A 455,432-nucleotide genomic window follows, 5' to 3' on the forward strand; every position below is an offset into this window, starting at 1 on the left:
CTTGCGCCCTGGATCGAGCACTACAACACTGAACGGATCCACTCGAGCCACGGACTCACGCCCGCAGCCCGAGTGTCACCAACCTGATGACTCAGTACACCTAGCCCCGACCGGCACGGAAGCGCCACCCGATGCAACCGGCACCCCTGTCCCAGCTCGTCGACCCCGGCTGGGCCCGTGCGCTCGCCCCGGTCGAGGACGACGTCCACCGCATGGGCCAGTGGCTGCGCGAGGAGACGGCAGCCGGGCGCCCGTACCTGCCGGCGGGTCCGGCCGTGCTCCGCGCGTTCACGTACCCGTTCGACCAGGTGAAGGTGCTGGTCATCGGGCAGGACCCGTACCCGACGCCGGGCCACCCGATCGGGCTGTCCTTCGCGGTCGACCCCGACGTGCGGCCCGTCCCGCGCAGCCTGGCGAACATCTACCGCGAGCTCCACGACGACCTCGGTCTCACCCCGCCCGTTCACGGTGACCTGCGGCCGTGGTCCGAGCGCGGCGTGATGCTGCTCAACCGCGTGCTGACCGTCGGCGCCGGCGACGCGGGCAGCCACCGTGGCAAGGGCTGGGAGCGCGTGACCGAACAGGCCGTCCGCGCGCTGGTCGCACGGCAGCAGCCGCTCGTCGCGGTGCTGTGGGGCGCGCAGGCGAAGTCCGTGCAGCCGTTCCTGGGGGACACGCCGGTCGTCGCGTCGGCGCACCCGAGTCCGCTGAGCGCCTCGCGCGGGTTCTTCGGCAGCCGGCCGTTCTCGCAGGTCGACGACCTGCTCGTGGCGCAGGGCGCCGACCCCGTCGACTGGTCGCTGCCGACCCAGCCGTGACGGGCCGTGGGCCGCACCACGGTCCGGACGGGAGGCCCGTGGCGGGCCCGCACCGTGCCTCCCGTCCGGTCGTGGGTCCGGACCGCCGCCCGGATGCGGGCTTGCACCCGTAGGCTCGGGGCGTGCTCGAGGAGGAATACCGCCAGCGGAGGATCTTGCCCCGCCACCTGCGACCGCCGACGCCCACCGAGACGGCCTTCACCTGGTCGATCCGGTCTGCCGAACCCGCCGACCTGCCCGACATCCGCGAGATCCACGCGCACTACGTGCGGAACTCGTCCGTGACCTTCGACGGCGCGGTACTGTCGTTCGCGGCGTGGAAGAAGCGCTTCGAGGAGATCCGCCGCCGGCAGCTGCCGTTCCTGGTCGCGGTGAACCCGGCGGGGCAGCTGCTCGGGTACGCGCTGGTCGACCCGTGGAACCCGCGCGACCGGTCGAACCACGTCGTCGAGAACTCGATCTACCTGGGGCCGGCGTCGGGCGGCAAGGGGCTCGGGCGGGCGCTGATGGAGGCGCTGCTGGACGCCTGCCGCGATGCGGGCGTGCGTGAGGTCGTGGCCGTGATCGCCGACCGGTCCGCCGATGCGTCGATCCGGTTGCACGAGCGGCTCGGCTTCGAGGAGATCGGCCGCATGGGCAAGGTCGGGTACAAGTACGACCGGTGGCTCGGCACGGTGACGATGCGCCTGCGGCTGAAGGGCGGCCGGTCGCGGCGCGGGCGCGAGCGGCGCTGAACCGCCTGTCACCGACCGGTTGCTCCCGGTGCCTCGGCGATGAACTCGTCGCGCGTGACCGACAGCAGCGCCGACGCGGCCGATGACGCGGCGCGTGCATCTCCGGCTGCCAGGGCCCGCCCGACGGCCTGGTGTCGCGCGGCGGCGGCGTCCGTCCACCCCGTGATCGTGTCGCGGGACTCGCTGGTGCGGGTGCGGAGCAGTGCCTCGACGGTGCTGGCGAAGTGGGCGAACACGGCGTTGCCGGACCCGACCAGCAGCGCCCGGTGGAACCGTACGTCGGCCTCGAGGTACGCGCGCCCGTCGCCCCGCGCGGCAGCGTCGACCATCTCGAGCGCGGCGACGAGCACCGCAGCGGCAGCCTCGTCGCCGCGTGCCGCGGTCAGCCCGGCAGCGACGGGTTCGATCCCCAGGCGCAGCTCCAACAGCTCCCGCTGCTGCGCGAAGTAGGTCGCGGGACCGCCGCGCCAGCGGATCACGGCGGGCGAGAGCAGCTCCCACGCAGTGGTGGGCAGCACCTGGGTCCCGACGCGCTGCCGCGGTTCGACCAGGCCGAGCGACTGCAGGACGCGCAGGGCCTCGCGGACGACGGACCGCGACACGCCGAACTCGGTCGCGATGTCCTCGGGACGCAGGACCGTGCCGACGGGGGCGTCGCCGGAGACGATGCGCTCCCCGAGCGTGTCGAGCACCTGCGCGTGCAGGCCGCGGGGTGTGGGCATCGTTCCTCCGTGCAGCATCGGGGCGACGGCACCGTGACGTGGTCGACGTCGCAGCGGCAGACTGCCGTGACGAGCGACGTTGCGCACGGTGCACCGCCGTGTAGTCTGATTAATCAGATTATTGCGGAGTCGTTCGGACATCGCACACGACCGTGACGGGACCGCGGAGCAGCGGTCCCAGGAAGGGGCACCGATGCCTCATCTCCCGACCGCCGGCGGCGCACTGCTCGCCGCGGGCACCGAGACCGTCAAGGCCGCGGGTCCCGTGCCACAACTCGTGATCGCCGCCCTGATCGGCGTGGTCGTCATCATCGTGCTGATCACGTGGCTGAAGATCCACCCGTTCATCGCGCTGACGATCGGCGCCCTCGGCGTCGGCATCGGCGCCGGACTCGCTCCCGAGAAGGCCGTGACGAGCTTCGGCGACGGCTTCGGCGCGACGATGACGAGTGTCGGCATCCTGGTCGGGCTCGGGTCGATGTTCGGCAAGATGCTCGTCGACTCCGGCGCGGCCGACCGGGTCGTCGACACCCTGGTCCGCCGGTCGTCGAAGGCCGCGCTGCCCTGGACGATGGCGCTGATCGGGGCGCTGATCGGCCTGCCGATGTTCTTCGAGGTCGGCCTCGTCCTGCTCATCCCGATCATCGTGCTCGTCGCCAAGCGCAGCGACGTCCCGATCATGAAGATCGCGGTGCCGGCGCTGGTCGGCCTTTCCACGATGCACGCCTTCGTCCCGCCGCACCCCGGCCCGCTGGTCGCGATCGCCACGGTGGGCGCGAACCTCGGCACGACCCTGGCGTTCGGCATCGTGCTGGCGGTCCCGGTGATCATCCTGGCGGGGCCGGTGTTCGCTCGCTTCGCCGCCCGCTGGGTCGACATCCCCGCGCCCGACCTGTTCGGCTCGCGCGGATCGGTGGCGGACTCCGGGTTCGGCACTGGATCGGGTGACCCGGCGCACGAGGGCCGCCAGGCCCGGCGCGGTCCCGCCACGCAGGACACCGCCTCCCTGCCGAACGGCAAGAGTGACTTCACCCGCGTGATCAGCGAGCCGCGCAGCCCGTCCTTCACGATCGCGATCGTCGGCATCCTGCTGCCGGTGGTCCTCATGCTCGCCCAGGCGATCCGCGAGGCGACCGCGCCCGACGCCTCGGGCACGTGGGTCGGCCTGCTGGACTTCCTCGGCACCCCGATGATCGCGATCGGCATCGCCGCACTGTACGCGATCGTGTTCTTCGCGATCGGCGGCGGCATGGACCGGTCGGCCGTGGCGAAGTCGCTCGAGAGCGCGCTGCCCCCGGTGGCCGGCGTGCTGCTCATCGTCGGCGCGGGTGGTGGGTTCAAGCAGGTGCTCATCGACACGGGCATCGGCGGGGTGATCGCCGACGCGGTGAAGGACTCCGGTGTGTCGGTGCTGCTCGTCGCCTGGATCGTGTCCGCGCTGGTCCGCGTCGCCACCGGGTCCGCCACCGTCGCCACGGTCACGGCCGCCGGCATCATGGCGCCGATCGCGCACGACCTGTCCTCGCCCGTGGTGTCCCTGCTGGTGCTGGCGATCGGCGCCGGCTCGGTGTTCCTGTCGCACGTCAACGACGCCGGGTTCTGGCTGGTGAAGGGCTACCTCAACACCACCGTCGGGCAGACGTTCAAGACCTGGACGGTGCTGGAGTGCCTGATCTCGGTGCTCGGCTTGCTCGGGGTGCTGCTGGCGGGGGTGTTCATCCGATGAGCGCCGTCACCGACCGCGGCCTGGATGCTCGGGTCCTGGTGGTCATGGGCGTCTCCGGGTCCGGCAAGTCCACCGTCGCCGCGATGGTCGCCGAGCGGCTGGGTTGGGACTTCGCCGAGGGCGACGCCATGCACCCGCCCGCGAACGTCGCGAAGATGCAGGCGGGGACCCCGCTGGACGACGACGACCGGTGGCCGTGGCTCGACGTGGTGTCGGCGTGGATCCGCGACCACCTGGCATCCGGCACGCACGGAGTCGTGACCTGCTCGGCGCTGAGGCGCTCCTACCGCGACGTGCTCCGCGCGCCCGGGGTGGTGTTCGTGCACGTCGCCGGCGACGGGACCCTGATCGAGGACCGGATGTCCGCCCGCTCGGGCCACTTCATGCCGACCTCGCTGCTGGCGTCCCAGCTGGCGACCCTCGAGCCACCGCTGCCCGACGAGGCACACATCACCATCGCTGCCGACCGCACGCCCGAGGCCGAGTGCGACGAGGTCGTCGAACGACTGGGGCTCGACCCCACGCCTCCGCGAACCGGACCGACTACGTGAACTGGATCGGCGTCCCGACGGGCAGCTGCGCGAGTGTCTTCGTCATCTCCGCCGAGATCCGGACGCACCCGTGCGAGCTGCCCGTCGGGTCCGGGTAGTAGTGCAGCGCGGTCAGGGCCGCGTTGCCGCCGTACGACGGGATGCGCGACGAGTGCGCCCCGGTCAGGATGATCGGGTTGCCCTGCGTGTAGGTCACCCGCGTGTCGACGTAGGCCGCCTCGACGTAGGTCGAGGTCGCCGTGGGCGTCGGGTCGTCGGGGGTCCCGAGTCGTGCACCCTCGGTCGCCGACACCGAGCCGTCCTTCCCGACGACCGAGACCGTGTTGGCAGCGACGTCGACGCGGATCATCCGGTCGGTGCCGGTGACCGTGAAGTCGGCGGCGCGGGCCCACGCGAACGTCGCGCTGGGGGCCTCGGGGTTGCCGCCATCGCCCGGCGTCCGGTTGCGTGCGGGTGTCGACACGAGCAGCATGCCGCCGTCCGCCCCGGCCGAGCGACCCCACACCGCGGTCGCCGCGGGCGTGTCGATCGTCGAGACCGTGGTCGACAGGGTCGCGACGGGTGCGGCGTCGGCGGCCGGACTGGCGAACAGGGCGACGAGCGGGGCCTTCGGCGTGGCGATCTCCCACGTGGTCTCGGGGTGCACGGTGGACCCGTCGAGCAGTTGCCCGATCACCCCGTCGTGGTAGGCCAGGGGGAGCGCGGCGAGCTCGGCCGACGACGGTGCAGCGGGCACGGCGGCGAGCGTCGGTGTTGGTGTCGGCGTCGAGGTGGGTCCGACGGAGCGCGTCGGGCTCGCCGCGGTCACCGTCGGCTGGTGCGCGTTCCCCACGACGACCGCGACGACGATCCCCACCGCCACCAGCCCGCTCACCCCGGCCGTGATCCACGTCCTGCGTTGCATGTCGCCCCCTGTCCGAGTCCAGTCCACCAGACGATGCCCCTTCGTGCACAGGAAGCACGATCGTGCGCGGGTGGTCGGAACATCCGACCGACGACGCGCGGTCCGACCGACCACGCGCGATCCTGCATCCTGCGGTGCGTGCGTGCGTGCGTACGAGCGTGGGTGCGTGCTGACGGGAGGCGCGGGGCGGGCCCGACCCGGGCCTCCTGTCCGGTGGTCCTAGGGTTCCGTGACGCGCCCCGCCTGCACCAGCCACTGGCGGTCCAGGCGCACCGTCTCGAGCATCCGCCGGTCGTGGGTGACGAGCAGCAGGGTGCCGTCGTACGAGTCGAGTGCCTGCTCGAGCTGCTCGATCGCGGCCAGGTCCAGGTGGTTGGTCGGTTCGTCGAGCACCAGGACGTTGACGCCGCGGGCCTGCAGCAGCGCCAGGCCCGCCCGGGTGCGTTCGCCGGGGGAGAGCTCGCCCGCGGCGCGCCCGACGTGGTCCGCCCGCAGCCCGAACTTGGCGAGCAGCGTGCGGACCTCGGCGGTGGCCATCTCGGGGACCAGGCCCTCGAAGACGGCGGCGAGCGGCTCGGTCCCCGTGAACCGTCCGCGGGCCTGGTCGATCTCGCCCACCGCCACGCTCGAGCCGGTGCTCGCCGTGCCCGTGGTCGGGGCCTGCGTGCCGAGCAGCGCCCGCAGCAGGGTCGACTTGCCGGCGCCGTTCGGGCCGATGATCCCGATGCGGTCGCCGCCGTCGACCTGCAGGGACACCGGCCCGAGCGTGAAGTCGCCCTGCGTGAAGGTCGCGTCGGACAGCGTCGCGACGACGGCCGAGGAGCGCGGGGCCTGGCCGATGGTGAACTCGAGCTGCCACTCCTTGCGGGGTTCCTCGACCTCGTCGAGCCGGGCGATGCGCGACTCCATCTGCCGGACCTTCTGTGCCTGCTTCTCGCTCGACTCGGACGCGGCCTTGCGGCGGATCTTGTCGTTGTCCGGCGCCTTCTTCATGGCGTTCCGGACGCCCTGGCTGGACCACTCGCGCTGCGTCCGCGCCCGCGACACCAGGTCGGCCTTCGTCGAGGCGAACTCGTCGTACGCGTCGCGCTTGTGCTGCCGGGCGATCTCGCGTTCCTCGAGGTACGCGTCGTAGCCGCCGCCGAACAGCCGGTTCGACGACTGGGCCAGGTCGAGTTCGAGCACCGCGGTGACCGAGCGGGCCAGGAACTCGCGATCGTGGCTGACGAGCACGGCACCGCCGCGCAGGCCGTGCACGAAGGTCTCGAGACGCGCCAGTCCGTCCAGGTCGAGGTCGTTGGTGGGCTCGTCGAGCAGCACGATGTCGAAGCGCGACAGCAGCAGTGCGGCCAGGCCCACGCGTGCCGCCTGTCCGCCAGACAGCGACGTCATGAGGGACTCCGCGGTCACCGAACCCTCGGCGTCCCCGAGGGTCAGCCCGAGGTCCGCCAGCACGGCCGGTGCGCGCTCGTCCAGGTCGGCCGCTCCCGAGGCCAGCCACCGGTCGAGCGCCACGGAGTACCGGTCACCGGCGTCGTCGCCGGCGTCCGGGTCACCGAGCGCCGCGGCTGCCGTGTCCATCTCGGCCGTCGCCTCGGCGCAGCCGGTGCGCCGCGCGAGGTACGCGGCGACGGTCTCGCCCGCGACCCGCTCGTGTTCCTGGGGGAGCCAGCCGACGAAGGCGTCGGCCGGGGCAAGTGACACCGTGCCGGCCAGGGGCTCGTCAACGCCCGCAAGCAGGCGGAGCAGGGTGGACTTGCCGGCACCGTTCACGCCGACGACGCCGATCACGTCCCCGGGGGCGACCGTCAGGTCGAGGGAGTCGAACAGCGTGCGTGCGGCGTAGCCGCCGGCGAGGCCCTTGGCGACGAGCGTGGCGGTCATGGGTCCATCGTCCCATCTGCGGGACGGCGCTCCGCCGGTGCGCGAAGGAGCACTTGCGCGTGCATACCGAGTATGGGCATACTCGGTATGTCCGGGTGACCGGGCAACGGAGGGGGACCGCATGAGCGTCAGGATGGGTGTACTCGCGCTGCTGGTGGGAGGACCCGGGTACGGGTACCAGCTCAGGGGGGAGTTCGAGCACAGGACCGGAGGGACCTGGCCGCTCAACATCGGCCAGGTCTACACGACGCTCGACCGTCTGGAACGAGACGGTCTCGTGGCCCGCGGCGGCGCCGACGACGACGGACACGTCGTCTACACGGCGACCGAGGCGGGCCACGAGGAGGTCGCTCGGTGGTTCCGCGAACCGGTGCCCGCCAAGCGGGGCCGTGACGAGCTCGCGATCAAGTTCGCCCTGGCCGTCACGGTGCCCGGGGTCGACGTCGCCCGACTCGTCCAGGTGCAACGGAGCGCAGCGCTCCGGAACCTGCAGGACCTCACGCGCCTGAAGCGCACCGCCGACCCGGCCTCAGACCTGGCGTGGTCGCTCGTCCTCGAGTCGATGGTCTTCCAGGCCGAGTCCGAGGTCCGGTGGCTCGACCACGTCGAGTCCTCGGTCGCCCGGTACCGCCCGGCCCCGGCGTCGGCCGGCCCTGGTGCGGCCGGTCGTGCGTCGGACCTGCGCGTCGACGATGCCCGGAGCACGCGGTGAGTGCCGCGCGTCCGACCCCGCTCCTCGAGCTCGACGCCGTGAGCGTGCAGTACGGGTCCGGTGCGAAGGCCGTCACGGCACTCGCGGGGATCGACCTGCTGGTGGACCGTGGCGAGATGGTGGCCGTGATGGGCACCTCCGGCTCGGGGAAGTCCACACTGTTGGCCTGCGCCGGCACGCTCCTGCCGCCGACCAGCGGTGAGGTCGTCATCGACGGCGACTGGGTGTCCGACCGGTCGCCGCGGGACCTGGCAGCACTCCGACGGCGCCTGGTCGGGTTCGTGTTCCAGGACTTCAACCTGATCCCCTCGCTGACGGCCGCCGAGAACGTCGCCCTCCCGCTGGAACTGGACGGGTGGAAGCCGCGGAACGCCCGGCGAGCGGCCGAACTCGCCCTGGACTCCGTCGAACTCGCCGACCGCGGTGACGCGTTCCCCGACGACCTCTCCGGTGGGCAGCAGCAGCGCGTCGCCATCGCCCGCGGGGTGGTCGGTGACCGCCGCCTCGTCCTGGCCGACGAGCCGACCGGCGCGCTGGACTCGGAGACGGGCGAGGTCGTGCTCCGCATGCTCCGCCGGCACGTCGATGCCGGCGCCGGCGCGCTCCTCGTCACCCACGACGCACGGCACGCGGCCTGGGCCGACCGGATCGTGTTCCTGCGGGACGGGCGCATCGTCGACGAGACCGCGTACTCCGGCGTCGAGCTGACGCTCGCGACCGACCAGGCCGGCTCGTGACCAGGACGCCGTTCGCACTGCGGAGTGCCGTGCGGCTCGGCCGTCGGCTGGCGTTCGCGCGGATCGGTCGCGCGGTGCTCGTCGTGTCGCTCATCGCCGTCCCGACCACGGGCTTCGCCGCGGTCGCCGTCCTGGTGCAGTCGCGCCAGCCGACCACGACCGAGCGGCTGGACCACGACCTCGGCCACGCTGCCGCGCAGATGCAGCTCGCCGGCCCGGACCTGCCGGGCGTGCAGCAGGACCCGGTGGACTGGCAGTCCTGGGTCGTCCACCCCCGCAGCGCGGCAGCACGGTCGGACGGCGCACTCCCGCCCTGGTCGTCCCTGCTCGACCGCGTGCCCGACGGCGCCGTCTCGATCCCGATCGGCCTGACCGACGTCACCGTCGCGGGGCCGAAGGGCACCGTGGCGCTGCCCGCGACCGAGGGCAGTGCGTGGGACAGCGCGCTCGACGGCCACTGGCGCGTGCTCGACGGCGCCGCACCGTCCACGACGACCGAGGTGATGGTCACACCAGCCACTCTGCGCCGACTCGACGCGACGGTCGGGGACACGCTCGACCTCACCAGCCCGACCACGCGGCGCTTCACCATCACCGGGACGATCCGCGATCTGGGTGCGGCTCCGGACACCCAGGGGGTGTTCCTGCCGTGGGGGACGACCACCACCGGCAGCGGCACCGACGACTCCCTGTCCGACCTCCGCGTCTTCCTGCCCGCGGACGCCCCGACCTGGAAGGAGATCCAGGCGCTCAACGCGCACGGGATCGTCGTCGAGTCGCGACCCGTCGTGCTCGACCCACCGGACGACCGGGTCGGGCAGACGATGGCGGGCCCGGACTGGTACCTCGCCGGGATGGCACTGGTCGGGGTGTTCGCGCTGTTCGAGGTGGCGCTCCTCGCCGGTGCCGCGTTCCTGGTCGGTACCCGCGCCGACGCCCGTTCCTACGCCATCCTGTCCAGCGTCGGTGCGGACCGGCGGTTCGTCCGCGCGGTCGTCACCGGATCGGGCCTGGTCCTCGGGCTCGTCGGGTCGGTGCTCGGCGTCGGCCTCGGCATCGCCGTCGGCCGTGTGGCCCTCTGGACGCTCGACGACGGCAACGTCACCAACTGGCCCGGCTTCCACGTCCCGGTCCTGGCGCTGCTCGGGATCGCCGGCGCCGCCCTGCTCGCCGGGGTCGTCTCATCGACGGTCGCCGCGCGGGCGGCCACCCGCATCGACGTCCTCGCCGCACTCCGCGGCACGGGTCGGCCGGTGCGCGAAGGCCCTCCCGGTCGACGCCGCCGAAAGATCTGGGGCCCTGCACTCCTGGTCGCGGGCACCGCCATGACGCTCGCCTGCGGCACGGGCGTGCTCGTCCTGGCCGACCGACCCTCACCCTTCGACGGGATCACCTGGATCGTCGGCGCCGGGGTCGCGATCGGACCGTGCCTGATGCAACTGGGCGTGGTGCTCTGCGCACCCTGGCTGCTCGGCACCGTGGCGCGCTGGACGGAACGGTTCGGCCTCGCGCCACGCCTGGCGGCTCGCGACGCCCGCCGGAACCCGATCCGGACCGTGCCGGTGCTGGCCAGCGTCATGAGCGTGGTGTTCGTGGCGTCCGTCGTGGTCACCTGGACCGGATCCGCACACGCCGGGTTCGTCCGCGACTACGAGTACCGGACGGCGGTCGGTGTGGCGACGGCAGACGTGTCGACGGACGACGGCAGCTACGACGCCGCCGTCACCGCTCGTGCGGCCTCCGTCGTGCGACACGTCCTCGATCAGGACCGCGTCCGCGTGCTCGCCGTCGCCCGGGAGTTCGTGTACGACGGCCAGGGCACCGAGACGCTCCCGCACATCTGGTCATCGGGACCCTGCCGATCGAACGACCCCACGCACTGCTCCCGCTTCCTGCAGTCCACCGACAGTACGACGCCGCACATCTGGGCCGGTACGGCTGACGACCTCGCGGTGCTCACCGGACACGCGACCTCACCCGAGGTGGCGCGCGCCCTCGCCGCGGGGTCGGCGGTCTCCCTGTGGCCCGAGTACTGGCACGACGGCACCGTCCGTATCGACACGTTCGCGCACCGGGGTGATGCCGACCCGGCACCGGACCCCACCACCGTCCCCGACGCCAGTGTGAGCATCCCCGCGGTCCTCGACGTGCAGACCCCCAGGATCGCGGTCGGGGTGTTCATGACCCGGCAGACCGCCGAGCGCCACGGGGTCCCGGTCGTCGACGGCATGCTCGTCACCCGACTGCCCGGCGAACTCAGTGTCTCGGAGGGGGATGACCTGTCGTCCGCGTGGCAGAGCATGGGCGGCGCCGATCGGGATCGGTACGCCGGCCCGACGTTCGCCTACGAGGCCGGTCCGGTGGACGCATCGCGGACGACGATGCTGTTCGCGCTGGCGCTCGCCGCGGCGGTGTCGATCGCCGCGACGGGGGTCGCCGTCGGTCTCGCGCGCGCCGACGGACGGCGGGACGACGAGGTGCTCGCGGCGGTCGGCGCTGCCCCACGGTTGCGGCGTGCGGTGTCGACCTGGCAGGCGGCCATCCTCACCGTGCTCGGCGCGGTGGTCGGGACGGTGTTCGGCCTGCTGCCGATCCGGGCGCTCACCCTGCGGTTCACCCAGGCGCCCGTCGGGGTCACCCACACGCCCTTCGCCCCAGACTGGACCACCCTGGTGCTGTTGGCCGTGGGGCTCCCGGTGATCGTGACCGCGGGCACCTGGCTGACGGCCGGGCACCGCGCGCATCCGATCGTCCGGCGTACACGGTGACCTGACTGCGAGTTCGGTCAGTCTTTTCACACATGTGTGAAATCGGCGTAGCCTCCGGGTCATGTCCGATGTCATCGTCACCCGCGGCCTGGTCAAGCACTTCGGTCGCACCGCTGCCCTGGACGGGCTCGACCTGACCGTCGGCGCCGGCGAGGTCCACGGGTTCCTCGGACCGAACGGTGCGGGCAAGTCCACCACGATCCGGATCCTGCTCGGGCTGGTCCGAGCGTCCGATGGACAGGTGTCGGTCGGCGGCCGGGATCCCTGGCACGACGCCGTGGCGGTGCACCGGACCCTGGCGTACGTCCCCGGTGACGTCAGCCTGTGGCCGACGCTGACCGGCGGCGAGGCGATCGACCTGCTCACCCGGTTGCGTGGCGGCGCCGACCCCGAACTTCGTGCGCGACTGGTCCGGGACTTCGACCTCGACGTGCGGAAGCGGTCGCGGGGGTACTCCAAGGGCAACCGGCAGAAGGTCGCCCTGGTCGCCGCGTTCGCCCGTCGCGCCGACCTGTACGTGCTGGACGAGCCGACGAGCGGGCTCGACCCGGTGATGGAGGCCGTGTTCCGGCACGAGGTCGAGCGCGTCCGCGACGAGGGTGCGACGGTGCTGTTGTCGAGTCACGTGCTCAGCGAGGTCGAGGAACTGTGCGACCGGGTCACGATCGTCCGCGCCGGCCGTACGGTCGAGTCCGGCAGCCTGGCCGACCTGCGGCACCTGACCCGCACCCGGTTCCGGGTGGTCGCCGGGCGCGGGATCGACGGCCTGGCGGACGTGGCCGGGGTGCACGACCTGCAGCGCGAGGGCGAGGCCACCGTGTTCGACGTCGACCAGGGCGCGCTCGACCGGGTGCTCGGCGTGGTCGCCGCCGCCGGGGTCAGCGGCCTGACCGTCACGCCGCCCACGCTCGAGGAACTGTTCCTGCGGCACTACGGCGTCGCGGCCGACGGAGCAGCACGATGATGGCCGTCCTGCGACTGCAGCTGCGGCGGGACCGCGTGCAGCTGCCGGTGTGGATCGTGCTGACGTCGGCCCTCTGGCTGGTCAGCGCGCAGGCGATCCGCACCGAGTTCGGGTCGCCCGACACCGCGGGGCGGTTGCTCGACGCGGTGATCGCGAACCCGGGCGTCGTCGCGGTGCGCGGTCTGCCCGACGGCGTCCGCACCGACCAGCTCGTGTTCTTCCAGGTGTTCACGTTCGTCGCGATCCTGGCCGGGCTGATGGCGACGTTCCTGGTGACGCGGCACGCGCGCGGTGACGAGGAGCGCGGTCGGCTCGAGGTGCTCGGCGCGACCCCGGTCGGGCGCTCCACACCGCTCCGCGCCGCGCTCGTGCTCGGCGTCGTCGCCGAGGTGGTCCTGGGTGTCGGGAGCGCCCTGGCGATGCTGCTCGCCGGGTTCGCCGCGGGCGGAAGCTGGCTCGCCGGGGCCGCCGTGGCCGGGGTCGGACTGGCCTTCCTCGGCGTCGGGGCACTGCTCGGCCAGCTGCTGCCCACCGGTCGGGCCGCGAACAGCGCGGGCGTGGTGGTCGTCGTCGGCGCGTACCTGGTGCGCGCCGTCGGGGACGCGCTCGGCACCCCGGACCTGACCCGGCACACGATCGCGGCAGCGTGGCCCTCGTTCGTCACGCCGATCGGCTGGGCCGAGCAGGTCAGCCCGTTCCGCGAGCAGCGCGCCGGGTGGCTCGTGGCGCTCGTCGCACTCGGTGCCGTGGCCGCGACCGTCGCGTTGGTGCTGCAGCGTGACCGGGACCTCGGCGCGAGCCTGGTGCGCGAACGGCCCGGTCGTGCCACCGCACCGCGGATGCTCCGCTCGTCCGCCGCACTGGCGTGGCGGCTGCACGCTCCCGCTGCCGCCGCCTGGGCCGTCGGCGGTGGGGTGTTCGGACTGTTCGCGGGCGGCTTGTCGGGTGCGATCCGCGACGCGGGCGCGGGGGATGCCGGGATCCAGCAGGTCCTGCGGGCGCTGGCATCCGGCGGGTCATCGAGCCTGACCGACACCTTCGTCGTGGCGGTCGCGGGGATGGCCGGGGTGCTCGGGTCGGCCGCGGGTGTGCAGGGCGTGCTGCGGCTGCGTGGCGAGGAGACCGAGGGGCGGGCCGAGGCGGTGCTCGCGACGCCGGTCGCCCGCACGCGGTGGCTGCTGGCGTCGGTCGCGGCGGCCGCGGTGTCCGGGGTGGTCGTGGCGGTCGCGTTCGGGGTGGTGGCGGCGGTGACGTTCGCCGCGACCCTCCCGGCGGACGCGCGTGGAGCCTCCAGTCTGCTGGCCGGGATCGCACAGGTGCCGGCCATCGCGTTCTTCACCGGTCTGACCGCGGTCGCCGTCGCGGTGGTGCCGCGTGCCGCGGCCGTGGTCGGGTGGGGCGCGCTCGCGCTGGCGTACCTGATCGGCCCGCTCGGGTCGCTGCTCGGACTGGACGACGCCGTCGTGCACCTCAGCCCCTTCACCCAGACGCCGTCGGTGCCGGGGCCGGATCCGCAGTGGGGTGGCGCGGTCGTCGTGCTGGTGATCGCTGTCCTGCTCGGGGGCACCGCCGTGGTCGCGATGCGCCGACGGGGCCTGACGACGTGACGTCGGCGCGGGCGCCGGCCGGTTCGGGGGAGACTGGTGCGATGGACGCGAGTGACGACTTCGTGCAGCGGACCGCGAGCGCGCTGACGGCCGCCGGGTTCCCGCGCATGCCCGCGAGCGTCATGATGGCGCTCATGGGTGCCGACGCCGAGGGGCTGACCGCGGACGAGATCGGTGCCCGGGTGGGTGCGAGTCCAGCCGCCGTGTCGGGCGCGGTGCGGTACCTGGAGAACGTCGGGCTGCTGCGACGGCGCCGTCGGCCCGGAGAGCGTCGGGCGCTGCACGAACTGACCGAGCACGCGTGGTCCGCCGCGACGGGTGGCCGCACCGACCTGTACGACCACCTGCTGACCCTCAGCGCGGCCGAACTCGAACGCCTGCCCGAGGGCTCGATCGTGCGCGAGCGCATCGCCGAGATGGCGGACTTCATGGAGTTCGCGCGCGACGCCCTGCCTCGGCTGCTGGCCGAGTGGCGCGAGTCCCGGCGCCGGTGACCGTGCTGACGGCCGCGTTCCTGCTGCTGGCAGGGGTGCTCGCCGGGGTCATCGGCACGGCGGGTGGCATCACGTCGCTCGTCGCCTACCCGGCACTGCTGGCCGTGGGTGTCCCGCCGTTCGCCGCCAACGTCACCAACTCGGTGGCCCTGCTCGGCAGCGGTGCGAGCTCGGCCCTGCGCGCGCGGCGTGACCTGGTCGGACACGGGGCGACGCTCCGGCGGTGGGCACCTGTGACCGTCCTGGTGTCGGCGGCCGGCGCGGTGCTGCTGCTCGTCACGCCGACGCACGTGTTCGACCGTGTCGTGCCGTACCTGGTCGCCCTGGGATCGGTGCTGCTGCTCGTGCAGCCCTGGATCGACCGTCGACGCGCGTCCACCCGGTTGCGCCCGGTGGCGGCGACCGCGAGCGTGTCGGCGGTGTCGCTGTACAACGGGTACTTCGGCGCCGGAGCCGGCGTGCTCATGATCGCGGTGATGCTGCTCGACGGTGAACCGGTGCTGCACCGGGCGAACGCGCTGAAGAACGTGCTGCTGGTCGCCGCCGACGTCGTGCCCGCGGTGCTGTTCGCGGTGTCGGGCGCCGTCGTGTGGGCGTTCGTGTGGCCGCTCGGGCTGGGTGCCGTGGTCGGCGGGCTGATCGGTCCGTCGGTCGCGCGTCGGGTGCCGCAGACCCCGTTGCGGATCGGGATCGCCGTGTGCGGGTTCGTGCTGGCCGGGTACCTGTTCGTCGCGGCGTGACGGGGACCGCGCCCCGGCTGGTGGCCGGGACGCGGTCGTGTGGGTCGTGCCTAGTGCTCGTCGTAGTGGTCGTCGTGCCGAGCGTGCTTGTGCCCGTCGTGCACGTAGTCGACGTGGTCGCCGTGCTGCACGGTCTCGTGCTGGTCGCCGTCGGTGCCGTGCTCGTGCTGCGCGACGTCGTGCTCGGCGACGCGGTGCTCCTCGGGGGTGGGCGTGTCGTTCGTGTCGGTCATGGTGGTCCTTCCTGATAGTGGTTCTCATCAAGCGTAGGGGGTGGTGGTCGTCCTCCGCTACGGTCGGCGCATGGGTCGCGTGGAGGTCGTCGAGTACCGCCCGGCATGGCCCGCACGGTTCGCCGAGCTCCGCGACGCGTACGCCGACGCCCTCCGGATCGCCGACGTGCCGGTCGTGGCCATCGAGCACGTCGGCAGCACGGCGGTGCCGGGGTTGGCGGCGAAGCCGGTGATCGACGTGGACGTCGTGGTCGGCGCGACCGAGGTCGACGCGGCGGCGGCGGCGCTCGGTCGGATCGGGTTCCGACGATCGGCCGCCACGGGCGTACCGGGGCGCGTCGCGTTCGTCACGCCCGAGCGGTTCCGCCCGAGCAACACGTACGTCGTGGTCGACGGCTCCCTCGCGCTGCGGAACCACCTGGCGGTCCGTGACGTGCTGCGTGCCGACCCGTCGCTGCGCGACGAGTACGCGGCGGTCAAGCGGCACGCGGCCGCGGACGCTGCGGACATCGACGCCTACCTCGCCATGAAGGAGGCCGTGCTCACGCGGGTCCTGCAGCGCGCCGGTCTGTCTGCGGCTGATCTGGCCGGCATCGCGGCCGCGAACCGCGCGATCGCGGCGCGGGGTGCGTTGGGCTGATCGGTCAGCTGGTCACCGGGCCGCGGTCCACGTCGCGATGTGGTCGACGGCGGTCGTGAAGTCGGGGGTGCCCGGGCGGTTCAGGAACGCGTGGCGGCTGCGCGGCAGCACGTGGCGGTCGACTGGCACCGACGCCGCGGTGAGCTCGGCCGCGAACTGTTCGCCCGAACCACGCATCGCGTCGAGGTCCGCGTCGACCAGCAGCGTCGGCGGGAAGCCGTCGACCGGGTGGCCGCCGGGGAAGGCCCGGCGGTCGGTGCGCATCCGTTCCGTTCCCGCGTAGGCGCGGTTCGCGGCGTCGAGCGCCCACGGAGCGTGGGTCAGCCGCCGGTGCCCTCGGACCGAGCGGAGCACACCGGCATCGCGGGGGAGCCGGGCGTGGAAGAACCCGTACGCCAGCACGGTGCCGACCGGCGCGGGGATGTCGAGGCCGGTCGACGTCAGGGTGCCGGTCACCGCGGCGGCGAGGCACGCACCGGCACTCGCGCCGCCGAGGACCACGCCGCGCGCTGCACGTTCCGCGACGGACCGGTAGACGTGGACGACCTCGTCGTGGGCCGCGGGGGCGGGTCGCCGGGCACGAGTGCCGGAGCGGCCGACCCACGGCATCCCGGGGACGGGTCCGAGTCGGTAGCCCACCGCGACGACGGGCACGCCGCGCTCGGCGAGAGCAGTGGCGACGGCGTCGGACTCGGGCTGGTCCAGGTCACCGCGGAAGAACCCGCCGCCGTGCAGCCACAGCAGGGTCGGCGCCACGGGACATGCCGGCCGGTACCACCGCACGGGGACGGCGCCGTCCGGGCCCTCCACGACCGCATCGGTCAGCGTCAGCACCGGCGTCACGCTCCGGACGCCCCTGCGGTGGCGGACGGCACGTCGACGATGCGCTCGGCTCCCACCACGGGGTCGAGCGTGCCACCGGACGCGGCAGCCAGGTCGGCGCGCAGCACGTCGACGTCGCCGTGCGGCACGGACACCGCGAAGGTCGCGGCAGCGCCGTACGACGTCGCACCGAGGACCGCCCGGTGCCGTGCGACCCAGTCGCGCAGGACGTTGTCGATGCGGCCGGCGTCGGCGTGCGGGACGTCCACCGTGACGTCGGTGAGGGCTTCGCGGTGCACCAGGGACGCCCGGTCGAGTGCTTCGGACACCGAGGTCGAGTACGCCCGCACCAGGCCGCCGGCACCGAGCTTGACGCCGCCGAAGTACCGTGTCACGACGGCGACCACGTCCGTCAGGTCGCGCCGTCGCAGGACCTCGAGCATGGGGACCCCGGCGGTGCCGGACGGTTCACCGTCGTCGGAGGAACGCGCCTGGTCACCCAGGACGCCGGTCACCATCGCCGAGCAGTGGTGCCGGGCGTCCCACGCCTGCTTGCGGACGTCGGCGATGACCCGGTCGGCTGCCGCTGGATCGGAGGCCGGGACGACGTGGGTGATGAACCGGGACTTCGTGATGACGATCTCGTGCTCGACGGCGACCGCGATCGTGGACGGGTACCGACGGGCCATCCGACGAGCGTAGCGAGGGCGACGCCGGTCGCTGCGACCGGCGCCGGTCAGGCCTGCGCGTCGACCTCGCCGGTGTAGTCGCGGATGCGTCGCGCGGGGACGCCGGCGTAGACGCCGTGCGACTCCAGGCGGCCGCGGACGACGGCGCCCGCCGCGACGATCACGTCGTCCTCGATGTGGGCGCCGGGCAGGATCATGGACCCGCCGCCGATCCAGACCCGCTCGCCGATGACGACGGGGCGTCCGGATGCGACCGGGTCCCAGCGGCCAGCGCTGTCGATGTCGTGGTGGCTCGTCATGATGCTGACCCGCATGCCGAGCGCCGACCCGTCACCGATGGTCACCGGGGCGACCGACTCGATGGACACCGACTTGTTGATGAACACGCCGCGGCCGATCGTCAGGTTGTGGGCGCCCCCGGTGACCGAGAACCCGTGTCCGGGGCCGGACAGCACGTGTGCCCCGCCGGCCCGCAGCAGGAGCCGTCGGACGAAGCGCGGCAGGAACACGGAGCCGAGCAGGTTCGAGAACACCGCGTGCTCCACGGCGGTCGCCGCGTCCTCGCGCAACAGGGAGACGGCCGAGGGGCCGGACTTGGTGCTGGTGCTCATCGTCGCTCCGAACGTCGGGAGCGGTGGGGTCACCGCCATGCGTGAACCTAGGCGGCACCGCATGAGCCTCACAATCGCGCGTGCGGACTCTTGCGGTGTTCCGCGCAGTCCGACCGGCTGCCCGCATAGGCTCGGGGATCGTGTTCGAACTCCACCACCTGTCGGCGCAGGACCTCTGGGACTGGATCCGGCGCGGCGACACCACGGCCCGCGAAGCGACGGAGCACTACCTCGCCCGGATCGAGCGGTTGGACGGGGGACTCGGCGCCTTCGTGACCGTGACCGCGGAAGCCGCACGCCAGCGAGCCGACCGTCTCGGGCACCTGGTGCCGACGTCACGACCGCTGTGGGGCCTCCCGTCCGCGGACAAGGACCTGTACGACCGGACCGGCGTGCCGACCGGATCCGGGTCGGTGTCGCTGCCGGACCGTCCCGCGACGGCCGACCACCCGCTCGTCGCCGCGCTCGACGCGGCCGGCGCGGTGAGCCTCGGCAAGACGGCGACGCCGGAGTTCGGGATGTCCTCGTCGTCGGAGACCCGTCGCGGGGTCACCCGGAACCCGTATGACACGACGCGGGCTCCCGGCGGGTCGTCGAGCGGTGCCGCGGTGGCCGTGGCCGCCGGACTGCTTCCCGCTGCCGTGGGATCGGACGGTGGCGGCTCGGTGCGGATCCCGGCCGCCGCGACGGGGCTGGTCGGGCTGAAGCCGAGCCGGGGTCGCGTGCCGTCGATGCCCGGACGCAGCGGCGTGGGCGGGTTGAGCGTCGCCGGGCCGATCACCCGTTCCGTCGCGGACGCCGGGATGCTCCTCGACGCGCTGGTCGCGCCGACCGGGCTCGACGAGCCCACGCCGTACGCGCTGGTCACGCCCGACGTCGGCGACGGGCCGTTCACCGCGGCGGCCGTCCGCGGCGAGGGCCGGTTCGTGCTCGGGCTGCTCGACGGGTCGCCGTGGGACGAGGCCGTCGACGTCGTGGTCGACCCGGCAGCGCGCGCCGCGGTCGACACCGCCGTGCGGGTGCTCGGCGAGCTCGGGCACGGGGTCGAGGACGTCGCGATGCCGCGCGTGCCCTACGCCGACGCGTTCCGGGTGGCGTGGGAGAGCTCTGCTGCGCGACTGCCGCTGGTGCCCGGGATCGACCTGACGGCACTGACCCCGCTCGTGTCGTGGCTGGTGTCCCGCGGGCAGGCGCTCACCGGCACGCGGGTCCTCGACGCGATGACGGCGCTCGACACGTTCTCGGTCGCGCTGATCCGGGCGTTCAGTCGCTTCGACGCGGTCGTCACGCCGACGCTCGCGCTCACACCGCGCCCCCTCGGCTGGTACGGCACCGACCCGGAGGAGGACTTCCGGCGGCAGTGCGCGTACTCGCCGTGGACCTCGATGGCCAACGTGGCGGGGCTGCCGGCGATCACGCTGCCCGTCGGCGTCACCGCGGACGACCACCCCGACGGCGGTGGGTTGCCGATGGGTGTGCAGCTGATCGGGCGCCCGGGCGGGGAGCGGACGCTGCTGGCGCTGGGGGCACAGCTCGAGCGTCGGGTGCGGTGGCAGCGGCGGCACCCGGCGGGGTGGTGACCGGCGGCTGACGATCGGTCGCAACACCCCGCCGGCGCGTCGTCGATTGGTCGCAGATCGTCGCTCGGGGGACTCGACGAGTGGTCGCAACACCCCGTCGGCGCGTCGTCGAGTGGTCGCAGATCGTCGCTCGCGGCGCTGCGGGACGACGATCTGCGACCGGTCGGCGGACCTGAGCGGGGTGTTGCGACCGGTCGGCGCCTCCGGCCCTGCACCCGGCGCCTCCGGCAGCGTCGGCGCCTCCGGCACTGCACCCGGCGCCTCCGGCAGCGTCGGCGCCTACGGCAGCGTCGGCGCCGCCTCGACCAACGCCCGCGTGACGGGGTGCTCGGGCGCGTCGAGCAGGGACACCGGCCCGTGCTCGACGATCCGGCCCGCCGACATCACCGCGACCGTGTCGCACAGCCGCTGCACCACGCCGATGTCGTGCGACACGAGCACCATCGTCAACCCGAGCGTCGACGCCAGCGACTCCAGCAGCTCGATCACCCGCGCCCGCACCACGACGTCGAGGGCGCTCATCGGTTCGTCTCCGAACAGGATCCGCGGACCGTGCACGACCGCCCGCGCGATCGCGATGCGCTGCCGTTGCCCGCCGGAGAACTCGTGCGGGTACCGGTCCACCGTGTCGGCCGGCAGGTCCACCCGCGCGAGCGCCGACGCGACCATCGCCGCGTGCGACCCGGGGATGCGGAGCGCCCGCAGCGGCTCGGCGACGATCGCGCCGACGCGCATCCGTGGGTCGAGCGACCCGTACGGGTCCTGGAAGACCACCCCGGTCTCGCGACGGAACCAGCGCATCCGTGCCGCGGACCCGGACGCGACCACGGGTCGGCCGTCAGCGGTGACCGTGCCGGCGGTGGGGGCCTCCAGTCCGGCCAGCAGGCGGACGAGCGTCGACTTGCCGGAGCCGGACTCGCCGACGATCCCGAGCCGGGCACCGGTGGCGACCGTCAGGTCGACGCCGTCGACGGCGGTGCGCACCGGCCCGGGTTCGAACGGTCCGCGGCGGGGGAGCCGGTAGGTGCGGTGCAGGCCGACGGCCTCGAGCGCGGTCACGGGGTCCTCCGGGCGGTGGCGCGTGCGGCGTCGACCAGTGCCCGCGTCGTCGGGTGCTTCGGGGCGGCGAGCAGGTCGGTGACGGTGCCGGTCTCGACGACCCGGCCTGCGTCGAGCACCACGACGGTGTCGGCGATCCGGGCGAGCACGGCCAGGTCGTGCGTGACGAACACGAGCGACACGTCGAGCCCGTCGAGCAGGTCCAGGATGCGCGCCTCGGTCGTGACGTCCAGCGCGGTGGTGGGTTCGTCCGCGATCAGCAGCCCGGGCTGCCCGGCCAGTGCCATCGCGATGCAGATGCGCTGCCGCTGCCCGCCGGAGAGCTGGTGCGGGTACTGCCGCAGCAGCGAGGCCGGGTCCGGCAGGCCGACCGCGTGCGCCAGGTCGACCGCCGCGGCGTCGGCAGCACGACGGTCCATGCCCCGGTGCAGGCGCAGCGGCTCGGCGATCTGCCGGCCGACGCGGCGCAGGGGGTCGAGTGCGGTGCCGGGCTCCTGGAACACCATGCCCATCCGTGCGCCACGGAACGGCGCGCGCTGCCGGTCGGCGAGTCCGACCAGCTCGTGGCCGTCGAGCCGGACGCTGCCCGACACGTCGGCTCCGGTGGGCTCGAGCCCCATCAGGGCGAGCGAGGTCATCGACTTGCCGGAACCGGACGCGCCGATGACGCCGACACGACCGCCGGGAGGCACGGTGAACGTGACGTCGTCGAGTACCGTCCGCCCCGTGATGCGGACCGACAGGCCGTGGACCTCGAGCGTGCTGGCTTCGGTCATGCGGTCACCTCGGTCTCGCCCCGGTGCGGGCGTCACGCGGGGCGCCATCGACGGGACCGCGCGGGGCACCGTCGACGGGACCGCGCGGGGCGCCGTCGACGGGACCGCGCGGGTTGCCGTCGACGGGACCGCGCGGGGTGCTGTCGCCCGGGCCGCGGTCGGCGGGGTCGCGTGGGCCGCGGTCGGCGTCGCGGGCACGGTCGCCCGTCGTCAGGCGTGGGTCCGAGGCGTCGCGGATCGCGTCCCCGAGCAACGACAGCGCCATGACGACGAGCGCGATCGCGGCACCCGGCCAGGTCGCGCTCCACGGGTGCACGCCGATGTACGTCTGCAGGTCGGACAGCAGGCTGCCCCACGACGCCGTGCCCGACCCGGCGCCGTAGCCCAGGTAGGACAGCCCGGCCTCGGCAAGGACCGCCGTGGCCATCGCGAGTGACAGCTGCACGGTGAACACCGGCGCCGCGTTCGGCACCAGGTGGCGCAGCAGCACGCCGCCGGGGCCGACGCCCGATGCCCGTGCCGCGGTGACGTAGTCGCTCCGGGCGATGCGGCGGATCTCGCCGCGGGCGACGCGGGCGATCGTCACGCCGAACGTCAGCCCGACGGAAACGATGACGACGCCGAGCGACCCGCCGAACACCGCGGTGAGCAGCATCGCGGTCAGCAGGGTGGGGAAGGCGACCAGGATGTCGAGCAGCACGGCGGTGCCCTCGCGCACCCAGCGCGCCGTGAGCGAGCCGACGGCGGTCAGCACCATGCCGACCACGCTGGCGATCACCCCGGAGCCGACGGCCACCAGCACGGTCGTCCGGGTGCCGGCGAGCAGGTAGCTGGCGATGTCGCGGCCGACGGCGTCGGTGCCGAACCAGTGCGCGGCACTCGGCGCGGCCCACTGTCCGGCGGGGTCGGTGCGGAACGGGTCCTGGGGGGTCCAGACCAGCGACACGGCGGCCAGCAGCACGAGCAGCCCGAGGACGACGACGGCGAAGGCCCCGGTCGGACGGGCGACGACGCGGCGGATGCCGGCTCCGGCCATCAGACGGCCTCTCGCTGCCGGGGGTCGAGTGCGCGGTGTGCGACGTCGACGGCGAACCCGACCAGCAGCACCAGGCCGGTCAGCACGAGCAGCTCGGACTGCACCTTGGTGATGTCGCGGCGCCCGACGTCGGTGACGAGCATCCGCCCGACACCCGGCAACGAGAACACCTGCTCGACGACGACGGCACCGACCAGCAGCCCGGCGATCTGCACGCCGAGCACCGCCAGCACGGTGAGCGCCACCGAACCGAGCCCGTGCCGCAGCAGCGCCTGGGTGCGCGTCAGCCCGACCGCGGCGGCGGTGCGCAGGTGGTCGGCGTCGAGCACGGACAGCGTGGCGGAGCGGGTGAACCGCAGGATGACGGCCCCCTCGACGGCGCCGATCGTCAGCGCCGGCAGCACGAGCGACGAGAACGCCCGGCCCGGCTCGGACCAGCCGTCGAGCGGGAAGCCCTGGGTCGGCAGCCAGTGCAACGTGACGGCGAACAGCGCGACGAGCAGCATGCCGGCCCAGACGACCGGCACGGCGGCGACCGCCTGTGCGACGAACGCGATGACCGCTCCGCCCGCGCGTCGTCGCAGCACGGCGGCGACGATCCCGAGCGGGACGCCGAGCGCCAGGGCGGCGACCAGGGACATGCCAGCCAGGGGGAGCGTGACGCCGAGCTTCTGGACGATCTGGGGCGCCACCGGGCCCCGGGTCACCAGCGACCGGCCGAGGTCACCGCGGAACACCCCGCCGATCCAGTCGAGGTACTGCACCACGACGGGTCGGTCGAGTCCGAGCTGCTGTCGGAGTTCGGCGACCGTGGCGGGCGTGGCCTGCGTACCAGCGACGACCTGGGCGACGTCGCCCGGCAGCACACGCAGCGTCGCGAAGACGATGATGCTCGCGACGAGCAGGCCGACGACGAGCAGCAGCAGTCGCCCGACGAGGAACCGGGTCACGAGACGATGCTAGTCGGCGGCCGGTGGTGGTCCGGCGCTACCGCATCGCCAGCTTCGCCAGGTCGAGGCGGGAGTTGCCGCCGTCGACCGGGAAGCCGGTGACCCCCTTGCGGACCGCGGTGATCGCGGTGGCGGTGTAGAGCCACTCACCGGCGGCGTCCTCGCTGACGATGCGCGCGGCCTTCCGCAGGTCAGCCTCCTTCTCAGCGGTCGACGTGGTCGCGATCGACGCCGCGTACAGGTCCTGCACCTGCTGGTTGTCGTACCCGAAGTAGTAGTCCGGGTTCGCCCAGTTGCCGAAGTCACGGGCCTCGACGTGGTCGACCATCGACATGTCGAAGTCGCGGGTGCCGCTGGCCGGCTTCTGGAACACCTGCGACAGCCAGGTGGCGAAGTCGACGCGCTTGACCGTCAGCGTGATGCCGACGTCGGCGAGCTGCGAGGTCAGGACGTCGCCGATCGTCGTCGGGTACACGTTGGCGTACGTCAGCGTGAGTTTCAGGTCCTTCTGCCCGGCCGCGGCGAGCAGCTTCTTGGCGTTCGACGGGTCGTAGGCGTCGATGTCCGTCAGGTCCTGGTACCCGGGGTCGAGCTCGGGGATCGGGCCGCCCTGTTCGATGCCCGTGCCGCCGACGGCCTTGATGAGCGCCTTCGGGTCGATCGCCTGGCGGATGGCCTGGCGCACCCGCTTGTCGGTGAAGGGGGCCTTCTGGTCGTTGAACGCCAGCGTGTACTTGTCGGTCGTCTTGCCGGTGTGCAGGGCGATGTCGCTGTTGCCCTGCAGCTGGCTCTTCAGCGTGCCGTCCACGGGGTTGAGCACGTCGAGGTCGCCGTTCGCCATCGCGTTGACGGCGGTCGACGGGTCCGTGATGTAGCGGAACACGATCTTCGCGACCTTCGGCTTCGCGCCCCAGTAGTCCGCGTTGCGCGAGAACGTCAACGAGTCGCCCTGCTTCCACGACGCGACCTCGAACGGACCGGTGCCGTTCGCGGTGTCGGACAGGTCGTTCTTCGCGGCCTGCTCGAGCACCAGGCCGGAGCGTCCCGTCAGTGTGAATAGCAGGTCGGAGTCGGGCTTGGCGAGCGTGAGCCGGACGACGCCGTCCGAGGGTGACGTGATCGCGGTCACGCCGGCGAGCTTGGCGGAGTCGACGTAGCTGGCGTTGTCCTTGACCTGCTGCAGCGACCAGACGACGTCGGACGCCTTGACCGGCTTGCCGTCCTGGAACGTGATCCCCTTGCGCAGCGTGAACGTGTACGTCAGGCCGTCGCTCGAGACCTCGTGCGAGGACGCCAGCACGTCGCGGATGTCCCCCTCGGCGGTGCGCCCGACGAGCCCCTGGTACACGTTGTCGATGAGCACCTGGTCCAGGGCCGCGCCGGACTGCGTGCGGATGTCCAGGCTGGTCGGTTCCAGCACCAGGCCGACCCGCACGGTCGCGTCGTCACCGCCCTTGGGCGCGGACGATCCGCTGCACCCGGTCAGGGCGATCGCCGCGGCGACGACGACCGCGGTGGCGGCCAGCGCCGTGCGGCCGAGGCGCGGACGGGCCCCGCTGGTGGCGGATCGACGGGCCCCGCTGGTGGCGGGTCGACGGGCGAGGAGGGGGCTCATGGGTGCTGGGTTCCTTCCGGCGGGGAGCGACGGCACGTCGCGCGCGCTCGGGAGAATCTACCGGCGCACTGCGGTTTCTCCGCCCCCGTGCAACAAATCGTGACGCGACGCCCATTCCCGGATCGCGGCGGCCAGCGCGAGCGGTGCCTGGGTCTGCACGGCGTGCCGCGCGGTGACCGTGACGATCTCGGCGCCCGGCATCCGCTCGCCGAACGTCGTCACGAGCTTCGGGGAGACGTACCCGCGGTCGCCCCGGACCAGCAGCAGCGGCACGTCGAGCGACTCCAGGTCCGGCCACGCGTCGGCGAACCGGCCCACCGACGACGTCCGACCGGCCGGCAGGTGCGGGAAGTGGTGGCGCCGGACCAGACGACCGTCCGCACCCAGACGGGTGGTGTGCCGGGCTTCGCGCAGCAGCACCTGGCGGTCGTCGCCGACGCGGGCCTCGATCGCGCGCTCGACGACCTCGTCCAGGTCGGCGAACGGTTCCTCGGTCTCCAGCGCCCGGGCGATGCGGTCGACGGCACGCTGGGCGAAGTCCGGGGACATGTCGACGAGCACCAGGCCGGTCACGCGCTCGGGCGCCGTCGCGGCGATCCGGGCGGCCAGGATCGCGCCGAGGGAGTGCCCGACCAGCAGCCCGGGCGGCACCGCGAGGGCGTCGAGCGCCGCCAGCACCGCGGGTGCCGTGGCCGACGCGGCGTAGTCCGCATCGTCCCGCCACGCGGACCGGCCGTGGCCGGGCAGGTCGAGGGCGACCGCCGGCTGGCCGACGGCCAGGGCCGTCACGTCGAAGCTGTGGGCGTCGATGCCGAGCCCGTGCAGGTAGGTGACCCGGGCCTCCTGGCCGGGGTCCGCCGGATCCTGCCAGCGGATGGCGGAGATCGCGCCGTGACCGGCGTCGGGCAGGTCCGTCCTGGAGGCCCGCAGCGGCTCCGTCACGCCGCTCGCGCGGGCGAGGTCGGCAAGGTCGCGGAATTCGTCGTCGGCTTCGAGCACGGGCCCAGTCTCGCACCGTGGGATTCCCGGCCAGGGTGAGGTGAGGCATGCCATACTCGGGGTCGTGGCAGCCCGGTACCGTGTGTTCTCCGTCCGTGTGGCGGCCGTCACCGCGCTCACCCCGGCCTTCGTGCGGGTGACCCTGTCCGGTCCGGACCTGGCAGCGTTCGCCTCGGTCGGGCTCGACCAGCGGATCAAGGTCGTGCTGCCGATCCCCGGGCACGGGTTCACCGACCTGCCCGACGGCGCCGACTGGTACGCCGCGTGGCGTGCCCTGCCGGACGCCACCCGCAACCCGCTCCGCACCTACACGGTCCGTTCGTTCCGCCCGGACGCACACGAGCTCGACATCGACTTCGTCGCCCACGGCGACGCCGGGCCCGCGTCGCGCTGGGTGTCGTCGTGCGTCGTCGGCGACGAGCTCCGCATCGTCGGACCGGCCGTGCCGTCCTCGCCCGCCGAGCTGCCCTCGGGTGCGGCGGAGTTCGCGCCGGGCGCGGCCAACCGGATCCTGCTCGCCGGGGACGAGACCGCCGCGCCGGCGATCTGCGCGATCCTCGAAGCGCTCGACGTCACCACCGTCGGCCACGTCTTCATCGAGGTCCCGACCGACGCCGACCGGCTGCCGGTCGCTGCGCCCGCCGGGGTCGAGGTGCGCTGGATCGCCCGGAACGGCGCGTCGCACGGGGCGCGGATGACGGACCACGTGCACGCGTGGGCGTCGACGGCGGTCAGTGCTGCCGGTGCTGCTGGTGCTGGTGCTGCTGGGGTCTCCGGTCCAGCATCGGACGTCGAGCTCGTCGACGTGGACGTCGACCGCGAGACCCTGTGGGACGTCCCGCCCGTCACCGACGCGCAGCTGTACGCCTGGATCGCGGGCGAGGCCGCCTGTGTCAAGGAACTCCGCCGGCACCTGGTGCGCCGGGTCGGGCTCGATCGCAAGCAGGTGGCCTTCATGGGCTACTGGCGGCACGGCAAGGCCGAGAACTGAACACGGCAGGGGCTGCAGCCGGGCCGGCTGCCGACACACCCGTCGGGTTCCCGGCCGTGCCGACCACGGCGCTCGGGGCGCGCGGACTCACCCTGGGCTACGACGACCGTGTCGTCGTGGACCACCTGGACGTCGACGTCCCGGACGGCGAGCTGACCGTCATCGTCGGCCCGAACGCCTGCGGCAAGTCGACGCTCCTCAAGGCGTTCGCCCGCACCCTGAAGCCCAGCGCCGGCACCGTGTACCTGGACGGCGCACCGCTGTCCACGTACCGCCCGAAGGCCGTCGCCCGCCGGGTCGCGATGCTGCCGCAGACCCCGATCGCCCCCGACGGCATCACCGTGCGCGACCTGGTCTCGCGCGGACGGTTCCCACACCAGGACCTGTTGCACCCGACCAGCGGGAACGACCGTTCGGCGGTGCAGCGTGCGCTCGTGCAGACCGACACGCTGGCGCTGGCCGACCGTGGCGTCGACGAGCTGTCGGGTGGGCAGCGGCAGCGGGTGTGGATCGCGATGGTGCTGGCGCAGGAGACCGACATCGTGCTGCTCGACGAGCCCACCACGTTCCTGGACATCGCCCACCAGTACGACGTGCTCGAACTGGCGGCGTCGTTGCACGCGGCCGGACGCACCGTGGTCGCGGTGCTGCACGACCTGAACCAGGCGGCGCGGTACGCCACCCACGTCATCGCGATGCGTGCGGGCGAGGTCGTGGCGCAAGGGCCGCCGGCGTCGGTGCTGACGGCCTCGTTGATCGAGGACGTCTTCGGGCTGCCCTGCGTCGTCGTCGCCGACCCCGAGACGGGCACCCCGCTCGTCGTGCCGCGTCGCGCGCGCTGACCCGCTCACGCTGCCCCGCCCGCGCCGTCCCGCCCGCGCCGTCCCGCCCGCGCCGCCCCGCCGTCCCTGTCCGAGTGGTCACGACTCCCCGCTCAGGTCCGCCGAGTGGTCACGAACTGTCGCGAGTTCGGCGCCCGATCGACGGATTGTGACCACTCGGCATGATCGGCTCGGGGTGTCGTGGCCAGTCGCGAACGACGGACTGTGACCAGTCGAGCGAGCAGGCAGAGCGCAGAGCGCTGCGCGTCGGGGTCAGCGGTAGCCGCCGTCCTCCAGCCCGGCCTCGACCTCGAAGCGGTTGCGCAGCGGATCCCGCCCGGCGACCGCGTAGAGCAGGGGCATGAGCATGCCGTACCGGCGCCACTGCGTGACGTGCACCCGCTCGTGTCGCAGCACGCGGTCGCCGTCGTTGTCGCGCGTCAGGTACACCGACCCGACACAGGTGCCGCCGCGCCGGAACACCCACCGTGGCAGGCCGGAGCACACGATCAGGCCGTCGACGACCCGCACGGGACCGGTCGACAGCGGGACGCCGACCGCGAGCCCGACCCCGGTGGCGAAGAGCCACCCGAGCCGGGACACGGGGGAGTCGAGGAGCGGGTTCCGCACGGCTACTCGGGGCGGCCGTAGGTCTCGAGCAGGCGCAGCCAGATCTCGTTCATCGTGGGGTACGCGGGGACGGCGTGCCACAGGCGGTCGATCGGGACCTCGGCGACGACGGCGATCGTCGCGGCCTGCAGCATCTCGGCGACGTCCTGCCCGACGAAGGTCATGCCGACGACGACCTTGCGGTCCTCGTCCACGACCATGTTCGCGCGGCCGACGTACCCGTCCGCCTGCAGTGAGGCGCCGGCGATGTTGCCGAGCTCGTACTCGACCACGCGCACATTCAGCCCCTGCTGCCGGGCCTTCGCCGCGGTCAGGCCGACGCTGGCGACCTCGGGGTCGGTGAAGGTGACCTGCGGGGCCGCGGCATGGTCGGCCGTGGCGACGTGCGCACCCCACGGCTCGGTGTGCAGCGGCGTGCCCTGGAAGCGAGCAGCTATCGCCTCACCGGCGGCGCGCGCCTGGTACTTGCCCTGGTGGGTCAGCAGCACGCGGTGGTTCACGTCGCCCACGGCGTAGAGCCAGTCGGTGCCGGTGACCAGCATCGTGTCGTCGACGTCGAGCCAGTCGCCAGCGGTGAGCCCGACGGCCTCGAGGCCGAGGTCCTTCGTGTGTGCGGCGCGACCGGTCGCGGCGAGTACCTCGCTCGTGATCACGGTCGAGCCGTCGTCCAGGGTCGTCGTGACCAGGCCGTGCTCGTCGCGGTCGACGCGCGTGGGGTTGACGCCCAGGCGCACGTCGATGCCGGACGCGCGCATGGCGTCGGCGACGAGTTCACCGGCGAACGGTTCCATCCCGCCCAGCAGACCGTGGCGCGCGACGATCGTGACCTTCGCGCCGAGGGAGGCCCAGGCGGTGGCGAGCTCGGTGCCGGCCACCCCGCCACCGATGACCAGCAGGCTCTCGGGGACCGACTTCGCGCTGGTGCCCTCACGGGTGCCCCACGGCTCGGCCTGCACGAGACCCGGGACGTCCGGCAGCGTGTGCAGCGAGCCGGTCACGACAGCGATCGCGGCACGGGCGGTGTGGGTCGTGGTCTGTCCGTCGGGACCGGTGACCTGGATGGTCTTCGGTGCGGTGATGCGGGCGTGTCCGCGCAGCAGGGCGATGTCGGCGGACTCGAGCCACGCGACCTGGCCCGCGTCGTCCCAGTCGCTCGTGAACGACGTCCGGCGGGCCAGCACCGCGGCGGCGTCGAGCTCACCGGTGACCGCCTGCTTCGCTCCGTCGAGCCGCTTCGCGGCAGCGAGTGCGTGGCCGCTCCGGAGCAGCGCCTTCGAGGGCATGCACGCCCAGTACGAGCACTCACCGCCGACGAGTTCTGCTTCGACGACCGCGACCGACAGGCCGCGCTTGTGGGCGTAGTCCGCCACGTTCTCGCCGACTGCGCCGGCGCCGATCACGATGAGGTCGTAGTCCGTCATGCGCCCGAGCGTACGCGGACCGGCATGGACCGCGCCGAGCAGCAGTCCGGCGGTTCAGGCCACGCGGGACGCGGCGGACAGGGCTCCCACGGCACGGAGGATGACGCCCATGTCGTCGACGGCACGGGCCGGGTCGACGGGGGCGAACCCGGTCAGGGCGGCACCGACCAGCCGGCGTCCACGGGTCGCGGCCTGGATGCGCTCGACGAGCGCTGCGCCGTCGAGCCCGAACGGCACGGGCTCGAGCAGACCGTCGACCTCGGACGGGTCGAGCACGTCCAGGTCGACGTGGACGTACACGGAGTCCGCGCCGGTGGCCTCGACCGCGGCGGCGATCGCGTCCGGGGTGGCGGCGTCGACGTCGAGGTGGTGGATGCCCGCGCGCTCGACGGCGTTCGTCTCCGCCGGCTCGACGCCGCGGGTCCCAGCGAGGACGACCGACGAGGCGGGCACCACGGGGAGGCCCGGGAACAGGTCGCTCGCCCGGTCCACCAGGATCCGCAGTGCCGCGGTCTCGGCTGCGACGGGCTGCGCGCGGTTGAGGGATCGGTAGCCACTCGACCCGGCGATGCGGACGAAGGCGGTCGAGGGTCCGAGGGCGACGCTGCCGCCCAGGGCACTGGCGCCGTCGCCGCCGATGACCAGGACCGGCTCGGACGCGATCGAGACCTCTTCTGCCACGCGCTCGGCGACCTGCAGCACCGAGGTGTAGCGGGCGACCGCGGTCTCGAGCCGGTCGCCTGCGCCGGCCGGGACGTCCACCACGGTGGTCGCGGTGCGGGGGAGATCGGCTGCTATCGCGGCGGCGCCGTCGCCGAGGCGCATCGCACGCGACGACGCCGAACCCTGCCACTGACCGACGACGAGGAACTGCATGTCCTCATCTTGTCAGGGTGGGCCCGGCGTCGTCGTGTGTCGGGTGTCAGATCGAGGACGACCCGCCGGACTTCAGGGCCGCGAGTCGCGCTTCGACCTCGGCGTCCTTGCCGACGTCCTCGAGCGACTCGAACTGGGCGTCGAGGCTCGACGACTGCAGTTCCTGCTGCCCGATGACCTTCGCCTCTTCGCGACGCACCTTCTCCTCGAAGCGGTTCAGGTCGCTCGTCGGGTCGGTGATGTCGATGTTGCCGATGGCGTCGTTCACCTTGGACTGGGCCTCGGCGGTCTTCGCGCGCGCGACCAGGCTGTCGCGCTTGGACTTGAGCTGCCCGAGCTTCTCCTCCATGCCGGCCAGGCCCTGCTTGAGCTTCTCGACCTGCTCGTTCTGGGTGGCGAGCGGCGTGGCGTTGTCCTTGACCTCTTGCTCGGCGGCGATCTGCTTGCCCAGGGCGATCTTGGCGAGGTTGTCGAACTTGTCGGCATCGGCCGCCTTGCCCTCGGCGCGGTACTTGTCGGCCGCGGTCGACGCGTTCGCGGCCTTCTGGCCCCACTCCTGCGCAGCACGGACGTCTTCCGCGTTGTCCTGCTCGAGCAGGCGGAGGTTGCCGATGGTCTGCGCGATGGCGCTCTTGGCGTCCGCGATGTTGTTCGTGTAGTCGCGCACGAGCTGGTCCAGCATCAGCTGCGGGTCCTCGGCGTTGTCGATGAGCTGGTTGACGTTCGCCCGGACGAGCGAGGAGATGCGACCGAAGATCGTCTGCTTTGCCATTGCGGTTCCCTTCCTGGGGATGGTCGTGGTGAGTGCTGTCGTCAGTGGAGTCGTTCGGGGTCAGGGGCGTCGGGTCAGAAGCGACCACCGCCCGAGAAGCCGCCGCCCCCGCCGCCCCCGCCGAAGCCGCCCCCGCCGCCGAAGCCGCCGCCGCCTCCACCGAAGGAGCCGCCACCGAACGACCCGCCGCGTCCGCCCAGCAGCCCGCCGAGCACGATGCCGGTGACGAGTCCGCCGAGCTGGGCACCGCCGCTGTTGCCCCCGCCGCCGCCGGGCCAGCCGCCCATGTCGTTGCCGGCTTCGTCCATCGCCGCCGCGGCGTACTGCTCGGCGGCCCGGGCTGCCTGCAGGGCGCGCTGTGGGTCGGTCGTGGCGAGGTCGACGGCGTCGTCCAGCGCCCGTTCGGCTTCGGACAGCCGCGTGCGGGCGGTCGTCCCGACGGCACCACGGCGCAGGGAGATGAACTCCCGTGCCTGGCTGATGCGCGAGCGGGCGTCGCGCAGTGCGGAGTCCAGCGCCCGTTGGGCTCGCTCCTGCTGTTCCTGTGCACCCCGTGCAGAGGCCAGGGCGGTGTCGATCGCGGTGTTCGCCTTGGTCAGGGCGTCGACCGCGGCGATCGGGTCCGTCGGGTCGAGGCGTTCGCGCAGGACGGTCTCGGCGGTCGTGACGGCCGAGGCCAGGTCGGGCGTCTGCGCGCGCATCGCCCGCGCGGCGGCGACGTCGCCCTCGATGTCCAGACGCATCGCGTCCACACGGGCCGAGGCCTCGCGGAAGGTCGCGTCGGCGCCCGTCGCCGAACCGGTCAGTTGCTGGACCTGTGCCAGCGCGTGCTGACCGTCGCGGACGGCGACGACGGCTTCGCCCTTGTCACCGGCGGCGATCGCGGCGTCGGCAGCCTGCGAACGTTCCGTCGCGAAGGCGAGCACCTGGCGCGCCTGGTCGACGTTGTCCGACACCGTGGCGAGGGTCCGGCCGGTGTACGACGCACGGACCTGCTCGAGCGCGGCGGCGGCCTGGTCGACGGACTGCGGCGCGGCCTGCACGCTGGCCCGCAGCGCGGTGGCAGCGTCCTCGACCCCGTCCTCGAGCGACCGGAGCTGGTCGAAGGCCTCGGTCTGCTGCTCGATCGCCGCGTGGGCCTGTTCGCAGATCGCGATGATCTGGTTCGACCAGTCGGCGCGCTGCTGGGGGGAGTCGGGGACCTCGTCGTCGAGCTGCTGCTGGAACGTGAAGGCCTTGCGGACGTTCGCCTTGGCAGCGTCGACGGTGTCGGCGAACGGCTTGGCCGCGTCGGCGCCGAACTGTGCCGCGGCGAACCCGACCTCTTGTTCGGCGGTGCGGAGTTCGTCGTCGATCGTCACCAGGGCGGCCCCGGCGGTGCGCTCGAGGTCGGCGAGCGAGGCTTCCTGGGCCCGGGTGGCCGCGGCGGTGCGACGCTTGTTGCGGGTGCGGATGACGAGCACCACCACGACGACGGCGATCACCACGACGAGCAGCAGGATCCACAGCCAGGTCAGGTTCGGCGGGTCCTGCGACGAGGACAGGCCGCCGGCGAACGCGGTGGCGGCACCGGACCAGTCACCGTTCCGCAGCTGCGGCAGCAGGTCGTCGTTGACGGCGTTCTCGACGTCGGACTTGCTGATCGAGGTGGTGTTGGTCTGCTGCACGTCGTACGTGCGTGCCTGGGTCGCGATCGACAGCAGGATGCCGTTCGAGTCGATCTGGTTCTGCGACAGCGTGGCAGCGCCCCACGCGGTGTGGTCGCTCGGGTCCGTGAACGAGTCGACGTACACGACGTAGAGCTGCGCGTTCGTCTTGTCGGCGAGGTCGCTGACCGCGCGTTCGACGCTGCGCTGCTGGGACGTGGTGAGGGCGCCGGCGTCGTCGAGCACGTAGGCGCCGTCGAGCTGCACGGGCGCGGTGGCGCTGGCGGCGGTCGCGGGGGCGATCACCAGCAGGGCGGCGATGACCGCCGCAGCCAGCCGTGCCGCCCAGCGACCGGACGTCGGCCGCCCCGACGTACCCCGCTCGGCGTGGCCGTCCGTGCCCGACCCCCTGGTGTTCGATCCACGCTGGACCGTTCGCATCCGTTCTCCGTCCGTCCGGCAGCGCACCCCGTCTGGACCCGGATTCCCGGGTTCGCCGCGTCAGGAGCGCCGTCGTTCCGGAGTCTATCCAGGGGGCGCACGGTTCCGGCGGATTCCCCCAGCACCTGTGGAGAGAGCGGCCCGGGGGACGGATTCTGTCCCCCGTCGGGAGTATGGTTCGACGTGACCGTTTCGACGACGAAAGGGGTCGACAGATGGAACGAACCATGAACACAGAGGTGGTCCCACTCGAGGACGGCTTCCACCGGGTGTCAACGCCTGCCAGCGGTGTGATCGGCTTCGTGCGTGAGCACGACGGTCGGTACGAGGTCCTGCGTGGCCGTGTCCGCCAGGCCACCCGGTCCGAAGGGCTCTACTCCACGATGAACGTGGCACTGATCGCCCTGACGCACGCGTGAGACGAGCACAGGACCACGAACGACCCGACCGAGACGCCGCCGGACCCCGGCGGCGTCTCCTCGTCCACCGGACACACCCGATCGCGCCACCCGTACGCTGACGGCATGGGCGCACCAGGAGCACGGGTCCGCGTCACGCGACGTGGTCCCACCGCCCAGTCCGACCGGGAGGCCCTCCTCGCCTTCGCCGCGCACGTCACCGGGTCCGACCCCTCGTCCACGGTCCTCGGCCGCCGGTGTCCGCACTGCCGCGGCACCGACCACGGCCGACCCTGGGCCGTCGCGAGCGGACGACCCATCGGCGTGAGCCTCGCCCGGACCCCCGACGTCCTCGCACTGGCGGTCGCACCGGGACCGGTCGGCGTCGACGTCGAGCGCCGCAGTCGCGTCGTCGCCGCACCGCTCGACGCGCAGAGCCCGGGGGAACGCGCCCGGTACGGTGACGACCCCGGTGCCCTCGCCGCGTGCTGGGCCGCCACGGAAGCCGTCCTCAAGCGCGACGGTCGCGGTCTGCGGGTCGAGCCGACCCTGGTGGACGTCGACCTCGACGCCGAGGTCGCGCACCTGGACGGCACCGGGCACCCGCTGACGATCCGCTGGCTGGACGACGACCTGGTGCTGGCCGTCAGCGTCGACGGGCACGTGGTGGTGGACGACTCCCGGGACCGTTCGTGACCCGCACGCTGCGCGACCTCGACGGTGACGACGTCGCGGCGCTGCAGGAACTGATCGAGTCCGACCCCGCGTACGCGGAACACCTCACCGGGTACCCGCCCGGTCCGACCGACGCCCTGTCGGCGCTGGTGGGCGTCCCCGAGGGCTTCGACCCGAGTGGCAAGCGTGGCGTCGGGCTGTGGGACGGGCCCGTGCTGGTGGCGTTCGCGGACGTGCTGCTCGGGTACCCCGACCTCGATGCGGTGACGATCGGGCTGCTGATGGTGCACCGGTCGCACCGCGGTCGCGGTGTCGGCAGGGAACTCCACGCGGGGGTCCTCGAGCGCGTGCGCACCGAGTCCGGGGCCGCGCGCGTGCGTGTCGGGGTCGTCGCGACGGTCGCGGACACTGCCGGGGCGTTCTGGTCGGCGCTCGGGTACGCGCCGACGGGCGAGGTCAGGCCGTACCGGTACGACCGCCTGACCAGCGAGGTGGCGGTCTGGGACCGGGCCGTCGACCGACGCTGAGTGCCGCCGGGAGCGATGGGTCCGGCCAGGTCCGGGCCGGCCAGGTCCGGTCCGGTCCGAACAGGTCCGGGCCGGGCAGGTCCGCTCCGGTCAGGGCAGCGCCGGCACGGACGGTTCGTCGATCCAGGGCGCGATGACCTGCCGGACAGCCGAGGCGTCGCGCGCCGAGGCCTCGGCGAACGCGGCGACGACGTCCGAAGGTGTCACGGTGCCGTGGCGGTGCCGTTCGGTGACGGTCCAGAGCCCGGAGAAGAACGCCTCGTCGCCGATCGTCCGTCGCAACGCGTGCAGGGCGAGGGCGCCGCGCTTGTAGACCCGGTCGTCGAACATGTCCTTCGCGCCGGGGTCCCCGACGACCAGGTCCTCGGGCTGCTCGAGCAGTCCGTCCCGGTACTGCGCTGCCAGGGTGTCGGCGCTGTCGCCGCCGCGGTGTTCGGACCACAGCCACTCGGCGTAGCAGGCGAAGCCCTCGTGCAGCCAGATGTCCCGCCAGCGGCCCAGGGTGACGGAGTTGCCGAACCACTGGTGCGCGAGCTCGTGCGCGATGAGCCGGTCGGTGCCGTGTTCGCCGTCGACGTGGTTCCGGCCGAACACCGCCAGACCGTGCGCCTCGAGCGGGATCTCCAGCTCGTCGTCCGTCACCACGACCCCGTACGCGGGGAACGGGTACGGGCCGAACCGGTCGGCGTACAGGGCGATCATCTCGGGCACCCGCCCGAAGTCCGTCTTCGCCGCGGTGGTCAGGTCGACCGGGTGGTGCAGCGTGACGGGGACCGGTGCACCGCGCAGGGTCGTGGTGCGGTACCGGCCGATCTGCACGGTCGCCAGGTAGGTCGCCATCGGGTCGGTCGTGGCGTAGGTCCAGCGCACACCGCGGCCGTCGCGTTCCTTGGCGAGCAGGTCGCCGTTCGCGACGACGTCGTACCCGGCCTCGCAGGTGATCTCGAAGCGGTACGTCGCCTTGTCGTCGGGTCGGTCGTTGCAGGGGAACCAGGACGGTGCACCGGTGGGTTGCGCGGCGACGATGACGCCGTCGGTCAGTTCCTCCCAGCCGATCTGTCCCCAGGGGCTGCGGAGGGGGTGCGGCGTGCCGCGGTAGCGGACGTGCACCGTGAACTCGGTGCCGGCCTGGATCGGGGCGGGTGGCGTGACGGTGAGCTTGTGGATGCCGGACGAGACCTTCTTGGCGCGGACCCCGTCGACGTCGACCCGCTCGACCGACATGCCGTGCAGGTCGAGCACGATCCGGTCGAGGCGTGTCAGCGCGGTCGCGGTGATCGTCGCCGTGCCGCTGAACCGGTTCGTGGCGACGCGGTAGTCGATCCGCAGCTCGTAGTGGCTCGCGCGCCAGCGACGGTCCCCGCTATGCGGCGTGTACGGGTCGGGGTCGGCGGTGGTCGGTTCGGCGTCGGTCGTCGGCTTCACGGTGCCGGTCAGTCTGCCACGGCGGCGGACGCCCGGTCCGGCTCGGCGGCACCAGCTGTCCACGGGGCGCTGTCCCACGGCGAGATCGGGTTGCCCGCCCACGAGGTGCCGGCGGGCACCTGCTCGCCGCGCATGACGAGCGACGCGGGTGCGATGGTGGCCCCGGCGCCGATGCCCGCCGCAGGCAGGATCACGCTGTGCGGCCCGAGCGTGCCGCCGGCGTCGACCGTCACGGCATCCAGCTGCATCACCCGGTCGTGGAACAGGTGTGTCTGCACGACGGTGCCGCGGGCGATCGTCGCACCGTCGCCGATGGTCACCAGGTCGGCCTCGGGCAGCCAGTACGTCTCGCACCAGACCCCGCGACCGATCGTGGCCCCCAGGCTGCGCAGCCACACGGCGAGCGCCGGCGTGCCGGTGGCCTGCTCGGCGAACCACGGTCGGGCGACGGTCTCGACGAAGGTGTCCTGCACCTCGTTGCGCCAGACGAACGACGACCACAGCGGGTGCTCCCGCGCGGTGATCCGGCCGACGAACGACCACTTGGCGACGGTCGACACGACGGCGGCGACGGCTCCGGCGACGACGAGGACCGGGGCGGTGAGCAGCACGGTCCACCCGAACCCGACGGCGGACCAGGACGCCAGCAGTGTTCCGCCGACGCCGAGCGCGATCGCGCCGGACACCATCGGGGCGATCAGGCGCAGGACCTCCCAGCTGCCCCGGGCGACCCGGAGCCGGCGTGGCGGGCGGAAGGTGCGCTCCTCGTCGAAGGTCGTCGCCGCACGCCGCAGTCGGACGGGCGGGGAGCCGAGCCACGAGGACCCGCGCTTGGCCTTCTTGGGGACGGCGGACAGCACGGCGACCAGGGCCTCACGGGGGACGGAGCGTCCGGCGCCCGTCATGCCGCTGTTGCCGAGGAACGCCCGTCGACCGACCTTGGACTTCCCGATCGTCACCCGACCGCCGCCGAGCTCGTAGGTGGCGACCATCGTGTCGTCCGCCAGGAACGCCCCCGATGCGATCTGGGTCAGCGACGGCAGCAGCAGCACGGTGGAGATCTCGGTGTTCCGCCCGACCCGCGCCCCGAGCAGCCGGAGCCACAGCGGCGTGACCAGGCTGGCGTAGAGCGGGAACAGCAGCGTCCGGGCGGCGTCGAGCACCCGCTCGGTGCACCACGCCTGCCACCCGATCCGCGACCGGACCGGGTGCCGGCCCTCGTGCAGGCCGATCCCGAGCAGCCGGACGACCCCGACCACCAGGCCCGCGTAGACCACACCGGCGACCACCGTGGCCAGCGGGACGGTCGCCAGCGCGTGCCCGACGGCCGAGCCCAGCGACGGCGCACGACCGACCAGGGCGGCGGTGACCAGCAGACCCACCGCGACCCCGACCACCGGCAGCCCGGCCACGGCAACGGAGCCGGCCCCGTACGCGACCAGCCACCGACGGCCGGGCGCGGGGCGTTCCTCCCGTCCGTGTCGGGCCGACCCGACGCGTTCCGCAGGCGATCCCGCCCACCGTTCACCGTCCGGCACTGCTCCGGTGACGGCGGAACCGGGCTCGATCTCCGCGCCCGCGCCGACGACCGCGCCGGGCAGCAGCGTGGTGCGGCTGCGCACGACGGCGTCCGGGCCGACCTTCACCCGGCCCAGCCGGAAGACGTCGCCGTCCACCCAGTGCCCGGCCAGGTCGACCTCGGGTTCGATCGACGCGCGCTTGCCGATGGTGAGCATCCCGGTCACCGGGGGCAGCGTGTGCAGGTCGACGCCCTGCCCGATCCGGGCGCCGAGCGCACGGGCGTAGTAGCTGATCCACGGCGCGCCCGCGGTCGAGGGACCGTCGACGGCCTCGGCGATGCGCTCCGCAAGCCACACCCGCACGTGCACCGACCCGCCGCGGGGGTGGTCGCCCGGACGGACCCCGAGCAGCACGAGCCGCACCAGGACGACCGTCACGGCCATCTTGCCGATCGGCGTCACGAACACCAGCAGCGCGAGCACCAGCGCCGGCCAGGGCAGCCTCGGCAGGAACGGCAGCGTCGTCGCGTGCAGGACCCCGGCGACCAGCGCCGTCCACGTCAGGACCCGCAGACCGCGCAGCACCTGCACGGGCAGGCCCAGCAGCGTCATCGCGAGCCCGGTCGCCGGCGGTGTCGGCCGGACGTCCCGGTGTCGAGCCGCCACCGGGCCCGATGCGTCGAGCGCGTCGGCGAGCGCACCGATCCGCGGGTGGTCGTACACGTCCGCCACGGTCGTCGCGGGGTAGCGCTCGCGGATGGCGGACACCAGCTGCGCCGCCGTCAACGAACCACCACCGTGCGCGAAGAAGTCGTCGTCCTCGCTCGCGACCGGCACCCCGAGGATCGCCGCCCAGCGCTCGGCGATCCACGCCACGGTCGGGGGGAGTGCCACCGAGGCGCCGTCGCCCGTCAGCGGCCAGGGGAGTGCCGCCCGGTCGACCTTGCCCGACGTCCGCGTCGGCAGGGCCTCCACCACCGCCAGCAGCGGCACGAGCGCCGCCGGCAGCTCCTCGCGCAGCCGGGCGTTCGCCGCCGCCGTGTCGATCGTCGCCCCCGCGACCGGCGCCACGTAGCCGACCAGCACCTGGTTGCCCGCGGGGGTGCGCTGCACCACGGCCGCCCCACCCGCCACGTCGTCGAGCGCCTGCAGCGCCGCGTCGATCTCCCCGAGTTCGATCCGGCGACCGCCCAGCTTGATCTGGTCGTCCGCCCGCCCCTGGAACACCAGCCCCTCGGGGTCGTACCGCACCAGGTCACCGCTCCGGTACGCCCGCGCCCACCCGAGCTCCGGGTACGGCGCGTACTTCTCCGCGTCCTTCGCCGGGTCCAGGTACCGACCCAGCCCCACACCGCCGATCACCAGCTCACCCACCTCGCCCGGCGCGACCCGCACTCCGGCAGCATCCACGACCGCCAGGTCCCACCCGTCCAACGGCAGGCCGATGCGCACCGGCGCCGACCCGTCCATCAGCGCACCACACGCGACCACAGTCGCCTCGGTCGGACCGTAGGTGTTCCACAGCTCACGGTCACGGCTCGCGATCCGCGCGGCGAGCTCGGGCGGGCAGGCCTCACCACCGAAGATCACCAAGCGCACCTGCTCGAGCGCGTCGTCCGGCCACAGCGCCGCCAGCGTCGGCACCGTCGACACCACGGTGATCCCGTGCACGATCAGCCACGGCCCCAGGTCCACTCCCGTCCGCACCAGCGACCGCGGCGCCGGCACCAGGCAAGCCCCGTGCCCCCACGCCAGCCACATCTCCTCGCACGACGCGTCGAACGCCACGCTGAGCCCGGCCAGCACCCGGTCGCCCGGCCCGATCGGTGCGGACTGCAGGAACATCCGCGCCTCGGCGTCCACGAACGCGGCAGCCGACCGGTGCGTCACGGCGACGCCCTTCGGCACACCGGTCGACCCCGACGTGAAGATGATCCACGCGTCGTCGTCGGTCGTGGGGGCGGTGGCGCTCGCCGTGGGGTCGACGACCGGCACAGCGGCCGCGTCGGCGTCGCCCGAGGTCCGCAGCACGCCGCCCGCGCCGATGACGCCGGCCACGTGGGCTTCGCCGAACACGAGGGTCGCCCGTTCCTCGGGGTCGTCCGCGTCGACGGGCACGTAGGCGGCTCCGGCGGCCAGCACCGCCAGGATCGAGACGTAGAGCTCGTGGCTGCCCGAGGGGATCCGGATGCCCACCCGGTCACCAGGGTGCACGCCCCGCCGGGCCAGGTCGTCGGCACGTTCCTCGACGAGCCGCACGAGTGATCGGTAGTCGACCGCGCCGTCGGCATCCTCGAGCGCGAACGCCTCGGGATGCGCCTCCGCCGTCGAACGGAGCACGTCGAGCAGGGTGCGCGCGTCGGGCGCGGCCCCACCGCGGGCGAGCTCGGTCTGCGGGTTCCCGGTGGCGAGCGTCATCGAGTCCTCTTCCCGGTCGTGTGCAGGTCGACCGGCCCGTGATCCTAGGGGGCCGAGGTGTCCTGCTGGGGAACGTCGAGTGCCGCGCGGGCCGCGTCGAGCGCCTCGGCGACCCCGATCGCGTCGTCGAGCGAGTGCACCGGCGAGTCCGTCCGGCCGTCGGCGACGTACCGCGCGAGCGCCGCTGCCTGCCACACGAGTCCCTGCCGCCCGCGCAGGCCGTTGGGCTCCGACCACCGGTCCGCGTCGCCGCCACGGTGCACCGCGAACGAGGCCGGGAACACGAAGTGGTCGGTGTACTTCACGGTCGCCGCGGTGCCGGCGATCATCGCCAGGCCCGGCGTCCACGCGGTGATCGACGTGGTCACCACCGCCTGGGCGCCACCGGTCCCGGTGGTCACGGTGACGGACTGGAGGTCCACCCCACGGTGCGACACCGCTCCCGTCGTGCGGCTGGTCACCGGGGCGCCGGTGGCGAACCGCGCGAACCAGTGGCCGTAGACGCCGGCGTCCAGCAACGCGCCCCCGCCTGCGGCGGGGTCGAACATGCGGTCGGTGGTGTCGGCGGGGTCGTGCGGCCAGCCGACGTCGACGGTCGCCAGTTGCACGTCCCCCAGCACGCCGTCGGCGAGCAGCCGGGCGATCACGGTGGTGCCCGGCAGGTAGCGGGTCCACATGGCCTCCATCGCCAGGACGCCGGCGTCGCGGGCGGCGGTCGCCAGGCGGTGGGTGTCGGCCGCCGACGTGGTCATCGGTTTCTCGACCAGCACGTGCTTGCCGGCCGCGATCGCGAGCAGGGCGTGGTCGAGGTGCTGCGGGTGGGGCGAGGCGACGTAGACCACGTCGACGTCAGGGTCGCCGACCAGGGCCTCGTACGAGCCGTGCGCGGTCGGGATGCCGTGGCGTGCGGCGAAGGCGGCGGACCGGTCTGCCGAACGCGAGCCGACCGCGACGACGCGCTGGTCGGAGTCGGTGTGCAGGGTGCTCGTGAAGTCGTTCGCTATCACGCCCGGGCCGAGGACACCCCACCGCAGGACGGGTCCGCCGCGCAGGGGTTCGACCTGGGCCGCAGGGAACGCGAACGTCATGCTCCGCACGCTACTCGCGCGGTGCCGGCCCGAGTGGCACCTGGTCCGCCGGAGCCAACCACGGGGGAAGGTCGCGGCCTGCCGCGATGTCGATCGCCGCCGATCGAGCGCAGCGAGAACGACTGCCTGATCGGGAATGTCTCTGTGCCCCCAGGAGGATTCGAACCTCCGCCCCTGCCTCCGGAGGGCAGTGCTCTATCCCCTGAGCTATGGGGGCCCTGGGTGCTGACAACCGTAGCAGGTCCGCACACGCCTTCTGGACCACAGGGCGGGCCGGTGCCGGCGGTGCGGGGGTGCGCCGGGCCTCCTGTCCGGGTCAACCGGCGGGGGCGGCGGACGCGCTCGGGGTGAGGGCCTGACGGACCGCGTCGACGACCGGCTGTGCGGTGCCCGGTTCGGTGAACAGCGTCGACGAGGTGGTGATCCAGTACGGGTCGGCGAAGGCGTCGGCGCGGCCCGTGCCGTCGGTCAGGGCGAAGTAGCCCTCGACCGTGTAGGTCGGGACCGAGCCACCGCGTTCGAACAGCGCGTCCTTCAAGTTCGTGAGCGATTTCTCAGGCAGGTGGGCGACGGCGAGTGTGACGGTGACCGAGGGGTCCGCGTCCTCGTGGAACACGCACACCCGGCCGCGCTGCTGGGCGATCCGGGCTGCGGGGGAGCCTTTCGCGGGCTTCGCGGACCGGTCGAGTGTGAACGGCTTGCCGTAGACGTCGAACGTCGCGGGCGGCAGCAGCTGGGCGCACGTCTGGTCGACCCGTTGGCCGACGACGCCGGCCGTCGTGCTCGGGGTCGGGTTGGGCGAGCCGCCGCCGCTGCCGGAGCAGGCGGCGAGGACGAGGAGTGCGGGGACGGCGAGCGCGGCGACGCTGATCGCCCGGGCGGGTCGTCGGGTTCTCATGCGGCCCATGATGGTGCATGTCCCCGGTAGACTCGTCTGCCGTGACTCCTGCCGAACTCTCCGCCGCGTACCTGTCGATCCTGACCGGGATCGTCGAACGACGAGGGGCCTCGGACGCTGTGACGGTCGACGACTCGCACGTCGCGCTCGAGCGGCCGAAGAACCGGGCGCACGGCGACTGGGCCTCGAACGCGGCGATGCAGCTCGCGAAGCGCCTCGGGACGAACCCGCGCGAGCTCGCGACCGAGATCGCTGGCGAGCTGACCGAGCTCGACGGGGTGGACTCCGTCGACGTCGCCGGCCCGGGCTTCATCAACATCACGCTCGAGGCCGCTGCTGCGGGCGAGATCGCGCGCACGATCGTCGACACCGGCAGCGCGTTCGGTCACGGCGACCTGTACCAGGACGTCCGCATCGACCTGGAGTTCGTCTCGGCGAACCCGACGGGCCCGATCCACATGGGCGGCGTCCGCTGGGCGGCCGTCGGTGACAGCCTGGCCCGGGTGTTCCAGGCCCAGGGCGGTCTGGTCACCCGCGAGTACTACTTCAACGACCACGGCAACCAGATCGACCGCTTCGCCCGGTCGCTGGTGGCCTCGGCGCTCGGCGAGCCCACGCCGGACGACGGCTACGGCGGTGCGTACATCGCCGAGATCGCCGCCCGGGTGATGGCGACGTACGACGGCGACGTGCGTGACCTGCCCCGTGCCGAGGCGCAGGAGCTGTTCCGCCGCGAGGGCGTCGACTTCATGTTCACGGACATCAAGCAGTCGCTGCACGAGTTCGGCGTCGACTTCGACGTCTACTTCCACGAGAACGCGCTGCACGAGTCCAAGGCCGTCGAGCGCGCCATCGACCGGCTGCGCTCGCTCGGCATGATGTACGAGGCCGACGGGGCGCTGTGGCTCCGCACGACCGACTTCGGCGACGACCGGGACCGCGTGGTCATCAAGTCCGACGGTGAGCCCGCGTACATCGCCGGCGACCTGGCGTACTACCTCGACAAGCGCGAGCGCGGGTTCGAGCGCAACCTGATCATGCTCGGCGCGGACCACCACGGGTACGTCGGCCGGATGATGGCGATGTGCGCCGCGTTCGGCGACGAGCCGGGCACGAACCTCGAGATCCTGATCGGCCAGATGGTGAACCTGCTGAAGGACGGCGAGCCGATGCGCATGTCCAAGCGCAACGGCACGGTCGTCACGATGGAGGACCTGGTCGACGCCGTGGGTGTCGACGCAGGGCGCTACGCGCTCGTGCGGTTCGCCAGCGACACCGCGATCGACATCGACCTCGACGTGCTCACCAAGCGCACGAACGACAACCCCGTCTTCACCGTGCAGTACGCGCACGCCCGCACGCACTCCGTCGCGCGGAACGCCGCCGCGTCGGGTGTCGACCGGTCGGTGTTCGACGCCTCGCTGCTGACGCACGACACCGAGGGTGCGCTGCTCGGCGCCCTGGCGGAGTACCCGCGCGTGGTGCGCCAGGCCGCCGAACTCCGCGAGCCGCACCGGATCGCGCGGTACATCGAGCAGCTCGCGGGCCTGTACCACCGCTGGTACGACGCCTGCCGGGTCACCCCGCTCGGCGACGAGCCCGTGACGGACCTGCACCGCACCCGCCTGTGGCTGAACGACGCCACCGGGCAGGTCGTGCGGAACGGTCTCGGCCTGCTCGGCGTGAGCGCCCCCGACCGCATGTAGCTGCCGCCGCCGGCCGCCGGCCGGCCGGCCGCCGGGCCGGGCCGGCCGTCCGGCCGCGGCCACGTGCGGCGTTCGCACAACCGAAAGCAGTCCGCGCCACGGAATCACGTGGCGCGGACTGCTTTTCGTTGTGCGGGAGCACCTGGCGCCGCGGGAGCGCGCCGCACCCGCCCTGCGGACGTACGCCGGGCCTCCAGGCAGCCTGACGGTGGGCGCTGGCACAGTGGGTCCCATGTCCTCCGCACCCGCCAGACCGCGCCGTCCCGGCCGCACCGCCACGATCGTCGTGCTCGTCATCGTCGTGGTCCTCGCCGTGCTGGTCGTCGTGGCCGAGTTCGTGCTGCGCGGCGTGGTCGACCGGATCATCGCGCAGCAGGTCGAGCAGTCGCTGCCCGAGGGCACGGACGGCACGGTGCAGGCCCACGCCGACGGCATCGTCATCCCGCAGCTCATCAGCGGCACGCTCGACCAGGTCGAGATCGCGTCGAAGCGCATCACCGTCGACGGGGTGCCGCTCGCCGCCGACGTCACGGTGCACGACGTCCCGGTCGACGGCAAGGGGAACGTGCACGACGTCGACGGCACGGTCACGCTGGCCTCGTCGAGCATCAAGGACCTGGCGAAGTACAGCCCGCTGTTCGACCGGTTGACCCTGGTCGACGGCGGCGTGCAGCTGTCCGGGTCGACCGCGGTGCTCGGGTACGACATCTCGTACCTGGCGAAGGGCTCGGTCGTCGCACAGAGCGACGGCAAGGGCATCACGATCACCCCGAAGACCGTCCGGATCACGAACTCGGCGCTCGACCTGAAGGTGGACAGCATCCCCGGGGTGACCAACACCCCGGTGCCGGTCTGCACGGCGCAGTTCCTGCCCGAAGCGTTGCGCGTGCGCTCGCTCGACGTCACGGCCGCCCACGCCGAGGTCCGCATCACCGCGGACGAACTCCCGCTCAGCGAGCAGGGGTTGCGCACCGTCGGCACCTGCTGACCTGTCCACAGGCCGCGCCGAGACGACTGCGCTGTCCGCAGGGCGGCGTAACACCGGACAGGAGGCCCGGCTCGGCTCGCTAGGATCGGGTCCCGTGAGCGAGAACCCCCTTGCCCCGCCGCGGCTGCGGTCCCCGGCCGACCCGTCCGCGCTGACCGCGCGGATCTGGCCGGCCTCTGCCACGCGGACCGACGACGGCGCACTGGCCGTGGGCGGCATCAGCGCCGACGACCTGGTCGCGCAGTTCGGCACGCCGCTCTACGTGGTCGACGAGCACGACGTGCTGTCGCGGGCGGTCCGGGTGCGCAACGCCTTCACCGAGGCGTTCGGGCGCATCGGCACCCATGCGCACGTGTACTACGCGGCCAAGGCGTTCCTGACCACCCAGGTCGCCGCGTGGATGGCCGAGGCCGACCTGCGCGTCGACGTGTGCACCGGGGGCGAGCTGGCGGTGGCACTGGCCGGCGGGGTCGACCCGGGGCGGCTCGGGTTCCACGGCAACGACAAGTCCGATGCCGAGATCGCCCGCGCGGTGCAGGTGGGTGTCGGCACGATCGTGCTCGACTCCCACGAAGAGGTGCAGCGCGTCGCCGATGCCGCCGCTGCCGCCGGCGTCGTGCAGCGTGTCCGCATCCGGATCAACAGCGGGGTGCACGCCTCGACCCACGAGTACCTGGCCACGGCGCGCGAAGACCAGAAGTTCGGCATCCCCCTGACCGAAGCCGTGCAGGCAGCCCAGGCGATCCGTGCGCGGCCGTCGCTGGCGTTCGTCGGGCTGCACTCGCACATCGGCTCGCAGATCTTCGACGAGTCCGGCTTCCGCGAGGCCGCACGTCGCCTGATGGACGTCCACGCGACGCTGGTGCGGTCGGGCCCGGTCCCCGAGCTCAACCTCGGCGGCGGGTGGGGGATCGACTACACCGAAGCCGATTCCGCCTTCGCTCCCGAGGACATCGCCGACGCACTGGCGGGCATCGTGGCCGAGGCCTGCGCCGAGCGCGACATCCCCGTGCCCGAGATCGCCGTCGAGCCCGGGCGCTACATCGTCGGACCAGCCGGCCTGACGCTCTACCGGGTCGGCACGATCAAGCCGGTCCAGCTCGAGGTGGACGGCGGTGGCAATGCCACCCGCACGTACGTCTCGGTCGACGGCGGCATGAGCGACAACGCCCGCCCGGCGCTGTACGGCGCCGAGTACACCGCCCGGCTCGCACGCACGTCGGACGCCGCCCCGGTCCTGACCCGCGTCGTCGGCAAGCACTGCGAGAGCGGCGACGTCGTCGTGCACGACGAGTACCTGCCCGGTGACGTGCACCGTGGCGACCTGCTCGCCGTCGCCGCCACGGGCGCCTACTGCTGGAGCCTGGCGAGCAACTACAACCACGTCGGACGCCCGCCGGTCGTCGCGGTCGCCGACGGCCGAGCCCGTATCCTCGTCCGGGGCGAGAGCGTCGACGACCTCCTCGCCCGCGACACCGGGGTGTCGCCCGTGGCCGTCACCGGTGCCACGCGGTGAACCCCGACCTCCCGAAAGACGCGCACCACATGATCGAATACCGCAACGTCCGCGTCGCCCTGCTCGGAGCCGGCTCGGTCGGCTCGCAGGTCGCACGCCTGCTGCTCGAGCACGGCGACGAGCTGGCCTCGCGTGCCGGCGCCGGGCTCGAGCTCGTCGGCATCGCCGTCCGCGACCTCGACGCGCAGCGCGACGTCGAGCTGCCGCGCGAGCTGTACACGACCGACGCCGAGTCGCTCATCCTGGGCGCGGACATCGTCGTCGAGCTCATCGGGGGCATCGAGCCCGCGCGCACCCTGGTGCTGCAGGCACTGCAGTCCGGTGCCGACGTCGTCACGGGCAACAAGGCCCTGCTGGCCACGCACGGTCCCGAGCTCTTCGCCGCCGCGGAGCAGGTCGGCGCCCAGCTGTACTACGAGGCAGCCGTCGCCGGTGCCATCCCGATCATCCGTCCGCTGCACGACTCGCTCGCCGGTGACCGGATCGTCCGGATCATGGGCATCGTGAACGGCACCACGAACTTCATCCTCGACCTGATGGACCGCGAAGGAGCGACCTTCGAGGACGCCCTGGCCACCGCCACCGAGCTCGGGTACGCCGAGGCCGACCCGACCGCCGACATCGAGGGCTACGACGCCGCGCAGAAGGCCGCCATCCTGGCGTCCATCGCGTTCCACACCTCGGTGCCCCTGGCCGCCGTGCACCGTGAGGGCATCACCTCGGTGACCATCGAGCAGGTCCGCGCCGCACGCAAGGCCGGCTACGTCGTGAAGATCCTGGCGACGTGCGAGCGTCTGACCGACGCCGACGGGCGCGAGGGCGTGAGTGCACGCGTCTACCCGGCGCTCGTGCCCGAGTCGCACCCGCTCGCCACCGTCCACGGCGCCAAGAACGCCGTCTTCGTCGAAGCCGAGGCCGCTGGCGACCTGATGTTCTACGGTGCCGGTGCCGGTGGCGTCGAGACGGCCTCGGCGGTCCTCGGCGACCTGGTCTCCGCTGCCCGTCGGCACGTCATCGGCGGCCCGGGCATCGCGGAGTCGACGCAGTCCGACCTGCCCGTCTTCCCGATCGGCACCGTGCGCACGAGCTACCAGATCACGCTGCTCGTGACCGACGCCCCCGGGGTGCTGTCCACGGTCGCCGGCATCCTGGCCGCGCACGGCGTCAGCGTCGAGACCGTCGAGCAGTCCAGCGCGCACGGCGACGGCGGCACTGCGACGCTCGTCATCGGCACGCACCAGGCCCGCGAGTCCGACCTCGCCGACACGGTCGTCGCCCTGCGCGGCGAGTCGACCGTCACCCAGGTCACGAGCGTCCTGCGCGTCGTCGGGGCCTGACCCCGCCGGCACGCGCCCGGCCGCCCGCGTCTGAGCGCCCATCGACCACCTGAGCACCCACCCGAGCACCGACAGAGAGAGAACCCTGATGGCCCACCAGTGGCAGGGAGTCCTGCGCGAGTACGCCGACCGACTCGACGTGACCGAGGCGACGCCCATCGTCACCCTGGGCGAGGGCGGCACGCCGCTGATCCCCGCGCGCCGGCTGTCCGAGCGCACCGGTGCCGACGTCTGGATCAAGTTCGAGGGCATGAACCCGACGGGCTCGTTCAAGGACCGCGGCATGACGATGGCGATCTCCAAGGCGGTCGAGCACGGCGCCAAGGCGGTCATCTGTGCCTCGACGGGCAACACGAGCGCCTCGGCCGCCGCCTACGCCACACACGCCGGCATCACCGCGGCCGTGCTGGTGCCCGAGGGCAAGATCGCGATGGGCAAGCTCAGCCAGGCCGTCGCGCACGACGCCCAGCTGCTGCAGGTGCAGGGCAACTTCGACGACTGCCTGGACATCGCACGCGACCTGGCCGCCAACTACCCGGTGCACCTGGTCAACTCGGTCAACAACGACCGCATCGAGGGGCAGAAGACCGCCGCGTTCGAGGTCGTCGACGTCCTGGGCGACGCCCCGGACTTCCACTTCCTGCCCGTCGGCAACGCCGGCAACTACACGGCGTACTCCCGCGGCTACCGCGAGGACGTCGCCGCCGGGCGCTCGACCCGGATGCCCCGCATGTTCGGCTTCCAGGCCGCCGGCGCAGCACCGATCGTCTCCGGCGAGGTCGTGCCGCACCCCGAGACCATCGCGTCGGCGATCCGCATCGGCAACCCCGCCTCGTGGAAGTACGCGTTGGAAGCGCGCGAGGAGACCGACGGCTACTTCGGTGCGATCAGCGACGCCGGCATCCTGGCCGCGCACCGCATCCTGTCGGCCGAGGTCGGCGTGTTCGTCGAGCCCGCATCGGCGATCGGTGTCGCCGGTCTGCTCGAACGTGCCGACGCCGGCCAGGTGCCGAAGGGTGCGACGGTCGTCATCACGGTGACCGGCCACGGCCTCAAGGACCCGCAGTGGGCCCTGAAGACCGAGGACGGCACCGACGTCACCCCGACGAGCGTCCCCGTCGACACCGCTGCGGTCGCCGACGTGCTCGGACTGGTCGGCGCCGAGTGAGCCTCGACCGCGCGTCCGGACCGGAGCGGGGCACGACCGCCCGCAGTGCTGTACCGGCCGGACGGGCGGTCCGTGTCCGCGTGCCGGCGACGTCCGCCAACCTGGGCCCGGGGTTCGACTCGCTGGGGCTCGCGCTGTCGCTCTACGACGAGGTCGAGGTGCGGGTCCGACCGGAGCCGGGTTCGACGGTCACCGTGCAGGGTGTCGGCGCCGGCGAGGTCCCGACCGACGACACCAACCTGGTCGTGCGTGCAGTCCGTCGCGGGCTCGAGCACGCCGGTGTCGACCAGCCGGGTCTCGCGCTCACCGCGGTCAACGCGATCCCGCACGGTCGCGGCCTGGGGTCGTCGGCCGCGGCGATCGTCGCCGGGCTGATGGCCGCGCGGGGGCTGCTCGAGGGCATCGTCGACCTCGACGCATCGACCCTGCTGACCCTGGCCACCGAGATGGAAGGCCACCCGGACAACGTCGCACCGGCCCTGTTCGGTGGTCTGACCATCGCGTGGATGACGGCCGAGGGTCCCGCGTACAAGCGGCTCCTGGTGCACCGCGGTGTCTCGCCGGTGGTGTTCGTGCCCACCTCGACGCTGTCGACCAAGCTCGCGCGGTCCCTGCAGCCCGCCAGCGTCCCGCACGCCGACGCGGCCTTCAACGTGTCGCGCTCGGCCCTCCTGGTGGCGGCGCTCATCCAGAGCCCGGAGCTGCTGCTCGCCGCGACCGAGGACCGCCTGCACCAGACGTACCGCGCCAGCGCGATGCCCGAGACCGACGTGCTGATCCGCCTGCTCCGGCAGCACGGCCTGGCCGCGGTGGTGTCCGGCGCCGGCCCGAGTCTGCTCGTGCTGGGGTCGGATCCCGCGCAACGCCTGACGGCCGCGTCGCTGGTGGAACGACACGCCCAGACCACGTGGAAGCCGCTCATGCTGGCCGTCGATCTCGGTGGTGCTACAGTGAACCCGCACCCGGCAGACCACGCAGGACGCCCGTAGCGCGGCTCCGCGCCGGCATGAACACCGTGCCAGCACGAACCAGCCAGCACGAGCTCCCGGTCCGCAGGTGTGATCTCCCTCAGATCACCGTTTCCCGGTCCGTCGTCTGAACGGCGGCCGTCGCATCGTGATGCCGAACGCATCCGCGCGGGAAGTCGGTGGAAACTCTCCGCGCTCTGCGGTTCGGAAGGAACACAGCACTGTGACCAACGTCAACACCTCCACCTCGGTGGAGATCCCCAGCGACCTGCGCGCACTCCGTCTGCCGGAGCTGCAGCGGATCGCCTCCGCCCTCGGCATCACCGGGCTCTCGAAGCTCCGCAAGGGTGACCTCATCGCGTCGATCGAGGACAAGCGCCCCGCCGACACCGCCGCCGCGCCGTCCGACACCCTGACGCTGCCGGAGCCCGAAGCCCCGGCCGTCGCGGCTGCGGCTCCCGAGGCTGCCGCGGTTCCCGCTGCTGCTCCCACCGCCGCCGCTCCTGCCGCGCAGGCGACCGACGCAGCACCGGCTCCCACCGAAGCCCCGTCGCGTGCCCGTCGCTCGCGTCGCGCCACGTCCGGTGGCACCGTCACCACGGCCCCGACCACCGCGGCCGAGCACACCAACCACGGCCAGACCGGCACCGAGGACCTGCTGGCAGGCCTCGACCAGGTCCGTGCCGAGAAGGACGCGCAAGAGGCGCAGTCCGGCGGGAACCGTCGCCGTCGTGGCCAGAAGAACGGCGCGCAGCAGAACGGCGGGCAGCAGAACGGCGCCGCGCAGCAGGACGACGCACGGAACGACGCCGCGCAGCCGAACGCCGCGCAGCAGCAGGACGACGTGCAGCAGCAGGGCCAGGCCGCCCAGCCGACGTCGACCGACCAGCCCGCCTCCGCCGTGACGGCCGGTCGCGACGAGCAGTCCGACGACCAGCAGCACGGCACCGACCAGACCGACGGCGCCGACCAGCAGGGTGACGACAACGGCCCGCGTCGCGGTCGTCGCAGCCGTGGACGCGGTCGTGGCCGCGGCCAGGGCGCCGAGCAGTCGGGCGACCAGCAGGACCAGCAGCAGAACGGCCGTCAGAACGGCCGGGGCAACCAGCAGGCCCAGGCCGACACCGAGCAGGACGGTGCCGACGAGCAGACCGACGCGCCGAAGCAGAACCAGCAGAACGGCCGCCAGAAGCAGCAGCCGAAGCAGTCGCAGAACCAGAACCAGCAGCAGAACGGCCAGGCGCAGGCCCAGGCCCAGCGCGAGGACGGTCAGCGCCGGCAAGAGGACGAGGCCGAGAACGGCCGCAGCCGCCGTCAGCGTGACCGCAAGCGCGGCCGTGGCGGGCAGAACGACGAGTTCGAGCCGGAGATCACCGAGGACGACGTCCTGATCCCCGTCGCGGGCATCCTCGACGTGCTCGACAACTACGCCTTCGTGCGGACGACCGGGTACCTGCCGGGACCGAGCGACGTGTACGTGTCCCTCGGCCAGGTGAAGAAGTACCACCTGCGCAAGGGGGACGCCGTCGTCGGTGCGATCAAGCAGCCGCGCGACAACGAGCAGCAGAGCCGTCAGAAGTACAACGCGCTGGTCAAGATCGACACGATCAACGGCCAGACCGCGGACGAGGCCGGCGCGCGCGTCGACTTCCAGGACCTCACGCCGCTGTACCCGAACGAGCGCCTGCGACTCGAGACCGAGTCCACGAAGCTGTCCACGCGGATCATCGACCTGGTGTCGCCGATCGGCAAGGGCCAGCGTGGGCTGATCGTCTCGCCGCCCAAGGCCGGCAAGACCGTCGTCCTGCAGGCGATCGCGAACGCGGTCTCGAAGAACAACCCCGAGGCGCACCTGATGGTCGTGCTGGTCGACGAGCGGCCCGAAGAGGTCACCGACATGCAGCGCACGGTGAAGGGCGAGGTCATCGCCTCGACCTTCGACCGCCCCGCCGAGGACCACACGACGGTCGCCGAGCTCGCCATCGAGCGTGCCAAGCGCCTGGTCGAGCTGGGCCACGACGTGGTCCTGCTGCTCGACTCGATCACCCGTCTGGGCCGCGCGTACAACCTGTCGACCCCGCCGTCGGGCCGCGTGCTCTCCGGTGGCGTCGACTCGGCCGCGCTCTACCCCGCCAAGCGCTTCTTCGGCGCTGCGCGCAACATCGAGAACGGTGGCTCGCTGACCATCCTCGCCACGGCGCTCGTCGAGACCGGGTCGAAGATGGACGAGGTGATCTTCGAGGAGTTCAAGGGCACCGGCAACATGGAGCTCCGCCTGAACCGTCACCTGGCGGACAAGCGGATCTTCCCGGCGGTCGACGTGAACGCCTCCGGCACGCGTCGCGAGGAGCAGCTGCTCTCTGCCGACGAGGTCAAGATCACCTGGCGTCTGCGCCGCGCCCTCGCCGGGCTCGACCCGCAGCAGGCCCTCGAGATCGTGCTGCGGAACCTCAAGGAGACGCAGTCGAACGTCGAGTTCCTGGTGCAGGTGCAGAAGTCGGTCCCCGCGACCGGGCACCACACCGGACACCAGGAGTAACGCGTGTTCGAGTCGGTGGCTGGGCTGCTGGCGGAACACGAGGACCTGACGCAGCAGCTGTCGGACCCCGCGCTCCACGCTGACGCGGCCCGCGCGAAGAAGGTCAACCGGCGGTACGCCGAGCTGAACCGGATCAAGTCCGCCTACGAGTCCTGGACGGCGGCGGGGGAGGACCTCGCCGCCGCCCGGGAGCTCGCGAAGGAGGACGCGGCGTTCGCGGACGAGGTCCCGGGGCTCGAGGAGCACCTCGCCGAGCGTCAGGAGCGCCTGCGTCGTCTGCTCGTCCCGCGGGACCCGGACGACGGTCGTGACGTGATCATGGAGATCAAGGGCGGCGAGGGCGGCGAGGAATCGGCGCTGTTCGCCGCGGACCTGCTGCGCATGTACTCGCACTACGCCGAGTCCAAGGGCTGGAAGATCGAGCTGCTCGAGCGCACCGAGAGCGACCTGGGCGGCTACAAGGACGTCCAGGTCGCGATCAAGTCGAACTCGACCGACCCCGCGCAGGGCGTCTGGGCGCACCTGAAGTACGAGGGCGGCGTGCACCGCGTGCAGCGCGTGCCGGCGACCGAGTCGCAGGGGCGCATCCACACCTCGACGACGGGCGTGCTCGTCTTCCCCGAGGTGGACGAGCCCGAAGAGGTCGAGATCAACCAGAACGACCTGAAGATCGACGTGTACCGCTCGTCGGGGCCCGGCGGCCAGTCCGTCAACACGACGGACTCCGCGGTCCGCATCACCCACCTGCCCACGGGCATCACGGTGGCGATGCAGAACGAGAAGTCCCAGCTGCAGAACCGAGAAGCCGGCATGCGCGTGCTGCGTGCCCGCATCCTGGCGAAGCAGCAGGAGGAGCTCGACGCCCTGGCGTCGGACGCCCGTCGTTCGCAGATCCGGGGCATGGACCGCTCGGAGCGCATCCGCACGTACAACTTCCCGGAGAACCGCATCGCGGACCACCGCACCGGGTACAAGGCGTACGACCTGGACCGCGTGATGAACGGTGCGCTCGAGCCCGTCATCGAGTCCGCCATCCGCGCGGACGAAGAGGCACGTCTGGCCGCCGTCGGCGACCAGGCCGTCTAGACCCGTCCTGGAGGCCCGGATCACCTCCGACAGCCGGCCCACGTCCGACGCGTCCACGTTCGCAGCGGATCGCCTCCTCGACGAGGCGACCGCTGCGCTCGGCGCACACGGCGTCCGGACGCCCCGCGTGGACGCCGAGCTGCTGCTCGCCTGGGCGACGGACACCTCGCGCGGTGCGGTGCAGGTGCGGGCGATGACCGGCGGCGCGATCGCCCCGGAGCACGTCGACCGCTTCCGACAGGCCGTCGCGCGGCGGTCGACCCGTGTGCCGCTGCAGCACATCACCGGTCAGGCACACTTCCGCGCCCTGACCCTGGCGGTCGGCCCCGGGGTCTTCGTGCCGCGGCCGGAGACCGAGGGCGTCGTGCAGTTCGGCATCGACGCGCTGCGGGCGACCGCGGTGCCCGAGCCGATCGCCGTCGACCTGGGGTCGGGGAGTGGTGCCATCGCGATCGCCATGGACACCGAGGTGCCGAACGCACTGGTCTACGCGGTGGAACGCTCACCGGACGCCCTGCCGTGGACCCGCCGCAACGTCGACGCGTACGGCGGCACGGTGCGCCTGGTCGAGGGTGACCTGGCCGATGCGTTCGCCGAACTCGACGGCACCGTCTCGGTCGTCGTGTCGAACCCGCCGTACGTGCCGGACGACGCCGTACCGGTCGACCCCGAGGTCCGCGACCACGACCCGGCGCTCGCGCTGTACGGGGGAGCGGACGGCCTGGACGCCGTGCGGGCGCTCACCGAGACGGCCTGGCGCCTGCTCGTGCCCGGCGGGCTGCTGGTGGTCGAGCACGCCGAGCCGCAGGGCGCCGCCGTGCGCCAGGTGCTGGCGCGCCGGGGGTTCCGCTCCCCGGAGACGCACGTCGACCTGACGGGCCGCGACCGCACGACCACCGCGACCCGCTAGCTCGTGGTGAGCCGGGCCTCCTGGCCATGCTTGCTCGCGACGAAGGCGCGGACCGCGTCGCGCAGGTCGGTGTCGTGCTCCACCAGGACCGCGTGGATGCCGACGCTCCGGGCGCCCGCGACGTTCTCGGGCATGTCGTCGGCGAAGAAGGTGTCCTCGGCCACGGCCCCGTGGTGGGCCAGTGCGCGCTCGAAGACCTCGGGCTCGGGCTTGCGCGCACCGAAGTTGCTGGTCGTGTCGAGGTGCTCGCCGAACAGCGGCGGCAGCGACGGCGCCCACCGGTGGATCCAGCGGCCGGCCAGCGGACCGTTGTTGGTCAGCAGTGCGACACGCCCGTGCTGGGCGGCGATCCGGACGGCCTCGATGCGCTCGGGCAGCTCGGTCATCGCCTCGCCGCGGACGCGGGCCCACTCGGCTTCGGGCACGGAGCAGCCCATCGCCCGCTCGAACTCGGCCAGGTAGGTGTCCGCGTCGGGGAAGCCACCGGCCTCGGCCCGCTGCTCGTTGCCGGAGAGCCACCAGCGCCGCCGGAGCTCGCCCAGGTCGTGCCCGGTGATCGCGGTGAGGCCCGCCATGCGGGTCTCCCAGTCGTAGCGGACGAGGACGTCGTCCATGTCGAAGAGGAACAGGAGTCGGGGCGCAGGCGTCGAGTTCACGATGTCCACCATTGTGTCGCACTATCATCGTGCGAGTCATGGCATCCCGATACGACTGCACCGACCCCGACGGGCTCCTGACCGGGATGCGGCTCGCACGTGCCGCACTCGGACGGGGTGAGCTCGTCGTTGTCCCCACCGACACCGTCTACGGTCTGGCGGCCGACGCGTTCAACGCGCCCGCGGTCCAGCGCCTGCTCGACGCGAAGGGCCGCACGCGCCAGTCGCCGCCGCCCGTGCTCGTCCCCGGTCCGCCGACGCTCGAGGCGCTCGCCAGCGACGTGCCGCAGCAGGTCCGCGACCTGGTGGCCGAGTTCTGGCCCGGGGGACTCACCGTCATCCTGCACGCACAGCCGTCGCTCGACTGGGACCTGGGGGAGACCCGGGGCACAGTCGCACTCCGCATGCCCGACTCCCGCATCGCGCTCGAGCTGCTGCAGGAAGTGGGGCCGCTCGCGGTCTCGTCCGCCAACAGCACCGGAGACCCGGCCGCGATGGACGTCGACGCCGCCGAGTCGATGCTCGGTGACAGTGTCGCGATCTACCTCGACGGTGGCGCGCTCGCCCCGCACGACGGGTTCGCGGCGTCGACCGGGTCCACCATCGTCGACGCCACCGGGCTGGCCACGGGCGACGGTCTGCGGATCGTCCGGCACGGGGTGATCCCCGACTCCGAGATCGAACGGGTCGTGGGGGCCGACCTCGTCACGTGAAGTACTACCTGCTCGCGGGGGCGATCTCCGCGGTCGTGAGCTTCCTGGTCAGCTGGGTGCTCTGGAAGGCGGGCGTCAAGTACAAGTGGTACCCGCAGGTCCGCGAGCGTGACGTGCACCGCACGCCGGTGCCGCGGCTCGGGGGCATCGCGATGTTCCTCGGCGTGGTCGTCTCGTTGCTCTGCGCGTGGTTCGTCTTCCCCGAGATCCAGGGGATCGACTTCTTCCGGCTCGTGTTCGCAGAGCCGCAGCGCGTGCTCGCAGTCCTGGCCGGGGCGACCATCATCGTGGTGCTCGGTGTCGCCGACGACATCTGGGACCTCGACTGGATGACGAAGCTGGCGGGGCAGATCATCGCGGCGGGGATCCTCGCGTGGCAGGGCGTGGCGATCGTCTCCCTGCCGATCGGCAACACGCTCGGCGTCGGCTCGTCCTACATGAGCCTGATCTTCACCGTGCTGGCGGTGGTCCTGGTGATGAACGCGGTCAACTTCATCGACGGGCTGGACGGCCTGGTGGCGGGGGTCGCGATCATCGCCGGCGGCGTGTTCTTCCTGTACACGTTCTTCATCAACCGCGTGGTGGTGCAGACCGAGTTCTTCTTCAACCTGCCGTCGCTGCTCACCGCCGTGCTGGTCGGGGCGTGCTTCGGGTTCCTCATCCTGAACTGGCATCCGGCCAAGCTCTTCATGGGCGACGCCGGCGCGCTGCTGGTGGGCTTCCTGATGGCCACGAGTGCCGTCTCGATCACGGGCAACATCGACCCGGCGGCCGTCCGGACCCGCACCGACCTGCTGCCGGCGTTCATCCCGATCCTGCTGCCGTTCGCGATCCTGATCGTGCCGATGCTCGACTTCGGTCTGGCGGTGGTACGCCGGCTCAGCGCGGGCAAGTCGCCGTTCTCGGCCGACCGCAAGCACCTGCACCACCGGCTGCTCGACATGGGCCACTCGCACTTCCACGCCGTGCTGATCTTCTACGCGTGGACCGCCACCGTCGCCGTGGGCTGCCTGCTGTTCCTGTTCGTGCAGTGGTGGTGGGTCGTCGCGTTCGTCGCGGTCGGCTTCACGGTCTGCGCGATCGCCACGTTCGCGCCGCTCGGCCGGAAACGCACCGAGATCGCGGCGCAGGTCGCCGCTCGTGCCGGCGGCCGCGTCGACGCCAGTCTCGACCCACTCGACCGCGCCGCAGCCGGACGTGAGCGTCCCGCCACCGGTGTGGCCCGCCCGGGCCCGACCCGTCCCACCCCTGGAGAACCCTCGTGACCACGCCGCACGGCCTCGACCACGTCCGCCCGATCTTCCGACGGATCCTGGTGCAGGGGGCCGTCCTCGCGCTCGCCCTGGCCGTGGTCGGCGGTGTCGTCGGCTTCCTGGTCGCCGGGGGACCGGGGCTGACCGGGGGACTCATCGGCGCCGTGATGAGCGTCGTGTTCTGCGGGCTGACCGCGGTGAGCGTCCTGCTGGCGATCCGGTTCTCGGGCGGGCAGATGATCTCGGGCGCGTTCTTCGGCACGATCATGGGGATGTTCCTGGTCAAGTTCGTGCTGTTCATCGTCGTGCTGGTGCTGCTGAAGGACCGCGACTGGGTGAGCACGCCGGTGCTCGCGATCGCGATCATCGTCGGCGTCATCGGCTCGCTCGTCATCGACGTCACCGTCATCGCCCGGGGCCGTGTGCCGATCGACGTCCCGCTGCCCGGCGCCGGCGAAGCTGAGAAGTCCGACCCGCAGCCCTGAGAGCCCGAGAAGGCTCTGTCACCTGATAGGGTTTGTTGCGTCCGCGTCCGGAGCCTCGCTCGGAGCGGACAGCCTCCACACAGTCCACCATCGCGTGCCATGACGTGCGCGCGCCGACACAGGAGACAGCGCTGCTATCCCACGCTCTTCCCCTGTCCCTCACCGCTGCGGCCAACACCGTTGCGGCGGGGAGCAGTAAGGCCGCCGAGTTCCATGGCCCGTCGATCAACGAGTTCTTCCCGGAGGCGATCTTCTTCGCCGGGACCCCCTTCGAGATCGATCGTGTCGTCATCATCCGCTTCATCGCGGTCGCAGTGCTGCTCGTCTTCGCGTTCGTCGGGACCCGCGCACTGAAGCTGGTCCCGAACCGGGGTCAGGCGTTCATCGAGTACGGCTTCGACGTCGTGCGCCGGAACACCTTCGACAACCTGGGCGAGAAGGACGGCAAGCGCTTCCTGCCGCTCCTGGCGACCATCTTCTTCGGCGTGCTGTTCATGAACCTGACGGGTCTGATCCCCGGGTTGAACCTCGCCGGCACCAGCCGCATCGCGATGCCGCTCATCCTGGCCGTCGTGGCGTACGTCGCCTTCATCTACGCCGGTCTCCGCAAGCACCCGGGCACCTTCCTCCGGAACTCGCTGTTCCCGCCCGGGGTGCCGTGGTTCCTGTACATCATCGTGACGCCGATCGAGCTCGTCTCGACCTTTGTGCTGCGGCCGGTCACGCTGACGCTCCGACTGCTGATGAACATGGTCGTCGGGCACCTGCTGCTCGTCCTGTTCTTCTCGGCCACGCAGTTCTTCTTCTTCGACGCCTCGCTCGGTTTCAAGGCCTTCGGCATCGGAACGATCGCCTTCGGCATCGCATTCAGCTTCTTCGAGATCCTCGTCGCGCTGCTGCAGGCCTACGTCTTCATGCTCCTCACCGCCGTCTACATCCAGCTGGCGCTGGCCGACGAGCACTGATTCCTCACTGACCCCTCCGGGACCGGCAACCGTCGGACCCGCACCTCGAAAGGAAAACACGTGGACGCAACGACCGTTCTCGCGGCAATCAACGGCAACATCGCGACGGTTGGCTACGGCCTCGCAGCGATCGGCCCGGCCATCGGCGTCGGCATCGTCGTCGGCAAGACGATCGAGTCCGTGGCCCGTCAGCCCGAGCTCCAGGGCCGCCTGACGACCCTCATGTACATCGGTATCGCCTTCACCGAGGCTCTGGCCTTCATCGGCATCGCCACGTACTTCATCTTCACCAACTAAGGCTCTCGATGAACACTGCACTCATCATCGCGGCGGAGGAAACGCACAATCCGCTCGTCCCACCGGTGTACGACATCGTGTGGTCCGCGGTGGCCTTCGTCATCATCTTCCTGGTGTTCTGGCGTGTCGTCACGCCGCGCATCACGAAGATGCTCGATGAGCGCACCGAGGCCATCGAGGGCGGCATCAAGAAGGCCGAAGCTGCTCAGGAGCAGGCCGCGGCCGCGCTCGAGGAGTACAACAAGCAGCTCGCCGACGCCCGTGCCGAAGCCTCTCGCATCCGCGAGCAGGCCCGCGCGGACGCCACGGCCATCGGCAACGAGGTCCGCGAGCAGGCTTCGGCCGACGCGGCCCGCATCACGTCGAACGCCCAGGCGCAGATCGAGGCGGAGCGCCAGAGCGCACTGCAGTCGCTCCGCACCGAGGTCGGCTCGCTCGCACTCGACCTGGCGTCGGGTGTCATCGGTGAGTCCCTCAAGGACGACGCCAAGGCCACCGCGGTCGTCGACCGATTCCTCGCCGACCTCGAGTCGTCGAAGAACGCCGACGTCGCGCAGGCCGAGTCGTCGCAGGCTCCGTCGTCGCAGGCCGAGACGGAGCGCTGAGCATGCGGAGCGCCACCCGATCAGCACTCTCGTCCACGCAGGCGGTGCTCGCCGACCTCGGCGGCAGCGCCGACCTGGCGAGCGGTACTGAGATCCTCGCCGCAGGGCGCGTGATCGCCGGTGCGCCGCAGCTGCTCACGCTGCTGGCCGACCCGACTGCCGACGTCGTCGGCAAGAAGTCGGTCATCGACCGCGTGTTCGCCGGGCAGTCCCAGGCGACGCGCGCCGTGCTGACCGCGGTCGCCGGATCGCGCTGGTCCTCGCAGCAGGACCTGCTCGCCGGCATCGAGGACGCGGGCATCCGCGCCGTCGCTGCCACGGCCGACGCCACCACCTCGATCGAGGCGGAACTGTTCGCCTTCGAGACCGCCGTCCGTTCGGACGCCGGCCTCGAACTGGCGCTCGGCACCAAGCTCGGCAGTCCGCAGCAGAAGAGCGCGCTCGTCGAGCGCCTCATCGGCAGCAAGTCGTCGCAGCAGACCGTGGCGATCCTGTCGGCGCTGGTCCAGCAGCCGCGTGGCCGCCGGATCGGTGAGCTCGTCCGCGACGCCTCGCGCATCGTGGCCGACCAGGCAGCGAAGGTCGTCGCGACGGTCATCACCGCCGTGCCGCTGTCCGACGCCCAGGCGGCTCGCGTCGCCCGCGGGCTGTCGGAGCGCTACGACCGGGACATCATCGTCAACCACGTCGTCGACCCCGCGGTCGTCGGCGGGGTCCGGGTGCAGGTCGGCGGCGACGTCATCGACGGCACCGTGTCCACGCGCCTCGCTGACCTCCGCGTCCAGCTCGCCGGCTGAGCGTACGGTAAGTACCCGTCACCCCAAGTCCACAACGGGATCTGTCCCACCGGGCAGCATCACCCTCTCGGAGCCGCAGGGCCCCGGAAACCAACAAGGAAAATCCCATGGCAGACATCACCATCAGCCCCGATGAGATCCGTGATGCCCTGAAGGACTTCGTCTCGAACTACGAGCCGACGAAGGCCTCCACGGCCGAGGTCGGGCACGTCACCGACGCCGGTGACGGCATCGCCCACGTCGAAGGCCTCCCCGGCGTCATGGCCAACGAGCTCATCCGCTTCGCGGACGGCACGCTCGGCCTCGCGCAGAACCTCGACGAAGACTCGATCGGTGCGATCGTGCTCGGCGAGTTCGCCGGCGTCGAAGAAGGCCAGGAAGTCACCCGTACCGGCGAGGTCCTCTCGGCCCCGGTCGGCGACGGCTTCCTCGGTCGTGTCGTCGACCCGCTCGGCGCCCCGATCGACGGTCTCGGCGAGATCCCGGCCGAGGGTCGTCGTGCCCTCGAGCTGCAGGCGCCCGGCGTCATGTCGCGCAAGTCGGTGCACGAGCCGCTGCAGACCGGCATCAAGGCGATCGACGCCATGATCCCGATCGGCCGTGGCCAGCGTCAGCTGATCATCGGTGACCGCCAGACCGGCAAGACGGCGATCGCGATCGACACGATCATCAACCAGAAGGCAAACTGGGAGTCGGGCGACGAGGACAAGCAGGTCCGCTGCATCTACGTCGCCATCGGCCAGAAGGGCTCCACGATCGCCTCGGTCAAGGGTGCGCTCGAGGACGCCGGCGCGATGGAGTACACCACCATCGTCGCCGCCCCGGCCTCCGACCCGGCCGGCTTCAAGTACCTCGCCCCGTACACCGGTTCGGCCATCGGCCAGCACTGGATGTACCAGGGCAAGCACGTCCTGATCATCTTTGACGACCTGTCCAAGCAGGCCGAGGCCTACCGCGCCGTGTCGCTGCTGCTGCGTCGTCCGCCGGGGCGCGAGGCCTACCCGGGTGACGTCTTCTACCTGCACTCCCGTCTGCTGGAGCGTTGCGCGAAGCTGTCCGACGAGCTCGGCGCCGGTTCGATGACGGGTCTGCCGATCATCGAGACCAAGGCGAACGACGTCTCGGCGTACATCCCGACCAACGTGATCTCGATCACCGACGGCCAGATCTTCCTGCAGTCGGACCTGTTCAACGCGAACCAGCGTCCGGCCGTCGACGTGGGCATCTCGGTGTCCCGCGTCGGTGGTGACGCCCAGGTGAAGTCGATCAAGAAGGTCTCCGGCACGCTCAAGCTCGAGCTGGCGCAGTACCGCTCGCTCGAGGCGTTCGCGATGTTCGCGTCCGACCTCGACCAGGCGTCCCGTCGTCAGTTGGACCGCGGCGCCCGCCTGACCGAGCTGCTCAAGCAGCCGCAGTACTCGCCGTACCCGGTCGAAGAGCAGGTCGTCTCGATCTGGGCCGGCACCAACGGCAAGCTCGACACCGTCCCGGTGAACGACGTGCTGCGCTTCGAGTCCGAACTCCTCGACCACCTGCGTCGCAACTCGGACGTCCTGACCACCCTGCGTGAGACCAACCAGCTCAGCGACGACACCGTCGCCGAGATGGCCAAGCAGATCGACGAGTTCACCAAGAGCTTCCAGACGAGCGACGGCAAGACGCTCGGGGCCGAGAACGTCCAGGCGGCTGACGCCGAGGACGTCGACCAGGAGCAGATCGTCAAGGGTCGTCGCTAGATGGCAGCGCAGGTCCGGGTCTACCGACAGCGGATCAAGTCGGCGAAGACCACGAAGAAGGTCACGCGCGCCATGGAGCTGATCTCGGCGTCGCGGATCCAGAAGGCGCAGGCCCGCATGGCCGCGTCCGGCCCGTACTCACGGGCCGTGACGCGGGCGGTGTCCGCCGTGGCGACGTTCTCGAACGTCGACCACGTGCTGACCACCGAGCCCGAGTCCTCGACGCGCGCAGCCGTGGTGCTGTTCACGTCGGACCGCGGCCTGAACGGCGCGTTCAGCACGAACGTCCTCAAGCAGGGCGAGGAGCTCGCCTCCCTGCTCCGCAGCGAGGGCAAGGACGTCGTCTACTACCTGGTGGGCCGCAAGTCCGTCGGGTACTTCGCCTTCCGTGAGCGTCCGTCCGAGCAGCAGTGGGTCGGCAACACCGACCAGCCGGAGTTCTCGACGGCCAAGGAGATCGGCGACGCCGTCGTGGCGAAGTTCCTGCAGGACACGGCCGAGGGCGGTGTGGACGAGATCCACATCGTGTTCAACCGGTTCCTCAGCCTGGCGACGCAGGAACCCCAGGTCGTGCGTCTGCTGCCGCTCGAGGTCGTCGACGGCGTCGACGAACCGACGAACGACGAGCCGCTGCCGCTGTACGAGTTCGAGCCGGACGCCGACGCGGTGCTCGACTCGCTGCTCCCCGTCTACATCGAGAGCCGCATCTTCAACGCCATGCTGCAGTCGGCTGCTTCCGAGCATGCCGCCCGCCAGAAGGCGATGAAGGCAGCCAGCGACAACGCGGACTCGCTGATCCGTGACTTCACCCGACTCGCGAACAACGCGCGTCAGGCGGAGATCACCCAGCAGATCTCCGAGATCGTCGGCGGCGCCGACGCACTCTCGTCGAAGAAGAAGTAGTCCGCGTCGCTCGCGGACACCTACCCACCCTCAGGAAGGCACCAGCCATGACCGACACCGCAACCACCGCGGTCGAGACGTCGTCGGCGCCCGGTGTCGGCCGGATCGCCCGTGTCACGGGCCCCGTCGTCGACATCGAGTTCCCCCACGACGCAATCCCGGAGATGTACAACCTCCTGTTCACGACGATCACCATCGGTGACTCGTCGCAGGAGATCGGGTTGGAGGTCGCGCAGCACCTGGGCGACGACCTCGTCCGTGCCATCTCCCTGAAGCCGACCGACGGCCTGGTCCGCGGTCAGGAAGTGCGTGACTCGGGCGCCCCGATCTCGGTCCCCGTCGGTGACGTGACCAAGGGCAAGGTCTTCGACGTGCTGGGCAACGTGCTCAACACCGACGAGAAGCTCGAGATCACCGAGCGCTGGCCGATCCACCGCAAGGCCCCGGCCTTCGACCAGCTCGAGTCCAAGACCTCGATGTTCGAGACCGGCATCAAGTCGATCGACCTCCTGACCCCCTACGTGCAGGGTGGCAAGATCGGTCTGTTCGGTGGCGCTGGTGTCGGCAAGACCGTCCTCATCCAGGAGATGATCCAGCGCGTTGCGCAGGACCACGGTGGTGTGTCGGTGTTCGCCGGTGTCGGTGAGCGCACGCGTGAGGGCAACGACCTGATCGGTGAGATGGAAGAGGCCGGGGTCTTCGACAAGACGGCCCTGGTGTTCGGCCAGATGGACGAGCCGCCGGGGACCCGTCTCCGCGTGGCGCTGTCGGCGCTGACGATGGCGGAGTACTTCCGTGACGTCCAGAAGCAGGACGTGCTGTTGTTCATCGACAACATCTTCCGCTTCACGCAGGCCGGCTCCGAGGTCTCGACGCTGCTCGGCCGCATGCCGTCCGCCGTGGGTTACCAGCCGAACCTGGCCGACGAGATGGGTGTGCTCCAGGAGCGCATCACCTCGACGCGTGGTCACTCGATCACCTCGCTGCAGGCGATCTACGTGCCGGCTGACGACTACACCGACCCGGCCCCGGCCACCACGTTCGCGCACCTCGACGCCACGACCGAGCTGTCGCGTGAGATCGCTTCGCAGGGTCTGTACCCGGCCATCGACCCGCTGACCTCGACGTCGCGGATCATGGACCCCCGGTACCTGGGCGCCGACCACTACGAGACGGCCACGCGCGTCAAGCAGATCCTCCAGAAGAACAAGGAGCTGCAGGAGATCATCGCCATCCTCGGTGTCGACGAGCTCTCCGAAGAGGACAAGATCACGGTCGAGCGCGCCCGTCGTATCCAGCAGTTCCTCTCGCAGAACACCTACATGGCGAAGAAGTTCACGGGTGTCGAGGGCTCCACGGTGCCCCTCAAGGACACCATCGAGTCCTTCCGCGCCATCGCCGACGGCGAGTTCGACCACGTTGCGACCCAGGCGTTCTTCAACGTCGGTGGCATCAACGACGTGGAAGAGAAGTGGGCACAGATCCAGAAGGAGAACCGCTGACATGGCGGGTCTCACCGTGAGTGTCGTCTCGGCGGACCGCGAGGTCTGGACGGGCGACACGACCATGGTCGTCGCACGCACGACCGAGGGCCAGATCGGCATCCTCGCGGGGCACGAGCCGATGCTCGCGATCCTCGCGCAGGGCCAGGTCCGCATCACGCGGGCCGACGGGTCGACCGTCGCGGTCGACGCCGAGGACGGCTTCCTGTCGGTCGAGCACGACACGGTCACGATCGTGGCGCGGCAGGCCGCGCTGGCGTCCTGACCGGACTGACCGTCCTGCTCCCGCCTTCGGAGACGAAGCGGGAGGGCGGGGACCCGAGCAGCACCCTCGACCTGGGTGCCCTCTCGTTCCCGGAACTGGCTGCAGAGCGGGCCGCGGTGATCACCGCGGCCCGCTCCGTCAGTTCCGAGGAGTCTACCGCGCGGACGGCGCTCAAGCTCGGGCCGAAGTCGATCGCCGAGCGGTACCGCAACCTGGTGCTCGACACGGCTCCGACGATGCCGGCGATCGACCGGTACACGGGTGTGCTCTACGACCCGCTGGACTCGCGGTCGGCGTCGTGCGACACCCGGTCCTGGTGGTACCGCCACGTCGTCGTGCAGTCCGCGATGTTCGGTCCGATCGGTGGTGGTGACCTGATCCCGGCGTACCGCCTGTCGCACGACTCGCGCCTGGGGCCGCTGCGGCTCGCGTCGCACTGGCCGGTGCGCGCATCGCGCGCGCTGTCGTCGCGGTCGGGCGGGCTGGTGCTGGACCTGCGGTCCGAGGGCTACCGCGCGCTCGGTCCGGTCGACGATGCGGTCGTGCTCCGCGTGGTGAGTGTGGACGGCAGCGGCCGCCGGAAGGCCCTGAACCACTGGAACAAGACCGCGAAGGGCCGCCTGGTGGCACTGCTGGCCAGGACGGGCGCCGACGTCCGGTCGATGGACGACCTGGTGGACTGGGCTCGCCTGAACGGTGTCGTCGTCGACCGGGTCGACGGCACGTGGGAACTGGTCGCCGAGAGCCTGCAGCCCGTCACGGCCTGACGGCCGCCCCTCCACATCCTGCGTCGATCGGTGCGGTTCTCCACAGGGCGGGACGATGACCGATCGGGAGGCTCCGATCACGGTTCGATGTCGGCATGAACCCAGTCACACTCCGATCGGACACCGACCAGTACGTGCGCTACCCGCGCGAGATCGCGGCCGCGGTCACCCTCCCCGCTGCAGCCGTCGCACTCGTCGCGCCCGGCCCGCCGACCGTCACGACCGCGACCGCCGCGGCTGTCGCCACGGCGTGCGGGGCGCTCGCCACCAGGATGGCGTTGGTTCGCGTGCTCGCCGGGCACGACGTCGTCACCGCACGGACCGTCCAGCCGTACGACGCGCTGCGCGATGCCCCACCGCAGGCACTGCGTGGCCTCGGACCGAAGCCGGACGCGGACCGCATCCGTGTCGCGGGCGACCGGTGTGCGGCGGTGTGGCACACCTGGAAGGCCGAGGGGTCGCCTCGCGACGAACGCGTCGGGGTCGCCGGCGCACTCGCGCTCGGGGCGTGGTGCGCCTGGGCTCTCGGTTCCGCCCCACGCGCCCAGGTGCGCGCCGAGTACGCGCTCGACGCCGTTCCGTCGGACCCGATGGCGGCACTGGTGCTGCGATCGGTCCTCGCCGGCAGCGCGCCGACCTGGGACGAGTGACGCCGTGCGCACCACATCGTCTACGCTCGTCGGAACACCGCGAGAAGGGGCAGCGCGTGCGCGACGACGACGCCGACGACGACGACACGGTCATCCGCCGCGCGTCGCACCCCACCGTGGCCTCGACGGACCAGACCGACGACACCGTGCTGCGAGTGGCTCCCGCGGCAGCCCCGGACCCGTTGGGGGACACCGTCATCCGCCACGCCGGGGCGGTGCGACCCCCGACCGGACGTCGGGCCGCCGGTGTGCCGGACGGCCCCCCGGTCCTCCCCACCCAGGGTGAACCGGTGCGGGAACGCGTGCCGTCCATCCGCGTGGCCGACCGACGCGTCCGACTCGACCGACCGGTCGTGATCGGTCGACGTCCGGCCTTGCCACGGATCGTCCGCGGACCGGAACCCGTCCTGGTGACGGTGCCGTCGGCGCTCGGGCAGGTGTCGTCGTCGCACGTGCTCGTCCACGCCGAGGGCGAAGCGGTCGTCGTCCAGGACCTGCGGTCGACCAACGGCACCGTGGTCCGTCCCGCCGGCGCGCCGCCGTACCGGATGGCGGCAGGCGCGTCGATCGTCGCACTGACGGGTACGGTAGTCGAGATCGGGGACGGCATCGCCATCGAGATCCTCTCGCCGCACCTCCGAGCGACTCCACCTGTGGACGGCTTCCCACCGCCCCGTGTGGCGCCCCCGACGCAGTTGACCGGCACGCCCCGAACCACCAGAGAGCGATCCTGACACGTGACCGAACTCGGCCGAGCCGCCGCCGCCCACACCATCGACGTCCCCGGAGCGGGCGCCACGCTCACCCTCTCGTGGGGTGCCGCGACCGACATCGGTCGTCGTCGTGACCACAACGAGGACAGCTACATCGTCGAAGCGCCGTTCTTCGTCGTCGCGGACGGCATGGGCGGGCACCTCGCCGGTGACCGCGCCAGTGACGCGGTCGTGCGCCGGCTCGGTGACGCAGCGGACGGGCCCTTCGGGTCGCGGCAGTCGATCCAGCACGCCCTCCTGCTCGCCACCGCCGACATCGAACGCGCCGCGGGCGGCAACGCGATCGGCGCCGGTACGACCGTCACCGGGCTCGCGCTCGTGGCGGCCGAGGGGCAGCCGGCCGCGCTCGTCTTCAACGTGGGCGACTCGCGCACCTACCGGGTCGAGAACGGCACGCTCCGCCGGATCACCGTCGACCACTCCGTCGTCCAGGAGATGGTGGACGCCGGCGTGCTGCGTGCCGAGGACGCCGAGGCCCACCCGGACAGCAACGTGATCACGCGGGCCGTCGGGTTCGGGGAGCCGCCGGAGCCCGACTGGTGGACGCTGCCGCTCCGGACCGGAGACCGGTACATCATCTGCTCCGACGGACTCACCAAGGAGATCGGCGACGCCGGCATCAGCCGCATCGCCGCCAAGGTCGACGACCCGCAGGAGCTCGCCGAACGCCTGGTCGGTGACGCCCTCGTCGCCGGGGGACGCGACAACGTGACCGTCGTGGTCCTGCAGGTCGAGGGAGCACCCGCCGACACCGACCTCGAGGACACGCTTCCTCGACCCTGACCAGGGCCCCCGAACTGGGGGACCCAGGGGGCTCCTCGTGCCGGTGGGCACGACGGTCCCGCCGAGCGTGGCTCGTAGACTGGGATGCCGCGACGAACGACTGGCCGTGCCGGCCGGGGAGGAAGGGCACCATGGCGCGACGCCTGCCGTCCACGCCTCCGGTCATCGCCGGCTTCAGCCCCGTCCACGTCCTCGGGTCCGGCGGTTTCGCCGACGTGTTCCTCTACGAACAGGACATGCCCCGCCGCCAGGTCGCGGTGAAGGTGCTGCTGGACGAGGTCGTCGACGACCGGGTCCGGCAGATGTTCCAGTCCGAGGCAAACCTGATGGCCCGGCTCAGCACGCACCCCTCGATCCTGACCGTGTTCCAGGCCAGTGTCGCGTCGGACGGTCGACCGTACCTGGTCATGGAGCTCTGCTCGTCCTCGCTCAGCGAGCGGTACCGCCGCACACCCGTCCCGGTGTCCGAGGTCCTGTCGATCGGCATCCGCATCGGTTCCGCGCTCGAGACGGCGCACCGAGAGGGCGTCCTGCACCGCGACATCAAGCCGTCGAACATCCTGCTGACGGCCTACGGCAACCCGGTGCTCTCCGACTTCGGCATCGCCGCCACCATCGGCGAGGCCGACCCCGACGAGCCCATCGGCATGTCCATCCCGTGGTCCGCACCCGAGGTCCTGATCGACGAGTCCCGCGGCACGATCCAGTCCGAGGTCTACTCGCTGGCGGCGACGGTGTTCTCGCTCGTCGCCGGTCGGTCTCCCTTCGAGGTGCCCGGCGGCAAGAACGGCGCGTCCGACCTGATGAGCCGGATCGACAAGGGCGGCGTCAAGCCCACCGGTCGGACCGACGTACCGCCGTCGCTCGAGCGCCTGCTCGCGACGGCGATGTCGCGGAAGGTCCAGCAGCGTCCGGCCACCGTGATGGAACTCGTCCGTGGGTTCCAGCAGGTGCAGGCCGAACTCGGCGTCCCGCAGACCCCCGCGGACGTCGCGGTCGAGTCGTGGGCCGTCGCGATGCCGACCCCCGACGGTGACCGCACGGTCGTGCGCGAGCTACAGCCCCCGTCGCGGGTGGGCCGGCGGCGCCGGACCCGTCGCGCGGTGCAGGGTGGCGTCGCGGTGACCGGGTCCCGCAGCGTCGGGACCGTGCACCGCACGGGTTCGATGACGATGAGCCGCCGACGGTCACGTCGCACCATCGTGTGGGTGTCGACGGCCGCGGCCGTGGTCGTCGCCGCCCTCGCAGTGACGACGGTCATCGCGGTGACCCGGGTGGGCACGGGCGCCATCCCGACCGTCTCCGACATCCGCGCGTCCTCCACGACGCAGTCCGTCACCTTCCGGTGGTCCGACCCGGGGGTCGAGTCCGGCGACACCTACGTGATCACCTCGAACGGCTCGTCGAGCCAGCAGTCCGGCACCTCGTTCGTGGTCTCGGGTGCCCGAGGTGACGAGGAGTGCATCTCCGTCGCCGTCAACCGCGACGGCAAGACCGGGGTTGCGAGCGCCCAACGGTGCGCCACGATCGGCAGCGGATCGTGATCCGTCGGCTCCTCGCCCAGCACCGGTCCGCCGCGGTCACGGTGGGCGCGTCGGTGCTCGTCGCCGCGCTGGTCACCGGCGCGGCGGTCGTCTCGAGCGGCTACCACACGCAGCGCGTCGACCTCGGTGACGGCACGGTGTGGGTGCCGTCGGCGCAGTACGGTGCCGTCGGCCGGGCGAACACCGCGGTCCTGCAGCTGAACACCGCCATCGAGGCCTCCACCGACACGTTGTCGGTCCTGCAGCGCGGCTCCACCGTCTACAGCGTCGACGAGACCAAGGGCACGATCGCCAAGGTGGACGTCGCCGATGCGACCGTCGGCGACGCGGTCACGCTGCCCTCCGGGTCACCCACCGTCTTCTTCGCCGGCAACACTGCGGTCATCGGCAACCAGGAGACCGGTGAACTGTGGACCACCCCGACCGACCGACTCGACGAGTTCGACGCCTCGACGAAGGCCGACCTCACGCTCGGCGCCGACGCGGTGTTCGATGCGTCGGACGACCACGTGGCGGTCTACTCACCGAAGACGGCGACCGCGTCGCTGGTCCAGCTCGGCACGACACCGTCCGTGGTGCGCAAGTGGCCCGTGCGGATGGACCGTGCGGACGACTTCCAGGTGGCGACCGTCGGCGGGCACGTGGCGGTGCTCGACCGCACCGACGGCCGACTCGCCATCGACGGCGACACGGTCGACCTCGGTGACCGTGTGGGCAGCTCCCCGGCACTGCAGCACTCGTCCGGCTCCGGCGATGACGTCGTCGTCGCCGGTGCCGCCGGCATGGTGCGGGTGACGCCGTCGGGTTCGGTGGCTGCCACCCAGCTGGCCGTCTCCGGCCGTGCGGCGCGGCCGTACGTCGACGGGACCTGCACCTACGGCGCGTGGAGCGGTGGGCAAGCCGTCGACACCTGCGACGGCAGGGCCCTGCAGCAGCTCGACCGGGTGCCGGGCGCGGCCGCGTTGACGATCGTGCACAACGGCGACACCGTCGTCGCCAACGACCCCGCGACGGGTCGGTCGTGGGCGATCGACCGCAGCGGTCAGCTCATCGACAACTGGTCCGACCTGATCAAGCGGGACGACGACCAGCAGCGCGAGCAGGTCTCCGACGACGACCCGCAGGTCGAGAAGGACCAGAAGCCGCCGGTGGCGGTCGACGACGACCTGGGCGCGCGTCCCGGACGCACCACGAGCCTCCCGGTCCTGCTCAACGACTACGACCCCAACGGTGACCCGATCGTGATCAGCGAGGTCGACGGCGTCGACCGTGCCGACGGCTCGGTCGCGATCGTCGACGACGGCCAGCGCCTGCAGATCGCGCTGGCCGACGGCGCGACCGGCACCGTCTCGTTCCGGTACACCATCACGGACGGCAACGGCGGTTCGGCCAGCGCCACCGTCCGGGTGTCGGTCCGACCGGAGTCCGAGAACTCCGCGCCGCGACAGGTCCGCGACACCAGCGCCGACGTCGTGCGCAACGGGCACGTCTCGAGCAACGTCCTGGGGGACTGGGTCGACCCCGACGGTGATCCCGTCTACCTGAAGTCGGCCTCCGCGGCGGACGGCGACCAGGTGTCGACCACACCCGACGGGTTGCTGGACTTCCGGAACACCAGCGGCCGCACCGGCGACCGCAGCGTGCAGCTCGTGGTGAGCGACGGGCGTGCCGACGGTCGGGGCTCGCTCACCGTGCACGTCGCCGCGCAGGGCAACGTGCCCCTGCGTGCGGACGCCTTCGCCGTGCAGGGGTACGCCGGCAAGGGCTTCTCAGTCGGCCCGCTCGACCACGTGCGGGGCGGGAACGGCACCGTCACGCTCACGAGCGTGTCCTCGACCAACGGGGTCACGATCGCGCCGAGCTACGACGCCGGGACCTTCCGGGTCGACAGTTCCGCCCTCGGCGACCACCAGGTCGAGTACACCGTGACCGACGGCACGAAGACCGCCAGTGGCGTCGTCCGCATCACGATCCTGCGTCCACCGGACGCGTCGACGGCGCCCATCACCACGCCGAAGACCGTGTTCGTCACGACGCTGTCGACCAAGGACACCGACGTCACCGCGACCGACATCGACCCGGCCGGCGGCGTGCTGCTGGTCACTGCGCTCGACGGACCGGACCGCGCGTCGGGGGTGCAGACGAGCATCCTCGACCAGCACACGGTCCGCACCACCCTGACCGCGCCGCTCGACGGCCCGGTCACCTTCACGTACACCGAGACGAACGGACTGGCGTCGTCGACCGGCACGGTCACGGTCGTCGAGATCCCGAAGCCGGACCGCATCCAGCCCCCGGTCGCGCAGCCGGACTCCGCCACGGTGCGCGTGGGCGACGTGGCCGACATCGACGTCCTGGCGAACGACACCCAGCCCGAGGGTGAGCCCCTGACGCTCGAGCCGAACCTGGTGCAGAACGTCCCGGGCGACGGTGGCCTGCTCTTCGTCTCCGGCGACCACCTGCGGTACCTGGCACCGACGACGCCGGGCAACTACACCGCCGTCTACCGCGTGGCCGGCCCCGACGGGCAGTCCGCCGACGCAGCGGTGTCCATCTCCGTCAGAGAGAAGGACAACGCCACGAACAACCCGCCCGTCCCGCAGACGGTCACCGCACGGGTCGTCGCCGGGCAGTCCGTCCGTGTCTCGATCCCGTTGAACGGGATCGACCCCGACGGTGACTCCGTGCAGCTGGTCGGGGTCGCGTCGAACCCGGACAAGGGCTCGGTCAGCGACGTCGGGTCCGACGCCCTCACCTACGACGCAGGCGACTACTCGGCCGGTACCGACGAGTTCACCTACACCGTCGTCGACGCACTCGGCGCCCGGGCCACCGGCACCGTCCGGGTCGGGATCGCGCCGCGGGCCGAACAGGCGTCCAACCCGGTCGCCGAAGCCGACCACGTCACGATCCGCCCCGGGGGAGCCGTCACGGTGCGGGTCCTGCAGAACGACTCCGACCCCGAGGGCGGACAGCTCACCGTGTCGAAGGCCGAGCCCACCGCGCAGGGTGTCCGGGCGAAGGTGCTCCGCGGGCAGGAGATCCGTGTCACCCCGCCGAAGAGCGCCACCAGCGGGGACTTCGCGGTGCTGTACACCGCGTCCAACCAGAACGGTGGTGCGAGCACGGCGTTCCTGACCGTCACCGTGGACGAGGATGCCCAACCCCTCCGGCCGGAGGTCGACGACACCACCCTCGACCTGCAGGACATCCTGCACCGCCAGAACGTCACGGTGGACGTGCTGAAGAACGTCTTCTTCGCCGAGGGCTCGACCTCGCAGCTGACCGTCGGCGTGGTCGACGGCTACGGCGACGACGCGCGGGCCACCAGCGACGGCAGGATCGTCGTCACGCTGACGGACGACTCGCAGGTCATCCCGTTCTCCGTCGCCCGCAAGGACCACCCCGACATCGTGTCGTACGGGTTCATCCACGTTCCCGGCTTCGACGACGCCCTTCCGCAGGTCAACCGATCCGCGGGCACCATCACCGTCAAGAGCGAAGCGACGGTCCGGATCCCGCTGTCCGAGTACGTCGTCACGGCGAACGGCCAGACCGCTCGCGTCACCGACACCGGTTCGGTCAAGGCGACCCACGCCAACGGAGACGCGCTGACCGCAGACCGCTCGACGCTGGTGTTCACCTCCGCGAAGCTCTACTACGGCAACGCGTCGATCTCGTTCGAGGTCACCGACGGGTCCAGCGCGAACGGCGGCAAGGGCCGAGTCGCGACGCTCGTGCTGCCGATCAAGGTCGAACCACGATCGAACCAGCCGCCGGCGTTCACCGGTTCGTCCATCGAGCTACAGCCGGGTGACTCGCGCACCGTCGACCTGACGCGCCTGACGGACTACCCGTACCCGAAGGACCTGCCGGAACTCAAGTACTCCGTGGTCAGCCAGCCGGCCTCGGGCACCACCGCGACGGTCTCCGGGCAGCGTCTGACGATCTCGGTCGCCGACACCGCGCAGAAGAACACCACCGCCTCGATCGGCATCGGTGTCGCCGACGCCACGAACGCCGGACGCTCCGGGGTCATCTCGGTGGGGATCGTCGCTTCGAACCGTCCGCTCGTGCAGCCGGGTGCCGACAGCGCGGTCGCGAAGCGCGGACAGTCCACGACGATCGACGTCCTGGCGAACGACCAGCCGACGAACCCGTTCCCGGACGAACGCCTGCGGGTCGTCGCCATCCGCGGGCTCGCCGGCGGCCTGCCCTCCGGTGTGACCATCACGCCCAGCGCGGACAAGTCCCGGCTGCAGGTCGCCGTGTCCGACTCGGCGAAACCCGTCAACACCAACCTGCAGTACCAGGTCGCCGATGCCACCAACGACCCGGACCGGTACGTCTGGGGCGACGTCACGATCTCGGTGCAGGACGTCCCTGACGCTCCTGGAGCGCCGACGCGCACCGGTTCCTACGACGGCGGCCAGGTGACGCTCACGTGGTCCTCGCCCCAGGCGAACAACTCGGCGATCATGGGGTACCGGGTCACGGGGACCAACGGCATCGCGAAGGACTGCGGACTCGCGACGGTGTGCACGATCACCGGCCTGGACCCGAAGGCGACCTACCGGTTCACCGTCGTGGCGGTCAACGGGATCGGCCAGTCGGCCGCGTCGCAGCAGTCTGCGCCCATGAGTGCCGACTTCGTGCCCGCGCCGCCGAAGGGCATCACGGTGTCGGCGGACAAGTCGACGCCGAACCAGCTCGACGTCTCGTGGGACCCCGTCGCCACCCCGAACAACGGCACCCCGGTGTCGAACTACGTCGTGAGCATCCAGGGCCCGGGGCTGTCGACCACCAGGAACACCGGCACCGCCACGAGCACCACGTTCCAGGGGGCGCAGAGCGCGGCGCAGTACACCGTCACGGTCTCGGCGCGGAACGGTGCCGACCGCGACAACACGGTCGTGCAGTGGAACTCGGCCCAGGGGAGCGGGACCGCCGTCGGATCGCCTGCGAAGCCTGTGTTGTCCGCCACGGGCAACCCGCAAGGCGGCCGCACCGCTGTGAACCTCACCGCGTCGGAGTCCGACTGGGGCGGGGGCGGGACCTCGATGCGCATCGTGAAGTACCGAGCGGACGCCCCGATCCCACCCGGGTGCTCGACGTCGGGTTCCGAGTACGTCTGGAACGCCACCACGGCGACGGATCTGATCTCGAGCCAGTACCGCTACGTCGCACTTGCGGACAACGGGCTGTTCTGCACGTCCTCCGACGTCGCAAGCGTCCAGGGGTACCAGACGCCCGATGCTCCGACGGGCACCGCGACGGTTCCGACCGATGGTCTGCCCAAGCAGGACTACGGCATCACCCTCACCGGTTCTGGCGACGGCGACTACCTGTACTACTCCGTCAACGGAGGCCCGCGGGTCGGCTTCGACGGCTCCGCAGACCTCGGCTCCGGCGCTGGCTTCGGCGTACCGACGAACGTCGTCCTCACGACCTGCGCGACCGCGGACGACTACTGCGCCTCGACGACGCTGCCTGGATCCACTGCGTTCACGACGCGGGCTTCGATCGCAAGTGCTGTCGAGGGCCAGGCGCCGGTCATCAACGCGCCGAACAACGGCAATGCCGAATTCGCTCCCAGCGCCTACCGCATCGTCTACTGCACGCCTGGGCTCCTCGGCATCGTCAGCTGCACGGACCAGAAGCCGGACAACGGCGGCGCGTACGGTCCATCCGATGCCGTGCCGGTCGGAGCGGTTGAGGTGCGCGTGAGCGCTACCGTCGACGGACACACCGACCCTGGGTACGCCAGTCGCGATGTCACCCCGGCAAACGGCAACTAACCGAACGAGGAGAATTCCCCGCATGAGCATGTCCCCCGAGCAGGCCACCTGGTTCGCCGACGTCGCCGGCCGCATCGTGACCAACGTCGAGCAGGTGCTCCTCGGGAAGACCTTCGTGATCCGTCTGGCGGTCACGTCGATGCTGAGCGAGGGGCACCTGCTGCTCGAGGACGTCCCCGGTACGGGCAAGACGAGCATGGCGCGGGCGCTCGCCCAGAGCGTGCAGGGCTCGACCAACCGCATCCAGTTCACGCCAGACCTGCTGCCCGGCGACATCACCGGCATCAGTGTCTACGACCAGCGCAACCAGGAGTTCGAGTTCCACCGCGGTCCGGTGTTCGCGAACATCGTGCTGGCGGACGAGATCAACCGCGCGAGCCCGAAGACGCAGTCGGCCCTGCTCGAGGCGATGGAGGAGTCCGCGATCACCGTCGACGGCGTCAACCACCGTCTGGCGGCGCCGTTCATGGTCATCGCGACGCAGAACCCGATCGAGCAGGCCGGCACCTACCGCCTGCCCGAGGCACAGCTGGACCGCTTCCTCATGAAGACCTCGATCGGCTACCCGGACCACGCCGCGACGGTGAAGATCCTCGAGACCTCGTCAGCTCCGTCGTCGTCCGTGCCCCTGGCGAGCGTCGTCCCCGCGGCCACGATCACCGAGATGGCCGCCCTGGCCCGGACGGTGCACGTCGACCCGACGATCGCCGACTACGTGGCCCGGCTCGTCGACGCGACGCGGTCGGCCAACGAGGTCCGCCTGGGCGTCAGCGTGCGCGGCGCGATGGGGCTCATGCGCGCCAGCCGGGTCTTCGCAGCGCTGAGCGGCCGCCACTACGTGACACCGGACGACGTCAAGGCCCTGGCCGAGCCGGTCCTGGCGCACCGCATGGTGCTCGACGCCGAAGCCGAGTTCGACGGGGTCTCCACCTCGAGCGTGGTGTCGCAGCTCCTGGTCGAGACCCCGCCGCCAGCCGACCGGGTCGCGCCGTGACCGACCGGCGACCGGTCTCCACGCGTTCGCGCCGTCCCTCGTCGACGCGGTCGCGTCGGTCGAGCACCGCGTACGAGCGCACCGGGACGGTCGCCGGCCTGACGAACGTGCGGAGCCGTCTGGTGGGGGACCGGGACGGCGTCGCGGCCGACGCGGTCGTCGGCATCGTGCGCCTGTGGCGGACTGCCTGGAGGACCGTGGCCCGTTCCTGGGACGAGGTCTCGTCCGTGGTCACCGGCCTGGGCTGGACGGTGACCGCGCTCACGCTGGTCGCGTTGGTGCTCGGGTACCGCTTCGGCCTGCGCGAGGTCGTGGTCGTCGGGTTCGCGGGCGTCCTGCTCGTCGTCGTCGCCGCGATCGCCCTGGTCGGGCACTCGCGTCTGCTGATCCGGATGAGCCCTCCTGCCCGACGTGTCGCGGTCGGTGACGAGGCCGGCGTCACGGTGACCGCCGAGAACCCCACGCGCCTGCCGTCGGTGCCGATCACGGTCGAGGTCCCGATCGGCTCCGGCCTGGTCGACGTGGCGATCCCGACGATCGCGCCGCGGGGCACGTTCGAACGTGCGGTGCCCGTCCCCACGCTCCGGCGCGGAGTGCTGGACGTGGGCCCGGTGACGGGCATCCGCGCCGACCCGGTCGGCCTGGTCCGCCGGGAACTCGTCTGGACCGCCCGCGAACAGGTGATCGTGCACCCGCGGACGGTCGCGATCCCCTCGACGAGCACCGGCCTGGTGCGCGACCTCGAAGGCCAGGCGACGACGGACCTGTCGCCAGCAGACATCTCGTTCCACGCGATCCGTGAGTACATGCCCGGAGACGACCCGCGGAACGTGCACTGGAAGTCGACGGCGAAGACCGGGGCACTCATGGTGCGCCAGTTCGAGGACACCCGTCGCTCGCACCTGGTGGTGGCGCTGGGGTTGGCCCGCACGGAGTTCGCCGACGACGACGAGTTCGAGCTCGCCGTCAGTGCGGCGGCGTCGCTCGGCGCGCGGGCGATCCGCGACGGCCGCGAGGTCACGGTCGTCGTGTCCGAGCGGACCCCGGAGTTCGCCAAGCGCCCGGTCTACGCGGTGCACCGGCTGCCGACCGTCACCCCGACCCGCCTGCTCGACGACTTCGCGTCCGTCGCCCTGGCGGACGCCTGCCTGCCCGTGGCCGAGGTCGCCCGGATCGTGGGCACCGACACCGCCGGCATCTCCGTCGCGTTCCTGGTCGTCGGGTCGACGGTCGAGCTGCCCGCGCTCCGCCTGGCCGCGACACGGTTCCCGATCGGGGTCGAGGTCGTCGCGGTCATCTGCGAACCCGAGTCCGTCCCGCGCTTCGTGCGGGTACCCGGCCTGACGGTGATGACGATCGGGTACCTCGACGACCTGAGGATCGCGCTGCACCGATCGGCGGCCGCGTGAGCGCCCCGCCCGTCGCACCCCCGCGCCCGCGGCGGGACACCCGCCGGCAGGCGCGCCGTGACGCTCGCCGGGTCCCTCCTGTCCGACTCGTCGGTGGCACCGTCGTCGTCTGGGTCCTGCTCGCGATCGCCAGTGTCGCGTGGTGGCCGGTCTACCGCGACCAGGGGATGATCGTCGCCGCGGTCACGGCCGTCGTCGCGGGCACCGCCATCGCCCTCGTCGGCGCCGTGTACCGGCTCCCGACCGCCGCGGTCGCCGTGGCCACGATCGCGGCCTTCGTGGTGACCGGTGTGCCCGCCGCCGTGCCGAGCGAGGCCGCCGGCCTGCTGCCCACCGGGCAGGGGCTGCTGGACCTGTTCTCCGGCGTGGCCCTGGGCTGGAAGCGCCTGGTCACCATCAGTCTGCCGGTCGGCACCTACGAGGCGTTGCTGGTGCCGTTCTTCCTGACGCTCCTGGTGGCCACGGTCACCGGTGTCAGCTGCGCGACCAGGGCCTCCCGGCAGGAACTCGCGAGCATCCCGGCTCTGGTCCTGTTCGCGGCCGGTGTGGTGGTCGGATCGACGCGGCTCGAGACGTCCATCGCCGTCGCGGTGGCCCTGACCGGGGTCGCACTCGTGTGGGCGCTGACCGTCCGGCACGTCCGGCGGGCGGCCGCGGTCGCGCGCACCATCGGTGCGCCCGTGGCCGTGCGCCGCTCGGTCCTGCGGCCGGCGCTCGTGGGCACCGGGACCATCCTGGCGGCCGCAGTCGTCGCCACGGGCCTGGGACTCGTCGCCCCGCCCACGACGGCCCGCACGGTCGCACGGACCGACGTCGTGAAGCCGTTCGACCCTCGTGACTACGTCAGCCCGCTCAGCGGCTTCCGCGCCTACGAGGAGTCGACCGAGGCCGACGCGGCGCAGCTGCAGGTGACGGGCCTGCCGCGCAACGGGTTCGTGCGGATCGCGACCCTGGACACGTACGACGGCGTGACCTACCGTGTCGGCGGGACGGACGGCTCCTCGCCCTCGGGCACGTTCGAGCGCGTCCCCACCTCGGTGGACGTGCGCAACGTCACGGGACGGTCGATCGACGTCGGCGTGCGCATCGACGGGTACCGCGGGGTGTGGCTGCCCACCGTGGGCGACCTCGAGCAGGTCGACTTCCGGGGGAGCGCTGCCGATCGCACCCGTGGCGCCTTCTTCTACAACGCCTCGACCGCCACGGGCGCCGTGGTCGGAGGTGTGCAGGACGGCACACGGTACGACCTGCGCGCGGTCGTCCCGGACCAGCCGACCGACGAACAGCTCGCTGCAGCACGGCCGGGGGACGCCACGGTCCCGACGGCGACGAACGTGCCGGACGCCGTCCGTGACACCGTCGAGTCGACCGCCGGCGACGTGCAGTCGGACGGTGCGAAGCTCGTGGCCGTCATCCAGGCCCTCAAACGGAACGGGTACGTCAGCCACGGGGTCGGGGACGACCGGGTCAGCCGGTCCGGCCACGGGGCCGACCGCATCCAGGAGCTGCTGACGTCGCCGCTGATGCTCGGCGACCAGGAGCAGTACGCCGTGGCCGCCGCGCTGATGTCCGAGGAGATCGGGTTCCCGACGCGGGTCGTGATGGGCTTCGCGGCCGGCGGCGACTCGGGGACCGGCAGCACCACCGCCGGCGGGTCGGGGACCACCACGTTCCGCGGATCGGACGTCACTGCCCGGATCGAGGTCGACACGGCGCAGTGGGGCTGGGTGACGATCAACCCCAACCCGACGGTGCGGACGATCCCCGACGAGCAGCAGCAGACCCCGAAGCCGGTCACACGGCCCGAGACGGTCGTGCCGCCGCCCCCCGCCGAACAGCAGGACCAGGACACCCAGGCACCACCGCAGAGCGACCGGAACACTCCGGACCAACCCCCGCTCTGGCTGCAGGTCCTGCTCGCAGCGCTGCCGTGGATCCTCGGCACACTGGGGTTCGTCGCGCTCGTGCTCCTGCCGTTCGGCGTGATCGTGGCGATCAAGGCGGTCCGTCGTCGCCGACGTCGCCGGGCCACGACCGCCAGGGGACGGATCATCGGCGCGTGGGACGAGTACCGCGACGCCCTGCTGGACCGCGGACAGGACGTCCCGGTCACCGCCACCCGGCGCGAGGTCGCCGTGGGAGCCCCCGGCGACCGGGGGAGCGGCCTGGCGGCGCTGGCGGACCGCGCGGTCTTCGGGCCGAGCGACGCCGACGACCACGCCGCTGACCGGATGTGGGACGCGACCGAGTCCGCGATCGCGCACCTCGGTGCCGGACGCACGCGGCGCGAGCGCTGGCGGACGGCGGTGTCGACGCGGTCCCTGCGGAGTCCGGTCCACGTCGCGCGCCTGCACCGGGCGCTCGACCGCCGAGCCGCGCGGGTGCCAGCCGGACTCGGAGCGGACGGTGGCTACGATGTTGCAAGGCCCGCCGAGCGACGCAGCGGGTCGGATGAGGACAGAGGCAACCAGTGATCAGATGCGAACACTGCGGATCGGTGCTGCCCGACGGAGCGATCTTCTGTGGTGAGTGCGGTCGAGCCGTGAACACCGCTGCCAGCCGACGGGCCGTCGCTCCCGAGCAGGCCGACCGTGCGACCCCGCCGCCACTCCAGCAGCCCGACCAGCACGGACGACGTCAGGACCCCGCGGCCGAAGCCTGGTTGCCGGAGTCCACGCTCGACCCGGCGACGCGCGCCTGGCTCACCGGTGAGGACCGCCGCCGCTCCGAGCCCGTCGCACCCGTGCCGGTGCAGACCCCGGACACGTTCGCGCCCCGGTCGGCCCCCACGCACGTGCACGGTGCCGGCAGCGGGCTCGGTGAGTGGACCGGCGCCGGCGAACCACCCAGGACGGACCGGTCGGGTGCGCAGCAAGGGCACGAGCCGACCCTCGATCCCGACGCGTTCCCCGCGGAGCCCCCGCAGCCCGAGGACGACCCCGAGGTCACCCGTCTGGCACCACGGACCGGGGCCCCGGCACCCGACGTCGTCGCCCCGCCGGCCGTCGCCGCCGAGCCGTCGGCGCCGTTCTGGGCCGCACCGCAGGACCCGACGCCGGCGCCGAGCGCTCCGTCGTGGTGGATCGGCCGTCCCGGCGATGACGCCCCGACGACGACCGATGCGCACGCCGGTGACGGCGACGGTGCTGGTCCGGTCGAGGGTGCATCGGCACCGCCCGCAGGACCGTCGATCCCGGCGTCGCCCGGGAACGGAGCTCCGCCGGCACCGGACGCGGGTCCGCAGGACGCCAGCGCACCCGTCGATGACGTCCCGGTCGATGCCGACCCCGTCGCGGAAACACCGCGCGCCGGCGACACCGCGGTGGTCGAACCACTCGTCGAGCGCCGTGCGCCGCGCCCCACGCCCCTGGTCCAGCCCGCGACCCACCCCACGACGTGTCACGTCTGCGGCCACCACCTCGAGCCCGACGACATCTTCTGCAACGAGTGCGGCGCGGTCCGGCCAGCGGTGACCGCGGCGTTCACCGGACCGGTCGTCCCGCTGCCGATCGCGCGGCCGGACTGGGCAGCGACGGCCACATCGACCGCCGACGATGCGGTGCTCGACGAGCCGAACTCTCACGAAACGGTCCAGCCCGACGACGAGGTGCCCGAGTCCGGTGGGACCAGCCGTCCTGACGTCGACGAGCTGCGCGTGCCTCCGATGCCGACGTCACCCGCGCCCTCGCCCGCCGACCCGCTCGACGACGAGCCCGCGGCCTCGGCTCCGACGGCGGCGCCGCTGCCGCCAGTGCCGGGCATGCCCGGTCCGGCCCTCCCGACGCGCTCCGCTGACGCGTACCCGTCGAGTTCCGACGCGGACGAGGCTGCACAGCTCGACGAAGACGATGACCAAGGCGAAGACGCAGACGTGGACGAAGTCGCGGACGTGGACGAGGACGTCGACCAGACCCGGATCGTCACGAAGACCCCGGCCCGGGCCCCCTTCATGCTGCACTTCAGCACCGGCGAGCGGATCGGTGTGCACGGCACCGGGCTGCTCGGCCGACTGCCGCGCGCCGAGCCCGGCGAACGGTTCGACGACCTGCTGACGATCCACGACCCCGGCAAGTCGGTGTCCAAGACCCACCTGGAGATCGGTCGGGACGGGAACGACCTGTGGGTGTCCGACCGGTTCTCCGGGAACGGCTCGGTCATCCGCCACATCGACGGCTCGATCCGTCGGTGCGAACCCGGACGCCGCTACCGCGTCGAACGCGGCGCGCGGGTGGACATCGGCGAGCAGTTCTTCCTCGTGCAGTAGGTCTTCCTCCACAGGCCGTCCGGCGTCCGCGGTCATCCACCGTGGACGCCGGTGTCCTGCCCCGGGATGTGACGCTGCGCTGAGATCGTCCCGTGTCGACCCTGATCCTCCGCGTGGCCCTCGTCGTGGTCGCGGTCCTGCTCGCATTCGCGCCGAGCATCGTCGCGACCACGACCGGCGTGACCCGCACCACGGGCGCTGCGCACGGCGGGGTGATCGCCTGCGCCGTCGTCCTCGGGCTCGTCGCCCTGGTCGTGCGGACCGACGACCAGGACCGGTCGCCACCGGTGGTCGACACCGTCGACCCGGTGCCGTGGGTCGACCCCGTCGACCCGGTGCCGTGGGTCGACCCCGTCGACGATCCGGACACGCCCAGCGAGCCCTGGGACCCATCGGACCGTGCCAGGGCCAGCGTGTCCAGCACGCCGTGGTCGGTCCCGGTCGGGCTCGAGCACGACGGCACGCCGGTCACCCTCGACAGCACGGCGGGCATCGTGGTGATCGGACACGGGGCCCTGGCCGTGGCGGTCTTCTCCGCGGTGGTGATCGCCCTGGCGCGGTGCGCCTCGGCCGCAGACGACGTCCGGACGGCCCTGGCGGACGACCTGCCCTCGCCGGACGACGGCCGAGTCCTGCCGGGCCCCGTCCGTCGTGCGGCGACCGGACTCGGCCCGGGCACGGCTGTGGCGGTGCTGCTCGACGACCGGGGGGTGCGGATCGGTTCCGTGGTCCTGGTGCCTGATCTGGGCTCCGTCCCGCGGCAGGCCGGCCCCACGCTCGACGTCACGCGGTACGGGTGTTCGGCACGGCCAGACCCCCGGTCAGCACGAGGACAGCGCATCGCGCCCGCGCTGCCCGCCCTCGAACGACCGGACGGCACGTGACGCCTGCAGCGCCGGCGGCCCCCAACGGGCCCACAGCGCCGGCGACCGCCAACGGGCCCACACCGCCGGCCGAACCGTGGCGCCGCTTAGCGCAGCCCGGCCCCGATCCGTACGGCGCCGACGGGTACGCCCCCACCCAGCACCTTCTCGCCCGTGGCGTCCATGACGTCCGCCACCCCCTCGGCTGCGACGACGCCGTTCCGCTCCAGCAGCGTCAGCGCAGCGAGCGTGCCAGCTCGCAGGGCCCCGTCCAGCACCTTCACCACGACGGCCGCTCCGCCCGGCATCCCCATCATCATGACGCCCTCGGCGCCGAGCTTGGCCACCAGACCGAGCCGCTCGATCGTGACGGTGTTCGCGCGTCCGACGCCGTCGATCGCCCACGGGTGCGCGAGCACGGCGTCCGTCAGCGCGGCGGTGTCAGCGTCACGACGCTGCACGACGGTGGCGATGCCGCGCGCCATGGCGCCGAAGGTCAAGGGGAACACCGGCGCCCCGCACCCGTCGATGCCGACCACGTCGACGGTCTCGCCGGTCAGGTCCTCGACCGTGGCACGCACGGCCTGCTGCATCGGGTGGTCGATCTCCAGGTACGTCGACTCGTCCCAGCCGTTCACCCGGCACGCGGCGAGCATGCCCGCGTGCTTGCCCGAGCAGTTCATGGTCAGGCGCCGTGGCCCGGTCATCCCCCGCGCTGTCGCGCGGTCGTACGGCATGTCCGGCGGGCACCCCAGGTCGTCCTCGACGTGGTCGTACGCGTGCAGCATGTGCTCGACCACTGCCTGGTGCGAGGGTGTGCCCGCATGGCTCGCCGTCGTCAGGACCAGCTCCTCGGCCTGGAACACCGCGCCGCTGCGACGGATTGCCAGGGCCTGGAACGGTTTCATGGTCGAGCGCGGGTAGATGCTCGCGCTGACGTCCCCGACCGAGTCGATGACCGCGCCCGAGGCGTCCACGACGATCCCTGCGCCGATGTGCCGGCTCTCGTCGAACCCCGAGCGCTCCAGCACCGCCAGCTCGACGGACCCCTCGGCGGTGAGAGGATGGCGGTCGGTGCGGACATCGGTGTTCTCCGTCATGCAGTGATCGTACCGAGCGGCCCGAGCCGCTCAGGCACGGACGACGGACACGACCACCGCCACGACAGGAGCCGACATGCACGACCACACCTACCAGGTATCGGTGCGCTGGACCGGAGACCGGGGCACCGGCACGACCGGGTACCGTGAGTACGGACGCGACCACGTGGTGTCCGCGTCGGGCAAGCACGACCTGCTCGGCTCGGCCGACCCGACCTTCCGGGGCGACCGCGACCGTTGGAACCCCGAGGAACTCCTGACGGCAGCGCTGGCGCAGTGCCACATGCTCAGCTACCTGCACGTCGCGGTCACCGAGGGCTTCACCGTGCTGGCGTACGAGGACCGTGCCACGGCCGCGCTCAACCTCAACCGCGACGGCTCCGGCGAGATCACCGGCGCGACGCTGCACCCCGTCGTCACGATCGCCGAGCCGGACCGGGTCGCCGACGCCGAAGCCGCGCACGCCACCGCGAACGGCCTGTGCTTCATCGCTCGCTCCGTGGCGTTCCCGGTCCACCACGAGGCGCTCGTCCGAGTGCGGGAGACGGACTCCGACGCGGCACTCGGAGCGGACTCTTCGACACGTGCGGCAGACTGACTCCCCGTGAAGCGTCTCCGCCTGCTCCCGATCGCCCTCGTTCCCGTCGTCGTCCTGGGTCTCGCCGCCTGTTCGGGGTCCGGCTCGGGTGGCGCCTCGTCGTCCCCGTCCGCCTCGGCAAGCGCCTCGACCGCAGCGATCACCAGCTGCCCGAAGCCCGGCAAGGCGTCCGCCGCGATCGACGTCTCCGGCGACTTCGGCGGCACGACCGCGCCCACGGTCACCTTCGACAAGGGCCTGAAGGCGTCACCGCCGCAGGCCACGACCGTGACCAAGGGCACCGGCGCCGACCTGAAGGAGGGCGACTACGTCCAGGTCGCCTACAGCGTCTACCAGGCGTCCGACGTCAAGAAGCTCGGCACGGTCGGCTTCGACCAGGGCAACGCCCAGGTGCTGTCGGTCGGTGGCAGTGGCTTCGGCGCCCTGCTGTCCTGCGCGCACGTCGGGGACCGCATCGCTGCGATCGGTGCCTCGGCAGCGCTCGGCTTCAACACCGGCGGCAACATCGTCGTCGTGGCCGACGTCATCGCGCAGACCCCGACGAAGTCCACCGGCACCCCGCAGACCCAGGACCCGAAGCTCCCCACGGTGAAGGACAAGGCGGACGGCGAGCCGGAGATCACGATCCCCGACGTCGACGCGCCGACGAAGACCACGCCCGAGGTCATCAAGCAGGGCGATGGCGCCACCATCGCCGAGGGTGACACGGCGCTCGTGCAGTACAAGGGCGTCGTCTACAAGACCGGCAAGGAGTTCGACTCCTCGTGGTCGAAGGGCGCCCCGACGACCTTCACCATCGCCGAGGGGTCGCTCATCAAGGGCTTCGTCACCGGACTGGTCGGGCAGAAGATCGGCTCGCAGGTGATGATCGTCGTCACACCCGAGGACGGGTACGGTTCGACGCCGCCCGAGGGCTCGAACATCCCGAAGGACGCCACCCTCGTCTTCGTGGTCGACATCCTCGCGAAGGGCTGAGCATGACGCTCGAGCGCCGGCGCGTCGTCCTCCTCGGCAGCACCGGGTCGATCGGCACGCAGGCGCTCGACGTCATCCGCCGCAACCCCGACCGTTTCCAGGTGGTCGGGCTGGCCGCGGGGACGAACGCCGCGATGCTCCACGACCAGGCCGCGGCCTTCGGCGTGCACGCCACGGCACTCGGTGCGGCGGACGCCGAGCGGCTGGTCCGCGACGTCGAGGCGGACGTCGTCCTGAACGGCATCACCGGTTCGGTGGGGCTCGGTCCGACGCTCGCGACGCTCGAGACGGGCGCGACCCTCGCACTGGCGAACAAGGAGAGCCTGATCGTCGGCGGTCCGCTCGTGCAGGCCGCGGCATCGCCCGGCCAGATCGTCCCCGTCGACAGCGAGCACTCCGCGATCGCGCAGGCACTCCGCTCCGGCACCCAGGCCGAGGTCCGCCGGCTGGTCCTCACCGCCAGCGGCGGCCCGTTCCGAGGCCGTTCCCGCGACCAGCTCCGTGACGTCACCCCGGCGCAGGCCCTGGCACACCCCACGTGGGACATGGGCCTCGTCGTGACGACCAACTCGGCGACGCTCGTCAACAAGGGCCTCGAGGTCATCGAGGCGCACCTGCTGTTCGGCGTTCCCTACGACCGGATCGACGTGACCGTGCACGCCCAGTCGATCGTGCACTCCATGGTCGAGTTCACCGACGGCTCGACGATCGCCCAGGCGTCGCCGCCGGACATGCGGCTGCCGATCGCCCTCGGCCTGGCCTGGCCCGACCGGGTCCCGGACGTCGGCGTCCCGCTGGACTGGACCACCGCCAGCACGTGGACGTTCGAGCCACTCGACGCCGATGCGTTCGGCGCGGTCGCGCTGGCCAAGCGGGTGGGCGAACTCGGCGGCACGTTCCCGGCGGTCTTCAACGCCGCCAACGAGCAGGCCGTCGCCGCGTTCCACGCCGGAGCGATCGGCTTCCTCGACATCGTCGACACGGTCGAGCGCGTCGTCGAGTCGCACACGCCGGGGGAGTCCTCGCTGCAGGGCGTCCTGGCGGCCGAGCGGTGGGCACGCGACGCGGCGGACCGCGCACTGGCCCGCTGACGCTGGTCCGGCAACGGACAGGAGGCCCGGCGGACCCCGCAGCGCACGCTCGGCTCGTTCATCGGCAACGTCCCGTACGCTGCTGCGGTGACCGTCGGATCCGTGCTCCTCTTCGTCCTCGGCGTGGTCGTCTTCATCGTCGGCCTGCTGGTCTCGATCGGGCTCCACGAGCTCGGTCACCTCGCCTTCGCGAAGCTGTTCCGCGTCAAGGTGACGCAGTACTCGCTCGGCTTCGGCAAGACCATCTGGTCGTTCCGACGGGGTGAGACCGAGTACGGCATCCGACCGATCCTGCTCGGTGGCTACATCTCGATGGTCGGCATGCTCAAGCCGCGGGCGTCCGGTCGCGCGATCACGAACACGGGCATGTACAGCGCGTTCGTCCAGGACGCCCGCCAGGCCAGCGCCGAGCAGATCGCCGAATCCGGTGGTGACGACTCGCGGGCGTTCTACCGGCTGACGCCGTGGAAGCGCATCATCGTGATGGTCGCCGGCCCGGCCATGAACCTGGTGATCGGCGTCGTCCTGTTCGGCGTGCTGCTGGTCGGCTTCGGCGCCCCCACCACGACCTTCACGTCGAGCGTCGACTGTGTCCTGCCGACGACCCAGTCGACCCGGTGCTCGTCGGGCGACGCGGTCTCACCGGCGAAGGAAGCCGGCATCCGTTCCGGTGACGTCGTCGTCGCGGTGGACGGTACCCAGGACCCGACCATCACGCAGGTCTCGGACGTCTTCCAGAAGTCCGCGGGCAAGCAGGTCACGGTCGTCGTCGAGCGTGACGGTGAGCGGAAGACCCTGCAGGTCACGCCGGCGCTCGCGACGCGCGACGTGTACGACGCCTCGGGCAAGATCGTCGAGCAGGCCGACGGCACCGCGAAGACGCAGCAGGTCGGCGTGGTCGGGGTGTCCATCGGCCAGACCCTGGTGCGGCAGTCGCCCGCCGCGGTGCTGCCGGCGACCGGTGCACAGATCGGGGCGTCCGCGCACCTGATCATCGACCTGCCGCAGCGCCTGGTCGCCGTGTGGAACGCGGCCTTCGGGTCCCAGGCCCGTTCGGCGGACAGCCCCGTGTCGGTGGTCGGCGTCGGCCGGGCGATCGGCACGGTGTCCTCGATGAGCGGCGTCCCGGTGGTCGACAAGGTCTACACGATCCTCGGGCTGCTGGCCTCGTTGAACATCGGCCTGTTCGTGCTGAACATGGTGCCGCTGCTGCCGCTCGACGGTGGCCACATCGCGGGCGCCCTGTGGGAGTCGGTGAAGCGCCGGTCGTTCAAGCTCGTCGGCAAGGCCGACCCGGGCCCCATCGACCTGGCGAAGACCATGCCGCTCACGATGGTCGTCGTCGTGCTGCTCGCCGGCATGAGCGCCCTGCTCATCTACGCCGACATCGTGCGGCCGGTCAACCTGTTCGGGTAGCACTACGCTCGGCGCATGAGCACAGCGCCCGACGTCCGGACCGTGGAACTGCAGGGCACCGACGTCATCGCCGAGTCCGAACGCAAGGGCCGCCCGAGCGGACTGTTCTGGCCGTGGTTCGCCGCCAACATCTCGGTGCTCGGCCTGAGCTACGGCTCGTTCGTGCTCGGCTTCGGCATCTCCCTGGCGCAGGCGACGATCGTGACGGTCGTCGGTGTGGTGTTCTCGTTCCTGCTGTGCGGGATCGTCGCCATCGCCGGCAAGCGCGGATCGGCACCGACCATGGTCCTCAGCCGCGCCGCGTTCGGGGTCCGCGGCAACCGGCTGCCCTCGTTCCTCAGCTGGGTCCTCACCGTCGGATGGGAGACCGCGCTGGCCTCGTTGGCCGTGCTCGCCACGTCGACGGTGTTCCGCGAGCTCGGCTGGGACGACGGTGTGGTGACGAAGCTCGTGGCCCTGGTGGTCGTCGCCGCGCTGGTCATCGGCGCGGGCATCGCCGGGTTCGACGTGATCATGCGGTTGCAGACCTGGATCACGGTCGTCACCGCCGTGCTGACCGTCGTCTACATCGTCCTGGCTGCTCCGTCCATCGACCTCGGCGCCCTCGCAGCGCTGCCGGCTGGCAGCGCCCAGCAGGTCATCGGGGCCCTCGTCCTGGTGATGACGGGGTTCGGCCTCGGCTGGGTCAACGCCGCCGCGGACTACTCGCGGTACCTGCCGCGCACGGCCTCGACGCGCGGCGTGGTCGGCTGGACGACGTTCGGCGGCGCCCTGGCACCGGCGATCCTCGTCGTCATCGGGGTCCTGCTCGCCGGGTCCTCGAAGCAGCTGAACACCGCGATCGGCGCCGACCCGATCGGTGCGCTGACCACCCTGCTGCCGGTCTGGTTCCTCGTCCCGTTCGCGATCGTGGCGATCCTGGGGCTGGTCGGCGGCGCGGTCCTCGACATCTACTCGTCGGGCCTGGCGCTGCTGAGCGTGGGCGTCCGGATCCCGCGGCCCGTCGCCGCCGGGGTGGACGGTGTGTTCATGATCGCCGGCGCGATCTACGTCGTGTTCTTCGCATCGGACTTCATCTCGCCGTTCCAGGCGTTCCTGGTCACCCTCGGCGTGCCGGTCGCCGCGTGGTGCGGTGTCTTCGTCGCCGACGTCCTGCTGCGCCGGACGGCGTACGCCGAGGACGAGCTGTTCGACCGACGCGGGCGGTACGGCGACGTCCGCTGGAGTGCGATCGGCCTGGTCCTGCTCGGGACCGCCTTGGGCTGGGGACTCGTCACGAACACGTACGGGGTGCCCTCGTGGCTCAACTGGCAGGGCTACCTGCTCGAGCCGTTCGGCCTGGGCGGGCGGACCGGCGCGTGGGCGTACGCCAACCTCGGCGTGCTGGTCGCACTGGTGGTCGGGTTCCTCGGCACCCTCGCCACGCGGGGCTCGATCCGACGCCAGGAGCACAGCGCGTGAGCGCGGACCACGGGATGCCGCCCACCACCACCGGCGCGCCGCTCGACGCCACCGACGCGCCCCTCGACACCACCGGCGCCTGGCTCGTCGTCATCGACATGCAGCACGTGTTCACCGGCGACAGCCCCTGGTCGACGCCCGGGTACGACCGGGCTGCCGCCGCGATCGAGCGCCTGCTGTCCCGGTTCCCCGACCGCGTCGTCCGGACCCGCTTCGTCGCCCCCGAGCACCCGACCGGCGCCTGGGTCGACTACTACCGCGAGTGGCCGTTCGCCCTGGTGCCCGCCGACGACCCGGTGTACGACCTGACCGAGCCGCTGGCGGCACTGGACGGCCCCGTCGTCACCGCGACGTCCTTCGGCAAGTGGGGGAGCAGCCTCCAGGCCGTGGTGGGGGAGCACCCGCACCTGGTGCTCGCCGGCGTCTCCACCGACTGCTGCGTGCTGTCGACGGCCCTGGCCGCGGCCGATGCCGGCGTGCGCGTGACCGTCGTCGCGGACGCCTGCGCCGGGGCCAGCGACGCCGACCACGCCCGTGCGCTCGACGCGATGCGCCTGTACGCGCCGCTGGTCACCGTCGTCGACACGCTGTGAGCCCGCCGACCGGTGCGTCGCGCTGTCGGACCGAGCGCGTAGAGTCGACCACGTGCCCGCTGTGAATCTCGGTATGCCCAAGGCCCCGGAAACCCTCGCCCCGCGCCGCAAGTCCCGGCAGATCCGGGTCGGCAAGGTGCTGGTCGGCGGCGACGCCCCCGTCTCCGTGCAGTCGATGACCACCACCCAGACGACCAACATCAACGCGACGCTGCAGCAGATCGCCGAGCTGACCGCCTCGGGGTGCGACATCGTCCGCGTGGCCGTCCCGACGCAGGACGACGCCGACGCACTGCCGATCATCGCGAAGAAGTCGCAGATCCCGGTGATCGCCGACATCCACTTCCAGCCCAAGTACGTCTTCCAGGCGATCGACGCCGGCTGTGCCGCGGTGCGCGTGAACCCGGGCAACATCCGCAAGTTCGACGACCAGGTCGGCGCCATCGCCGCGGCGGCCAAGGCGGCGGGCGTCAGCCTGCGCATCGGCGTCAACGCCGGGTCGCTCGAGCCGAGCCTGCTGCAGAAGTACGGCAAGGCCACGCCCGAAGCGCTCGTCGAGTCCGCCGTGTGGGAAGCCTCGCTGTTCGAAGAGCACGACTTCCACGACTTCAAGATCTCGGTCAAGCACAACGACCCGGTGATCATGGTCAAGGCCTACCGCCAGCTCGCCGAGCGCGGCGACTGGCCGCTGCACCTGGGCGTGACCGAGGCCGGCCCCGAGTTCCAGGGCACGATCAAGAGCGCCACGGCGTTCGGCATCCTGCTGGGCGAGGGCATCGGCGACACCATCCGTGTGTCGCTCTCGGCGCCGCCCGCGCAAGAGGTCAAGGTCGGCCTGCAGATCCTGCAGTCGCTCAACCTGCGCGAGCGCAAGCTCGAGATCGTCTCCTGCCCCAGCTGCGGCCGCGCGCAGGTCGACGTCTACCAGCTCGCCAACGACGTCACCTCGGGGCTCGAGGGCATGACCGTCCCGCTCCGCGTCGCCGTCATGGGCTGCGTCGTCAACGGCCCCGGTGAAGCGCGCGAAGCCGACCTGGGTGTCGCGTCCGGCAACGGCAAGGGCCAGATCTTCGTCAAGGGGCAGGTCATCAAGACCGTCCCCGAAGCCGAGATCGTGCAGACCCTGATCGACGAGGCCAACCGTCTCGCCGACGAGATGGGCCCGGCGGCCGGCACCGGCAAGCCGCTCGTCGTCACCTCGTAGCGGCCGCCGGTCCGGCCGGCACCACTGAACGGACCGGAGGCCCGTGGCGAGTCCGCCACGGGCCTCCGGTCCGTCGCGGCCCCGCCACCACCGCCGCTAGGCTTGCGTCCGTGGTCACACGGCTCTCACATCTGTTCCTCCGCACGCTCCGCGACGACCCCTCCGACGCCGAGGTGACGAGCGCGAAGCTGCTCGTCCGCGCCGGGTACGTCCGCCGCCAGGCCCCGGGCATCTTCGCCTGGCTGCCGCTCGGTCTGCGCGTCCGCGCCCGCATCGAGGGGATCATCCGCGACGAGATGCAGGCGGCCGGGGCACAAGAGGTCCTGCTGCCCGCGCTCCTGCCGCGCGAGCCGTACGAGGCGACGAACCGCTGGACCGAGTACGGCGACGGCATGTTCCGCCTGCAGGACCGCAAGGGCGCCGACTACCTGCTGGCCCCCACGCACGAAGAGATGTTCGCGCTGCTGGTCAAGGACCTGTACTCGTCGTACAAGGACCTGCCCGTCACGCTGTTCCAGATCCAGGACAAGTACCGCGACGAAGCCCGCCCGCGTGCCGGTCTGCTGCGCGGCCGCGAGTTCACGATGAAGGACGCCTACTCGTTCGACGTCACCGACGAGGGGCTCGACGCCAGCTACCGGACGATGCGCGACGCCTACGTCCGCATCTTCGACCGGCTCGGCCTCGAACACGTCATCGTCAAGGCCGACGCCGGCGCGATGGGCGGCTCGAAGTCCGAGGAGTTCCTGCACCCGATCGCCGTCGGCGAGGACACCTTCGTCCGCAGCGCCGGCGGGTACGCCGCCAACGTCGAGGCCTACGTGACGCCGGTGCCCGACGCCCTGCCCATCGACGGACAGCCCGACGCCGTGCTGCTGCCGCCCGCCGACACCCCCACGATCGACACGCTCGTCGCGCACGCCAACCAGGTGACCCCCCGCGAGGGCGCACCGTGGACCGCCGCGGACACGCTCAAGAACGTCGTGCTCGCGCTCACCCACCTGGACGGCACGCGCGAGGTCGTCGTGGTCGGTCTGCCCGGCGACCGCGACGTCGACCTCAAGCGCGCCGAGGTGGCCTTCGCCCCGGCCGAGGTCGAAGCCGCCGGCGACGACGACTTCCGCAAGCACAAGGGCCTGGTGAAGGGCTACATCGGTCCGCAGGTGCTCGGTGCCGACAGCGCGACCGGGCTGCGCTACCTCGTCGACCCCCGCGTGGTCGAGGGCACGAGCTGGCTGACGGGTGCGAACGAGCGCGGCGTGCACGTGGCCGGCCTGGTGATGGGCCGCGACTTCACCGCCGACGGCGTCGCCGAGGTCTCCGACGTCCGCGCCGGCGACCCGGCACCCGACGGCTCCGGTCCGCTCGAGACCGCCCGCGGCATGGAGATCGGGCACGTCTTCCAGCTCGGCCGCAAGTACGCCGAGGCGCTCGGGCTCAAGGTGCAGGACGAGAACGGCAAGCTCGCCACCGTCACGATGGGCTCGTACGGCATCGGGGTCACCCGCATCCTGGCGATCCTGGCCGAGGCGCACAACGACGACAAGGGCCTGGCCTGGCCCAAGCACGTCGCCCCGTTCGACGTGCACGTGGTCGCGACGGGCAAGGACGCCACGGCGTACGACCTGGCGGCCAGCATCATCGAGCAGCTCGAGGCCGACCAGTACCAGGTGCTGTACGACGACCGTCCGAAGGTCTCGCCGGGCGTGAAGCTCCGCGACGCCGAGCTGCTGGGCATGCCGATCGTCGTCGTCGCGGGTCGTGGCGCTGCCGACGGCATCGTCGAGCTGTGGAACCGCGCGAGCGGCGAGCGCACCGAGGTACCGGTCGCCGAGCTGCTGCCGGCGGTCCGCGCGATCTAGCGGCTCGCGTCGTCGACGCGACCACCCGTCGGACGGGAGGCCCGGTGCCAGCTGGCACCGTGCCTCCCGTCCGCGCAGGGCGGAGCGCCGCAGTGCGGTACTCTGGACGCCGACTTCTGCGCGGTTCCAGTGCGCCGGAGCGACTCATCTGAATACGGAGGCCCCTCGGTGAAGATCGATCTCGCAGTCCTGCGACTCATGGAGCGTGAACGGGAGATCCCGTTCGAAGAACTCGTCCAGATCATCGAGTCGGCCATCCTCACGGCCTACCACAAGCACACCGACGAGAACGGCGAGCCGGCCGACGCGCAGTCCCGCGTCGAGCTCGACCGGAAGACCGGTGAGGTCAGCGTCTTCGTGCCCGAGCGCGACGAGGACGGCACCGTCGTCGGCGAGGCCGTCGACCAGCCGAGCGACTTCGGCCGCATCGCGGCGTTCGCGGCCAAGCAGGTCATCAACCAGCGGCTGCGCGACATCGGCGACGACAAGATCCTCGGACAGTTCCGCGGGAAAGAAGGCGACATCGTCGCGGGCGTGGTCCAGCAGGGCCCGAACCCGCGGATGGTGCACGTCGACCTGGGCACCGTCGAGGCGATCCTGCCCCCGGAAGAGCAGGTGCCGGGGGAGTCCTACACGCACGGCTCGCGCATCCGCGTGTACGTGACCAGCGTCGGCCGGGGCATGAAGGGGCCGCAGATCACCGTGTCCCGCACCCACCCGGGCCTGGTCCGCAAGCTCTTCGCGCTCGAGGTCCCGGAGATCGCCTCGGGTGTGGTCGAGATCACGTCCCTCGCCCGCGAAGCCGGGCACCGCACCAAGCTCGCGGTCAAGGCGAACGAGCCCGGCGTGAACGCCAAGGGTGCCTGCATCGGCGAGCTCGGTGCGCGCGTGCGTGCCGTCACGACCGAACTCGGCGCCGAGAAGATCGACATCGTCGACTGGTCGCCCGACCTGGCGACGTTCGTGGCCAGTGCGCTGTCGCCGGCCAAGGTGACCAGCGCCTTCGTGCTCGACGCGTCGACCAAGGCGGTCCGTGCCCTGGTGCCGGACTACCAGCTGTCGCTCGCGATCGGCAAGGAAGGGCAGAACGCCCGCCTGGCCGCCAAGCTCACCGGAGCCCGGATCGACATCCAACCGGACTCGATCCTGGACGACGACGAGTCTTGATCGACATCCAGTCAGGTCGTCAGGGCTCGATCCTGGACGACGACGAGTCCTAGACAACCGATCGGGCGGGGCGTCGCGTGCGGCGTTTCGCCCGTGGCGATGCGGATCCGGGCGCGCCGGATCGCGGTCATCGGAGGCAGGGAGTAGAGTGGTCGCCGTCAGAACGTGCATCGGCAGTCGTCGTCGCGCATCCCGATCTTCCCTCCTCCGAGTCGTCGCCCTGAGCGACGGCCGTGTGGTGGCGGATCCGAAGGCAGTCATGCCGGGCCGGGGAGCGTGGCTCACACCGACGGTCGAAGCGTACGAGCTGGCCGTCAAGCGTCGGGCTTTCCGCCGGGCGCTGCGGCTGGATCGTGAACCGGACACGTCTGCGGTGCTCGAGTACCTGCGGCGTCTGCCCGAGGTGGAACCCCACCTCGCCGAGCAGATCGACGCGGAAGAGCACCCGGACACGACAGAACAGGCTGAACGGCTTATGGACAACTGATGAGCGGCTCGAAATGAGACCCATCACCCAGTGAGTCCTGCCCTTGACGGGGTGGGACCCGTGAAGGAGAACAGTGGCGAAACCACGCGTACACGAGATCGCAAGCGAGCTCGGCGTCGACAGCAAGACCGCACTCGAGAAGCTCAAGGAGCTGGGCGAGTTCGTCAAGGGACCGAGCTCGAGTGTCGAGCCCCCCGTGGCACGGAAGCTCCGTGCCGCCCTGCAGGCAGAGGGTGCCTCGGCATCCGCGGCGCCCGCAGCATCGGCCGCCGCACCCGCGGCTGCCACCTCGTCCGCACCGAAGCCCGGTGGCCCGAAGCCCGGCCCCAAGCGCCCGGCTCCGGAACCCGAGCCCGAGGTCGCCCCCCAGGCGGCTGAGGACGTCCCCGTCACCCCGGCACCGAAGTCCGTCGCGCAGCGACAGGCCGAGGCCGAGGCGGCACGCAAGGCCGCAGCCGCCGAGACCACCGAGGGTCCCTCGGACTCCGGTGACGCCGACAGCGCGCCCAAGAACGACGCCGTCAAGCCCGGTGCGGCCAAGCCCGCCGCCGCGGCTGCCGGCCCGAAGCCGGGCGGCCCCAAGCCGGGTGCCCGCCCCGGCAACAACCCCTACGCGTCCAGCCAGGGCATGGGCTCGCGCCCGCCGCGCCCCGGCAACAACCCGTACTCGTCCAACCAGGGCATGGGCCAGCGTCCCGCTGGCGCGGCCGGTGCTGGCGGGATCCCCCGTCCCCAGCCGCCGCGTCCCGGTGCTCCCCGTCCGGGCGCTCCGCGTCCGGGTGGTCCCGGTCAGGGCAACCGTCCCAACGGCTTCGGGCAGCGCCCGGGCCAGGGTGGCGGCGGTCGTGGCGGCCCCGGTGGCGGTCGTCCCGGTGCCGGTGGCGGTGCCGGTGGTGGCTTCCCGCGTCCGGCCTTCAGCGGCCCGCGTCCCGCCGGTGGCGGTGGCCGTGGCCGTGGTCCCGGTGGTGGTACCGCCGGTGCGTTCGGTCGTGGTGGCGGCAAGAGCCGTGCCCGCAAGTCGAAGCGGACGAAGCGCGCCGAGTACGAGATGCGGCAGGCGCCGTCGCTCGGCGGTGTGCAGGTCCCGCGCGGCGACGGCAACACGGTCGTCCGTCTGCGCCGTGGTGCGAGCATCTCGGACTTCGCGGACAAGATCGACGCCAGCCCGGGCAACCTCGTGACGGTGCTGTTCCACCTCGGTGAGATGGCGACCGCCACGGAGTCCCTCGACGAGGCGACCTTCGAGGTCCTCGGCGACGAGCTCGGCTACAAGATCCAGATCGTGTCGCCGGAAGACGAAGACCGCGAGCTCCTCGAGGGCTTCGACATCGACATCGACGCCGAGTACGCCGACGAGGACGACTCCGTCCTGCAGCAGCGTCCCCCGGTCGTCACCGTCATGGGCCACGTCGACCACGGAAAGACCCGACTGCTCGACGCCATCCGCAACTCCAAGGTGGTCGAGGGCGAAGCCGGCGGCATCACGCAGCACATCGGTGCGTACCAGATCGTCGCCGAGCACGAGGGCATCGAACGTCCCATCACCTTCATCGACACCCCTGGTCACGAGGCGTTCACCGCCATGCGTGCCCGTGGTGCGCAGGTGACGGACATCGCGATCCTGGTGGTCGCGGCGGACGACGGCATCATGCCCCAGACGATCGAGGCGCTGAACCACGCCCAGTCGGCGAACGTGCCGATCGTGGTCGCGGTGAACAAGATCGACAAGGAAGGCGCCAACCCCGCCAAGGTCCGCCAGCAGCTCACCGAGTACAACCTGGTGGCCGAGGAGTACGGCGGGGACGTCATGTTCGTCGACGTGTCCGCGCGGCAGAACATCGGCATCCAGGACCTCCTGGACGCCGTGCTGCTCACCGCTGACGCCGGGCTCGACCTGCGGGCGAACCCCGACAAGGACGCCCGCGGTGTCGCGATCGAAGCCCGACTCGACAAGGGTCGCGGTGCGGTCGCCACGGTGCTCATCCAGTCCGGAACGCTGCACGTCGGCGACGCGATCGTGGCGGGCACGGCCTACGGCCGCGTCCGTGCGATGGCGGACGAGGACGGCAACCCGGTGACCGCCGCGACGCCCAGTCGTCCGGTCCAGGTGCAGGGTCTGTCCTCGGTGCCCCGCGCCGGTGACACCTTCCTGGTCACGGAAGAAGACCGCACCGCCCGTCAGATCGCTGAGAAGCGTGAAGCGGCCGAGCGCAACGCCCAGCTGGCCAAGGCCCGCAAGCGCATCTCGCTCGAGGACTTCACCCGTGCACTCGAAGAGGGCAAGGTCGACTCGCTCAACCTCATCATCAAGGGTGACGTCTCCGGTGCTGTCGAAGCACTCGAGCAGTCGCTCCTGGACATCGAGGTGGACGACAGCGTCCAGCTGCGCATCCTGCACCGCGGTGTCGGCGCGATCACCGAGTCGGACATCGACCTCGCCACGATCGACAACGCCATCGTCATCGGCTTCAACGTCCGTCCGGACGTCAAGGCCCGTGAGCGTGCAGCGCGTGAGGGCATCGACGTCCGGTTCTACTCGGTCATCTACAACGCACTCGAGGACATCGAGCAGTCCCTCAAGGGCATGCTCAAGCCCGAGTACGAAGAGGTGCAGTCCGGTGTCGCCGAGATCCGCGAGGTCTTCCGGTCCTCGAAGTTCGGCAACATCGCGGGTGTCATCGTCCGCTCCGGCACGATCACGCGCAACGCCAAGGCGCGCGTCATCCGTGACGGCGTGGTCCTGGCCGACGGACTGGCGATCGAGTCGCTCCGTCGCTTCAAGGACGACGTCACCGAGGTCCGGACGGACTTCGAGGCGGGTATCGGTCTGGGCAAGTTCAACGACATCCAGACCGGTGACGAGATCGAGACCACCGAGCTCGTCGAGAAGCCGCGCGACTGATCGTGTGACCGACCCTGAGCCCCGGCTTCCCCACGGGGAGGCCGGGGCTCACCCCGTTCCACCGTTCGACCACGAACGACCGTTCGACCACGAACCACCGGCGGGACCGCGTCCCGCAACCGCCCCAGGAGGCACCCATGGCTGACCCGCAGCGCGCACGCAAGATGGCGGACCGCATCAAAGAGGTGGTCGCCCGCCGGATCGACAAGGGCCTGCGCGACCCGCGTCTCGGCTTCGTGACGATCACCGACGTCCGCGTCACCGGTGACCTGCAGCATGCGTCGGTCTTCTACACCGTGTACGGCTCCGACGAGGAACGCGCCGACTCCGCCGCAGCGCTCAAGGCCGCCACCGGTCTGCTCCGCACCGAGGTCGGCAAGAACATCACGGCGCGGCTCACCCCGTCGCTGGAGTTCATCGCCGACGCCCTGCCGGACACCTCGGCGCACCTCGAGGACCTGCTGGCCCAGGCGAAGATGCGCGACGAGCAGGTCCGCAGCGCCTCGGCCGGCGCGACGTACGCGGGCGACGCCGACCCGTACAAGCACGACGAGGACGACGAGGACGCACCCGCCTCGTAGCGACCGCTCAGGCGTCCGGCAACCGGTAGCCGGTCGCGTCGTCGCCCACGGCCAGACCGTCGCGGACCAGTGACGCCAGGGCCCGGTCGCGCTGAGCGGCGTCCGGCCACACCGGAGCGATCTCGTCCGGGCTGACCGGGACGTCGCTGGCGCGCAGTTCGGCCATGATCAGCCCGCGGACCTGGCGGTCGCTGCCGGCGAACCTCGCCTGCTTCGGCGCGCGGGGCCCGTCGTGCTCCGGGTACCCGGCTGCGCGCCACGCGCAGCGGTCCGCGATGGGGCAGGCGTCGCAGGCGGGGGAGCGCGAGACGCACACCAGCGCACCGAGTTCCATCACGGCGGCGTTCGTGGCGGCGGCGTCGTCGCGGTCCTCGGGCAGCACCGTTGCCATCAGCGGCAGGTCCCGCTTGGCGTTCGCCGGCCCGGGCTGCCCCTCCCCGAGCAGCGCACGGGCCAGCACGCGGCGCACGTTGACGTCGACGACGGGGTGCCGGTCGCCGTACGCGAAGACCGCAACTGCCCGGGCGGTGTAGTCCCCGATCCCCGGCAGGGCGAGCAGCGCATCGACGTCCCGAGGTACCACGTTGTCGTGCTGCTCGGCGATCACGGTCGCCGCCGCGTGCAGCGCGAGCGCCCGTCTGGGGTACCCGAGCCGGTCCCAGGCACGCACCGCGTCGGACGGAGGCGAGTCCGCGAGGTCGCGCGGCGTCGGCCACCGGGTGAGCCACGCCTCCAGTCGGGGGACCACCCGCGCGACCTGGGTCTGCTGCAGCATGATCTCGCTGACCAGCGTGCCCCAGGCCGGGAAGCCGGGCCGTCGCCACGGCAGGTCGCGCGCCTCGGCGCGGAACCAGGCGACCAACGGGGTCGCGATGTCCGGCTGGGTCCGGCCCGACGGGTCGTCCACAGACGGCCGGGGCCCACGCGCCCCGGTTCCGGCGCGATGCGGAGCTTGCGGAGCGTCGTGACGGCCGTGGGCGTGGGGAGAGGCTCCGCTCGCGTTCACCACGACAGCCTACGGTGGGTGCATGGCACGCTGGGCACCCGAAGAGACCGACACGATGGCCGCGATCGCGAACGAGGTGATCGCGCAGGTCGGCACCAACCGCACCGTCATCGGCGTCGACGGGCAGGACGGCGTCGACCTCGAACGGGTCGCCGCGGGGCTCGTGCAGGGCTTCGAGTCCCACGGGGTGTCGGCGATGGCCGCAGCGGCTCCGTCCGCCGACGTCGACGAACTGCGCAGCGGGCTGGTCGCACCGTTCCGTGGCACGGGCGCCGGCGCGGGCGTGCTCGTCGTCCACGGGCACGGGGTGCTGGGGACGGGTGCGCGCGGACTGTGGCGCTGGTCGCTGTGGGTGGAGCAGGAGACCGGCCGGCTCGAGCGTCGCGCTGACGTCAAGATCGCCGCCTCGGCGGTGCTCGACGTCACGGACCCCGAACACCCGCGCCGCGAGTGGAACGACGCCTGCTGACCGCCCGCGTCGGACGGCGCGGCCTGGGCGTCGCTGGTACGCTCGCCGGGTGCTCGAAACCGCTCCCGACGGCATCCTCCTCGTCGACAAACCGCAGGGGATCTCCAGTCATCGGGCGGTCTCGATCGCACGTCGTCGCCTCGACCTGAAGAAGATCGGGCACGCCGGCACACTCGACCCGATGGCCACCGGACTGCTGCTCCTCGGAGCCGGTCCGTCCACCCGGCTGCTGACCCACCTGGTGGGGCTCGACAAGACCTACACGGCCACGATCCGGCTCGGCGTCGCGACCGACTCCGACGACGCGGACGGCACGCCCGTGGCCGCGCTCGGTGTCGCCGACGCCGACGTCTCCGACGAGGCGGTCGAACGTGCCGTGGCCGCACAGCGTGGTCCGATCTCCCAGGTCCCGTCGACCGTCAGTGCGATCAAGGTCGACGGACGGCGGGCGTACGACCTCGCTCGCAAGGGTGAAGCGGTCACCCTCACGGCGCGGTCGGTGACGGTGTCGCAGTTCGACGTCACGGGGCGGAACGACCGGGTCGTCACCGTCGACGGTGTGGAGACCGCCGTCGTCGACCTCGACGTGGTCGTGTCCTGCACGTCCGGCACCTACGTGCGGGCCCTCGCTCGTGACGTCGGCGCCGCGCTCGGCACCGGTGCCCACCTGACCGCGCTCCGTCGCACCCTGGTCGGGCCGTTCTCGGTCGCGGACGCCATCGACCTCGAGGACGAGGCCGTCGACGTCCGTGCAGCGCTCGCCCGGCCTGCCGACATCGCCCGGCAGCTGTTCCCGGTCGTCGCACTCGACGCGATCGCCGCGAAGGACCTGGCCGACGGCAAGCGGATCAGCGCCGACCACCCGGACACCGACGGTCCCGTGGCCGCGGTCACCGCGCGGGACGACCGGCTGGTCGGTCTGGTCTCGGTGCGCCGCGGGCTGCTGCGCGTCATCACCAACTTCCCGACGAACGGAGCCACGGCGTGATCGAGTGGTTCATGTGGGTGCAGCTCGTGCTGGCGGTCGTCGTGGGCCTGTTCGCGGTGGTGGTCGGCTTCGTCGGCTGGAAGCCGAACGACTACACGGTCGGGTCGCTCGTGCTGGTCGAGCTGCTGTTGATCGCCCAGCTGGTGGTGTCGCTCGTCGCCCCGGCGGTCGGCAACCCGCCGAAGGGCAACGTGCTCGAGTTCTGGGTGTACGCGGTGTCCGTGCTGCTGGTCCCACCAGCGACGATCGTGTGGGCGCTCATCGACCGCACGCGATGGAGCACGGTGGTGCTCGGCGCCGGCGGGTTCACCGTGGCCGTGATGGTCTACCGGATGTACCAGATCTGGTTCGCCCTGAACTGACCGGGCGCGGTCGGTGGTGTCAGCGCTGATCGGTAGGATCGGTGCAATGGCGACCAAGTCCTCCCTCGCGACCGGCATCGGTCGCGTCCTCATCGCCGTGTACGGCATCCTCGCCCTCGCGGCGACCGGTCGTAGCATCGTGCAGATCGCCGAGAAGTTCTCGTTCGCCCCGTTCTCGTACACGCTCAGCGCCGTGGCCGCGGTCGTCTACATCGTCGCGATGATCGCCCTGATCGTGCCCGGTCGGTTCTGGTACCGCGTGGCCTGCGTCACGATCGTGTTCGAGATGACGGGGGTGCTGGTGATCGGCACGCTGTCCCTGTTCGACCGCCAGCTGTTCCCCGACCTGACGATCTGGTCCTACTACGGCATGGGCTACGCCTTCGCACCCCTGGTCCTGCCCATCGCCGGGCTGTGGTGGCTGCGGAAGCACCACCGCACGGCGGGCGCCCCGGCACCCGAGTCCACGCCCGCCCCGGTGGCCGGCGAGTAAGCGGGGGAGCAGCATGCAGTACTACGAAGACGTGGCGGACGTCGCCCAGGCCTTCGGTCCGAGTGCAGTCACCATCGGCAAGTTCGACGGCGTGCACGTCGGCCACCGTGCGGTCATCGCGCACCTGGAGCAGGCCGCACGACGGCAGGGGCTCGTCTCCACCGTCGTGACCTTCGACCGGCACCCGCTCACCGTCATCGACCCCGTCAAGGTCCCACCCGCCCTGACCAGCATCGCCCAGCGGCGCGAACTGCTCGAAGCCGTCGGCGTGGACGCCACCCTGCTGCTGCGCTTCGACGAGGAACTGCAGTCCTGGTCGCCCGAGCAGTTCGTGTCCCGCATCCTGGTCGACACCCTGCACGCCCGGCTGGTGTTCGTCGGTAGCGACTTCCGGTTCGGGGCCAAGGGCGTCGGTGACGTCGCGCTCCTGCGGGCCCTGGGTCGGCAGCACGGCTTCGACGTCGAGCTCATCGACGACGTCGACCTGATCGACGACGTCCGCCCGGACGGGGAACGGCGCGTGTCCTCCACGTGGATCCGCGAGCTGCTGGGGGACGGCCGCGTGGCCGAGGCCGCGCGACTGCTCGGCCGCGAGCACGCGGTCCGCAGCACCGTGGTGCACGGCAACCAGCGCGGTCGTGCCATGGGGTACCCGACGGCGAACCTCGACCCGGCGTGCGAGGGGTTCGTGCCCGCCGACGGGGTATACGCGGCCCGGGTGCTGCACCACGGCACGACCTACCCGGCAGCGGTGTCGGTCGGCAACAACCCCACGTTCGAAGGCGTGCCGGCCAAGCAGATCGAGGCACACCTGCTCGACGTCGACCTGGACCTGTACGACGACACGATCTCGGTCCTGTTCGTGTCCTACGTGCGCGGGATGGTCAAGTTCTCGTCGATGGACGAACTCGCGGCACAGATGCGGCAGGACGACCTGGACATCCGGCTGCTGCTCGGGCTGCCGACGCCGGTCTGAGCCGTCTGCCACGCACGACGAAGCCCCGCGTCCGATCCGGACGCGGGGCTTCGTCGTGCGTGGTGGGTGCTAGCTGCCCAGTGCGTCGAGCCAGATCTTGCGGGCGTCGAGCGCTTCTCGGGCGTCCTTGATCTTGCGCGCGTCCCCCGATGCCTGCGCCGAGGCGAGCTCGGACTCGAGCTTGCCGATCGCGTCCTCGAGCTGGCTGGCGAGCCCGGTCGTGCGGGCCTTCCGCTCCGGGTTGGACTCGCGCCAGTGGGCGTCCTCGAGCCCACGGACGTGGTCCTCGACGGCACGCAGGCGGTCCTCGATGCGACGGACGTCGTTGCGGGGGACCCGACCGACCTCGTCCCAGCGACGCTGGATGTCCGTCAGGGTCTTGCGCGCGGCGACGCGGTCGCGCTGCTGCAGCAGGGGCTCGGCTTCGGTCAGGAGGGCCTGCTTGGCCTCGAGGTTGGCCGAGTACTCCTCGTTCTCTGCGGAGCTCTCGGCGTGGCGCTGCTCGAACAGCACGTCACCGGCGGCCTTGAACCGCGCCCACAGGGCATCGTCGTGGCGCTTGCCGGCGCGGCCCGCGTTCTTCCAGTCGTCGAGCAGCTGGCGGTACGTCGGGATCGCGTCGGAGCCGCGCGGGGCCAGGGCTTCGGCCTGCTGGACGAGTTCCTGCTTGCGGGTGCGGGCGTCGCGGTGCTGCGCGTCGAGCTCGGAGTAGAACGCACGACGGTGCTGGTCAACGGTCGACCGCGCGGAGCGGAACCGCTTCCAGAGCTCGTTCGCGTCGTTCTTGGGGATGCGCGGGCCGTCGTGCTGGTGCTGCTGCCACCGGGCGAACACGTCGTCGAGCTGCGCGGTGATCTGCTTCCACTGCGCGCGAGCCGGGTCCACCGCTGCGAGTGCCTCGGCTTCCTCGACCAGGCCGGTCCGGAACGCGAGCGCCTCGGTGAGTGCCTGCTTGGCCTGCTCTTCCTGCTCCTTGGTGAGCGAGCCGAGCTGCTCGGACAGTGCCGCCACACGGTCTTCGAGCGCCTTGATGTCACCCACGACGCGCGCTTCGGCGACCAGGGCGCTCAGGTGCTCGACGGTGCGGGCCACGTCGTTCGCCGATGCCCCGCGCTGGACGCGCTGCTCGGCGATCTTCACCTGCCCCTCGAGGTCGGCGTACTTGCGCGCGAAGTAGGCGATCGCTTCTTCGGGGGTGGCGTCCGGGTACTCACCCACGACACGCTCGGTGTCCTGGTACCGGACGTACACGGTGCCGTCATCGTCGACCCGCCCCCAGGTCGTTGCTTCGTCAGATCCCACAGGTCTCGCCTCGATCGTGGTCGTGCATCACCGACGTCACCGTCGGCACGGTCAGGAGGCCACCCTATTGCACCAGCGGGCTCGGCGGTCCGCGGGTCGGGAGACTGTGGACAGCCGGGCCGCGCGGACTACTGCTCGCGCTCGATCGTCGCGCCCGTGATGGTCGTGGCGACCTTCGGGGTGCCGGTGCCGTCGTCACCCGCGTCGGTGATGCCCTTCGAGGTGATCTCGCGCTGCAGGTCGTCCAGCCCGCTGGTGACCTTGCCGACGACGGTGTAGCCGCCCGTCGAGCCGTCGAGCTTCGTGTCGCCGTACACGATGAAGAACTGCGTGGACTGCGAGTACGTGGTGGAGCTGCGTGCGATCGCGATCGTGCCCGCGCGGTACACGTCGTCCTTCGGCGTGTTCTCGACCGGCCCGTACTGGAACCCGGCGTCACCGGTGCCGTCGCCGTTCGCCGACCCGCACTGCAGGAACTCGAAGTCGGCGCTGTCGGCGAGCCGGTGGCACTTCGTGCCCTCGTAGAACTGCTTGCGGATCAGGTCGATCTCGACGCTGGCGGCCTGCGGGGCGTCCTTGCCGTCGAGCTCGATGCCGAGCCGGACGTCCTTGTTCAGGGTGAGCGACCCGGTCCAGGTGCTGCCCTTCGCGATGGTCTTGCTCGGCACGTCGCCCGTGTTCGCCGGTGTGGCACTGGCCGACGGAGTCGGGGTGGCGGTCGCACTCGCGCTCGCGCTGGGATCCGTCTTCGCGGTGGAGTGCGACCCGGCGAAGGCCAGCTGCGACCCGGTGGCGATGGCCGCGACGACGACCAGTGCGCCGACACCGATCAGGTTGTCCCGCACGCGACGGCGACGTTGCCGGTCGTGCAGGCCCTGCCGTGCTTCGTACAGTCGGAGACGCTCACGGGCCTCGCGGGTCTCGCGCGCCTGGTTCTTCGGTGCCACGGTGCTGGTCTGCCCTCTCGTCGCAGTGTGCAACGAGCGTAGCGGACCGACCCCGGACCTCCCCGCGGCCCGGTGTCGGACTGCGGACCTACGATTGAGGGCATGGCAACGCACCGATCGGGCATGAACGCGCCGACGACGGGTGGTCGGGCGGGGCTGGCGCAGGGGTCCGTGCCGCTCGCCGTCCGGATGCGTCCGACGAGCCTGGCCGAGGTCGCGGGGCAGCAGCACCTGCTCGGTCGTGGATCGCCGCTGGTGCAGCTCGCCACGGGCACGCGGGACAACCCCGGTGGTGTGTCGGTCATCCTCTGGGGGCCGCCGGGCACCGGCAAGACCACCCTGGCCCAGGCGATCGCCCGGCAGTCCGGTCGCGAGTTCGTCGAGCTGTCCGCGGTCACCGCCGGCGTCAAGGACGTGCGCGAGGTGATGGAGAAGGCCCTCACGCACCGCGACCTGTACGGATCGACCACGGTGCTCTTCCTCGACGAGATCCACCGGTTCAGCAAGGCCCAGCAGGACGCCCTTCTGCCGGGTGTCGAGAACGGCTGGGTGATCCTCATCGCGGCGACGACCGAGAACCCCTCGTTCTCGGTGATCTCACCGCTGCTGTCCCGCTCGCTGCTGCTGACGCTGAAGCCCCTGACGGACGTCGACCTCGGCATGCTCGTCGACCGCGCGGTCGAGGACCCCCGCGGGCTCGGGGGATCGGTGGTGCTCGGCGACGAAGCACGTGCGGCGATCGTTCGGCTGGCGTCCGGTGACGCACGCCGTGCCCTCACCGCCCTCGAAGCCGCCGCGGCGTCCGCCGGGGCGCTGCAGGGACACGACGACCAGGACACGGACGACGCCGACGACCCCGACGCCGACGACCAGGACGCGGACGACCCCGACGACACCGCTGCCGACCCCGACGCCGACGACCAGGGCGACGGCCGCGCCGCCGACGCCGATCGGGTGCCGGTGATCGACGCGGACACCGTCGCGGCTGCGGTCGACCGGGCGCTGCTCCGCTACGACCGCCAGGGCGACGAGCACTACGACGTGATCAGCGCCTTCATCAAGTCCGTCCGGGGGAGCGACGTCGATGCTGCCCTGCACTACCTGGCGCGCATGATCGAGGCCGGCGAGGACTCACGCTTCATCGCCCGCCGGATCATCATCTCGGCGTCCGAGGACATCGGGATGGCCGACCCGCAGGCCCTGCCCATCGCCGTCGCGGCGGCCCAGGCGGTCCAGCTGATCGGCATGCCCGAGGGGCGGATCCCGCTCGCCGAGGCCGTGGTCTACCTGGCCACCGCGCCGAAGTCGAACGCGGCGTACAACGGCGTCAACCAGGCGATGGCGGACGTCAAGGCCGGTCGGATGGGCGTCGTGCCGAACCACCTGCGAGACGCCCACTACGCCGGCGCGAAGCGTCTGGGGCACGGCAAGGGCTACGTCTACTCGCACGACGCCGAGCACGGGGTCGCCGAGCAGCAGTACCTGCCGGACGCGCTCGTGGGCACCGAGTACTACACGCCGACCACCAACGGCTACGAGCGCGAGGTCGGCCCGCGGCTCGACCGTCTCCGGAAGATCACCCGCGGACAGTGACGGCGCTGCTTGGGCACGCGCCCAGAGCCTGCTATCGTTGACGGGCCTACGTCCTGGTTCCCGCGTGCGGCTGCGTCGGGGACAGAGTGTCGTCAGGACCCAACGGTCCGCTGACGGCACGGGGGCAGAGGTTCGGACTGTAGCCGTCCGATCCCACAGGCTCATCCCTCTGGATCCCTTCACGGGGTTCGTCGGCACGTGCGCGTGCCGAGACCCGTGTTCAGTTCAGTTCGTACAGAGAAAAGGACCCTGTGTCTACCAAGTCACGTACCCGCAGCAAGACCCGCCTGTCTCGCGCGCTCGGCATCCCGCTGACGCCGAAGGCAGCCCGGTACCTCGAGAAGCGCCCCTACGGGCCCGGTGAGCACGGCCGTACGCGCCGTCGTGCGGACAGCGACTACGCCGTCCGCCTCCGTGAGAAGCAGCGTCTGCGCGCCCAGTACGGCATCCGCGAGAAGCAGCTCCGCATCGTCTTCGAAGAGGCCCGGAAGACGAACGGCCTGACCGGTGAGAACCTGGTCGAGCTGCTCGAGCAGCGCCTCGACGCCCTCGTGCTGCGTGCCGGGTTCGCCCGCACCACCTCGCAGGCCCGTCAGCTGATCGTGCACCGTCACATCCTGGTCGACGGCAAGCTCGTCGACCGTCCCTCCTTCCGCGTCAAGGAGGGCCAGCTGATCCACGTCAAGCAGCGCTCCGAGTCGCTCGAGCCCTTCCAGGTCGCCGCTGCCGGTGGCCACCAGGAAGTCCTCCCGAAGGTGCCGGGCTACCTCGAGGTCGAGATCGACAAGCTCCAGGCCCGCCTGGTGCGTCGTCCGAAGCGCGCCGAGGTCCCCGTGACCTGTGAAGTGCAGCTCGTCGTCGAGTACTACGCGGCTCGCTGATCGGCTCCAGCTGATCCACAGCCCAACCTGAACGGCGGGTCGTCCACAACGGACGGCCCGCCGTTCGGCGTTCCCGGGGCGGCGACTAGGCTGGTCGGACGCGCGCCTCGGCGTGCGCTGGAGGGAGGCACCGTGAAGCAGCTGTTCTTCGTCGTCGTCGGCGTCGTCATCGGGTTCCTCGTCGCGCACCGTGTCAGCAGGACCTCGGTCGGCGCGACGTTCTTCGCCGAGGTCGACGCCCGCACGACCGCGTTCCGCAGTGCCGTGGCCGACGGGTACCGCTCCCGTGAAGCCGAGCTCCGCACCGACGTCTGACACGTCCTCCAGTCCCGCCCTCTCGTCCCCAGGAAGCACCATGCAGACCGCAGAGATCCGCCGCCGTTGGCTCCAGTACTTCGGTGACCGAGGCCACACCGTCGTCCCGTCCGCCTCGCTCGTCTCGGACGACCCGTCGCTGCTGTTCACCGTCGCGGGCATGGTGCCGTTCATCCCGTACCTGACCGGTCTGGTCCCGGCGCCCTACCCGCGGGCGACCAGCGTGCAGAAGTGCATCCGCACGAACGACATCGAAGAGGTCGGCAAGACCCCGCGGCACGGCACGTTCTTCCAGATGAACGGCAACTTCTCGTTCGGGGACTACTTCAAGGAACAGGCGATCCAGTACGCCTGGGAGTTCCTCACGGGCGCCGAGTCCGACGGTGGGCTCGGCTTCTCGCCCGACGACCTGTGGGTCACGGTGTACGAGGACGACGACGAGGCGATCGCCTTCTGGAAGCAGCACTCGTCGTTGCCCGACGAGCGCATCCAGCGCCTCGGCAAGGACACGAACTACTGGTCGACGGGGCAGCCCGGCCCGGCCGGCCCCTGCTCGGAGATCTTCTTCGACCGCGGGCCCGCCTACGGCATCGACGGTGGTCCGGCGACCGACGACGACCGCTACGTCGAGATCTGGAACCTCGTGTTCATGCAGTACCAGATCGCCGACGTCCGTTCGAAGTACGACTTCGAGATCACCGGCGAGCTGCCGAACAAGAACATCGACACCGGCATGGGGCTCGAGCGCGTCGCGTTCATCAAGCAGGGCGTCGACAACATGTACGAGATCGACCAGGTCCGTCCGGTGCTCGACGAAGCCGCCACGGTGTCCGGTCGGCAGTACGGCGCGGTGCACGAGGACGACGTCCGCATGCGCGTCATCGCCGACCACGTCCGCTCGTCGCTGATGCTCATCGCCGACGGTGTCTCGCCGTCGAACGAGGGCCGCGGCTACATCCTCCGTCGCCTGCTGCGCCGCACGGTTCGCGCCATGCGGCTGCTCGGTGTCGAGACGGCGACCTTCCCCCGGCTGTTCCCGGCGTCGCGCGACGCCATGCGCGACGCCTACCCCGAGGTCGCGTCCGACTACGACCGCATCGCGCGGATCGCCTACGCCGAAGAAGAGACCTTCCTGCGCACCCTGGCGCAGGGCACCACGATCCTCGACGTCGCGGTCGACCGCGCCAAGCAGGACAACCAGCCCGCGATCGGTGGCGACACCGCGTTCCTGCTGCACGACACGTTCGGGTTCCCCATCGACCTGACCATGGAGATGGCGGAAGAAGCCGGGGTCCACGTCGACCGTGGCGCGTTCGACACGCTCATGTCCGAGCAGCGCGCCCGTGCCAAGGCCGACGCCAAGAGCAAGAAGACGGCGCTGGCCGACCTCAGCGTCTACAGCGCGTTCCGTGCTGCGGGCGAGACGACCTTCCTGGGGTACGACCAGCTCCAGGCCGAGTCGAACGTGCTCGGCATCATCGTCGGCGGTGTCAGCGTCGACCGCGCGGTGGCCGGTGACATCGCCGAGGTGATCCTCAGCGAGACCGCGCTCTACGCCGAGTCCGGCGGGCAGGATGCCGACCAGGGCTCGATCGTCGGCAACGGCTTCGACCTCGAGGTGCTGGACGTCCAGCGTCCGGTGTCCGGTCTCTGGAGCCACACCGTCCAGGTCCGTTCGGGCGAGGTCGGTGTCGGGGACGCTGCCACCACGGTGGTCGACGCCGAGTACCGCCGCGGTGCGACCCAGGCCCACTCTGCAACGCACCTGGTCAACGCTGCGCTGCGGGACATCCTCGGCCCCGAGGCGCTGCAGGCCGGGTCCTACAACAAGGCCGGCTACATGCGCCTGGACTTCTCGTGGAGCCAGCCCATCTCGCTCGACACGCGCTCCGAGATCGAAGAGGTCGTCAACACGGCGATCCGCTCCGACCTGCCGGTGTCCACGCGGATCCTCCCGCTCGACCAGGCCAAGGAACTCGGCGCGCAGGCGCTCTTCGGTGAGAAGTACGGCGCCGAGGTCCGCATGGTCGACATCGGCGGCCCGTGGTCGCGCGAACTCTGCGGCGGCACGCACGTCGCCTCGAGCGCACAGGTGGGCCTGGTCAACCTGGTCGGTGAAGCCAGTGTCGGCTCGACGAACCGCCGCGTCGAGGCCCTGGTCGGCCTCGAGGGCTTCCGCGAGCTGGCGGTCGAGCGCACGATCGTCTCGCAGCTGTCGAGCGCGCTGAAGGCCCCGCGGAACGACCTGCCCGCGCGCGTGCAGTCCCTGATGGAGGACCTGCGCGTCGCACAGAAGCGCGTGGCCGAGTTCGAGTCGGCGAACCTGCAGCAGCGCGTGCCCGCCATCGCGCGTCTCGCGACGACGATCGGCAGCACCACGGTCGTCGCCGAGTCGGTCGACGGGCTGCAGTCCGCCGACGACCTGCGTGCGCTCGCGACCGGCGTGCGTGCCCAGCTCGGTGACGCTGCCGCCGTGGTCGTGCTCGGCGCGGTCGTCAACGGCAAGCCGGCGGTCATCGTCGCGACGAACGACGCCGCACGCGCTGCCGGCGTCAAGGCCGGTCCGCTCGCGAAGGAAGCCGCCGGGGTCCTGGGTGGCGGCGGTGGCGGCAAGCCCGACCTGGCCCAGGGTGGTGGGACGGACGCGGCGGCACTGCCGGCTGCGCTCGGTGCCGTCACCGCGCGGCTCGCGGGCTGACGGTGACCATGCGATCCGGGCGTCGCCTCGGCGTGGACGTCGGGCGCGCCCGGATCGGCGTCGCGGTGTGTGACCGCGACGGTCTGATCGCCACACCGGTCGAGACCGTCCGGCGCGACGGCAAGACCGACATCCGGCGCATCCTGGCGATCGCGGACGAGTACGACGCACTCGAGCTGGTGGTGGGGCTGCCGTTGTCGATGTCGGGGGGCGACACCGCGTCGACCACCGATGCCCGCGACTTCGCCGCACGTCTGGCCGCGCACCGGCCGGTGCGGCTCGTCGACGAGCGGATGTCGACGGTGACGGCCCAGCGTGGCCTGCACCAGGCCGGCCGGAACACGAAGAACTCCCGTGCCGTGATCGACCAAGCGGCCGCTGTTATCATTCTGCAACATGCGCTCGACCACGAGCGTTCGTCAGGTGCCCCTCCCGGGGCCACGCTCCCCGAGCAGGCTGCCCTCCCGTCATCACCGAAGTGACGGAGCCGCCGCGGAGTCCGCACCGAAGAGACCGAGGACCGTTGGCAGACGACCTGGACTGGAACGCGATCATCGCCTCCGGCAACGACGCCGAACGACAGGGCAAGCGCGCTGTCGACGGCAGATCCGACGACCACGACGACCGGTCCCCGACCACCCCGGCGGACGACGGAGCGGCCGTCCAGCCACTCTCCCGACGGGAGGCCCGTGCTCGGGCTGCAGCGTCGGCCCCGGTACCCGGGTCCACGGCGCAGGACAGCGCGGACCGTCCGGCCCGCACGGCACCGGCCAGTCCCGCTGACGCGCCCGTCGCCCGTTCCGCAGACGAGCTCCACCCCGAGGTGCACGCGCTCCTGCAGGAGGCGCCCGCCGGTGGCGGGCCGGCCGACGGCGGTGGCGCCGCGGGAGGCGGCGGACGTGGGCGCCGTGGCGGCGGCGGGGGATCCTCCCGACCGCCACGTGAGCCGCGCCGACGCTCGCGCGGCGGACTCATCGCCGGGATCGTCATCGTCGCCCTCGTGATCGCGGCCGGCGTCGGTGCGTACGCCTTCGCCGCGCCGAAGGTGCAGCAGGTCATCGGGGCCATCACCGGTGCACAGGAGTCGGACGACTACACCGGGTCGGGCACGTCGAAGGTGACGATCACGATCAAGCAGGGTGACATCGGCGAGGACGTCGCCAAGACCCTGCAGCGCAGCGGTGTCGTGAAGACCTCGACCGCGTTCTACAAGCTGCTGCTGACGTCGAGCGACGTGCAGTTCCAGCCCGGTTCGTACGCGCTCAAGAAGCACATGAGCTCCAAGGCCGCCCTCGCCGCACTGCAGGACAAGGCCAACAAGGTCACCGCCTCGATCGTCATCCCCGAGGGCACCGTGCTCAAGGACATCGAGGCCGGCATGGTCTCGAAGGCCGGGCTGTCCCAGGCGCAGGTCTCGGCGGCGGCCCAGGACGTTTCGGCGTACGGACTGCCGAGCGGTGTCACGTCGCTCGAGGGCTGGTTGTTCCCCGCCACGTACCCGATCAACCCGGGCTGGACGGCCAAGCAGTACTTCCAGTCGATGGTCGACACCATGAAGCAGCACCTGAAGGACGCCGGCGTCGCGGAAGCGGACCAGGAGCACGTCATCGTGTTCGCGTCGCTCGTGCAGAAGGAAGCCGGCCTGGCGGCGGACTACCCGAAGGTCGCGCGGGTGTTCCAGAACCGTCTCGACCAGGGCATGAAGCTGCAGTCGGACGCCACGGTGGCGTACGGCACCGGCAACACGCACCGGGTGACGACCACCGACGCCGAGCGCCAGGACGCGTCCAACAAGTACAACACCTACGTGCACGACGGGCTGCCCCCGGGGCCGATCTCGAACCCGGGCGACATCGCGATCAAGGCCGTGACCCAGCCGGCGACGGGCAACTGGCTGTACTTCGTGACGGTCGACCTGGAATCCGGGGAGACGGTGTTCTCGGACACCTACGCGCAGCACCAGGACGCCGTCAAGCAGTTCCAGGCCTGGCTCCGCGCGCACCCGTCCTACCAGTAGGCGGCCGCTCCTCCCACAGGCGTCGCACGCACGACGCCTGTGGGAGGATGGGACCATGCTTCGTTGGTTGACCGCAGGTGAGTCCCACGGACCCGAACTGATCGCGATGCTCGAGGGCCTGCCGGCCGGCGTCCCCGTGTCGTTCGAGTCCATCCGCACCGACCTCGCACGGCGCAAGCTCGGGTACGGTCGCGGCTCCCGCATGAAGTTCGAGCAGGACGAACTGCACGTGTCCGGCGGCGTCCGCCACGGTTACTCCTTGGGCAGCCCGATCGCGATCCGCATCGGCAACACCGAGTGGCCCAAGTGGGTCGAGGTGATGAACCCGGAGCCCGTCGAGGAGACAGAGCTGTCGCGCGGCCGCAGCGCCCCGCTGACCCGGCCCCGCCCGGGCCACGCCGACCTGGTCGGCATGCAGAAGTACGGCTTCGACGAGGCCCGTCCGATCCTCGAGCGTGCGTCGGCTCGCGAGACCGCCGCGCGCGTCGCCCTCGGCGCCGTCGCCAAGGCCTTCCTGGCCGAGCTCGGCATGCGGTCGGTCGCGCACACGCTGCAGGTCGGTACGGTCCGGGTTCCGGACGGCACGGCGCTGCCGCAGCCCGACGACGTCGACCGGCTCGACGAGGACCAGCTGCGGTGCTTCGACGCCGACACCTCGGCGCGCATGGTGACCGAGGTCGAAGCCGCCAAGAAGGACGGCGACACCCTGGGTGGTGTGGTCGAGGTCCTGTTCTACGGCGTCCCGCCCGGGCTCGGCTCGCACGTGCACTGGGACCGCCGTCTCGACGCGCGACTCGCGGCGGCGATCATGGGGATCCAGGCGATCAAGGGCGTCGAGGTCGGCGACGGCTTCCAGACCGCCGGTCGCCGGGGCTCCGAAGCGCACGACGAGCTGTACCGCGAGGACGGCGAGATCATCCGGACGAGCGACCGTGCGGGCGGGACCGAGGGCGGCATGTCGACCGGAACCGTGCTGCGCGTGCGCGCCGCGATGAAGCCGATCGCGACCATCCCGCACGCCCTGCACACCATCGACGTCGCCACCGGCGAAGACGCGTCGGCCCACCACCAGCGCTCGGACGTCTGCGCCGTGCCGGCGTCCGGCGTCGTCGCCGAGGCCATGGTCGCGCTCACGCTCGCCGACGCCGTGCTCGAGAAGTTCGGCGGAGACAACGTCGCCGAGACCAAGCGCAACCTCGAGTCCTACCTGGCATCGATCCCGGAGACCCTGCGCTCCCGTCGCACCGAGCCGGCAGCACACTCCACGGCCTGGTGAACGTCGCCGAACCGGCCGCCGCGCCCGTCTTGCTCATCGGACCGATGGGGGCGGGCAAGTCGACCGTCGGCAAGCGCGTCGCGCGGCGACTCGGTGTGCCGTTCACGGACACCGACCGCGTCATCGTGCGCGAGCACGGCCCGATCCCGGCGATCTTCGCCGGTCGCGGTGAACCCGCGTTCCGGGAGCTCGAGGCCGAGGCGGTGCGCAAGGCCCTGGCGACCGGTGGCGTGATCGCCGTCGGCGGGGGAGCGGTCACGCACGCCGCCACCCGGGACGCCCTGACCGGAGCACGCATCGTCCTGCTGACCGTCTCACCCGAGGCCGTCGCCGAGCGCATCAACGGATCCGACCGACCGCTGCTGGCGTCCGGTGGCATCGACGCCTGGCAGACCATCATGGACGAACGCGCCGCCACCTACGCAGCACTCGCGCACACCGTCGTGGACACCTCGCGGCGGCCGATGTCGCACGTCGTCGACGACGTCCTGCGCTGGCTGCAGTCCGCACACTGAACACCACGAGGAGCACCGTGACCGAGTCGACCCTGCCCGAGGGCACCACCGAGATCCGCGTCGGCGGCGACGACGGCTACGTCGTCGCGGTCGGCAACGGGCTGCTCGGCTCCGTGCCGGCGTTGCTCGGCCCGCGGGTCGCCAAGGTGCTCATCGTGCACGCTCCGACCCTCGGCGCGCGCGCCGAACAGCTGCGCGTGCTGCTGGTGGACGCCGGCCTCCAGGCGCTCATCGCCGAGGTCCCCGATGCCGAAGCGGCCAAGCGGGTCGAGGTCGCCGCGTTCTGCTGGCAGGTGATGGGGCAGTCGGACTTCACGCGCACCGACGCCGTCATCGGGCTCGGCGGCGGGGCCGTCACCGACCTGGCCGGCTTCGTCGCGGCGACCTGGCTGCGCGGGGTGCCGTACGTCGCGATCCCGACGAGCGTGCTCGGCATGGTGGACGCCAGCGTCGGCGGCAAGACCGGCATCAACACGAACGAGGGCAAGAACCTGGTCGGCGCCTTCTGGGCCCCCCGTGCGGTCGTCGCGGACCTGGATCTGGTCCGGTCGCTGCCGCGCAACGACGTGCTGACGGGCTTCGCCGAGATCGTCAAGGCCGGGTTCATCGCCGTGCCCGAGATCCTCGACGTCATCGAGGCCGACGTCGAGCGTGCGACGGACCCGACGACGCCGGAGTTCCGACGGGTCGTCGAGCTCGCGATCGAGCTCAAGGCCCAGGTGGTGTCGGATGACTTCACCGAGCAGGGCCGCCGCGAGGTCCTGAACTACGGGCACACCCTGGGGCACGCGATCGAGCACGCCGAGCGGTACCAGTGGCGGCACGGGGCGGCCGTGTCGGTGGGCATGGTCTTCGCCGCCGAGCTCGCCCGACTGACCGGGCACCTGGACGACGCGACCGTGGACCGGCACCGGGCGATCCTCGACTCGCTGTCGCTGCCCACGACGTACCCGCTCGGACGCTGGCAGTCGCTGCTGGCGACGATGCGCCGCGACAAGAAGGCCCGGGCCGGCATGCTGCGGTTCATCGTGCTCGACGGGGTCGGCAAGCCCGTGACGCTCGAGGGGCCCGAGGACCACCTGCTGTTCACCGCCTACCAGGAGGTCGGCGTCTAGCCCCTTCCTAGCGCAGCACCCGCAACGTCCGTCGCCACCACCACTTGACGCGCATCGACACGGTGATGATGTTCGTCCTGTCGAACTCGGTCCACTCCTCGGGGGTGGCCCCGTTCTGGAAGGCGGCTCGCTCGAACTCGTCGGTGGGCACGACCAGCGGTCTCCGGTTCAGCATGTGCGGTCTCCTTCTGCGAGGGGTGGTGGCGCGGGCTCGAGCACGATGCGATCAGCCAGCGTCTTGGCGAGTTCACGGTCGTCCTCCGGCGCCCACGGTAGGTTGTGGAGCTGGCGGAGCACAGTTCTCGAGATGTCGTACTCCGGACTTCCTGGTCGGACGTGAACAGCCCACGTGATCCGTGTCCACGCATGTGCGCGATCGTTCGATCGTCGGGACTGTCGGGCAGCGACCCAACTCATGAGCGCCGCGAAGACCGCGGCCGCAGCTGCGATGCACGCGGCGATCAGTGCTGTGTCCATGGGGGCCAGCCTGCCGCGGCGGTCGCGCCCACCTGCCGGGGCAGGGCCCGACTGTGGGTGACGAGCCGGGCCTCCCGGCCTGTGGAGGAGTCGTCTGCGGAAGCCCAGGCCAGGGGAGCATGCTGGACCGGTGCCCACTCCTCCCCGCCTGAGCGACCTCGGCGGCGGACAGGCCGTCGACGCAGGAACCCTCCGGACCCGCGCGCGCCGCTTCGCCGAACTGCTGTCCATCGCCCGCCGACACGGCCTCGTGCCCTTCCGCCGACTCGACTTCACGCGCGACCCGGAGACCTCCGACAAGCGTCGCAGCCAGGCCGAACACCTGCGGCTGGCGCTCGAGGAAGCCGGGGGCGGGTTCGTCAAGATGGGGCAGCTGCTGTCCACGCGGGACGACCTGCTTCCCGACGAGTGGACCGACGGTCTGGCCTCGTTGCAGGAAGGCGTCACGCCGGCCGACCCGGCCGAGGTCGCCGAACTCCTGGCCAACGAGCTGCACGCGCCCGTCGACGAGCTCTTCCAGTCCTTCGACACGACGCCCGTCGCCGCGGCGTCCATCGCGCAGGTCCACCGGGCACGGCTGCACGACGGCACGGCGGTCGCGGTCAAGGTGCAGCGTCCGGGCATCGACGACGCCGTCCGTCGTGACGTCGACATCGCGTTGCGGGTGGTCACGTTCATGGCGCGCACCTCGGCCGAGGCCCGACAGGTGGGCGTGCGGGACGTCGCGCAGCAGTACGCCGACGACCTGATCCGGCAGGTGGACTTCCGGTCCGAGCTGCGGAACCTCGAGACCCTGCGCGCGGCCCAGGAACGCAGTGCCCGTCCGGACGAGGTCCGGTTCCCCGGGTCCTACCCCGAGCTGTCCGGGCGTCGGGTGCTCGTGATGGAGTTCCTGGAGGGCGACACGCTGAGCGCGATCCGCGCGTCCCGGGCCGACCGCGACCTGGACGGACCGATGCGGGCCATCCTGCGGGCGTTCCTGCGGCAGGTCGTGTTCGACGGGATCTACCACGGCGACCTGCACCCGGGGAACGTCCTGCTGCTGCCCGACGGCCGACCCGCGCTCATCGACTTCGGTTCTGTGGGACGACTCGACCCGACCCTGCGCGACGTCGTGCAGGAGCTCGTCGCGGCCTACATCCAGAACGACACCACACGCATCGCGGACGCCGTGCTGCGCATGGCGCCGGTGCGACGCGCCGAGGACGAAGCCGACTTCCGCCGTGACATCGCACGGTTCGTCGCGGACGAGCTCGGCCCGGGCGCCCGCATCGGTGTGCAGACCGTCGACGACGCGGTCGAGGTGTTCGGCCGCTACCGCCTGAAGCCCCCGCCGGACTTCGTCGCCGCCGCCCGCGCACTGGCCATCTTCGAGGGCACGCTCCGCACGCTGCTGCCGTCGTTCGACCTGCTCGACGAGTCGCGCAACCTGGCGACCGAGCAGATCCGCGACCAGCTGCGGCCGAACGTCCTGGGGGGCATCGCCGCGCGCGAGCTGTTCGGCCTGGTGTCGACGGTGCGCCGTCTGCCACGACGAGTCGACCGCATCGGCGAAGCGATCGAGCAGAACCGCCTGTCGGTGAACATCCGACTGCTCGCCGACCAGCGCGACCGACGGACGGTCTCGGGCATGATCCGGCGGATCCTGCTCGTGCTGCTCGGCTCCGGCGCGGGGATCCTGTCGCTCGTCTACCTGACGATGCCGAGTCGTCCCACCGCGGTGCTCAGCACGGCGGCGGCGGGCGGACTGCTCGGCGGCGCGACGGTCGTGCTGCTCGGGTGGGCAGCGATCGACGCCTGGCGGGCTCGACGGCGCGACTGACACGGTCGGCTACACTCGTCCGGGGCCCCGGCGGCCGGCACACCTTCATTCCTCAACACGAATTGGACATCGACACCCATGGCCAGTACCACTGACATCAAGAACGGCGCAGTTCTCATCATCGAACGGCAGCTCTGGTCGGTCGTCGAGTTCCAGCACGTCAAGCCCGGCAAGGGTGGTGCGTTCGTCCGCACCAAGCTGAAGAACGTCGTCTCCGGCAAGGTCGTCGACCGCACCTTCAACGCCGGCGCCAAGATCGAGACCGCCACGGTGGACCGCCGCGACTACCAGTTCCTCTACGAGGACGGCGACTCGTACGTGTTCATGGACACCGACACCTACGACCAGATCCCGGTCCCCGCGACGGTCGTCGGCGACGCCAAGAACTTCCTGCTCGAGTCCGCGATGGTCACCATCGCGATGAACGAGGGCAACCCGCTGTACGTCGAGCTGCCGACGTCGATCGTCACCGAGATCGAGACCGAGCCGGGTCTGCAGGGCGACCGTTCGTCGGGTGGCACCAAGCCCGCGACGATCAAGGCGACCGGGTACCAGATCCAGGTCCCGCTGTACCTGGAGACCGACACCAAGGTGAAGATCGACACGCGTGACGGCAACTACCTGGGCCGCGTCAACGAATGAGCGCTCGCTCCAAGGCCCGCAAGCGCGCGCTCGACATGCTCTACGTGGCCGAGGTGCGTGAGCTGCCGATCGCCGACGTCCTGGCGACCGAGACGGTCCGCCACCTCGACCAGCCCGAGCGTGCGTCCAGCTGGGACTACGCCCGACAGGTCGTGACCGGAATCGACGAGGCCCGTGCCGAGATCGACGCCGTCATCGTGGACCACGCCCAGGGCTGGTCGATCCCGCGCATGCCGGTGCTCGACCGGTGCATCCTGCGCATGGGCGTGTGGGAGCTCCGGTTCAACGCCGAGGTCCCCGACGCCGTGGCGATCTCCGAGGCGGTCGAGCTGGCCCAGTCGCTGTCGACCGAAGAATCCGCCGGGTTCGTCAACGGCGTGCTCGGCGCCGTCGCGGGCGGGCGAGAGCGGGCCGGCGGCGAGCGCGGTGCAGCCGGCGGCGGGCGAGGTCCGGACGGCGGGCGAGGGCCCGCCGACGGCGAGCACGACACCGCCGCCGACGACGACCACGGACCGTCCGGTCGGACGGTCGCAGGAGACCCGGAGTCCCGCTAGGGTTGAGCACGTCAGCATCCTTTAAATGCCGTCCTGAGAGGCGGGGAAGGAGGTCGGCGTGGGTACCAGAACGGTCCTGCAGCAGTCCGACATCACGCGTGCTCTGACACGCATCGCGCACGAGGTCCTCGAAGCCAACCACGGTGGCTCGGACCTGGTGCTGCTCGGCATCCCGACCCGCGGTGCCGTCCTGGCCGAGCGACTCGGCCGCATCCTGGCCGACATCGAGCCCGAGTGGGCCTCGGCCCGCGGTGGCATCGGCACCGAGCGGGTGGGCGCACTCGACGTCACGATGCACCGCGACGACCTGGGCCACGGCATCGGTCGCGCACCGCACCGCACCACGATCCCGGCCGGTGGCATCGACGGCAAGGTCGTCGTGCTCGTCGACGACGTGCTGTACTCGGGCCGCACCGTCCGGGCAGCGCTCGACGCCCTACAGGGCATCGGTCGCCCCCGGGCCGTCCGGCTCGCGGTCCTGGTCGACCGCGGGCACCGCGAACTCCCGATCCGCGCCGACCACGTCGGCAAGAACCTGCCGACGGCGTCCGACGAGCGGGTCACGCTCCGGCTGACCGAGACCGACGGCACCGACGAAGTCGTGATCGAGCAGACCGAGCGGGGGACCGGCGCATGAAGCACCTGCTCTCCACCGCCGACCTGTCCCGTGCCGACGCGGTGCACATCCTCGACGTCGCCGAGGAGATGGCCGAGGTGAACCAGCGCGAGGTCCGCAAGCTGCCGGCCCTGCGCGGCAAGACCGTCGTCAACCTGTTCTTCGAGGACTCCACGCGCACGCGCATCTCGTTCGAGGCCGCCGCCAAGCGCCTGTCCGCCGACGTCATCAACTTCGCCGCGAAGGGCTCGAGCGTCTCGAAGGGCGAGTCGCTCAAGGACACCGTGCAGACGCTCGGCGCGATGGGCATCGACGGGATCGTGATGCGCCACGGTGCGTCGGGCGCCCCGCGGGTGCTGGCGGACGCGGACTGGATCGACGTCCCCGTGGTGAACGCCGGCGACGGCACGCACGAGCACCCCACCCAGGCGCTCCTCGACGCCTTCACGATGCGTCGCCGCCTGCACGGCACCGACTCGCGGGGCCAGGGACTCGACGGTGTGCGGGTCCTGATCGTCGGCGACGTGCTGCACAGCCGCGTCGCCCGCAGCAACGCCTGGCTGCTCCGCACGCTCGGCGCACACGTCACGTTCGTCGCGCCCCCGACGCTGCTGCCCGCGGTCGACCGGCCGTTCGGCGCCGCGGTGCACCACGATCTCGACGCGGCACTGGCCGAGGACCCGGACGTCGTGATGACGCTCCGGATCCAGCAGGAGCGGATGCACGACGCGTTCTTCCCGAACGAGCGCGAGTACACCCGCCACTTCGGGCTGACGGCGTCCCGCGCCGCACGACTGTCGGAGCGCACGCTGATCATGCACCCGGGACCGATGAACCGCGGGCTCGAGATCGCCGGCGTCGCCGCGGACGACCCCCGCTCCACGGTCGTCGAGCAGGTCGCGAACGGCGTCAGCGTCCGCATGGCCGTCCTGTACCTGGCGCTGACCGGGAACGACACGAAGCCGACCGGGAACGACACGAAGGAGTCCGTCGCATGACCACCCACCTCATCCGCGGCGCGCAGCTCGTCGACGGCTCGCGTGCCGACATCCGTCTGGAGGGCCGGGTGATCCGAGCGGTCGGGTCCGGTCTCGACGCGGCCGGCGCCACGATCGTGGACGCGGACGGCCTGATCGCCCTGCCCGGTCTCGTGGACCTGCACACCCATCTGCGCGAGCCCGGTGCCGAGGAGTCCGAGACGGTGCTCTCCGGCTCGCGTGCCGCGGCCGTCGGCGGCTTCACCGCCGTCAACGCGATGGCGAACTCCAGCCCCGTGGCCGACACGGCCGGGGTCGTCGAGCAGGTGCAGGCCCTGGGCGAGGATGCCGGCTACGTCACCGTCCGGCCGATCGGCGCGGTCTCGCAGGGACTGCGGGGAACACACCTGTCCGAGATCGGCGCGATGGCGACCTCGCGCGCCCGGGTCCGGGTGTTCTCCGACGACGGGTCGTGCGTGTCCGACCCGCTGCTGATGCGCCGCGCGCTCGAGTACGTCAAGGGCTTCGGCGGGGTCCTCGCGCAGCACGCACAGGAGCCCCGGCTGACCATCGGCGCGCAGATGAACGAGGGCCGCCTGTCCGCCGAACTCGGCCTGGCCGGGTGGCCGGCCGTGGCCGAAGAGGCGATCATCGCCCGCGACGTGCTGCTCGCCGACCACGTGGGCGCCCGGCTGCACGTCTGCCACGTCTCGACGGCCGGCAGCGTCGAGGTCATCCGCTGGGCCAAGTCCCGCGGCATCGACGTCACGGCCGAGGTGACCCCGCACCACCTCGTGCTGACCGAGGACCTGATCGCCGGGGTCGACGGTGCCGCCGGGTACGACGCCCGGTACAAGGTGAACCCGCCGCTCCGTGCCCGCGAGGACGTGGACGCCCTGCGCGCGGCACTCGCCGACGGCACGATCGACATCGTCGCCACCGACCACGCCCCGCACACGTCCGAAGCCAAGTGCTGCGAGTGGCCCGCGGCGGCGAACGGCATGGTCGGGCTCGAGTCCGCGCTGAGCGTCGTGCACGCCGCGGTCGTCGAGCCCGGGCTGCTGGACTGGGCCGACGTGGCGCGCGTGCTGTCGAGCGCTCCCGCCCGCATCGGACAGGTCGCCGGTCACGGGCAGGCCATCGCTGCCGGAGCTCCGGCCGAGCTCACGCTGTACGACCCGGCCGCCACGCGCACGTTCAGCGTCGCCGACCTGGCCGGCCAGTCGCAGAACTCGCCCTACCTGGGGATGCCGTTGCCCGGTCGGGTCGTCGCGACCTTCCACCAGGGGTACCCGACCGTGCTCGACGGCGCACTGCTCGACGCCGAGACCGTCGCCGCACACGCCGTGGCGGCCCGCTCCGAGCAGGTGCCCGCATGAGCGGTGACACGGCACGCTGGCTGCTCGGCGTGGTGATCCTGCTCGCCGTGGTCGCGCTGTTCGTCGCCATGGCGCGCACCTGGCGGACGCGCGCCAGGAAGCAGACGGAAGCCGTGCCTCCCGTCCGTGTGCCGGACGACCCCGGGACGCTGGTCGGATCGTGGGACGGGTTCTCCGTCGCGACGACCCGCGCCGACGAACCCCTCGAACGGATCACGGCCGGCGGGCTCGGGTTCCGCGGCCGCGGCGGCGTGACGGTGTACACGGACGGCGTCGCGCTGCACCTCGCCGGAGCGGACGACCGCTGGGTCGCCGCCGACCACCTGCGCGGTGCCGACCGCGCCACGTGGGCCATCGACCGGGTGGTCGAGCCCGGGGGACTGGTCCGTCTGCGATGGACGGCGACCGGCGCCGCAGGTGCGACGGACCTCGACACCTACTTCCGGTTCCCCGAGGACGACCGAGCACCGCTCGTCGCCCTGCAGGAACTGTCGACGAAGCACAACCACCCGCACACCGCGGGCGAAGGGACGAACTGATGACACGCGAACGGGCCGTGCTGGTCCTCGAGGACGGCACCCGACACGACGGCTGGGCCTACGGCGCCCGCGGACGCACCCTCGGCGAGGTGGTGTTCGCGACCGGGATGACCGGCTACCAGGAGACCCTGACCGACCCGTCCTACGCCGGGCAGATCGTGGTGCAGACCGCGCCGCACATCGGCAACACGGGTGTGAACGACGAGGACCCGGAGTCCCGCCGCATCTGGGTCGCCGGGTACGTCGTCCGCGACCCCAGCCGCGTGGTGTCCAACCACCGCGCCACCGCGTCGCTCGACGACCACCTGGTCCGTGACGGCATCGTCGGGATCTCCGGCATCGACACCCGGGCCGTGACCCGGCGCATCCGCGACGCTGGCGCGATGAAGGGCGGCGTGTTCAGCGGGGCCGACGCGGCGTTGCCTGCCGACGAGCAGCTGGCCGCCGTCCGCGAGCAGGTCGACATGGCGGGGCAGAGCCTGTCCGCCGCCGTGTCCACCGACACCGAGTACGTCGTCGACGCCGTCGGCGAGCAGATCGGCACGCTGGCGGTGCTGGACCTCGGCGTCAAGGCGTCGACCACGCGGTACCTCGCCCAGCGCGGCTTCGCGGTGCACGTCCTGCCGCAGGACGTCGACATCCACCGCCTGCGCGAGCTCGACCCGGACGCCCTGTTCTACTCGAACGGCCCCGGTGACCCCGCGGCCTCGGACGCCCAGGTCGAACTGCTGCAGGAGAGCCTGCGCGACGGCCGTCCGTTCTTCGGGATCTGCTTCGGCAACCAGCTGCTCGGACGCGCACTCGGCTTCGGCACCTACAAGCTGCCCTTCGGCCACCGCGGCATCAACCAGCCGGTGCTCGACACCACGACGGGCAAGGTCGAGATCACGAGCCAGAACCACGGCTTCGCGGTGGACGCCCCCGTCGGCCAGGTCCTCGAGTCCCCGAGCGGCTTCGGCCGGGTCGAGGTCTCGCACTACTCGCTCAACGACGACGTGGTCGAGGGCCTGCGCGCGCTCGACATCCCCGCGTTCAGCGTGCAGTACCACCCCGAGGCCGCCGCCGGACCGCACGACAGCATGTACCTGTTCGACCGCTTCCGCGACATGGTGCTCGCCCGCCGCAACGGCACCGGGCTCGATGCCGCAACCGCCGACGCCACCACCCCCGCCGCCGACGTCACGAAGGAGGGCAACTGATGCCCAAGCGCCCCGACATCTCGTCCGTCCTGGTCATCGGCTCCGGCCCGATCGTCATCGGTCAGGCCGCCGAGTTCGACTACTCCGGCACCCAGGCCTGCCGCGTGCTGCGTGCCGAGGGCATCCGCGTGATCCTGGTCAACCCGAACCCGGCGACGATCATGACCGACCCGGACTTCGCCGACGCCACCTACATCGAGCCGATCACGAACGCGTCGATCGAGGAGATCATCCGCATCGAGCAGCCGGACGCGATCCTGCCGACGCTCGGTGGCCAGACCGCACTCAACGCGGCGATCGCACTCGACGAGGCCGGCATCCTGGCGAAGCACGGGGTCGAGCTCATCGGCGCGAAGGTCGACGCCATCCAGCGCGGCGAGGACCGCCAGCTCTTCAAGGAACTCGTGCTCGAGTCCGGTGCCGACGTCGCGCGCAGCCACATCGCCCACACGCTGGAAGAAGCGAAGGAGTTCGCGAAGGACCTCGGCTACCCGCTGGTCGTCCGTCCGTCCTTCACGATGGGCGGGCTCGGGTCGGGCTTCGCGTACAACGAGGCCGACCTCGTCCGCTTCGTCGGTGACGGCCTGCAGTCGAGTCCGACGACCGAGGTCCTGCTCGAGGAGTCGATCCTGGGGTGGAAGGAGTACGAACTCGAGCTGATGCGCGACAACTTCGACAACACCGTCGTGGTCTGCTCGATCGAGAACGTCGACCCGGTCGGCGTGCACACCGGTGACTCGATCACCGTCGCGCCCGCGCTGACGCTGACCGACCGCGAGTACCAGAACATGCGCGACATCGGCATCGACATCATCCGTCGCGTCGGTGTCGACACCGGTGGCTGCAACATCCAGTTCGCGGTGGACCCGTCGAACGGCCGGATCATCGTGATCGAGATGAACCCGCGTGTCTCGCGCTCGAGCGCCCTGGCGTCGAAGGCGACGGGCTTCCCGATCGCCAAGATCGCCGCCAAGCTGGCGATCGGCTACCGGCTGGACGAGATCCAGAACGACATCACCCGGGTGACCCCGGCGAGCTTCGAGCCGACGCTCGACTACGTGGTCGTGAAGACCCCACGGTTCGCGTTCGAGAAGTTCCCCGCCGCCGACGCCACCCTGACCACCACGATGAAGAGCGTCGGCGAGGCGATGGCCATCGGCCGGAACTTCACCACGGCGCTGCAGAAGTCGCTGCGCTCGCTCGAGCAGCGCGGGTCGAGCTTCCACTGGGACACCCCGGCGGCCGAGCTCGACAAGGACGCCCTGCTCGAGAAGTCGAAGGTCCCGACCGATGGGCGCATCGTCACGGTGCAGCAGGCCCTGTACGCCGGTGCGACGGTGGAAGAGGTCTTCGCCGCGAACGCGATCGACCCGTGGTACCTCGACCAGATCGTGCTGATCAACGAGGTCGCGGCCGAGGTCCGGGACGCCGCCGAGCTCGACGCGGACACGATCCGCTTGGCGAAGGAGCACGGCTTCAGCGACGTGCAGATCGCCTCGCTGCGCAGCACCGCCGACCGGCCGGTCACCCAGCAGCAGGTGCGCGACACCCGGCACCAGATGGGCATCCGTCCGGTGTTCAAGACGGTGGACACGTGTGCCGGTGAGTTCCCGGCCCTGACGCCGTACCACTACTCGTCCTACGACACCGAGACCGAGGTCGCTGCGTCGGACCGCAAGAAGGTCGTCATCCTGGGCTCCGGGCCGAACCGCATCGGCCAGGGTGTCGAGTTCGACTACTCGTGCGTGCACGCGTCCTTCGCGCTGAGCGACGCCGGGTTCGAGACGATCATGATCAACTGCAACCCCGAGACGGTCTCCACCGACTACGACACCTCGGACCGGCTGTACTTCGAGCCGCTGACCACCGAGGACGTCCTCGAGGTCATCCAGGCCGAGGCGGCATCCGGCGAGCTGGTCGGCGTCGTCGTCCAGCTCGGCGGTCAGACGGCCCTCGGGCTCGCGAAGCCGCTCGAGGCCGCGGGCATCCCGATCCTCGGCACCAGCCCGACGGCGATCGACTCCGCCGAGGAGCGCGGGCAGTTCTCCGCCATCCTCGACGCGGCGGGGCTGCTCGCTCCGCGCAACGGCACCGCGCACGACCTCGACAGCGCGACCGCGGTGGCCGAGGGGATCGGCTACCCGGTCCTCGTCCGCCCGTCGTTCGTTCTCGGTGGCCGCGGCATGGAGATCGTCTACGACTCGAGCGCGATGGCCGACTACTTCGCCCGGATGGCCGACCAGGCGATCATCGGCCCGGAGCTGCCCCTGCTGGTCGACCGGTTCCTCGACGACGCGGTGGAGATCGACGTCGACGCCCTGTTCGACGGTGAGCGTCTGTACATCGGCGGGATCATGGAGCACATCGAAGAGGCCGGCATCCACTCCGGTGACTCCTCGTGCACCCTGCCGCCGGTCGGTCTCGGCCGCGGCGAGATCCAGGCGGTCGTGGACGCGACCGAGAAGATCGCGCGTGGCATCGGCGTGCGGGGACTGCTGAACGTGCAGTTCGCGATCGCGGCGGGCGTGCTCTACGTGCTCGAGGCGAACCCGCGCGCCAGCCGCACCGTGCCGTTCGTCTCGAAGGCGCTCGGCATCGCGCTGGCCAAGGCCGCCGCCCGGATCATGACCGGCACCTCGGTCGACGCCCTGGTCGCCGAGGGGCTGCTGCCCGAGCGTGACGGCGCCTTCGTCCCGGCGCAGGCGCCCGTCGCCGTGAAGGAGGCCGTGCTGCCCTTCCGGCGCTTCCGCACGGTCGAGGGCCAGGTCGTCGACTCGGTGCTCTCCCCGGAGATGCGGTCCACCGGCGAGGTCATGGGCATCGACCGTGACTTCCCGCGGGCGTTCCTGAAGTCGCAGATCGCGGCGTACGGCGGTCTGCCGACGAGCGGCACGGTCTTCGTGAGCGTCGCCGACACCGACAAGCGCGCGATCGTGCTGCCGGTGCACCGCCTGCAGCAGCTCGGCTTCACGATCACCGCGACCGAGGGCACGGCCGAGGTGCTGCGGCGCAACGGCATCCTGGTCGACGTGGTCGGCAAGTACAGCCAGGGCGGCGAGAGCGTCGTCGACCTGCTGGCCCGCAACGAGGTCGACATCGTGATCAACACGCCGAGCGGCGCGTCGGGTCGCGCGGACGGCTACGAGATCCGTGCGGCGACCGTCGCCGCGGACAAGCCGCTGTTCACGACGATCGCCCAGCTCGGTGCGGCCGTCGCGGCGATCGAGACGATCGGCACCGCGCACAGCGTCCGCAGCCTGCAGGACTACGCGCTCGAGCGGGCGGGCTGGTGACGTCCACCCCGACGGGAGGCCCGGCACCGTTCGGCGTCCGGCTCGCGGCCGCCATCGGGTCGCGGTCGGCCCTGTGCGTCGGGATCGACCCCCATGCCGCCACCCTGGCGGCGTGGGGGCTCGGTCGTGACGAAGCCGGTCTGACCGCGTTCGGCCGCGTGCTGGTGGACGCGGCCGTCGGCCGCGCCGCCGTGGTGAAGCCGCAGGTCGCGTTCTTCGAGGCCGCGGGGGTGGCCGGCTACCGTGCGCTCGACGCGACGATCCGTCGGGCACGCGATGCGGGCCTCCTGGTCGTCGCCGACGTCAAGCGGGGCGACATCGGCAGCACCGGTGACGACTACGCCCTGGCGTGGCTGGACCGCGACGGGCCGTTCGGGGCCGACGCGATGACGGTCTCGCCGTACCTGGGCTACGGCTCGCTGCACGGGACGATCGACGTCGCGCGTGCCAACGGTGCCGGCGTGTTCGTCCTGGCCGCGACGAGCAACGCCGAGGCCCGTGTGCTGCAGACGGCCGTGCTCACCGAGGGGCCGCGCGCCGGACGGAGCGTGGCGGCCGGTATCGTTCTGGACGTGGCAGACGACAACCCGGCCGTGGCCGACCAGCGCATCGGGGACGTCGGGCTCGTGCTCGGCGCCACCCTCGACCTGACGGACTTCGGCATCGACGAGCACGAGATCGGGACGGCACCCGTGCTCGCGCCCGGGTTCGGCGCGCAGGGTGCCCGGATCGAGGACCTCCGCGCGCTGTACGGGTCGCGTGCCGAGCAGGTCCTGGTCAGCGAGTCCCGCGGGCTGCTCGGTGACGGGCCCGACGGTGTCACGGCGCGCGTGACCGACCGCGCCGACCGCATCCGCGCCGCACTCACGACCACCGGATCCGCCGCATGAGCGACGACCGCGCGCACCTGCCCGCCCACCGCAACCCGCCCGAGGTCGACCGGGCCGCAGCGGCTCGTGCCGCCGTGGCAGCGCGACGCGCCCGGGCCGCGGTGAAGTCCCAGGTCGCCTCGGGAGAGCGTTCGGCCCTCGACGTGGCCCGTGCTGCATGGAGCGACGACGACACGGCCACCGCCGAGAAGACCCTGCGCGTCCGTGACCTGTTGACCAGCCTGAGCGGCATCGGTCCGGCGCGTGCCGAGACGGTGATGGGCGCGCTCCGGATCGCGCCGTCGAAGCGGCTCGGTGGGCTGGGAACCCGACAGCGTGGCGCGCTGTCCGACTGGTTGGCCGCCCGGGGTGGCAAGCGTGGGACGTCGAAGCTCGTCGTGCTGGCCGGACCCACCGCGGTCGGCAAGGGCACGGTCAGTGCGCACATCCGGCAGCACTTCCCGGACGTCAACCTGAGCGTGTCGGCCACCACCCGGAAGCCCCGTCCGGGCGAGGTGGACGGCGTGCACTACTACTTCGTCGACGATGCCGAGTTCGACCGGATGATCCGCGACCGCGAGCTGCTCGAGTGGGCGACCGTGCACAACTCGTACCGGTACGGCACGCCCCGCCCGCCGATCGACCGCGCGCTCGACGCCGGCGACAAGGTCATGCTCGAGATCGACCTGCAGGGTGCCCGGCAGGTCCGCGACGCCATGCCCGAGGCGGTCCTGGTGTTCCTGCTGCCGCCGACGTGGGAGGAACTCGTGCGGCGGCTCATCGGCCGCGGCACCGAGTCGGGCGAAGAGCAGGCCCGTCGGCTCGAGACGGCCAAGGTCGAACTCGCCGCCCAGGACGAGTTCGACGTGCGGATCGTGAACTCGGATGTCGGCACCGCGGCACGACAGGTCGTAGACTTGTTCACTGCGCCCTAGCCGGGAGCGCCCTGTACCCATCGGGTGCGACACGAACGTTGACAGGAGACACCATGGCCAACCCCCAGGGCATCATCGACCCGCCCATCGACGACCTGCTGTCCAAGGTCGAGTCGAAGTACGCGCTCGTCATCTTCGCGTCGAAGCGTGCGCGCCAGATCAACGACTACTACGCCGACCTGCACGAGGGCTCGCTCTTCGACAACGTCGGTCCGCTCGTCGACTCGACGATCGACGACAAGCCGCTGTCGGTGGCCCTCCACGAGATCAACGAGGACAAGCTCACCGTCACCAAGCAGCAGCCGCAGCCCACCGTCTGAGCCCGGTGACGTCCAGCACGCTGCGCCTGTTCACGTCCGAGTCGGTGACCGAAGGCCACCCCGACAAGATCTGTGACCAGATCTCGGACACCATCCTCGACGCGCTGCTGGCCGTCGACCCGCACGCTCGGGTCGCGGTCGAGACGATGGTCACGACCGGGCTCGTGCACGTCGCGGGCGAGGTCACGACCTCGGGCTACGTCGAGATCCCGAAGCTGGTCCGTGACGTCATCACGGGCATCGGGTACAACTCGTCCGAGGTCAGCTTCGACGGTGCCACGTGCGGCGTCGAGGTGTCGATCGGTGCACAGTCGCCGGACATCGCGCAGGGCGTCGACGAGTCGCTGGACTCGCGTTCGGGCGCCGGTGTCGACCCGCTCGACCGCCAGGGTGCGGGCGACCAGGGGATCATGTTCGGGTTCGCCACGAACGAGACCCCCGAGTACATGCCCGTCGCGATCTGGCTGGCGCACCGCCTGGCCGAGCGACTGGCCGCGGTCCGCAAGTCGGGCGAGCTGCCCTTCCTGCGCCCGGACGGCAAGACCCAGGTGACGGTCGGGTACGACGGCGTCGTGCCGAAGACCGTCGAGACCGTCGTCGTGTCGACGCAGCACTCCCCGTCGGTCACGCTCGACGACCTGACCGCGGCGATCACCGAGCACGTGATCCGTCCCGTGCTCGACCTGGTCGAGCTCGACTCCGCGCACGTCGAGGTCATCGTGAACCCCACCGGTCGGTTCGAGATCGGTGGGCCGCAGGGCGACGCCGGACTCACCGGTCGCAAGGTCATCGTCGACACGTACGGTGGGGCGTCCCGCCACGGTGGCGGCGCGTTCAGCGGCAAGGACCCGTCCAAGGTCGACCGGTCCGCTGCGTACGCGCTGCGATGGGTGGCGAAGAACGCCGTCGCCGCGGGGCTCGCCGACCGGCTCGAGGTACAGGTCGCCTACGCGATCGGCCGCGCCAAGCCCGTGGGCCTGTACGTCGAGTCCTTCGGCACCGGGCACGTCGACGACGCCACGATCGAGGCCGCCATCGCCCAGGTGTTCGATCTGCGTCCCGCGGCGATCATCCGTGACCTGGACCTGCTCGTGCCGCGGTACGCGCAGACCGCGACGTACGGCCACTTCGGCCGTGAGCTCCCCGGGTTCACCTGGGAGCAGCTCGACCGCGTCGACGAACTCCGCCAGGCCGCAGGACTCGTCACCGCCGCCGTCTAGGGCACCGTGTGACCACCGTCGCGCGCGTCGTCCTGGACTCGCCGCTCCCGCAGCTCGACCGGCTGTTCGACTACCGGGTGCCGGACGAGCTGCAGGACGCGTGCGTGCCCGGGGTCCGGGTGAAGGTGCCGTTGCGCACCGGGGCTCGGATCTCCGACGCGTACGTCGTCGAGGTGGTCTCCGAGGGGGACTGGCCGGGTGAGCTGAGCGCGATCGAGACGCTCGTCAGCCCCGTGCCGGTGCTCGCGCCGGAGATCTGGAAGCTCGCGCGCGCCGTTGCGGACCGCGCGGCCGGTGTCGCCTCGGACGTGCTCCGACTCGCGGTGCCGACACGGCAGGTCCGAGCCGAGAAGGCCTGGCTGGCACGCAACCCCGACCACGTCCCCGACCCGGTGGTCCCGCCGGCGGTCACGGGCTACGCGCCCGGCGTGGTCGAGGACACCCTGGCCTCGAACGGTCGCGCGGCGGTGTCGGCGATCCCGCACCCGGTGCAGCTCGACGTCGAGGGCGGTGACCCTGTGTGGGTGCCCGGCTGGGCGGCGACCCTGGCCCAGGCCGCTGCGCGCACGGTCGCGGGGGAGCGTTCGGCGGTGATCGCGGTGCCGGACTTCCGCGACCTCACGGACCTCGAGCGCGCGCTGCTCGCGGTCCTGCCGTCCGACCGGGTGGTCCGGTTCGACGCCAAGCAGACGAACGGGCAGCGGGCCAAGGCACTGCTGCGGGCGCGGACGCACGCGGTCGTCGCGATCGGCAACCGGACGGCGATGTACGCGCCCGCCGACGACCTCGGGCTGATCGCGATGTGGGACGACGGCGACGCGTCCTTCATCGAACCACGGGCCCCCTACGTGCACACGCGCGACGTCGCACTCGTGCGGGCAGCGCAGTCCGGGGCCGCACTGCTGTTCCTGGCGCACGCCCGCAGCACCGACGTGCAGCGGCTCGTCGAGCTGCACTGGCTCGACGACGTCACGCCGTACCGGGCTGCCGTGCCGAAGGTCATCCCGACCCTGCAGCAGGCCTCGGCCGAGGGGTTCGCCGCCCAGGCACGGATCCCGAGCAGCGCCTGGCGTGCCGCGCGCGAGGCCAGTCGCGTCGGGCCGGTCCTGGTGCAGGTCGCCAGCCCCGGCTTCGGCACCGGACTCGTCTGCGCCGACTGTGGCGAGCGAGCGCACTGTCGGGTCTGCGGGGGACCGCTCGGCAGCCCCACGCACGGCGCCGTCCCGCAGTGCCGCTTCTGCGGTGCGCTGGCCGTCGGGTACCGCTGCCCGACGTGCGGCGGCGGCAAGCTCAAGCCCGTCGGGCAGGGGGCGCAGCGGACCGCGGACGAACTCGGCCGGGCGTTCCCGGGCACCCGGATCGTGGTTGCCGACGGCTCACGGCCGATCGACGAGGTCCCGGCGCAGCCGGCGGTCGTCGTGGCGACGCGCGGGGCCGAGCCCTCGACACCGGGCGGGTTCGCGTGCGTGCTGCTGCTCGACGGCGAGCGGATGCTGGCGCGCGAGGGCCTGCGCGTGCAGGAAGAGGTGCTGCGCTTCTGGACGAACGCGGCCGCCAAGGGCGCACCGGGGGCCGAGACCTACCTGGTCGGGATCGGCGGCCGGCTGGCCACGGCGCTGGCGCTCTGGAAGCTCGACGGACCCGCCCACGACGAGCTGGTCGACCGCCGCGAACTCCTGTTCCCGCCGGCGGTCCGTGTCGCCACCCTGACCGGCACCGAGCAAGCGGTGACGGCAGCGGTCGAGGCCCTGGGCGAGGCCCCGGTCGGGCCGGTGCTCGGGCCGGTCCCGGTCGACGACCCCACGCCGGACACCGTCCGGGCGATCGTGCGGTTCCCCTACGCGCACGGTGCCGAGGTGGCGGCGACGCTCAAGGCCGAGGTGATCCGGCGGTCGTCGACCCGGCGGGTGCTGCCCGGCGGCAACCGCCGACGGGCCGCACCGGCGCTGCGGGTCCGACTCGACGACGCCGAGCCGTTCTCCGAGGTCTGACCAGCAGGGTCCCGTCAGGCGCGCGCGGCCGGCCGCGTCCCGACCCGGGGCAGCAGCACACCGAGCGCGACCATGCCGCCCGACAGCAGCAGGTGCAGCCAGTTGTCCGCGGTGTTCAGCGGCACGAAGTTGGCACCGGAGTCGTGGCCCGCGGTGAAGAGCCCGTAGACGAACAACACCAGGTAGACGATGCCGCCGATGACCAGGTACATGCGGGACCCGGTCGCCTGGGTCGCCGCGACCAGCCCGACCACACCGAACAACAGGTGGACGACGTTGTGCAGCACGGACACCTGGAACAGCCCGAGCAGCATCGCCATCGAGCCGTGCCCGGCGCCTGCGAGCGACCCGGTGGTCAGGCCGGGGACGAACCCCGCGATCCCGACGAGCAGGAACACGACCCCGACGACGAGCGTGGCCTTCTGGATGGAGGAACCCGCGTACCGGGTGCTGGAGGTGAGGACGTCTGCCATGCATGCGAACGTACCCATGCGCCGACGGACCCGTTCCGATGTGGAAGGGTGGGGGTGAGCGATCACGAGTCGCTCACCAGCAGACCCACGACGAGGTGGACGCATGCGCGCGTTGTACAAACCCGAGGCCGCACCCGGCCTGGTGATGACCGAACGACCCGATCCGGTCCCGACCGAGGACGAGGTCCTGATCCGCGTGCTGCGCACCGGGATCTGCGGCACCGACCTGCACATCCGGCGGTGGGACGACTGGGCGGCCTCGGCGGTCACGGCACCGCTCGTCCCCGGGCACGAGTTCTGCGGCGAGGTGGTCGAGGTCGGTCCGGCCGTGCGCGACGTCGCGGTCGGTGACCTGGTCTCCGGCGAGGGACACATCGTGTGCGGCACGTGTCGGAACTGTCGCGCCGGTCGCCGGCAGATGTGCATCCGCACCAGGGGCCTCGGGGTCCAGCGCGACGGCGCGTTCGCCGAGCTGCTGACCCTGCCCGGTGCGAACGTCTGGGTGCACCACGGTCCGGTCGACCCCGAGGTCGGTGCGCTGTTCGACCCGCTCGGCAACGCGGTGCACACGGCCCTGGCGTTCCCGGTGGTCGGTGAGGACGTGCTGGTCACCGGCTGCGGCCCGATCGGTCTGATGGCGATCGCCGTCGCCCGGCACGCGGGTGCCCGGTTCGTCGTCGGCACGGACGTCAGCGCGAACCGGCTCGCGATGGCCACGGACATGGGCGCCGACCTGGCCGTCGACGTCCGCGGCACCGCGACGCAGACCCCCGCCGACGTGGTCCGCGGGGCGCAGCACACGCTGGGGATGCGCGAGGGCTTCGACGTGGGCTTCGAGATGTCCGGTGCGCCGAGTGCCCTGCCGTCGATGGTCGCGAACATGAACCACGGTGGCCGGATCGCGATGCTGGGGTTGCCGTCGAGTGCGATCGCGGTGGACTGGGGGCTCGTCGTCACGCACATGCTCACGGTGAAGGGCATCTACGGCCGCGAGATGTTCGAGACGTGGCAGACCATGAGCTCGATGCTGCAGAGCAGCAGCACCCTGCGCGACCGGATCGGGTCCCTGGTGACCGAGCGGTTCCCGGCACGACAGTGGGAGCGGGCGTTCGACGCAGCAGCAACGGCAGACGGCGGCAAGGTCGTCATCGACTGGACGGAGATCTAGGTGTACGGCGCGATCAAGGACCACCTGGCGGGCGAGCTCACCGGCATCGAGGCAGCGGGGCTGACGAAGCACGAGCGGGGGATCACGGGGCCGCAGCGTGCGTCGATCCACGCCGACGGTGCCGAGCTGCTCAACTTCTGTGCGAACAACTACCTGGGGCTGGCGGACTCCCCGGACCTGGTCGAGGCGGCGAAGGACGCCCTCGACCGCTGGGGCTACGGGATGGCCAGCGTGCGGTTCATCTGCGGCACGCAGGACCTGCACCTCGACCTGGAACGCCGGGTGTCGGCCTTCCTGGGCACCGAGGCGACCATCCTGTACTCGTCGTGCTTCGACGCGAACGGCGGCCTGTTCGAGGTGCTGCTCGGAGCCGAGGACGCGATCATCTCGGACGAGCTCAACCACGCCTCGATCATCGACGGCGTCCGGCTCAGCAAGGCGCAGCGCTTCCGCTACCGCAACCGCGACGTGCAGGACCTCGAGGCGCAGCTCGTCGCGGCGGGAGACGCCCGGTTCCGCGCGATCGTGACCGACGGGGTGTTCTCGATGGACGGCTCGATCGCTCCGCTGGCGGCGATCTGCGACCTCGCCGAGCAGTACGACGCGCTCGTCATCGTCGACGACTCGCACGCGGTCGGTTTCGTCGGCGAGCACGGCCGCGGGACGCCCGAGCTGTGCGGCGTCGCGGACCGTGTCGACGTGTACACGGGGACGTTCGGCAAGGCGCTGGGTGGCGCGTCGGGCGGGTACGTGTCGAGCCGGCAGGAGATCGTGGACCTGCTGCGCCAGCGCTCCCGCCCGTACCTGTTCTCGAACGCGCTCGCACCCGTGATCGTCGCGGGGACGGTCGCGGCGCTGGACCTCATCGAGCGGTCCGACGACGCCCGGGCCCGGCTCGTGCACAACGCCGAGCGCTTCCGGAGCGCGATGACCGAGGCCGGGTTCGACCTGCTGCCCGGCGAGCACCCGATCGTGCCGGTGATGTTCCACGACGCGGCGCTGACGGCACGCATCGCGACCGAGATGCAGGCGCGCGGCGTGTACGTCACGGCTTTCAGCTACCCGGTGGTGCCGACGGGGCGGGCGCGGATCCGGGTCCAGCTGTCCGCCGCCCACACGGACGAGCAGATCGACGCCTGCGTCCGGGCGTTCACCGCGTCCCGCGCGGCGGTGACGACGACCTGAGGCATGGGAGGATCGGGGCCATGCGTCTCGTCGTCGCCGGCAGCCCCGCTGCGGCCGTCCCCACCCTCCGTCGGCTCGCGGCCTCGGACCACGAGATCGCCGCGGTGCTGACGCGCCCGCCGACACCGCAGGGCCGCAAGCGGGTCCTGACCCCGACCCCCGTCGCCCAGGCAGCGGCCGAGCTCGGCCTGCCCGTGATCCAGGCCGTCCGCGTCGACGACACGGTCACCGCGCAGCTCGCCGACCTCGACGTCGACCTGGGGGTCATCGTCGCCTACGGGGCGCTGCTCCGACGCGCCGCGCTCGACACCCCGCGGCACGGCTGGATCAACCTGCACTTCTCCGACCTGCCGGCGTACCGCGGTGCGGCTCCGGTCCAGCGCGCCGTGATGGCCGGTGACACCCGCACCGCGGCCACGGTCTTCCAGCTGGTCGAGGCCCTCGACGCCGGCCCGGTGTTCGCGTCCGAACCGTTCACCATCGACCCGGAGGCCACCGCCGGCGACGTGCTCGCCGCGATGGCCGAGACGGGCGCCGAGGTCGTCGCGCACGTCGTCGACGGCATCGCGGACGGCACCGCGATCGCCACCGAGCAGATCGGCGAACCGACCACCGCGCCGAAGACCACGATCGAGGACGGCCACGTCGACTTCGCCCGGCCCGCCGCAGCGGTGCACGCGCACGTCCGCGGGGTCACGCCCGAGCCCGGCGCCTTCGCGCACCTGGGCGACACGCGCGTCAAGCTGCTGCGCGCAACGCGCTCCCTGCCTGGAGGCCCGGAGCAGTCCGCCCCGTCGCTCGCGCCGGGCGCGCTGACGGTGCAGAACGGCCTGCTGCTGGTCGGCACCGCCGACGGTCCGCTGGTGCTCACCGAGGTGCAGCCCGCGGGCAAGAAGCCGATGGACGCCGCCGCCTGGGCCCGGGGCCTCGGCGCGCTCGACGGGAAGGTCCTGGCATGAGCCCCCACCAGCATCGCGAGCAGCCGTCGCGCACGGTGCGCGGCCCGAGTGCCCGTCGCGTGGCGTTCGACGTCATCCGGGCGGTGCAGGTCGACGACGCCTACGCGAACCTGCTGCTGCCCACGCGCATCCGACGCGCCGCCCTGTCACCCCGTGACGCCGGGTTCGCCACCGAACTCACCTACGGCACCATCCGGATGATCGGCCGGTACGACGCCGTCATCGAGGCCGCCTCCGGACGCCGGGTCGCGAACGTCGAGGCCGACGTGCTCGACGTGCTGCGCCTGGGGGTCCACCAGCTGCTCGCGATGCGCACGCCGACGCACGCAGCGGTCTCGGCGACCGTCGAGCTGACTCGCGAGGTCGGCGCCCACCGCGCCACGGGGTTCGTCAACGCCGTGATGCGCAAGGTCGCCGCGAAGACCCCAGGGGAGTGGGACACGGAGATCACCCGCGGACTGACCGGCGACGAGCTCCTGGCCACGCGCTGGTCGCACCCCGCCTGGGTGGTGGCGTCGTTGCGCGATGCCCTGGCGGCAGAGCGGTCCCGTGACGAGCTCGTCGCGCTGTTGGCGGCCGACGACGTCGCTCCGCGCGTCCAGCTCGCCGCACTGCCCGGTCTCGCGACCGACGCCGACGTCGCCGAGGTGACCGCGGTCGTGCGGGCGACCCCGGATGGCGAGCAGCATGTCGACGCAGCGCAGGACGACGACGCGGCCGCACCCGGGCCTCCTGTCCGGACCGATGCGGACGCCGTGGCGGACGCCCACGTCGCCCCGGACGCCGACTCCCTGCCGGTCTCGCCCGTCGGGATCCGCGGCGTGACCGGCGACCCCGCCCGGGTGCCCGGGGTCGCGGCGGGTCGGTTGCGCGTGCAGGACGAGGGATCGCAGCTGGCGGCGCTCGCGCTGAGCCGGTCGTCCGCCGTCCGCGCGGGGGAGCGGTGGCTGGACCTGTGCGCCGGGCCCGGGGGGAAGGCCGCACTGCTGGCGGCCGAGGCGGCCCAGGGCGGTGCGACGCTCGTCGCGAACGAGCTCGTCCCGGCACGTGCCGGGCTGGTGCGGCAGGCCCTCGCCCAGTTCGGCGACACGGTCACGGTCATCGAGGGCGACGCCCGTCGGTACGGGCAGGACGGCGCCGGCGTGACCTACGACCGGGTATTGCTCGATGCGCCGTGCACCGGCCTCGGCGCGCTGCGACGTCGACCGGAGGCCCGGTGGCGCAAGGTCCCCGAGGACGTCCAGGAACTCGCCGAGCTGCAGCGGGAGCTGCTCGACGCCGCCGTGCGCGTGCTGGCCCCGGGCGGCACCCTGGCGTACGTCACGTGTTCGCCGCACCTGGCCGAGACGCGCGGGCAGGTCGACGCCCTGATGGCCCGGCACGGCGACGTGCTCGAGCAGGTCGACACCGCGGCGGTCGTGCGGTCGGTCGCTGCCCGGGACCCGCAGGTCGCGGACGGCATGACCGCGCAGCTCTGGCCGCACCGGGTGGGCACCGACGCGATGTTCATCGCGCTGTTCCGCCGGGTGTGACACGCCGTCCGCGCCTCGTCGGCGCGGTCGGCCGTGCACTCACTCGACGCGGAAGTCGAACCCGTCCCTGCGGGCGAGCCGCCCGGCGGCACGGACGAAGCGCAGGCCCTTGCCGGTCGTGCCCTCGGGGCTCGTGACGGTCTGCTCCTCGGCCTCGCGGATCCGCCACGCCATGTCCGTGCCGCGGGCGTCGTAGGCGACGCGCTCCATGGCCTCGACGACGTGCTTCTCGGCGTCCGTGGCCGTCTGACGGGCCGAGTGGTCCGGCGTGTCAGCGGCGGCGTCACCCCGCACGCTGCCCGCGGCCGTGAGCAGGACGGTGCCGGCGGCCGTCACACCTGCCAGGGCGTCGGCGTGGGTGAGTCCGAGCCCGCCGGACATCACCAGCTCGAGGTCCATCGTGACGGGCGTGCCGTGGTCCAGTCGCGCCAGTCGGATCTGCCCCCGGCCGCCGCCGTTGGTCCAGCGCACCACGTCGCCGTGCGTCAGGAAGAGCGCGAAGTCCAGGACCTCGAGCACGTCCTGCTGGTTCCGGATCACGTCGGTCAGCGGGGCACCGTCGTCCCCGGCGAACGTGACCTGCACGAGGATGGACTCTGGCTGAACATCCGTCATGTCCGCAGCCTACGGGTGGAACGGGCTGCGGAGGAAGACGCACTTGCGACCAGGGTGCGCCGCTCGCCCGTTCGTGATATGTTGGTGGGACAAGACCGGTTCCGCCTGCTGCTGCAGGTCCAGGGCCGGTCCTCTTCGTTCGAGGGGGGCGTTCATGGGGCGGACGAAGCCCTTCCAGACCTACGACCAGCAGCTCCATCGCCTGCAGGAGCGGGGCCTGCACGTCGACGACCGCGAGTGGGCACTGGACTGGCTCGAGCGCCGCAGCTGGTCTCGTGGCTCCGCGCGTTGAACATCGTCCGGAACGCCTGCGCGCACCACGGCCGTCTGTTCAACCGCGTGTACTCGAAGCGCCCGAAGCTGCCAGCCCCTGGTCTGGTCCCGGCCCTCGATGCGATCGCTCCGGTGACCAACCGGGCCTTCGGACAGCTGTCGTTGTTGCAGTACCTCCGCGGTGCGCTCGAGCTCGGACCGGACGCCGACCTCATCCGTGTCCTGGGATCGTGGCCGGCGACCGGACAGGTGCCACTCACGGTGACCGGGGCTCCAGACGACTGGAGGTCGTCCCCACTGTGGCACTGAGCCGTGGTCGGTAGGGTTGGCGGGTGACGATCCGCATCTCGCCGAGCATCCTGTCCGCCGACTTCGCGAACCTCGAGCGAGAGCTCGAGCGCATCGCCACCGCTGACATGGTGCACGTCGACGTCATGGACAACCACTTCGTGCCGAACCTGACCCTGGGGCTGCCGATCGTGGAGCGCCTGCAGCAGGTCTCGCCCGTCCCGCTCGACGTGCACCTGATGATCACCGACGCCGACACGCAGGCACCGAAGTACGCGGAGACGGGCGCTGCGAGCGTCACGTTCCACTACGAGGCAGCGACGGATGCGCTGGCCACGGCTCGCGCCATCCGGTCGAACGGTGCCCGTGCCGCCGTCGCGGTGAAGCCCGGCACGTCGATCGCCCCCGTGCTGGCCCACCTGGACGCGTACGACATGATCCTCGTCATGACGGTGGAGCCCGGGTTCGGCGGGCAGTCCTTCATGGCCGACGTGATGCCGAAGCTCGCCGACGCCCGGGCAGCGGTCGACGCGTCGGGGCTCGACGTGTGGCTCGAGGTCGACGGCGGCATCGCGGTCGACACCGTCCCGACCGCGGTGCGGAACGGTGCGGACACGCTGGTCGCGGGATCGGCGGTCTACGGCGGTGAACCGGCGTCGCGCATCCAGGACCTCCGCGACGCGGCGCACCGTGCCCTCGCGGGACGGTAGCCTGGGAGCGTGAAGACGTTCGACGACCTGTTCGCGGAGCTGACCGACAAGGCCGCCACGCGCCCCGAGGGCTCCGGCACCGTCGCCGAACTCGATGCCGGCGTGCACCAGATCGGCAAGAAGATCGTGGAAGAAGCGGCCGAGGTCTGGATGGCGGCCGAGTACGAGGGCGACGAGCGCACCTCGGAAGAGATCTCCCAGCTCGTCTACCACCTGCAGGTCCTGATGATCGCCAAGGGCCTGACCCCGGCGGACGTCTGGCGACATCTGTAGGACGCGCCCCGGCGCACCCGACAGAACCGTCACCCGACCCAGCCGACCAGAAAGCAGACCCTGATGCTCCGCATCGCCGTGCCCAACAAGGGCTCACTCTCCGAGACCGCCTCCGAGATGCTGCGCGAGGCCGGGTACGCCGGCCGCCGCGACCCGAAGGCCCTCCACCTGCTCGACGAGCGCAACGGCGTCGAGTTCTTCTTCCTGCGACCGCGGGACATCGCCACCTACGTGGGGTCCGGCGCGCTCGACGTCGGGATCACGGGCCGCGACCTGCTGCTCGACTCCGGGTCCCAGGCGCACGAGGTCGACGCGCTCGGGTTCGCCGACTCGACGTTCCGGTTCGCCGGCACGCCTGGTCGCTACAGCGACCTGCAGGACCTGGACGGCGTCCGGGTCGCGACGAGCTACCCCGGTCTGGTCGGCGAGTTCCTGGGGCGTCACGGCGTGACCGCCACGCTCGTCAAGCTCGACGGTGCGGTCGAGAGTGCGGTGCGCCTGGGGGTCGCCGACGCGGTGGCCGACGTCGTCTCGACGGGCAGCACGCTCCGTGCCGCGGGCCTCGAGATCTTCGGACCGGTCATCCTCGAGTCGACGGCGCTGCTCATCAGCACCGACGAGACCATCCCCGGCATCGACGTCCTGCGCCGCCGGCTGCAGGGTGTCCTGGTCGCGCGCGGCTACGTGATGCTCGACTACGACATCCCGACCGACCTGCTCGAACAGGCGACGGCCGTCGCCTCGGGCATCGAGTCGCCGACGGTGTCGCCCCTGCACGGGCGGGACTGGTCCGCGGTGCGCGTGATGATCCCGCGCGACGACGCGAACCTGATCATGGACGCGCTGTACGACCTCGGCGCCCGCGCGATCCTGGTCAGCCCGATCCACGCCGCACGCCTGTGACCGACGTCACGAGCACCGCTGCCGCAGGTCGTGGCGGGGTCGCCGTCCGCGTCGTGCCGTGCCTGGACGTCTCGGGTGGCCGCGTCGTCAAGGGCGTGAACTTCCTGGACCTGCAGGACGCCGGCGACCCGGTCGAACTCGCCGCGCGCTACTACGAGCAGGGAGCCGACGAACTGACGTTCCTCGACGTGGGGGCCACCGTCGAGAACCGATCGACCATGTACGACACCGTCACCCGGACGGCCGAGCAGGTCTTCATCCCGCTCACGGTCGGCGGCGGCGTGCGCAGTGTCGACGACGTCTCGCGGCTGCAGCAGTGCGGCGCGGACAAGATCGGTGTGAACAGCGCCGCGATCGCCCGCCCCGACCTGGTGGGGGAGATCGCCGACCGGTTCGGCGCCCAGGCCGTCGTCCTGTCGCTCGACGTCAAGCGGTCCGACCGGATGCGCTCCGGCTTCGTCGTCACGACACACGGCGGGCGCACCGAGTCCGACCTCGACGCGATCCAGTGGGCCACCGAGGCGGTCGAGCGTGGCGCCGGCGAGCTGCTGGTCAACTCGATCGACGCCGACGGCACGAAGAACGGCTTCGACCTCGAGCTGGTCCGTGCCGTCCGCGCGGTGTCGAGCGTCCCGGTGATCGCCTCGGGCGGCGCCGGGCGGGTCGAGCACTTCGCACCCGCCGTCGACGCCGGCGCGGACGCCGTGCTCGCGGCGAGCGTGTTCCACCGCGGCGAGATGACCATCGGCGACGTCAAGGACGCCCTGCGGGAGTCCGGGCACGCCGTACGCTAGGAGCCTGATGACCGACAGCACCAGCACCATCACCGAAGCGGTCCTCGACCGCGCGCACTTCGGGGCGGACGGGCTGCTCCCGGCAGTCGTGCAAGAAGAATCGTCGAAGGACGTCCTCATGCTCGGCTACATGGACCGCGAAGCCCTCCGCCGCACCCTGACCGAGGGGCGGGTGACCTTCTGGTCCCGCTCGCGGCAGGAGTACTGGCGCAAGGGCGACACCTCCGGTCACGCCCAGTACGTGCGTGCGGCGGCGCTGGACTGCGACGACGACACCCTGCTGGTCACCGTCGAACAGGTCGGAGCGGCCTGCCACACCGGTGCGCACCGCTGCTTCGACGTCGACCCGCTCGACCCGGTCACGGCGTCCGCGCAGGCAGCCCCGGCTGCGGCTGCGGCTCCTGTGGTCGACAGCCCGGCGGCCGACGCGACGGAGGCGACCCGATGACCACGACGACCCCCGCGCCCGCCGCAACGGTCCCCGACAAGCCGCACACGACCTCCCGTCCGGAGTTCGACGACCTGGTGGCCGACGGCCACCGCGTCGTCCCCGTCGTCCGTGCGCTCTACGCCGACAGCGAGACGCCCGTCGGCGTCTACCGCAAGCTGGCCGACGGCCGCCCCGGGTCGTTCCTGCTCGAGTCCGCCGGCCAGGGCGGCCTGTGGTCCCGCTGGTCCTTCGTCGGTGTGCGCAGCTTCGGCGTCCTGACCCAGGACGGCGACCGCGCCGCGTGGATCGACACCGGGATGAGCGCCGACCGCGCCGTCGGCTCGCTCGACGGACAGCCGCTCGAGGTCCTGGCACGACTGCACGAACGCTGGGCCACGCCGCGCGTCCCCGGCACGCCGCCGCTGGTCGGCGGCATGGTCGGGTTCATCGGATGGGAGGCCGTCCGCCAGCTCGAACACCTGCCGGACGTCCCCGCAGCCGACTTCGACGTGCCCGGACAGTCGCTGGCCTTCGTCGCCGAGATGGTCGCGCTGGACCACCGGACCGGCCTGGTCCTGCTGGTCGCGAGTGCGCTCAACGACGGCACCGACGACGCCGATGCGATGTGGACCGGCGCCCAGGAACGCCTCGACCGCATGCAGGCCGACCTGGTGCAGCCGACCGTCGCCACCGTGGCACAGGCCTTCGACATCGCCGAGCCGACCCCCACGCACCGCTCCACACCGGACGAGTACATGGCGTCCGTGGTGCGTTCGAAGGACTTCATCCGCGACGGCGACGTGTTCCAGGTCGTCATCTCACAGCGGTTCGACCACCGGGTCACGGCCGACCCGCTCGACGTGTACCGGGTCCTGCGCACGCTGAACCCCAGCCCGTACATGTACTTCCTGTCGCTGCAGGACACCGCGGGCAAGCCGTTCTGGATCGTCGGCGCGTCACCCGAGGCGCTCGTCAAGGTGCAGGGCGGCCGTGCCATCACACACCCGATCGCCGGTTCGCGTCCGCGTGGGGCGACCCCGGAAGAGGACGTCCGCTTCGGCGAGGACCTGCTCGAGGACCCGAAGGAACGTGCGGAGCACCTGATGCTCGTCGACCTTTCCCGCAACGACCTGCAGAAGGTCTGCGAGCCGGGCACCGTCGCGGTCACGGAGTTCATGACGGTCGAGCGGTTCAGCCACATCATGCACCTGGTGTCGAGCGTCGAGGGGCAGATCCGACCGGACCAGTCGGCCATCGACGTCTTCCGCGCGACGTTCCCCGCAGGCACACTGTCGGGTGCGCCGAAGCCGCGCGCGCTGCAGATCATCGACGAGCTCGAGCCCGCCACGCGCGGGGCGTACGCCGGGGTCGTCGGGTACTTCGACTTCGCCGGGGACGCCGACCTGGCGATCGCGATCCGCACGGCCCTGATCCAGGACGGTGTCGCCCACGTGCAGGCCGGTGCCGGGCTCGTCGCCGACTCCGACCCCGCGACCGAGCACGCCGAGGCCGTCAACAAGGCCGCGGCACCGCTCCGCGCGGTCGCCACCGCGAACCAGATGCGCGAGGTGCGCTCGTGAAGCGCTTCCGGTCACGACCGATGGTCGTCCTGGCCGGGCTGGTCGTCGCCGGCATCGTCATGCTGTCGTGGACCCAGACCTGGTTCACCGTGCACCTGGACGCGGCCGCAGCGGTGTCGTCGACCGTCGTGGCCGACGGTTCCGCGGCCGTTCCGCAGTTCACCGCGTTCGCCATCGCGTCGCTCGCGCTGTTCCTGGCGATGACCATCGCCGGGCGCATCGTCCGCGTGGTGCTGGCCGTGATCCAGGTCCTGCTCGGCGTCGGCATCGTCGTCTCCGGCATCAGTGCGCTCGCGGACCCGGTCGGTGCCGCGAAGGGCGCGATCGGTGACGTCGCCGGGGTGAGCGACCTGTCCGCCGTGCGCCGTGTCGTGACCAGCGTGGACGTGTCCGCGTGGCCCGTGGTCGGGATCGCCGGCGGTGTGCTCGCCGTGCTGCTCGGTGTCGTCGTGCTGATCGTGCAGGGCTCGTGGCCCGGTCCCAGCCGCAAGTACGCCGCATCGCCGGAGGCCACCGCGCCGAAGGTGCCCGTCCAGCGCGACGCGATCGTCGACTGGGACGACCTGAGCGCGGGCGTCGACCCGACCGACGCCGCCGTGACCGACCCGTCCGCACCCCGCACCGTGTCCGGGTCGGCCCCGACCGACGCGGTAGGATCGGAGACGCGCCGTTCGACCGACAGCGCACCCGACCACGAGGAGCACCGTGAGCACCACTGAGCCCGCAGAACTCGGCGAAGGCCACTCGCCGGCAGCCTGGACGTCCGTCATCATCATGCTGGTGGGCTTCACGATCGGGACGCTGTGCTTCTGGTTCGACCTGGCCTGGGGTGTCTGGGCCGCGGCGGGCATCGTCGTCGTCGGACTCATCGTCGGTTGGGTGATGGGTCGTGCCGGCTACGGCGTCAACGGCCCGAAGTTCGTCCCCAAGCACCACAACGAGTAGGTCGCGCATGCCGAACGTGCTCGAGACCCTCGTCGCGGGCGCGCTCGAGGACGCCGCCGCCCGTCGCCTCGACCGGCCGTACGCCGACGTCGAACGTGACCTCGACCGGGTGGCGTCGCCGCTCGACGCCCTCGACTTCCTGGCCCCCGGTGCGCGCGTCAAGGTGCTCGCCGAGGTCAAGCGCGCCAGCCCGTCCCGCGGGTCGATGGCCGCGATCACCGATCCGGCCGGGCTCGCCGCGGACTACGAACGCGGTGGTGCCTCGGCGATCAGCGTGCTGACCGAGGGGCGCAAGTTCCTCGGCTCGCTCGCCGACCTCGAAGCCGTCAAGGCCCGCGTGTCGGTGCCGGTGCTCCGCAAGGACTTCATCGCCGACCCGTACCAGGTGGTCGAAGCCCGTGCCTCGGGTGCCGACATCGTGCTGCTCATCGTGGCCGCCCTCGAGCAGCAGCAGCTGGTCGAGCTCCACGACCTGGCGGAACAGCTCGGCATGCGCGTGCTGGTCGAGGCCCACTCCGCTGACGAGGTCACGCGTGGCCTCGACGCCGGCGCCCGGATCCTCGGCGTCAACGCCCGCGACCTCACCGACTTCTCCCTCGACCGCGACCTGTTCGGTTCGCTCGCCGACCGGATCCCCGACGGGGTCGTCCGTGTCGCCGAGTCCGCCGTCAAGGGCCCCGCCGACGTGGCGCACTACCGCCGCGCCGGGGCCGACGTCGTCCTGGTGGGCGAGGCGCTCGTCACCGGCGCCGACCCTGCCGCTGCACTCGCGTCGTTCCTCGACGCCTGACACCTCGATGGTCCGGCCCCGAGCCGGACTCGTCTGGAGCACCATCGTGACCTCACTCCGCGACCTCCACGGCCCGTACTTCGGCGACTTCGGCGGACGGTTCGTCCCCGAGTCCCTCGTGCTGGCGCTCGACGAACTCGAAGCCGCCTTCCGCGAAGCGTGGGCGGACCCCGCCTTCCACGCCGAGCTCGACGCCCTGCAGCGCGACTACACCGGTCGGCCGTCGATCATCACCGAGGTGCCGCGCTTCGCTGAGCACGCCGGCGGTGCCCGCGTGCTGCTGAAGCGCGAGGACCTCAACCACACCGGTTCGCACAAGATCAACAACGTGCTCGGGCAGGCCCTGGTCGCCCGGCGCCTGGGCAAGACGCGGCTGATCGCCGAGACGGGCGCAGGGCAGCACGGCGTCGCCACGGCCACCGCGGCCGCGTTGTTCGGCATGGACTGCGTCGTGTACATGGGCGCCGTGGACACCGAGCGCCAGGCACTCAACGTCGCCCGGATGCGGCTGCTCGGTGCCCAGGTGATCCCGGTCGAGACCGGGTCCCGCACGCTCAAGGACGCGATCAACGACGCCCTGCGCGACTGGGTCGCCAACGTCGACTCGACGCACTACCTGCTCGGCACGGTCGCCGGCCCACACCCGTTCCCCGAGATGGTGCGCGAGTTCCACAAGGTGATCGGGATCGAAGCCCGCCAGCAGGTCCTCGACCTGGTCGGTCGGCTCCCCGACGCGGTCGCGGCCTGCGTCGGCGGCGGCTCGAACGCGATGGGCATCTTCGAGGCGTTCCTCGACGACGCCGGCGTCCGGCTGCTCGGCTACGAGGCCGGTGGCGACGGCGTCGAGACCGGCCGGCACGCGGCGAGCATCACGCTCGGGCGCGAGGGCGTGCTGCAGGGCGCCAAGTCGTACCTGATGCAGGACGAGGACGGCCAGACCATCGAAAGCCACAGCATCTCCGCCGGGCTCGACTACCCGAGCGTCGGACCCGAGCACGCGTACCTGGCGTCGATCGGCCGCGCACAGTACGAGCCCATCACCGACACCGAGGCGATGGAGGCGTTCCGCCTGCTCAGCCGGACCGAGGGCATCCTGCCGGCGATCGAGACCTCGCACGCACTGGCCGGCGTGATGAAGCTCGGCAAGGAGCTCGGCCCCGACGGGGTCATCCTGGTCAACATGTCCGGTCGCGGTGACAAGGACGTCGCCTCGGCCAGTCGGTACTTCGGTGTCCTCGACGAGAACGCGGTGCAGCTGTGACGAACAAGACGGTCGCGTCGACGATCGACCAGGCGAACACCGACCGCGCCGGTGCCGTCGTCGGGTACCTGCCCGCCGGGTACCCCGACATCGACACCAGTGTCGACGCGGCCGTGGCCCTCGCCGAGAACGGCGTCGACGTCATCGAGCTCGGCCTGCCGTACTCCGACCCGGTGATGGACGGCCCGGTCATCCAGCGTGCGGCCGAAGAGAGCCTGGCGAACGGCTTCCGCGTCGCACAGGTCTTCGACGCGGTCCACCGGATCACCGAGCGCGCCGACGTGCCCGTCCTGGTGATGACCTACTGGAACCCCGTGCTGCGCTACGGGGTCGAGCGCTTCGCCGACGACCTGGTGGCCGCCGGTGCAGCCGGTCTCATCACACCGGACCTGGTGCCGGACGAAGCCCGCGAGTGGATGGGCGCCTCGGAGCGCACCGGTCTCGACCGGGTGTTCTTGGCCGCGCCGTCCTCGTCGGACGTCCGCATGAAACAGGCCGTCGACGCCAGCCGTGGCTTCGTCTACGCGGTCTCCACCATGGGCGTCACCGGAGCTCGTGCCGGCGTCGACGTCGCCGCGCGGACGGTCGTGTCCCGACTCCGCGACGCGGGCGTCGCCCGCACCTGCGTGGGCCTCGGCATCTCGACGGCCGACCAGGTGACCGAGGTCCTCGAGTACGCCGACGGTGCGATCGTCGGCTCGGCGTTCGTCCGCGCCCTCGCCGACCTCGGGGTCACGGGTGTCGGCCAGCGGGCCGCCGAGCTGTCGGCAGGCGCAGCGCGCCGCTGACGTCACGTCACTGACCGACCGGGAGGCCCGGTGCGCATCACGGTTTCCACAGACAGCGCTCGCTCGTTCCTGACCAGCGCACCACCCGCGCTACAGTGTTGCGGGGTCGACGCAACCGGATCGGCACCACAGCTGCACTGAAAGGCGCCAGTACCTCCATGCCCCTCCTGAGCATCCCGAGCCCCAGCACGGCCTGGCAGTACTTCGACCTGACAGCCTGGCTCCACGACGTGTTCGGCTGGTCCCTGCCGCTCGACTTCCGCATCCACGCCTACGCGATCTGCATCCTGCTCGGGATCGTCGCGGCCGTGGTCGTCACGAACAGCCGCCTCAATGCCCGGGGTGTCGAACGGTGGATCATCATCGACATCGCGATCTGGACCGTGCCGTTCGGCATCGTCGGTGGCCGGCTGTTCCACGTGTTCACCCACGTCAGCGACTACTTCGGTCCGGGGCGCGACCCGCTGTCGTTCCTCTACATCTGGGAAGGCGGCCTGGCGATCTTCGGCGCGATGATCCTCGGTGCCGTCGGGGCGTACTTCGGCTGCCGCCAGGTCGGCCTGCGGTTCACCACCTTCCTCGACGCGCTCGCCCCGGCGATGCTGCTGGCCCAGGCGTTCGGCCGGCTCGGCAACTACTTCAACCACGAGCTCTTCGGCATGCCGACCAGCCTGCCGTGGGGCCTGCAGATCGAGTCGTCCAACGCGGCGTACCCGACCGGGCTGCCCGAGGGGACCCTGTTCCACCCGACGTTCCTGTACGAGATCATCTGGAACGTCATCGGCTTCGCGGTCATCATGCTGATCGACCGCAAGTTCCAGCTGCAATGGGGCCGCGTCCTCGCGCTCTACCTGATCTGGTACGGAACGGGTCGCTCGGTGCTCGAGTCGATCCGCGTCGACACGAGTGAGACCTTCTTCGGCATCCGCACCAACGTGTGGGCGTCGTTCGCTGCGATCCTGATCGGCCTCGTCATCTTCTGGGTGCAGTCGAAGCGGCACACGGGCAAGGAGATCAGCCCGTACATGCCGGGTCGCCAGCCCCGTTCCGCGTCCGATGTAGACTCCGAGGACACCTACTCCGAGCACGGTGACGACGCACCCATCGCCGCCGGTTCCGCCTCGGTCGCCACTGCTGCCGACCGATCCTGACGGCCCGGCCCCACGGGGTCGGACGGTGAGCGGGCACACTCCCAGCACCGCTGCACACGGCCATCGCTGTCCCTGTTCCACCCTCTCCTGAGGACGGTCCCCATGGCGTTCCTGCCATCCCAGCTCCCCTCGACCCCCGGGTCGGCCCTCCGACCGGCGCACCAGCGGTTCTCCGCGGTCCCGGATGCCGCCGGCATGTACGACCCGGCCAACGAGAAGGACGCGTGCGGCCTGGCCATGGTCGCGACGCTCCGCGGCACGCCCGGGCACGACATCGTGGACGCGGCACTCGGTGCCCTCCGCAACCTCGAGCACCGCGGCGCCGTCGGCTCCGACGCGGGCACGGGTGACGGTGCGGGCATCCTCTGCCAGGTCCCGGACGCGTTCTTCCGCGCCGTGGCCCCGGTCGAGCTGCCCGCTGCGGGGGAGTACGCCGTCGGCACGGCGTACCTGCCGCTCGACGCCGACGACCGCGCGGCGGTCAAGGCCGCCGTCGAGACGACAGCGGCGGACGAGGGACTGCGCGTGCTCGGCTGGCGCGAGGTCCCGGTGCGGCCCGAGGTGCTCGGGTCGCTCGCCCGCGCGGCGATGCCCGCCTTCGAGCAGTGCTTCGTCGTGTCCGAGTGGCACGACGACCAGGGTGCGCTCCGCAGCGGCATCGCACTCGACCGTCAGACCTTCCGACTCCGCAAGCGCGTCGAGCGCGAGCAGGAGATCTACTTCATGTCGCTGTCGAGCCGCACCATGGTCTACAAGGGCATGGTCACGACGCTCCAGCTCGAGCCCTTCTACCCCGACCTGAGCGACGAGCGGTTCGCGTCGAAGCTGGCGATCGTGCACTCGCGCTACTCGACCAACACGTTCCCGTCGTGGCCGCTCGCCCAGCCGTTCCGCACGCTCGCGCACAACGGCGAGATCAACACCGTCCGCGGCAACCGCAACTGGATGCGCGCACGGCAGTCGCAGCTCGAGAGCGACCTGCTCGGCGACATGGCGCCCCTGCTGCCGATCGTCAGCCCCGGCGCCAGCGACTCGGCCTCGTTCGACGAGACCCTCGAGCTGCTGACCCTGTCCGGACGATCCCTGCCGCACGCGGTGTCGATGATGGTGCCCGAGGCCTGGGAGAACCAGACCGACATGGACCCCGAGCTCCGCGACTTCTACGAGTACCACTCCATGCTCATGGAGCCGTGGGACGGCCCCGCGGCGATCACCTTCACGGACGGCTCGCTCGTCGGGGCCACGCTCGACCGCAACGGTCTGCGTCCGGGGCGGTTCCTGGTCACTGACGACGGACTCATCGTCATGGGCTCGGAGACCGGTGTCATCGACGTCCCCGCGTCGAAGGTCGTCCGCAAGGGGCGCCTGCGCCCGGGTCGGCTGTTCCTGGTCGACACCGAGGCCGGCCGCATCATCGAGGACGACGAGGTCAAGCGCGAGCTCGCCACGTCGGGCCCCTGGGGCGAATGGCTCGAAGCCGGGCGCATCAACCTGCGCGACCTGCCCGAGCGCGAGCACATCGTGCACACCCCGGCATCGGTCACCCGTCGACAGCGGGCCTTCGGCTACACCGAAGAAGAAGTGCGCGTCCTGCTGCGCCCCATGGCGGCCGCAGGCGCCGAACCGCTCGGTGCGATGGGCTCGGACACCCCGATCGCGGTGCTGTCCCAGCGGCCGCGACTGCTGTTCGACTACTTCACGCAGCAGTTCGCCCAGGTGACGAACCCGCCGCTCGACTCGATCCGCGAGCAGGTCATCACCTCGATGGGCATGGGGCTCGGTCCCGAGCGCAACCTGCTCGACGCCGGTCCCGAGCACGCCAAGCAGATCGTGCTCGACTTCCCGGTCATCGACAACGACCAGCTCGCCAAGGTCCAGCACTTCGAGACCGAGTCCGGTCGGCACCTGACCGTCACGATCCGCGGGCTCTACCGGGTCGACGCCGGCGAGCAGGCGATGGAGCAGCGCATCCAGGCCGTCTGCGCCGAGGTCGACGACGCCATCGAGTCGGGCAAGCAGTTCATCGTGCTGTCCGACCGTGACGGCAACGCCGAGAACGCACCGATCCCGAGCCTGCTGCTGGTCGCCGCCGTGCACCACCACCTCATCCGCACCGAGCAGCGCATGAAGGTCGGACTCATCGTCGAGGCCGGCGACGTGCGCGAGGTCCACCACGTCGCGACCCTGATCGGCTACGGCGCCTCGGCCATCAACCCGTACCTGGCGATGGAGACCTGCGAGAACCTGGTCCGCCAGGGCATGCTCGCGGGCATCACGCCGGAACAGGCGGTCAAGAACGTGATCAAGGCGCTCGGCAAGGGCGTCCTGAAGATCATGTCGAAGATGGGCATCTCGACGGTGTCCAGCTACGCGGGCGCCCAGGCGTTCGAGGCGGTCGGCCTGTCGCAGGAGTTCGTCGACCGGTACTTCACCGGTACCTCGTCGATTCTGGGTGGTGTCGGCATCGACGTGATCGCCCAGGAGAACGCCGAGCGGCACGCGCAGGCGTACCCGATCGACGGCGCGGTGCTGGCGCACGAGCGGCTGCAGACCGGTGGCGAGTACCAGTGGCGCCGCGAAGGACCCCCGCACCTGTTCAACCCGGACACGGTGTTCCGTCTGCAGCACGCCACGCGCGCCCGCCGCTACGACATCTTCCGCGAGTACTCCAAGTCCGTCGACGACCAGGCCGAGCAGCTCATGACGCTGCGGGGGCTGTTCCGCTTCAAGCACGGGCAGCGCACGCCGGTCTCGCTGGAAGAAGTCGAGCCGATCGAGTCCATCGTCAAGCGGTTCAACACGGGCGCGATGTCCTACGGCTCGATCTCGAAAGAGGCCCACGAGACCCTGGCGATCGCGATGAACCGTCTGGGAGGTCGGTCGAACACGGGCGAGGGTGGCGAGGACGTCGACCGGCTGCTCGACCCCGAACGTCGCAGCGCGATCAAGCAGGTCGCGTCCGGGCGCTTCGGCGTCACGAGCATGTACCTGACGCACGCCACCGACATCCAGCTCAAGATGGCCCAGGGCGCCAAGCCGGGCGAAGGCGGGCAGCTGCCGCCGCAGAAGGTCTACCCGTGGGTGGCCCGAACCCGGCACGCCACCGCCGGCGTCGGTCTGATCTCGCCGCCGCCACACCACGACATCTACTCCATCGAGGACCTCAAGCAGCTGATCTTCGACGTCAAGCGCGCCAACCCCTCGGCCCGCGTGCACGTCAAGCTCGTCAGCCAGTCGGGCATCGGTGCCGTGGCCGCGGGTGTGACGAAGGCCCTGGCCGACGTCGTGCTCGTCTCCGGACACGACGGTGGTACCGGCGCATCGCCGCTGAACTCGCTCAAGCACGCCGGCACCCCGTGGGAGATCGGCCTGGCCGAGACCCAGCAGACGCTCATGCTCAACGGCATGCGCGACCGCGTCGTGGTGCAGGTCGACGGCCAGATGAAGACCGGCCGTGACGTCGTCGTCGCCGCGTTGCTCGGCGCCGAGGAGTACGGCTTCGCGACCGCGCCGCTCGTCGTCGAGGGCTGCATCCTGATGCGGGTGTGCCACCTGGACACCTGCCCGGTGGGCGTCGCCACGCAGAACCCCGAACTGCGCAAGCGGTTCTCCGGCAAGCCCGAGTTCGTCGTGAACTTCTTCGAGTTCATCGCACAAGAGGTCCGCGAGCTGCTGGCCGAGCTCGGCTTCCGCACGCTCGACGAGGCGATCGGCGCGACGGACGCGCTCGACGTGGACCGCGCGGTCGAGCACTGGAAGGCGTCCGGCCTCGACCTGGCGCCGGTGCTGCACGGTCCGGCGTTCGCGGCCGACGAGCCCCGTCGTCACCAGCGCGATCAGGACCACGAGCTCGAGCACCACTTCGACGTGCAGCTCATCCACAAGGCGTCCGACGTCATCGAACACGGCGGGACGATCGCCCTCGACCTGCCGATCCGCAACACCGAACGTGCCGTCGGCACCATGCTCGGCCACGAGGTCACGCTGCGCCACGGCGAGCACGGACTGCCGGCCGGGTCGATCGACATCACGCTGCGGGGGTCGGCCGGGCAGTCGCTCGGTGCGTTCCTGCCCGCGGGGATCACGGTGCGCCTGTTCGGTGACAGCAACGACTACGTCGGCAAGGGCCTGTCCGGTGGCGACATCGTGGTCCGTCCCACCGAGGGCGGCGGCTTCGAGCCGAGCGAGAACGTCATCGCGGGCAACGTCATCGGGTACGGCGCGACCCAGGGCAGCATGTTCATCCGCGGCATCGTCGGTGAGCGCTTCCTGGTCCGCAACTCCGGTGCGACCGCCGTGGTCGAGGGCGTCGGCGACCACGCACTCGAGTACATGACCGGTGGTCTGGCGGTGATCCTCGGCGAGACGGGCCGGAACCTCGGCGCGGGCATGTCCGGTGGGACGGCGTACGTCCTCGGGCTCCGCGACGAGCACGTGAACGCCGACTCGCTCGCCAGCGGTGAACTCCGGCTCGAGCAGCTCGACAGCGCCGACGTCGAGATCCTCACCGACCTGCTGCAGCGGCACGCGACCGAGACCGGGTCGACCGTGGCGCAGGGACTGCTCGACTCGGGCGACCTGTCCGCGTTCGTCAAGGTCCTGCCGCGCGACTACGCCGCGGTGCTCGAGACCCGCAGGCAGGCCGTCGACGAAGGACTCGACCCCGACGGCGACGTCGTGTGGAACCGCATCATGGAGGTCACCGGTGGCTGAGACCGCGACGACCACGAACACCCCGGAGGCAACACATGGCTGACCCCAAGGGGTTCCTGAAGGTCCAGGAACGCGAACTGCCGAAGCGTCGGCCCGTCCCGGTGCGGCTCATGGACTGGAAAGAGGTCTACGAGCAGCAGGAGTCCGGCCAGCTGAAGCGACAGGCCGGCCGCTGCATGGACTGCGGTGTGCCGTTCTGCCACCAGGGCTGCCCGCTCGGCAACCTGATCCCGGAGTGGAACGACCTGACGTGGCGCGGCGAGGGCCGTCAGGCGATCGAGCGACTGCACGCGACGAACAACTTCCCGGAGTTCACCGGACGCCTGTGCCCGGCGCCGTGCGAAGCATCGTGCGTGCTCGGCATCAACCAGCCGCCCGTGACCATCAAGCAGGTCGAGGTCTCGATCATCGACCAGGCGTTCCAGAACGGCTGGGTCACGCCGCACCCGCCGGAGCGCCTGACCGGCAAGACCGTCGCCGTCGTCGGCTCCGGGCCCGCCGGACTGGCCGCCGCACAGCAGCTCACGCGGGCCGGTCACACGGTCGCCGTGTACGAGCGTGACGACCGGATCGGCGGTCTGCTGCGCTACGGCATCCCCGACTTCAAGATGGAGAAGCGCCAGATCGACGCGCGCCTGTCCCAGATGCAGGCCGAGGGCACCCGCTTCCGTGCCGGCGTCGAGATCGGTGTCGACATCACCTGGGACGACCTGAAGTCCCGGTACGACGCGGTCGTCGTGGCCACCGGCGCCACGGTGCCGCGTGACCTGCCGATCCCGGGTCGCGACCTGGCGGGCGTGCACTTCGCGATGGAGTACCTGGTCCAGCAGAACCGCGCCGGTGCCGGAACGGTCGTCGACAACCAGATCACGGCCGAGGGCAAGCACGTCGTCGTCATCGGCGGGGGTGACACCGGTGCGGACTGCATCGGGACCGCCCACCGGCAGGGCGCGCTGAGCGTCACGAACCTGGCGATCGGCAAGCAGCCGCCCGAGGAGCGCCCCGAGGACCAGCCCTGGCCGATGTTCCCGACCGTGTTCGAGATCACGAGCGCCCACGAAGAGGGCGGGGAGCGCACGTTCCTGGCGTCGACGGTCGAGTTCCTGGCGAACGAGGCCGGCGAGGTCCGTGCCCTGCGCGTCGCCGAGACCGAGTACCTCGACGGTCGCCGCGTCCCCAAGGCCGGCACGGAGCGCGAGATCCCCGCCGACCTGGTGCTCATCGCGATGGGCTTCACGGGTCCGGAGACCGAGACGCTCGCGCCGCAGCTGGGCCTGCCCGTCTCGGACGCGGGTGCCGTCGCGCGCGGTGCCGACTACACGACCAACGAGCCGGGGGTCTTCGTCGCCGGGGACGCCGGCCGCGGGCAGTCGCTCATCGTGTGGGCGATCGCCGAGGGCCGTGCGGCCGCGGCGAAGGTCGACGAGTACCTCGAGGGAACGACCATGCTGCCCGCTCCGGTCAAGGCGACGGACCGGGCGATCTCCATCTGATGACCACCTCCGTGTGGGCAGCAGGCCACCAGCACTCGATAGGGTGCTGGTGGCCGCTCTTCGTACCGCGAAGCCCCACGAACACCATGCACGCAGGCCCCACCACCACACACGAAGGAATCCAGTGAGACGCGCAAAGATCGTTTCGACCCTCGGACCGGCCACCTCGGACTACGAGACCGTCAAGGAGATCATCGAGGCGGGTGTCGACGTGGCTCGACTCAACCTCAGCCACGGTGACTACAGCGTCCACGAGGCCAACTACGTGAACGTCCGTCGTGCCGCCGAGGAACTCGGCAAGCCGGTGGCGATCCTCGTCGACCTGCAGGGTCCGAAGATCCGCCTGGCCCGGTTCGCCGACGGCCCGCACCACCTCGACGTCGGTGACGTCTTCACCATCACCACCGAGGACGTCCCCGGTTCCAAGGACATCTGCGGCACGACGTTCAAAGGGCTGCCCCAGGACGTCAAGCCCGGCGACCCGCTGCTGATCGACGACGGCCGGGTCCGCCTGCGCGTCCTCGACACCGACGGCGTCCGCGTCCGCACCGAGGTCGTCGTCGGCGGAACCGTCTCCAACAACAAGGGCATCAACCTGCCCGGTGTCGCCGTGAACGTCCCCGCGCTCAGCGAGAAGGACGAGGCGGACCTCCGCTGGGGCATCCGGCAGGGCGCCGACCTGATCGCGCTGTCGTTCGTCCGCAACGCCTCGGACGTCGTCCGCGCCCACGAGATCATGGACGAAGAGGGCAAGCGCCTGCCGGTCATCGCCAAGATCGAGAAGCCGCAGGCCGTCGACGCCCTCGAGGAGATCATCGACGCGTTCGACTCGATCATGGTCGCCCGTGGTGACCTCGGCGTCGAGCTGCCGCTCGAGGCCGTCCCGATCGTGCAGAAGCGTGCCGTCGAGCTCGCGCGCCGCATGGCCAAGCCGGTCATCGTCGCGACGCAGATGCTCGAGTCGATGATCTCGTCCCCGATCCCGACGCGCGCCGAGACCTCCGACGTCGCGAACGCCGTGCTCGACGGTGCCGATGCGGTGATGCTCTCGGGTGAGACGAGTGTCGGTGAGTACCCGGTGCAGACCGTCCGCACCATGGCCCGCATCGTCGAGTCGACCGAGGACCACGGCCTCGAGCGCATCGCACCGCTCGGCACGAAGCCGCGCACCCTCGGTGGTGCCATCACGCTCGCCGCGGTCGAGATCGCCGAGTTCACCGCCGCGTCCTACCTCTGCGTGTTCACCGAGTCCGGCGACTCGGCCCGCCGCATGTCGCGACTGCGTCACGGTCTGCCGATCATCGCGTTCACCCCGAACGAGGCCACGCGTCGTCGCATGGCGCTCACATGGGGTGTCCGCTCGTTCCTGGTCGAGCGGAAGACCCACACCGACGAGCTGTTCGGCCAGGTCGACGACGTGCTGCTCGAGAACGGTCTCGCCGCGCCCGGTGACCGCGTGATCGTGACGGCCGGGTCGCCTCCCGGGATCGAGGGCTCGACGAACGACCTGCGCGTGCACCGCGTGGGCGACGCGCACGCCGAGGCAGCACCGGCGTACGTGCGCGACTGACACGCGCGTCGCACGCTCCCACCGGGCGCGGACCACAGGCACGGCGCACCACGCGCTCGCAGCCGCCGGTCCGCGCCCGGTCGCGTTCCGGCGGTGGTGGCGACCACCGGTCCGGTGAGCAGGCAGGATGGGTGCCATGAGCCTCCAGACCGACGCGCAGCGACGACCGGCCGACGTGCGTCGCTGGCGGCGCTACCTGGCCGACGAACGCGCGGAAGCTGCCGTCTACCGCAACCTCGCCGCACGGCGTGACGGCGAGGAACGCGAGATCCTCGCCGCCCTGGCCGACGCCGAGGGCCGGCACGAACAGCACTGGATCGACCTGCTCGGCGACGATGCCGGCCGGCCGCTGCGGGGGAGTCTGCGCACCCGGGTGCTCGCCGCGCTGGCCAAGCGGTTCGGGTCCGTCTTCGTGCTGGCGTTGATGCAGCGTGCCGAAGACCGCTCGCCGTACGCCGACGACGACGACGCGACCGCGCGGATGGCGGCCGATGAACGCATCCACGGCGAGGTCGTGCGCGGGCTGGCGAACCGCGGTCGGATGCGCCTGTCGGGCACGTTCCGTGCGGCGGTCTTCGGCGCGAACGACGGCCTGGTGTCGAACCTCGCCCTCATCATCGGCATCAGCGCTGCCGGCGCCGACCGGCACTTCGTGCTGCTGAGCGGGATCGCCGGGCTGCTGGCGGGGGCGCTGTCGATGGGCGCTGGCGAGTACGTGTCCGTCCGGTCGCAGCGCGAACTGCTCGAGGCGTCCGCGCCGCACCCGGATGCCGGGGACGCCGTGGCGCACCTGGACGTCGACGCGAACGAGCTCGCCCTGGTGTACCGGGCGCGCGGCATGCCCGAGGACCAGGCCGAGGCGCACGCCGCCGACGTGCTGGCGGGCCTGGGCAGTGGACCGGCGACGGGTCCGACGCGCATCGCCGACGACCACGAGGCGGTCGGCAACGGCATGAGTGCGGCGCTCTCGAGCTTCTGCTTCTTCGCGTCCGGGGCGATCATCCCCGTGCTGCCGTACCTGGTCGGGCTCGAGGGCTGGGCGGCGATCGCGGTCGCGGCGGTGCTCGTGGGGATCGCACTGCTCGGTACCGGGGCGGTCGTCGGCGTGCTCAGTGGCGCCTCGCCGCTCCGTCGGGCACTGCGACAGCTGGCGATCGGCTTCGGTGCCGCCGTGGTGACCTACCTGCTCGGGCTGCTGTTCGGGACGGGCGCAGCCTAGGTGCGGCGCGCTGCTGCTCGTGGTGGCAGCAGCAACAGGGTCCCCGCGCCGACGACCAACAGCGCGATCCCCGCGAACAGCATGAACAGGGTCAGCGCGACCCCGGGGGCGATGAGGACGGCGACGCCGCCCAGGATCGACAGGATGCCGCTCACCACGGTGGGCACGCGCGACGACCCGGGGTGTCCGACGAACCCGCCGACCAACGCCGCGATGCCCTCGATGACGAACCCCAGTCCTGCCAGCACGGCGTACACGACCAACGGCACGAGCGGGTCCAGCAGCGTGACCAGCCCGGCGACGGCGACGAGACCGCCGACCACGCCGGACGTCCAGCGCCACACCGGTGACGTGCCGTGCCCACGGACGGCGGCGAAGACCCGCAGCACGCCGGCGACCACCAGGTACACGCCGAACAGCAGCGCGACGGCGACGAGCGACGGTCGGGGCCAGACGATCGCGACGATCCCGAGCGCGATCGCCACGGCGGCACTGGCGATGACGAAGGCCCGGAACGTGCGGACGGCACGGGAATCCACGTGATCTCCCTCCCCTGATCGGTCGGAGTCCGACGGTACCCGGGGATCAGCGCCCACGTTGCGTGGCGAGCATGCCGACCGTTCGCCGGTCGAACTCGGCCAGTGCCCGACGGGTCGCGGCGGACAGGCGCGACGACGGGATCCGTCCGCCGATCCCCAGCGCCCGGTCCGACGGCAGGCGCAGCACACTGCTGTGGTCGTGCCGGAGACGGAACTCGTCGAGCGTCCGACGGTCGACGTCGGACCCGAACGGGGTGTTCACCACGACGAGGGTCCTGGTCGACGCGGTCCGACCGGAGCGCGTGGTCGCGACCTCGAGGACCCGGGCGGCGTCGGCGAGCCCGACGACCGTGGCGGGGGTCACGACGACGAGCAGGTCGGCCGGGGACGCCAGGGCGTCGATGCCGCCGCGCAGTGCATGCGCCCCGACGTCGTGCACCGCGACGGTGTCCTCGACCGCGGACACGTCGTCGCCGTTCGGCAGCCGCAGTCCGAGGTCGCCGCCCGAGTGGTCGTACAGCACGGGTGCCCCCACGACGGAGGCCCGGCGGAGCGCCTCGAACAGCAGCGCCGCGACCGTGGTCGTGCCGACCCCGCCGGCGGTACCGGCGACGACGATCCGGACGGGGGTGACGGTCACCGGTCGACCTCGTCGGGCTGTCCCGGAGCGCGGAAGTGCGCGACCTGGGCGATGAACGAGCGTTCGCCACGCCGCAGCATGCGCCCGCGCCCGGCGGTCATCGGCTCGGCGTACACCTGCGCTGCGATCTGCCCCTCGCTCCGTTCCCCGGACATCAGGAACGTGCTGCCCCCGGTGTCGCGGAGCGCCTGGAGCGTCAGGTCGAACAGCGCGCGCTGCAGACCTGCCACCGGGCGGGCGACGAGCACGTGCAGGCGCAGGTCACGAGCCGACGGCAGGTACGGCAGCAGGGGCTCGAGCGGCTGCGTCCCACCGCTGGCCAGGATGTCGAAGTCGTCCACGACGACGACGATCCTCGGTCCGGAGCCGCGCTGCGCCGAGGCCTGCCGCTTGGCGAGTTCCTCGGCGATGGCCGCTGCGAGCGACCGGGCTTCGAGCGCACTCGACGCCTGGCCACCCAGGTAGTCGTCGGGACAGACGTCGGCGAGGGCGCCGCGGCTGTCCATCACGGCGACGACGAGCTCGTCGGGGGAGTGCCGGTCGACCAGCCCCTCGACGACCCCGCGCAGCAGCGTCGACTTGCCCGACCGCGAGTCACCGAAGACGAGCAGGTGCTGGTCGCGGTCGCCGAGCTCGAGGAACGCCGGCTGCATCGTGTCCTGGCGCAGCCCGAAGGGCACGCGGTCCGGCTCGGCGAACGGGTCGGGGAGCTCCGCCGGCTCGTAGTCGGCGGGCAGCAGGCGGATGGGCGCTGCCCCGGGGCCGGACCAGCTGTCAGCAGCCCGCCGTGCCAGGGCCTCGAGTGCGTCCGCCACGTCGTCGTCGTCCACGTCGTCCATCACCGGCAGTGCCAGCTGGACGAAGCGCCGCTCCTCGGTGATCGCGCGGCCCCGCTGGTCGGCGCGGATGGTCTGCGAGAGCCGGCGGTCCACGACCGAGTCGGCCGGGTCGTTCAGGCGCAGTTCGACCCGGGTCCCGACGAGCGGCTGCACGGCCATGCGCAGCTCGTTCCACCGGGTCATGGTCATGACGACGTGCACGCCCAGGCCGGATCCGCGCTGCAACAGTTCGCCGAGGACCGGTTCGAAGCGCTCGTACTCGTCGCGGACGGCCCCGTACCCGTCGACGAGCAGGACGACCTCGGCACTCGGCAGCTCCGGCAGGCCGCCGGCCGCGTGCCGGGCGCGCAGCGCGTCGAGCGAGTCCACCCCGTGCACGCGGAAGGCGCGCTCCCGGGTGGCGAGCATGAGCTGGAGCTCCTCGAGCAGTCGCTGCATGCGCGCCGGGTCCGCCCGGGTCGCGACACCGCCGACGTGCGGGAAGGCCTCGATCCGGGCGAGCCCGCTCCCGCTGAGGTCGAGCCCGTACAGGCTGACCTGCTGTGGGGTCGCCGTCAGGGCCGTCGACGCGGCGATCGACCGCAGCATCGTGGAACGGCCGGACTGCGGGGCGCCGATCACAGCGGCGTGCCCGCCGGCCCGCGTGAGGTCGAGGTACCACGGACGCTGTGACTGCTCGGACGGGTCGTCGAGCAGACCGAGCGGGATGCGGAGCGCCGGGACGTCGTCCACTCGCTCGGTGATGACCCGCGAGAGCGCGAGCCGCGTCGGCAGCGGCGGCAGCCAGATCGGCCGGGTGGTGCGGTCGGCGTCGAGCAGGCGCTCCACCGCTTCGTCGACGAGGGCGCGTCCGGTCTGCGGACGGCGGAGCTCGGTCTCACCCGGTCCGTGGTCACCGGCGTCGGAGGCGAGCGTGTTGAAGACGGGCAGGAGGACCGGTTCCGGCCGCGTCTCCGGCTCGGTCCGCACGGTGGTCGCCTCGACCGGCCCGGAGACGTACCCGGCACGGAACCGCCGGTAGACGGACGTGTCGACCTTGAGGTAGCCGTACCCGGGGATCGCCGGCAGGTGGAACGCATCGGGGCGGTCGAGGATCGTCGAGCTCTCGGCCTCCGAGAACGTCCGCAGGCCCAGCCGGTAGGACAGGTACGTGTCGAGCCCGCGGAGCCGACCGGCCTCGATCCGCTGGCTCGAGAGCAGCAGGTGCACGCCGATCGACCGACCGATCCGGCCGATCGTCATGAGCAGCTCGATGAACTCGGGTTCCGCCGTCAGCAGCTCGCCGAACTCGTCGATCACGAGCAGCAGATGCGGCAGCGGTGGGAGTTCCGGTCGCTGGGTCCGGAGTTCGCGGTAGTGCGTGATCGACGGCGCGTTGTCGGCGTCGCGCAGCACCCGCTGTCGCCGGACGACCTCGCCGGCGATCGAGGCGCGTGCGCGTTCGATCAGCCCGGCGTCGTCCTCGAGGTTGTCGATGATGCCGGCGATGTGCGGCAGGCCCGCGAACGGCGCGAACGCCGCACCGCCCTTGTAGTCCACGAGGACCATGCTGAGGTCCTCGGGGGAGTGCGACAGCGCCAGGCCGAGCACGAGGGTCCGGAGCATCTCCGACTTGCCGGAGCCGGTCGCACCGATGCAGATGCCGTGCGGGCCCATCCCGAGCTGCGCGGACTCCTTCAGGTCCAACAGCACCGGTGCGCCGAAGTCGTCCAGGCCGATCGGCACCCGCAGGAAGTCCCGCGGGGACCGCGGCACCCAGACCTGTTCCGGGGAGACGTCCGCCAGGTCGGTGATGCCGAGGAGCTCGGTCACACCGATGCCGTCGACCGACTCGGCGGCGTCCTGCGCGGTGAGGCTGAGCCGCAGCGGTGCGAGCTCGCGGGCGAGCGTCTCGAAGGTCGTCGCCGGTACCCGGTCGATCCGGAACCGGGTCTCGACGACCTCGCCGTCGGCCTCGCGCCGTGCGTCGGTGACGGTGGCGTCGTCGTCCTCGACCACGATCCGGACGGTGACGTCGGACGGCTCGTGCAGACGGTCCGACAGCAGGTGCACCGTCGTGACCTGCAGCTCCGACAGACCGAGGTCGGCGTCGGGCACCGGCAGGTCGGAGGCGATGTGCCCGTGGTCGTCGACGAACACCACGAGCCGGGCGTTCTCGGCCTGGTCGCTCGTCCCCGAGCTGCGCTTGGCGGTCGCGGCGAACTGCGCCCGGTCCGCCAGCTCGCCGCCGATGACGCCGAGGAGCGACTGCACGTCGGGGGCGATGCGTCGCGCCGGCACGTCACCGTCGAGCAGCTCGTCGTCGACGGCGTGCGGCAGCAGGTCGAACCCGCGCCAGTCGTCGGCGCGGGCACCGGGGTGCACGAGTGCCAGGTGCAGGTCCTCCGGGGAGTGCAGGGTGGCCAGCTGGGCGATCATCCCGCGTGCCACCTCGAGCACGCGGTCCCGGTCGCCGATCACTGCGACGTGGCCGGCGCGGTCCAGGTCGACGGTCACCGGCATGCCCGCGACGGTCGAGTAGTGCTGGACGACCGTGCGCGCCTCGTCCAGCATGATCGGGTCGAAGGGCTGCACCGGGTTCTCGTCGTCGGGCAGCGCCAGGTCGAACCAGCGGACGTCACCGACGCCCCCGCGGACGACGAGGAAGTCGTCGTGACCGCGCCGGCGTTCCCAGAGCCGCGCCGGGTCACGGACGACCTCGATCAGGGCGTCCGGCTCCGGGTTCAGCACGCTGGCCTTCGCCCGGACGTCGCGGGCTCGGGACCGCATCTCGGTCCGGGTCCGCTCGAGGAAGTCGAGGTAGCGCTCGCGCTGGGACCGTCGGGTGCGCGCCTGGGTCCCGCGCTGCGACACGGCCATGCCGACGCCCCCGACCAGGGCGACGACCAGGACGACGGCGCCGATCACCATGAACACCGGGTTGGCGTTGCGCAGCACGACGATCATGACGATCGACGACAGCGATCCGACCACGGGCAGCAGGGTCTGGATCGGGATGCCGCCGACGGGTCCTTCCGGCAGCGCGGGCGGCGGGGCGAGCGGTTCGGTCGGCTCGTCGCGGAGCGGGCGGCTCACGCGCGTGGGCCGGTGCACGAGTCGTCGGGTCATCGTGCGCTCCGTTCCGTCGTTGCGCCGACGGTCCTCGTGTCGAGCAGCGCCGCGGCGAGCCGGGCGTGCGCGGTACGGGTGGCGACGGTCAGGTCGCGGCTGGACCGGGGCACGGCGGCGAGTCGTGCCGCCTCGGCCGGGATCCGCAGCACGGTCGCGTCCGGCCACCGGACGGCCTCGACGGCGCGCGAGCCGGACCGGCCGACGTCGACCGCGGCGACGACGACGATGGGGCGGTGCTCGAGCGACCGGATCGCGTCGACGACGGCCATCGCGCGCTCGAGCGACACCCGGTCGGTCCTGGCGACCAGGCAGACCGCATGGCTGGCGTAGGCGACGGCGGTCAGGTCGACGCCCGGCAGCCGGACGCCCCAGTCGGTGCAGACCACGTCGAAGAACCGCGTCACCGGGGCGACCGCCTCGGCCCAGCGGGACTCGGTGGCCTGGCGGGGCGGTGCCCCGAGCTCGTCGTCGGTGCCGGCTTCGCGGACGTCGAGCGCGTACAGCCCGGAGCCGGCGCGGACCAGACCCGCGGTGGCGTCGGCCGTGCTCGCCGGGTCGCGCCGGCGGGCGTCGTCGTCCGTCGGGGGCAGGTCGGGCAGCCCCGCGTGCCAGAGCATCGACCGTGAGCCCCCTGCGGCATCGACGCCCAGGACCGGACCCGTCCGGCGGCGGGCCAGCAGGTTCGCGACGAGCGACGCCGTCGTCGACGCACCCACACCGCCGGTGAGCTGCACGAATCCGAGCCGTCGGCTGAGGGCGAGCGGCGCGCGGATCGCACGGTCGGCCTGCTCGAGCACACCCGTCCCGAAGGCCGTGGCACCGAGGACCGCAGCGGGCGCGGTGCCGACGAGTGAGCGCAGCGCGCCCATCAGAAGGCCCCGAGGAGCTGGCCGTACACGCCGAACGTCCCGATCAGCAGCGGCACCAGCGCGATCACCGCGAGTGACTCGACGACGTTGCCGAGACGCCGGAGCGACGCGCGCTGGTGCCGGGCGGGGGTCACCAGCACGAGGAGGGCGACCACGACCGCGAGCCCGGCCAGGACTGCGGGGGCCAGGGCTCCGTCGTCGCCGCGCAGGTGGACCGTCACGCCGACCACGATCGCCGGCACCGTCGCGGCCCACAGTGCCGCGACCTGCCCGGCGAGCGGGAACGCCCGGGTCCGGAGGGCGGTGACGGTCACGAGCGCGACCCCGAGCCACTGCGCCCAGGGACCGGTCGCCTCGGCGACGCCGACGAGGGCGACGGCGAGTGTGGCGGCCACGGCGAAGGTGGCCCACGTGAGCGTGCGGTACGCCCGGTCCACGGTCGTCAGGACGGTCTCGCGGCGGGCGAGCCGCCCGGTGATCACCTGGTCGTCCAGGCCGGTCAGTCCCGACAGGGACATGGCGTACCAGGGGATGAGTCCGATGACGACGACCGCGGCGGTCGCCAGGACCCCGGCGCTCTCGGCGCCGGTCATCGGACTCCGCTCGAGCAGGGTCGCCACACCGGCGCCGACCACACCGACCGCCGATCCGAGCGCGGCCGGCGCGGAGCGGCGGCCCAGGCCCGCGACCAGGAAGAGTGCGAGCCAGGCGGCGGTCGCGGTGGGCGCTGCGAGTCCCTGCGTGACGGAGCCGGACGGGCCGGCGGAGCCGAGCAGGGCCTCCAGGCCGACCGCGGTGGGGAACGCCAGCCCCAGCGCCGCCGCGAGGAGTGCCCAGGCCACGGTCCGGGCCCGGGCCAGGGCGAGCCCCAGCCCGGCGACCACGCACACGGCCCAGGCGAGTGCCGGGACGCCACCGAGGCCGGGGACGCCGAGGGCGGCGACACCGGCGGCGAGCGTCAGCACGCCGATGCCCACGCCGCCCACCAGCAGGCGCGGTCCAGGACCCCACAGGCCGGAGCGGGACCCGAGCGCGTCGCTGACGGCATCGGTCACGTCGCTGACCTCGGGTGGTGGCGGGGCCTCGTCGAGTCGCAGCAGCCGCAGCACCTCACCGTCGGCGACGCCCTGGTCTGCGGCCGAGGCCGTGGTGTCGAGCTGTTCGCCGGTCGACCGGAGCAGCGTCAGCGGTCGCGCGACCGGGGCGACCCGCTCGTCCAGCAGCTCGACGAGCCGCGGGACCAGCGACCCGAGGGTCTCGTCGCTCGGGATGACGAGCGTCGCGCGGCGGGTGGCGCCGACGACGGTGAGACGCGTGAAGTCGGTCACCGGGTGCCCCCGCTCGTGGGTGCCGCGGTGCTGGTCGTCCCGGTCGACCCGCCGAGGCCCCCGGCCTGCCCGGTCTGGATGGCGTTGAGGACGAACGCGGTGCCGACGCATCCCGCGCACACCACGGCGGCGAGCACCACGCTGCCCACCAGGCGTCGGACGTTGTCGTTGACCGTGCGGCGTTCCGCCAGCTCGCCGATCAGGAAGGCCCCGCGCAGGCGGACCCGGTGCGTCCGCACCGACTCCAGCAGGATCGTGTCGTTGTTGTCAGGCACGGTCGGTCGTCTCCTCGTGGTGGTGCCGTCGGGGTCCGGGCATCATGCCGGTCCTCCGGCCGTCACCGTGTACTCGCGTTCGCCCAGCTCGACCCGCCAGCCCGTCGCCGCGGCCGTCCGCTGCCCGGGCACCAGCGGTTGGACCGCGCCCTCGGGCGAGGTGATGGTCGTGCCGTTCGTGGTGTGCAGGTCCGTCACCCAGAGCAGGTCGTCAGCCCACTCGAGCACGGCGTGGTTGCGGGAGAGCGTGCGGGCCATGTCGGGCAGGGCGTGCACGGTCACGTCCGGGCCGTCCGCCTCGGGGCGACGGCCCACCAGCACGGTGCCACGCACGACGATGGGGTCGCCGGAGACCGGCACCAGACGGACGTCGGCGTGCGGCGCCGGTTGGCGGCGGCCACCGCGCCGGTCCTCGGGCGTCCCGTCGTGACGCGCGCGAGCGGCGCGACGTCCCTCGGCCGGTGCGGGTGCCGCGGGCACGACCGCCGGGCCGAGCTGCTGCACGTGCAGGGCCGGCATCGCCGGTGTCAGCGGGTCGCGCCCGCGCCGGACGTCGGCGGTCAGGGTGGCGTGCGGCGACCAGGGCGCGAGCGCGCCGCGGACCGCGGTCGTCACCGTGGGCGGCAGCGCGCTGAGCACGTCGACACGGCGCAGCCGGGTGACGGCGAGTCCGAGGGTCCGGCCGGTCCGGCAGAGCAGGGCCAGCTGGGCCAGGACGACGACGACTGCCAGACCGAGGCCCGCGCCGACCGCGCCGGCCGGGTCGGTGCCGACGAGCGCGAGCAGCAGTGCACCGGCCGGGAGGATCGTGGCCAGGACGTCGACGACGCCGGCGGTCCGACGTCGGGTGGGGGACGCGGGCAGCACACCGGCCAGCAGACCGGCTCCGGTCGCGGTCGCCGCTCCGGTCGCGGCAGCCACCTGGGGTGCACCGCAGCGGGTGCAGAACCGTTCGGCGGCGGCCAGGATGCGCGAGCACCGGGCACAGCTCAACGAGCCGACGAGTGCGCTCGGCATCGGTTCCTCCCCGTGGATCCGCAAGGACTGCAGCGAGGAGAGGCTAGCAGTCGGCACGAGGTCGGGACCGGAACGTGCCGTTGCGCCTTGCAGGACCCGTTCCGATGGACAACAATGTGGACGTTGGTGCACGAGCGCACGACCGACTGAGGGGAACAGACGTGAAGTTCGCGATGGGGGCCGACACACTCGGCCAGCTGAGCAAGAAGACCGGCAGTGCATCCCAGGACCTCGGGTCCCAGGTGAAGGCACTGCTCGCCGCGGCCGAGCCGCTGCAGGGCAAGTTCAACGGTGCGGGCCGCGCGGCCTTCGACCGGTTCAAGTCGCAGTCGGACCAGGTGGCGAACGAGCTGAACGCCGCCCTCGCCGCGGTGCTGAGCGGCATCGGTGGCATGGACACCGCGTTCGGGCAGGGCGACCAGCACATGGCGGACGACGCCACGCAGGCGTCCGGCACCGTCAACTTCGACGCTGCGCGCTTCGGCGCCGGCCACTGAGACCAGGGGGAGAACCATGGCAGGCAACCAGGCAGACCGCCGCGACTACGACGTCGCCGCCTCGCAGAGCGCGCAGGACAACTTCAACCGCGTCGCCGCCCAGCTCGAAGCGCTGATCGACCAGCGCGACGGCGACGTGCGCGCCGCGATGAGCGACTACCAGGCCGACGGTGTCTCCGACGAGTACCAGTCGAAGGAACTGCGCTGGAAGAACGCCGCAACCGAGGTGCGCGGCATCATCGCGACCCTCCGCACCTCGCTGCAGTCGACCGACCAGACCGCACAGCAGACCATCCAGAAGGCCAAGAGCGCCGTCGACAGCATCGGCTGACGACACCGAGGGGACCGCTCGAGCCCTGACCGGTCGAGCGGACGGGTGTGAGCAATGACCTACAACGTCGACCCCGCGGGGGTGAAGACGGTCCTGACCGACGTGGCTACGGCGAGCCAACCCGTGATGGATGCGCTGGGTCAGATCGACGGCGCAGTGCAGTCCGTGGCGACCGCCGCGCAGTCCGAGCTGGTCAACGGCGCGCTGACCCGGTTCTTCGACGCCATGTCGGGCCACGTCACCACCATCACACGGCACGTGCCGGCGGCGATCGACGGAGCCGTCGCCGCGACGAACGCCGTGGTGCACGGGGACGACGACATCGCTGCGACGATGGAGCGCAACGCCGGGATCGCCGCGGCCGACGGCGACCTGTCGATCCTGGGAGTCGACCAGTGAGCCTGATCGACCCGGACGCGTTGCCCGGTGCCGCGCTGCAGCCGGCCGACGTCACCACCTCCGCGAACACCGTCGCCACGCTCGGGTCGACGATCACCACGGGGGGCGGCGACACCGTCCGTGCGTGGCAGGCGATCTCGGGCTCGTACCAGTCCGACGGCGCCGAACACCTGTACGACGTCATGACCCCGGTGGGCACCGCGACGACGACGCTGGGCGACGGACTCACCGCCGTCGCAGCGGCGCTCACGACGTACGCCGAGACCGTCACACCGATCAAGACGAAGCTCGACACCCTGCGCACCGACGCCGAGGACTTCGTGTACCGCGCGAAGCACTTCCAGCCGAAGGTGCAGGACTCGGACGACGGGTACGTCATCGCCTCACAGGCCGTCAGCACCCTCGGCGTCAGCCTGATCACCGGCACCAAGGTCGAGATCACGTCGTGGGACCAGGACCCGGACATGGTCGCCGAGAACAACCGGCTCATCCGCCGCGGTGCCGACCTCGCCGAGCAGTGGCTCGCCGCGCAGCAGACCTGCGCCAACGCGATCCTCGGGGCCGCCGACCTGGCTCCGTTGCCGGGCAGCGCCAGCGGGACCCCCGCGCAGGTCATGGCGGCGGCCGAGGCGTCGATGCCGTGGGCCGGGCAGCAGGACATCGTCACGCCGTGGGGGTCGACCGGCGACCGCAAGGAGTCCTGCGGCGAGAAGACCGCCGGGTTCCCCGCGCACCTGGTCAAGGGCGTCGTCGTGGACGGTCTGGGCGGGATGGCCAAGGGCCTGAGCTCGTTGCTGACCGGCTGGGACGGCACCGGGATCCCGTGGTACGCCGAGGCGATCGCCGGGGGGATCACCGGCCGTTCCGACATGGTCGGCGACGCGTTCGACCGCGCGGGGCAGACCTTCGGGGGTTCGTGGCTCGGCCTCGGCCACCTGGCGTCGGCGCTGTCCCCGATCGGCACCGTTGTCAACACCCTCGGCAACACGCCGCTCGGGAACTTCCTGCCGGAGGACACCCAGCAGTTCCTGTCCGACTGGGGCCACGACGACACCACCGCCCTGGCCGACACGGTCGGCGGACTCGTCGGGCTGAAGCTCCCCGACGAGTGGTGGAACGCGTCGTCATGGGACGGCTACAACATCGCGCAGTCGTGGGTCGACGACCCGGGCGGTGCGGCCGGCGCGAGTGCGTTCAACATCGGCACCCTGTTCATCCCCGGTGCCGGCGAAGCGAGCGCGGGTGCCCACGCGACCGCGGCGGCCGCCGATGCCGCGGGCGACGTCGCCCGTGCGGGCGGGTTCGCGGACGACGCTGCCCGGGCTGCCCGCGGCGCCGACGGGTTCGTCGACGCGGCGAAGGGCATCACGGGGACGGACCTGGCCGGTGTCGCCAAGGGCGTGGACGCGGAGGACGTCGCGAAGGTGACCCGCGAGGGCGACCTGCCGACGACGAGCGTCGACCTGGCCGGAGACGCTGCCAAGGTGGACGTCCCGCCCGTGACGCACGACGTGCCGCCCGCTGGTCACGACGTGCCTCCGGTCGCGCACGACGCGCCGCCTGCCGCGCATGACGCGCCGCCGGCCGCGCACGATGCGCCGCCTGCTGCGCATGACGCGCCGCCGGCTGCGCACGATGCGCCGCCTGCTGCGCATGACGCGCCGCCGGCTGCGCACGATGCGCCGCCGACCGAGCACGTCCCCCCGCACACCGGCCTCGACGCACCCCCGCCCGGAGCACCGGCGGACACCCCGTTGCCCGCACTCGACGAGGTCAACAAGCAGTACCGCACGAACGACGGCACCGGCTTCGTCAAGTCCGAGGACGAGTGGGCCACCGCCGTCTCAGAGGCCTACCCGACGCTCACGAAGGACGACGTGCTCGGTCTCTACGACTACACGACCTCGCACTACGGCGACATGAACGACCACCTGCGGGACCTCCACTCCCCAGCGGACGCGGCCTCGCTCGAGGCGGACATCTCCCGCACGACGGACGCCATCGCGAAGCTCCCGCCCGTCGAGGGGACCTTCTACCGTGGCGTGCAGTTCGACACGTCGACGTTGGACGGCCTGCAGGTCGGCAAGCCGTGGAGCGACGAGGGCTTCATCAGCACGTCGACCGATCCGACGAAGGCCTTCCCGGGGAACACGGTGCTGACGATCGAGGGGAAGACCGGCGTGAACGTCAAGCCCTTCTCGGACGTCATGCGCGAGGACGAGGTGCTGTTCCAACGGCACACGCAGTTCGAGGTCGTCAGCAAGGAGCTCGTGGACGGCAAGTGGCGGATCACCCTGCGAGAGGGCGCGGGTGGTTGACACATCAGCACGTGTGCAGGTGCTGCTGCAGGCGCTGTCCAAGCTCCCGGCAACCGAGGGGATCGTGTTCCACGGCGGCGGGCTGCCCGGTCAGTTCCGTCTCGCGGGGGAGTTCACGCTGCGCGGCCTCACCGCCACCTCGTCGGACCCCGACGTCGCGACCGAGGGTGACAGCGTCGACGGTCTCGTGGCGTTCCGTTCGCGGACGGGACGGAGCATCGCCCCGTTCTCGGCGCACCCCGACGAACACGAGGTCGTGTTCCTGCCCGGGTCCCGCTTCCGGCTCGTGGGAGACGTCTGGGTCGAGCGCCGTGGCATGCTCGTGACCGTCCTCGACGAACTCTTCGACGGCGTTGCGACCGACGACCCGGACGCGCTCCGACAGGCGTGCGCCGAGCTGGTCGCCCGCCACGAGCCGACCCACCGAGTACCGACGACGCTCGGCAAGTTCGCGTCGGAGTTGTCCTGACGCGACGGCCGCTCGCCGGGAGCGGGCTCAGCCGGCGGCGGCCGTGCGGATCGGTTCGGGGGGTTCCGGAGCGATGTCGAGCAGGGTGAGCGAACCGTCCTGCCCGATCACGGCGGGTCCGGAGCCGCGTCCCAGCCCCCCGCCCCGGAAGACCGGGAGCGCGTGGGGGCCGCACTGTCGCAGGAGCTCGCCGAACCAGGGTCCGTAGGACGGGTCCGCCAGTCGTGCTCGCGGGTCGAGGCCCGGTTCGAGCCCGTCGGCGATCTGTTCCGGGGTGAGTGCTTCGGACGGGTCGTGCTCGAACGGCATCTCCCAGTCCTCGGAACCGATGTAGACCGCCATCCGGAACGGCCGCCGACCCGAACCGGAACCCGAGGCAGTGAGCCAGCACCGCCAGTCGCCGATCTCGTACAGCTCGGGGAACACCCGCACCGACTGCCAGCCCCGCTGATGCAGGACCTGAACCGCCTGCAGGAAGGTGTACGAGGGTGTGAAGTCCATCGGCACCAGCGTACTGCGCCGGCTCCGGCACGATCGGAACCCGGTCCGCGCCGAGACGAGCGGCCTGTGGTCGGCCCGGTCCGTCAGCCCCCGCCGGTGATCGGCGGCACGGTCGGCGGGTCGAACGACGGGATCGAGAAGGACGGCACCGGCACGGGCGTCACCGTCCGGTCCGGGACCCCGGGCACGGAGTACGACGACACCGGCTCCGGCACGTCCGACGTCCCGCGGTCCGCGGGCACCTGCAGCCCGGCTGCGCCGGTGCCGATCAGTCCCGCCGTCAGCACGACCAGGGCGAACAGCCGGTAGCGGATCCCCAGGCTCCGGAAGTACCGCTGCGCCGCGAACCGGCCGGCGCGGAACGCCTCGACGGACATCGTCGCGGTCACGAGTGCGAGTGGCCACGCGACGGCGGTGACCAGCCCGGCCGGCGCAGCAGCGCCGATGGCCGTCGTCGTCCCGATGATCCCGAGCACGCCGACCGCCAGCCCGGACCAGAGCGCGAGTTCCTGCCGCAGGCTGCCGAACTGCCAGGCCGTTCCCCACGCGACCCGTCCGGTCCGGTTCCTGGCCGTGCGCAGGACGCGGTCGTCGCCGGGCAGCAGCACGACCACCGACGCCAGTCCGAGCACGGTCGCACCACCCGCGGCCAGTGCGGCGGGCAGTCCGTCCGGCCCTGGCAGGACCGGGGAGGCCCATCGCAGGGCGAGCGCGACGACGACGAGTGCGGCGGCGCCGACCCCGCCCCACCGTCCGAGCGCTGCCCCGCGCCGCGGCAGCGTCCCCAGGTAGCTCGCGGGGAGGCGGTCGCGCCGACGACGGTAGCGGCGCAGGACGACCCACGCGCCGACCGCACCGAGGACGGCCGTCACGGTCGTCGCGACCGCGCCGACCACGCCCGGTCCCGCGGCGAGCAGCACGGCGGCCACGAGCGCCGGGACGAGTGCCACGGCGGCGGCAGCGCGTCGCTCCCAGGTGACCGCGGCGTCGAGGAGCTCGCGGGACTCCTCGTCGCCCGGGTTCGTCACGAGCAGGTCGAGCAGCAGGTCCGGCTGGTCGGCGACCGGTGCGTACTCGGCGCGCAGGGCGAGCAGGCCCGGGTGCTGCGGGGCGCGCTGCAGCCCCTCGACGACCAGCTCGCGCGCGCGGTCGGAGTTGCGGTGCGCCCGCTCACAGACCGCGCCGACGGCGTACCAGTCGGGGGAGTCCGGCTCGAGCTCGATCGCCCGCTCGTACGCCTGCCGCACCTCGGGCAGCCGGCGTCCCCGGGCATCGATGCTCGCGATCGCGTGCTGCGCCCAGAGACCGGCCACGTCGGGTGCCACCGGGATGAGACGGGCGGTGACGTCCCGGGCCTCGGGCGCGCGACCGGCTGCGATCAGGACGGCGACCAGGCGCAGGTACGGCGGCAGCGTGTCCGGTGCGGCCTGGACCGCCGCACGTGCGGCCAGCTCGGCCTGCTGCAGGTCGCCACGCGCCTGGTGCAGCGCCGCCCACTCGCCGAGCAGTCCAGCGTCACCGGGGGCCTGGTCGAGTGCGTCGCGCAGCACACGCTCTGCGGTGTCCAGCTGCCCGAGCGCGCGGAGCGACCCTGCGCGGGACGCCGCGGAACCGGCGGCATCGGCACCGGCCGCACCCGCCGGGGTGTCAGAGGACACGCTTCTGCTTGAGGTAGGCGACCAGCTCGTCGTAGCGTCCGTCCGCGTTCGCGAAGGCCGCGACGTTCTTCGCCGTGACGAGCCACGACCCCGTCGACGGACGGACCTGGGTCAGCGCGTGCCGGACCTCGGCCATGCCCAGGGGTTGGATCTCGCCGGCCGCGACGGACTTCGCCATCGCCTGCTCCGCGGCCGAGGTCACCAGGTGGGCGAGGTCCGCGCCGGAGAAGTCCCCGGTCGCTGCGACCACCTGGCCCAGGTCGATGCCGGCGATCGGGCGGCGTGCGAAGTGGTGCCGCAGGATCGCCTCACGTGCCGGTGCATCGGGCGGCAGCACGAGGGTCATCCGGTCCAGTCGGCCGGGGCGCAGGAACGCCGGGTCGACGTCCCACGGGCTGTTCGTCGCCGCGAGCACGAACAGTCCGTCGTTCTCCGAGCCGACCGAGTCGAGTTCGAGCAGGAGCTGGTTCACCATCTGCCGCAGCCCGCTCCACCCGGTGCCGATGCTCGACCGGCGCGCGCCGAGCGCGTCGATCTCGTCGAGGAACAGCACGGCGGGCGCCCGGGTCCTGGCTGCCTGGAACACCGCGTGCAGGTTCTTCTCGGTGTTGCCGACGTACGGGTCCAGGATCTGGTCGATCCGTGCGGTCACGAAGTGCGCACCGAGCTCACCGGCGATGGCGCGGGCCATGAAGGTCTTGCCGCAGCCGGGAGGCCCGTACAGCAGCAGCCCCCCACGCAGGGTCTTGCCGAAGGCGGCGGCGATCTCCGGGTGCCGCATCGGCTCGAGGAACGACTCGCGGATGCGCTGCTTCACGTCCTCGAGTCCGCCGACGTCGGCGAGCGTGACGTCGGGACGCTCGATCTCGACGTCGAGGGCGTGGTCGCCGTCGCCCTCCACCCGGATCTTCTCGGGTCCGTCAGCCGGCTCGGCCGGCTCGGCGGGTTCGGCGTCGTCCGCCGACGGCTCGACGAACGGCGGCGGGACGCTGCGTCCCAGCTCCGCCTCGGCACGTCGCCAGTCGAAGCCCTCCGCGGGTCGGACGGGAGGCTCGGTGCCGGTGGCGTCGTCGGTGACCGGCACCGGGCCTCCAGGCCGCAGTGCGGTGCTCGCGTCCGTCAGGACCTGCAGCGCGAGCGCGTTGCCCGGATCCTGCTGCAGGACCATCCCGGCGTGCTGCAGGGCCTCGGCCGCACGGCCGCGCTGCAGCAGCAGCTGTGCGACCTGTCCGCGCAGTGCCACGTCGTCGGGTGCCGCCTGCATCGCGGCGAACAGGCTGGTGAAGAGGGGGTCGTCGGTCATCGTCGCCTCGCGTCCTGGGCGGACACGACGCCGTGCGCCCGCTCCGCGATCGCCGTCGCCAGCGCACTGCCGATCGGCTCGGTCTCGTCGTCGAACGGGACGAACACGTCCGTCCACCACCACCCGCCACCGTCGGCCTCGGGCGGCAGCGTCGGCACGTCCGGCAGCAGGCGACGGACCTCGGACGTCGAGCGGACCCGACGCGGGTGCTGGACCGTGGCCAGGAGGCGCCCGTCGCCGTCGGTGAACCGGGCGACCAGGCCGTCCCGGACCAGGCGCATGCCGATCCCGGGGTCCACCGCGGCCGCAGCGGGTCGGAACTCGGCGTCGCCGAGCAGGGTCGGCCCGAGGATGGTCAGCTCACGGGGCATGTGGGTCGTCCTCCGGGGTCGGGCCGGCGCCGAGGTCGCGGCCGGTGAGTCGTTCGACGGCGTCGCGGCCCAGGTGGTCGACCACGGGGCGGAGCCGTTCCCACCCGGTGGCGTCCGGTCGCGAGGGCCCGTCACGGAACCGCAGCACCAGGGACGGCAGACGTGGTCGGCCGACCCGCTCGGCACCGAAGCGCTCCCGCATCTCGTCGACGTCGAGCCCCAGGCCCTGCACCGCCGGTGCCCCGAGCAGCATCGCGACCGGCTCCGGGTCCTGCTCGAGGGTCGGGCGCACGGTCAGGTCCGCCGACCCGACGCGGGCGAACACCATCGCGACGAGTGGCAGCGCGCTCCGGCACAGGTCGGCGAGCAGGACGGTGGCGGCGTCGTGCGCACGCTGCACCCCGGTCGTGCCGGGGGCGCCGACACCGACCAGGCCCGTGACGACCTCCTCGACACCCTTGTCGGTGCGGCGGACGGTGACCGAGCCGGCAAGGGGTGCGTCCGCGGACCCGATGACCGAGAACCGGGCTTCGTGCGGCATGCGCGCCCGGGCGGCCGCGGTCAGCGTGTCCTTGTCCCAGGCGTCCTCGACGGGTTCGTGCGTGCCCCACCCGACCGGTGTCGTCCCCGGCCCGAGCGCGGCGAACGTCTCCCAGGCGCGGCCCAGCCGCACGCCGACGTCGGCACGGTGGCGGATCGACGCCGACACGACGAACTGGACCTGCTCCGGGCGGGGCACCTCGAGGAACCGCGGGTCGACGGCATCCGCGGCCGTCGGCGTCCGGAACGCATCGGCGACGCCGGCGAGCGCCGTGCCGGTCGACCCGTCGCGGAGCGTGCCGTCCTCGGCACGGACGACCCACCGGCCGTCGGCGCCGTCGAGCACCTGCCGGAAGGACTCGGTGAGCCGCGCGGTGTCCGGTGTCAGGACGACGACGCGGTGTCCGTCGGCCGCGGCCCGGACGACCAGGTCGGCCCGCATCGGCGTCAGTGCCACGACGGGCAGGACGGACTCGCTCACCACGTAGCCGTCGCCGATCCCGTCCACCAGCGGGTGTCCCGTCCCCATGGCATGGACCCTACCGTCCGGGGTCGCAACCGGACGCAACCTGCCCGCCCGTAGCGTCACGCACGGACGCGCCGACCGCGCGGCCACCGACACCGTCGTCGAAAGGGCACCACCATGACCATCGCAGCATCGCCGACCACCTACGCCGCTCCGGGCGAGGACGGATCCCTCGTCGCGTTCCGGCCGCGGTACGACCACTACATCGGCGGGGAGTACGTCCAACCGACCGGTGGGCAGTACTTCGAGAACCCGACCCCGGTCACGGGCAAGACCTTCACCGAGGTCGCACGGGGCGACTCCACCGACGTCGACAAGGCCGTCGCCGCCGCGTGGAAGGCGTTCCCGGCATGGGGCAGGACGAGCATCACGGAGCGCGCGAACATCCTGAACCGGATCGCCGACCGGATGGAGCAGAACCTCGAGGTGCTCGCCGTCGCCGAGACGTGGGAGAACGGCAAGCCGATCCGCGAGACCCTCGGCGCGGACATCCCGCTGGCGATCGACCACTTCCGCTACTTCGCCGGGGCCATCCGCGCACAGGAGGGGTCGACGGGGGAGATCGACCACGACACCGTCGCCTACCACTTCCACGAACCGCTCGGGGTCGTCGCGCAGATCATCCCGTGGAACTTCCCCATCCTGATGGCGGTGTGGAAGCTCGCACCCGCGCTGGCGGCCGGCAACTGCGTGGTCCTGAAGCCCGCCGAGCAGACCCCCGCGTCGATCCACGTGCTCATCGACCTGATCCAGGACCTGATCCCCGCCGGGGTGCTCAACGTCGTCAACGGCTTCGGGTTCGAGGTCGGCGCCCCGCTCGCCCAGCACCCCGACGTCCGCAAGGTGGCCTTCACGGGGGAGACCACGACCGGCCGCCTGATCATGCAGTACGCGTCGCAGAACCTGATCCCCGTCACGCTCGAGCTCGGTGGCAAGAGCCCCAACGTGTTCTTCGCCGACGTCGCGAACGAGAAGGACGCGTTCTACGACAAAGCACTCGAGGGCTTCGCGTTCTTCAACCTCAACCAGGGCGAGGTGTGCACGTGCCCGTCGCGGGCGCTCGTCGCGAAGGAGATCTACGACGGCTTCGTCGCCGACGGACTCGACCGCGTGCGCGCGGTCAAGCAGGGCCACCCGCTCGACATGGCGACGATGATCGGCGCGCAGGCGTCGAACGACCAGCTCGAGAAGATCCTGAGCTACATCGACATCGGCAAGCAGGAGGGCGCGAAGCTGCTGCTCGGTGGCGAACGCGCGGACCTCGGTGGCGAGCTGAGCGGCGGGTACTACGTCACGCCCACCGTGTTCGAGGGCGACAACGCGATGCGGATCTTCCAGGAGGAGATCTTCGGACCGGTGCTGGCGCTCACGAGCTTCAGCGGGTACGACGACGCGATCTCGATCGCGAACGACACCCTGTACGGGCTCGGCGCCGGGGTCTGGAGCCGCGAGGCCACCACGCTCTACCGGGCCGGCCGTGACATCCAGGCGGGGCGCGTGTGGGAGAACACCTACCACCAGTACCCGGCGGGTGCGGCGTTCGGCGGGTACAAGCAGTCCGGGGTCGGGCGCGAGAACCACAAGATGATGCTCGACCACTACCAGCAGACGAAGAACCTGCTGGTGTCGTACGCCGAGGGTCCGATGGGCTTCTTCTGATGCCGCACCCCACGGCGCGCGTCGCGGTGACGCCGGCGGCGGGGGAGCTCCTGCGCTCCCTCACCGCCCGGCACGGCCCACTGATGTTCCACCAGTCGGGCGGCTGCTGCGACGGGTCGAGTCCGATGTGCTACCCGGTCGGGATGTTCACGACCGGGTCCGGCGACGTGCTGCTCGGTGCGGTCGACGTCGACGGCATCGACCCCGTCGAGGTCTACATGTCCCGCTCCCAGTTCGAGTACTGGAAGTACACGCACCTGACCATCGACGTCGTCGACGGTCGCGGTGGCGGGTTCTCGGTCGAGGTGCCCGAGGGCAAGCGGTTCCTCACCCGGTCCCGCATGCTGGACGACGCCGAGCTGCTGGACCTGGGACTGGTCCCGTCGGGCGCACCGACGTAGGCTGACCGCACCTGCCGCGACGACGCGACGGGCGGACCCGGTCGGACGGAGGACGCATGCGCGCACCCCGTCCCGGGTCCGTCCGCCCCCTGGTCGCCGAGTCCTGGCGCCGGTCCGCCCGGGTCGACCCCGACGGCGTGCCCGCGGTCACCCTGGGCACCGACGAACTCGACGCCGCGCGGCGCAGCGGGCCACTCGCGACCCTGCTGCCGATCGTCCGTCGGCTGCTGCTCGACGACTCGCGCGCCGCCGGGTGCATCGTCGCCGTCGGGGACGCCGCCGGGCGACTCGTCTTCGTCGACGGCGCACCCGGAGCCCGCCGCGCCGCCGAGGACATGGGCTTCGTCGCGGGCGCGGACTGGGCCGAGGAGCACGTCGGCACCAGCGCGCCCGGCACCGCCCTGCGCCTGGACCGCCCCGTGCAGATCCGCAGCGAGGAACACTACGCGACCGCCGTCAAGCCGTTCTCGTGCAGCGCGGTCCCCGTGCACGACGCCGACGGCCGGCCGATCGGCGTCGTCGACGTCACCGGCGACGACCGTGCCGTCGAGCGCCACACCCTGCCGCTGGTGACCGCGACCGTCGCGGCCGCCGAGGCGGAGCTCGCGCTCGCGACCCTGCGCCGGCCGGACCGCACTCGGACCACCACGCCCGAGGACGCCGAGCTCGTGCTGCTCGGCGCCGACACCGCCGTGCTGCGCGCCGGCGGCCGCACCGTGGCACTGTCCGCACGGCACTCCGAGATCCTCGCCGTCCTCGCGACGGCCACGAGCGGGCTGCCCGCCGCCGACCTCGCCGCGGCGGTCTACGGCGACCCGTGCGCCACCACCACGCTCCGTGCCGAGCTCGTCCGCCTGCGCCGGGTCCTCGCGACGAGCGCTCCCTGCGTGACGCTGGCCTCGCGCCCGTACCGGGTGGGCGGGGTGCGCACCGACGTCGACGGCGTGCTGCGGGCGCTCGACCGCGGGGCGCGCCTCCAGGCCGTCAGCCGCTACCCGGGACCGGTCCTGCCGGGGTCGGACGCGCCGGGGGTCGACGCGCTCCGCGACCTGGTCCGCAGCCGCTTCCGCGAGGCGGTCGTGACCGACGGGTCCGCCGACGCGCTGCTCGCGTGGTCCCGCACCCCCGACGGCGCCGAGGACACGCACGTGCTCCGTGCACTGCTCGGCGTGCTGCCGCCGCGGTCCCCGCGCCGGGCGGGGCTGGTGGCCGCCGTCGAGGCGATCGAGGGCCGCTGACGGTCCGCTGACCTGCCTGGAGGCCCGGCTCGGCCTGGTAACATCGGCGTACTTGCGAGTGTGGTGGAATCGGCAGACACGGGGCACTCAAAATGCTCTGCCTCACGGCGTGCGGGTTCAAGTCCCGCCACTCGTACCAAGGGCGCTCACGGCGTGCGGGGCAGCTCCGGTCTCACGCGTCCCGCCACTCGTACCAAGGGCGCTCACGGCGTGCGGGGCAGTTCCGGTCTCACGCGTCCCGCCACTCGTACCAAGGGCGCTCACGGCGTGCGGGGCAGTTCCGGTCTCACGCGTCCCGCCACTCGTACCAAGGTGACTTGTTCACCGACCAGCCATCCGCTGCGGCCAGCACTGCTCGCGTCTAGTAGGCTCTCCGGCGTGAGTGACGCAGAAGCAACAACCGCAACAGCACCCCGTCGAGTCGTCGTCGCCGAGGACGAATCGCTCATCCGTCTCGACATCGTCGAGATCCTCCGCGACAACGGGTTCGACGTCGTGGGCGAAGCGGGTGACGGTGAGACCGCCGTGCAGCTGGCGACCGACCTGCGTCCCGACCTCGTCATCATGGACGTCAAGATGCCCCAGCTCGACGGCATCTCCGCCGCCGAGAAGCTGTCGAAGAACCACATCGCTCCGGTCGTCCTGCTGACCGCGTTCAGCCAGAAGGAACTCGTCGAGCGTGCCACCGAGGCCGGTGCGCTGGCCTACGTCGTCAAGCCGTTCACGCCGAACGACCTGCTCCCCGCGATCGAGATCGCCCTCTCGCGGTACCAGCAGATCATCACGCTGGAGTCCGAGGTCGCCGACCTGGTCGAGCGCTTCGAGACCCGCAAGCTCGTCGACCGCGCCAAGGGCCTGCTCAACGAGAAGATGGGCCTGACCGAGCCCGAGGCCTTCCGCTGGATCCAGAAGGCTTCGATGGACCGCCGGCTGACCATGCACGACGTCGCCAAGGCGATCATCGAGCAGCTCAGCGCGAAGAAGTAGTCACGCACCGACGCGATGCCGACGCCGCCACCCGATCCGGGTGGCGGCGTCGTCGTGTCAGGGTCGTCGTGTCAGGGGCGGGGTGGCAGCTGCTGCAGGGTCCAGGCGTTGCCGTCAGGATCGGTGAAGAAGACGAACCGGCCCCAGGCCAGCTCGTCCACCCCGACGACGTCGACCCCCAGCGCGCGCAGGTCGGCGAGCGCCTGGTCGGCATCGGGGACGACGACCTGGATCGACTTCAGGGAACCGGGTTCGACGTCCGGCGACATGATGCCGTCGCCGAACGCGATCGAGCAGGCCGACCCGGGTGGCGTCGCCTGCACGAAGCGGACGTCGTCGGACACCCGCTGGTCGTGGTCGATGGTGAAGCCGATGCGGTCGTAGAAGTCGCGGGCGCGGTCGACGTCGCTGACGGGGACCATGACGAGTTCGATCTTCCAGTCCATGGCGGACTCCCTGTGGCCGTGCGAGGGCTCAGCGCCGCTCGCGGATCATGTTGGTGATGCGGACGGTCGAGCACCGGCGACCCTGGTCGTCCGTCAGCACGATCTCGTGCGTGGTGAGCGTGTTGCCGAGGTGGATCGCGGTGCAGGTGCCCGTGACGGTGCCGCTCGTCGCACTGCGCGAGTGCGAGGCGTTCAGCTCGATGCCGACGGCGTAGCGTCCAGGCCCGGCGTGCACGTTCGCCGCGGCCGACCCGAGGCTCTCGGCCAGCACCACGTAGGCGCCGCCGTGCAGCAGCCCGGCCGGCTGACGGTTGCCCTCGACCGGGATGGTGCCCACCGCGCGCTCGGCGGTGAGCTCGCTGATGACCATGCCCATCTTGTCGCCGAGTTCGCCCGTGCCGCGGTCGGTGAGCCGCTCGTCGACGGGGCCGGTGGTGGTCGCTTCGTCGGTCACGCGCGCTTGACTCCTGTGTCGGATGGCGTCGGTAGGCTGTCCGGGTGTCGGACTCCGCAAAGCCTACCCTCATGGTCATCGACGGCCATTCGCTCGCCTTCCGGGCCTTCTACGCACTGCCGGTGGACAGCTTCGTCAACCGCGACGGGCAGCACACGAACGCGATCCACGGCTTCATCTCGATGCTGCTGATGCTCCTGCAGCGCGAGAAGCCCACCCACCTGGCGGTCGCGTTCGACATCTCGCGGTTCTCGTTCCGCACCCGCGAGTACGCGGAGTACAAGGGCACCCGCTCCGAGACCCCGGCCGAGTTCAAGGGGCAGATCCCGCTCCTGCAGCAGGCCCTCGAAGCGATGGGCATCACGACCGTCACGAAGGAGGACTACGAGGCCGACGACATCCTCGCCACCCTGTCGTCCGAGGGCGCCGCCCAGGGGTACCAGGTCTACGTCGTGTCCGGGGACCGCGACTCCATCCAGCTCGTCAACGACGACGTCACGCTGCTGTACCCGTCGGTCCGCGGGGTCTCCGAACTCACGCGCTACGACCGCGACAAGGTCTACGAGCGCTACGGCATCGAACCGCACCAGTACCCGGACGTCGCCGCACTCGTGGGCGAGACCAGCGACAACCTGATCGGCATCGACAAGGTCGGCGAGAAGACCGCCGTCAAGTGGGTCACCCAGTACGGCTCGCTCGACGGGGTGCTCGAGCACGCCGACGAGATCAAGGGCGTGGTCGGCAACAACCTGCGCGAGCAGCGCGACCGGGCGGTCCTGAACCGCCGGCTCAACCGCCTGGTCACCGACGTCGCGCTGCCGGTCGGCCCCGCCGACGTGGCGCTCCGTCCGATCGACGAAGCGGCGGTGCGTGAGCTCTTCGCGAAGCTGCAGTTCCGCACGCTGCTCGACCGGGTGTTCAAGGTCGTCGGGGGCGGCGAGGGCGCCGACTCCACCGCCGAGGGCTCGGCCCCGGACCCGGGTGTGACACCGCCGCCCGTCAAGACGCTGATCGACGAAGAGCTCGGCTACTGGCTCGAACGCCGGAACGCGGCGGCGGCCGACAACGGGTACGGCGTCGCGGTGGAGATGATCGACGGTCGTCTCAGCGCGATCGGCATCGCCACCCACGACGACGCCGTGCTCGTGCCGGGCGGCAGCGGTGCCAAGGACTACGAGCAGCTGACCGCGTGGTTCGCCTCGGACGCGCCGAAGCACTTCCATGACGCCAAGGCCGCCGTCAAGGCGCTCGGCACCGTGGGCATCGTCGTCAACGGCATCGCGGGCGATGCGCGCATCATGGGCTGGCTCGCCAACCCGGGCAAGCAGGGGCAGCCGCTCGGCGACCTGGTCTACCAGGAACTCGGCGAGGAACTTCCGACCGCCGACCCGAACCAGCTGGTCCCCGAGACCGCACCCGTCAACGTCGGCGTCGAAGCCTGGTACGGCCTCCGCGTCACGACCGCACTGCGTGCCCGCATCGACCCCGGCTCGCTCCGTGTCCTCGACGACATCGAACTGCCGCTCGTGTCGGTCCTGGCGCAGATGGAGACCACCGGCGTCGGCATCGACCGCCCGGTGCTCACCGGACTGTCGAAGGAGCTGGGGGAGCGGGCCGCCGAGCTCGCGCAGCAGGCCTTCGCCGAGATCGGCCACGAGGTCAACCTCGGGTCGCCGAAGCAGCTGCAAGAGGTGCTGTTCACCGAGCTGGCGATGCCGAAGACCCGCAAGACCAAGACCGGTTTCTCCACCGACGCCGCCAGCCTGGCGGACCTGCAGGACCAGCACCCGCACCCGTTCCTCGGGCTGCTGCTGCAGCACCGCGACGCGACGAAGCTCCGGCAGATCGTCGACACCCTCGACGCCGCGGTCGTCGACGGGCGCATCCACACGCGGTACGAGCAGACCGGCACCAGCACCGGCCGTGTGTCGTCGACCGACCCCAACCTGCAGAACATCCCGGTCAAGACGGCCGTGGGGCGCCGGATCCGGTCGGCGTTCGCCGTCGCCGAGCCGTACACGACCCTGCTGACGGCGGACTACTCGCAGATCGAGATGCGGATCATGGCGCACCTGTCCGGCGACCCGGGGCTCATCCAGGCCTTCAACGAGGGCGAGGACCTGCACCGCTTCGTCGGAGCCCGGGTGTTCGGCGTCGAGCCGGCCGACGTCTCCGCCGAGATGCGCACCAAGGTCAAGGCCATGTCCTACGGTCTCGCGTACGGGCTCAGCGCGTTCGGCCTGTCCAAGCAGCTCCGCATCGAGCAGAGCGAAGCCCGCACTCTGATGACCGAGTACTTCGCCCGGTTCGGTGCGGTGCGCGACTACCTGCGCAACGTGGTCGAACAGGCACGCGAGGACGGCTACACCGAGACCATCTTCGGGCGCCGTCGTCCGTTCCCCGACCTGAAGAGCCCGAACCGGGTCCTGCGGGAGAACGCCGAGCGGGCCGCGCTGAACGCCCCGATCCAGGGTTCGGCCGCCGACATCATGAAGATCGCGATGCTCGGCGTCGCCGCGGACCTGCGCGACGGTGACCTCGGCACGCGCCTGCTGCTCCAGGTGCACGACGAACTCATCCTCGAGGTCGCGCCCGGCGAACAGGACCGCGTCGAGGAGATCCTCCGGACCCGCATGGGCGCTGCCGCCGAACTGACGGTCCCGCTCGACGTCTCCGTCGGTCTCGGCGCCAACTGGGAGGCCGCGGCCCACTGACGCCGGGTGACGACCACCGCTGCACCGCAGTGGTCGGACCGGCTCGGTATGGTCGGGGCATGACCGATGAACGCCCCGTCCGCCAGCCGTCCGCCGTCGACCGCGTCGCCGAGGACTGGGTCGACACCCTGGTCGACCTCGACCCGACGATCGCCACCTACATCGGTGTCGCCGGCCGGACCGGCGAGTACGGCGACACCTCGCCAGCCGGGGCCGCGGCCATGGCGTCCGCCGCCCGGTCCGCGAAGACCGCACTCGACGCCGCGGCCCCGGCCGACGACGTCGACCGCGTCACGAAGACCGACCTCGGCGCCGAGCTCGACCTGGTCGTCGAGTCGTACGACCGCCAGCTGCACCTGCGCGACCTCAACGTCATCGCCAGTCCGCCGCAGTCCCTGCGTGACGCGATCGACCTGATGCCGACCGCCACCGAGTCGGACTGGCGTGACATCGCCAGCCGGTTCGCCGCGCTGCCCGACGCGCTCGAGGGCTGGCGCGAGACCCTGCTCGAAGGCACGCGCGAGCGGGTGACGCCGGCACGCCGCCAGGTGGAGCTCGTCGCGGAACAGGCCGCACGCAGCGGCGCACCGGACGGGTTCTTCCGCCAGCTCGCCGACGGCGCCGCGCTCGACGACGGGGCACCGTTGCCCGAGTCGCTGCGGGCGGACCTGCAGCGCGGCGCCGAGGTCGCCTCGGCCGCGTACCGGTCCCTGAGCGGGTTCCTCGAACACGAGCTGATGCCGCTCGCCACCCCCGTCGACGCCGTGGGACGTGACGCCTACGAGCTGCACTCGCGGCGGTTCCTCGGCGCCGTCGTCGACCTCGACGAGGCCTACGCGTGGGGGATCGAGGAGCTCGCGCGGATGCGGGACGAACAGGAGCGGATCGCCGACCGGATCGAGTCCGGGGCGTCCGTCGCCCGCGCGATCGAGGTCCTCGACGCCGACCCCGCCCGCACCCTGCACGGCACCGACGCCCTGCGACGGTGGATGCAGGAGACCAGCGACGCCTCGATCCGCGCGATGGACGGCACCTACTTCGACATCGCAGACCCGATCAAGCGCCTGGAGTGCCGGATCGCGCCGACGCAAGAGGGCGGCATCTACTACTCAGGCCCGTCCGACGACTTCTCGCGCGCCGGCCGGATGTGGTGGTCCGTGCCCCAGGGAGTGACGGAGTTCGGGACCTGGCGTGAGAAGACGACGGTCTACCACGAGGGGGTCCCCGGGCACCACCTGCAGATCAGCCAGGCGGTCTACAACCGCGGCGAGCTCAACACCTGGCGCCGGCAGCTCGCCGGTCCCTCGGGGCACGTCGAGGGCTGGGCGCTCTACGCCGAGCGGCTGATGGAGCAGCTCGGGTTCCTCGACGACGACGGTGACCGCCTGGGCATGCTCGACGGCCAGCGCATGCGTGCCGCGCGCGTGGTGCTCGACATCGGGGTGCACCTGCAGAAGACCAACCCCGACGGCGGTGGCTGGACGTGGGAGTACGCGCTCGACTTCATGCGGCAGAACGTCAACATGGACGACGCCTTCATCCGGTTCGAGGTCGCCCGCTACTTCGGCTGGCCCGGCCAGGCGCCGTCGTACAAGATCGGGCAGCGCGTCTGGGAGTCGATCCGCGACGAGGTCGCCGCCCGCCAGGGAAGCGCCTTCGACCTCAAGGCGTTCCACCACCGGGCGCTCGCACTCGGCGGGGTCGGGCTCGACACCCTGCGGTCGGCGCTCGTCGACTGACCGCAGGCCAGCAGGCGAGACAGCACGACACGGCGGCGGGGTGTGCTTGTGAGGCATCCCGCACCCGGTTAGACTTGTGCGGCGCAATCCGCGCCACACACCATCCGCCACGGCGGCACCGCTCAGGACACAGACTCCTGCGCCGTCCTGGCCCGACTCATGTCCGTTCGGAGCAATCTCTACATGACAACCACTACGACCAAGGCTCCTAAGCAGGTCGCCATCAACGACATCGGTTCGGCTGATGACTTCCTGGCCGAGGTCGAGAAGACCCTGAAGTTCTTCAACGACGGCGATCTCATCTCCGGCACCGTCGTGAAGATCGACCGCGACGAGGTCCTCCTCGACGTCGGGTACAAGACCGAGGGTGTCATCCCCTCGCGCGAGCTCTCGATCAAGCACGACGTCGACCCCAACGAGGTCGTCAACGTCGGTGACGAGGTCGAGGCCCTGGTCCTCCAGAAGGAGGACAAGGAAGGCCGCCTCATCCTGTCCAAGAAGCGCGCGCAGTACGAGCGTGCGTGGGGCGACGTCGAGAAGATCAAGGAGTCCGACGGGGTCGTCACCGGCACCGTCATCGAGGTCGTCAAGGGCGGCCTCATCGTGGACATCGGTCTCCGCGGCTTCCTCCCGGCCTCGCTCATCGAGCTGCGCCGCGTCCGCGACCTCACGCCGTACCTCGGCCAGGAGATCGAGGCGAAGATCCTCGAGCTCGACAAGAACCGCAACAACGTGGTCCTGTCGCGCCGTGCGCTCCTCGAGCAGACGCAGTCCGAGTCCCGGACCACGTTCCTCAACAACCTCCACAAGGGCCAGGTCCGCAAGGGCGTCGTCTCGTCGATCGTCAACTTCGGTGCGTTCGTCGACCTCGGCGGCGTCGACGGTCTCGTCCACGTCTCCGAGCTCAGCTGGAAGCACATCGAGCACGCCAGCGAGGTCGTCGAGGTCGGTCAGGAAGTCACCGTCGAGATCCTCGAGGTGGACCTGGACCGCGAGCGCGTGTCGCTCTCGCTCAAGGCCACCCAGGAAGACCCGTGGCAGGTCTTCGCCCGCACCCACGCGATCGGTCAGATCGCACCGGGCAAGGTCACGAAGCTCGTGCCGTTCGGTGCCTTCGTCCGCGTCGCGGACGGCATCGAGGGCCTGGTCCACATCTCGGAGCTCTCGAACAAGCACGTCGAGCTCGCCGAGCAGGTCGTCTCCGTCGGCGACGAGGTCTTCGTGAAGATCATCGACATCGACCTCGACCGTCGCCGCATCTCGCTCAGCCTCAAGCAGGCCAACGAGGGCGTCGACCCGGAGAGCACCGAGTTCGACCCGGCGCTCTACGGCATGCCGACCGAGTACGACGACAAGGGTGACTACAAGTACCCCGACGGCTTCGACCCGGAGACCAACGAGTGGCTCGAGGGCTACGACACCCAGCGCGAGGCATGGGAAGGCCAGTACGCGGCCGCCCAGGCTCGTTGGGAGGCCCACAAGGCCCAGGTCGCCAAGTCCCTCACCGACGAGGCATCGGGGACGTTCGACCTCCCCGCGACCGCTTCGTCGTCGTCGACCACGAGCGAGCAGGCCGGTCAGGGCACCCTGGCCGACGACGCTTCGCTCGCGGCGCTCCGCGAGAAGCTCAGCTCGACCAACTGATCGAGTCCTGCGCGAACCGGAAGCCCGGCACCCCTTCGTGGGTGCCGGGCTTCCGGCATTCCGGCAGACAACGCCCATAGGCTCGGTGTCGTGCGCATCATCGGACTCACGGGCGGCATCGCCGCGGGCAAGTCGACCGTGTCCGCCCGCTGGGCGGAACTCGGCGCGGTCGTCGTCGACGCCGACCGGCTCGCACGCGACGCCGTCGCTCCCGGCAGTCCCGGGCTGGCGCAGGTCGCGGAGCGCTTCGGTCCGGACGTGATCGCTCCGGACGGCTCGCTCGACCGCCCCGCGCTCGGCGCAGTGGTGTTCGCGGACGCCGCAGCACGCAAGGACCTCGAGGGGATCACCCACCCCGAGGTGTGGCGACTCGCGCAACAGGCCTTCGACGCGGCCCAGGCCGCCGATCCGGACGCCGTGGTCGTCTACGACGTGCCGCTGCTGGCAGAGGCCCGCGGGTCCCGGCCGCTCCGGTTCGACGCGGTCGTCGTGGTCGACGCGCCCGCGGCGGTCCGCACCGACCGACTCGTCGAGCACCGCGGGATGCCCCGGGCCGAAGCCGAGCGCCGGATCGCCGCGCAGGCGTCGGACCAGGAACGGCTCGCCCTGGCGGACCACGTGGTCGACGCCACCGGCACGATCGAGCAGACCATCGCCTCGGCCGACACCGTCTGGCAGCGCCTGGTCGGATGAAGCACCGCTTCCTGCTCCTGCTCGCCGCGATCGTGCTCGTCGCCATCGGCGGTGGCACGCTCGTCGCCGCCAACGTCATGGCCGAGCAACGCGTCGAGCAGCACGGCCGCGCACCCGCCGCTGCTCCCGCACACGGCGACCAGCACGGCCCGGCTGACGAGTTCCACCGGTTCCGGCTCGGCGCGATCGACGGCGAACGCCTCGAGCCGAACCGTGACGACTTCGCTGCGCGGACGGCGAACGACGGCCCCCTGCTGCTGTTCCTGCCCGCCACGCGCGCCAAGCCCGCGCAGTACCAGCGCTTCCTGACGACGGCGCTCGGTGACGGCTACCACGTGCTCGGGCTCGACTACTGGAACCTCGGCAAGACGCTGTCGGGCACCTGCGAGGCGGACGCCCAGTGCTACGGCCAGGTCCAGCGGAACCGGTTCGACGGCACGCGGCCGTCCGAGTTCAGCGACGTGTCGTCCGCGGGGTCGATCGTCTCCCGCTTCCGCGACGCCATCACCCACCTGGACGACGTCGACCCGAACGGCGGGTGGGGCCGTTTCGTCACGAGCGACCAGGACATCGCATGGCAGGACGTCGTCGTCGCCGGGCACTCCCAGGGCGGCGGCGAGGCAGCGTTCATCGCCCACATCCGAGCGGTGCGTGGCGCGCTGATGTTCTCGTCGCCCGTCGAGTCCCTCGGACCGGTCCACGCCGCCTGGATGGACAGTCCCGGGCGGACACCACCGTCGCGGATGTACGCGATCGACGACGTCCGCGACGTGTTCGGCCCGCGGATCCGCGGGTCGTGGACAGTGCTCGGCCTGGACGGTCCCGCGACCGACGGCGGCCCGGACGGACCGTGGCGCACGGACACGGCGGCGCCCCCGGCGGGCTGGGACCCGCACGCGATCCTGACGGACATCCAGGTCGGGACGCCGGACCAGTCGCACTCGCGCACCATCAAGGACACGACACCACTCGACGCCGAGGGCCAGCCCCGCATGCTCGGCCTCTGGCAGTGGCTGCTGCACCGGTTCGCGCCGGTGCGCGCATCCTCCGGCGCGTCATAGCAAGCCGTCCTAGTCTGAGGTGATGCAGCACGACGGCGGAACACCACCCGAGCGCCTCCGGGCGCTGATCCGGCACCGCGCCCAGGTCGACGCCGACCGCGTGTACCTGGAAGACGCCCGCTCCGACCGGGTCCTGACCTACGGTGCGCTCGGTGCCGCGGTGGACGCCTGGTCGTCCACGTTCGACGTGATCGGCATCGCCGACTCCGGTGCCGTGCTGGTCGACGTCGGGGACCCGCTGGCCTTCGCCGTGGTCCACCTCGCTGCGCTCGCCTCGGGCCGCCGGGCGGTCCCGGTGGACACCGGGCAGCCGACCACCGAGCCGGCGCGGCTCGCCGACCTGCTCGGCGGGGCGTCGATCGTGGTGTCGGACCGTGACCAGGACGCGACCGTCCCCGGGGCGCCGGCGGCGCGCGTCGACCCGGCCACGGGCCTTCCGTCCGACGTCCGCGACGGCGACCTGCCCGCCGATGCTCCGGACGCACCCGGCGAGGGATCGGTGGTGCTGTTCACGTCCGGATCGACGGGCACGCCGAAGGGCGTCGAGCTGCCGGAGAGCCAGCTGCTCTTCGTGGCCAGGGCCGTGGTGGACCACAACCGCCTGACCGGCGAGGACCGCGGCTTCAACTCGTTGCCGCTCTTCCACGTGAACGCCGAAGTGGTCGGACTGCTGGCGACGCTGGTGGCCGGCGCGACCCTGGTGCTCGACCGCCGGTTCCGGCGGACCGGGTTCTGGGAGCTCCTGGCCGAACGGCGCGTCACGTGGCTGAACGCGGTGCCCGCGATCCTCGCCGTGCTCGCGAAGACCGGCCCCCTCGACTTCCCCGATGGCCTGCGCTTCGTACGCAGTGCCTCGGCGCCCCTGCCGGACCCCGTCCGCGCCGCACTCGGTGACGTCCCGCTCGTGGTCAGTTGGGGCATGACCGAGGGCGCGAGCCAGATCACCGCGACCCCGCTCGACGCGCCCGCCCGACCCGGCACGGTCGGTGTGCCGGTCGGCAGCCAGGTGCAGGTCCGCGACGAGGACGGTGCCGTGCTGCCCGCAGGCCAGGTCGGGGCGCTCTGGATCCGCGGCCCCGGGATCGTGCACGGCTACCTGTTCGGCCGAGCAGCCGAGCGCTTCGACGCCGACGGCTGGCTGTCCACGGGCGACGTGGGCTCCGTCTCTGCGGACGGCTGGGTGTCCCTGGCCGGACGGTCCGACGACGTCATCAACCGCGGCGGCGAGAAGGTGTACCCGTCCGAGGTCGAGGACGTGCTGCTCGGTGACCCCCGGGTGCTCGAGGCCGTCGTGGTCGGACGCCCGGACGACGTGCTGGGCAGCGTGCCGATCGCGTACGTCATCCCGCACCCGGACCCGGACGAGCCGCTCGACCACGACGGGCTGGTCGCCGACCTGACCGCGCGCGCCGAGCGGTCCCTCACGCGGTTCCGCCGGCCGGTCGAGATCGTCGTCGTGCCGGACCTGCCGCGCGCCCCCACCGGCAAGATCCAGCGTGCCCGCGTGCGGGGGATGGCGGCGACGTCGTGACCCAGGCCGAGACCCAGGCGCGTGCTGCCGCCGGGGACCAGCCCGCCCCCACGGGCGTGCAGACCCCGACCCGCACCGCCGCCGGCCGACCTCGACACCTGTACGAGGTCGACGTCCTGCGGATCCTGACCTTCGCGTGCGTGCTCGGCGTGCACACCACCAGCCACACGATGGCGTCCGACGACGTCGGGCTGGCCGGGCTGCTCGCGCTGCTGCACTTCACGCGGCTGGTGTTCTTCACCCTGACCGCGTTCGTCCTGGTCTACAGCTACGCCATCCGGCCGAAGCCGATGTCGGTGTTCTGGCCGAAGCGGTTCCTGCTGGTCGGGGTGCCGTACCTGGCCTGGTCGTTCGTCTACGTGGCCTCGGCCTGGCTGCTCGACCCGGGGCAGCGCGGTGACGTGCCCGCATTGGTGACGACGTTCGCCACCGGGGTCGTCACCGGGACCGCGAAGTACCACCTGTACTTCCTGCTCGTGACGATGCAGGTCTACCTGCTGCTGCCCGCGATCATGTGGCTCGTCCGGAAGTCGCGCGGGCACCACGTCACGGTGCTCGTGGTCGCGCTCGTGGTCCAGCTCGTGGTCTTCGCCGGGTACAAGTACTTCCCGGCGAGCGACGCGTGGCTGAACGGGTACCAGAAGCAGTTCTTCTTCTCGTACGTGTTCTTCATCGTGTCCGGTGCGATCGCCGCCGACCACGCCGACCGGTTCCTCGGCTTCGTCCGGACCCACCGGCGCGGCATCATGTGGGCGTTCCTGGGCGGCGCGGTCCTGACGATCGGTGTGTTCGTCCTGCAGATGGCGACCGGCGACTCGCCGTACGCCGCCGGCACGCCGCTGCAGCCGGTCGAGGCCGTGTGGAGCACCATCGTCTTCGTCGCGTTCCTGGCCATCGGTGCGGCCTGGGCGGACCGCCGCGTCGCCGGCAGTCGGCTCGCCAAGGTGGTCGACTACGCGTCCGACCGGTCGTTCGGCATCTTCCTCAGCCACCCGCTCGTGATCTGGCTGCTGCTCTACGGCTCCAGCCCGCTCGAGGCGCTCGTGCCGAAGCCCTGGCTCACCCTCGTGACGTACCTGCTCGTGGTGGTGCTGTCGGTGGCGCTGACCGAGGTGTTCCGCTGGACGCCGCTCAGCGTGCCGCTGACCGGTCGCCCGTCGTTGGCCTCCCGTCGGGCACGCGCGGCGCGCGCCTGAGTCCCTGACCCTGGGACGGACGGGAGGCCCGTGGCGACACCGCCACGGGCCTCCCGTCCGTCCCCTGGTCCGGATCAGATCCGGGTCCGCTCCGCCTTCGGCGTCCCGATCTCCAGCACCCCGTTCGTCGAGGTGAGCCGCTGCGGCTTCATGAACCAGGCGACGACCGCCGCGGCGAACAGCAGTGCGCAGGACAGGGCGAAGGGGAGCTGCCACCCGCTGGCGTCGATCAGGAAGCCGAAGACGATCGGCGACAGGACGCCGGCGATGCCGAAGCCGGTGTTCATGAACCCCGAGGCCGTCCCCGACCACTGCGGGGCCACGTCCATCGGGATCGCCCAGAGGTTCGCGTTGCAGAGCTCGAGGAAGAAGAACGACAGCGCCAGCGAGATGGTCGCGACGAGCAGGCCCTGCCCGATGACGAGCGGGATGAGGCAGAGCAGCGAGCCGCCCAGCCCGATCACCAGGATCGTCCGGCGCGCGTTCCGGGTGTTCCCGCCGCGGTGGATGATCCGGTCGCTCAGCATGCCGCCGACGGTGTCGCCGACGACGCCAGCCAGCAGGATGAGCGTCGTGAACAGGGCGAAGTCGCCGATCTCCAGGCCGTAGGTCGAGCTGAGGAACGTCGGCAGCCAGGTCAGGAACACCCAGAGCGTCCAGCCGTAGCCGAAGTCCACGAAGGTGACCGGCAGGATCTGTTTCGCCATCTGGCGCCACGGCACGGGCGGCCGCGTCGCACGGGTCTCGACGGGCGGCAGCTCGGACAGTTCGACCTGCGTGATGCCCTTCGCCGACTCGGGCTTGTCGCGGAACCAGACGAACCAGACGACGGCCCACGCGAACGACAGCACCGCGGTCGCGAAGAACGCCAGCCGCCAGCCGCTCACCGCGATGAAGTACGCCACCACCAGCGGCGCCAGGGCGTTCCCCAGACGGGCAGCCGAGTGCACGACACCCTGCGCGAAGCCGTTGCGGTCACGGGGGATCCACCGGCTCATCGCCTGGGTGGCGGTCGGGAAGGCCGCCGCCTCGCTCAGTCCGAGCAGCGCCCGTGCGGCGAACAGCGTCCAGAAGCCCACCGCGAAGCCGGTCCAGAGCGTCGCGACGCCCCAGATCACCGTGATGACGAAGAGCGCCTTGCGCGGGCCGAACTTCTCGCTGATCGTGCCGCCGAAGACCTGCAGCAGTGCGTACGGCAACGAGAACGCCGCGACGATGACGCCCGCGGTGGCCTCGTTGAAGCCGAACTCCTCGGTGATGTGGGGGAGCGCGGTGGAGATGTTGGTGCGGTCGATGTACGAGATCGCGTACATGAAGCAGAGCAGGATGAGCACGCGCCCGCGGATACGTCCGCGGAACGGGGTGCCCTTCGTCGGTGCCGCCGGGGTCGCGGTCGTCATGGGGCCTCTTCGGGGGAGTGAGGGTCGATCGGGTGCTGCTGAACGAACGAGACGTTAGGGACCGTTCTTATCAGCGTCCTTGGAGCCTGCTCTCCCGCGGACGATACGCCCGCTGCCGCGCGAGGGGTACGCCGTCGGCGAGCAGACGGCCGAGGTGTCGGTGGGCGCGCCTAGCATTGGCGGCATGGCAGTGACGATGGAACCCGCGCGCTCGGTCCGCCCGTTCGAGGTGATCAGCGAGTACACGCCGAGCGGTGACCAGCCTGCGGCGATCGCCGAACTCGCCGGGCGCATCAACGCCGGTGAGACCGACGTCGTGCTGCTCGGTGCCACCGGTACGGGCAAGTCGGCCACCACGGCCTGGCTGATCGAACAGGTCCAGCGCCCCACGCTCGTACTCGCGCACAACAAGACGCTGGCCGCGCAGCTGGCGACCGAGTTCCGCAGTCTGCTGCCGAACAACGCCATCGAGTACTTCGTCTCGTACTACGACTACTACCAGCCCGAGGCGTACGTCCCGCAGACCGACACCTTCATCGAGAAGGACTCCTCCGTCAACGCCGAGGTCGAACGGCTCCGCCACTCCACCACCAACTCGCTGCTCAGCCGCCGCGACGTCGTCGTCGTGTCGACCGTGTCCTGCATCTACGGCCTCGGTACCCCGGAGCAGTACATGAACGCCTCGGTGGCGCTGTCCGTCGGTCAGGAGATCTCGCGCGACCAGCTGGTCCGCCGGTTCGTCGCCATGCAGTACCAGCGCAACGACGTCGACTTCGCCCGCGGCACCTTCCGGGTGCGCGGGGACACCATCGAGATCATCCCGATGTACGAAGAGCACGCGATCCGCATCGAGATGTTCGGCGACGAGATCGAAGCGCTGAGTTCCCTGCACCCGCTCACGGGCAACGTCATCGACGACCTGCCCGCGGTCTCGATCTTCCCGGCCTCGCACTACGTCGCCGACACCGACGTCATGCACCGGGCCATCGGCACCATCAAGGAAGAACTCGCCGAGCGTCTCGCCGAGCTCGAGGGCCAGGGCAAGCTGCTCGAGGCCCAGCGCCTGCGGATGCGGACCACGTTCGACATCGAGATGATGGAGCAGATCGGGTTCTGCTCGGGCATCGAGAACTACTCGCGGCACGTCGACGGGCGCATGCCCGGCGAAGCCCCGCACTGCCTGCTCGACTACTTCGCCGACGACTTCCTGATCGTCATCGACGAGTCCCACGTCACCGTCCCGCAGATCGGTGCGATGTACGAAGGCGACGCCTCGCGCAAGCGCACCCTGGTCGAGCACGGCTTCCGCCTGCCCAGTGCGATGGACAACCGCCCGCTCAAGTGGGAGGAGTTCCTCGAGCGTGCCGGGCAGAAGGTCTTCCTGTCGGCGACCCCCGGCAAGTACGAGCTCGGCATCACCGACAGCGTCGTCGAGCAGATCATCCGTCCGACCGGCCTGATCGACCCCGAGATCGTCGTCAAGCCCTCGGACGGTCAGATCGACGACCTGCTCGAGGAGATCCAGCAGCGCGTCGAGAAGGACGAGCGCGTGCTCGTCACCACCCTGACCAAGCGCATGGCCGAAGAGCTCACCGACTTCCTCGGCAACGCCGGGGTGCGCGTGCGCTACCTGCACTCGGACGTCGACACGCTCAAGCGCGTCGAGCTGCTGACCGAGCTGCGCCAGGGCGTCTACGACGTGCTCGTCGGCATCAACCTGCTGCGTGAAGGCCTCGACCTGCCCGAGGTGTCGCTCGTTGCGATCCTCGACGCCGACAAGGAAGGCTTCCTGCGGTCGTCGACCTCGCTCATCCAGACGATCGGTCGTGCAGCCCGCAACGTCTCCGGGCAGGTGCTCATGTACGCCGACAAGATGACCGACTCCATGAAGCAGGCCATCGAGGAGACCGACCGTCGCCGTGAGAAGCAGGTGGCGTACAACCTGGAACACGGCATCGACCCGCAGCCGCTCCGCAAGAAGATCGGCGACATCACCGAGCAGCTGAACCGCGAGAACGACGACACCAAGGCGCTGCTCGAACGCCGTGGCAGCAGCGCGAAGGACCGTGGTCGCGCACCGACGCCGTCGCTCAAGCGCACGGGCATCGCGGGCGAGGGCGCCACCCAGCTCGAGTCGACGATCGCCGATCTCAACGACCAGATGCTGCAGGCCGCGACCGAGCTGAAGTTCGAGTTGGCGGCACGCCTGCGCGACGAGGTGCAGGACCTCAAGAAGGCGCTGCGCCAGATGGAGTCCGCGGGCCATGTCGACTGACACCACCGCCGCCGCCGGGGGTGCACGGGCGCAGACCGTCGTCGTCACGGGTGCCAGTGCCGGTCTCGGGTACCACGCGGCCGAGCAGCTCGCGGACGCCGGGCACCGGGTGGTCCTCGCGACCCGCAACCCCGAGCGGGCCGACGCCGCCGAGCGCAGCATCCGGCAGCACGTGCCGGACGCCACGCTCGAACACCTGCACGTCGACCTCGCCGACCTCGACAGCGTCCGCGCCGCCGCGGCCGACCTGCAGGACCGTGGCCCGGTCGACGTCCTGCTCAACAACGCCGGGGTCGTCGGGTCACGCACCGAGCGCTTCACTGCGCAGGGCGTCGAGCTGCAGGTCGGCACGAACCACGTCGGGCACTTCGCCTTCACGGGGTTGCTGCTGCCGATGCTCGAACGCTCCGGTGGTCGTGTCGTGCACCTCGGGTCGATCGCGCACCGCTGGGCATCACTCGACCGCCGCGACCCGTTGCGCGTCGGGCACTACTCGGGGTACCGGCAGTACGGCCGCAGCAAGCTCGCGGTGATGCTGTTCGGGTTCGAGCTCGCCGAGCGGCTGGCCGACGCGGGCTCCGCGGTGTCGAGCGTCGTCGCACACCCGGGCCTGGCGCTCGACGCCCTCGGTGCGCAACGGCCGCTCGTCACCCCGGCCCGGGACGAACCGGCGTGGATGCGCCCGGGCGAACGGGCCGTCGCGCAGGGCAAGGACGCCGGCGCACTGCCGCTCGTCCACGCCGCGGTCGGTGCCGACGTGCGATCGGGGGAGTACTGGGGGCCCGGCGGGCCGCTGCAGCTCCGCGGGTCGGCGGCGATCGTCCGCGCCGAGCCCCGGGCGCACGACCGCACGGTGGCGGCGCGTCTCTGGCTCGCCAGTGAGCAGGCCTCGGGCGTGGCGTTCGCTCTCGACGCATTCGCCTGAGCCCGGACCGGAACCGAATGTCGGCGTCGGTTCGTAGACTCGTCGGTGATGACCATCACCTCTGATCGCGGCCCTGTCACGCCCGGACGCAACGCCTTCGGCGGCGCTGCCGACTCGGATCGAGCGGACGACGACCGCTCCGACCTCGAGCCCGCAGACCTGCACCTGCCCGGCGGCACGGCACCGCACAACACGACGACGCTCAGCGTTCGTGGCGCGCGGGTGCACAACCTGCGCGACGTCGACCTCGAGATCCCGCGCGACTCGCTCGTGGTGTTCACGGGGCTGTCCGGCTCGGGCAAGTCCTCGCTGGCGTTCGACACGATCTTCGCCGAGGGACAGCGCCGGTACGTCGAGTCGCTGTCGGCGTACGCCCGGCAGTTCCTCGGCCAGGTCGACCGGCCCGACGTCGACTTCATCGAGGGGCTGTCGCCCGCCGTGTCGATCGACCAGAAGTCGACCAACCGCAACCCGCGCTCGACCGTCGGCACCATCACCGAGGTCTACGACTACATGCGTCTGCTCTGGGCGCGCATCGGCACCCCGCACTGCCCGATCTGCGGCGAAGTCGTCAGCAAGCAGAGCGTGCAGCAGATCGCCGACCAGCTGATGACGCAGGAATCCGGCACACGCTTCCAGGTGCTCGCGCCGATCGTGTCGAAGAAGAAGGGCGAGTTCGTCGACCTGTTCCAGGAACTCGCGGCGTCGGGGTACTCGCGCGCGATCGTCGACGGCGAGCGGGTCCAGCTCAGCAGCCCGCCCACGCTCAAGAAGCAGGTCAAGCACGACATCTCGGTCATCGTCGACCGACTCGTGGCCAGCGACGACATCCTCGGTCGACTGACCGACTCGCTCGAGACGGCCCTGCGCCTGACCGACGGCACGGTCGCGATCGACCTCGTCGACCACGAGGGGCCCGGCGCCGTCCGGACCTACTCCGAGAACCTGTCGTGCCCGAATAACCACCCGCTCGCACTCACCGAGATCGAGCCGCGCACGTTCTCGTTCAACGCGCCGTTCGGCGCCTGCCCCGAGTGCTCCGGCCTCGGCACCCGCATGTCCGTCGACCCCGATCTGGTGCTCGGCGACCCCGACGCCTCGCTCGCCGACGGTGTCCTGCTGCCCTGGACGGGAACCAGCGGGCTCTACGCCTACTTCGAGAAGCTGCTGGCCGGCCTGGGCAAGGAACTCGGCTTCCGGCTCGACACCCCGTGGAGCCAGCTCGACCCGTCGGTGCAGGCAGCGATCCTGACCGGCAAGGACTTCGAGGTCTCGGTGTCCTGGCGCAACCGCTTCGGCCGCGAGATGCGCTACACCAGCGGGTTCGAAGGCGTCATGCCGTACATCGAGCGCAAGTTCGCCGAGGCCGAGTCGGACTCGCAGCGCCAGCGCTTCCAGGGGTACCTGCGCGAAGTCCCGTGCCCCGTGTGCGACGGCACCCGCCTGAAGCCGGAGGTCCTGGCGGTCACCGTGGCCGACCACAGCATCGCCGACGTCACCCAGCTCAGCCTCGACGACGCCTACGCGTTCATGGACACCCTGACGCTGACCGAGCGCGAGGCCCACATCGCCGCCGCGGTCCTGCGCGAGATCCGGGCGCGTCTCGAGTTCCTGCTCGAGGTCGGGCTGAACTACCTGACGCTGTCCCGCGGCGCCGGCTCGCTGTCGGGCGGCGAAGCCCAGCGCATCCGCCTGGCCACACAGATCGGGTCCGGCCTGACCGGTGTGCTCTACGTGCTCGACGAGCCGAGCATCGGCCTGCACCAGCGCGACAACCGCCGGCTCATCGACACGCTGGTCAAGCTGAAGAACCTGGGCAACACGCTCATCGTGGTCGAGCACGACGAGGACACCATCCGCACGGCGGACTGGGTCGTCGACATCGGTCCGGGCGCGGGGGTCAACGGCGGCAACGTCGTGCACTCGGGTTCCTACGCCGACATGATCGAGAACCGCGAGTCGATCACGGGCGACTACCTGGCCGGTCGTCGCGCGATCGACATGCCGTCCGAGCGCCGCGCGATCAACAAGAAGCGCGTCATCAGCGTGCAGGGCGCCCGCGCGAACAACCTGCGGGAAGTCGACGTCGACTTCCCCCTGGGCGTGTTCACCGCGGTCACGGGTGTCAGCGGGTCCGGCAAGTCGACGCTGGTCAACGACATCCTGTACAAGGTGCTCGCCAACCAGCTCAACGGTGCGCGGCACATCGCCGGCAAGCACACGCGCGTCAAGGGGCTCGACCAGCTCGACAAGGTCGTCCACGTCGACCAAGCGCCGATCGGCCGCACACCGCGGTCGAACCCGGCGACCTACACGGGCGTGTTCGACCGCATCCGCCAGCTGTTCGCCGAGACCCCCGAAGCGAAGATCCGCGGGTACCTGCCCGGCCGGTTCAGCTTCAACGTCAAGGGCGGCCGCTGCGAGAACTGCTCCGGTGACGGCACGATCAAGATCGAGATGAACTTCCTGCCCGACGTCTACGTCGCGTGCGAGGTCTGCGGTGGTGCGCGCTACAACCGCGAGACGCTGCAGGTGCACTACAAGGGCAAGGACATCTCCGAGGTCCTCGACATGCCGATCAGCGAGGCGGCCGAGTTCTTCGAGCCGATCTCCGCGATCCACCGGTACATGGCGACCCTGGTCGACGTGGGTCTGGGGTACGTGCGGCTCGGGCAGAGCGCGACGACCCTGTCCGGTGGCGAAGCGCAGCGCGTGAAGCTCGCGACCGAGCTGCAGCGTCGCTCGAACGGCCGCACCGTGTACGTGCTCGACGAGCCCACGACGGGCCTGCACTTCGAGGACGTCCGCAAGCTGCTGATGGTGTTGCAGGGACTGGTCGACAAGGGCAACACCGTCATCACGATCGAGCACAACCTCGACGTCATCAAGTCGGCTGACTGGGTCATCGACATGGGCCCCGAGGGCGGGTCCGGCGGTGGTACGGTCCTGGCGACCGGCACACCCGAGCACGTGGCCGACGTGCCGGAGAGCCACACCGGTGTCTTCCTGCGCGAGATCCTCGACGCCCAGGACGCCCGCGTCGGCAAGCAGCGCTCGGTCGGCGCCCGCACGGTCGCCCCGCAGGAGTTCGCGAAGAAGTCCGGCACGAAGTCCGGCGCGAACTCCGCCAAGCAGCAGGCGGGTGCGCGGTAGGTGGCAGACACCGTCCCGTGGCGCCCGAAGGCCGGTGAGATCCCGACCGACCCGGGCGTCTACCGCTGGCGCGACGGCAACGGCCGGGTGCTGTACGTCGGCAAGGCGAAGAACCTCCGCGCACGGCTGAGCAACTACTTCGCGCCGCTGCCGACGCTGCACGAGCGCACCCGGCGGATGGTCCTGACGGCGAAGAGCGTCGAGTGGACCACGGTCGGCTCCGAGATCGAGGCACTCCAGCTCGAGTACACGTGGATCAAGGAGTTCGACCCGCCGTTCAACGTCAAGTTCCGTGACGACAAGTCGTACCCCTACATGGCGATCACCCTGGGCGACGAAGCGCCGCGGGTGATGGTCACGCGCAACCGCAAGATCAAGGGCGCCAAGTACTTCGGCCCGTACCCCAAGATCTGGGCGGTGCACGACACGATCGACCTGATGATCAAGGTGTTCCCGATCCGCACCTGCTCGGACTCGTCCTACAAGCGTGCGATGCAGACGGGGAAGCCGTGCTTCCCGGGGCAGATCGGCAAGTGCGGCGGACCCTGTTCGCAGCGCGTCACGATCGCCGAGCACCGTGCGCTGGTCGAGGAGTTCATCCGGTTCATGAACAGCTACGACCGCCGCGTCATCACCGAGCTCCGGCAGCGCATGGGCGCCTCGGCCGACGCGATGCAGTACGAGCAGGCGGCGAGGTACCGCGACCAGGTCGAGGCGCTCGAAGCCGTGCTCGAGAAGTCCGCGGTGGTGCTCAAGGACTCGGTCGACCTCGACCTGTTCGGGATCGCCGAGGACGAACTCGCCGCCGCGGTCCAGCTGTTCTCGGTGCGCGGCGGACGCATCCGCGGTGTGCGCGGCTGGGTCGTCGACAAGGAACTCGACATCAGCACCGGTGACCTGGTCGAGCAGATCGTCCAGGGGGTCTATGCCGATGGCGAGCTGACGCCGCGGGCCGATGGCGAGCCGGCGCCGCGGGCCGATGGCGCGCGGCCGGGCCGGGACAACTCCGCGATGCTCAGTCCGACCACCGAGGAGCCCCCGCGCGAGGTCGTCGTCCCCGAGCTCCCCGAGGACGCCGACGCCCTGCAGCAGTGGCTCAGCGACCGCCGCGGCGGGCGTGGCACGAAGCTCAGCACGGCCCAACGTGGTGACCGCGCCGGCCTGGCCCGCACGGCGTCGCAGAACGCGCAACAGGCGCTGATGCTCTACAAGACCAAACGCTCGGCCGACTACACCACGCGTGCTGCCGCACTGGCCGACATCCAACAGGCGCTCGGCATGTCCGAGGCCCCGCTCCGCATGGAGTGCTACGACATCTCGCACCTGCAGGGCACGAACGTCGTGGCGTCGATGGTCGTCTTCGAGGACGGCCTGCCGCGCAAGGACCAGTACCGGCGGTACTCCATCGCCGAGACCCGCGACGACACCGACAGCATGCACCAGGTGCTCACCCGTCGGTTGGCGCGTCTGGACGAGGACGCCGAACTGCCCGACCAGCCGGACCAGAACGCGGACGGCGTCGTCGCGGTCGAGAAGCCGACCAAGCGGTTCGCCTACCGCCCGCAGCTGCTCATCGTCGACGGCGGGCAGCCGCAGGTCGCCGCCGCCAAGCGTGCGATGGACGAAGCCGGGGTCGCGGACATCGCCCTGGTCGGCATCGCGAAGCGGCTCGAAGAGCTCTGGCTGCCCGACGACGACTTCCCGGTGATCCTGCCGCGCAACTCCGAGGCGCTGTTCCTGATCCAGCGCATCCGCGACGAGGCACACCGCTTCGCCATCACGCACCAGCGTGGGCGCCGCAAACGCGACGTCCGGACGCAGCTGTCCGAGATCCCGGGGCTCGGACCGAGCCGCGTGAGCGCCCTGCTGAAGCACTTCGGCTCGGTCGCGCGGCTGCGGTCCGCCACTGCGGACGAGATCGCCGAGGTCCAGGGGGTCGGGCCGGCCACGGCCGCCGCCGTGGTGCGCAAGCTGCAGACGGTCCCGACGAGCACGCCGACGGGGGAGTCGCCCGCCAGCGCGCCGTCCGGTGGGTCGCAGTCCGGTGACGTGGCGCTGTCCGGTGACGCGGCGGCGGACCCGTCGACGGTCGCAGAACGGACAGCAGGTCCCGTGCGGGTTCCCGAGGTGACCCCCGACGGTCCGCAGCTGCCGTCGTGACGCCACCCGGTCCTCCCGTCCGCCGGGTCCGCACCCCCCGGACGGGCGATACCCTGGACCCCACCACCATCCCCCGGCCCGCTCTGCGGGCACCCGGACCGCCCGAGCGACGCGCCCGGGCAGCGACGACGGAGCACATCGCCAGATGACCGACACCGATGCGAGTCCGCAGCACGACGTCCTGATCGTGACCGGGATGTCCGGGGCCGGACGGTCGACGGTCGGCAAGGCACTCGAGGACCTCGACTGGTACGTCGTCGACAACCTGCCGACGCAGATGCTCGGGCCGTTGACCGACCTGGCCGACCGGGCGGGCGAGAAGATCCCGAAGCTCGCGGCCGTGGTCGACGTGCGTGGTGGCCGCTACTTCACCGATCCGGAGCACGCCGTGGAACGGCTGCGCGCCTCGACGTCGGCCCGCGTGCGCGTGCTGTTCCTCGAGGCGACCGACCAGGTGCTGGTGCGGCGGTTCGAGCAGGTCCGTCGACCCCATCCGCTGCAGGGCGAGGACACGTTGCTCGACGGCATCGCCCGCGAGCGCACCCGGCTGCTGGGGCTGCGCGAGGCGTCGGACGTCATCATCGACACCTCCGACCTCAACATCCACCAGCTCGCGAACACCGTCACCGAGAAGTTCGCCGAGGACCGGTTCACCGGAGTCCAGGTGACGCTGATGAGCTTCGGGTTCAAGTACGGACTGCCCGCCGACGCCGACATGGTCGCCGACGTGCGGTTCATCCCGAACCCGTACTGGGTGCCGGAACTCCGCCCGCACACGGGTCTCGACAAGCCGGTCTCCGAGTACGTCCTGGCCCAGCCCGGGTCGCGCACCTTCGTCGACCGCTACGCCGCCGTGCTCGAGCCGGTGCTCGACGGGTACCAGCGCGAGAACAAAAGACACGCTACGATCGCCATCGGCTGTACCGGCGGCAAGCACCGCTCGGTCGCCATCGTCGCCGAGCTGGCGAGCCTCCTCCGTGGGATGCCCAACGTCGCCGTGCGTGTGAAGAACCGAGATCTCGGCCGGGAGTGACCGTCCCACCGGCCGCTCCACACGGGTGCGCCGCGCAGGACACGGGACCCACCACCAGAAAACGTTAGGAATGATGCTGTGCCGTTGACTGCCGAGGTCAAGGACGAACTGGCCAGGGTCGTCGTGGGCCGCAACACGGTCCGTGCCGCCGAACTCGCGACCATCCTGCGGTTCGCGGGTGGCCTGCACGTCATCTCCGGCAGGATCGCCGTCGAGGTCGAGCTCGACACCCGGATCATCGTCCACCGTGTCCGCAAGGACCTCGCCGAGCTGTACGGCGTGCGGAGCGAGGCATCGGTGGGGTCCTCGGCATCCGCACGACGCGGCACGCGCTACCTGGTCCGCGTCCTCGAAGCGGGCGAGACCCTGGCCCGCCAGACGGGCCTGATGGACGCACGTCGTCGCCCGGTCCGCGGGCTGCCGAACCGGCTCACCACGGGCAACCGCGAGGACCTCGCTGCCATCTGGCGTGGCGCGTTCCTGGCCGCCGGCACCCTGACCGATCCCGGTCGTGCCGCCGCCCTCGAGGTCACCTGCCCCGGCAACGAAGCAGCGATGGCCCTGGTCGGCGCTGCCTCACGCCTGGGGATCGCCGCGAAGGGCCGCGAGGTCCGCGGTGTGCACCGTGTGGTCATCCGCGACGGCGAGGCCATCGGGCAGATGCTCACGGCGATGGGTGCCGCCCGCACCACCGCCGACTGGGAGGAGATGCGCCAGCGCCGCGAGGTCCGCGCGACCGCCAACCGCCTGGTGAACTTCGACGACGCCAACCTCCGCCGCTCGGCACAGGCCGCGGTCGCCGCGTGCGCCCGTGTCGAACGTGCGCTCGAGATCCTCGGCGACGAGGTCCCCGACCACCTGCAGTACGCCGGGTCGCTCCGGCTGGCACACCGTGACGCCTCGCTCGACGAGCTCGGCCAGCACGCCGACCCGCCCATGACCAAGGACGCCATCGCCGGCCGCATCCGTCGACTGCTCGCGATGGCCGACAAGCGCGCCGTCGAGCTCGACGTCCCCGGCACCGAGGCGAGCGTGCCCGAGGAGCTCGAGGGAGCCTGACGGCTCCTGCGTCCCCGCTGGGGCGGGCTCGGTCTGACGGCTGTCTGCACGTCACACGAACGGGCGCTGAAGCTCCGACTGCTAGGGTCGAGACGGCGACGTCACGGGCGTATCGTCCAGCACACGGGGGCCTGTCGAAGGGCTCCCGACTCCGAACAAGCAGCGCCTTCCGGGCGCTTCACATCCACCAGGAGATCCATTGACCGTCAAGATCGGCATCAACGGCTTCGGCCGCATCGGCCGTAACTTCTTCCGGGCCGCCCTGGCCAAGGGCAGCGACCTCGAGATCGTGGCGGTGAACGACCTCACCGACAACGCCGCACTCGCGAACCTGCTCAAGTTCGACTCGATCACGGGTCGTCTCGGCGTCTCCGTCGAGCTCGACGGCGACAACATCGTCGTCGACGGCAAGCCGATCAAGGTCCTGGCGGAGCGCGACCCCGCCAACCTCCCCTGGGGCGAGCTGGGCGTCGACATCGTCATCGAGTCGACCGGGTTCTTCACCAAGGCCGCCGACGCGCAGAAGCACATCGACGCCGGCGCGAAGAAGGTCATCATCTCCGCTCCGGCCACGGGTGACGACGTCACCATCGTGCTCGGCGTGAACGAGGACCAGTACGACGCCGCGAACCACCACATCATCTCGAACGCGTCGTGCACCACGAACAGCCTCGCGCCGCTCGCCAAGGTCTTCCACGACAAGTTCGGCATCGAGCGTGGGCTCATGACGACGGTGCACGCCTACACCGCCGACCAGAACCTGCAGGACGGCCCGCACAAGGACCCCCGTCGTGCCCGCGCCGCCGCGCTCAACATCGTCCCGACCTCGACCGGTGCTGCCAAGGCCATCGGCCTGGTCATGCCGGAGCTCGCCGGCAAGCTCGACGGCTTCGCGCTCCGCGTGCCGGTCCCGACCGGTTCGATCACCGACCTCACCCTCGAGACCAAGTCCGAGGTCACCGTCGACGAGATCAACGCCGCCTACAAGGAAGCAGCCGAGGGCCCGATGAAGGGCATCCTGCTGTACAGCGAGGACCCGCTGGTGTCGACCGACATCACCACGGACCCGCACTCCTCGATCTACGACTCCGGCCTGACCAAGGTCATCGGCGGTCTCGTCAAGATCACCTCGTGGTACGACAACGAGTGGGGCTACTCCAACCGCCTCGTCGACCTGACCGAGTACGTCGGCGAGCGTCTGTAACACATGAGCCTCCGAACCCTCGGCGACCTCGGCGACCTCGCCGGCAAGCGCGTCGTCGTCCGGTGTGACCTCAACGTCCCGCTCAAGGACGGGGCCATCACCGACGACGGTCGCGTGCGCGCGTCGCTCGGCACGCTGAACACCCTCATCAACGCCGGTGCCCGTGTCATCGTGGTCTCGCACCTCGGTCGACCGGACGGTACGCCGGACCCGCAGTACTCGCTCGCCCCGGTGGGGCAGCGGCTGTCGGAACTGCTCGGCAAGCCGGTCGAGTTTGTCGACGAGACCGTCGGCGACCTCGCCTCGGCGGCCGCCGGCGACCTGCGGGACGGTGACGTCCTGCTGCTCGAGAACCTCCGCTTCAACCCGGAGGAGACCTCGAAGGACGTCGCTGAGCGTCAGGCCTTTGCCGAGCGGATCGCCGCGATGGCGGACGCCTTCGTGTCGGACGGGTTCGGAGTGGTCCACCGCAAGCAGGCCTCGGTCTACGAACTCGCCTCCGTGCTGCCCTCGGCGGCCGGCGAGCTCATCGAGACCGAGCTGCGCGTCCTCGAGCGGCTGACCTCGACGCCCGAGCGCCCCTACACGGTGGTGCTCGGTGGGTCGAAGGTCAGTGACAAGCTCGGCGTGATCGACCACCTGCTCCCGCAGGTCGACACGCTCTGCATCGGTGGCGGCATGCTGTTCACCTTCCTTGCTGCGCAGGGGCACGGCGTGGCCAAGTCCCTGCTCGAGCAGGACCAGCTCGACGTCGTCCGCGAGTACCTCTCGCGGGCGGACGAGCTCGGCGTGACGATCGACCTGCCGACCGATGTGGTCGTGGCCTCCGGGTTCGCGGCCGACGCCGACCACGAGACGGTCGCGGCCGACGCCATCGAGTCGTCGTCCTTCGGTACCGACGGCATCGGGCTCGACATCGGACCCGACACCGCAGCGCGCTTCGCGTCCGCTGTCTCGGGGTCGAAGACCGTGTTCTGGAACGGGCCGATGGGCGTGTTCGAGTTCCCGGCCTTCGCTGCCGGCACGAAGACCGTCGCGCAGGCCCTCACCGAAGTCGACGGCCTCGGCGTGGTCGGTGGCGGCGACTCTGCTGCAGCCGTCCGGTCGCTCGGGTTCTCGGACGACCAGTTCGGCCACATCTCGACCGGTGGTGGCGCCAGCCTCGAGTTCCTCGAGGGCAAGTCGCTGCCCGGTCTCGAAGCACTCGGATGGACACGATGACCCGCACACCGCTCATCGCCGGTAACTCTGCGGAGGGCGCAGCATGAATCGCGTCCCGCTCATCGCCGGTAACTGGAAGATGAACTTGGATCATCTGCAGGCCATCGCGACCGTGCAGAAGCTCGCATGGACGCTGAAGGACGCCCGTCACGACTTCGACGACGTCGAGGTCGCGGTGTTCCCGCCCTTCACCGACCTGCGCAGCGTCCAGACGCTCATCTCGGCCGACAAGCTCCCGATCCGCTTCGGCGCCCAGGACCTGTCACAGTTCGACTCCGGCGCCTACACCGGTGACGTGTCCGGTTCGTTCCTGGCGGCGCTCGATGCCGCCTACGTGATCGTCGGACACTCCGAACGTCGCACCATGCACGGTGAGACGGACGAGGTCGTCGCTGCGAAGACGGCAGCTGCCGTCAAGCACGGCGTCGTCCCGGTCGTCTGCGTCGGCGAGACCGGCGAGCAGCGCGAAGAGCGCGGTGCCGGTGTGGTCGCGGTCGAGCAGCTGCAGGTCGTCCTCGACGCCGTGCAGCCGTCCGAGATCGTCGTCGCGTACGAGCCCGTGTGGGCCATCGGTTCCGGCCAGGCTGCGTCCGCCGAACAGGCCCAGGACGAGTGCGCCGCGATCCGTCGTGGCATCGCCGCCACCTGGGGCGAGGACCTCGCTGCGGCCACCCGTGTGCTGTACGGCGGCTCGGTCAAGTCGGGCAACATCGCGGGCTTCCTCCGTGAACCCGACGTCGACGGTGCCCTGGTCGGTGGGGCGTCCCTCGACGTGCAGGAGTTCGCGGCGATCGCGCGCTTCCGCCAGCACGTCGGACTCTGATCCATCCCGCTCGGGCCGGCCGCGTCGACGTGGCCGGCCCGAGCCACGCCCGTGCCGGTGACCCGGCCGCTCCGGTGGCCCGGTACACTTGCATGGCTGACTGACACGAAAGGTACGTCGTGGCGATACTCTCCGTCGTGCTGCAGGTCCTGCTCGCAATCACGAGCCTCCTGCTCACGCTCCTCATCCTCCTGCACAAGGGCCGCGGTGGCGGCCTCTCCGACATGTTCGGTGGCGGTGTGACGAGCAACCTCGGGGCGTCCGGCGTGGCCGAGCGCAACCTGAACCGGATCACCGTGATCCTCGGTCTGCTCTGGATCGTGAGCATCATCGTGCTCGGTCTCATCAACAAGTTCACAGCGGGGAGCTGAGCCATGGCATCAGGAGGCAGCGCAATCCGGGGGTCGCGCGTCGGCGCAGGCCCCATGGGGGAGCAGGACCGCGGGGTCCAGGCCGAGCGCGTCGCGATCTCGTACTGGGACGCGTTGGGCAACGAGGTCGTGCGGTACTTCGCCGCCAACCTCCCCGACGACGAGATCCCCGAGACGGTCGACTCGCCGTCCACCGGGCTGCCGGCGGGCCGTGACAAGGAGAACCCTCCGCAGGTCACGAAGACCGAGCCCTACAAGACCCACTTGGCGTACGTCAAGGAACGTCGCACCGAAGAAGAAGCCGCGCAGCTCCTCGAAGACGCGCTGCAGCAGCTCCGGCAGCGCCGCGGTACCGCGAAGTAGCACCGAACGTCACGAAGGCCTCCGCACTCCGGTGCGGGGGCCTTCGTCGTTGCCGATGGACTCGGCGTGGGCGTGGACGTGACATCGGCGGCGCCGACTGGTCACGACACCCCGCTCACGTCCGCCGACCGGTCGCCATCCGTCGGCGGACGAGCGTCCGGACGACGGGTTGTGACCACTCGGGGTGAAACCGACGGGGTGTCGCGACCACTCGGAAGGAGCGCGTGGCGTGGGAAGACGAGCACAGAACGACGGGAGGCGCGGTGCCAGCTGGCACCGCGCCTCCCGTCAGGAGCGTCTGGACATCAGAGCGTCAGAGCGTCAGGACGTCAGTACGTGGACGCGATCAGGTTCTCCGGCACGTCGCGTGCGGCTTCCTGGTCCACGAAGAACACGGTGCGCTTGCGGCCCTGCACCCCGCCGACGGGGACCTCGTCCACTGAAGCGCCCGCCAGGGCGAGCCCGAGGACCGAAGCCTTCTCGGCGCCGGACAGGATGACCCAGACCCGCTGCGACGCGTTGATCGCCGGGTAGGTCAGGGTCAGGCGCTGCGGCGGTGGCTTGGGGGAGTCGTCGACCGGCACGACGGTGCGGTCCTTGATCGTCAGCTGCGGGAACTCCGGGAAGAGCGAGGCGGTGTGACCGTCCGGGCCGACGCCGAGCAGCGTGATGTCGAACTTCGGCGCGACGGCGGAGTCCGGTGCGGCGGACTGCAGCTCGCGCTCGTACTGTTCGGCGGCCTGGTCGATGGTGAGCCCGGCGTCCGAGGCCGCGATCGGGTGGATGTTCTCCGACGGGATCCCGACATGGTCGAAGAAGTCGGCCTGCGTGCCCGTGACGTTGCGGTCCGCGTCGCCCTCGGGAGCCCAGCGCTCGTCGACCCACCACACGTGCACCTTCGACCAGTCGACGCTCTCACGCGCCTGGGACTGGCCGATCGCCGCGAGGACGAGCGTCGACACCGAGCCACCGCTGATGGCGATGTCCGCGCGCTCCTGCTCGTCCAGCACGTCGATGATCTTCGTGATGAAGCGTGCGGCGACGGACGCGCCGAGGGCCTGCTTGTCCGGGTGCACCAGCACCCGCCGTTCGTTGGTCACGTGACTCCCGTGTTCAGGTCGGCGGGCCGTGGCGGACCGCCTTCGGTCCGGTCGGGCCCCGCGTCCCCGGTCCGTGGTGGACCGTGGACGGTGGACCCGACCGAGTGGGTGCTCAGTTGGCGATGGACTCGCGGAGCTGGGCGACCCCGTGCTTGACGACGTCTCCGAAGAGGACGTCCGGGTCGAGTCTACGGAGTTCCTCTGCGAGACAGTCACGCAGGTTGCGGCGTGGCAGCGACAGGTCGTGCACCGGCTGACCGGGCATCGACAGGGTCGCCACGTCGACCAGCGAGCGCTCGAGTTCGATCGTGCCGGACTCGCGCACGAGGGACACACCGTGGATGCCGCTGGACCCGGTGGCACGGGGCGAGGTGACGACCTCGACCGGCACCTGCAGTCGCAGCTGCAGCCACGCGGCGAGCAGGATCGTCGACGGGCTGTCGCTCGCACCGGACACCTGGACACCGGTGACCGGCTCGTACGGCGGCTGGTCGAGCGCCGCGGCGAGCTGGTTGCGCCAGAGCGTCAGCCGGGTCCACGCGAAGTCGGTGTCCCCGGGCACGTACGACTCGGCCAGCGCCGTGATCGCCGCGCTCGGGTCCTTCTGCGTGGCCGCGTCGGTGATGCGACGCTGGGCGATGCGGCCCAGCGACGACTCGGCCGGCTTCGGCGGTGCGATGCCGGGCCACCAGGCGATGACCGGTGCGTCGGGGAGCAGCAGGCCGGTGACCAGGCTCTCCTCGTCGGTGGCGGTCTCGCCGTACGCGCGCAGGACGATGACCTCGCTGGCGCCGGCATCGCTCCCGACGCGGATCTGCGCGTCGAGCCGACCCGGCGACGCGATGTCCCCGTCGTTCTTCGACACGATGATCACGCGCATGGGATGCTCGCGGGACGCTTCGTTCGCCGCCGCGATCGCCTCTTCCTCGTGGCCGAGGGCCGTCGAGATGATGAGCGTCAGCACGCGGCCGAGTGCGACCGCGCCGCCCTCTTCGCGGATGTGGACCAGGGTCTTCTGGATCTTCGAGACCGTGGTGTTCGGCAGGTCGATCTTCATGGACGCCTCCAGGTCCGGCCGTCGCGGGCGAGCAGGTCGTCGGCCGCAGCCGGACCCCACGTTCCCGGACGGTACTGCTCGGGCTGGCCCTGCGTGGCCCAGAACTCCTCGATGGGGTCGAGGATCTTCCACGAGAGCTCGACCTCCTGGTGCCGCGGGAACAGCGGCGGGTCACCGAGGAGCACGTCGAGGATGAGTCGCTCGTACGCCTCGGGGGAGGCCTCGGTGAACGCGTGGCCGTAGCCGAAGTCCATCGTCACGTCGCGCACCTGCGTGCCGACGCCCGGGACCTTCGAGCCGAAGCGGAGCGTGACGCCCTCGTCCGGCTGGACGCGGATGACGAGCGCGTTCTGCCCGAGCGGCGACTGCGGGATGCCGAAGACGTCCTCGGGGACGCGCTTGAACACGATCGCGATCTCGGTCACGCGGCGGCCCAGTCGCTTGCCGGCCCGCAGGTAGAACGGGACGCCCTGCCAGCGGCGGGTGGCGATGTTGAGCTTGATCGCGGCGAAGGTCTCGGTGGTGGACTCCGGGTTCATCCCGGCTTCCTCGAGGAACCCGAGCACCTTCTCGCCGCCCTGCCAGCCACCGGCGTACTGCCCGCGGGCGGTCGCCGTGCTGAGGTCGGCGGGCAACTCGACCGCCGACAGCACCTTCTCCTTCTCGGCACGCAGGTGTCCGGCCTTGAACGAGACGGGTTCTTCCATCGCGGTGAGCGCGAGGAGCTGCAGCAGGTGGTTCTGGATGACGTCGCGCGCTGCGCCGATGCCGTCGTAGTACGCGGCACGTCCCGCGACGCCGATGTCCTCGGCCATCGTGATCTGCACGTGGTCGACGTAGTTCGAGTTCCAGATGGGTTCGTACATCTGGTTCGCGAAGCGCAGCGTCAGCAGGTTCTGGACCGTCTCCTTGCCCAGGTAGTGGTCGATGCGGAACACGTCGTCGGGGGCGAAGACGCTCTCGACGATGGCGTTCAGCTCGCGTGCCGTGCGCAGGTCGGACCCGAAGGGCTTCTCGACGACGACGCGGCTCCACGAACCCTCGGCCTTCTGGGTCAGTCCGGACAGCTTCAGCTGCTCGGTGACGACCGGGAACATCTTGGGCGGGATGGACAGGTAGAACGCGTGGTTGCCGAGCGTTCCCCGCTCGGCATCGAGCGCGTCGACGGTCTCCTTGAGCTGGACGAACGCGTCCGGGTCGTCGAACGACCCCTGGACGAAGCGGATGCCCTGTTCGAGCTGCCGCCAGACGTCCTCGTCGAAGGGGGTCCGGGAGTGCTCCTTGACCGCGTCGTGGACCAGCTGGGAGAAGTCCTGGTCCTCCCAGTCGCGTCGAGCGAACCCGACCAGTGCGAACCCGGGCGGCAGGAGCCCCCGGTTCGCCAGGTCGTAGACCGCGGGCATCAGCTTCTTGCGGGACAGGTCGCCCGTCACGCCGAAGATGATGAGGGTGCTGGGACCCGCGATGCGGTTCAGTCGACGGTCCGTGGGCATCCGGAGCGGGTTGTGCTCCGGGGTGATCGCCACCGGTGACATGTGTCGGTGAACTCCTTTGGTGTCAGGAAGTGCGTGAGCGGCCCTGGACCGCGGCGGTGATGACGTCTGCCAGGGCGGGGAGGTCCCCGGACGACAGGGTCAGCACCGGGCGGCCGTGCTGCGCGAGGACGCTGGCGTCCCCGGCTGCCTGGGCCCGGATGAGCTGGCCGAACGTGAAGGGCCGGCCGGGGATCGGCAGGTCACCTGCGTCGTCGGCGAGGATCTGCAGGAACACCCCCGTCGCGGGTCCGCCCTTGTGGTACTGGCCGGTGGAGTGCAGGAAGCGCGGGCCCCAGCCGAACGTGACGGGTCGGCGGACGTGCTCGGCGACGACGTCACGCAGGACCGCGAGTTCGCGGTTCACGTTGCGGTCGACGTAGGCCTGGATGGCGACGTAGCCGTCGTCACCCAGCGCGGCCAGGAGGCTCGACACGGCCTGGTCGACGCTGCTGCCGGCATCGAGACCGACGGCACGCACGGCGATGGCACCGTCACGGAAGTCCGCTGCGGTCGCCGCGGACGACGGCTGGCCGCTGTCGACGGCACCGTCGGTGTCGGTGTCGGTGTCGTTGTCGAGCAGTGCGCGGGCCGCGACCTTGGCGGCCTCGACGTCGGGCTGGTCGAACGGGTCGATCCCGAGCAGGCGCCCGGCGACGGCCACGGCGTACTCCCACACCAGGAACTGGCCACCGAGCGTGCCGGTGATCTCGACCTCGCCCTGGGCGACGTGACGTTCCTCGTCGCGGGAGCCGACCAGACGGACGATCTGCACGTCGGGCAGGCCCATCGTGACCTCGGGGGCGTCCACGTCGAGCACGACGGGGAGCAGACCCCGTCCGGACTTGCCCGTGGACTCGGCGATCAGCTGCTCGGCCCAGTCGGCGAACCCGATGATGTGGGTGCCGTCCGCCACGATGCCGATCGTCGACCGCAGCGGATCGGTGCCGGCGAGGACCGCACCGAGCACGAGCCCGGGGTTCTCGTCGATGTCGACCGCCAGCAGCGCGGAGATGGCGTCGGCCTCGTCGAGCAGCTCGGCGATGTCCGCACCGGCCAGGCCGGCGGGCACCAGGCCGAACGCCGTCAGCGCCGAGTAGCGCCCACCGACCGTTGGGTCGGCGGTGAACACCCGGTAGCCGGAGTCGGTCGCTGCGGCCTCGAGCGGGGAGCCCGGGTCGGTGACGACGACGATGCGTCCGGTCGAGTCGATGCCGGCGTCGGTGAACGCCTGCTCGTAGGCGCGGCGCTGGGAGTCGGTCTCGAGTGTCGAGCCGGACTTCGACGACACGACGAGCACGGTGCGCTCGAGGCGGTCGGTGACGGCCGCGGTGACCTGCGCGGGATCCGTCGAGTCGAGCACCGTCAGCGGGACGCCGGCGGTGCGCGCGATGACCTCGGGCGCGAGCGACGAGCCGCCCATGCCGGCGAGGACGACGTGGTCGATCCCCTCGGCCAGCAACTGCTCGCGGAGTTCGACGATTCGGGGGACGAGCGGCCGCGAGACCGCGACCGCTTCGACCCATCCGAGGCGCGAGGCGGCCTCGGTCTCCGCTGACGGGCCCCACAGGTCGGGGTCCTGGGCGGTGATGCCCGACGCCACCAGGTCGGTGACGAGGCGCGGGACCACCTGTTCGATGGCCCGCGCCGCGTCACCGCTGGCGGCGATGGAGACGGTCACTAGTTCTTGGCGTTCTCGAGGGCCGTCTTCACGGTGTCGACGAGCTCACCCCAGGAGACGTTGAACTTGTCGACGCCTTCCCGCTCGAGGAGCGCCACGACGTCGTCGTAGTCGATGCCCTGCGCGGCGAGCTGGTCCATGACCTGGTCCGCGGCGTCGTACTGGCCCGCGATCGCGTCGCCGTGGATCTCGCCGTGGTCGAACGTGGCCTCGAGGGTCTTGCCCGGCATCGTGTTGACGGTGTTCGGCGCGGCCAGCTCGGTCACGTACAGGGTGTCGGGCAGCGACGGGTCCTTGACGCCGGTCGAGGCCCAGAGCGGACGCTGCGTGTTCGCTCCGGCCTCGAGCAGGCCGAGGGCGCGCTCCGAGGCGAAGGCCTGGGTCCAGACCTGGTAGGCGAGCTGCGCGTTGGCGATGCCGGCCTTCGACTTCAGGGCCTTGGCCTCGTCGGTGCCGACGGCGTCCAGACGCTTGTCGATCTCGGAGTCGACGCGCGACACGAAGAACGAGGCGACCGAGTGGATCTTCGACAGGTCGTGACCGGCGGCCTTGGCCTTCTCGAGACCGCCCAGGTACGCGTCGATGACCGCGCGGTAGCGCTCGAGCGAGAAGATCAGGGTGACGTTGACCGAGATGCCGGCGCCGATGACCTCGGTGATGGCCTCGAGGCCCTCGAGCGTCGCGGGGATCTTGATCAGGACGTTCTCGCGATCGACCTTCTCGAACAGGAACTTGGCCTGCTCGATGGTCTTGGCGGTCTCGTGGGCCAGGCCCGGCTCGACCTCGATCGACACGCGGCCGTCGAAGCCCTTGGTGTCGTCGTAGATCGGCTTGAAGACGTCGGAGGCGTTCGCGACGTCCTGCGTGGTGATCTCGAAGATCGCGTCGGTGACCTCGGTGCCCGCGGCCGCGAGCTCCTTGACCTGGGCGTCGTAGCGCTCGCCCTTGGCGAGGGCCGACGCGAAGATCGTCGGGTTGGTGGTCACACCGACGACGTTGCGGGTCGCGATGAGTTCTTCGAGACGACCGGTCTCGAGGAGCTCGCGGGACAGGTCGTCGAGCCAGATGCTCACGCCGGTGGCGGAGAGCTCGGCGGTGGGGGTGGTGTCAGCCATGGTGTTTCTCTTCTTTCGTCGACGTGATGTCGGGGTCTTCGGGGGCGAGCCCCTGGTGACGGGAGGCGACCGGCGGAGCCGGGTGGGGCCTCCCGTGCGGGAGGGCCGGGTCCGCGTACCGGACCCGGCCCTCACGACTCAGGATGCTGCTGCGATGGTTTCCTTCGCGGCTGCGACGACGTGCTCGGTGGTGAAGCCGAACTCGTTGTACAGCGTCTGGTAGTCCGCCGAGGCACCGAAGTGCTCGATCGAGACGCTGCGACCGGCGTCGCCGACGATGTCGCGCCAGCTCATGCCGATGCCGGCCTCGACCGACACGCGGGCCTTGATCGAGGACGGCAGGACCGACTCGCGGTAGGCCTCGTCCTGCTCGAAGAACCACTCGAGCGACGGCGCGGACACGACGCGGGCGTTGATGCCCTCGCCCTTGAGCTGCTCGCGGGCGTCGATCGCGATCTGCACCTCGGAGCCGGAGCCGATGAGGATGACGTCCGGGGTGCCGTTCGGCGCCTCGGCGAGCACGTACGCGCCCTTCGCGACGTTCTTGGCGGACGCGAGGGTCTCACCCGCGGCGTCGCCCTCGCCACGCTCGAACACCGGGAGGTTCTGGCGGCTGAGCGCCAGACCGGCCGGGCGGTCGGTGTGCGACAGGACCGTCAGCCACGCGTACGCGACCTCGTTGGCGTCGGCCGGACGGACGACGTCGAGACCCGGGATCGCGCGGAGTGCGGTGAGCTGCTCCACCGGCTGGTGCGTGGGGCCGTCCTCGCCCAGGGCGATGGAGTCGTGCGTCCACACGTAGACCGCCGGCGCCTTCATGAGTGCGGCGAGACGGACCGCCGGACGCATGTAGTCGCTGAAGATCAGGAAGGTGCCACCGAAGGGGCGGGTGTTGCCGTGCAGGACGATCCCGTTGAGGATCGCGCCCATGGCGTGCTCGCGGATGCCGAAGTGCAGCACGCGGCCGAACGGGTCGGTGCTCCACGTCGACGTCGACGCCTCGGCCGGACCGAAGGACTTGGCGCCCTCGATCGTGGTCAGGTTCGACTCGGCGAGGTCGGCGGAACCACCCCAGAACTCGGGCATCAGCGGCGCGATGGCGTTGATGACCTTGCCCGAGGCGGCACGGGTCGAGACGGCCTTCTCGGTGGAGAACACCGGCAGCGCTGCCTCGAGGCCCTCGGGGACCTCCTTGGCCTGCATGCGGTCGAACAGGGCCTTCTTGTCGGCGTTGGCCGCGGCCCACGCGTCGAAGGTCTTCTGCCACTCGGCGTGCTGCGCCTGGCCCTTGGCGACGGCGCCGCGGGTGTACTCGAGCACCTCGGGGTCGACGTCGAAGGTCTTGTCGGTGTCGAAGCCGAGGACTTCCTTGAGACCCTTGATCTCGTCGGCGCCGAGCGCCGAACCGTGGATCTTGCCGGAGTTCTGCTTGGTCGGCGACGGCCAGCCGATGATCGTCTTGAGGACGATGAGCGACGGCTTGTCGGTGACCTGCTTGGCGGCCTCGATCGCCGCGTACAGCGCTTCGACGTCCTCGTGGTACTCGCCGGTCTTCTTCCAGTCGACGATCTGGACGTGCCAGCCGAGGGCCTCGTAGCGCTCGGGGACGCTCTCCGAGAACGCGATGTCGGTGTTGTCCTCGATCGAGATCTGGTTCGAGTCGTAGAACGCGATGAGGTTGCCCAGCTGCTGGCGACCAGCGAGCGAGCCGGCTTCGTTCGTGATGCCCTCCTGCATGTCGCCGTCGCCGGCGATCACGTAGGTGAAGTGGTCGAACGCGGACTGACCAGCGGGGGTCTCCGGGTCGAACAGGCCGCGCTCGAAGCGCTGTGCGTAGGCGAAGCCGACTGACGAGGCCAGGCCCTGGCCGAGCGGGCCGGTCGTGATCTCGACGCCGTCGGTGTGGCCGTACTCCGGGTGACCCGGGGTCTTCGAGCCCCACTTGCGCAGGTGCTGCAGGTCGTCGAGCTCGAGGCCGTAGCCGCCGAGGTAGAACTGCACGTACTGCAGGATCGAGGCGTGGCCCGCAGACAGGATGAAGCGGTCACGGCCGATCCAGGTGGAGTCGCTCGGGTCGCGGTGCATCACCTTCTGGAAGAGCAGGTGGGCGAGCGGGGCGAGGCTCATCGCGGTGCCGGGGTGACCGTTGCCGGCGGCCTCGACCGAATCGGCGGCGAGCACACGGGCCGTGTCGACGGCCTTCTTGTCGATGGCGTCCCAGGTGAATTCAGCCACTTGGATGTTGACCCTTCTTGATGCGACATGTGCGAGGGCTCGTGCCATCGCACGGACATGGTTGCCACCCGGGGCCCTGGCGTGGTCGCCGGTCAACGGCGGCCGACCGGCTCGTGGAGCGGCCGGCGTCATCGGGGCACACTGCGGGGGGCCCCTCCAGCATAGTGAACTGCCACACAGAAGGTCCCCAGGTGACGCCGGAAGTTCACGTGAAGTGGCCTCAGCGGGGGCCGTACCGGGCGTGTCGGGAGGAGCGGGGCATCATCGCGGCGCTTCCATCACGTAAACTGTTGTCGACCCGTGAGCATTCCGGGTCAGCGCATGCCCGGACGCCGACGGCGACGTCCACCGAGTGTGCGAGCTGACGCGAACAGACTGAAGGTCCCCTTGCCGACTGCCACCGTGACCAGGCCCGACACCGGTCGTCGCTCGACCCTGTCCCGCAAGGTCCGAGCGTACGTCTCGCTGACGAAGCCGCGGGTCATGGAGCTGCTGCTCGTGACCACGGCGCCGACGATGTTCCTCGCACAGCGCGGGGTCCCAGACCTGTGGCTGGTCTTCTGGACGCTGCTGGGCGGCGCGATGTCCGCCGGGTCCGCCTCGGCGTTCAACTGCTACATCGACCGCGACATCGACCGCCTGATGAAGCGCACGAGCGCCCGGCCGCTCGTCACCGGTGAACTCACCGACCGGCAGGCGCTGGTCTTCTCGTGGATCCTGGCGATCGGCTCGACGGCCGTGCTCGGCTTCCTGGTCAACTGGCTCGCCGCGGCCCTGAGCGTCGCCGCGATCCTGATCTACGTGTTCGTCTACACGCTGTGGCTCAAGCGCCGCACGCCGCAGAACATCGTCTGGGGCGGGTCCGCCGGGTGCATGCCCGTGCTGATCGGCTGGGCAGCGGTCACCGGGTCGCTCACCTGGGCGCCGGTCATCCTGTTCATGGTGATCTTCCTGTGGACGCCGCCGCACTACTGGCCGCTGTCGATGAAGTACCGCGACGACTACGACGCGGCATCGGTGCCGATGTTGGCGGTCGTCCGCGGCCGCAGCGTCGTCGGCCTGCAGGTCGTCCTGTACGCCTGGGCGACCCTGGTCTGCTCCCTGCTGCTGATCCCCGTCGCCCACATGGGGCCGCTGTACACCGTGGTCGCGCTGGCCGGCGGCATCTGGTTCGTCGTCGAGTCGCACAAGCTGTACAACCGTGCGATCCAGCACGTCGAGCAGGTGCACCCGATGCGCGTGTTCCACAGCTCGATCACCTACCTGACGCTGCTGTTCATCGCCGTGGGCATCGACCCGTTGCTGCCGCAGGTCTTCACCTTCTAGGGCGCAGGCTGCGGCGCTCCGCGCTGCGGTTCTGACCCAGTACGACATGTGCGATGTCGTCCGACGACGTCCCTGTCGTTCCGGGTCAGCGCGTCGTTCCGGTCGGCGCGTCGTTCCGGGTCGGCGCTCGGTGGCGCGGCCCGGGTGCCGCCACGGAACGGACAGGAGGCCCGGTGCCAGCTGGCGCCGGGCCTCCTGTCCGTCAGGTGCGCGCGTCAGGCGCGCGCTGTCCGTCAGGTGCGCGCGTCAGGCGCGCGCTGTCCGTCAGGTGCGCGCGTCAGGCGCGCGCTGTCCGTCAGGTGCGCGCGTCAGGTGCGCGCGAGCGGCTCGCGGACGGCGTCGCGACCGGCCGTCGCCCGGGTGGACAGCGTCACGACGGTGACCGCGCCGACCAGCAGGCCGGCCAGGACCATGTGCGTGCCGACGAGCCCGACCGGCAGGGCCGTCCGTGCCTGGGTCAGGCCGACCGCGATCTGGACGAACTCGACGACGAGCAGCACGAGCGCCCACCGGCTCGACAGCCGCAGGCGGACCGCACCGACCACGAGCACCAGGGTCAGCGCGAACAGGATGTAGGCGGGGACGGCGTGCACATGCTGCAGCACCGCCGGGTCGAGGCCGGTGCGGTGCAGACGACCACCGTCGACGGCTTCGTCGGCGCCGGCGTGCGGGCCGCTGCCGGTCGTCAGGATGCCGAGCAGGACCGTGACGACGGTGGCGGCGATCGTGCCGCGGACGACGCCGGTGTACCAGTTCGGCACCAGGCGACGCTCGGTTCGGGGGCCGTTCATCGACCGGTAGACCAGGGTCGCGGTGACGGCGACCAGGGCCGTCGACACGACGAAGTGCAGGCCGACGACGTAGGGGTTCAGGTTGGTCAGGACGCTCAGGCCACCGATGACGGCCTGGACGGGGATCGCTGCGCCCTGGGCGAACGCCAGCCAGAACAGTTCGGGGCGCGTCCGGCGCATCCGGATGACGGCCAGGAACATCGCGATGGCGACGACGACGAGCACGAACGTCAGCAGACGGTTGCCGAACTCGATGATCCCGTGCACGCCCATCTCGGGTGTGGAGACGAGCGAGTCGGCGGTGCAGCGCGGCCAGGTGGGGCATCCGAGGCCCGAGGCGGTCAGTCGGACGAGCCCGCCGGTGCCGATCAGGACCACCTCGACCACGAACGACGCCCAGGCCAGCACGACCACGCGCGGGTCGACGGACCGGGGGAGTGACCACCACGGGGTGCGGACGTGCTGATCGGCTTCAGATGCGACGCGAGTCACGGGGGTGGTGCCTTCCTGTCGTTCTGTGCGGTTGCCCTGTAGGATTCGAGGGTTCAGCAGCAGTCAAGTCTAGGCAGGCGCCGGCTCCGAATGGGCCGAGATCGCCGGTGGAACCCAGGACTGCGTGGAACCATGACGTTGCGAGGCAGCAGCTGCGTGATCACCGCAGGTCCGTCCTGTCGGGGGTCCGCGATGGAATGGCATCCGGCAGCCGCCGGTTGCCGCCAGGGAACTGCCGCGAGAAGGAAACGAGGAGACCATGTCCGACGTGCTCATCGACCGTCCAGAACTCGAGGGACTCGGCCAGTACGAGTTCGGCTGGTCCGACTCGGACTCCGCCGGAGCCTCGGCCCGCCGTGGTGTCTCGGACGAGGTCGTCACCGACATCTCGAACCTCAAGAACGAGCCCGAGTGGATGCTCAAGAACCGGCTCAAGGGCCTGTCGCTGTTCGGCCGCAAGCCCATGCCGACGTGGGGCGCCGACCTGACCGGCATCGACTTCGACAACATCAAGTACTTCGTGCGCTCCACCGAGAAGCAGGCCCAGTCGTGGGAAGACCTGCCCGAGGACATCCGCGCCACGTACGAGAAGCTCGGGATCCCCGAGGCCGAGCGTCAGCGCCTGGTCGCCGGTGTGGCCGCGCAGTACGAGTCCGAGGTGGTCTACCACCAGATCCGCGAGGACCTCGAGCAGCAGGGTGTCATCTTCATGGACACCGACACGGCGCTCCGTGAGCACCCCGAGCTGTTCCAGGAGTACTTCGGCACCGTGATCCCTGCTGGGGACAACAAGTTCGCTGCGCTCAACACGGCCGTGTGGTCGGGCGGCTCGTTCGTCTACGTCCCCAAGGGCGTCCACGTCGAGATCCCGCTGCAGGCGTACTTCCGGATCAACACCGAGAACATGGGCCAGTTCGAGCGGACGCTGATCATCGCGGACGAGGACTCGTACGTCCACTACATCGAGGGCTGCACCGCCCCGATCTACAAGTCGGACTCGCTGCACTCGGCGGTCGTCGAGATCATCGTGAAGAAGAACGCCCGCGTTCGCTACACGACGATCCAGAACTGGTCGAACAACGTCTACAACCTGGTCACCAAGCGCGCCATCGCGCACGAGGGCGCGACCATGGAGTGGATCGACGGCAACATCGGGTCCAAGGTCACGATGAAGTACCCGTCCATCTACCTGGCCGGCGAGCACGCCAAGGGCGAGACCCTGTCGGTCGCCTTCGCCGGACCCGGCCAGCACCAGGACGCCGGCGCGAAGATGATCCACATGGCGCCGTACACGACGTCCTCGATCGTCTCGAAGTCGATCGCCCGTGGCGGTGGCCGTGCCGGCTACCGCGGCGAGGTCCGGGTCGACCCGGGCGCGCACCACGCGGCCAACACGGTCCGCTGTGACGCGCTGCTCGTCGACACCGTCAGCCGGTCCGACACGTACCCGGCGATCGACATCCGCGTGGACGACGTCCAGCTCGGCCACGAGGCCACGGTCTCGCGCGTCAGCGAGGAACAGCTGTTCTACCTGATGTCCCGCGGGATGGCCGAGGACGAGGCGATGGCCATGATCGTCCGCGGCTTCATCGAGCCGATCGCCCGCGAGCTCCCGATGGAGTACGCACTCGAACTCAACAAGCTCATCGAGATGAGCATGGAAGGATCCGTCGGCTAGATGTCGAGTTCCACCCCCACCCCCCGAATCGACCAGCCGACCGCCCCGGCCGCCGGTGTCGCCGGTACCGAACAGCACGGCGCTCGCGCGCACTCGGACGGCGCTTGGGCGACCACGGTCCCCGTCCAGACGCGCTCCGAGCGCCCGCAGTCCGGCGACATCGACGCCTACACCGCCGTCACCGGCCGCGAGGTCAACTGGAAGTTCGCGCCGCTCGACAAGATCCAGCCGCTGCTCGCCGGCGGTCTCGACGGTTCGGCGTACCCGTACCTCGCCACGCAGACCGACGGCGCCGACGTCGAGTGGGTCCGCAGCGACGACTCGCGCGTCGGCACCGCTGGGCTGCCGGAGGACCGGGCCGCCGCGGCGGCCTGGACGGCGCGCGACGCGGTGCTCGCCGTCACGATCAAGGCCACCGAGTCGCACGAGTCGATCGCGATCACGCGATCCGCGTTCGGCACGCAGCCCCGCGCTGCCCACACGGTCATCACGGCCGAGCCGAACGCGCAGGGCATCGTCGTCATCGACAACCGTGGTTCGGCGCTGCTCAGCGAGAACGTCGAGGTCGTGGTCCACGACAACGCCCGCCTGACCGTCGTGACGGTGCAGGACTGGGACGACGACGCCGTGCACGTGTCGACGCACTTCGCCGAGGTCGGGCGTGACGCCTTCCTCAAGCACGTCGTGGTCTCGCTCGGCGGCGACGTCGTCCGGGTGAACCCCTCGACCCACCTGGGCGGGCAGGGCGCCGACACCGAGATGTACGGCGTGTACTTCGCCGACGCCGGCCAGTACATCGAGCAGCAGGTGTACGTGAACCACGACGCACCGAACACCCGCAGCCGCGTCAACTACAAGGGCGCCCTGCAGGGCGCCGGTGCACACACGGTGTGGATCGGCGACGTCCTGATCGGTCGCACGGCCCCCGGAACCGACTCGTACGAGCAGAACCGCAACCTGGTCCTGACCGACGGCACGCGCGCCGACAGCATCCCGAACCTCGAGATCGAGACCGGCGACATCGCCGGTGCCGGTCACGCCAGCGCGACGGGCCGCTTCGACGACGAGCAGCTGTTCTACCTGCAGGCCCGTGGCATCCCGGAAGAAGAGGCCCGTCGTCTGGTCGTGCTCGGCTTCCTGGTCGAGGTCATCCAGAAGATCGGCGCGCCCGAGCTCGAGGAACGTCTCATCGCCGCCGTCGAGCAGGAGCTGCTCGAAGGGCGCACGGTCCTGGCCGCTCCGGTCACGAACGGCTCGGACGCCTGATGGCCGAGAAGGTCTGCGCCGAGGCCGACATCGCGGTGGACAGCCCGATGCGCGTGGTCGTCGACGGCACCGCGGTCGCGATCGTCAAGGACTCGGCCGGCACCGTGCACGCGATCGGCGACACCTGCACCCACGGGGACATCTCGCTGGCCGAGGGCTTCGTCGAGGGTGACTCGCTGGAGTGCTGGGCCCACGGCTCGCAGTTCTCGCTGACCACCGGCAAGCCGAAGAACTTCCCGGCGTACGAGCCCGTCCCGGTCTTCCGGGTCGAGGTCCGCGACGGCGAGGTCTACGTCGACGTGCACGACCCCGTCCCCGTCGACTGACACCGGGTCTCCACACTCCTCCCGCGGCTGACGCCGCACACACCAGCTGCAACCGAAGGAACGCAATGTCCACTCTCGAAATCCGCGGCCTGCAGGTCTCCATCGACACCGACCAGGGTGTCAAGGAGATCCTCAAGGGCGTCGACCTGACCATCAACGAGGGCGAGATCCACGCGATCATGGGCCCGAACGGCTCCGGCAAGTCGACCCTGGCGTACACGATCGCCGGACACCCCCGGTACCACGTGGTCGGCGGCTCGATCACCCTCGACGGGCAGAACGTCCTCGACATGAGCGTCGACGAGCGTGCCCGTGCCGGCATGTTCCTCGCCATGCAGTACCCGGTCGAGATCCCCGGCGTGACCGTGTCGAACTTCCTGCGCACCGCCAAGACCGCGATCGACGGCGAAGCTCCGGCCCTGCGTGGGTGGATCAAGGACCTCCGCACGTCGATGGCCGACCTCAAGATGGACGCCTCGTTCGCCGAGCGCAACGTCAACGAGGGCTTCTCCGGCGGCGAGAAGAAGCGCCACGAGATCATGCAGCTCGAGCTCCTCAAGCCGAAGTTCGCCGTCCTGGACGAGACCGACTCCGGCCTCGACGTCGACGCGCTGAAGATCGTCTCCGAGGGCGTCAACCGTGCCAAGGCCGCCACCGGGCTGGGCGTGCTGCTCATCACGCACTACACGCGCATCCTGCGGTACATCACGCCTGACTTCGTGCACGTCTTCGTCGCCGGCAAGATCGCCGAGCAGGGCGGCCCCGAGCTCGCCGACCGTCTTGAGAACGAGGGCTACGACCGCTACGTGCAGGCCGAGGCCGCTGCGGCGGGCAACTGATGATCACCGCACTGGCACCGGACAAGTTCGACGAGGTCGTCGAGGGCCTGAAAGAGGTGCAGGACCCGGAGCTCGGCGTGAACATCGTCGACCTCGGCCTGATCTACGACCTGGCCTGGGACGACGAGGCCACGGCGCTCATCATCAGCATGACGCTGACGAGCGCCGGCTGCCCTCTGACCGACGTCATCGAGGGTGACACCGCCAACGCGCTCGACGGCATCGTCGACGCCTTCCGCATCAACTGGGTGTGGATGCCGCCGTGGGGCCCCGAGCGGATCACCGACGACGGACGCGAGATGATGCGCGCGCTCGGCTTCTCGATCTAGTCACGACCCACCCACGAACGGGAGGCGCGGTGCCAGCTGGCACCGCGCCTCCCGTTCGTCGTGTGCCCGACTCACTGCCCGCTGACTGGTCACGACGCACCGCTCACGTCCGCCGAGTGGTCACGAACCGTCGGTGTGCGGCCCGCGCACCGACGGTTCGCGACCACTCGGCGTGGAGCGGACGGGGTGTTGCGACCAGTCGGCAGGCGGCGACGGGCCGCGCACCGACGTTCTGCGACCGGTCACGCTGTCCGACGAGGCGCCCACGACACACGAGGGCCCCGCACCGTTCGGTGCGGGGCCCTCGTCGGACGTACGGGCGTCAGCGGCGGCCGACGGCCTTCCACACCAGGGGGACGATGCCCGCGGCGATGAGCGCCTTCACCAGGCCGCCCACGATGAACGGGTACAGGCCGGCGGCCAGCACCGACTGCAGGTCGTTCGGCAGGCCGAGCGCACCGAGGGCGACGGCCAGCCAGGGCAGACCCGTGACGAACGGGATCGCGCTGGCGAGCGTGAAGGCCACGGCAGCGCGGCCGACCTTGCGGTCCCAGTTGCGTCGCGCGAGCCACCCGATGACGCCCGCGGCCGGCACGAAGCCGATGACGTAGCCGAAGCTCGGCAGCGTCAGGGCGTGCAGGCCGCCTTGCATGTCGGCGAAGAACGGTGCACCCGCCAGTCCGGCGACCGCGTAGACGAGCATCGAGAGGATGCCGCGACGGGCGCCGAGGGTGGCGCCGACGAGCACGACGGCCAGGGTCTGACCGGTGATCGGCACCGGCCACATCGGGATCTCGACCTGGGCCATGGCGGCGGTGAACAGTGCGCCGCCCGCGACCAGGGCGACGTTCGTGACCGCCCCCTGGGTGCGGAGACGGTCGGCGAGGACTGCGCGGGGAGCGAACCCGGTGGCGTTCGTCATGGATTCTCCTAGAATGGACTGCTGGTCCCTGTTCTGGGACAGCCGGTCCCGTCAGCGTAGCGGTGCACCTCCCGCACACACCGTTGTGCACAACCACCAACTGATTGGACTTCCACTGTGCTTGCCGTGCACGACCTCGAGATCCGCGTCGGGGCTCGCCTCCTGATGGAGCACGTGTCCTTCCGAGTGGAGAAGGGCGACAAGATCGGTCTCGTCGGCCGGAACGGCGCCGGGAAGACCACGATGACCAAGGCGCTGGCGGGCGAGCAGCCACCGACCGACGGCAAGATCGACCGCACCGGTGAGATCGGCTACCTGCCGCAGGACCCGCGCTCGGGCAACCCCGAGGACACCGCCCGCAAGCGCATCCTCGACGCCCGTGGGCTCGGCGAGCTGGTCGAGGGCATCCGCCAGGCGACGCTCGACATGGCCAGCGACGACCCTGCGGTCGCCGACAAGGCCATGCGTCGGTACTCGCGGCTCGACGACCAGTTCAACGCGCTCGGCGGCTACGCGGCCGAGGCCGAGGCGGCGTCCATCGCGTCGAACCTCAAGCTGCCGGACCGCATCCTCGACCAGCAGCTCAAGACGCTCTCCGGTGGTCAGCGTCGCCGCATCGAGCTCGCCCGCATCCTGTTCTCGGACGCCGAGACGATGATCCTGGACGAGCCGACCAACCACCTCGACGCCGACAGTGTCGTGTGGCTGCGTGAGCACCTGAAGACCTACCCCGGCGGCGTCATCGTGATCTCCCACGACGTCGAACTCGTCGACGAGGTCGTCAACCGGGTCTTCTACCTCGATGCCAACCGCCAGACCATCGACATCTACAACATGGGCTGGAAGCTGTACCAGCGGCAGCGCGTCGCCGACGAGGAGCGCCGCCGCAAGGAGCGCGCCGGTGCCGAGAAGAAGGCCGCCACGCTGAAGGACCAGGCCGCGCGCTTCGGTGCCAAGGCGTCGAAGGCCGCTGCGGCGCACCAGATGGTCGCCCGCGCCGACAAGCTGCTCGCGGGCCTCGAGGACGAGCGGGTGGCCGACCGGGTCGCGAAGATCCGCTTCCCCACGCCGGCCCCGTGCGGCCGCACGCCGCTGATGGCCGAGGGGCTGTCGAAGTCGTACGGCTCGCTCGAGATCTTCGCCGGTGTCGACCTGGCCATCGACCGTGGTTCCCGCGTGGTCATCCTGGGCTTCAACGGTGCCGGCAAGACGACGCTGCTGCGCATCCTGGCGGGTGCGGACGCACCGGACACGGGGGAGATCCTGCCCGGGCACGGCCTGCGCATCGGCTACTACGCGCAGGAGCACGAGAACATCGACATCAACCGCACGGTGATCGAGAACATGGTGTCCGCGTCGACCGACCTCAACGAGACCGAGGCACGTCGGGTGCTCGGGTCGTTCCTGTTCACCGGCGACGACGGCTACAAGAAGGCCGGGGTGCTGTCCGGTGGCGAGAAGACGCGCCTGTCGCTCGCGATGATCGTCGTGTCCGGCGCCAACGTGCTGCTGCTCGACGAACCGACGAACAACCTGGACCCGGCGTCACGCGAGGAGATCCTGAACGCGCTTGCCGGCTTCGAGGGGGCCGTCGTCCTGGTGTCGCACGACACCGGCGCGGTCGAGGCCCTGAACCCGGAAAGGGTCCTGCTGCTGCCCGACGGCACCGAGGACCACTGGAACAAGGACTACGCCGAGCTCATCGAGCTGGCGTAGCGCCGACCCGGTCCGTTCTGGTCGGTACCAGACGACGAACGGGAGGCCCGTGGCGGCGCCGCCACGGGCCTCCCGTCCGATCGGTGGGTGCGTCGGACGTCAGCCGCGCGATTCGAGCAGCTCGTCCTCGACGTCGGCGTCCGTCTTCGGCTTGGCGTCCTTGCGGCGCTGCCGCTCGAGGGCGCGCTCGCGTTCTTCGGGGTCGTCCTGGTTGAGGTTCCGGTACTCCTGCACCATCAGGTACGCCAGGAACCCGAACCCGCCGGCCGCGAACATGAACCACTGGATGAAGTAGCTCAGGTGCAACCCGGTGTCGGCGCTCGGACGGTCCCAGCCGAGCGGTCGGGCATCGGCGGGCGCGGGGGACTCGGACGCGAGCTGGCCGTAGGCCCCCGTCCAGATGGGGGCGTCGATCTTCTTCGCCACATCGGTCAGCGTGACGGACTGCACCTGGTCGGTGTGGGCCGGGTCGGTGCGTCCGGGGATGCGCGGTTCGCTCTGCTGCAGGCGCGCCACGACCGTGACCTGTCCGGATGGCGGTGCGGGCACGCTGTCCGGGGCGTCCTGCCGGTTGCCCGTCGGCACCCAGCCGCGGTCGACGACGAAGGCCCGGCCGTCGGCGGTGACCAGGGGGGTCAGGACCTCGAAGCCGGGCTGGCCGTTGTGCACGCGGTTGCGCACCAGCAACTGGTCGTCGGTGTCGTACCGACCCGTGACCTCGACGCGCAGCCAGGTCTGGTCGTCCTGCCAGCTGCCGGCCCGGGGGAGGGCGTCCCGCACCGGCACCGGCGTGTGGTCGTAGTTCGCGGCGATCTGCTGGTTCTCGCGCACGGCTTCGTTGCGACGGTCCCACTGCCACATGCCGAACAGGGTGCAGAGGATCGCGAAGCCGACCGCGATGGCCAGGTAGCCGAACCACCGGCGGCTGCGGACGAAGCCCCAGCCGACGAAGGGTTCATCGGGATCACGGGCGGCAGTGTCGTCGGTTCGGCGCTCCTCGGCGGCCGCGCGCCGGATGCGCTCGGCGTGCCGTCGGCCGTAGCGACTGCGCGGGTCGAACTCGTTCATCGGTCGTTCGCGGCGCGAGCCCGTTCACCGACGTCGTTCTTCGGGGTGTCCTGCTGCTTGACGTCGTCGAGCCGTTCGACGTCCTCGTCGAGGCCGGTCACGCGCACCGGGAACGTCCGCGAGCGCAGGTAGTCGGCCAGGAAGTCGCGGTGGTCGTCGCACGCGGACCAGATCTTGACCCGGTCGATCGCGTGGATGCGGGGGTTGCGCCAGTTGATGCGCCACGCAGCGGGGTTCGTGCAGCCGGCGCGTGAGCAGACGGGCGTCGACCCGGCCTCGGTGATCAGGTCGAACGTGGCACCCATCAGCGGTGTCCCCAGACCCGGGAACGGTCACCGGTGCGCTGCCATTCTTCCTGCGCGTGCTGGGCGTTCTGCCGCAACCGCTCCTGTTCGTCGCGGTAGGCCTGGGCGCGCGCGTCTTCCTGGGCTTCGCGCAGGCGGGGGTCGTAGTCGGCGGCCCGGACGACGGCACCCGCGGGTGCGACGTAGTCGGACTCGGTGTGGCTGCCGGCGTTCGCGATGACGACCGCGATCCACGGGATGACCCCGGCCAGGACGATGGGGATGATCGCCAGCAGCGGGCTGTGCCACACCGTGTAGATCAGGACTGCGCCGACGAACAGGATCACGCGGACCGCCATCTGCCAGATGTACCGCGAGAGCCGGTGCTTCCGGTCCCGCTGCGGGTTGTCCGGCAGTGCCGTGATGCTCTGGGTCGTGCGTCGTGCCGACTTGATGCCGCGCGCCGACCCCAGGGGTCCTGTCATGCGTTGCGTCGTCTTCATGCGTTCGATCTCCGTCTGCCCACGACCAACCCTAAGCCCGTCCACCGACACTTGCCCGCATCGTGTGGTCCACGTCGGCCCGGGTAGGCTCGTGCGGGCGTGTCGGGCGGAGTGCACTCCGGCGCGCCCGCGCGGGAACCCCCGCGCCCCCAGCGAACGGAGCGATCATGACCACCCCCCGTACCGTCCTCGTCACCGGCGGCAACCGTGGCATCGGCCATGCCCTCGCTGCTCGGTTCGTCGCCGCCGGCCACCGGGTGGCGGTCACTTCGCGCAGCGGTGACGGCGGCCCCGAGGGTGCCCTCACCGTGCAGGCCGACATCACCGACACGGCTTCGGTCGACGCCGCCTTCACCCGGGTGGAGCAGGAGCTCGGCCCGATCGAGGTCCTGGTCGCCAACGCCGGCATCACGAACGACGGACTGCTGCTCCGCATGTCGGAAGAGGACTTCACGAGCGTCATCGACACGAACCTGACGGGCACCTTCCGTGTGGTCAAGCGCGCGACCAAGGGCATGATGAAGGCGAAGTTCGGGCGCATCGTGCTGATGTCCAGTGTCGTGGGCGCCTACGGTCAGGTCGGCCAGGTCAACTACGCCTCGTCCAAGGCCGCCCTGGTCGGCATGGCCCGGTCGATCACCCGCGAGCTCGGTTCGCGTGGGATCACGGCCAACGTCGTGGCGCCGGGGTTCATCCAGACGGACATGACCGCTGCCCTGCCAGAGGAACTGCAGGCCGAGTTCAAGAAGCAGATCCCCGCGGCCCGGTACGGCACCGTCGACGACGTCGCCGACGCCACGCTGTTCCTGGCGAGCGACGGCGCCGGCTACGTCTCCGGTGCGGTCATCCCGGTCGACGGTGGCCTGGGCATGGGCCACTAGCGCCGATCGCGCGGCGGCCGCGCGGGCGTCGCAGCCGCCGAGACTCGGCCGGGCGGACACGCTGCGGCGTGCGACCGGCGCACGATGTCCGCGGAGCCGAGACTCGGCGCCCCAGGGCGCAGCGTGCGCGGGCAGCCGCGACCGTCAGCCGCGCAGGCCGAGCGCCGCCAGCACGGCCGACAGGTCGCGGTCGACGACCACGACGTCCGCCTCCTGCCGAACGCGCGGCTTGGCGTCGAAGGCCACGGACAGTGCGGCCACCCCCATCATCGCCAGGTCGTTGGCCCCGTCACCGACGGCCACGGTCCGCGACACCGGCACGCCGTCCGACGCCGCCCACGCGAGCAGCGTCTCGGCCTTCGCCGCGGCGTCCACGACGCCACCGAGCACGTGTCCGGTCAGGGTGCCGTCGACGACCTCGAGCCGGTTGGCCCGGCAGTGGTCCAGGCCCAGCCGGGCGGCGAACGGGTCGAGCACCTCGTGGAACCCGCCCGACACCACACCCACGGTGCCGCCGGCGGCGTGTACGCCGCGGACCAGCTCGTCGGCCCCGTGCGTCACGCGGACCGCCCGCTGGGCGCGGTCGACGACGTCGGCCTGGAGGCCTGCCAGGGTCGCGACACGCTCCCGCAGGCTGTCGGCGAAGTCGATCTCGCCGCGCATGGCGCGCTCCGTGATCGCCTGGACCTGTGGCCGGGTCCCGGCACCATCGGCGAGCAGCTCGATGACCTCGTCCTCGAGCAGGGTGGAGTCGGCATCGAGGACGACGAGGAAGCGCGGCACGCCACCACGGTAGCGGTGCTGCACACCAGATGACGAAGCGGCACCCGGGCCGGAGCCCGGGTGCCGCTGACCTACAGATCGGTCTGGTCGGGGCTACGCCTCGACGCGGACGCCCCTGCCGACCCGTGGGTGGAGTCCCGGCCCGGTCGGGCTACGCTTCGACGCGGACGCCCTTGCCCACGACGGTGATCCCCGACTCGGTCACGGTGAACCCGCGGGCCTCGTCGGCTTCGCGGTCGACGCCGACCTGGGCGCCCGGTGCGAGCACCACGTCCTTGTCGAGGATGGCCCGGTTGACGATCGACCCGGCGCCGATGGTCGCCCGCTCGAACACGATCGAGTCGAGCACCTTGGCGCCCGAGTCGACGGTGCACCAGGGACCGATGACGCTGCGTTCCAGCTGTGCGCCGGACATCAGGCAGCCGAGCGACACGATCGAGTCGATCGTGGCGCCCGTGTTGCCGTTGCCGTCGCGCACGAACTTCGCCGGCGGCAGGTTCGTCTGCTGGTTGAAGATCGGCCAGTCGGTGTTGTACAGGTTGAACACCGGCACGGGGGCGATCAGGTCCATGTGCGCGTCGTAGAACGAGTCGATCGTCCCCACGTCGCGCCAGTAGTATTTGTCGCGGTCGTTCGACCCGGGGACCTCGTTGCGCTGCAGGTCGTACACGCCGGCATCACCGCGGGCGACGAAGTCGGGCACGATGTCGCCGCCCATGTCGTGGTCGCTCGTCTCGATCTGCCCGTCGCGCAGCACGGCGTCGACCAGCGCGTCGGCGTTGAAGACGTAGTTGCCCATCGACGCCAGGATCTCGCCGGGGGAGTCCGCCAGGCCGACAGCGTCCTTGGGCTTCTCGAGGAACGCGTCGATCTTGGTGGCCTCGTCCGCGGCGACCTGGATCACGCCGAACTGGTCGGCCAGGCCGATCGGCTGCCGGATGGCCGCGACGGTGGCGTTCCGGCCCGACGCGATGTGCGCCTCGACCATCTGCGAGAAGTCCATGCGGTAGACGTGGTCCGCACCGACCACGACGACGATGTCGGGCCGCTCGTCGCGGAGCAGGTTGAGCGACTGCAGGATCGCGTCGGCCGACCCGGCGAACCAGCGCTTGCCCAGTCGCTGCTGCGCCGGGACCGACGCGACGTACGAGCCGAGCAGCCCCTCCATGCGCCACGTCTCGGCGACGTGGCGGTCGAGGCTGTGGGACTTGTACTGCGTCAGGACGACGATCTTCTGCAGCCCGGAGTTGACCAGGTTGGAGAGGGCGAAGTCGACCAGTCGGAAGTTCCCGCCGAACGGGACAGCGGGCTTCGCGCGGTCGGCAGTGAGCGGCATGAGCCGTTTGCCCTCGCCACCCGCGAGGACGATGCCGAAGACCTTCTTTGGTGCCATGTGGTTCACAGTAGGCGTCCGGAGTGTGAACCCGTTACCTTGAGTCCGTGCGAGTCGATCTACTGACCAGGGAGTATCCGCCGGAGGTCTACGGCGGTGCGGGTGTCCACGTGGCCGAGCTGACCTCGGCCCTGCGGTCCAGGACCGACACCGAGGTGCGCGTCCGTGCCTTCGGTGCGTTCCGCGACGAAGAGGGTGTCTGGGCGTACCGCACGCCGGCCGGCCTCGAGCAGGCGAACGGGGCCTTGCAGGCGCTCGGCACCGACGTCCAGATGGCGGCCGACGTCGAGGGCGCCGACCTCGTGCACTCGCACACCTGGTACGCCAACGCCGCCGGTCGGCTGGCGCAGCTGACCCACGGCATCCCGCACGTCGTCACGGCGCACTCGCTGGAGCCACTGCGCCCGTGGAAGGCCGAGCAGCTCGGCGGCGGCTACCGCCTGTCCAGCTGGATGGAGCGCGAGTCCTTCGAGCAGGCCGACGCGGTCGTGGCGGTGTCGAAGGCCATGCGCGCCGACATCCTGCGGTCGTACCCGTCCATCGACCCGTCGAAGGTCCACGTCGTCTACAACGGCATCGACGTCGACGCGTGGAAGCCCGTCGTCGACCACGACGCCGTCCGTGCACTCGGCATCGACCCGGAGCGTCCGAGTGTCGTCTTCGTCGGTCGCATCACCCGCCAGAAGGGGCTGCCCTACCTGCTCCGTGCGGTGGCGTCGTTGCCGCCCGAGGTCCAGATCGTGCTGTGCGCCGGCGCGCCGGACACCCCCGAGATCCTGGCCGAGGTCACCGGCCTGGTCGAGGACCTCCGCCGGCAGCGCGGTGACGGCGTGGTGTGGATCGACCGGATGCTCGCCCACGACGAGATCGTCAAGGTCCTGACGGCCGGCACCGTCTTCGTGTGCCCGTCGATCTACGAGCCGCTCGGCATCGTCAACCTCGAGGCCATGGCCTGCGGCATCCCCGTCGTCGGCACGCGCACCGGTGGCATCCCCGAGGTCGTCGCCGACGGCCTGACCGGCCGCATCGTCCCGATCGACCAGGCCACCGACGGCACGGGCACCCCGACCGACCCCGACCGGTACGTCGCCGACCTGGCCGCCACCCTGAACGAGGTGCTCTCCGACCTGGGGCTCGCCAAGCTCATGGGCCGCGCCGGGCGCCTGCGCGTGGAGACCGAGTTCACGTGGGCGGCGATCGCGACGCGCACCCGTGCGGTCTACGACCAGGTGCTGGCGGCTCGCTGAGCCGGCCACCGTCCCGGTCCTGACAGGAGGCCCGGGTGACGTCCGCGACGGACGTCACCCGGGCCTCCCGTCAGGTTCCGGCGTGTGCGCCGTGCGGGCAGCCGCGCTCGCGTAGGGTTGGAGCATGCCCTCGGTTGTGCGCTTGTCAGACGTGTCCGTGGTCCGGAACGGGGCCACCATCCTCGACGGGATCTCGTGGGAGGTGCAGGACGACGAGCGGTGGGTCGTGCTCGGTGCGAACGGCGCCGGCAAGACCACGCTGCTGCAGGTGGCCGGGGCGCAGAGCTTCCCGACCTCGGGTGACGTCGAGGTCCTGGGCACCGAGCTCGGGGGAGCCGACCTGTTCGAACTGCGACCGCGCATCGGCTTCGCCTCGACCGCGCTGGCCCGTCGCATCCCGGTGACCGAGAAGGTCATCGACGTGGTCCTGACCGCCGCGTACTCGGTCACGGGGCGCTGGAACGAGGAGTACGAGGAGCTCGACGTCCGTCGTGCGCAGCGCGTGCTCGAGGAATGGGGCCTGGGCGCCTTCACCGACCGCACGTTCGGCGAGCTGAGCGACGGTGAACAGAAGCGCGTGCAGATCGCGCGTGCGGTGATGACCGACCCCGAGGTGCTGTTCCTCGACGAGCCGGCTGCGTCGCTCGACCTCGGCGCGCGTGAGAGCCTGGTGCGCACGCTGGGCGGCTACGCGCAGAGCTCGGACTCGCCCGCGATCGTCATCGTGACCCACCACGTCGAGGAGATCCCCGAGGGCTTCACGCACGCGCTGGTCCTGGCGGACGGGCACGTGCAGGCCGCCGGTCCGATCGACCAGGTCCTGACCGCCGAGACCCTGACGACGGCGTTCGGCATCGACCTGACCGTCACCAAGGAGTCCGGGCGCTTCACGGCGCGCGCAGCCTGACTCCTGCTCCACATCGTGCCCGCTGTCTGGTAACGTGGACGGCTGGCGTGAGCCACAGACTTCCGGGGCATCCGCCTCTCTCTCACCACGAAATCCACACCGAGGAATCTCATGAAGACCGACACCCACCCCGAGTACCGCGCCATCGTCTTCCGCGACCTGGCCTCCGGTGAGACGTTCCTGACGCGTTCGACCGCGAACAGCGACAAGACCATCGAGCTCGACGGTGCGACCTACCCGGTCATCGACGTCGAGATCTCGTCCGCGTCGCACCCGTTCTACACGGGCAAGCAGCGCATCCTCGACTCGGCCGGTCGCGTCGAGAAGTTCAACCAGCGCTTCAAGGGCTTCTCCAAGTAAGCAGCTCAGCACGCGCGAACGGGCGGTCCTCCTGCGGGAGGGCCGCCCGTTCTGCGTCGGGGCTGAGTGCCGTCGGTGGCGATCGCGCATCGCACCCCCTGACAGACATCGCGCCCCGTGGTGACGGGGCGCGATGTTCATGCGGGGGTGCGATGCGAGACCGCAGGGGACGGCGCCGGGTGCTCAGTCGCCGTTGCGGTGCGGCCAGCGGGTGTCTGCGGTGAAGGCCGGGTCGCGCTTGGCCCGCATGTACTGCTGGAACGATGCTGCCTGGTCGGCGCACCAGGCCACCTGCTTGCGGTGGAGCGCTTCGGCGGAGATGGTCAGGTCGTCGGGGAACTTCGCCGCGATGGCCTGTGCGACCCGTCCGGCCGCGATGGCGTCGGCGCCGGCATCGTGCGCGTCGGACAGGTCGACGCCGTACAGCTCGGCCGCGGCCTCGAGCGTGCGCTTGCCCTTGCGGTAGGTGTCGAGCGCCTTGTCGATCACGAGCGGGTCGACGACGTTGCCGATCACGGGCGAGGCGATGCCGTGCCGCTTGGCTTCGCGGTCGAGCAGGGTCAGGTCGTACGGGGCGTTGTAGATGACCAGCGGGATGCCGCGGGCGAACACGGCTTCGACAGCGGCCACGATCTCGGCGACGACCTCGGCGGCGGGACGCCCCTCGGCCTGGGCGCGCTCGGTGCTGATGCCGTGCACGGCCGAGGCCTGCTCGGGGATCGGGACCCCGGGGTCGGCGAGCCACGAGCCCTCGACGATGCTGCGCCCGGTCATGTCGATCAGGCCCACGTGCGCGGTGACGATGCGGGCCGTCTCGACGTCGATGCCGGTCGTCTCGAGGTCGAACACCCCGAGCGCGTGCCACCAGGGCCGGGTCGAGAGGTCCTGCGCCGGGGCGGGCGAGTCGAGCTGCGCGGTGGGGAACGTCACGCAGGTCAGGCTAGCCGGACACACCGACACGCCCCGCGCGACCCGCCTGTCACGCGGGCCGCGAGCGATGCGTCACGTGTTCGGCGCGGCGCCGACGTGCAGCCAGGTGAACGAGTGGGGCGAGAGCGCTACGCGTTCGGCGCGGCGCCCACGTCCAGCCAGGTGAACGAGTGGGGCGAGAGCGCTACGCGTTGGGCGCGGCGCCGACGTGCAGCCAGTAGAACGACTGCGTGCCCAGCGTCAGCGTGACCGTGCCCTCGTCGTCGAACGAGGGGAACGAGCTGCCGCCGAACAGGTCGTACAGCGGCCGGCCGGCGTACTGCGGCGCCGTGATCGTCGTCGTGGTCGGGTTGACCGTGAACGAGAACACGCACAGCACGTCCTCGGCGGACGGGCCGAACTGCGTGCCCGAGCCCTCCCACGAGCGGACGAAGGCCAGCACGCTCTCGTTGTCGGTGTCCTGCACCGCGAGCGACCCCAGACCGAACACCGGGTGGGCCTTGCGCACGTGGATCACGTTGCGGACCCAGTGCAGCAGGGACCGCGACTGTGCGAGCTGCGCCTCGACGTTGACCTGCGCGTAGTTGTACACGAGCGACTGCACGACGGGCAGGTAGAGCTTGCCCGGGTCGGCGGTGGAGAACCCGGCGTTGCGGTCCGGCGTCCACTGCATGGGCGTGCGCGAGGAGTCGCGGTCCGGCAGCCAGATGTTGTCGCCCATCCCGATCTCGTCGCCGTAGTACAGGAACGGCGAACCCGGCAGCGAGAACAGCAGCGCGTGGATCAGCTCGAGTTCGGCGCGGGAGTTGTCGAGCAGCGGTGCCAGGCGTCGACGGATGCCGATGTTCGAGCGCATCCGCGGGTCGTACCCGTACCAGCCGTACATCGCCTGGCGGTACTCCTCGCTGACCATCTCGAGCGTGAGCTCGTCGTGGTTGCGGAGGAACACGCCCCACGCGGCCGACGCGGGCACGTCGAGCGTCTCGGACAGGATCGCCTTGAGCTCGGACGCGTGCTGCGCGCGGAGCGAGTAGAAGATGCGGGGCATCACCGGGAAGTCGAACGCCATGTGGCACTCGGGCTCGTCGTCGGTGCCGAAGAACGCCGCCGTCTCGCGGGGCCACTGGTTCGCCTCGGCGAGCAGCACCCGACCGGGGTACTCGTCGTCGACCATGAACCGGAGCTTCTTGATGAACTCGTGGGTCTCCGGTTCGCCCTCGCCGTTGCCCTCCTCCGACTCGAACAGGTACGGGATGGCGTCGAGCCGCAGCCCGTCCACGCCCAGGTCGAGCCAGTGCCGCACGACGTCGTAGATCGCCTCGACGACGGCGGGGTTCTCGAAGTTCAGGTCGGGTTGGTGCGAGAAGAACCGGTGGAAGAAGAACTGCCGCCGCACCGGGTCGAAGGTCCAGTTCGACTCCTCGGTGTCGACGAAGATCACGCGGATGTTCGCGTAGTCCTCGTCGGTGTCGCGCCAGACGTAGAAGTCGCCGTAGGGACCGTCCGGGTCCTCGCGGGACTGCTTGAACCACTCGTGCTGGTCCGACGTGTGGTTGATCACCATGTCGATCACGATGCGCATGTTGCGCTCGTGCGACTTCGTGACGAGTTCGCGGAAGTCGTCGAGGGTGCCGAACTCGGGCAGGATCGCCCGGTAGTCCGAGATGTCGTACCCGCCGTCGCGCATCGGCGACCGGAAGAACGGCGGGAGCCACAGCGCGTCGACGCCGAGCCACTGCAGGTAGTCGAGCTTGCCGATCACGCCCTGGATGTCACCGATGCCGTCGCCGTTCGAGTCGACGAACGAGCGGATCATGCACTCGTAGAACACCGAGCGCTTGTACCACTGCGGGTCGAGGGTGAGTCCGGGCAGCTGGATCGGGGCTGTGAAGGTCAACCGTGCTCCTCGTCGAAGGTCACGGACCGTCGGAACCGACCCGCTCCGGACACGATAGGCGGCTGCTGCCGAGAGCGTTCCGTAGACTGGCGCCGATGCAACCGCCGGTCCTGTCCCCGTACTCGTCGTTGATGGCCGCGACACCCGTCGTGCACCGCGCCGTCGAGGTCGACGGCCGCACCACGCACTTCTGGGAGTACGGCCCACGACACGCCACGCAGACCGTCCTGGCCGTGCACGGGTTCCGCGGTGACCACCACGGGCTCGAGTCGATCGCGGCGCACCTGACGGGTGTGCGGGTGATCGTTCCGGACCTGCCCGGGTTCGGCGTGTCCGACCCGCTGGCGGTGTCCGACATCGACGGCTACGTCGGGTGGCTCCGGGGCTTCCACCGGGTGCTCGGCCTCGACCGCACCGCCGTGGTGCTCGGGCACTCGTTCGGCTCGATCGTCACCGCGGCCGCCGTCGCCGCCGGGCTGGACACACGGCTGCTCGTCCTGGTGAACCCCATCGCGGCACCCGCGCTGCAGGGCCCACGCGCGGTCGGCACTGGCATCGCGATCGCCTACTACCGCGCCGGTGCCGCACTGCCGCGGCCCGTCGGCCTGGGGATCCTGCGGAACCGGGGGATCGTGCGGGCGATGAGCGTCGCGATGCTCAAGTCGCACGACCCGGCGATGCGCCGCTGGGTGCACGACCAGCACGACCGGTACTTCTCGGCGTTCGCGAACCGCACGAGCGTGCTCGAGGCCTTCCGCACGTCGGTCACCCACGACGTCTCCGAGTACGCCGACCGGATCCGCGTCCCAGTTCTGCTGATCGCGGCCGAGCGCGACGACATCACCGCGCTGCCGGAACAGCGGGCGTTGGCGGCCCGGCTGCACGATGCCGAGCTCGTCGTCGTGCCGGACGTCGGGCACCTGGTGCACTACGAGACGCCCGCCGCCGCCGCCGAGGCGACCCTGCGCCGGATGGCCGACCCCGTGCGGAAGGCACCGCGCGCTGCCAAGCCGGGCCGGGCCTCCAGGACGAAGCCGAGCCAGGGCGAGGGATCGTGACCCGCCTGCGGATCGGGATCGACTGCCGGTACGTGCGGATCGGCCGCCACGACGGCATCAGCCGGTTCACCGCCGGGGTCGTGGCGCACCTGCCGGACCGGCACGACGTGGTGCTGCTGGTCGACGACGAACGGCAGCTGGAGTCCCTGCCCGCGCACCTGCCGTGGGAGCTGCTGCCGTCGCCGACCGCGCCGGGGGAGCCCCTGGTGGCACGGCACGTCAACCGGCTGGGGCTGGACGCGGTGTTCTCACCGATGCAGACGATGGGATCGCGCGGTCGTCGGTACGCGCTCGTGCTGACGCTCCACGACCTGATCTACTACCGCAACCGCACGCCCCCACGGGAGTTCTCGTGGCCGATCCGGCTGGGGTGGCGGGCGTTCCACCTGTCGTGGTGGCCGCAGCGGCTGCTGCTCGACGGCGCGGACGGCGTCGTCACGGTCTCCGAGACGACGGCGGGGCTGATCGCCCAGCACCGGCTGACCAGGCGACCGGTCACCGTGGCGTACAACGCTGCCGACCCGGCCCCGGTGCGCGCGCCCGACGGTCCCCGCGAGCGGTCGCTCGTGTACATGGGGTCGTTCATGCCGTACAAGAACGTCGAGACGCTCGCGGCGGCCCTGCCGCTGCTCGGAGCGGACTGGCGGCTGCACTGCATGTCGCGCGTGTCGGACGCCGACCGGGCGCGCCTGGACGCACTGGCGCCGGGCGCGATCGTGTTCCACGACGGCGCGTCGGATCAGGAGTACCTCGACACGCTGCGGTCGGCGACGGCCCTGGTGACCGCGTCGTACGACGAGGGCTTCGGCATCCCCCTGGTCGAGTCGATGGGCGTGGGCACGCCGGTGGCCGTCAGCGACGTCCCGATCTTCCGCGAGATCGGCGGGGACGTCGCCGAGTACTTCGACCCGTCGTCGCCGTCGGCGGTGGCTGCCGCGGTGCGCCGCCTGGAGGCCCGGTGGGCGTCCGCCTCGGCGGCGTCGGTACAGCAGGCGGCCCGGTTCCGTTGGGCCGACTCGGCCGAGCGGGTGCTGCAGGCCGTCGAGCGCGCGGTCGAGCACCGGACGCGCTGACGCGGTTGCTCAGCCCTTCGCCGCGCTGACCTCGATGGTGGCTGCGGGGAACACGCGGTGCACCGCGTCGGTGACCTGCGTCCGGACGGCTTCGACGTCGACGCCGGTCGGAGCGGTCGCGACCGTGACCCGCTGGTCGGCGGGGTCGTCGGATCGCCCGGCGTCGTGCGCCGCCCACACGCAGCTGACCTGCTGGACGCCCGCGGTGCTCGCCAGGGTGCGTGCGACGGCCAGACGTTGCTCGGTGCGTTCGCGCGAGGGCGACACACCGACGTCGGCGGTACCGAGGTCGACGACGGCCCAGACGGTGACGCCGTTGCCGGTCGTCGCCCCGGCCGCCGCACTGAGCTGGTCGAAGAGCAGGGTCTTCGCATCCGGACCGATGGTCGCGTCCGCGCTGACCCTGGCCGTGACGTCGTAGCTGGCGAACGAGGTCTTCGTCGGGTCGTCGCCGGTGGCCGCGGTGACGTACTCGATGGAGCGAGCCTGGGTGACGAACCGGTCGAGCGCCGCCTGCGGGCGGGGGAACACCCCACCGACGCCGTTCTGCACGCTGCCCACGATCATGCCGAGCGCCACGACGATGACGATGCCGACCACCACGACCCCGGCCAGCAGCAGCGACCAGGAGCGGACGCGCTGCGGGGTCGTGCGGACCGGTACGGATGCGGTGTCGGGGCCGAAGGCGCGCCCCAGGTCGTCGTCCTCGTCCTCGTGGGTGCGCCAGTCGCGGCGGTCGTCCTGCCCACCGGGTCCGTCTGTGCTCATCACGCCCCCTCGGCGCGGCATCCGGTTCGGGGTCCTGGATGCCGGTCCACAGGATCGTAGTCCGCTGGGCACCGCCGGTCCCGCTGCTCGCGACAACGATCCGGCAACGACCTCGGGCACCCTCGCTGCCGTCGCGGACGGGCATCGATAGGCTGCCCGTGGCGTCATCGGGGTGCCCGTGGCGTGCAGTTGCGCTCGGCGTCGTCAGGTCGCCCGTGGGAAGAGGGGGTTCGTCATGCTGGTGTGGTCGACCATCGCGATCGTGTTCGTGCTCGTCATCGTGGTCGCCCTGGCGGTGGCGCTGTCGGCATCACGTCGGGCGAAGCGGCTCCGACACCTCGACGACCCGCTCGCCCCACGGACCACCGAGGACGGGCACGCCGCCCGCACGGCCCGGGCGCAGGGTTCGCGGCCGGACGGCGGCACGGGGTTCCCCGGCGGACCGTCCTGACCCACCAGCGCGGTCAGCCCGGTCAGCCCGGTCAGCCCGGTCAGCACCGTCGGCCCGGTCAGCGCGTCAGCTGCGGCGCTCGAGCGGGTTCTGGTAGTCGAACGCGTACTTCCCCGGGGCGTCGGAGACATCCTCGATCGGGTCGTCGAACTCGACCAGTTCGGCGTGGAAGCGCTCCGGGTCCCAGCGGAACGAGTGCACCGAGCCGTTGCGGATCGGCGTGCGGGTGCGGTCGGCGGTGCCGGGGGCTGCCGCGTTGACGACGCTGCGGATGACGGCGCCGTGGGTCGCCACGACGACGACCCCGCCGTCGAACCGCACCGCGATCTCGCCGAGCGTCTCGGTGACGCGTGCCAGCAGGTCGGTGCGGGACTCCCGCCCGGGGATGACGTCGTCCGGGTACCGCGCCAGGACCTCGTCGTCAGTCAGGCCCTCGGCGTCACCGTACGAGCGCTCGGCGAGCCCTGGGTACGTGTCCGGCTCGGGCAGTCCCAGCCGGGCGGCGATGATCGACCCGGTCTCGGCAGCCCGCGCCAACGGCGAGGCCACGACCGCGTCGAACGACCGCCGGGTCAGCAGGGTCGCCGTCTCGGCGGCCTGCGCGCGCCCGGTGTCGTTGAGCGGGATGTCCGTCGAGCCCTGGATGCGGCGCTGCTTGTTCCAGTCGGTCTCGCCGTGCCGGACGAGGTACAGGTGGGTCGTCACGCGTCGATCATGGCAGAACGAGCCGAGCGGCCAGCGCCTGCAGGGTCTCGGTGGTGCCGGCGTCGATCTTGACGGCGGCCCGCCGGTCGCTGCGCGTGGCACCGCGGTTCACGATCACGACGGGGTGCTTGCGGCGGGCAGCGTGGTCGACCAGCCGCACGCCCGAGTTGACGGTGAGCGAGGACCCCACCACCAGCAGTGCGTCGGCATCGGCCACGATCGACACCGACTCGGCGAACTTCTCGGTGGGGACGAACTCGCCGAAGAACACCACGTCGGGCTTGAGCACACCGCCGCACACCGTGCAGTCGGGCACCACGAACCGCTCGACCTCGGTGATCTCGACGTCGCCGTCGGGCTGCAGCACGACCGAGCCGGGTTCGTCGATCCACGGGTTCAGCGCGTCGAGGGTCGTGGCGAGGTCGGACCGCGCGAACACCTGCCCGCACGTCAGGCACAGTGCCCGGTCGGTCGAGCCGTGGATCTCGACCACGCGACGCGAGCCGGCCCGCAGGTGCAGCCCGTCGACGTTCTGCGTGATGACCCCGGTGACGATGCCCGCGCGTTCGAGGTCGGCGAGCACCCGGTGTCCGGCGTTCGGCGAGGCAGCCGCGAAGGTCCGGTAGCCCAGGTGCGATCCGGCCCAGTAGCGCTGCCGCTTGGCGGGGTCGGAGCGGAACTCCTGGAACGTCATCGGCTTGCGGACGACGCGGCCTTCGCCCCGGTAGTCGGGGATGCCGGAGTCGGTGCTGAGTCCGGCTCCGGAGAGCACGGCGATGCGCTTGCCCGCCAGCAGGTCGGCGACCCGGTCGAGGTCGTCAGCCGTCTCGGTCGCACCGCTCGTCGCGTCGCTCGTCGCCATCACGTCCACGGTACCCTCAACAGCCGACCGTCCCCGCCCCTTCCCGCACCATCCGGCGGGGCCCGACCAGGAACCGAGCCGACCGTGCACACCGTCCGCATCGACACCCTCGACGACCCCCGTCTCGACGACTTCCAGCGACTCACCGACGTCGCGCTGCGGCGGGTCACCGAACCCGAGGGCGGCCTGTACATCGCCGAGTCGAGCACCGTGATCGAGCGCGCGCTCCGTGCCGGTCACGTCCCGCGCAGCGTCCTGGTGCAGGAGAAGTGGCTCGACGACGTGCTGCCGCTGGTCGCCGACCACGACGGCCCCGTGTTCGTCGGTCCCGACGCGCTGCTCGAGGAGCTCACCGGTTTCCGGATGCACCGTGGCGCGATCGCGTCGATGGAGCGTCCGGCGCTGCCGAGCGTCGCCGAGGTGCTCCGCGACGCGCGGCTCGTGGTGGTGCTCGAGGACATCGTCGACCACACGAACGTCGGGGCCGTCTTCCGCAGCGTCGCGGGACTGGGAGCGGACGCGGTCCTGGTCAGCCCGCGCTGCGCCGACCCGCTGTACCGACGGAGTGTCCGGGTCAGCATGGGCACGGTGCTGCAGATCCCGTGGACCCGCATCGGGGACTGGCCGGCAGCGGGCGAGGAACTCCGCGCCGCGGGGTTCCACCTGGCCGCGATGGCGCTGACGGACCGCTCGGTCGACCTGGACGCCTTCGTCGCCGACGTCCCCGGCAAGGTCGCGTTGGTGATGGGCACGGAGGGGCAGGGCCTGACGCCGGCGGCCGTCGCCGCCGCGGACACGACGGTCCGGATCCCGATGCACCACGGGGTCGACTCGCTCAACGTGGCCGCGGCGAGCGCCGTCGGGCTGTGGGCGGTCGCCGCCGCCCAGCGCGCGCGGACGTAGAGCGCTCCCGTACCGTCCCGTCCACGGCCTGGAGGCCCTGGCTGGCTTATCCACAGCCCGGCGGTTCCCCAGATCACCGGTACCACCCCCCGGTACGCTCGGTTGTCGTGTCACGAGTCGTCCGCCGCCCCCGCTCCGCCGTCCGCCGGCCGGTGACCATCGCGGTCGTCGCGGTCCTGCTGCTGGCGGTCGGGTACCTGGTCGCCGCTGCGCTCGTGCCGTTCGCGCCGGCGAGCGCCAGCACCACCGCCTACGCGGCTCCCACGGCGACGCTGCCGTCGCTGTCGTTCCCGTCGTACGGTGCCACCGCGGTCGAGGCGCCCGACTTCCCCGAGAGCCTGCGGACCAGTGGCGACACGAAGCCGCGGTCCATCGCGAGCATCTCCAAGGTCGTCACGGCGCTCGTGGTGCTCGACGCCAAGCCCCTGTCGAGGGGCCAGGCGGGGCCGACGATCACGTTCACCCCGGAGATGCAGGGGCTGTACGCCACGTACCTGGCACAGAACGGCGAGGTCGCCCCGATGCCGGCGGGCCTGCGGCTGTCGGAGTACCAGACGCTGCAGGTCATGCTCATGAAGTCGGCGAACAACTACGCCGGCTCGCTCGCGATCTGGGCCTTCGGGTCGATCGACGCCTACCAGAAGGAAGCGTCGACGTGGCTGACCGCGCACGGGCTCGACGACACCACGATCCACGAACCGACCGGCCTGGATGCCGGCAACACGTCGACGGCGACGGATCTGGTCGACCTCGGTCAGCTGGCACTCGCGAACCCCGTCGTGAAGGACGTGGTGGGCACCAAGAGCGTGACGGTGCCGAACGTCGGGGACATCCAGAACTCGAACAAACTGCTCGGCATGGACGGGGTCGAGGGCATCAAGACCGGGACCCTCGACGAAGCCGGCGCGTGCCTGCTGTTCGCGGCGACCTACGAGCGCGGCGGGCGGACGGTCACCGTGATCGGGGCGATGCTCGGCGGGGTGGACCACGACGCGCTCGATGCCGACGTCCAGCGCCTGCTGCACTCGGTCGCCGACAACTTCCACGTCGTCACGCTGACGCACGCGGGGCAGTCCTTCGGCACGTTCTCCACCCCCTGGAAGGACGAGACCGACGCGGTCAGCGCGACGGCGTCCGAGGTCCTGGTCTGGGGCGCGACCACCGTGCGGGCGAAGGCGCAACTCGACTCGGTGACGCTCGGGACGAAGGGCGAGAAGGTCGGACGGGTCCGCTTCACGATCACCGACCACGCACCGGTGTCGGTGCCGCTGGTGCTCGAGCAGGCGATCCCGGACCCGGGCATCTGGTGGCGCTGGACGAACCCGTTCCAGGGCGCCTGAACACGCCCCGAGCTACGGCCCCTCGTGGACCGGCGCGCTGATCCGTTCGAGCTCCGGACGCTTGGCGGTGATGCCGTCGCCGGACGAGGTGTGCTTGATCCGCCGGACAACCCAGGGAACCAGGTACTCCCGCGCCCAGCCGAGGTCCTCGGCACGGGCTTCGCGCCAGGGTCGGGGCGCCAGGGGCTCCGGCGTCGACGGGGCGAGTTCGTGGTCGACGCCGAGCGTGTCCAGCACGGCCGCGGCGATCGTGGCGTGGCCCACGGGGGAGTGGTGCAACCGGTCCGGAGCCCACATCCTCGGGTCCCGCAGGCCGCGGATCGCCCACATGTCGGCGACCATCGCGCCGTGCTTCAGCGCGATGGCGTGCAGGTGCTCGTTGTAGATCGCCGCCTTGCCGCGCACCATCCCGAGCACCGGGGTCATGCCGACGTCCGGGCCGGTGAACAGCACGACGTCGGCGCCGTCGCGACGCAGGTCGGCCATCATCCGGTCGAAGCGAGCGGCCACCTCGTCCGGGTCGGAGCCGGGGCGGATGATGTCGTTCCCGCCGGCGGACACCGTGATCAGGTCAGGGTGGAGCGCGAGCGCGTCCGCGACCTGCTCGTCGATGATCTGCTGCAGCAGCCGACCGCGGACGGCCAGGTTGGCGTACGAGAAGTCGTCGGTCCGGCTCGCCAGGAACGCCGCGACCCGGTCGGCCCACCCGCGGTTCCCGCCCGGTGCGGTGGGGTCGGGGTCCCCGAGCCCCTCGGTGAACGAGTCACCGATCGCGACGTACCTGGACCACGGATGACGATCTGACACCCTGCCGAACGTAGTCTCGTGCCATGACCCAGGCCAACTCCGCGACCGCGACGAGCACGAAGCGTCGCCCCTGGACCCTCCCCGAGGACCTGCTCGCGCGGATCGCCGAGCGGGCGCCCCGGTACGACGCCGACAACGCGTTCCCGGTCGAGGACCTCGACGAACTCCGCGCGGCGGGGTACCTGCGGATCGGCGTCCCGATCGCCGACGGCGGCAGCGGGCTCGGGCTGCGGGCCACCGCCGCGGTGCAGCGCACGCTCGCCCAGGCCGCGCCGGCGACGGCGCTCGCGCTCGGGATGCACCAGACCTGGGTGCAGGCGGCCCGCAGCGTGTCCGCGCGCGGCGAGACGTTCCTCCAGTCCGTCACGGACCACGCCGCGGCGGACCGGCTGCTGGCCTTCGGGGTCAGCGAACCCGGCAACGACCGCGTCCTCTTCGACTCGACCACGACGGCGGAGCCGGACGGGCAGGGCGGGTTCCGGTTCACCGGCACCAAGGTGTCGACGTCACTGGCGCCCGCGTGGGACGTGCTGAGCGTGTTCGGCAAGGACACCTCGGGCCCGGAACCGCGGCTGGTGCACGGGTTCGCGCTGCGCTCGGACGGCGGCGTCCGGCACCTGGACGACTGGGACGTGCTCGGGATGCGGGCGACGCAGAGTCGCACGACCCTGCTCGAGGGCGTGCACGTGCCGGCCGAGCGGATCGTGCGGTCACTGCCCGTCGGGCCGTCCGCCGACCCGCTCGTGTTCGGGGTGTTCGCGGCGTTCGAGCTGTTGGTGGCGTCGGTGTACGTCGGGATCGCCACGCGGGCGATCGACCTGACGGTGCAGGCCGTCCGGCAGCGGCGCTCGATGGACGGCGTGCCGCGGAGCGACGACCCGGACGTGCGTCGTGCCGTCGCGGACATTCGGGGCGCGGTCGACGCCGTGGCGTTGCAGGTCGATGCGCTCGCCCGCGACGTCGACGAGCTCGAGGACCACGGTCGGCGCTGGTTCCCGCTGCTGGTCGGGACGAAGGCCCGCACGGTCGACACCGCGCAGCACGTGGTGGACGAGGCCATGCGCGTCGTCGGGGGCGGTGCGTTCCGTGCGGCTGGCGAGCTGGCCCGGCTGGCGCGGGACGTCCGGGCCGGGCAGTACCACCCGTCGACGCGGGACTCGGCGGCGCGGACGATCGCGAACGACGTGCTCGGGCCGGTGTCGGTGGTCGCTGGCAGCATCGCCCCGTGAGCAAGCAGGACGGGGACGCTTCGTGAGCGTGCAGGACGGGGACGCTTCGTGAGCAAGCAGGACGGCAGCAACCGGCTCGTCTCCGACCACCCGGTCGCCGACGTCACTGCAACGGTGCTGCACGTCGACATGGACGCCTTCTTCGCGTCCGTCGAGCTGCTCGACCGCCCCGACCTGGTCGGCCTGCCGGTGATCGTCGGGCACGACTCGGACCGCTCGGTCGTCACCGCCGCCACGTACGAAGCCCGCCGGTACGGCATCAACTCCGCGATGCCGATGGCCGTGGCCAAACGGCGGTGCCCGAACGCCGTGATCGTCGAGCCGCACTTCGAGAAGTACCAGGCCAAGTCCCGAGCGGTGATGGGCGTGTTCGACCGGTTCACCCCGCGCGTCGAGCGCCTCGGCATCGACGAGGCGTTCCTCGACGTCGCCGGCGCCGTCCGGCTCTACGGCACCCCGTGGGAGATCGGCACCGCCATCCGGGCCGCCGTGTTCGCCGAGACCGGACTGCACTGCTCGGTCGGCGCCGCATCGACGAAGTTCGTCGCGAAGCTCGCCTCCAGCCGGGCGAAGCCGGCGGGACTGCTCGTCGTGCCCGCGGCCGACACCGTGGCGTTCCTGCACCCGCAGCCGGTGTCCGCGCTGTGGGGCGTCGGTGGCAAGACGCAAGAAGTGCTCGAACGTCGGGGCATCCGCACCGTGGGCGACCTCGCCACGACCCCGCTCGACTCGCTCGTGCACGCGATCGGGCCGGCCGGTGGGCAGCGCCTGCACGACCTGTCCTGGGGCCGTGACCCACGCGTGGTCGACACCGCCGTCGGCGAGAAGTCGATCGGGCACGAGGTCACCTTCGGCACCGACCTGACCGACCGCGACGGCGTCGCACGCGAGCTCCTGCGACTGGCCGAGAAGGTCGCCGTGCGGATGCGCCGCGCCGAGGTCCAGGCGCGCACGGTCGCCCTCAAGGTCCGGTACACCGACTTCGCCACCCTCACCCGGTCGCGCACCCTGGCCGAGCCGACCGACGTCGCCCGGCGGATCCACCGCGAAGCCGTCGAGCTGTACGACGTGCTGCACCGTCCGGGCAACCGCATCCGGCTGATCGGCGTCCGGGGCGAGAACCTCGTGCCGACGGCGGCCAGCAACGCGCTGTGGGACGACGACGCGCCGTGGCGTGACACGGAGACCACGGTCGACGCGGTCACCGCCCGCTTCGGCGCGGGCGTGCTGCGGCCCGCATCGCTGGTGCGCGGCACGCCCGAGCAGCGCCCGCCGCACGCCCGACAGGACATCGGGTGACGGTAGAATCTGCTGCAGTGAGCGCAGCGGAGTACGAACACCAGCAGCCCGCCGCAGCCGACACGGCAGCGGCTGGGTCGGTCGACACCACCGGTCGCCGGGGTGGCTTCGTCGACACCACCGAGCACGCGTCCCAACTCGACCTGGCACCGGCGGAACTCGCCGAGATCGCCGGCAACGCCGCAGCCGAGCACCTGTCGCCGGCGTTCCCCGACCGAGCGGCCTGGGGCACGGCCTCGAAGCTCCGCGCCTGGCAGGTCGAGGCACTGACCAAGTACTTCGAGACCGAGCCGCGCGACTTCCTGGCCGCGGCGACACCCGGTGCCGGCAAGACGACGTTCGCACTCCGCCTGGCGACCGAACTCCTGGCGCGTGGCACGGTCGACCGCATCGTCGTGGTCGCCCCGACCGAGCACCTCAAGCGCCAGTGGGCGGACGCTGCCGACCGCGTCAACATCCGCATCGACCCGATGTTCAAGAACGGTGACGGCATGTTCGGCCGCCACTACCAGGGTGTCGCGATCACCTACGCCCAGGTCGGCATGAACCCCGAGGTGCACAAGCGCATCACCGAGGGCGGTCGCACGCTGGTCGTGCTGGACGAGGTCCACCACGGCGGCGACGCCCTGACGTGGGGCGACGGCATCCGCCAGGCCTTCGGCGGTGCCACCCGACGGCTCTCGCTGTCCGGCACCCCGTTCCGCTCGGACACGGCACCGATCCCGTTCGTGCAGTACGCGCCCGACGAGCAGGGCATCCGGACGTCGGTCTCCGACTACAACTACGGCTACGGCCGCGCCCTGGCCGACGGTGTCGTCCGCCCCGTGCTGTTCATGGCGTACGCCGGGCAGATGCGCTGGAAGACCCGGATGGGCGACGAGATGTCGGCGTCCCTCGGCGAACAGGTCACCAAGGACATCACGGCGCAGGCCTGGCGCACGGCACTCTCGCCCGAGGGCGAGTGGATGCCGGCGGTGCTCTCTGCAGCCGACAAGCGCCTGACCGAGGTCCGCCGCGGCGTGCCGGACGCCGGTGGCCTGGTGATCGCGACCGACACCACGACGGCGCGCGCCTACGCCCGCATCCTGCAGCAGATCACGGGCGAGCGCCCCACGGTCGTCCTGTCCGACGAGGCCGCCGGGTCCAGCCGCATCGGCGCGTTCGCCGCGGACACCTCGCGCTGGATGGTCGCCGTGCGCATGGTGTCGGAAGGCGTCGACGTCCCACGGCTGTGCGTCGGCGTGTACGCCACCAGCGCCAGCACACCGCTGTTCTTCGCCCAGGTCATCGGCCGCTTCGTCCGCGCCCGCCGCCGCGGTGAGACCGCTTCGGTGTTCCTGCCGAGCGTGCCCGGGCTGATGGCCCTCGCCGCCACCCTCGAACTCGAACGCGACCACGCCCTCGACCGCCCGAAGGACGCCGACGACGGGTTGTACAACCCCGAGGACGCGATGGTCGCCGAGGCCAACAAGGAAGACCGTGCCTCCGACAGCCTGCTCGACGTGCAGCCCTTCGAAGCCCTCGACTCGCAGGCCTCGTTCGACCGGGTGCTCTACGACGGCGGCGAGTTCGGCACCGGCGGTGAGATCGGTTCCCTCGAAGAACTCGACTTCATCGGCATCCCCGGGCTGCTCGAACCCGACCAGGTGCGGGATCTGCTCCGCGCCCGCCAGGCGACCCAGGCCAAGCGATCCAAGGGCCGGACCGTCAAGGACGGCATGCCCGCGTCGCAGGCGCCCGAGCCGGACCGGCCGATGTACCTGACCATCAAGGAGCAGCGGTCCGAGCTGCAGCGCCTCGTGTCGATCTGGTCGCGACACTCCAACGAACCGCACGGCGCGATCCACGCCGAACTCCGCCGCATCAGCGGGGGACCGGCCGTCGCCCAGGCCAGCATCGAGCAGATCCAGAAGCGGATCGACATCCTGCGCTCCCGGATCGGCGGCCGTCGGTGACGGTGGCGCCGTGATCGTCGGTGTCGACGACCGAACCTGGCTGGTCAAGCGGACCGAGGATGCCTCGCCCGAGGCGATCATCGACCGCTTCGGCGGCGGGTACCGCCTGCGCCGCTTCAGCCTGGTCGAGTCCCGGCGGACCGCACACGGCGTCTTCACGGGCCTCGACCTGGCGGAGACCGCCTGGTGGCGGTTGCGCGACACACGTCGTTGATCTTCCGCCGTTCTGGGCAATGTGCGCGGCGATCATGACGTTGCGAGCCTCGATCGAGTAGACCGGACTCATGGCAGATTCGATCCCTCACGTCCTCGTCCTCGGTGGCGGCTCCGCCGGCTACTCGACCGTCAAGCAGCTGCAGAAGCACGCCGCGACGGTGCCGATGCGCATCACCCTGGTCGACCAGAACACGTACTACACGTACCTGCCGTTCCTGCCCGAGGTGGCCGGTGGCCACATCAACCCCAAGGACGTCACCGTCGAGCTCCGTCGTGCGCTCCGGAAGACGCGCGTCATCCAGGGCAAGGTGACCGGGATCTCGTCGAAGGACAAGACCGTCTCGATCGCCACGGCCGGCGGCGACGACCGCACCCTCGGGTACGACCAGCTCGTCGTCGCGCTCGGCTCGGTCACGCGCACCTTCCCGACCCCGGGCCTCGACGAGGTCGGCGTCGGCTTCAAGACCGTCGAAGAGGCGGCGTACGTCCGCGCGAAGCTCCTCGACAACATCGCCAAGGCCGCTGCCACGCGTGACGAGGACGAGCGTCGTCGTCTGCTCACCAGCATCTTCATCGGCGGCGGCTACACCGGCGTCGAGGCGATCGGCGAGCTGTTCGACGTGTCGCAGGCCGCCATCAAGACCTACCCGTCGCTCGCTGGCGAGCAGCCCCGCTGGGTGCTCATCGACGCGCTCGACCGTGTCGCACCCGAAGTCGGCCCCGAGCTGTCCAAGTGGACGCTCGAGTCCCTGCGCGCACGTGGCATCGACGTCCGCCTCAAGACCACGATGCCGAGCTGCGAGGGCGGCGTCGTCAAGCTGTCCGACGGCGACGAGTTCGCGACCGGCCTGCTCGTGTGGACGGCCGGCGTCAAGCCGAACCCGCTGCTCGACGCGTCCGACCTGCCGCGCGGCCCGAAGGGGCACCTCGCTGCCAATGCGAAGCTGCAGGTCGAGGCCGAGGACACCCACGAGGTCGTCCCCGGCGTCTGGGGTCTGGGTGACGTCGCGCAGGTCCCCGACCTGACCGCCGACAAGCAGCCGGCGTACTACCCGCCGAACGCGCAGAACGCCGTGCGCCAGGCCGTCGTCGCCGCGGACAACGTGGTCGCGACGATCACCGGGTCGCCGCTCACCGAGTACCGCCACCCCTCGATCGGCACCGTCGCGTCGTACGGTGTCGGCAAGGGTGCCGCCAACATCAAGGGCATCAAGATGACGAACCTGCTGGCGTGGATGGCCCACCGCGCGTACCACGTGTACGCGATGCCCACGCTGAACCGCAAGGCACGCATCATCATCGGCTGGGTCACCGGCGCGGTCTCCGGCCGCGACGCGACCTCGCTGATCAAGGAAACCGACCCGCGCCGCTCCTTCGTCGACGCGACGAAGTAGGGCGCGACCCCAGATCCGACGGGAGGCCCGGTGCCAGCTGGCACCGGGCCTCCCGTCCGTTCCGTGGTGGTCTTCCGCCGCTCGGTGCGGCAGACTGACTCCCTCGGCAACCGTGCGTGACGAGGTCCCCGGAGGAGCCACCTCGTGACCACCCACTCGATCTGTCCTCGATGCGGACGGGCCCGCCACGACCGCGTGCACCGGTGCTCTGACACCGCGGACGTCCGACGAGTCGTCGAAGGCACCCCGGGTGCCGGACGAGCACTCGCTGCCCTCCGAACCGTCGGACGGCCGCTCGTGGTCGGCGGTCTGGTCCGCGACGCGCTGCTCCGTGCGGCCGGACACCTCGTGCCCGAAGCCCCGTCCGACGTCGACATCGAGCTGCACACCGGGGTCGGGCTCGACGCGGTCGTCGCACTGTTGCGGTCCACTGGCGCATCGGTGGTGACGGCCGGCGCCCGGTTCGAGGTGCTCCGTGTGGTGATCGACGACACCCATCTCGACGTCGCCGTCGCACCATGGCAGCCCGACCAGGACGCCGGGTTCCGGCAGGCTGCGTCGCGGCGGGACTTCACGCTCGACGCGGTCGCGTGGGATCCCGCCGCGGACGTGCTCCTCGACGCATTCGGCGGAATCGACGACGCCGCTGCAGGGATCCTCCGTCACACGTCGGACCGCTTCGGTGAGGACCCGCTCCGGGTCCTGCGCGCCGTGCAGCTCGTCGCCCGATTCGCGCTCACCGTGCACCCGGACACGATCGCGGTCGCCCGGTCCCTGTCCGACCGGTTCGACGAGGTCGTGACCGACCGTGTCTGGCCGGAGATCCGCCGTTTGGCATCCGGTGACCACATCACGCTCGCACTGGACGTGCTGCACCGCACTGACTGGGAACGTCACTTCCCGGAGCTGGCGGCGGTACGGGATGTCCCGCAGGATCCCCGCTGGCACCCGGAGGGCGCCGTCCACATCCACCTCGGTCTCGCCGGGGACGCCGCCGCTCGTGCGTGCACCGAGGACGGGATGACCGGCGAGGACCGCGTCGTGGTCGTGCTCGCGGCGATCCTGCACGACGTCGGCAAGGCCGGCCGAGGCACCCAGTTGGTGCACCAAGGTGGGACCACCCGCATCCGGAGCATCGGCCACGAGCGGTCCGGTGCCGTTGCAGCCCGGGCGCTCCTGGGTCGTGTCGGCGCGCCCCGGTCGACGACCGAACGGATCGCGCTGCTCGTCCGCGAGCACATGGTCGTCCACTCGACCGCCAGCGGTGCGCCGTCCGTGTCGGCAGCGCGCCGCCTCCTCCGTCGGCTCGGAGGTTCGCTCGCCGTGGCGGAGCAGTGGGCGCGTGTGTGCGACGCCGACACACGAGGCCGGGGGAGCGCGTCGACGGGCAGTCCGGCGGCAGCCTGGATCGACGTCATGCGGAGGGACGTCGCCAGTGGGCGTCCGTCGCGGCTCTTGACGGGCCGCGACCTCGTCGACGCCGGGCTGCGTCCCGGTCCGGTCTTCCGTGCCGTGCTCACCGACGCCGCCGACGCGCAGGACGACGGAGTCTTCGACGACGAGGCCGGTGCGCGACGGTGGCTGGCCGATCGCCTCGCCAGGTCCGACGTGCTGTGACGGGCCGGGTTCCGGACGGGAGGCCCGGTGCCAGCTGGCACCGGGCCTCCCGTCCGTTCCGTGGTGGCGTCGTGCCGCTTGCGCTGGTGCGACAACGTCGATGTCGTACGACGTCGGAGCTGTCGCGTGGGCGGCGGCGTGCCAGCGGCGCGACAACGTCGATGTCGTACGACGTCGGGGATGTCGCGTGTGTGGGCGCTGCGCCCGCAGATCGGATCCGGGCGCACAAAAACGAACGGCTCACCCGAAGGTGAGCCGTTCGCCGCGTGTCTCAACACTGCGTGTCCGAAGGGGGACTTGAACCCCCACGCCCTAATACGGGCACTAGCACCTCAAGCTAGCGCGTCTACCAATTCCGCCATCCGGACAGATGTTGTTCTGTTGTCGAGCCGCTGATCCGGGGTTGCCCCGGCGTTGCTGCCGGAGAAGACATTAGCACGGGTCTGAACAGGCGTTGAACACGTTCGGCCATCCCGGGCGCGTCCGGCGTCACGGGTCCCCGGTAGCGTGGCGGCATGACGACGGATGCGCACTCGGCGACGACCGACACCGAGCTCGAGGCCACCGCCGCGATCGCTCGTGACCTGATCCGGATCGACACGAGCAACTGGGGCAACGGCAAGTCGGCGGGTGAGACCGAGGCTGCACACTACGTCGAAGCGGCGCTGCAGGACCTGGGGCTCACGCCGCAGGTGTTCGAGTCCGAGCCGGGCCGGGTCAGTGTCGTCGCGCGAGTCCGCGGGCGCAGCGCCGACAAGCCGGCGCTGGTGGTCCACGGGCACCTTGACGTCGTCCCCGCCGACCCGGCGAACTGGAGCGTCGACCCCTTCGGTGGCGTGGTCAAGGACGGCATGCTGTGGGGCCGCGGTGCCGTCGACATGAAGAACATGGACGCGATGATGCTGACCGCGCTCGGCGACGTCATCGCGGCGCAGGGCGCACCCGAGCGTGACCTGGTGATCGCGTACTTCGCGGACGAGGAAGCCGGGGGAGTCCTCGGCTCGCACCACGTCGTCGAGCACCACCCCGAGGTCTTCGCCGGCGCGACAGCCGCCATCAGCGAGGTCGGCGGCTACTCCATCACCCTCGGCGACCGGCGTGCCTACCTGCTGCAGACCGGCGAGAAGGCCCTGATGTGGCTGAAGCTCGTCGCGACCGGCACCGCGGCGCACGGCTCGCACGTCATCCGCGACAACGCGGTGACCAAGCTCGCGGCCGCCGTCGCCCGGATCGGCAGCGAGGAGTGGCCCGTCCGGCTCTCCGCCACGACCGAGGCGATGGTGTCCGAGGTCGCCCGGTTCCTCGGCGTCGACCCCGAGGTCACCGGACCGGACGAGGTCGCCCTGGCCACCGGCTCGGCGTCGCGGTTCATCCACGCGGCGCTGCACACCACGTCGAACCCCACCGTGCTGCAGGCCGGGTACAAGCACAACGTCATCCCGGACGCAGCCGAGGCCCTGATCGACGTCCGGTGCCTGCCAGGTGACGAAGAGACGGTGCTGGCCCGCGTGCGCGAGCTCGCCGGCGACGACGTGCAGGTCGTCACGTCGTTCCGCGACATCGGGCTCGAGCAGGACTTCGGCGGCCCCCTGGTCGATGCCGTCCGCGACGTGCTGGGGCGCCATGACCCGGGCGCGCCGGTGCTGCCCTACCTGCTCTCCGGCGGCACCGACAACAAGGCGCTGTCGACGCTCGGCATCGCCGGCTACGGCTTCGTGCCGCTGCAGCTGCCCGCCGACATCGACTTCCCGGCCATGTTCCACGGTGTCGACGAGCGGGTGCCGCTCGACGCACTCGCGTTCGGTCGGCGCGTGCTCGGGGACCTGTTCGGTTCGTACTGACAGACTGAGCGGTCGCGCTCGGTCCACTCCGCAGTCGCACACGACCGACCACCGAACGACCGAAAGGCCGCGCCAGTGCACATCCTCGAGGCGATCTTCCTCGGCTTCGTGCAGGGACTGACCGAGTTCCTGCCCGTGTCCTCCAGTGCGCACCTGCGCATCGTCGGTCTGTTCCTGCCGGACGCGCAGGACCCCGGTGCGGCCTTCACCGCCGTGACGCAGCTCGGCACCGAGACCGCGGTCCTGATCTACTTCTGGAGCGACATCGTCCGCATCGTCGGACGGTGGTTCGGCTCGTTGACCGGCAGGGTCCCGCGGAACGACCCCGACGCCCGACTCGGTTGGCTGGTGATCCTGGGCACGATCCCGATCGGCGTCGTCGGTCTCCTGCTGCAGCACACCATCGAGACCACGTTCCGGTCGCTGTGGATCGTCGCGATCGTGCTCATCGTCTTCGGTGTCGTGCTCGGCGTGCTCGACCGCGTCGGGCGCAAGGAACGGCGGATCGAGCACATGACCTTCGGTGGCGGGATCCTGATCGGGCTCGCACAGGTCCTGGCGCTGGTGCCCGGGGTCTCGCGGTCCGGCGCCACGGTGTCGATGGGACTGGCACTCGGGTACACCCGCGAGGCCGCCGCTCGGTTCGCCTTCCTGCTCGCCGTGCCGGCGGTGTTCCTGTCCGGGCTGTACGAAGCCGCCACGAGTCTCGGTGACACCGGCGCCCCGTTCGGCGTCGTCGACACGGTCATCGCCACGGTCGTCGCGTTCGGCGTCGGGTTCGTCGTGATCGCGGCGTTCATGAACTACATCAGCAAGCGCAGCTTCATGCCCTTCGTGTACTACCGGATCGCACTCGGTATCGTGCTCATCGTGTTGTTGTCGTTCCAGGTGATCCAGCCGTGAGGGCCTGGGAGGCCCCGTCCGTCCCCGAGGTCCCGGGTTCTGGTCCACGTCCCGTGGTCCACGACACGGCGCTCGGCAGGCCCGTCGACCCGACCGGTGGTGACGACCGGGCAGCGCTGTACGTCTGCGGCATCACGCCCTACGACGCCACCCACCTGGGGCACGCGGCGACCTACCTGGCGTTCGACACGCTCGGCCGGGCCTGGCGCGACGCCGGCTTCGACGTCGAGTACGCCCAGAACACCACCGACGTCGACGACCCGCTGCTCGAGCGTGCCGCCCGTGACGGGGTCGACTGGCAGGACCTCGCCGCGTCGCAGATCGACCTGTTCCGCCGCGACATGGAGGCCCTGCGCATCCTGCCGCCGGACGACTACGTGGCCGTCACCGACGAGGTCGAGCGCATCGCCGAGGCCGTCGCGTTCCTGCAGGAGACCGGCTATGCGTACCCCGTCCCCACGCCCGAGTCCGCGGGCGACGACCTGTACTTCGACGTCAACCGTCCGACCGAGTCCTGGTCGCTCGGCGACGAGAGCCGACTCGACCGCGACACCATGCTCGCCCTGTCGGCCGAGCGTGGCGGCGACCCGGACCGCGCGGGCAAGCGCGATCCGCTCGACCCGCTGCTCTGGCGCGCTGCCCGTGCCGGCGAACCCAGCTGGGACGGTGCGGTCGGACCGGGCCGACCCGGGTGGCACATCGAGTGCAGCGTCATCGCCGGCGACCGCCTGGGCCTGCCGATCAGCGTGCAGGGTGGCGGGAGCGATCTGGTGTTCCCGCACCACGAGATGAGCGCCGGGCACGCCGCAGCCCTGGCGCACCAGCCGCTCGCGAACGCCTACGTGCACACCGGGATGATCGCCTTCCAGGGCGAGAAGATCTCGAAGTCACTGGGCAACCTGGTGACCGTGCGCGGCCTGCTCGACGACGGGGCCGACCCGCGGGCGATCCGGCTGGCGCTCCTGTCGCACCGCTACTCGGACGACTGGGAGTGGTTCGACACCGAGCTGTCGAGCGCGACTCGTCGACTGGCCACCTGGGACGCCTGGGCGGGCGGCGGCGCGGGACACGCCGACGACGCGGAGGACGTGGTCGCGCGCCTGCGGGCTCGCGTGGCGGACGACCTCGACACGCCCGGGGCCGTCGCGGTCGTCGACACTGCCGTCGCCGGTGGCACGCGGTCCACGCCCGAGCTGGTCGACGCCGTCGACGCCCTGCTCGGCATCCGCATCGGCTGACGCTGTCGGCTGGCGCTGACGCCGGCGGCCGGCGGTCGGCCCCGCGCACTGCCGGCCCACCACGCGTCCATCGGAACGAACGGGCGTCGGGACGAACGGGCGTCGGGACTGGTCACGACACCCCGCCCGCCGCTCGTCGACTGGTCGAAGATCGTCGGGTGGGGCCGCGCGGAACGACGTTCCGTGACCGGTGGGCAGAGGTGAGCGGGGTGTCGTGACCAGTCGGCCGGGGACCGCACCAGACCGCACCAGACCGCACCGCGGACGGACGGGAGGCCCGGGGCCAGCTGGCACCGGGCCTCCCGTCCGTCGGTCGGTCGCCGCTACTGCGGCGGCTGCGGTGGCCGCCAGGGCCCTTCGCCCGCCTGACCGCCCCCGTCCTTGCCGTCCTTGCGCTCCCGGCGCCGCAGGTACTGCTCGAACTCCTGCGCGATCGCGTCGCCGGAGGCCTCGGGGGAGTCCACCGTGTCGCGGGCCTGCTCGAGCTGCCCGATGTAGGACGCCATGTCCTCGTCGTCGGCCGCGAGTGCGTCGATGCCCTCTTCCCATTCGGTGGCGTCGTCGAGCAGGGTGCCGCGCGGGACCGTGACGTCGGCGAGCTCCTCGATCTTGTCGAGCAGCGACAGCGTGGCCTTGGGTGACGGCGCGTTGTGCACGTAGTGCGGCACGGATGCCCAGAGCGAGAGCGTCGTCAGGCCGGCCTTGTCCATCGTGTCGGACAGCACACCGAGGATGCCGGTCGGGCCCTCGTACGAGGACTTGTCGACGTCGAAGGCCTGACGGACCGAGGCGTTCTCGCTCGACACGAACACCGAGATCGGCCGGGTGTGCGGGACGTCGGCCAGCATCGCGCCGACGAACACGACCGCGTCGATGGAGTAGACGTCGGCCAGGTCGATGACCTCGGCACAGAACGCACGCCAGGTGCGGGACGGCTCGGGGCCGACCAGGACGAAGACGTCGCGGTCCGCGGGGGAGCCGCCGGCGCCGATCACGGGCCGTCCGAGCTCACCGGGGCCGTGCAGGACGATCCGGGGCCACTGGATGCCGCGGACGCCGTTGTCGTCGCTGCCCACGTTCGGTCGGTTGAACTGGTAGTCGACGTACTGCTCACCGTCGATCTCGCGCAGCTCGTCGAGCTGGAGTGCGTCGACGATCCGTCGGGCGAGACCGCTGGCGGCTTCACCGGCGTCGTTCCAGCCCTCGAACGCGACGACCAGGAGTCGGCCGTCCTGGAAGGGGGAGTGCTGTGGCACGGAGCGGACCTCTCGGAGGGTGGAGCGGGGCGCGACGGACGCCCCGCACGATCAGGCATCCACTGTAGGCCCCCGGACGCGCGCCGCCCGAGCCCGGCCCGCCCGCGTGGGGCCGGGACGGTCGGTCCGCCCCGGTAGACTCGACGCCCGTGACCGCGCATCCTCCCGCCCTCGTCCAGCCCGCAGCCGTGCTGTGGGACATGGACGGCACGATCATCGACACCGAGCCCATCTGGCAGCAGTCCCAAGTGGAACTGACCGCCCGGTACGGAGCCGAGTGGACCCACGAGGACGGGCTGTCCCTGGTGGGCAGCGGCCTCGAGCGCTCGGGCGAGATCCTGCGCGACAAGGGCGTCGACATGGAGGTCGAGGAGATCGTCCAGTGGATGACCGCCTACGTCATGGAGCGCCTGGCGCACGACGACCTGCCCTGGCGGCCCGGTGCCCGTGAGCTCATCGAGGAGCTCCACGCCCGCGGCATCCCGACCGCGCTCGTCACGATGTCGCGCCGGACGATGGCGCTCGTCGCTGCCGACGCGCTGGCCGACCACCCGTTCCGGGTCGTCGTTGCCGGGGACGACGTCGAGCACCCGAAGCCGCACCCCGAGGCCTACCTGTCCGCCGCCGCCCAGCTCGGGGTCGACGCCACCGCGTGCGTCGCGATCGAGGACTCCGCCACGGGCGTCGCCGCAGCGGTGGCCTCGGGTGCCGTCACCATCGCCGTCGAGCACATCGTCCCGCTGCCCGAGACCGCCGGCGACGTCTACCTGACGTCGCTGGCCGGGGTCGACGTGGACCGCCTGGTCGCCCTGACCTCGCCCGCGCTGGCGGCACGGTCCGGCGCGTCCGGTCGCGGTGCCGCACAGGTCCGCACAGGAGGCCCGGCTGCGGTCGACGCGTCGGCCCCCGTCGCGGACGGCGGTGCGCGATGAACGCCGAACTGCCCGACACCACCGGCCTGCCGCACACGGCCGGTGGTGCGCCGCACACCCCGCCGCGCGGCCCGTTCCGGGCCGGCGACCGCGTCCAGCTGACCGGGCCGAAGGGCAAGCTCACGACGCTGTCGCTCGAGCCCGGTGTGATCTACCACACCCACCGCGGCATGCTCGCGCACGACGACGTGATCGGCCAGCCCGACGGGTCCGTCATCACGGCGAGCTCGGGCGACGAGTACCTGGCGCTGCGGCCCCTGCTGAACGACTACGTCATGTCGATGCCGCGCGGTGCCGCGATCGTCTACCCGAAGGACGCCGCCCAGATCGTGGCGTTCGCGGACGTGTTCCCCGGTGCCCGCGTGGTCGAGGCCGGTGTCGGTTCGGGTGCGCTGTCCCTCTGGCTGCTCCGGGCGATCGGTCCGACCGGTCGCCTGCAGTCGTTCGAACGCCGCGACGAGTTCGCCGAGATCGCGCGGGGCAACGTCGGCACCTTCCTGGGTGCCGTGCCGGACAACTGGAGCGTCACCGTCGGCGACCTGGTCGAGGAGCTGCCTGCCGCCGCCGAACCGCAGAGCGTCGACCGTGTCGTGCTGGACATGCTCGCGCCGTGGGAGTGCGTCGACGTCGCCGCCGACGCCCTGGTGCCCGGTGGACTCGTGGTCTGCTACGTCGCGACCGTGACCCAGCTCTCGCGCACGGCCGAGGCGCTCCGTGACACCGGGCGCTTCACGGATCCGCAGTCGAGCGAGACCCTCGTGCGGACCTGGCACGTCGAGGGCCTGGCGGTGCGTCCGGACCACCGCATGGTGGCCCACACCGGGTTCCTCGTGACCGCTCGACGCCTGGCCGACGGCGTCGTGCTCCCCAACCTGAAGCGTCGCGCAGGCAAGGCCGAGTTCTCCGACGAGGACGTCGAGGCCTGGACGCCCGGAGCGGTCGGAGACCGGTCCGCCAGCGACAAGAAGCTCCGCAAGGTGGCGCGCCAGGCGGCGGCCCAGGCCCGCAAGGTCGCCGCTGCCGAGGCCGCCGACACCACCGGACACCCGGCTGTGGAGACGGCCGAGACCCCTGCCGAGGACCGGTAGGCTACCTCCGTCGCTCGTCCTGCACCCAACGGAAAGAGGGTCCGTGCGCACCATCCCCGCACTCCTGGTCACCATCGCCCTGGCCGCATCGCTCACCGCATGCGCGTCGAACGGCGCCGGGTCGACGCCGTCGAGCTGCAACGCCCCCGGGGCTGCGTCCGAGGCGGTCACCGCGACGGGTGCGTTCGGGAAGGAACCGAAGGTCTCGATCCCGACGGGGTTGACCACCAAGGGCACGCAGGTCTCCGTGGTCAAGCAGGGCACCGGCCGGCAGATCGGCGACGGCACGCCCGTGCTCATCGAGTACACGCTGGTCGACGGCACGACCGGCAAGGTCGCGCAGACCAGCGGCTACAACGGCCAGGTCGCCCCGATCACGGCGGGCTCGAAGAACGCCGGTGCGCTCGGCACGGCACTCGAGTGCGCCCGCGTCGGTGACCGACTCGCGGTCGCTCTGCCACAGAGCGCGCTGAGCAGCGGCGCAGCCTCCACCAGCAATTCCAAGTCCGAGTCCGCCGTCGTCGCCGTGATCGACGTCGAGAAGGCCTTTGACGCCCGGGCCACCGGCACGCCGCAGCTCGCCGCCGAGGGGATGCCCGCCGTCGTGCTGGCTCCCGACGGTGCACCGGGCATCACCGTGCCGTCCACGGCCGCGCCCTCCGGCGACCAGACCCACCTGCTCCGCAAGGGCTCCGGTTCGCGGCTCACGGCGAAGGACACCGCGATCGTCAAGTACACGGCCGTCTCGTGGGGGGCGGACTCCACCGTCGCCGGGTCGAGCTGGACCGACGGGACCGGCGCGCAGACCATCCCGCTCGCCAAGGGCCAGATCGCCGAGGGCGTCCGCAGCGCACTGGTGGGCAGTCGCGTCGGCGACCAGGTCCTGGCGATCGTGCACCAGCAGGGTGCCGCGTACGCGTACGTCATCGACGTGCTCGGATCCGTCAGGTCCTAGGACGCCGTGCCGACCACCCGTGTGCCGCGCGTCCCGGCCGAGGAACGCCTGTTCAGCCTGGTGCTCGCGCTGCTGTCCACCGAGTCGGGTCTGACCAAGTCCGAGATCCTGGCGAACGTGCAGGGCTACCGGCAGCGGTTCGCCGCCGGCGGTGACAACGCGTCGCTCGAGCGCCAGTTCGAGCGGGACAAGGACGACGTCCGCGACCTCGGTATCCCGCTCGAGACCATCGAGACCCCCGGAGCCGCCGGCAACAACCAGACGTTGCGGTACCGGATCCCGAAGGGCGAGTACGACCTGCCCCTCGACGTCCGGTTCACCCCGGACGAGTCCGCGCTGCTGTCCCTCGCCGCGATGGCGTGGCGCGAGGGCGCGCTGTCGTCGGACTCCCGACGAGCACTGCTCAAGGTGCGGTCCGCCGGCGACGACGAGACCGCTGCCGGGGCCCTCGAGACCGCGGCCTACGCACCGCGGCTCCGCGCGCGCGACGCTGCGTTCGAGCCGCTGCGCTCGGCCCTCGACCGGGCAGCGGCCGTGCGGTTCGACTACATCACGCCGGGGGAGCACCAGGCCCGTCGCCGCGAGGTCGAACCCCTGGCACTGGTGCAACACGGCGGCCGGTGGATGCTCACCGCGCACGAGCCGTCGACGGGCGGCAACAAGAACTACCTGCTGTCGCGGATCGTCGGCACGGTGTCGCAGTTCGGTGCCGGCAAGCACCCGGCGCCGGCCGGAGCAGGAGAGCACGCGCTGGCCGAGCTCGACCGGATCTGGTCCGAGCGCACGGCGGCGATCGCCGTCACGAGCGGGTCCGATGCCGAACGGCGGCTCAGTCGCCGGCGCCACACCACCACCCGCGAACCCGGCGTCCTGCTCGTGCACTACGTCGATCCGCAGATCCTCGCCGAGGAGCTCGCCGCCTTCGGACCCGAGGTCCACGTGCTCGAGCCCGACGACATGCGCGACCGGGTGACCGCTCGGCTGCGCGGTCTGGTCGCCGACCACGGCGGACCCGACGGCGACGAAGGGCGGGCTCGTGGCTGAGAACCAACCCCTGCAGGCGCAGGACAAGCTCGCGTTCCTGCTCGCCCTGGTGCCGTACCTGATCGATCGCGAACGGGTCTCGGTGGCCGAAGCCGCCCGGCACTTCGGCGTCTCGGAGACCCGCATCCGCCGTGCCGTCGAGCTCATCGCCGTGTCGGGGATCCCCGGCGAGACCATGCAGTACCAGCACGGTGACCTGTTCGACATCGCCTGGGACGACTTCGACCAGAACGACATGATCGTGCTGACCAACCTGGTCGCGATCGACGACTCGCCGCGGCTGTCGGCGCGCGAGGCCTCGGCGCTCATCGCCGGACTGCAGTACCTGTCCGCGCTGCCCGAGGCCGCCGACCGTGACGCGATCCGCTCGCTCATGGCGAAGCTGTCGCGGGGTGCTGGCGGCGCCGCCGGCACGGTCGCCGTGGGACAGGAACTCCACGACGCCACGCTGACCACCATCCGCCAGGCGATGTCCGGTCACCGTGGTCTGGTGTTCGACTACGTCGGCCCGCGCACGCAGGGCAGCACCCGTCGGGTCGACCCGCTGCGGGTGGAGTCGATCGACACCGACTGGTACCTGCGGGCCTGGGACCTCGACCGCCAGGCGCTCCGGACGTTCCGCCTCGACCGGATGTCGGCCGTGCGGGTCGACGAGCGCGCCGCGACCCACTCCATCGACGACGTCGAGATCCCGGACACGCTGTTCCAGCAGTCGGCGACGGACGTCATCGTGACGGTGGAGCTCGAGGCATCGTCGCTGCCCCTGGTGGCGGACTTCCTCGCGGACACCGCCGACGCGCCCGACGGGGACGGCCGCGTCCGCATCCGTCTGGCGGCGTCGGCCGGGTTCGACGGCGTGGTCCGGCTGGTCGCGGGGCTGCCCGGCCGCGCGGTCGTGCTCGATCCGCCCGCGGCCCGCGACGCGGTCCGCGCGTTCGCCGCGGCCGCACTCGCTGCCGGCTGACCCACCCTCCGACGCACGCCGCCGACCCCGTCGCCGACGCACGTCCCCGGCGGGTTCGCGGCCGGCGGGTTCGCGCCCGGCGGGTTCGCGCCCGGCGGGCGGTGCCGGCTTGCCCGTCCACCGGTCGCAACACCCCGGCCGGTGGCCGGCGAGTGGTCACGAACGGTCGGCTGGCGCCGGCGGATCCGACGGTCTCCGACCGCTCGGCGCAAGTGAGCGGGGTGTCGTGACCCGTCGTTCGGGCAGGTGGCCGGCCGCTCGGCGGACGCGAGCGAGGTGTCGTGACCAGTCGTTCGGGCAGGTGGCCGGCCGCTCGGCGGACGCGAGCGGGGTGTCGTGACCAGTCGTTCGGGCAGGTGGCCGGCCGCTCGGCGGACGTGAGCGGGGTGTCGTGACCGGTCGCGCGGGCAGGTGGCCGGGCCGTGACGGACGGGAGGCCCGTGGCGGCGCCGCCACGGGCCTCCAGGCCGGCGACCACCGGCCACGACACCCCGTCTGCCGACCGCCGGGTGGTCACTGGCCGTCGGTCCGGCGAGCCGGAGCCGACGCTCTCCGACCGCTCGGCGGACGCGAGCGGGGTGTCGTGGCCACTCGACGCGCGCGACCTGTGCGTTCGCGGCGGTGCCGGGGACTGTCGGTCCCGCTGCCGTAGGATCGGAGCATGGCTTCGACGACCGCGAGCGGGCGAGAGAAGCGGCAGGGTCGCCGTCCCAAGGAACCCGAAGGCCGCATGTCCCTCGGGCAGCACCTCATCGAGCTGCGCAACCGGCTCTTCAAGGCGGTGCTGGCGGTCCTGGTGGGGGCGGTCGGCGGGTGGTTCCTCACCCCGTTCGTGCTCGACTCGCTGCGTGCGCCGGTCTCCGAGCTCGCCAAGGTCGGCGGGCACACCGCTGAGCTGAACTTCCCGATGATCACGGGCGCGTTCGACCTGAAGCTGCAGATCGCGATCACGATCGGTGTGGTCATCGCCAGCCCGGTGTGGCTCTACCAGATCTGGGCGTTCATCGTCCCGGCCCTCGTGCGCCGCGAGAAGCAGTACGTGTGGGGCTTCCTGGGCACCGCCATCCCGCTGTTCTTCGCCGGCTGTTACTTCGGCTGGTACGTCCTGCCGCACATCGTCGGGATCCTCGGCAGCTTCGTCTCCAGCCAGGACACGTCGATCGTCGACGCCAAGGCCTACTACGACTTCACCATCAAGCTCATCGTGGCGGTCGGCATCGCGTTCGTGCTGCCGGTGTTCCTGGTGCTGCTCAACTTCGTCGGCGTGCTCACCGCGGCGGCCATCATCAAGTCCTGGCGTGTGGCGATCCTCTGCATCCTGGTGTTCTGCGCGATCGTCACCCCGAGCGCCGACGTCATCTCGATGTTCCTGCTCGCCGTGCCGATGACGGTGCTCTACGTCGCCGCGTGCGTGATCACTTGGTTCCACGACCGCCGCGTCGCCAAGCGTCAGGCCAAGCTGGACGCCGAGTACGGCCTGTGACCGACACGAGTCTCAGCGCTGCCGAACGGTTCCAGGCAGCGCGCATCCGGAACCGTTCGCGCAACCTCGAGCTGTTCCGCAGCGACCTGCGCTTCGATCTCGACCCGTTCCAGTTCGCCGCGTGCGACTCGCTCGACCAGGGCCGCAGCGTCCTGGTCGCGGCCCCGACCGGCGCCGGCAAGACGATCGTCGCCGAGTTCGCGATCTGGCTGGCCATGCGGCAGCCGACCGCCAAGGTGTTCTACACGACGCCCATGAAGGCCCTGAGCAACCAGAAGTACGCCGAGCTCGTGCAGGCCTACGGCGAGTCCGAGGTCGGGCTGCTCACCGGTGACACGAACGTCAACCCGCGCGCCCGCGTCGTCGTCATGACGACCGAGGTCCTGCGCAACATGATCTACGCCGACTCCGACCTGCTCGACGACCTGGCGTGGGTCGTGCTGGACGAGGTGCACTACCTGGCCGACCGGTTCCGCGGAGCCGTGTGGGAAGAGGTGATCCTGCACCTGCCGACCGAGGTCCGTCTGGTGTCGCTGTCGGCAACGGTCTCCAACGCCGAGGAGTTCGGCGACTGGCTGCAGACCGTCCGGGGCGAGACCGACGTCATCGTGTCCGAGGACCGACCCGTCCCGCTCGAGCAGCACGTGCTGGTCGGCAACAAGATGGTCGACCTGTTCGACTCGTCCGGTGCGGCGGCGACGAACCGCGTGAACCCCGAACTGCTGCGGCTGGTCGGCGGCGGGTCGCGCAACGACGCGCGCGGCGGGCACCGCGGCCGCCGGGGGCACGGCGGCTACGTCGACCGCCGGGGCCCACGCACCGAGAAGGCGCACCGCGAGCACATCGCGCACATGCTCGACGAGCGGATGCTGCTGCCCGCGATCTTCTTCGTCTTCAGCCGCAACGGGTGCGACCAGGGCGTCCGCCAGGTCGTCCGGTCCGGGCTGTCGCTGACGACGCGTGACGAGCGCAACGAGATCCGTGAGACCGCCGAGTACCACTGCCGCACCCTGCTCGACGAGGACCTGGCGGTCCTGGGGTACTGGGAGTGGCTCGAAGGACTCGAGCGGGGCGTCGCGGCGCACCACGCTGGCATGCTGCCCGCGTTCAAGGAAGTGGTCGAGGACCTCTTCCAGCGCAAGCTGCTCAAGGTCGTGTTCGCCACCGAGACGCTGGCGCTGGGCGTGAACATGCCCGCACGCACCGTCGTGCTCGAGAAGCTCGAGAAGTTCAACGGCGAGGCCCGCGTCCCGATCACCCCCGGGGAGTACACGCAGCTGACGGGGCGCGCCGGCCGCCGTGGCATCGACGTCGAGGGCCACTCGGTGATCCAGTGGTCGGACGGCCTCGAACCACAGGCCGTCGCGTCGCTGGCCAGTCGCCGCACCTACCCGCTGAACTCATCGTTCAAGCCGACCTACAACATGGCCGTCAACCTGATCGAGCAGTTCGGTCGGCAGCGCAGGCGTGAGGTCCTCGAGACCTCGTTCGCGCAGTTCCAAGCCGACCGCTCGGTCGTCGACCTGGCGCGCAAGGTCCGCTCGCAGCAGGAGTCGCTCGACGGCTACCAGAAGTCGATGGCGTGCCACCTCGGCGACTTCACCGAGTACGCCGCGCTCCGGCGCGAGCTGTCCGACCTGGAGCGCACGAACGTCCCAGGTGGACGCGAGGCCTCGCACGGGGCCCGCGCCGAGCGGCAGGCCGCCATCACCGAGGTCCGCCGCGCACTGCAGCGCCACCCCTGCCACGCCTGCCCCGACCGCGAGGCGCACGCCCGGTGGGCGGAGCGCTGGTACAAGCTCAAGCGCGTCAACGACAAGCTCCTGCAGCAGATCCGGTCCCGCACCGGTGCGGTCGCCACGACGTTCGACCGTGTCACCGACGTGCTCCTGCAGCTGGGGTACCTGGTGCCGTCAGACCCGTCCGACGAGCACTCGACCGCCCGTGGCGACGGTGAGCTCGTGGTCGCCGCCGGTGGCCGTCGCCTGCAGCGGATCTACGGGGAGCGCGACCTGCTGGTCGCCGAGTGCCTCGAAGCCGGCGTCTGGAAGGACTTGACCCCGGGCCACCTGGCGGCGATGGCCGCGACGATCGTCTACCAGCCCCGCCGCGAGGACGCACCCGGCACCGAGCACGCCCTGCCCCGGGGACCGTTCCGTCCGGCCCTCGACCAGACCCTGACCATCTGGTCGCGCCTGGACGACGTCGAACGCGAAGCCCGGCTCGCCGGTTCGCAACCGCCCACGCCCGCGATCGCGCTGGGGATGTTCCGCTGGGCGTCCGGGTCCGCACTCGACGACGTGCTGCGCTCGCTCGACCTGGCCGCCGGCGACTTCGTCCGCTGGTCCAAGCAGGTCATCGACCTGCTCGACCAGATCAAGAACGCCGGCGACCCGGACCTCGCCGACACCGCCCGCCGTGCGACGGACGCGGTGCGCCGCGGCATCGTCGCCTACGCGACGGTCTGACAGGAGGCCCGGTGCAGGTCCTCGACACTGCCGCGCGTCCGCGCGGCCCCTTCTCGGCGCTGCCGGTCGCCCAGGCACTCCCGCTCACGGTGGTCGGCGGGATCCTGTTCGCGCTGTCCTTCCCGTCACCCGGCTGGTGGTTCCTGGCCTACCCAGCGGTCGCGTGCCTGCTGCTGGCCGCCATGGGACAGAGCTGGCGGCGTGCGGCATGGATCGGGTACCTCGGCGGTGTCGCGTTCTGGGTGCCGGCCATCTCGTGGGCCGGCCGCTACCTGGGCCCGGTCCCGTGGCTGGCACTGGCGCTGTTCGAAGCGGCGATGTTCGCGCTCGGCAGCGTCGTCATCGCGCTCGCGTACCGGTGGGTCGCGCGGGTCGTGACCTCGACCGCCGGACGCGTGTGGGGCCTCCCGGCCGTGATCGCCGCCCTGTGGACCGGACGCGAGTGGTTCTCGGGCAGCTGGCCCTACGGCGGCTTCGCCTGGGGGCGCGTCGGGTTGTCGCAGTCCGACAGCCCGTTCGCGCACCTGGCCGCGTACGTGGGCGTGCTCGGCCTGTCCTTCGTCGTCGTCTACTGCGTCGCCGTGGTCGTGTCGCTCGCACTCGTCGGCGGGATCCGGCTGCCGATGCGCGTCGCGACGGCGGGCCTGCTCGTCGCCGTCGTGCTGGCGGTGCCCGCCTGGCCGACCGCGACGCAGGGCACGATCCGCATCGAGTCCGTGCAGGGCAACGGTCCGGCCGGCTACTTCGACCGCGCGCAACCCGGCGAGGTCCTGCAGTCGCAGGTCGCCGCGACCGACGTCGACGCGAAGGACGTCGACCTGGTCGTGTGGCCCGAGGCCTCGGCGGAGTTCGACCCGCGTGTGCAACCCGTCATCGCGACCGCGCTCGACAGCGTCGTCCGGTCGGTCGATGCGCCCCTGGTCGCCGGTGCCATCACGCAGACCCCCTCGGGAGTGCTGCACAACACGTCCTTCGTGTGGACCGCCGACGGGTGGCAGGCCTCGTACGACAAGAAGCGGCCGGTGCCCTTCGGGGAGTACGTGCCCGACCGCTGGTTCTTCTCCAAGCTCGCGCCGTCGCTGATCGGTCTGCTGCAGCGCGACTACACGCCCGGGACCAAGCCGAACGTGCTGCCGGTCGCGGGCATCCGCGCCGGCATCGCGATCTGTTTCGACATCGTCGACGACGGGCTGACCCGCGACATGGCGCGCGGGGGAGCGCAGGTGATCCTCGCGCAGACGAACAACGCGGACTTCTCGGGCACCGACGAGAACCTGCAGCAGCTCGAGATCGCGCGGATGCGAGCGATCGAGACCGGGCGGTCGCTGGTCAACATCTCCACCGTCGGCGCCTCGCAGGTCATCGACCCGAGCGGGCGAACGATCGACCGGGTGCCGGAGTACACGGCGACGTCCATGGTGACCGACGTGCCCCTGGGGACGTCGACGACCCCGGCGACCGTGGCCTCCGGGCTCATCGCGCTGGTGTTGTCGCTCGGCGGGCTGCTCGTGCTGCTGGCCTGCGCACCCTGGGGGCGTCGAGGCCGCCGCTCTTGACCCCGGGTCGACCCACCGCGTGCTGCACGGTCGTCGCATCACGGTGTGTGCGCTCGGCGCTGCACTGGGAAGGGACTGTGAATGCGCCGGTGTCGGAACGGCAGCGCGTGGGACAGTGTTGCAAGGGGTGAACGACTGAGAGGAGTCCACCATGGCTGATCGGAGTCTCCGCGGCATGCGGCTCGGGAGTCAGAGCCTCCAGAGCGAAGAGGGCGTCGAGCTCTCCGACCGCAAGCGTGCGGTCTACCAGGACGAGTCCGGCGAGACGTTCGACGTGGTCTTCTCGGCCGACGCCGAGGTCCCGCAGAGCTGGAACGACCCGCGCAGCGGGCGCGAGGGCCGGCTGCTCGGCGACGACGGAGTCCCCGTCGAGGTCGCGGCAGAGGACGTCAAGGCGCCCCGCACCCACTGGGACATGCTGCTCGAGCGTCGCTCACGTGAAGAGCTCGAGGAACTGCTGCAGGAGCGCTTGGCGTTCCTGCGTGCCCGTCGCGGCGCCTAGCAGACCGACGAACACGAAGGCCCGCTCCCCATCGGGGGAGCGGGCCTTCGACGTGCCGTGCGGGGGCGGAGCTACTGCTCCTGCTGCGGCGACGTCTGCTCGCCGTCGCGCTGGCGCTCGTCATCGCGCTGGCGCTCGTCATCACGAAGCTGGCGGCGGGTGGCGTCGGCCGCAGCGGCCAGTTTCTCCTCGACGCTGCGGTTCGACTCCGCCAGGCGCTCGTCGAGCGCGGAGTCCGGCACGATGTCGGCCGCGGTGGCATCAGCGGACGGACGGCCCGCGGAGCTCGTCGCCGCGGTCGCCGCGGTGGTGGCGAGGCTCTCGTTGGCGAGCTTGGAGATCTTCTCGAGGAAGTCGGCGCCGCCGCCGGCGCTCGGGCCGCCCGTGGCTCCGCCCGAGCGTGTCGCCGTGAAGCCCTTCGCGATGCCGGACAGCGCCTCGGTGAACTCGCTCGGGATCATCCAGAGCTTGTTCGACGAGCCCTCGGCGATCTTCGGGAGCGTCTGCAGGTACTGGTACGACAGCAGCTTCTCGTCGGGGTCGCCGGTGTGGATCGCCTCGAACACGGTCGCGATGGCCTGGGCTTCACCCTCGGCGCGGAGCACCTGGGCCTTGGCGTCACCCTCGGCCGCCAGGATCGAGGCCTGTCGCTGACCTTCGGCCTCGAGGATCTGCGACTGCTTCGTGCCCTCGGCCTGCAGGATCGCGGCACGACGGTTGCGCTCGGCACGCAGCTGCTGCTCCATGGCGTCGACGATCGACACGGGCGGCTCGATCGCCTTGAGCTCGACGCGCCCGACCCGGATGCCCCACTTGCCCGTCGCCTCGTCGAGGACGACACGCAGCTGGCCGTTGATGTTGTCGCGGCTGGTCAGCGCTTCTTCGAGGTTCAGGCCACCGACCACGTTGCGGAGCGTCGTCGTGGTGAGCTGCTCGACGGCGCCGAGGTAGTTCGCGATCTCGTAGGTCGCGGCGCGGGCGTCGGTGACCTGGAAGTAGACGACGGTGTCGATCGAGACCACCAGGTTGTCCTCGGTGATCACCGGCTGGGGCGGGAACGAGACGACCTGCTCGCGCATGTCGAGCAGCGGCCGCAGACGGTCGATGAACGGCACCAGCAGGTTCAGCCCGGGGGAGAGGGTCTTGTGGTACTTGCCGAGCCGTTCCACGACGCCCGCGGTCGCCTGCGGGACGATGCGGATCGCCTTGGCGAGGACGGTGATCACGAAGATGACGATGACGACGATCAGTACGAGGAGCACGATCGTCCCGGGTGCGAGGGTCATGGAGCTGCCTTCTGTTGGATGCGGACGACGGCGGTCGAGCCCTCGATGGACTCGACGACGACATGGGTGCCGAGCGCGGGTGTGCGTTCGGGTGCTGCGGCGTCGATGCGCGCGCTCCACGTCTCGCCGTTGGCCAGGCGGACCTGGCCGGGCGACGACGGGGTGAAGGCGACGGCGACCGTGCCGGGCATGCCGACCAGTCCCTCGACGCCGGTGCGGTGCGGGTCGGCGTTGCGGCCGAGTGCCTGCAGCACGCGCGGCCGCACCAGGGCGAGCAGCACGAGCGCCAACACCGCGGCGATGATGGCGGACAGCCACCACGGTGCCCCGATCAGTGCGGCGATGAGCCCGCCTGCGGCTCCGGCGGCCAGCATGATGAAGATGAAGTCGAGTGTGAAGACCTCGACGACCCCCAGCACCAGCACCAGGGCGATCCAGACGAGTGCCTGGACCCATTCGGTGATGTTCACGCGGTCCTCCCTCCCTCGGACGCGTTCGGCGGCGCGGCTTCGCGCTCGACCGGTTCAAGTCCGTTCAACATATCTGATGACGACCGACATCGGGCTGCGGATCGGGCCGTTCCGGGGGATTGGTAGGCTCGTCCGGGCCCGACGAGCGGGCCCGAACCACAGGAGGACACCGTGAGCAACCCCCTCGCAGCCGGAGCACTCGCAGGCAAGCGCGCCCTCGTCACCGGGTCCTCGCGCGGGATCGGGGCCGACACGGTCGGGTACCTGGCCGAGGCCGGCGCGAAGGTCGTCGTCAACTACCGCAACAAGGCCCGTCGCGCCGAGCAGATCGCCGAGGGCATCGTCGCTGCCGGTGGGGACGCGCTGGCCGTCGGCGCTGACCTGACCGACCACGCCTCGGTGCAGGCCATGGTCGATGCGGTCGTCGGGGCCTGGGGCGGCATCGACCTGCTGGTCCTCAACGCCTCGGGCGGCATGGAGTCGGGCATGGGCGACGACTACGCGCTCCGCCTGAACCGCGACGCGCAGGTCGACATGCTGCAGACGGCCGTGCCGCACATGGCGGCGGGCTCGCGTGTCGTGTTCGTCACGAGCCACCAGGCCCACTTCGTCGAGACCGCCCAGACGATGGACGAGTACCTCCCCGTCGCCAAGAGCAAGCGTGCCGGGGAACTGGCCCTCCGCGAGCTCGTCCCGCAGCTCGAAGCAGCCGGCATCGAGTTCGTCGTCGTCTCCGGCGACATGATCGAGGGCACGATCACCGCGACGCTCCTGAACCGCCTGAACCCGGGCGCGATCGAGGGGCGTCGGCAAGAGGTGGGCAAGCTGTACAGCGTGTCCGAGTTCGCGGCCGAGATCGCCCTGGCCGCGGTCGAGCCGATCCCGTCCGACCACACCCGGCTGGTGGGGGACGTCTCGGGCTTCACGCAGTCCTGACCCGCGCGGTAGCGTCGGGCCGGTGACCGCCAAGCCCGGCCTGCGCCGAACCTCCCGAATCCTGCTGCTCGACCCCCGGGGTCGTGTGTTCCTGATGGACACGAACGCACCGTCGAGCGACGGGTTCCACCGCTGGATCACGCCGGGCGGCGGCGTCGACCCGGGGGAGACCCACCGGGAAGCCGCGGTCCGCGAACTCCGCGAGGAGACGGGCATCGTCATCACCGACCCCGGCGAGCCGGTGTGGTCGTGGGACTTCGACGTCACCTGGGACCAGGCGGACCACGACCGTGGGCACTCCGAGTTCTACGTCGTCCGCACGCCGGGGTTCACGATGTCCGACGACGAGTGGACCGACGACGAGCGGGTCGACATCCACGCCTGGCGGTGGTGGACCGCGGACGAACTCGACACCACCGACCAGCCGTTCGAGCCCGCCGAGCTGCCCGACCTGGTGCGTCGGGCTGGCGCGGGCGAAGGGGTCGGCGTCACTCCCGTGGAGTGAGGACGCAGAACTCGTTGCCCTCGGGGTCGGCGAGCACCACCCACGGTGCATCCGCCTGACCGACGTCGGCCAGGGTCGCGCCACGGACGAGGAGGGTGTCGACCTGCCCCTGGTGGTCGTCGTCCGGCGCCGGAGCCAGGTCGATGTGCAGTCGGTTCTTGACGGTCTTGTCCTCGGGAACCGGGACGAACACCCAGCCCTGGGGCAGCTGTTCGCGGGGGACCGTGCCCTCGAGCTGCTCGGAGCCCGGGGGAGCGATGACCACTTCGTCCTCGGCCTCGAACACGACGGGCCAGGCGAGGGTCTCGGCCCACCACCGCGCGAGCGCGTGCGGGTCGTGGCTGTCGACGACGATCGAGTACCAGCGGAGTGCCATGCGGGTCAGTATGGCCGTTCTCCACAGGTCGTGTCCGGGTCTTCTGCCGGGTCGGTACCCGTCGGTAGCCTGATCGCATGGACACACCCCAGGCCCCGGCTGCTGACAGCCACGACCGCATCCGCGTCCGGGGTGCGCGTGAGAACAACCTGCGGGACGTCGACGTCGACCTGCCGAAGCGCCGGTTGACCGTCTTCACCGGGGTCTCCGGTTCCGGCAAGAGCTCGCTGGTCTTCGCGACCGTCGCTGCCGAGTCACAGCGCATGATCAACGAGACCTACAGTGCCTTCCTGCAGGGCTTCATGCCGTCGGTCGGACGCCCGGACGTCGACGTGCTGGACGGCCTGACGACGGCGATCGTCGTCGACCAAGAACGCATCGGCGCCGACCCGCGGTCCACCGTGGGGACGGTCACGGACGCCAGCGCGATGCTCCGGGTGCTGTTCAGTCGTCTGGGGCAGCCGCACATCGGCGGGCCGAACGCGTTCTCGTTCAACCTGGCGACGGTCACCGCCGGTGGCGCGATCACCGTGCAGCGCGGCCTCGACGCCAAGGCCGAGAAGGTCTCGTTCAGTCGCCTGGGCGGGATGTGCGCGCGGTGCGAAGGCCGGGGGAGCGTGTCGGACATCGACCTGGCCCAGCTCTTCGACGACAGCCGGGCCCTGTCCGACGGAGCCCTCACGATCCCCGGGTACGGCACCGACGGGTGGAACGTCCGTCTGTACGCCGAGTCCGGGTACTTCGACCGTGACAAGCCGATCCGCGACTTCACACCGCAGGAGCTGCAGGACTTCCTGTACCACGAACCGGTCAGACAGAAGATCGCCGGCATCAACATGACCTACGAAGGGCTCGTGCTCCGGGTCCGGCGCTCGTTCCTGCAGAAGGACCGCGGCGCGATGCAGCCACACATCCGGGCGTTCGTCGATCGTGCTGTGGCGTTCACCACCTGCCCGGACTGCGACGGCACGCGGTTGAACGACGTCGCGCGCTCGTCGAAGATCGCGGGCAAGAGCATCGCCGACGTCAGCGCGATGCAGGTCACCGACCTCGCCACGTGGTTGCACGCACTGGACGAACCCTCGGTCCGGCCGTTGCTGGACGGACTCCGTGACGCGGTCGACTCGTTCGTCGAGATCGGCCTCGGTTACCTGTCGCTCGACCGTCCGACCGGCACGCTCTCCGGGGGTGAAGGCCAGCGCGTCAAGATGGTCAAGCACCTCGGATCGGCCCTGAGCGACGTCACCTACGTGTTCGACGAACCGAGCACCGGTCTCCACCCGCACGACATCGAGCGGATGAACCGCCTGCTGCTGCGCCTGCGGGACAAGGGCAACACCGTCCTGGTGGTGGAACACAAGCCCGAGGTCATCGCGATCGCCGACCACGTCGTCGACCTCGGTCCTGGTGCCGGCACCTGCGGTGGAACGCTCTGCTACCAGGGCTCCGTCGACGGGCTGCGGGGGAGCGGGACCGTCACGGGCGTCCACCTCGACGACCGCGTCGCCGTCAAGGCCTCGGTCAGGACTCCCACCGGCGTGATCGAGATCCGCGGTGCCGACCGGCACAACCTGCACGCGGTGGACGTCGACGTCCCGCTCGGCGTGCTGACCGTGGTGACGGGCGTCGCCGGGTCCGGCAAGAGCACGTTGATCCACGGTTCGCTGTCGCCGCGGGACGACGTCGTCGCGATCGACCAGAGCGGGATCAAGGGCTCGCGGCGCAGCAACCCCGCGACCTACACCGGGCTGCTCGAGCCGATCCGCAAGGCCTTCGCCAAGGCCAACGGCGTCAAGCCCGCGCTGTTCAGCGCAAACTCCGAGGGGGCCTGCCCGGTCTGCAACGGCGCCGGGGTGATCTACGTCGACCTCGGCATGATGGCCGGGATCTCCACCACGTGTGCGGAGTGCGACGGCAAGCGCTTCGATGCGTCCGTGCTCGAGTACCGCCTGGGTGGCAAGGACATCAGCCAGGTCCTGGCCATGCCGGTCGCCGAGGCCGAACAGTTCTTCGCCGCAGGGGAGTCGCGCATCCCGGCCGCCCACGCGATCCTGCAGCGTCTGGTCGACGTCGGACTCGGGTACCTGACGATCGGTCAGCCCCTGACGACGCTGTCCGGTGGTGAACGGCAGCGCCTCAAGCTCGCGACGCACCTGGGCGAACCCGGGGGTGTCATCGTGCTCGACGAACCGACGACCGGCCTGCACCTGGCCGACGTCGCACAGCTGCTCGCGCTGCTCGACCGACTCGTCGATGCCGGCAAGAGCGTCATCGTGATCGAGCACCACCAAGCCGTGATGGCCCACGCCGACCGGATCATCGACCTGGGCCCGGGTGCCGGCCACGACGGTGGCCGGATCGTCTTCGAGGGCACGCCCGCCGAGCTCGTCGCGGCCCGGTCGACGCTCACCGGGCAGCACCTGGCCGCCTACGTCGGCGCCTGACCACCGGCAAGCGCGCGTCGCACCCACGGGCGGACATCGCGCACCGGCGCGCCGGGGCGCGATGTCCGCTGCGGGGTGCGAAGCGAGCGGACGCCGCGAAGCGAGCGGACGCCGCGAAGCGAGCGGACGCCGCGAAGCGAGCGGACGCCGCGAAGCGAGCGAACGAGCGGACGGACGGAGCCGACCGTCCGCCGCGGACCGCCGGACCGGAGGCTCCGCGCACGACCGACGCCGAGCCTCCAGCCCGTCATCGGTCCCAGGACCGCGCGCGTAGCGTCCTGCGCATGACGTACAGCCAGCCAGACCCTTCGGAAGAGACCACCCAGACCGACGCTCCCGAGCAGCCCGACACCGACACCGACGCGGTCGAGGAATCCGGACGCGAAGACGCAGCGCTCGAGATCGACGCGGACGACGTCCCGACCTCGGACGCCTGAACCGCGCGTTCGCACAACCAGTAGCACCCGGCACCACGGGCACCCACGGTGTCGGGTGCTTCTCGTTGTGCGAGCACCGACGAGCCACGCTCGCAGGATCGACGAGTGCGCCGATAATGCATATTATGTCAGCCCACGCTCATCACAGTCTCCGACCAACCCAGCTGACGCGGCCGCGGCTGACCTGAATCGACCGCGTTGCGAGACACCCGTCGATCGCCTGATGCAGCGGTGAGTACCACTGGACTGAGATTCTTCCTGAACTCCTCTTGACGTGAAACGTATCCGGTGAGATGTTGGCTACGACACGGCACTACGCCGACCACCACAGGTGCTGAACCCCGCTTCAGCACCGTCAGCGTCGCGGTGTGTGGCAGCAGCCTGTCCCTTTCTCTCTGCTAGGAGCTCGACTGATGAAGCACATGCTCGATCTGCAAGCCCTCCGGGGCGGCAATCCCAGCCGCGACGGGGTGAACTCCACCCCGACCATCGTCATCAGCACAGTGAGCCTGTCCGTCTGCATCAGCAGCACGCTCAGCGCTGCGCTCTGCACACCATGAACACGCGGCGGCCCCGGTACACGTACCCGTGGGTGGGCGCGGCTACCTGGGCCGCCGCCACCGTCACGGTCACCTTCCTCGCGGTACGCACCCCACCCGGCATCCTGAGCTTGGACCGACAGGACGGCGAACCCATCACCATCGGACGCAACAGCCTCGCGGCGATCGCACCAGCACTCGTTGGCGTCTGCGGCCTGATCGTGTTCATCGCGTTCGCGGTGCGTACTGTCCTCAATCGGCGGTTCCCGTTGGTTGCACTGCCAGCTGTGTTCCGCGCGCTCCGTGCCGATGCCGCTGTCGTTGTTCTCAGCGCGTGCGCTCTCATGATGATCCAGCTGGTCCAGAACATGGCCGAGGACGGGACACTCTCCTCCAAGGCTCTCGTTGTCGCAGTCCGGATCCTTGCCGTGGGACTCGCCGTCGGCGGTGCCCTCTTCACCGCCGGGGTCTGTCGTGGATTCAGTCAGGAGGACCTGCACTACGCGCCGCAGTTCGTTGGCGCGGTCGGGATCACAGGCGCCGGGGTGCTCGGCCTCGCGGTCAGCGTGACCGACAACCTCGCAGCGACAGTGATCACGGCCGCGATAGCCGCCCTCTCGGGGGCATTCACCAGCCTTGTGCTCTCCATCCGCAACCTCGCCCGCCATGAACGCGAACACCCACCTGGCTCCGTGCACTGAGTCGTTCGAACGCCCACCTATGGAATCGGGTCATGTCCCGGTCATCGTCGCGATCAGAACCACCATCGTGTCCGGTCAGCTCCCAGGCAGTCGGACCTCATCACGGTGCCGGCGGGTAGCGGCAGAGCGTGGCGAGTCCCCCTTCGCGGCGTTGCACCACCCGGACAATCCCGAACCTCCCCTCCATCCGCGATCCCCACAAGCCGAACGATCCGCGCAGCAGCGTCTCCGTGGCCGCCACTCAACGAGGGAGCACACTGGCGCTCACCCGCAGACATGCGTGACGGTCGCTCCCTCCCCCAGATCCGATCATGTCGTCTTCGAGATCGCCCGGACCACCCGGTCGACGAAGGCACTGCCTGCGGCCATGGTGAACGGACTCCGGGGGCTCAGCAACGGCAGCTGCAGCGGAGCCCCACCATCGAGTGTGCCGGTCAGCGCGGCAACCGTGACCGACGACACCGTGGCGGTGCCGATCCCGACGTCCCGCAGCTGGTGGGTGACCTCGCCGCATCGGCGAACACCGAACGTCCCGCGTTTCCACACGGTGAACCCTCCTGCCGCGAACACCAAGCTCGCGGTGTAGCTCCGTCGGAGTTCGTCGTCGAGCTGCAACGTGGCCCGGGTCGTGGGCAGCACGATGACGTCGACGATGAGACTCTCCGGGAACATGGCCTCGAGCCTCCGTCGCCGACGACGGTGGGGAACCGCGCTCAGGAACCCGAACACCGCGAGCGCGCACGGGGCCGCGACCAACAGGACGAGTGACGTGCGCGATCCACCGGGGTCGTCGGCGTACCCTCCGATGGCGTTCACCAACAGGGCGGCTCCGCCGATCGTGGAGAGCAGCACCCCCAGGGCGTACGGTGCGAACGCACTCGGTCGTTCGTGGTGTGGCATCGTCGGCGCGCCTTCAGTCTTCCGTCCAGTGCGACGGCCGCGCGAACCCCTCGGGCAACCGCGTGCGCGTGTCCCCCCGGGCGCTGTTGACCTGCGGCTGCGTCAGGTAGACCGCGCCCACCAGATCCGCGCCGGACAGGTCGGCCCCGCGCAGGTCCACGCCGAGCACGTCGCACCGACCCAGCTGCGCATCGCGCAGGTCTGCGCCGATGGCGATGCTGCCGCGGAGCGACTGGCCGCGCAGGTCAGCGCCGCGCAGGGCGGCTCCCGCCAGGTCGCTGCCAGGACCACGCACCCGGCTCCCCTGGGCCCGCACAGCTGTAGACCCACCACGGACCGCACCCGACCGCGCGATCTCGCTCGCCTCGACCAGCAGCGCCCGCGCCGCGTCGTACTCCGCATCGACGTCGAGCGCCGTCAGCGTCTCCGGATCCGCATCGCTCAGCGCCCGTACCCGGTCGAACGCCGACGTCCACGGTGCCGGGTCACGCGACCCCGACACCAGCCGGATCGCCTCGTCGAGGTACCACAGCAGCTCGTGCAGCCGTCGCACGACCGGGAACACCGCGAACATGGCGGTGCGGGTTGCCGGGTCGTCGCGCCACGACCGCCCGGCGAAGGCCGAGCGCGACACCTTCTGTCCGGCGCCGAAGCAGTCGAACACGGTGCACCCAGCGAAGCCACGGTCGCGCAGGTGCGGGTGGATGCGACAGCCGTCCTGGTCGTCGAGGTTCGTGCAGGGCTCCCCCGCGTCCTTGTCGAACGGGAAGTCCGCCGACTTCGCGAACGCCAGCGCGACGCAGCACAGCCCGAAGCAGTTCGCGCAGTCGGCGCCCAGGTCCTCGCGGCGGCCGAGTTCGACCCGGGTCCGTGTCACGATGTCACCCGGCGCACGGTGTCACGGGCGCACGGTGTCACCGGGCGTCCAGCACGGCGACGGTCATGCCGGCCGACGTGGCGGGACGGTCCATCGCCGCCAGCGCCGCGGGCAGTTCGTCGAAGGTGATCGTCTGCCCGATCGTGGCGTCGAGCCGCAGCCGTCCGGCGACGATGTCGTCGAGCATGGCGGCGTACTCCCCCACGGAGATGCCGTGGCTGCCGAGCAGCTCGAGTTCCTGGCCGATGACCCGGCCCATCGGGATCGCCGGGGCTGCCTCGTCGTCGAGCAGCAGTCCGACCTGCACGTGCCGTCCGCGAGGGCGGAGCGTGGCCACGGCGGTGACCGAGGTCGCCCGGCTGCCGAACGCGTCGACCGAGACGTGCGCTCCCCCGTCGGTCAGGCGCCGGACCTGGTCGACGGTGTCCGGTCCGGACACGACCGTGGTGGCGCCGAGAGCCCGGGCGCGCTCGAGGGCTCCGGGTGAGACGTCGACCGCGATCACGTGTGCGCCGGCTGCGACGGCGACGATGATCGCCGACAGTCCGACGCCCCCGCACCCGACCACGACGACGTGCTCCCCGGCGGCGACCCGACCCCGTGCGTGCAGCGCGTGGTAGGCGGTGCCGAAACGGCAGCCGAGCCCGGCGGCGTCGACGAACGGCACGGCGTCGGGCAGCGCGACGAGGTTCACGTCGGCGTGCGGCACGACGAGCTCCTCGGCGAAGGACCCGGATAGCGTGAACCCCGGCTGCTGCTGGTTGGTGCACACCTGGGTGGCACCGGACCGGCACTGGTCGCAGGTGCCGCAGGCGAAGACGAACGGCGCGGTGACCCGGTCCCCCACGGCGTGTGCCCGCACCGCGTCGCCGGTGGCGATGACGGTGCCGGCGAACTCGTGCCCCGGCACGTGCGGCAGGTGGACCGAGTCGTCGTGTCCGCGCCAGGCGTGCCAGTCGCTCCGGCACACGCCCGTGGCGGCGACGCGGACGACCACGCCGTCGGCGTCGCACACGGGACGGTCCATCTCGACGACCTCGGGAGTGGCACCGAACTCGGAGTAGCTGACTGCGCGCATCCGCTCATCCTGCCACCCAAGCGCGGCCCGCCCCAGCCGGGTCGGCGGCACCGACCAGCACGCCGAACTAGGATCGGCGCATGTCCCCCACCGCGGTCCGCCGCAGCGTCCGGATGTCCGTCGTGGCGATCGTCGTCGCACTCACCGGCCTGGTCGTCGCCGATCGTGCCGACGCGCACTCCGCCCTCATCGCCAGCACCCCGGCCGACGGTCAGACCCTCACCGAGCCGATCGACCGCGTCGACCTGACGTTCTCCGAGGCGCCGCTCACCGGCCTCGACGCCGGTCTGCGCATCGAGGTGCGCGACGCCGCCGGACAGGACGTCTCCACCGGCGAGGTACTGGTCGACGGCACGACGATGTCGAAGGCCGTCACCCCCGACAACGGTGCCTACACGGTGCTGTGGCGGTACGTCTCCCCCGACGGGCACCCGATCACGGGGCAGCTCGGCTTCACGGTCGCGCTGCCGGAAGCGGCGCCGACGAGCACGCCGAGCGCGTCGGCCGGACCCGGCTCCACTGCGACCGAGACGGACGTGACGATCGAGGCCACGGCCGAGCCGAGCGCCGCCGCCGATGCTCCGGTCCCGGTCGCCCCGGCGCTGTGGGCCGGCGGTGGCGCCCTCGTCCTGCTGGCAGCGGTCGTGGTGGTCGCCGCATCGCGCCGCCGCCGCGCACCCGACGAAGACTGACGCGACCACCGATCGGGTTCCGCGTCACCGACGCGTCGAGAGCGTCGGCGACGCACCGACGCACCAACGCACCGACGCACCAACGCACCAACGCATCAACGCACCGCCAGCGTCACGGACGCGCGCACCCACCGGACGGGAGGCTCGGTGCCGGCCCGCACCGCGCCTCCCGTCCGCCCCGACGTCAGTACGCGACCCGGCCGTTCCGGTCGTGCAGCTCACCGGTCGGGCCGTCGGCCCCCAGCGTCGCGAGCGCGACGGTGGCATCGGTGCCCTCGGTCACGGTCTGGTGTCCTCCGAAGCCGTTGAACTCCGTCGCGGTGTAGCCCGGGTCGCTCGCGTTGATGCGGAAAGTCGGCAGGTTCTTGGCGTACTGCAGCGTCAGGACGATCACCGCGGCCTTCGACGCGGCGTACGGGATCGACGGCACGGCGAACTCGTCGTGCCCCGGCGTGGTGAGCCACCGGGCGAACCCGACCCCGGACGCGACGTTGACGATCACCGGCGCGGACGACGCACGTAGCACGGGCAGCGCCGCCTGCGTGACGCGCACGATCCCGGTGACGTTCGTGTCGAGCACCGACGCCATCGCGGCGGCGTCCAGGTCGTCGACGCCGAACGAGGTGCCGAGCACGCCGGCGTTGTTGACGAGGACGTCGAGCGACGGCAGCGACGCGACCGCGGCGTCGATGCTGTCCTGGTCGGTCACGTCGAGCTGGACGACGTGCGCGCCGAGGGCCCGGGCCTCGTCGCCGTTCGCGGTGTCACGCATGCCGGCGTACACGGTGTGGCCGGCCTCGATCAGGCGGCGGGTGGTCTCGAGCCCCAGGCTGCGGTTGGCTCCGGTGATGAGTGTCGTGGTCATGTGCCCACCATGCCCCGCAAGACCCGCCGCTCCCAGGTGCCCGTCGACGGTGGGACCCGGAGTACCACCCGACATCCGCTGTCGGGCGGCAGGATGGTCGCATGGACGAGTTCGCGACCGTGCTGCGCGCCTGGCGCGACCGTGTCACCCCCGAGGCGGTGGGGCTGCCCGCCGGCCCCGGTCGACGGACGCCGGGTCTGCGTCGCGAAGAGCTCGCGGCGCTCGCCGGTGTCAGCGTGGACTACGTCGTGCGGCTCGAGCAGGGCCGCTCGGTCAACCCGTCGCCCCAGCTGCTCGGTGCGCTGGCGACCGCGCTGCGCCTGACCACCGAGGAGCGTGACCACCTGTTCCGCGTCGCCGATGCCGCTCCCCCGTCGCGTGGTGTGGTGCCGCGGCACATCACCCCGGGCGTGCAGCGGTTGATCGACCGACTCGGCGACGTGCCGCTGGCGGTGTTCACGGCGACCCATGAGATCCTGCTGTGGAACGAGCTGTGGGCCGCGATGAACGGCGACCCCGCGCGGCTGGTCGGCCTCGACCGCAACCTGGTGTGGCGGTACTTCACGGCCGGCCACGAGGGCGTCGAGTACGACGACGACCACCACGAGGAGTTCTCCGGTGACCTGGTGGCCGACCTGCGCCTGGCGTTCGGCCGCTACCCCGGCGACCGGGCCCTGGCCGACCTGGTGGCACGGCTGCGTCGGGAGTCGCCGGAGTTCGAGCGGCGCTGGGCCGTCGCCCGGGTGGCCGAGCACCGGGCGAGCCGCAAGACCGTCCGGACGCCGGTCGGCGGCATCGAGGTCGACTGCGACACCCTGACCGTGACCGGCGGCGACCTGCGCATCGTCGTCTACACCGTGGTGCCCGGGTCGGAGTCGGCCGCACGGCTCGACCTGTTGCGCGTGACGGGACTGCAGCAGCTCACGCCCGGGTGAGCAGCAGCGACGCGTTCTGCCCGCCGAACCCGAACGCGTTGTTGAGCGCCGCCCGGATCGGCAGGGTCCTGGCGGTGCCGGACACCACGTCGAGGTCGGCCGCCGGGTCCTGGTGCTGCAGGTTGAGCGTCGGTGGCACGATCCCGGTCTCGAGGGACCGGACGGTCAGGATCGTCTCGACCGCACCGGCCGCGCCGAACATGTGCCCGATCGCGCTCTTGGGTGCGGTGACCACCGCACCGCGCCCGACGACCCGGGCGATCGCCGCCGCCTCGCTCGCGTCGCCGACCGGGGTGCCGGTGGCGTGGGCGTCCACGTGGTCGACGTCGCTGCCGGTCAGCCCACCCATGCGCAGCGCCTGGGTCATCGCGCGCTCCTGCCCGGAGCCGTCGGCCCGCGGTGCGGTGATGTGGAACGCGTCCGCGGTGATGCCCCATCCGGCCAGCACGGCGTGGATCCGGGCGCCGCGGGCCCGGGCGTGGACGGCGCGTTCCAGCACGACGATGCCGGCGCCCTCCCCCAGCACGAAGCCACGGCGGTCGCGGTCGAACGGGCGGGACAGTGTCGTGGGGTCCTCGCCGTCGGGCTTCGCGAGCGCCTGGGACTGCGCGAAGGACGCCATCGTCACGGGGGTCACCGCGGCCTCGGTCCCGCCGGCCACCACCACGTCGGCCTCGCCCGTGCGGATCAGACGCGCGGCCATGGCGATCGCCTCGGCCCCCGACGCGCACGCCGACACGGTCGTGTACGCACCGGCGCGGGCGTCGAGCTCGATGCTGACCTGCGCCGCGGCGCCGTTCGCCATGAGCATCGGCACCGCCCGGGGCGAGACCCGGCGCGCACCGTTCCGCCCGAGTTCGTCGTGCGCGTCCAGCAGCGTCTCGATCCCGCCGATCCCGGTGCCCAGCACGACGGCCAACCGCTCCGGGTCGACGTCGGGACGCCCCGCGTCCGCCCAGGCCTCCCCCGAGGCGACGAGCGCGAGCTGCTGGCTGCGGTCGAGTCGCTGCGCGCGCACCCGTCCGAGCGCCGCATCGGCGTCGAGCGCTGCGTCCGCCCCGACCCGGATCGGCACCGACGCCCAGAGGTCCCCCGGGCGGTCGAGCTCGTGCACGCCGGACCGACCGGCGACCAGCGCGTCCCACAGCGGGTCGACGCCGTGGCCGAAGGGCGACACGGCGCCGAGGCCGGTGATGACGATGTCGTCGCGGTCCTGATTTGTATGCTGCACAAGTTGAGTTGTACCACGTACAATTCGGGGATGGCAAGCACACGAGGTCAGGCCACCCGGGCGCGCATCCTGGCTGCGGCCGCCGACCTGCTGGCAGACCGGGGTGTCCGCGCGATGACCGTCGGTGACGTTGCACGGGCAGCGGGCGTGTACCCGAACCAGATCACGCACCACTTCGGGTCGAAGGACCGGCTGGTGGTCGACGCGGCCTTCGTCCGGTTCCTCCGCGACACGACGCGGCTGCAGACTGCGGGGCGCCGCGCGTCCTCGCCCGAGGCCTTCCGCCAGGTCCTGGCCCGCACGGCCCTCGCGATGCCGTCGACCGGACTGCTGGTCGCCGCCCTCGGGACCGCGCAGGACGACGACGCACTGCGTGAGCGCACGGGCACGCTGCTGGCGGTGCTGTTCCGGCAGTCCGAGCGCTACCTCGAGCGGGTCGTCGCCGAGCACGACTGGACGAGCGAACACGGGATCCCCCGCGACGCACGCACGTTCTGGAGCGCGGTGTTCGGTGCGGTGCTGTTCGCCACGGCGGGCGCCGTCGGAGGCCCCTCGGACGTCGACGTCGCGGCGACGATCAGCATCCGATGACCGTCACCGCGACGGGGCCCGCGACGGGGGCTAGTGCTCGCCGAACCCCGACCGGACGAGGGTGTCCAGGGCGTCGACCGCGTCCTGCGCGTCGTCCCCGGTCGCCTCGATCGTCAGCATCGCACCCTTCGGCAGCGCCAGCGCCATGATGCCGAGCAGGCTCTTCGCGTCGACACCGTTGACGTGGACGGCGGCGTCGAAGCGAGCGGCCGTCTTGACGAACTCGGCCGCGGGCCGGGCGTGCAGGCCGGTCTCGTTGACCAGCTCGACGGTCGTGGACGCGGCCACGCCGGGACCGGTGGCGGTTCCGGTCACCGCCGCAGGACCTGCTGTCTGGTCCGGACTGGAGGCTCCCCCCGCGTCCGCCTCGGACGCTGCGGCCGTCGCCGCGGCGGCCAGCACCGCCTGCACGTCGCCGCCGGTCTGTGCAGCGACCGCAGCCGCGACCGTGCCTTCGACGACCGGGGCGTCCGACACGTGGACGCGTGCCCGCAGGTCGTCGTCGAGGAAGTCGAGCGCGGTGTCGGTCGTCAGGTACGCCGAGCCGAGGTCGCACAGGACGACCACGGCGTCGGCGCTGGCGAGCTCGTCGATGCCGGCCGTGATCGCGTCGAACGAGGTGCCGATGCCGCCGTCGTCGGTGCCACCCGCGGCCACGAGCGGGACGTCCGCGGCCATCTGCCGGGCGAGTTCGACGGTCCCCGAAGCGATCGCCGCGCTGTGCGAGACGACCAGGATGCCGACGGTCACGCCGCGTCCACCGCGGCGCGGAGGATGTACGCGGTCGACTGCGCTCCGGGGTCGCGGTGGCCGACGGCGCGTTCGCCGAGGTAGCTCGCACGGCCCTTGTGGGCGACGAGCGGTTCGGTCGACTCGGCACCGGTGACCGCGGCGTCGGCTGCCGCCGCGAGGACCCGTTCCGGCGACTCCCCCGCACCCGCCGCGGTGGCCGCAGCGTCGACGGCCGGGGTCCAGGCGTCGATCATGGTCTTGTCACCGACGGCCGCCTTGCCACGCGAGACGACCCCGTCCCGAGCGGCCGTCAACACGGCGACGAGCGTGTCGGCGTCCAGCTCGGTCGCGTCACCCGCGGCCTGGGCGGCCTTCAGGTACGCGGTGCCGAACAGCGGACCCGCCGCACCGCCGACCGTGGAGATGAGTTTCGTCGCGACGGTCTTGAAGACCGCTCCCGGGGTGTCGAACGACCCGGCGTCGATCGCCTGCACAACGGCGCGGAAGCCCCGGTCGAGGTTCTCGCCGTGGTCACCGTCGCCGATCTCGCGATCGAGCGTGACGAGCTCGGCCCGGTGCTCGTCGATCGTCGCGGCGGTGCGGCGTACCCAGTCGATGGCCCATGCGGTGTCGAGCGCCAATGCGTGTCCCTTCGTGCGCGGTGTGTCGGTCTCAGCGGCCCCAGCGCAGTGCCGGGGTCTCGACCGGAGCGTCCCAGAGCGTCAGCAGGTCGTCGTCGAGCACCGTGACGGTGATCGAGAAGCCCTGCATCTCGAGGGACGTGACGTAGTCGCCCACCAAGCTACGCGCGACCTCGAAGCCCCGGTCCGCCAGGACCTCGGCGGCGCGCCGGTAGACGATGTAGAGCTCGGACTCGGGCGTGCCGCCCATGCCGTTGACGAACAGCAGCAGGCGCGAGCCGGCCGGGGCGTCCAGGTCGGTCAGCACCGGCTCGAGCACGCGGTCGACGAGCTGGTCGACCGGGGCCATCGCGATGCGCTCGCGCCCCGGTTCGCCGTGGATCCCGATCCCGAGCTCCGCCTCGTCGTCGGCCAGGGTGAACGAGGGTTCGCCCGCGTGCGGGACCGTGCCGGGCGCGATCGCCAGGCCCATCGAGCGGGTGACCGCGTTGACGTGGCGGGCGACCGCCGCGACCGCGTCCAGGTCGTCGCCGCGTTCGGCGGCGGCGCCCGCGCACTTCTCGACGACGACCGTGCCCGCGACCCCGCGTCGGCCGGCGGTGTACAGCGAGTCCTGCACGGCGACGTCGTCGTCGACCACGACGGTCTCGACCCGCACGTCGTCCATGCCGGCGAGCTCGGCGGCCGTCTCGAAGTTGAGCACGTCGCCGGTGTAGTTCTTGACGATGTGCAGCACACCGGCACCACCGTCGACGGCCTTCGTCGCCGCGACGATCGGGTCCGGGGTCGGACTGGTGAAGACCGGGCCGGGAACGGCCGCGTCGAGCATGCCGACGCCGACGAAGCCGGCGTGCAGGGGCTCGTGGCCGCTGCCGCCGCCGCTGACGATGCCGACCTTGCCCGCCACCGGGGCGTCGGTGCGGTGCAGGTGGATCGGGTCCTCGACCAGCACGACGTGACCGGCGTGCGCCGCGGCGAACCCGCGCACGGTCTCGATGACGACGTCCTGCGGGTCGTTGATGAGCTTCTTCATGAGCTGGCCTCCACGGGGTCTCCACACGCGGAACAGGTCAGCACACCGCCGACGTCGTCCGGAGTGCGGCCAATCTACAACGGGCGGGTGTTCCCTCGCGATGCACGTTCGTGCATCGCGGATCACGCCCGCGACGGCCACAGGGAGGGCCTGCGAACACCCCGCTTGCACGTTCGTGCAGATTCCCGTCGATCGCTCACGTGTCCATCGCCCCGGGTGAAAACCCAGCAGTATGCTCGCCCCAATCACTCGATGGGGAGTGCCGGAGCAGCCCGGACCCCCTCTCACAGCACTGGAGGTCACCGATGGACGACATCGGCGTCAAGTTCCTGTCCGAGCTCGTCGGCACCGCGATGCTCATCATCCTGGGTGGCGGTGTGGTCGCAGCCGTCTCCCTCAAGAAGTCCAAGGGCTTCGGCGCCGGCTTCCTCATGGTCACGATCGGCTGGGGCTTCGCCGTCTTCGCCGGTGTGACCGTGTCGTACAAGTCGGGCGGTCAGCTCAACCCGGCCGTCAGCCTGGCCCAGGCCATCCTCGGCAACATCACCGTCGGCGAGATGTTCCTCTTCTGGCTCGCCCAGCTCATCGGTGCGGTCATCGGTGCCGTCATCGTCTGGCTCGCCTACAAGCAGCACTTCGACGAAGAGCCCGACCCCGCCGCCAAGCTCGGCGTGTTCTCCACCGGCCCCGCGATCCGCTCGTACGCCTGGAACCTGGTGACCGAGATCATCGGCACCTTCGTGCTGGTCTTCGTCGTCATCGCCTTCACCAACGGCGGCACCCCGAAGGAACTCGGCGCGATCCCCGTCGCCTTCCTCGTGATCGCGATCGGTGTCTCCCTCGGTGGCCCGACCGGCTACGCGATCAACCCGGCCCGTGACCTCGGCCCGCGCATCGCCCACGCTTTCCTGCCCATCAAGGGCAAGGGCTCGAGCGACTGGGCCTACGCCTGGGTCCCCGTCGTCGGCCCGCTCGTCGGTGGCGCCATCGCCGCCGGGCTGTCGTACGCGCTCCTCCCCCTCGCCTGACCCCCACCCGCCAACGGCGGCCGGACCCATCGTCGGGTCCGGCCGGCACCGAACACCCGTAAGGAGCACCCATGGCCGACTACATCGTCGCCATCGACCAGGGCACGACCAGCACCCGAGCCATCGTCTTCGACCACTCCGGTTCGATCATCTCGGTCGGACAGAAGGAGCACGAGCAGATCTTCCCGCGTGCCGGTTGGGTCGAGCACGACCCGTCCGAGATCTGGGACAACACCCGTGAGGTCATCGGCCAGGCGCTGTCCCGCGCCGACATCACCCGCCACGACGTCGCGGCGGTCGGCATCACCAACCAGCGCGAGACCGCGGTCGTGTGGGACAAGACCACGGGCAAGCCGGTCTACAACGCGATCGTCTGGCAGGACACCCGCACGCAGTCCATCGTCGACAAGCTCGCTGACGGTGACACCGACCGCTACAAGGCGATCGTCGGCCTGCCCCTGGCGACCTACTTCGCCGGCACGAAGATCATGTGGATCCTCGAGAGCGTCGAGGGTGCCCGTGAGAAGGCCGAGGCCGGGGACCTGCTCTTCGGCACGACCGACACCTGGGTCCTCTGGAACCTGACCGGTGGCGTCGACGGCGGCGTGCACAAGACGGACGTCACGAACGCCTCGCGCACCCTGTTCATGGACCTCGAGACGCTGCAGTGGCGTGACGACATCCTCGCCGACTTCGGCGTCCCGAAGTCGATGCTCCCCGAGATCGTCAGCTCCTCCGAGGTCTACGGCCACGTCGAGTCGTCGAACCTGCTGCGCGAGGTCCCGATCGCGGGCATCCTCGGCGACCAGCAGGCCGCGACGTTCGGTCAGGCCGCCTTCGACAAGGGCGAGTCGAAGAACACGTACGGCACCGGCAACTTCCTGATCTTCAACACCGGCACGGACATCGTCCGCTCGGAGAACGGGCTACTGACCACGGTCGGCTACAAGCTCGGCGACCAGGACACGCACTACGCGCTCGAGGGATCGATCGCCGTCACCGGCTCGCTGATCCAGTGGCTGCGCGACAACCTCGGCATCATCGGCAGCGCCCCGGAGGTCGAGGCCCTGGCCAAGACCGTCGAGGACAACGGTGGCGTCTACTTCGTCCCGGCGTTCTCGGGCCTGTTCGCGCCGTACTGGCGTCCGGATGCGCGTGGTGCCCTGGTCGGCCTCACGCGGTACGTCAACAAGGGGCACATCGCCCGCGCCGCGCTCGAGGCGACGGCACTCCAGACCCGCGAGGTCCTGGACGCCGTCAACGCCGACTCCGGTGTGGACCTGACCGAGCTCAAGGTCGACGGCGGCATGACCGCCAACGACGCACTCATGCAGTTCCAGGCGGACATGCTCAACGTGCCGGTCGTCCGACCGGTCGTCGCCGAGACCACCGCGCTCGGTGCCGCCTACGCGGCCGGTCTGGCAGTGGGCTTCTGGGCGAACCTCGACGAGCTCCGTGCCAACTGGCAGGAAGACCGTCGCTGGGAGCCGCAGCTCGACGCCGCCGAGCGCGAGCGCACGCTCCGCCTGTGGAAGAAGGCCGTCACGAAGACCTTCGACTGGGTCGACGAGGACGTGCAGTAGTCCTGCACTGAACCGCACCGCACCGGAGGCCCGGTGCCGGTCCCTGGGACCGGCACCGGGCCTCCGGTGTGTCGCCGGTGCACCCCCTCGGGACGCCCTGGTCGTGCTGCTGCTGCTGGCCTGGGAACGCCCATGCCGCGCGCCCGGCTACTGCTGTGCCGGGGCGGCACCGACCCAGTCGGCGAGCTTGCGCTCGGCCGCGCCGGAGTCGATGGCCTGGGCGGCCACCGTGAGCTGTTCGCGGAAGCGCTGCAGGATCGGCCGGTCCCACTCGGCCGGGTCCTCGGCCAGGCGGAAGGACACCAGGCCGGCTGCCGCGTTGAGCAGCACGATGTCGCGGACGGGGCCGGTCTCGCCGGCGAGCACCCGACGGACGATCGCGGCGTTCTCGGCCGGCTCACCGCCCAGCAGGTCCGAGGTCACGGCGCGGGCGATGCCGAGGTCGCGCGGGTCGAGGTCGTGCTCGGTGACGCGGCCGCCGGTGACCTCCCAGATGTGGCTGTGACCCGTGGTGGTCAGCTCGTCGAGGCCGTCGTCGCCGCGGAACACCAGGGCCGTCGCGCCGCGGGTCTGGAACACGCCGGTGATGATCGGCACCAGCTCGAGCTGGGCGACGCCGACCGCGTTCGCTTCGCACCGCGCGGGGTTGACGAGCGGGCCGAGGAAGTTGAACACGGTCGGCACGCCGATCTCACGGCGCACCGGAGCGGCGTGGGCGAACCCGGGGTGGAACGCGCTGGCGAAGGCGAAGGTCAGTCCGACGCGCCGGAAGGTGTCCGCAACACGCGTCGCGTCCATCGACAGGTCGAGCCCGAGCGCGGCGAGCACGTCGCTCGAACCGGACTTCGACGAGCTCGCGCGGTTGCCGTGCTTGACGACGGGCACACCGGCTGCGGCGATCACGATCGCGGCCATCGTCGAGACGTTGACCGTCCCGACCACGTCCCCGCCCGTGCCGACGATGTCGAGCGCCATCGGGTCGACGTCCAGCGGGACGGCGGCGTCGAGGATGGCATCGCGGAAGCCGACCACCTCGTCGACGGTCTCGCCCTTGGCGCGGAGGGCCACCGCGAAGGCCGCGATCTGCGCCTGCGTGGCCTGTCCGCGGACGATCTCCTCCATGGCCCATGTGGACTGCCTGATCGACAGGTCCTCGCGCGCCATGAGGGCGCTGATGACGGCGGGCCAGGTCAGGAGGTCGGACATGACCACGATCGTAGTGTTTTCGAACGACCCGCCAGTTGGCTGGCAAAACACTGTCGGTGGTTTCGGCCATAATGGACGTTGTGACAAGCACCCCTCTCTCCAGACCAGCCAGCGGTACGGTCCTCAACAGGCCGAACCCCGTTGCCGTGGGGACGATCGTGTGGCTCGGCAGCGAGGTCATGTTCTTCGCTGGCCTGTTCGCGATCTACTTCACGCTGCGCAGCACCTCCCCCGAGCTCTGGGCGACCGAGACGTCCCACCTCGAAGTGCCGTTCGCGTCGGTCAACACGATCGTGCTGGTGCTGTCCAGCTTCGCTTGCCAGTTCGCGGTCTTCGCTGCCGAGCGGTTCCAGGTGCACCGCACCAGCTGGAAGCCGACCGACTGGGGCATGACGGAGTGGTTCTTCGTCACGTACTGCATGGGCGCACTGTTCGTCTGCGGCCAGATCTTCGAGTACGCCAACCTGTGGCACGAGGGCATCACGCTCTCCTCGAGCGCCTACGGCTCCGCGTTCTACTTCACCACCGGGTTCCACGGACTCCACGTGACCGGCGGGCTCATCGCGTTCCTCCTGACCCTGGGCCGCGGATTCGCTGCCAAGAACTTCGGTCACAAGGAAGCCACCACCGCGATCGTCGTGTCGTACTACTGGCACTTCGTCGACGTGGTCTGGATCGGCCTCTTCGCCGTCATTTACCTTCTCAAGTAGGAAACGGACAGCACCCACAGCATGTTCAACAGAACCAAGAACAAGAAGGGCCGTCGCTCGCCGATGGCGACCGTCTCGCTCATCGTCGTCGGTCTCATGACCACCGGCGGGGCGTACGCGCTGTTCAGCTCGTCGGCCAACGCGGACGACAGCGTCAGCACGGTCGCGGCGTCGAGCCAGTCCCAGGTGAACCAGGGCGAGAAGCTCTTCGCCTCGAACTGCGCGACCTGCCACGGCCTGTCGGCGCAGGGCACGGGTGAAGGCCCCTCGCTCATCGGTGTCGGTGCGGCGTCGGTCGACTTCCAGGTCGGGACCGGTCGCATGCCGATGGCAGCATCGGGCCCGCAGGCCGAAGAGAAGCCGTCCCAGTTCACCAACGAGCAGGTCGACCAGCTCGCGGCGTACGTCGCCTCGCTGGGCCCCGGTCCCGCCGTGCCGTCCACCTCGCTGACCAAGGGCGGCGGTGACGCTGCCGAGGGTGCCGAGCTCTTCCGCATCAACTGCGCCATGTGCCACAACGTGGCCGGCGCCGGTGGCGCGCTGACCGAGGGCAAGTACGCGCCGAAGCTCACGGACGTCTCCGGCAAGCACATCTACGAGGCCATGCTCACCGGCCCGCAGAACATGCCGGTGTTCAACGACCTGAACATCACGCCGCAGCAGAAGGCCGACATCATCACGTACCTCAAGTACGTGCAGGACAACTCCTCGCCCGGCGGCTTCGGCCTCGGTGCCATCGGTCCGGTGGCCGAGGGTCTGTTCATCTGGATCTTCGGACTGGGCGCGGTCGTCGCGATGACCGTCTGGCTCACCGCGAAGTCCAACTGATCGTCCGTGTCGCACGACACTGAAGGGAACACCATGGCAGAGCACGACGACGAGGCAGTGACCTCGTCCTCGGCTGTCGAGAAGCACGACTCGACGGAGCCGGTCGGCACCGCGGTCCTGCCCGCGGAACCGTTCGAGAACCCGGGCGAGCCGCCGCACCGCGCGCGTCGCACCGACGTCGACCCCAAGAAGCAGCGTCTGGCCGAACGTCAGGTCGCCACGTTCTTCTACCTGTCGATCGTGGGCAGTGTCCTGTCGATCGCCGCGTACGTCGCGTTCCCGATCCGTTCGGACGACTTCGGCACGGTCCGCAGCGCCAACCTGTGGCTGGGCCTGTCCATCTCGCTCGCCCTGCTCGCGCTGGGCCTGGGCGCGGTCTACTGGTCGAAGTCGCTCGTCAGCGACCGCGAGATCACCGAGATGCGCCACCCCACGCGTGGCACCGAAGCGACTCGGGCGAAGGCCGTCGAAGCCTTCCAGCTCGCCGACAAGGAGTCCGGCTTCAGCCGTCGCAAGCTGATCCGCAACTCGATGATCGGTGCGCTCGTCGCGTTCCCCCTGCCCGGCATCGTGCTCGTGCGTGACCTCGCACCCGCTGCCGACCCGAACGAGCTGCTCCGCCACACCATGTGGGCCAAGGGCACGCGGCTCACGAAGGACCCGACGGGTCTCCCGATCAAGGCGTCCGACGTCACGATCGGCTCCGTCTTCCACGTCATCCCCGACGGTCTCCTCGACAAGGAGCACATGCTCGAGGAGAAGGCGAAGGCCGCGGTGCTGCTCATGCGCCTCGACCCGAAGGACCTCAACCCCTCGAAGGGTCGTGAGAACTGGGGGTATGACGGCATCGTCGCGTACTCCAAGATCTGCACCCACGTCGGTTGCCCGGTCGCGCTCTACGAGCAGCAGACGCACCACCTGCTGTGCCCCTGTCACCAGTCCACCTTCGACGTCTCGAACAACTGCGACGTCATCTTCGGCCCGGCGGCACGCCCCCTCCCCCAACTTCCGATCGCGATCGACGACGACGGCTACCTGGTTGCGCAGAGCGACTTCCACGAGCCGGTCGGACCGTCATTCTGGGAGCGTGAACGCTGATGACCAGCACCACCACCACGAGCGCACCGACGACCAGCACCACCAAGCCGGCACCGGAGCGTGGATCCCGCATCATCGGCGGGGTCGCCAACTACATCGACGAGCGCACCAGCATCTCCGGGTTGGTGAAAGAGGTCGGGCGCAAGATCTTCCCCGACCACTGGAGCTTCATGCTCGGTGAGGTCGCGCTCTACTCGTTCGTCGTGATCCTGCTCTCGGGCACGTTCCTGACGTTCTTCTTCGGCGCCTCGATGACCGAGGTCGTCTACAACGGCTCCTACGTGCCGCTCAAGGGCGTCGAGATGTCCACGGCGCTGCAGTCGACGCTGAACATCTCGTTCGACATCCGCGGTGGGCTCTTCGTCCGGCAGATCCACCACTGGGCAGCCCTGCTGTTCGTGGCCTCGGTGATGCTGCACATGGCCCGCGTGTTCTTCACCGGTGCCTTCCGCAAGCCGCGCGAGCTCAACTGGGTCTTCGGCTTCGTGCTGTGGATCCTGGCCATGGCCGAGGGCTTCACGGGCTACTCGCTCCCCGACGACCTGCTCTCCGGCAACGGTCTGCGCATCATCGTCGGCATGATCGAGGGCGTGCCGGTGATCGGCGTCTGGATCGGCTACATCCTGTTCGGTGGTGAGTTCCCCGGAACCGCCATCGTGGGCCGCCTGTACACGCTCCACATCCTGTTGCTGCCCGCCATCCTGGTGGCGGTGCTCGGTGTCCACCTCGTGCTCGTCGTGATCAACAAGCACACGCAGTACGCCGGACCCGGCAAGACGAACGACAACGTCGTGGGTGTCCCGATCCTCCCGGCGTTCGCGGCGAAGGCCGGTGGCTTCTTCTTCATCGTCGCGGGCATCCTGGCCCTCATCGCGTCGCTGTTCACGATCAACCCGATCTGGAACTACGGCCCGTACGACCCGTCCCCGGTGTCCGCCGGCACGCAGCCTGACTGGTACATCGGCTTCGCCGACGGTGCGCTCCGTCTGGTGCCGCCGCACTGGGAGGTCGTGTGGTTCGGCTACACGGTGTCGTTCAACCTGCTGGTGCCGATCGCGGTCCTCATGGGCCTCATCGTGGCGATGTTCGTCTACCCGTTCGTCGAGGCCTGGGTCACCGGCGACAAGCGTGAGCACCACATCGCTGACCGTCCCCGCAACGCCCCGACGCGTACGGCGTTCGGCGCAGCCGGTGTCACGCTCTACGCCAGCCTGTGGGCCGCGGCGAGCTCGGACATCATCGCGACGCACTTCATGGTGTCGATCGACCACGTGATCCACGTGATCCAGGCCACGACGGTCCTCGGTCCGTTCGTCGCCTTCTGGATCGCCAAGCGCGTCTGCCTGGCGCTGCAGAAGAAGGACCGCGAGATCGTGCTGCACGGCTACGAGTCGGGCCGCATCGTCCGCCTGCCGCACGGCGAGTACATCGAGGTGCACGAGCAGCTCGACGAGTACGAGCGCTGGAAGCTCCTGCAGTTCGAGGAGTACAAGCCGCTCATGATCCGTCCGAACGCCAAGGGACAGATCACGCCGGTGCAGAAGGTCCGTGCAGGTGTGTCGCGCTTCTTCTTCGAGGACCGCATCGCGCCGGTCTCGAAGACCGAGCTCGAGGCAGCACACGCCGCGCACCACGGCCCCGAGGTCGAGGGCGCGCACCAGGCACCCCAGGTCGGCCGGTAACACTTCTCGGCAAGAACGAACCAGCCCCTCGTCCACTTCGTGGTCGGGGGGCTGTTTCGTTCGCCTCATTTCGAGAAATGCCGCTTCCGGTTCATCTCCGGTTCAGGACTCTGTGTTGGACTGCTCCAGGACGATGTGGCAAGGTGTTGCACCGTGCACTCCCCCAGCGGGAGATCCTCTGCCGAGGAACCACCAACGGAATGAGAACCCGATGGACGCCCGGACGGCCGAACACCCCAGGCCGAACCACTTCCTGCTCCACCTCAGCGACACGCACCTGATCGCTGGTGATGGTGACCTGTACGGAGCGGTGGACTCCGCCGCGCGACTGCAGCAGATCATCGACGACATCGAAGCCTCGGGCGCCCGCCCGGAAGCGATCGTCGTGACCGGTGACGTCGCCGACAAGGGCGAGCCCGGTGCCTACGCTCGGGTGCGGCAGATCATCGAGCCGGCCGCGGAGCGCATCGGTGCCCAGGTCATCTGGGCGATGGGCAACCACGACGAGCGGGGCGCCTTCCGGCAGGAGCTCTTCGGCCTGCACCCCACGGACCGCCCCGTGGACTTCGTGTACGACGTCAACGGGCTGCGGGTCATCACGCTCGACACCAGCGTCCCCGGTGAGCACTACGGCATCGTGACGCCCGAGCAGCTCGACTGGCTCGCCGAGGTCCTGTCGGAGGCTGCTCCGCACGGTACGGTCCTGGCGATGCACCACCCGCCGGTGCCCAGCGTGCAGGACCTCACCGTTCTGGTGGAGCTCCGCGACCAGCGGTCGTTGGCCGAGGTCGTCGAGGGCTCCGACGTGCTGACGATCATCGCCGGTCACCTGCACTACTCGACGAGCGCCGTGTTCGCCGGCATCCCCGTCTCGGTCGCCAGCGCCACGTGCTACACGCAGGACCTCAACGAGTTCCAGCGCGGGACCCGCGGTCGTGACGGTGCTCAGTCCTTCAACCTGGTGCACGTGTACGGCCACAACGTGGTGCACTCGGTCGTGCCGATCGGGCAGTACGCCACGGTCGGCGAGCCGGTCTCCGCCGAGCAGACCGCCGCCAAGCTCGCGGCGGCCGGTGTCGTCATCCCCGCTGCGGTCGAGCCGGCTCCGGTCACGTCGAGCATCCCCGTCTTCACGCTCGACTCGGTGCCGGTCTCCCCCGTCCACCGCTGAGGCGCTGCGCCCGACGTCGGCCCGCGACCCGGACGTGTGCCGGTGGGGCGACGTGGTCGATGTCGTACGACAGCGGTGGTGTCGCGCGGGCGGCATCCGCTGGCACCGCCGCCAGGGCCGGGCTCCGGCGCCGGGCTCGCAGGCTCGCCAGGAGCGCTCGAGCCGGCCGCCGACGCGCCCTAGACGCTCGGCCGCTCCCACGGTGCCGGGAAGGGGAAGTACCGTTCGAGGAAGTCGGTGACCTTCGTCATCCGCTCGTCGTCGCTGACCTCGGGGAAGCTGCCGTCGTTCAGGCAGAAGAAGTCGGCGTTGCGCTTCTTCACCAGGTCCTCGAGCTCGCGCAGACCCGCCACCATCGTCGTGTCGATGTACCGCACCGGCGCGTTCTCCTGCACGATGGCCCGACCCGTCAACAGCGCGTAGTAGTGGTAGAGCGAGTTCGTCACCGAGATGTTCTCGGCCGCGCGGAAGCGTGAGGCCGCCGTGGCGCGGAACTCGTCCGCGAACTCGTGTTCCATCTCGGTCATGATGCTGGCACGCAGGGGTGTGGGTGCGTGCTCGAGGTGGCGCGTGGTCACGGCGCCGAACCGCTGCTGCAGCAGGCGACGGTTCACCCGGGCGGAGTTCTCGAAGCCGCTGCGTCGTGGGTTGTTCGAGCCGAGTCCGATCCTGGTGATCGCCACGATGAACTTGCTCACGGAGCCCGGGCTGAAGAACACCGACGGGTCGACCTGGCGCCCGAAGAACATGTCGTCGTTCGAGTAGATGAAGTGCTCGCTGATGCCCGGGATGTGGTGCAGCTGCGACTCGACGGCCTGCGAGTTGTGCGTGGGCAGCGCGGACGGGTCGGCGAAGAACTCCTCGCTCCGCACGATCCGGACCCGCGGGTGGTCGGCCAGCCATTCGGGTGCCGGTGAGTCCGTGGCGATGTAGATCGTCCGGACCCACGGCGCGTACATGTAGACCGAGCGCAGCGCGTACTTCAGCTCGTTGATCTGCCGGAAACGGGCGGGTGCGTCGTCGCCCTCGCCCAGGACGGCAGAGGACTGCGCTGCCTGGCGTGCGCGCTGGTACTCGACGGCGTTGCCGTCGACCCACGAGAAGACGATGTCGATCGGGAACCGGATGTCCGACACGTGGTCGTCGAACATGTGCTCGACGGTCTGCCAGGTGCGGCCGTAGCGCTCGATGTCGACCAGGTCGAACTCCTCGATCGGCAGGCTGCGACGCATCAGGGCGTTCTCGACCGGCGCCAGGACCTCGGTCTCGGTCACCCGCCAGAACTCGAGCTGGACGCTGGTCTCGGCCCCGTAGCGCAGCCGGCCGAGCGGCTCGAGACGAGGTCGGAACACCCGCAGGACGGGCTGGTCGACCGGCCCGAGCCCGTCGTCGACGACCAGGACGGCCGGTTCGCCCGGCGGCTTGGCGTAGAACGGTTCACCGACGGCGGCGTCCATGATCGCCGACTCGGCACGCTGGCGGTCGCGTTCGTCGATCGCGATGACGGGGCGCTGGTCGTTGCCCCGGATGAGCAGGTGGTCGACGTCGCCGGCGGTGAGCGCGTCGTCGAGGAACAGCAGGTCCTCGATCATCGACTGCTGCGGCGTGAGGTGGCCGTTCAGCAGCGTGAAACGGCCTTTGCGGAGGACGACGTCGGGCCGGTCGAGACCGCCGGAGGACGGTCGAGGGTTCAGCAGAGGACTCTCGGTCTCCGGCTTGGTCTCGTTGCTCATCCATGCCCATCTGATCAGGTGGTCGGACCCTGCGTCCGCCCCTGTGATCCTACCGGGCGGGGGTGTCGTGTGCTGATCGAGGGACCTTGACGGCGATGCCGACCACGATGAACACCGCAGCGGCCACGATCTGCAGCGCCGCCCACACCTGCCCCGGGATCGGGACGGTGACGAGCGGGTTCCAGCAGACGGCCACTGCGGCCGTCACCGCGATCGCCCACCACGTGCGACCCCGGAGCGCGAACACGAGCACGATGAGGGCCAGGACGGTGATCCCCCAGCGCACGGCGACGAAGGCGGGTGCGTCGAGCAGCGCCACGCAGGCGAGCAGCACGATCGCCGCCAGCAGTGACGGCGCGAGGGCCGGGCGGGTGTAGTCCGGCAGGTCCGGCTTCCCGCCACCGCGACCACGGGAGGCCGCAGCGCCGAAGGACGCGCCCGACCCAGCCGTCGACGACGGCGAGCCCGAACGAGACCCGGACCCGCCGGACGGCCGCAGGGACGATCCGACCTGGGGCCGCCCCTTCCGGCCGGCCATCAGGCCGAGGCCTCGTCCAGCTCGATCGCCGTGATGGGGCGGGACATGGGCGGCAGACCCCGCAGCCGCTCGAGCGCGGGCACGAGTTCGGCCGTGTAGGCGCGGTAGCCCTCGTCGGTCAGGTGGAGTCCGTCGTCGGTGAACTGCGCGGCGAGGTGGTCGCCGTCGGCCAGTGCGGGCCAGACGTCGAGGTACTGCGCGTGGCAGGTCGCCACGAACTGCCGCAGGTGCCGGTTGGCCTCTTCGATGCGGGGCGCGTACTCGGCCTGTCGCGGCAGGACCGACACGAGCAGCAACCGCACGCCCGGAAGCTCACGTCGCAGCGTCACGAGGATCGTCTCGACGTTGCGGACGACGTGCTCGGCGCTCTTGCGGTGGTTGCCGAAGTCGTTCGTCCCGATCAACAGGACGATCACGTCGGGTGCTGCCTGCACGATGTCGTCGAGTCGCTCGAGGACACCGTCCGTCGTGTCGCCGTTCACCCCGCGGTTGTCGGTGCGCTCGTCGGGGAGCCGCTCGGCCCAGGATCCGCCTGCGGTGATGCTGTCCCCCAGGAACAGGACCAGTCCGCGTTCGTCGTCGCTCATGCTGCCTCCTCGTGCGCTGGCGCGCGGGACCCATTCTGCTGCGTGCTGTTGGCCTGCGTCGAGTCGGTGCGGTGGGCCTCCCGCTCGGCGCGTGCGGTCATGCGCTCGACCATGCCGGGGAAGATCACCCCGTGGAACGGCAGGATGCCGTACCAGTACAGGCGTCCGGCCAGTCCCTGCGGGAAGTAGATCGCCCGCTGGTGGTAGTCGCAGCCGCCGTCGTCAGACGGGGTCACGGTCATCTCGAGCCAGGCGCGACCGGGTGACTTGAACTCGGCCCGGAGCCGCAGGTAGTGACCACGGTCGAGCCGTTCCACCCGCCACCAGTCCAGCGCATCGCCCTGCTCGAGGCGCTTCGGATCGCGTCGTCCGCGGTTCAGGCCGACGCCCCCGGCGAGCTTGTCCATCCAGCCACGGGCGACCCACGCCAGCGGGAACGAGTACCAGCCGTTCTCGCCGCCGATCGACTCGACCACGCTCCACACCGCCTCGGGCGGCGCCGAGGTGTGCCGGAGTCGGTCGTCGACGTACACGGTGTGCCCGGCCCAGTCCGGGTCGCTCGGCAGCGGGTCGGCGGGGGTCCGGGCGAGGGTGGCACTGCGCCAGCTCGTCGTCACCTCGCCCTTGCGCATCTTCGTCAGCGCCAGGCGGACGGCTCGGCGGTAGCCGGTCAGGCCGCCCTCGGGCCGCGGCACGACGTCGTCGATGTCGTGTTCGCGCTGGACGCATTCGAACTGCAGCGACTCGATGATCGGGGTCGCGAGCTTGCGCGGGATCGGCGTGACCATGTTGAACCAGTGCGCGGCGAGACCCGGCGTCATGACCGGCAGCGGCGAGATCGCCCGCTGGGGCAGTTTCGCCTCGACCGCGTAGCCGTTGAGCATCTGGCCGTACCGCAGGACGTCGGGCCCGCCGATGTCGAAGGTCCGGTTGACGTCCGCGGGGATGTCGAGCGCGGCGACCAGGTAGTACAGGACGTCGCGGACGGCGATCGGCTGGATGTGGTTGCGCACCCAGCGCGGCGTCGGCATCCAGGGCAGCACGTCGGTGACGTGGCGGATCATCTCGAACGAGGTGCTGCCGGAACCGATCACCACGCCGGCCTGGTAGGCGATGGTCGGCACGCCGGAGCCCAGCAGGACGTCCCCCACCTCCTTGCGACTGCGCAGGTGCTTCGAGAGCTCGCCGTCCGGGTGCAGGCCGCCCAGGTAGACGAAGCGGCTGACCCCGGCGTGGACCGCGGCATCGGCCATGGTCTGGACGGCGTTCCGCTCGGCCTGCTCGAAGTCGCCCTCCGCCCCCATCGCGTGCGCGAGGTAGTAGACGGCCTGGATGCCGTCGACGGCCTCGGTCACGGCACGGACGTCCTGCAGGTCGCCCTGGATCACGTCGACCTGGTCACGCCAGGGGACGTCGTCGAGCTTGGTGGGTGTGCGGACGAGCACCCGGACGGAGTGGCCGGCGTCGATCAGGAGTGGGACGAGGCGACCGCCGATGTAGCCGGTGGCCCCGGTGACGAGGACGCGCATGCCCCGCACGCTACGCCGATGCCCTTGAGGGTAGGCTCGCCGGGTGGACAACGCAGCACTCCCCGTCACCGCCGACGCCGTCCGTCGGCTCATCGACCACGCGATCCTGAAGCCGGAGCTGACCCGCTCGGACGTCGACGCCCAACTGGACGAAGCTGCCGCGTACCGCGTGTTCAGCGTGTGCGTCCGGCCGAGCGACGTCCGCCACGCCGTCGAACGCCTGCAGGGCACCGGTGTGGGCGTCGGCACGGTCATCGGGTTCCCGCACGGCACGACCTCGACCGAGGCCAAGGTGGCGGAGTCGCTGCAGGCCCTGGCCGACGGTGCGTTCGAACTCGACATGGTCCAGAACATCGGCGCTGCGCGTTCCGACGACTGGGCGCGGGTCGAGCAGGACGTCCGTGCGGTCGTCGACGCCGCGGGCGACACCGTCGTCAAGGTCATCCTCGAGACCGCCTTCCTGACCGACGACGAGATCGTCGCCGCCAGCCGCGCCGCACAGTCGGCCGGCGCGTCCTTCGTCAAGACCTCGACCGGCTTCGCGGGTGGCGGTGCCACGGCCGCGCACATCGCCCTGATGCGCCGGACCGTCGGCGCCGACACCGGTGTCAAGGCCTCCGGCGGCGTCCGCGGTCTCGACACCCTGCTCGAGATGGTGCAGGCGGGCGCCGACCGCATCGGGACCAGCGCTTCCGCACGCATCCTCGACGAGGTGGCGCACCGCGCCCAGACCGGTGCCGCCTCCGGCGCCGGGGACGACGCCACCTCGTACTGACCCTCCCGGTCCCCCCGACCACCCCCACCGAGCCGGGACGCACCCGACGCGACGCCGCGTCGGGGACGCGACCCCGAGCCTCCCGACCGCCGCATCGGAGCGCGCATGTCGAACACCGGATCCACCACCGCCCTGGCCCTCGCCGTCGACCTCGGCGGGACCAAGGTCGAGGCCGCCCTGGTCACCGACCAGGGGGTCGTGCTGCCAGCCACACGCTTCCGCAGTCCGACCGGACCGCAGCGGACGTCGGACGAACTGCAGGCGGCGGTCGACCAGGCCGTGACCAGCGCGCTCGGCGCGATGCCCGACGGTGCCACACTCGTCGGGGTGGGCATCGGCTCGGCCGGACCCGTCGACGAGGAACACGGGCTCGTCTCGCCCCTCAACATGCCCGTGTGGCGGGACTACCCCCTGCGCGACCGGATCGCCGCGCACGTGCCCGACGGCACGCCCGTCACGCTGCGCATGGACGGGCTCGCGATCACCCTGGCCGAGCACTGGCTCGGAGCCGCGCAGGGGTCTGACCACGTCATGGGCATGATCGTGTCGACCGGCGTCGGTGGCGGTCTCATCCTGCACGGCCTGACCGTCAGCGGCCCGACCGGCAACGCCGGCCACATCGGCCACGTCGAGTGCGGTGGGTACGACGACCCGTGTGCGTGCGGTGGCACGGGCTGTCTGGAGGCCGTGGCCAGTGGTCCGAAGACCGTCGCGTGGGCGAAGCGGCAGGGGTTCGCCGGGGAGACCGGTGAGGACCTGGCAGCCGCGTACGCGGCCGGCGACTCGGTCGCCGTGGCTGCGGTCGAGCGCAGCGGTCGGGCACTCGGGCAGGCGATCGCCGCGGCGACGTCGCTGGTCGACCTCGAGGTCGTCGCGATCGGTGGTGGCTTCTCGCACGTCACCCCGGACCTGTTCGAGTACGCCCGTCAGGCCGTCGCCGAGCGCGTCGAGTTCGGCTTCGTGACGAAGGTCCGGATCGTCCCGACCGGGTTGTCCCAGGACGGACCGTTGATCGGTGCCGCGGCACTCGTCCACCGGGCGCACGTGCTGCGCTGAGCCCGGGCCTGTGCACAGCGCAGCACGTTCTTGGTCCGTGTGCGGCAGGATGTGCGGGTGTGTTCCTCGCGGCTGCTGACGACCGACGACTGGCCCGAGACCGAGCTCCGCGCCGCTGTGCTGGCCGGGGAGCTCGTCATGGTCGGTGCCTGCTGGGCGTCGGTCGCCGAGCCGCAGGACCCGGCACTGCGTGCGGCGTCCTTCGCATGGAGCGCCGGCGACGAGCGCGTCGTCGCCGCCGGGCGGAGCGCCGCCTGGATCTGGGGCGCCTGCTCGCGTCCGCCGCTCCCCCACGACGCGTGCGTGCCGGCTGGGCAGCGCATCCGACAGAACGGCGGCGAGCCGGTCCGGGAGGTCGCGATCACGTCGGCAGACACGGTGCGGATCGGCGGAGCGACGGTCACCACCCCGGTGCGGACCGCGCTCGACCTGCTGCGCGTCGCGGGGCCGTCGGCCTGGGCATCGCGATCCGAGGTGGTGCGCGGGCTGCTCGACGTCGGACTGGTCACGCCGCCGGAACTGGGGGCACGGCTGCGGGCGCTCGGCACGGCGCCGATGGTGCGGCAGGCGGAGCGGCGGCTGCGCGAGGTGTTGACGTCCGGCGGGTTGTGACCCGGTCGACGTGCCGGTCAGTCGGCGTGCCGGTGACCTGACGTGCCGGTCAGCTGACGTGCGGGTCAGCCGACGTTCCGGTCACCCGGCGCTGACACGGTAGACGTCGTAGACGGCGTCGATCCGGCGCACGGCGTTGAGCACGCGGTCCAGGTGCGTGGTGTCACCCATCTCGAACACGAACCGTGACAGGGCCAGCCGGTCGGACGAGGTGGAGACCGTCGCCGACAGGATGTTCACGTGGTGGTCGGTCAGCACCCGGGTGACGTCGCTGAGCAGGCCCGACCGATCGAGGGCCTCGATCTGGATCTGCACGAGGAACACCGACTTGGACGACGGCGCCCACTCGACCTCGATCATCCGGTCCGGCTCGTTCATGAGCGACTTGACGTTGGTGCACGTGGCCTGGTGCACGGAGACGCCCTGGCCACGGGTGATGAACCCGACGATCTGGTCCCCCGGGACGGGCGTGCAGCACTTGGCGAGCTTGACCAGGATGTCGGGCGCCCCGCGCACCAGCACACCGCTGTCGCTGTTGCGGAGCTGCCGGCTGGTGATCTGCCGCGGGAAGGCGAGCTCGGGCTCGTCCGTCTCGGTCTCGGTCTGCACGCCGGCCAGGACCTTCTCGATGACCGACTGCGTCGAGACGTGCCCCTCGCCGATGGCGGCGTAGAGCGCGGCGACGTCGTCGTACCGCATCGCCGACGCCACTTCGGAGATGGAGTCCTGGCTCATGATGCGCTGGAGCGGCAGGTTCTGCTTGCGCATGGCCCGCGCGATCGCGTCGCGGCCCTGCTCGATCGCCTCTTCGCGGCGCTCCTTGGTGAACCACTGCTTGATCTTGTTGCGCGCACGGGGACTGCGGACGAACGTCAGCCAGTCCTGGCTGGGGCCGGAGTCGGGGTTCTTCGACGTGAAGATCTCGACGACGTCACCGCTCGACAGCGAGCTCTCGAGCGGGACGAGCCGGCCGTTGACCTTGGCGCCCATCGTGCGGTGCCCGATCTCGGTGTGCACGGCGTACGCGAAGTCGACCGGGGTGGCCCCGGCAGGCAGACCGATCACCTTGCCCTGCGGCGTGAAGACGTAGGTCTCCTTCGCACCGATCTCGTACCGCAGCGAGTCGAGGAACTCCCCCGGGTCGCTGGTCTCGGCCTGCCAGTCGGTGATGTGCGCCAGCCACGCCATGTCCTGGTCGGTCTGACTCGAGCTGTCGACGTCACGACCGGCTGCGCGCTGCTTGTACTTCCAGTGGGCCGCGACGCCGAACTCGGCACGCTGGTGCATCTCGTGCGTGCGGATCTGGATCTCGACCGGGCGACCCTGCGGTCCGAGGACCGAGGTGTGCAACGACTGGTAGAGGTTGAACTTGGGTGTGGCGATGTAGTCCTTGAACCGACCGGGCAGCGGCGTCCACCGCGCGTGGACCGAGCCGAGCATCGCGTAGCAGTCGCGCACGGTCGGCACCAGGACGCGGATCCCGACCAGGTCGTAGATCTCGTCGAACTCGCGCCCGCGCACGATCATCTTCTGGTAGATCGAGTAGTACTGCTTCGGCCGACCCATCACGTCGCCGCGGACCTTGGCGGCCTTCAGGTCCTTCTTCAGCGTGCCGATGACGTTCTGCACGAACTGCTCGCGCTTGGGCTGCCGTTCCTTGACCAGGCTGTCGATCTCGACGTAGAGCTTCGGGTGCAGCACCGCGAAGGACAGGTCCTCGAGCTCGAGCTTGATCATCTGGATGCCCAGGCGGTGCGCGAGCGGCGCGTAGATCTCGAGCGTCTCCTTGGCCTTGCGCGTGGCCGACGTCGACTCGACGAACCCCCACGTGCGGGCGTTGTGCAGGCGGTCGGCGAGCTTGATGACGAGCACGCGGATGTCCTTCGACATCGCGATCACCATCTTGCGGACGGTCTCGGCCTGGGCGCTGTCGCCGTACTTGACCTTGTCGAGCTTCGTGACGCCGTCGACGAGCATCGCGATCTCGTCGCCGAAGTCGTGCCGGAGCTGGTCGAGCTGGTAGTCGGTGTCCTCGACCGTGTCGTGCAGCAGCGCGGCGGCGATCGTGATCGTCCCGATGCCCAGGTCGGCGAGGATCTGCGCGACGGCCACCGGGTGCGTGATGTACGGCTCGCCGGACTTGCGCTTCTGCCCGTCGTGCGCGCGCTCGGCGACGGAGTACGCCCGCTCGATCAGGGTGATGTCGGCCTTGGGGTGGTGCGACCGGACGGTACGGATCAGGGTGTCGACCGCGCCGGCCGGCTGCGCTCGCGAGAAGAGGCGCGGGAGCAGGCCGCGGAGTGCGCTGAGGTTGCCGGTGGTGTTCGGGCCGAGCGGACTGGTGGGCAGCGATGTCGATCCGGGGCGGCTCGGGAGCGAGTCGTCCTGTCTCGCTGACTCACGGATGTCCGTCATGCTGCGCCTCCAGGGACCTGATCCGACAACACTACGCGCGTCGGGTCAGTGCCCGTGACCGCGTTCGCCCGCGGCGTCGTGGGCGCCCGGGCGCACGACCGGGCCGCCCTCTGCTTCCCAGGCCACCATGCCGCCCGACAGGTTGACCGCGGGGACGCCCTGCTGTTCGAGCGCCTGCACCACCCGCGCCGACCGCATGCCCGAGTGGCACACGACGATCGCGGGCTGGTCGGCGGACTCGATCTCGGTCCACCGTTCAGCGAACTCGGACGTCGGCACGAGCGTGGCCTGGGGCGCGTGGACCTCGTCCCACTCGTGCTGCTCACGCACGTCGTACAGCCGGGCGCCGGCAGCGATCCGCGCGAGCGCCTGGTCGGTCGTGATCTGGTCCATGTCGTCTCAGACCTCGGCCGGAGCGTCCGCCACGGCGCGCTTCGCCGCCGCAGCCTGCTTCTTGGCGTCCGCCTGCTTGATCTTCGGCTCGCCCTCGCGCAGGTGCGCGTACATCGGCGACGCGATGAAGATGGTCGAGTACGTGCCGACGATGATGCCGATGAACAGCGCGAGCGAGATGTCCCGGAGGGTGCCGGCACCGAGCACGTACGACCCGATGAACAGGATCGCCGCGACCGGCAGCAGGGCGACGACCGAGGTGTTGATCGACCGGACCAGCGTCTGGTTGACCGCGAGGTTCACCGACTGCACGAACGTGCGGTGCGATTCCTGCGCCGTGTTCTCGCGCACCTTGTCGAACACGACGACCGTGTCGTACAACGAGTAGCCCAGGATCGTCAGGAACCCGATGACCGCGGCCGGGGTGACCTCGAGGCCGACGATCCCGTACACGCCTGCGGTGATCAGCAGGTCGTGGAGCAGGGCGGCCATGGCGGACAGCGACATCTTCCAGGTGCGGAAGTACAGCGCCATGAAGACGGCCGCCAGCGCGAGGAAGATGATCAGACCGCGGACGGCCTGCGACAGCACGTCGGCACCCCACGTCGCGCCGATGAAGGTCGACGCGACCTCGCCGGAGTCGACGTTGTAGGCGTCAGCGAGCGCGCCCTGCACCTGTGTGGTCTGCGCGTCGGTCAGCTGACCGGTCTGCACGCGGATGCCGTGCGTCCCGAGCTGCGAGACGCGCGGGATCTCGTCGGGCACGATCTTCTCGACCGTGTTCGTCGCGAGGTTCTGGTCGAGGTTCTTGACGTCCGAGATGGTGAACTCGGATCCGCCGGTGAACTCGATGCCGAGCTGGTACCCGCCGCGGAGCCACGGCACCGCGAGCGAGATGACGATCGCTGCCAGGGCGATCAGGTACCACAGGCGACGTCGCCCGACGATGTCGTACGACCGCTTGCCCGTGTAGAGGTCGTTCCCGAACTGGCTGAAGCTCGCCATCAGCTGTCCTTCCCGTTCGGCGTCTCGCCGTTGCCGGCCTTGCGCTCGGCGATGGTCTGTCGTCGCTGTGCCTCGCCGGCACTGCGCTGGCGCTTGCCGTCCACGACGGGTGCGCGGAACTGCGCACGACCGCGGTACACGGCACCCAGGGCCGACGGATCGAGTCCGGAGAACCGGTGCCCCTCGTTGAAGAAGCGGCGGCGGGAGATCAGCTGCAGCATCGGGTGGGTGAAGAGGATCACGACCACGACGTCGATGAGCGTCGTCAGGAGCAGCGTGAACGCGAAGCCCTTCACGTCGCTGACGGCGAGGATGTAGAGCACGATCGCGGCCAGGAAGTTGATCGAGTCGGACGCGATGATCGTGCGGAAGGCGCGACGCCACCCGGCATCGACCGCTCCCTCGAGCGCACGGCCTTCGCGGAGTTCGTCGCGGATGCGCTCGAAGTAGACGATGAAGGAGTCCGCGGTGATGCCGATCGCGACGATCAACCCCGCCACACCGGCCAACGACAACCGGTAGTCGACCCGCCAGGACATGATCGCGATCACCAGGTACGTCAGCGCGGCAGCGACTCCGAGCGAGAGGACCGTGACGAAGGCCAGCGCCCGGTACTGGATCACCGAGTAGATGATGACCAGGATCAACCCGATCAGGCCCGCGACGAGACCGCCGATGAGCTGCGCGGTGCCGAGGGTCGCCGAGATGTTCTCGTTCGACTGCACCTTGAAGTTGATCGGCAGCGCGCCGTACTTCAGCTGGTCGGCGAGGGTCTTGGCGGACTCGGCCGTGAACGACCCGCTGATCTGCGCCTTGCCGTTCGTGATCGCGCTGTTGGTCGTCGGCGCGGTGATCACGTTGCCGTCGAGCACGATCGCGAACTGGTTCTGCGGCTGCTGGAGCTTGACCAGGCGGTTCGTGACCGTGGCGAAGTCCTTGGTGCCGGCACCGTTGAACGTCAGGTTGACGGCCCACTCGCCGGTCGTGGTGCCCTGCGACGAGGTCGCCAGGCCGGAGGTCGCGTTGCTGATGTCCGCCCCGGAGACCTCGACCGGCCCCAGGATGAACTTCGACGTGCCGTCCTGGTCGCACGTGACCAGGGGCTGGTCGTCGCGCGCCGCGGTGACGTCGTCCGGCGCCTTGCAGTTGTAGTTCGTGTACAGGTCCTGCAGTCGCGGCGACGCCCAGTTGAGGTCGCTCGCGTTGGTCGGCTTGGCGGTCGGCGTGGCCGGCAGCGACGCGGGCGGCGAGTACGGCGTCGGGGACGCGGTGGACCCGGACTTCCCGCCGACCGACGTGTCGGTCGCCGCCTCGGTGTAGAGCACCGGACGGAAGGTCAGCTTGGCAGCGGCCTCGATGCGCGAGATCGTCTGCTGGTCCGGCTTGCCCGGGATCGACACGACGATGTTGTTGGCACCCTGCGTGTTGATCTCGGACTCGGAGACACCGGTCGCGTCGATGCGCTGCCGGATGATGTCGACGGCCTGCTTGAGCTGGTCGGAGGTGACCGAGTCGCCGCTGGTGCTCTGCGCCGCCAGGGTCAGCTGCGTGCCGCCCTGCAGGTCGAGCGCGAGTTCGGGGACCCAGCTGGCCCCGGCGAACCACTTGCCCGTGGTGTCCTTGGTGGTGCTGGCGAGGATCGAGGCCGCCGTGTTCAGGCCGGCCAGGATCGCCATGATGATCACCAACCAGGTGAGCGAGCGCAGCGCTTTCTTGACGGGGGTCGGTCGTGCCACCGGCAGTCTCGTCTTTCTGTCAGTTCGTCGGCGCGCACGCCGGACGAAGCGGTGTCACCGCCGGGTCACGGTCGTGTCCCGGCGGCCCGGTGGTTCAGTCTTCGGTCTTGCGCTTGGTCTGCTCGGCGTCGTCGGCACGCTCGCCGTAGACGGGCTCGCCGTTGAGCTCGGCGACGGGCTTGTGCTCGTCTTCCGGCGTGGCGGTGGTCTCGATGTCGGATGCGCTGTCGTCCACGACGCGCGAGAGCGTCTGGCGGTGCACGGTCACGACGGTGCCCGGTGCGATCTCGACGTCGGCGGTGACCTTCTCGTCGTCGACGGACAGCAGCGTGCCGTAGAGACCGAAGGACAGCATCACGCGAGCACCCGGCACCATCTTGGTGGCGAGCTCACCCTGCTGCTTCTTGCGCTTGCGGCTGTTGTAGAACATGAAGGCCGCGAACGCCACGACGATGACGATGAGGATGACTTCTTGACCCATGATTGCGATGCCTTCTCTGGTATTTCGGTTTCGGGCCGTAGCAGTCTAGGGCACGTGGCTGTGGCTGACGGCTCAGCCGGGTTGGTCGTCGTCGAACAGCCCGGGTTGTGGGCCGACGCCCCCGGCGCCGGGGGTGAGCCCGAAGTGCCGCCAGGCCGCCGGTGTCGCGATGCGCCCGCGCGGCGTGCGCGTCACCAGCCCGATCCGGACCAGGAACGGTTCGACGACCGACTCGATGGTCTCGGCTTCTTCGCCGACGGAGACCGCCAGGGTGTTCAGGCCGACCGGTCCGCCGTCGAACCGGGTGAGCATGATCTCGAGCACGGCACGGTCGAGTCGGTCGAGGCCGTACTCGTCGACGTCGTACAGCTCGAGGGCGCCCTGCACCGCGGTCATGCCGTCGCGGGTGCCGTGCACCAGCGCGTAGTCCCGCACGCGGCGCAGCAGCCGGTTCGCGATGCGGGGTGTCCCCCGCGACCGCCCGGCGATCTCGCGCAGCGCGAAGCGGTCGAAGTCGAGTTCGAGCAGGTGGGCCGCCCGGATCAGGACCTGTTCGAGCTCGTCACGCTCGTAGAACTCGAGGTGGGCCGTGAATCCGAAGCGGTCGCGCAGCGGGTTGGGCAGCAGGCCGGCGCGTGTCGTGGCACCGACCAGCGTGAAGGGGGCCAGTTCGAGCGGGATGCTGGTCGCGCCGGCACCCTTGCCCACCATGACGTCGATGCGGAAGTCCTCCATCGCCAGGTAGAGCATCTCTTCTGCCGAGCGCGCCATGCGGTGGATCTCGTCGATGAACAGGACCTCGCCCGGCATCAGCGAGGACAGCACGGCGGCAAGGTCGCCCGCGTGCTGGATCGCCGGCCCGCTGGACATGCGCAGCGGGCGGGAGGACTCGTGCGCGACGATCATCGCGAGCGTGGTCTTGCCGAGACCGGGAGGCCCCGCCATCAGGATGTGGTCGGGCGTGCGGTCCTGCATCGCCGCCGCCTTGAGCAACAGGTCGAGCTGGCCCCGGACCTTGCGCTGGCCGACGAACTCGGCGAGTGACTTCGGGCGGAGGGCACCCTCGAAGGCGAGTTCTTCGGGTGACTGCGCGTCGGCCGCCGTGATGCCGCCGCTCACCGGCCGGCTCCGGTGGGACGGAGGGCGCCGAGCGCGGCACGGAGCAGCGCCTGCGTGCCCATCGCCGCCACACCGGGCTCGCTCGCGATGGTGTCGTCGACGGCGCTGCGGGCAGCGTCTTCGCGCCAGCCCAGTCCGACGAGGGCGATGACGACGTCCTCGGAGGCCGGGTGCGCGGTCGTGCCCCGGGGACCCGTGGGCAGCGTGGGCGTCTCGAAGGCGGCGAGCTTGCCCGAGAGCGCGACGATGATGAGCTTGGCGGTCTTCGGGCCGATGCCGGAGACCTTGCGGAACGCCCCGTCGTCGTCCTTCGCCACCGCGTTGGCGATCTGGGCCGGGTCCATCGCACCGAGGACGCCCAGTGCCGACTTGGGGCCGACACCGGACACGCTGCGCAGCAGGTCGAAGACGCGCAGTGCGTCGGTGGACTCGAACCCGAACAGCAGATGCTCGTCCTCGCGCACGATCATCGCGGTGCGGACGAACACCTCGGAGCCGTGGCGCATGGTGAGGGCGTGTGCGGGCGTGACGGTGACCAGGTAGCCGACCCCGCCGACGTCGATCACGACCGACGACCCCGCGATGTCGATGCAGGTGCCCCGGAGACTCGCGATCATGCCCCGAGCCTACGGGCACCCGCCGACGCGCCGGACCCGCCGCGCGGCGCGCCCGACGGGCCGCGAGGAACGCCAGAGCCACCACGCTGGGCGGCTGCTGCGGCTCGTGCCAGGGGTGACGCGGCCGTGCGCCCGCCGGTGCCGGCCTGCGCGTCCCGCCACGCGCGCTGCGCCGGCGTGAGCACCGCGGAACTCGCGCCGACCGCGTCGGGTGCGCCGAGCCTCCACGCGTGGCACACGGCCAGCGCGAGCGCGTCGGCCGCGTCGGCGGGCTTCGGCGCTTCGGCCAGGCCGAGGATCCGCGCGATCATCGTCTGCACCTGCGCCTTGTCCGCGTTGCCGTACCCCGTGACGGCGGCCTTGACCTCGGACGGGGTGTGGAGCCCGACGGGGATCCCGCGCGAGGCAGCGGCGTGGAGTGCCAGACCGGACGCCTGCGCGGTGCCCATCACGGTGCGGACGTTCGCCTGGGCGAACACGCGCTCCACCGCGACGGCGTCGGGGTGGTGCCGTTCGATCTGTTCGGCGATGCCGCTGGCGATGAGGACCAGCCGCTGCTCGAGCGCCATGTCCGACGGCGTGCGGACCACCGTGACGTGCACGAGCCGGGCGCGGCGGTCGGGCGTCACCTCGACCACGCCCACACCGCACCGGGTCAGCCCGGGATCGACCCCGAGCACGCGGAGCACGAGGGCTAGTCCTCGTCCTCGTCGAGCTCGGCCTGCACGTCGGCGGGGATGTCGAAGTTCGCGTAGACGTTCTGCACGTCGTCGCAGTCCTCGAGCGCGTCGATCAGCTTGAAGACCTTGCGGGCCGTCTCGGCGTCGATCGGGACCTTGAGCCCGGGCACGAACTCGGCGTCGGCGGAGTCGTAGTCGATGCCGGCATCCTGCAGCGCCGTGCGGGCCGCGACCAGGTCGGACGCCTCGGAGATGACCTCGAACCCACCGCCCTGGTCGATGACGTCCTCGACGCCGGCGTCGAGCACCGCTGTCATGACGTCGTCCTCGGACAGGCCGTCGACCTTGGTGACCGAGATGACGCCCTTGCGCGCGAAGTTGTAGGCGACACTGCCCGGGTCGGCCATGGTGCCGCCGTTGCGCGACATCGTCGTGCGGACTTCGGCAGCCGCGCGGTTCTTGTTGTCGGTGAGGCACTCGATGAGCATCGCCACACCGTTGGCCGCGTAGCCCTCGTACATGATGGTCGTGTACTCGATCGACTCACCGGTCAGACCGGCACCGCGCTTGATGGCGCGGTCGATGTTGTCGTTCGGCACCGAGGTCTTCTTGGCCTTCTGCACGGCGTCGACCAGCGTCGGGTTGCCCGACATGTCGGCGCCGCCCATCTTCGCGGCGACCTCGATGTTCTTGATGAGCTTCGCGAACGACTTGGCACGGCGACCGTCGATGACGGCCTTCTTGTGCTTCGTCGTCGCCCACTTGGAATGCCCGGACACGGTTCTCCTTGCGTCTTGCGGAAAGTCGACCTCAGTTTACCGGCCTGGAGGCGCGGTGTGCTCCCGGCGCGCTGGCCCGGTGGACAGGCGGGTGAGGTCTCAGGCGCTGTGGACGAGGTCGAGGAAGCGCCGGTGGAAGCGGTCCTCGCCGGCGACCTCGGGGTGGAAGGCACTGGCGATGACGTTGTCCTGCTGCACGGCGACGACCTGCCCGTCGGCCAGGGCACCGAGCACGTGGACCCCCGCACCGTGCTGTTCGACCACCGGCGCACGGATGAACACCGCGTGCACCGGGGCGTCGCCGAGGTCGGGCATCGGGATGTCCGTCTCGAACGAGTCGTTCTGGTTGCCGAACGCGTTGCGCCGGACCGTGGTGTCCAGGACACCGAGCGTGTGCTGCCCGGCGATCGCGTTCGTGATCCGGTCGCTCAGCATGATCATGCCGGCGCACGTGCCGTACGTCGGCAGTCCGTCGCGGATCGCCTGGCTGAGCGGCTCGGCGACACCGAACGCACGGGACAGCTTGTCCATCACGCTCGACTCGCCACCGGGGATCACGACACCGTGCAGCGACGCGATCTCCTCCGGACGCCGCAGCGGCACGACCTCGGCACCGAGCACCGTCAGCGACGCGATGTGCTCACGGAAGTCACCCTGCAGTGCGAGCACCCCGATGCGGGGCGCCGCACCAGCGGTCGGACTACCAGCCACGCTCGGCGAGGCGGTGCGGCGCGGGGACGTCGGCGACGTTGATGCCGACCATCGCCTCGCCCAGTCCGCGGGAGACCTCGGCGATGACCTTGGGGTCGTCGTGGAAGGTCGTCGCCTTGACGATCGCAGCGGCACGCTTGGCCGGGTCGCCGGACTTGAAGATGCCGGATCCGACGAACACGCCGTCCGCGCCGAGCTGCATCATCATCGCGGCGTCGGCGGGGGTCGCCACACCACCGGCCGTGAACAGCACGACGGGGAGCTTGCCGGTCGCAGCGACTTCCTTGACGATGTCGTACGGCGCCTGGAGTTCCTTGGCCGCGACGTACAGCTCGTCTTCCTTCAGGTGGCGCAGCGCCGCGATCTCCTTCGCGATGGTGCGGATGTGCTTGGTCGCCTCGGACACGTCACCGGTGCCGGCTTCACCCTTGGAGCGGATCATGGCCGCGCCCTCGGTGATGCGACGGAGCGCTTCGCCCAGGTTGGTCGCGCCGCAGACGAAGGGCGTGGTGAAGTTCCACTTGTCGATGTGGTTGACGTAGTCGGCGGGCGACAGGACCTCGGACTCGTCGATGTAGTCGACACCGAGCTCCTGCAGGACCTGGGCCTCGACGAAGTGACCGATGCGGGCCTTGGCCATGACCGGGATCGACACCGACGCGATGATCTCCTCGATCATGGACGGGTCGGACATGCGGGCGACGCCACCCTGTGCACGGATGTCGGCGGGCACGCGCTCGAGCGCCATGACCGCGGTCGCACCGGCTTCTTCCGCGATGCGTGCCTGCTCGGCGTCGACGACGTCCATGATCACGCCGCCCTTGAGCATCTCCGCCAGGCCGCGCTTGACCCGGGAGGAACCGGTGATCGAGGTGCCGTTGGTGCTGGGGTCCGGGGTGCTGGTGCTGTCGCTCATGATGCCGTCCATCCTAGTGCTGGACCGGCCGTGTGCGCCGCGGTCAGTCCCCCGACGGCCAGCCCTCGGCCACGAGCCGTCGTGTCTCGCCGAGCAGCTGGGACATCGACTTGGTGCGGGCGATGATCGGGAAGAAGTTCGAGTCCGACTGCCACCGCGGGACGATGTGCTGGTGGAGGTGGCCGGCCACCCCGGCGCCCGCGACCTCGCCCTGGTTCATGCCGATGTTGAAGCCGTCGCAGTGCGAGACCTGCCGCAGCACCCGCATGGCCGTCTGGGTGAGCTCGCCGATCTCGCGGAGTTCGTCGGGCGAGGCGTCGTCGTACAGCGGGATGTGGCGGTACGGGCAGACCAGCAGGTGTCCGTTGTTGTACGGGTACAGGTTGAGCAGGACGTAGGCGTGCTCGCCGCGCGCGACGATCAGGGCGTCCTCGTCGGACTTGGCGGGTGCCTCGCAGAACGGGCAGTCGTCCTTGTGTCCGCGGCCCTCGCCCTCGCGGCCGGCGTCGATGTACGCCATCCTGTGCGGGTTCCACAGGCGCTGGAAGGCGTCCGGCACCGCGGCGCCGGTGGCAGCGTCGCGGATGACCAGCGGGTCGGGACCGGTCACGTCGTCGACGTGACCGGTCCCGGGGACCTGCTCCGGGCCTCCAGACAGCTGCATCAGACCTGCGCGTGCTCGCGGATGGCGGTGAGGATGCGCTCGACGGCCTCGTCCACCGGCACGGCGTTGTCCTGTCGCCCGTCGCGGAAGCGGAAGCTCACCGCACCGGCGTCGCGGTCGTCGCCACCCGCGATCAGCTGGAACGGCACCTTGGCCTTGGTGTGCGTGCGGATCTTCTTCTGCATCCGGTCGTCGGAGTGGTCGACCTCGGCACGGACGCCGTGCGTCCGGAGCTTCGCGATCACCTGGTCGAGGTAGTCGCCGTACTCCTCGGCGACCGGGATGCCCACGACCTGCACCGGGGACAGCCAGGCCGGGAACGCGCCCGCGTAGTGCTCGGTCAGCACGCCGAAGAACCGCTCGATGGTGCCGAACAGGGCACGGTGGATCATCACCGGCTGCTGCCGGGTGCCGTCGGCGGCCGCGTACTCCAGGCCGAAGCGTTCGGGCAGGTTGAAGTCGAGCTGGACCGTCGACATCTGCCACGTGCGGCCGATGGCGTCGCGAGCCTGCACCGAGATCTTCGGACCGTAGAACGCCGCACCGGCGGGGTCCGGCACGAGTTCGAGGCCGGACTCCTCGGCGACCTCGCGCAGGGTGTTCGTCGCTTCGTCCCAGACGTCGTCGTCGCCGACGTACTTCTCCGGGTCCTTGGTCGACAGTTCGAGGTAGAAGTCGTCGAGACCGTAGTCGCGCAGGAGCGACAGCACGAACTGCAGCGTCGTGGTCAGTTCTTCCTTCATCTTCTCCTTGGTGGTGAAGATGTGTGCGTCGTCCTGGGTCATGCCGCGCACGCGGGTGAGGCCGTGGATGACGCCGGACTTCTCGTTGCGGTAGACCGTGCCGAACTCGAACATCCGGAGCGGCAGGTCGCGGTAGGACCGGGCCTGCGAGCGGTACGCCAGGATGTGCATCGGGCAGTTCATCGGCTTGAGGTAGTAGTCCGCGCCCTGGCGGGTGACGTTGCCGTCCTCGTCGCGGGCCTCGTCCATGTGCATGGGCGGGAACATGCCGTCCTTGTACCACCCCAGGTGGCCGGACTGCTCGAACAGGTCGCCCTTGGTGATGTGCGGCGTGTAGACGAACGAGTAGCCGTTCTCCTCGTGCCGGCGACGCGAGTAGTCCTCCATCTCGCGGCGGATGATGCCGCCCTTCGGGTGGAAGATCGCCAGGCCCGAGCCGATCTCGTCCGGGAACGAGAACAGGTCGAGCTCGGAACCGAGCTTGCGGTGGTCGCGCTTGGCCGCTTCTTCGAGCCGCACCAGGTACGCCTTGAGCTGGTCCTTGTCGGGCCAGGCCGTGCCGTAGATGCGCTGCAGCTGCGGGTTCTTCTCGGAGCCGCGCCAGTAGGCAGCAGCGACGCGCATGAGCTTGGCGGCGTTGCCGATCCAACGGGTGTGCGGCACGTGTGGCCCGCGGCACAGGTCCTGCCAGACGACGTCGCCCGACTTGGGGTCGACGTTCTGGTAGACGGTGAGCTCGCCGGCACCGACCTCGACGCTCTCGCCCGAGTCACCGTCGGCTGCGGCGCCCTTCAGGCCGATGAGCTCCTGCTTGTAGGGCTCCCCCGCCATCAGCTCGCGGGCCTGCTCGTCGGACACCACGACACGGCGGAAGCGCTGGGCCTGCTTGATGATGCGGTCCATGCCCTTCTCGATCGCCTTGAGGTCGTCGGGGGTGAACGGCTCGGCGACGTCGAAGTCGTAGTAGAAGCCGTCGGTGACGGGCGGACCGATGCCGAGCTTGGCGTCCGGGTTGATCTGCTGCACAGCCTGTGCGAGCACGTGCGCGGCCGAGTGGCGCAGGATGTCGAGCCCGTCCTGCTCGTCGAGGGTGACGGGCTCGGCGGTCTCACCGGCCTGCACCTCGGCAGCCAGGTCCTTCAGGACACCGGCAACCCGGATGGCGACGACGCCGCGGACACCGTCGAAGAGCTCCGTGCCCGTCGTCGCGGTGGTCGCGGTCACGGGCTCGGGCGCGGCGGGCGCTTCGTCGGGTGCGGGGGCGACTGACTCGGTCACGTGGTGGGACTCCTCGTTCTGGTGGTGGAGCAATGCTAGTCGGCGGGCGGGTCGACTCAGGCCGGGACGACGCCGAGCGTGGTGACGGGCAGGCGGGGCTCGAGACGCTCCCGTCCCTGCAGGCCGTCGAGCTCCAGCAGCGCGGCGAACCCGATCGCCTGGTACCCGGCACGTTCGAGCAGGGTGATGGTGGCGGCGCCGGTGCCCCCGGTCGCCAGGACGTCGTCGACGACGAGCACCCGGGTGCCCGCGGGGAGCTGGGCCGGCCGGAGCTCGAGCTCGGCCTCGCCGTACTCGAGCGCGTACTGCTCGCTGAGGACCTCGCCGGGGAGCTTGCCGGCCTTGCGCACGGTCAGCACGCCGACCTGGTGCTGCGCGGCGATGCCCCCGGCCAGCGCGAACCCACGGGCTTCGATGCCGGCGACGGCGTCGAACCCGGCGCCGATCGCGAACGGTGCCGCCAGGGCCTCGCACGCACGACCGAACGCCACGGCATCGGCGAACACCGGCGTGACGTCGCGGAACAGGATGCCGGGCTTCGGGAAGTCGGGGACGATCGTGGTCAGGCGCTGGACGAGGTCGGACGCGGTTTCGGTCATGCGTCAACCGTACGGGCGGTCGGCGGGCACCTCGCACCGTGCGGGGTTCGTGCTCGCGCAGGCGCGCACGGTGCAGGGTTGGCGAGTGCGCACGGTGCGAGGTCGACCGCCCGTGCGAGGACGATCGCCCCGTGCGAGGAACCATCCCCGCACGGGGCGATCAACCCGGCACGACGCGGCAGGGCAGCGCGGCCGGGCCGCGCGGCAGCGCCTCAGCGCCACGTGCGCAGGCCGATGCCGAGCATGGCCCACTCGGCTTCGCGCTGCGTGCGCTCGCGGTCGAGCTGCTCGCGCAGCGCGGGGTCGGTCTGGGGTCGCCGGGTACGGCGGCTCCAGATGATGAGGGACATCCCGATACGCAGCGCGATCCGGTCGGTCAGCGAGACCGTGCGGGGTGCGACGCCAGCGTCGGGGGGTCGGAGGACGGACTTGGTCGACATCGTGGTCACCGTTCAGGGAGAGGAGTGCGAGCGGAGAAACGGGCGCGACCGAATGATCCGTGCCCCGGAGGGAACAACCGCTCGATGCATTCGCACGGAACAGTGCGGATGGCATGGGAGAACGGTCGACGAATGACCTGGTGCGGGGATCGTCCCGGTCGCGATCGACATTCCCGCGCGCATTCCGACGGGCCCGCATCCCGACGGGCCCGCATTCCGCGCGACGGCGACGGTCGCCCCGGGCAACGCCCGAGCAGACCGATCGGAGCATCGACCGGAGGAACGGCGCCCGACCTGGATCAGGTCAGCGCGAGGGTGCCGCGCCCGGCGGACCGGACGTGAGCGGTTGCAGCGTGGCCGAACGGTTCAGGACGAACCGTGGCGCGACGCCGAGATGGGACGGGACGTCCCGCGTCAGCAGGAACCGGCGAACGGGGCGCCGAAAGCGCCACGGACTGCACGGAACGGCGTCTGCGTGGAGACTGCACGTGTGGTGGTCATGGTGATCATGGTCGGCCCCCTTTCGGCACGAGTTGCTGTGGTCCGTGAACCATATCGGCATTCTCGACGCCACCGCAAGCGTTCAGCCGGAATTCCTCGGAATGCATTCCGACGCATGCAGAACGCCCCGGGACCGATCGGGTCCCGGGGCGTTCTGGTGGGGTCGAGACGCTAGCCGGCCAGGGGCGCCCTGACCCCGGCCACGCGGGCGACGAGGGCTTCCCCGTCCACCGTGACCTGCACCGTGTCACCAGACCCGGCAACGCCGTCCACGACCAGGGTCGCGATGCGGTCGTCGACCTCGCGCTGGATCAGGCGACGCAGCGGACGGGCGCCGTACTCGGGCTCGTAGCCGTGCTCGGCGAGCCATTCGACGGCCTGGTCGGACACCGAGAGCACCATGTCCTGCGCGATGAGCCGCATCGAGGTCTCCCCCAGCAGCAGGTCGACGATCGCGCGCATCTGTGAGCGGTCGAGCTTGCGGAACAGGACGATGTCGTCGATGCGGTTGATGAACTCGGGCCGCATCGCCTCGCGCAGCTTGCCCATCACGCGCTGACGCAGGTCGTCGTCCGAGAACCCGCCGTCCGCCGACGCCGAGAACCCGAGTGCGCCGGACCGCGAGGCCAGGAACTCCGAGCCGATGTTCGACGTCATGATGACGACCGTGTTGCGGAAGTCGACCGTGCGACCCTGCCCGTCGGTGAGCCGTCCGTCGTCGAGCACCTGCAGCAGCAGGTTGAACACGTCGGGATGCGCCTTCTCGACCTCGTCGAGCAGCACGACCGAGTACGGGTTGCGACGGACGCGTTCGGTCAGCTGGCCGGCCTCGTCGTAGCCGACGTACCCGGGAGGGGCACCGACCAGCCGCGACACGGTGTGCCGCTCGCCGAACTCGCTCATGTCGAACCGGAGCATCGCCGACTCGTCGCCGAACAGCGACGCCGCGAGCGACTTCGCCAGCTCGGTCTTGCCGACCCCGGTCGGCCCGAGGAACAGGAAACTGCCCACCGGTCGGTCCGGGTCGCCCATGCCGGTCCGGCTGCGCCGGACGGCGGTCGCGATGGCGCGCACCGCATCCTCCTGTCCGACGACCCGCTCGTGCAGCTCGTCCTCCAGTCGGGCGAGACGGGTCCGGTCGCCCTGGGTCAGCCGGGTCGCCGGGATCCCGGTGGCGCGCGCCACCACCGCCGCGATGTCCGCCTCGGTGATCTCGGTCGTCGCGCGGTGCTGGTCGACGGCCGTCGGACTGGAGGCCCCACCTGCGTCCGCCTGTGCGGCGGCGGTGATCCGCGCCTCCAGTTCGGCCGCCTGGTCGCGCAAGCGCGACGCTTCTTCGTACTGCTCCGCGGCGACGGCACGGTCCTTGTCGGCGCGCAGCTCGGCGACCTGGTCGCGCAGGGCCTCGACGTCGACGTCACCGGACCGTGCCAGGCGGCGGCGGGCACCGGCCTGGTCGATCAGGTCGATCGCCTTGTCCGGCAGGTGCCGGTCGGTGACGTAGCGGTGCGACAGCTCGACGGCGGCGCGCAGGGCGTCGTCCGTGTAGGTCACGCCATGGTGCTCGGCGTAGCGCGGGGCCAGGCCGGTCAGGATCGCGACGGCGTCCTCGACGCTCGGCTCCCCCACCGTGACGGGTTGGAAGCGGCGCTCGAGTGCGGCGTCCTTCTCGATGCGGCGGTACTCCTTGAGCGTCGTCGCACCGACCATGTGCAGGTCACCGCGGGCCAGCCGGGGCTTGAGGATGTTGCCGGCGTCCATCGAGCCGCCTTCGCCGCCACCACCGGCGCCGACGACCGTGTGCAGTTCGTCGACGAACATGATGAGCTCGTCCGCGTGCGCCGCGATCTCGTCCATGGCGTTCGTCAGGCGCTCCTCGAAGTCGCCGCGGTAGCGGGTGCCGGAGAGCATGCCCGGCAGGTCGAGGGCGACGACACGCTTGCCCTGCAGCAGCGCGGGGACGTCGCCGTCCGCGATGCGCTGCGCCAGGCCCTCGACGATCGCGGTCTTGCCGACGCCGGGCTCGCCGATCAGCACCGGGTTGTTCTTGGACCGGCGGAGCAGGATCTCGACGGTCTGCTCGATCTCGTCCGCGCGGCCGATGACCGGGTCGATGCCGCCCTGGCGGGCACGTTCGGTCAGGTCGGTGCCGAACTGGTCGAGCGTCGGCGTCTCGGACTGCTGCTGGTCGGCCTCGGTGGTGCCGGGCATCGGGCGCCCCTCTCGTGCCGCCTCGGCGGCCTGCTGCGCGTAGGTCTGCATGACCTGCGGGGTGACACCGGCGCTCGCGAGGAGCTGGCCGGTGACGGTCTCCTGGTCCATCACGAGCGCGAAGAAGACGTGCTCGGGGTCGGTGTAGGTGCTGCCGAAGCCCCGCGCGGCCTGGGTGGCCTCGACGAGGATCCGCTGTGCGGTGGGCGTCAGCGCGGGTCGGCCCTGCACGGGTTCGGACGACGGAGCGGGCAGGCGCTGCTCGACCTCGTCGGCCAGGTGCTCGGGGTCGACCCCGGCCGAGCGGATGACGGCGTCGAAGGGCTCGGTCTCGACGAGCACGTGCAGGACGTGCAGCGCGTCGAGCTCACGCTGCCCCTGCGAGACGGCGTACTCGGCGGTGCGCTGGAGCAGGTCGTGGGTGCGGCGGCTGAGCAGCCGCGTGATGTCGACGGGGCGACCCAGCGGAGTGGACCGCTGGGCGCCGGTGTTCTGGGCCGCGAGCAGACGCGCGAGGAACTCGTCGAACGAGTCGTTGCCGTTGGTCGGACCGGACGGTGCTGGCAAAGGGACCTCCTGGGAACTTGAGTGCCTTCGACTCAATGCAACGCAGGAGGGGCCGGCTCATTCCCGGGCGGTGGAAGAACTTGCGCGGACCCGACTCAGGTCCGCGCGATCGCCGCCGTGGTGGCCTCGGTGACCGTCAGCAGGTCGGCCGGAGCGATCTCGATGTCGAACCCACGGCGCCCCCCGGACACGAAGATCGTCGGGTAGGCCGTCGCCGACTCGTCCAGCACGGTGCGCAGGTGGGCGCGCTGTCCGACGGGACTGATCCCACCGACGACGTACCCGGTCCGCTTCTCGGCCAACGCCGGGTCGGCGAGCGTGGCCTTCTTGCCACCGACCGCCGCGGCGATGGCCTTGAGGTCGAGGCGGTTCGCCACCGGGACGATCGCGACCGCCAGGGCGCCGTCGACGGACACCACGAGGGTCTTGAAGACCTGCTCCTCGCGCAGACCCAGCGCAGCCGCAGCCTCTTCACCGAAGTTCGTCGCGGTCTCGTGGTGCTCGTACACGTGGGGCGTGAAGGGCACCCCGGCGCGCTCCAACGCGAGGGTCGCGGGGGTGCTCGGGGCAGCGGCGGTCATGCGGCGATCATCCCCCGCCCGGGCCACCTGTCCCGAGCGGCACGCGGGCGTTAGTCTGAACCGACCATGGCCGTGATCGAGGTGTTCCTGCGCGCAGTCGCCGCGCTGGTCGTCGTCGACCCGGTCTCCGGAGCGCTGCCACTGCTCGCGCTGGCGGGGTTCGGCGCGGTGGTCGTCGCCGCTGCCGTGCTCGTCGCCCAGGTGCTGGCACTCGTGCTCGGCGTTGCCGGAACGGTGGGGCTCCGCGTGCCGAGTGCGCCGCGCGACCTGGTCACCCGGATCGCATGGAGCCACCCCGACGCCGACGGGCGCGCCCGACCGCGGGCACCGGGAGTCGTCCCCGCGACCTGACACCGATCGGTGTGCGGGTCGCTCGTCGACCCCTGCCACCACACTCGATCGGAATCGTCATGGACCTGTCCACCCTGCCCCTCGTCGGGCCGCTCGTCGGCGGCGCGCTGCACCTCGGCGCCGACCTGCTCGCCGCCCTCACCGCGACACTCGACCCCGTCGCGGGCCCCCTCGCCGCAGCACTCGCCGTGGTGCTGGCCACCCTGGCCGTCCGCGCGCTGCTGGTCCCCCTGTCCGTGCTGCAGGTCCGGGCCGAGCGGGACCGCCGCCGCCTGGCTCCGCAGCTCGCCGCCCTGCGGAAGCGGTACGGCACGGACACCGCACGGCTGCAGCGCGCGGTGCAGGAGCTGTACACGTCCGAGCACGTCTCCCCGCTGGCTGGATGCCTGCCGGTGCTCGCGCAGGCACCCGTCCTGTCGCTCGTGTACGCCCTGTTCACCCACGCCACCATCGCCGGCGCGACGAACACCCTGCTCGAGGCCACGCTCGTCGGCATCCCGCTCGGGCACTCGTTCGTCGCGGTGGTCACCTCGCCGCTCTGGGTGCACGCCTGGGTCGTCGTGCTGCTGCTCGCTGCACTGGCCGTGCTGGTCGAGCTGACCCGGCGCGCGAACCTGCGCTGGAACCCGCCCGCAGGCGCCGACGGGGCGGTCCCCGGATCGGCCGCGACGATGGCGATCACCCGGTGGGTGCCCTTCGTGACCGTCGTGTTCGCGGCGATCGCACCGCTGGCAGCGGCGCTGTACGTCGTGACGAGCGTGTCGTGGGCCGCCGGGGAGCGGGCCGTGCTGCGGCGGGTGCTGGCCTGAGCGGATCAGCCCTCGTGCTCGGGGCCCTGGTCGACCGGGTCGTACTCGGTCCCGCGACCCTGTTCCTCGTCCGGCAGCGGGTTGCGCCGTTCGACACCACTGCCGCCGGGGTTCGTCGCGACGTAGTCGGCTTCGCCCGAGGTCACGTCGTGGCTGACCGGTTCGACGACCTCGGGATCGGGTTCGCGTGCGTCTGTCATGCACCAGGCCTACACCGCCCGGATCCGGACAGTCCCCCGGACTGGGTGCGCACCGCACCGCGCCGAGTGCGACGATGAACACCGAGACAGCATCGACCGGACACCGGGAGTGCGCATGGCCGACGACGACCGCGACACCGAGCGCGATCGCGCGCGCCTGCAGGAGATCGCCTGGGGCTCCGGGTCGACCCCGGCCGAGGCGGCACGGGCGCGGATCACCCTCGCCGACCTCGGTCGTCGTGCCGGACGGCGCGGACCGTCCGCGGCCGGCACACCGCCGCAGCCCGAGGGGGCGAGCCGACCAGCCGTGGCCGCCGCGCCGACGGCAGGGCCGACGGCAGCCCCCGCGGCCGCGCCAGGGGTGACGCGTGCGTCCGTGGCGAGTGTGTCGTCGTCCGGCGACCGTCTGGCGGACGGGGCGGTCCCCGGCCAGCGTGATCCGGGCCTCCCGTCCGAGCGACCGGACCAGCAGGCCGACGCGACCGAGTCCGCTCCCGCGACCGCCCTGGTCGACACGACCCGGCAGGCCGACGCGACCCGTCGGGTCGACACGACCCAGCCGGCCGGGTCGGCTGACGGACCGAGCGCGCCCAGCCGGTGGGTCCGCGGGCGCGACCGAGTCCTGCGGGTGGTCCGCAGCGCACGGACCCGCCCCTGGCTGGCCGGGGGGCTCGCCGCGGCGATCGTCGTCGCGTTCGGGACCGGGCTGGTCATCGGGACCGTGCACCCCGCGGTACCCGGCTCGCCGTCCGTCACCCCGACGGCCGGCACGGTCACGCTGCAGCAGCTGCTCGACGCGCCGCAGACGTACGCCGACCAGATCCCGGGTTCGATCGAGGCACCGGTGCGGTTGCACTCGACGCGGTTGATCTTCACGAACCGGTCGCTGAGCGGCGACGACGCGGCGACGCCGTGGAACGTCTGGGCGGGTGTCGGGGCCGACCGGTCGATGGTCTGCCTGGTGGCGACCGCCAACCGGATGGAGGCGTCCACCTCGTGCTTCCCGCGTGACGACGCCCTGCATGGCAAGGTGTCGATGACCGCGCAGTCGCTGAGCGGGACCCTGACGCTGGAGCTGTCCGGCGGCGGTGTCGACGGGCGTGTCGCGCAGGCGTTCTGAGTGTCCGCAGTGCGTTGGAGCGCTCCCGTGACACTCGTCGGAGGTCGTGCCAGACTGGTCTGATCGCACTCGCCGTGGAGTGACCAACCACCAGTTCCACACCGAGCGCGCAGCCCGACCGATCCGGTCGTGGTGTCGTCGACGACGTCGCCCGTCGCGCGCTCCACCACGCCCCGAGGAGGTCAGCCCATGCCGACGAACACCGCGTCGATCACCACCGCGTCGAACCGTTCCGTCTCGTCCGACACCGCGTCCGTGCGGACACCGTCGGTCCTGACCTCGAAAGCGGTCATCGGCATCGCCGTGCTCGGGCTGGCGACGTTCTTCGCCATCACGACCGAGCTCATGCCGGTCGGGCTGCTCGGCACCATGAGCACGGACCTCGGGGTCAGCGAGTCCACCATGGGCATCGTGATCACGGTGTACGCCACCGCCGTCGCGCTGCTGGCGCTGCCGCTCACGTCCCTGACCGCACGGCTCCCCCGCAAGGGCGTGCTCGTCGCGACGCTCATCGGGTACGCCGTGTCGAACCTGATGGTCGCGCTGGCTCCGTCGTTCGCCGTGGTCTGTGCGGGCCGGGTCGTCGGTGGTGTCGCGCACGCGCTGTTCTTCTCGGTCGCGTCCGCCTATGCCACGCGGATCGTGCCACCCCGCCTGGCCGGCCGGGCCATCGCCTTCGTCTACTCGGGCAGCTCGCTCGGCTTCGTCATCGGCGTGCCGCTCGCCACGGGCGTCGGCCAGTCGATCGGCTGGCGTCCGGCCGTCGGCACCGTCGCGGTCTGCGCCGCGGTGCTCGCCGTCGTCGCCGCGGCGTTCCTGCCGGCGGTCAGCGGCACCTCGTCGCCGCACATCGGGTCGCCCAGGGCCTGGGCGCGGACCGGCCTGCTCGCCGTGGTCGTGGCCGACCTGCTGCTGTTCGCGGGGCACTACATCGTCTACACGTACATCGGTCCGTACGCGATCGACGCCGGACTCGACGCGGGCCTGGTGAGCGGTGCCCTGCTCGTCCTGGGCGGGACCGGCGTGATCGGGCTCTGGCTGGCCGGCACGTTCGTCGACCGAGCCCCCCGCCAGACGCTCGTCGTCGCCGTCGCCACGATGGCCGCCGCCTTCATCGCGCTGCCCTTCGTGCACGGGTCGCTCCTGGGCACCATGATGGTGGCCGGCGTCTGGATGGCCGCGAACGGCACGACCGGCACGCTCTTCATGGCGGCGGCGATCCGCGCGGGTGGCGTCTCCCCCGACATCGCCGGCGCGCTCGTCAACGGCGCGTCGAACATCGGGATCGCGGGCGGTGCGGCCATCGGCGGACAGGTGCTCGGGCTGACCGGCATGCAGTCGCTGCCGATCGCCGGCGCGGTCGTGTTGCTCGGGTCGCTCGGCGTGGTCGTCGCGGCGCGTCGGGGCTTCCCGGTGCACTCGACCCACCAGGAGCACCTGTCCACCTCGTCCATCGAGGCGATCACGTCCTCGCTCGCCGTCGTCACCACGTCCATCCCGACGATCAGCCGGGCGATCCAGACGATGACGGGGTCCGTCGCGACGATCACCGGCACGACGCGCACGCACCGCACGCGCTGAGCGGTGCCGCCGGGCCGGGCGGGCCGGGCGGCCGGGCGGCCGCCCGCCGCGTGCGCCGCGTGCGCCGCTTGCGTCCGCACAACGGAACGCCATCCGAACCACGGGGATCTGTGGTTCGGATGGCGTTCCGTTGTGCGAGCGGCGAGCAGGCCGCGACCGGCGGATGGCCGGCAGGCCGCGACGGGCCGGCGGACGGCCGGCAGGCCGCCGCGGGCGGGCCGGCGGACGGGAGGCCCGGTGCCGGTCCGCCACGCGGGCTCAGTCCTGCAGGTGCTCCGTCCGACGACGGTTGCGTGCCGCCCGGAAGGTCAGCAGCCCGCCGCCCAGCAGCACGAGGATGCCGGCAGCGATGGCCGCAGGGGTGATCTCCGCGCCGGTGAACGCGAGCGGGCCACCCGGGGTGGAGCCGCCCGCGGACGAGCCCGGCAGCGTTCCCGTACCCCCGCTCGACACCGGCGGGGCCGTCGGGCTCGGGGTGGGCGTCGGGGTGACGACGGCCGCGGGGACCACGATCGACAGCGGCGTGCCGGAGCCGGTCGCCACCGTGGTGACCACCTGCGGCGCACTCGCCTGGTCGCCGGTGCCCGCGACGACCGAGTACTCCGTCGACGGCGTCAGCCCGGTCAGGTCGAACGTGCCGTCGGCCGCGGTGGTGGTCGACACCGGGTCACCGGCGCCGGTCGGCGTGGCGACGACGGGCACGTCCGCAACCGCGACGCCGTCGCTGTCGGTCACCGTGCCGGGCTGGTCGACCGTCGGCAGCGACAGCACGAAGTCGACCGGCGTCGGGGCAGCGCCCGTGGTGACGCTCGTGACGAGCTGCGGGTCCGTCCCGGCGACCGTGATCCGGTAGTCGGTGCCCGGGGTCAGACCCGTCAGGTCGTAGGACCCGTCGGCGTTCGTGGTGACGACGATGACCGCTCCGGACCCGGCGTCGACCGGTCGTGCGGTGACGGTGGTGCCTGCGACGGGCGTGCCGTCGCTGTACGTGACCGACCCGGCCTGTGTGACCGTGACGGGCACGGGCGTGACGAAGGGGAAGTCCGCGGTGGAGGTCCCGCCCGCGGTGGTCGTCACCGCGACCTCGGTGGTGCCGTCCGCGCCTGCCACCGGGGCCGTGGTCCGCACCGTGTACGTCCCGGGCAGCACGCGGAAGTCGTAGGTGCCGTCGGCGGCGGCCTGGGTCGTCGCGACGACCTCGCCGTCCTGCACGAGTTCGACGTCGACGGCGCTGCTCGGGGCCGCGCCGTCCAGGGTGACCCGTCCGGAGATCGTCGAGAGCGCGGCCTGGAGGACGAGCGGCTGGACGACCACGGTCGCCGCTCCGTCGGCACCGGTCGTCGCCGGCACGGTGGTGGCTCCCGGCGTGCTCGCCTCGACGGGCGTGGCGGCCGGCAACCCGGACGCGGTGTACGCGCCGTCACTGTCGGTCACCACCTCGGCCAGGACCGTCCCGGTCGCCGGGTCCGTGATCGTGACGGGGACGTCGGCCACCGGGGTGCCCGCCGTGTCGACGACCGTGCCCGACACGGCGACGGTGCCGGGCGGCGTGACGAAGGCGACGTCGGCGTCCGTCACGTCAGCGCGCAGGGAGATCGTCCCCGGCGTGGCCTGCACGGTGGCGTTGTCCGGCGTGGCGATCGCGACCTGGTAGCCGTCCGCCTGCGTCAGCGCCGGGAAGGTGTAGGCGCCCTGGTCGTCGGTCGTGGTCGTGTACTCGGTGCCGTTCGGCGCAGTGACGGTCACGGTGCTGTTCGGCAACGGCGATCCGTCGAGCGTCGCGACGCCGGACAGCGACGAGGTCTTGTTGGCGAACCACGTCTGGTACACCGGCAGGCCGCTGCGCTGCTGGTAGGTGATGGTGAGCGTCCCGAGCGACACGGTCGGGGTGAACCACGCCGAGGCACCCGAGGTGTCGTTGGCCGCCGCGTTGCCGACGAGCACGCCGGTGCCGGCGTTCCAGGTCGGGGTGTCCTGACCCGGGGCGACCCCACCCGGGTCGGCCGGGCAGCTCCACCCGCCGGGCGACACCGTCGAGCACGAGTTGTACGAGCCCTGGTAGCCGAGCTGGGCGATCGACGCCGGCTGCCCGTTCGCCAGCGTCGCCGAGATGGTGGCCTGGTCGGCGTCGATGTCCCCGAGGACGAACGACCACCCGCCGGCACCCGGTGTACCGCCCGCGAAGGTGTAGGTCGTCACGGCGGCACTCTGCGCGTTCGTCTGGTCGAACGCGGGCCGCTGGTTCAGGTAGGTGTTGTTCCGGCTGTTGCCGTAGACCGCGCCGGGCGGGGTCGCGGGCCCCTGGCCGGTCGTCGCGCCGCTGATCACCTGGGCCTGCCGCGAGGTGGACGTGAAGGTCGTCTCCGGGAACCCCGGCAGTGCGACTGCGCCGGTGTACGCCCGGGCGGACCCGCTCACCTCGAAGGCACCCCAGTGCCCGACGGTGGCTGCCGACGCGCTCGTCGCGCCGCCCAGCGCCAACCCGGCTCCGAGCACGATCCCGGTCAACCCGGCTGTGACCATCCGCCAACGGCGCATGTGGCCTCCCCTGTTGCGGTGCCGACCTGCCTCGACACTCGCTCAGGTTATCCAGCGTCCGGCAGCACTGTCCGCTCTGCGTCGACGTCATCCAGAACACGTCCGCGCCACCGTCGGCAGGTCATCCCGACACCGTGTCGATCGCGGCACTCAGTGTCACGGCGTCGACGCGACGCTCGCAGTCCTCGCAGGCGACCCACAGCGGATCGACCGGTCCGGGCGGCGCGGTGGGCGTAGCTTCGCGGCAGGAGCGCCACCAGACGCCCCGTCGGATCTCAGCACGGAGGTCGATCGGGATGGACGAGCACTGGACCACGGTCACGCTGGCGGCAGACGCCGCACGACCGCACGAGGAAGCCCTGCGCTGGGTGGTGGCGCACGCCTCGGCCGGGATCGAGCGGATCCGGGTGGTCGGGGTCGACCCGGCGTTGGAGGGGCGTGTGGGTCCGGACGGCAAGCGCGTCGCCGAGCACGTCGCCGATGCCGCCCGCACGGCGCTGCCGGACGTCGAGGTCCGGATCGTCCGGCACGCGGGGCCGCTCGCTGCCGCGCTCGTCACCGAGTCGGACGCCGGGGACCTGCTGGTCGTCGGGACGTTCCGCAGTCGGCGCGGCTCCACGATCGGCAACGCGCCGTCCCGGGTCGCCGAACGGGCAGCCGTGCCGACGGTCGTCGTGCCAGACGGTGCGCACCCGATCGACGGCGACGTCGTGCTGGCCGTCGACGAGCCCCTGGACGAGCGCGCCGTCGCGATCGCCGTCGGCGAGGCGCTCCGACGGAACCGCCGGCTCACACTGCTGCGGGCGTGGGAGATGCCCGTGCTGACCCGGACCGGCCTGACCGACTTCGCCGAGGACCCGCTCCGCTGGCGCCGCCTGAACGAGGCCCTGCTGCAGCGTGCCACCGACCGACTGGTCGCACGCTTCCCGGACCTGCGCCTCCGGCCGCTGCTGGTCGAGGGGCACCCCGGTCGCGCGATCGCCAACCACACCCGGACGGCTTCCCTGGTCGTGCTCGGGCAGGGCCACGTGCACGTGCTGTCGGGATCGGTGTTGCACGACGTGCTGCGCGAGACGGTCTCGCCGGTGTGCGTGGTGCCGGCGACGGCGCACGTCGCCCCGTCGCGGTCGGTTCAGCCGTCGAGTGACCGCAGCGTCGCCGCGACCCGTCGGGCGAGGTAGGCGACCCCCGCGGGGTTCGGGTGCAGAGCCCCGGGTTCCATGTCGATCCGCTGCAGCCCGTCCCGCGAGTCGAGGGTCACGCCCGACACCAGGGCGCCCTTCCGCGCGCACGCCGACCGTGCCTGCGTCGCCGTGAAGACCTCGAGGTACCGCACGCCTGCTGCGGTCGACGCGGACCGTGCGACGTCGTCCAGGTCCTGCTGCACGCCGTGCAGGTACCGCACGTCGGTGTCGGTGAACGGGTAGGCGTCGCTCGGGAACGAGCCGGCCAGGGTCCCGAGGTCGAGCGCCGACCGGAAGCAGCCCTTCGCCGGGGTGTGCGCGGCGTCCGGGAAGATCGCGGGGTAGCCCAGGAACACGATCTCGGCGTTCGGAGCGGCGGTCTTGACGGCGGCCAGCGTGGTGGCGATGCCGAGCGCGACGCGGGACCGGATCTTCACTCCGAGCTGGTCGACGCCGTCCTGCACGAGCGTGCTGCGGCACGACGGGGCGTCACGACCGGAGAACACCGGCCCGGACCGCGAGAGTGCCAGGCAGGCTGCGGCCGTGCCGAACAGGTCGGCGTCGTTGCCACCGATCGTCAGGGTCACCAGGCGGGTGTCGTCCGACAACGCCTGGATCTGTGGGTCGACACCCTTGAACTGGTGTCCGCCCAAGATGTCCGCGCTGGTCGCCCCGGCGCAGGTGACGTCGTGCAGGGCGAGCCCGAAGCGGGCCGCGATCCGGTGCGGGTAGTCCTCGGCGGACTGCGCGCACGCGGACACCGGCAACCCGGTCGGGTGGCCCAGGCCGTACCCGGCCGAGTAGGAGTCACCGAGCGCGACGTACTCGCTGCCCGGTGGCAGTCCCGCCAGGGTCTCGGGCGGGTCCGCGGTCACCCGGTACGGCTGTGGGACCGGCCAGAGCGGCGCCGCCGACGCGGTCGTCGGGCCGAGACCGGACACCAGGACGCCGACGACCACCGCTGCGGCGAGCAGCGTGGAACGGACGGATCGGAGCAGGACGCGACCTCCGGGTGGGCGCGGGCGACGGGAGCGATCAGGCTACCGCCTGCGGGCTCAGCGTCGGCCGAGTCGCCGCTCTCCACCGCTGCCGGTCGTGTACTCGAGCCCGAAGTGCTGGTACAGCACCGGTTCGGTGTCCGCCTCGAGTTCGCCGTCGGTCGCGATCGACGGCGCGTCCTTGATGAGCTTCTTCGGGAACGGCACGCGCAGGTGTTTCGGCGCGACCGTCGCCCCGACGAGCGGCACGAAGACGAGCTTCTGGAAGCCGACCATGCCGGTCGTCACCGAGCCGAACGCCGGGTCGGACGTCGCGGTGTCGTAGTAGATGCTCTCGAGCGTGCCGACCTTGTCGTCGCGCTCGTCGACGACCGGCAGGCCGATCCAGTCCCGGATGTTGGCCGCTTCGAACACGGTGCTCCTTCCACGACGCCGGTCGTTCCGGGGCCGTCACGACGACGTTACCGACGAGCCGTGTGTGCCGCCCGCCCCACGCCGAGCCCGTCGACGGCCGCCAGCACGTCGGCCGGGTGCACGGCCAGGATCGCCGGGTCGGGTACCTCCGAGAACACGTCACCGCGACGGACGGACGCGTCGGTCAGCACGACGTGCGGGCCGGACGTCGGCGGGCCCCACGACTCGGGCGGCGCAGGACCGAACAGCACCACCGACGGGATGCCGTAGGCCGACGCCAGGTGCGCCGCGCCGGTGTCCACCGTGACGACGACGCGGGCCGCGGCGACCACCGCCGCGAACGGCTGCAGGTCGAGGACGCCCGCCAGGACCGCCTCCGGCGGCAGGCCGGCCGCGTCGGCGACGGCGGTGGCGCGCGCGACGTCCGCCGAGCCTCCCGTCAGGACCACGTGCTCTCCGCGCCCCCGCAGCCCGCGCACCACCTCGGCGAAGCGGTCGACGGGCCAGTGCCGGGCGCCGTGGAAGGCGCCGACGTGGACGACGGCCGCGCCCTCGACCACGGCGGCGTCGGCCGGACGGTCGATGGCGACGTCGTCGGGGTCGCCGGCGATGCCGTATGCCCACAGCAGACCGACCCAGCGTTCGCGTTCGTTGACCGGACCCTCGATCCAGGCCGGGCCGTCGGGTCTGCCGTGGCCGATCACCCGGCGCGCGTCGAGGGCGGCGACCAGGCCCTCGGACTCCGGTCCGGCGCCGTGCAGGTTGACGGCGACGTCGGTGACGCCGGCGGGCACCGGGATCGGGTGGTCGAAGCCCTGTTGCGCCAGGTGGACGTCCACCGCGGGCACGAGGTCGACGACCGGGGCGAGCCACGCCGTGGTGGCGAGGCTGATTCGGTGGTCCGGGAACGCGCGACGCAGGGCGCGGAGCGCGGGCACCGCAACCAGCAGGTCGCCGAGCTTGATGGCGCGTAGCACGACCAGTTCGGGGCGGCCGTCGGACGGGGGCAGGGAATCGAGGGCGGTCACCGCTCCGACCGTAGCCGTGCCCGTCACCCGGGCGACCAGCACCGCGTTCGCCGACCTTCCTGGCGTGGTGCTCGGCCGGGTTCCGGTAGGGCTGGGCCATGGCTCTCCTCGCGGACCGCGCCGTCGGCGGTCTCCTGTTCGACCGGGACGACACCCTGGTGGTGGACGTCCCGTACAACGCCGACCCGCACCAGGTGGTACCGCTGCCAGGTGCCCGACGGGCGGTCGACCGTGCCCGCGCTGCCGGACTGCCCGTCGGTGTCGTGACGAACCAGTCGGTCATCGCGCGCGGTGGGGCGACCCGTTCGCAGGTCGACGCCACCAACGCCCGTGTCGACGACCTCGTCGGTCCCTTCGACGTCTGGTGCGTGTGCCCGCACGGCCCGGATGACGACTGCGCGTGCCGGAAGCCCCGGCCCGGCCTGGTCCTGGAGGCCGCTGCCCGACTCGGCGTGCCCGCCGAGCACCTGGTCGTGATCGGCGACATCGGCGCCGACGTCGGCGCCGCGCGGGCCGCGGGAGCGCAGGCGATCCTGGTGCCGACCCCGCGCACCCGGCCGGAGGAGGTCGCCGCGGCCGACACCGTCGCCGACACGATCGAGGCGGCCGTCGCACTGGCGCTCGACCACGTGCCGGCGGCCTCGGCATGAGCCGTCCCGGGCGCGGCCCCCGCGTGCTGGTCGCGCGTCTGGACTCGTTCGGCGACGTCCTGGTCGCCGGGCCAGCGGTGCGCGCGGTCGCGGCAACAGCGTCCCACGTCACGATGCTCTGCGGTCCGCAGGGGGCCCCTGCCGCTCACCTGCTGCCCGGGATCGACCGGGTGCGGATGTGGGCGGCGCCCTGGGTCACCGAGACCGCCCGACCGCTCGACGACACCGTGCTGGACGAGTTCCGCGCGCTGATCGCCGAGGAGCACGTCGACGAGGCCGTCGTGCTGACGTCGTTCCACCAGTCCCCGCTCCCCCTCGCGATGCTGCTGCGACTGGCCGGCGTGCGGCGGGTCTCCGGCGCTTCGGTCGACCACCCGGGCTCGCTGCTCGACGTGCGTCTGCGCCCCGGCGAGGACCTGCCCGAGGACCTGCCCGAACCGGAGCGTGCGCTGCAGATCGCGTCGGCTGCGGGCTTCGGGCTGCCGCCGGACGACGACGGGAGGCTCGTGGTTCGTCACGACGCCGCCGTGCCACCCGAGGTGGCCGCCCTGGACCGGTACGTCGTCGTCCACCCCGGCGCGAGCGTCCCGGCACGGTCGTGGCCGCCGTCACACCACCGCGCGCTCGTGGCGGCCTACGGCGCGTTCGGGATCCCGGTCGTCGTCACGGGTGCTGCCGGCGAACGGGAACTGACCGCGACGGTCGCAGCCGGCAGGACCGACGACGGTGCAGCGGTGATCGACCTGGGTGGACGCACGTCACCGGCCGAGCTCGCAGCCGTGTTGGCCGGTGCCGAGGTGGTGGTCGTCGGGAACACCGGACCGGCGCACCTGGCTGCCGCCGTCGGTGCCCGCATCGTCAGTCTGTTCTCGCCGGTGGTGCCCGCGACCAAGTGGGCGCCGTACGCCGAGCACGTCGAGCTGCTCGGCGACCAGGGTGCCGCGTGTCGTCTCAGCCGCGCCCGTGCGTGCCCGGTCCCGGGGCACCCGTGCCTGTCGTCCGTCCGCCCCGAGGACGTCCTCGCGGCGCACGAGCGCCTGGTCGGACGCGCTCTGCGGATGAAGCCGAGCAGTCTGCGAAGCACCGCAGAAGGCGCTGCGTAGCGTCCGGCACTGCTCCTCCTGCTCCTGCTGTCGACGGTCCAGCGCCCTGTTGCGACCGTGACGGAGCGTGACCGAAAGGGACTGCATGCGGATCCTCGTCTGGCACGTCCACGGTGGCTGGATGGACGCCTTCGTCCGCGGCCAGCACGAGTACCTGGTGCCGACCACGGACGCACGCGACGGCTGGGGCCTGGGCGCCGGTGGTCGTCACTGGCCGAACGTGGTCGAGCTCGCACCCGAGGACGTCGCGGACGCCGAGGTCGACCTGGTGGTCCTGCAGCGCACCGACGAGGCCGAGGTCGCTGCGACCCTGCTGCGCGGGCGCCGGATCCCCACCGTGTTCGTCGAGCACAACGCCCCGCGCGTGGACGTGCCGGACAGCCTGCACCCGTTCCGCGACCACGCCGACATGACGATCGCGCACGTGACGCACTGGAACGCCCTGATGTGGGACTGCGGCTCCGCGCGGACCACCGTCATCGAGCACGGCGTGGTGGACCCGGGCCCGCTGTACTCCGGCCGCCTCGAGCGCTTCGGCGCGGTGATCAACGAGCCCGTCCGGCGCAACCGCGTCGTCGGCACCGACCTGCTCCCCCGCTTCGCCGAGGTCGCCCCCGTCGACGTGTTCGGCATGGGCACCGAGCGACTCGCCGACCTGGGTCACGGCGACCGGCTGGTCGGGCTCGGCGACGTCAAGCCGACCCCGATGCACGCTGCGCTGGCCGAGCGTCGCGCCTACCTGCACCCGAACCGCTGGACCTCGCTCGGGCTGTCGCTCATCGAGGCGATGCACCTGGCCATGCCGGTGCTGGTGCTGGCGACGACCGACGCGCCCCGGACGGTGCCCGCTGGTGCCGGTGCGATCGCGACCAACGTGGCGGAGCTGACCCGGGCCTCCCGTGTGCTGCTCGACGACCCGGACGAGGCGCGCCGTCGTGGCGCCGTCGCCCGCGAGGCCGCGCTGGCCCGCCACTCGCTCGCCCGGTTCCTGGCGGACTGGGACGACCTGCTCGACGACGTCGTGACCCGCCACGCGCGTGCGGGACGCGCGCCGAGGCCGACCCTGGAAGGGAGCACCCGATGAAGATCGCGATGGTCTCCGAACACGCCAGTCCCCTCGCTGTGCTGGGCGGGGTCGACGCCGGCGGGCAGAACGTCCACGTCGCCGCGCTGTCGTGCGCCCTGGCGGACCGCGGTCACCAGGTCACCGTGTACACGCGCCGCGACGACGCCGAACTGCCGGCTCGGGTGGCGCTGCGTCCGGGTGTCGAGGTCGCACACGTCGACGCCGGCCCGGCCCGCGTGGTGTCCAAGGACAGCCTGCTGCCGTACATGGCGACGTTCGCCCAGGTGCTCGCAGCGACCTGGTTCGTCGACCGGCCCGACGTCGTGCACGGCCACTTCTGGATGTCCGGACACGCCGCACTCGAGGCCGTCACGCAGGTCCAGGCCCGCACGGGCGGCGTCCGGATCCCGATCGTCCAGACCTTCCACGCGCTCGGTGTCGTCAAGCGTCGGCACCAGGGCTCGGCGGACACCAGTCCCGAGGAACGCGCGTGGCTTGAGCCCGCCGTCGGCCGCGGGGTCGACCAGGTCGTCGCGACCTGCTCGGACGAGGCGTTCGAACTCAAGTCGCTCGGCGTCCCACTGCACGCCATCTCGGTCGTGCCCTGTGGGGTCGACGTCGACCGATTCCGGCCGTCCGGCGCTGTCGAGGAACGCGGTCGCACGCACCGGATCCTGACCGCGTCCCGTCTGGTGCGCCGGAAGGGCGTCGGCACGACCATCGCGGCCATGGCACAGCTGGTCGCCGCGGGCCGTGACGTCGAGCTGGTCGTCGTCGGGGGTGCCGGCACCGCCGGGTCCGACCTGGCCGACGACCCCGAGTACCAGCGGCTGGACGCCCTCGCGCGCTCCCTTGGCGTGCGCGACCACGTGTCGTTCCGGGGGCAGCTCAGCCAGGACGCCATGCCCGCCGTGTACCGCAGCGCCGACGTCGTCGTGTGCGCACCGTGGTACGAACCGTTCGGCATCGTGCCGCTCGAGTCGATGGCGTGCGGCCGGCCCGTCGTCGCCTCACAGGTCGGCGGGCTCATCGACACCGTCGTCGAGGACGCCACGGGGCTGCACGTGCCGCCGCGTGACGAGGACGCCGTCGCCGCCGCGATCGCGGGACTGCTCGACGACCCGGCCCGCGCTGCGGCGTACGGCGCCGCCGGACGCGAGCGGGTCGAGTCCCGCTACGCCTGGAGCCGCGTCACCGCCGACACCGAGCGCGTCTACGAGCGCTTGGTCAACGGGGCAGCGGTCACCGGACCGGGCTTCACCACCAGGTCCACGACGTCGGGCCGGGCATCGCGCTCGACCCGCGCCACCGAGAGGACAGCACGATGACCATCGGACAGAGCAGACTCGGCACGACCGAGCAGCTGAGCGACAGCGCCCGCGCCGTGCACGACCACGTGACCGCCTCGGTGCCCGTCGTGGCCTCGCTCGTCGACCACGGGGACCACATCGCCGCGTGGGCCGACGACATCGCCGCGCGACTCGTTGCCGGTCGGCGGCTGCTCGCGGCCGGTAACGGCGGTTCGGCGGCCGAAGCGCAGCACCTGACGTCGGAGCTGACCGGTCGGTTCGACGGCGACCGACCCGCGTACTCCGCGATCTCCTTGCACGCCGAGAGCTCGGCCGTGACGGCGATCGGCAACGACTACGGGTTCGACGAGGTCTTCGCGCGGCAGGTCCGCGCACATGCACGCGCCGGGGACGTCGTCGTGCTCCTGAGCACCAGCGGTCGCAGCCCGAACCTGCTGCGTGCTGCCGAGGCCGCCCGCGTCGTCGGTGCCCGCACGATCGCGCTGACCGGGTCACGACCGAACCCGCTGGCCGACGCGGTCGACGACGCGATCTGCATCGACGGACCATCGGCGAACGTGCAGGAGGCGCAGCTGGTCCTGGTGCACGCGTTGTGCCGGGCGATGGAGCCGGCGCTCCGCCGCGGGGGCCGGCGATGAGCGCGGCACCGGTGTCGGCCACAGCCGCGGCACGGCTGCGCGTCGCCGTCGTCGGCGACACCCTGCTCGACGTCGACGTCAGCGGCACGAGCGAACGCCTGAGCCCGGACGCGCCCGTGCCCGTGGTGGACGTCCGGACGGACGATCGTCGTGCGGGGGGCGCCGGACTCGTCGCCACGATGCTCGCGAAGGACGGCCACCAGGTCACCCTGGTCACGGTCCTGTCCGACGACGCCCGGGCCGACGAGCTCCGCACGCTGCTGCCCGACGTGCGCGTCGTCGCCGGTCCGTCCGGCGTCGCGACCCCGGTCAAGACCCGCGTCCGGGTCGGGGACCACGCGCTGGTCCGGATCGACGAGGGCTGCGACACCCCGCCGGTGCCGACCGTCACCGCGGCCATGACCGCTGCGCTGACCGGTGTCGACGCCGTCATCGTCGCCGACTACGGCCGCGGTGTCGCCGCTGCCCCGGCGCTCCGGGACGCGATCGCCGCCGTCGCCGTGACCACCCCGGTCGTGTGGGACCCGCACCCCCGGGGAGGGGTGCCCGTGCCCGGCATCACCGTCGCCACGCCGAACGCGTCCGAGGCCCGCCGCTTCACCGACCTGGCCGGCGACGGCGTGCCGTTCGCGACCGACGCGGCCGCCGCACTGGTCGACGCGTGGGACGTCCGGGCCGTCGCGATCACCCTCGGTGACCGTGGCGCCCTGGTCGGCCGACGGACGCCCCGTGGCCTGGACGCCCGGTTCCTGCCGGCTCCCTCCGTCACCGCCGGCGACCCGTGCGGCGCGGGCGACCGGCTCGCGGCCGGAGTCGCGGTCGCCCTCGCCGGTGGCGCCGACGTCCCGGACGCCGTCGCCGCCGGTGTGGCCGACGCGTCCGCGTACCTGGCGGCCGGCGGCGTCACGTCACTGCTCGCCGGTGCTCCTGCCACCGTCCTCGCCGTCCCGGGAGCGGACCGCGACGCGCTGCGGGTCGTGCACCGGGTCCGTGCGGACGGGGGCACCGTGGTGGCGACGGGCGGCTGCTTCGACCTGCTGCACGCCGGACACGCCCGCACCCTGTCGGCAGCGCGGGCCCTGGGTGACTGCCTGGTCGTGTGCCTGAACTCGGACGACTCGGTCCGGCAGATCAAGGGGCCCGAGCGCCCGATCATGACCCAGGACGACCGCGTCGAGCTGCTGCTGGCGCTGGACTGCGTCGACGCCGTCGTGGTGTTCGACGAGACCACGCCCGACCAGGCCCTACGGCGGTTCCGTCCCGACGTCTGGGCGAAGGGTGGCGACTACACCGCCGACGAGCTGCCCGAGGCCGTCACGCTCGCGGAGTGGGGCGGACGCGTGGTCACGGTGCCGTTCCACCCGGGCCGGTCGACCACCCGCCTGGCGTCCGCGCTCGCGGCCGTCGGCTGAGCGCGGTCCCGGCGTAGCCCCGGCCCCACAAACCTGATCCACCACGGAAGGAACTCCATGCCCGTCCCCACCACCCCCATCGGCCGCGTCCTCGTCACCGGCGGCGCCAGCGGACTCGGAGCGGCCGTCGTCGACGCCGTGCTCGAGGCCGGCGGCACCCCGATCGTCCTCGACCTGCGGGTCGAGCACGTGGCAGACGGTGTCGACGCGGTCGCGGTCGACGTGACGGACACCGCCGCCACCGAGCAGGCCGTCCGCGACGCCGCCGAGCGTCACGGCGGCCTGGACGCGGTCGTCACCGCCGCCGGCATCGACAAGCCCGCGCCGATCGGTGCCCTGTCCGCGACGGACTGGGAGCAGATCGTCGGCGTGAACCTGCTCGGCACCGCGGCCGTCGTGCGCGCTGCCCTGCCGACGCTCGAGGCGAACCACGGCCGCGTCGTCACGATCGCGTCCTCCCTCGCACTGCGTGGTGTGGGCGACGGCACCGCCTACTCGGCGTCGAAGTTCGGCGTGCGCGGCTTCTCGCAGGCGCTGGCCGCCGAGACCGCCGGCCGGGTCGGTGTGACCAACGTGATCCCGGCGGGCATGCGGACGAACTTCTTCGCCGACCGCACCGAGCAGTACAAGCCGGGCCCTGACGCGCTGTTGATCGAGCCGTCGTACGTGGCGAACGCGATCCTGTTCGCGCTGGCGCAGCCTGCCGGCTGCGAGATCCGCGAGCTCTCGATCATGCCGGCCACCGAGCCGAGCTGGCCGTGAGCCCACCCCGCTGACGGACGGGAGGCCCGGTGCCAGCTGGCACCGAGCCTCCCGTCCGTCGCGGGGCCCGGCCGCGTGCGTCGCGCGCCCGGCGCCGCCCCCTCCCGCGCATCGCGATTGGTCACGACTCCCCGCTCAGTTCTGCCGACTGGTCGAGGATCGTCGCTCAGAGCCCGGTCGGTCGACGATTCGTGACCGGTCGCCGGATCGGCGGCGGGGTGTCCTGACCGGTCGGGACACCTGCGCCGGATGCATGAACGACGGTTCGTGACCTGTCGGCGGGTCGGCGGCGGGGTGTCGTGACCGGTCAGCGCGTGCGGAGCAGGTCCTCGACGTCGGCGAGCACCTGCTCTGGCGTGACCTGATCGACGTAGGACGGGTCGTGCTCGCACCGCTCGGCGGTCCAGCCGACCTGGGTGACATCGATCCCGCACACCGGGCAGCGGGTCACGAAGGACATGTGCACGCGGTGTCGGCCGCGGTCCATCGGCCCGGCGTTGACGACGTTGCCGAACCAGAACACGCCGACCGTGCGGGTGCCGACCGCGACCGCCAGGTGCCGCGGGCCGGAGTCGTCGCCGACCATCACGTCCGCCGCGCCGAGCACCGCGGGCAGCTCCGACAGCGGCAGCGTGCCGACCAGGTCGTGCAGACGCTCCGCCGTGCCACCGGTCTCCTGCTTCCGCACCGCGGCCACGATCGCGTCGGCTGCCGGACGGTCGGAGGCGTCCCCGACCAGCACCACGTCGTCCCCCGCTGCCAGACGGGCGACCGCGACGGCGGCGAACCGGTCCGGACTCCAGCGGCGTCGAGGGTCGGTCGCGCCGGGGTGCATGGCGATCAGCGTCCCGCTGACGCCGAGCCGTGTGCGGACCGCTGCACGCTCGTCGTCCATGACGGTGATCCGCGGGTCGAGCGTCACGGGCTCGGCACCGGCCAACGCGGCGACCTCGAGCCCGCGCAGCACCTCGTGTTGGTAGTAGACGTAGCGGACCCAGCGTTCCAGGACCTCGGCGTCCTCGGTCGCGGTGCCGACGGTGTGCGGTGCCTGGAGCCGCAGCAGGAACGGGTTCGAGTTGCGGCCGCCGCCGTGCAGCTGGACCGCCAGGTCGAAGCGACCCCGCAGCCGGTGTTCGAAGTCGGCGAGGGTCGGGGCGTCAGCGCCCGAGTCACGGACGCCGGGGTGCACGGGCAGCTCCTCGACCGCGTGGATGGCGTCCGTCCGGCCGGCGAGCAGGGCCTTCGCCGCCGGCGTACCGAGCAGGGTCAGCCGTGCGTCGGGGTACGCCGCCGCGAGGGCCTCGATCGCCGGCATCGCGAACATCAGGTCACCGAGCCCGCCGCCCCGGAGCACCGCGATCTCGCGGACCCCCTCGAACCGTTCGCCGCCCTGTCCGATCTGCATCACGCCCGTCGTCTCCCTCGTCCTGCCGTCGCTCCTGTCTACCGACGCGCACCCGGGAGCACGCTCGTGCGCCGCGGAACGCGGAGCCCGTGCCCCCGCCCAGGGACCGAGGAGCACCGTCGGACCTCCCCCTCCCGACCGTCGTCCCGGAAGGACCCACATGACGCTCGAAGCCCCCACCTCGACCACCGAGATCGTCGTCCTGGACCCGGTCAACGGCGAGGTCGCTTCGACCACGGCGGTCGCGACTCCCGAACAGGTCCATGACGCCGTCAGCCGCGCTCGTGCCGCGTTCCCGACCTGGTCGCGAACCGCCCCGGCCGACCGCGGGGCACTCCTCCGCACCGCCGCGGAGCACCTGCGTGCGCACGCGGACGAGCTCGCCGCACTGAACACCCTCGAGACCGGCAAGATCCCGGGCGACGCGCTGGGTGGTGTGGAGGCCGGCATCGGCACGCTCCTGCAGGACGCCGAGCTCGGTCCGCTGCACCGTGGCGAGGCCCTGCGCGGGCAGCACGGTGCTGCCGACTGGACGATCCCGCACCCGCGCGGCGTCGTCCTGGCGCTCACGCCGTGGAACGACCCGGTGGCCGTCGCGCTCGGCATCCTCGGTGCCGCCGTCGTGACGGGCAACACGGTCGTGCACAAGGGCAGTGAGCGGTGCCCTGCGACCATCGCCCGCCTGAACGAGCTGCTGGCCGAGGTCCTGCCCGACGGCGTGTTGGTGGGGGTCGACGGCGACGCCACCACGGGCGAAGCGCTGCTGGCCGAGGACGGCATCGCGGTCTACGCGCACGTCGGCTCGACGGCGACGGGCGACCGGCTCGCTGCGGTCGCGACGAGCACCCGCGCGCACGTGATCCGCGAGAACGGCGGCAACGACGCGATCGTCATCGACGCCGACGTCGACCCGGTGTGGGCCGCCGGTCAGGCCGCGCTCGGTGCGTTCGCGAACACCGGCCAGATCTGCACCAGTGTGGAGCGCGTCTACGTGCACCGAGCCATCGCCCAGGAGTTCGTCACGGCGCTCGTGGCCGAAGCGGACCGGCGCACCGCGTCGCCCGCGACGGAGTACGGCCCCCTGGTGGACGAGCGTCTGCGGACGACGGTGCAGCAGCACGTCGACGACGCCGTCGCCCGAGGAGCGTCGATCCGCACCGGCGGCGTCGTCCCCGAGGGCAGCGGCACGGCGTACCCGGCGACGGTCCTCACCGACGTGTCGGACGACGCCCTCGCGCTCACCGAGGAGACCTTCGGACCGATCGCCCCCGTGCGCGTGGTCGACTCCTTCGACGAGGGCCTCCGCCTGGCTGCCGCCGACCACTACGGTCTGGCCGCCACCGTGCTGACGAACGACACCGGTGCGGCGCTGCGGGCGGCGGCGACACTGCCCGTCGGCACCGTCAAGGTGAACGCGGTGTTCGGTGGAGCACCCGGTGGCAGCGCCGAACCGCGTGGAGCGTCCGGCGCCGGGTTCGGCTACGGCCCCCACCTGCTGGACGAGATGACGACGACGACCGTGGTGCACCTCGAGGCGGCGACCGCCCGAGCGACGACGCGCGACGCCGATACCATCGACGCACCCGACACCGTCGACGCACCCTGTACCGCTGCCGCGGAGGGGTTCGACCGATGACCGCCGACGTCCGCCTTGTCCGCGACGTCGTCGCGCGCATCGATGACCGCGAGCCACTCGTCGTCGTGATCGGCGACCCGATCCTGGACCGCTGGACCATCGGCGAGGCCGAGCGCGTCTCACGCGAGGCGCCCGCTCCGGTCGTCCGCGTCACCGAGACCATCGCGGTGCCGGGCGGCGCCGCCAACACCGCCGTCAACGCCCGCGCGCTCGGTGCCCGCGTCCGCATGGTCGGACTGATCGGGGACGACGAGGCCGGTGCCGTCCTCCGTGACCGTCTTGCCGCGGCCGGTGTCGACACCACGTCCCTGATCGCCGTGTCCGGAGCCACGACGACCACGAAGTCGCGCATCGTCGGCGGGGACCGGGTCGTCGTCCGCGTGGACGACCTGGCCGGATTCCCGACAGCCGGCCAAACCGATCAGCTCGCAGCAGCCGTGGCGCGTGCGCTCCGCGGGGCGGACGCCGCCGTCGTGTGCGACTACGGGCTCGGCGTGACGCCGGAGTCCGTGCTCTCCGTGCTCGACCGGGACCGTCCCGACGTGGTCGTCGTCGACGCGCACGACCTGCGCGGGTGGCACGATCTGCACCCCGACCTCGTGACGCCGAACGCCGGCGAGGCCGCCGCGGTGCTCGGTGTCGACCTTGGCATCGGTGCTGACCGGGCTGACGCCGTGGTCGCGCAGCGTGCGACGCTCTTCCGCGTCACCGGTGCCCGGGCTGCCGTCGTCACGCTGGACCGGAACGGCACGATCCTGCTCGAGGCGAGCGTCGGACGCGACGACGCGCGGCCAGACGGACCTGACGATCACCGCGGCTTCCGCACCCGCGCGACCCCGGCCTCCGAGCAACAGGCCTCCGGCGCCGGCGACACGTTCTGTGCCGCAGCCAGCGTCGCCCTGGCCGTCGGCTCGACCCCGCGCGAGGCCGTGCAGTTCGCGCAGGCCGCTGCCGACGTCGTGGTCCGCGAGGCCGGCACCTCGACGTGCGACACCGCATCGCTGCTCCGGTCGGTCGAGGCTCCGGCGGAGACGGTCGTCGACCATGACGACCTGGCCGCAGCTGTCGACGCCGCACACCGCGAGGGGCGTCGTGTGGTCTTCACGAACGGGTGCTTCGACGTGGTGCACCGCGGCCACACCTCGTACCTGCGGCAGGCGAAGGAACTCGGTGACCTGCTCGTCGTCGCCCTGAACGACGACGACTCCGTCCGCCGGCTGAAGGGCCCGGAGCGCCCGATCAACACCGCCGAGGACCGCGCCGGAGTGCTGGCGGCGCTGGCGTGCGTCGACCTGGTCACGGTCTTCGCGACGGACACCCCCATCCCGCTGCTCGAACGGGTGCGCCCCGACGTGTACGTCAAGGGCGGCGACTACTCCCCCGAGATGCTCAGCGAGACCGCGGTCGTCCGGGCCTACGGCGGCGAGGTCGTCATGGTCGACTACGTCCCCGAGCACTCCACCAGCGCGGTCGTCCGCCGCATCCGCGAGACCTCGCGCGGCGATGTCGACTGACGGCCGCTCGAGGGTGCAGAAGACGTCGGGCCGCGCGCATCAAACCGACGTCTTCTGCTCCGTGGATGCTCAGACGACGTGTGACGACGCAGCACGGAGCGGGTTGCCGCGACGACGTGCCACGACGATCGCGGCGGGGATCCCACCTACCACGGCGAGTGCGACCGTTGCGAGGAGCAGGATCCCGGCGGGCCCGGTGCCATCGAAGTCGTCGGGCAGGCTGAACACCGAGAAGTCCCACATCGCGTGCAGCACCACGGGCACCGCGAGGGTCCCGGTCACCCGACGTGACACGTACAGCACGCTGCCCATCCCGACCGACAGGACGATCTGTCCGATGGTGTCGCCGATCTCCTGCCCGTTGAACACGTTGCCGGCGTGGATCACCGCGAACGCCAGGGTCGACACCCCGTAGGCGACGAGTTCGGACACGTGCACCCGGAGACCGGTCAGCAGCACCCCGCGGATCAGCAGCTCCTCGAGCAGGCCGATGCACAGCGCCCAGAGTGCCAACGACGCCAGGCCCGGAACGTCGAGTGCGATGTCCGTGAACGGGTACTTCACCCAGATCAGCACGAACAGCAGCACCGGCACGACCAGCCACCACGACCGGCGAGGTGTGTCGGCCTCGAACAGGGTGTCACGGCGCCACGGCAGGGCGACGACCGCGGCGAGCAGCACGACCAGCGGGATCGCCTCGGGCAGGACGCCGAAGTGCAGCACGCCGGCGGCGGTCTGGAACGAGTAGTTGGCGGTCCCGCCCGGCGGCGCGATCAGCCACTGCATCAGGTAGACGAGGACCACCACCACGGCCGTGACGGTGACAGCGATCCAGAGTCGCGGCGTGCGGGTGTGGGTGTACATGGAGGCCTTCCGGTCAGATCAGAAGGTGATATTCTACATCTACAGTGATCGGGGCGGGACCCATGACGAACGGGAGGCTCGGTGCCAGCCGGCACCGAGCCTCCCGTCCGCGTGTGGTCGCGTGTCAGCGCACGCGGACCTGCGTCGCCGCCTGCTTGCCGGACTGCACCCCGGTGAAGGTGACCGTCTGGTTGCCGGCGACGCCCCTCCACTGCACGGCAGCGGTGCCGTCGATCACGTCGACGGTTCCCAGGTCGGTCGAGCCGATCCGCACGCGCACCTGCCGGTCGCCGTTGAAGCGGCTGCCGGTCAGGGTCACGCGCTGGTTCGGACGCGGTGCGCCGACGGACAGGTCGATCCGGGCACCGCGGCTCAGCGCTGCCAGATCGTCGTTCAGGCGCAACGAGTCGGACACCGTGAAGAAGGTGTCGGTCTGGTCGGTCAGCCCGACGACGTTCGCGGCACCGGGACCGAAGGCGGCGATGCGGACCTGCGTGCCCGTGTGCTGCTGCGAGGAACCCGCGCCGGCCGTGCCGTACGAGACCTTCATCGTGGTGCCGTCAGCGGTGACGAGTGCCGTCGACAGCGAGGTCGGCGGCGTGTTGTCGACGATCTGGCTGGAGTGCGCGTGGTCGGCGGTCGCGATGACCAGGGTGTTGCCGTCCTTCTTGGCGAAGGCGAGTGCCGACTGCACGGCCTCGTCGAAGTCGATCGTCTCGCCGATCTGGCCGCAGGCATCCGCGGCGTGGTCCTGCTTGTCGATGCTCGCGCCCTCGACCTGCAGGAAGAAGCCCTTGCCGTTCGACTGCGGGCGGTTGAGCAGGCCGATCGACTTGTTCGTCAGCGATGCGAGCGACAGCCCGGTGTCGAGCCGTGCCGGGTTCGGGGTGCACCGGACCGCTGCCTGGTCCGCGCCGCCGACGGTGGCGGTCGTGGGTGCGTAGCGCGTCGGGAAGTTGCCCGGCGTGAACAGCCCGAGGACGGGGTGCTGCTGGTCCGCACGGCGGACGCCGGCCAGACCGGCTGCGTCGCCGACGACCTGGTACCCGCGCGCCGATGCCTGGTCGAACAGGGTCTTGCCCTGGTACTGCCCGGCCTTGGCGGTCTGGGTGAAGCTGGTCGAGCCGCCGCCCAGGGTCAGGTCGGGGCGGGTGTTCAGCAGCTGCTCGCTGATCGAGCCGAGGCCGCCGTTCTGCAGCGCGTCGGTGCCGCACGACGCGGTGTCGGGGCCGTAGCAGCTGCGGGCGCCGACGTGGGCGACCTGGACGGCCGGGGTGGCGTCCTGGATCTCCGCCGTCGACACGTTGCCGGTGCGCAGGCCGTTCGCCTTCGCGAGCTCGACGAGCGTCTTCTGCGGGGTGTTGTCGATGTCGACGGAGATGGCGCCGTCGTAGGTCTTCGTGCCCGTCGCCCAGGCGCTGCCCGAGGCGGCGGAGTCGGTGACGTAGTCGGGCTTGCCCTTGTCGGCGCCGTCCTTGACCAGCGAGTACGTCGTGTACGAGCCCGTCAGCGGCAGCGCGTCGAGCCCGGGCAGTCGACCGGCCGCGCCGTACTGGTAGTTGCGGGCGACCGTGATCTCGGAGTCGCCCATCCCGTCGCCGATGAGCAGGATGACGTTCTTCGCGTTCGCGTTCTTGATCGCCTGGCGCACGGCCTGGGTCTGGTCGCCCGCGGCACGCTGAGCGCCACCGTGCTGGTTCAGGGCCAGCTGGCCGACGGCCTCGGCGGTGCCGGGCAGTGCGAGTGCACCGGCGATGAGCACGGCGCCCAGCGTCAGTGCGGTCCGGCGCCGCTTCGAGTGGTGCTGTTCCATGTCGGTTCCCCTCGTCATGTGCCCCCGTTCGGGTGCCATCCGAGGATGGCTGTACGGAGGTACAGCGAGGTGAACCGGAGACGTCCGGTCCGTGAACGGCTCGGCTACTCGCCGAACTCGACCTGGACCTGTGCGCCGGCGTCGGAGAGCTCGAGCTGCACCGCGGCACGGGCCTGGTCGATCCAGACGCTGTCCGAGCAGCCGATCCACACGCTCGTGGGCGGCTCGCAGTCGGGACGGCACCACTCGGTGGCCCAGCCGATCACGGCGCGTGCCAGGGCCTCGCCGTGGTCGGCGAAGCACAGCGGCGCGACGACCGACGGGCGCTCGGTGCGGATCAGCCACGACACGGTGACGCGCGGCGGGGCGGGCAGGATGCGGACCTGTTCGGCGAGGGCGACCTCGACGAAGACCTGCCCGTAGGCGGTCTCCGGCAGTGCGGCCAGTCGGCGGTGGATCTCGGTCAGGTCCTCGACGGCGCCGGCGAGCATGACCCGTTCGGTGGGCTGGTCGCCCGTCATCGCCATGCTGTCCACGCTAGGCCCCTCCTGATGTGCGGACAAGCCCGAGTTGGAGGGTCAGGAACTCCCACATCCACGTCAGTGCCACCGCGTTCGTCAGGCCCGGCGCGTTCTGCGCGATCTGGGTCGCCACGCCGTCGCTGTAGGCCGCGGTCTTGAGCGCGACCGCCGACGGGTCGATGCCGTCGGGACCCCGGTGGAACGTGCCGTCGGCGACCCCTCGGCGGATGACCCGGACCAGGCAGGCCTCCCACACGCGGATGCGCTCGGCGTACTCCTCCGCGACCTCGGGCCGACGTGCGACCGCCGTCCAGTAGTCCGACCAGATGCGCCAGTGCTGGCGGACCTGTTCACTGTCGTCGAACAGCGGCTCGACGAGCATGCCGAGCGCCCGGACGGCATCGGGTTCCAAGTCGACGGCTTCGACGATCGCACCGTAGAAGCGCTCCGTCTCGAGCACGACGACCTCGTTGAGGATCTCGGCGACGCTGGCGAAGTGGTACGTGACGGTGCCGACGGACACGCCGGCCTCGGCCGCGATGTCCCGCAGACCCGTCGCACCGAGACCGTTCCGGACGATCACCGAGCGTGCGGCGCGGACGATCATCGCGCGCCGCACCTCGGGTCGCTGCCGGGTGCGCGGCGTCTCCGGGCGACCGGCTGCCGCCGCTGCGGTGTCGCTCACGCCGAGGTCCGCGGCACGTCGTCGTGGAAGGTGTGCTCGGCGACCAGCTGCTCGGCAGCGCCGATGCCGTCCCGGGCGAACGCGCGCACGGTGTTCACGACGTGGAAGGCGTCGGCGGTCGCGGTGACCGAGGACGACGTCTCCAGACGCGCGGCCCAAGCGTCGTGCGTCAGGCCGATCCGCCACCGGGAGTCCGCCTGCGCCGAGGTCGGGTCGCCCGACCGGATGCGGTACGTCTCGCGGGCGTCCTCGTCGAAGACCAGCCCGTCCGGGTACACGCGGCCGCCGCCGTAGCCGGGGTCGACGTCGAGCGTCCACTCCCCCGTCTCGACGTCGTGCGTGACCGTGCGCTGCGGCAGCGGATCGGTCGGTGCCACCCGGGTGATCGCGAGCGGGGTCGACCGTTCCGGTTCGGCGAACGCGATCCCGTCGTCGGCGCCACCCGTCCAGACCGGCAGTGTGAGGGTGCTCGCCGCGGGGTCGACCACCAGGCTGGCGGCGGTGCCGTGCGGCCACACCCACGGCCAGTACGCGGTCGACACGGCGATGCGCAGGCGGTGGCCCGCGACGAAGCGGTGCCCGGTCGAGACGAGCCGGACGGGCAGCACCGCGGGGTCCCCGGGCGAGAGCGGGTCGTCACGGTCCATGCCCTGTCGTCGCGCGGCGTTCAGCACACCGCGCGTGACGAGCGTCGAGCTGCCGTCGGGCGCGACGTCGCACAGCCGCACGGTGACGGTCGCCCGCGGCTGGTCGCTCGTGACGGCCAGCGCGACGTCGACGTTCCCCAGCAGGTCGAAGTCGGTGTCGACCGGCAGGTCGAAGCACACCGACCGTCCGTCCTCGGCGCGCTGGTCCGGCGGCAGGTCGGTCGCGTTGCCGAACGGGAAGAACCGTCCGCCGTCGATGCCGGTCTCCTGCGGCGAGGCGACGACGACGCTGCCGTCCCGGCCGCCGCGCAGGGCGTCGAGGGACAGCACCCGCGGCGCGCTCGAGGTCGACGGCCACGACGTCGCGCCGACCCACCGGCCAGTGCGTTCGGCGTAGTACGACGCGGGCGGCTCGGGGTCGTTGATCCATGCCCGCAGCGCCGGGTCCTGCTCGACCCCGGTGTCGGTGCCGCGCAGCCAGCGGTCCCACCAGCGCAGGGTCTCCTGCAGGAAGCCGATCGCGGGGCCGGGAGCCAGGCCGCGGTCCGGGTACTGGTGCGACCACGGCCCGATGATGCCGCGCACGGGCGCCTCGACGTCGCGCACGAGTCGGAGCACCGCGTCGCGGTACGGGTCGGCCCACCCGCCGACGGCGAGCACCGCCGCACGCACGTCGCCGATGTCCTCGGTCGCGCTGCCGTGCCGCCAGTAGTCGTCGCGCGTCTGGTGCGACAACCACACCGGCGTCATCGGCCGGTTCGCGTCGAGCCGCTCGCGCCAGCGCTCGACCCAACCGGGACCCACGACCTCGGGTCGGGGCGGCCGGGAGTTGAACGCGAACATCGTCGCGCCCCAGGCGGCCATGTCGATGCCGAGCACCGCGCCGCCCATGTAGTGCACGTCGTTGTCGTAGCGGTCGTCCGTCGAGCACACGGTGACGATCGCCCTGAGGGCGTCCGGGGCGCGGGCGGCGAGCTGCAGCGCGTTGAACCCGCCCCACGAGATGCCGAACATGCCGACGGCACCGCTGGACCATGGCTGCGCGGCGAGCCAGGCGATCACGGCCTCGCCGTCGCGGAGCTCCTGTTCGCTGTACTCGTCGTCGAAGACCCCGTCGGACGAGCCCGTCCCGCGGATGTCGACGCGCACCGACGCGTACCCGTTGGCGGCGTACCAGGGGTGCCGCTCCGAGTCGCGCGGCGCGGTCCAGTCGTCCAGCCGGTACGGCAGGTACTCCAGCAGCACCGGCACCGGAGCGTCCGGCGATGCCGACACGGGCGCCCAGATCCGGGTGTGCAGCCGGACGCCGTCGGCCATCGGGATCCACGTGTCGCGGACCGTCACGCCGTCGGGCAGCCCGTCCGGCACACCGATCCCGGTGAACGTCGTGGTCATGCGTCCTCCCAGTTCCTGACGTGGTGGCCGTTCCCCTGGTCGGTCCACCCGTCGGCGTGCCGCCAGTGCTGGACACCGTCGTCGACGTCCGGCAGCTCGGTGATCCCGGGTTCGAGCGTCGCCGCCAGCAGCGTCCGCGTGTACGGGTGGTTCGGGCCGCTGAACACGCGTTCGGTCGGGCCGACCTCGATGATCTGCCCGCCGGTCATCACCGCGACCCGGTCGGCCACGCCGCGCACGACGGCGAGGTCGTGGCTGATGAACAGACAGCTGAGTCCGTCGTCACGCTGCAGGTCGGCGAGCAACGCCAGGATCCCGGCCTGCACCTGCACGTCGAGCGCCGTGGTGATCTCGTCCGCGATCACGAGGCGCGGCCCGGCCGCCAGCGCCCGGGCGATCCCGACGCGCTGTCGCTGTCCGCCCGACAGCTGCGCCGGCAGCCGGTCGGCGAACTCCGGTCCGAGGCCGACCTTGGTGAGCAGTTCGTCCACCCGGGCGCGTGACGTCGAGCCGGTGAACAGCCGGAGCGGTCGTGCTACGGCAGCACCGACCGTGCGCCGGGGGTTGAGCGAGGTGTCCGCGTTCTGGAACACGAGCTGCACCGCGCGACGCAGCTCCGGGCTGCGGGCCGCGACCGGGACGCGCAGGTCGCCCGATGTGGTCCCGTCGTCGTAGGTGAACGTGCCCGACTCGGCCGGTACGAGCCCGGCCAGTGCGGTCGCGAGCGTCGACTTGCCGCTGCCGGACTCGCCGACGACGGCGAGCGTCTCCCGCGGAGCGATCGTGAACGACACGCCGTCGACCGCGGCCGGCAGGCCGCGTCCGTACCGGATGACCAGGTCGCGCGCGTCGACCACGGGGCGGCCGTGCCGGACGGGAGGACCGGCTGCGGCGGGTGCGTCGGTGACCGTCTCGGGGACGGTCGCGTCGTGACGGCGGTGGCCCGCGCCTCCGGACCGGGTGCCGTCCGGTACCGCGGCCAGCAGTGCCCGCGTGTACTCGTGCTGCGGGTCGGCGAACAGCGCTGCGGTCGGCCGGTGTTCGACGACCTCGCCGCGACGCATCACGGCGATCTCGTCGGCCATCGCCGAGACGACGCCCAGGTCGTGGCTGACCAGCAGGACCGCCATGCCGAGTTCGCGCCCCAGGTCGGCGACCAGGTCGAGCACGGCCGCCTGGGTGACGACGTCGAGCGCGGTGGTCGGCTCGTCGAGCACCAGGACGCTCGGGCGTGCGGCGACGGCCATCGCGATCGCGACGCGCTGCTGCTGTCCGCCGGACAGCTGGTGCGGCCAGCGCCGGACGATCGTGTCCGGGTCGGGCAGCCGGACCATCCGGACGAGTTCGGCGACCCGCTCGGGCCCGTCGGGTTCGCCGTGGGCGCGGAGGGCCTCGCGGATCTGCTCGCCGACGCGCATCGACGGTGTCAGGGCCTGTCCGGCGTTCTGCGCGACGACCGATGCGGTGCCGCCCCGCAGGCGCCGGGTGGCGGACGGGGACAGCGCGAAGACGTCCTGCCCTGCGACGGTGACCGTGCCGGCGACGATGCGGGAACCGGTGCGCAGGTGCGCCAGCAGGGTCCGCGCGACCGTGGACTTGCCGCTGCCGGACTCGCCGACGAGCCCGAGGGTCCGACCGGCGGCGATCGCGAACGAGACGCCGCGGACGACCGGGACCTCGGTCCGGCCGGCGGCGTACGAGATCGCGAGGTCCTGCACCTGGACGGGCGGGGCGTCCGTCACGACCTGGCTGTGCGTGTTCGTGTGGGTGGCGGTCATGCGCTCGTCGCTCCCTGCGTGGCACGGTCGACGCCGAGCGACTTGCTCAGCCCGTCCGCGGCGAGGTTCAGGCCGACCACCAGCGTCGCGAGCGCCACGATCGGCGCCAGCGTGCCGAGCGGCACGACGGTCAGGGCGGTGCGGTTCTCCTGCACCATCAGGCCCCAGTCGGGTGTGGGCGGGTTCGCGCCGAAGCCCAGGAACGACAGCGATGCCACGAGCAGCACGATCCACGACGCCCGCATGGCGTACTCGACCAGCACGACGTCGAGCACGTTCGGCAGGATCTCGCGGAACACGATCGACAGCGGCTTCTCACCCCGGGCCCGTGCTGCCGTGACGTAGTCCTGCGTGATGACGGTCCGGGCGGCGCCGCGCACCACCCGGGTGACAGCGGGTGCGTAGACGACCGTGACCGCGAGCACGATGACCCAGAGCCCGGCGTCGAAGACCGTCACGACCACCAGCAGCGCCAGGATCGACGGCACGCTCAGCAGCGCGTCGACGACCCGCATCACGACCTCGTCGAACCAGTTGTCGGCGTACGCGGTGACCGCGCCGAGCACCGTGCCGACCGCGACGGCGATCGTCGTCGCCAGGAAGGTCACCAGCAGCGCGTACCGGCCGCCGTTGAGCGTGCGGGACAGGATGTCGCGGCCGTACTGGTCGGTGCCGAGCCAGTGCGACCACTCGGGTCCGGCGAGCACGTTGCCCGAGTCGGTGGCCACCGGGTCGTGTCCGGCGATGAGCGGCGCGGCGATCGCGAGCACCAGGTGCAGGGCGATCAGGCCGAGGCCGACGGACAGTGCCGTCGATGACCGCAGCGGGGTGGTGATGCGTCCCAGGCGGGGGGCGATGGCGGTCATGCTGCCGTCCCTTCGTCCGCGCGACGGGCCGCGCGGGTGGTGGCGTCCCCGCGCGCACGGGCTCGACGCGCTGCGGGGCGGACCCGGGTGCGTCGCTGCCGGGTGCGCAGTCGGGGGTCGAGCGCGAGCGCCACCAGGTCGGCGGCGAGGTTGCAGACGACGTACACGACGGCGCTCAGGAGGGCGATCGCCTCGATGGTCGGCAGGTCGCGGTTGAACACGGACTCGAGCATGAGCTTGCCCATGCCCGGGTAGTTGAAGACGTTCTCGACGACGACCACGCCGCCGAGCAGCCACGCGACGTTGAGCGCGACGACGTTGAGCGTCGGCAGCAGTGCGCTCGGCACCGCGTGCTTCCACACCACGCGGCGGAGCGTCAGGCCCTTGAGCTCGGCCGTCGTGACGAACTCGGACGCCATCACGTCGATCGTGGACGACCGGGCGGTCCGCACGATGTACGCGGCCATCGCCAGGGTCAGCACGATGATCGGCAACCAGATCGACGGCAGGAGCTCGCCGACCGTGGCGTCGCTGCCGCGCAGCACGACGGCCGGGAACAGCGGGATGCCGATCGCGAAGAGCAGCACCAGGACGGTTGCGACCATGAACTCCGGCACGCTCATCACGACCAGGCTGACGATCGAGATGACCCGGTCGGCCGGACGACCGCGGCGCACACCGGCGATGACGCCGAGGGTCAGCGACAGCGTGACACCGACCAGCATCGCGGGGACAGCGATCAGCATGCTGTTGCGGAAGGCGGTGAACAGGGTCGGTGCAACCGGGTTCCCGCTCACCAGCGAGGTGCCGAAGTCGCCGTGGGCAGCGCCGACGAGCCACTGGCCGTAGCGGAGCCACACGTTCTGGTCGAGGCCGAGGGTCTTCCGCAGCTGGGCGACGGCGTCGGGGGTGGCGTTCTGCCCGAGCAGCTGCTGGGCGACGTCCCCGGGCAGCGCCTGCACGGCGAGGAACACGAACAACGAGGCGAGGACCACCGTCAGCAGGGCGATCCCCACGCGGCGTAGGACGGGGAGCAGGACGTTCATCGGCGCAGTCCGATCCGAAGGTAGTCGAACTCGAAGCCGAACTCGGCGTAGTTGACGACGTCGCGGGACAGCCCGACCAGGCGGTCCCCGAACATCGGCGTCATGTCCGCGCCGCTCTCGACGACCAGGCGCTGGGCATCCTGGTAGAGCGTCCGGCGCTTGGCGTCGTCCATCTCGGCGCGGGCCTGGTCGAGCATGGTGTCGAAGCCCTTGTCGGACCACGCGCTCTCGTTGTAGGACGAGCCGGTGCGGAAGATCTGGTTGAGCAGCTGGTCGATCGGCCGACCGGTGAACCAGTAGCTCACCATCAGCGGCTTCTGCATCCAGATCTGCGTGTAGTACGAGTCCGACGACGCGTTCTTGATGGTCAGGTCGATGCCCGCTTCGGCGACCTGGTCGCGGTACGCGACCGCGAGCGGGGTGAAGACCGACTCGTAACTGGACGTGTAGATCGAGGTGGCCAGGCCCTCCCGTCCGGCCTGCTGCAGCAGGCGCTTCGCCTTGTCCGGGTCGTGCTCGCGCGGGACGTCGACGAAGGCGGCGAGCTGCGGCGGCACCGGGTTGTCCCAGCCGGGCGAACCGGTGCCCTGCAACGCGGTCTGCACGATGGACTTCGGGTCGTACGCCAGCTTCATGGCCTGCCGGACCCGGACGTCGCTGAACTCCTTGCTGGTCGCGAGCATCGGGATCGTGTACCACTGCGCGTTCACCGAGCGGGCAACGGTGGCGCGGTCGGACGCGGCGACGACCCGTGCGGTCGCGAAGTCCAGGTTGGTCTGCGAGATCAGGTCGACCTGCCCGGCGAGCAGGGCGTTCACCCGCGCGGTGGTGTCCTGGATCGAGAAGAAGTCGATGCCGTCGAGCGCGGGACGTCCGGCGAAGTGGTCATCGAACGCCTCGACGCTGCCCGCACCGGCGGGGGTGAACGACGACAGCCGGAACGGGCCCGTGCCGATCCCGGTCCGGCCGATCGTGCTGATCGCGGACGCCGGGACGATGTAGCACTGGTACGCCGTCAGCAGCGACGGGAACTCGGCGTTCGGCTTCGTGAGGTCGAAGCGCAGGGTGTACCGGTCGACCGCGCGCATTGACTTCGCCGTCATCACCTCGCCGAGCACGCCGGCCTGCGGTGAACCGGTCGCCTCGTCGAGGATGTGCTGGATGCTGGCGATCGCGTCATCGGCTCCGAAGCGGGAGCCGTCGTGGAACCGGACGTCCTGGCGCAGGTGGAACGTCCACACGGTGCCGTCGGCGTTGGCGGACCACTCCTTCGCCAGGTCGGGCACCGTCGTGCCGGACTCGTCGAGCTTGACGAGCCGGTTGTACAGCGCGCCGAGGTACTCGTACGCGGACAGCGAGCTGGCGGAGTCGAGCGTCTCGGCGGCGGACGCGGCCGGACGGGCGATGCGCAGCCGGCCACCGCGGCGGGCGGTGCCGGTCGCCGCCTGTTCGGGCAACTCGGACGTGCCGGCGCTGGCCCCGGAGCTGCAGCCGGTCAGGGTGAGCAGGCCGAGACCGGCGAGCCCGGCGGCTCCGGTCAGCAGGGTGCGACGGCTGGGACCGCGATGGTGGTCTTCGGGTGGACGGACGACGTGCTGCATTCGGGGTGACCCCTCCTGGTAATCGTTCCGGTGAACGATAGAGGGGTTCTCCGGCCCTGGCGAATCCTGTGACGCCTCCACGAGCAGAGTTCACAGAGCCGTTACACGCGGCCGCGGCCGGATCGGGCCATGATCGAACCACACACGACGGATCGGGAGCACGGCCATGGCGACCTTCACACGCGGTTTCGGCGGACGCCGACGCGACCAGGACGACGCGCGGATCCCACCCGGTCAGACACTCGTGCGGGACTGGCCCGTCCTGTCCGCCGGTGCCACGCCCGAGATCGAGCCCGCCGAGTGGAGCTTCTCGATCCAGACCGAGTCCGGGCTGACGGAGTGGACCTGGGACCAGGTGCAGGCGCTCGGCGTGCAGGACGTCACGGTCGACATCCACTGCGTCACGCACTGGACCAAGCTCGACATGCCCTGGCGCGGGGTCCCGCTCGACGCGTTCTTCGAGCAGGTCGAGACCTCGCTCGACTACTGCATGGTGCACAGCTACGGCGGCTACACGACGAACGTGCCACTCGACGAGCTGCTGGACGGCAAGGCCTGGGTCGCGTTCGAAGCCGACGGTGCGCCGCTCGAGCCCGAGCACGGTGGCCCCGCGCGCCTGCTCGTGCCGCACCTGTACTTCTGGAAGAGCGCCAAGTGGGTGCGCGGCATCGTCATGCAGTCCGACGACGAGCCGGGCTTCTGGGAGAACGCGGGCTACAACATGCACGGCGACCCCTGGAAGGAGGAGCGGTACTGGTGACCGTCCCTCCTGTTGCGTCCGTCGCCGGCGTCTCCGGTCTGGAGGCCCGGGCCGACTCCTCCTCGTCGGCGCCGCCCCGCAGACGGCCGGCCTGGCACGACGCCACCGTGGCCGCTGTCGCCACCGAGACCCCGAACGCCCGCCGGATCGTGCTGGACGTGCCGACGTGGCCCGGCAACGACGCCGGCCAGCACCTCGACCTGCGGCTGACCGCCGAGGATGGGTACCAGGCCACCCGCTCGTACTCGATCGCGTCCTCGGGCGACGACACCCGGGTGATGCTGGCCGTCGACCGGGTCGAGGACGGCGAGGTCTCGCCGTTCCTGGTCGACGCGGTCGAGGTCGGCGACACACTCGAGGTGCACGGACCGCTCGGCGGGTGGTTCGTCTGGCGTCCCACCGGGTCGTCGCGGCCCGTGCAGCTCATCGCCGGTGGATCGGGCATCGTGCCCCTGCTCGCCATGGTCACGGCGCACGCCGAGGTCGACGACCCACAGCCGTTCCGGATGCTCTACGCCGTCCGGACGCCCGACGACGTCTTCTTCCGCGACGAACTCGACGCCGCCGGAGCCGCAACGGCGCCCTTCGCGCTGACCATCGTGCACAGCCGTCGCGCTCCCGAGGGCTCGACCGTGCCGGCAGGTCGACTCACGCGCGACACCCTGGCCGGAGCGGTGCTGCCGCCCGAGGCCGGCGCGCTGGTCTACGTCTGCGGCTCGACGCCGTTCGTCGAGCAGGTGCTCAGCTGGCTCGGCGAGCTCGGGCACGACACGCGTGACGTCCGTGCAGAACGGTTCGGAGGAAGCTGATGACGGTCCTCGACGGCAACGCGCTGGCTGGGGAGCTGGCCGAGGTGCTCGGTCCCGACGCCACCCGTGCGCAGATGCGGTGCCGCGGGTGCGGTTCGGTCGGCGCGCTGGGCGAGACCCGGGTGTACCGCACGGCGATGGGGGCGGTCGCGCGGTGTCACGGGTGCGACGAGGTGCTCGTGACCGTGGTGACGAACGGACCGCACCGGTGGGTCGGGATGCCCGGCGTGCGGGTGGTCTCCCCGACCTGACCGGCGTCCCCGGTGCTGCCGGGGGCGGGTCCGTCCCTGGATGCACGTGCCCTGGAACCACGAAAGCCCCGACCGAGGTCGAGGCTTTCGTGAGGGCCGGGTGGAGCCGGTTGTTCCCGAGCGGATGACGAGATTCGAACTCGCGACCCTCACCTTGGCAAGGTGATGCGCTACCACTGCGCCACATCCGCATCGCACGCTCTTCCGAACGTGCTGCGTCGAGTGTACCCGTGTTCGTCCCGTTCGACGGACCCCCCGCTGTTCCGGGCGTGTCCACGGGCCGAGCGAGTTGAATCACGAGCATGAGCGAGTTCGTGAAGGAAGTCCCGGACGAGAACCCGAACGAACCCGACGCGCACGGCGTGGACCTGGTGGACGGGGACGAGCCGGCGGTCCGCATCCTCGTGCGTGGCGAGCTGCCGACGACGATCGAGCACGAGGGCCGGACGTGGCGGGCGACCGACGAGACGCACGATGCCGGCGTCGCTCCGGCGATCCGGGTGTTCCGGCCGCTGGTCTGACCCGACGGGTCGTCGTGCCGGGGTGCCGGTCAGTTCAGCCGGTTCTGCAGGTCGTCCTGGCGGACACCGGCCGCGACCGCGACCGCACGGACCTGCGCAGTGAGCTCCTCGTCCCGCAGGTGCTTCGCGAAGCCGATCACCGTGCGGTAGACGGGCACGTCGACCGTGGTCCACTGCCCGTTGTCGACCGTGATCCGCAGCGCATCGACCTTGCCGAACCGGTACCGGCCGGCGGCGCTGGTCTCGCCGTCGCCCACGGAACGGATGGCCGCGCGGGGGATGCCGAGCACCAGTCGTGGGGTGCTGCCGCCGACGTAGATGCCGATGCCGTTGTGGTCCGCGACCGCGGTGGCGTGCCCGCGCCGCGGGACCGTCTCGGTCAGCGACACGTTCAACATCGCGGCCGTGCGGCGGATGTCCGTCGCCACGTCCTTCTGCAGCAGGATCGGCACCAGGTGCGCGCCGGGGTGCTGCTGCGCCAGTGCGGCTTCACGACGACGGGTCGCGGCGTTCTGCACCCCGAGGACGATCTCGACGATCACGAAGATGCCGACCGCGTAGAGCACGAGCGTCCCGATCACCGCGGGCGTCGACATGCCGTCCTCGTGTTCACGCCACGCCAGGTAGCCGAAGCGCAGCACCAGGTACGCCCCCACCACGGCCATGCCGATCAGTCCGCCTCGACGCCGACCGGATCCGTTCTGATTCCCCATCCGGCCAACACTAGGTGCACCCTGGTCCGACCGGCGAGACCTGCGTGTCCTCTCACTCGGCCGGCCCGAGCCCTTGACGCCGGGAGATCCGCGCCGGACCATCACGGTGTGACCGCCACGATCCGACCAGCGCGTCCGAGCGATGCGGACGCCATCGAACAGATCGAGAACGACGCCGACCGCCTGCTGGTCGCCCACCTGCGGCCCGACACCTGGTCCCCCGCTCCCCCGGGCGCCGAGCGGCTGGCAACCGCCGGGTTCGTGCTCGTGGTCGAGTCGATGGACGGCGTGGTCGTCGGGTTCGTGGACGTCATCGAGGTCGACGACGTCTGCCACCTCGAGCAGCTGTCGGTCCGGCCCGAGCACTGCCGTCGGGGTCACGGACGTGCGCTCGTCGAGGCGGCGAAGCAGCGTGCGCGTGCCCTCGGACACCAGCGCATCTCGCTGCGGACCTACGCCGACGTCCCCTGGAACGCGCCGTTCTACGCCACCGCGGGGTTCACGGAGGAAGAACCGGTCACGCCGTTCCACCGGTCGCTCGTCGACGTCGAGGCCCGCCTCGGGATCGACCGCTGGGGGCGGCGGGTCCAGATGAGCGCGCCGGTCTCCTGACACCGAGACGAAGGTCGGACGGGCCGTCCATGCGCTCCGGCGCGGCGTAGGTTCTGGTCATGCGGACATCCCGGGACGTGGCCATCGCGACCGTGCAGGCGGTCGGTGCGCCGGCGGTGGTCGTCGCGCTGTGGTTGTTGCTCGTGCACGTCGACTTCCCGACGACGCCGACCGCCGCCGTGGTCGCGATCGCCGCACTCATCGCCGCCGGCATCGTCGCCGTGATCCTGACGATGTGGTGGCGCGTCGGGGGGTTCCGCAACGACCGAGCGCTGCATCGCTGGGTGCGGAACGGGCCGGAGCCGCAGTTGGTCTCGCCTGCGATCCGGTTGCGTTTCCTCCGACGGCTCGAACGGCGCAGTGTCGCCTTCGGCCGGCTCTACCTCGTGCTGGCTGGGCTCTGGCTGCTGCTCGCCTTCGTCGGCGCGCTCTACCACGACAGCGCACTGGTGCTGAACGTCGTCACTGCGGGATGCTGGCTGTGCCTGGGGATCGACAGCATCGCGTTCGGCAAGCGGTGGGGCGGACGGGTCGACCACCTGGTCGAGGAGACGACGGCGCAGTTGCAGGACGCTGCCAGACTCTGACGATGCGATTCCACGTCCGAGCCGAACGCCCCCTGCCGGACGAACTGCACGCGCTGTACGACGCGGTCGGCTGGACCGCCTACACCGACGTGCCCGGACAGCTCGAGCGTGCCGTCGACGGCTCGTTCCTGGTGCTCACGGCGCGCGACGACACGGGCGCGCTGGTCGGGCTCGTCCGCACGGTGTCCGACGGCGTCACGATCGTCTACGTCCAGGACCTCCTCGTGGCGCCCGCCGAACAGGGCCAGGGCATCGGCGGAGCACTGCTGGACGAGGTGCTGCGCGGGGCGACCGACATCCGGCAGGTCGTCCTGATGACGGACGCCGAACCACAGCAGCGGTCCTTCTACGAGGCGCACGGTCTCGTCGAGGTGCACGACGTCCGACCCCACGGACTCCGCTCGTTCGTCCGCCTGGCCTGAGATGCCTGCCGGTTCGGTTCGGTTCGGTCCGATCCGACTCGGATCGGCCGGTACGGTCGGGGAATGAGCGATCACGAGATGCCTGCGTGGGCGATCAGGGCAGCCACGATCGACGACGTCGAGGGCATCGCGCAGGTCCACGCGACGTCGTGGCGGCAGACCTACGGCCGGTTCGTCGACGACCCGGACACCGACCCCTGGTTCGACGTCGCCCCACGCATCGCCATGTGGCGCACGAACCTCGAACAGCGCCTGTACGAGACCGTGGTCGCCACGGACGACACCGGCATCATCGGCTTCGCTGCGGTCCGGCCCACGCCGGAGCCCGACGCCGTTCGTCCCGAGGAACTCACCATGCTCTACGTGCTTGCGCGTGCCCACGGGTCGGGCGCGGGCCAAGGGCTCCTCGACGCGGTGCTCGGCGACCGTCCGGCGTCGCTCTTCGTCGCGCAGGACAACCCCCGAGCGCATGCCTTCTACCAGCGGAACGGCTTCGTCGCCGACGGCGCGACCTCGAGCTTCGGCCCGATCGAGATCGCCGTGCGGCTCGTCCGGTGAGCATCGAGTCCTTCGACGTCGAACCGGTCCACCAGCGTGCCGCGCCCACCCGCGTCACCCCCGCGTCGCCTCGATCACCACGTTGTCGACCGAACGCCGGCCGTCGGGACGCTGCAGGCACGTGACCACCACGAGCCGTCCCGGGACGTCCGCCCACACGCCGGCATCGCTGCGGATGTCCTGCTTGGTGACGGTCTCCGCGCGCGTGACGCGGTAGGTCGTGCCGTCGACGGTGATCGGTGCACCGACGGCGATGCGAGCACGGGCATGCGCGACGTCGATCAGCGCGTTGCCGGGTCCGACCCCGCCGGCGCGGAGCGAGTGCATCGCGACGAACACCGTGCCGCTCGCGGGTGCGGTCGGGTCGACGCCCAGGTTCCGCACCCAGTAGGCCGAGGTGAACCCGGGCGGTTCGATGACGCCGTCGACGACGTCCAGCGAACCGAGGGGCACGTCGAGTCCGACCGACGGGGCCGCGAAGCGTCCGTGACCGGACGGTGCGGCGGACGCCGCTGGGGCGGGTGGCGGGCCGTCGAGCTGCACGGTGTTCCCCGCCAGGTCCACGCCGCCGGATCCGCTGCGCTGCTGCGCGCCCGGAACGGTCAGCATGATCGCCGCAACGGTGACCATGCCGGCCGCGAGCACGGCCGCGACGGCGGCGAGGACACTGCCCCGCCGCCACCGCGTGGTCGTGGTCGACACTCAGCGCCCGGTGCGCAGGCGCGTCCGGAGCCGCAGCGTCCCGAGCCCTGCAAGGATCGCCAGACCGAGTCCGCCGAGGGCCAGCCACGGCGCGGAGGTCGGGGCCGTGACGACGGCGCCGCCGGTCGCGACCGCGGGTCCGCTCGCCGTGGAGGCCCGCCCTGCTGCCGTCACGGTCGCTGCGGTCGTGCTCGTGGTGGCACCCGGCGCCGTGACGGTGAACGACACCGGCACCGTGACCGCGGCACCGGTCGGGTCGGCGAGGAACAGCACGTGCGTCCCGGCGGCGAGCCCGGCCGGCACCGTGACCGTGGCGGTGACGGAGCCGTCCGCCGCTGCCGTGACGTGGCCGACGGTGACGGGGTCCGAGTGCAGGACGATCCCGTACACCGACCCCGGGGTGAGCCCGCTGCTGCTGATCGTCACCGAGGAACCGGCGGGGACGCTGCTGCTGCCCGACAGCGTCACGACCGGGCGACGGAGTGCGATCCGGTACTGGTGGGTCGTCGTGCCGTCCTGCGCGGTGACGGTGACGACGGCCGTGTCGCCCTGCACGGAGACCGCAGAGGTGGCGGCGGCGTTCGTCGTCGTGACGTGTACGTCGCCGCCCGACAGGGTCGCGATCGGTGCGGTGACGGTCGCCCCTGCCGCGGTCGCAGCAGCGTCGAGGGCGACGGCCACCCCGGCGACGGAGATCGCCGAAGCACTCGCGTCGTCCGACACCAGGAACCGGCTGCGCAGCGCGGTCATCTCGCCGCTCGTCACCCCGATCGTCTTCGTCAGGTAGGAGTCCATCCCGGCGTACTTCGACGCGACGTCGCTCTCGAACGTCCCCTGCAGCAGCGCCGGTGTCGCCCAGGTGACGCCGAGCTGGGTGTTCGACAGCAGGTAGTCGTGCAGGATGTCCGCGCTGTCCACGCCGAGCACCCGGTCGAGCAGGTCGATCACGGTGCCGGTGCGGTCCATGCCGTGCGAGCAGTGCAGCAGGACCGTGCCGCTCGTGTGCGTCGCCAGGATCTGCAGCACCTGCGCGTACGCGGTGATCATCGGGCCACGGTCCGTGGCGCTGACGTACCCCTTGTCGACCAGGTCGTGGTACATCGCGGTGTCGTCGCTGTAGTCGCCGTCGGCGCCGAACATCGAGATGGCGACGTCCTTCGCACCCGGGATCGGCACGTCGGGCTTCGCCGCGATCTGTCCCGGCGTCCGCAGGTCGATGACGAGGTCGACGTGGTACTTGCTCGCGAGCGTCTGTGCTCCGGCGGTCGTCAGCTTGTCGAGCGACTCCGAGCGGATCAGCCGCGAGGAGTCGACCGTCTGCCCGCCGAGACCCGTGAACGAGCCCAGCGCTCGGCCGTTCACCATGCCCGGGACGTCGGTGACGGGGTGGTCGGTGGTCGTCATCGCGGGTTGCAGCGCGGAGTCCGCGTGTGCGGCCGTCGCGGAGCAGCCGATGACGCCGAGCACGGCGACGGCCGCGAGCGTGATCGTGGCCGCGTGGAACAGCGCACGTGCACGGGTGGGGTGGTTCGACACGGGTCTCCTCGTTCGGGAACCCTGCTCACAGCGCAGTGCGGGGTCGCAGCGCGGGCAGGACGAGGAGCACGCTCCCGAGGCCGGAGGTCGCCACGGTGAACGCCTGCGAGACGTCAGGTTGACAGGTCATGAGCCAGCCCACAGCCTGGCTGGTGCATTCACCCCCGCGAGGGCACGACCGCACTGACGCGCAGGTCGTCGAAGGTACTCGTGAACCCGGCACCACCGAGCGAGATCAGCCCGATGCGCGGTGTGTCCCCGAGGTCCGCGGTCCAGGTGCCACCGCGCACGAAGTGCCGTCCGTCCGCGCTGGTGTACGCCGTGTACCGGTCCTCGCCCCCGACGACCCGGTGCACGATCCGCAGCGTCGTGGTGTCGCCCACGGGACCGACCACCATGTTGCCGTACGTCGGCGCTCCGGCCGGCTGCCCAGAGGCCTGCTTGCCGAACTCCGTCTGCCGGGTGTCGTAGATCGAGTTGGACACGAGACGGACGTAATCGCCGTCGGAGCCGTACACGATCAGCCCGCCCTGCACGTAGTTCTGCACGCTGTCGCCGCTCGCCGGGGTGTCCACCGCCACGGTCGTCTCGACGACCCAGTCACCGCGGGGTGCGGGCTCGGTCAGCACGGAGGCGAGCGGCGTCGCCGGCGGGTGCAGGTCTGCGGCCTGCGTCTGCCACCGGAACGCCCCGCCGGACACCGTCCAGGTCGACGGGTCGGGCTCGCGCGTCCAGGTCAGCTGCGACGGCAGCGCGGTGCCGTCGAACGAGGTCGAGGCCGAACGGATCAGGCGCCCGGGCACGTCGACGGGCGCCGTCGAGGCGCGGTAGGTCGGACGCTCCCCCGGCTGCGCGACCGGTCCCGGCTGCACGGTGTCCGACGGACCGGCTCCCCCGCGCACGGACGGCCACCCGCCCTGCCAGTCGAGCGGATCGATCAGCACCGGCCGCTTGGTGTAGGTCGCCTGCCCGGCGTAGTACGGGTCGTTCCGGTCCACCGCGTGGTAGATGATCCAGTCCTGCCCGGCGAAGTCGGTCACCACGGTGTCGTGCCCGGTGCCCACCCAGCGGTTGCCGTTCTGGGCGAGGAGGGGCGTGCCGCCGACGCGCGTGCTCGTGATCGCGACGCCGTCACGGTCCGTGAACGGACCCAGCGGACTCCGGGACCGGGCGACGAACACGCCGTACCCGGTCAGCGCACCGTTGCAGCAGTTCGTGGCGGATCCCATGAACCACCACCACCCGTCGTGCTGCATCAGGTAGGCCCCCTCGTACCGGTTGTCGATCGCGATCAGCCGTTCGCTCGCCGGGTCGGAACGCAGCCCGTCGCGGCTGAGCGTCCGGACGTGCACACCACCGAAGTAACTGCCGAAGTACACGTACGTCGTGCCCCGGTCGGTGATGACCTCGGGGTCGAACTCCCACCGCTGCCCGGCCCCGTTCGGCGCCGCCTGTGGTGCGACGACCGGCCCGCCGGAGTCGGTCCAGGGTCCGGTCGGACTCGAGCTCGTCGCGACGCCGACCGCGGACCCACCACCCGTCGGAGCGGTCGCCGGCGGCGTGTCCGAGGCCGCGTAGTACAGGTACCACCGGCCGTTCCGGAACACGACGTCCGGCGCCCAGATGCCGTTCGCGTCGCCGACCCACGCCGGCTTGGTGCTGAAGGCGTCGCCGACGTACGTCCAGTGCGTCAGGTCCGTCGAGCGGTAGGTCGGGACGACGTGCTGCACGAGGGACCCGTCCGCCGCCTTCTCGGTCGCGGTCAGGGCGTCCGAGGTGCAGTAGAGGTACCAGTTCCGGTCGCGGCCGACGCCGTGCACGGCGCTCGGGTCTGCGCAGCTGGCAGCGGTCTGGCCGTCGGGCAGCGCGAGCGCCATCGGGTTCTGGTGCGTGGGCGCAGCGGTACCGCCCCGCGACGCAGGTGCGGCACCCGGGTTCAGGGCAACCGCCGGGAGGGCCGGTGTCAGTCCCACGACCAGGGTCGCCACCGCGATCAGTGCGGTCAGTGCTCGGCGCACGGTGTCTCGCTCTCGTCGTTGAGAACCCACCCCCTCGTCGTCGAGGCAGCGGCATGGTGCTCTGCTCCGGCGGAGCCTACGCCGACGGGCGCGCTCCGCCGAGACCTGTCCGGAATCGGCGCGTGGCCGACCGGGTCAGACGACGGGGGCCGGGTCCCCCTGCACCGGGACGGGTTCGACGCGGGCTGCCGGTGCGCCGACGGTCGGCACGGTGAGTACGAACGCGGTCGACGGACCCGGCGGACAGACCAGGTCACCGCCGTGCGCGCGGGCGATGCCGCGGGCGATGGGCAGACCGAGTCCCGCGCCGCCGCTGCGGTCGTCGCGCGCGGCGTCGAGGCGGACAAGACGGTCGAAGATGCGGGAGCGGTCGGCCTCGGGCACGCCTGGCCCGTCATCGGTCACGTGGACGGACGCCAGCTCCCCAGGACGATCGACCGCGATCGTGACCGTGCCGGTGCCACCGGTGGCCCGGGCGGCGTTCTCGAGCAGGTTCCCGATCACCTGCGCCAGTCGGTCGCCGTCCGCCGGCACCGTGACGGGCGACTCCGCTTGGATCACCTCGACGCGCAGAGCCGGGGCGCGGAGTCGGGCGCGGTCGGCTTCGAGCCGCACCAGCGCGCCGAGGTCGACCGGACCGAGCTCGAGCACGAGCCCCCGGTCGACCCGCGCCATCAGGAGCATGTCGTCGACGAGTCGTGACGCCCGCCCGGCCTGTCGCACGACGTGCACCGCGAGCTCCTCGCGCTCGACCGGGTCGAGCGGCGCACGCACCAGGGTGTCGGCGGCGGCGCGGATGCCGGCGACAGGGGTACGGAGTTCGTGCGCGGCGTCGGACAGGAACTCGCGCATCCGGGCCTCGGCCGCGAGCGCCTGCCGTTCGGCGCCCTCGACCGCGTCGAGCATCTCGTCGAAGGCGACCGCGACCCGACCGATCTCGGTGGTGCGCCGGCCCGGGCGCAGCCGCCGCCCACGGTCGCCGTGCGCGATCGACCGTGCGGCCTGCGTCATCTCGTCGAGGGGACGCATCGTCCGTCTGACGACGAGCACCAGACCGCCGGCGGCCAGCAGCATGAAGCCCGCGGACGCGCCGAGCATCACCCACCGCAGCTCGCCGAGGACCTCGTCCACCGAGCCGGTGCCGGCCGTGAGCCGGATGGTCGAACCATCGCTCAACCTGGAGACCAGGGTGACCAACCGGTCCTGCTCGGTGACCGTGGACGACGTGATCGCGACGCGCGCTGCGGCGGTGCCCGAAGCGGTGGTGCCGGCCGTTCCGCTGCCGGAAGCCGACGTGTCGGCGGCGGCCGAGCCTCCAGGCCGGGTGCCAGCCGGACCCGGCAACCCGCCCGGGTCGGGTGGCCCCTGCTTGAGCTGGTCCGGCGTCGGCCCGGCCTGCACCGAACCGCCGCCCGGCGTCGTGATCGTCACGGACAACCCCTGCATCGAGAGCCGGTCGGCCAGGTCGTCGGCGTCGACCGTGCCGACCAGGGCGGCTGCCGCCGATGCCCGGTCGCGCAGGCGGTCCTCGATCTGGGCTCGCAGGCGGCCGCCGAGGGTGGCCTCGACCGCGATCGACAGGCCGCCCAGCAGCAGCGCGAGCAACACGAGCACGGCGACGACGGTGCGCGCTCGCAGGGAGCCGGTACGCAGCGGGCGGGCGCTCACGCGGCCACCGCGCTCAGGCGGTACCCGATGCCTCGGACGGTGTGCACCAGGCGGGGCCCGTGCGCCTCCATCTTGCGGCGCAGGGCGCTCAGGTGCACCTCGACCAGGTTCGGGTCGACGCTGTCGTAGCCCCACACCTGCGTCAGGATCTGCCCCTTCGACATGGTGCGCCCGCGGCTCTCGGCCAGGAACGCCAGCAACCGGTACTCGGTCGCGGTCAGGTCGAGCGTCACCCCGGCGCGACGGGCGAGGGCAGCGTCGGGATCGAGCACCAGGTCGCCGACCTCGACGACGGCAGGGATCCGCCCGCGGCGTCGGAGCACGGCGGTGACCCGGGCGACGAGCTCGGCCATCGCGAACGGCTTCACGACGTAGTCGTCCGCGCCCTCGGCGAACCCACGCAGACGGTCGTCCACCTCGTCGCGGGCGGTCAGCATCACGATGGCGGCGTCCGAGCTGGTCCGCACCCGGGCGGCGAGCTGGATGCCGCTCGCACCGGGCAACATCCAGTCCAGCACGACCAGGTCCGGCACGAACTGCGTCAGGTCACGCTGCAGCTCGGACCCGTCCGGAGCGTCGAGCACGACGAGTCCCTCGTCGCGCAGCGAACGGGCGACGGAGACACGGATGGTCTCGTCGTCGTCGACGAGCAGGACGCGGGCTGGGGTGGACACGGCGGACACCGTACGTCGCCGCAGCAATCACCGAGCATGGAACGACCTGGGGAGAACCTGGGCTTCAGTGATGCTTCAGATTCGACTTCGAGCGTGGTCGTCACCGGCAGGAACGCCGGACCGGCAGTCGCCGGAGACGAACTGGAGACACCATGACGAACAACGACGAACCGACCCGCGAGTTCCCCCGCCACGACCCCGACCACCAGCCGACCGAGCAGTTCGCCCGGTACCAGCAGACGCCGGGCCCGGAGCCGCTGGCGTCGTCGGTGCCTGCCGGGCAGGGCGGTCGCCGCACGGGACTCGGTCGACGCCTGGGCATCGGTGCGGCCATCGTCGCCGTGCTGATCGGCGGAGTGGGGGTGACCGCGGCCGTGGCAGCGGGCAACGGCGGGAGCACGCCGGTGTCCGCGCCGACCGGCGCCCCCTCCGGAGCGCCCTCGGGTGCCCCGACCGGCGCGCCGACCGGTGGGCCCGGCGCTGGCGGCGCCCCGGCCGGTCCCGCGGCCGGTGGCCCCGCAACTGGTGGACCCGCCGGAGGGGCCGGCGCGACCTGTGGGCCGGCTGCCGGCGGCGCTCCCGCGGCGGGCGGCGACGCCCCGACACCGCCGAAGGACGCTCCGAAGCCCCCGGCCGCACCGGACGCGTCGGGGAAGGCCGACGGCAGCGGGAAGGCCGGCAAGGACGCGCCGACCCCGCCGACCGACGCACCGAAGCCGTCCGGTGCGCCGGCAGGACCGTCCGACGGGCCGACCTCCGGGTCCTGATCCGCGACGGGGGGCCGTGCTGGCGCAGCACGGCCCCGGCCGCTCCGGCGTCAGACGGCCAGGCCCCGGACCACGTCGTGCACGACCTCGGCGGCGCGGGCCGCGGCATCGTCGAGGTGCAAGCGGAACTCGTCGCCGTCGGGCGCACACAGGTCGCTGATGCCCCGCACCGACACGAACGGCATCGCGTGCACGTGGGCGAACTGCGCGATCGCGGCGGACTCCATGTCGACGGCCGCGACGGTCGGGAACGCGTCGCGCAGCACACGGGCACGGTCCTCGGTCACGAAGACCTCACTCGACCCGATCGTCGCCGACCGGAGCGGATGGGCTGTGCCGGAGGCCAGCGCCAGCCGCACCATCCGGTCGTCCGGGGCGTAGCCCGTCGGCATGCCGGGGACCTGGCCGAGCGCGTACCCGAAGGCCGTGGCGTCGGCGTTGAGGTTGACGTAGCGGTCCCCCACGACGACGTCGCCGATGGCCACCCCGCGCATCAGCCCGCCGGCGGTCCCGACGCTGATGACCGGCACGACCCCGAAGTCGTGGAAGCAGTGGGCGACCGCGGCGGTGGCGTTGGTGAACCCGATGCCGCTGCGGCGGACGGCGATCGTCGCACCGTCCACGTCGAGGAGCTGGTGTCCGTCGTGGCCACCGACCGGGCCGTACTCGGACGGGACCCCGCCGATGCGGTCCGCGAAGGCCGTCACCTCTTCGCTCATCGCCGCGATCACCACGGCGACCGGTGCTGCCCGATCGTCCACCCGACGATCCTTCCACACCCTCGAGTGCGCGCGGTCAGGCGCCGCGGCCACCGGCCCGCCGGGCATGCGCCCGGTGCTTGATCGCCTCGATCACCGAGGTCTTGGCGTCGGCGTACGCGTTCATGTCGTCCCACTGCCGGGTCATCAGCGCACGCTTCGTCTGCTCGTACAGCGCGCGATCGGCGTCATCGGCGCGCAGGTGGTCGCGCAGCAGCAGGTAGGCGTCGACGGCCGGGGTGCCCTGCTCGTACACGTGGACGTGCACGTCGCGCTCGGGCGTCCTGACGAGACGGTGGCCGGGCTCGCGCACGCGCAGCTGGTACCCGGCGACGAGCAGCGGCTCGAGGTACGCGGCCTCGTCGGTGACGTCCGGCACCGCGACGACCACGTCGATGATCGGTTTGGCAGCGAGCCCCGGCACCGCGGTCGACCCGATGTGCTCCACCACGACCGGCAACGCCCCGAGTGCGCGACGGATGCGCTGCTCGTGGTCGCGGTAGGTCGCGGGCCATGCCTCGTCGTACTCGTGCAGGCCGACGACGAGGGGTTCCGGACCGCCGACGATCTCGGTGGTCGTGACGTCGGGACGCGGGGTCGGTGCAGGTGCTTCCACGGGTCCATCCTGCCCCGGTCGGCTCTGGCCAGGACCCGCCCGCCCGCCTTCTCAGTGCCAGAGCACCAGCAGTCCGACCAGCCCCGAGAAGGTCAGGGCGATCGCGCTGACGAGCACCCCGACCATGACGTCGTCCTCGGGTACGTCGTCGGTGTCCACCGGCCCGTGCTGCCGTCGTGTCCTCATGAGAACCGTGCCACGAGGCCGGGGACCACCGCGTGCGGCTGGATCGCGACCAGGCGGTAGGACGCGCCGTCGTCGAACGTGAGCACGACGGTGTGCGGGCCGAACAGGTACGGCGACGCGGTCAGGCGGGGGCGGTTCGCGGTGAACTCGTAGACCACGGCCGTCCGGGCGAGCGACGACCCGCGCTCCTCGTAGAGCGACACCTCGTCCGGGGACGTCCCCGTGGCGCCGGCGCACGTGCTGTCGACGAGCCACTGCGTCGTGCCGATGCCGCGCAGGTCGCTCGCGCTGATGACGCTCGACACGACGTCGTCGCCGCAGATCTGCAGCCCCGGGTGCTCGGCGGCACGGACCGCCGCGGTGAGCCCGGGCACGGTGTCCGTCGACGGGTGAGCGTCCTGTTCTCCGGGCCGCGGGGGCTGTCCGGACGGGAAGTCCGCCGGCGTCGCGCTCGCCGTCGACGGCGAGGCCGGTGACGACGTCCGGTCGCCGGCCGTGGTGGACGGCCGGACGCTCTCGCGGCTGTTCCCCGTCCGCGGTGCGTCGCGGGCCGGGGACTGCGCGCACCCCGCCAGCAGTCCCGTGACGACCAGTGCTGCCGCCACGACGCCCGCGGTGGTCCTCGTGCGTTCCATGTCCTCATCCTCCTCGTCGAGCGCGACCCGGTGCGTGCTCCGACGACGGAACCTACGGAGCCCGGGTGTCGACGCCGTGACGCCCGGCGCGGCAGGATGGCCCTGACGAGGTCCGGACGACCGTGCCCACGCGGATCTCGTCGTCACCGAACTGTCACACGACTGCCGCCGACGAGCCACCGCGGCGTCCCAGGATCGGGACGAACCCACCTGGAGGACCACGATGACCACCGCAGCACCCCTCGATCCCCGCCCGCGGCGCGGCGCCGCCGCCACGGCGATCGCCGTCGCACTGGCAGTGGCCACGTGTGTCGCGGCGTCGCTCAGCATGGGTGCGCTCGGCACCCCCTCGGCCGACGCCGCACCGGTCGCGCAGGCGGCCAGCGCCTCGGGCGCCTTCCTGGCCGGGTGCGGCAGCGAGGCCGTCGCGTCGCCGCTCACCGTGCCGATCTGGTGCGCCTCGTCCGACCAGGTGCTGCAGGACCTGACGTGGTCCGCCTGGGGCGGCACGTCGGCCCGCGGTGTCGGCAGCTTCGTCGACAACCCCTGTGACTGCGCGAGCGGGCAGCTGCACCGGTACGCCGTCGCCGTCTCGCTGGACGACCGGGTCGCCGTCGCCGGCACCACCCGGTACGAGCGACTCCGCATCACGTTCGCCAACGGTCGTCCGGGGTGGGCCTCACGCCCGACGATGTCCTTCCGATGGAGCGACCAGGGCTTCGTCACCGACCAGGTCCTGTCGTGACCGACCCCGTCGAGGGTGGCGCGTCCGTCCTGCTCGCCGAGGACGACGACGACGTCCGTGAGACCACACGACTGCTGCTGCTCCGCCGGGGCTTCCGCGTGCAGGAGGCCGCGGACGGCGTCATCGCGCTCGACCTCGCCCGCGCGGCGCTGCCGGACATCGCCGTGGTCGACGTCGCCATGCCGCGGATGGACGGCTTCGCGCTGGCCCGGGAACTCACGGCGCTGTCCGTGCCCGTGGTGTTCCTGACCGCCAGGGACCTGCCGACGGACATCGCCGGCGGGCTGCTCGCCGGCGCTGACGACTACGTCACGAAGCCGTTCGACCCCGATGTCCTGGCCGCTCGGCTGACCGCGGTGCTCCGACGCACCGGGACGCGCCCGGTGCGGACCGAGCGGATCGGCACCATCGTCGTCGAACACGACGCCAAGCGGGTGCTGCGCGGTTCGACGCCGGTGCCGCTCAGTGCGACGGAGTTCCGCGTCCTGCAGGCCCTGCTGGCGAACCGCGGCGCCGTGTTGTCGCGCGAGCAGGTCGTCGCGATCGTCTGGGGTTCGACGTGGCAGGACCCGCGGATCGTCGACACGAACGTGCAGCGCCTGCGGCGGAAGCTCGGCAGCGACGCCGTCGAGACCGTCCGCGGCTTCGGCTACCGGATCGCGGCGGCCACACCGTGACGACCTGGACGTCCGGACCCGTTGCTCCCGCCGCGCGACCCGTCATCACGACACGGGTCGCCTGGTACCGGTCCCTCCGCGTCCGGACGGCCACGGCCATGGCGCTCCTCGCGCTCACCCTGGTGCTGGCCGCGGGTGCCGTGTTCGCCCACACCTCGATCACCGGTGCGCGCGAACAGCTCCGGGCGCAGGCCGTCGCGCAGCTGCGCGAGACCGCGGCGACCGACGCGTTCGGCGGTGCGCTGCCGTCCCGAGCCACCTCGGACCCGGCGGCGCTGCCGGGTCCCCTCCGCCGCGCACTCACCGGCGACCAGGTGGTCACGTACGACGACGGCGACGCGATGTGGGCCGCACGCGGGCAGGGCGACGACCTGCTCGCGACACGGGTGTCAGCAGCGCCGGTCCGCCAGCAGTGGAACGCGCTCGTCGAGACCTTCGCGGTCAGTGGCGCAGCGGCAGCGCTCATCGCGGCCGTCGCCTCGTGGTTCGTCGCCGGGCGGCTGACCGGGCGACTCCGACGTACCGCCAGCACCGTCAACGACGCGATCGGGGGGCGGCAGGCGGCGCCGGCAGCAACCGCCGAGGACGACGAGGTGGGCGTGCTGTCCCGCGGCATCGCCGACACGGCCGCCGCGCTCGCCGCCCGGCTCGAGCGGGAACGCGCCGTCAGCGCCGACGTCGCCCACGACCTGAAGACCCCGTTGACGGCGCTCAGCAGCGCGGCCGCCCTGCTCGGCGACGACGAGGACGCCGCACGGATCCGTCGGTTGGTCCGGCGGTTGCGCGACCTGGTCGACGACCTGCTGCGACTCGCCCAGGCACAGCACGACACACCCGCGGTGCAGGTCCGACCGACGTCGCTGGCGGGTGCCGTCGAAGAGGTCCTCGAGGACCAGGCCACCGGCGACGTCCCGCTGCGCGTGCTCGCCGACGCGACCGTGCCGCTCGACGCCGACCGACTCGCCCGGGCGCTGACGAACCTGGTGCAGAACGCCCGGCAGCACGGCGGCGGTCACGTGGTCGTCGAGGTCGACGGCCACGAGGTCCGTGTCGTCGACGACGGCCCGGGATTCCCCGAGGCGATCCTGCGCGACGGACCGCGCCGGTTCGGCGCGCTCGGCACGGCCGGCGGAACGGGCATCGGCCTGGCCATCGCCCTGCACCACGCCGAGGCGATGGGCGCGCGCCTGGTGCTCAGCACCACCGACGGCGGAGCGTGTGCGGCCCTGCGGTTCGGCTGACCACCGGACGGGAGGCGCGGGACCGGCCGGCACCGCGCCTCCCGTCCGGTGTCCTGGTCGCGTCCACCGCCCCTGGGAGCCCGCCGACACCCCGTGGACACGGGTCGCGGACCGTACTCGGGCCGTGTCAGGATGAGGCCGTGACGGCGATGCCGCTCCCGGAACGGCAGCCCACCTTCCGGAGGTACCGGGTGGTGACGATCAGTGAACACCGCGGTGCGGAGCTCGAGGCGACCTACGGGCTGTCCGACGGCGTCGACGGTTCGCTCGACCAGTTCCAGTACGCGGGTGCCGGTGACGCCGACCTGTCGATGCGCGGCGCGACGGTCGAGGGCACGCGCACCGGACGTATGCGGCACCGGCGCGACCACATCGTGTTCTGGATCGGCGACGGCACCGCGACACTCACACCGGAGTCCGGCGAGACGCTGACCGCCGTCCCGGGACGACCCATGATGCTCTCCGGCAGCGTGGCGTACGACTTCACGGCCGACACCCGCAAGGTGACGATGCTGCACGTGTCCGAAGAACTGCTGCGCCGGTGTCTCGCCGCCCGCGGTGTCGTGCTGCGCGGGCCGTTGGTCTTCGACGAGCAGCCCGACGGCATCGCGTCGCTGCGCGATCTGCAGGCGGAGCTGCGCCGGTCGACCCCCGACCTGGTCAACGCCGAGGTGACCGGAGCCGAGCGGGCGCTGCTCGACGCGCGCGTCGCGGATGCCGTCGTCCGGACGTTCCCGGTCCGGGCCGCCCAGAGCCTCGCCTCGCCCTCCGTCTCGCGTGCGGTCGACCTGATGCACCTGGACGCCCGGTCTCCGCTGACACTCGAGGACCTGGCCGACGCGTCGGGACTGAGCATCCGCGGACTGCAGAACGCCTTCTCCCGCGACCTCGACACGACCCCGACCAAGTACCTGCGCGACCTGCGCCTGGACGGTGCCCGGCGCGAGCTCGAGGACGGCGAGGCGTCCGCCGTGGCCGAGGTCGCACGCGACTGGCAGTTCAACCACCTGGGTCGGTTCGCGAGTGCCTACGGTGAGCGGTTCGGCGAGCGGCCGAGCGAGACGCTGCGGCGGCGGCGGGGCTGAGTCGCGGCGTCCACGCCGGCCCGGCGAGGGGTACTCCCCCAGTGCATCCCTCGGGTTCTCCGACCGGCCTAGCGTCGATCGTGCCGCCGGATCGGCGGTCGACGGAAGGACGCAGCAGATGACCACGAGTGACCTCGCGCCGGGTGACCTCACCGTGACGGACCCCGAGTTCGTCGCGATCCACCAGCACTTCGCGTTCGACGAGGTGCTCGCGCACACGTCGCTGTCCCAGGCCGACCGGTTCGTCGTCCAGCTCGGCGCGGTCGTCGCCGTGGGCGGACGGACCGAGTTCCGGGCACTGGTCGTGGCCGCGCTCGACGCCGGGGTCAGCCCCGTCGTCGCCAAGGAGGTCGTCTACCAGGCGACCGCGTACGTCGGGTCGGCACGCTCGACCGACTTCCTCGTGGTCCTCAACGAGCTGCTGACCGAGCGCGGCGTCGCGCTGCCGCTCGCGGGGCAGTCGACCACGTCCCCGGCGGACCGGCTGCCGGTCGGCCGGGCGAAACAGAGCGAGATCGTCGGCACCGAGGCGGTCGACCGGATGTACGACCAGGCTCCGGCCGACGCCCTGCACTTCCAGGAGTTCCTGTCCGGCAACTGCTTCGGCGACTGGTACACGCGCACCGGACTCGACGTGCAGCGCCGCGAGCTGCTGACCTTCGCGATCCTGGTCGGCCTCGGCGGTGCCGACGCCCAGGTCGCCGGCCACGTCGCCATGAACCTGCACGTCGGGAACACCCGACAGGACCTGCTCGACGTCCTCACCGTCCTGGTGCCGTACGTCGGGTACCCCCGCACACTCAACGGCCTGACGGCCATCAACGACGGCGCCCCCGCCGGCGCAGGAGAGGACCACGCATGAACATCGAGCCCCGCACCCCCACCCGCAAGAACCCGCCCGAGCAGTTCGCCGGCGACGTCTGGGTCGAGAGCATCGTGACCCCGCACGAGGACGGCCAGCACGCCACCGCCGCCCTGGTCCGCTTCGCACCGGGTGCCCGCACCGCGTGGCACTCCCACGAGAAGGGGCAGTACCTGCACGTCACCGCCGGGGTCGCCCGCTTCGGCACCCGCGACGGCGAGGTCATCGAGGTCCACCCCGGCCAGACGCTCTACACCCCGCCCGGACAGGAGCACTTCCACGCCTCGACCGAGGACGGCTTCATGGAGCACATCGCGTTCCTCGAGCTCGGTGACGACCCGAGCGTGGCGACCACCTGGAAGGAACACGTCACCGACGAGGAGCTCGCCGGACGCTGAGTCCGGGGAGCATCCCATGCGGTGCGCGCAAGATGGGAGGCGTGTTCATCCCCACCCGAGCAGCCGGCCTCGAAGCACTCGACGAGTTCGTGCCCCACGCGGGCGCCGAATACCGCCGCGACCGCAACCACGACCTCGGCCCCGCGCGGACCAACGTCTCCGGGCTGTCGCCGTACATCCGGCACCGCTTGATCACCGAGCACGAGGTGGTCGACGCGGTGCTCGCCCGTCACAGCCTGTCGGCCGCCGACAAGTTCGTGCAAGAGGTCTTCTGGCGCACCTACTGGAAGGGCTGGCTCGAGCAGCGGCCGGAGGTCTGGCGGCGGTACCGCGCCGAGGTCCGCGACCTGCTGGCAGCCGACCCGCCCGACGGGTACGCGGACGCGGTCGCCGGGCGGAGCGGCATCGACGCGATGGACGCCTGGGTGCGGGAACTCGTCGACACCGGCTACCTGCACAACCACGTCCGGATGTGGTTCGCGAGCATCTGGGTCTTCACGCTCGGGCTGCCCTGGCAGCTCGGTGCGGACTTCTTCCTCCGGCATCTGCTCGACGGCGATGCCGCATCCAACACGCTGTCGTGGCGGTGGGTCGCCGGCCTGCAGACGAAGGGCAAGACGTACCTGGCGTCGACGTCGAACATCGCGCAGTACACCGACGGACGGTTCTCGCCGTCCGGGCTGGCCACCACGGCTCGGGCGCTCGACGAGGAGCCCTTCCCACCGCCCACAGCCGTCCGGCCCGACGACGTCGACGGGACCGTCGGCGACCGCGTCGGACTGCTCCTGCACGAGGAGGACCTCGACGCGGCGAGCCTGCTCGCGGAGCACCCCGACCTGATGCCAGCGCCGACGGCCACGGCGGTGTCCGTCGATCCGAGCGATCGCTCCCCCGCAGCGGTCTCGGGGCTGGTGGCGGCGTTCACGGCCGGCGCGGCATCGGACGCGGCGGACCGGACCGACGACGCGCAGGGCGGAGCCGCCGAGGTGCTCACAGGCGCGGACCCCGCGTCCGTCGTCCGCTGGGCGGCCACCGCGGGACTCCACACGGTCGTCGTGCCGTACGCCCCCGTCGGACCGGTCAGCGAACGGCTCGACACGCTGCGGCCAGCACTGCAGGCCGAGGGGATCCAGCTCGTCACGGTGCGACGACGGTGGGACAGCCGCGCCTGGCCGCACGCGTCGCGTGGGTTCTTCCCGTTCCGCGGGCGCATCCCGGGGTTGGTGCAGGCGAGTACTCGGCCCTCGTGACCGAGGCCGGTAGTTCTGCTTGACTGGTGGCGTTGCCGGGTGGGGCACCCGGCCGCCGTGCCGTCCGGACGACGGCACGGACGTCCACACCAGCACCGGGGGGGACCATGACCACGCTCACCATGCGCGACCGTGACCGCCGCGGGCGACGCATCTTCGCCGGCGTCCTCGCGGTCATCGCCGCAGCCGCCACGATCGAGCTGCACCGCAACACCGTGACGACCCACCCGTCCGAGTTCTGGGTGCCGACCATCGCCGGGCTGGCCTTCGGTGCGCTCCTGCGGCCGGTCAGCCAGCGACTGTCGCGGCTCTGGTTGAACCTCGCCTGGGCGGGGTACCTCGGCGTGTTCCTCGCGCTCGTGTACACCCGGACCTTCTCACCGTTCGCGTGGATGCTTGCGGTGTCCGTCGGCGCGCTCCTGGCGGAAGCGTTCGTCCCCCGGACGAAGGCAGCGGGCGTCACGAAGCGCCCGATCGCGGACGTCGAGCCATGGACCGGGTCCGGTGTCACCGCGACCGCCGGAGTGCGGCCCTCCGGTCGGGGCACGACCAGGACGGCGGTCACCATCGACACGCGGGACGGGTCCACCGCCTTCCTGGTCAGCGACCTCGCCGCGTTCTTCGACGGCCAGGTCGGGACCGCCGAGTCAGCGAACGACGAACCGCTGACCTTCCTGACCCGGAAGGGCATCGCCGCGAAGTCGTCCATCGTCGACGACGCCAGCCCGGGCCTGACCGCTGGGACCCTGTTCCTGCACTCGGCCGTGAACGATTCACGACCGTCGGCCGTCTTCACCGCCGAAGACGCCAAGGCCTTCGAGCACTGGGTCCGCACCATCCCCGAGGACTGAGCGCACGAACGACGAAGCCCCGGCCGGTCCTGGTGGACTTGCCGGGGCGTTCGTGCTGGTGGGCGATACTGGGATCGAACCAGTGACCTCTTCCGTGTCAGGGAAGCGCGCTACCGCTGCGCCAATCGCCCAGAGTCTCTGCGGGGCAGAGCCTTGGAGGGTGTTGCTGGAGGTGGGGACGGGATTCGAACCCGCGTGGACGGCTTTGCAGGCCGCTGCCTAGCCTCTCGGCCACCCCACCATCGAGGTTCACGTCTCCGTGAGTACCCGAACGGTGGGATACCCTCTGGTGAGAAACCAGCCCCCGAGGGAACCGGTACTCGAGCGGATGACGAGATTCGAACTCGCGACCCTCACCTTGGCAAGGTGATGCGCTACCACTGCGCCACATCCGCAAGACGTGACCGAGGCCACATCCGTGTCGACCCGCTCTCGCGGCGACTCATGAACCTTATCCGACTCCGGGCGCTTTCGCCAAAATCGTTCCCGTTCACCGGGCGTGTCCCCCGAGTTCACGCCGAACGGGGCCTCCGGAGGGTCTGCGACGCGCGCGAGCAGAGCGCCTGGTTCGGCACGACGCGTGACATCCGCTACTATCGATCCGCACGCAAGTGCAGGGGGCGATTGGCGCAGTTGGTAGCGCGCTTCGTTCACACCGAAGAGGTCATCAGTTCGAGTCTGGTATCGCCCACGTACCCATGTACTGCCTGAAGAACACCAGCAGTGCCTGTAGAACACCCTCGCTGCGGAACATCCGCAGTCCAAGAGCCCGACGCCAGCGCGTCGGGCTCTTCGCATCCCGGCACCCGAACAGCACAGACCAGCAAGGGCAGCATGACCGACGTCGACCTGGAGTACGCCCGCGTCCGCGCGGTGCTCGACCGTCCGACGCTCCGGCTGATGTCCCGCCCCACCAGCGCCGTGGTGCTCGCCGTCTTCCGCACGGTGTTCGACCGCGACGTTCAGTACGTCCCCGCCGAGCGCATGCACCTGCAGGTCGAGGAGCACGTCACCCGGCTGCAGGCGACGGGCGCCCGGGTCCCCGCGGGTGACACGCAGCCGGACGAACCGTCCGGCACCCGGGCGAACGGCCGCGCGCTCTGCCGCGAATGGGTAACCGCGCAGTGGCTCGTCCGCTCGAACTCCCCCGACGGCGACGAGCAGTACTCGCTGACGAGCCACGCCCTCGAGGCCCTGAGCCTGGTCGACGCCCTGTCCTCGGACCGGGCACTCATCAGCGAGAGCCGTCTGGCGATGATCGTCGACGCCGTACACCGGTGGGCCGCCCGCGCCGAGCCCGACCCCGACGTGCAGATCCGCCGGCTCGACGCGCAGATCGCCGAGCTGCAGGCCGAACGCGACCGGCTGGCGAGCGGCGACGAACCGGCCGCGGTCGACGACGAGCGGATGCGGGACGGCTACACGAACATCACCGACCTGATCCGCCAGCTGCCGAGCGACTTCAAGCGCGTCGAAGAGGCGGTCGCGACGATGCACCGGCAGATCGTCGAGGACTTCCGGAACGAGGTCCGCCCGATCGGCGACATCCTCGACGACTACCTCGCGCGCACGGACACCCTGATGCAGGCCACGCCCGAGGGCCGCGCGTTCGAGGGCGCCTTCGAACTGCTCCGCGACGACGCCCTGCTGCTGCGTCTGCGCGAGGACATCACCACGATCCTGGCCCACCCGTTCGCCGAGTCCCTGAGCGGCACCGAACGTCGTGCCTTCCGCAACACGGTGGCCATCCTCCGGCAGGGCATCGAGGACGTCCTGGCCCAGCGACGCCTGCTCACCGGCACCCTGCGCGACCAGATCGTCGCCCACGACGTGGTGCGCGACCGCGAACTCGACGCCGTCCTGCGCAGCGTGAACCGCCGACTCGCGACCCTCATGGACGCCGGAGGCGCGCGCGACCGCGTCCCGCTGGAACTGCTCCCCCCGGTCGCCGAGGTCGGCACCCTGCGCGAGCGCCTGTTCGACCCCGACGCCGAGGCCGTCCCGCCACCCATCGAGGAACCCGACGACGACGTGTTCGACGACCTCGACGTCGAGTCGCTCCGGCGCCACGGTGGGCCCCTGCTCGCCGAGCTCCGTGCGGTGCTCGCCAGCGGCACGGCCGGCACGAGCGCAGCGGCCTTCCACGCCCTGCCGGCCGACCAGCGCCGACCGGTCGAGCTGTTCGGCCTGGCGCACCTGCTGACCGGCCGCCCCGACTTCGAGACCGCCGACACGACCGTCCCGCACGTCACGGTGCGGCCGGACGGCACGACGGTCACCTTCACCATGCCGACCGCCGACCTGCTCGGCGTGCGTCCGGCAGACGACACCTCGGCAGACGAAACCACGGCAGACGACACCACCCAGGAGGCCCGGTGAGCGACACGACGTCGACCGACGTGGACGAGACGGCCGCGTCCACCCACGACACCACGACGGACGAGACCGACCGGTTCGACGGCGTGGACCCCTTCGACGACGACGCGTCGGTCCCGCTGGTCGCGGACGAGCGCGACGACTCGAGCTTCGCGCTGTTCGAGGGCGACGAGGGTCGGCTCGACGAGCCCCAGCGCCGCGCCTTCGTCGCCCTGCTGCGGCACTCGTACGTCAGCGCCCGCACCCACGCCGACGAGTGGCGTGCAGTCCTCGACGCAGAAGGTCAGCTGCGCTCGCGTCTGAACGACCTGTTCCTCGAACTGCACGTCGACCGCGACCGCGAGGTGGCGTGGAAGCGTCAGGCCCGCTCGGAGAGCCAGCGCCGGACCTTCCCCACGCTCCTGCGCGACGTGCCGTACACCCGCGAGGAGACCATCGTGCTGGTCTACCTGCGGATGCGCCTGCGTGCCGACGCCCGGCCCGGTCCCGACCAGGTCGTGGTCGACCGGTCCGAGATCCTCGGGCACGTGGCCGGCTTCCGTCCGGCCACCGCGACCGACCGCACCCGTGACGAGGGCCGCGTGGCGAAGGCCGTCGAGCGCCTGGTCACCGCGCGGATCCTGCTGCGCACGACCGACCCCGACCGCTTCCGCATCGCGAGTGTCGTCGAGGTCCTGCTGCCGCTCGAGCGGCTGCTCGAGCTCGATCAGTGGTTGGCGAACGCGACCAGCGGACCGATGGGGCCGCTCGACGGAGCCGAGCCGGGCCTCCTGTCCGACAGCGACAGCGACACAGAAGCCGACACGACGACCGAGGAAGACGAGGACCAGGCGTGAGCGACCACCGGCTCGACACCGCCGGCATGCCGGCGCTCTTCGACACCGTCGCGCAGTGGCGCGCCGAGTCCATGCAGGTCGTCAACTGGGGCGGCTTCCACGGCCACCGTCAGGTCGAGCTCTCCGGCACCGCGACGCTGATCTCCGGCGCGAGCGGCACCGGCAAGTCGACGCTCATGGACGCCTACCTGGCCGTGATGATGCCGTCCGACGTGCCGTTCAACGGCGCCTCGAACGACGCGACCACCGGGCGTGCCCGGAGCGCCGACCAGCGCAACCTGCTGACGTACCTGCGCGGCAAGGTGGACACCCGGCGTGACCCCGAGTCGGGCGCGCTGCGCGACGTGAACCTGCGCGGCGACGACAGCATGACGTGGGGTGCGGTCGCGGTGACCTTCCGGAACGACGACGAACGGCGCTTCACCGTGCTGCGGGCGTACGTCGTGCCGAAGCGGGCGCGCGGCGTCGGGGACATCCAGATGACCATGGCGACGGTCGACGACGACTTCGACCTGCGCCGGCTCGAGGACTTCGTGCCCGGTCGGTTCAGCCACCTCGAGCTGACCGGACGGGTCCCCGGGCTCGTCATCCGCGACACCTACCACGAGCTGGCGTACACGCTGCAGACCCGGCTCGGGATCGGCGACTCGGGCGGCGGCAACCGGGCGATGCGGCTGCTCGCGCGCATCCAGGCCGGGCAGCACATGCCGACGGTCGACTCGCTCTACAAGTCGCTCGTGCTCGAGACCCCCGCCACGTACGAGGCAGCGGACCGGGCGCTCGCGCACTTCTCGGCGCTCGACGAGGCGTACGAGGCGATGGACACCGAGGAGCGCAAGGTCCGCATCCTGTCGCCCATCACCGAGCTGCACCTGGAGATCGAACGCTCCCGCTCGGCCGCAGCCGCCCTCGACGGCATCGCGACGGGCTCCGAGGTGTCGCCGTTCGCGCACTGGACCGCCACCCGCAAGCGGGCACTGCTCGACGACGAGGTCGACCGCAACGCCCGGTCCCGCACGGCCGCGCGCGCCGAGGTCGAGGCCGCGTCCGCCCGGCACGCCGCGGTCGAGATCGAACTGCGCGAGGCCGAGAGCCGGCTGCGCGACTCGGGCGGCAACGCGCTCGCCCAGCTCGAGGACCGGATCGACCGGCGCACGCGCGAGCGATCCACGGTGGAGCGTGCCCGCGCGTCGTTCGACGAGCGCACGGCCGTCCTCGGGACGTTCACCACGGAGTCGGCGTTCACCGCCGGACAGCGGGCGTCGCACGAGTTCCTCGGCACCTACGCCGACGCCCGCGCCGCGCTCGACACCCGCCGCGACGCACTGACGCGCGAGGAGTACCCGCTGCTCGACCGCGAACGGTCCCTGCGGCAGGAGCGCCAGTCGCTCGAGCACCGGCAGGGGGCGATGCCGCTGCCGATGCACGAAGCGCGGGTCGCGATGGCCCAGGCCGCCGGCATCGATCCGGACGACCTGCCGTTCGTCGCCGAGCTGCTCGACGTGCTGCCCGGCGAGGAACGCTGGCGCACGGCGATCGAGTCCGTCCTGGCCCCCGTCGCCCGCACGCTGCTGGTCGACCAGGACCGCCTCGACGCCTTCAGTGCCGCCATCGACGCGGTGCGCATCCCCGTCCGCGTGCAGTTCGAGGGCGTGCCGTCGGGTCCGCACCTGGACATCGACGGCGACCCCGCGATGGTGTCCGGCAAGCTCGCCGTCAAGGAGTCCCCGTTCAGCACGTGGGTGCGGTCGCGGATCGAGTCCGACCGGATCGACGCCCGCTGCGTGGCATCCGCGTCAGACCTCGGCGGTGGCGGACGACGGGTCACCGAAGCGGGCCAGCTCCGTGACGGCAAGCGCGGCGCGCACGGCGACCGACGTCAGGCGAACGTGATCGGTTTCACGAACGAGGCCCGGGTCGTCGCGGTGGAGGCCGAGCTGTCCGCGATCGCTGCGGACCTCGCCACGCTCGAAGCCCGTCGCACCGACGTCGCGCAGGACCTCACCGCGCTCGACGAGCTGCGGGCCGCACACCAGCACCTGGTGGACACCACGTGGCAGGCGATCGACCTGACCGGCGTCGACGAGTCCCTGGCACGCCTGTCGACCGAGCGCGAGGCCCTGCTGGCCGCGGACGACGGACTGCGCGCGCTGCGGGCCTCCGTCGCCCGTCTGCGCACCTCGCTCGACGAGGCGGCCGACCGTCGCGCCGCTGCCCGCCTGACGGTGCAGCGGCTCGAGGAGCGGCACGCGGTGCTGGTCGACGGGCAGGACGCCGCGGCCGAGATCCTGGCACGGTTCGAGGACTCCCCCGCGCTCACGCCCGACCCGCAGCAGGAGCAGCTGCTCGCCGAGACCTTCGACGAGGTCGGCGCGCCCGACGGGGTCGACGGCTTCGACGACGCGACCAAGCGGCTCCGACGTCGGCTGGAGGAACGGCTTTCCCAGGCGCTCGACGGCGCGGCATCGGCGTCGAACGCGCTGACCATGACGTTCCAGCGCTACCAGGACGCGTGGCCCGACCCGAACCTGGGCACCGGCGTCGCGTCGTACCCGGACTACCGCGCGATCCTCGACGACATCGTCGCCACCGGCCTGCACGCCCGCCGCAGCGAGTGGCGCCGGCGCCTGTCGCAGTGGAGCGGCGAGGACCTGGTCCCGCTCGCGGGGGCGTTCGATCGTGCCTACGTCTCGATCGAGGAGCGGCTCGAGCCGGTGAACGAGATCCTGCGGGACCTGCCGTTCGGGGCGAACCGGGACCGGCTGAAGATCGTCATCCGCCGGGTCACGCGCGAGGACGTCACCCAGTTCCGCCGCGAACTCCGGGCCCTGTCCGCGTCGGTCGACACCGAGTTGACCGACGACGTGCTCGAGACCCGCTTCCGGCGACTCCGACGGTTCATGGCGGTCATCCGGCAGGACCCGTCGGCGCCGCGTCGATCCGGCACCAGCCAGCGCGACGCCGTGCTCGACGTCCGACGCCACATGGAGATCACGGCCGTGCGGTACGACACCGACGGCAACGACCTGGGCGTGTACTCGTCGCTCGGCGACAAGTCCGGCGGCGAGACGCAGGAGCTCGTGGCGTTCATCGTCGGTGCCGCGCTGCGGTACCAGCTCGGCGACGAGACCCGCCCGCGGCCCCGGTTCGCGCCGGTGTTCCTGGACGAGGCGTTCATCAAGGCGGACTCCGAGTTCGCGGGGCGTGCCGTCACGGCCTGGCTCCGGCTGGGCTTCCAGCTCGTCGTGAGTGCGCCGCTCGACAAGGTCACGGCGTTGGAGCCCTCGATGGAGCGTCTGCTGTCGATGCGGAAGCACCCCGACACGGGCCACTCGTCGATCACCGAGATCCGGCGGACGGAGCCCGTGCCGGCCTGACGCCGGGGTGCGGGTGTGGGTGCGCGGGCGCATGGCGGGTGCGCGGCGGGTGCGCGACCGGTCACGACACCCCGTTCACGTGCGCCGAGTGGTCACGTTCCGTCGGTGCGCGGCGCCCACACCGACTTTCTGTGACCAGCCGACGGGCGGAGCTCGGGGTGTCGTGACCAGTCGACGGCGGTCTGGCGCGGGTGGGGCGCGACCACTGCCGGACGGGAGGGTCGTGGCCCGGCCGCCCCGAGCCTCCCGCCCGGTGGTGGGCCCGGTCCGACGCGCGCGACTGGTCACGACACTCCGCTCACGTGCGCCAGGTGGTCGCGTTCCGTCGGGCCCGGGCGCCGGCGGCCGCGTGCGCGTGCGCGCGACTGGTCACGACACTCCGCTCAGGTCCGCCGAGTGGTCACATCCCGTCGGTGGGCGGCGCCCACACCGACGTTCTGCGACCAGCCGACGGGTGGCGCTCGGGGTGTCGTGACCAGTCGACTCGAGGAAGGGACGCGTGATGTCGGTCGCTCGGCCCAGGGTCGTCGTCGGGCGCGCACGGTACGGTACGGGCGTGATGTGGAACCGGAAGCGGCGACCCGACCCCGGCGCCGATCAGCCTCGCGGGGCGCTCGGGATCGGTGCCCTCGTGCGGATCGTGTCGGTGTCGGACGGCGGCGAGGAGTGGGTCGAGTCCGACGGCAGCGCCGAGCCGATCGGCCTGATCGTGGCTCCCGGCGGCAACCAGATCGTCGGGTACCCCGGCGTCGGCGAGCCCCTGTCGTGGACCGTCGCGTTCGACGAGCCCGTGTACACGAAGGACGGCCGCGGCCCCTTCGAGCGCGCGACCGTCCTGAGTCGTCAACTGGTCCCGGTGGAACCCGAGCGGTCCGGGGCCGAGTAGGCCCGGGCCTAGTAGTCCTCGGAGCCGCTCTTGGCCATGGCGCCCAGGGCCATGCACGTGCCGACGCCACCCAGGACGCCGACTCCGATGATGATCGCTCCGACGAGTTCGAGCATGGTCTGTCTCCTGAGGTCTCGGGGCCGACGTGGCGGTGTCAAGGCTACCGGAACGGCTACCGGATGCCGCGCATCAGACGCAGCACCGGCTTGGCGATGACCAGCAGCACGACCCCCACGACCACGGCGACCAGCCCGAGGACGGTGAAGTACGGCGCCTCGTGCTTCGGGTCGTAGTACTTCGACAGCACACCCGTGACGGCCGTGCCGAGCGACACCGACAGGAAGAACAGCGCGACCATCTGCGTCTGGAACTTCGGCGGTGCGAGCTTGGTGGCGACGGACTGCCCGATCGGCGACAGCAGCAGCTCGGCGATCGTGAACACGAGCAGGATCCCGACCAGCACCAGGACCGGCGTGCCGTTCCGCCCGGTGCCGACGAAGGGCAGGAACAGCAGGAACGCGATGCCCATGATGCCGGTGCCGAGCGCGAACTTGGTCGGGGTGGACGGCTGACGGTCGCCGAGTCGGGTCCACAGCGCGGCGAAGACCCCGGACAGGATGATGATCATGATCGGGTTGATCGACTGCACCCACGACACGGGCATCTCGAACGTGCCGATCGACCGGTCGAGCCGCTGGTCGGAGTAGATCGTCACGACGGTGAACTGCTGCTGGTAGAGCGACCAGAACACGGCACTGCCGATGAAGAGCGGGATGAACGCGAGCACGCGGGAGCGCTCGTCACGGGTGATGCCGCTGGTCAGGATGACGACGAAGTACCCGATCGTGGCGACGACGACGATCGCGACGACGACCGTGGGCAGGTTGCCGACGTTGAGCAGACCGGTCAGCACCGCCGTCACGATGACGGCCAGGCCGATCACGACGCCGATCGCGACGACCGGGTAGCGGCGACGGTCGAGCGGGTTGGCCACGTGGTGCACGGCGTCGGGGAGGTTGCGGCGGCGGATGCCGTACTGCACCAGACCCGCAGCCATGCCGACCGCGGCGAGACCGAACCCGAAGTGGAAGCCGAGCGAGCTCTGCAGCAGCCCGGTCAGGATCGGACCGAAGAAGGCGCCGATGTTCACGCCGAGGTAGTACAGCGAGAACCCGGCGTCACGGCGGGGGTCGTCCTTCGTGTACAGGCTGCCGACGATCGTGGTGGCCGTCGCCTTGAGGCCACCCGACCCGACCGCGATGAGCACCAGGCCGACCCCGACCCCGGCGACACCGGGGATGAGCGCCAGGGCGATGTGTCCGGCCATCACGACGATCGCGCTGCCGAACAGGGTCCGGTCCGCACCGATCAACCGGTCCGCGATCCAGGCGCCCAGGATGGTGAACAGGTACACGGCACCGCCGTAGGCCCCCATGATGCCGGCCGCCACCGTGCGGTCGATGCCGAGGCCACCCTCGGAGACCGTGTAGTACATGTACAGCAGGACGATGCCCTGCATGCCGTAGAACGAGAACCGCTCCCACAGCTCGACGGCGAACGGTGTGGACAGCTCGAAGGGCTGGCCGAAGAAGGTCCGTTCGCGCTTCGTGGGCGGCTCGGACGCGGTGGTACGTGACATGCGGTCCAGTGTGCCCGCCGAGCCGTGGTCGCGCCCACTCGCTGAGGGACGCTCAGCGATGGGCTTGGAGGGTTCCCACGAGTCTCCCGCGGACGTGACCGCCGCGCGTTGTCGGCGAGACACCGCTCGCATGCGGTGCTCGGACACCGCGCCTAGCGTTGGCAGGAGCAACACCGCTGTTCAGGAGGACACCCATGGTCGACACCGCACCCACCACCCGTCCGACGCGCGCGACGACGGCCGCCGGCGCACCGGCCGCCGGCGCACCCAAGGCCGACGCTGCGGGCGACCCGGCAGCCGGTACCCCGGTCGCCGGCACGGACGCCGACCTGCACATCGACGTCGACCTGCTCGCCGAACACCTGCTCGGCCGCTGGGCCGAGGACCGTCGCATCTCGCGCAAGCTCGTGCTCGACCCCGCGCTGCACAAGGTCGAGGGCCTCACCAACGCCGACCACCGCGCACGCGCCTTCGACCAGCTCCGGATCCTGCAGGAGGCCGGAGCGATCCAGCGTCCGTACCCGCCGGAGTTCGGCGGCCACGACAACCACGGCGGCAACCTGGCCGCGTTCGAGGAACTGACCACCGCCGACCCGTCGCTGCAGATCAAGGCCGGCGTGCAGTGGGGCCTGTTCGGCTCGGCCGTCCACCACCTGGGCACCGAGCGCAACCACCGCGAGTTCCTGCCCGGCATCATCGACTTCGACGTCCCCGGCTGCTTCGCGATGACCGAGACCGGCCACGGCTCGGACGTGCAGAGCATCGCCACGAGCGCGACCTACGACCCGGACACGCAGGAGTTCGTCGTGCACACGCCGTTCCGCGGCGCGTGGAAGGACTACATCGGCAACGCGGCCCTGCACGGCAAGGCGGCCGTCGTGTTCGCCAAGCTCGTCACCCGCGGCGTCGACCACGGCGTGCACGCGTTCTACGTCCCGCTGCGCGACGACGACGGGGCGTTCCTGCCCGGTGTCGGCGGCGAGGACGACGGCGTCAAGGGCGGCCTGAACGGCATCGACAACGGTCGGCTGCACTTCGACCACGTCCGGGTCCCCCGCACGAACCTGCTCAACCGCTACGGCGACGTCGCCGAGGACGGCACCTACTCGTCGCCGATCGACTCCCCCGGACGCCGGTTCTTCACCATGCTCGGCACGCTCGTGCAGGGCCGGGTGTCGCTCGACGGCGCCGCGGTCGTCGCGCAGAAGATCGGGCTGCAGATCGCGCTGACGTACGCCATGCAGCGCCGGCAGTTCCCGACCGACGGCGGCGACGAGGGCGTCCTGCTCGACTACGGCCGGCACCAGCGGCGACTTATCCCGCGTCTGGCGACCGTGTTCGCGCAGTCGTTCGCCCACGAGCAGCTGCTCCGCACCTTCGACGACGTGTTCAGCGGCCGGCTCGACACCCCCGAGCGCCGCGAGGACCTGGAGACCCAGGCCGCAGCGTTCAAGTCGATGTCGACCTGGTACGCGCTCGACACCCTGCAGGAGTGCCGCGAGGCCTGCGGCGGCGCCGGCTTCCTGGCCGAGAACCGACTGACCAGCCTGCGCGCCGACCTGGACGTCTACGTGACGTTCGAGGGCGACAACACCGTGCTGCTGCAGCTGGTCGGCAAGCGGCTGCTGACCGACTTCCGGAAGCGCGCTCCGCGGGACGCCACGTCGACGGCGAAGTTCGTCGCGGCGCAGGTGGGGGCGAAGCTCGCCGACGCGTCGGGCATCCGCCGGCTCGGGCAGACCGCCAAGGACCGCGGCTCACTTGCCGCCAGCGTGGCCGACCTGCGCGACCCGTCGGTGCAGCGCGAGCTGCTGGCCGGTCGCGTCGACTCGATGGTGACCGAGATCGGGATGCGTCTGGCGACGGCGGGCAAGGACCGCGCCCGCGCCGCGAAGCTGCTGAACCGCTCGCAGCACGAGCTCATCGAGGCCGCGAAGGCCCACGCCGAGCTCATGCAGTGGGACGCGTTCACCGCGGCGATCGACGAGGTCGCGCCCGGCGACACCCGCCGCGTGCTCGTCTGGTTGCGCGACCTGTTCGCGCTCGGCCTGCTCGAGTCGCACCTGGAGTGGTACCTGATGCACGGGCGCCTGTCGGCGCAGCGTGCCCGCGCGGTGTCGGCGTACATGGACCGGCTCATCGCCCGCCTGCGCCCGCTGGTGCCGCAGCTGCTCGACACCTTCGGCTACGAGCCCGGACACGTCCGCGCACCGATCGCCCTCGGCGAGGAGCAGGCCCGGCAGGACGAGGCACACGCCTGGTTCGCTGCCGAGCGGGCCGCCGGACGCCTGCCCGAGCAGGAGAAGAAGCCCCGCGCGTAGCACCGCGGCGGCATCGCACCCCGACGCACACATCGCGCCCCGGTCCTCCGGGGCGCGATGTCCGTCAGGGGATGCGACGCGTCAGTGGTCCTCTGACGCCGACGACGAAGTCCCCACCGAACCACCCAGCGCGGCACGCAGACGCGCCTCGGCGTCGACGTCAGCGGCCTGCGCTGCCTCGACGTTGGCCTCGGTCACGGCACGGACGACCTCTTCGCGCTGGATCTTCACGCCGCGGGGTGCGTCGATGCCGATGCGCACGCCGTCCCCCCGGGAGTCGAGCACCGTGATGACGATGTCGTCACCGATGAGGATCCGCTCGCCGACCTTCCGCGTGAGTACCAGCACCCGCTCAGCCTAACCACCGCGGGGCACCGATCGCCGCAACGGCACGTCAGAGCACGTGCACCGGCAGCCCGAGCGCGTGCACGGTGTCGGGCGTCGCGGTCTCCGACGTGCCGATCGCGACGATGCCCGCGACGTCGACCGCCGACACGACGGCCGTCACCATCGCCAGGCTGTCCTCGTGCTTGCGTCCCGCATCGACGACCACCCACACCTGGTCCGGCACGAGTCCGGCCAGCGCGGCGCGGTCGTCCCACCCGGCGAACCCGAGCAGGGCGTGGCCCTCGCGGACCCCCTCGGCGCGCGCGAGGATCCCGGCGCGGCGGTCCTGGGCATCGGTGCCGCGCAGTCCGTGGCGCGCGGCGAACGCCCCCGCGGCCGCGTCGACGTCGCGCATCCGCCCGACCAGCAGCACGAGGTCGCCGTCGGCCGACAGCACCGCCGGCACCGGCGCCCGCACCGCGGCCGGCGCGGGGCGCGGCACGAGTGCGATGACGTCGGCGAGCGTGGACGCGCCTCCAGGCCGGTCGGACGGCAGACCCGACGACGCACCGGCCGGCGGACCGGCCAGCGGACCGGACGGGAGGCCCGGCTCGCCACCCACGGGCGATCCCACGTCCGACAGATCGGACGCACCAGGGGCGTCCAGGGCGACCAGCGCGGGCGCCGGTGTCGGCGCGATCCCGTCGGCGACGAAGCCGTCGAGCACCGACGCGAACGCGTCGGCGCGCGCGGTGGACGTGCCGTCGGCCACCGCGATGCGCGCCTCGGTCTCCTCGGCGTCCGCCAGCAGCGCCGCGATGCCGATGCGCTGCACCGGGCCGTCGGCGATCGCGACCCGCGCGACCGGCGGGTCGGACGGCGCGGGCACCTCGACGGTGGCCTCGACGTGGGCCTTGCGGAACAGGCCGCCGATGCCGCCGGTGGTGACCCGCTCAGCACTGACGATGCGGGCGCCCGGCCCGAACTCGGCGCGGACGGCCTGGCGGACGCCCTCGAGCGTCGCGGCGCTACGCTGCAATCGGGTCGGCGGCACGGACCACTCCCACGGTCTCGATGGTGGAGCCCGCGGCGGTCGCCTCTTGGTAGGAGAGCACCGACAGGCCGTTGGACTGGGCCGACACCATGCGGTGCACGGCGGGACGCAGCTGCGGTGCGCAGACGAGCACGGCGGACAGCCCCTGCTCCTCGACGCTGCGGACGGCGTCACGCACGGAGCCGAGCACCTGCTCGATCCGGTGCGCGTCGAGCATGATCTGCGATCCCTGCTCGGACGGACGGAGCCCCTCGAGCATCGACTGCTCGAGCAGCGGGTCGATCATGATGACGCGCAGCACGCCGTCGTCCAGGTGCCGTGCGGGCAGCGCCGGGCCGAGGGCGGCGCGGGCGGCCTCGACCAGGCCCTCCGGGTCGGTGGACACCTTCGCGCGCAGGGTCAGCGCCTCGCAGATGCGGCCCAGGTCGTTGATCGGCACCCGCTCGGCCAGCAGCCCCTGCAGCACGCGTTGCAGTTCGGCCATCGACAGCATGCCGGGGACGAGTTCCTCGACCGCGGCGGGGTTGACCTGCTTGACCCCCTCGGTCAGTACCTTGACGTCCTCGCGGGTGAGCAGGCGGGCGGCGTTGTCACCGATGACCGCCTGCAGGTGGGTGACGAGCACGGAGACGCGGTCGATGACGGTCGCCCCGGTCATCTCGGCGGCGTACCGCAGTTCGGCGGGGACCCACTTGCCCGCCAGACCGAACACGGGCTCGACGGTGGCGTCACCGGGCAGGCCCTCGAGCTGGTCGCCGAGCGCCAGGACACTGCGTGCGGGGGCGGTGCCGCGGCCGGCCTCGACGCCCGCGATGCGGATGGCGTAGGTGGACGGCGGCAGCTCGATGCTGTCGCGGGTGCGCACGGGCGGCACGACGACGCCCATGTCGAGCGCGATCTTGCGGCGCAGGGCACGCACGCGGCCGAGCAGGTCGTCCGACGCACCCGACACCATGTCGACCAGGTCGGGGGCGAGCAGGATCTCGAGCGCGTGGACCCGCATCTGCTCGATGAGGTCCTCGGGGGTGTCGCCGGACGGTGCCGCCGCGGCCAGGGCCTGCTGCGCGTCGGCGGCCTGGGCGGCGCGCTGCGCGTTCCGGCCGATCTTCCACCCGGTGAACAGCAGCGTGCCGCCGACCAGCAGGAACGCCAGGATCGGCATGCCCGGGATGAAGCCCATCGCGATCGCTGCCACGCCGGCGATGAGCAGCGCGTTCTTCGACTGCCCGAGCTGGTCGGCCGCCGACGAACCCATGTCGGACTCGGCGCCCGAGCGGGTGACGATCATGCCGGTCGAGACGGCCATCAGCAGCGCGGGGATCTGCGTGACCAGGCCGTCGCCGATGGTCAGGATGCCGTACTTCGACAGGGCGTCGGTGACGGAGAGCCCGTTCTGCAGCATGCCGATCGCGATGCCGCCGATCAGGTTGATGACGATGATCAGGATGCCGGCGATGGCGTCGCCCTTGACGAACTTCGAGGCGCCGTCCATCGAGCCGTAGAAGTCGGCCTCGGCGGACACCGCCGCGCGGCGCTCCTTGGCCTGCTCGTCGGTGATGAGTCCGGCGTTCAGGTCGGCGTCGATCGCCATCTGCTTGCCCGGCATCGCGTCGAGGGTGAAGCGCGCCCCGACCTCGGCGACACGTTCGGCACCCTTCGTCACGACGACGAACTGGATGACGATCAGGATCAGGAAGATGACCGCGCCGATGATGATCGACCCGGACACCGCGACGTGCCCGAACGCCTGGATGACGTCGCCGGCGAAGCCCTCGCCGAGCACGAGCCGCGTCGACGCCACGTTCAGCCCGAGCCGGAACAGCGTGGCGACGAGCAGCAGCGACGGGAACACCGAGAAGTCGAGCGGCTTCTTCACGAACAGCGTCGTGAGCAGGATCACCAGCGCCAGCAGGATGTTGCAGATGATCAGGAAGTCCAGCAGGAACGACGGCACCGGCAGGATCAGCAGCAGGATGATGCCGACGATGAAGATCGGCACGGCGAGCTTCGGCAGGTCCTTGCGGTTCATGCGGGGACTCCCTGGGTGGGTTCGGGCTGGTGACGGGCGGGCCGGAGCCGGCGGGGCCGGAGGTCCCCGGTCAGGGTGGCCGGGTCGATGACCGTGGCGACCTCGTCCGGGGTGGTGGGCCTGGGTGGCGCGTGGGTGCCGGCGTGGGTGCCGGCGGCCTTGAGCGTCATGACGAACGACAGCACGCGGGCGACCGGGGTGTACAGGTCGACCGGGACCTCGTGGCCGAGCTCGCACGCGGCGTGCAGGGCCCGGGTGAGCGGTACGTCGCGGACGATCGGCACCCTCGCCTCGAGCGCGCGTTCGCGGATCATGTCGGCGACGGGACCGGCACCCTTGGCGACGACGCGGGGTGCCGACTTGCCCGGCTCGTACGTCAGTGCGACGGCGTAGTGCGTGGGGTTCGTCATCACGACGTCGGCTCCGGGGATCGCCTGGATCATCCGGTTGCGGCTCATCGCGAGCTGGCGCGAATGCCGCTGGCCCTTGACGAGCGGGTCGCCGTCGGACTGCTTGTTCTCGTCCTTGACCTCGCGCTTGGTCATCATCGTGCGCTTGCGGTTCCGGCGGATCACGACGAAGACGTCCAGCGCGGCGAGCACCAGGCCGGCGGCGATCGCGGCGCGCAGCAGGGTCCCGGCGCCCTCGCCGGCGGCGGACAGCACGGCGGTCAGGGGCAGCGAGCCGCTGGTCATGAGCACGGGGACGAGCCCCTGCACCGCGGTCCAGAGCACCAGGCCCACGACGACGGTCTTCACGAGGGCCTTGACGCCGTTCCACAGTGCCTGCGTGCCGAACACCCGCTTGATGCCCTGCACGGGGTCGAAGTGCTCGGGCGTCGGGGCGAGGGACCGGAAGTGCACGCCGCCCTGCGCGACTGCGGCCGCGGCGACGCCGACCAGCACCACCAGCAGCATCGGGCCGATGGTCGCGCCGATCGAGCCCATCGCGTCGTCGAACACCCCGCGCATGGTGCCGATAGTCGGATCGGCGATGACGACCCGCACGCCGTCGAGTTGCGACTGCCCGGCCGCGGCGGCGCGGCCGATCGTCGACGGGACCATGAGCGCGGCGACGGCGATGCCGATCCACGCGCCGAGGTCCTGGGAACGGCCGAGCTGGCCCTTCTTGTGGACCTCGCGCATCCGCTTGTCAGAGGCCTTCTCGGACTTCTCACCACTGTCGGACATGCTCACCCCCGCCCCGAGATCGCCTGCACGGCGTCTCCGGTCAGGCTCGACACGACGGCGGGCAGCGCCATGAACAGCGCCCCGGCGAAGATGACGGTCAGCCCGATCTTGATCGGGAAGCCCATCTGGAAGGCGTTCAGCGCGGGGGCGACCCGGGTCAGCAGGCCGAGGCCCACGTCGGCCAGGAACAGCACGACGACCAGGGGACCGGCGATCTGCAGCGACGACAGGAACATCTGCGACAGCGCGGTGACGAGCATCGACGCGACGCCGTCCATCCGGAACGCACCGTCGACGAGCGGCACCGCGTCGAACGACCGGACGAGCCCACCGACGATCAGCTGGTAGCCGCCGCTGGCGAACAGCAGCGCGAGCGACGCCATCTGGAACAACCGCGTGAACTGGGCGCCGTTCACCTGCGACTGCGGGTCGTACGCCTGCGCCAGGGTGAAGCCGCCGAACAGGTCGATGAGTGCACCGGCGGACTGCACGGCGGCGAACACCAGGTACACCAGGAACCCGAGCACCAGACCGACGACCAGTTGGGTGACGAGCGCGACCAGGAACGCCCCGGTGTCGAGCGCGACGTACCCGGCGGTGACCTTCGGGGCGACCCCGATGGCCAGTCCGAGCGCCAGGATGAGCTTCACCGTCGCCGGGAACGCCTTGTACGAGAACGGCGGCGCGATGATGAAGAACGCGATCATGCGCACACCCGCGAGCATGGTGCCCTCGAGCGCGTTGAAGTCGATGGCGAGCTCCATCAGCCCACCCCGAGCAGCTTCGGGATCTGGTCGAACGCGAAGTGCGTGAACCCGATCATCTCGGAGATCATCCAGTTGCCGCAGACGACCAGCGCGACGGCGACGGCCAGGGCCTTCGGCACGAACGACAGCGTCACCTCCTGGATCTGCGTGACCGACTGGAACAGCGAGATCGCGAACCCGACGACGAGCGACGTGACGAGCACCGGGGCGGCGAGCTTGCCGGCGACGATGAGGGCCTGGAGCACCAGGTCGATGACCGCTTGCTGGTCCATCAGTGCACCACCTGGTAGCTCTCGATGAGCGACTTGATGATGAGCCCCCACCCGTCGACGAGCACGAACAGCAGGATCTTGAACGGCAGCGAGATCATCACGGGCGGCAGCATCATCATGCCCATCGACATCAGCGCCGCGGACACGACCAGGTCGATGACCAGGAAGGGGATGAAGATGACGAACCCGATGATGAACGCGCTGCGCAGCTCGGAGATGATGAACGCCGGGATCACGGTCGTCATCGGGACGGCGTCCAGGTCCTTCGGGTTCGGCAGGCCGGCGGCGCGGGTGATGAGCGCCACGTCCTCCTCGCGCGTCTGGTGCAGCATGAACGTGCGCAGGGGCTTGGTGCCGATGTCGACGGCCTGCTGGAAGTCCAGGTGTCCGGCCAGGTAGGGCTGCAATGCGTCGTCGTTGATGTGCCCGATGACCGGTGCCATCACGAACAGCGACAGGAACAGGGCCAGTCCCGCGATGACCTGGTTCGGCGGGATCGACTGCAGGCCGAGCGCGTTCCGGGTCATCGCCAGGACGACGAAGATCTTCGTGAACGACGTCATCATGAGCATGAGCGCCGGCGCGATGCTCAGCAGCGTGATGCCGATCAGCGTGACGACCGCCGACGAGGGGGTGCCGTCCGGCCCGTTCACGTTGACGTTGAAGCCGCCGGTCGCGGGCCCCGCGGGTGCGGAGGGCGTCGCGGGAGCGGTCGGCTGGACGACCCCGGCGGCGTGCGCGCCGGTCGCCGTGAGCATGAGGAAGCCGGCGACCATGGCCACCCCGAGGATCGCGAGGAGCAGGACGCGGCCGCGCGCGGCGGTCACCCGGCCCGCCGTGAGCGCAGCGCAGCGGCGGCCTGGCGCCAGGTGCCGGCAGACAGGATCGATCCCTGCAGGGTGGTGGCGGCCGGCACGGCGGTGCGGCGGTCGCGGTTGCGGGGGCGCATGGGCAGCGGCTCCGCCGCGTCGGACGGGAGGCCCGGCGCGGCCTGGGACTGTCGGTCCAGTTCCTGACGGAACTGCTCGGCCGACGGGGTCGGACGCACCGGCAGCGTCACGGGACCGGTCACGATGGTGAGCTCCGGCGCCGGTGCGGCGCCGCTGGTGAGCAGACTGACGCCGGCCTCGGTGACCCCGAGCACGAGCCGCTCGCCCTCGACGTCGACCACGACGACGCTCGCCTTGCCGCCGATGCCCTGGCGGCCGACGACCTCGACCGACGCCGAGCGGCGGCCCCGGGTCTTCTTCCCCGCGCCGAACTGCCCCTTCGACACGCGTCGGTGCAGCACCCACATCAGGGCGAGCACGACGCCGAGCGAGAGCGCGACGCGGAGGGCGATGACGAGCGTGTCCACAGCCGGGCTCAGAGGCTCTCTGCGACGTCGAGGATCTTGGTGATGCGGACGGCGTAGTCCTGGTCGACGACGACGACCTCGCCGTGCGCGATGAGCCGACCGTTCAGCAAGACGTCGGCGGGTGCCCCGGCGGAGCGGTCGAGCTCGACGACAGCGCCCGGTTCCATGCCGAGCACGTCGCGGACGGACATCCGCGTCCGCCCGATCTCGACGGTCAGCGTCATCTCGACGTTGTTGATGCGGCCGAGGTTGCCGGCCGGGATGCTCGTGACCGGCTGCGCGGCGGGGGCGCCGACGGTGCCGTTCTGGCGGACCCGCAGCCCGAACCAGCCGCTCGGCTGTCCGCCCGCGGTGAGCTCGAAGACGACGGTCTCGGGGTCGGCGAACAGCGATGCGGCGGACTCGCGGCGAGCATCGCCGAGGACTCCGACGCCCAGGACGGACGCGGCGGCCTCGAGCGAGGGGCGCAGCACGTCGGTGACGTCGACCAGTCCGTGGTCGGTGCCGCCGGCGGCGGTGATCGTGCCCAGGTCGGTCAGGACCAGGGCGATGTCTGCGGACACGCCGCCGACGAAGGACGCGACCACACCGTCGACCGCAGCCTCGAGGACGGCGGAGGTGGCGCCTCCCGTCAGAACCCGTGCACCGAGTGGCGCGGCCGTCGGGAGCTGGAGCGCGAGGGCCTCGGCTGCCGCGGTGTGGAGGGTGGTGGTGGCGGTCATGCGGGCTGCTCCGATGTGGTGGTGACGACGATGCCGGCGAGGCGCGAGCCGTTCGCGCCGACGGCGGCGGTGCCGACGGGCTCGCCGTCGACCGCGATGGTGAGGGGGCGGTGCTGCGGGTGCGGCAGCGGCAGCACGTCGCCGACGGCGAGGCTGAGGACCTGGGACGGCAGGACCGACGCGGGCGCGAGTCGCAGCGAGACGCCGACGGGGACCCCGGCGAGCTGCGCGTCGAGCAGGGCGCGGGCGTCGGCCGGGGTGACGGTGGCGGCGGTCTCGCCGAGTTGCGGCAGGACGGTCTCGGCGGGCAGCGCGAGCGTGCCGGGCGCGATGCGCTCCCCCACGCGGATGCTGAACGACGCGACGATCATCAGGTCACCCTTCTGGGCGGCCTGGGCGAACTGCGAGTTGTACTGGAATGCGCCGACGGTGACGTCGTGGACCAGCAACCCGCCGAACGAGTAGCGCAGGTCGTCGAGGGCGTCCTCGACGATCTTGCGCACCAGGGCCTGCTCGATGGGCGTGAACGTGCGGTCGGGCGTCGGCAGCGGCTTCGCGGCGCCGAGCGCGTGTGACACCCAGGTCAGGGCGGCGTCGAGCGGCACCTGCAGCACGCCCTTCGGGGTCGTGTCGGCGATCGGCAGCAGGGCCATGCCGGTGAGCGCGGGCAGCGATGCGGCGTACTCGTCGTACGTCATCATCTGGACCTGCTCGCTCGTGACCTGGCTCACGACGCGGACCTTGGCGGTCAGCTGCGTGCCCCACTGCCTGGCGAACGTCTCGAAGGCGAGCTCCAGCACCCGGGCGTGCTCGCGGGCGAGCGTCGACGGGCGCGCGAAGTCGTACACCTCGGGCGCGGGCAGGATGTCGGTCACGGAGGGGCCTATCGGTCCCCTGAGTGCCACCCGTCAGTGCTGTACCCCGGAGTGGGGCCGTCGTCCGGGTGGTGGGGTCGTCGCCCGGGCTACCCGGTCGTGCTCCCGTTCGCCGTGTCCTGTGCCTGGGCCAGCGCGGGCATCAGCGCGCTGACGTCCTGGTCCTGGTTCGACAGCACCACGATGTCGACCCGGCGGTTCAGGGCGTTGTCGGCGTCGGTCGCGCCCTTGGCCAGCGGGCGACTCGATCCGAAGCCGACGCTCTGCACGTGCTCCCCCGGCATCCCGCCGCGTTCGACCAGGTCGCGGAGCACCCCGGTCGCCCGCGCCGCGCTGAGCTCCCAGTTGGTGGCGTACGGCGCGGTCGAGTTCCGCTGGTCGGCGTGGCCCTCGACGCTGACGTCGTGGCCGGCGCCCTTGAGCACCGGGGCGATGGCGTCCATGATCGTCCTCGCCTGCGCGGACAGGTCGGCGCTGTTCGTGCCGAAGTACGTCTCGCTGCCGACCAGCCGCACGGTCAGCCCGCGGGAGTCGACCGTGAACTGCACGTTCGCGGTCTGCCCGGCCTTGTCGAGGTTGCCGGTGATGGCCTTCTGGATCGCCTTCAGGTCGTCGAGCTCCTTGGTGGCCGCCGCGACGTCCTGCTTGCTGGCCGTGGCCGGCACCGCCGTCGACGCCGGGTCGACGTTGGTGTCCTTCGCGCCGGACGCGGCGGTCGAGTGGTCGGCCTTCGCGTCGTCCGTCGAGTAGCCCTTGCCGTCCTTCACCTGGTCGGCCTTGACGACGGTACCGCTGGCCGTGTCGATCTTGGCCGTCTTGACCTCGCCGAAGCCCGTCGCCAACGAGTTCTTCAGCGCGATGTACTTCTGCTGGTCCACCGTCGACATCGCGAAGAGCACCAGGAACATGCACATCAGGACGGTGATCATGTCCATGTAGGACGCCATCCACCGCTCGTCGGGGTGCTCGGCGTCGTCGTGGCCGCCCTTCTTGCGGCCGCCGCGACCGCGTCCGTGCCCGCGGGGGTTCGCGCTCATCGTCAGGCCGCCAGCTGCTCGTCGTCGGCGTCGGCGCTGCCGCCGCCCTTGCCGGCCTTGCCCTTGCCCGCCTTGCCCTTGCCGGCCGCCGCCTCGTTCCGCGCGGCCGGCGGCACCATGGCCTTCAGACGCTCCCCGAGCAGGCGCGGCTGGCTGCCGGCCTGCACCGCGAGCAGTCCTTCCATCAGCAGGGTCTGCCGGTCGGACTCCAGCTGCGCGAGCTTGCGGAGCTTGCCGCCGATCGGCAGCCACATGAAGTTCGCCGTGAGCAGGCCCCAGAGCGTCGCGACGAACGCACTCGCGATCAGCGGGCCCAGTTCGTCGGGTTTGCCGAGGTTCGCCAGCACGTGGGTCAGCGACACGACGGTGCCGATGATCCCGACGGTCGGGGCGAAGCCGCCCAGGCCCATGAAGAACGAGCTCGCGCTGCGCATCGGTGCCGCGTTCGACTCGATCTCGTCCTCCAGCAGGATCCGCAGCTCGTCACCGTCGGTGCCGTCGGCGATGTTCTGCAGCGCCCTCTTCATGAACGGGTCGTCGTGCTTGTCCGCCTCTTGTTCGAGGGCGAGCAGGCCGTTGGACCGCGCGACCTCGGCCAGGCCGACGACGTCGTCGATGACCGCGGCGGGCGGCGTGACCTTGCCGGTGAACGCCTTCGGTGCGGCCTTGAAGCTCGCGATGGCGTCCTTGAGCGTGGTGCTCGCGACCCCGGCGCCGATGGTGGCGCCGAAGACGAGCAGGATCGGGGCCGGCAGGAACAGTCCGCCGAGCTCGACGTGCTCCATCTCGATCATGCCGAACAGGGCACCGAAGGCGAGCAGGATCCCGATGATCGTCGCGATGTCCACGTCAGCGCCCCCCGTCCAGCGAGCGCGGGGCCGGAGCGGCGTGCAGCGGGGCCACCGCGGCCAGGGTGGGCTGCGGGCCGGTGGCGGTGCCGACGTCCGTGCCGTACGCCATGGTGACGATCCGGGCGCGGTACGCGGCGATCCGGTCGATGACCTCGGCCATGGACTCGCGGACGATGTACTTCGCCCCGTCGACCATGATGAGCGTGGTGTCCGGCGTCTCCTGGATGCGTTCCACGAGGTCGGGGTTGACAGCGAATGCACTGTCGTTGAGTCGTGTGACGACGATCATCTGGTCCGTCCCTGGTGTGTCGTCCCGCCACCGTCCGTGGGGCAGGTCCTGCTGGCCGCCCGTCCGTGGGTGGTCAGTGCGCTCTATCGGCCGGGACCGCCACGCCGTAAGTCACGACCGGGTGCATCCGATCAGGGTGGTGCGCCGGTAGTGGGGGTAGTGGGGCGTCGACGACGACGTCCCCGAACCCACCACCAGGAGGAACACCATGCGGAAGAACCTCGTCACCGGCATCAGCGCCGGTGCCCTGCTCGCAGCCCTCGCGCTCGCGGTCCCGACGGCCACGGCGTCCGCGGCGACGTCCGACGCCACGCTCTCCGTCCTGCACGCGGTCCCGAACACCACCGTGGACGTCTACCTCGACGGCAAGCGCGCCATCGACGACTTCAAGCCCGGCACCCTCGCGGGCCCGATGATGGTCCCCGCCGGAGCGCACACGCTGGCCATCACGGCGAGTGACGCCACCGACGACTCCAAGCCGATCATCGGCCCGGCGGACGTCTCGTTCACCGCCGGCGGCAACTACACCGCCGTCGCGCACCTGAAGGCCGACGGCACCCCGACCGCCACGGTCTTCACGAACGACACCTCGGCCGTCCCCGCCGGTCAGGGTCGTCTCATCGTCCGCCACGTCGCAGCAGCACCCGCGGTCGACGTGCTCGCGGGCGGGAAGGCCGTGGTGTCCAACCTGTCGAACCCGGACGAGAAGGCGCTCGTGCTCCCCGCCGGCACCGTCTCGGCCTCGGTCGCAGCGACCGGCACCACTGCCCCGGTCATCGGCCCGGCGGACGTCGCCGTGCAGTCCGGCACCGACACGATCGTGTACGCGTGGGGCAGCCTGAACGACAAGAACCTGGCGCTCGCCACCCAGACCATCACCGGCCTGGGCAACCCGAACGGCGTTCCGGCCGGCAACGCCGGACTCGTCGCGACGAACCGTCCCGACAGCACCACCCCGCTCGCGATCGGCGGCGGCGCAGCGGTGCTGCTCGCCGGTCTCGTGGTCGTCGTCCTGCGTCGTCGTGGCGCAGGCGACCGGGCAGCACGGCGCTGACCGTGCGGCTCCGGGTCGGGGCGGCGGTGGCGGTACCCCTTGCCGCCGCCGTCGCCCTGACCTGCCTGACCGGGTGTTCGTCGGTGGCTCCGTCCTCCGGCGGGCACCCGCTGCCGACCGCGATGGCCTCCAGCACACCGACTCCCGTCCCGTCGGCGTTCTCCACCGCGGTGCCCCAGCAGAGCGCCGCACTCCCGCGTGACGTGGCACCGACGGTCGCTCCCGCACGGATCGCCGTCGCCGGCCTGCCCATCGACCAACCCGTGCAGCCCGAGGGGGTCGACGACACCGGCGCGATGTCCCTGCCGGCGGACCCCGCGACCGCCGGGTGGTGGAAGTTCGGCCCCGGACCGACCTCGACCACCGGGACGACCGTCATCGCGGCACACGTCGACGCGGTCGGGTACGGCATCGGCCCGTTCGCCCACCTGGTCGACGTGCCGAGCGGCACCGTCATCACCCTCACCGGCGCCGATGGCTCGACCACCCGCTACCAGGTGCAGAGCGTCGACCTGATCCGCAAGACCGGGGTGCCCTGGGCGAGCATCTTCGACCAGGACGGACCTCGGCGGCTGGTGCTCGTCACCTGCGGCGGGGCCTTCAACACCACCACCCACCACTACGACAGCAACCTCGTGGTCACCGCCACACCGCAGTGACCGATCCCCGACTCCCGACCGCGACCCGGCCCGACGCCCTAGCATCGGGACAGGTGCCCATCGCGGTCACCGGAAGGCCCCACGACGACGTGACGATCACACCACCCGACGACACCGCGCTCGCCGACGCGTTCGGCAGCGGCGACGAGCGTGTCCTGCGCTCGGTGTACGAGCGTTGGTCGCCCCTGGTGCACACGCTCGCACTCCGCTCGCTCGCCGACGTCGCCGCGGCCGAGGACGTCACCCAGCAGGTGTTCGTCCGGGCGTGGCGCAGTCGCTCCACCTACGACCCGGCCAAGGCGCCACTCGGTGCCTGGCTGGTCGGCATCGCCCGGAACTGCATCACCGACGCCCACACCGAACGCACCCGGCGCCTGCGACTCACCCTGGCGGTCGCCGGGGAGGAAGCCGCGGCCCCCACGGCCGAGGACGTCACCGACGGACTCGCCGAGCGGGTGATGGTCGCGGGCGAGCTCGACCGGCTGGACGAGGTCCCCCGCACGGTGATGCGACTGGCGTTCTACGAGGAACTCAGCCACCGTGAGATCGCCGAACGGCTCGACCTGCCGCTCGGCACCGTGAAGAGCCACATCCGTCGAAGTCTGGCTCGGCTCCGAATGCGATTGGAGGTGATCGAATGAACCACATCGACGAGGAGACCCTCGCGCTGCTCGCCATCGGCGAGGTGGGCCCGTCGGGCGCGGAAGCCGAGCACCTCGCGGCATGCCCCACGTGCCGGGACGAACTCGACGACCTCCGACGCGTGGTGTCCGTTGCACGCAGTGCCGAGGGCGTCGCGATGGAACGCCCGGCCCCGGCCGTGTGGGACCGGATCGCCACCGACCTCGGCTTCGACACCCACCGCACGGACACGGCGTGGGAGGAACCGGCTCCCGTCGTCCCGGCGCCCGTCGAACAGGAACCGACCGACGCCGCCCCCGCAGCGACACCGGCACCCCCGTCCGACGTCGCACCCCGACGCCGTGGTCGCATCCGCCGCCGCACCGTCGCCCTGCTCACCGCGGGGGTCGGGATCGTGGCGCTCGTGGCCGGGATCGGTGTGGGCGCGGTCCTGTTCCGCAGTGACGACCCCGCGGCCACGGTCGTGTCGCGCACGGCCCTGGACCCGCTGCCCGGGTGGAACGGTGCCGCCGGCAGCGCCGAACTCGAGCGCGACGCCCAGGGCCGACTCATGCTCGTCGTCGACCTGGACCACAAGGCGACCGAGGGCCAGGCACCGCTCCGCGAGGTCTGGATGATGCGCTCGGACCTGCGCGGACTGGTCAGCGTCGGGTTCCTGGACGGCGACACCGGACGGTTCGTGGTGCCCTCGGGCGTCGACCCGTCTCGGTACCCCGTGGTCGACGTCTCCGCCGAGGCCGACGACGGCAACCCGACACACTCGGGCGACTCCGTCGTCCGAGGCACCCTGCGCACCTGACCCGCGCGCGGGGCGCGCGGCGCGTCCACGCAAGGGGGGACCGGGCGTCACCCGATCCGGGGAACCGGCCCGGACCTCCCGGCCCGCGCCCAGCGCCACCGCACGTCCTGCCCAGCTCGGGAGCGCTCCATGGGGCGATGGCCAGATCCCTCCTGACCCTCCCGCTCCTCGTCACCGTCGCGTGCGCCGCGCTGGCGTGGACCGTCCTCGGTCCCGCCGCCGCGGTCGCGTTCGTCGCCCTCGCGATGCTCGAGATCGCGATGGCGGCCGACTCCTCGGTGCCGATGGCCGGCATCGCGGGCCGCCTGCACTCCCCCGCCAGACGCCTGTTCCTGTCGCTCGGGATCGTCGCCGGTGTCCTCGCGATGCGGCTGATGCTGCCGCCCGCCGCCGTCGCGGTCGGTGACGCCACGGACCCCGCCCAGGCCGTCACCGAGGCCGTCGTCGCCCCGGGCGCCTTCAGCGCCCACTTGCAAGAGGTCCGGCCCGCACTGGCCGCCTTCGGCGCGTCGTTCATCTGGATGGTGTTCGCGGAGTACCTGTTCAACACGGACCGTGCGGCGCGCAGGGCGTGGCTCGGCCGTCTGGAGGCCCGGCTCGCCGCCGTCGCCCGGCCGCGCGCCTGGTCGCTGGTCACCGCCACGGCCGGGGTGGTGCTGACGGGCCTGCTGGTCGGGTCCGACACGGCGTGGGCCGCCGGCGCGGTGCTGCCGGTCGCCATCGGGGGCGCAGCGGGCATCGGGGCGTACCTGACGTCGAAGCGGATCGCCGCGTGGTCGCTCGGCTCCGGGTCCTCGCTGCGCTCGTGGCGGGTCCACACCTACGCGTCGACGGTGGTGTTCGAGCGGGGGCTCGTGGTGTTCATGCTGTTCGAGATCCTGGACGGCGTGTACTCGCTGTCCGGGTCGGGTGTGCTCGGGTCGGACGGGCTCGGCGCGCTCGAGCAGGCGGCCGTCGGTGCGGCGGCGATCGGCGTCGGGGCGCTGTTCCTGGCACGGCTGACCTCGCGCTTGGACCAGGCGGCGGGGCTGAAGCGGCTGCGCCACCTGAAGGCCGGGGCGGCCTACGTGCTCGGTGTGCTGGCGGTCCTGCTGTGGATGAGCCTGCTCGTGCCGATCCCGGGCGTGCTGGTCGGGTGGTTCGGCACCGTCGTCATCGGGTCGGCCCTGGCGTCGTCCCTGCCGTGGCGGGCGTGGGCGCGCCGCGCAGGACTCCAGCGGGCACGCTCGGCCTGAGCGTCGACGCGACGCGGTGCGATGCTGCGCGCCGGGACGCTCAGTCGCGCTCGCCCTGGCGCAGCAGCCGGGTCTCCTCGGCGTCGTACTCGGCGCGCACCTGCCGCAGCACCAGGTCGTCGATGTCCCCGTCGTCGCGCATGCGCAGCACGGTGGCGGCCTTGAGCCGGACGAGCTCCAGCTCGAGCTCGACGGCCGCGCCGCGTTGCTGCAGCAGCGGGTGGTCGTCGTCGTCGCTCTGCTCGGCGCGGACCAGGGCCAGGTGGCCTTCGTAGTCGTCGCGGATGCGCTGCACGAGCTCGGCGTCGACACCAGAGCGCTTCGCGAGCCGGGGCAGGGCGTCGAGTGCCGCTTCGATCGCCCGTCGCTCGGCGGTCCGGCGTTCCTCGATCACCTCGTGGCTGCCGCCGAAGTCTGCCCACCGCACGACGACGGGCAGCACGAGCGACTGCGCGACGATCGTCACGACGACGACCCCGGCCACGACGAACACGATCAGGTCGCGCTCGGGGAACGCGGCGCCGCTCTCGACCATGCGGGGCACGGCGACCGCGGCAGCAAGTGACACGGCGCCCCGGAATCCGGTGAAGCCACTGACGACACGGTCCCGGTGTCCCTCGCGCGGAGACCCGCCGGTGCGGAGGGTCACCAGGCGGACCGCTCCCCACGACAGGTTCAGGAACGCGAACCGCAGGACCACCACCGCGAGCGAGACCAGCCCGATCATGCCGAGGCCGACCAGCAGCTCGCGGGGTTGCAGCTCGCGCACCGCGATCGTGGCCTCGATGCCCACCAGGACGAACAGCGCACCGTTGAGCAGGAAGGTCGCGAACGACCAGAACTGCCGGGTCTGCTGCCGGGTCTCGGCGCGGTCGAGCTTCGGCGCCACCTGGCTCACCACCAGGCCCGCGACCACGACCGCCAGCACGCCGGACGACCCGATCGCCTCGGCGGCCAGGAACGCCACGAACGGCACCAGCAGGGTGAGCAGGTTCTCGAGCACGACGGCGGAGATCCGTCGCAGCACGAGCATCCCGAGCCACGCCACGACCAGTCCGGCGGCGATCCCCCCGGCGTACGACAGCAGGAGCATGCCCGAGACGTTCCACACGGTCAGGGTCTGCTCGCCGGCGGTGACCGCGACCGCGATGCCGTAGATCACCAGGGTGGTGCCGTCGTTGACCAGGCTCTCGGCGCGCAGCACGGTGGTGTTCCGCCGCGGCAGCGAGCGGGTCAGGGCACCGACGGCGGTGGCGTCGGTCGGGGCGACCGCGGCACCGAGCACCCACGCCGGCCCCCACGGCATGCCGAGCAGGTGCAGCAGCGTCGCGACCCCGCCGGCGGTCAGCACGACGAGCAGCGTGCCCATGAGCAGGATGCCGCGGAAGTTCGCGCGGATCTCCCGCAGCGAGATCGTCAGGCTCTCCCAGTACAGCAGGGCTGGCAGGAACAGCAGCAGCACGGCGTCGGCGGGCAGTTCGAGCTTCCCGAACACCGGGATGAAGGCGATGGCGGCGCCGAACGCCAGCAGCAGGACGGGTGGGGCGATCTTCAGACGCCCGGCGACGGCGGCGGTGACGGCGATCGCCGTGGCGAGCACGACGACGAGTTCGGGTGCGAAGAGTTCCATGTCTCCGGCCAGCCTGGCAGGCGGTGCCTGTGCACGGGGAGCAGGATCGACGTGTGGACATCCCGGCGACGCTGCCCTCGACCCGACTGCACCGAGTCGCCCTCTTCGCGACGTCGACCATGACCGGGTTCGGCATCGCGTCCTGGATCACCCGGACACCGTCGGTGCGCGCCGACCTCGCGGCGTCGATCGAGGCGATGGGCTTCGTGCTGTTCGGCCTGTCGATCGGATCGATGCTCGGGATCCTCGGCGCCGGCGTCCTGCTGCGGCGGATCGGCCCGAAGCCGCTCATCCTGGCCGGTGGCGCCCTGCCCGTCGTCGGCACGCTGCTGGTCGGGCTGCTCGCACCCGCGCAGCTGGCGGCCGGGGTCTGGGTGGGGCTGTTCCTGATCGGGTTCGGCGCCGGGATCGCCGAGATCGGGCTCAACGTCGAGGCTGCCGCGGTCGAACGCGTCGTCGACAAGCCCGTCGTCCCCGTCCTGCACGCGTGCTTCAGCCTGGGCTCGGTCGCCGGCGGCATCGTCGGGATCGCGATGACCGCGTGGCGCGTCCCGGTCGTGGTGCACCTGCCGATCGCGGCCGGTGTGATGGCGGCACTCGCCCTGACGGCCGTGCTGACGATCCGCCCGATGCCCCGGCTCGACGAGCCCGTGACCGACAGCGCCGCGACCAGCACCGCGGCACCGTCGACGCGCCGGTCCGTCATCACCGTCCAACTGCTCCTGATCGCGGTGATCACGCTCGCGATGGCCTTCGCCGAGGGCGCCGCGAGCGACTGGCTCCCGCTGCTGATGACCACCGACCACGACGCCCCCGAGGTCCTCGGGTCGCTCGTGTTCACCGGCTTCGCCCTCGCGATGCTGATCGGCCGGTCGGCCGGCACCCCGCTGGTGACCCGCTTCGGGCGCGGTGCCGTCGTCCGGGCGTGCGGCGTCGTCGGACTGGTCGGCGTGCTCGCGGTCGTCGTCTCGCCGACGCCGATCGTCACCGCTGCCGCCGCCGTCGTCTGGGGTCTCGGGATCGCCCTCGGGTTCCCGCTCGCCGTGTCGGCCGCCGGCGACCACCCGACCGACGGCGACCGCCGCGTGTCGGTCGTGGCGACCGCCGGGTACGTGGCGTTCCTGGTCGGCCCGCCCGCGCTCGGGTTCCTGGGCGAGCACCTCGGACTGCGTCTGGCGATGCTCGTACCCGCCGTCCTGCTCGCCGTCACGGTCGTCGTCGCCCGCGCCGCCGGAGCGCAACGCACCGCCGCCTGACCAGTCACACGACGACACGTACCGTCACACGACGACACGCACCGCCACCGGACGACACCGACGGACGACACGCGACGTCACACGGCGACCACCTTCGTCACCTGGCGCCGCAGGCCTTCCGACGGCCGTGATCCGCTCGCTAGCGTCCCCCGCATGGCGCTCATCTGCTTGGTCCTGTCCGGGGCAGCACTCCTGGTCAACGGTCTCACCCTGCTCGGGCATGTGCCCGGTCGCGACAGCGGCGTGTTCAACGTCCTGATCGGCGGCCTGCAACTCGTGCTCTGCATCGCCGTCGCCGTGTCGGCCGACGGTTCCCTGCCCGCGCTCTTCGCGATCGCCGGCACCTTCCTGTTCGGGCTCACCTACCTGTACGTCGGGTTGGACGCACTGTTCTCGCTCGGCTCCGTCGGGCTCGGCTGGTTCTGCGGCCTGGTCGCCGCGCTCGCCGTCGTGTTCGCGGTCGTCCACGTCAGCGACGACCCGGTGCTCGCCGTGCTGCGGGCCGGGTGGGCGGTGCTCTGGACGCTGTTCTTCGTCCTGCTCGCCCTCGGCCGCAGCGCGATCACGACCTACACCGGCTGGGCACTCGTGCTGGCCAGCCAGGTCACCACGACCGTGCCGGCGGTGCTCGGACTCACCGGGCACTGGCCGACCGGCCCGGTCGCCACGAGCACCGCGCTGGTGGTGCTGGTCGCGGTGTTCGGCGGCGCCGCCCTGCTCGCACGACGCACCGTTGCACGCACGGCCCTGACCACGACGACACCCGGTGACGGCGACACCGTCACCGCATCCCCCGCCACGGCACCTGCCGCAGCCTGACGACGAGAACGGACTCCACCATGACCACCACCACTCCCGCCCCCGCGACCACGGACGCCCCGAGCGACGAGGCCCTGTCCGCCCGCTTCCGACCGGTCTTCGACCGCATCGCCGCTGGAGCCTCGGAACGGGAACGCGCGCACCGCCTGCCCACCGCCGAGATCCGCGAACTCGCCGACGCCGGGTTCGGAGCCCTGCGCGTCCCCGTCGAGTTCGGCGGCTCCGGCGCGACGCTCCCCCAGCTGTTCCGCCTGCTCACCGAGCTCGCGGCCGCCGACAGCAACCTCCCGCAGGCCCTGCGCGGCCACTTCGCCCTGGTCGAGGACCGCCTGGTCGCTCGATCCGGCCCACGTGACGTGTGGCTCGAACGCTTCGGCCGGGGCGAGATCGCCGGCAACTCGTGGACCGAGGTCGGTTCCGTGCAGATCGGCGACGTCATCACGAAGGTCACGCCCGACCCCGAGGGTGGCTTCCGCATCACCGGGCAGAAGTACTACTCGACGGGCAGCATCTTCGCCGACTGGATCGACACCTACGCCGAGCGCACCGACACCGGCGAACGGGTCATCGCGATCGTCGACGCCCACCAGGACGGCGTCACCCACACCGACGACTGGGACGGGTTCGGCCAGCAGACCACCGGGTCCGGCACGAGCACGTTCCGCGACGCCCGGGTCGGGGCCGACGACGTCGTGCTGTTCGACGACCGGTTCAAGTACCAGACGGCGTTCTACCAAGCGGTGCTGCTCAGCGTGCTCGCCGGGTCCGTGCTGGCGGCCGAGCGCGAGATCGCGCTCGAGGTCAGGAACCGCACCCGGGTGTTCTCGCACGGCAACGCCGACACCTTCGCCGCCGACCCGCAGATCCTGCAGGTCGTCGGCGAGGTCTCAGCCGCCGGCTTCGCGGCCGAGGCCATCGTCGCCCGCGCGGCCGAGGCGCTGCAGGGCGCGTACGAGGGCGCGTTCCTGGACCCGGCCGAGGACGAGCGCCGCAACGACCGCGCCGAGCTCGCGACCGCGCAGGCGCAGGTCGCACTGACGTCGCTCGCGACCCGGGCGACGTCGCACCTGTTCGACGCACTCGCTGCCTCGGGCGTCAGCACCACGAAGAACCTCGACCGGCACTGGCGGAACGCCCGCACCGCGGGCAGCCACAACCCGTGGGTCTTCAAGGCCCGCATCGTCGGTGACCACGCCGTCAACGGCGTCGAGCCGCCGAGGGTCTGGGCGATCGGCGCGACCCGGCGCTGAGTCTGCGGACGGCTGGACCGCCGGACGGGAGGCACGGTGCGGGCCCGCACCGTTCCTCCTGTCCGTCTCCACCCGGCCACCTGGTTGCAGGCACGCGTCCGCGGTGCCAAGGTGTGGTCACACCGCGCGAAGGAGCGTCCACATGCCCATGGTCTTCGTCAACCTGCCTGTCACCGACCTGGACCGGGCGAAGGCGTTCTACGCCTCGCTCGGGTTCACGATCAACCCGCTCTTCACGGACGAGAACGCCGCGTGCGTGATCGTCGAAGACGACCACAGCGCGTTCATGATCCTGCGGCGGGAGTTCTTCCAGAGCTTCACCGACCGACCGGCGGGCGACCCGTCCCAGGCGGTGTCCGTGCTGACCGCGGTGATGCTCGACTCCCGCGACGCCGTCGACCAGGTCGTGGCGTCGGGTGTCGGTGCCGGCGGTTCCGAGGCCCGGCCCGCGACCGATCTGGGGTTCATGTACCAGCGGCAGCTCACCGATCCGGACGGCAACGTGCTGGAGTTCGGGTGGATGGACCCGAAGGCCGCCGAGCAGGGCCCCGACGCAGCAGCTGCCGAACAGGCCTGACGCCACTGCTCGGGTCGGGGCCGGACGGGGCGCTAGCATCGCGCCATGACCGCCGTTTCCGAACCGTCCTCGCCCGGGCGGGCGATCGCGTTCTGGCTCTGCGGAGCGCTCGGTGTTCCCGTCACCACGCTCGGATGGCTGTGGATGTGGGGCGTCTCCGAAGAAGCCACACGGGGAACGGCGAGCGGGGCGACACAGGGCGCGTCGATCACCTTCATGGTCGCGCCGCTCGTGGTCATGCACCTGGTCGGGATCGTCGTGCTGGCGTCCGTGGCACGAGGTCGACCGTACGGACGCGTCCTGCGGGTGGCGCTCACCGTCGTCGTCGCCTCGGCGCTCGGCCTGGCGATCGCGCTGTCCGTGACCGGCGGACAGCTCGTCGTGCCCGGGCAGCTGCCCTTCAGCCCCTGACGGGCGGTTCGGCGCGGCGGTCGAAGGTCAGGTGGACGACGCCGGTCGGGGACGGCTCGGCGACGACGTCGAAGCGGTCCTCGAGCCCCTCGAGACCGTCCCACAGACGTTCGCCACGGCCGAGCACGATGGGCACCACGACCACGTGCAGGTGGTCGACCAGGTCTGCCTGCAGGAACTCGCGGACGGTCTCGACCCCGCCGCCGATCCGGACGTCGGTGTCCGGCGCGAGCGCACGTGCCTGTGCGAGCGCCTCGGCCGGCCCGGCATCGACGAAGTGGAAGGTCGTGCCGCCCTGCATGACGAGCGGCTCGCGCGGGTGGTGGGTCAGCACGATGACGGGCGTGTGGAACGGCGGCTCGTCCCCCCACCAGCCGGTCCAGCCGTCGTCCGGCCACGGGCCACGCTGCGGGCCGAACTTGTTGCGGCCCATGATCTCGACGCCGATGCCGGGCGTCCACCTGCGGGCGTGGACGTCGTCGACGTCGGTGGAGCCTCCAGACGCTCCCTGCATCCCGCGGAACGTCGCTGTCTGCATGAACCAGCTCATCAGCCGGCCGTCGGCGTGCCCGAAGGGCCGGTCGGCCGACTGGTCCGCACCGGCACCGAAGCCGTCGAGCGAGACCGCGAAGTTGTGCACCCTGACCGTCGACATGCCGCCACAGTATTGCCGCGCGGCGTCGGGCGTCCAGCAGGTCAGCGTCGACGGATCGTCCCGGAACCGACCGGCAGCAGACCAGCGCGGTACTCGAACGCGTCGCCGTCAGCAGCGGCGGGGACGTCGACCGACGCCGAGCCGAACCGCCAGGCGCGGTTGTACAGGTAGACGCCGATCACGGTGCCACCACCGTCCGGCACCGCCCACGTGCCGTCGCCCCACTGCGCGGGGTGGCCGACACCGTCGATCGTGACGGTCGGGCGGGCGAACCACGTCAGGAGCGGTCGGACGAGTCGGAGCTCGACGCGTCGTCGCGTCGTCCCCGAGGGCAGCGTTGCATCCACCGCGGCAGCTTACGGGGTGCGTCGACGACCAGTGACCCGGCCGACCACCACGCCGAGCAGGAACAGCAGCACGCCCCGTGTGCTGCCGAGAGCCAGGCGGAGCAGGGCAGCCGTGAGCACGAGCAGTCCGAGGGCGATGAGCCCCACCACCGTCATCGCCGACACGACCGTCGCCCAGTTCAGCGCGAGGACCACCACCAGGGCGATCAGGGCGACGACGCCGGCGACCACCAAGAGTCGGCCGGCGCTCGGTGTCGGGCGGAGGTGCTGCGAGTCCGCAGCCGGGTGCGGGGCGACCACGACGGGCAGGGGTTGGGTGCGGGTGTCCATGACGGCAGTGTCCTGTGCCGGCGCCGGCCTGAGCGTCGGTCGTCGGTCGCACCGATGTGGCACCTGGGTACCGACCGGCGATCGCGTCGATGGCGTCAGACGGACGATCGCAGACCGGCCAGACCCGTCCGGAGCTGGTCGACGAGCACCGCGGGCTGCTCGAGAGCGGCGAAGTGCCCCCCGTGGTCGGCCTCGGCGAAGCGGACCAGGTCGGTGTACGCCTGCTCGACCCAGCTCCGTGGCAGCCGCGGGACGTCGTGTGGGAAAACGGTCACCGCGACCGGCAACGACAGCCTGGGTCCGGCCATCGTGGCGGTGCGGTTGTCCCAGTAGATCCGCGCTGACGACGCCGCGCTGTTCGTGAACCACGCGAGCGACACCTGGTCGAGGATCGTGTCCAGATCGATCGCGTCCTCGGCGCGTCCCGCGTTGTCCGTCTTGGACTGGTACTTCTCGTAGAGCCACGCCGCCTGTCCGACGGGCGAGTCGGCCAGGGCGAATCCGACCGTCTGCGGCTTCGTCCCCTGCAGGTGGTTCGATCCGCCGAGCTCCCCCGCGTACCGCGCAAGCCCGTCGACCGCGCGCTGCTCGTCGGCGGTCATCTGTTCGGGCAGAACCGACGGGAACGCGTAGGGCGTGCTGAGGTGGATGCCGAGCAGTCCATCCGGCCGCTGGGCCCCCAACGCCGTGGTGACTGCTGCTCCCCAGTCCCCTCCGTGTGCCGCCCAGGCCTCGTACCCAAGCCGTTCCATGAGCGTCGTCCAGGTCCGGGCGATCCGGTCGACCGTCCACCCGGTGTCGGTCGGCGCGGTGGTGAACCCCGCTCCGGGCAGGGACGGGACGACCACGTCGAAGGCGTCCGCCGGGTCACCGCCGAACGCCTGGGGATCGGTGAGCGGTCCGACCAGACGGAGGAAGTCCGCGTTCGATCCGGGCCAGCCGTGCGTCAGGAGCAGTGGCATCGCGCCGCGGACCGCCGAGCGGACGTGCAGGAAGTGCACGTCGACACCGTCGATCGGCGTCGTGAACTGCGGGATCGCGTTCATCGCGGATTCGAAGCGACGCCAGTCGTACCCGGAATGCCAGCGCTCGGCCAGCGCACGCAGGTCCGCCGTCCGGACCCCTTGCGACCAGTCCCCCACGGTCTCGACCGAGGGCCAGCGGGTCCGGTCCAGGCGTGCGTGCAGGTCGTCGATCGCCGCGTCCGGAACCGCGATGCGGAACGGACGGATGGCGGTGGGTGCTGCCGGTTCGGTCATGATGACTCCTCGATGGCGGTGGTCGGTGTCGGGTTGCACACCGGTGTGCAGCGTAGTTCGTTGCACAGGCGTGTGCAATGATGGGGTCCATGACGCCCAGCACCACGGGTCCCGGCTCGCCCGAGACCGAACAGCGCATCCTCGACGTGGCGATCGACGTGCTCGGGGCACGTCCGGATGCCGGCATGGGCGACGTGGCTGCCGCGGCGGGAGTGGTGCGACGCACGGTCTACGGGTACTTCCCCACCCGGGCGGACCTGGTGACGGCCCTGGCCCGATGCGCCGTCGACGAGATCGCTCGGGTGCTGACCACGTCCCACCCGCCGGAGGTGGCGGCCGACGCGGCATGGGCAGACTTCGTCGGTCGGCTGTGGCCGGTCGCGCACCGGTACCGGGTGCTCATCGTGCTGCGCCGTGGCGAGTTCGGTGCCGACATCCACGCGATCCTGCGACCGATCGAGACCCGGCTCACCGAACTCGTCGAACGTGGCCAGCGAGCGGGCGCCTTCGGGGACCACCTGCCCGCCGACGTCCTCGGCCAGCTGGCCTGGTCCGCGGTGTTCACGATCGCGGACGGCGACCACGATGACCGCCCCGTCCCGGTCGATGCCGCCGTTCACGCGACCCTCCTCCTGCTCGGAGTGGCACCGGAGCGCGCGCACGCACTCGCGCGGGACGCGGGCTGATCCATGCTCGAACTCGTCAGACCCCGTGCCGACCTGCACGAGCAGTGGCTAGCCGCTCACCGCGAGTGGGGTCCGGGCCTGCACGAGGACGGCTTCGGGATCGCGGCCGAGGACGACGTCGACTCGGAGCAGGGGTTCCGCCGCTGGGTCGACCTGCTCCGGCGCGACCCGACCGCGACGTGGTGGATCGTCGACGGCGACACGGTCCTGGGAGGCATCGCGCTGCGCGCCGCCCACGACCCTCGTGTCCAGCGCGACGGCCACCTGGGCTACGGCATCCGTCCGTTGGCGCGTGGTCGTGGCGTGGCCTCGTGGGCCGTGCGGCAGGTGCTTGTCCGCGCATCGTCGCTCGGGATCGACCCGGTCGTCGCCGTGTGCCTCGCCGACAACGCCGGCTCGGTCGCCGTGCTCGAGCGCTTCGCCTCGGCGTGGACGGCATCCGAGCGGCATGACGGCGTCGCGGTCCGCCGGTTCGGACTCATCGCCACGGGCGCTGGTCCGCTGCGACCGGGGAGCGCGGCGGACGTCGACGAGCTGCGGGCCTTCCTGCAGCGGGCGGACCTGACCATCGCGGGACTCGACGACCCGGGCCTGCGTGTGTGGGTCGAGCACGGACCCGACGGCGCGATCACGGGCAGCACCGGCTTCGAACGGAGCGCCGATGGCCAGCACGTGCTCGTGCGGAGCGTCGCGGTCGCCGAGGACGCACGTGCCGCCGGCGCGGGAACACGGCTGGCACGGTTCGCCCTCGCCGAGGCCGCCCGGAGTGGGGCGGAACGCGCGTGGCTCTTCTCGCGCCGGTCGGGTCCGTTCTGGAAGTCGCTCGGGTTCGTGCCCGCCGACCGCGACGAACTGGCGTCGAGGCTGGCTGACACGCAGCAGGTGCGGCTGTTCGCGGAGACCGGGCAGCTGGATCGGGAGATCGCGTGGACGATGCCGCTGACGGAGACCCCGTGCTGACCGTCGGGGCGGTACGCCGCGCGCTGACCAGGCGCGGATCGTTCCGCCGCGGCAAGGACAGCGCCCGGGCGGTGGAGCTCGGCGCACGGTGGGACGCTGCCTGGGACGTCCCGCCGCTTGGACACCTCCTGCGTCAGCGCCACGAGGACCGCTGGTTCCGAGTGTGGAGCCTGCCCGACGGCAAGCGGTACGCCGACACCGCGGACGAACACGCCGAGGTGCTCCGCCGGCACCGCACGGTCCTGGAGGCGCTGCTGCCCCCAGGCGGATCGGCCACCGTCATCGCCGCGGACTTCGGCGCAGAGGACATCGAGAGCGGCTGGACACGGTCGGCCTTGCCGGACCGCTGGCCGTGGCGCAGGTCCGATGACCACTGGGGGCTCGACGAGGATGACGACGTGCGTCGGTACTTGTGGGTGCAGGACATGCCGTCGGTCGACGCGCTCACCGAACTGCTGGTGGCAGCGGCTGACGACCGTGCGCAGTTCGTGGCGACCGGTCCGGACGCCACGTGGGTGTACTGCCCGTACGACGGCGGTGCCGACGTGATCGTGGCCGACTCGTCGATGCGTGACCGGCTGGCCGCGCGGTTCCGGAGCTGGGCGCCCTCCACGGCGCAGGGCCTGTAGGCCGGCAGCCAGCCGGACAGGTGCCCACCCACCGGAGCCGAGCCGGGCCTCCTGTCCGACGGCGCGTCAGCGCAACCAGCGGTACTCGTACTCCGGGCGGCCGGGGCCGCTGTGCCGGACGTCCTTGTCGGCCTGCCCGGCGGTGATCAGGTGCTCGAGGTACCGCCGCGCCGTCACGCGCGAGGTGCCCGTCGCGTCCGCCACCTCGGTCGCCGAGACGCCTGCGGCGGACGCCATCAGGACCGCCTGCACAGCGTCGAGGGTCTCACGGGCGATTCCCTTTGCCAGCTCGAACGGCGCGGACGGACGCAGGCTGCCCAGCCGTTCGTCGATGTCGGCCTGCGACAGTGACCGGCGGTCCTCGAAGCCGCGCCGGAACTCGCGGTAGGTCGTCAGCCGCTCGGCGAAGGTGCGGTAGCTGAACGGCTTGACCAGGTACTGCACGATGCCCAACGCGATCGCGTTCTTCACGCCCCGTGCGTCGTGCGCGGCGGTCACCGCGATCACGTCAACGGCGGACCCGGCGGTCCGCAGGGCGCGGACGAGCTGGAGGCCGTGGGCATCGGGCAGGGTGAAGTCCAGCAACACGAGATCCGGCTGTTCGGCCTGCACCGCCGCCAGCATGGCGCGTCCGGTGGCAGCGGACCCGACCACGGTGAACCCCTCGAGTCGCGCCACGTAGGCGGCGTGCGCCTCGGCCGTGAGCGGCTCGTCCTCGACGATGAGCACGCGGATCGTCTCGGTCATGCGGGCACCTGCTTCGCCGCGATGTCCACTGTGAAGCTGCTGCCGGCGGGCCCGGTGACGACGGTGATGTCGCCGCCGATCCGGGCGACCGTCGAGCGCACCAGGTCGAGGCCGATCCCCCGGCCCTCCGGGCCCGCCTGCTTGGTCGACCAACCGCGTTCGTACGCCGTGTCGACGTCGTCGATGCCCGGGCCGTTGTCTGCGACCGTGAGCCGGGTGCCGCCGTCCATCGTCGTCGCCACGGTGACGGTGACGCGCGAGCCGGGGCGGCCCCCTGTCGGCAGGTGCTGCTGATCGGTGACGGCGTCGAGGGCGTTGTCGATGAGGTTGCCGACCACGGTGATGAAGTCCGCCGCGGCGATCGGCAGCGCGCCGTGCAGGGCGGTCGTGTCGATCGCCAGGTCGACCCCGCGCTCGTGCGCCTGGGCGCGCTTGCCGTGCAGGACCGCGACGACGACGTCGGCGGTGGTGACGTCGTCGGTGGCGTGGGTGCCCGTGTCCGTGCTGACGGTGGCGTGGTCGCGTGCGTCCGCGTCCGCGCGGGGGTCGGTGTCGCCGTTCCGGTCGATCTCGTCGGACGCGAACCGGATCGCCTCGTCCACACGTCCGAGCTCCATGAGCGCCACGACGGCGTGCATCCGGTTGGCGAACTCGTGCGTCTGCGACCGCAGGGCGTCGGTGAGGGTCCGTGTGGCGGCGAGCTCGCCGGACAGGTGCAGCAGCTCGGTGTGGTCGCGGATCGTCGCCACCGTGCCGATCGGTCGGGCGGACCCGCGCGCGAACGCCATCTCCTGGTTGACCACGAGCACGCGATCCGTGGACACATGGGTCTCGTCGACGGCACGGTCGCCGGAACCGAGGACGTCGCGGAGCCCCTCGGGGACGTCGAGCGCCGCGACCGGGATCGGCTGCTGGGGGTCGGTCGGCTCGGGCAGGCGCAGCAGTTCCGCGGCCCGGTCGTTGTACAGCACGACCTGGCCGGCTCGGTCGATCACGACGAGTCCCTCGTGGACGGAGTGCAACACGCCCTCGTAGGACGCGAACACCCGTGCGAGCTCCTCGGGCCCACGTCCCGCGGTCACCCGGTTCAGGTACCGACTGAGCAGCCACGAGAACAGCGCCGACACCGCGACGATCGCCAGCGCCAGGGCGATCACCGACACCAGGCGGGGCACCAGCGCGGCACCGATGTTCGCGACCGTGACGCCGGCCGCGACCAGCCCGACCACCCGACCGTCCGAGTCGGTGATCGGTGTCACCGCCCGGACCGACGGCCCGAGCGTGCCGGCGAACGTCTCAGTGAACGTCCGACCGGCAAGCGCCGGTGCGATGGTGCCCTGGAACGGCCGACCGATCTCGGACCGGTCCGGATGCGTGTACCGCGTGCGGTCCGGCGCCATGATCGTGATGAAGTCCGTGTGCGTCGTCCGCATCAGGTCGAGCCCGTAGGGCTCGAGCCGCTTCGACGGGTCGCTGCCCTCGACCTGGTCGACCACGAACGGGTTGCGGGCGATGGCGACCGCGATGACGGTCGACCGGTCGGCAGCGTCCGCTTCGAGGTCCGCGCGGGCCGAGTGCCAGCTCCAGGCCCCGCCGACCACCACCCCGACGACGACGAACAGCAGTTGCAGCGCGAAGAGCCGCATGGCGATGCTCCATCGTCTCGGTGCCACTGTCCGACCCTCCTCGCTCCGTCGCGGGACCACCATTCTCGTGCACCGGGGACGTTCCTGCTGCGATCCGTGAACGCAATGAACGCAAGTCACGGACCAGGACCGATCCGCGCGAAGGTGGACCCGCTCCCGACGAGCACGAGCGGACCGGTGCGACGCAGCCCCGGTCCTGAGGACAAGGAAGTCTCATGGCATCGACGCACGCGTCCCCCGCACGGCCCGGCAGGCGCCGCGGGCTGGACCGTTCCCACTGGCTGTACATCGCTGTCATCGTGGCGGTCGCCGCCGGGATCGTCGTCGGACTGACCGCGCCGACCTTCGCCGTCGGGCTGAAGCCCATCGGCGACGGGTTCATCGCGCTGATCAAGATGATGATCGCGCCGGTGATCTTCTGCACGATCGTGCTCGGCGTCGGCTCGATCGCCAAGGCAGCGACGGTGGGCAAGGTCGGCGGGCTCGCGCTCGGGTACTTCATCGTGATGTCGACCTTCGCGCTCGCGATCGGGCTGGTCGTCGGCAACCTCATCCACCCCGGCGACCACCTTGACATGTCGAACGCGCGGTACGAGCTGCCGGCCGGCAGCAGCGAGGACGCGTCCTCGACGAGCGGCTTCCTGCTGGGGATCATCCCCGCGACGCTGGTGTCCTCGCTGACCAGCGGCAGCATCCTGCAGACGTTGTTCGTCGCGCTGCTGGTCGGGTTCGCGCTGCAGGCGATGGGTCCCAAGGGTGCACCGATCCTGACCGGTGTGCGCCACCTGCAGGCGCTGGTGTTCCGCATCCTGGCGATGGTGATGTGGGTCGCTCCGGTCGGTGCGTTCGGCGCGATCGCGGCCGTGGTCGGCGCCACCGGGGTCTCGGCCCTCGTCGCCCTCGGCACGCTGATGATCGCCTTCTACATCACCTGCATCGTGTTCGTCGTCGGGGTGCTCGGCACGCTGCTGCGGGTCGTCACCGGCGTGAACATCTTCCGGCTCATGAAGTACCTGGGCCGCGAGTACCTGCTGATCGTGTCGACGTCCTCGAGCGAGGTCAGCCTGCCCCGGCTCATCGCGAAGATGGAGCACCTGGGCGTCTCGAAGCCCGTCGTCGGCGTCACCGTGCCGACCGGATACTCCTTCAACCTCGACGGCACGGCCATCTACCTGACGATGTCCTCGCTGTTCATCGCGAACGCCCTCGGCACACCGCTGAACATCCCCGAGCAGATCTCGCTGCTGGTCTTCATGATCATCGCGTCGAAGGGCGCCGCCGGCGTCACCGGGGCCGGACTCGCGACCCTGGCCGGCGGACTGCAGGCGCACCGCCCGGACCTGGTCAACGGCGTCGGCCTGATCGTCGGCATCGACCGGTTCATGTCCGAGGCGCGTGCGCTGACGAACTTCACCGGCAACGCGGTCGCCACGGTGCTGGTCGGCACGTGGACCCGGCAGATCGACAAGGACCAGGTCGAGCGCGTGCTGTCCGGGACGGCACCGTTCGACGAGCGCACCATGTCGGCCGACGACCACGGCACACCGACCGACACCGAGTCCACCCCCGGTGCTGCCGGAGAACGGATCTCGACCGAGGCCGTCCGCACCATCGTCGAGCCGGAGCACTCGTCCGCCGCACCAGATCGTCGCTGACCGGCTCGGTGACCGCGGTCGGCTCCGCGCACCGCGTGCCCGTCACGAGCGGCAGCTGACACCGCGCGGACGCAGCGTGCGGGGATCGTCCTACACCGGGCGTCGCACTGGACGGACGGTGTTCGATGGGCCGCATGCTGTCCCTGACCTACTCCAGCGTCGCCACGAGCACCCTCGAACCCGCCGACCTGACCGCGCTGCTCACGCAGAGCCGTGCGTCGAACGAGCACACCGGCATCACCGGCATGCTGCTGTTCCGGAACGGCTACTTCCTGCAGGTGCTCGAGGGGCCTGACGCCCAGGTCCGGCAGAAGATGCGCACCATCCGCGACGACCCCCGGCACACCAAGGTCACCGTGCTGCTGGAGGAGGTCATCGAGGACCGAGAGTTCCCAGAGTGGACGATGGGCTTCCCGTCCGAGCAGGAGCTCGAGGACGTGCCGGGGTACCGCGCGACGTTCGACGACCTGGACTCGCACGACGGCGACGCCATGTCCGCGGTTCCCGCGGTCCGTCAGCTGGTGCGCTGGTTCCGCCAGCGCGCCGCCTGACCTGACCGGTTCAGGCGCTGAGCCACACCGCGCGGACACGGTCCAGCTGTTGGTCGACGCTGAGATCCCCGACGTCGAGCACCACGTCGACGGGCGGCGGCGAGGCCGTCATCCGGTGCAGCAGCGTGAACTCGTCGTCCGTCAGGTACCCCGGTCTCGTCGCCGCACGCTCGCGGGCAGCGTCGAGGGTGATGGCCAGGTGGACGACGAGGCACCCCGGCAGACCGCTCCGGTAGCGCGGGAGCGTTGCGTGCGTGACCACGTCCGCCACCACGACGTCGAACCCGTCCCTGCGCAGGTTCCGCCCGACGGCGCTGACGTTCTCCGTCGCCAGCAGGTGCTGCGCGCGGCCCTCGTCCGCGGACCAGAGCGGCGCATCGCCCGCGACGACGAACTGTCGCACGTCGTCGGCGTCGATGAACGCGGCGCGCTCACGTTCGAGGGCCAGGGCACGCCCGCAGGTCGTCTTCCCGACGGCGGGACTCCCGGTCAGGATCAACGGTCGCATCGCGTCGAGTCCTTCCGTGGCGTCGAGGACGGCGGTACCGTCCTCAGCATGGACTGCTTCGCGAGCTGGCGCACCCGCCACTGAAGGAACGGCCGAACCGGCCGCACGGCCTCCCCGCGACCCCGCCGGGAGGACTTCTTCAGCATGCTCACGAAAGGCTCAGCCCCATGCACGTCCGCGACTGCACGACGTCCGATCTGCCAGCGCTCGTCGACCTGACGATCGAGGTCTTCCGGCCGCTCTTCACGGGATCGCTCCTGGAACTCCGTCCCGAGGTCACCCGGCACGACCACGGGCAGTGGGAGGACGACTACCGGGCAGAGGTCCCGTCCCTGCTCGACCCCGAACACGAGCGCTTCATCACGCTCGCCGAGGTCGACGGTCGCATCGCCGGGTACGTCGGATGGGACGTCATCGACAGCACCTCCGGGCGACTCGAGATGGTCGCCGTCCATCCCGCAGCTCGGCGCACCGGTGTGGCACGGACGCTGTGCGCGACCGTCATCGACCGCCTGCAGGAGCGCGGCGTCGAGGTCGTCCACATCGGCACCGGTGGCGACGACTTCCACGCACCGGCCCGAGCGCTCTACGAGTCGCTCGGGTTCACGGCGCTGCCGACGGTCGACTACGCGCGCGCACTGTCGGGGTCCGGCAGCGGCCGCTGACCGCGACCAGCTGACGGACAGGAGGCGCGGTGCCAGCTGGCACCGGTCCTCCTGTCCGGTGGTCAGCGCGACCCGATCACCGGTCGCGTTCGATACGGACCGAGAACGTGCCCTGCTGGTCCGCGACCAGGTCGGTGGGGCCGTCGAAGGTGCCGATCCGGATGATGCCGGGGAACGCTCCGACGTCGCCGTTGTAGAGCACCAGGTCGGCCTGGGGTGCGTAGTACCCGATGTCGCCCGGTTCGGGGTCGCCGCGTTCGGGGGCGCCGGTGGTGTCGAGCGGGGTGTCGAGGTGGCTGGTCTTCTCGAGGTCGTCGTGGGGGCCGAACCGCAGAGTGACCGGCAGGCGTGAGACCAGGTCGCGCGCGGTCGGGTTGTCGGCCAGCGTGCCGGTGGTGGTCGTGCCGCCGATCGTCAGGCGGATCGGGGTGGTGCCTCCTGGCTCGGGAGCCGCGCTGCCGCTCGGTGTCGCGCTCGAGGACGGCGCACCGGGGGCGGGATCACTCGGCGACGAGCCGCTCGCGGTCGAGCACCCGGCGACAGCGATCGATGCGGCGGCCACGGACAGGGCGGACAGGGTCCGAGCGTGACGGGAAGGGGTCATGCGTCCACGGTAGGAGTGCGCCAGCGGGTGCTGGGGTTCCCCGTCGTGGCACCCTTCCGGACCCGCATCGGGCCTACGGTCGGTGGCATGACGAACAACCCAGAGGTCCGCGACTTCCTGACGTCGCGTCGCGCCCGGGTGCGACCGGAACAGGTCGACCTGCCCGGCGGCCCCGGACGACGCGTGCCGGGGCTGCGTCGCGGCGAGGTCGCGATGCTCGCCGGTGTCAGCGTGGAGTACTACGCCCGGATCGAACGTGGCGAACTGGGCGGGGTCACGGACGTCGTCCTCGAGGCGATCGCCGCAGCGCTGCGGTTCGACGAGTCCGAACGCGCGCACCTGTTCGACCTGGCTCGGACGGCGAACAGCTCGCCGGTCCGCCAGCGTCGTGCGGCGTCCGGTGCTGCTGCCCTGCGCCCGTCGATGCGGTTCGTCGTGGACGCGATCACCGACGCCGTCGCCTTCGTGCAGAACGGCCGGCTGGACATCGTCGCCGCGAACCCGCTGTGCCGGGCGCTGTACGCGGACGTCTTCGCCGCCGAACCGGACCAGCCGAACTTCGCGCGCTTCAACTTCCTGCACCAGGACCGCTCGCGCCGCTTCTACACGGACTGGGACGGCGCTGCCGACACCTCGGTCGCGATGCTGCGGACCGCGTCGGGGCAGAACCCGCACGACAAGGGGTTGCAGGAGCTGATCGGTGAGCTCAGCACCCGCAGCGACGACTTCCGGGCGAAGTGGGCCAAGCACGACGTCCGGCTGCACGGCTCCGGGCTGAAGACATTCCGGCACCCGCTGGTCGGCGACGTCGAGCTGTCCTTCGAGAACCTGGCGCCGATCGAGGGTGCCGGTCTGAACCTGCTCGTGTACACCGCCGAGCCGGGATCGCGGAACGCCGAGGCCCTGCAGCTGCTGGCGAACTGGAGTCGGACCGAGGCCGTCACCGGGGCGCAGTCGTGACGCGGCTGCCGTTCCTGGTCTACGTCCTGGCGCTCGGCACGTTCCTGATGATCACGTCGGAGTTCGTCGTGGCGGGGATCCTGCCCGAGATCGCCGGCGACCTGCGGATCTCGTTGGCGCACACCGGTCTGCTGATCACGGTGTTCGCCGTCGGGATGATCGTCGGCAGTCCGACGATGACGCTGCTGACCCTGCGGATGCCGAAGCGCCTGACGCTCGTGCTCGCCCTGGTGGTGTTCATCATCGGCCACGTCGTCGTCGCGACCGGGTCGCACTTCGGCACGCTGCTCGCCGCCCGGTTCCTGACGGCACTGGCTGCCGGGGCGTTCTGGGCGGTCTCCGCCGTGGTGGCCTCGGACGCCGCCGGCCCTGGGCTCGGTTCACGCGCCCAGGGCATCGTCGGCGCAGGCGGGTCGCTCGGCACCGTCATCGGCGTGCCGGTCGGCGCGGTGCTCGCGCAGCTGCTCGGGTGGCGCGGGACGTTCTGGGCCATCGCCGCAGCCGCCGTCGTGGCTGCGGTGCTGGTCGCCCGGTTCGTGCCGCACAGCCGCGTGACGGGCACGGTGTCGATCCGTGGGCAGTTCGCCGGGCTGCGGTCGGGGCGGCTGTGGCTCGTGCTGGCCGCCTGCGCGACGACGACCGGCGGTGTGGTGGCGGCCTACTCGTACATCGCGCCGCTGCTCACCGACCAGGCCGGAGTCACCTCGGCCGCCGTACCGCTCGTCCTCACCGGCTTCGGTGTCGGCTCCTTCGTCGGCACCGTGCTCGGCGGCCGGCTGGGCGACCGGCACCCGCACCTGGTGACCGTCATCACGCCGGCGGTCAGCACGGTGCTGCTGCTGGGCATCGGGACGGTGTCCGGGCTGCCGTGGGTGACGACAACGCTGATGGTCGTGCTCGGGCTGTTCGGCCTCAGCGCGAACGGGGTGCTCATCCACCTGGCGGTCCGTGCTGCCGGGTCCGCCGCGACGCTCGGGTCGGCCTTCACGGTGTCGTCGTTCAACCTCGGCACCGCGGTGGGCACCGCGATCGCCGGCGCGACGCTCGGCGCACTCGGGGTCGCGGGGCCGGCGCTCATCGGCGCGGTGATCGTGGCGCTGACCGTCGTGCCGACGCTCGTGCTGGCACGGGTCGCGCTGCGGGACAGCCGTGGTGCCGCCGCTGGCGAGCCAGCGCAGGACACGATCGACGCCCGGGCCTGACGTCAGGTCGCGTGGTCCTCGAGCGTGACCCACTCCTCGTCGCGGACGTACCCGAGCGTGTCGCCCGCAGCCAGGATCGCGGCGTTGTCCATCGATCCTCCCGTGCGGAACCGGACCACGCCGTCGTCCAGGAGCGCAAGCAGTGACGCCGCCTTGACGGCCGTCCCCAGGCCCCGCCCGCGCCAGTCGGGGTGCACCACCGTGAAGTCCGTTTCAGCCCGCCGACGCGTCTGATCGACGTCGACGTCGACGTCGACGTACGTCATCGCGACGAGCTCGCCGTCCGCCTCGACGGCGCCGAACGCCCGCCGGGAGGCCGACGGCGTCGCACTCCGCTGGTCGAGCGGCGTGTGCTGGGTCGCCACGCTGCCGGGGTAGTCCCCGATCGTCGCGCGGTCGAGCCGGAGCACGGCGTCGACGTCTGCCGGCCCGAGCTCGCGGACGGTGCAGACCGCGTCGGCGACGAGCTGTCGGAATCGCGGGCGGTCGATGCGCGCCGCATCCAGGTGCGCGCCGAACGACCGCGCGACCACGACCCACCCCTGTGACTCCCGCGTGATGTGTTCCACGCTCTGCGCCGGCACCACGATCGTCTCCCCCATCCCACGATCCTCGCACGCGGTCCGCCGTCGCCGTCCCCTGCACCGAGACGACCGGAACGGCTTCGCTACCGTGGCGGGATGACCGTGCAGCTCACCCGGATGGACCCGGCCGGCGCGGACCGGCAGGCGCTGGTCGCGTTCCTGACGACCGAGGAGTTCCCGTTCCACGTCCGGCGCACGATCAGCGTCGAGGATGCCCAGCGGGCGATCGACGACGGTGCCTGGCGCGACGACGACCACGACTCGTTCTGGCTCGACTCCGACGAGCACGGCCGGTTCGGTGTGGTCCGGTTGGAGGACGTCGCCGACCCCGTGCCGCTGTTCGACCTGCGCATCTCGGGCACGCATCGTGGCCGCGGTCTCGGGGTGCCCGCGCTCCGAGCGACCACCGACCACGTGTTCCGGACCATGGTCGACGCGGAGCGGTTCGAGGGGCAGACGCGCGAGGACAACACCGCGATGCGGCGCACGTTCCTCGGCGCCGGGTGGGTGAAGGAGGCGCACTACCGAGCGGGATGGCCGGTCGAGGGCGGTCCCGCGCTCGCCTCGGTCGGGTACGGCATGCTCCGCGCGGACTGGGAGTCCGGCACGACGACCCCGGTGCCGTGGGACGACGACCCGATCACCGGTGGTCGCGGCACTCGCTGATCCGGGTCCGCCGAGGGACGATCACTTGACGACTGGTTGTCAGGATCCGCCGCGGTCCGACATCTCCAAGTGAGCACATCTCGTCTCGATCACCGGAGGGCCGCCATGCACCGCACCACTCGCACACTGACCGCACTGTCCGCCATGGCGCTGCTCGCGGCGTTGGCCGGCTGCGCCACGACGACCGCGGCAGTCTCCGGACCGACCGCCTCCAACGCCGACAGCGCGACCCCGACGGCGACCGCGGCGGCAGACCCGGTGACGGCGCGCCCCACCACGCCGCCGACCCCGACTCCCGTGTCCGCACCGACGCCGACTGCGGCACCGGCGGCCCCGGCCGCTGTCCCGACGCTCGCGCAGCACGTCTACCAGGAGTGCAGCAAGGGCGCAGAGGACGCCGGTGTCACGCTGACCTTCACCGCCAACCCCTCCGGGTACACGGCAGCAGACGGCCACTACCAGCTCGTCTACCCGTTCACGTTCAACGACGGGCACACCGATCCGTGGGCGATCTACAACTGCGGGCTCACCGACGACACGGCGCAGTCCACGTTCCTGGGCGGCGGGCTCTCCGACAGTCACTGACGTGGACGCGACGGACGGGAGGCGGGGTGCCAGCTGGCACCGCGCCTCCCGTCCGTCGCATCACCGGGTCAGAGCATCGCCCGGCGTCAGAACGACGCGAGCGCGCTCGTCCTGAGCTGGTGCACGCCGGTGGACGCGCACGCCTCGAACGTGGACCCCGACGCGCCGACGAACAGCGCCTGGCGCGACCCCGGCGGGATGACACGGAAGCCGTCGATCACGCGCGGCTCGCAGGTGGCGGAGTCCCAGTTGCCGGCGTGCGCGATGGTGACGATCGCCTGCACCTCGCCGCCCGGGTGGAGGGTCTGCGTGGTGTGGGGCGTCGATCGGTCCAGGGTGGCCGCAGTGCCGATCTGGGTGCCGTTGCCGCCGCCCACGAACGAGACGCCGGGCCAGCCCTGCAGGGTGCAGGTCGCGGCGGACTCGTTGTGCAGGATGATCGCGACGGGCTGGGCGCCAGCCGTCGCCGGCCCTCCGTCGGCAACGGAGCCGGACAGCTGCGACGTGGCGCACCGACCCCCGGCCGAGGACCCGCCGGACGACGAGCCCGCCTGCGTGCCCGACGCCGCCGAGCCGCGCGTCGCCGAGGTCGGCGCTGCGGCGGCCGACCGGGTGGGCGCAGCGGTGGGCGTTCGGGTCGGGGTGCTCGCGGCCGACGTGGCGGTTGCGGGCGGTGTGGTCGTCGGCTGCGCGCCGGCATCGGCGCCGGAGCACCCGGTCAGCAGGACCGTCAGGGCGGCGACACCGATGGCCGGCAGGATCATGCGCGTTCGCTTCGTGGTCATGCTCCGACCCTGCCGGGTGGGCGTGGCGCGACCGCGGCAGCCGTGTGTCAGTCCGGTGGCAGGACAAACAGGAAGTCCGGGTCAGCTGCGCTTGGCAGTCGCGAACCGCTGCTGGTACGTGGTCGGCGGGACACCGACGCGCGCGACGAAGATCCGTCGGAGCGTCTCGGGATTGCCGAAGCCGGACCGTTGTGCCGTCTCGGTGACCGAGTACCCAGAGGCCAAGGCGGCCTTCGCGGCGTCCAGGCGGATGCTCTCGACGAACTTCGACGGAGTCGTCGCAAGCTCGACGCGGAAGACCCGGTTCAGTTGGCGCACGCTCATGCTCGCCAGCTCCGCCATGATGCCGACCGAGTACTCCCGAGCAGGGTCGCTCTTCACCAGGTCGGTCACGTCACGGAGCGCGGACGAGCGCGGAGCCGGACCCTGTAACGACGCCGAGAACTGCGACTGGCCGCCGGACCGCTGCATGAACACGACGAGGGACTGCGCCACCCGCCGAGCCAGGTCGGACCCCAGGTCGTCCTCCACCATCGCCAGTGCCAGATCGATCCCCGCGGACACCCCGGCCGAGGTTTACACCTGCCCGTCACGGACGTAGATCGAATCGGGCTGCACGTCAACGTCAGGGTAGAGCGACGCGAGCAGCTGCGTGTGTCGCCAGTGGGTCGTCGCCCGCCGTCCGTGCAACAGTCCGGCTGCCCCCAGGACGAATGCACCCGTGCAGATCGAGGCCAAGCGGTCCGTCGTCTCGGCGAGCAGGCGCGTCGCCTTCCGGAGCTCGTCGCTGACGGGTGCAGTCGGGAAGACGTCCCCTCCGGAGACCAGGACCGTGTCGACGCGGTCCAGGTCCGCTGCGGCCGCCGCCACCGGCAGCTCGATGCCGATCGACGTGCTGACCGGCCTGCCGTCGGGCGAGACGATCACCACGTCGTACCGAGCACCGAACGCGTTCGCCTCCGCGAAGACCTCGGCAGGTCCGGAGACGTCCAGCATCTTGATGCCGTCGAAGACCAGGATCCCGACGCGGTGACGGCGGGACGTGCCGTGGTGGTCGGTCATCTCCGGACACTCCGTTCTCGCGCTGTCGTCGGCTCGTTCGGGCTGCCCGGTCTGTGCAGCAGGAGGGTCATCCTCGCACGCCCGCCCGACCACGTGGTCGTCACGGCACTCTCGCGGCGGCGGTCAGTCGGCCCAGGCGGAGTTCGTGATGACGTCCACGAAGTCGACGTGGCGGAAGCCGCTGTCGAAGTACTCGAGGACGTCGGCGTTCACGGTGCCGAAGGTCGTGTCCGGGCGGTGCTGGAAACCGTCGTTGAAGGCCGAAAGGATCTGCCGCTTGAAGTCGGGACGCGGGTGCGCAGCCGTGACTTCGTGGATGTGTGTTTCGGAGATGCGGTCGAGGTGCAGGCCGAGCACGTCTGCCTCCACGCCCGCGGTGGTCGCCGCGATCTCCGGCGCCAGGTGGTATGGCACCTCTGGAGTCGTGTGCAGGGCGATGGCCGTCCATACCGTCAACGCATCAGCGTCGCCCCGACCCTGTCGGCGGAGGAAGTCTCGCGCATGGTCGGCGCCGTCAATCTCGAAACGCTGGGTCATGTCCTGGTACTGGGGCACGAGTCCGAGGTCGTGGAAGAGCGCGGCCACGTACAGCAGCTCCGGGTCCGGAGCGATGCCGAGCGCCTCGGCCTGCAGGCTGCCGAACAGGAAGACACGGCTGGAGTGGTGGAACAACAGGTCCGGCGTGGTGTCCCGGACCAGTTGCGTGGCCTCGGCGGCGAGGGTCGAGTCCGGGATGGTGATGCCTGCGATGGTCGTGCGCATGGTGGTCCACTTCCGCTGGTGGTCTCTCCGGGCACGGTGCCGCGGTGATCGACCATGGCCACGATCGCTCGGGCGGGCCAGCGGGCGCACCAGTCGACAGGCCAGGCATCCCACACATCTGGCCATGTCCGGCCGGTGGCTCGTTCCCGACGGTTGTGGGCCGGATTTGCGGGGCGGGGTCGGCCGTCGTTCGTGACCCTGAACCTGGTCGCCCACGACCCGGATGGTCAGACGGACTCCGACACGCCACGTTGCACATCGCCGTCGGCCGGACACAAACAGGTGAACGACCGAAAGGAACCCCCCTTGGCCCCCGATTTCACAGCGCTCTACCGTGAGCACTACCCGGCCGTCCTGCGCTTCGTCAGGCGTCGGGCAGCGCTCGCCGAAGTCGACGACATCGTCGCCGTGACGTTCACGACCGCTTGGCGCAAGCAGGACGAACTGGCCGTCGCGCCGCTCCCTTGGCTCTACCGGACCGCTCGCAACACGATGCTCAACGCAGCGCGTGCAGCAGGACGACGCTCAGCACTGCACGTGCAGCTCGCGCAGGACGCGGCGATCGACGTCGTCCGCGACCCGGCGGTACTCCTCGGCGAACGGCAGCGTCTGACGGAGGCCTGGCGTCACCTCGATCCGCTCGATCGTGAGGTCCTGGCGCTGCAGGCGTGGGAGGGCATGACCGCCGCACAGTCGGCAGCCGTCATCGGCATCTCCCGCGCCGCGTGCTCGATGCGCTCGTCTCGGGCACGCCGGCGGCTGGCGACCCTGCTCGCCGCCGCGGATGCGGACGCGTCTGGCTCTCAGCCCCCGACCGACCGTCCGGCACCGACCAGCAACCATTCCACGTCCACATCCACATCCACATCCACATCCACCGCCACGAACGGAGCCGACACCCATGTCTGACGTCCTCGAGACCCTGCGCCGCCACGACCCCGACCCGGCCAGGTCGCTCACCCCGGCGGAGGCTGACCGAGCGGAGCGACTGCTCCGCCAGATCATCGCGGGCCCGCCAGCGCTGGCCGTCACCACCCTCGGCTCGTCACGCTCCGGGCCACGTCGTGTTTGCACGTGGGTCCTCGTCGGCGCGATCACGGCGACGGCCGCGGTCGGCGGTGTCGCGATGGTGAACGGGGGGCCGCTCACGGATCTGGTGCACGTCCTGGGCGGCTCGCACACCAACCCGTCGCTCACCAGTGCGGACATCGGAAGCTGGACGCCCACGCCGTCAACTGTCCCCAGTCGGGTCGACGTGCACGGGGTTGCGTTGCAGTGCCTCGAGCGGCTCAGCGACACGACCACGCCTGCGGCGACCCGCGCCGACACGACCATCACCAACGTCGAGCAGCGCGGGTCGGTGACCAGTCTCATCGCCGCGAGCAGCACCCAGGGCAGACGGGTCTGGTGCCTCGCCGACGCGTCAGGCGTGGTCACGGTCGAGCTCATCGACACGACGAAGAACCCCCTTCCGGCAATCAGTGCTGACCGGGTTGAGCTGGAGACGTTCCAGCAACACGGCGACGACGACACCGGGACGATGAGTGCCTACGGGCAAGCGGGCTCGGACGTCACGGCGCTCACCGTGACCGTGCCCGGCCGGCCGGCCACAGCGACTGCGGTCGACGACGGCATCTGGTCGCTCTGGTGGCCGGCGTCGCGATCGGGCGCGGCGATGGACCTGCGTCAGGTGCAGCTGCGCTGGACGACGAAAGACGGCGCGCGGCATGCGGGGAATGCGCAGGACCTGGTCTGGGACGCCGACCGGAAACCGGCTGACTGACGGACAGGAGGCGCGGTGCCAGCTGGCACCGCGCCTCCTGTCGGTCGTCTGGTCGCGTCGCGACCCGCGTGGCTACGGTCGCTCGTCGACCAGGGCGACGAAGCGGCTGCCGATGCCTTCGACCTCGCGGCGGGTGAGGCCGGCCGTCGGATCCGGTGCCTGGTACGGGGCGTGGTAGTCGCACATCAGGTGGTCCCAGTCGGGCCACCACTTCTTCGGCCGCGCGGTCTCGGCGTAGCCACACACCACGCACTCCAGCTGGACCCAGACCTTCTTGGTGCCCGTCCGGTTGGCGCGGGACTGGACGAGCCACGCGGGCGGGTCCTGCTCGATCGCCGTCAGGTCGGCTTCGCTCAGCCGTGCGGGGAGCCCGTGGTGCGTCGCCATCTCGAGCGGGATGTCGAGTCGAACGGCGGCGTCACGTCGGGAGAGCATCCGACCAGCGTAGATCAGGACGACGAGCCGAGGTCGTAGACGGTCGTGCCGCCGATGGTGGTGGCCTCGAAGTGCGCCTCGACCCACGCGGTGATCTTCGCCGCGGCGGTGTCCGAGCTGCTCGACGTGCCGGGGACGAAGTAGTGGATCTCCCCCGCCGCCACCTCGCTTCGGAACTGCGCCAGGGTCGGGGACGGGTCGGTGCCGTTGTAGCCACCGATCGCCATCACCGGGTCGCCGGTCGCCAGCTGGTAGGTCGCGGCGCTGTTCGACCCGACAGTTGCCGCGACCCAGGTGTAGTCGTCGGCGTCCTTCGACAGGGCCTCCTGCAGCGCCGTCGCCACGGTCGTCGATCCGCCGAGCAGGTTGCCGGCGGCGCCACCGGTCCCGCCGCCGTCGCCAGCGGGTGTGCTCCGGCTGCCGGCAGCGCCCTGCCCGCCGGGTGTGCCCGTTCCGCCGGGCCCACCGGCCGCGCCGGGCCCGCCCTGCGCACCGGGTCCGCCGCCCGTACCGACGGACGGGCCGGCGGAGGGCAGGGCGCCGGTGTGGCCGACGGTGACGGTCTGCACCGAGAACGCCGTCGGTCCGAGCAGTGCGGTCACGAGCACGACGCTGGCGGTGACCACGCTGAGCGAGCGGGTGCGTCGCGGCAGCAGCACGAGGACCGCGGCGACGACGGTGGTCACGAGTACGGTCCAGCGGATCCAGGGCTGCCACGTCGAAGCCAGCGACAGCAGGTGGAACGACCACGCGCCGGTGAGCGCGACGGTGACCGCAGCGACGACACGCCATGCCAGCCGTTGCCGGCGCTGCCACAGCAGTCCGGCGCCGATGCCGACGAGCCCGGCGATGTACGGAGCGAGCCCGACCGTGTAGTACGGGTGGAAGATCCCGCCCATGAAGCTGAACACCAGGCCGGTGGTCAGCAGCGACAGCCCGAGCACCAGCACCGTGGCGGCACGCGGATCGGTGCGGCGGCGCAGCCCGACAGCGGCCAGCGTGACGACGAGCAGGACCAGAGCGGTCGGCAGTAGCCAGGTGATCTGCGTCGCGAACTCCGACCCGAACAGCCGAGTGAGTCCGGTCGACCCCCAGGATCCGGCGCCGGTGGTGCCGCTTCCCGGCACGACGCTGCCGGTCTCGTCGCCGGTGACCCGACCGAAGCCGTTGTAGCCGAACGTCAGCTCGAGGAAGTCGTTGGTCTGTGACCCGCCGATGTACGGCCGCGCCGACGCGGGAACGAGTTCGACGATCGCGACCCACCACCCCGCCGAGACGACGAGCGCTCCGGCCGCGGCGAGCAGGTGCCCGATCCTCCGCAGCAGCGGTCGCGGCGACGCCCACAGGTACACCCCGATCAGCGGCGGCAGCACCAGGAACGCCTGCAGCTGCTTGGTCAGGAAACCGAGGCCGACCAGCACGCCGGCCCAGACGATCCACCGCATCGCGCCCGTCTCGATGCCCCGCAGGGCGAGAGCGATCGCGCCGACCGTCAGCAGCGTCAGCAGCGCGTCGGGATTGTCGTACCGGAACATCAGCGCCGCGACGGGGGTGGTCGCCAGGGCACCGCCCGCGAGCAGCGCAGCTCCCGCGGAGAATCGACGACGGACGATCCGGTACAGGATCGCGACCGTGGCGACGCCCATCAGCGCTTCGGGCACCAGGATCGACCACGAGCTCAACCCGAACACGCGGACCACGATGCCGATCACCCACAGGAACGCCGGCGGCTTGTCGACGGTGATCGCGTTCGCGGCGTCGGACGAGCCGTAGAAGAACGCCTCCCAGCTCTGGCTGCCGGCCTGCACGGCGGCGGCGTAGAACGCGTTGCCCCATCCGTTGACACCGAGGTTGACCAGGTACAGCGCCGCGGTCCCCGCCAGCAGCCCGAGGTACGCGGGCCGTTCCCACGCGGCCGTTCCCACGCGACCGCGGATCACCCTCCGGAGGATCGCGTGGGCCGGCGGGATGCGTCGTGAGGACGGGGCGTGTGGTCGTCCCGCAGTCGTCGTCTGAGCCATCACCCCACCGTGATGTGCCTGGTTGCGTGCAGCGTTGCCGGGTCCTTCGCATCGCCTAAGGGCCTTCCGTGCCACCGCGGGACCGTGCCATCATCGCGGCATGGCCACGCTCGTCAGCGGCAACCCCGGGTCCGGGACGTCGAGTTCCGTTGGAGGCGTCCATGGACCTGCGTGAGGCAGCGATCCGGAACAACGTCACGTGGTGCGCGACCGTCGCGGGGGCGCCCGGAACGATCGACGACGCGAACGGGTTCTGGTTGCTCGACACCGCGCCGCCACCGTTGTTCCCGGACCTGGTCACACTGCGCCCCGGCGTGGCACCGGACGACGTCGCGCAGGCGCTGACCGGACGTGACCGGTGCTCGGTCAAGGACAGCTTCGCCGACGTCGACCTGACGGCGCACGGCTTCGCGGTCGCGTTCGAGGCGCAGTGGATAGGTCGTGCACCGCGGTCCAGCGGATCGGTCAGCCGTGGGTGGTTCGTCGCGCGCGATGCCGAGCAGTTGGCGTCGTGGAACCGAGCGTCGGGGCTGCCGTCGCCGCTCCCCGACCACCTGCTCGACGACGCCGGCACCGCCGTCGTCGTGTTCGGTTCGGTGGACCAGATCACCGCGGGTGCAGTCGTGATGCGGGGTGCCGACGTCGCCGGGCTGTCCAACGTGTTCGACCACGGCGACCAGGTGACGACGAGCACCTGGCGGGACCTGCTGGCGGTCGCGGACCTGCTGTGTCCGGGTCTGCCCGTCGTCGACTACGAGCACGGGGTCGACCTTGCGACGGCGCTCACCGCCGGGTTGCGGACGACCGGTCCGCTGCGGGTGTGGGTGCGCCCGCACTGACCGGTGGCGCTCAGCGCGGAGCTCGTGGGTTCCGGTCGTCGTCGTGCAGCGCCAGGAACGCCGCTTGTGCTCGGCGGTTCGTGGCCGGCGACGCTGCACGGTACCGCCGTGAACCCGACCCACGCTCGGGATGCAACACCTCGACCGCGAACTGGTCGCCGAGTTCGACGGCCAGAGCCCATGCGAGCCGTTCGCCCTCGCGCTCGTAGGACTCCCGGTGTTCGGGGAGCACGGCGTACCCGTGGCGGTCGTCGAGCACCTCGTCGTACCGGGCTTCGAAGGCGCGGAGGTCCCGTTCGAGCTCGGGTGACAGGTGCATCTCGTCGTAGTCGAGGGGTCCGCGGTACCAGACGGGCGAGTCACCGTGATCGATGAAGACCCGCACGAGCCACTCGGCATCGTTCGTCACGATCGTCATCCCGCTCGGTGCGGCCAGCACATCGGGAGACCCGGCGTGACGGGAGCAGCGTCGCTCGCCAGACGTGCATGGGTCTCGACGTCGAAGCGCTCCGCGCCGTACAGCAGTTTCTGGCGCTCGACACCCTCGGCCACGAAGCCCGCCGCGGTGGCGACCCGGCACGATGCCGGGTTGTTCACACGGTGTCCGAGTTCGAGTCGGAACAGGCCGGCGTCGAACGCCCACGCAGCAACGGCCTGCACGGCACGCGACGCCGAGCCATGCCCTCGGGCACCGGGAGCCAGCCAGTACGAGACCCACGCTGTCCGGTGTCGCATCTCGATCGCCGTGAGCCCCACGTTCCCGACGGCGACCCCGTCCTGGACGACCGCCCAGTGCTTCGCGCGCTCGCCGAACGGCAGGAACGTGCTGATGTAGTCGGTCGCCGCGAGTTCGTCGTGGATGTCTGCGCCGGCGAACTGCGGGTCGAGGTCGGCGCTCGACCGCCGGGCGACGAGCAGCGCCGACGCGTCGTCGGGCGACCACGGTCGGAGATGCACGGGCACAGTTCATCTTCTCAGGTGGGTCGCGCAGCGGGACACGACGCCGCAGTTCGTGGTGAGCTGGGTCGATGCGCATCAGGTCAGCGGCCGTCGTCATCGGGAACGACCGTCTGCTCGTGATCGACCGGCACAAAGACGGTCGTCACTACTGCGTCCTGCCGGGTGGTGGTGTGGAGGACGGCGAGGACCTCCGCCAGGCGTGTCGGCGTGAGTTGTTCGAGGAGACGGGGCTCGAGGGCACCGTCGATGACCTGATCGACGTGCCGATCGACCACGACGTCCCGGTTGCGTACTTCGCGGTCCGGGTGGGCCGTGAGGCCGTAACCCTGGGCGGCCCGGAGCGCGACCGAGCGTCGGCAACGAACCGCTACGAGCCGCGGTGGGTCGCGGTCGACGCGCTCGCGACGATCCCACTCGTGCCGGAGACCGCACGACGGGCGGTCGAACTGGCGGTCGAACTGGCCTCGACCATGCAGAAGGACGCCCCGTAGCCTGGGCGCATGACGGCTCTGCGCGCAGTCTGCTTCGACCTGGACGGGACCCTGTTCGACCACCGGGGCGCCGCCCGGACGGGTGTCGTCGCGTTCCTCGAGCGCCTGGGCCTGCAGCCCACGGACGCGGCCGTGGACGCGTGGTTCGCCGCCGAGGACGAGCAGTACGAGCGATGGCGATCGCGACAGATCAGCTTCCAGGAGCAGCGGCGAGCACGCTTGCGCACGGTCTTGCCAGCGCTCGGTCGCCCGGTTCCCACCGACGACGACGGACTGGACGCCCTGTTCGACGAGTACCTGCAGGGGTACCGGACGTCGTGGCGTCTGTTCCCTGGGACGCTCTCCCTGCTGCAGGACCTCCGCTCTCGGGGCTTCCGCCTGGGCCTGCTGACCAACGGGTCCGAGGAACAACAGCGCGACAAGCTCGCGCGGACCGGTCTCGACACCGCGTTCGACGCCGTGTGCATCTCCGAAGCCATCGGTGTCCAGAAGCCCGACGCGCGGGCGTTCCTGACGGTGGCACGTGCGCTGGACGTCGGTCCCGCCGAGTGTCTGTTCGTCGGCGACGACGTCGCGCGCGACATCGTCGGTGCGCGTGCTGCCGGTATGCGTGCACTGCTGGTCGACCACGACGTACCCGGTTCGGCCGACATCCGGACCGTCGTGCTGGGTGCTGTCGACGCTGCGGCGATGCCGTGAGACCCGCCGACCTGACGACCCGTGTGTGCCGCAGTCGTGCTGCAGCACACCGGACCCGATCCACCTGACGTGCGCGGGGACGCCCGATGTAGCCTCCACATGTGACCCGGTCCACACGTGCTCGACGCCCGCACCGCGGTGTGGTCCTCGTCGGCATCTGCGCGCTTGCAGTCGTCCTCGCCGGGTGTACGGCTCCGCCCACCACGCCGACACCCTCCGCCTCCGCCTCCGCCACGAAACTGGGCTACCAGGGCCATGCCGTGACGAAAGCGGCTGAGCCAGGGTCCGCACCCGCTCCATCGACGCCACCCGTCGGCCGGGTGGTCGCGTTGCCCGAGGGCACCCACCCGTGGGGTGTGGCGTTCGTCGACTCCGTCCACACGGTGTACCTCGCCGCGCGCAAACAGGACGCGTTCGCCGTCTACGACATCGCCACAGGATCGGTCACCACCAAGGCGGTGCCCGGTGCCGGCCGGATGATCGATCTCTCCGCCCCGAACGGGCCACTGCTGCTGCCCGCCGAGGACAAGGCGACGCTGTTCCGACTCGCGGTGCCCTCGCTGAAGGTGGAGAGCTCCGAATCGACGAGCACCCAACCGCATCAAGCAGTCGAGGTCGGCGAGACGACGTTCGTGACCGAAGAGTACGGCCATGCCGTTCGTGCGCTGCGCGACGGCAAGACCGTGGCGCACTTCACGCAGCCGGTCCAGCCCGGCGGGATCACCGCCGTCGGTGACCGCGTCGCTGCGGTCGACGTCGCAGCCAACCTGCTCTTCGTGTACGACGCGACCACCCTGCGACTGGTCGCAGCGCTCCCCGCCGGCAAGGGCCCGAGCCACGTGGTGCCCATCGGCGGCAGCCGGGTCGCCGTGTGCGACGTGCGCGGGAACGCGGTCCTGACCTACGACCTGGCCGGCACCCCGCGACTGCTCGGTCGAGCATCTGTGCCCGGGCGTGCGTTCTGGATCGGCTCCGATCAGGACGGCACGGTGTACACGGCTCTGGCGAACACGAACAAGATCGCGGAGCTGAAGGTGTCGTCGGCAGGCAGGCCGACGCTGGTGAAGACGGTGCCGACCGTCCGGAACCCCGTCTCGTTCGACCGGGATCCCGTCACCGGCGACCTGTACGTCGGTGGCTACGCAGACTCGCAGCTGCAGGTCATCCCCGCGTCCGCCTTCCGATGACAGGAGGCGCGGGTGCCAGCTGGCACCGCGCCTCCCGTCCGACAGGTCGTCGCCGCGGCGACGTCGACTAGCGCTTCAGGTTCGTCAGCTCCTGCAGCACCTCGTCCGAGGTGGTGATGATGCGCGCGTTCGCCTGGAACCCGCGCTGCGCCACGATCAGGTTCGTGAACTCCTGCGACAGGTCCACGTTCGACATCTCGAGCGTGCCGGCCGCCAGCGATCCGATGCCCGCCGACCCGGGGACGCCGACCTGCGCCTGGCCGGAGTTGGCCGTCGCACGGTAGCCCGATGCGCCGGCCTTCTCGAGGCCACCGGGGTTGGCGAACGTCGCCAGGGCGATCCGGCCGAGGGCCATCGACGACCCGTTCGAGAACGTCCCCATCACGGTGCCGTCCTTCGAGATGGTGTAGTTCTGCAGCGAGCCGGCCTCGTGGCCGTTCTGCGACGAGATCGACGCGGTGTTCAACGAGGCGAACCCGGACAGCTGCGTCATGTCGACGGTGATGCCACCGACGGCGAGGGTCGCACCGGCGGTGATCTTGCCGTCCGGACCGAAGGTGACGTTGCCGGTGGCCGAGGTACCCTGCCCGTTCGAGGCCGCGACGGACCAGCCGCCCGCGGTGCGGGTGTAGGCCAGGGACAGCGTGTGCTTCGTGCCGTACTGGTCGTACACGGTGGCGTCGCGGTTGAGCGTCTCGCCGACGGCGGTGTCCGAGGGCAGGTTGCCCGCGACGGTCGCCGAGGTGGTGGCGGTCGCCGGGGCAGCGGCCTGCAACGGCAGGGTGATGTCGGACAGCGCGCCGCCGTCGTTCACGACGCCGTTCGTGGCGGAGTAGCCCTGCACGATCTTGCCGTCCGAGCTGACCAGGCGCCCGTTCGCGTCGAAGTCGAACGCGCCCGCGCGGCTGTACACGGTGTCGTTGCCCAGGCGGGTGACGAAGAAGCCGTCGCCGGAGATCATCAGGTCGGTGGCCTTGCCGGTGGCCTGCGCCGAGCCCTGCGCGAAGTTGGTGGAGACGCCGGCGACCTGCACACCCAGACCGATCTGAGCGGGGTTGGTGCCACCGATGCCGGTCTGCGGTCCCCCGGCACCCTGGGTCATCTGCGACAGGGTGTCCTGGAACACGGTGGTCGAGGCCTTGAAGCCGACCGTGTTGACGTTGGCGATGTTGTTGCCCGTGACGTCGAGCATCTCCTGGTGCGAGCGGAGGCCGGAGATCCCGGAGTAGAGCGAGCGGAGCATGGTGTGTCCCTTTCAGGGAGGAGAAACGGAAGGAGGAGCGGGAAGAACGATCAGGAAGCGGTCTTGATACCGGAGATCACGTCGAGATCGACCTCCTTCCCGTTCACGGTCACGGTCGGCACGCTCTTGGCGTACGACACGGCGGTCGCGTTCCCGGTGATCGATGCACCCGAGGTCGCGTCCGTGTAGCTGACCTGCTTGCCGACGAGGTTCGCGGCAGCGATGCGCATCTGCAGCGAGAAGTTCTCGTTCCCCGTCGTGGTCTGGTTGGTGACCTGCTCCATCATCGCGAGCTGCGTCTGCTGGCTGATCATCTGGTTGGTGTCCATCGGCGAGGACGGGTCCTGGTTCTGCAGCTGCGTGACGAGCAGCTTCATGAAGACCTCGGAGTCCATCGTCTGGGACTTCTTCGTCGTGTTCGCAGCGAGGGCGGCGGCCTGGGTGGCCTGGTCGACACTGCCGGTGATCCCGTCGAGGGGCATGGTGGGTTCCTTGTCGTGATCCGGATCAGGCGAGGACGTCGAGTCCCGCGGTGCGGACGGTGGTGGTGGCGGCCCGAGCGGACTCGGCGGTGGTGGGTCGGGCCTCCCGGTCGGACGGCGGAGTCGCCGGTCCGCCGGTCGGACGCCCGTCGCGCGCGGCCGACTGGCCGGCCGACTGCCCCGGGTTGTTCTGCCCCGGGTGGTTCTGCGAGGACAGGTCGAGGGTGGTCGAGACCGCGGTGCCCTCGCGGCGCAGGTCCGGCAAGACCTGGCGTACCGCCTCGCGCCCGGCGTCCGAGGCCGCGAACAGCTCGACGTGCATGCCGTGCGCGGTGACGTGGGCCCGGACCGTCACCGGACCGAGGGCGTCCGGCACGACCTGCACCGTCACGACGTGATCGCCGGGGCCGGCCTGGGCGAGCGAGAACACCGGTCGTGCGAGCTGCTGCGCGAGGGGTGCCGGGGCGGAGGCGGTCGGCTGCGCCGACGTCGTCGCCGTGGCGGTCGGGGCGGCGGTCGGCAGCGCGAACGGCACGCCTGACGTCGTGGTCGGCTCGGTGGTCACGACCGTCGCGGCCGTCGCGGCCTGGAGGCTCGACTCACCCTGCGCGGGTCCGCTCGCGCCGCCGACACGGCGGGGTTGCAGGGCGGTGGTCGCTCCGGCCGTCACCGTCGCGGTGGTCGTCGGGGTCGCGGTGGTCGTCGGGGTCGCGGTGGGTGCCGCGGTGGTCGTCGGGGTCGCGGTGGTCGTCGCGGTCGCGGTGACGGGTACGGGTGCGGCGGCGGGTGCCGGACTCGCCTGAGCGGCCGACGGCGCGGTCGGCGTCGGCGCCGCCGACGCGGCCGCCGCAGCCCCCGCCGCACCCGCCGCGCCCACGCCTGCCGAGACTCGGCCCACCGGACTGTTCGCGGCCGCGGCAGCGCGAGTTTCGTCCGCCCGGCCGAGACTCGGCGCCGCATCCGCGGTGGCGGAAGCGGCGGCGGTACCCGTGCCGGTACTGGCTGCGGACATGGCCGCGCCCGCAGGGGTGCCGGCCGAGTCTCGGCTGGCCGGACGACCTGCGGCCGCTGCACCATGCAATGTGTCCGCCGCGCCGAGACTCGGCGCAGCAGCAGCAGCGGCACCCGCAACGGCCTGCGCCGTGGCACCCGCCGACGAACCGGCCGTCGTGCCGAGCGCGCCGAGCGTGCCCGCACCGTTGCCGGCCGCCGAGTCTCGGCCAGCCGGACGCTCTGCGGCGGTTCCGAGCCGAGTTCCGTCCGCCTGGGCGAGACTCGGCGCAGGGCCACCGGCAGCAGCAGCCGTCAGGCCGAGCAGCGCGGCCAACCCGGCGGGCTGCCCCGCGGGTGCGGCGGTGTCGTCGGCCGACGCGGCGGTCGTGTCGGCGTCCGCGCCCCTCCGCGGTGCGGCCTGCTGCCGCTCGGGGCGCGCACCGACCGCCGTCATCGCGGCGTCGAACCCGCTGCTCGTCGCGGCGGCGTCACCGGACGGCGCGGCGGAACGGCCGGTCGACGCCGGTGCCGCTACGGGACCGGGCGCCCCCGGGGCGACGGTCATCGTCGGGCTCATGCGCCACTCCCCGACTGCAGCAGGGACATCAGCGCAGCGGTCTGCAGATCGGTGCCCGACCCCGACGCGCTCGGTGCCGAGACGGCCTTGGTGGCGGCAGCCTCCTGTGCCGACGGCACGATGCGCCGGATGGTGGCGATGTCGGAGTCCTTGTACCAGTTGTCGACGATCCGGACGTCCTTGCCGGGGCGGGGCGCATGCAGCACCTTGCCGTCGCCGACGTAGATCACCACGTGGCCCTCGCCCTTCGGGATGATCAGGTCGCCGGGCTGCGCCTGCGCCAACGAGGGCACGGCGACGCCCATCTTCGCCTGGTCCGGCACGACCCGCGGCATGGTGACGCCGAGGTCCTTGAACACGGTCTGCACCAGGCCCGAGCAGTCCATGCCCGCGGTGGTGGTGCCACCGAACACGTACGGCACGCCGAGGTACTTCTTCGCGTCGGCCACGACGTCGTCGCCGGTCTTGCCGCTGCCGGTCGCGACCGTGCCCTTGCCCGCGTCGACGGACGTGGCCGGCGCGGTGGTGGTGGCCGCGGTCGATGCACTGGCTGCGGCACCGCCGGTGGCGGTCGCGGCCATCGTCGCGTCGAACGCCGACGACGACGCGGCGGCAGCGGCCGACGACGAGGACGTGCGGGTCCCACCGCTCTGCAGCGTGTCGATCTGGGAGCGGATCTCGGAGATCCGGCTCAGCACGGCATCCAGGCTCATCGGGTCCCCCCTTCGGTGCGGCTGCGTGCCGCGATCTCGTCGAGTGCGTTCTGTTCGGTGCGGAGCTCCTCGGCGCGGGCGGCGACCGTGTGCTGCTCCTCGAGCTTCTCGAGCCCCAGGGCCGACCGGCGTGCGGCGGAGTACTCGCCCTGCGCGCGCTCGGCGTCCGTGCGGCGGTGTTCGACGACCACGTCGAGCTCGCGCAGCATCCCCCGTGTCGCGGCCCGGGCTGCGGCGACGGCGCTCAGGGTGGCGGCGTCCTCGATCGGCATCGCGGTGGCCGAGTCCTCGAGCGTGCGGCGTGCGGCGATGCGGGCGTCGGCGGCCTCACGGACGCGGTCGTTCGCGGTCGTCAGCGTTGCCGCAGCGCGGTCCTGTTCGGCGTGCCGCAGGCGCAGGAGCCCGGCGAGCGGGAAGGTCCGAGCCATCACGCACCCCCGAGCTGGCGGACGAGCGCGTCGAGCCGCTGCCACGAGTCCGCGGCGGTGACCCGCTCGTCCATGCCCTGGCGCAGGAACTGGTCGATCGCGTCCTGGTGGTCGACGGCCGCGTCCACCAGCGGGTTCGATCCACGCTGGTACGCGCCGACGTCGAGCAGGTCCTGCGCGGCCTTGCGAGCGGCCATCACCTTTCGCAGGCCGGTCGCGGCGGCACGCTCGGCGGGCGAGGTGACCTTCGACGCCACGCGGGAGATCGACCCGAGGGCGTCGACGGACGGGAAGTGCCCCGTGACGGCGAGCTTCCGGTCGAGCACCACGTGCCCGTCGAGGATGCTGCGCGCGGCGTCGGCGATCGGCTCGTTGTGGTCGTCGCCGTCCACGAGCACCGTGTACAGCCCGGTGATGCTGCCCACCCGGTCGGTGCCGGCACGCTCGAGCAGCCCGGCGAGCATCGAGAACGTCGACGGCGGGTAGCCCCGGGTGGCGGGTGGTTCGCCGACGGACAGGCCGATCTCGCGCTGCGCCATCGCGACGCGGGTCAGCGAGTCCATCATGAGCACGACGTCCTGACCCGCATCGCGGAACGACTCGGCGATGCGGGTGGCGACGAACGCGGCACGAAGGCGCATCAGCGCAGGCTCGTCCGAGGTGGACACGACGACGATCGACCGCGCGAGCCCCTCGTGCCCCAGGTCGTCCTCCAGGAACTCGCGCACCTCGCGGCCACGTTCGCCGACCAGCGCGATGACGTTGACGGCCGCGTCGCTCCCCCGAGCGATCATCGACAGCAACGAGGACTTGCCGACACCGGACCCGGCGAACAGGCCCATGCGCTGCCCGCGTCCCACGGTGGTCAGGGTGTCGAGCACGCGGACCCCGAGCTGCATCGGCGTGTCGATCCGGGTGCGGGCCATCGCGTTCGGCGTGGCGTGGTCGAGCTCGACCCAGTCGTCGGCGTCGAGCGGTCCGCGGTCGTCGATCGGCAGCCCGAGCCCGTCGAGCACCCGCCCGAACAGTCCACGTCCGGTCGGCACCAGCACGGGACGGCCCGTCGGTCGTGCGGGCATCCCGGCGGTCACGCCGGTCAGCCGTCCGAGCGGCATGCAGCGCACACCGCTGGCGTCGGTGGCGACGACCTCGACGGCGGTCTGCGGTCCGTCCTCGCGGCCGACCATGACGACCTCGCCGACGCTGACGTCGAGCCCGGCGACGGTCAGCCCCAGGCCGACGGCGCTCGTGACGACCCCGACGCGCTGCGGTGCGGCAAGGGCCACCGCGGCGTCGAGCGCGCGCGGTCGGAGCAGGGTGGCGGTCATGCGCTGACCCCCAGTGCGGCCTTCGCGCGGGCGAGCGCGGCGCCGATCCGGGCGTCGAGCACGCCGTCCGGCAGGTCCACGACGGCATCGCCGTCGGACAGGGTCGCGTCGGTGCGGACGGCGACCGGCAGGTCCAGGACCGCGACGGCGGCCGCGTCCGCCGGGCTGAGCCGTACGGCGATCGCGAGCGTGTGGTCGACCAGCGCGAGTGCACGACGGACGGTCGCCTCGGCGCCGGGCTGCACCCGGTCCTCCAGGCCGTCGTCGACCACGCTGTCCGCGGATGCCGGACGGGAGGCCCGGATCGCGTACCCGACGGCGGCGTCGGCCAGTTCCATGGCCGCGTCCACCACCGACTGCTCGGCGGACGCCAGCACAGGTGCGGTGCGCGCGAGCAGCGCGTCCGTCGCGGCCGACATCGCGGCGAGCCGCCGCGCGGTGTCGGCTTCGAGTCGCTCGAGTCGGGCGACGTGCGCCGCCTCGAGTTCGGCGCGCAGGGCCTCGGTGTCCGTGTGCGCGGCGCGCAGTCCGGCCGCGTAGCCGGCAGCGTGTCCGCGGACCTCGGCGCTGGCGGCACGGCTGGCTGAGCCGGCGTCGGCGACGACCGGGAACGCGACCCGCGCGAACGTGGTGGTGTCAGTCAACGAGCTCGTCCTCCTCGGCGCGGTGGACGGTGATGACGCCCTGGGCCTCGAGCTCACGGACGGAGCGCACGACCTCGGCGCGGGCCTCCTCGACCTGCGACACGCGGACCGGGCCCATGGCCTGGATCTCGTCGTCGAGCAGCGAGCGGTTGCGTTCGGAGACGTTCGCGCGGATGGTCTCGACGACGGGTCCGGCGGCGCCCTTCATGGCGGTCGCCAGGATCTTCGAGTCGATCCCGCGCAGCACCTGCTGGATGTCACGGGACTCGAGCTTGACGATGTCCTCGAACGTGAGCATGCGCGAGCGGATGTCCTCGGCGAGCTCCGGGTCGCGCGCCTCGAGCCCGTCGAGCACGGCCTTCTCGGTGGCGACGTCGGAGCGGTTGATGATGTCGACCAGGGGCGCGATGCCGCCGACGACCTCGACGCTCTCGCGCGGGGACACGACGGCGCCGGCACGCTGGCGGAGCACGCCCGCGACGATCCCCACGGCCTCGGGCGTGGCGCTGCCCATCGTGGCGAACGCCTGCGCGACGTCGGTGCGGGCGCGGTCGTCGACCCCGGCGAGCACGGCGCTGGCCTGGGCGGGCTGCAGGTGGGCGAGCACCAGGGCGATGGTCTGCGGCAGCTCGCCCTCGAGCAGGGTGATGACCTGTCCGGGTTCGGCGTCGTCCAGGAAGTCGAAGGACTGCCCGGCCAGGTTCGAGGCCAGGCGGTCCATGACCCCGGCCGCGCGCTCGGAACCGAACGCGGCGTCGAGCAGGCCCAGCGCGGTGTCCTTGCCGCCGCGGCGGTGCGTGCGCCCGGTGCGGGTCATCCGGTGGAACTCGGTCAGCGTCGCGTCGACCACGGTGTCCTCGACGCGGCGCATCCGGACGATCTCGGCGGAGATCTCCTCGGCCTCCAGCTCGGAGAACTGCTTCATGACCTCGGCGGCGCGGTCGGTCTCCATCTGCATGAGGATGAGCGCGACCTTCTGCGCGCCGCTCAACGACCGCGGGCCGGAGGCGGCGACGGGGCCGTTCACACCGAGGTCCGGTCGTCCAGCAGGCCGCGCAGCAGCTCGGCGGTGCGCTTCGGGTCCCGCTCGGCCAGGTTCGAGATGTCCTGGCGGCGGCGCTCGGCACTGATCTCGTCGGTGGTGAGCACCTCGGTCGGCGCGTCGTCGTGCGGCAGGGTGGACAGCGCCACGGTCGGCGCGTCCGACCCGGCTGCGAGTCCGCTGCGCTGGTCGGCGGCGTCGACGGCGAGCGGCAGCTCGAACGACGAGCCGAAGGCGTCGAGCTCGCCGACGTCGACGCTCTCGCGTTCCTGACGGCGACCGCGGCGGGCCAGGAAGACGATCAGCGCGATCAGTGCGAGCGCGATCCCGACGACGATCCCGGCGGTGCGGATCGAGGACCACAGGGCCTCTTGCTGGTCGGCCGCCTGCTGGGTCTTCAGGGCCTTGGCAGCCTGGTCGGCGGCACTGGTGTCGAAGTCCATCATCGCCACCTTGACCTGGTCACCGCGTGCGGTGTCGGCACCAGCAGCGGCGGACACCAGGTCGTTGATGCTCTGCAGGTTCGCGTTCTGCACCGACGACGCCTTGCTGTTGAGCGCGACGGACACGGTCTGCCGGTCGACGCCGCCCGACGGCAGCTGCGTGGTCTCGGTGGTCTTGTCGACGGCGTTGTTCTTCGTCGAGGACTCGTTGTCGTACCCGCCGTCACCGCTCGCAGCGCCCGACGCGGTGCCGTTCGGGACGGCGATGTTGTCGGGGCCGAGCACGCCGGTCGCGCCGTTGGCCGCACCCGAGCCGGACCCGTACTGCTCCTTGGTCGACGACTCGTTGAGCGCCACCGGCCCGGTCGTCGGCGTCGTGAACGACTCGGACGTGCGGGTGCCGGTGTTCTGGTTCATCGTCGCCGACACGACGACGCTGGCGTTGCCGGCACCGAGCGTCGTGTCGAGCAGGTCCTGGATCTTCTTCGAGGTGGTCGCGTCGTAGTCGGCGGCCTGGTCCGCGCCGGACCCGGTGGCACCGGTGCCGACCGCGGACAGGGTCTGGCCCTTGGAGTCGACGACGGACACGTCGGTGGGCTGCATGCCCTCGACCGCGGCGCTGGTCAGGTGCACGATCGACTGCACCTGGTCGGTGGTCAGTTGCACGCCGTTCTTCGTCGCGATGAACACCGACGCGGTGGGGTCCTTCTCCTCGGACACGAACACCGACTTCGCCGGGATCGCGAGCTGCACGCTGGCGGTCTGCACGCCGTCCATCGCCGAGATCGTCTTCGCGAGCTCGCCCTCGATCGCGCGCTTGTACGTGACGTCCTGCTGGAACTCCGAGCTGGTGACGCCCATCTTGTCGAGCAGCGAGTAGCCGCCCTCGTTCGATGACGGCAACCCGTTCGACGCGGCCTTCAGGCGCTCCGTGTACACCGACGACTGCGGCACCAGGATGGTGGCGCCGCCGTCGGTCAGCTGGAACGGCACACCGTCCGTGGTGAGCTGGTCGGTGACCGAGGACGCGTCGGCAGCGGCCAGGCCGGTGAACAGCGGGGCGTACGACGGCTTGCCGAGCCACGAGGCCAGCGCGATCCCACCGAGCACGAGCGCCGCGACCGCCAGGATGGCGATGGTGCGCTGGGCGGCGGAGAAGCCCTTGACGTAGGCGCCGAGACGCCCGAACAGGTTCTGCAGTGCGGCGGGCATCAGGCCTGCATCCTCATGATCTCGTTGAAGGCGTCGACGCCCTTGTTGCGGACGGCGGCCACGAGCTCGAGCGTGACCTGCGCGCGGGTGGACGCGATGGTGGCGTCGTGGATGTCGTCGAGGTTGCCCGTGACGGCCTTGACGGCCAGGGTCTTCGACGTGCTCTGCAGGTCCTGCAGCCCGTCGACGGCGTTGCCGAGGCTGGCCGCGAACGACCCGTCGGTGCCGGTCGTGGGCTGCGTGCTGGTGGCGGGCGTCGTGGCCTGGGACGTGCCGAACACACCGGAGAGCGCGTTCGTGGTCACGCCGTTGACGGCGTCGATGGGCATCAGTTCTTCCCGATCTGCAGTGCCGCCTCGTAGGCGGTCTTGGCACGGTCGACCACGGCGGCGTTCGCCTGGTAGCCGCGCTGGGCCATGATGAGGTCCGCCATCTGCGTGCCGAGGTCGATGTCCGGCATGCGGACGTAGCCCTCGGGGTTCGCGAGCGGGTTGTCGGGGTCGTAGGTCACGCGGCCGGCGGCGCTGCCGAACGCGGCGCCCTTGACGTAGGCACCGGAGACGCCGGCGCCCTCCTGCACCTCGACGTAGCGGGCCTGGAACGCGGAGTCGTCCATCGACCGGACCGTGTTGACGTTGGCGATGTTGTCCGAGATGGCGTCGAGCCACTTGCGGTGCACGGTGAGCCCGGTGCTCGCGATGCCGATCGCGTCGAAGGTCGTCACGAGTTCGTCCGCATCGCCGCACGGACGCTCGTGAGCTCCGAGTTCATCGCCTGCGTGGCGAACTGGTACCGCAGCACGGTGTCGATGTTCGACAGCGTCTCCTCGTCGAGGTTGACGTTGTTGCCGTTGGTGTTCGTGGGCTCGAGCGAACGTGCGACGGTCGGCGTGGTGCGGCCGGACCCGTCGACGACGGACTGTGCGAGGGCGTCCTCGAACTGCACCTTCTCGGCGTGGTAGTTCGTGGTGTTGACGTTCGCGATGTTGTTCGCGATCACGCGCTGGCGCATCGACAGCCCGTCGAGCGCACTCTGCAGCGCGGACGACGTCACGGAATCCAACACGGGGGTCCCCCTCGTCAGGACGACATCGCCGGTCCGGTGATGACGTCGTGCGGTGGTGGCCGATCCGTGGCCGGGTGGTCGAGCGATCCGTGCTCGTGGTGCGCTATCGGTGGGTCGCGTCGGGCTCGTTAGTGCTCGCCCCGAACGGGGGCCGGGAGGGCGCCTACGCGCTGGCGTCGAGGTAGACCGAGCGCTGCGGCTCGCGGGTCGCGTCGACCTGGCGCAGGGCGCCGAGGTGCTCGAGCGTGGCGCGGCGCTGCAGTTCCAGGGACTGCATGCGGTCGTGCTGGGCGGCGAGCAGCCGGGAGGCCCGCCCCATCAGTGCGCGCGGCACCGGTCCCAGCCCGGTCGGCGCGTGCCAGGGGGCCGGGTCGTCGTCGACCGCCGCCCGTTCCAGGACGGTGAGCACGGCCTCCCACTCGGCGCGGTGCGCCGCGTCCCGCTGTTCAGGCGACACCGAGGGCTCCGCCCGATGCGACCGGTGCGGTCGCGGTCATGGTGCTGGCCGCATCGTGCCAGGCCTGGCGCAGCGGCTCGAGGATCCGGATGCAGTCGCGGGTGGCCTGCACGTCGCGGTGGACGTTCGCGGTGATGAGCGAGGTCGACGCGTAGTTGTAGATCGCCAGCAGGCCCTCGCCGCCGTCCCACGCGTCGATGCGCAGCGTGGACGACAGCTCGCCGACGATGGCCTGGGCGTGCAGCAGCTGGTCGCGAGCGGCATCCCAGTCGCCCGTCGTCTGCGCGGCCTCGGCACGGTGCAGGTCGAGCAGCAGCCGGTCGTACAGCATCGTGACGAGCTGCGCCGGCGTCGCCGACAGCACGGACTCGTTCGTGTACTGCGCACGGCGGCGCTGCGAGAGGTTGTCGTACGTCATGGTGGTGTCCCGATCAGCTCGACATCGACGCGATCTGGCTGGAGAGCCAGCTCGACTGCGACTGGAGCTTGCTGAGGTTGGTCTCGAGCGCGGCGTACTGCGTCTGCAACGCCGACTTGCGCGATGCCAGGCGGTCCGTCCAGCGGTCGATCTGGTCGTTGAGGTCCTTGACCACGGACTGCTGTCCACTGATCGCGGTGGTGAGCGACCCGGTGTACTTGTCCGAGATCGCGGTGGCGGCGGCACCGACGGTGGTCGCGAGTCCGGAGACGACTGCCTGCGTGCCCTCGGGGTCGGCTGCCAGGGCCTTCTGGAAGGCGTCCGGGTCGAAGGTGAAGTCGCCGTCCTTGGTGATCGAGATGCCGATCGACGACGGGGACCTGCCGTTCACGGGTGCCGACATCGTGCTCGACAGGCGCTGCATGGCGTCGCGCGTGGTGGCGTCACCGAGCAGCACACCGGCCGTGGTCGTCGTCGTGCCCGAGGTGGCGCTCGTCGTGTTCGTGACGCCGGTGTTCGACCCGTAGTACTTCGCGATGGCGTTCATCGCGTCGACCAGGCCGGAGGCGACCGACTGTGCCTTCGTGGTGTCCCGGGCGACGGTGACCGTCACCGGGTCGGTGGTCGCTTGTGAGACCGTGACCGTGACACCGGGCAGCAGGTCCGTGAACGTGTTCGACGCGCTCGTCACGGTCTGCGCCGCGGCGGTGCCGGCCCAGAGCGTGACCGAGGCGTCCGAGGCCGTGCGGACGACGGCCGCACCGGGCTCGGCGAGGACGTCCGTGCCGGAGCCGGCAGCGACCTGGTCGGCCGTGCCGCGGTGGACGGTGAACGCCCCGGCGGCGCCGGTCGAGGTCGCGGTGAGCTGCAGCCGCCAGAGCTTCGTGCCGTCGGCCGCGGTGCCGGCGGCCACCTTGGTCGCCGTGACGCCCGCGGCGGACTTGGTGATCGCCGATGCGACGTCGTCGAGCGACCCGGACGCGGGCGTGACCGTGGTGGTCGTGCCGTCGGCGCGCGTGATCGTCACCGGCTGTGCGCCGGTGGACCACGTCGCCATCGCGGCGGTGACCCCGACCTGCGCGGCCGCTGTCGACCCGACGGTGAACGACACCGAACCGGGTGCGGCGTTCGCACCGGTCGCCACCGTGGCGCCGGGGCTCGAGCTCGTGCCGGTGTACACGTCGAGCGACGAGGCCTTCGCCGCGTCCGCCGCCTTCGACGCCAGGGTCTGCACCAGCGAGTTCATCGTCTGCAGCGACGAGATAAACGAGTTGGTCGTCGTGACCTTGTTCTTGAGCAGGGTCTGCGGCACCGACTCGACCGACATGAGCGAGTTGATGAGGTCCGTCGTCTTGAGCCCGGACACGAGACCGTCGATGGCGAAACTGCCACTCGACACGGACGACGTGGACATCCTGGCTCCTCGGCGCAGTGGTGGTCAGGGGTGGTGCGCCGCTCCCCGGGAGGCCTGAACTGTCCCGGAGAGCGGCGCGGTCGCGACTAGCGGAGCAGCGACAGGACGCCCTGCGTGCTCTGGTTCGCCTGCGCGAGCATCGACGTGCCGGCCTGGCTGAGGATGTTGTCGCGCGTGTACTTGACCATCTCCTCCGCCATGTCGACGTCGGTGATGCGCGAGGACGCCGCGGTGAGGTTCTCCTTCGCCACGTTCGTCACGTTGATGGCGTGGTCGAAGCGGTTCTGGATGGCACCGATGTTCGAACGAGCCGAGGAGACGTACTTGATCTGCGCGTCGAGTGCGGTGATGGACGCCTGGGCGTCGTCAGCGCTGTCGAACTTCAGGGCGCCGACCGCGGTGGCCACGTCCTTGACGCTCGACTTCGACAGGTCCACGTCGATCTGGCTGGCCGCGTCACCGTTGGCGCCGACCTGGAACTTCAGCACGCCTGCGGTGCCGGCGGAGCCGTCGAGCAGGTTGATGCCGTTGAAGTTGGTCGAGGCCGAGATGCGGGTGAGCTCCTGGGTGAGCTGCCCGACCTCGGTGCTGATCGCGGTCCGCGAGTCCTCGTTGTTCGAGTCGTTGCCGGCCTGCACTGCCAGGTCGCGCATGCGCTGGAGGATCGAGTGGGTCTCGGTGAGCCCACCTTCAGCGGTCTGCACGACGGAGATGCCGTCCTGCGCGTTGCGGGCGGCGACCGTGAGGCCACCGACCTGGGACTTCAGTCCCTCGGAGATCGTCAGGCCCGAAGCGTCGTCAGCGGCACGGTTGATGCGGAGGCCGCTCGAGAGCTTCTCGAGGGACTTCGACAGGTCGCCCTGCGTCGCGTTGAGGTTCCGGTACGTGTTGAGTGCCGAGAGGTTGGTGTTGATGGACATACCCATGGTGGTTTCCTCCGTGAATTCTGGGTCTTCGTCTGCCCGTCCGTGGGCTGACATGGATGCCTGTCGGCCGAACGACCGGAGGCGTTAGGAGAACCGGCACGATTTCCTCGGCGCCGGTCCCCCACGATCAACTGGCGACGACCTGGTGGCCGCTCGTCGCGTCCTGCACCGCGCGGGCGACGCCGACCGCGGCGTTCGTCGCGACCCGTGCCAGGTAGGCGCTCCGGCGCGCGGCGGTCGTGCGCGAGACCGGCTCGGGAGCGGCGCCGCCGTCGCCGTAGTGCGTGGCGAGGCCGTCGCGCAGCAGGCGCATCGCCTCGGAGCGCTGCTGCGACACCGCGGAGTGCGTGATGCCGAGCTCTGCGGCGACCTCGGTCACGGACCGGTCGCCGAAGTAGACCGCCTCGACGACGTACCGCATCCGCTCCGGCAGCGCCTGGACGGCAGCGCGGAGGTAGCGGCGACGTTCGGTCTCGACCAGGTCGTCGCCGGGCAGCGGCAGGTCGGCGGCGACGGTGTCGTGCACGGTCTCGTCGATCGCGGTCACGGTGCGTCCGGCGTCGCTCATCGCATCGAGCGCGGTCTGACGGTCCACGCCCATCGCGTCGGCGACCTCCTGCACGGAGACGCTGCGGCCGAGCTGGGACGTCAGCGCCTCACGCGTCGCGAGGGTCTCGCGGATGCGCTTGCGGGTCCCGCGGCTGGCCCAGTCGGCGGAGCGCATGTCGTCGGCGATGGCACCGGTGATGCGGGTCCGGGCGTACGCGCCGAACGGCACGCCGAGCGTCGGGTCGAACGCCTCGGCGGCGGCGACCAGGGCGAGCGAGCCGACGGCGGCCAGGTCGTCGCGGTCGAGGTGGGTGGCTCGTGCACGGACGTCGGACACGATGTAGCCCACGAGCGGCAGGTGCTCGGTGATCATCGCGTTGCGTTCGGTGCGGTCCATGCGCTTCCCCTGGTCGTCTCGATCGGTGTGTCCCCGTCCGTGGGGCTCGCCATCGTCGTGTGTCCCACCCGGTCGGTGGGCACGACGAACACCGGCCGCGTCGTGGCCGGTGAGTACGCCGAAGACCACCCGGTTCCCTCCGGGCGGTGCACTCCGCGCCCCCGTGGCGCGTCCCGGGGTGTCCCCCGGTGTGCATCTCGAATGTATCGGCTGGCAAAGCGCTGAACACCCCTGTGATCGTCCCCAGTGCGGGGGGACGAGGGCGTTTCGGGTGTCCGCACTTGGGGGGACATGACCGATCCGGGCTGCGTGTTTGTCCCCCGGAGTGGAGGTGGCGGCCGATCGCGTGACCGCACTCGAGGGCCGCGCGCTTACGGGGCGCCCGCCCCGACCGATAGTCCCCGGTGTCCGCAAGACGACCGACACCGGGAGGAGATGATGAGCGTGAACGACCTGTCCGCCGTGCTCTGGCGCGAACGAGAACTGCTCGAGCTGCTCACGTTCAAGCTCGAGGAGGAGCAGCTGCTGCTCGCCGCCGGGCGCTCCCGCTGGGTGTCGCACGCCAGCCGCGAGGTCGAGCAGGTGCTCCAGCGGCTCCGCACGACCGGGCTCGAGCGCAGCGCGCAGAGCGCCGCCGTCGCCGAGGAGTGGGGCGTCGACCCCGCGGCTCCCCTGCGTGACGTCGTCGCTGCTGCCCCCTCGGGTCCGTGGGGCGAGATCCTGGCATCGCACCTGCAGGCGATGCTCGAGCTCACGACCCACATCGGCACGCTCCGCGACGAGAACGACCGCTTCCTGCGCACCGCCGCCCAGGCCACCGAGGAGACCCTCGCCGGCACGGTCGGCGACACCGCGACGTACGACGCGACCGGCACGTCCGGGCGCGCTTCGGGCGAAGCACGCCTGTTCGACGGGAGCCTGTGACACCGTGGTCAGCACCTTCGGCTCCCTCGCCACCGCGTACTCCGGCCTGAGCGCCGCCCGCGCCGGCATCGAGGTCACGGGCCAGAACATCGCCAACGCCGGCACCGCCGGCTACACCCGTCAGCGTGTCACCCAGTCGTCGGTCCCCGCCGTGCAGACCGGGTTCATGCGGGGCACCGCGGCCCTGGCCGGACAGGGTGTGTCGATCGACGGCATCGCCCGGCTGGGGTCGATGACGCTCGACGCCGGTGTCCGCGCCGCCGCCGGTTCCTCGGCGTACGCCACCACCCGCGCGACCGCCCTCGACCAGCTGGAGTCCGGGCTGCACGAGCCGGGCGCCGACGGGGTGGCCACGAAGCTCGACACGATGTGGTCCGCGTGGAGCGACCTCGCCACCCACACCGACGACCCGGGAGCCGCCACGGCGCTCATCGGCGCCGCCGGTACGGTCGCCGCGGCACTGTCCAGTGGCTCCAATGCCGTCGACGCGCAGTGGACCTCCGTCCGCGCCACCGTCGCCGGACAGGTCACGCAGCTGAACGACGCCGCGAAGCAGGTCGCCGACCTGAACGGCCGCATCCGCACCACCGTCGCCGGCGGCGGGAACGCCAACGAGCTGATGGACCAGCGGGACCAGCTCACCCAGCAGATCGCGTCGCTGGCCGGCGGGACGACCCGCACGAACGCCGACGGCACCGTGGACGTCCTGATCGGCGGCAACCCCCTGGTGCAGGGCAGCGACGCCCGCTCCGTCGCGCTCGGCGGCGGCACGCGCCTGGGAGACGCCACGGGCGTGACGCTCACCTGGACCTCCGGCTCCGCATCGGCCGTGGCCCTGACCGGCGGATCGATCGCCGGCAACGTGTCGCTCCTGGCGCCCGCGACCGCCAACGGCACCGGCGGCGCGCTCGCCCAGGCCTCGGCCGCCTACGACCGGGTCGCCACCGCCCTCGCCACGCAGGTCAACGCCGCACACCGCGCCGGCACCACGCCGGCCGGCACCACGGGCGTCGACTTCTTCGCCCTGACCGCCGGCGTCCCCGCGGCGCAGGGTCTGACCGTCGTACCGACCGAAGCGAGCGGCATCGCGACGCGGAACGCGGCGGGCGACCACGACGGCCGGGTGGCAGACGCCATCGGCCAGCTCGGCGCCGCCGTGGACGCACCCGATGCGTCCTGGGCGACGTTCGTGGCGGGGGTGGGCACGGCCTCCCGGTCGGCCACGTCCGAGGCGACGCTGTCCGGACTCGCCCTGACCAACGCGCAGAGCCAGCAGCAGTCCGGTGCCGGGGTCGACCTGGACGAGGAGAACGTGAACCTGTTGAGCTACCAGCACGCCTACCAGGGCGCAGCCCGCGTCCTGACCGCCGTCGACGAGATGCTCGACACGCTGATCAACCGCGTCGGCCTGGTCGGGAGGGGATGACGATGATCACCCGGGTCACCACCCAGATGTCCATGGCAGCCGCCACGTCGCGGCTGCAGGCCGGTGCCGCCAAGCTCGCGCAGCTGACGGACCAAGCCACCACGCTCAAGGCGATCGGGCGTCCGTCGGACGACCCCGTCGGCACCGCGTCGGCGATGCAGGTCCGCAAGGACCAGGCAGCGAACGCGCAGTACGCGCGGAACGCGAACGACGCCGCCGGCTGGCTCGCCACGACCGACAGCGCCCTGGGCGACGTGTACTCCGTGCTGTCGAAGGTGCGCGACCTGACCGTGCAGGCGGCGAACTCCGGCACGATGGGCGACACCGACCGTGCTGCCATGATCACCCAGTTCCAGGGCCTGGCCGCCGACCTGGCATCGAGCGCGAACACGAAGTACGGCACCCGCTCCGTCTTCGCCGGCGCGTCCACCGCCGCCACCGTGTTCGACCCGTCCACCGGCTGGACGGCCTCGACCGCACCCGTCGACCGCCGCATCGGGGACGGCACCTCGGTGCGTGTGGACACCACCGGCACCGCCGTGTTCGGCTCGGGCGCCGAGTCCGTCTTCGCCACCATCTCCTCGATCGTCACCGACCTGCAGAACGGCGTGAACGTGAACCCGAGGCTCAACGACCTCGACGCCCGCATCGACACGGTGCGCGGGGCCCAGGCCGACGTCGGTGTCCGGCACGCGGCCGCCCTCGCCGCGCAGTCGTCCCTGAAGTCGGCATCCGTCGACCTCGAGGCACGGCGCTCGTCGGTCGAGGACAAGGACCTGGCCAAGGCCGTCCTCGACCTGCAGGTGCAGCAGACCAACTACCAGGCAGCCCTCGCCGTCACCGCGAAGGTCCTGCAGCCGACCCTGATGGACTACCTCCGATGAGCATCCCCCTCACCTTCTCCGTCGCACCCTTCGGCCTCGAGCCGCTCGACTCCTTCACCCTGACGCCGGTCGTCGACACCGACGGGCTGTTCACGCTCGTCGGGGCGGGCACCACCGCGTCCGGTGTCACCGAGCCGCGGCTGTACCTGCTCGACGCCGCCGTGCACCTGCCGTCGTACGCACCGTCGCTGTCCGACAGCCAGGCGGCGTCGATCACGCTGACCGACCCGACCGAGGCGATGCTGCTCGTGGTCGCGACCCCGGGCGCCTCCGGCACGACGGTGAACCTGCTCGCACCGGTGGTCGTCAACGCGCGGACGGGTGTCGGTGCGCAGTTCATCCTCGAGGACCAGGACCTTCCGCTGCGCGCGGAGCTGGCGCGGGCGTAGGGGGGGGGCTGGCGCGGATTCGGCCCGCCGCCCGCCCCGCCGCTGACTCGGAACGACATGGTCGATGTCGTACGACATCGCACATGTCGCACCCGCGGATGCTTGCCGCCCGTGCGACAACCTCGCTGTCGTACGACATCGTCCCTGTCGTCCCAGCGGATCCTCGCCACCCGCGCGACATCGTCGCTGTCGTACGACACCGTCGCTGTCGTCCCAGCGGACCGTCGCCACCCGCGCGACAACCTCGCTGTCGTCCGACACCGTCCCTGTCGCGCCGGCGGCGCACGACTCTCCTCCACATCCTGGAGGCTCGGGGCATCATCCACAGATCGGCCTCCGGCGACGCGGTCCAAGCCCCGGAAGCGCGACAGTGTCGTCATGTCTGCAGCTCCGACCGTCCCGCTCATCCGCATCGCCCACCACGACAGCGCTGAACGCCGCGCACTCCAACGAGCAGTCCATCGTGGGGAGTACATCGCGATCCGACCCGGCGTACTCGTCCGGCCAGCCGACGTGGCAGGGCTCTTCCCCGAGCAACGCCACCTCGTGCTCGTCCGCGCCACCGCTCCGCTCGTTCTCCCGCCGCGGGTCATCTCCCACGCCTCGGCCGCGGCGGTCCACGCGCTGCCGTTCGTCGAGCCGCCACCCGATCAGGTACACCTGACCGACCCGCGCCGTGCTCGGCCAGACGGCAGTCGCTTCCTCCGGGTCCACCACGGGGTCGTCGAGCTGCCCCCCGACGAACATCGAGAACGGCATCCGTCTACGCTCCCCGTCGAGTTCGCCGGCGCACGGGTCACGTCGCTGGTCAGGACGCTCGCCGATGTCGCTTGCACGGCGACCCTGACGGCGGCGGTCCCGATGATCGATGCCGCGCTCGGGCAGGGGGCCACAACGCGCGCACTGCTCAGCGAGGAACTCGACCGAACGGCACCGAAGGCCTTCGCACGAGCACGTACGGCGATCGCGATGGGATCGACGCGGTCAGGGTCTGCGGCAGAGTCGGTCGCCCGCGTGCGCTTCCGCCAGCTCGGCACCACGGATCCGGTCCAGCAGCACGAGTTCTCCCGCCCCGGCGACCAACGGGCCATCGTGGACTTCTGGTTCCCGACCCAGGGCGTCGTGGTCGAGGTGGATGGTCGCGCGAAGTACCAAGACCCCACGATGCTCGACGGCATCTCGACCGCCGATGCCCACTGGCGCGAGAAGCAGCGCGAGGACTTCGTCCGCTCCTTCGCCGAAGTCCGCCGTGTCGTCCGACTGACCTGGGCCGACCTGATGGACCCGGAGGTGGTTCGTGCAAAGCTCGTCAGCGCCGGCGTGCCCTGTCGCTGAGCATCGTGGCGCTCGTGCGCCCCTCCCACGACCCGAGCCACGTCCCGAGCCACGACCCACGGTTCCCACTTCCACTGACGCGTGTTCCGGAGCCATCCAGCGACCCTCCCACGTGCCCGGCGTAGCGTTGCGGCATGGCCCCGAAGCAGAACGACCGGTCGGGCGAGCGGGACCAGGCGATCGTCCCGTTGCCCTCCGCCCCCCTCGACCAGTCCGCACCCCCCACCCAGGTCCCCGCGACGTCGAAGGGCTGGGCGAAGATGCTCGACCGCATCCTCGACGTCCAGCACCCGGCAGTCGTTGCGCACGTCAACGGCATCCGGCGCCGCAAGCCCGACGCCACCCCGGCCGAGGTCATCGAGATCCTCGAACGCCACTACCTGACCGCGGTCACGACCGGTGGTGCGGCAGTAGGCGCGAGTGCGGTCGTGCCGGGCATCGGGATGGCCGCCAGCTTCGGCCTGAGCGGTGCCGAGACGATCGGGTTCCTCGAGGCCACCGCCCTGTTCGCCCAGTCGGTGACCGAGGTCCACGGAATCACGCTCGACGACCCGGAACGCTCGCGCACGCTCGTCATGGCGATGATCCTCGGCACGCCCGGCACGCAGCTCATCAAGCAGCTCGCCGGCCAGGCCGCCGGCGGTCAGGCGCGCACGGCCTTCTGGGGCGAGATGGTGGCGTCGTCGCTGCCGCAGCAGGCGGTCAGCGGGATCGCGAAGCAGGTCCGGGACTCGTTCATCAAGCGCTTCGTCGCACGCCAGGGCACGTCGATCCTCGGTCGCGCGCTGCCCTTCGGCATCGGCGCAGCGGTGGGCGGGCTGGGCAACCACGCGCTCGGCCGCAAGGTGATCCAGGCATCGAGGACCGGCTTCGGCGAGCCGCCGGCGCACTTCCCGATCGTGCTCGAGCAGTCGTCGGGCACGCCGAGTCGCGCGGACAAGCCGAACCGGCGCGAGCGGAAGCTCCAGCAGAAAGCCGACAAGCGCCAGCAGCAGGCAGACAAGCGTGCCGTGCGCGACGGACGGCCCGGCGGCCGAGCCCTCTGACGACTCGGCACACGGGTCGCCGGCAGCACGGACCGGAGGTCCGTGGCGAGGCAGCCACGGGCCTCCCGTCCGTCAGGCGGTCGAGCGCATCACGTCTACCGTCCAGCGCATCGCGCCGACAGTCGGGCGCATCGCGCAGACACTCGAGCGCATCACGCAGACGTCCGACTCACCGCGCGCGCACCGGCGTGGTGACCACCTGTCCAGCGTGGGCGAAGCCCCCGCCGAACCCGAACAGCAGCGCCGGCACCCCCTCGGGCAGCTCGCCGCGGGCCCACGCCTTCGACAGCCCGAGCGGCACGCTCGCGGCGGACGTGTTGCCCGACTCGACGACGTCGCGCACGACGTACTTCGACTCGCCGCCGAGTGCCGTCACCAGCGGCTCGATGATCCGCAGGTTCGCCTGGTGGAACGCGAACACCGCGATGTCGTCCATCGTCAGCCCGGCCTGCTCGACGACCTTGCGCGCGTGTCCCTCGGCCTCGGTGATCGCCCACCGGTAGATCGAGCGACCCTCCTGCGAGAACCGCTCCGGTTCGCCGCTGACGCGCACGGCGTCCTGCAGGTGCGGGACGCTCCCCCACGACACCGGCCCGATCTCCGGGGTGTCGGACACGCCGAGCAGGGTCGCACCGGCCCCGTCGCCGACGAGCACGCACGTCGAGCGGTCGGTCCAGTCGACGATGCCGGACAGCACCTCCGACCCGATCACGAGGGCGGTGTCGGCGCTCCCGGTCCGGATGGCCTGGTCCGCGATGCCCATCGCGTACTCGAACCCGCTGCACGCGGTGTTGATGTCGATGGGCGCCGGGCCGTTCGTCATGCCGAGGGCTGCCGCGACACGGCCGGCGGTGTACGGCGCACGGTCGCGGTGGGTCGTCGAGGCGACGACGACCAGGTCGACGTCCGTCGGTGCGAGCCCCGCGTCGGCGAGGGCCGCACGGCCGGCCTCGGTGGCCATCGACGTGACGGTGTCGCCCTCGCCCGCGATGTGCCGGGTCCTGATCCCGGTACGGGTGACGATCCACTCGTCGTTCGTGTCGACCATCGTCGACAGTTCTGCGTTGTCCAGCACCCGCGATGGCTGGTGGTGTCCGAACCCGAGGATCCGGCTGCCGCGGAGGGAAGGGATGTTCATCCGACGAACGGTACTCCGGGCGTCGCGCCGTGCATGCGCGGCGCGGAATGCGTCACCGCCGTGCGGCCGCGCTCGCCGCCCGGTTCGCCCGCTTGATCGCCTCGATCAGCTGACCCTTGTCCATCGACGACCGTCCGCGGACGTCCAGACGCTTCGCGATCTCCATCAGGTGCGCCTTCGTCGCGGTGGCGTCGACGCCCTCCTGGGTCGTACCGGAGTCCGACGGCCCCGAGGACTCCTTCGCCTCCCAGTGGTCCCCGACCTTCTCGTACTCGTGCTTCACCGCCGCCCAGGCCGTGCGGCCGGCACGTTCCCCCTCGCCGTACTCGGCCTCGGCGGACTTCCGCGCCGCGGCGTAGATCGCCTGGGCATGCTCCGGCGAACGCAGCAGCGTGCCGGGCAGGTCGTCGTCAGCGGGCATGGTGTGCTCCTCCCTGTGGCGGCGGCTCGGATGTCCGTCGTCTGTCGTCACCGGTACTCGCAGGGCCTGTCAGGACGCAGCGAGCACGGGGTAGACCAGACACATGGACTACACACACCTCGGACGGACAGGGCTGTCGGTGTCACGAGCAGTGCTCGGCACCATGAACTTCGGACCGGAGACCAGCGAGGACGACTCGCACGCGATCATGGACCGGGCACACGAGCTCGGCGTGAACTTCTTCGACACCGCCAACGGCTACGGCGGCTCGGTGGGCAAGGGCGCCACCGAGGAGATCATCGGCCGCTGGTTCGCCAAGGGCGGCGGACGTCGCGAGAAGACCGTCCTGGCCACCAAGGTCTACGGCGAGATGATCGAGTGGCCGAACGGCGGCAAGCTGTCGGCCTACAACATCCGGCAGTCGCTCGACGCGTCCCTGCGGCGCCTGCAGACGGACCACATCGACCTGTACCAGATGCACCACGTCGACCGGGACACCCCCTGGGACGAGATCTGGCAGGCGATGGACCTCGCCGTCCAGCAGGGCAAGGTGCTGTACGTCGGCTCGTCGAACTTCGCCGGCTGGCACATCGCCCAGGCGCAGGAAGCAGCGAAGCACCGCAACTTCCTCGGTCTCGTCAGCGAGCAGTCGATCTACAACCTCGTCGTCCGCGACGTCGAGCGCGAGGTCCTGCCCGCCGCCCGCCACTACGGTCTCGG

The 455,432-nt window shown here is 71.4% G+C and carries 434 protein-coding genes and 8 tRNA genes (1 of these 442 running past the window's edge); 262 read left to right on the plus strand and 180 right to left on the minus strand.

All coding sequences use genetic code 11. The annotated features are described in order from the left end of the window. Positions 1–131 precede the first annotated feature (131 nt). Together ACLBWP_RS00005 and ACLBWP_RS00010 are read left to right on the plus strand one after the other, a co-directional pair. Positions 132–818 (plus strand): uracil-DNA glycosylase, encoded by a 687-nt coding sequence (locus ACLBWP_RS00005; RefSeq protein WP_447653554.1) that lies wholly within the window; start codon positions 132–134, stop codon positions 816–818. A 122-nt stretch (positions 819–940) separates the two neighbouring features. Further along, positions 941–1,552: an N-acetyltransferase family protein gene (locus ACLBWP_RS00010; RefSeq protein WP_447653555.1), complete on the plus strand. Its 612-nt coding sequence runs from the start codon at positions 941–943 to the stop codon at positions 1,550–1,552. A gap of 8 nt (positions 1,553–1,560) precedes the next feature. On the opposite strand, the gene ACLBWP_RS00015 is transcribed toward ACLBWP_RS00010, so the two are convergent. After that, positions 1,561–2,274, minus strand: coding sequence for a FadR/GntR family transcriptional regulator (locus ACLBWP_RS00015; protein ID WP_447653556.1), 714 nt, complete (start codon positions 2,272–2,274; stop codon positions 1,561–1,563). Between the two features lie 193 nt (positions 2,275–2,467). Between ACLBWP_RS00015 and ACLBWP_RS00020 the strand changes: the two genes are divergently transcribed. Both ACLBWP_RS00020 and ACLBWP_RS00025 read left to right on the plus strand, forming a co-directional pair. Beyond that, positions 2,468–4,000 carry a GntP family permease gene (locus ACLBWP_RS00020; RefSeq protein WP_243561929.1) on the plus strand — a complete coding sequence of 511 codons (1,533 nt, stop codon included), beginning with the start codon at positions 2,468–2,470 and terminating at the stop codon, positions 3,998–4,000. Continuing rightward, on the plus strand, positions 3,997–4,551 hold the full coding sequence (locus tag ACLBWP_RS00025; RefSeq protein WP_447653557.1) for a gluconokinase: 555 nt from the start codon (positions 3,997–3,999) through the stop codon (positions 4,549–4,551). Before ACLBWP_RS00020 ends, ACLBWP_RS00025 begins: the two co-directional genes overlap by 4 nt. Here ACLBWP_RS00025 and ACLBWP_RS00030 read toward each other — a convergent pair. Both ACLBWP_RS00030 and ACLBWP_RS00035 read right to left on the minus strand, forming a co-directional pair. Further along, positions 4,544–5,455 carry a L,D-transpeptidase gene (locus ACLBWP_RS00030; protein WP_447653558.1) on the minus strand — a complete coding sequence of 304 codons (912 nt, stop codon included), beginning with the start codon at positions 5,453–5,455 and terminating at the stop codon, positions 4,544–4,546. The genes ACLBWP_RS00025 and ACLBWP_RS00030 overlap by 8 nt on opposite strands. A gap of 219 nt (positions 5,456–5,674) precedes the next feature. Then, positions 5,675–7,339 carry an ABC-F family ATP-binding cassette domain-containing protein gene (locus tag ACLBWP_RS00035; RefSeq protein ID WP_447653559.1) on the minus strand — a complete coding sequence of 555 codons (1,665 nt, stop codon included), beginning with the start codon at positions 7,337–7,339 and terminating at the stop codon, positions 5,675–5,677. Between the two features lie 121 nt (positions 7,340–7,460). Between ACLBWP_RS00035 and ACLBWP_RS00040 the strand changes: the two genes are divergently transcribed. The 7 genes from ACLBWP_RS00040 (at position 7,461) to ACLBWP_RS00070 (ending at position 15,361) form a co-directional block, all read left to right on the plus strand. Then, positions 7,461–8,051 carry a PadR family transcriptional regulator gene (locus tag ACLBWP_RS00040; RefSeq protein WP_447653560.1) on the plus strand — a complete coding sequence of 197 codons (591 nt, stop codon included), beginning with the start codon at positions 7,461–7,463 and terminating at the stop codon, positions 8,049–8,051. Next, entirely contained in the window at positions 8,048–8,788 is a 741-nt protein-coding gene (locus ACLBWP_RS00045; RefSeq protein ID WP_447653561.1) for an ABC transporter ATP-binding protein, read from the plus strand. Before ACLBWP_RS00040 ends, ACLBWP_RS00045 begins: the two co-directional genes overlap by 4 nt. Continuing rightward, complete coding sequence (locus ACLBWP_RS00050) at positions 8,785–11,556, plus strand: FtsX-like permease family protein (protein WP_447653562.1); 2,772 nt, start codon at positions 8,785–8,787, stop codon at positions 11,554–11,556. Before ACLBWP_RS00045 ends, ACLBWP_RS00050 begins: the two co-directional genes overlap by 4 nt. 61 nt (positions 11,557–11,617) lie before the next feature. Then, complete coding sequence (locus tag ACLBWP_RS00055) at positions 11,618–12,520, plus strand: ATP-binding cassette domain-containing protein (RefSeq protein WP_447653563.1); 903 nt, start codon at positions 11,618–11,620, stop codon at positions 12,518–12,520. After that, positions 12,520–14,127 carry an ABC transporter permease gene (locus tag ACLBWP_RS00060; protein WP_447653564.1) on the plus strand — a complete coding sequence of 536 codons (1,608 nt, stop codon included), beginning with the start codon at positions 12,520–12,522 and terminating at the stop codon, positions 14,125–14,127. The genes ACLBWP_RS00055 and ACLBWP_RS00060 overlap by 1 nt, the downstream gene beginning before the upstream one ends. A 41-nt stretch (positions 14,128–14,168) precedes the next feature. After that, positions 14,169–14,621, plus strand: coding sequence for a GbsR/MarR family transcriptional regulator (locus ACLBWP_RS00065; protein ID WP_447653565.1), 453 nt, complete (start codon positions 14,169–14,171; stop codon positions 14,619–14,621). Next, a complete protein-coding gene (locus ACLBWP_RS00070) occupies positions 14,618–15,361 on the plus strand; it encodes a sulfite exporter TauE/SafE family protein (RefSeq protein WP_447653566.1) in 744 nt (247 codons plus the stop codon). The genes ACLBWP_RS00065 and ACLBWP_RS00070 overlap by 4 nt, the downstream gene beginning before the upstream one ends. Before the next feature lie 50 nt (positions 15,362–15,411). On the opposite strand, the gene ACLBWP_RS00075 is transcribed toward ACLBWP_RS00070, so the two are convergent. Continuing rightward, positions 15,412–15,594, minus strand: coding sequence for a zinc transporter permease (locus ACLBWP_RS00075; protein WP_447653567.1), 183 nt, complete (start codon positions 15,592–15,594; stop codon positions 15,412–15,414). Between the two features lie 70 nt (positions 15,595–15,664). On the opposite strand from ACLBWP_RS00075, the gene ACLBWP_RS00080 reads away from it, so the two are divergent. Then, a complete protein-coding gene (locus ACLBWP_RS00080) occupies positions 15,665–16,234 on the plus strand; it encodes a GrpB family protein (RefSeq protein WP_447653568.1) in 570 nt (189 codons plus the stop codon). A 12-nt stretch (positions 16,235–16,246) separates the two neighbouring features. Here the strand turns inward: ACLBWP_RS00080 and ACLBWP_RS00085 are convergent, their stop codons facing one another. The 3 genes from ACLBWP_RS00085 to ACLBWP_RS00095 are packed head-to-tail and all read right to left on the minus strand — an operon-like array spanning position 16,247 to position 18,356. Next, complete coding sequence (locus ACLBWP_RS00085) at positions 16,247–17,068, minus strand: alpha/beta hydrolase (RefSeq protein ID WP_447653569.1); 822 nt, start codon at positions 17,066–17,068, stop codon at positions 16,247–16,249. A gap of 5 nt (positions 17,069–17,073) precedes the next feature. After that, the gene (locus tag ACLBWP_RS00090) at positions 17,074–17,745 is read right to left on the minus strand and encodes an IMPACT family protein (protein WP_447653570.1); all 672 of its coding nucleotides are present in this window, start codon (positions 17,743–17,745) and stop codon (positions 17,074–17,076) included. A gap of 47 nt (positions 17,746–17,792) precedes the next feature. After that, the gene (locus ACLBWP_RS00095) at positions 17,793–18,356 is read right to left on the minus strand and encodes an acyltransferase (protein ID WP_243561941.1); all 564 of its coding nucleotides are present in this window, start codon (positions 18,354–18,356) and stop codon (positions 17,793–17,795) included. A gap of 140 nt (positions 18,357–18,496) precedes the next feature. Between ACLBWP_RS00095 and ACLBWP_RS00100 the strand changes: the two genes are divergently transcribed. Beyond that, complete coding sequence (locus ACLBWP_RS00100; RefSeq protein WP_447653571.1) at positions 18,497–19,936, plus strand: amidase; 1,440 nt, start codon at positions 18,497–18,499, stop codon at positions 19,934–19,936. Between the two features lie 279 nt (positions 19,937–20,215). Here the strand turns inward: ACLBWP_RS00100 and ACLBWP_RS00105 are convergent, their stop codons facing one another. Genes ACLBWP_RS00105 through ACLBWP_RS00130 form a run of 6 tightly spaced genes read right to left on the minus strand, consistent with a single transcriptional unit; the run spans position 20,216 to position 26,371 of the window. Then, entirely contained in the window at positions 20,216–20,995 is a 780-nt protein-coding gene (locus ACLBWP_RS00105) for an ABC transporter ATP-binding protein (RefSeq protein WP_447653572.1), read from the minus strand. Continuing rightward, positions 20,992–21,771 carry an ABC transporter ATP-binding protein gene (locus ACLBWP_RS00110; RefSeq protein WP_447653573.1) on the minus strand — a complete coding sequence of 260 codons (780 nt, stop codon included), beginning with the start codon at positions 21,769–21,771 and terminating at the stop codon, positions 20,992–20,994. Before ACLBWP_RS00110 ends, ACLBWP_RS00105 begins: the two co-directional genes overlap by 4 nt. A gap of 4 nt (positions 21,772–21,775) precedes the next feature. Beyond that, positions 21,776–22,807 carry an ABC transporter permease gene (locus tag ACLBWP_RS00115; protein WP_447653574.1) on the minus strand — a complete coding sequence of 344 codons (1,032 nt, stop codon included), beginning with the start codon at positions 22,805–22,807 and terminating at the stop codon, positions 21,776–21,778. Further along, on the minus strand, positions 22,807–23,757 hold the full coding sequence (locus ACLBWP_RS00120; RefSeq protein ID WP_447653575.1) for an ABC transporter permease: 951 nt from the start codon (positions 23,755–23,757) through the stop codon (positions 22,807–22,809). The genes ACLBWP_RS00115 and ACLBWP_RS00120 overlap by 1 nt, the downstream gene beginning before the upstream one ends. Positions 23,758–23,794: 37 nt before the next feature. Beyond that, positions 23,795–25,372: an ABC transporter substrate-binding protein gene (locus tag ACLBWP_RS00125; protein WP_447653576.1), complete on the minus strand. Its 1,578-nt coding sequence runs from the start codon at positions 25,370–25,372 to the stop codon at positions 23,795–23,797. A 57-nt stretch (positions 25,373–25,429) separates the two neighbouring features. Beyond that, positions 25,430–26,371, minus strand: a complete 942-nt coding sequence (locus tag ACLBWP_RS00130) for an alpha/beta fold hydrolase (RefSeq protein ID WP_447653577.1) — start codon at positions 26,369–26,371, stop codon at positions 25,430–25,432. Between the two features lie 64 nt (positions 26,372–26,435). On the opposite strand from ACLBWP_RS00130, the gene ACLBWP_RS00135 reads away from it, so the two are divergent. Further along, positions 26,436–27,362: a siderophore-interacting protein gene (locus ACLBWP_RS00135; RefSeq protein ID WP_447653578.1), complete on the plus strand. Its 927-nt coding sequence runs from the start codon at positions 26,436–26,438 to the stop codon at positions 27,360–27,362. Positions 27,363–27,418: 56 nt separating this feature from the next. Beyond that, entirely contained in the window at positions 27,419–28,204 is a 786-nt protein-coding gene (locus ACLBWP_RS00140; protein WP_447653579.1) for an ABC transporter ATP-binding protein, read from the plus strand. 252 nt (positions 28,205–28,456) lie between these two features. Here ACLBWP_RS00140 and ACLBWP_RS00145 read toward each other — a convergent pair whose 3' ends face one another. The 5 genes from ACLBWP_RS00145 to ACLBWP_RS00165 all read right to left on the minus strand — a co-directional run bounded on the left by ACLBWP_RS00145 (position 28,457) and on the right by ACLBWP_RS00165 (position 33,969). Then, the gene (locus ACLBWP_RS00145) at positions 28,457–28,813 is read right to left on the minus strand and encodes a Fe-S oxidoreductase (protein WP_071300607.1); all 357 of its coding nucleotides are present in this window, start codon (positions 28,811–28,813) and stop codon (positions 28,457–28,459) included. A gap of 2 nt (positions 28,814–28,815) precedes the next feature. Beyond that, a complete protein-coding gene (locus ACLBWP_RS00150) occupies positions 28,816–30,234 on the minus strand; it encodes a dihydrolipoyl dehydrogenase family protein (RefSeq protein WP_447653580.1) in 1,419 nt (472 codons plus the stop codon). A 54-nt stretch (positions 30,235–30,288) separates the two neighbouring features. Beyond that, entirely contained in the window at positions 30,289–31,110 is an 822-nt protein-coding gene (locus ACLBWP_RS00155; RefSeq protein ID WP_243561951.1) for an arginase family protein, read from the minus strand. A gap of 46 nt (positions 31,111–31,156) precedes the next feature. Beyond that, positions 31,157–31,882, minus strand: coding sequence for a PspA/IM30 family protein (locus ACLBWP_RS00160; protein ID WP_447653581.1), 726 nt, complete (start codon positions 31,880–31,882; stop codon positions 31,157–31,159). Positions 31,883–31,956: 74 nt separating this feature from the next. Then, the gene (locus ACLBWP_RS00165; RefSeq protein ID WP_447653582.1) at positions 31,957–33,969 is read right to left on the minus strand and encodes a TPM domain-containing protein; all 2,013 of its coding nucleotides are present in this window, start codon (positions 33,967–33,969) and stop codon (positions 31,957–31,959) included. A 227-nt stretch (positions 33,970–34,196) separates the two neighbouring features. Here ACLBWP_RS00165 and ACLBWP_RS00170 point away from each other — a divergent pair, with 227 nt between their 5' ends. The 3 genes from ACLBWP_RS00170 to ACLBWP_RS00180 all read left to right on the plus strand — a co-directional run bounded on the left by ACLBWP_RS00170 (position 34,197) and on the right by ACLBWP_RS00180 (position 35,569). Then, complete coding sequence (locus ACLBWP_RS00170) at positions 34,197–34,388, plus strand: hypothetical protein (RefSeq protein WP_056125872.1); 192 nt, start codon at positions 34,197–34,199, stop codon at positions 34,386–34,388. A gap of 105 nt (positions 34,389–34,493) precedes the next feature. Continuing rightward, positions 34,494–35,063, plus strand: a complete 570-nt coding sequence (locus ACLBWP_RS00175; protein ID WP_447653583.1) for a 4'-phosphopantetheinyl transferase family protein — start codon at positions 34,494–34,496, stop codon at positions 35,061–35,063. Further along, the gene (locus ACLBWP_RS00180; RefSeq protein ID WP_447653584.1) at positions 35,060–35,569 is read left to right on the plus strand and encodes a GNAT family N-acetyltransferase; all 510 of its coding nucleotides are present in this window, start codon (positions 35,060–35,062) and stop codon (positions 35,567–35,569) included. The genes ACLBWP_RS00175 and ACLBWP_RS00180 overlap by 4 nt, the downstream gene beginning before the upstream one ends. 90 nt (positions 35,570–35,659) lie before the next feature. Here the strand turns inward: ACLBWP_RS00180 and ACLBWP_RS00185 are convergent, their stop codons facing one another. From ACLBWP_RS00185 to ACLBWP_RS00205, 5 genes are all read right to left on the minus strand, one after another. Beyond that, positions 35,660–36,994: a M1 family metallopeptidase gene (locus ACLBWP_RS00185; RefSeq protein WP_447653585.1), complete on the minus strand. Its 1,335-nt coding sequence runs from the start codon at positions 36,992–36,994 to the stop codon at positions 35,660–35,662. Positions 36,995–37,002: 8 nt separating this feature from the next. Then, the gene (locus ACLBWP_RS00190; RefSeq protein WP_447653586.1) at positions 37,003–40,932 is read right to left on the minus strand and encodes a Pls/PosA family non-ribosomal peptide synthetase; all 3,930 of its coding nucleotides are present in this window, start codon (positions 40,930–40,932) and stop codon (positions 37,003–37,005) included. A 44-nt stretch (positions 40,933–40,976) separates the two neighbouring features. Further along, positions 40,977–42,020 carry a Gfo/Idh/MocA family protein gene (locus ACLBWP_RS00195; RefSeq protein WP_447653587.1) on the minus strand — a complete coding sequence of 348 codons (1,044 nt, stop codon included), beginning with the start codon at positions 42,018–42,020 and terminating at the stop codon, positions 40,977–40,979. Between the two features lie 145 nt (positions 42,021–42,165). After that, positions 42,166–42,237: transfer RNA gene (locus ACLBWP_RS00200), tRNA-Arg, on the minus strand. A gap of 99 nt (positions 42,238–42,336) precedes the next feature. Then, positions 42,337–42,918 (minus strand): hypothetical protein, encoded by a 582-nt coding sequence (locus ACLBWP_RS00205; RefSeq protein WP_447653588.1) that lies wholly within the window; start codon positions 42,916–42,918, stop codon positions 42,337–42,339. A 41-nt stretch (positions 42,919–42,959) separates the two neighbouring features. On the opposite strand from ACLBWP_RS00205, the gene argS reads away from it, so the two are divergent. The 9 genes from argS to prmC all read left to right on the plus strand — a co-directional run bounded on the left by argS (position 42,960) and on the right by prmC (position 55,136). Further along, entirely contained in the window at positions 42,960–44,624 is a 1,665-nt protein-coding gene (gene argS, locus ACLBWP_RS00210; protein WP_447653589.1) for an arginine--tRNA ligase, read from the plus strand. Between the two features lie 232 nt (positions 44,625–44,856). Then, positions 44,857–45,612 carry an LmeA family phospholipid-binding protein gene (locus ACLBWP_RS00215; protein ID WP_243561960.1) on the plus strand — a complete coding sequence of 252 codons (756 nt, stop codon included), beginning with the start codon at positions 44,857–44,859 and terminating at the stop codon, positions 45,610–45,612. A 94-nt stretch (positions 45,613–45,706) separates the two neighbouring features. Further along, a complete protein-coding gene (lysA, locus tag ACLBWP_RS00220) occupies positions 45,707–47,128 on the plus strand; it encodes a diaminopimelate decarboxylase (RefSeq protein ID WP_447653590.1) in 1,422 nt (473 codons plus the stop codon). A 29-nt stretch (positions 47,129–47,157) separates the two neighbouring features. Then, on the plus strand, positions 47,158–48,465 hold the full coding sequence (locus tag ACLBWP_RS00225) for a homoserine dehydrogenase (protein ID WP_243561962.1): 1,308 nt from the start codon (positions 47,158–47,160) through the stop codon (positions 48,463–48,465). An 88-nt stretch (positions 48,466–48,553) separates the two neighbouring features. Next, entirely contained in the window at positions 48,554–49,633 is a 1,080-nt protein-coding gene (gene thrC / locus ACLBWP_RS00230) for a threonine synthase (protein ID WP_243561963.1), read from the plus strand. Positions 49,634–49,713: 80 nt separating this feature from the next. Then, positions 49,714–50,622, plus strand: coding sequence for a homoserine kinase (thrB, locus tag ACLBWP_RS00235; protein ID WP_243561964.1), 909 nt, complete (start codon positions 49,714–49,716; stop codon positions 50,620–50,622). Positions 50,623–50,824: 202 nt separating this feature from the next. Continuing rightward, entirely contained in the window at positions 50,825–53,140 is a 2,316-nt protein-coding gene (rho, locus tag ACLBWP_RS00240) for a transcription termination factor Rho (protein ID WP_447653591.1), read from the plus strand. A gap of 3 nt (positions 53,141–53,143) precedes the next feature. Further along, positions 53,144–54,226, plus strand: coding sequence for a peptide chain release factor 1 (prfA, locus tag ACLBWP_RS00245; RefSeq protein WP_243561966.1), 1,083 nt, complete (start codon positions 53,144–53,146; stop codon positions 54,224–54,226). Positions 54,227–54,245: 19 nt separating this feature from the next. Beyond that, the gene (prmC, locus tag ACLBWP_RS00250) at positions 54,246–55,136 is read left to right on the plus strand and encodes a peptide chain release factor N(5)-glutamine methyltransferase (protein ID WP_447654238.1); all 891 of its coding nucleotides are present in this window, start codon (positions 54,246–54,248) and stop codon (positions 55,134–55,136) included. Here the strand turns inward: prmC and ACLBWP_RS00255 are convergent. Beyond that, complete coding sequence (locus ACLBWP_RS00255; RefSeq protein WP_243561968.1) at positions 55,133–55,792, minus strand: HAD family hydrolase; 660 nt, start codon at positions 55,790–55,792, stop codon at positions 55,133–55,135. The genes prmC and ACLBWP_RS00255 overlap by 4 nt on opposite strands. 38 nt (positions 55,793–55,830) lie before the next feature. Between ACLBWP_RS00255 and ACLBWP_RS00260 the strand changes: the two genes are divergently transcribed. From ACLBWP_RS00260 to ACLBWP_RS00365, 22 genes are all read left to right on the plus strand, one after another. After that, positions 55,831–56,505, plus strand: a complete 675-nt coding sequence (locus ACLBWP_RS00260) for an L-threonylcarbamoyladenylate synthase (protein WP_243561969.1) — start codon at positions 55,831–55,833, stop codon at positions 56,503–56,505. After that, positions 56,502–57,770: an MraY family glycosyltransferase gene (locus ACLBWP_RS00265; protein ID WP_447653592.1), complete on the plus strand. Its 1,269-nt coding sequence runs from the start codon at positions 56,502–56,504 to the stop codon at positions 57,768–57,770. Before ACLBWP_RS00260 ends, ACLBWP_RS00265 begins: the two co-directional genes overlap by 4 nt. Beyond that, the gene (locus ACLBWP_RS00270) at positions 57,767–58,243 is read left to right on the plus strand and encodes a hypothetical protein (protein ID WP_243561971.1); all 477 of its coding nucleotides are present in this window, start codon (positions 57,767–57,769) and stop codon (positions 58,241–58,243) included. Before ACLBWP_RS00265 ends, ACLBWP_RS00270 begins: the two co-directional genes overlap by 4 nt. Positions 58,244–58,347: 104 nt before the next feature. Then, positions 58,348–59,208: a F0F1 ATP synthase subunit A gene (gene atpB / locus ACLBWP_RS00275; RefSeq protein ID WP_374202510.1), complete on the plus strand. Its 861-nt coding sequence runs from the start codon at positions 58,348–58,350 to the stop codon at positions 59,206–59,208. Positions 59,209–59,268: 60 nt separating this feature from the next. Continuing rightward, positions 59,269–59,505, plus strand: a complete 237-nt coding sequence (atpE, locus tag ACLBWP_RS00280) for an ATP synthase F0 subunit C (protein ID WP_096899086.1) — start codon at positions 59,269–59,271, stop codon at positions 59,503–59,505. Positions 59,506–59,513: 8 nt separating this feature from the next. After that, the gene (locus tag ACLBWP_RS00285; protein ID WP_447653593.1) at positions 59,514–60,110 is read left to right on the plus strand and encodes a F0F1 ATP synthase subunit B; all 597 of its coding nucleotides are present in this window, start codon (positions 59,514–59,516) and stop codon (positions 60,108–60,110) included. Positions 60,111–60,112: 2 nt separating this feature from the next. Further along, positions 60,113–60,907: a F0F1 ATP synthase subunit delta gene (locus tag ACLBWP_RS00290; protein WP_447653594.1), complete on the plus strand. Its 795-nt coding sequence runs from the start codon at positions 60,113–60,115 to the stop codon at positions 60,905–60,907. Positions 60,908–61,014: 107 nt separating this feature from the next. Further along, positions 61,015–62,643, plus strand: coding sequence for a F0F1 ATP synthase subunit alpha (gene atpA, locus ACLBWP_RS00295; protein WP_243561974.1), 1,629 nt, complete (start codon positions 61,015–61,017; stop codon positions 62,641–62,643). Further along, positions 62,644–63,546: a F0F1 ATP synthase subunit gamma gene (locus tag ACLBWP_RS00300; protein ID WP_447653595.1), complete on the plus strand. Its 903-nt coding sequence runs from the start codon at positions 62,644–62,646 to the stop codon at positions 63,544–63,546. A 47-nt stretch (positions 63,547–63,593) separates the two neighbouring features. Continuing rightward, the gene (gene atpD, locus ACLBWP_RS00305; protein ID WP_065959250.1) at positions 63,594–65,048 is read left to right on the plus strand and encodes a F0F1 ATP synthase subunit beta; all 1,455 of its coding nucleotides are present in this window, start codon (positions 63,594–63,596) and stop codon (positions 65,046–65,048) included. A gap of 1 nt (position 65,049) precedes the next feature. After that, positions 65,050–65,313: a F0F1 ATP synthase subunit epsilon gene (locus tag ACLBWP_RS00310; protein WP_056124084.1), complete on the plus strand. Its 264-nt coding sequence runs from the start codon at positions 65,050–65,052 to the stop codon at positions 65,311–65,313. Positions 65,314–65,327: 14 nt separating this feature from the next. After that, entirely contained in the window at positions 65,328–66,080 is a 753-nt protein-coding gene (locus ACLBWP_RS00315; RefSeq protein ID WP_447654239.1) for a YaaA family protein, read from the plus strand. Positions 66,081–66,175: 95 nt separating this feature from the next. Beyond that, entirely contained in the window at positions 66,176–66,730 is a 555-nt protein-coding gene (locus ACLBWP_RS00320) for a hypothetical protein (protein WP_447653596.1), read from the plus strand. A gap of 56 nt (positions 66,731–66,786) precedes the next feature. Further along, the gene (locus ACLBWP_RS00325) at positions 66,787–67,464 is read left to right on the plus strand and encodes an FHA domain-containing protein (protein ID WP_447653597.1); all 678 of its coding nucleotides are present in this window, start codon (positions 66,787–66,789) and stop codon (positions 67,462–67,464) included. Positions 67,465–67,467: 3 nt separating this feature from the next. Continuing rightward, positions 67,468–68,286 carry a PP2C family protein-serine/threonine phosphatase gene (locus ACLBWP_RS00330; RefSeq protein WP_447653598.1) on the plus strand — a complete coding sequence of 273 codons (819 nt, stop codon included), beginning with the start codon at positions 67,468–67,470 and terminating at the stop codon, positions 68,284–68,286. Positions 68,287–68,417: 131 nt separating this feature from the next. Then, positions 68,418–69,830 (plus strand): serine/threonine-protein kinase, encoded by a 1,413-nt coding sequence (locus ACLBWP_RS00335; protein ID WP_447653599.1) that lies wholly within the window; start codon positions 68,418–68,420, stop codon positions 69,828–69,830. Next, positions 69,827–75,628: an Ig-like domain-containing protein gene (locus ACLBWP_RS00340; protein WP_447653600.1), complete on the plus strand. Its 5,802-nt coding sequence runs from the start codon at positions 69,827–69,829 to the stop codon at positions 75,626–75,628. The genes ACLBWP_RS00335 and ACLBWP_RS00340 overlap by 4 nt, the downstream gene beginning before the upstream one ends. Before the next feature lie 22 nt (positions 75,629–75,650). After that, positions 75,651–76,622, plus strand: coding sequence for an AAA family ATPase (locus tag ACLBWP_RS00345; RefSeq protein WP_243561981.1), 972 nt, complete (start codon positions 75,651–75,653; stop codon positions 76,620–76,622). Continuing rightward, the gene (locus tag ACLBWP_RS00350; protein WP_447653601.1) at positions 76,619–78,031 is read left to right on the plus strand and encodes a DUF58 domain-containing protein; all 1,413 of its coding nucleotides are present in this window, start codon (positions 76,619–76,621) and stop codon (positions 78,029–78,031) included. Before ACLBWP_RS00345 ends, ACLBWP_RS00350 begins: the two co-directional genes overlap by 4 nt. Next, on the plus strand, positions 78,028–80,505 hold the full coding sequence (locus ACLBWP_RS00355; RefSeq protein WP_447653602.1) for a transglutaminaseTgpA domain-containing protein: 2,478 nt from the start codon (positions 78,028–78,030) through the stop codon (positions 80,503–80,505). The genes ACLBWP_RS00350 and ACLBWP_RS00355 overlap by 4 nt, the downstream gene beginning before the upstream one ends. A 68-nt stretch (positions 80,506–80,573) precedes the next feature. Continuing rightward, positions 80,574–82,295: a hypothetical protein gene (locus ACLBWP_RS00360; RefSeq protein WP_447653603.1), complete on the plus strand. Its 1,722-nt coding sequence runs from the start codon at positions 80,574–80,576 to the stop codon at positions 82,293–82,295. 92 nt (positions 82,296–82,387) lie between these two features. Then, on the plus strand, positions 82,388–83,179 hold the full coding sequence (locus ACLBWP_RS00365) for a hypothetical protein (RefSeq protein WP_447653604.1): 792 nt from the start codon (positions 82,388–82,390) through the stop codon (positions 83,177–83,179). Positions 83,180–83,265: 86 nt separating this feature from the next. On the opposite strand, the gene ACLBWP_RS00370 is transcribed toward ACLBWP_RS00365, so the two are convergent. After that, positions 83,266–84,258, minus strand: coding sequence for an asparaginase (locus ACLBWP_RS00370; protein ID WP_447653605.1), 993 nt, complete (start codon positions 84,256–84,258; stop codon positions 83,266–83,268). Positions 84,259–84,334: 76 nt separating this feature from the next. On the opposite strand from ACLBWP_RS00370, the gene ACLBWP_RS00375 reads away from it, so the two are divergent. The 12 genes from ACLBWP_RS00375 (at position 84,335) to rbfA (ending at position 98,595) form a co-directional block, all read left to right on the plus strand. Further along, positions 84,335–84,856, plus strand: coding sequence for an OsmC family protein (locus ACLBWP_RS00375; RefSeq protein WP_243561987.1), 522 nt, complete (start codon positions 84,335–84,337; stop codon positions 84,854–84,856). Positions 84,857–84,862: 6 nt separating this feature from the next. Beyond that, positions 84,863–85,831, plus strand: coding sequence for an FKBP-type peptidyl-prolyl cis-trans isomerase (locus ACLBWP_RS00380; RefSeq protein WP_447653606.1), 969 nt, complete (start codon positions 84,863–84,865; stop codon positions 85,829–85,831). Positions 85,832–85,833: 2 nt separating this feature from the next. Then, positions 85,834–86,922: a 1-deoxy-D-xylulose-5-phosphate reductoisomerase gene (dxr, locus tag ACLBWP_RS00385; RefSeq protein ID WP_447653607.1), complete on the plus strand. Its 1,089-nt coding sequence runs from the start codon at positions 85,834–85,836 to the stop codon at positions 86,920–86,922. A gap of 87 nt (positions 86,923–87,009) precedes the next feature. Further along, complete coding sequence (locus ACLBWP_RS00390) at positions 87,010–88,338, plus strand: M50 family metallopeptidase (RefSeq protein WP_447653608.1); 1,329 nt, start codon at positions 87,010–87,012, stop codon at positions 88,336–88,338. A gap of 15 nt (positions 88,339–88,353) precedes the next feature. Beyond that, positions 88,354–89,799 (plus strand): purine-cytosine permease family protein, encoded by a 1,446-nt coding sequence (locus ACLBWP_RS00395; RefSeq protein ID WP_447653609.1) that lies wholly within the window; start codon positions 88,354–88,356, stop codon positions 89,797–89,799. Beyond that, positions 89,796–90,392, plus strand: coding sequence for a cysteine hydrolase family protein (locus tag ACLBWP_RS00400; RefSeq protein WP_447653610.1), 597 nt, complete (start codon positions 89,796–89,798; stop codon positions 90,390–90,392). Before ACLBWP_RS00395 ends, ACLBWP_RS00400 begins: the two co-directional genes overlap by 4 nt. Positions 90,393–90,465: 73 nt before the next feature. Further along, the gene (gene ispG / locus ACLBWP_RS00405) at positions 90,466–91,596 is read left to right on the plus strand and encodes a flavodoxin-dependent (E)-4-hydroxy-3-methylbut-2-enyl-diphosphate synthase (RefSeq protein WP_243562129.1); all 1,131 of its coding nucleotides are present in this window, start codon (positions 90,466–90,468) and stop codon (positions 91,594–91,596) included. A 110-nt stretch (positions 91,597–91,706) separates the two neighbouring features. Next, positions 91,707–93,458, plus strand: a complete 1,752-nt coding sequence (locus ACLBWP_RS00410; RefSeq protein WP_447653611.1) for a proline--tRNA ligase — start codon at positions 91,707–91,709, stop codon at positions 93,456–93,458. A gap of 168 nt (positions 93,459–93,626) precedes the next feature. Beyond that, positions 93,627–94,625: a transcription termination factor NusA gene (gene nusA, locus ACLBWP_RS00415; protein ID WP_447653612.1), complete on the plus strand. Its 999-nt coding sequence runs from the start codon at positions 93,627–93,629 to the stop codon at positions 94,623–94,625. A 148-nt stretch (positions 94,626–94,773) separates the two neighbouring features. Then, positions 94,774–95,112: a YlxR family protein gene (locus tag ACLBWP_RS00420; RefSeq protein ID WP_243561995.1), complete on the plus strand. Its 339-nt coding sequence runs from the start codon at positions 94,774–94,776 to the stop codon at positions 95,110–95,112. 73 nt (positions 95,113–95,185) lie between these two features. Beyond that, entirely contained in the window at positions 95,186–98,014 is a 2,829-nt protein-coding gene (gene infB / locus ACLBWP_RS00425) for a translation initiation factor IF-2 (protein ID WP_243561996.1), read from the plus strand. A 137-nt stretch (positions 98,015–98,151) separates the two neighbouring features. Continuing rightward, on the plus strand, positions 98,152–98,595 hold the full coding sequence (gene rbfA / locus ACLBWP_RS00430) for a 30S ribosome-binding factor RbfA (RefSeq protein ID WP_447653613.1): 444 nt from the start codon (positions 98,152–98,154) through the stop codon (positions 98,593–98,595). Between the two features lie 7 nt (positions 98,596–98,602). Here rbfA and ACLBWP_RS00435 read toward each other — a convergent pair whose 3' ends face one another. Continuing rightward, positions 98,603–99,502, minus strand: a complete 900-nt coding sequence (locus tag ACLBWP_RS00435; RefSeq protein WP_447653614.1) for an A/G-specific adenine glycosylase — start codon at positions 99,500–99,502, stop codon at positions 98,603–98,605. A gap of 121 nt (positions 99,503–99,623) precedes the next feature. Here ACLBWP_RS00435 and ACLBWP_RS00440 point away from each other — a divergent pair, with 121 nt between their 5' ends. From ACLBWP_RS00440 to ACLBWP_RS00460, 5 genes are read left to right on the plus strand one after another with little or no spacing between them, the layout of a single operon-like run. Beyond that, on the plus strand, positions 99,624–100,070 hold the full coding sequence (locus ACLBWP_RS00440) for a hypothetical protein (protein ID WP_447653615.1): 447 nt from the start codon (positions 99,624–99,626) through the stop codon (positions 100,068–100,070). A gap of 49 nt (positions 100,071–100,119) precedes the next feature. Continuing rightward, positions 100,120–101,058: a tRNA pseudouridine(55) synthase TruB gene (gene truB / locus ACLBWP_RS00445; protein WP_447653616.1), complete on the plus strand. Its 939-nt coding sequence runs from the start codon at positions 100,120–100,122 to the stop codon at positions 101,056–101,058. Then, on the plus strand, positions 101,055–101,420 hold the full coding sequence (locus ACLBWP_RS00450) for a hypothetical protein (RefSeq protein WP_243562001.1): 366 nt from the start codon (positions 101,055–101,057) through the stop codon (positions 101,418–101,420). Before truB ends, ACLBWP_RS00450 begins: the two co-directional genes overlap by 4 nt. Before the next feature lie 46 nt (positions 101,421–101,466). Continuing rightward, positions 101,467–101,913: a hypothetical protein gene (locus ACLBWP_RS00455; RefSeq protein WP_447653617.1), complete on the plus strand. Its 447-nt coding sequence runs from the start codon at positions 101,467–101,469 to the stop codon at positions 101,911–101,913. 13 nt (positions 101,914–101,926) lie between these two features. After that, entirely contained in the window at positions 101,927–102,889 is a 963-nt protein-coding gene (locus ACLBWP_RS00460; RefSeq protein WP_243562003.1) for a bifunctional riboflavin kinase/FAD synthetase, read from the plus strand. 69 nt (positions 102,890–102,958) lie between these two features. Here the strand turns inward: ACLBWP_RS00460 and ACLBWP_RS00465 are convergent, their stop codons facing one another. Together ACLBWP_RS00465 and ACLBWP_RS00470 are read right to left on the minus strand one after the other, a co-directional pair. Beyond that, positions 102,959–104,191, minus strand: coding sequence for a DUF349 domain-containing protein (locus tag ACLBWP_RS00465; RefSeq protein WP_447653618.1), 1,233 nt, complete (start codon positions 104,189–104,191; stop codon positions 102,959–102,961). Between the two features lie 128 nt (positions 104,192–104,319). Further along, positions 104,320–105,138: a peptidylprolyl isomerase gene (locus ACLBWP_RS00470; protein ID WP_447653619.1), complete on the minus strand. Its 819-nt coding sequence runs from the start codon at positions 105,136–105,138 to the stop codon at positions 104,320–104,322. Between the two features lie 123 nt (positions 105,139–105,261). On the opposite strand from ACLBWP_RS00470, the gene ACLBWP_RS00475 reads away from it, so the two are divergent. The 9 genes from ACLBWP_RS00475 to aroB all read left to right on the plus strand — a co-directional run bounded on the left by ACLBWP_RS00475 (position 105,262) and on the right by aroB (position 115,548). Then, entirely contained in the window at positions 105,262–106,731 is a 1,470-nt protein-coding gene (locus ACLBWP_RS00475; protein ID WP_447654240.1) for a replication-associated recombination protein A, read from the plus strand. Between the two features lie 251 nt (positions 106,732–106,982). After that, entirely contained in the window at positions 106,983–107,612 is a 630-nt protein-coding gene (gene rpsD, locus ACLBWP_RS00480) for a 30S ribosomal protein S4 (RefSeq protein ID WP_071300659.1), read from the plus strand. A gap of 132 nt (positions 107,613–107,744) precedes the next feature. Beyond that, positions 107,745–107,927 carry a hypothetical protein gene (locus tag ACLBWP_RS00485; RefSeq protein ID WP_243562006.1) on the plus strand — a complete coding sequence of 61 codons (183 nt, stop codon included), beginning with the start codon at positions 107,745–107,747 and terminating at the stop codon, positions 107,925–107,927. A gap of 40 nt (positions 107,928–107,967) precedes the next feature. Then, entirely contained in the window at positions 107,968–110,625 is a 2,658-nt protein-coding gene (alaS, locus tag ACLBWP_RS00490; protein WP_447653620.1) for an alanine--tRNA ligase, read from the plus strand. An 8-nt stretch (positions 110,626–110,633) separates the two neighbouring features. After that, on the plus strand, positions 110,634–111,107 hold the full coding sequence (ruvX, locus tag ACLBWP_RS00495) for a Holliday junction resolvase RuvX (protein WP_243562008.1): 474 nt from the start codon (positions 110,634–110,636) through the stop codon (positions 111,105–111,107). Between the two features lie 41 nt (positions 111,108–111,148). Beyond that, complete coding sequence (gene mltG, locus ACLBWP_RS00500; protein WP_447653621.1) at positions 111,149–112,642, plus strand: endolytic transglycosylase MltG; 1,494 nt, start codon at positions 111,149–111,151, stop codon at positions 112,640–112,642. A 55-nt stretch (positions 112,643–112,697) separates the two neighbouring features. Next, positions 112,698–113,918, plus strand: coding sequence for a chorismate synthase (gene aroC / locus ACLBWP_RS00505; RefSeq protein WP_447653622.1), 1,221 nt, complete (start codon positions 112,698–112,700; stop codon positions 113,916–113,918). After that, positions 113,912–114,433 carry a shikimate kinase gene (locus ACLBWP_RS00510; RefSeq protein WP_447654241.1) on the plus strand — a complete coding sequence of 174 codons (522 nt, stop codon included), beginning with the start codon at positions 113,912–113,914 and terminating at the stop codon, positions 114,431–114,433. The genes aroC and ACLBWP_RS00510 overlap by 7 nt, the downstream gene beginning before the upstream one ends. A gap of 17 nt (positions 114,434–114,450) precedes the next feature. Beyond that, positions 114,451–115,548 (plus strand): 3-dehydroquinate synthase, encoded by a 1,098-nt coding sequence (gene aroB, locus ACLBWP_RS00515; RefSeq protein ID WP_447653623.1) that lies wholly within the window; start codon positions 114,451–114,453, stop codon positions 115,546–115,548. A 7-nt stretch (positions 115,549–115,555) separates the two neighbouring features. Here aroB and ACLBWP_RS00520 read toward each other — a convergent pair whose 3' ends face one another. Next, complete coding sequence (locus tag ACLBWP_RS00520) at positions 115,556–115,723, minus strand: hypothetical protein (protein ID WP_447653624.1); 168 nt, start codon at positions 115,721–115,723, stop codon at positions 115,556–115,558. A 432-nt stretch (positions 115,724–116,155) separates the two neighbouring features. On the opposite strand from ACLBWP_RS00520, the gene ACLBWP_RS00525 reads away from it, so the two are divergent. The 14 genes from ACLBWP_RS00525 to ACLBWP_RS00590 all read left to right on the plus strand — a co-directional run bounded on the left by ACLBWP_RS00525 (position 116,156) and on the right by ACLBWP_RS00590 (position 132,381). After that, a complete protein-coding gene (locus tag ACLBWP_RS00525) occupies positions 116,156–117,847 on the plus strand; it encodes an ABC1 kinase family protein (protein WP_447653625.1) in 1,692 nt (563 codons plus the stop codon). A 78-nt stretch (positions 117,848–117,925) separates the two neighbouring features. Then, positions 117,926–118,489, plus strand: coding sequence for an elongation factor P (efp, locus tag ACLBWP_RS00530; protein WP_243562015.1), 564 nt, complete (start codon positions 117,926–117,928; stop codon positions 118,487–118,489). Beyond that, complete coding sequence (gene nusB / locus ACLBWP_RS00535; RefSeq protein WP_447653626.1) at positions 118,486–119,043, plus strand: transcription antitermination factor NusB; 558 nt, start codon at positions 118,486–118,488, stop codon at positions 119,041–119,043. Before efp ends, nusB begins: the two co-directional genes overlap by 4 nt. Positions 119,044–119,101: 58 nt before the next feature. Then, positions 119,102–119,680 carry a bifunctional pyr operon transcriptional regulator/uracil phosphoribosyltransferase PyrR gene (gene pyrR / locus ACLBWP_RS00540; protein WP_243562016.1) on the plus strand — a complete coding sequence of 193 codons (579 nt, stop codon included), beginning with the start codon at positions 119,102–119,104 and terminating at the stop codon, positions 119,678–119,680. Then, positions 119,677–120,657 carry an aspartate carbamoyltransferase catalytic subunit gene (locus ACLBWP_RS00545; protein WP_243562017.1) on the plus strand — a complete coding sequence of 327 codons (981 nt, stop codon included), beginning with the start codon at positions 119,677–119,679 and terminating at the stop codon, positions 120,655–120,657. Before pyrR ends, ACLBWP_RS00545 begins: the two co-directional genes overlap by 4 nt. After that, on the plus strand, positions 120,654–122,015 hold the full coding sequence (locus ACLBWP_RS00550; protein ID WP_447653627.1) for a dihydroorotase: 1,362 nt from the start codon (positions 120,654–120,656) through the stop codon (positions 122,013–122,015). The genes ACLBWP_RS00545 and ACLBWP_RS00550 overlap by 4 nt, the downstream gene beginning before the upstream one ends. Beyond that, the gene (locus ACLBWP_RS00555; RefSeq protein WP_447653628.1) at positions 122,012–122,554 is read left to right on the plus strand and encodes a PH-like domain-containing protein; all 543 of its coding nucleotides are present in this window, start codon (positions 122,012–122,014) and stop codon (positions 122,552–122,554) included. The genes ACLBWP_RS00550 and ACLBWP_RS00555 overlap by 4 nt, the downstream gene beginning before the upstream one ends. Continuing rightward, complete coding sequence (gene carA, locus ACLBWP_RS00560; protein WP_243562020.1) at positions 122,554–123,753, plus strand: glutamine-hydrolyzing carbamoyl-phosphate synthase small subunit; 1,200 nt, start codon at positions 122,554–122,556, stop codon at positions 123,751–123,753. The genes ACLBWP_RS00555 and carA overlap by 1 nt, the downstream gene beginning before the upstream one ends. Continuing rightward, complete coding sequence (gene carB, locus ACLBWP_RS00565; protein WP_447653629.1) at positions 123,753–127,046, plus strand: carbamoyl-phosphate synthase large subunit; 3,294 nt, start codon at positions 123,753–123,755, stop codon at positions 127,044–127,046. The genes carA and carB overlap by 1 nt, the downstream gene beginning before the upstream one ends. Next, complete coding sequence (pyrF, locus tag ACLBWP_RS00570) at positions 127,043–127,936, plus strand: orotidine-5'-phosphate decarboxylase (protein WP_447653630.1); 894 nt, start codon at positions 127,043–127,045, stop codon at positions 127,934–127,936. Before carB ends, pyrF begins: the two co-directional genes overlap by 4 nt. Further along, the gene (gmk, locus tag ACLBWP_RS00575) at positions 127,933–128,850 is read left to right on the plus strand and encodes a guanylate kinase (RefSeq protein ID WP_243562023.1); all 918 of its coding nucleotides are present in this window, start codon (positions 127,933–127,935) and stop codon (positions 128,848–128,850) included. Before pyrF ends, gmk begins: the two co-directional genes overlap by 4 nt. A gap of 53 nt (positions 128,851–128,903) precedes the next feature. Further along, a complete protein-coding gene (rpoZ, locus tag ACLBWP_RS00580) occupies positions 128,904–129,170 on the plus strand; it encodes a DNA-directed RNA polymerase subunit omega (RefSeq protein WP_056124209.1) in 267 nt (88 codons plus the stop codon). Between the two features lie 5 nt (positions 129,171–129,175). Continuing rightward, the gene (gene metK, locus ACLBWP_RS00585; protein ID WP_243562024.1) at positions 129,176–130,390 is read left to right on the plus strand and encodes a methionine adenosyltransferase; all 1,215 of its coding nucleotides are present in this window, start codon (positions 129,176–129,178) and stop codon (positions 130,388–130,390) included. Positions 130,391–130,398: 8 nt separating this feature from the next. Then, positions 130,399–132,381 carry a primosomal protein N' family DNA-binding protein gene (locus tag ACLBWP_RS00590; RefSeq protein ID WP_447653631.1) on the plus strand — a complete coding sequence of 661 codons (1,983 nt, stop codon included), beginning with the start codon at positions 130,399–130,401 and terminating at the stop codon, positions 132,379–132,381. A gap of 14 nt (positions 132,382–132,395) precedes the next feature. Here the strand turns inward: ACLBWP_RS00590 and ACLBWP_RS00595 are convergent, their stop codons facing one another. Next, positions 132,396–132,854: a DUF4383 domain-containing protein gene (locus tag ACLBWP_RS00595; protein WP_447653632.1), complete on the minus strand. Its 459-nt coding sequence runs from the start codon at positions 132,852–132,854 to the stop codon at positions 132,396–132,398. A 103-nt stretch (positions 132,855–132,957) separates the two neighbouring features. Here ACLBWP_RS00595 and tdh point away from each other — a divergent pair, with 103 nt between their 5' ends. From tdh to ACLBWP_RS00615, 4 genes are read left to right on the plus strand one after another with little or no spacing between them, the layout of a single operon-like run. Further along, positions 132,958–134,022, plus strand: a complete 1,065-nt coding sequence (tdh, locus tag ACLBWP_RS00600) for an L-threonine 3-dehydrogenase (protein WP_447653633.1) — start codon at positions 132,958–132,960, stop codon at positions 134,020–134,022. Next, positions 134,023–135,207, plus strand: a complete 1,185-nt coding sequence (locus ACLBWP_RS00605; protein WP_447653634.1) for a glycine C-acetyltransferase — start codon at positions 134,023–134,025, stop codon at positions 135,205–135,207. A 20-nt stretch (positions 135,208–135,227) separates the two neighbouring features. Further along, positions 135,228–136,166, plus strand: a complete 939-nt coding sequence (gene fmt, locus ACLBWP_RS00610) for a methionyl-tRNA formyltransferase (RefSeq protein WP_447653635.1) — start codon at positions 135,228–135,230, stop codon at positions 136,164–136,166. Further along, positions 136,163–137,698, plus strand: a complete 1,536-nt coding sequence (locus ACLBWP_RS00615) for an RsmB/NOP family class I SAM-dependent RNA methyltransferase (RefSeq protein ID WP_447653636.1) — start codon at positions 136,163–136,165, stop codon at positions 137,696–137,698. Before fmt ends, ACLBWP_RS00615 begins: the two co-directional genes overlap by 4 nt. 39 nt (positions 137,699–137,737) lie before the next feature. Here the strand turns inward: ACLBWP_RS00615 and ACLBWP_RS00620 are convergent, their stop codons facing one another. Beyond that, positions 137,738–138,313 (minus strand): hypothetical protein, encoded by a 576-nt coding sequence (locus ACLBWP_RS00620; protein ID WP_447653637.1) that lies wholly within the window; start codon positions 138,311–138,313, stop codon positions 137,738–137,740. 154 nt (positions 138,314–138,467) lie between these two features. On the opposite strand from ACLBWP_RS00620, the gene ACLBWP_RS00625 reads away from it, so the two are divergent. The 18 genes from ACLBWP_RS00625 to ACLBWP_RS00710 all read left to right on the plus strand — a co-directional run bounded on the left by ACLBWP_RS00625 (position 138,468) and on the right by ACLBWP_RS00710 (position 157,494). Beyond that, positions 138,468–138,605 carry a hypothetical protein gene (locus ACLBWP_RS00625; protein ID WP_447653638.1) on the plus strand — a complete coding sequence of 46 codons (138 nt, stop codon included), beginning with the start codon at positions 138,468–138,470 and terminating at the stop codon, positions 138,603–138,605. After that, complete coding sequence (locus tag ACLBWP_RS00630; RefSeq protein WP_447653639.1) at positions 138,602–138,895, plus strand: hypothetical protein; 294 nt, start codon at positions 138,602–138,604, stop codon at positions 138,893–138,895. Before ACLBWP_RS00625 ends, ACLBWP_RS00630 begins: the two co-directional genes overlap by 4 nt. A gap of 23 nt (positions 138,896–138,918) precedes the next feature. Continuing rightward, positions 138,919–139,584 carry a ribulose-phosphate 3-epimerase gene (gene rpe / locus ACLBWP_RS00635; RefSeq protein ID WP_243562033.1) on the plus strand — a complete coding sequence of 222 codons (666 nt, stop codon included), beginning with the start codon at positions 138,919–138,921 and terminating at the stop codon, positions 139,582–139,584. Between the two features lie 9 nt (positions 139,585–139,593). Further along, complete coding sequence (locus ACLBWP_RS00640) at positions 139,594–139,857, plus strand: phosphoribosyl-ATP diphosphatase (RefSeq protein ID WP_243562034.1); 264 nt, start codon at positions 139,594–139,596, stop codon at positions 139,855–139,857. Positions 139,858–139,920: 63 nt separating this feature from the next. Continuing rightward, a complete protein-coding gene (gene hisG / locus ACLBWP_RS00645; protein ID WP_243562035.1) occupies positions 139,921–140,760 on the plus strand; it encodes an ATP phosphoribosyltransferase in 840 nt (279 codons plus the stop codon). Beyond that, on the plus strand, positions 140,757–141,554 hold the full coding sequence (gene hisF, locus ACLBWP_RS00650; protein ID WP_243562036.1) for an imidazole glycerol phosphate synthase subunit HisF: 798 nt from the start codon (positions 140,757–140,759) through the stop codon (positions 141,552–141,554). The genes hisG and hisF overlap by 4 nt, the downstream gene beginning before the upstream one ends. 7 nt (positions 141,555–141,561) lie before the next feature. After that, a complete protein-coding gene (gene hisI, locus ACLBWP_RS00655) occupies positions 141,562–142,002 on the plus strand; it encodes a phosphoribosyl-AMP cyclohydrolase (protein WP_447653640.1) in 441 nt (146 codons plus the stop codon). Then, on the plus strand, positions 141,999–143,564 hold the full coding sequence (locus ACLBWP_RS00660) for an anthranilate synthase component I (protein ID WP_447653641.1): 1,566 nt from the start codon (positions 141,999–142,001) through the stop codon (positions 143,562–143,564). The genes hisI and ACLBWP_RS00660 overlap by 4 nt, the downstream gene beginning before the upstream one ends. Beyond that, positions 143,561–144,283, plus strand: a complete 723-nt coding sequence (locus tag ACLBWP_RS00665) for a Trp biosynthesis-associated membrane protein (protein ID WP_447653642.1) — start codon at positions 143,561–143,563, stop codon at positions 144,281–144,283. Before ACLBWP_RS00660 ends, ACLBWP_RS00665 begins: the two co-directional genes overlap by 4 nt. Beyond that, positions 144,270–144,509, plus strand: a complete 240-nt coding sequence (locus ACLBWP_RS00670; protein ID WP_243562040.1) for a DUF6704 family protein — start codon at positions 144,270–144,272, stop codon at positions 144,507–144,509. Before ACLBWP_RS00665 ends, ACLBWP_RS00670 begins: the two co-directional genes overlap by 14 nt. Before the next feature lie 16 nt (positions 144,510–144,525). Beyond that, a complete protein-coding gene (trpC, locus tag ACLBWP_RS00675; protein WP_447654242.1) occupies positions 144,526–145,299 on the plus strand; it encodes an indole-3-glycerol phosphate synthase TrpC in 774 nt (257 codons plus the stop codon). 7 nt (positions 145,300–145,306) lie between these two features. Continuing rightward, entirely contained in the window at positions 145,307–146,560 is a 1,254-nt protein-coding gene (trpB, locus tag ACLBWP_RS00680; RefSeq protein WP_447653643.1) for a tryptophan synthase subunit beta, read from the plus strand. Beyond that, the gene (gene trpA / locus ACLBWP_RS00685) at positions 146,557–147,348 is read left to right on the plus strand and encodes a tryptophan synthase subunit alpha (RefSeq protein WP_243562042.1); all 792 of its coding nucleotides are present in this window, start codon (positions 146,557–146,559) and stop codon (positions 147,346–147,348) included. Before trpB ends, trpA begins: the two co-directional genes overlap by 4 nt. Before the next feature lie 158 nt (positions 147,349–147,506). Beyond that, positions 147,507–148,499, plus strand: a complete 993-nt coding sequence (gene lgt, locus ACLBWP_RS00690; RefSeq protein WP_447653644.1) for a prolipoprotein diacylglyceryl transferase — start codon at positions 147,507–147,509, stop codon at positions 148,497–148,499. A 102-nt stretch (positions 148,500–148,601) separates the two neighbouring features. Next, the gene (gltB, locus tag ACLBWP_RS00695) at positions 148,602–153,212 is read left to right on the plus strand and encodes a glutamate synthase large subunit (RefSeq protein ID WP_447653645.1); all 4,611 of its coding nucleotides are present in this window, start codon (positions 148,602–148,604) and stop codon (positions 153,210–153,212) included. A 35-nt stretch (positions 153,213–153,247) separates the two neighbouring features. Continuing rightward, positions 153,248–154,705 carry a glutamate synthase subunit beta gene (locus ACLBWP_RS00700; protein ID WP_447653646.1) on the plus strand — a complete coding sequence of 486 codons (1,458 nt, stop codon included), beginning with the start codon at positions 153,248–153,250 and terminating at the stop codon, positions 154,703–154,705. 124 nt (positions 154,706–154,829) lie between these two features. Continuing rightward, a complete protein-coding gene (gene pyk, locus ACLBWP_RS00705; protein WP_243562045.1) occupies positions 154,830–156,275 on the plus strand; it encodes a pyruvate kinase in 1,446 nt (481 codons plus the stop codon). Positions 156,276–156,402: 127 nt separating this feature from the next. Then, positions 156,403–157,494, plus strand: a complete 1,092-nt coding sequence (locus ACLBWP_RS00710) for a VIT1/CCC1 transporter family protein (RefSeq protein ID WP_447653647.1) — start codon at positions 156,403–156,405, stop codon at positions 157,492–157,494. Here ACLBWP_RS00710 and ACLBWP_RS00715 read toward each other — a convergent pair. Genes ACLBWP_RS00715 through ACLBWP_RS00745 form a run of 7 tightly spaced genes read right to left on the minus strand, consistent with a single transcriptional unit; the run spans position 157,491 to position 166,112 of the window. Beyond that, positions 157,491–158,033 (minus strand): HdeD family acid-resistance protein, encoded by a 543-nt coding sequence (locus tag ACLBWP_RS00715; protein WP_447653648.1) that lies wholly within the window; start codon positions 158,031–158,033, stop codon positions 157,491–157,493. The two genes, ACLBWP_RS00710 and ACLBWP_RS00715, sit on opposite strands and share 4 nt — an antisense overlap. Positions 158,034–158,079: 46 nt before the next feature. Next, entirely contained in the window at positions 158,080–158,673 is a 594-nt protein-coding gene (locus ACLBWP_RS00720) for a hypothetical protein (protein WP_243562048.1), read from the minus strand. After that, positions 158,670–162,620 (minus strand): type VII secretion protein EccCa, encoded by a 3,951-nt coding sequence (gene eccCa, locus ACLBWP_RS00725; protein WP_447653649.1) that lies wholly within the window; start codon positions 162,618–162,620, stop codon positions 158,670–158,672. The genes ACLBWP_RS00720 and eccCa overlap by 4 nt, the downstream gene beginning before the upstream one ends. Continuing rightward, on the minus strand, positions 162,617–163,492 hold the full coding sequence (locus ACLBWP_RS00730) for a hypothetical protein (RefSeq protein WP_447653650.1): 876 nt from the start codon (positions 163,490–163,492) through the stop codon (positions 162,617–162,619). The genes eccCa and ACLBWP_RS00730 overlap by 4 nt, the downstream gene beginning before the upstream one ends. Next, a complete protein-coding gene (locus tag ACLBWP_RS00735) occupies positions 163,492–164,820 on the minus strand; it encodes an EsaB/YukD family protein (protein ID WP_447653651.1) in 1,329 nt (442 codons plus the stop codon). The genes ACLBWP_RS00730 and ACLBWP_RS00735 overlap by 1 nt, the downstream gene beginning before the upstream one ends. Then, complete coding sequence (locus ACLBWP_RS00740) at positions 164,817–165,095, minus strand: hypothetical protein (protein WP_447653652.1); 279 nt, start codon at positions 165,093–165,095, stop codon at positions 164,817–164,819. Before ACLBWP_RS00740 ends, ACLBWP_RS00735 begins: the two co-directional genes overlap by 4 nt. Before the next feature lie 42 nt (positions 165,096–165,137). Beyond that, positions 165,138–166,112 carry an FHA domain-containing protein gene (locus ACLBWP_RS00745; RefSeq protein ID WP_447653653.1) on the minus strand — a complete coding sequence of 325 codons (975 nt, stop codon included), beginning with the start codon at positions 166,110–166,112 and terminating at the stop codon, positions 165,138–165,140. 161 nt (positions 166,113–166,273) lie between these two features. On the opposite strand from ACLBWP_RS00745, the gene ACLBWP_RS00750 reads away from it, so the two are divergent. From ACLBWP_RS00750 to ACLBWP_RS00770, 5 genes are read left to right on the plus strand one after another with little or no spacing between them, the layout of a single operon-like run. Beyond that, positions 166,274–166,609 (plus strand): WXG100 family type VII secretion target, encoded by a 336-nt coding sequence (locus ACLBWP_RS00750; RefSeq protein WP_447653654.1) that lies wholly within the window; start codon positions 166,274–166,276, stop codon positions 166,607–166,609. 16 nt (positions 166,610–166,625) lie between these two features. Then, complete coding sequence (locus ACLBWP_RS00755; protein WP_243562054.1) at positions 166,626–166,940, plus strand: pore-forming ESAT-6 family protein; 315 nt, start codon at positions 166,626–166,628, stop codon at positions 166,938–166,940. Between the two features lie 54 nt (positions 166,941–166,994). Continuing rightward, complete coding sequence (locus ACLBWP_RS00760; protein ID WP_447653655.1) at positions 166,995–167,339, plus strand: DUF6507 family protein; 345 nt, start codon at positions 166,995–166,997, stop codon at positions 167,337–167,339. Beyond that, positions 167,336–169,657 carry an ADP-ribosyltransferase gene (locus ACLBWP_RS00765; protein ID WP_447653656.1) on the plus strand — a complete coding sequence of 774 codons (2,322 nt, stop codon included), beginning with the start codon at positions 167,336–167,338 and terminating at the stop codon, positions 169,655–169,657. Before ACLBWP_RS00760 ends, ACLBWP_RS00765 begins: the two co-directional genes overlap by 4 nt. After that, positions 169,650–170,126, plus strand: a complete 477-nt coding sequence (locus ACLBWP_RS00770) for a hypothetical protein (protein WP_447653657.1) — start codon at positions 169,650–169,652, stop codon at positions 170,124–170,126. The genes ACLBWP_RS00765 and ACLBWP_RS00770 overlap by 8 nt, the downstream gene beginning before the upstream one ends. A gap of 27 nt (positions 170,127–170,153) precedes the next feature. Here the strand turns inward: ACLBWP_RS00770 and ACLBWP_RS00775 are convergent, their stop codons facing one another. From ACLBWP_RS00775 to ACLBWP_RS00795, 5 genes are all read right to left on the minus strand, one after another. Continuing rightward, positions 170,154–170,627 carry a hypothetical protein gene (locus ACLBWP_RS00775; RefSeq protein WP_447653658.1) on the minus strand — a complete coding sequence of 158 codons (474 nt, stop codon included), beginning with the start codon at positions 170,625–170,627 and terminating at the stop codon, positions 170,154–170,156. 83 nt (positions 170,628–170,710) lie between these two features. Continuing rightward, entirely contained in the window at positions 170,711–172,285 is a 1,575-nt protein-coding gene (locus tag ACLBWP_RS00780) for a tetratricopeptide repeat protein (protein ID WP_447653659.1), read from the minus strand. After that, entirely contained in the window at positions 172,275–173,588 is a 1,314-nt protein-coding gene (locus tag ACLBWP_RS00785; protein ID WP_447653660.1) for an AAA family ATPase, read from the minus strand. The genes ACLBWP_RS00780 and ACLBWP_RS00785 overlap by 11 nt, the downstream gene beginning before the upstream one ends. After that, positions 173,585–173,959, minus strand: coding sequence for a hypothetical protein (locus ACLBWP_RS00790; protein ID WP_447653661.1), 375 nt, complete (start codon positions 173,957–173,959; stop codon positions 173,585–173,587). The genes ACLBWP_RS00785 and ACLBWP_RS00790 overlap by 4 nt, the downstream gene beginning before the upstream one ends. After that, positions 173,949–175,028: a DUF6177 family protein gene (locus tag ACLBWP_RS00795; RefSeq protein WP_447653662.1), complete on the minus strand. Its 1,080-nt coding sequence runs from the start codon at positions 175,026–175,028 to the stop codon at positions 173,949–173,951. Before ACLBWP_RS00795 ends, ACLBWP_RS00790 begins: the two co-directional genes overlap by 11 nt. A gap of 114 nt (positions 175,029–175,142) precedes the next feature. Here ACLBWP_RS00795 and exaC point away from each other — a divergent pair, with 114 nt between their 5' ends. The 5 genes from exaC (at position 175,143) to ACLBWP_RS00820 (ending at position 179,310) form a co-directional block, all read left to right on the plus strand. Beyond that, positions 175,143–176,684 (plus strand): acetaldehyde dehydrogenase ExaC, encoded by a 1,542-nt coding sequence (exaC, locus tag ACLBWP_RS00800; protein WP_447653663.1) that lies wholly within the window; start codon positions 175,143–175,145, stop codon positions 176,682–176,684. Continuing rightward, entirely contained in the window at positions 176,684–177,085 is a 402-nt protein-coding gene (locus tag ACLBWP_RS00805) for a DUF779 domain-containing protein (RefSeq protein WP_447653664.1), read from the plus strand. Before exaC ends, ACLBWP_RS00805 begins: the two co-directional genes overlap by 1 nt. A 56-nt stretch (positions 177,086–177,141) precedes the next feature. Continuing rightward, positions 177,142–178,323, plus strand: coding sequence for a GAF domain-containing protein (locus tag ACLBWP_RS00810; RefSeq protein WP_447653665.1), 1,182 nt, complete (start codon positions 177,142–177,144; stop codon positions 178,321–178,323). Between the two features lie 54 nt (positions 178,324–178,377). Then, positions 178,378–178,462: transfer RNA gene (locus ACLBWP_RS00815), tRNA-Leu, on the plus strand. A 239-nt stretch (positions 178,463–178,701) separates the two neighbouring features. Then, positions 178,702–179,310, plus strand: coding sequence for an ANTAR domain-containing response regulator (locus tag ACLBWP_RS00820; protein WP_071300697.1), 609 nt, complete (start codon positions 178,702–178,704; stop codon positions 179,308–179,310). 71 nt (positions 179,311–179,381) lie between these two features. Here ACLBWP_RS00820 and ACLBWP_RS00825 read toward each other — a convergent pair whose 3' ends face one another. Further along, positions 179,382–179,756 carry a VOC family protein gene (locus tag ACLBWP_RS00825; protein WP_243562066.1) on the minus strand — a complete coding sequence of 125 codons (375 nt, stop codon included), beginning with the start codon at positions 179,754–179,756 and terminating at the stop codon, positions 179,382–179,384. A gap of 28 nt (positions 179,757–179,784) precedes the next feature. Further along, entirely contained in the window at positions 179,785–180,132 is a 348-nt protein-coding gene (locus ACLBWP_RS00830) for a PaaI family thioesterase (RefSeq protein WP_279396816.1), read from the minus strand. A 122-nt stretch (positions 180,133–180,254) separates the two neighbouring features. Between ACLBWP_RS00830 and polA the strand changes: the two genes are divergently transcribed. From polA to ACLBWP_RS00865, 7 genes are all read left to right on the plus strand, one after another. Beyond that, positions 180,255–182,924: a DNA polymerase I gene (gene polA / locus ACLBWP_RS00835; protein WP_447653666.1), complete on the plus strand. Its 2,670-nt coding sequence runs from the start codon at positions 180,255–180,257 to the stop codon at positions 182,922–182,924. A gap of 59 nt (positions 182,925–182,983) precedes the next feature. After that, positions 182,984–184,663 carry a DUF885 domain-containing protein gene (locus tag ACLBWP_RS00840; protein WP_447653667.1) on the plus strand — a complete coding sequence of 560 codons (1,680 nt, stop codon included), beginning with the start codon at positions 182,984–182,986 and terminating at the stop codon, positions 184,661–184,663. 183 nt (positions 184,664–184,846) lie between these two features. Further along, positions 184,847–186,307 (plus strand): 30S ribosomal protein S1, encoded by a 1,461-nt coding sequence (gene rpsA, locus ACLBWP_RS00845; protein WP_243562070.1) that lies wholly within the window; start codon positions 184,847–184,849, stop codon positions 186,305–186,307. Between the two features lie 90 nt (positions 186,308–186,397). Continuing rightward, entirely contained in the window at positions 186,398–187,000 is a 603-nt protein-coding gene (gene coaE / locus ACLBWP_RS00850) for a dephospho-CoA kinase (RefSeq protein WP_447653668.1), read from the plus strand. Further along, positions 186,997–188,061: a BPSS1187 family protein gene (locus ACLBWP_RS00855; RefSeq protein ID WP_447653669.1), complete on the plus strand. Its 1,065-nt coding sequence runs from the start codon at positions 186,997–186,999 to the stop codon at positions 188,059–188,061. The genes coaE and ACLBWP_RS00855 overlap by 4 nt, the downstream gene beginning before the upstream one ends. A 22-nt stretch (positions 188,062–188,083) precedes the next feature. Continuing rightward, complete coding sequence (locus tag ACLBWP_RS00860) at positions 188,084–189,592, plus strand: class I adenylate-forming enzyme family protein (protein WP_243562073.1); 1,509 nt, start codon at positions 188,084–188,086, stop codon at positions 189,590–189,592. Further along, positions 189,589–190,788, plus strand: a complete 1,200-nt coding sequence (locus ACLBWP_RS00865; protein ID WP_447653670.1) for an acyltransferase — start codon at positions 189,589–189,591, stop codon at positions 190,786–190,788. The genes ACLBWP_RS00860 and ACLBWP_RS00865 overlap by 4 nt, the downstream gene beginning before the upstream one ends. A 74-nt stretch (positions 190,789–190,862) precedes the next feature. Here the strand turns inward: ACLBWP_RS00865 and ACLBWP_RS00870 are convergent, their stop codons facing one another. Further along, a complete protein-coding gene (locus ACLBWP_RS00870; protein ID WP_447653671.1) occupies positions 190,863–192,188 on the minus strand; it encodes an MFS transporter in 1,326 nt (441 codons plus the stop codon). A 196-nt stretch (positions 192,189–192,384) separates the two neighbouring features. On the opposite strand from ACLBWP_RS00870, the gene uvrB reads away from it, so the two are divergent. From uvrB to ACLBWP_RS00925, 11 genes are all read left to right on the plus strand, one after another. Continuing rightward, positions 192,385–194,463, plus strand: coding sequence for an excinuclease ABC subunit UvrB (gene uvrB / locus ACLBWP_RS00875; protein ID WP_243562134.1), 2,079 nt, complete (start codon positions 192,385–192,387; stop codon positions 194,461–194,463). Beyond that, complete coding sequence (locus ACLBWP_RS00880; protein WP_447653672.1) at positions 194,453–195,388, plus strand: SDR family NAD(P)-dependent oxidoreductase; 936 nt, start codon at positions 194,453–194,455, stop codon at positions 195,386–195,388. The genes uvrB and ACLBWP_RS00880 overlap by 11 nt, the downstream gene beginning before the upstream one ends. A 48-nt stretch (positions 195,389–195,436) precedes the next feature. Then, entirely contained in the window at positions 195,437–198,541 is a 3,105-nt protein-coding gene (gene uvrA / locus ACLBWP_RS00885; protein WP_243562077.1) for an excinuclease ABC subunit UvrA, read from the plus strand. Further along, entirely contained in the window at positions 198,542–200,701 is a 2,160-nt protein-coding gene (uvrC, locus tag ACLBWP_RS00890) for an excinuclease ABC subunit UvrC (protein WP_447653673.1), read from the plus strand. A gap of 145 nt (positions 200,702–200,846) precedes the next feature. Next, positions 200,847–201,734 (plus strand): RNase adapter RapZ, encoded by an 888-nt coding sequence (gene rapZ, locus ACLBWP_RS00895; protein WP_243562079.1) that lies wholly within the window; start codon positions 200,847–200,849, stop codon positions 201,732–201,734. A gap of 78 nt (positions 201,735–201,812) precedes the next feature. Then, positions 201,813–202,793 (plus strand): DNA-binding protein WhiA, encoded by a 981-nt coding sequence (gene whiA, locus ACLBWP_RS00900; RefSeq protein WP_243562080.1) that lies wholly within the window; start codon positions 201,813–201,815, stop codon positions 202,791–202,793. 199 nt (positions 202,794–202,992) lie between these two features. After that, positions 202,993–203,997, plus strand: a complete 1,005-nt coding sequence (gene gap / locus ACLBWP_RS00905) for a type I glyceraldehyde-3-phosphate dehydrogenase (protein WP_071275205.1) — start codon at positions 202,993–202,995, stop codon at positions 203,995–203,997. A gap of 3 nt (positions 203,998–204,000) precedes the next feature. After that, positions 204,001–205,218, plus strand: a complete 1,218-nt coding sequence (locus tag ACLBWP_RS00910) for a phosphoglycerate kinase (protein ID WP_447653674.1) — start codon at positions 204,001–204,003, stop codon at positions 205,216–205,218. Positions 205,219–205,261: 43 nt separating this feature from the next. After that, complete coding sequence (gene tpiA / locus ACLBWP_RS00915) at positions 205,262–206,041, plus strand: triose-phosphate isomerase (protein WP_243562082.1); 780 nt, start codon at positions 205,262–205,264, stop codon at positions 206,039–206,041. A gap of 119 nt (positions 206,042–206,160) precedes the next feature. Then, positions 206,161–206,412, plus strand: coding sequence for a preprotein translocase subunit SecG (gene secG / locus ACLBWP_RS00920; RefSeq protein WP_056124375.1), 252 nt, complete (start codon positions 206,161–206,163; stop codon positions 206,410–206,412). Between the two features lie 3 nt (positions 206,413–206,415). Then, the gene (locus tag ACLBWP_RS00925) at positions 206,416–206,775 is read left to right on the plus strand and encodes an RNA polymerase-binding protein RbpA (RefSeq protein WP_056124379.1); all 360 of its coding nucleotides are present in this window, start codon (positions 206,416–206,418) and stop codon (positions 206,773–206,775) included. A 329-nt stretch (positions 206,776–207,104) separates the two neighbouring features. Here the strand turns inward: ACLBWP_RS00925 and pgl are convergent, their stop codons facing one another. The 6 genes from pgl to tkt form a co-directional block, all read right to left on the minus strand. After that, positions 207,105–207,875 (minus strand): 6-phosphogluconolactonase, encoded by a 771-nt coding sequence (gene pgl / locus ACLBWP_RS00930; protein ID WP_447653675.1) that lies wholly within the window; start codon positions 207,873–207,875, stop codon positions 207,105–207,107. Positions 207,876–207,987: 112 nt separating this feature from the next. Next, entirely contained in the window at positions 207,988–208,932 is a 945-nt protein-coding gene (locus tag ACLBWP_RS00935; RefSeq protein ID WP_243562084.1) for a glucose-6-phosphate dehydrogenase assembly protein OpcA, read from the minus strand. Continuing rightward, entirely contained in the window at positions 208,929–210,467 is a 1,539-nt protein-coding gene (gene zwf, locus ACLBWP_RS00940; RefSeq protein ID WP_243562085.1) for a glucose-6-phosphate dehydrogenase, read from the minus strand. The genes ACLBWP_RS00935 and zwf overlap by 4 nt, the downstream gene beginning before the upstream one ends. A gap of 22 nt (positions 210,468–210,489) precedes the next feature. Continuing rightward, a complete protein-coding gene (locus ACLBWP_RS00945) occupies positions 210,490–212,145 on the minus strand; it encodes a glucose-6-phosphate isomerase (RefSeq protein WP_447653676.1) in 1,656 nt (551 codons plus the stop codon). Continuing rightward, complete coding sequence (tal, locus tag ACLBWP_RS00950) at positions 212,145–213,260, minus strand: transaldolase (RefSeq protein WP_447653678.1); 1,116 nt, start codon at positions 213,258–213,260, stop codon at positions 212,145–212,147. The genes ACLBWP_RS00945 and tal overlap by 1 nt, the downstream gene beginning before the upstream one ends. Positions 213,261–213,398: 138 nt before the next feature. Beyond that, on the minus strand, positions 213,399–215,495 hold the full coding sequence (gene tkt, locus ACLBWP_RS00955; RefSeq protein WP_447653679.1) for a transketolase: 2,097 nt from the start codon (positions 215,493–215,495) through the stop codon (positions 213,399–213,401). A gap of 402 nt (positions 215,496–215,897) precedes the next feature. On the opposite strand from tkt, the gene ACLBWP_RS00960 reads away from it, so the two are divergent. Further along, positions 215,898–216,821 carry a heme o synthase gene (locus ACLBWP_RS00960; RefSeq protein ID WP_447653680.1) on the plus strand — a complete coding sequence of 308 codons (924 nt, stop codon included), beginning with the start codon at positions 215,898–215,900 and terminating at the stop codon, positions 216,819–216,821. Positions 216,822–217,129: 308 nt separating this feature from the next. On the opposite strand, the gene ACLBWP_RS00965 is transcribed toward ACLBWP_RS00960, so the two are convergent. After that, a complete protein-coding gene (locus ACLBWP_RS00965) occupies positions 217,130–218,104 on the minus strand; it encodes a COX15/CtaA family protein (RefSeq protein ID WP_447653681.1) in 975 nt (324 codons plus the stop codon). Positions 218,105–218,363: 259 nt separating this feature from the next. Between ACLBWP_RS00965 and sufB the strand changes: the two genes are divergently transcribed. From sufB to ACLBWP_RS00990, 5 genes are all read left to right on the plus strand, one after another. Further along, positions 218,364–219,782 carry a Fe-S cluster assembly protein SufB gene (sufB, locus tag ACLBWP_RS00970; RefSeq protein ID WP_243562091.1) on the plus strand — a complete coding sequence of 473 codons (1,419 nt, stop codon included), beginning with the start codon at positions 218,364–218,366 and terminating at the stop codon, positions 219,780–219,782. Then, positions 219,783–221,048, plus strand: coding sequence for a Fe-S cluster assembly protein SufD (sufD, locus tag ACLBWP_RS00975; protein WP_447653683.1), 1,266 nt, complete (start codon positions 219,783–219,785; stop codon positions 221,046–221,048). After that, positions 221,045–221,374 carry a non-heme iron oxygenase ferredoxin subunit gene (locus ACLBWP_RS00980; protein WP_243562135.1) on the plus strand — a complete coding sequence of 110 codons (330 nt, stop codon included), beginning with the start codon at positions 221,045–221,047 and terminating at the stop codon, positions 221,372–221,374. Before sufD ends, ACLBWP_RS00980 begins: the two co-directional genes overlap by 4 nt. Before the next feature lie 65 nt (positions 221,375–221,439). Next, complete coding sequence (gene sufC / locus ACLBWP_RS00985) at positions 221,440–222,213, plus strand: Fe-S cluster assembly ATPase SufC (RefSeq protein ID WP_243562093.1); 774 nt, start codon at positions 221,440–221,442, stop codon at positions 222,211–222,213. Further along, on the plus strand, positions 222,213–222,542 hold the full coding sequence (locus ACLBWP_RS00990; RefSeq protein WP_243562094.1) for a metal-sulfur cluster assembly factor: 330 nt from the start codon (positions 222,213–222,215) through the stop codon (positions 222,540–222,542). Before sufC ends, ACLBWP_RS00990 begins: the two co-directional genes overlap by 1 nt. A 322-nt stretch (positions 222,543–222,864) precedes the next feature. Here the strand turns inward: ACLBWP_RS00990 and ACLBWP_RS00995 are convergent, their stop codons facing one another. Next, the gene (locus ACLBWP_RS00995) at positions 222,865–223,464 is read right to left on the minus strand and encodes a biotin transporter BioY (protein WP_447653684.1); all 600 of its coding nucleotides are present in this window, start codon (positions 223,462–223,464) and stop codon (positions 222,865–222,867) included. A 117-nt stretch (positions 223,465–223,581) separates the two neighbouring features. Here ACLBWP_RS00995 and ACLBWP_RS01000 point away from each other — a divergent pair, with 117 nt between their 5' ends. Next, a complete protein-coding gene (locus ACLBWP_RS01000; RefSeq protein ID WP_243562096.1) occupies positions 223,582–225,180 on the plus strand; it encodes an ABC-F family ATP-binding cassette domain-containing protein in 1,599 nt (532 codons plus the stop codon). Between the two features lie 99 nt (positions 225,181–225,279). Here the strand turns inward: ACLBWP_RS01000 and ACLBWP_RS01005 are convergent, their stop codons facing one another. The 3 genes from ACLBWP_RS01005 to ACLBWP_RS01015 are packed head-to-tail and all read right to left on the minus strand — an operon-like array spanning position 225,280 to position 227,017. Next, positions 225,280–226,248, minus strand: coding sequence for an SURF1 family cytochrome oxidase biogenesis protein (locus tag ACLBWP_RS01005; RefSeq protein ID WP_243562097.1), 969 nt, complete (start codon positions 226,246–226,248; stop codon positions 225,280–225,282). Further along, entirely contained in the window at positions 226,245–226,553 is a 309-nt protein-coding gene (locus tag ACLBWP_RS01010) for a hypothetical protein (RefSeq protein ID WP_308221881.1), read from the minus strand. The genes ACLBWP_RS01005 and ACLBWP_RS01010 overlap by 4 nt, the downstream gene beginning before the upstream one ends. Then, positions 226,553–227,017: a DUF3099 domain-containing protein gene (locus tag ACLBWP_RS01015; RefSeq protein WP_243562098.1), complete on the minus strand. Its 465-nt coding sequence runs from the start codon at positions 227,015–227,017 to the stop codon at positions 226,553–226,555. The genes ACLBWP_RS01010 and ACLBWP_RS01015 overlap by 1 nt, the downstream gene beginning before the upstream one ends. 185 nt (positions 227,018–227,202) lie before the next feature. On the opposite strand from ACLBWP_RS01015, the gene fabG reads away from it, so the two are divergent. Beyond that, a complete protein-coding gene (fabG, locus tag ACLBWP_RS01020; RefSeq protein WP_243562099.1) occupies positions 227,203–227,916 on the plus strand; it encodes a 3-oxoacyl-ACP reductase FabG in 714 nt (237 codons plus the stop codon). A gap of 144 nt (positions 227,917–228,060) precedes the next feature. Here the strand turns inward: fabG and serB are convergent, their stop codons facing one another. Both serB and ACLBWP_RS01030 read right to left on the minus strand, forming a co-directional pair. Then, positions 228,061–228,699: a phosphoserine phosphatase SerB gene (gene serB, locus ACLBWP_RS01025; RefSeq protein ID WP_447653685.1), complete on the minus strand. Its 639-nt coding sequence runs from the start codon at positions 228,697–228,699 to the stop codon at positions 228,061–228,063. 151 nt (positions 228,700–228,850) lie between these two features. Then, positions 228,851–230,092, minus strand: a complete 1,242-nt coding sequence (locus ACLBWP_RS01030; RefSeq protein ID WP_447653686.1) for a glucose-1-phosphate adenylyltransferase — start codon at positions 230,090–230,092, stop codon at positions 228,851–228,853. Between the two features lie 47 nt (positions 230,093–230,139). On the opposite strand from ACLBWP_RS01030, the gene glgA reads away from it, so the two are divergent. From glgA to ACLBWP_RS01045, 3 genes are all read left to right on the plus strand, one after another. Beyond that, the gene (gene glgA / locus ACLBWP_RS01035; RefSeq protein ID WP_447653687.1) at positions 230,140–231,339 is read left to right on the plus strand and encodes a glycogen synthase; all 1,200 of its coding nucleotides are present in this window, start codon (positions 230,140–230,142) and stop codon (positions 231,337–231,339) included. Positions 231,340–231,463: 124 nt separating this feature from the next. Next, the gene (locus ACLBWP_RS01040; RefSeq protein WP_243562103.1) at positions 231,464–232,246 is read left to right on the plus strand and encodes an ABC transporter ATP-binding protein; all 783 of its coding nucleotides are present in this window, start codon (positions 231,464–231,466) and stop codon (positions 232,244–232,246) included. 111 nt (positions 232,247–232,357) lie between these two features. After that, entirely contained in the window at positions 232,358–232,606 is a 249-nt protein-coding gene (locus ACLBWP_RS01045; RefSeq protein WP_017887280.1) for a type B 50S ribosomal protein L31, read from the plus strand. A gap of 183 nt (positions 232,607–232,789) precedes the next feature. On the opposite strand, the gene ACLBWP_RS01050 is transcribed toward ACLBWP_RS01045, so the two are convergent. Next, positions 232,790–233,536 carry an exonuclease domain-containing protein gene (locus ACLBWP_RS01050; protein ID WP_447653688.1) on the minus strand — a complete coding sequence of 249 codons (747 nt, stop codon included), beginning with the start codon at positions 233,534–233,536 and terminating at the stop codon, positions 232,790–232,792. Between the two features lie 184 nt (positions 233,537–233,720). Beyond that, entirely contained in the window at positions 233,721–235,433 is a 1,713-nt protein-coding gene (gene treS / locus ACLBWP_RS01055) for a maltose alpha-D-glucosyltransferase (protein WP_447653690.1), read from the minus strand. A gap of 95 nt (positions 235,434–235,528) precedes the next feature. Here treS and ACLBWP_RS01060 point away from each other — a divergent pair, with 95 nt between their 5' ends. Further along, positions 235,529–236,491: an alpha/beta fold hydrolase gene (locus tag ACLBWP_RS01060; RefSeq protein WP_447653691.1), complete on the plus strand. Its 963-nt coding sequence runs from the start codon at positions 235,529–235,531 to the stop codon at positions 236,489–236,491. Positions 236,492–236,496: 5 nt separating this feature from the next. Continuing rightward, entirely contained in the window at positions 236,497–237,564 is a 1,068-nt protein-coding gene (locus tag ACLBWP_RS01065; protein WP_447654243.1) for a glycosyltransferase family 4 protein, read from the plus strand. 9 nt (positions 237,565–237,573) lie between these two features. Here ACLBWP_RS01065 and ACLBWP_RS01070 read toward each other — a convergent pair whose 3' ends face one another. Beyond that, the gene (locus ACLBWP_RS01070) at positions 237,574–238,332 is read right to left on the minus strand and encodes a hypothetical protein (RefSeq protein WP_447653692.1); all 759 of its coding nucleotides are present in this window, start codon (positions 238,330–238,332) and stop codon (positions 237,574–237,576) included. 235 nt (positions 238,333–238,567) lie between these two features. Here ACLBWP_RS01070 and ACLBWP_RS01075 point away from each other — a divergent pair, with 235 nt between their 5' ends. Then, positions 238,568–238,783, plus strand: coding sequence for a hypothetical protein (locus tag ACLBWP_RS01075; protein ID WP_243562107.1), 216 nt, complete (start codon positions 238,568–238,570; stop codon positions 238,781–238,783). Between the two features lie 66 nt (positions 238,784–238,849). Here the strand turns inward: ACLBWP_RS01075 and ACLBWP_RS01080 are convergent, their stop codons facing one another. Both ACLBWP_RS01080 and ACLBWP_RS01085 read right to left on the minus strand, forming a co-directional pair. Further along, positions 238,850–239,488: a histidine phosphatase family protein gene (locus tag ACLBWP_RS01080; RefSeq protein WP_243562108.1), complete on the minus strand. Its 639-nt coding sequence runs from the start codon at positions 239,486–239,488 to the stop codon at positions 238,850–238,852. A gap of 7 nt (positions 239,489–239,495) precedes the next feature. After that, entirely contained in the window at positions 239,496–240,350 is an 855-nt protein-coding gene (locus ACLBWP_RS01085; RefSeq protein ID WP_447653693.1) for a Sir2 family NAD-dependent protein deacetylase, read from the minus strand. Positions 240,351–240,434: 84 nt separating this feature from the next. On the opposite strand from ACLBWP_RS01085, the gene ACLBWP_RS01090 reads away from it, so the two are divergent. After that, the gene (locus tag ACLBWP_RS01090; RefSeq protein ID WP_447653694.1) at positions 240,435–241,253 is read left to right on the plus strand and encodes a TrmH family RNA methyltransferase; all 819 of its coding nucleotides are present in this window, start codon (positions 240,435–240,437) and stop codon (positions 241,251–241,253) included. 107 nt (positions 241,254–241,360) lie between these two features. Continuing rightward, positions 241,361–242,593 carry a D-alanyl-D-alanine carboxypeptidase family protein gene (locus tag ACLBWP_RS01095; protein ID WP_447653696.1) on the plus strand — a complete coding sequence of 411 codons (1,233 nt, stop codon included), beginning with the start codon at positions 241,361–241,363 and terminating at the stop codon, positions 242,591–242,593. 12 nt (positions 242,594–242,605) lie between these two features. On the opposite strand, the gene ACLBWP_RS01100 is transcribed toward ACLBWP_RS01095, so the two are convergent. Next, positions 242,606–243,400, minus strand: coding sequence for an SGNH/GDSL hydrolase family protein (locus ACLBWP_RS01100; RefSeq protein WP_243562112.1), 795 nt, complete (start codon positions 243,398–243,400; stop codon positions 242,606–242,608). 23 nt (positions 243,401–243,423) lie between these two features. Between ACLBWP_RS01100 and ACLBWP_RS01105 the strand changes: the two genes are divergently transcribed. The 6 genes from ACLBWP_RS01105 (at position 243,424) to ACLBWP_RS01130 (ending at position 251,110) form a co-directional block, all read left to right on the plus strand. Then, complete coding sequence (locus ACLBWP_RS01105; protein ID WP_447653697.1) at positions 243,424–244,629, plus strand: acyl-CoA dehydrogenase family protein; 1,206 nt, start codon at positions 243,424–243,426, stop codon at positions 244,627–244,629. 48 nt (positions 244,630–244,677) lie between these two features. Further along, positions 244,678–245,928 carry a DNA polymerase IV gene (gene dinB / locus ACLBWP_RS01110; RefSeq protein WP_447653698.1) on the plus strand — a complete coding sequence of 417 codons (1,251 nt, stop codon included), beginning with the start codon at positions 244,678–244,680 and terminating at the stop codon, positions 245,926–245,928. Between the two features lie 143 nt (positions 245,929–246,071). Next, complete coding sequence (locus tag ACLBWP_RS01115) at positions 246,072–247,883, plus strand: DEAD/DEAH box helicase (protein WP_243562138.1); 1,812 nt, start codon at positions 246,072–246,074, stop codon at positions 247,881–247,883. Between the two features lie 10 nt (positions 247,884–247,893). Further along, positions 247,894–248,097 carry a hypothetical protein gene (locus tag ACLBWP_RS01120; RefSeq protein WP_243562115.1) on the plus strand — a complete coding sequence of 68 codons (204 nt, stop codon included), beginning with the start codon at positions 247,894–247,896 and terminating at the stop codon, positions 248,095–248,097. Positions 248,098–248,167: 70 nt separating this feature from the next. Beyond that, on the plus strand, positions 248,168–249,493 hold the full coding sequence (locus ACLBWP_RS01125; RefSeq protein ID WP_447653699.1) for an NAD(P)/FAD-dependent oxidoreductase: 1,326 nt from the start codon (positions 248,168–248,170) through the stop codon (positions 249,491–249,493). 144 nt (positions 249,494–249,637) lie between these two features. Continuing rightward, positions 249,638–251,110: an HD domain-containing protein gene (locus tag ACLBWP_RS01130; protein ID WP_447653700.1), complete on the plus strand. Its 1,473-nt coding sequence runs from the start codon at positions 249,638–249,640 to the stop codon at positions 251,108–251,110. Between the two features lie 282 nt (positions 251,111–251,392). Here the strand turns inward: ACLBWP_RS01130 and ACLBWP_RS01135 are convergent. Beyond that, positions 251,393–251,478 (minus strand) — tRNA-Leu (locus ACLBWP_RS01135). A gap of 147 nt (positions 251,479–251,625) precedes the next feature. Here ACLBWP_RS01135 and ACLBWP_RS01140 point away from each other — a divergent pair. The 3 genes from ACLBWP_RS01140 to mshC all read left to right on the plus strand — a co-directional run bounded on the left by ACLBWP_RS01140 (position 251,626) and on the right by mshC (position 255,092). Then, positions 251,626–252,951 (plus strand): M20/M25/M40 family metallo-hydrolase, encoded by a 1,326-nt coding sequence (locus tag ACLBWP_RS01140; RefSeq protein ID WP_447653701.1) that lies wholly within the window; start codon positions 251,626–251,628, stop codon positions 252,949–252,951. A 75-nt stretch (positions 252,952–253,026) separates the two neighbouring features. Further along, entirely contained in the window at positions 253,027–253,854 is an 828-nt protein-coding gene (locus ACLBWP_RS01145) for an undecaprenyl-diphosphate phosphatase (protein ID WP_447653702.1), read from the plus strand. After that, positions 253,851–255,092 carry a cysteine--1-D-myo-inosityl 2-amino-2-deoxy-alpha-D-glucopyranoside ligase gene (mshC, locus tag ACLBWP_RS01150; RefSeq protein ID WP_447653703.1) on the plus strand — a complete coding sequence of 414 codons (1,242 nt, stop codon included), beginning with the start codon at positions 253,851–253,853 and terminating at the stop codon, positions 255,090–255,092. Before ACLBWP_RS01145 ends, mshC begins: the two co-directional genes overlap by 4 nt. Before the next feature lie 323 nt (positions 255,093–255,415). On the opposite strand, the gene ACLBWP_RS01155 is transcribed toward mshC, so the two are convergent. Then, positions 255,416–256,348: a proteasome assembly chaperone family protein gene (locus ACLBWP_RS01155; RefSeq protein ID WP_243563218.1), complete on the minus strand. Its 933-nt coding sequence runs from the start codon at positions 256,346–256,348 to the stop codon at positions 255,416–255,418. Between the two features lie 149 nt (positions 256,349–256,497). Between ACLBWP_RS01155 and ACLBWP_RS01160 the strand changes: the two genes are divergently transcribed. The 9 genes from ACLBWP_RS01160 (at position 256,498) to ACLBWP_RS01200 (ending at position 267,340) form a co-directional block, all read left to right on the plus strand. Continuing rightward, positions 256,498–257,280 carry an HAD family hydrolase gene (locus ACLBWP_RS01160; RefSeq protein ID WP_447653704.1) on the plus strand — a complete coding sequence of 261 codons (783 nt, stop codon included), beginning with the start codon at positions 256,498–256,500 and terminating at the stop codon, positions 257,278–257,280. Beyond that, positions 257,277–258,368: a tRNA (adenine-N1)-methyltransferase gene (locus ACLBWP_RS01165; protein ID WP_447653705.1), complete on the plus strand. Its 1,092-nt coding sequence runs from the start codon at positions 257,277–257,279 to the stop codon at positions 258,366–258,368. Before ACLBWP_RS01160 ends, ACLBWP_RS01165 begins: the two co-directional genes overlap by 4 nt. Positions 258,369–258,411: 43 nt before the next feature. Further along, positions 258,412–259,323, plus strand: a complete 912-nt coding sequence (locus ACLBWP_RS01170) for an FKBP-type peptidyl-prolyl cis-trans isomerase (protein ID WP_243563221.1) — start codon at positions 258,412–258,414, stop codon at positions 259,321–259,323. A 6-nt stretch (positions 259,324–259,329) separates the two neighbouring features. Further along, a complete protein-coding gene (locus tag ACLBWP_RS01175) occupies positions 259,330–260,367 on the plus strand; it encodes a helix-turn-helix transcriptional regulator (protein WP_243563222.1) in 1,038 nt (345 codons plus the stop codon). Continuing rightward, complete coding sequence (locus ACLBWP_RS01180; protein ID WP_243563223.1) at positions 260,360–261,331, plus strand: helix-turn-helix transcriptional regulator; 972 nt, start codon at positions 260,360–260,362, stop codon at positions 261,329–261,331. The genes ACLBWP_RS01175 and ACLBWP_RS01180 overlap by 8 nt, the downstream gene beginning before the upstream one ends. A 730-nt stretch (positions 261,332–262,061) precedes the next feature. Beyond that, positions 262,062–262,814, plus strand: a complete 753-nt coding sequence (gene tatC / locus ACLBWP_RS01185; protein WP_243563383.1) for a twin-arginine translocase subunit TatC — start codon at positions 262,062–262,064, stop codon at positions 262,812–262,814. Continuing rightward, a complete protein-coding gene (locus ACLBWP_RS01190) occupies positions 262,811–265,282 on the plus strand; it encodes a DEAD/DEAH box helicase (protein ID WP_447653706.1) in 2,472 nt (823 codons plus the stop codon). Before tatC ends, ACLBWP_RS01190 begins: the two co-directional genes overlap by 4 nt. A gap of 11 nt (positions 265,283–265,293) precedes the next feature. Beyond that, positions 265,294–266,838 carry an apolipoprotein N-acyltransferase gene (gene lnt, locus ACLBWP_RS01195; RefSeq protein ID WP_447653707.1) on the plus strand — a complete coding sequence of 515 codons (1,545 nt, stop codon included), beginning with the start codon at positions 265,294–265,296 and terminating at the stop codon, positions 266,836–266,838. A gap of 151 nt (positions 266,839–266,989) precedes the next feature. Then, the gene (locus ACLBWP_RS01200) at positions 266,990–267,340 is read left to right on the plus strand and encodes an RNA polymerase-binding protein RbpA (protein ID WP_071300770.1); all 351 of its coding nucleotides are present in this window, start codon (positions 266,990–266,992) and stop codon (positions 267,338–267,340) included. 71 nt (positions 267,341–267,411) lie between these two features. Here the strand turns inward: ACLBWP_RS01200 and ACLBWP_RS01205 are convergent, their stop codons facing one another. After that, positions 267,412–268,626: an SPFH domain-containing protein gene (locus ACLBWP_RS01205; RefSeq protein ID WP_447653708.1), complete on the minus strand. Its 1,215-nt coding sequence runs from the start codon at positions 268,624–268,626 to the stop codon at positions 267,412–267,414. Then, positions 268,623–269,096, minus strand: coding sequence for an NfeD family protein (locus tag ACLBWP_RS01210; RefSeq protein ID WP_243563227.1), 474 nt, complete (start codon positions 269,094–269,096; stop codon positions 268,623–268,625). Before ACLBWP_RS01210 ends, ACLBWP_RS01205 begins: the two co-directional genes overlap by 4 nt. Positions 269,097–269,267: 171 nt before the next feature. Here ACLBWP_RS01210 and ACLBWP_RS01215 point away from each other — a divergent pair, with 171 nt between their 5' ends. Both ACLBWP_RS01215 and ACLBWP_RS01220 read left to right on the plus strand, forming a co-directional pair. Next, the gene (locus ACLBWP_RS01215; RefSeq protein WP_447653709.1) at positions 269,268–270,032 is read left to right on the plus strand and encodes an SDR family oxidoreductase; all 765 of its coding nucleotides are present in this window, start codon (positions 269,268–269,270) and stop codon (positions 270,030–270,032) included. Between the two features lie 22 nt (positions 270,033–270,054). After that, the gene (locus tag ACLBWP_RS01220) at positions 270,055–270,537 is read left to right on the plus strand and encodes an NUDIX hydrolase (RefSeq protein WP_243563229.1); all 483 of its coding nucleotides are present in this window, start codon (positions 270,055–270,057) and stop codon (positions 270,535–270,537) included. Here ACLBWP_RS01220 and ACLBWP_RS01225 read toward each other — a convergent pair. Further along, positions 270,521–270,913 (minus strand): VOC family protein, encoded by a 393-nt coding sequence (locus ACLBWP_RS01225; protein ID WP_243563230.1) that lies wholly within the window; start codon positions 270,911–270,913, stop codon positions 270,521–270,523. The two genes, ACLBWP_RS01220 and ACLBWP_RS01225, sit on opposite strands and share 17 nt — an antisense overlap. 77 nt (positions 270,914–270,990) lie before the next feature. Between ACLBWP_RS01225 and ACLBWP_RS01230 the strand changes: the two genes are divergently transcribed. From ACLBWP_RS01230 to ACLBWP_RS01245, 4 genes are all read left to right on the plus strand, one after another. Next, complete coding sequence (locus ACLBWP_RS01230; protein WP_447653710.1) at positions 270,991–273,357, plus strand: ATP-binding cassette domain-containing protein; 2,367 nt, start codon at positions 270,991–270,993, stop codon at positions 273,355–273,357. A 284-nt stretch (positions 273,358–273,641) separates the two neighbouring features. Beyond that, complete coding sequence (locus ACLBWP_RS01235) at positions 273,642–273,794, plus strand: hypothetical protein (protein ID WP_447653711.1); 153 nt, start codon at positions 273,642–273,644, stop codon at positions 273,792–273,794. Positions 273,795–274,207: 413 nt separating this feature from the next. Further along, the gene (locus ACLBWP_RS01240; RefSeq protein WP_243563233.1) at positions 274,208–274,354 is read left to right on the plus strand and encodes a SapB/AmfS family lanthipeptide; all 147 of its coding nucleotides are present in this window, start codon (positions 274,208–274,210) and stop codon (positions 274,352–274,354) included. Further along, entirely contained in the window at positions 274,351–275,034 is a 684-nt protein-coding gene (locus ACLBWP_RS01245) for a hypothetical protein (protein WP_243563234.1), read from the plus strand. The genes ACLBWP_RS01240 and ACLBWP_RS01245 overlap by 4 nt, the downstream gene beginning before the upstream one ends. Before the next feature lie 309 nt (positions 275,035–275,343). Here the strand turns inward: ACLBWP_RS01245 and ACLBWP_RS01250 are convergent, their stop codons facing one another. The 3 genes from ACLBWP_RS01250 to ACLBWP_RS01260 are packed head-to-tail and all read right to left on the minus strand — an operon-like array spanning position 275,344 to position 277,889. After that, the gene (locus ACLBWP_RS01250; protein WP_243563235.1) at positions 275,344–275,934 is read right to left on the minus strand and encodes a hypothetical protein; all 591 of its coding nucleotides are present in this window, start codon (positions 275,932–275,934) and stop codon (positions 275,344–275,346) included. 13 nt (positions 275,935–275,947) lie between these two features. Then, the gene (locus tag ACLBWP_RS01255; RefSeq protein WP_447653712.1) at positions 275,948–276,811 is read right to left on the minus strand and encodes a pentapeptide repeat-containing protein; all 864 of its coding nucleotides are present in this window, start codon (positions 276,809–276,811) and stop codon (positions 275,948–275,950) included. Positions 276,812–276,848: 37 nt separating this feature from the next. Beyond that, positions 276,849–277,889: an alcohol dehydrogenase catalytic domain-containing protein gene (locus ACLBWP_RS01260; RefSeq protein WP_447653713.1), complete on the minus strand. Its 1,041-nt coding sequence runs from the start codon at positions 277,887–277,889 to the stop codon at positions 276,849–276,851. An 80-nt stretch (positions 277,890–277,969) separates the two neighbouring features. On the opposite strand from ACLBWP_RS01260, the gene ACLBWP_RS01265 reads away from it, so the two are divergent. Next, on the plus strand, positions 277,970–278,581 hold the full coding sequence (locus tag ACLBWP_RS01265) for a copper resistance CopC family protein (RefSeq protein ID WP_447653714.1): 612 nt from the start codon (positions 277,970–277,972) through the stop codon (positions 278,579–278,581). 184 nt (positions 278,582–278,765) lie between these two features. Here the strand turns inward: ACLBWP_RS01265 and ACLBWP_RS01270 are convergent, their stop codons facing one another. Then, positions 278,766–279,446, minus strand: a complete 681-nt coding sequence (locus tag ACLBWP_RS01270; RefSeq protein ID WP_447653715.1) for an SDR family NAD(P)-dependent oxidoreductase — start codon at positions 279,444–279,446, stop codon at positions 278,766–278,768. A 101-nt stretch (positions 279,447–279,547) separates the two neighbouring features. Between ACLBWP_RS01270 and ACLBWP_RS01275 the strand changes: the two genes are divergently transcribed. Next, positions 279,548–280,381 carry a helix-turn-helix domain-containing protein gene (locus tag ACLBWP_RS01275; protein WP_243563240.1) on the plus strand — a complete coding sequence of 278 codons (834 nt, stop codon included), beginning with the start codon at positions 279,548–279,550 and terminating at the stop codon, positions 280,379–280,381. On the opposite strand, the gene ACLBWP_RS01280 is transcribed toward ACLBWP_RS01275, so the two are convergent. Continuing rightward, a complete protein-coding gene (locus ACLBWP_RS01280) occupies positions 280,368–281,612 on the minus strand; it encodes a beta-ketoacyl-[acyl-carrier-protein] synthase family protein (protein WP_447653716.1) in 1,245 nt (414 codons plus the stop codon). The genes ACLBWP_RS01275 and ACLBWP_RS01280 overlap by 14 nt on opposite strands. A 30-nt stretch (positions 281,613–281,642) precedes the next feature. Here ACLBWP_RS01280 and ACLBWP_RS01285 point away from each other — a divergent pair, with 30 nt between their 5' ends. Continuing rightward, positions 281,643–282,203 carry a TetR/AcrR family transcriptional regulator C-terminal domain-containing protein gene (locus tag ACLBWP_RS01285; RefSeq protein WP_447653717.1) on the plus strand — a complete coding sequence of 187 codons (561 nt, stop codon included), beginning with the start codon at positions 281,643–281,645 and terminating at the stop codon, positions 282,201–282,203. A 30-nt stretch (positions 282,204–282,233) separates the two neighbouring features. On the opposite strand, the gene dhaM is transcribed toward ACLBWP_RS01285, so the two are convergent. The 3 genes from dhaM to dhaK are packed head-to-tail and all read right to left on the minus strand — an operon-like array spanning position 282,234 to position 284,609. After that, positions 282,234–282,953 (minus strand): dihydroxyacetone kinase phosphoryl donor subunit DhaM, encoded by a 720-nt coding sequence (dhaM, locus tag ACLBWP_RS01290; protein WP_447653718.1) that lies wholly within the window; start codon positions 282,951–282,953, stop codon positions 282,234–282,236. Then, the gene (gene dhaL / locus ACLBWP_RS01295; protein WP_243563244.1) at positions 282,950–283,576 is read right to left on the minus strand and encodes a dihydroxyacetone kinase subunit DhaL; all 627 of its coding nucleotides are present in this window, start codon (positions 283,574–283,576) and stop codon (positions 282,950–282,952) included. The genes dhaM and dhaL overlap by 4 nt, the downstream gene beginning before the upstream one ends. 31 nt (positions 283,577–283,607) lie before the next feature. Beyond that, positions 283,608–284,609 (minus strand): dihydroxyacetone kinase subunit DhaK, encoded by a 1,002-nt coding sequence (dhaK, locus tag ACLBWP_RS01300; protein WP_243563245.1) that lies wholly within the window; start codon positions 284,607–284,609, stop codon positions 283,608–283,610. 305 nt (positions 284,610–284,914) lie between these two features. Between dhaK and ACLBWP_RS01305 the strand changes: the two genes are divergently transcribed. Together ACLBWP_RS01305 and glpK are read left to right on the plus strand one after the other, a co-directional pair. Further along, positions 284,915–285,637 carry an MIP/aquaporin family protein gene (locus ACLBWP_RS01305; protein ID WP_447653719.1) on the plus strand — a complete coding sequence of 241 codons (723 nt, stop codon included), beginning with the start codon at positions 284,915–284,917 and terminating at the stop codon, positions 285,635–285,637. 71 nt (positions 285,638–285,708) lie between these two features. Continuing rightward, on the plus strand, positions 285,709–287,220 hold the full coding sequence (gene glpK, locus ACLBWP_RS01310; protein ID WP_447653720.1) for a glycerol kinase GlpK: 1,512 nt from the start codon (positions 285,709–285,711) through the stop codon (positions 287,218–287,220). 147 nt (positions 287,221–287,367) lie between these two features. Here the strand turns inward: glpK and trpD are convergent, their stop codons facing one another. Continuing rightward, positions 287,368–288,426 carry an anthranilate phosphoribosyltransferase gene (trpD, locus tag ACLBWP_RS01315; RefSeq protein ID WP_243563248.1) on the minus strand — a complete coding sequence of 353 codons (1,059 nt, stop codon included), beginning with the start codon at positions 288,424–288,426 and terminating at the stop codon, positions 287,368–287,370. Between the two features lie 71 nt (positions 288,427–288,497). Here trpD and ctaE point away from each other — a divergent pair, with 71 nt between their 5' ends. From ctaE to ACLBWP_RS01340, 5 genes are all read left to right on the plus strand, one after another. Then, positions 288,498–289,136, plus strand: a complete 639-nt coding sequence (gene ctaE / locus ACLBWP_RS01320; protein WP_243563249.1) for an aa3-type cytochrome oxidase subunit III — start codon at positions 288,498–288,500, stop codon at positions 289,134–289,136. A gap of 21 nt (positions 289,137–289,157) precedes the next feature. Then, positions 289,158–289,964 (plus strand): cytochrome bc1 complex diheme cytochrome c subunit, encoded by an 807-nt coding sequence (qcrC, locus tag ACLBWP_RS01325; protein WP_243563250.1) that lies wholly within the window; start codon positions 289,158–289,160, stop codon positions 289,962–289,964. A gap of 33 nt (positions 289,965–289,997) precedes the next feature. Continuing rightward, positions 289,998–291,062: a cytochrome bc1 complex Rieske iron-sulfur subunit gene (qcrA, locus tag ACLBWP_RS01330; RefSeq protein ID WP_243563251.1), complete on the plus strand. Its 1,065-nt coding sequence runs from the start codon at positions 289,998–290,000 to the stop codon at positions 291,060–291,062. Further along, positions 291,062–292,744, plus strand: a complete 1,683-nt coding sequence (qcrB, locus tag ACLBWP_RS01335) for a cytochrome bc1 complex cytochrome b subunit (protein ID WP_243563252.1) — start codon at positions 291,062–291,064, stop codon at positions 292,742–292,744. Before qcrA ends, qcrB begins: the two co-directional genes overlap by 1 nt. Positions 292,745–292,955: 211 nt before the next feature. Next, positions 292,956–293,915: a phosphodiesterase gene (locus tag ACLBWP_RS01340; protein WP_243563253.1), complete on the plus strand. Its 960-nt coding sequence runs from the start codon at positions 292,956–292,958 to the stop codon at positions 293,913–293,915. A gap of 179 nt (positions 293,916–294,094) precedes the next feature. On the opposite strand, the gene ACLBWP_RS01345 is transcribed toward ACLBWP_RS01340, so the two are convergent. From ACLBWP_RS01345 to ACLBWP_RS01360, 4 genes are read right to left on the minus strand one after another with little or no spacing between them, the layout of a single operon-like run. Then, entirely contained in the window at positions 294,095–295,648 is a 1,554-nt protein-coding gene (locus ACLBWP_RS01345) for a stealth conserved region 3 domain-containing protein (protein WP_447653721.1), read from the minus strand. 49 nt (positions 295,649–295,697) lie between these two features. After that, positions 295,698–296,186: a DUF6804 family protein gene (locus tag ACLBWP_RS01350; RefSeq protein ID WP_243563255.1), complete on the minus strand. Its 489-nt coding sequence runs from the start codon at positions 296,184–296,186 to the stop codon at positions 295,698–295,700. Continuing rightward, positions 296,186–296,773: a GDSL-type esterase/lipase family protein gene (locus ACLBWP_RS01355; protein ID WP_447653722.1), complete on the minus strand. Its 588-nt coding sequence runs from the start codon at positions 296,771–296,773 to the stop codon at positions 296,186–296,188. The genes ACLBWP_RS01350 and ACLBWP_RS01355 overlap by 1 nt, the downstream gene beginning before the upstream one ends. Continuing rightward, the gene (locus tag ACLBWP_RS01360) at positions 296,770–298,302 is read right to left on the minus strand and encodes an SDR family oxidoreductase (RefSeq protein ID WP_447653723.1); all 1,533 of its coding nucleotides are present in this window, start codon (positions 298,300–298,302) and stop codon (positions 296,770–296,772) included. Before ACLBWP_RS01360 ends, ACLBWP_RS01355 begins: the two co-directional genes overlap by 4 nt. A 43-nt stretch (positions 298,303–298,345) precedes the next feature. Between ACLBWP_RS01360 and deoC the strand changes: the two genes are divergently transcribed. The 3 genes from deoC to ACLBWP_RS01375 all read left to right on the plus strand — a co-directional run bounded on the left by deoC (position 298,346) and on the right by ACLBWP_RS01375 (position 300,745). Further along, positions 298,346–299,077, plus strand: a complete 732-nt coding sequence (deoC, locus tag ACLBWP_RS01365) for a deoxyribose-phosphate aldolase (protein ID WP_447653724.1) — start codon at positions 298,346–298,348, stop codon at positions 299,075–299,077. A 105-nt stretch (positions 299,078–299,182) separates the two neighbouring features. Then, positions 299,183–300,133: an ROK family protein gene (locus ACLBWP_RS01370; RefSeq protein WP_447653725.1), complete on the plus strand. Its 951-nt coding sequence runs from the start codon at positions 299,183–299,185 to the stop codon at positions 300,131–300,133. Positions 300,134–300,190: 57 nt separating this feature from the next. After that, a complete protein-coding gene (locus ACLBWP_RS01375; protein WP_243563260.1) occupies positions 300,191–300,745 on the plus strand; it encodes a type IV toxin-antitoxin system AbiEi family antitoxin in 555 nt (184 codons plus the stop codon). 81 nt (positions 300,746–300,826) lie between these two features. Here ACLBWP_RS01375 and ACLBWP_RS01380 read toward each other — a convergent pair whose 3' ends face one another. The 17 genes from ACLBWP_RS01380 to ybaK form a co-directional block, all read right to left on the minus strand. After that, positions 300,827–303,160, minus strand: coding sequence for a RelA/SpoT family protein (locus ACLBWP_RS01380; protein ID WP_243563261.1), 2,334 nt, complete (start codon positions 303,158–303,160; stop codon positions 300,827–300,829). A 45-nt stretch (positions 303,161–303,205) separates the two neighbouring features. Next, positions 303,206–303,553, minus strand: coding sequence for a rhodanese-like domain-containing protein (locus ACLBWP_RS01385; RefSeq protein ID WP_243563262.1), 348 nt, complete (start codon positions 303,551–303,553; stop codon positions 303,206–303,208). 6 nt (positions 303,554–303,559) lie between these two features. Beyond that, the gene (gene secF, locus ACLBWP_RS01390) at positions 303,560–304,558 is read right to left on the minus strand and encodes a protein translocase subunit SecF (RefSeq protein WP_243563263.1); all 999 of its coding nucleotides are present in this window, start codon (positions 304,556–304,558) and stop codon (positions 303,560–303,562) included. Continuing rightward, on the minus strand, positions 304,558–306,294 hold the full coding sequence (gene secD / locus ACLBWP_RS01395; protein ID WP_243563264.1) for a protein translocase subunit SecD: 1,737 nt from the start codon (positions 306,292–306,294) through the stop codon (positions 304,558–304,560). The genes secF and secD overlap by 1 nt, the downstream gene beginning before the upstream one ends. Positions 306,295–306,388: 94 nt before the next feature. Beyond that, positions 306,389–306,775, minus strand: a complete 387-nt coding sequence (locus ACLBWP_RS01400; RefSeq protein ID WP_243563265.1) for a preprotein translocase subunit YajC — start codon at positions 306,773–306,775, stop codon at positions 306,389–306,391. 72 nt (positions 306,776–306,847) lie between these two features. Continuing rightward, on the minus strand, positions 306,848–307,894 hold the full coding sequence (ruvB, locus tag ACLBWP_RS01405; protein WP_243563266.1) for a Holliday junction branch migration DNA helicase RuvB: 1,047 nt from the start codon (positions 307,892–307,894) through the stop codon (positions 306,848–306,850). Next, positions 307,891–308,511: a Holliday junction branch migration protein RuvA gene (gene ruvA, locus ACLBWP_RS01410; protein ID WP_447653726.1), complete on the minus strand. Its 621-nt coding sequence runs from the start codon at positions 308,509–308,511 to the stop codon at positions 307,891–307,893. The genes ruvB and ruvA overlap by 4 nt, the downstream gene beginning before the upstream one ends. Further along, positions 308,508–309,200 (minus strand): crossover junction endodeoxyribonuclease RuvC, encoded by a 693-nt coding sequence (gene ruvC / locus ACLBWP_RS01415; RefSeq protein WP_243563268.1) that lies wholly within the window; start codon positions 309,198–309,200, stop codon positions 308,508–308,510. The genes ruvA and ruvC overlap by 4 nt, the downstream gene beginning before the upstream one ends. Before the next feature lie 5 nt (positions 309,201–309,205). Further along, positions 309,206–309,970 carry a YebC/PmpR family DNA-binding transcriptional regulator gene (locus tag ACLBWP_RS01420; protein ID WP_447653727.1) on the minus strand — a complete coding sequence of 255 codons (765 nt, stop codon included), beginning with the start codon at positions 309,968–309,970 and terminating at the stop codon, positions 309,206–309,208. A 99-nt stretch (positions 309,971–310,069) separates the two neighbouring features. Continuing rightward, positions 310,070–310,681, minus strand: coding sequence for a pyridoxal 5'-phosphate synthase glutaminase subunit PdxT (gene pdxT / locus ACLBWP_RS01425; protein WP_447653728.1), 612 nt, complete (start codon positions 310,679–310,681; stop codon positions 310,070–310,072). Next, the gene (gene pdxS, locus ACLBWP_RS01430) at positions 310,671–311,597 is read right to left on the minus strand and encodes a pyridoxal 5'-phosphate synthase lyase subunit PdxS (protein ID WP_243563271.1); all 927 of its coding nucleotides are present in this window, start codon (positions 311,595–311,597) and stop codon (positions 310,671–310,673) included. Before pdxS ends, pdxT begins: the two co-directional genes overlap by 11 nt. A 43-nt stretch (positions 311,598–311,640) precedes the next feature. Beyond that, complete coding sequence (locus ACLBWP_RS01435) at positions 311,641–312,261, minus strand: HIT family protein (RefSeq protein ID WP_447653729.1); 621 nt, start codon at positions 312,259–312,261, stop codon at positions 311,641–311,643. Continuing rightward, on the minus strand, positions 312,261–314,282 hold the full coding sequence (gene thrS / locus ACLBWP_RS01440) for a threonine--tRNA ligase (protein ID WP_447653730.1): 2,022 nt from the start codon (positions 314,280–314,282) through the stop codon (positions 312,261–312,263). The genes ACLBWP_RS01435 and thrS overlap by 1 nt, the downstream gene beginning before the upstream one ends. Positions 314,283–314,338: 56 nt before the next feature. Next, entirely contained in the window at positions 314,339–314,881 is a 543-nt protein-coding gene (locus ACLBWP_RS01445) for an adenine phosphoribosyltransferase (RefSeq protein ID WP_447653731.1), read from the minus strand. A gap of 212 nt (positions 314,882–315,093) precedes the next feature. Then, on the minus strand, positions 315,094–315,321 hold the full coding sequence (locus ACLBWP_RS01450; RefSeq protein ID WP_447653732.1) for a hypothetical protein: 228 nt from the start codon (positions 315,319–315,321) through the stop codon (positions 315,094–315,096). 672 nt (positions 315,322–315,993) lie between these two features. Further along, on the minus strand, positions 315,994–318,600 hold the full coding sequence (locus tag ACLBWP_RS01455; protein WP_447653733.1) for an ATP-dependent Clp protease ATP-binding subunit: 2,607 nt from the start codon (positions 318,598–318,600) through the stop codon (positions 315,994–315,996). 95 nt (positions 318,601–318,695) lie between these two features. Beyond that, complete coding sequence (gene ybaK / locus ACLBWP_RS01460; protein ID WP_447653734.1) at positions 318,696–319,181, minus strand: Cys-tRNA(Pro) deacylase; 486 nt, start codon at positions 319,179–319,181, stop codon at positions 318,696–318,698. A 66-nt stretch (positions 319,182–319,247) separates the two neighbouring features. Between ybaK and ACLBWP_RS01465 the strand changes: the two genes are divergently transcribed. Both ACLBWP_RS01465 and yidC read left to right on the plus strand, forming a co-directional pair. Continuing rightward, the gene (locus ACLBWP_RS01465) at positions 319,248–319,532 is read left to right on the plus strand and encodes a DUF6412 domain-containing protein (protein ID WP_447653735.1); all 285 of its coding nucleotides are present in this window, start codon (positions 319,248–319,250) and stop codon (positions 319,530–319,532) included. 59 nt (positions 319,533–319,591) lie between these two features. Continuing rightward, complete coding sequence (yidC, locus tag ACLBWP_RS01470; RefSeq protein WP_447653736.1) at positions 319,592–320,341, plus strand: membrane protein insertase YidC; 750 nt, start codon at positions 319,592–319,594, stop codon at positions 320,339–320,341. A 5-nt stretch (positions 320,342–320,346) separates the two neighbouring features. On the opposite strand, the gene ACLBWP_RS01475 is transcribed toward yidC, so the two are convergent. Beyond that, positions 320,347–320,541 (minus strand): hypothetical protein, encoded by a 195-nt coding sequence (locus ACLBWP_RS01475; RefSeq protein ID WP_447653737.1) that lies wholly within the window; start codon positions 320,539–320,541, stop codon positions 320,347–320,349. A 115-nt stretch (positions 320,542–320,656) separates the two neighbouring features. Between ACLBWP_RS01475 and ACLBWP_RS01480 the strand changes: the two genes are divergently transcribed. Both ACLBWP_RS01480 and ACLBWP_RS01485 read left to right on the plus strand, forming a co-directional pair. Further along, positions 320,657–321,661: a hypothetical protein gene (locus ACLBWP_RS01480; protein WP_447653738.1), complete on the plus strand. Its 1,005-nt coding sequence runs from the start codon at positions 320,657–320,659 to the stop codon at positions 321,659–321,661. Between the two features lie 189 nt (positions 321,662–321,850). Then, positions 321,851–323,242 carry an MFS transporter gene (locus ACLBWP_RS01485; RefSeq protein ID WP_447653739.1) on the plus strand — a complete coding sequence of 464 codons (1,392 nt, stop codon included), beginning with the start codon at positions 321,851–321,853 and terminating at the stop codon, positions 323,240–323,242. Positions 323,243–323,500: 258 nt separating this feature from the next. Here the strand turns inward: ACLBWP_RS01485 and ACLBWP_RS01490 are convergent, their stop codons facing one another. Further along, entirely contained in the window at positions 323,501–325,780 is a 2,280-nt protein-coding gene (locus tag ACLBWP_RS01490) for an MSCRAMM family protein (protein WP_447653741.1), read from the minus strand. Between the two features lie 296 nt (positions 325,781–326,076). Between ACLBWP_RS01490 and ACLBWP_RS01495 the strand changes: the two genes are divergently transcribed. Beyond that, positions 326,077–326,961, plus strand: coding sequence for a universal stress protein (locus tag ACLBWP_RS01495; protein WP_243563283.1), 885 nt, complete (start codon positions 326,077–326,079; stop codon positions 326,959–326,961). On the opposite strand, the gene ACLBWP_RS01500 is transcribed toward ACLBWP_RS01495, so the two are convergent. The 3 genes from ACLBWP_RS01500 to ACLBWP_RS01510 all read right to left on the minus strand — a co-directional run bounded on the left by ACLBWP_RS01500 (position 326,913) and on the right by ACLBWP_RS01510 (position 329,404). Further along, positions 326,913–327,923, minus strand: a complete 1,011-nt coding sequence (locus ACLBWP_RS01500; RefSeq protein ID WP_447653742.1) for an SGNH/GDSL hydrolase family protein — start codon at positions 327,921–327,923, stop codon at positions 326,913–326,915. The two genes, ACLBWP_RS01495 and ACLBWP_RS01500, sit on opposite strands and share 49 nt — an antisense overlap. Positions 327,924–328,019: 96 nt before the next feature. Further along, a complete protein-coding gene (locus ACLBWP_RS01505) occupies positions 328,020–328,376 on the minus strand; it encodes a PRC-barrel domain-containing protein (protein ID WP_243563285.1) in 357 nt (118 codons plus the stop codon). Positions 328,377–328,423: 47 nt separating this feature from the next. Beyond that, entirely contained in the window at positions 328,424–329,404 is a 981-nt protein-coding gene (locus tag ACLBWP_RS01510) for a glycosyltransferase family 9 protein (protein ID WP_447653743.1), read from the minus strand. A 98-nt stretch (positions 329,405–329,502) separates the two neighbouring features. Here ACLBWP_RS01510 and ACLBWP_RS01515 point away from each other — a divergent pair, with 98 nt between their 5' ends. The 7 genes from ACLBWP_RS01515 to ACLBWP_RS01545 all read left to right on the plus strand — a co-directional run bounded on the left by ACLBWP_RS01515 (position 329,503) and on the right by ACLBWP_RS01545 (position 336,345). Next, positions 329,503–330,054, plus strand: a complete 552-nt coding sequence (locus ACLBWP_RS01515) for an HAD family hydrolase (protein ID WP_243563287.1) — start codon at positions 329,503–329,505, stop codon at positions 330,052–330,054. Further along, on the plus strand, positions 330,051–331,157 hold the full coding sequence (locus ACLBWP_RS01520) for a glycosyltransferase family 9 protein (RefSeq protein ID WP_447653744.1): 1,107 nt from the start codon (positions 330,051–330,053) through the stop codon (positions 331,155–331,157). The genes ACLBWP_RS01515 and ACLBWP_RS01520 overlap by 4 nt, the downstream gene beginning before the upstream one ends. 85 nt (positions 331,158–331,242) lie before the next feature. Further along, positions 331,243–332,241: a glycosyltransferase gene (locus tag ACLBWP_RS01525; RefSeq protein ID WP_447653745.1), complete on the plus strand. Its 999-nt coding sequence runs from the start codon at positions 331,243–331,245 to the stop codon at positions 332,239–332,241. Further along, complete coding sequence (locus tag ACLBWP_RS01530; RefSeq protein WP_447653747.1) at positions 332,238–333,551, plus strand: glycosyltransferase; 1,314 nt, start codon at positions 332,238–332,240, stop codon at positions 333,549–333,551. The genes ACLBWP_RS01525 and ACLBWP_RS01530 overlap by 4 nt, the downstream gene beginning before the upstream one ends. Beyond that, positions 333,548–334,171 carry a D-sedoheptulose-7-phosphate isomerase gene (locus ACLBWP_RS01535; RefSeq protein WP_243563291.1) on the plus strand — a complete coding sequence of 208 codons (624 nt, stop codon included), beginning with the start codon at positions 333,548–333,550 and terminating at the stop codon, positions 334,169–334,171. Before ACLBWP_RS01530 ends, ACLBWP_RS01535 begins: the two co-directional genes overlap by 4 nt. Positions 334,172–334,206: 35 nt before the next feature. After that, a complete protein-coding gene (locus ACLBWP_RS01540; RefSeq protein ID WP_447654244.1) occupies positions 334,207–335,583 on the plus strand; it encodes a PfkB family carbohydrate kinase in 1,377 nt (458 codons plus the stop codon). 57 nt (positions 335,584–335,640) lie between these two features. Beyond that, on the plus strand, positions 335,641–336,345 hold the full coding sequence (locus ACLBWP_RS01545; protein WP_243563292.1) for an SDR family oxidoreductase: 705 nt from the start codon (positions 335,641–335,643) through the stop codon (positions 336,343–336,345). A gap of 307 nt (positions 336,346–336,652) precedes the next feature. On the opposite strand, the gene ACLBWP_RS01550 is transcribed toward ACLBWP_RS01545, so the two are convergent. Beyond that, positions 336,653–337,750, minus strand: coding sequence for a glycosyltransferase family 9 protein (locus tag ACLBWP_RS01550; RefSeq protein ID WP_447653748.1), 1,098 nt, complete (start codon positions 337,748–337,750; stop codon positions 336,653–336,655). A 160-nt stretch (positions 337,751–337,910) separates the two neighbouring features. Here ACLBWP_RS01550 and ACLBWP_RS01555 point away from each other — a divergent pair, with 160 nt between their 5' ends. After that, positions 337,911–339,386: an aldehyde dehydrogenase family protein gene (locus tag ACLBWP_RS01555; protein ID WP_447653749.1), complete on the plus strand. Its 1,476-nt coding sequence runs from the start codon at positions 337,911–337,913 to the stop codon at positions 339,384–339,386. Continuing rightward, entirely contained in the window at positions 339,383–340,900 is a 1,518-nt protein-coding gene (gene rfaE2, locus ACLBWP_RS01560; protein WP_447653750.1) for a D-glycero-beta-D-manno-heptose 1-phosphate adenylyltransferase, read from the plus strand. Before ACLBWP_RS01555 ends, rfaE2 begins: the two co-directional genes overlap by 4 nt. A 69-nt stretch (positions 340,901–340,969) precedes the next feature. On the opposite strand, the gene ACLBWP_RS01565 is transcribed toward rfaE2, so the two are convergent. The 9 genes from ACLBWP_RS01565 to ACLBWP_RS01605 form a co-directional block, all read right to left on the minus strand. Continuing rightward, complete coding sequence (locus tag ACLBWP_RS01565) at positions 340,970–341,764, minus strand: CPBP family intramembrane glutamic endopeptidase (protein ID WP_447653751.1); 795 nt, start codon at positions 341,762–341,764, stop codon at positions 340,970–340,972. A gap of 124 nt (positions 341,765–341,888) precedes the next feature. Next, the gene (phoA, locus tag ACLBWP_RS01570; RefSeq protein WP_447653752.1) at positions 341,889–343,595 is read right to left on the minus strand and encodes an alkaline phosphatase; all 1,707 of its coding nucleotides are present in this window, start codon (positions 343,593–343,595) and stop codon (positions 341,889–341,891) included. An 86-nt stretch (positions 343,596–343,681) separates the two neighbouring features. Next, complete coding sequence (locus ACLBWP_RS01575; RefSeq protein WP_447653753.1) at positions 343,682–344,104, minus strand: SIP domain-containing protein; 423 nt, start codon at positions 344,102–344,104, stop codon at positions 343,682–343,684. Positions 344,105–344,114: 10 nt separating this feature from the next. Beyond that, complete coding sequence (locus ACLBWP_RS01580; protein WP_447653754.1) at positions 344,115–344,783, minus strand: TetR family transcriptional regulator C-terminal domain-containing protein; 669 nt, start codon at positions 344,781–344,783, stop codon at positions 344,115–344,117. Continuing rightward, entirely contained in the window at positions 344,780–346,825 is a 2,046-nt protein-coding gene (locus tag ACLBWP_RS01585) for a CocE/NonD family hydrolase (RefSeq protein WP_447653755.1), read from the minus strand. Before ACLBWP_RS01585 ends, ACLBWP_RS01580 begins: the two co-directional genes overlap by 4 nt. Then, positions 346,822–348,603 (minus strand): dipeptide ABC transporter ATP-binding protein, encoded by a 1,782-nt coding sequence (locus tag ACLBWP_RS01590; RefSeq protein WP_447653756.1) that lies wholly within the window; start codon positions 348,601–348,603, stop codon positions 346,822–346,824. Before ACLBWP_RS01590 ends, ACLBWP_RS01585 begins: the two co-directional genes overlap by 4 nt. After that, entirely contained in the window at positions 348,600–349,469 is an 870-nt protein-coding gene (locus ACLBWP_RS01595) for an ABC transporter permease (RefSeq protein WP_447653757.1), read from the minus strand. Before ACLBWP_RS01595 ends, ACLBWP_RS01590 begins: the two co-directional genes overlap by 4 nt. Beyond that, a complete protein-coding gene (locus ACLBWP_RS01600; RefSeq protein WP_447653758.1) occupies positions 349,466–350,515 on the minus strand; it encodes an ABC transporter permease in 1,050 nt (349 codons plus the stop codon). Before ACLBWP_RS01600 ends, ACLBWP_RS01595 begins: the two co-directional genes overlap by 4 nt. Then, a complete protein-coding gene (locus ACLBWP_RS01605; protein WP_447653759.1) occupies positions 350,512–352,116 on the minus strand; it encodes an ABC transporter substrate-binding protein in 1,605 nt (534 codons plus the stop codon). The genes ACLBWP_RS01600 and ACLBWP_RS01605 overlap by 4 nt, the downstream gene beginning before the upstream one ends. A gap of 166 nt (positions 352,117–352,282) precedes the next feature. Between ACLBWP_RS01605 and ACLBWP_RS01610 the strand changes: the two genes are divergently transcribed. From ACLBWP_RS01610 to ACLBWP_RS01620, 3 genes are read left to right on the plus strand one after another with little or no spacing between them, the layout of a single operon-like run. Further along, a complete protein-coding gene (locus ACLBWP_RS01610; RefSeq protein WP_447653760.1) occupies positions 352,283–352,876 on the plus strand; it encodes a molybdopterin-dependent oxidoreductase in 594 nt (197 codons plus the stop codon). Next, on the plus strand, positions 352,873–353,685 hold the full coding sequence (locus ACLBWP_RS01615; protein ID WP_447653761.1) for a ferredoxin reductase: 813 nt from the start codon (positions 352,873–352,875) through the stop codon (positions 353,683–353,685). The genes ACLBWP_RS01610 and ACLBWP_RS01615 overlap by 4 nt, the downstream gene beginning before the upstream one ends. After that, positions 353,685–353,936: a DUF6510 family protein gene (locus tag ACLBWP_RS01620; protein ID WP_243563307.1), complete on the plus strand. Its 252-nt coding sequence runs from the start codon at positions 353,685–353,687 to the stop codon at positions 353,934–353,936. The genes ACLBWP_RS01615 and ACLBWP_RS01620 overlap by 1 nt, the downstream gene beginning before the upstream one ends. 119 nt (positions 353,937–354,055) lie before the next feature. On the opposite strand, the gene ACLBWP_RS01625 is transcribed toward ACLBWP_RS01620, so the two are convergent. After that, a tRNA-Gly gene (locus ACLBWP_RS01625) sits at positions 354,056–354,127 on the minus strand. A gap of 111 nt (positions 354,128–354,238) precedes the next feature. Between ACLBWP_RS01625 and ACLBWP_RS01630 the strand changes: the two genes are divergently transcribed. After that, a complete protein-coding gene (locus ACLBWP_RS01630; RefSeq protein ID WP_447653762.1) occupies positions 354,239–354,457 on the plus strand; it encodes a hypothetical protein in 219 nt (72 codons plus the stop codon). Positions 354,458–354,486: 29 nt separating this feature from the next. On the opposite strand, the gene ACLBWP_RS01635 is transcribed toward ACLBWP_RS01630, so the two are convergent. Beyond that, the gene (locus tag ACLBWP_RS01635; RefSeq protein WP_447653763.1) at positions 354,487–355,170 is read right to left on the minus strand and encodes a hypothetical protein; all 684 of its coding nucleotides are present in this window, start codon (positions 355,168–355,170) and stop codon (positions 354,487–354,489) included. A 108-nt stretch (positions 355,171–355,278) separates the two neighbouring features. Here ACLBWP_RS01635 and ACLBWP_RS01640 point away from each other — a divergent pair, with 108 nt between their 5' ends. The 4 genes from ACLBWP_RS01640 (at position 355,279) to ACLBWP_RS01655 (ending at position 357,349) form a co-directional block, all read left to right on the plus strand. After that, positions 355,279–355,782, plus strand: a complete 504-nt coding sequence (locus ACLBWP_RS01640) for a GNAT family N-acetyltransferase (protein ID WP_447653764.1) — start codon at positions 355,279–355,281, stop codon at positions 355,780–355,782. A 59-nt stretch (positions 355,783–355,841) separates the two neighbouring features. Beyond that, positions 355,842–356,369, plus strand: a complete 528-nt coding sequence (locus ACLBWP_RS01645) for a hypothetical protein (RefSeq protein WP_447653765.1) — start codon at positions 355,842–355,844, stop codon at positions 356,367–356,369. A gap of 2 nt (positions 356,370–356,371) precedes the next feature. Further along, entirely contained in the window at positions 356,372–356,791 is a 420-nt protein-coding gene (locus ACLBWP_RS01650) for a GNAT family N-acetyltransferase (RefSeq protein WP_447653766.1), read from the plus strand. A gap of 63 nt (positions 356,792–356,854) precedes the next feature. After that, on the plus strand, positions 356,855–357,349 hold the full coding sequence (locus ACLBWP_RS01655) for an N-acetyltransferase family protein (protein WP_447653767.1): 495 nt from the start codon (positions 356,855–356,857) through the stop codon (positions 357,347–357,349). A 54-nt stretch (positions 357,350–357,403) separates the two neighbouring features. Here ACLBWP_RS01655 and ACLBWP_RS01660 read toward each other — a convergent pair whose 3' ends face one another. The 5 genes from ACLBWP_RS01660 to ACLBWP_RS01680 form a co-directional block, all read right to left on the minus strand. Further along, a complete protein-coding gene (locus tag ACLBWP_RS01660) occupies positions 357,404–358,051 on the minus strand; it encodes a class F sortase (protein WP_447653768.1) in 648 nt (215 codons plus the stop codon). Next, positions 358,052–359,587, minus strand: coding sequence for a tyrosine-protein phosphatase (locus tag ACLBWP_RS01665; protein WP_447653769.1), 1,536 nt, complete (start codon positions 359,585–359,587; stop codon positions 358,052–358,054). A 158-nt stretch (positions 359,588–359,745) separates the two neighbouring features. Next, positions 359,746–361,605: a family 43 glycosylhydrolase gene (locus ACLBWP_RS01670; protein ID WP_447653770.1), complete on the minus strand. Its 1,860-nt coding sequence runs from the start codon at positions 361,603–361,605 to the stop codon at positions 359,746–359,748. A gap of 135 nt (positions 361,606–361,740) precedes the next feature. Continuing rightward, positions 361,741–363,273, minus strand: a complete 1,533-nt coding sequence (locus tag ACLBWP_RS01675; RefSeq protein ID WP_447653771.1) for a sensor histidine kinase — start codon at positions 363,271–363,273, stop codon at positions 361,741–361,743. Beyond that, positions 363,270–363,947 carry a response regulator gene (locus ACLBWP_RS01680; RefSeq protein WP_243563318.1) on the minus strand — a complete coding sequence of 226 codons (678 nt, stop codon included), beginning with the start codon at positions 363,945–363,947 and terminating at the stop codon, positions 363,270–363,272. The genes ACLBWP_RS01675 and ACLBWP_RS01680 overlap by 4 nt, the downstream gene beginning before the upstream one ends. Before the next feature lie 152 nt (positions 363,948–364,099). On the opposite strand from ACLBWP_RS01680, the gene ACLBWP_RS01685 reads away from it, so the two are divergent. Beyond that, positions 364,100–364,714, plus strand: coding sequence for a hypothetical protein (locus ACLBWP_RS01685; protein ID WP_447653772.1), 615 nt, complete (start codon positions 364,100–364,102; stop codon positions 364,712–364,714). Positions 364,715–364,764: 50 nt separating this feature from the next. On the opposite strand, the gene mtnN is transcribed toward ACLBWP_RS01685, so the two are convergent. The 3 genes from mtnN to ACLBWP_RS01700 form a co-directional block, all read right to left on the minus strand. Next, positions 364,765–365,475 (minus strand): 5'-methylthioadenosine/S-adenosylhomocysteine nucleosidase, encoded by a 711-nt coding sequence (gene mtnN / locus ACLBWP_RS01690; protein WP_243563321.1) that lies wholly within the window; start codon positions 365,473–365,475, stop codon positions 364,765–364,767. A gap of 34 nt (positions 365,476–365,509) precedes the next feature. Then, positions 365,510–366,088: a GrpB family protein gene (locus ACLBWP_RS01695; RefSeq protein WP_447653773.1), complete on the minus strand. Its 579-nt coding sequence runs from the start codon at positions 366,086–366,088 to the stop codon at positions 365,510–365,512. Positions 366,089–366,270: 182 nt separating this feature from the next. Then, positions 366,271–366,909, minus strand: coding sequence for a hypothetical protein (locus tag ACLBWP_RS01700; RefSeq protein ID WP_447653774.1), 639 nt, complete (start codon positions 366,907–366,909; stop codon positions 366,271–366,273). Between the two features lie 223 nt (positions 366,910–367,132). Between ACLBWP_RS01700 and ACLBWP_RS01705 the strand changes: the two genes are divergently transcribed. From ACLBWP_RS01705 to ACLBWP_RS01740, 8 genes are all read left to right on the plus strand, one after another. Next, positions 367,133–367,654: a hypothetical protein gene (locus tag ACLBWP_RS01705; RefSeq protein WP_447653775.1), complete on the plus strand. Its 522-nt coding sequence runs from the start codon at positions 367,133–367,135 to the stop codon at positions 367,652–367,654. After that, the gene (locus ACLBWP_RS01710) at positions 367,651–368,331 is read left to right on the plus strand and encodes a response regulator transcription factor (protein WP_243563325.1); all 681 of its coding nucleotides are present in this window, start codon (positions 367,651–367,653) and stop codon (positions 368,329–368,331) included. The genes ACLBWP_RS01705 and ACLBWP_RS01710 overlap by 4 nt, the downstream gene beginning before the upstream one ends. Next, entirely contained in the window at positions 368,328–369,572 is a 1,245-nt protein-coding gene (locus tag ACLBWP_RS01715; protein ID WP_447653777.1) for a sensor histidine kinase, read from the plus strand. Before ACLBWP_RS01710 ends, ACLBWP_RS01715 begins: the two co-directional genes overlap by 4 nt. 194 nt (positions 369,573–369,766) lie before the next feature. After that, positions 369,767–370,657, plus strand: coding sequence for a helix-turn-helix transcriptional regulator (locus ACLBWP_RS01720; protein WP_447653778.1), 891 nt, complete (start codon positions 369,767–369,769; stop codon positions 370,655–370,657). Positions 370,658–370,775: 118 nt separating this feature from the next. Beyond that, entirely contained in the window at positions 370,776–371,519 is a 744-nt protein-coding gene (locus tag ACLBWP_RS01725) for a carboxymuconolactone decarboxylase family protein (RefSeq protein WP_447653779.1), read from the plus strand. Next, on the plus strand, positions 371,516–371,917 hold the full coding sequence (locus ACLBWP_RS01730; RefSeq protein ID WP_447653781.1) for a cupin domain-containing protein: 402 nt from the start codon (positions 371,516–371,518) through the stop codon (positions 371,915–371,917). Before ACLBWP_RS01725 ends, ACLBWP_RS01730 begins: the two co-directional genes overlap by 4 nt. A gap of 41 nt (positions 371,918–371,958) precedes the next feature. After that, a complete protein-coding gene (locus ACLBWP_RS01735; RefSeq protein ID WP_447653782.1) occupies positions 371,959–373,167 on the plus strand; it encodes an FAD-binding domain-containing protein in 1,209 nt (402 codons plus the stop codon). Between the two features lie 107 nt (positions 373,168–373,274). Then, positions 373,275–374,018, plus strand: coding sequence for a hypothetical protein (locus ACLBWP_RS01740; RefSeq protein WP_447653783.1), 744 nt, complete (start codon positions 373,275–373,277; stop codon positions 374,016–374,018). Between the two features lie 56 nt (positions 374,019–374,074). Here ACLBWP_RS01740 and ACLBWP_RS01745 read toward each other — a convergent pair. From ACLBWP_RS01745 to ACLBWP_RS01755, 3 genes are all read right to left on the minus strand, one after another. After that, positions 374,075–374,149, minus strand: a tRNA-Val gene (locus ACLBWP_RS01745). Between the two features lie 36 nt (positions 374,150–374,185). After that, positions 374,186–374,259: transfer RNA gene (locus ACLBWP_RS01750), tRNA-Cys, on the minus strand. Between the two features lie 82 nt (positions 374,260–374,341). Continuing rightward, a tRNA-Gly gene (locus ACLBWP_RS01755) sits at positions 374,342–374,413 on the minus strand. 223 nt (positions 374,414–374,636) lie between these two features. On the opposite strand from ACLBWP_RS01755, the gene ACLBWP_RS01760 reads away from it, so the two are divergent. The 5 genes from ACLBWP_RS01760 (at position 374,637) to ACLBWP_RS01780 (ending at position 381,493) form a co-directional block, all read left to right on the plus strand. Then, positions 374,637–374,709, plus strand: a tRNA-Val gene (locus ACLBWP_RS01760). A 143-nt stretch (positions 374,710–374,852) separates the two neighbouring features. Then, entirely contained in the window at positions 374,853–376,397 is a 1,545-nt protein-coding gene (locus ACLBWP_RS01765; protein WP_447653784.1) for a DUF3375 family protein, read from the plus strand. Next, complete coding sequence (locus tag ACLBWP_RS01770; protein ID WP_447653785.1) at positions 376,394–377,230, plus strand: DUF4194 domain-containing protein; 837 nt, start codon at positions 376,394–376,396, stop codon at positions 377,228–377,230. Before ACLBWP_RS01765 ends, ACLBWP_RS01770 begins: the two co-directional genes overlap by 4 nt. After that, complete coding sequence (locus ACLBWP_RS01775; RefSeq protein ID WP_447653786.1) at positions 377,227–380,607, plus strand: ATP-binding protein; 3,381 nt, start codon at positions 377,227–377,229, stop codon at positions 380,605–380,607. Before ACLBWP_RS01770 ends, ACLBWP_RS01775 begins: the two co-directional genes overlap by 4 nt. A gap of 556 nt (positions 380,608–381,163) precedes the next feature. Continuing rightward, positions 381,164–381,493 carry a hypothetical protein gene (locus ACLBWP_RS01780; RefSeq protein WP_243563334.1) on the plus strand — a complete coding sequence of 110 codons (330 nt, stop codon included), beginning with the start codon at positions 381,164–381,166 and terminating at the stop codon, positions 381,491–381,493. Between the two features lie 172 nt (positions 381,494–381,665). On the opposite strand, the gene ACLBWP_RS01785 is transcribed toward ACLBWP_RS01780, so the two are convergent. Continuing rightward, the gene (locus ACLBWP_RS01785; protein ID WP_447653787.1) at positions 381,666–383,132 is read right to left on the minus strand and encodes a peptide MFS transporter; all 1,467 of its coding nucleotides are present in this window, start codon (positions 383,130–383,132) and stop codon (positions 381,666–381,668) included. A 194-nt stretch (positions 383,133–383,326) separates the two neighbouring features. Here ACLBWP_RS01785 and ACLBWP_RS01790 point away from each other — a divergent pair, with 194 nt between their 5' ends. Continuing rightward, positions 383,327–385,453 (plus strand): acyl-CoA dehydrogenase family protein, encoded by a 2,127-nt coding sequence (locus tag ACLBWP_RS01790; RefSeq protein ID WP_447653788.1) that lies wholly within the window; start codon positions 383,327–383,329, stop codon positions 385,451–385,453. A gap of 81 nt (positions 385,454–385,534) precedes the next feature. Here the strand turns inward: ACLBWP_RS01790 and csrA are convergent, their stop codons facing one another. The 13 genes from csrA to ACLBWP_RS01855 all read right to left on the minus strand — a co-directional run bounded on the left by csrA (position 385,535) and on the right by ACLBWP_RS01855 (position 396,223). Next, positions 385,535–385,801: a carbon storage regulator CsrA gene (gene csrA, locus ACLBWP_RS01795; RefSeq protein WP_243563337.1), complete on the minus strand. Its 267-nt coding sequence runs from the start codon at positions 385,799–385,801 to the stop codon at positions 385,535–385,537. A gap of 46 nt (positions 385,802–385,847) precedes the next feature. Continuing rightward, positions 385,848–386,834, minus strand: a complete 987-nt coding sequence (locus ACLBWP_RS01800; RefSeq protein ID WP_447653789.1) for a hypothetical protein — start codon at positions 386,832–386,834, stop codon at positions 385,848–385,850. Further along, a complete protein-coding gene (locus ACLBWP_RS01805; protein ID WP_447653790.1) occupies positions 386,809–388,863 on the minus strand; it encodes a flagellar biosynthesis protein FlhA in 2,055 nt (684 codons plus the stop codon). Before ACLBWP_RS01805 ends, ACLBWP_RS01800 begins: the two co-directional genes overlap by 26 nt. Continuing rightward, a complete protein-coding gene (locus tag ACLBWP_RS01810) occupies positions 388,860–390,053 on the minus strand; it encodes an EscU/YscU/HrcU family type III secretion system export apparatus switch protein (protein ID WP_447653791.1) in 1,194 nt (397 codons plus the stop codon). The genes ACLBWP_RS01805 and ACLBWP_RS01810 overlap by 4 nt, the downstream gene beginning before the upstream one ends. Positions 390,054–390,055: 2 nt before the next feature. After that, positions 390,056–390,817 carry a flagellar biosynthetic protein FliR gene (locus ACLBWP_RS01815; protein WP_243563341.1) on the minus strand — a complete coding sequence of 254 codons (762 nt, stop codon included), beginning with the start codon at positions 390,815–390,817 and terminating at the stop codon, positions 390,056–390,058. Further along, the gene (gene fliQ / locus ACLBWP_RS01820) at positions 390,817–391,092 is read right to left on the minus strand and encodes a flagellar biosynthesis protein FliQ (protein ID WP_056124776.1); all 276 of its coding nucleotides are present in this window, start codon (positions 391,090–391,092) and stop codon (positions 390,817–390,819) included. Before fliQ ends, ACLBWP_RS01815 begins: the two co-directional genes overlap by 1 nt. Continuing rightward, on the minus strand, positions 391,092–391,868 hold the full coding sequence (gene fliP, locus ACLBWP_RS01825) for a flagellar type III secretion system pore protein FliP (RefSeq protein WP_447654245.1): 777 nt from the start codon (positions 391,866–391,868) through the stop codon (positions 391,092–391,094). The genes fliQ and fliP overlap by 1 nt, the downstream gene beginning before the upstream one ends. 47 nt (positions 391,869–391,915) lie before the next feature. After that, entirely contained in the window at positions 391,916–392,449 is a 534-nt protein-coding gene (locus tag ACLBWP_RS01830; RefSeq protein ID WP_447653792.1) for a FliO/MopB family protein, read from the minus strand. An 8-nt stretch (positions 392,450–392,457) separates the two neighbouring features. Beyond that, positions 392,458–393,171: a flagellar motor switch protein FliN gene (gene fliN / locus ACLBWP_RS01835; RefSeq protein WP_447653793.1), complete on the minus strand. Its 714-nt coding sequence runs from the start codon at positions 393,169–393,171 to the stop codon at positions 392,458–392,460. Beyond that, complete coding sequence (locus ACLBWP_RS01840; RefSeq protein WP_447653794.1) at positions 393,168–394,046, minus strand: flagellar motor switch protein FliM; 879 nt, start codon at positions 394,044–394,046, stop codon at positions 393,168–393,170. The genes fliN and ACLBWP_RS01840 overlap by 4 nt, the downstream gene beginning before the upstream one ends. 89 nt (positions 394,047–394,135) lie before the next feature. Next, complete coding sequence (locus ACLBWP_RS01845) at positions 394,136–395,083, minus strand: OmpA/MotB family protein (protein ID WP_243563346.1); 948 nt, start codon at positions 395,081–395,083, stop codon at positions 394,136–394,138. 2 nt (positions 395,084–395,085) lie between these two features. After that, positions 395,086–395,931 carry a motility protein A gene (locus ACLBWP_RS01850; RefSeq protein WP_447653795.1) on the minus strand — a complete coding sequence of 282 codons (846 nt, stop codon included), beginning with the start codon at positions 395,929–395,931 and terminating at the stop codon, positions 395,086–395,088. A gap of 1 nt (position 395,932) precedes the next feature. After that, positions 395,933–396,223, minus strand: coding sequence for a flagellar FlbD family protein (locus ACLBWP_RS01855; protein WP_243563348.1), 291 nt, complete (start codon positions 396,221–396,223; stop codon positions 395,933–395,935). A 208-nt stretch (positions 396,224–396,431) separates the two neighbouring features. Here ACLBWP_RS01855 and ACLBWP_RS01860 point away from each other — a divergent pair, with 208 nt between their 5' ends. The 5 genes from ACLBWP_RS01860 to ACLBWP_RS01880 all read left to right on the plus strand — a co-directional run bounded on the left by ACLBWP_RS01860 (position 396,432) and on the right by ACLBWP_RS01880 (position 400,612). Beyond that, positions 396,432–397,277, plus strand: coding sequence for a DUF4397 domain-containing protein (locus tag ACLBWP_RS01860; protein ID WP_243563349.1), 846 nt, complete (start codon positions 396,432–396,434; stop codon positions 397,275–397,277). A gap of 26 nt (positions 397,278–397,303) precedes the next feature. After that, complete coding sequence (locus ACLBWP_RS01865; protein WP_447653796.1) at positions 397,304–397,936, plus strand: class F sortase; 633 nt, start codon at positions 397,304–397,306, stop codon at positions 397,934–397,936. 53 nt (positions 397,937–397,989) lie between these two features. Further along, positions 397,990–398,577 (plus strand): RNA polymerase sigma factor, encoded by a 588-nt coding sequence (locus ACLBWP_RS01870; protein WP_243563351.1) that lies wholly within the window; start codon positions 397,990–397,992, stop codon positions 398,575–398,577. Beyond that, positions 398,574–399,377 (plus strand): anti-sigma factor, encoded by an 804-nt coding sequence (locus tag ACLBWP_RS01875; protein ID WP_243563352.1) that lies wholly within the window; start codon positions 398,574–398,576, stop codon positions 399,375–399,377. Before ACLBWP_RS01870 ends, ACLBWP_RS01875 begins: the two co-directional genes overlap by 4 nt. Positions 399,378–399,514: 137 nt before the next feature. Beyond that, positions 399,515–400,612 (plus strand): DUF475 domain-containing protein, encoded by a 1,098-nt coding sequence (locus tag ACLBWP_RS01880; RefSeq protein WP_447653797.1) that lies wholly within the window; start codon positions 399,515–399,517, stop codon positions 400,610–400,612. A 40-nt stretch (positions 400,613–400,652) separates the two neighbouring features. On the opposite strand, the gene ACLBWP_RS01885 is transcribed toward ACLBWP_RS01880, so the two are convergent. Continuing rightward, a complete protein-coding gene (locus ACLBWP_RS01885; protein WP_447653798.1) occupies positions 400,653–402,242 on the minus strand; it encodes a Na+/H+ antiporter in 1,590 nt (529 codons plus the stop codon). A 53-nt stretch (positions 402,243–402,295) separates the two neighbouring features. Between ACLBWP_RS01885 and ACLBWP_RS01890 the strand changes: the two genes are divergently transcribed. The 5 genes from ACLBWP_RS01890 to ACLBWP_RS01910 all read left to right on the plus strand — a co-directional run bounded on the left by ACLBWP_RS01890 (position 402,296) and on the right by ACLBWP_RS01910 (position 406,555). Continuing rightward, positions 402,296–403,498, plus strand: a complete 1,203-nt coding sequence (locus ACLBWP_RS01890) for an MFS transporter (RefSeq protein WP_447653799.1) — start codon at positions 402,296–402,298, stop codon at positions 403,496–403,498. Positions 403,499–403,651: 153 nt separating this feature from the next. Further along, on the plus strand, positions 403,652–404,317 hold the full coding sequence (locus tag ACLBWP_RS01895) for an AmiS/UreI family transporter (RefSeq protein WP_447653800.1): 666 nt from the start codon (positions 403,652–403,654) through the stop codon (positions 404,315–404,317). 20 nt (positions 404,318–404,337) lie between these two features. Continuing rightward, the gene (locus tag ACLBWP_RS01900) at positions 404,338–405,567 is read left to right on the plus strand and encodes an acyl-CoA dehydrogenase family protein (RefSeq protein ID WP_447653801.1); all 1,230 of its coding nucleotides are present in this window, start codon (positions 404,338–404,340) and stop codon (positions 405,565–405,567) included. A 142-nt stretch (positions 405,568–405,709) separates the two neighbouring features. Further along, positions 405,710–406,144 (plus strand): VOC family protein, encoded by a 435-nt coding sequence (locus ACLBWP_RS01905; protein WP_447653802.1) that lies wholly within the window; start codon positions 405,710–405,712, stop codon positions 406,142–406,144. Between the two features lie 45 nt (positions 406,145–406,189). Beyond that, positions 406,190–406,555 (plus strand): hypothetical protein, encoded by a 366-nt coding sequence (locus ACLBWP_RS01910; RefSeq protein ID WP_447653803.1) that lies wholly within the window; start codon positions 406,190–406,192, stop codon positions 406,553–406,555. Here the strand turns inward: ACLBWP_RS01910 and ACLBWP_RS01915 are convergent. The 4 genes from ACLBWP_RS01915 to ACLBWP_RS01930 all read right to left on the minus strand — a co-directional run bounded on the left by ACLBWP_RS01915 (position 406,545) and on the right by ACLBWP_RS01930 (position 409,146). Next, positions 406,545–407,210, minus strand: a complete 666-nt coding sequence (locus tag ACLBWP_RS01915) for a dihydrofolate reductase family protein (RefSeq protein ID WP_447653804.1) — start codon at positions 407,208–407,210, stop codon at positions 406,545–406,547. The two genes, ACLBWP_RS01910 and ACLBWP_RS01915, sit on opposite strands and share 11 nt — an antisense overlap. 41 nt (positions 407,211–407,251) lie before the next feature. Next, entirely contained in the window at positions 407,252–407,557 is a 306-nt protein-coding gene (locus ACLBWP_RS01920) for a hypothetical protein (RefSeq protein ID WP_447653805.1), read from the minus strand. A gap of 9 nt (positions 407,558–407,566) precedes the next feature. After that, the gene (locus tag ACLBWP_RS01925; protein WP_447653806.1) at positions 407,567–407,887 is read right to left on the minus strand and encodes a hypothetical protein; all 321 of its coding nucleotides are present in this window, start codon (positions 407,885–407,887) and stop codon (positions 407,567–407,569) included. A 95-nt stretch (positions 407,888–407,982) separates the two neighbouring features. Further along, entirely contained in the window at positions 407,983–409,146 is a 1,164-nt protein-coding gene (locus tag ACLBWP_RS01930; protein WP_447653807.1) for an epoxide hydrolase family protein, read from the minus strand. An 89-nt stretch (positions 409,147–409,235) separates the two neighbouring features. Here ACLBWP_RS01930 and ACLBWP_RS01935 point away from each other — a divergent pair, with 89 nt between their 5' ends. The 3 genes from ACLBWP_RS01935 to ACLBWP_RS01945 are packed head-to-tail and all read left to right on the plus strand — an operon-like array spanning position 409,236 to position 411,421. Next, a complete protein-coding gene (locus ACLBWP_RS01935) occupies positions 409,236–409,832 on the plus strand; it encodes a TetR/AcrR family transcriptional regulator (RefSeq protein WP_447653808.1) in 597 nt (198 codons plus the stop codon). 3 nt (positions 409,833–409,835) lie between these two features. After that, positions 409,836–410,792, plus strand: coding sequence for a GNAT family N-acetyltransferase (locus ACLBWP_RS01940; RefSeq protein ID WP_447653809.1), 957 nt, complete (start codon positions 409,836–409,838; stop codon positions 410,790–410,792). Beyond that, positions 410,759–411,421 carry a DUF3885 domain-containing protein gene (locus tag ACLBWP_RS01945; protein ID WP_447653810.1) on the plus strand — a complete coding sequence of 221 codons (663 nt, stop codon included), beginning with the start codon at positions 410,759–410,761 and terminating at the stop codon, positions 411,419–411,421. Before ACLBWP_RS01940 ends, ACLBWP_RS01945 begins: the two co-directional genes overlap by 34 nt. 66 nt (positions 411,422–411,487) lie before the next feature. On the opposite strand, the gene ACLBWP_RS01950 is transcribed toward ACLBWP_RS01945, so the two are convergent. After that, positions 411,488–412,168: a response regulator gene (locus ACLBWP_RS01950; protein WP_447653811.1), complete on the minus strand. Its 681-nt coding sequence runs from the start codon at positions 412,166–412,168 to the stop codon at positions 411,488–411,490. Continuing rightward, positions 412,165–413,841, minus strand: coding sequence for an ATP-binding protein (locus ACLBWP_RS01955; RefSeq protein ID WP_447653812.1), 1,677 nt, complete (start codon positions 413,839–413,841; stop codon positions 412,165–412,167). Before ACLBWP_RS01955 ends, ACLBWP_RS01950 begins: the two co-directional genes overlap by 4 nt. Before the next feature lie 188 nt (positions 413,842–414,029). Here ACLBWP_RS01955 and ACLBWP_RS01960 point away from each other — a divergent pair, with 188 nt between their 5' ends. Continuing rightward, positions 414,030–415,469, plus strand: a complete 1,440-nt coding sequence (locus tag ACLBWP_RS01960) for a cation:dicarboxylate symporter family transporter (RefSeq protein WP_447653813.1) — start codon at positions 414,030–414,032, stop codon at positions 415,467–415,469. Positions 415,470–415,603: 134 nt separating this feature from the next. Next, a complete protein-coding gene (locus ACLBWP_RS01965; RefSeq protein WP_447653814.1) occupies positions 415,604–416,020 on the plus strand; it encodes a BLUF domain-containing protein in 417 nt (138 codons plus the stop codon). A gap of 10 nt (positions 416,021–416,030) precedes the next feature. Here ACLBWP_RS01965 and ACLBWP_RS01970 read toward each other — a convergent pair whose 3' ends face one another. Continuing rightward, on the minus strand, positions 416,031–416,528 hold the full coding sequence (locus ACLBWP_RS01970; protein ID WP_447653815.1) for an AAA family ATPase: 498 nt from the start codon (positions 416,526–416,528) through the stop codon (positions 416,031–416,033). 167 nt (positions 416,529–416,695) lie between these two features. On the opposite strand from ACLBWP_RS01970, the gene ACLBWP_RS01975 reads away from it, so the two are divergent. Then, positions 416,696–417,193 carry a GNAT family N-acetyltransferase gene (locus tag ACLBWP_RS01975; protein ID WP_447653816.1) on the plus strand — a complete coding sequence of 166 codons (498 nt, stop codon included), beginning with the start codon at positions 416,696–416,698 and terminating at the stop codon, positions 417,191–417,193. Positions 417,194–417,269: 76 nt separating this feature from the next. Here the strand turns inward: ACLBWP_RS01975 and ACLBWP_RS01980 are convergent, their stop codons facing one another. Then, a complete protein-coding gene (locus ACLBWP_RS01980) occupies positions 417,270–417,797 on the minus strand; it encodes a cyclophilin-like fold protein (RefSeq protein ID WP_447653817.1) in 528 nt (175 codons plus the stop codon). Positions 417,798–417,884: 87 nt separating this feature from the next. On the opposite strand from ACLBWP_RS01980, the gene ACLBWP_RS01985 reads away from it, so the two are divergent. Both ACLBWP_RS01985 and ACLBWP_RS01990 read left to right on the plus strand, forming a co-directional pair. Continuing rightward, positions 417,885–418,757, plus strand: coding sequence for a helix-turn-helix transcriptional regulator (locus ACLBWP_RS01985; protein WP_243563373.1), 873 nt, complete (start codon positions 417,885–417,887; stop codon positions 418,755–418,757). Next, positions 418,754–419,959 (plus strand): MFS transporter, encoded by a 1,206-nt coding sequence (locus ACLBWP_RS01990; RefSeq protein ID WP_447653818.1) that lies wholly within the window; start codon positions 418,754–418,756, stop codon positions 419,957–419,959. Before ACLBWP_RS01985 ends, ACLBWP_RS01990 begins: the two co-directional genes overlap by 4 nt. 2 nt (positions 419,960–419,961) lie before the next feature. On the opposite strand, the gene ACLBWP_RS01995 is transcribed toward ACLBWP_RS01990, so the two are convergent. Beyond that, a complete protein-coding gene (locus ACLBWP_RS01995; protein ID WP_447653819.1) occupies positions 419,962–420,561 on the minus strand; it encodes an N-acetyltransferase family protein in 600 nt (199 codons plus the stop codon). 78 nt (positions 420,562–420,639) lie between these two features. Between ACLBWP_RS01995 and ACLBWP_RS02000 the strand changes: the two genes are divergently transcribed. Both ACLBWP_RS02000 and ACLBWP_RS02005 read left to right on the plus strand, forming a co-directional pair. Beyond that, complete coding sequence (locus ACLBWP_RS02000; RefSeq protein ID WP_447653820.1) at positions 420,640–421,209, plus strand: GNAT family N-acetyltransferase; 570 nt, start codon at positions 420,640–420,642, stop codon at positions 421,207–421,209. A 105-nt stretch (positions 421,210–421,314) separates the two neighbouring features. Beyond that, positions 421,315–421,794, plus strand: coding sequence for a hypothetical protein (locus tag ACLBWP_RS02005; protein WP_447653821.1), 480 nt, complete (start codon positions 421,315–421,317; stop codon positions 421,792–421,794). Positions 421,795–421,880: 86 nt separating this feature from the next. Here ACLBWP_RS02005 and ACLBWP_RS02010 read toward each other — a convergent pair whose 3' ends face one another. From ACLBWP_RS02010 to ACLBWP_RS02025, 4 genes are all read right to left on the minus strand, one after another. Beyond that, a complete protein-coding gene (locus tag ACLBWP_RS02010) occupies positions 421,881–422,579 on the minus strand; it encodes a DUF4232 domain-containing protein (protein WP_447653822.1) in 699 nt (232 codons plus the stop codon). 81 nt (positions 422,580–422,660) lie between these two features. Continuing rightward, on the minus strand, positions 422,661–423,143 hold the full coding sequence (locus ACLBWP_RS02015; protein ID WP_447653823.1) for a GlxA family transcriptional regulator: 483 nt from the start codon (positions 423,141–423,143) through the stop codon (positions 422,661–422,663). A gap of 12 nt (positions 423,144–423,155) precedes the next feature. Beyond that, positions 423,156–423,641: an AraC family transcriptional regulator gene (locus ACLBWP_RS02020; protein ID WP_447653824.1), complete on the minus strand. Its 486-nt coding sequence runs from the start codon at positions 423,639–423,641 to the stop codon at positions 423,156–423,158. Between the two features lie 123 nt (positions 423,642–423,764). Then, positions 423,765–424,403, minus strand: coding sequence for an HD domain-containing protein (locus ACLBWP_RS02025; RefSeq protein ID WP_447653825.1), 639 nt, complete (start codon positions 424,401–424,403; stop codon positions 423,765–423,767). 192 nt (positions 424,404–424,595) lie between these two features. Here ACLBWP_RS02025 and ACLBWP_RS02030 point away from each other — a divergent pair, with 192 nt between their 5' ends. Then, the gene (locus tag ACLBWP_RS02030) at positions 424,596–425,312 is read left to right on the plus strand and encodes an RNA polymerase sigma factor (protein WP_447653826.1); all 717 of its coding nucleotides are present in this window, start codon (positions 424,596–424,598) and stop codon (positions 425,310–425,312) included. Next, complete coding sequence (locus tag ACLBWP_RS02035) at positions 425,305–426,186, plus strand: hypothetical protein (RefSeq protein ID WP_447653827.1); 882 nt, start codon at positions 425,305–425,307, stop codon at positions 426,184–426,186. The genes ACLBWP_RS02030 and ACLBWP_RS02035 overlap by 8 nt, the downstream gene beginning before the upstream one ends. Positions 426,187–426,258: 72 nt before the next feature. On the opposite strand, the gene ACLBWP_RS02040 is transcribed toward ACLBWP_RS02035, so the two are convergent. Both ACLBWP_RS02040 and ACLBWP_RS02045 read right to left on the minus strand, forming a co-directional pair. Further along, entirely contained in the window at positions 426,259–426,621 is a 363-nt protein-coding gene (locus ACLBWP_RS02040) for a hypothetical protein (RefSeq protein ID WP_447653828.1), read from the minus strand. Positions 426,622–426,635: 14 nt separating this feature from the next. Further along, a complete protein-coding gene (locus tag ACLBWP_RS02045; RefSeq protein ID WP_447653830.1) occupies positions 426,636–428,561 on the minus strand; it encodes an ArnT family glycosyltransferase in 1,926 nt (641 codons plus the stop codon). 242 nt (positions 428,562–428,803) lie between these two features. Here ACLBWP_RS02045 and ACLBWP_RS02050 point away from each other — a divergent pair, with 242 nt between their 5' ends. Continuing rightward, entirely contained in the window at positions 428,804–429,481 is a 678-nt protein-coding gene (locus ACLBWP_RS02050; RefSeq protein ID WP_447653831.1) for a hypothetical protein, read from the plus strand. Positions 429,482–429,491: 10 nt separating this feature from the next. Here the strand turns inward: ACLBWP_RS02050 and ACLBWP_RS02055 are convergent, their stop codons facing one another. Together ACLBWP_RS02055 and ACLBWP_RS02060 are read right to left on the minus strand one after the other, a co-directional pair. Further along, the gene (locus tag ACLBWP_RS02055) at positions 429,492–429,890 is read right to left on the minus strand and encodes a hypothetical protein (RefSeq protein ID WP_447653832.1); all 399 of its coding nucleotides are present in this window, start codon (positions 429,888–429,890) and stop codon (positions 429,492–429,494) included. 5 nt (positions 429,891–429,895) lie between these two features. Next, positions 429,896–430,438, minus strand: a complete 543-nt coding sequence (locus ACLBWP_RS02060; RefSeq protein WP_447653833.1) for a GNAT family N-acetyltransferase — start codon at positions 430,436–430,438, stop codon at positions 429,896–429,898. 71 nt (positions 430,439–430,509) lie between these two features. Between ACLBWP_RS02060 and ACLBWP_RS02065 the strand changes: the two genes are divergently transcribed. The 3 genes from ACLBWP_RS02065 to ACLBWP_RS02075 all read left to right on the plus strand — a co-directional run bounded on the left by ACLBWP_RS02065 (position 430,510) and on the right by ACLBWP_RS02075 (position 432,818). Beyond that, on the plus strand, positions 430,510–430,932 hold the full coding sequence (locus ACLBWP_RS02065; protein ID WP_447653834.1) for an NUDIX domain-containing protein: 423 nt from the start codon (positions 430,510–430,512) through the stop codon (positions 430,930–430,932). A 9-nt stretch (positions 430,933–430,941) separates the two neighbouring features. Further along, complete coding sequence (locus ACLBWP_RS02070; RefSeq protein WP_447653835.1) at positions 430,942–431,631, plus strand: HAD family hydrolase; 690 nt, start codon at positions 430,942–430,944, stop codon at positions 431,629–431,631. Positions 431,632–431,891: 260 nt separating this feature from the next. Next, on the plus strand, positions 431,892–432,818 hold the full coding sequence (locus ACLBWP_RS02075; RefSeq protein ID WP_447653836.1) for a YncE family protein: 927 nt from the start codon (positions 431,892–431,894) through the stop codon (positions 432,816–432,818). 67 nt (positions 432,819–432,885) lie between these two features. Here the strand turns inward: ACLBWP_RS02075 and ACLBWP_RS02080 are convergent, their stop codons facing one another. The 17 genes from ACLBWP_RS02080 to ACLBWP_RS02160 all read right to left on the minus strand — a co-directional run bounded on the left by ACLBWP_RS02080 (position 432,886) and on the right by ACLBWP_RS02160 (position 447,149). Then, positions 432,886–434,061 (minus strand): flagellar hook protein FlgE, encoded by a 1,176-nt coding sequence (locus ACLBWP_RS02080; protein WP_243561178.1) that lies wholly within the window; start codon positions 434,059–434,061, stop codon positions 432,886–432,888. A 50-nt stretch (positions 434,062–434,111) separates the two neighbouring features. Beyond that, positions 434,112–434,543, minus strand: coding sequence for a flagellar hook assembly protein FlgD (locus ACLBWP_RS02085; protein ID WP_243561177.1), 432 nt, complete (start codon positions 434,541–434,543; stop codon positions 434,112–434,114). Positions 434,544–434,568: 25 nt separating this feature from the next. Further along, entirely contained in the window at positions 434,569–436,113 is a 1,545-nt protein-coding gene (locus ACLBWP_RS02090; RefSeq protein WP_447653837.1) for a flagellar hook-length control protein FliK, read from the minus strand. Further along, entirely contained in the window at positions 436,110–436,826 is a 717-nt protein-coding gene (locus ACLBWP_RS02095; RefSeq protein ID WP_447653838.1) for a C40 family peptidase, read from the minus strand. Before ACLBWP_RS02095 ends, ACLBWP_RS02090 begins: the two co-directional genes overlap by 4 nt. Continuing rightward, the gene (locus ACLBWP_RS02100) at positions 436,823–437,254 is read right to left on the minus strand and encodes a flagellar FliJ family protein (protein WP_447653839.1); all 432 of its coding nucleotides are present in this window, start codon (positions 437,252–437,254) and stop codon (positions 436,823–436,825) included. The genes ACLBWP_RS02095 and ACLBWP_RS02100 overlap by 4 nt, the downstream gene beginning before the upstream one ends. Next, positions 437,254–438,582, minus strand: coding sequence for a FliI/YscN family ATPase (locus ACLBWP_RS02105; RefSeq protein ID WP_447653841.1), 1,329 nt, complete (start codon positions 438,580–438,582; stop codon positions 437,254–437,256). Before ACLBWP_RS02105 ends, ACLBWP_RS02100 begins: the two co-directional genes overlap by 1 nt. Further along, positions 438,579–439,226, minus strand: a complete 648-nt coding sequence (locus ACLBWP_RS02110; protein ID WP_447653842.1) for a hypothetical protein — start codon at positions 439,224–439,226, stop codon at positions 438,579–438,581. Before ACLBWP_RS02110 ends, ACLBWP_RS02105 begins: the two co-directional genes overlap by 4 nt. Continuing rightward, on the minus strand, positions 439,219–440,253 hold the full coding sequence (gene fliG, locus ACLBWP_RS02115; protein ID WP_308221864.1) for a flagellar motor switch protein FliG: 1,035 nt from the start codon (positions 440,251–440,253) through the stop codon (positions 439,219–439,221). The genes ACLBWP_RS02110 and fliG overlap by 8 nt, the downstream gene beginning before the upstream one ends. Then, positions 440,250–441,923 (minus strand): flagellar basal-body MS-ring/collar protein FliF, encoded by a 1,674-nt coding sequence (fliF, locus tag ACLBWP_RS02120; protein ID WP_447653843.1) that lies wholly within the window; start codon positions 441,921–441,923, stop codon positions 440,250–440,252. The genes fliG and fliF overlap by 4 nt, the downstream gene beginning before the upstream one ends. Then, complete coding sequence (gene fliE, locus ACLBWP_RS02125; protein ID WP_447653844.1) at positions 441,923–442,252, minus strand: flagellar hook-basal body complex protein FliE; 330 nt, start codon at positions 442,250–442,252, stop codon at positions 441,923–441,925. Before fliE ends, fliF begins: the two co-directional genes overlap by 1 nt. After that, positions 442,252–442,647, minus strand: coding sequence for a flagellar basal body rod protein FlgC (locus ACLBWP_RS02130; RefSeq protein WP_071300900.1), 396 nt, complete (start codon positions 442,645–442,647; stop codon positions 442,252–442,254). The genes fliE and ACLBWP_RS02130 overlap by 1 nt, the downstream gene beginning before the upstream one ends. Then, on the minus strand, positions 442,644–442,988 hold the full coding sequence (locus tag ACLBWP_RS02135; RefSeq protein WP_243561170.1) for a flagellar basal body rod protein FlgB: 345 nt from the start codon (positions 442,986–442,988) through the stop codon (positions 442,644–442,646). Before ACLBWP_RS02135 ends, ACLBWP_RS02130 begins: the two co-directional genes overlap by 4 nt. Positions 442,989–443,151: 163 nt before the next feature. Continuing rightward, positions 443,152–443,445 (minus strand): hypothetical protein, encoded by a 294-nt coding sequence (locus ACLBWP_RS02140; RefSeq protein ID WP_447653846.1) that lies wholly within the window; start codon positions 443,443–443,445, stop codon positions 443,152–443,154. Then, entirely contained in the window at positions 443,435–443,863 is a 429-nt protein-coding gene (gene fliS, locus ACLBWP_RS02145; protein WP_447653848.1) for a flagellar export chaperone FliS, read from the minus strand. The genes ACLBWP_RS02140 and fliS overlap by 11 nt, the downstream gene beginning before the upstream one ends. Before the next feature lie 13 nt (positions 443,864–443,876). Beyond that, positions 443,877–445,277: a flagellar filament capping protein FliD gene (gene fliD, locus ACLBWP_RS02150; protein WP_243561167.1), complete on the minus strand. Its 1,401-nt coding sequence runs from the start codon at positions 445,275–445,277 to the stop codon at positions 443,877–443,879. An 86-nt stretch (positions 445,278–445,363) separates the two neighbouring features. Beyond that, entirely contained in the window at positions 445,364–446,203 is an 840-nt protein-coding gene (locus tag ACLBWP_RS02155; RefSeq protein ID WP_243561166.1) for a flagellin N-terminal helical domain-containing protein, read from the minus strand. A gap of 127 nt (positions 446,204–446,330) precedes the next feature. Next, on the minus strand, positions 446,331–447,149 hold the full coding sequence (locus tag ACLBWP_RS02160) for a sigma-70 family RNA polymerase sigma factor (RefSeq protein ID WP_447653849.1): 819 nt from the start codon (positions 447,147–447,149) through the stop codon (positions 446,331–446,333). Between the two features lie 438 nt (positions 447,150–447,587). On the opposite strand from ACLBWP_RS02160, the gene ACLBWP_RS02165 reads away from it, so the two are divergent. From ACLBWP_RS02165 to fliW, 4 genes are read left to right on the plus strand one after another with little or no spacing between them, the layout of a single operon-like run. After that, the gene (locus ACLBWP_RS02165) at positions 447,588–448,073 is read left to right on the plus strand and encodes a flagellar protein FlgN (protein WP_447653850.1); all 486 of its coding nucleotides are present in this window, start codon (positions 447,588–447,590) and stop codon (positions 448,071–448,073) included. Positions 448,074–448,077: 4 nt separating this feature from the next. Further along, on the plus strand, positions 448,078–449,499 hold the full coding sequence (gene flgK / locus ACLBWP_RS02170; protein ID WP_447653851.1) for a flagellar hook-associated protein FlgK: 1,422 nt from the start codon (positions 448,078–448,080) through the stop codon (positions 449,497–449,499). Positions 449,500–449,501: 2 nt separating this feature from the next. Further along, complete coding sequence (gene flgL / locus ACLBWP_RS02175; protein WP_447653852.1) at positions 449,502–450,383, plus strand: flagellar hook-associated protein FlgL; 882 nt, start codon at positions 449,502–449,504, stop codon at positions 450,381–450,383. Next, on the plus strand, positions 450,380–450,772 hold the full coding sequence (fliW, locus tag ACLBWP_RS02180; protein ID WP_447653853.1) for a flagellar assembly protein FliW: 393 nt from the start codon (positions 450,380–450,382) through the stop codon (positions 450,770–450,772). The genes flgL and fliW overlap by 4 nt, the downstream gene beginning before the upstream one ends. 318 nt (positions 450,773–451,090) lie before the next feature. On the opposite strand, the gene ACLBWP_RS02185 is transcribed toward fliW, so the two are convergent. Next, entirely contained in the window at positions 451,091–451,531 is a 441-nt protein-coding gene (locus ACLBWP_RS02185) for a hypothetical protein (protein ID WP_447653854.1), read from the minus strand. Between the two features lie 102 nt (positions 451,532–451,633). Between ACLBWP_RS02185 and ACLBWP_RS02190 the strand changes: the two genes are divergently transcribed. Together ACLBWP_RS02190 and ACLBWP_RS02195 are read left to right on the plus strand one after the other, a co-directional pair. Then, a complete protein-coding gene (locus ACLBWP_RS02190) occupies positions 451,634–452,107 on the plus strand; it encodes a hypothetical protein (protein ID WP_243561159.1) in 474 nt (157 codons plus the stop codon). Positions 452,108–452,241: 134 nt separating this feature from the next. After that, a complete protein-coding gene (locus ACLBWP_RS02195) occupies positions 452,242–453,153 on the plus strand; it encodes a hypothetical protein (protein ID WP_447653855.1) in 912 nt (303 codons plus the stop codon). A 169-nt stretch (positions 453,154–453,322) separates the two neighbouring features. Here the strand turns inward: ACLBWP_RS02195 and ACLBWP_RS02200 are convergent, their stop codons facing one another. Together ACLBWP_RS02200 and ACLBWP_RS02205 are read right to left on the minus strand one after the other, a co-directional pair. After that, complete coding sequence (locus tag ACLBWP_RS02200) at positions 453,323–454,291, minus strand: beta-ketoacyl-ACP synthase III (protein ID WP_447653856.1); 969 nt, start codon at positions 454,289–454,291, stop codon at positions 453,323–453,325. A 52-nt stretch (positions 454,292–454,343) separates the two neighbouring features. Next, positions 454,344–454,712: a ChaB family protein gene (locus ACLBWP_RS02205; protein ID WP_447653857.1), complete on the minus strand. Its 369-nt coding sequence runs from the start codon at positions 454,710–454,712 to the stop codon at positions 454,344–454,346. Between the two features lie 103 nt (positions 454,713–454,815). On the opposite strand from ACLBWP_RS02205, the gene ACLBWP_RS02210 reads away from it, so the two are divergent. Further along, a protein-coding gene (locus ACLBWP_RS02210) for an aldo/keto reductase (protein ID WP_447653858.1) crosses the window boundary here: on the plus strand, positions 454,816–455,432 show its 5' portion. The gene runs 355 nt beyond the window's last position; only the first 617 of its 972 coding nucleotides appear in the window; it begins with the start codon at positions 454,816–454,818; the stop codon falls past the right edge of the window.

The organism is Microbacterium sp. M1A1_1b, from assembly GCF_053345565.1.

Bases quoted from the DNA above. Each gene is read 5' to 3' on its own strand.
- ACLBWP_RS01575 (WP_447653753.1), bottom strand. From the start codon at position 344,104: ATGGCGATGACGGGCGACCAGCCCACCGAACGGGTCATGCTCGCCGGC.
- ACLBWP_RS00475 (WP_447654240.1), top strand. From the start codon at position 105,262: ATGAACGCGCCGACGACGGGTGGTCGGGCGGGGCTGGCGCAGGGGTCC.
- ACLBWP_RS01270 (WP_447653715.1), bottom strand. From the start codon at position 279,446: ATGACCACGACACTCATCACCGGAGCCAACCGCAGCCTGGGGCTCGAG.
- nusB (WP_447653626.1), top strand. From the start codon at position 118,486: ATGAGCGCTCGCTCCAAGGCCCGCAAGCGCGCGCTCGACATGCTCTAC.
- ACLBWP_RS02020 (WP_447653824.1), bottom strand. From the start codon at position 423,641: ATGACCGACCACCACGGCACGTCCCGCCGTCACCGCGTCGGGATCCTG.
- ACLBWP_RS02065 (WP_447653834.1), top strand. From the start codon at position 430,510: ATGCGCATCAGGTCAGCGGCCGTCGTCATCGGGAACGACCGTCTGCTC.
- ACLBWP_RS01925 (WP_447653806.1), bottom strand. From the start codon at position 407,887: ATGGACACCCGCACCCAACCCCTGCCCGTCGTGGTCGCCCCGCACCCG.
- ACLBWP_RS01565 (WP_447653751.1), bottom strand. From the start codon at position 341,764: ATGTACACCCACACCCGCACGCCGCGACTCTGGATCGCTGTCACCGTC.
- carA (WP_243562020.1), top strand. From the start codon at position 122,554: ATGACACGCGAACGGGCCGTGCTGGTCCTCGAGGACGGCACCCGACAC.
- ACLBWP_RS00660 (WP_447653641.1), top strand. From the start codon at position 141,999: ATGACCACGACGACCCCCGCGCCCGCCGCAACGGTCCCCGACAAGCCG.
- ACLBWP_RS00090 (WP_447653570.1), bottom strand. From the start codon at position 17,745: ATGGCCCGTCGGTACCCGTCCACGATCGCGGTCGCCGTCGAGCACGAG.
- ACLBWP_RS01985 (WP_243563373.1), top strand. From the start codon at position 417,885: ATGACGAACAACCCAGAGGTCCGCGACTTCCTGACGTCGCGTCGCGCC.
- fliQ (WP_056124776.1), bottom strand. From the start codon at position 391,092: ATGGACCAGCAAGCGGTCATCGACCTGGTGCTCCAGGCCCTCATCGTC.
- ACLBWP_RS00310 (WP_056124084.1), top strand. From the start codon at position 65,050: ATGGCGGGTCTCACCGTGAGTGTCGTCTCGGCGGACCGCGAGGTCTGG.
- fliS (WP_447653848.1), bottom strand. From the start codon at position 443,863: ATGACGTACGACAACCTCTCGCAGCGCCGCCGTGCGCAGTACACGAAC.
- ACLBWP_RS01855 (WP_243563348.1), bottom strand. From the start codon at position 396,223: ATGATCGTCGTCACACGACTCAACGACAGTGCATTCGCTGTCAACCCC.
- ACLBWP_RS02200 (WP_447653856.1), bottom strand. From the start codon at position 454,291: ATGAACATCCCTTCCCTCCGCGGCAGCCGGATCCTCGGGTTCGGACAC.
- ACLBWP_RS00990 (WP_243562094.1), top strand. From the start codon at position 222,213: ATGATCACCGCACTGGCACCGGACAAGTTCGACGAGGTCGTCGAGGGC.
- ACLBWP_RS00150 (WP_447653580.1), bottom strand. From the start codon at position 30,234: ATGACGGACTACGACCTCATCGTGATCGGCGCCGGCGCAGTCGGCGAG.
- ybaK (WP_447653734.1), bottom strand. From the start codon at position 319,181: ATGACCGCCGCTGCCCCGAGCACCCCCGCGACCCTCGCGTTGGAGCGC.
- ACLBWP_RS00075 (WP_447653567.1), bottom strand. From the start codon at position 15,594: ATGACCGACACGAACGACACGCCCACCCCCGAGGAGCACCGCGTCGCC.
- ACLBWP_RS00460 (WP_243562003.1), top strand. From the start codon at position 101,927: ATGCAGTACTACGAAGACGTGGCGGACGTCGCCCAGGCCTTCGGTCCG.
- ACLBWP_RS00195 (WP_447653587.1), bottom strand. From the start codon at position 42,020: ATGACGTTCGCGTTCCCTGCGGCCCAGGTCGAACCCCTGCGCGGCGGA.
- sufC (WP_243562093.1), top strand. From the start codon at position 221,440: ATGTCCACTCTCGAAATCCGCGGCCTGCAGGTCTCCATCGACACCGAC.
- ACLBWP_RS01700 (WP_447653774.1), bottom strand. From the start codon at position 366,909: ATGGAACGCACGAGGACCACCGCGGGCGTCGTGGCGGCAGCACTGGTC.
- ACLBWP_RS00805 (WP_447653664.1), top strand. From the start codon at position 176,684: ATGCCGCACCCCACGGCGCGCGTCGCGGTGACGCCGGCGGCGGGGGAG.
- ACLBWP_RS01930 (WP_447653807.1), bottom strand. From the start codon at position 409,146: ATGACCGAACCGGCAGCACCCACCGCCATCCGTCCGTTCCGCATCGCG.
- ACLBWP_RS01655 (WP_447653767.1), top strand. From the start codon at position 356,855: ATGAGCGATCACGAGATGCCTGCGTGGGCGATCAGGGCAGCCACGATC.
- ACLBWP_RS00160 (WP_447653581.1), bottom strand. From the start codon at position 31,882: ATGGCAAAGCAGACGATCTTCGGTCGCATCTCCTCGCTCGTCCGGGCG.
- ACLBWP_RS00020 (WP_243561929.1), top strand. From the start codon at position 2,468: ATGCCTCATCTCCCGACCGCCGGCGGCGCACTGCTCGCCGCGGGCACC.
- ACLBWP_RS01535 (WP_243563291.1), top strand. From the start codon at position 333,548: ATGACCATCGGACAGAGCAGACTCGGCACGACCGAGCAGCTGAGCGAC.
- ACLBWP_RS02005 (WP_447653821.1), top strand. From the start codon at position 421,315: ATGCACCGCACCACTCGCACACTGACCGCACTGTCCGCCATGGCGCTG.
- fmt (WP_447653635.1), top strand. From the start codon at position 135,228: ATGCGTCTCGTCGTCGCCGGCAGCCCCGCTGCGGCCGTCCCCACCCTC.
- ACLBWP_RS02010 (WP_447653822.1), bottom strand. From the start codon at position 422,579: ATGACCACGAAGCGAACGCGCATGATCCTGCCGGCCATCGGTGTCGCC.
- ACLBWP_RS01980 (WP_447653817.1), bottom strand. From the start codon at position 417,797: ATGACCCCTTCCCGTCACGCTCGGACCCTGTCCGCCCTGTCCGTGGCC.
- tdh (WP_447653633.1), top strand. From the start codon at position 132,958: ATGCGCGCGTTGTACAAACCCGAGGCCGCACCCGGCCTGGTGATGACC.
- ACLBWP_RS01595 (WP_447653757.1), bottom strand. From the start codon at position 349,469: ATGACCGCCATCGCCCCCCGCCTGGGACGCATCACCACCCCGCTGCGG.
- ACLBWP_RS01585 (WP_447653755.1), bottom strand. From the start codon at position 346,825: ATGACCACGACGTTCACCGGGATCGGTGTGCCGGACGGGCTGCCCGAC.
- ACLBWP_RS00855 (WP_447653669.1), top strand. From the start codon at position 186,997: ATGAAGCACCGCTTCCTGCTCCTGCTCGCCGCGATCGTGCTCGTCGCC.
- ACLBWP_RS02000 (WP_447653820.1), top strand. From the start codon at position 420,640: ATGACCGTGCAGCTCACCCGGATGGACCCGGCCGGCGCGGACCGGCAG.
- fliD (WP_243561167.1), bottom strand. From the start codon at position 445,277: ATGTCCACGTCGTCCGTGTCGAGTGGCAGTTTCGCCATCGACGGTCTC.
- ACLBWP_RS02090 (WP_447653837.1), bottom strand. From the start codon at position 436,113: ATGAGCCCGACGATGACCGTCGCCCCGGGGGCGCCCGGTCCCGTAGCG.
- ACLBWP_RS01225 (WP_243563230.1), bottom strand. From the start codon at position 270,913: ATGGCACTCCGCTGGTACTCGATCGTCGTCGACAGCCACGACCCGCAC.
- ACLBWP_RS01380 (WP_243563261.1), bottom strand. From the start codon at position 303,160: ATGACGGACATCCGTGAGTCAGCGAGACAGGACGACTCGCTCCCGAGC.
- ACLBWP_RS01975 (WP_447653816.1), top strand. From the start codon at position 416,696: ATGCACGTCCGCGACTGCACGACGTCCGATCTGCCAGCGCTCGTCGAC.
- ACLBWP_RS01495 (WP_243563283.1), top strand. From the start codon at position 326,077: ATGGACGAGCACTGGACCACGGTCACGCTGGCGGCAGACGCCGCACGA.
- ACLBWP_RS01960 (WP_447653813.1), top strand. From the start codon at position 414,030: ATGGCATCGACGCACGCGTCCCCCGCACGGCCCGGCAGGCGCCGCGGG.
- dxr (WP_447653607.1), top strand. From the start codon at position 85,834: ATGACGCTCGAGCGCCGGCGCGTCGTCCTCCTCGGCAGCACCGGGTCG.
- ACLBWP_RS01895 (WP_447653800.1), top strand. From the start codon at position 403,652: ATGGCGCTCATCTGCTTGGTCCTGTCCGGGGCAGCACTCCTGGTCAAC.
- ACLBWP_RS01200 (WP_071300770.1), top strand. From the start codon at position 266,990: ATGGCTGATCGGAGTCTCCGCGGCATGCGGCTCGGGAGTCAGAGCCTC.
- ACLBWP_RS01350 (WP_243563255.1), bottom strand. From the start codon at position 296,186: ATGGCCGGCCGGAAGGGGCGGCCCCAGGTCGGATCGTCCCTGCGGCCG.
- ACLBWP_RS00285 (WP_447653593.1), top strand. From the start codon at position 59,514: ATGAACACTGCACTCATCATCGCGGCGGAGGAAACGCACAATCCGCTC.
- dhaK (WP_243563245.1), bottom strand. From the start codon at position 284,609: ATGAAGAAGCTCATCAACGACCCGCAGGACGTCGTCATCGAGACCGTG.
- ACLBWP_RS01125 (WP_447653699.1), top strand. From the start codon at position 248,168: ATGGCAGATTCGATCCCTCACGTCCTCGTCCTCGGTGGCGGCTCCGCC.
- ACLBWP_RS01005 (WP_243562097.1), bottom strand. From the start codon at position 226,248: ATGAACGAGTTCGACCCGCGCAGTCGCTACGGCCGACGGCACGCCGAG.
- trpD (WP_243563248.1), bottom strand. From the start codon at position 288,426: ATGTCCGACCTCCTGACCTGGCCCGCCGTCATCAGCGCCCTCATGGCG.
- ACLBWP_RS00030 (WP_447653558.1), bottom strand. From the start codon at position 5,455: ATGCAACGCAGGACGTGGATCACGGCCGGGGTGAGCGGGCTGGTGGCG.
- rpoZ (WP_056124209.1), top strand. From the start codon at position 128,904: ATGGCCAACCCCCAGGGCATCATCGACCCGCCCATCGACGACCTGCTG.
- ACLBWP_RS00700 (WP_447653646.1), top strand. From the start codon at position 153,248: ATGGCTGACCCCAAGGGGTTCCTGAAGGTCCAGGAACGCGAACTGCCG.
- ACLBWP_RS01605 (WP_447653759.1), bottom strand. From the start codon at position 352,116: ATGCAGCACGTCGTCCGTCCACCCGAAGACCACCATCGCGGTCCCAGC.
- ACLBWP_RS01140 (WP_447653701.1), top strand. From the start codon at position 251,626: ATGACGACGGATGCGCACTCGGCGACGACCGACACCGAGCTCGAGGCC.
- hisG (WP_243562035.1), top strand. From the start codon at position 139,921: ATGCTCCGCATCGCCGTGCCCAACAAGGGCTCACTCTCCGAGACCGCC.
- ACLBWP_RS01685 (WP_447653772.1), top strand. From the start codon at position 364,100: ATGACGAACAACGACGAACCGACCCGCGAGTTCCCCCGCCACGACCCC.
- ACLBWP_RS00860 (WP_243562073.1), top strand. From the start codon at position 188,084: ATGCAGCACGACGGCGGAACACCACCCGAGCGCCTCCGGGCGCTGATC.
- ACLBWP_RS00840 (WP_447653667.1), top strand. From the start codon at position 182,984: ATGACCGATGAACGCCCCGTCCGCCAGCCGTCCGCCGTCGACCGCGTC.
- lgt (WP_447653644.1), top strand. From the start codon at position 147,507: ATGCCCCTCCTGAGCATCCCGAGCCCCAGCACGGCCTGGCAGTACTTC.
- ACLBWP_RS01370 (WP_447653725.1), top strand. From the start codon at position 299,183: ATGTCGAACACCGGATCCACCACCGCCCTGGCCCTCGCCGTCGACCTC.
- ACLBWP_RS00215 (WP_243561960.1), top strand. From the start codon at position 44,857: ATGTCCTCCGCACCCGCCAGACCGCGCCGTCCCGGCCGCACCGCCACG.
- efp (WP_243562015.1), top strand. From the start codon at position 117,926: ATGGCCAGTACCACTGACATCAAGAACGGCGCAGTTCTCATCATCGAA.
- zwf (WP_243562085.1), bottom strand. From the start codon at position 210,467: ATGTCACCGGTGGCGATCACCCCGGAGCACAACCCGCTCCGGATGCCC.
- ACLBWP_RS01105 (WP_447653697.1), top strand. From the start codon at position 243,424: ATGACCCAGGCCAACTCCGCGACCGCGACGAGCACGAAGCGTCGCCCC.
- ACLBWP_RS02100 (WP_447653839.1), bottom strand. From the start codon at position 437,254: ATGGCTCGGACCTTCCCGCTCGCCGGGCTCCTGCGCCTGCGGCACGCC.
- ACLBWP_RS01240 (WP_243563233.1), top strand. From the start codon at position 274,208: ATGAAGCACATGCTCGATCTGCAAGCCCTCCGGGGCGGCAATCCCAGC.
- tal (WP_447653678.1), bottom strand. From the start codon at position 213,260: ATGGCTGACACCACCCCCACCGCCGAGCTCTCCGCCACCGGCGTGAGC.
- ACLBWP_RS01970 (WP_447653815.1), bottom strand. From the start codon at position 416,528: ATGCGACCGTTGATCCTGACCGGGAGTCCCGCCGTCGGGAAGACGACC.
- ACLBWP_RS01265 (WP_447653714.1), top strand. From the start codon at position 277,970: ATGTCCCCCACCGCGGTCCGCCGCAGCGTCCGGATGTCCGTCGTGGCG.
- ACLBWP_RS00290 (WP_447653594.1), top strand. From the start codon at position 60,113: ATGCGGAGCGCCACCCGATCAGCACTCTCGTCCACGCAGGCGGTGCTC.
- ACLBWP_RS00190 (WP_447653586.1), bottom strand. From the start codon at position 40,932: ATGACGCTCGCCACCGGGAACCCGCAGACCGAGCTCGCCCGCGGTGGG.
- rfaE2 (WP_447653750.1), top strand. From the start codon at position 339,383: ATGACCGCCGACGTCCGCCTTGTCCGCGACGTCGTCGCGCGCATCGAT.
- ACLBWP_RS00005 (WP_447653554.1), top strand. From the start codon at position 132: ATGCAACCGGCACCCCTGTCCCAGCTCGTCGACCCCGGCTGGGCCCGT.
- ACLBWP_RS00745 (WP_447653653.1), bottom strand. From the start codon at position 166,112: ATGCCGAGCGCACTCGTCGGCTCGTTGAGCTGTGCCCGGTGCTCGCGC.
- ACLBWP_RS00545 (WP_243562017.1), top strand. From the start codon at position 119,677: ATGAAGCACCTGCTCTCCACCGCCGACCTGTCCCGTGCCGACGCGGTG.
- fliW (WP_447653853.1), top strand. From the start codon at position 450,380: ATGAGCATCCCCCTCACCTTCTCCGTCGCACCCTTCGGCCTCGAGCCG.
- flgL (WP_447653852.1), top strand. From the start codon at position 449,502: ATGATCACCCGGGTCACCACCCAGATGTCCATGGCAGCCGCCACGTCG.
- ACLBWP_RS01465 (WP_447653735.1), top strand. From the start codon at position 319,248: ATGGCCGTGATCGAGGTGTTCCTGCGCGCAGTCGCCGCGCTGGTCGTC.
- ACLBWP_RS02095 (WP_447653838.1), bottom strand. From the start codon at position 436,826: ATGAGCCTGGATGCCGTGCTGAGCCGGATCTCCGAGATCCGCTCCCAG.
- atpD (WP_065959250.1), top strand. From the start codon at position 63,594: ATGACCGACACCGCAACCACCGCGGTCGAGACGTCGTCGGCGCCCGGT.
- ACLBWP_RS01845 (WP_243563346.1), bottom strand. From the start codon at position 395,083: ATGAGCGCGAACCCCCGCGGGCACGGACGCGGTCGCGGCGGCCGCAAG.
- phoA (WP_447653752.1), bottom strand. From the start codon at position 343,595: ATGACGAGGGGAACCGACATGGAACAGCACCACTCGAAGCGGCGCCGG.
- ACLBWP_RS01940 (WP_447653809.1), top strand. From the start codon at position 409,836: ATGCTCGAACTCGTCAGACCCCGTGCCGACCTGCACGAGCAGTGGCTA.
- ACLBWP_RS01040 (WP_243562103.1), top strand. From the start codon at position 231,464: ATGCCCTCGGTTGTGCGCTTGTCAGACGTGTCCGTGGTCCGGAACGGG.
- ACLBWP_RS01520 (WP_447653744.1), top strand. From the start codon at position 330,051: ATGAGCCGTCCCGGGCGCGGCCCCCGCGTGCTGGTCGCGCGTCTGGAC.
- ACLBWP_RS00550 (WP_447653627.1), top strand. From the start codon at position 120,654: ATGACCACCCACCTCATCCGCGGCGCGCAGCTCGTCGACGGCTCGCGT.
- ACLBWP_RS00910 (WP_447653674.1), top strand. From the start codon at position 204,001: ATGAGCCTCCGAACCCTCGGCGACCTCGGCGACCTCGCCGGCAAGCGC.
- ACLBWP_RS00040 (WP_447653560.1), top strand. From the start codon at position 7,461: ATGAGCGTCAGGATGGGTGTACTCGCGCTGCTGGTGGGAGGACCCGGG.
- ACLBWP_RS01250 (WP_243563235.1), bottom strand. From the start codon at position 275,934: ATGCCACACCACGAACGACCGAGTGCGTTCGCACCGTACGCCCTGGGG.
- ACLBWP_RS01475 (WP_447653737.1), bottom strand. From the start codon at position 320,541: ATGACAGACGCACGCGAACCCGATCCCGAGGTCGTCGAACCGGTCAGC.
- ACLBWP_RS01810 (WP_447653791.1), bottom strand. From the start codon at position 390,053: ATGTCCGACAGTGGTGAGAAGTCCGAGAAGGCCTCTGACAAGCGGATG.
- rbfA (WP_447653613.1), top strand. From the start codon at position 98,152: ATGGCTGACCCGCAGCGCGCACGCAAGATGGCGGACCGCATCAAAGAG.
- ACLBWP_RS01805 (WP_447653790.1), bottom strand. From the start codon at position 388,863: ATGAACCGCAAGGACCTGCCGAAGCTCGCCGTGCCGATCTTCATCGTC.
- ACLBWP_RS00065 (WP_447653565.1), top strand. From the start codon at position 14,169: ATGGACGCGAGTGACGACTTCGTGCAGCGGACCGCGAGCGCGCTGACG.
- thrC (WP_243561963.1), top strand. From the start codon at position 48,554: ATGGCCCACCAGTGGCAGGGAGTCCTGCGCGAGTACGCCGACCGACTC.
- ACLBWP_RS01360 (WP_447653723.1), bottom strand. From the start codon at position 298,302: ATGCGCGTCCTCGTCACCGGGGCCACCGGCTACATCGGCGGTCGCCTC.
- ACLBWP_RS00615 (WP_447653636.1), top strand. From the start codon at position 136,163: ATGAGCCCCCACCAGCATCGCGAGCAGCCGTCGCGCACGGTGCGCGGC.
- ACLBWP_RS00335 (WP_447653599.1), top strand. From the start codon at position 68,418: ATGGCGCGACGCCTGCCGTCCACGCCTCCGGTCATCGCCGGCTTCAGC.
- ACLBWP_RS02205 (WP_447653857.1), bottom strand. From the start codon at position 454,712: ATGCCCGCTGACGACGACCTGCCCGGCACGCTGCTGCGTTCGCCGGAG.
- ACLBWP_RS01790 (WP_447653788.1), top strand. From the start codon at position 383,327: ATGGTCGACACCGCACCCACCACCCGTCCGACGCGCGCGACGACGGCC.
- ACLBWP_RS00795 (WP_447653662.1), bottom strand. From the start codon at position 175,028: ATGGGGACGGGACACCCGCTGGTGGACGGGATCGGCGACGGCTACGTG.
- ACLBWP_RS00395 (WP_447653609.1), top strand. From the start codon at position 88,354: ATGAGCACAGCGCCCGACGTCCGGACCGTGGAACTGCAGGGCACCGAC.
- uvrB (WP_243562134.1), top strand. From the start codon at position 192,385: ATGGAACCCGCGCGCTCGGTCCGCCCGTTCGAGGTGATCAGCGAGTAC.
- ACLBWP_RS02050 (WP_447653831.1), top strand. From the start codon at position 428,804: ATGGACCTGCGTGAGGCAGCGATCCGGAACAACGTCACGTGGTGCGCG.
- ACLBWP_RS01900 (WP_447653801.1), top strand. From the start codon at position 404,338: ATGACCACCACCACTCCCGCCCCCGCGACCACGGACGCCCCGAGCGAC.
- ACLBWP_RS01230 (WP_447653710.1), top strand. From the start codon at position 270,991: ATGGACACACCCCAGGCCCCGGCTGCTGACAGCCACGACCGCATCCGC.
- ACLBWP_RS01060 (WP_447653691.1), top strand. From the start codon at position 235,529: ATGCAACCGCCGGTCCTGTCCCCGTACTCGTCGTTGATGGCCGCGACA.
- ACLBWP_RS01875 (WP_243563352.1), top strand. From the start codon at position 398,574: ATGAACCACATCGACGAGGAGACCCTCGCGCTGCTCGCCATCGGCGAG.
- ACLBWP_RS00225 (WP_243561962.1), top strand. From the start codon at position 47,158: ATGATCGAATACCGCAACGTCCGCGTCGCCCTGCTCGGAGCCGGCTCG.
- ACLBWP_RS00035 (WP_447653559.1), bottom strand. From the start codon at position 7,339: ATGACCGCCACGCTCGTCGCCAAGGGCCTCGCCGGCGGCTACGCCGCA.
- alaS (WP_447653620.1), top strand. From the start codon at position 107,968: ATGCAGACCGCAGAGATCCGCCGCCGTTGGCTCCAGTACTTCGGTGAC.
- qcrA (WP_243563251.1), top strand. From the start codon at position 289,998: ATGGCAGAGCACGACGACGAGGCAGTGACCTCGTCCTCGGCTGTCGAG.
- ACLBWP_RS01010 (WP_308221881.1), bottom strand. From the start codon at position 226,553: ATGGGTGCCACGTTCGACCTGATCACCGAGGCCGGGTCGACGCCCGTC.
- ACLBWP_RS00300 (WP_447653595.1), top strand. From the start codon at position 62,644: ATGGCAGCGCAGGTCCGGGTCTACCGACAGCGGATCAAGTCGGCGAAG.
- ACLBWP_RS02155 (WP_243561166.1), bottom strand. From the start codon at position 446,203: ATGGGTATGTCCATCAACACCAACCTCTCGGCACTCAACACGTACCGG.
- ACLBWP_RS01550 (WP_447653748.1), bottom strand. From the start codon at position 337,750: ATGCAGATCGGACAGGGCGGCGAACGGTTCGAGGGGGTCCGCGAGATC.
- ACLBWP_RS01075 (WP_243562107.1), top strand. From the start codon at position 238,568: ATGCTGGTGTGGTCGACCATCGCGATCGTGTTCGTGCTCGTCATCGTG.
- ACLBWP_RS01545 (WP_243563292.1), top strand. From the start codon at position 335,641: ATGCCCGTCCCCACCACCCCCATCGGCCGCGTCCTCGTCACCGGCGGC.
- ACLBWP_RS00595 (WP_447653632.1), bottom strand. From the start codon at position 132,854: ATGGCAGACGTCCTCACCTCCAGCACCCGGTACGCGGGTTCCTCCATC.
- ACLBWP_RS00620 (WP_447653637.1), bottom strand. From the start codon at position 138,313: ATGACGGATGTTCAGCCAGAGTCCATCCTCGTGCAGGTCACGTTCGCC.
- ACLBWP_RS00760 (WP_447653655.1), top strand. From the start codon at position 166,995: ATGACCTACAACGTCGACCCCGCGGGGGTGAAGACGGTCCTGACCGAC.
- ACLBWP_RS01305 (WP_447653719.1), top strand. From the start codon at position 284,915: ATGGACGACATCGGCGTCAAGTTCCTGTCCGAGCTCGTCGGCACCGCG.
- ACLBWP_RS01530 (WP_447653747.1), top strand. From the start codon at position 332,238: ATGAAGATCGCGATGGTCTCCGAACACGCCAGTCCCCTCGCTGTGCTG.
- ACLBWP_RS02165 (WP_447653850.1), top strand. From the start codon at position 447,588: ATGAGCGTGAACGACCTGTCCGCCGTGCTCTGGCGCGAACGAGAACTG.
- uvrA (WP_243562077.1), top strand. From the start codon at position 195,437: ATGACCATCACCTCTGATCGCGGCCCTGTCACGCCCGGACGCAACGCC.
- trpB (WP_447653643.1), top strand. From the start codon at position 145,307: ATGGTCCGGCCCCGAGCCGGACTCGTCTGGAGCACCATCGTGACCTCA.
- glpK (WP_447653720.1), top strand. From the start codon at position 285,709: ATGGCCGACTACATCGTCGCCATCGACCAGGGCACGACCAGCACCCGA.
- fliN (WP_447653793.1), bottom strand. From the start codon at position 393,171: ATGACCGCCACCACCACCCTCCACACCGCGGCAGCCGAGGCCCTCGCG.
- ACLBWP_RS02160 (WP_447653849.1), bottom strand. From the start codon at position 447,149: ATGGACCGCACCGAACGCAACGCGATGATCACCGAGCACCTGCCGCTC.
- ACLBWP_RS01085 (WP_447653693.1), bottom strand. From the start codon at position 240,350: ATGGCGACGAGCGACGCGACGAGCGGTGCGACCGAGACGGCTGACGAC.
- ACLBWP_RS00520 (WP_447653624.1), bottom strand. From the start codon at position 115,723: ATGCTGAACCGGAGACCGCTGGTCGTGCCCACCGACGAGTTCGAGCGA.
- gmk (WP_243562023.1), top strand. From the start codon at position 127,933: ATGAGCGACGACCGCGCGCACCTGCCCGCCCACCGCAACCCGCCCGAG.
- ACLBWP_RS00260 (WP_243561969.1), top strand. From the start codon at position 55,831: ATGGCATCCCGATACGACTGCACCGACCCCGACGGGCTCCTGACCGGG.
- ACLBWP_RS02185 (WP_447653854.1), bottom strand. From the start codon at position 451,531: ATGCCGTTCTCGATGTTCGTCGGGGGGCAGCTCGACGACCCCGTGGTG.
- ACLBWP_RS01235 (WP_447653711.1), top strand. From the start codon at position 273,642: ATGACGTACAGCCAGCCAGACCCTTCGGAAGAGACCACCCAGACCGAC.
- ACLBWP_RS00155 (WP_243561951.1), bottom strand. From the start codon at position 31,110: ATGCAGTTCCTCGTCGTCGGTCAGTGGCAGGGTTCGGCGTCGTCGCGT.
- ACLBWP_RS00810 (WP_447653665.1), top strand. From the start codon at position 177,142: ATGCGCGCACCCCGTCCCGGGTCCGTCCGCCCCCTGGTCGCCGAGTCC.
- ACLBWP_RS00775 (WP_447653658.1), bottom strand. From the start codon at position 170,627: ATGGACTTCACACCCTCGTACACCTTCCTGCAGGCGGTTCAGGTCCTG.
- ACLBWP_RS01815 (WP_243563341.1), bottom strand. From the start codon at position 390,817: ATGGAGCTCGCCATCGACTTCAACGCGCTCGAGGGCACCATGCTCGCG.
- ACLBWP_RS01590 (WP_447653756.1), bottom strand. From the start codon at position 348,603: ATGACCGCCACCCACACGAACACGCACAGCCAGGTCGTGACGGACGCC.
- fabG (WP_243562099.1), top strand. From the start codon at position 227,203: ATGACCACCCCCCGTACCGTCCTCGTCACCGGCGGCAACCGTGGCATC.
- ACLBWP_RS01905 (WP_447653802.1), top strand. From the start codon at position 405,710: ATGCCCATGGTCTTCGTCAACCTGCCTGTCACCGACCTGGACCGGGCG.
- ACLBWP_RS01600 (WP_447653758.1), bottom strand. From the start codon at position 350,515: ATGAACGTCCTGCTCCCCGTCCTACGCCGCGTGGGGATCGCCCTGCTG.
- ACLBWP_RS01765 (WP_447653784.1), top strand. From the start codon at position 374,853: ATGACCGACGTCGACCTGGAGTACGCCCGCGTCCGCGCGGTGCTCGAC.
- ACLBWP_RS01860 (WP_243563349.1), top strand. From the start codon at position 396,432: ATGCGGAAGAACCTCGTCACCGGCATCAGCGCCGGTGCCCTGCTCGCA.
- aroC (WP_447653622.1), top strand. From the start codon at position 112,698: ATGCTTCGTTGGTTGACCGCAGGTGAGTCCCACGGACCCGAACTGATC.
- ACLBWP_RS00625 (WP_447653638.1), top strand. From the start codon at position 138,468: ATGGGGCGGACGAAGCCCTTCCAGACCTACGACCAGCAGCTCCATCGC.
- carB (WP_447653629.1), top strand. From the start codon at position 123,753: ATGCCCAAGCGCCCCGACATCTCGTCCGTCCTGGTCATCGGCTCCGGC.
- ACLBWP_RS01725 (WP_447653779.1), top strand. From the start codon at position 370,776: ATGACCACGAGTGACCTCGCGCCGGGTGACCTCACCGTGACGGACCCC.
- ACLBWP_RS02035 (WP_447653827.1), top strand. From the start codon at position 425,305: ATGTCTGACGTCCTCGAGACCCTGCGCCGCCACGACCCCGACCCGGCC.
- ACLBWP_RS01480 (WP_447653738.1), top strand. From the start codon at position 320,657: ATGGCCGACGACGACCGCGACACCGAGCGCGATCGCGCGCGCCTGCAG.
- ruvA (WP_447653726.1), bottom strand. From the start codon at position 308,511: ATGATCGCGAGTCTCCGGGGCACCTGCATCGACATCGCGGGGTCGTCG.
- eccCa (WP_447653649.1), bottom strand. From the start codon at position 162,620: ATGACCCGACGACTCGTGCACCGGCCCACGCGCGTGAGCCGCCCGCTC.
- ACLBWP_RS01015 (WP_243562098.1), bottom strand. From the start codon at position 227,017: ATGACAGGACCCCTGGGGTCGGCGCGCGGCATCAAGTCGGCACGACGC.
- sufD (WP_447653683.1), top strand. From the start codon at position 219,783: ATGTCGAGTTCCACCCCCACCCCCCGAATCGACCAGCCGACCGCCCCG.
- ACLBWP_RS01610 (WP_447653760.1), top strand. From the start codon at position 352,283: ATGGCGACCTTCACACGCGGTTTCGGCGGACGCCGACGCGACCAGGAC.
- hisI (WP_447653640.1), top strand. From the start codon at position 141,562: ATGACCGACAGCACCAGCACCATCACCGAAGCGGTCCTCGACCGCGCG.
- ACLBWP_RS01385 (WP_243563262.1), bottom strand. From the start codon at position 303,553: ATGGACCAGATCACGACCGACCAGGCGCTCGCGCGGATCGCTGCCGGC.
- ACLBWP_RS01995 (WP_447653819.1), bottom strand. From the start codon at position 420,561: ATGGGGGAGACGATCGTGGTGCCGGCGCAGAGCGTGGAACACATCACG.
- ACLBWP_RS00455 (WP_447653617.1), top strand. From the start codon at position 101,467: ATGGCGACCAAGTCCTCCCTCGCGACCGGCATCGGTCGCGTCCTCATC.
- ACLBWP_RS01620 (WP_243563307.1), top strand. From the start codon at position 353,685: ATGACGGTCCTCGACGGCAACGCGCTGGCTGGGGAGCTGGCCGAGGTG.
- ACLBWP_RS00115 (WP_447653574.1), bottom strand. From the start codon at position 22,807: ATGGCCGGAGCCGGCATCCGCCGCGTCGTCGCCCGTCCGACCGGGGCC.
- ACLBWP_RS00730 (WP_447653650.1), bottom strand. From the start codon at position 163,492: ATGGGCGCGCTGCGCTCACTCGTCGGCACCGCGCCCGCTGCGGTCCTC.
- ACLBWP_RS00825 (WP_243562066.1), bottom strand. From the start codon at position 179,756: ATGGACTGGAAGATCGAACTCGTCATGGTCCCCGTCAGCGACGTCGAC.
- ACLBWP_RS00880 (WP_447653672.1), top strand. From the start codon at position 194,453: ATGTCGACTGACACCACCGCCGCCGCCGGGGGTGCACGGGCGCAGACC.
- ACLBWP_RS00015 (WP_447653556.1), bottom strand. From the start codon at position 2,274: ATGCCCACACCCCGCGGCCTGCACGCGCAGGTGCTCGACACGCTCGGG.
- atpA (WP_243561974.1), top strand. From the start codon at position 61,015: ATGGCAGACATCACCATCAGCCCCGATGAGATCCGTGATGCCCTGAAG.
- ACLBWP_RS00925 (WP_056124379.1), top strand. From the start codon at position 206,416: ATGGCATCAGGAGGCAGCGCAATCCGGGGGTCGCGCGTCGGCGCAGGC.
- ACLBWP_RS01880 (WP_447653797.1), top strand. From the start codon at position 399,515: ATGGCCAGATCCCTCCTGACCCTCCCGCTCCTCGTCACCGTCGCGTGC.
- ACLBWP_RS02105 (WP_447653841.1), bottom strand. From the start codon at position 438,582: ATGACCGCCACCCTGCTCCGACCGCGCGCGCTCGACGCCGCGGTGGCC.
- yidC (WP_447653736.1), top strand. From the start codon at position 319,592: ATGGACCTGTCCACCCTGCCCCTCGTCGGGCCGCTCGTCGGCGGCGCG.
- ACLBWP_RS00995 (WP_447653684.1), bottom strand. From the start codon at position 223,464: ATGACGAACGCCACCGGGTTCGCTCCCCGCGCAGTCCTCGCCGACCGT.
- ACLBWP_RS00080 (WP_447653568.1), top strand. From the start codon at position 15,665: ATGGGTCGCGTGGAGGTCGTCGAGTACCGCCCGGCATGGCCCGCACGG.
- ACLBWP_RS00555 (WP_447653628.1), top strand. From the start codon at position 122,012: ATGAGCGGTGACACGGCACGCTGGCTGCTCGGCGTGGTGATCCTGCTC.
- ACLBWP_RS02080 (WP_243561178.1), bottom strand. From the start codon at position 434,061: ATGCTCCGCTCGCTCTACTCCGGGATCTCCGGCCTCCGCTCGCACCAG.
- ACLBWP_RS01205 (WP_447653708.1), bottom strand. From the start codon at position 268,626: ATGACCCTCGCACCCGGGACGATCGTGCTCCTCGTACTGATCGTCGTC.
- ACLBWP_RS01785 (WP_447653787.1), bottom strand. From the start codon at position 383,132: ATGTCACGTACCACCGCGTCCGAGCCGCCCACGAAGCGCGAACGGACC.
- fliE (WP_447653844.1), bottom strand. From the start codon at position 442,252: ATGCCCATCGACGCCGTCAACGGCGTGACCACGAACGCGCTCTCCGGT.
- ACLBWP_RS01740 (WP_447653783.1), top strand. From the start codon at position 373,275: ATGACCACGCTCACCATGCGCGACCGTGACCGCCGCGGGCGACGCATC.
- fliP (WP_447654245.1), bottom strand. From the start codon at position 391,868: ATGGTCGCCGGCTTCCTCATGCTCACGGCGACCGGCGCGCACGCCGCC.
- ACLBWP_RS01030 (WP_447653686.1), bottom strand. From the start codon at position 230,092: ATGGCACCAAAGAAGGTCTTCGGCATCGTCCTCGCGGGTGGCGAGGGC.
- ACLBWP_RS01355 (WP_447653722.1), bottom strand. From the start codon at position 296,773: ATGAGCGACGACGAACGCGGACTGGTCCTGTTCCTGGGGGACAGCATC.
- ACLBWP_RS00095 (WP_243561941.1), bottom strand. From the start codon at position 18,356: ATGAGCACCAGCACCAAGTCCGGCCCCTCGGCCGTCTCCCTGTTGCGC.
- ACLBWP_RS01935 (WP_447653808.1), top strand. From the start codon at position 409,236: ATGACGCCCAGCACCACGGGTCCCGGCTCGCCCGAGACCGAACAGCGC.
- ACLBWP_RS01045 (WP_017887280.1), top strand. From the start codon at position 232,358: ATGAAGACCGACACCCACCCCGAGTACCGCGCCATCGTCTTCCGCGAC.
- ACLBWP_RS00060 (WP_447653564.1), top strand. From the start codon at position 12,520: ATGGCCGTCCTGCGACTGCAGCTGCGGCGGGACCGCGTGCAGCTGCCG.
- ACLBWP_RS00175 (WP_447653583.1), top strand. From the start codon at position 34,494: ATGGGCGCACCAGGAGCACGGGTCCGCGTCACGCGACGTGGTCCCACC.
- ACLBWP_RS01285 (WP_447653717.1), top strand. From the start codon at position 281,643: ATGGCAAGCACACGAGGTCAGGCCACCCGGGCGCGCATCCTGGCTGCG.
- ACLBWP_RS01070 (WP_447653692.1), bottom strand. From the start codon at position 238,332: ATGAGCACAGACGGACCCGGTGGGCAGGACGACCGCCGCGACTGGCGC.
- ruvX (WP_243562008.1), top strand. From the start codon at position 110,634: ATGCGATCCGGGCGTCGCCTCGGCGTGGACGTCGGGCGCGCCCGGATC.
- ACLBWP_RS02085 (WP_243561177.1), bottom strand. From the start codon at position 434,543: ATGCCCCTCGACGGGATCACCGGCAGTGTCGACCAGGCCACCCAGGCC.
- ACLBWP_RS02195 (WP_447653855.1), top strand. From the start codon at position 452,242: ATGGCCCCGAAGCAGAACGACCGGTCGGGCGAGCGGGACCAGGCGATC.
- ACLBWP_RS01915 (WP_447653804.1), bottom strand. From the start codon at position 407,210: ATGTCGACGGTCAGGGTGCACAACTTCGCGGTCTCGCTCGACGGCTTC.
- ACLBWP_RS01445 (WP_447653731.1), bottom strand. From the start codon at position 314,881: ATGACCGAAACCGCGTCCGACCTCGTCCAGCGCCTGACCACGATCGTC.
- ACLBWP_RS02025 (WP_447653825.1), bottom strand. From the start codon at position 424,403: ATGCGCACGACCATCGCAGGCATCACCATCCCGGACTCGACCCTCGCC.
- secF (WP_243563263.1), bottom strand. From the start codon at position 304,558: ATGGCGAGCTTCAGCCAGTTCGGGAACGACCTCTACACGGGCAAGCGG.
- ACLBWP_RS01485 (WP_447653739.1), top strand. From the start codon at position 321,851: ATGCCGACGAACACCGCGTCGATCACCACCGCGTCGAACCGTTCCGTC.
- ACLBWP_RS01705 (WP_447653775.1), top strand. From the start codon at position 367,133: ATGACCACCGCAGCACCCCTCGATCCCCGCCCGCGGCGCGGCGCCGCC.
- ACLBWP_RS01630 (WP_447653762.1), top strand. From the start codon at position 354,239: ATGAGCGAGTTCGTGAAGGAAGTCCCGGACGAGAACCCGAACGAACCC.
- gltB (WP_447653645.1), top strand. From the start codon at position 148,602: ATGGCGTTCCTGCCATCCCAGCTCCCCTCGACCCCCGGGTCGGCCCTC.
- ispG (WP_243562129.1), top strand. From the start codon at position 90,466: ATGCCCAAGGCCCCGGAAACCCTCGCCCCGCGCCGCAAGTCCCGGCAG.
- ACLBWP_RS02190 (WP_243561159.1), top strand. From the start codon at position 451,634: ATGATCGATGCCGCGCTCGGGCAGGGGGCCACAACGCGCGCACTGCTC.
- ACLBWP_RS01400 (WP_243563265.1), bottom strand. From the start codon at position 306,775: ATGGGTCAAGAAGTCATCCTCATCGTCATCGTCGTGGCGTTCGCGGCC.
- ACLBWP_RS01345 (WP_447653721.1), bottom strand. From the start codon at position 295,648: ATGAGCAACGAGACCAAGCCGGAGACCGAGAGTCCTCTGCTGAACCCT.
- ACLBWP_RS01165 (WP_447653705.1), top strand. From the start codon at position 257,277: ATGAACGCCGAACTGCCCGACACCACCGGCCTGCCGCACACGGCCGGT.
- ACLBWP_RS01245 (WP_243563234.1), top strand. From the start codon at position 274,351: ATGAACACGCGGCGGCCCCGGTACACGTACCCGTGGGTGGGCGCGGCT.
- ACLBWP_RS00345 (WP_243561981.1), top strand. From the start codon at position 75,651: ATGAGCATGTCCCCCGAGCAGGCCACCTGGTTCGCCGACGTCGCCGGC.
- tpiA (WP_243562082.1), top strand. From the start codon at position 205,262: ATGAATCGCGTCCCGCTCATCGCCGGTAACTGGAAGATGAACTTGGAT.
- ACLBWP_RS01645 (WP_447653765.1), top strand. From the start codon at position 355,842: ATGCGGACATCCCGGGACGTGGCCATCGCGACCGTGCAGGCGGTCGGT.
- ACLBWP_RS00785 (WP_447653660.1), bottom strand. From the start codon at position 173,588: ATGACCGACGACCCCCTCTTCACCAGCCTGTTCGCCGCGATGCAGGCG.
- qcrB (WP_243563252.1), top strand. From the start codon at position 291,062: ATGACCAGCACCACCACCACGAGCGCACCGACGACCAGCACCACCAAG.
- ACLBWP_RS01260 (WP_447653713.1), bottom strand. From the start codon at position 277,889: ATGCGCGCAGTCAGCTACTCCGAGTTCGGTGCCACTCCCGAGGTCGTC.
- ACLBWP_RS00205 (WP_447653588.1), bottom strand. From the start codon at position 42,918: ATGAGAACCCGACGACCCGCCCGGGCGATCAGCGTCGCCGCGCTCGCC.
- ACLBWP_RS01435 (WP_447653729.1), bottom strand. From the start codon at position 312,261: ATGCAGCTGTCTGGAGGCCCGGAGCAGGTCCCCGGGACCGGTCACGTC.
- sufB (WP_243562091.1), top strand. From the start codon at position 218,364: ATGTCCGACGTGCTCATCGACCGTCCAGAACTCGAGGGACTCGGCCAG.
- ACLBWP_RS01340 (WP_243563253.1), top strand. From the start codon at position 292,956: ATGGACGCCCGGACGGCCGAACACCCCAGGCCGAACCACTTCCTGCTC.
- ACLBWP_RS01490 (WP_447653741.1), bottom strand. From the start codon at position 325,780: ATGCGCCGTTGGCGGATGGTCACAGCCGGGTTGACCGGGATCGTGCTC.
- ACLBWP_RS01635 (WP_447653763.1), bottom strand. From the start codon at position 355,170: ATGGGGAATCAGAACGGATCCGGTCGGCGTCGAGGCGGACTGATCGGC.
- pdxS (WP_243563271.1), bottom strand. From the start codon at position 311,597: ATGAGCGACAGCACCAGCACCCCGGACCCCAGCACCAACGGCACCTCG.
- ACLBWP_RS00440 (WP_447653615.1), top strand. From the start codon at position 99,624: ATGGCACGCTGGGCACCCGAAGAGACCGACACGATGGCCGCGATCGCG.
- rpsA (WP_243562070.1), top strand. From the start codon at position 184,847: ATGACAACCACTACGACCAAGGCTCCTAAGCAGGTCGCCATCAACGAC.
- ACLBWP_RS01450 (WP_447653732.1), bottom strand. From the start codon at position 315,321: ATGTCGACCAAGTCCGTCCTCCGACCCCCCGACGCTGGCGTCGCACCC.
- ACLBWP_RS00935 (WP_243562084.1), bottom strand. From the start codon at position 208,932: ATGAAGATCGACCTGCCGAACACCACGGTCTCGAAGATCCAGAAGACC.
- ACLBWP_RS01515 (WP_243563287.1), top strand. From the start codon at position 329,503: ATGGCTCTCCTCGCGGACCGCGCCGTCGGCGGTCTCCTGTTCGACCGG.
- ACLBWP_RS01965 (WP_447653814.1), top strand. From the start codon at position 415,604: ATGCTGTCCCTGACCTACTCCAGCGTCGCCACGAGCACCCTCGAACCC.
- ACLBWP_RS00025 (WP_447653557.1), top strand. From the start codon at position 3,997: ATGAGCGCCGTCACCGACCGCGGCCTGGATGCTCGGGTCCTGGTGGTC.
- ACLBWP_RS00710 (WP_447653647.1), top strand. From the start codon at position 156,403: ATGGGTGCCATGAGCCTCCAGACCGACGCGCAGCGACGACCGGCCGAC.
- ACLBWP_RS02040 (WP_447653828.1), bottom strand. From the start codon at position 426,621: ATGCTCTCCCGACGTGACGCCGCCGTTCGACTCGACATCCCGCTCGAG.
- ACLBWP_RS01950 (WP_447653811.1), bottom strand. From the start codon at position 412,168: ATGACCGAGACGATCCGCGTGCTCATCGTCGAGGACGAGCCGCTCACG.
- ACLBWP_RS00370 (WP_447653605.1), bottom strand. From the start codon at position 84,258: ATGACGGAGAACACCGATGTCCGCACCGACCGCCATCCTCTCACCGCC.
- ACLBWP_RS00170 (WP_056125872.1), top strand. From the start codon at position 34,197: ATGAACACAGAGGTGGTCCCACTCGAGGACGGCTTCCACCGGGTGTCA.
- ctaE (WP_243563249.1), top strand. From the start codon at position 288,498: ATGGACGTTGTGACAAGCACCCCTCTCTCCAGACCAGCCAGCGGTACG.
- fliF (WP_447653843.1), bottom strand. From the start codon at position 441,923: ATGCCCGCCGCACTGCAGAACCTGTTCGGGCGTCTCGGCGCCTACGTC.
- ACLBWP_RS00125 (WP_447653576.1), bottom strand. From the start codon at position 25,372: ATGAGCCCCCTCCTCGCCCGTCGACCCGCCACCAGCGGGGCCCGTCGA.
- ACLBWP_RS01885 (WP_447653798.1), bottom strand. From the start codon at position 402,242: ATGGAACTCTTCGCACCCGAACTCGTCGTCGTGCTCGCCACGGCGATC.
- tatC (WP_243563383.1), top strand. From the start codon at position 262,062: ATGTCCCTCGGGCAGCACCTCATCGAGCTGCGCAACCGGCTCTTCAAG.
- ACLBWP_RS01525 (WP_447653745.1), top strand. From the start codon at position 331,243: ATGCGGATCCTCGTCTGGCACGTCCACGGTGGCTGGATGGACGCCTTC.
- ACLBWP_RS00755 (WP_243562054.1), top strand. From the start codon at position 166,626: ATGGCAGGCAACCAGGCAGACCGCCGCGACTACGACGTCGCCGCCTCG.
- ACLBWP_RS01730 (WP_447653781.1), top strand. From the start codon at position 371,516: ATGAACATCGAGCCCCGCACCCCCACCCGCAAGAACCCGCCCGAGCAG.
- ACLBWP_RS00320 (WP_447653596.1), top strand. From the start codon at position 66,176: ATGAACCCAGTCACACTCCGATCGGACACCGACCAGTACGTGCGCTAC.
- ACLBWP_RS00870 (WP_447653671.1), bottom strand. From the start codon at position 192,188: ATGACGACCGCGACCCCGGCGGCACCGACGAAGGGCACCCCGTTCCGC.
- ACLBWP_RS00055 (WP_447653563.1), top strand. From the start codon at position 11,618: ATGTCCGATGTCATCGTCACCCGCGGCCTGGTCAAGCACTTCGGTCGC.
- ACLBWP_RS01555 (WP_447653749.1), top strand. From the start codon at position 337,911: ATGACGCTCGAAGCCCCCACCTCGACCACCGAGATCGTCGTCCTGGAC.
- ACLBWP_RS00790 (WP_447653661.1), bottom strand. From the start codon at position 173,959: ATGCCCCGTGAGCTGACCATCCTCGGGCCGACCCTGCTCGGCGACGCC.
- ACLBWP_RS00165 (WP_447653582.1), bottom strand. From the start codon at position 33,969: ATGCGAACGGTCCAGCGTGGATCGAACACCAGGGGGTCGGGCACGGAC.
- ACLBWP_RS01275 (WP_243563240.1), top strand. From the start codon at position 279,548: ATGGACGAGTTCGCGACCGTGCTGCGCGCCTGGCGCGACCGTGTCACC.
- ACLBWP_RS02070 (WP_447653835.1), top strand. From the start codon at position 430,942: ATGACGGCTCTGCGCGCAGTCTGCTTCGACCTGGACGGGACCCTGTTC.
- ACLBWP_RS00110 (WP_447653573.1), bottom strand. From the start codon at position 21,771: ATGACCGAAGCCAGCACGCTCGAGGTCCACGGCCTGTCGGTCCGCATC.
- rapZ (WP_243562079.1), top strand. From the start codon at position 200,847: ATGACCGACACCGATGCGAGTCCGCAGCACGACGTCCTGATCGTGACC.
- exaC (WP_447653663.1), top strand. From the start codon at position 175,143: ATGACCATCGCAGCATCGCCGACCACCTACGCCGCTCCGGGCGAGGAC.
- ACLBWP_RS01910 (WP_447653803.1), top strand. From the start codon at position 406,190: ATGACCGCCGTTTCCGAACCGTCCTCGCCCGGGCGGGCGATCGCGTTC.
- ACLBWP_RS00830 (WP_279396816.1), bottom strand. From the start codon at position 180,132: ATGGGCATGGTCATCAGCGAGCTCACCGCCGAGCGCGCGGTGGGCACC.
- qcrC (WP_243563250.1), top strand. From the start codon at position 289,158: ATGTTCAACAGAACCAAGAACAAGAAGGGCCGTCGCTCGCCGATGGCG.
- ACLBWP_RS00375 (WP_243561987.1), top strand. From the start codon at position 84,335: ATGCACGACCACACCTACCAGGTATCGGTGCGCTGGACCGGAGACCGG.
- ACLBWP_RS01650 (WP_447653766.1), top strand. From the start codon at position 356,372: ATGCGATTCCACGTCCGAGCCGAACGCCCCCTGCCGGACGAACTGCAC.